Source organism: Vibrio sp. SSH13-20, assembly GCF_040104475.1.
Classification (GTDB): domain Bacteria; phylum Pseudomonadota; class Gammaproteobacteria; order Enterobacterales; family Vibrionaceae; genus Vibrio; species Vibrio harveyi.
Window position 1 is genome coordinate 114,027 of record NZ_JBECOU010000003.1, and the last position, 461,373, is coordinate 575,399.

Sequence of the window (461,373 nt, forward strand, 5' to 3'; positions counted from 1 at the left end):
GCTACGATAGAAGTCATAATTTTGTTTCCTATACTGTTTTGGAGAACTCTTAATTTTTCGTTGTTTTGTATTTACCTTGGCGGTCATTCAGCTCACCAAGCTATAAGCCTGTTCTGCGGATTAACCAATCTCGATATCAAGATCTAAATCATCGGACTCTTCTTCTTTTTCTTGCGTGACAGGGCGACGTGCTTTCAAGAAGTTGACCAACAAAGCAGTCGACAATGAGCCAACAGCAAGTGCGATAATGAAACTAAAGCGACCTTCAACCACAGGAAGTACAATTAAGCCACCCCAAGCTGCATAACTTTTCACACCAAGCACCGCTGCTGTTGCAGAACCAATTGCTGTACCAATCATGATGGACGGCAGCACACGCAATGGATCAGCAGCTGCGAAAGGAATAGCCCCCTCCGTAATACCCATCGTGCCCATTAGAATCGAAGCTCGTCCTGCTTCTTGCTCGCTGTAGTCGTAAAGCTTTTTATTGAGGAATGTTGCTAGACCCATACCGATAGAAGGCACTGCCACAGCAACGGAGGAGATACCAGCTACGTTATAGATACCTTCACCAACACACATAATGACGAACGCATACGCAACTTTGTTGACAGGACCACCCATATCAAAGGCGATCATAAGACCCATGATGACAGCGAGAAGAACGATGCTCTCGTTTTGCATACCTTTAAGAAAATCCGTCAGAGCTGCAGTCGCTGCACCGATTGGCTCACCAATCCCCCATACAATGGCACCAGCGGTGATGAAAGTACCAATGATTGGAATCACGAAGATCGGCATTACAGAGCGAGCGTAAGATGGAACTTTGATCTTCTTCAGGTAGAACACCACGATACCACCTAACAGACCGGCAAAAATTGCCCCAAAAAAGCCCGTGTTATACATATTTGCGCCGATGAACGCCGCTATCGCAGAGGGTGCTAAGGCAGAGCGATCAGCGATTGAGTAACCAATGTAAGCGGCTAGAATCGGCACCATCAATTGGAAACCAGCAACACCAATGAAGAACAGATCGTGTAACCACGTGCCCTCTTCTGGAACGGCACCTTCTCCGTAAAGCATGACCGACATTGCGAGCAAAATACCTCCGGCAACCACAAACGGGATCATGTGAGAGACACCAGTCATCAAGTGTTGGCGAGTGTCCTTAAGTATTGAGATTAAGTCTTTCATAGACTTCTCCTTGGATAAGTTTTTTAAACTGTTTCACGTAAAGGGTTAAAACTTCAGCCGGCCGTGCTTTGGTATCTAATATAGTGAGCAATAGTACTATTCGGTTAGAGGACAAAAGTTCTATTTACTGGATATTTGTTCGATTAAAAAGAAAAGTTGATCCGTCTCTCGAAAAATACCCAGAATGAACAAAGAAAAATTAAAACCCTTAAATACAAATACTTAAGGCACATCAAAAGTAGAAGTTAAACCTAAGCTATGTTTAAAGTCACATTTTTGACTGCCAATTTGAGATATATCACAGTTAACTTTCAACCTAACAAAAATCCAGTTTTTCGTAGTTTTGTCCCATAGTTTGTACTGTCTACTTTGATATTGTGAATGCATAACGAAAGGCAGTGACCATTGCCAAAGTAAAAGGACAATATGAAATGAAATCTTTTTCTTTCTCTTGCGAACTTCCAAATGGAGTTCACGCTCGCCCAGCGAGTCATGTTGAAGCGGTTTGTAATAGCTTTGATTCTTCTATTACATGGCAAAACCAACGTACAGGGATGAGTGGAAATGCGAAAAGCGTACTCTCTCTAATTAGTACCGATACGCTGTTAGGTGATGAGTGCTTGATTACTATCGAAGGTCAAGATGAAGACAATGCGTTGACGCAACTAAAACAGTTTATTACTAACGAGTTTCCTCATTGCGACGCCCCACTTGCTACAACGCCTCAAGAAGATGAAAACCTTGATCCTCTTCCAAGGAACTTTTCGAATTTAAATGTGGCTCATATTCGAGGTCGCAGTGTCAGCGAAGGTTTTGGTCAAGGCGTATTAAAGGCAATAGGAGCGATTAACTTTGATGCATTCACTGACTTACCACCAGCAAAATCTCTTAATGAAGAGCGTTCACAACTCAATTCGGGCTTGGAGGCTGTCGTTAAATCTCTGACGATTCAGTTGAACTCTTCTGAACACACTGAAGGCGAAGTGCTCAAAGCACACCTATCAATCGCTAAAGATGAAGAGTTTAGACAAACCATCGCGAGCAACCTGGTTGAAGGACGAAGCAGTGCAGACGCGATTATTGCCACTGCTAAACACTTTGGTGAAGTTATGAAGAACTCATCGAGTGCTTATATGCGTGAACGTGAATTAGACATTCGTGATGTGTGCTACCAGCTACTGCAAAGCATTTATGGTGATGAACGTTTTGGCAGTCAAAACAAGCTCACACAGCCTACTGTTTGCTTAGCTGACGATCTTACCCCTAGTCAGTTTCTTGAGTTAGATAAGTCTCTCTTGAAAGGTTTAATCCTCTCTCATGGAGGAAATACTTCACACACCGTAATTTTGGCGCGCTCTTTCGCAATTCCGACGATTGTGGGGGTTGAAGGTTCTCGCCTAACTGATCTTCTAGACGAGGAAGTGATTGTTGATGGGACTCTCGGAATTGTGGTGACAGAGATAGCTGAATCTGTGGAACGTTACTATGTTCAAGAAAGTAAAGTGAAAGAAATTGTCTCTAGCCGACAAGCACAATTTCGTGATGTAGCAGCACAAACATTCGACGGAAAAGTTCTTGAAGTTGCAGCCAATATTGCTCACTCAGTAGAAGCGAAAGCCGCCTTCGCAAACGGCGCAGAAGCCGTCGGTTTGTTCCGCACAGAAATGCTTTATATGGATCGAACCTGCGCGCCAGATGAAGATGAGTTGTACAACATTTTCTGTCAAGCGTGTGACGCTGCAAATGGAAAATCCATCATCGTTCGAACTATTGATATCGGTGGTGATAAGCCTGTTGATTACTTGAATATTCCAGCAGAAAACAATCCATTCCTAGGCTACCGTGCGGTACGGATCTACCCCGAGTTTATTGAGATGTTCAAAACTCAATTGCGCGCCATCTTACGAGCTTCTGCTCATGGAAACCTCAAAATTATGATCCCTATGATTTCCTCTTTAGAAGAAATATTGTGGGTAAAAGATATTCTCGCTGAAGTGCGCCAAGAGCTACGTAAAGAAGCCCTTCCTTTTGCTGAAAAAGTTCCGTTAGGCATCATGTTAGAAGTTCCATCTGTCGCTTTCATCATTGATCAATGCTGCGAGGAAATAGACTTTTTCTCCATTGGATCCAACGACTTAACTCAATACCTAATGGCAGTGGATCGCGATAACGCTAAAGTGGCGGCTAGTTACAACAGCCTCAACCCTGCTTTTTTGCGCACTCTGGATCATGTGGTTCGCGAAGTTCATCGACACGGCAAATGGATTGGGCTATGTGGCGAACTTGGTGCCAAAGGCTCGGTACTCCCTCTACTTGTTGGTCTAGGTCTCGACGAAATAAGCATGAGCTCACCAAGTATTCCCGCAACCAAAGAGCGCATTGCGAAACTTGATAGCCGCGAATGTCGTCAACTGCTCAACAAAGCGATGCAATGTCGAACGATCCAAGAGGTTGAGCATGTGCTTGCTCAGTTCCGTATGACTCAGTCTGAAGCGCCAATGGTTTCTGCCGATTGTATTAGCCTGGATAGAGATCTACGAAACAAAGAGGAAGTGATCAAAACACTGTCAGACAATTTGTTCTTAACCGGTCGCTGCCGATACCCAAATAAACTGGCGGATGACTTATGGGCTCGAGAAGATGTCTTTTCTACTGGACTTGGCTTTGGCTTTGCGATTCCGCACACTAAGAGTGAACATATCGAGCAATCTGCGATCAGCGTATGCCGACTTGCAAAATCGATTGAATGGGGGGATGAAGAAGCACAATTTGTCATTATGCTCACTCTCAACAAACATGCTGCAGGCGATCAGCATATGAAGATTTTTTCCAAACTCGCGAGAAAGATAATGCACGCTGATTTCCGAGATCAGCTCATGACAGCAGAAACCTCATATCAGATTGAGGCTTTGCTAAAACAAGAACTTGAACTGAACTAAGCCTTCCCCCATTTTGCATTTTGGCAGTATCAACTTCTCCGGTGGTGCTGCCTTTTTTAGGATTGCCCATGACTCCAATTAAAACCGCCATTGTTGGTTTTGGCATTTCAGGTCAATGTTTCCAAGCTCCTATCATCAATTTCTGTAAAGAGTTAGATCTTGTTGCCGTTGTCTCAAGTAATGCACAAAAAGTTCATACTCAACTAACAGATGTAAAAGTTTATTCTGAGATTAACGAAATGCTTGCTGATGAAAGTATCGAGTTAGTCATTATCTCAACACCCAATAACCTTCATGTCCCTCAAGCCAAGCTTGCATTATCGGCGGGAAAACATGTAGTTATCGAGAAGCCTTTCTGCGTTTCAGTCCAAGAAGGCAAAGAACTAATCGCACTTGCTAAACAATCAGATCAACGAGTATCAGTCTACCAAAGCCGACGTTACGATGGGGATTTCAAGACTATTCAAGCACTCATTGAGCAAGGAAAACTTCCAGGCATTCATACCTTTTACTCAAGCTACAATCGCTTTCGTCCTGAAGTCAAAGACCGTTGGCGCGAACAAGCTTTACCTGGCTCCGGCATTCTCTACGACCTAGGAGCTCACCTCATTGATCAAGCATTGTGCCTATTTGGCAAACCAGAAAGCGTCACTGCAGTATTGAGAAATCAACGGTCAGGTTCCCAAGCTGTTGACCATTTCCATTTGATTCTCAATTACCCCACGCACGAGGTCATTTTGCATGGAAACTGTTTAAGTACAACCGAAGGACCAAGGTTCCAAATCTTTGCTAAAGATACGAGCCTGATTAAATATGGGATGGACACCCAAGAAGACTTTTTGCGGAATAAACAAGGTCCAGAAACATATGGTTGGGGTAAAGATCGACCAGAGTGCTTCGCCACTATCACCAGTCATCAAGGGCAGGTTTCCACAATAGAGACTCAGATAGGTGGCTATGAAGCTTTCTATCAACAACTTGCGAAGTCGATTCGAAAAGGTGACGATTTACCTGTATCACTAGAGCAAGCACTAGACGTAATTCGTATCATAGAAGCAGCTTACTCAAGCTCACAACAGCAACGGACAATCAAACTTACTGAGGTGTAGCATGATCACAGACTTAGACTTACTACTCGCACAAGAAGACAGGCTTCAGTTCACCGAGTTCAACCCAAATATCGCATGGCAGCTAGGCAATCTAATTAAACAAAATGCAGAAAATAAAGGGGCAAGCGTTGCGATTGATATCACCTTGAACGGACATTGCCTATTTTCATATGCGATGCCTGGTACCTCTATCGACAACCAAGAATGGATAGCTCGAAAGCGTAATGTTGTGGTCAGATACCAACACAGCTCTTGGTATATGGGTCAGTACTTTAAAACTAAGGGGAAAAGCATAGAAGAAGCTTCTCTTGTGGATCCAAAACAATTTGCGCCGTTCGGAGGAAGCTTTCCTCTCTCTATAAGAAACGTCGGTGTTGTTGGTAGTATTTCCGTATCCGGGTTACCGCAGTACGAAGACCATTTGTTGGTGATAGAAACTCTTGAATCCTTCTTAGGCTAAATGACTTTCTTAACAGAAAGCCATCAAGAGTTTTATTATTCTTCTCCTTCTCAGCATGAAATGTTTAATACGTTAGGAAACCAATATGCATAAGCAGCACTCCACGGAAGATATTTGCCAATTAGGACGCGGCGTTATTGAACAAGAGCTAGACCAAGCTCGGTTGCTACTCGACTCTCTGACCACTTCATTCGCAGAGGCTTGCAAAGCTATTCTCAATTGCGAAGGTAAGGTCATCATTACGGGCATCGGTAAGTCTGGTCATATCGGCAAAAAAATCGCAGCGACCTTTGCTTCAACGGGCTCACCGGCTTTCTTTGTTCACCCAGCAGAAGCACTACACGGTGACCTAGGGATGGCTCGCCAAGGCGACGTAGTTATTCTGATTTCTAACTCCGGTGAAGCCAATGAATTTAAAATGATGGTACCGCTTCTAAAGCGCCAAAAAATTACCACTATTGGCGTCACCGCAAATCTCAATAGTTTTTTAGCGAAAGAATGCGATATCACCTTAGACATCGCCGCTAAGAAGGAAGCATGCCCTCTTGGTCTAGCACCTACCGCAAGCGCCACCAACACCTTGTTATTGGGCGACGCTATCGGCATTACAGTGATGACGATGCGAGAATTTGATCTGAATGACTTTGCACTGTCTCACCCTGCGGGATCACTTGGTAGCAGGCTATTAACCAATGTAGGACAACTGTTAGACGACCAACACAAAAGCGCACATTGCTCACCCAATGCGACATTACAAGACGCAGTAAGTGTAATGTGCCAAACAGGTTATGGGTTAATTGCAATAGCTGAACAAGGGAATTTAAGAGGAGTCTTCACGGATGGTGATTTGCGACGAGCGTTCGCAAAAGGTGTAACACCAAGTACTGCTATTAAGAGTTTGGTGAAACCGGGAGCAATCACGGTCCAGCATTCCAGCCTTTGCGTTGACGCCTTGGCGTTGATGAGTGAAAACGCCATTACTGCTCTCCCCGTATTAACCGAAGACGGAGTATTTGTAGGAGTAATTAACCAGCATACGATCCAAAAGGCAGGGATCTATTAGTAAATCCAAGCTTTGACGGGATTTTACTAGTACCAGAAATAGAAAAGGGAGCCTGAGCTCCCCTTTTTTTGTTTTACTTCAGCTTAGAGCTAGCGACTTTCGCCGATGCACTGCCTGGGTACTCATCCACCACTTGCTGATAGTATTTCTTCGCTTGCGCTGCATTGTTGTTACGCTCAGCAATATCGCCTAGCTTGACTAATGCATCTGCACGCTTGTTGGAATCTTTGTAAGAAACCACGGCAGCAAAGCTCTTCACTGCTTCTTTATCCTGTTTCTTCGCGAAGTACAACTGACCTAGCCAGTAATGTGAGTTCGCAGAATATGTTGAATCAGGATAGTCCTTTTGGAACTGTTGGAATGCAGCGATAGCACCGGTGTAGTCGCGTTTTTTAAGGATCAAATCCACCGCGTCTTGGTAAGCCGTTTGTTCATCAGCATTCGATGTATACTTACCACCCGTCTCTGCTGGTTTCGTTTCTTTAACAGGTGCGGCTTTCATTTCGCCACGCACTCGATCAAGCTCAACAAACAGCTCACGCTGACGTTTCAGCATTTGCTGCATCTCGTAGCTATTACGCTCTAACTGACCACGTAGATCACTGATCTCTTGTGACATTTGGTCAATTTGCTCTTGCATTTGAAGCTGAACGCGGTTGCGATTTTGCAGCAAGCGCTCTAAACGCTCGATGTCGGTTTCTGAAGAAGATCGAGTAGATACTGATGACGTGCTGTTGAGATCTGATACTGGAGCTGGTGCAGCGAACGCGAAGTTCGCTGCACTTGCCAGTAACGTAAGCGTAACAGCGCGCTTAGTGTTACTGAACATGAGGTTTACCTCGAATTAGTATACTAGAACCGCACGACGGTTCTTAGCGTAAACTTCTTCAGATTGACCTAGAAGAAGTGGCTTCTCTTCACCGTAGCTAACGATAGAGATTTGGTCAGCTTGTACACCTAGTGCTTGTAGGTAGTTTGATACTGCTTCTGCACGACGCTCGCCTAGTGCGATGTTGTACTCAGGAGTACCACGCTCATCAGCGTGACCTTCGATAGTTACTTTTAGAGCAGGGTTCTTGCTTAGGTAAGAAGCGTGAGCTGCTAGCATTTCTTCGTAATCACCTGCAATTGTTGAGTTGTCAAATGCGAAGTAGATAGTTTGAGTTTCACGTAGCGCTTGCTCTTTTAGCTCTTGCTCCGTTAGCTGACCGTTTTGATCGATCGGAGTAACGACTGTTGTTTCTGCAGCACCAGTGTTTGTTTCTGCACCAGTGTTAGAAGCAGCGTCATCGCTTGAACTACATGCTGTCATAGCCATCACAGGAATCGCGATTAGTAGCCCTTTTAGAACCTTGTTCAGTTGCATCTTATTTTCCTTTATTAATCAATTTTTTCTTACTACAAAAACGGTGACCATGCGGGAGCTCTTACACGCCCATTTGTTGCCGGTAATCTAGCTTTAAATCGACCATCAATTGACACCATCGATAGTACGTTTTTCTTGTTGTAAATCGAGCTATAGATAACCATGCCACCATTTGGGGCAATGCTCGGAGACTCATCAAGCAACGTTTTTGTTAGCACCTGAAGAGCACCTGTTTCCAAATCTTGTTTAGCCAAGTTGAAGCCCGAATCACTGCGATTCACCATGACAAGGAATCGACCGTCAGGAGTGATTTGTCCACCCAAGTTCTGACTGCCTTGCCAAGTCAAGCGGTTAGTTGAACCGCTGCCCAAATTTACTTGATAAATCTGAGGTTTACCACCCCTGTCTGATGTGAAAATCAGCGATTTGCCATCGGGGTGCCAGAACGGTTCTGTATTATTTGATCTGCCACGCGTAATTTGTGTCAGCTTACGTGTTTTTAGATCCAAGGTGTAAACCTGAAGTGAACCTGTCTTAGACAGTACCAAAGCAAGTTTACTGCCATCCGGCGAGAATCTTGGCGCACCATTATGACGAGGGTATGACGTTACCTTCTCACGCTCACCGGTATAGATGTTCATGATGAAGATTTCAGCCTGACCATTTTGGAAGCTCACGTATGCAAGCTTCTGACCATCTGGTGACCATGCTGGAGACATAAGCGGTTGCTTAGAGCGAAGTACCAAACGTTCGTTGTAACCATCGTAATCCGCAACGCGAAGTTGGTATGGGAAGCGATCTTTGTCATTTACAACAACATAAGCAATACGCGTCATAAATGCACCGCGTTCGCCAGTAAGTTGCTCGTAAACAAGGTCAGCAATACGGTGCGCGTATTCACGCATGCGTGGAGCTTCAACCGTTGCTACTTTGTTGAAAAGAACATGATCTTTAGAAAGTACCAGCTCACCATCACCACCAAGAGCTTTACTCTGACCGCCCGTTAGCTGACCACGAACAACGTCCACTAATTGGTAGTTAACCACATAGTTACCTTGCTCGTTTTGCTTAATTGAACCAGTTAGCAGAGCATCAACGCCAAGACCTGTCCACGCATCAAAGTTCACCTCTGATTCATTGAATGGAGTTTGTGGCATTTTGCTCGTTGGTACAGGGCTGAATTTACCACTGCGTTGCAAATCAGAAGCAATCACAGCTGAAATATCAGTTGGAAGAGGTTTACTGCCTTCCCATTTGAATGGAACAACAGCAATTGGTCGCGCTGAATCAATACCATCGGTAATCACCAGCTCTAGTGCAGCATGAGCCACACTCGTTAGACTGCCAAGCAGTACAAACATTCCTAGTAAAAGGCGTTTAATCACGTCTCAGTTCCTTAATTTAATAATCAACCGTTAAGTTAACATCACGAATTTTATCTATAATGGCGCGGTCTTTTGGCATAGGGAAATTACCAACTTGATTAACTGCGCTCTTTGCTGCGCTACATAAACGAGCATCACCACTGATAATTGAAACACTACTCACTACGCCATCTGTTCCTGTTGGCACAAGCTTAATGTTCAACCTACACGACTTTCCCACAAGATAGTCATCCTTGATGATACGACTTTCGATTAGCTGTTTATAGATCGCACCATAACGATCAGCTTCCGAATTAACATGCTGATTCTTTGCTTCTTGGTTAAGTTCAGATTCACTTTCTAGACCAGCAAAGATGTCATCCAACGCTGCTTCTTGCTCTTTACGCTCACGCTCTAATCGCTCAAGACGCTCTTTTTCTTTGCGCGCTTTTTCAGCGGCCTCTTTCGCGGCTTTTTCTTTCGCAATACGTTCTTGCTCTGCTTTTGCTGCGGCCTCACGTTCACGACGCGCTTTCTCTTCTGCTTCTTTCGCAGCTTTCTCGCGCGCTACACGCTCTTGTTCCGCTTTTGCTGCGGCAGCTTCTTTAGCAATGCGTTGCTGCTCAGCTTTACGTACAGCCTCTTCTTTGGCTTTACGTTCTTTTTCTGCTTTTGCTGCACGTTCTTTTTCTTTACGAGTGCGTTCTTCCTCTGCCTTACGCTCTTGCTCTTTCTTCTTACGAGCAGCTTCGGCTTCGCGAGCGGCTTTGGCATCTTTCGCCTGTTGCTCTTTCAGTTTACGAATCTGTTCTTCTTCTGCTTTGCGATTTTTCTCAAGCTGCTCAGCTTCACGTCTCAACTTATCAAGACGGTCTTGCTCTTTCTTTGCCGCTTTTTCGCGTTGCTGACGAATCTCTTTCGCTTGCTGTTGAACAAGTTTAGGGTCAATGACCACTGCCTGCACCATTTGCCCCGTAGGTTCCGGCTTAGACATTGTGAAATCTGTACCCCAAAGCAGAGCAACGACTAACAGAGCATGCAAACCAACCGATATCGCTATCGGCTTGGTGTATTCTTTGCGTTTTTTCTTGTTGTCTTTCATAGATGTACGATGTCTATTCCTTGATATCGGTCATCAGACCCACTTTTGGGATGCCTGCACGACTTAACTCGTCAAGCAAAAGTACAACGTCAGCATATGGCGTCGCCGCATCGCCGCCCACCGCAACAGGTGAATCTGGCTTGATAGAGCGTTCTGCTTTCACTCGTACAATCACGTCTTGTAGTGATAGACCGCGCTGAACCTCTTCGTCATTCACGCTCAGACCTAAATTACCGTCGCGATCAATTTCAATGATGATAAAGCTGCTGTCTGTATCACCCGCTATATCTTGCATCGATTCAGCTGTCGATGTTTGTGGAAGATCTACATCAACACCTTGGGTGACAAATGGAGCGGTTGCCATAAAAATGATCAGCAATACGAGCATGACGTCGATATATGGCACGACGTTGATCTCTGCTGTCATTTTACGCTTTTTAGGTTGGTAACCCGCCATGCCTTATTCCTTACTTGCGCTGTCTCTACCCGCCATCGCTTGACGGTGCAGGATGCTGTGGAATTCTTCAGAGAAAGTCGCGTAAGTGTGCTCTAACTTACTTACTTTGTTGCTTAGACGGTTGTAAGCCATTACTGCTGGAATAGCGGCAAATAGACCCATAGCAGTTGCAATCAGTGCTTCTGCAATACCAGGAGCCACCATAGAAAGTGTCGCCTGCTTCACTTCACCTAGTGCAATAAAGGCGTGCATGATGCCCCAAACAGTACCAAATAGACCAATGTACGGGCTAATTGAACCAACTGTGGCAAGAAATGGTAGGCTCGTTTCCAGTTCATCGACTTCACGAGCAACGGAGACACGCATCGCACGACCCGTGCCTTCCATGATGTAAGCTGGAGAATTCGCATTGCTTTTGCGTAGACGTGCAAACTCTGTAAAACCTGCGTAGAAGATTTCTTCTGTGCCAGTAATGTCATCTTTACGGGCTTTTACCTTTTGGTAAAGCTGAGAAAGATCAGTACCTGACCAGAATTTGTCTTCAAATGACTCGGCATCTTTCGATGCTTGAGACAACACTTTGCTGCGCTTGATGATCATTGCCCAAGATGCGACAGACATACCGAGTAGTGTCAACATCACAAGCTTTACCAACAGACTGGCCTGAAGAAAGAGATCTAAAATGGAAATATCAGCAGTCACTATTTGTTAGCTCCGAATTGATAAAAGATGGGATAGCTATTGGTTTCATTTTCTTATTATCGATACATGCTACCTTAACAATTGTCTTGCACAATGTTTTGCCTTCATCATTGACTAACTCTTGACAGAATTGCAGAGACGCACGTTTTATTTCTGACACTCGGGTAAGAACGGTCAAATGCTCGTCCAATCTAGCCCCTTGGTTGAAATCGATATCCATGTGTCGGACAACGAAACCTATATTTTGTTCCAACAACAGGTTTTGAGAAATGCCTTTTGCACGCAATAACTCAGTACGCGCACGTTCAAAGAATTTTAAATAATTTGAGTGATAGACGACGCCGCCCGCATCAGTGTCTTCGTAATACACCGTGATTGGCCAGCGGAAGGAATTTGATGTGCCTTGCAAGGGAGTACCAATATATTCAATTCTTTAAAGCAATTACTATAACTGAAGCGACAGCAATTGGTACTGAGCTAAGGGAATATTTTTGAAATTTGTAGAAAAAATAAAAGCCAGACTATGAGTCTGGCTTTTATTCGATGATTTAGTAACCGACTTTATTTCAGTCTGTAACGCTTACATGAAATACAGTGCAGTTAGATAAATTAAGATAGCGAGCGAGAAATATGGACTGAACAGCACTTGCCAGTACCAGTTTCTTGGCTTAAAGCCAACACCATATACCATACTTGAGCATACTGCCCAAATCAGCGCTGGTGCGATAAACGCATTAAAGCCACCAATTTCTCGATGGTATGCGTTCGGATCCCACATCACCAACCCTACATGCATAAAGCCAAGGATTAAGGCCAAGACTCTTAGCAGAGTCTTGTCCATTGGTGCGTGAAGTTTCGCTACCTTGTCAGCGAGATTACTCACTGTCTTTATCCATCATTTCTGAGTGCTCTAACCAAAGAGCGTTGATGATACCGAATGCACAAGCAAGTAGTACACCTAGAATCCATGCGAAATACCACATAGTAATAGCTCCTTAGTATAGTGAGTTTTTGTTTTCTTCGATGAACTGGTCATCCAAGCGGCCAAACATCTTGTAGTAAGTCCAAGACGTGTAAGCAAGGATGATAGGAACCATAACAAACGCTACACCTGTCATTAGGTTCAGAGTCAGTTCAGATGAAGTTGCATCCCACATTGTCAGACTTTGGCTTGGCATTAGGTCTGAAGGCATTACGAATGGGAACATTGCGATACCAGCAGTAAAGATAACACCAGCGTTGCCAAGGCTTGACGTTAGGAACGCGATACCGCACTTCTCTAGGCGAGATGCCAATACAGCTAGTAGCGGCATAGCAACACCCAGTACAGGTGCAGCCCATAGTAGTGGGTAAGCTTCAAAGTTGTTCATCCACGCACCAGCTTCACGGATAACCTCTTTGTTTAGAGGGTTAGAAGCCGCTGCAGTGTCGATGCCACCTACGATAACGTAGCCTTCGATGCTTTGGATCCAGAAACCAGCAACCACAAATGCAATAACAGTTAGTAGACCTGTTAGCTGAGCCACATTACGAGCACGAGTATGTACTTCGCCAGTTGTCTTCATTTGAAGCCAAGTTGCACCTTGCATCAGGATCATGAACAAGCTTACTAGACCACATAACAGAGCAAATGGGTTTAGTAGACCAAAGAATGAACCGTGGTACGTTGGCATTAGGAATTCGTTCAACTGGAATGGAACACCTTGTAGAAGGTTACCAAACGCTACACCAAAGATGATTGGTGGAACGAAGCCACTGATTGAGATACAGATATCCCAAGTGTTACGCCATTTTGGATCTTCGATTTTTGAGCGGTAATCAAGACCAATCGGACGTAGCCAAAGTGCCGCTAGAGTTAGGATCATCGCTAGGTAGAAACCAGAAAACGATGTCGCGTAAACCAAAGGCCATGCTGCGAACAATGCACCACCAGCAGTGATAAGCCAAACTTGGTTACCATCCCAGTGCGGAGCGATTGAGTTAATCATGACACGACGTTGTGTGTCGTTTTTACCGATAACAGGTACAAGCGCGCCTACACCCATATCGAAACCGTCAGTAATAGCGAAACCAACTAGTAGAACACCGATCAGTACCCACCAGATGAATCGCAAGATTTCGTAATCAAACATCTTGTTGTCTCCTTACCTTACGCTTCTACTTGGCGGCTAACTTTGTCTTCAACAGAGTCAGCGTTTTGCTCGAAGTGGTAGCGACCAGTTTTCAGGCTGCTTGGACCTTTACGAGCGAATTTCACCATTAGGTATACTTCTGCAATTAGGAATGCAGTGTACAGCGCTAGGATTGCAAATAGTGAAGTCCAGATTTCACCTGCTGTTAGTGCTGAAGCCGCAACGTGTACCGGTAGGATTTCACCTACTGCCCACGGTTGACGGCCGTACTCAGCAACAAACCAACCTGCTTCGATCGCAATCCATGGAAGTGGAATGCTGAACAATGCAGCTTTAAGAATCCATGGTTTCTGTTCGATCTTCTGACGACATGTTTGGATAAATGATGCACCAAATACGAATAGCATGATGAAGCCACACGCAACCATGATACGGAATGACCAGAATAGCGGCCATACTGTTGGGATTGAATCATCTGCAGCAGCTTGGATTTGGTCTTCTGTCGCGTCAACAACGTTTTCTGTGTAACGTTTTAGAAGTAGACCATAACCTAGGTCACCCTTCACTTCGTCAAACGCAGTCATGTTTGCTTCAGACTTGTCGCCTGCACGCAGTTTTTCAAGCAATTCATATGCGTACATACCAGTACGGATACGGTCAACGTGCTCTTCACGTAAGTCGTGCAGACCTGTTACTTGCTCGTCAAATGAACGTGTCGCGATGATACCCATAACGTAAGGGATCTTAATTGCGTAATCGGTGTTCATTGTTTCTTGGTTTGGTAAACCGAACAGTGTGAACGCCGCTGGTGCTGGTTCTGTGTGCCACTCAGCTTCGACTGCTGCAAGCTTCACTTTTTGAACTTCACCAAGCTCGTAACCAGATTCATCACCTAGCACGATAGTAGACAGGATTGCTGCCATACCGAAAGAAGCTGCGATAGCAAACGAACGACGAGCGAACGCCACATCACGACCTTTCAATAAGTAGTAAGAACTGATGCCTAGAACAAACATTGCACCACATGTGTAACCAGACGCTACTGTGTGTACAAATTTAACTTGCGCTACAGGGTTTAGAACAACGTCTGCGAAGCTCACCATTTCCATACGCATGGTTTCAAAGTTGAACTCAGCGCCAACTGGATTTTGCATCCAGCCGTTCGCAATAAGAATCCAAAGTGCAGAGAAGTTAGAACCCAGAGCAACCAACCAGGTTACCGCTAAGTGTTGACGTTTAGATAGACGATCCCACCCGAAGAAGAATAGACCAACAAAAGTTGACTCCAGGAAGAAAGCAACCAGTGCTTCGATCGCCAGTGGTGCACCGAAGATGTCACCTACATAGTGGGAGTAGTAAGACCAGTTCGTACCAAACTGGAACTCCATGGTAAGGCCGGTAGCCACACCAAGTGCAAAGTTAATACCGAACAGCTTACCCCAGAACTTGGTCATGTCCTTGTAGATTTGCTTGTTCGTCATTACGTACATCGATTCCATAATGGCCAAAAGGAAGGCCATACCAAGAGTCAATGGTACGAATAGGAAGTGATACATCGCTGTCAGTGCAAACTGCAACCGCGACAGATCAACTACGTCAATCATGGTAACTCCTATGTGTCGGCTGAATGACACTCTCTACATATTGCAATCCATACACAAGTGTTATTCACACTTGAAAAATGTTGAATTATCACAACGCTTTGTTGCAAAAATGTGCTTCATTGGTTAGTTAATTGTTAAGCATCAGCTAATATAGCTGGGTCTAATATTACTTGTAAAAACAGTTTGTTTCAAAAGGTTTATGGCGGGAAACCGCTTTGATATACATCAATCTTTATGCGCTGATTTTGCACAAAAATCCATCACATTGATCCAGATCAATCGATATTCGATGAGTATGTTAATAGAGAGTAATCAGGAGAGAAAATAATCAGTTAGGCAAGAACATAGAGTTAACAATCTATAAGTTTCTATTACCTATTTAGTATTAGAAGAGATTTAATAAATGAGAGGTCGGTCAACATTGGTGAAACGCTGAGCGCTAAGCGCCCAGCGATGGAATCTTACTTTTCAATTCCGAAATGCAGATAAGCGCGATCTGTGGCAATTCTACCACGGGGAGTGCGTTGCAAGTAGCCTTGTTGGATTAGATATGGCTCAAGAACGTCTTCAATGGTGTCTTTCTCTTCACCAATCGCGGCTGCCATGTTGTCTAAACCGACAGGTCCACCACCAAATTTCTCCATGATCGCAAGCAACAGCTTACGGTCCATGTAATCAAAGCCTTCTGCATCCACATCAAGCATGTTCAGCGCTTTGTCTGCTGTATCAGCACATATATGACCATTACCTTTCACTTCGGCATAGTCACGAACACGGCGCAATAGTCGGTTAGCAATACGTGGTGTACCACGAGCACGGCGAGCAACTTCCAATGCACCTTCTGATTCCATCGACAAGCCTAAGCAATCGGCACTGCGCTGAACGATATCTTGCAGGTCTTTTACTTTATAGTACTCAAGACGCTGCGTAATACCGAAACGGTCACGAAGTGGCGAAGTCAGAGAACCTGCACGCGTCGTTGCACCGATCAAAGTGAAAGGTGGCAAATCAATTTTGATAGAGCGTGCTGCAGGACCTTCACCAATCATGATGTCCAACTGATAATCCTCCATTGCTGGATACAACACCTCTTCAACCATCGGGCTTAAGCGATGAATCTCATCAATGAACAGCACATCGTTTTCTTCTAAATTGGTCAGCAGCGCCGCCAAGTCTCCTGCTTTCTCAAGCACTGGGCCAGAAGTGGTTCGAATGTTCACTTCCATCTCATTGGCGACGATATTCGCAAGCGTGGTTTTACCCAAGCCCGGAGGACCAAAAATCAAAAGGTGGTCAAGCGCTTCATTTCGCAATTGAGCAGCTTTGATGAAAATCTCCATCTGATCACGAACGTGATCCTGACCTTGGTAATCTGCCAGTTTCTTAGGACGAATCGCACGGTCGATGACATCTTCATCACGAAACGAAGGATTTTCTGGAGCGATTAAACGATCGGCTTCAATCATATTGTTCCCTTGGGCTTTCCGTTACACCATTGATTTTAGTGCTTCACGGATCAGTTGCTCACTGGTCATATCCGGTTTAGCGATCTGAGAAACCACTTTCGACGCTTGAGTCGGCTTGTAGCCCAGAGCAAGAAGCGCACTGATTGCCTCTTCTTCTGCGTTGTTAGAACCCGCAGAGCCAGAGTCCGCAGGTGCTGCATCCGTAAATGGCGTAAATAGATCGCCAGCGCCCCACCCTTTCAGACGGTCTTTCATTTCTACGACGAGGCGTTCAGCGGTCTTCTTACCAACACCAGGCAGCTTCACAAGCGTTGAAATGTCTTCACGCTCAACGCAAGAAACGAATTGGCTCGCTGTCATACCAGAAAGGATACCTAGACCCAGCTTAGGACCAACACCGTTCGCTTTGATCACTTCACGGAAAAGCGCACGTTCTTTTACTGTGTTGAAACCGTAAAGCAATTGCGCGTCTTCACGCACAACAAAGTGAGTATAAATAATGGCTTCTTCGCCGACATTTGGCAGTTCGTAGAAACAGCTCATTGGCATCTGAACTTCATAACCAATGCCATTAACTTCAATTAAAACTTCAGGTGGTTGCTTTTCAAGCAGAGTGCCGCGAAGACGTCCAATCACTATAAATACTCTTTGGAAATGAATTTGCGACAGGATAATAAAGAACTGGATAGACATCCAGTCCTTTATTCGGTGGGGTTAAATTTTTGAGACAACTTGATCAAGCTGTTGAGTCAGATTGCGCACCGCGACCACTTGCCCGTTCAGCTCGTTGCCGTATTGCGCGACAGTTTCGGCAATGGTTTTGGTGTTCACTACGCCGTTAGCAACTTCACTGCTGGCTTCATCTAACTCTTTTAAAGCCGTCATTTGCATCGCCATGATGCCAGACAGACTCTGCACATCGTGAGAGATGGTGGTAACTTGCTGAATAATGGTGTTCATTCGCTCTGTACTCGATGTCACAACGCTTTGACCATGCTTCACTTCTTGCTCACTGCGATCAAGCAAGTTCCGAATTTCCACCGCCGACTGACTGCTCTTAGCTGAAAGCTCTCGCACTTGGTCCGCAACGACCGCAAAACCTCTGCCCTGCTCACCCGCTCTCGCCGCTTCAATAGCGGCATTCAGAGCGAGCAAGTTGGTTTGTTCCGCAACCGACGTAATCAAGTCCGCCACTTTCATGATGTCTTCATGGCTGGTAATGATCTGGCTGATCGCTTGGGTAGAGTCCTCCAATAATTCCGAGCTTTTCTCAGCTTGTTGATGAACGCCCTCACTCTTCTCGCGCAGCTCTTCGACAAACTTGCTGGACTCTTCAATCCCCGTCGCCATGTGATACACTTGCTGACTCATTTGCTCGGCTGCACTGGCTTGGGATTCACTGTTTACATTAAGGGCGTTCACTTGAGCATCCAATTGCGATGATTGTTCATCCAACACTTGGGAGACTTGTTTCAACTCACTTGAGTTTTGATTCGCCTGTTCTAGCACCTCTGCTAAACGTAGCTCCCCTTCTGTCGCCTTTTGTGCCACCAACTCACTTTCTGCTTTAGCTTTCTCTGCACTTTCAATCGCGATGTCTCGCTGCTTGGCGGTAAAGGCTTGAGCAATACAAATCACCACCAGCGGTAACACGGTACCTGACCATATCTCCACACGCTGCGCCGATTCAGACAACACGAGTTGGGGAAAACCAAAACCAGACACATGCTGATACGTCATTACCGCAGAAAGCACTATCACTAACGCGCTCCAAGAGATCGCCATGATACGAGTGCCAGATAAAAAGAAAGCGACGACTAACAAAGGCACCCAGTAAGTTTGGGTAGAATCGACCACGCCACCACTTTGATAGATGATGTTGAGTGCATGCACTGACATGCCAACAAAACCAAGATTGAGCGACAATGCCGGTTGTTTGAACCATCTCAGGCTGAAGGCGGATATTAGTTCGAGTGCGATTAAGAGTACTGAGGTGAAAATTAGGCTTTCATGTCCATGTTTGGACCATTTGATCAGGCTGTAGATACCGACGAGGAAAGCGATGAAGGTAAATAGAGAGAGGATGTCTGCTTGACGTTGTTGAGTTTTTGTCCATTGAGTTTGGCGCGGCATAAATGCACTGCGCCACAGCGTGGCTGGATTCATGTTCAATCTTCCTTGATTGATTCCTTGTTAGACCTCTGACCACTATAGTTTTGTAACATTTTCTCAACAAATCCAATCCATAAATCTGTCTGAGATGTCTCATTTTTAATACGAGAATACGCCTAACGGTAACGACCTTTTCTTGCACTGGTTGCTTTGCCTGCGAGCGCCACTAGTGTCTTATTGGTGTTAGCGTGACAAATGGCAACACCCAACGCATCGGCGGCATCGGCTTGAGGCTTGGCTGGCAATTTAAGCATGTGTTGAACCATATGTTGAACCTGAACTTTGTCTGCGCCACCAGTGCCTGTTACCGCTTGTTTAATGAGACGAGCCGCGTACTCATGCACCGGAAGATCCGCATTCACAGCCGCCACAATTGCACTACCACGCGCCTGTCCTAGCTTTAATGCAGAATCAGCGTTCTTCGCCATAAACACTTGTTCGATAGCAAATACATCTGGTTGAAACTGGGTGATGATTTCCGTCACGCCTGCGTAGATTTGCTTGAGACGACCTGGCAACTCTTTTTCAGAAGTGCGAATACAGCCGCTGCCTAGATATTGCAGATGACGACCTTGCTGGCGAATCACGCCGTAACCGGTAATACGAGAGCCTGGGTCAATACCCAAAATAATTGACATGAAAAGTCCTAATCAATAACTCACTGTAAGTATGAGAATAGTTGCCATTAAAACAAAAACTCCCGCAGGTGCGGGAGTTTTTTCTTTAATTGTTGTGCGCTTATTCTGCGTCTTTTTCTTTCGCAACTGTTACTGCAATCGCTAGCTCTTCTAGAGCCGCTGGGTTTGCAAGGCTTGGTGCGTCTGTTAGTAGACACGCCGCAGCAGTTGTTTTAGGGAACGCGATAACATCACGGATGTTCTCTGTACCACATAGCAGCATCACTAGACGGTCTAGACCGAATGCAAGACCTGCGTGTGGAGGCGTACCGAATTTTAGCGCGTCCAGTAGGAAGCCGAATTTCAGTTGTTGCTCTTCTGCATCGATACCTAGGATATCGAATACCGCTGCTTGCATTTCTGCGTTGTGGATACGTACAGAACCACCGCCTACTTCGTAGCCGTTTAGAACCATGTCGTATGCGTTTGAGTTCGCTACTGCTGGGTTCGCTTTTAGCTCTTCCGCAGTCACACCTAGAGGTGATGTGAATGGGTGGTGCATTGCGTGTAGGTTGCCTTCGTCGTCTTCTTCGAACATTGGGAAGTCAACAACCCATAGCGGAGCCCAAGTGCCTTCTTTAGTTAGACCTAGGTCTTTACCAAGTTTAAGACGAAGTGCACCTAGTGCTTCAGCAACGATGCTTGCTTTGTCTGCGCCAAATAGGATGATGTCGCCAGATTCCGCTTGAGTGCGATCTAGAATGCCGTTGATCACGTCTTCGTTTAGGAATTTAGCTACAGGAGATTGGATACCTTCCATGCCTGCTGCACGGTCGTTAACCTTCATCCATGCTAGACCTTTCGCACCGTAGATACCTACGAATTCTGCGTAGCCGTCGATTTGCTTACGAGTAAGCTCAGCACCACCTGGAACACGGATAACTGCAACGCGACCTTTCTCGTCGTTTGCTGGACCAGAGAATACTTTGAACTCAACGTCTTTTACTAAGTCAGCAACGTCTACTAGCTCTAGCGGGTTACGTAGGTCTGGCTTGTCAGAACCGAAACGACGAATCGCTTCGCTGAACGGCATTACTGGGAATTCACCTAGATCAACGTTCAGTAGCTCTTGCCACATTTCACGAACCATTTTCTCAGTCGTTGCACGAACTTGGTCAGCCGTCATGAATGACGTTTCGATATCGATCTGAGTGAATTCTGGTTGACGGTCAGCACGCAAGTCTTCATCACGGAAACACTTAACGATTTGGTAGTAACGGTCAAAACCAGACATCATTAGAAGCTGTTTGAATAGCTGTGGAGACTGAGGAAGCGCGTAGAAGCTGCCTTTGTGAACACGGCTAGGTACTAGGTAGTCACGAGCGCCTTCTGGTGTCGCTTTTGTTAGTACTGGTGTTTCGATATCTAGGAAGCCGTTGTCATCTAGGAAACGACGAACAAAGCTAGACGCTTTAGCTCGTAGCTTGATGCGGTCGCTCATTTCTGGACGACGTAGATCTAGGTAACGGTACTTCAGACGTTGCTCTTCAGAGTTCTTTTGGTTGAAGTCTAGAGGCAGAACGTCGCTGCGGTTGATGATTTCAAGACCTGTTGCAAGGATCTCAACTTCACCTGTTGCCATGTCTTTGTTTACTTGGCTTTCTGGACGAACGCGAACTTCACCAGTTAGCTTGATACAGAATTCATTACGAAGTGTGTTAGCCACTTCATACGCATCTGCCATATCTGGATCAACAACTACCTGAACGATACCTTCGCGATCTCGCATATCGATAAAAATAAGACCGCCTAAATCACGACGACGGTTAACCCAGCCGCAAAGTTCTACAGTTTGTCCTGCAAGGGACTTGTTCAGGTGACCACAGTAATGGGTACGCATAATGAAATTCCCAATCTCTCAAATATTGTTAACTACGCTCTGTCAGCCTCATTGCCGAGCAGAGTAAAGATCCATTTATACGCTGAAAGCCTATGAAAATCGACTACTCAACATACAATTAAGTGTGTTTTATCATTCATTGGCGGTTTTTAGTACAACAAATGTTCAAAAGCGCACCAAAGCGAAAAAATTGGTGGGGATTATAGCGTGAAATTACCCATTTCAGCAAAACTCTCGTAAAGTGGACTCAGGAAAAAACGTAAAGCAGAGATATGGATAATTTACCCCTTCGACTTGGATTGACCATGTGGTCGCACAACCAGTGGCAGCAAAGCTTTTATGGCAGTGGCACCAAACCCGCAGAGCGACTCGAAAAGTACGCGCAGGTATTCCATACCGTAGAAGGCAACACCACCTTTTATGCCACACCGACGCTCAACACGGTGCAAAACTGGAAAGCCGCGACTCACGACGATTTCAAATTCACCTTTAAGTTGCCAAAAGCCATTACTCACGAGCAGATGCTCAGAGGTTGCGACGAACAGTTACGTGACTTTATGACCATCATGGAACCACTTCATGAACGTGTCGGGCAATGGACGATTCAGCTCCCCGCTGCATTTGGTCCGGAACACCTCGATAGATTGAAGAAATTCTGTGCCAGCTTTCCGCCGAATTTCCCCCTGGGAGTTGAAGTTCGTCACATGGCGTTTTTCTCCAAAGGTGAAGAAGAACGTGCGTTGAATCAGTGGCTGTTAGAGAGCGGCATCGACCGCATTATTATGGACAGCCGCCCTGTATTCGCCGCGCAGCCTACGACTGAAGCGGTAATCGATGCCCACCAGAAAAAGCCTCGCGTTCCGGTTCATGCAATAGCAACCGCCAAGCACCCGATGATTCGTTTTATCGGTCATCCAGACATGGACGACAACCTGCGCTTTTTCGAACCTTGGTTAAAGAAGCTGCCGATGTGGATTGAACAAGGCATTCAACCGTACTTGATGATTCACACGCCAGATAACGTCTTAGCACCAGTACTGGCTGAAAAGCTATATAAGCAGCTACAACTTAAGCTCTCACTGCCAAATTTGTCTGTATTTCCTGCCAACGATGGCAACTCGCAAATACAAATGTTTTAGACAAGCTTATAATTAAGCAAATGACAGAGGCGCGAATTTCCCATAAAATACGCGCCTTTTTTGATGCCTGACATTTCAGGCGGCTTGTATGCAGAGATTTGGTTATGAACCCTAAGAGCAATCCAGATACTATTTTTTCGGCTCCAATCGATAAAATTGGGGATTTCACGTTCGATGAACGCGTAGCGGAAGTTTTCCCTGACATGATTCAACGATCGGTGCCGGGTTACAGCAACATCATTTCTGCAATTGGTATGTTGGCAGAGCGCTTTGTTAAGCCTCACTCAAACATCTACGACCTAGGCTGTTCTTTGGGTGCTGCTACGCTGTCTATGCGTCGTCATATCAAACAAGAAGGTTGCCAAATCATTGCAGTGGACAACTCTCCTGCGATGGTTGAACGCTGTAAGCTTCACGTCAACGCGTACCGCAGTGATACGCCAGTTGATGTAGTCGAAGCGGACATTCGTAATATCGAAATCGAAAACGCATCTGTGGTGGTATTGAACTTCACGCTGCAATTCCTTTCTCCGGAAGACCGCTATGCTCTACTAGAGAAAATCTACGCAGGTTTGCGCCCAGGCGGCATTTTGATTCTGTCTGAAAAATTCGTGTTTGAAGATGAAGTGTCTAACGAGTTGTTGATTGACCTTCACCACGACTTTAAACGTGCAAATGGCTACAGCGAACTAGAAATCAGCCAAAAGCGCAGCGCAATTGAAAACGTGATGCGCCCTGATTCAAAGAAAGATCATAAAGAGCGTTTCGCAGAAATAGGTTTCTCAAGCTACGACGTTTGGTTCCAGTGCTTTAACTTCGGTTCGATGTTTGCGATTAAATAAGCTTCGCAACACAGTTCGCTCTCATTAGGACGTCATCCTCAAGAGCGAGGAACGAGCGAGTTGGGGATCTCTTATCAAAAACGATAAAAACCGAGATTCCCTATCATGTTCGTCCCTCACTGTAGGGAATGACACATTTAACTTTTACCCAGGGTCTGCTGACTCCATAAACTCAGTGAAAAACTATGTTTAATTTTGCTAATTTTTATCAGTTAATCGCGCAAGACACTCGTCTTCAGCCGTGGCTAAACGTATTACCTCAACAGTTAACAGATTGGCAAAACGCTGAGCACGGTGACTTTGGTCGCTGGCTAAAAGCACTGAACAAGATCCCACAAGGTGCACCAAACCAAGTGGACATCAAAAACTCAGTAACCATCAGCAACGATACGCCTTTCCATGAAGGTGAGCTGAAAAAGCTAGAAAGCCTACTGCGTACATTCCACCCATGGCGCAAAGGTCCATACACAGTGCACGGTATTCATATTGATACCGAGTGGCGCAGTGACTGGAAATGGGATCGCGTTCTTCCGCACATCTCACCACTAAAAAACCGCAGCGTGCTCGATGTAGGTTGTGGTAACGGCTACCACATGTGGCGCATGCTGGGCGAAGGTGCACGCCTAACGGTTGGTATCGACCCTTCTCACCTGTTCCTAATTCAGTTCGAAGCGATTCGTAAGTTGATGGGCGATGACCAACGTGCTCACCTTCTTCCATTAGGTATTGAACAACTACCAAAGTTAGAAGCGTTCGACACTGTATTTAGTATGGGCGTGCTATACCACCGTCGCTCTCCACTGGATCACTTGGTGCAGCTAAAAGACCAGTTAGTATCAGGTGGCGAGCTTGTTCTGGAAACACTCGTTATCGAAGGCGATGAGAACGCGGTATTGGTTCCGACGTCTCGCTACGCGCAAATGCGTAACGTGTACTTCTTCCCGTCAGCGAAAGCACTGAAAGTATGGCTAGAACTGGTTGGCTTTAAAGATGTGCGTATTGTAGATGAGAACGTAACGTCTGTAGATGAGCAACGTACGACCAACTGGATGACGCACAATTCATTGCCGGATTACCTAGATCCAAACGACCCAAGCAAAACCGTTGAAGGCTACCCTGCACCTCGCCGTGCGGTGCTTGTCGCCACCAAGCCATAATTAACTGAGATTTCTGACATTGTCTTAACCCACTCCCTCCATTAAGACATTAACCTCTCTTCAAATCTAATTAAGGATGCGTCTTGCGTCCTTAATTTTTTGGCTTTTCGTCACTATTCCTCATTCTGTAAGAGTCTTAAGCCGATTCTTGCTTGTGAGCCTTTGGCGATAACGCTAAACTCTTAAAAAACAAACAACTTACTCCAATCCCAAGGTTTTCAATGTTTATACGATTGACTCCGGTTGTTGCCATCGCCTTACTATCTGGATGTACTTTGACCAAAGGCGAACAGTACCACCAAGAAACGTTAGCTGCTATTCAGGCTTCAGAAACGAATTTCAATACTCGCGTTACCAACTTAGAGCTTCAACTTAGTAACCAGTCGGATTACATCGAAAGTTTGGAAGACCAAGTGGATAAGTTAAATGGCGAACTCAATACCTTCCGTAAAGAAGCAATGGACGAAGTGAGAAAGCCTAAAGAACCTATCATTGTTCAAGCTCCTGCTCCCGTTCAAGCAACTCCTACCCATGACATTGTCCTTGGCTCAATTGAGCGAGTGACGATCGATTCAATCAAACAAACGTTCGACGCTCGCGTAGATACCGGCGCGGCAACATCTTCACTGAACGCTGTTGATATCGAAGAATTCGAAAGAAATGGCAAAAACTGGGTGCGTTTCCACCTAGCTGATAATACCAAGTCAGATGAAGAGAAAGATATTTGGATTGAAGCACCAATTATTCGCTACGTGAAAATCCGTCAAGCAACCAATGAAGAACTAGAGCGTCGTGCTGTAGTTGAACTTTGGGTGCGCGTTGGAAAAATTCATGAAAAAGCGCAATTTACGTTGGCAGATCGCTCTCAAATGAACCATCCTGTGTTACTAGGAAGAGAATTTATGCGCGACATCGCACTCGTCGATGTGAGTCGTAAATATATTCAAACGGAAGAAGATAAAAAATAATAAGGTAGATTATGACGTCAAGAATACCGTTTTACCTGTCAATCATCCTTTTGGTGGTTGCGGGCATCGCTTTGAGTGTTTTCAGACATCAGAATTACGGCGTTCCATGGACTCCAGGTGAAACGCGTCAAGTTTGGGATGTTGAAGCCCGCATTGAGTTCAATGCAAATGGCGGTGAAGTTAAAGCTTCTCTCGCTGCTCCTCATACACAAAAAGGCTACACCTTAATCGGTGAGTCGGCGTCATCTCCTGGTTATGGTGTTTCTTACGTAAACTCTGATTCAGGTCGTCGTGCTGAATGGTCTATCCGCCAAGCAACTGGCGCACAAACCATTTACTACAAAGCCCAATTCTTGGTTGATCCACAAGCAAAAGTGGATGAACAGCCACCAACCGGTGAAATTGCCAAACCAACCCTTTCAGCACCTCAACAAGCGGCAGCAAATGCGTTGATTGAGCGTGCAATGAGCCGTTCAGCAGACAACGAGACTTTCGCTCGTGAGCTGATCAAAACACTGAACGATCCAGATAGCCAAAACGCGGCACTGATTCTAAATGACTTTGATCGTACCGACGCTCTGCACAAAATTCTGCTTACCGCTGGCGTACAGAGTAAGACCGTTGGTGTAATCGAGCTGGAAGATGGACGTCGCCGTCAAACGATTCAACCTATGGTTCAAGTTTGGTCTGGCGATAAGTGGGTACTCTTCTCACCAAACTCTGAGCAAGCTGCAGCGCAGCCTAACCTGCTTGTTTGGGATGAATCGAATGTTTCGCTACTTGACCTAGTGGGCGGCAAAAACAGCCAAGTTCACTTCTCTATGATCAAGCAGGAGCTTACACCGCAAGAAGCAACCAACAACAAAGTGGAAGCTGACGGTCTATTGAACCTGTCTATCCACAGCCTACCTCTTGAAGAGCAGGCGATGTTTAAGACCATCATGCTGATTCCAATTGGTGCTCTTATTGTTGTATTCCTGCGCGTTATCATCGGTCTTAAGACATCCGGTACCTTCATGCCAGTTCTTATTGCGGTTGCCTTTGTACAGACGCAACTTGTAACAGGTATCGTCGGCTTCCTACTGATTGTCGGTACGGGTCTGATCATCCGAAGTTACTTATCGAGGCTAAACTTACTTCTGGTCGCAAGGATATCCGCGGTTATCATCACAGTAATCATGATCATCTCTGTGTTTACCGTTGTGGCATTCAAGATTGGTCTGACTGAGGGTCTAACCATTACCTTCTTCCCTATGATCATCTTGTCATGGACGATCGAACGTATGTCGATTCTATGGGAAGAAGAAGGCGCGAAAGAAGTTGCCCTTCAAGGTGGTGGCTCACTACTGACAGCGGTACTGGTTTACTTGGCAATGACCAACACCTACATCCAGCACCTAACGTTTAACTTTATCGGCCTACAGCTCATTGTACTGGCAGGTATTCTACTACTAGGTACATACACGGGTTACCGTCTAACTGAGCTACGTCGCTTTAAACCACTAGCGGAGGACTAAACGATGTTTGAACGTTTTACTTCGCCAGCAAAACTCCGCCATAAAGGCATTATGGGGATGAACAAGCGTAACCACAGTTACATTGGTCGTTACAATGATCGCTCTAAATACCCTTTGGTGGATGACAAGCTCAAAACCAAAATTATCGCTGAAGCAGCAGGTGCGACTGTGCCTGCTCTTATTGGCGTGATCGCCAGCCAAGCTGAAGTGAAAAAGATTCACAAGATGGTAGAGAACTGGCCCGGTTTTGTAATCAAGCCAGCTCAAGGCAGTGGTGGTAAAGGTATCTTGGTTATCACTTCGCACAAAGATGGCGTATATACAAAGCCATCGGGTGCTACCTGCAATAAAGAAGAAGTTGAGCGTCACATCAGTAACGCACTCGCGGGTCTTTTCTCCCTTGGTGGTAAGAACGATGTAGCTGTGGTTGAGAACTTAATTAAGTTTGATGACTGCTTCGACGGCTTCAGTTACGAAGGTGTGCCAGACGTACGTATTATCGTATTTAAGGGCTACCCTGTTATGGCGATGATGCGTTGCTCTACAGCAGCATCGGATGGTAAGGCTAACCTTCACCAAGGCGCGGTAGGTGTCGGTATCGACATTGCTACTGGCAAAGCCATTCGCGCGGTGCAATTTGACCAACCAGTGACTCATCACCCAGATACGGGTAAAGACCTGTCGACACTGCAAGTGCCTCATTGGGAGCGCTTGTTAGAGCTTGCGTCCAGTGCTTGGGAAATGACAGGTCTAGGTTACATGGGCACCGACATGGTATTGGACAAAGAAGAAGGTCCAATGGTTCTGGAGCTAAACGCTCGCCCTGGTCTAGCAATCCAAATTGCAAACGGTGCAGGCCTCCTACCTCGCTTGAAACACATTGAGAACCTTGGCACTCCTGCTGAATATCCAAAACCAAAAGAGCGTGTTGCGTACGCAGCAGAGCAATTTGGCGTAAAATCTCAGTTCTAATCTAATCGCTAGCAGCCATTCTCGTGGTTGCTAGCTTTCTTTTCATATTTGAGCACTATCGCTCTCTTCCTAAGTAATTCATCGTTTTTATCACTGCAATCGATGATCCAGCTAACAAAATACACATCGATCGTTTCTTTTTTCTGCCGATTTTTGATTTTATATTTTCTCCCCCTTACTCAACTCGAGAGGTTGGGCGATGCTAACAAAAGAAACTAATAACAATGATACTCCGCTTGTTGAACAAGAGAACTTTGACCAACACCTACAACGTTTGTCGGAAATCTCTGTCCAAGCACTTGATGAGCTTGCTGAAATGATCGAAAAAGGAAACGACTTTTCAGAAGAATAGGACTTACCTTTTCACATTTAAGCGCCTGCAAAAAAGCCGAGCCTGTTGCCCTACAGGCTCGGCTTATTTCGTTTTACAAATACACAAACGCCCGCGTTTCTTGCGGGCGTTTTATTAGCTTCGGAGTTTAGGACTCAAACTCTTCAATCATCTCTTGTGCTTCAGTCTTAGGTTTATCGTTTTGACCAAAACCACGCAGACCAACTACGTGTACATGCTCGTGATCTTTAAACACCTTACGCACCAGTTTGTAGGTCGTACCTTTCTCTGGGCTGATATTTTCTGGCGCCGCGATAAGAAGCTGCATATCCAAACGGTCACACAGTTCAAACAGAGTTGAGATAGATTTCGCATCCAGACGTGCTGCCTCATCAAGGAACAACAGACGACATGGCACGATATCTTTACTGCGCAAACGGCGTGATTCTTCTTCCCAGCTTTGAACAACCATCAGTAGGATTGACTGACCAGTACCGATCGCCTCACCCGTAGATAGCGCGCCAGATTCAGCTTGTAGCCAGCCGTCAGAACCACGGTTCACTTCCACACTTAGCTCTAGGTAGTTACGGTAATCCAGTAGCTCTTCACCCAGAACCTGAGGAGAACGTTGACCCATATCGATGTGTGGGTTCACGCGTTGGAACAGTTTCGCCATTGCTTCAGAGAAGGTAAAGCGAGTCGATTCAAACAGATCTTTATGCTGCTCTTGTTGTGTCGCTAGACCGTTCAGTAGCACTTCGTGACTTTCGCGGATCTTCACGTTTAGACGTACACCCTTCACCTGGCCAAACGAGATGTTCGACAAACCTTGGTTCAGCATACGAATACGGTTTTGCTCACGCTGAATCGTCTTCTTGATAATGCTCGCTACTGACTCAGAGCTGATCGCTAGGCGGTTTTCACGTTGCGTTAGCTCTTCCGTTAGACGCGCCAGCTCTACTTCCATCTCTTCGATCGCTTCGACTGGATCATCAGTACGGATGATATCCTGACGAATGCGCTCACGAAGATGTTGGTAAACCGCGATGTAAAACAGAACTTTACGCTCTGGACGTGCATTGTCTTCTGATAGACGCAGCGCATCACGCAGGTCATCATTATTCGCAACCGCTAGACGCAGCGCACCCAATGATTTATCCGACATTGAACGCAGTTCATCCGCTGACATGTAAGCCAGTTCACGCTTGTGTAGACGACGCTCAACATCGTTCTCACGCGCTAGACGAAGTACCGAACACCAGCCAGCTTTCGCTGCAACAACGAAGGTACGCAGCTCAACGTATTCTTTCTGAACTTTCTTCAGACGTTTCGCCAAGCCTTTCATCTCTAGTTCAGTAGAGGTGATCGTACGCTCGTATTCGCTCTTACGACTACGAGAAGTGTGTAGACGCTCATGCAGTTCGTCACGACGACGCATTGCACGCTCTTCTGCACCTTCGTCAGCGTTCACGCCAAACTCTTGAAGTTCTTGTTTGAACTCTTGAACCGTTTCCAGTTTCGCTTGGTGTGAACTCTTCAGAGAGGCCAATACTTGGTTGTATTGGTTCATTTGACCTTGCGACTGTTTCAACTCTTCACGAGAGCGAGTACGCATTTGTTCAGCTTGAACCAGTTTTGCTTTTAGCTGTTCGCTCAGCTCACTGCTCTTGTTCAGTAGGTCTACTGAATCTGAATAAGCGAAGTAGTGGCGACGTTCAACGAGATCCGAGAGCGCAAAGATTTGCTTCTTAAGATCTTGTAGCTGTTCGTCTGCCGCTTTGTATTCCGCTTCTAGTGCATCGAATTGCTCTGGGTCAGCATCTAGGGCAACTGCGACTTTTTCCAGTTCTGCCACCGCTTTCGCGTGGTTATTTAGGAAAGCTTTTGCTTCTGAAAGCTGGGCGATTTTCTCTTCCAACTCATCAAAGCGTGCTTGCAGCGACTCATCTTCAATCAGCGCCATGTTTGGTGCTAGCTTGTCTAGAGAAGACAATGCTTGCTTGCTGGTTTGCAGTTGAGAACGTTGCTGCTGCTCTTTTGCATCCAGATCAGCCAGTACGCGCGCAATTTGGTTACGCTTGTCGCGAATGGTTGCCAATGCTTGCTCTGGGTCAGCTTCGAATGCTACTTGAATGTGGCTTGCCACAAACTGGTTGAACGCTTGATACAGACGCTGCATTTTTTGCGAATCGAATGCTGCTTTCGCGTGCTTCTCAACCACTTCTTCACGTTCGTTACGTAGTAGCTCTAAACGCTGCTCACGTGCTGCACGACCAAACAGTGGGATTTCAGGCAAGCGAGAGTAACGCATTTGGCGATCGTTCATGCGAACACAAACCGCACCTTCTAACTCTTCTGCGTCGAATGAGCTGTCATCAAAGGCATCGATGTCACCTTCAATGATGTACAAGTCTTCTGGACAGTCGTCTAGCTCTACCAGTTTCTCTTCGATACCAGATAGGTCAGAAACAACGATAGCGTGACGAGCCGGACCGTACATCGCACTGAAGTAAGGCGCGTCATCAATAGTGATGTCATCATAGATCTCTGACAGCAATACGCCGCCTAGAGTATCTGCCAAACCTTTCAGACGAGGGTCGTTTGAACCACCAGGTGAAGCAAGACGCTCAATCTCAGTGTCAAGTTGTCTGCGACGCTCTGCTAGTTTGTCTTTTGCCAGAGAAAGGGTTTTCTCTTGCTCAAGCACCACTTGCATTTGGCTCATGACTGACTGGCTATCTTCTAGCTCAGCGCCACTTTGTTCACGCAGTTTTTCTAGCGCATCGTTCGCTGCAATCCACGTTGGAGCAATGGCTTCTAGCTTGTTGATTTCCGCCGCTGCATCTTGCTCTAGACGACGCTGTTCGCTGCGTTGTTCACGCACGTCTTCTTGCGTCATTTCTAGCGAGTCGATTTGCATCGCATGACGTTCACGCTCTTGTTCAAACGTGATTTCGTCACTCAGTTCAACATGGAATTGCTTTTGGTATTCGTTGACTAGCTCGCGCGCTTGACGTTGCTGGTTAAGGCTACGCTCAAGGTCACGGTGCTGTGCACGCCATTGCTGTTCGTTTTGCGCGACTTGCTGAGATTCACGCGCTTTCGCTATTGCGGTTTTCGCATGTTCAGACGCGTCTTTACGCTCAACTTGACCAACGATGCTTTGTACTAGTTTAAGCGCCGTTTCGAATTGCTCTGCTGCTGCAGAAGACATATCCAGTTTGTGCTTAACCGATAGCAACGCGTTGGTGCTTTCTGATTCTTTGCTCTTAAGCTCAGAGACAAGCGCTTGTGCCGATTCTGCCGTTAGGTTGTCATCACCAAGTAGTTGCTTCGCTTTTTCCAGCGCTTGAACCGCTTGTTGGTATTGAAGGGCACGAGTTTGTTGAACGTCGAGTGCTTGTTGGTAGTCCGCCAGTTGCGTCTTAAGGCTATCCACCTCTTCTTCCGCAACGGTCGCTTGCTCTTCCACCATCATCACGCGTTCTTGCGCTTCTTCCACTACCATCATCTGTTCTTCAAGACGCTCACTCAGCTCTTCAAGATCTTCTTGGTAGCGTTCGATCTTCTCTTGCTGACGCAGTGCGTTTTGCACCAGTTGCAAGTGATCCGAAGCCGCTTGGTAATCCTGCTCTAGCGCAGATTCCGACTCGATCAGCAGTTCTAGCTCTTCTTGAACACGGTTAAGCAGGTTGTTTTGCTCAACGAGAGTTTCGCGAGAACCGAACAGCTCTGAACGCAATGACAGCGTTTTATCCAGCTTGTTACGACGATCGTTCGCGTGACGCATGTAGTCCGCAGCCACGTAGTTGGTTGACTCTGTGATCAAGTGTTTGAACAAGTCACGGTCTGCTTGCGTGGTTTTGATCGCTTCTAGCGTCATGCGGTTTTCACGCAGTGCTGATTCCATATCTTGGAACGCTTTCTTCACGCCGCCGTTTTGTGGCAGAAGGTAGTCACGTAGCGAGCGTGTAATCGCACTTGAGATACCACCGTAAAGCGATGCTTCGATCAAGCGGTAGAATTTAGAACGGTCACCAGAGTTACGCAGTTTCTTCGGAATCACACCGAATTCGAACATCTGCGAGTGGTAATCCACGATAGAAGAGAAGGCTTTAAATTGAACGCCTTCAAATTCTGCGATCGATTCTTTTACTTCATTGATTTGACGTACACGAGCTTGAGTCGCAGATACGCTTTCAACCAAGATATCCGTTGGTTTCACATGGCTTGGAAGACCTTGGATAACAAACGGTTTGATGTCTACTTTCTTATCACGACCCGCTACTTGCTGCAGTTTTACTGCAAACAATAGGCGTTGGTTACGTGAGTTCACCACATCTAGCGCCGCATAACATGCGCCCGGCTGTAACTTACCGTACAGACCTTTGTCGCGAGACGATTGGCTGCTGCCTGCTTCTGTGGTGTTACGGAAGTGCAGTAGCGTTTGGTCAGGAATCAATGCGGTGATGAACGCCGCCATTGTGGTTGATTTACCTGCACCGTTACCACCTGATAGCGTGGTGACCAGACCATCGATGTCAAACGTACGGGCAAAGAAGCCGTTCCAGTTGACCATGGTCAGCGATTGGTATTTACCGCGTTCAATCATGCTCATGCTTCACCCTCTTCTGTTGTTTCTTCTTGGGCTTGGTCGTCTTGATCTTCTTCAGACAATAGGCTGCCTTGGCTTGGCTCTTTGGTGTGCACTACCGCTTCACCATCACGGATCAGACGTAGCTGCGCTTCACGCATATCATCACCAATTCGTACATCGGCACCAAAGCGGAATACTGCTTCACTGATGCTGAATTTACCGGTTTCACCGATGTTGATGATCATGCCTAGGCGACGCAGGCGACGGAGTGACGTACGTACTTTTTCAAACAGCTTTTCTTTATCAAGGTCAGAACCAGTCGCACGGTTCGTCACTAGCTTCATCAGCTTGTTTTCATCAGCCAGAGCAAGTAGCTCGTCGTACAATTCTTGGTTAGTGAAGATGCCTTCGTGCGCAAGACGTTCTGGGCTTAGGTAAAGGAAACACAGTACCTTACCCACCAGCATGTCCAGCTCAGAAAGGACACTACGACCAATCAAAGACGTTGAACGTGGACGGAGGTAGAAGAAACCTTCTGGCGCTTTCACCAATTCGGTGTTGTAGCGCTGATAGAAAGAAGAAAGCTCAAGTTCGAAATCCGACAACAACGCGTGGTTGTCCAGATCTTCACTTGAAACATGACGCCCTGCTCGAAGCATGCTGTCTAGCGCTGGGAACAGAGGGTTAGAAATTGCTTTTGCCAGATTCTCTGACATGTATTCATTAGTATCGGTCGATGACATTCGCTTGTACCTTTGCCCCAAATTCGTTGATTGCTTTCCAGTCTGGCTGAACAGCTTGGTAGTCGGATTCTGAATAACCCAGACGTACCGCCTGATCAACGACAATGCGAGCTAAATCAAAGTGATGAGTATGAGGGTGTTGTGCAAGGTAATCTCGCAGTACCACGCTCAAGTCAATAGGTGCGCCTTGGTCTTTATGCGCTTTCAGCATGTCACCAATTCGCTCCGCCAACTCATCATTGACTTGTTGAAACTCTTCGTATTCCACTTCCATCGGAACTTGACCTGTTACCTCGTCATCACGCAGTACTAGGGCTTCATCACGAAGGTCAGAAAGCCTTTCCGCATCTGCATAAGTCAGATACCAAGGCGAATCAAAGTAGTCTTTAACGGACTGGCGCAGACGCGAGCTAAACGCACGGTTCTTATCCATATCAATTGCAGTACGGATGAACTTGTGTACGTGTCGGTCGTAGCCAATCCAAAGGTCGATCGCTTGCTGACCCCAGCTTGTGATTCGGTCCAGTTTCATCTGAAGACCAAACAAGGCTTCCTCGATAAGCTCAAGCTCAGGGTCACCATAGACAATCTCTTGAATGTCTAGGATCTGAGTTTGCAGTTCATCACTGGCAGCTTGCAGCGTATCTTGAAGTTCACGCAACGTGCTTGATGTTTCTGACAGAAGCGCTTCACAGTTGTTGATTGCTTCACGCCAGTCTTTGTTAAGCAGGTCAGCAATCTGTTGTTTCACAGATTGTTGCTGCTCATCCATCACACGTTGGTTGAGATCAATTTGATCGAAGATTTCGCCTACAGAATATTTCAATATCCCGTACACGTTCTTCTTCCAGTGGCCCGGAGTGCCACCTTTTTGTGCCGCTTCAATCGCTTTCGCCATTTCATCAGCGACCATAGACAACTGAATAGAAAGGCGCAGTTTCGAGAACTCACGATGGCGCACGTAGTAGTCGGTAATTCCTATCGCTAATGGCGACAAGCGGTAAATGCTCGCTCCGTCAGTAATCTCACTGACAAAACGGCTCATAAGACGCTGCTTAACCATCTCGTTAATGGCATTGTTCGCACGGAAAGCCGAAGCTTCTCCCGTCTCATCAAAAAGTCGAGTGACGATGGCAAATGCGTCGTGCAATTCACCTTCACCCAATTCTTCATCGAACCTTTCATTACTTAATACAGCGATAGCAATCAAAAATGCCAGTCGCTCAGTGGTCAGGTTCAACGAGAAATCGTGCTGCTTTACCCAGCCAACCAACTCATCGATTGGTTGCTCTGCAGCATTGAGAGTCATCTCACTCATCGTTATTCCTGTTTATCGTTCTTCTTAGCCCACACATGAATATAGCGGCCTAATGAGAGGTATGGCTCTTGTCGACAAAGTTGTTTTTCTAGCGCCAACACATCTTCAAACTCGTAATCGCCCATGTATTGCATATTACCTATGTAATCACTGAATGAACGAATACCAGATTTACCACAAATACTAAAACCAGAATCTTCTATCCATTGATAAACCTCTTCAGGTTTTAGCCCTTTTTGTGGCTGTAGTTTAAATCTTTTTCGGTGAGGCATGCCGTCTAAAACATGAGGAATGTTGCCACAAACCACATTTTTATAGACCAAGCCATGGTGGTTATAGAACATAACCGAAGCGATGCCCCCCGGTTTGACCTGCTCCAAAAGCGTTTCAAGTGCGGTTTTCGGATCAACCAACCACTCCATAACGGCATGGAACATGACAAGATCCACCTGCGCTTCCATGTGTTCAGCAATGGATTGGACAGGCGAATGAATCAGGCGATACTGCTCAAGCAAACCGTTTTTTTCAATATCCTGCTTTGCTAGTTGCAGCATTTCCGAAGATAGATCACACAAAGCGACATGATGTCCGAGCTTAGCAAGCTTTTGCGACATTTGTGCTAAACCACCACCAGCATCAAGGACTTGTAATGCTTGATGGTCGGCGTCTAATTCACTTAGAATCTGTAGAAAATCTTCCCACACAATGATTTGTCGGATCTCCCCTTTATCGGAGCCGTAAATATTTTTTGCAAATTTGTGGGCGATATCGTCGAAATTGCGGTCTTCTGTCACTTCTGCTGAGTTATCATAACGGATTGTGCCGCTATTCTGTCACAAGGAAAGCAGGAATAAAGAGGGTTATCCTCATTTTTATTATCAATTGATGTTTTTTCGGACTATTTATGTATGTTTGAGCTGAAAAAAGTAATGTCAGCCTTGTTAATGCCGCTTCCGGCATTGCTAATCATAGGCTTGTTAGGTCTTGCTCTCATTAGTTTTACCACGAAACGTAAAACTGGCTGCTTTGTTGTTCTATTCTCTTTTGTCGGCATTTTCCTCGTTGCCTTCCAACCTGTTTCAACCAAGCTTCTGATGCCTCTTGAGCGCGAGTACAAAGCGTTTTTACCTGTATCAGGTAGCATTGACTATGTCATGGTGCTTGGTAATGGTCATGTCGTCGATGATGAGATCCCACCAACTTCTCAACTAAGCCGTACAGCGCTAATGCGCCTTACCGAGGGCATCCGTATTTTACGTATGTACCCTGGCGCTAAGTTAATTTTGTCCGGTTACGCAGGTGGATCTGAAATCAGTCATGCGCGCATGATGGCTAACGTGGCACTTTCTCTTGGTGTCGCAAAGTCCGACATCATCCTTCTCGAAGACGCTAAAGACACATGGGAAGAAGCCCGCCAAGCCGCTGCCTTTGTGAAGCAAAAAGACATTGTGCTGGTAACCTCAGCAAGCCATATGAAGCGTGCTTTGTACGAGTTTAATGCTGCAGGTATCAAGCCAATCCCTGCGCCAACTAACTTTATGGCAATTGATGACATCGAACAGCCATGGCAAAAGTACACTCCGAAAGCTCGTTACTTAGAACAAACCGAGTTGTATTGGCATGAGTATTTAGGTGGGTTGTGGCAAAAGTTGCGTGATAACGTAGGTCAAACACCAATGGTTGAAGTAGAACAACCATAAAACACTTAAAAACGATTCAGTGGTCAAATTGCGGAAACAAAAAAGGAGAGCCAATGCTCTCCTTTTTCTTTAGGTATGATTTAATCACCAGCAAACATGTAGCCTTCACCGTGAACCGTCACAAAGATTTGTGGGTTCTTAGGATCAAACTCCATCTTAGCGCGCATGCGGCGAATCAGTACGTCAATCGTACGATCATTTGGCGCATCCACTCGGTGGCTGATCATATTCAAAATACGCTCGCGGCTTAGTACCTGATTTGGGTACGAGGACAGTGCAACCAATAACTCGTATTCAGCTTTGGTTAGTTTCACTGGCTCACCATTACGGCTTAGAGCTCGACGCTGAATATCAAACGTCCACTCACCGAAGCGCACAATGTGTTCTTCATTAGTGTCGTTCGCTGCTTTTTGAGAACCGCTGCGTGCCGCAGAGATGCGCCATAGCAAGTTCTTCACGCGAACCAATAATTCCCTTAGTTCAAAAGGCTTTGTCACATAATCGTCTGCGCCCATTTCTAGACCAACGATTTTGTCAATGCTATCCGTGCGTCCTGTCACTAATATGATGCCGATATCTGATTGGCTGCGTAATTCACGCGTAAGCATAAGGCCGTCTTCGCCAGGCAGGTTAATATCCAGCATGATTAGGTCAACATCACCGCCTTGAAGCACTTCGCGCATCTCTGCGCCGCTTTCTGCTTCACTGACTTTGTAACCTTCATTTTGGAAATAGCCCGCGAGCTTACTGCGAGTTACAACATCATCTTCTACGACTAATACGTGATAGCTCATTTACACCACTTTCTGTCTTTTTTATTTTCCAAGACGTATTCTATTCATAACTAGTAACATTTCTAGTCATAGATACATTAAAAAGCAAGATTTTGCGATTTTATTGATTCAAAGCAAGCTTATTTACAGCCATTCACAAATACGCATATTTTCCAATAATGCATAACAATTATAGTTACTGCTATTCATCTTAATTGTTTACACTTAAGGGATAACCATTCAGGAGCAAAAAAATGCAAGAAGTGAAAGCTTTTAACGAGAAACGCGCAGAAATCTATTGGTGGTTTTCTAGCCTGTTCGCAAAAGAACTGACAGAGAAAGAACTAGAAACCTACCACAGTGTTGAAATTCGAAGCTTTTTAGCGGGTCTTGGTGAAAACGAATCACTAAAACCAGCTGTTGATACCCTTGTTGATGCACTCAACCGTTTACAAGACCGTGAAGACGCTCAGTTAGAATTAGCAGCGGACTTCTGTGAACTCTTTCTAAAAACAGAAAAACACGGCGCACTGCCTTATGCTTCAATGTACATCGGCGAATCTGGTTTATTAAATGATAAGCCAGCAGAAGAGATGGAAAAACTGATGGCAGACTTTGGTGTGCAAGTGGACGAAAATCTGAAAGAACCAGCGGACCACTTAGCGGTCGAGCTAGATTTTCTAGGCAACATGATTATCCGCTCGAACGAACTAGAGCAAGATAAACATATGGAAGAAGCGTTCGGAAAACAGAACGAGTTCATCCAACAACACCTTATGACTTGGCTGCCACAGTTTGCTGCTAAATGTAAGCAATTCGACGAATTTGGCTTCTACATTAGCGTTGCGCAACTATTAATTGCATTTTGTAAACTGGACAGCACCTACCTTCTTGGTGAATAATTGCCACCTATTTTGGGGAGTCTGTCATTCAGACTCCCTATTTTATTCGTTTGTTTTTAATCTGGCACAGAGAAATACAATCAATTTAGCCGTTAAAATGTGACCTCAGGGGCACAAAACAACTGCCTAGAATATTGCCAGCTTGCTCGCATCAGTCTAAAATGTGAGCGCAAACGATTAAATATGATTTATATGTAAACCGCTGAAATAAAGCGGTTTTTGTGTTTTCTTAACAGGATTGCTGACCAATTCCTCACTTATATAAGAAAGGAATATGAGACTCAGCGATAAATGTTGCTACAAACCTTTTTATACCGATTTCGGAACAACCGCTGCCAAATATCTCAGCAATGCCCCTATTCGCAGTTGCTCGGTTTGCGCAAGACCCTAAGCGTATGGTTGTCTTCACTACGGTATTTACAGTAGCTCGATACAGGACATCATTTATGGCCACTATTAAAGACGTTGCTCGCTTAGCCGGCGTTTCTACCACTACGGTTTCGCACGTAATTAATAAAACTCGCTTTGTTGCTGAAGCAACTCAAGAAAAAGTAATGAAAGCGGTGGATGAACTTAATTACGCACCAAGTGCCGTTGCGCGCAGTTTAAAATGCAACTCAACTCGTACCATCGGTATGTTAGTTACTCAATCTACCAACCTATTCTTCTCTGAAGTAATCGACGGCGTTGAGAGCTACTGTTACCGTCAAGGTTACACTCTGATCCTATGTAACACGGGCGGTATTTACGAGAAGCAACGTGACTACATCCGCATGCTAGCTGAGAAACGTGTAGATGGCATTCTAGTAATGTGTTCTGACCTTACGGAAGAGCTAAAAGAGATGCTTGACCGTCATTCAGACATTCCTAAAGTTGTCATGGATTGGGGTCCTGAAAGCTCACAAGCAGACAAGATCATCGATAACTCAGAAGAAGGCGGTTACATCGCAACAAAATACCTGATCGACAATGGTCATACTGATATTGCTTGTCTGAGCGGTCACTTCGAAAAAGCAGCTTGCCAAGAACGTATTGCGGGTTACCGCCGTGCGATGGCTGAAGCAAACCTAGCCGTTAACGAAGATTGGATTCTTGAAGGCAACTTTGAGTGTGACACGGCTGTCTTAGCTGCAGATAACATCAGTGCTATGGACAAACGTCCAACCGCTGTTTTCTGTTTCAATGACACTATGGCTCTTGGCTTGATGAGCCGCCTACAACAAAACGGTATCAAAGTACCAGACGATATTTCTGTTATCGGTTACGACAATATCGAACTTGCTGAGTACTTCTCTCCACCGCTAACGACGATTCACCAACCAAAACGTCGTGTGGGTAAAAATGCGTTTGAGATCCTACTTGAGCGCATCAAAGATAAAGAGCATGAGAAGCGTGTTTTCGAAATGCAACCAGAGATCGTTGTGCGTAATACAGTTAAGAAATTGAACTGATCTCTCACTTGATTTTATAAAGCGCTCCTAGGAGCGCTTTTTTATTGCCTAAAAATAACTTTTTTTGGACATTTCATCAGAAAAATAATTTAAAGAACGAAGATAAGTTGCTGTTTTAACTCAAGGTAGCACATATCCTTGATAGACCTTTTGTATTACAATTATACATTCCAGCATATGAAACTTTACACACCAAATTACCACTATTAACTGAACCAAGATCACACTTCAACGTTTGAAACGTGATGTTAATTCAATATACGAAGTATCCTCAAAGAGTCACGCACAGGGCAAACCATCCGAAAGGGTGGGACGCAAAGCCTCCGGCCTGAACCATCTTATTAGATGGAAGGTAGCGGGGTTACCGATGGCAAATATGCATTAAGTGAGTTTACCCTTTAATGACATTGTGTCTGCATGCATTTGCTAATCTCTCGGACCTGATTTTTGGTGGCGTAATATTAATTACACCGAGATAACACACCATGGATAAACCGATACTCAAAGACTCAATGAAGCTGTTTGAGGCACTTGGTAATATCAAGTCGCGCTCAATGTTTGGTGGTTTTGGGCTCTTCGCCGATGAAACGATGTTTGCGCTTGTCGTAAACAATCAACTTCATATTCGAGCTGACCAACAAACTTCATCTGACTTCGAGACTCAAGGACTAAAACCGTACGTCTACAAGAAACGTGGTTTCCCAGTCGTTACGAAATACTATGCAATTTCTGATGATCTTTGGGACACAACCGACCGCTTGATTGAAGTTGCCAAGCAATCCCTCGAGACTGCTAAGCAAGAGAAAAAACAACAAGCAAGCACCAAGCCTAATCGATTGAAAGATCTACCTAACCTGCGTCTAGCAACTGAGCGTATGCTCAAGAAAGCGGGCATTGACTCTGTAGAGCAACTTGAAGCAGAAGGCGCGCTAAACGCATACAAAGCAATCCAAGATACGCATGCCTCTACGGTAAGCCTTGAACTGCTCTGGGCGTTAGAAGGTGCAATCAAAGGCACACATTGGAGTGTCGTACCTCAGTCTCGTCGAGAAGAATTGATGAGTGCTCTTTCCTAAAGCATTTATATCAGCATGACATTGAGTAAAAACCGCAGTTTTCAAACTGCGGTTTTTTTTTGAAATTTTTTATTGTCCCATTCTGTCTTATTATCTAAGAAGCCAAACGGAGCTATTGATATGAATAAGAAACTGATTTTAGGACTGATCCTACTCGCGACGATTATCTTTTTAGGCGTGAATTTTGGTCAATACCTAACACTAGAAAACGCGAAGGCGCAACAAGAAGCGTTGAACACTTTTATTAGCGAAAACTTCGTATTCGCTGCTGCCACTTATTTCTTTGCTTACATTGCCATCACTGCGTTTTCGATTCCAGGTGCAGCAGTGGTGACTTTGCTTGGTGCGGCGCTATTTGGTTTCTGGACAAGTTTGCTGCTGGTTTCTTTTGCCAGCACAATCGGTGCAACGATCGCTTTTTTAAGCAGCCGTTACCTATTGAGGGAATGGGTACAGAGTAAGTTTGGAAACAAGCTAGGTGCGATCAATCAGGGTGTAGAAAAAGACGGCGCATTTTACCTATTTTCGCTACGCTTAATCCCTGTTTTTCCATTTTTCCTAATCAACTTGTTAATGGGTCTGACACCAATGACTATTGCTCGATTCTACTTAACAAGCCAAATTGGTATGTTGCCTGGCACTGCGGTTTATCTGAATGCAGGTACACAGCTAGCAACCATTGATAGTCTTTCTGGAATTGTGTCACCAACCGTATTAGCATCGTTTGCTCTACTTGGTTTGTTCCCTATTATCGCTAAATGGGTTATGAATAAGGTTCGTCCTGCACAAGTACAGAATGGAAACGCTTAATGAAAATATACATCGCTAAAAATCCGGCTGAAGCTCATATCGTTTGTGAGCTTCTTAAAACCGAGCAAATAGCCTGCGAAGTGCGAGGTGAAGGCATGTTCGGATTGAAGGGTGAGCTGCCTTTTAGCGATGATACTGACCCGTATGTTTGGCTTTTACATCCGGAGCAACAGTTGAAAGCATCAGCCATCGTCGAAGACTATCGAAAACAAGCAGAGCTTATTTACCAAGATTGGCAGTGCCCACAATGTTCGGAGCAAAATGAAGGTCAATTTGGCGCATGTTGGCAATGCGGATATCAAATAGGGGAGCCTTAATGGCTCCCCTATTCTTTTCAATCATTTTAAGTTTAAGCGGCTAAGCTTTGCTGCTTAATGAACTCGATAGAGTGTTGATTGAAGTCATCAGGTCGTTCTACATTGCACACATGACCACAGTCTGGAATCTCACGTAGAACACTTTGCTTATGTACCGCAACCATCTCTTTAACTGGCTTGATGAACATGTAATCCCTATCACCCATTAAATACAATGTTGGGATAGGCAGTTCACGATCTTTAAAGTATTTCATCAGAGGATTAACGTCAGCGGCTAAGATGAACCATCGTTTGAATTCTTTCTGGCATAATTTCTTTGCTTCGCGGATAAATAGGTGACGTGATTCTCGTTGGTTTTTTTGCGGCATAACAATGTAGGCAAACAACTTGTACAGCCACATATAAGGCAGAATGTGCTTTCCTAGATTACCTAACTTCACCAGGATTTGTGAGCGGGTATTTAAACGCGTAACTGCGCCACCAAGAACCATAGAGCGTACTCGCTCAGAGGCTAACTCAGCCAAATTACGAACAATAATAGTACCCAAAGACATACCGACAAAGTGCGCAGACTGAATCTTAAGATGATCCAAAACTTTTAGAATATCTTGAGTCACCGCCGTAAAGGTATAGCGACTTGTCATCAATTCTTTAAGCAGTTGGTTAGATTTTCCATGCCCTCGAAGGTCGATCAGCAGTAAGTTAAAGTGCTGCTTATACGCTTTGATCTGCTTAAACCATATCGAAGAACTGCCACCAGCACCATGCACGAAAACGACCCACTCTTTGCTAGTAGGGTGTATATAGGTTTTATGGAATAAAAGTGGCTGAGTCATGTATCAGTATGAAAAACATTCTTTGTGAACAGGAATGGATAAATGCTACCACACTCCTTATGGGTAAGATAATAAAGGCACCCTATTCGGTGCCTTTCGTTACACTTTTTAAAGATTTTGCGTCAATTTAACGCGGCTCTATACAACTGCAAGTATTCTTCCGCAGCTTTACGCCAACAAAAGTCTTTCTGCATTGCATGAAGCTGTACACGCCTTACTTCGTTCGGACTCTGTGCGTAAAGCAACAGTGCCCTTAGCATCGTCAATAACAACGCTTGTGGTGTTGGCTCATAGAATACAAAACCTGTGGCTTCTTCAAGATCTGCGTCGTAGTCATTAACACTGTCTTTCAAACCGCCTACACCACGAACAATCGGCAACGTGCCATAAGCCATACTGTAGATCTGATTTAAACCACAAGGTTCAAATTCTGAAGGCATCAGGAAGAAATCTGAGCCAGCCTCAACAAGGTGTGCGAGTTCATTATCGTATGCTTCAACAAAAACCAACTTATTAGCGAACTGTGCTGAGACGTCTCTCAGTTGGGCAGCAAGGATAGGATCGCCAGTCCCCACGACGACAACTTGAACATCATGTTTGAGGAAGTCAGCCAATGCTGGTAGCAAATAATGCACGCCTTTTTGTTGCGTTAAACGGCAAACCATACCAAACATAGCGCAATCAGATGCTTCAAGACCCAGCTTTTCTTGTAGGGCTCTCTTACAAGCGTTTTTGCCACGCACCATGCTTTGTCGGTTCGCTTTGTAGTTCAACGGTAAACTAGAGTCCGTTTCTGGATTCCACGCACTGTAATCACAACCATTTAGAATACCCACTAAATCGTCAGCGCGTTGTTGAAACTCCCACGCCATACCATGACTACCTAGCTCAGTCTTAAGCTCTTCTGCGTAAGTCGGGCTTACTGCATTGATTTTGTCTGCATTCATCACCCCCGCTTTGAGCATGGTGATGTGAGTGGCACTGACGGCAGCATCAGGCACATTTCGACTATGGAACTCTGGAAGGCATTGAACATCGTCGTAACTAAATACCCCTTTGAACACCGCGTTGTGAATTGAAATAACGCTGCGAGTGTTTGCAAAGAAGGCTTCATTGCCGTATCGATGTTTGAGCAAGAATGGGACTAATCCTGTATGCCAGTCATTAGCGTGAACAATGTCCGGCTGGAAGCCAAGCTTAGGTAACATGTCCAAACACGCTGCACTAAAGAATGCAAAGCGTTCACCATTGTCTGTATAAGCTTGGTTGTTTTCGGCGTACATAGAAGGACGATTGAAATACGGCGGACAATCAATTAAGTAAACTGGATTATCCCCAAGCGTTAACTTAAGCACTCGGTACGCCGTATGTGGCCAACTCGTTAACTCTGTTTCTAGAACCGTTTCCGCTTCCGATAGTTGCTCAATGCCAGTATAGGCTGGAATAGAAATTCGTACATCTTGCTGAAGATTTTGAAGGGCTTCCGGCAGTGCCTTGGCTACATCAGCCAAGCCACCACTTTTAATTAGTCCTTCGACTTCAGACGCTACAAACAGAACAGACAAATTGTTAGTAGCCAACACGTGCTCCTTTTGGAATTACAACGATGCCATCATCTGACACATGGTAGTGTTTCTTATCTTCTTGTAGATTTACACCAATTTGCGTACCCGGCGCAATATCTGCGTCTTTATCTACAATCACGCGACGAAGCACACAACCTTCCCCGACTTTCACATCACCGAGCAAAATACACTGGCTGATGTCACACGCCGAAGCAATGTTGCTACGGAAACCTAATACTGATTTTTCAATACGTGAACCACGCACGTAGCTACCGTTACATACCAAGCTATCGATGATCTGAACTCGACCATTAACAGAGTCAGTAAATGTCGCTGGTGGCAATGGTGGGTAATAAGTATGAAGTGGCCATTTGCGGTTGTATAGAGAGAACGGTGCGTCTTTCTCAAGAAGATCCATATGAGCTTGCCAGTACGCATCAATCGTACCTACATCGCGCCAATATACTTCTTCTTTCTCACCCGTGATGCGGTTGGTACTGAAGTCATAAACAAACACATCACCACGCGGGAACATTTTAGGAATAATGTCTTTACCAAAGTCGTGCGTTGATGCTTCGTTATCAGCATCTTCAATAAGTTCGGCAAACAGTGTCTGAGCTTCGAAGATATAGTTACCCATAGACACGAGTGCGTGCTCTGGATCACCTGGGATAGATTTCGGATTAGCTGGCTTTTCTTCAAAGCCAATCATGCGACCTTCGTTGTCTACTTCGATAACACCAAATTGAGACGCTTCAGATAACGGCATTCTTAGCGCTGAAACCGTTAGCGAAGCCTCTTTCTCTTGGTGGAAAGCCAACATCTGTTTAATGTCCATTTTATAGATATGATCGGAACCAAAGATACATACTTGATCAGGTTCTGCCAACTCCATAAAACGCAGGTTTTGGTAGATAGCATCTGCCGTTCCTTCATACCAACGCTTGCCTGTACGCATCTGCGCAGGAATTGGGTCGATAAAGCGGTCGGTGATGCCATTGATGTTCCACCCTTTCTTCAAGTGGTGGAATAGAGATTGAGATTTGAATTGAGTAAGGACGTAAATGCGCATTAAATCCGCATTCACAAAGTTATTCAGAGCGAAATCAATAAGTCGGTAACTTCCGCCGAAAGGGACCGAAGGTTTACTGCGGGATTCCGTTAAAGGTCTCAAGCGAGAGCCTTCACCGCCAGCAAGAATCATTCCCAAAACACCAGCCATTCGTTGTTCTCCATATAGTTATAGCTTGGAACTGGTACTCGCTTGATATGAGCAGAACTCGGGGAGTCAAGCGAATACGTTAATACGTCCATACTGATGAGCTTCTATGAACCCTCACAATACGAACTGAAAAAGCTATTGCACATCCTCGTACGCACACGCCTTAGTTATTCTTTATTTTCGGCGCTAAATAACAGCATACAGTTGCATTATCTGTCTAATAAGTTATCGAACTGGAACTAAATTACAATTTAAAATATGCCATTCCGTGTAGTGTACAGATGTTGCTTACTCAATACGGTATCTTGATCACACAATGGGACGCAAACGATTACATTGTGAAAACAATTTACAAACCGATTAACTACACAAGTGCAGTTTAGCGACAGGATACGATGAAACTATGACCGTTGGATGAAAACAAGAATGGTGAAAATGGAAGAAAAATGATTGGTGAAATGAATGAATTATAAAATAGCAGGTAAAAAATAAGGCAGCGTATGAGCTGCCTTATCGATTCAATCTCTAGGATTATGCTTTCGCTTTTTTGCGCTTGTCCGTGATTTCCCACTTACCATCGATAAACAATGCCGTCCAACCACTTGGTTTTCCATTGTCTTCAGTGCGCACGTAGTTCTCTTTGCTCTTGCGGCTAAAGCGAACAACAGCAGGGCGACCATCAGGGTCCGCAGCTGGCGCGGTAGTCAGATACTTAAACTTCTCAGGAAGACGTTCTTCGAAGCGAGCAAGTTCAGAAACTAATGGAGCACGAGTCTCACGTGATTTAGGGAAGTTACTCGCAGCCATAAACAGACCAGAAGCACCATCACGTAAAACAAAGTACGCATCTGAGTTTTCACAAGGAAGTTCAGGGAAATGAACTGGATCTTCTTTCGGCGGTGCTACTTCACCGTTCTTCAGGATCTTACGAGTGTTCTTACACGTTTCACTTGTACAATCCATGTATTTACCGAAGCGACCGTTCTTAAGCACCATGTCAGAACCACACTTGTCACACTCAACAACTGGACCATCATAGCCTTTCACTTTGAATTCGCCATGCTCGACGATGTAGCCTTCACAGTTCGGGTTGTTACCACAAACGTGCATCTTGCGTTTATCATCGATCAAGTATGCGTCCATCGCCGTTTCACAGATAGGACAACGCTTCTTAGCACGCAGAGCTGCTGTTTCCACATCTTCTTCTAGAACGTTGATGATACCGTCTTCGTCACCCAAGTTGATGGTTGTCTTGCAACGCTCCTTAGGTGGCAATGCGTAACCAGAACAGCCTAGGAATACGCCTGTTGACGCGGTACGAATACCCATAGGACGGCTACAAGTCGGACACTCGATATCTGTCATCACAATGTGATTCAACTTCATGCCGCCTTCGTTCTCGTCTTGCTCCGCTTTCTCTAGATCGCCAGTGAAGTCTGTGAAGAAGTTATCTAGAACATCTTTCCACATCACATCGCCTTCAGCGATTTGGTCAAGCTTCTGCTCCATACGCGCAGTGAAGTCGTAGTTCATTAGATCGTTGAAACTGTCATCCAGACGGTCAGTAACAATCTCGCCCATCTTCTCTGCGTAGAAACGACGCTGTTCTACTTTTACGTAGCCGCGATCTTGGATCGTAGAGATGATTGAAGCGTATGTAGAAGGACGACCAATGCCGCGCTTCTCAAGTTCTTTTACCAGTGCCGCTTCTGTGAAACGTGCAGGTGGCTTGGTAAAGTGCTGTTTAGGATCTAGTGATTCAAGATCTAGCTTATCGCCCAGTTGAACAGCAGGAAGAATCGTATCTTCGTTTTTACCCATTGGGCGTTGAACGCGAGTCCAACCGTCAAACTTAAGAATACGACCTTTCGCTTTTAGCGTGTACTCAGCCGCTTTCACACTGATGGTGGTTGAATCGTATTCTGCAGGCGTCATTTGACACGCAACGAATTGATTCCAAATCAGCGCGTACAGCTTGTGTGCGTCCGCATCAACACCTTGTAGGTCTTCAGCTTTCACAGCAACATCGGAAGGACGAATTGCTTCGTGCGCTTCTTGTGCGCCTTCTTTGCTACCGTATGTTAGCGGTTTAGCAGGAAGGTATTTGTCACCGAACTCAGAACCGATGAAACCGCGAACTGCATCTACTGCTTCCGCGCTCAAGTTGGTTGAGTCGGTACGCATATAGGTGATGTAACCCGCTTCGTATAGACGCTGCGCCAGCATCATTGTCTTCTTAACGCCGTAGCCTAAACGAGTACTCGCTGCTTGCTGAAGTGTAGACGTAATGTATGGTGCAGACGGCTTACTTTTCGTTGGGCGGTCTTCACGCTTACATACTTCGTAGCTTGCGTTTTCCAGTACCGACATCGCCGCCTTGGTTTCAGCCTCGTTAACTGGCTTAAACGCAACGCCATCTTTCTGCGCAACAAGCAGTTTGAACGCCGTCTTATCTTTTGTGTGCGTATTTGCGTTGATATCCCAGAATTCTTCTGGAATGAAAGCGTTGATTTCACGCTCACGCTCAACCAGTAGTTTAACCGCTACTGATTGTACACGACCAGCAGACAGACCACGCGCCACTTTCTTCCATAGCAATGGAGAAACCATGAAACCTACTACACGGTCCATGAATCGACGTGCTTGCTGTGCGTTAACACCATCCATGTTTAGCTCACCAGGCGTCTGGAAAGCTTGCTGGATTGCATTCTTCGTGATCTCGTTAAACACTACGCGTTTGTATCGCTCTTCATCGCCACCGATGATCTCACGAAGGTGCCATGCGATTGCTTCCCCCTCGCGGTCTAAATCGGTTGCGAGATAAACGTAATCAGCATCTTTGGCTAATTTTTGCAGTTCGCTAACGACTTTTTCTTTGCCTGGAAGGATTTGGTAATTCGCATCCCAGTCATGATATGGGTTAATCCCCATTTTTTTGATTAGAGCTTTACGGTCTTTTTCTTTTTTGACACGCGCTTTTTCTTCCGGGCTCATTCCTTTAGTAGAAATGGCTGCGGCTTTTTTCTCACCAGTGCTTTGACCGGCCGTAGGCAGATCACGCACGTGACCAACACTAGACTTAACAATAAAGTCTTTACCAAGGTATTTATTTATCGTCTTAGCCTTGGCTGGTGACTCCACTATAACGAGCGATTTACCCATAACTGACTCTAACGTCCTTCATAATAATGCGGGTAACTAGCCCAAAGGAAGCTACCCGCATAATGTTCTATTTCATTGCTTCTTTTTTTACTATTGTGCGAGATGAAAAGAAGATCAACTGCTTTTTTGAAATTCAGATCCGATTGGTTGACAATTCATCGCCTTTGTACTTTGACGAGGCAGGGTACTGCAAAAGGTCTTGAGCGGCATATACTAAGCAGGCAAAGTTTCCTCTCGCTAGTCGAATTCGATAAATTTTGTCTCTCATCACAAAATAATTTGTCTTACGCGATCAGAACGTAAGCTTAAGTTATGCCAGTGAAATATCGGCTATTTGCAGATGAGAATCGCTTCGCTACTCCCTCTATATTAACGTGTGACGTTCGTAAAACACGCAATCACTGTTTTTAGTATGCAAACCCTTCACAATTGTGGGTATACTGCCCCCACTTAAAGTTTCATTGAATGACGAGAATGGTATGTCTGATAGAAAACACATTGAAGAGTTCGACCTTCTTTTAATTGCGAACCAAATCATCCAAGAGCACGATGACTACATTGAAGGCATGCGCGCAACAAGTGTAGAAGAAAAAGACGGTGTTTTGGTGTTTAAAGGTGAGTACTTCTTAGATGAAAAAGGTCTGCCGACAACCAACACTACTGCGGTTTTCAATATGTTTAAGTACCTAGCGCATCACCTTTCAAAAGAGTTCACATTGAACAAGTAAGCGCTTCAAATTCCAATAAAAAAGCCAGAGTCTCTACTCTGGCTTTTCACTTTCAATAAGGCGAATTAGCAGCTTAGTGCCTTCAACTTATCGAAGTAGTCTGGGAAGGTCTTTGACGTACATTTAGGGTCGTTAATCGTCACTGGAGTATCACTCAGTGCCACTAATGAAAAACACATCGCCATGCGGTGATCATCGTAAGTATCAATCGCTGCGTGCGTAAGCTTAGGGACTGGCTTCACGATGATGTAGTCCTCACCCTCTTCCACCTCAGCACCGACTTTACGAAGCTCAGTCGCCATCGCTGAAAGACGATCCGTTTCCTTTACGCGCCAGTTGTATACATTGCGAATTGCGGTTGTACCTTCAGCAAAAAGCGCTGTCGTTGCAATAGTCATTGCTGCATCAGGGATATGGTTATAATCCATATCGATGCCTTTTAACTGACCAACACGAGAAATGACGTAATCATCACCCCATTCGATTTCTGCACCCATTTTTTCAAGTGCATCAGCGAATTGGATATCTCCCTGAATGCTGTTCTTACCAATACCGGTTACTTTTACTTCACCACCCTTGATAGCAGCTGCGGCCAAAAAGTAAGAAGCAGAAGAAGCATCACCTTCCACCAAAAAATCACCCGGAGCGATATATTGCTGACCAGCTGGAATCACAAACTCTTGGTAATCATTGTTGATTACGTTGACACCAAACTGCTTCATAATATGGAGTGTAATGTCGATGTATGGTTTAGAAACCAACTCACCGTCAATATTGATGCGAATCTCACCATCAGCCAGCGGTGCTGACATTAAAAACGCTGTCAGAAATTGGCTAGAGATTGAACCATCAATCGATACAGAGCCAGACTTAAGTCCAGTACCAGTGATTTTCAGCGGTGGGTAGTTTTCGTTCTCTAGATATTCGACGTCAGCGCCTGCTGCTTTTAAGGCTGTCACTAAGTGACCAATTGGGCGTTCTTTCATGCGAGGTTCGCCAGTAAGAACGTATTCACCTTCACCTAAGCACAAGGCTGCTGCCAATGGGCGCATTGCTGTACCTGCGTTACCCAAAAATAGCTCAACAGGTTCAGAAACAGAAAATGGACGACCAAGCCCCTCTACGACACATTCTGTCTTGTCTTCGGACAACTGATACTGAACACCAAGCTTAGTCAGAGCGTTCAACATGTGGCGAATATCGTCGCTGTCGAGAAGGTTGGTCAACCGAGTCGTGCCTTTTGCTAGAGCGGCAAGAAGTAAAGCTCGATTGGAAACGCTTTTTGATCCAGGAAGGTTCACTTCCCCTTGAATTTTATTGATAGGTTGTAACGTTAGGCTTTCCATTAAAAGTTGTTAATCCTTTGTGCTCTCACTTCACAATTTTTGAGAGCTAAACAATTCTTCGTAAATTCAGACTAACGAAAAAGCCACCACAAAACCAGAGCAAATCTACGCTAATTTTTGAATAATTAGTCAACTTCGTTTTTGCAGTACAAACATATACCCAAGTGACTTCAAGATGCATGGTTCAGACCGTTGTCATTGACTCGAGAGCAAAGAAAACAACGCAGTGTATTGGTTGCCAACTTTTGGCTTGGCTCCACTGAACCTTCAAATCCTAACCACGCTAACAAACCAAGCCATTGTCGCTACCCCAAACATCTCGAGGTTACTTAGAAATATCTAATACGCAATATCAACCCTGACACCATCATCAAAATACAGAATGCGTACATCATCACCACGGTTAAACAGCATACTATTATCAACGTCTTGAATGACGTTGATAAGTTTGTTGCCATCAACCTTAATTAGCAGCTCAACCAATTTGTACTCAACCGTGTATTCGTAGTTATTTCGATTTCGAACGACTGCGGCCCCCGCGAGTGCGCCCACGGCAGTTGCGACTTCTCTACCTGTGCCACCACCAAATTGGTTGCCAACTAGACCACCAATTGTGGCACCAAGAAGCGTTTCCCAACCGTTACTTTGTGATTGCTTTACTTCTTGTTGAGTTATGTATCGCACAGAATCGACTTTGCCATACACCACTTGATTGACTGGTTTTGCTACATTTCTTTCATAAGCTGCATTGGCGAAAAATGGCAAAAACAGTATGATCCATGCCCATCGTTTTATATTAAGTCTTTCTCTGCTCATAACAAGCTCCTATAGGCTCTGATGTTGGTAAACTTCTCTTTATGGCTATCTATTTAACTGAACTTGATGATTCGCTCTCTTTTCCATCTCCCTATGATGCGCTGAGCGATCCAAACGGTTTATTGGCGTTTGGTGGCGACCTTAACCCCGACCGCATCCTATGTGGCTATCAACAAGGCATTTTCCCTTGGTATGGTCCCGGAGAGCCAATTCTCTGGTGGAGTCCATCACCACGAGCTGTTTTCGATCCTTTGACCTTTACGCCTTCCAAGAGTTTGAAAAAGTTTCAGCGTAAACAACAGTATAAAGTAACGTTAAACAACGCAACCGAACGTGTCATTCAGTTTTGCTCTTCCACCCGCCCTGCGGAAGAGACTTGGCTCAATGACGAGATGCAAGCTTCTTATATCGAGCTTGCAAAACGTGGTCATTGTCACTCAGTAGAAGTATGGCACGACGATCAATTAATTGGCGGTCTATATGGTATTAGCGTCGGTCGACTTTTTTGTGGTGAGTCGATGTTTAGCCTCAAAGACAATGCTTCAAAAATCGCATTGTGGTATCTGTGCGAACACTTGGCGTCAAATCAAGGTCAATTGATTGATTGTCAGGTGATGAACCCACACCTAGCATCGCTTGGTGCATTTGAACTCCAACGCGACGATTTCATACAAAAACTACTATCTTTAAGAGATAAGAAAACCGATTTGGGCACGTTTGAGCCACAGATTTTGCAGGGCGCGGTATCATGAGCACAGATCTCCAACATATTCGTATTGGGTTAACCAACAACCATCCATGCAGCTATTTACCTGAGCGTGAAGAGCGTGTGGCAGTAGCTCTTGATGCTGATTTGCATACAGAGCAAAGCTATCAAGTATTGATGGCTAATGGTTTCCGCCGCAGTGGAGACACCATTTACAAGCCGCATTGTCAGCACTGTAGTGCTTGTCAACCAATCCGAATCGCAGTACCGGATTTCGTAGCATCCAAAAGCCAGAAACGTTTGCTAAACAAAGGAAAGGCACTGCATTGGGAGATGAAACCTGAGCTCGATTCAAATTGGTTTGAACTCTACAGCCGTTATATTTGCGAACGGCACCAAAATGGTACTATGTATCCACCTCGGGAAGACGAGTTCGCGCGATTTGCTCAAACAACATGGTTAACGACTGGCTTTCTTCATGTTTATGATGACGAAGCGCGCCTAGTAGCCGTTGCTGTCACTGATATTATGGAGCATTGTGCGAGTGCGTTTTACACCTTCTTTGACCCAGATTATCCTTTGTCTCTCGGGACCTTAGGCGTGCTTTTCCAGCTAGAATACTGCCGACAGCACAACAAACATTGGCTGTATCTAGGGTATCAAATCGATGAATGTCCGGCGATGAACTACAAAACTCGCTTTCAGAGACACCAAAGGCTAGTAAATCAGCGTTGGCAAGGGTAGAATACGCCCCAACTTTACATAATTACTGTTTAGCGGCAAAATTAGCCCGCTAATACCGCCTAATTTCTAAAGAGGATTAAATGGCTAAAGAAGACGTAATTGAGATGCAAGGCACTGTGCTTGACACTCTACCAAACACTATGTTCCGCGTTGAACTTGAAAACGGTCACGTTGTGACTGCACATATCTCTGGCAAGATGCGTAAGAACTACATCCGTATCCTTACTGGTGATAAAGTAACTGTAGAGATGACTCCATACGACCTATCTAAAGGCCGCATCGTCTTCCGTGCTCGTTAATCTCTGATTTTCGAATACAATAAAAAACGGAGCTCGTAGCTCCGTTTTTTATTGCTTGTCATTTGCTTTAAAAGCCAGTCTGGCTTTGGAAATTCAATTCACGCTACAAGCTATACTCAAGTGACTTCAAGTTACAGGATTCAGAGCGTTGTCACTGATTCTCTGTTTACCGAAAGTAAGCAATGAAGACAATGAAGCGAAATAGCCAGCGTTTCAAATAGTTGCCTCGCCTTCAAATCTGGTCATTCTCGCTGAACCAAGCTTATTGAGGTTAATTGAGAATATAATAGCAGGCATAAAAAAGCGCACGACTAAGCGCACGCTTTTAGAACTCAACAAGACCTAAGCTTAGTGAAGCGCAGCTTCTTTCTCACTTAAGTACTCAAACTTAAGCTCGTCTTTCACCAACGTAACTTTCACTGTACCACCGTCAACCAGTGATCCAAATAGAAGTTCATTCGCCAAAGGTTTCTTAAGCTGCTCTTGGATAACACGTCCCATAGGGCGAGCTCCCATCGCTTTGTCGTACCCCTTGTGAGCCAACCAATGACGCGCATCTTGCGATACTTCCATCGACACACCACGAGCGTCCAGTTGCACTTGTAGCTCCACGATGAACTTATCAACCACTTGATGGATAACCGTTTCATCTAGGCTATTGAACCAAATGATATTGTCTAGACGGTTACGGAACTCAGGAGTAAATACCTTTTTGATTTCCGCCATCGCATCATGACTGTTGTCTTGTTGGATAAGACCGATCGATTTCTTCTCAGTTTCAGCTACACCTGCGTTCGTGGTCATTACAAGGATCACGTTGCGGAAGTCCGCTTTGCGACCGTTGTTGTCCGTTAGCGTACCGTTATCCATCACTTGCAGTAGCAAATTAAAGATATCCGGGTGTGCTTTTTCAATCTCATCAAGTAGCACGACCGAATGAGGATGTTTAATCACCGCATCCGTCAATAGACCACCTTGGTCGTAGCCAACATAACCTGGAGGCGCACCAATCAAGCGACTGACCGAGTGACGCTCACCATATTCAGACATATCAAAGCGCAGTAGCTCAATGCCTAGTAGTTTAGAAAGCTGAACGGTAACTTCTGTTTTACCAACGCCTGTTGGACCTGCAAACAGGAATGAGCCAACAGGTTTGTTATCCACACCAAGACCAGCACGAGATAGCTTGATTGCTTCTGACAGTGCATCGATTGCCGTATCTTGACCGAACACAAGCATCTTCATCTTGTCATCCAGATTCTTCAGAATGTCTTTATCTGAAGATGATACTGATTTCTCTGGAATACGTGCCATCTTAGCGACCATCGCTTCGATGTCTGCAACACCAACAGTCTTCTTACGACGGCTTGCTGGTGCTAGACGACTGCGGGCGCCTGCTTCATCAATAACGTCGATTGCTTTGTCTGGCAAGTGACGCTCGTTGATGTACTTCGCTGACAGCTCTACCGCTGCACGCAGCGCTTTGTTGGTATAACGTACTTCGTGGTGCGCTTCATACTTAGGTTTCAAACCAATTAGAATTTTGGTTGTATCATCCAGAGAAGGCTCTACCACATCGATCTTTTGGAAACGACGGGACAATGCACGCTCTTTCTCAAAGATGTTGCTGTACTCTTGGTACGTCGTTGAACCGATACAACGCAACTTACCACTACTTAGTAGAGGCTTGATCAGGTTAGCGGCATCGACTTGACCACCAGAAGCGGCACCCGCACCGATGATGGTATGAATTTCATCGATAAACAGGATCGCGTCTTCTTCTTTCTCTAGCTGCTTTAACACAGACTTAAAGCGCTTCTCGAAATCACCACGGTATTTAGTACCAGCGAGTAAAGAGCCAATATCCAGTGAGTAAATCACACTGTTTTGAATCACTTCAGGAACCTGCCCCTCAACGATTCTCCAAGCGAGACCTTCGGCAATCGCCGTTTTACCTACGCCAGCTTCACCCACAAGTAATGGGTTATTTTTGCGGCGGCGACAAAGTACTTGGATTGTACGCTCTAGCTCTTTATCACGACCAATAAGAGGGTCGATATTACCGGCTTTTGCAACTTGGTTTAGATTTGTAGCAAAGCTTTCTAAACGTTCTTCTGGGTTGGTTTCTTCAGGCGCTTCCGAGCCAAAAGAATCGGACGAAGAAGAGTCTTCGCTTGAACCAGAAGCTTTGGTAATACCATGAGAGATAAAGTTAACGATATCCAAACGAGAGATATCATTCTTTTTCAGCAGATAAGCGGCGTGAGACTCTTGCTCACTAAAAATAGCAACAAGAACGTTTGCCCCGGTCACTTCGCTTCGACCAGACGACTGAACATGGAAGACGGCGCGTTGAAGTACACGCTGGAAACTCAATGTCGGCTGGGTTTCGCGCGTCTCATCGCTTTCTGGGATGAGCGGCGTTGTTTGGTCGATAAAAATATCGAGTTCGTTACGCAAAGCATCAAGGTCCGCTTTGCAGGCTAGAAGGGCTTCCTTAGCTGCATCATTCTCCAATAATGCAAGTAGGAGGTGTTCGACAGTCATGAACTCGTGGCGTTTGTCACGTGCACGAGCGAATGCACCGTTAAGGCTTGACTCTAGTTCTTTATTTAGCATAAGTACCTCCCGAAAGAACAACTTTGGTTGCTCGAGCAAGTCTTCTTATTACGCTTGCTCCATAGTACATAGTAGCGGATGCTCATTTTCCCTTGAGTACATCGTCACTTGCGCTACTTTTGTTTCGGCAATTTCTGCACTGTATGTGCCACAAATTGCCTTTCCTTCATAGTGAATCTTGAGCATGATTTGCGTTGCTTTATCAATATCATGTGAAAAGAATCGCTCAAGCACCTCTATGACGAAATCCATAGGTGTATAGTCATCATTATTGAGTACAACGTTGTATAGCTTTGGCGGCTGAACTTTTGTACTTTCTCGCTCCAGAAGATCTGAGTCTGGAGTCACCCATTCAAAATTTTTACTCATGGCAATTCAAAGATATCGTATCAAAGGGTTGATGTTTTCGACCTATAAAAACAATCTACCATAAGCATGCCGTGCGGTGTAGTGAGATATGACACCTAATTCGATTTTGATAGATAAAATTTGCGTCCTCATATAGAGACTAATGCACCTCCGGCAGGCGCGCAAATAAAAGATTTTTATCTCTTAGAACGGTTATTTTTTGCTGTTAGAACTATCAATTTTTGCTCTGTTTCCATATAACCGATAAACATTCTTAAACTGCCAAGATCACACTTACAACGGAAAAGTCGCTAAATATCACGAAAACATCACTTTTTATTCATTTAGTAGAATCTTCTAATGTACACACTTGGTTTAGAATGCCTTCGCTCTATTTCAATACCTTGCAGACCTTTTATCTAAACTTCGGCGAACCACCTCGATTGAGTTTGCAAAATTGTTAATCTCAAAAGTGATTTGTTTTCAAATATGTTTCTTAATGTTGTCTTTCACTATTGACTGACGAGATTCATTGACTACAGTGGAAAGTGTTGATGCATAAATCCTCATTCTGAATTTGTTGGATTTCTAACAATTTGATGAATATGGATGTGCACACTCGACGTGTGTTAGCAATTACTAGCATAGCAAGGCTAACAATGAGACCAAGCTGAAGGGATGGCTTGGGTGAAGTAACAACATCAGTAAAAAATGCATGAGGGATGTAAAAGCATGGCTACAGGTACAGTAAAGTGGTTTAACAACGCCAAAGGATTTGGGTTTATTTGTTCAGACGAAGAGGAAGGAGACATTTTCGCCCACTACTCAACTATCCAAATGGACGGTTATCGTACACTGAAAGCAGGCCAACAAGTCTCATACGAGATTGAAAAAGGTCCGAAAGGTTCACACGCAAGCAGCGTTGTTCCAATAGAAGGCCAAGCCAAATAAATAGAGCGCTGTCGGAAAGACAAATCATTTGCTCTCGTAGAAGCACACGAGCTTTTATGAAGAGAAAAATAAACCCGCGTAAAGCGGGTTTATTGTTTCTATAGGTCTACCGAAGTAGCGTGTACAAGATTATTTATTGATAATAGCGTTCAGCGTTGCGCTTGGACGCATCAATGTAGACGCTAGAGAATCATCAAGAGAGTAGTAACCACCTAGCTCGCCTTTTACACCCTGCGCGTTGTTTAGCTCAGACACAATCGCTTCCTCTTGCTCTGCCAACGCTTTTGCGACAGGAGCAAACTCTGCTGCAAGATCCGCGTCTTCTGTTTGCTCAGCCAATGCTTTCGCCCAGTACGATGCTAAGTAGTAATGGCTACCACGGTTATCCAACTCACCTACTTTACGAGAAGGTGATTTATTTTCGTCTAAGAACTCGCCTGTTGCTTTATCAAGAGCGTCAGCAAGAACTTGAGCCTTCGCATTGCCCGCCACAGAGCTTAGGTGCTCTAGAGAAGCTGCCAGCGCAAGGAACTCACCTAGAGAATCCCAACGTAAGTGGTTTTCTTTTTCAACTTGCTGAACGTGCTTAGGTGCCGAACCTCCTGCTCCCGTTTCAAATAGGCCACCACCGTTCATTAGCGGAACGATAGATAGCATCTTCGCTGAAGTACCAAGCTCCAAAATTGGGAACAAATCGGTCAGGTAATCACGCAATACGTTACCCGTTACAGAAATGGTATCTAGACCTTCTTTGATACGCTCTAGAGAGAATTTACATGCATCGATTGGCGCAAGGATCTTAATTTCTAGACCTGAAGTGTCGTGTGCTGGAAGGTAGGCATTCACTTTTTTGATAAGTTCTGCATCATGAGCACGCGCTTCATCAAGCCAGAACACAGCCGGCGCACCCGAAGCACGAGCACGAGTTACCGCAAGTTTCACCCAATCTTGGATTGGCGCATCTTTGACCTGACACATACGGAAGATGTCACCTTCTTCTACTTCTTGCTCAAGAAGAACCGCACCAGAAGCATCTACAACACGTACAGTACCTGCTGCATCTAAAATGAATGTCTTATCGTGTGAACCGTATTCTTCAGCTTTCTGAGCCATTAGACCTACGTTTGGTACGCTACCCATAGTTGTTGGGTCAAATGCACCATGTTCTTTACAGAAATCGATAACCGCTTGGTAAATACCTGCATAGCTACGATCTGGAATCATTGCTTTAGTATCTTTCTGTTTGCCGTCTGGTCCCCACATTTGACCAGATGCACGCAGCATTGCTGGCATAGAAGCATCAACGATGATGTCACTTGGTACGTGCAGGTTGGTAATACCGCGATCTGAGTCAACCATCGCGAGTGCTGGTTGTGTTTCGTATACCGCAAGGATCGCCGCTTCGATTTCCGCTTTTTGTTCAGCAGGTAGCGCATCGATCTTCGCGTATACGTCACCGATACCATTGTTTACATCAACGCCTAGCTCTTCGAATAGCTTGCCGTATTTCGCAAACACGTCTTTGTAGTAAACCTTAACAGCATGACCAAAGATAACTGGATCCGATACCTTCATCATGGTCGCTTTCATGTGTAGAGAGAGCAGAACGTCTTGCTGTTTTGCTTCTGCAATTTCCTTCTCAAAGAACTCAACAAGCGCTTTCTTGTTCATTACCGAACAATCGATCACTTCTTTGTCTTGTAAAGGGAACGCCGATTTAAGTTCTTTCACCGAACCATCTGCAGCGACAAATTCAATTTTTACGTCAGTAGCACCAGAAACGGTTGCCGATTTTTCACTACCGAAGAAGTCGTTGTCTGCCATGCTTGAAACATGAGATTGAGAATCCGCTGACCATGCACCCATTGAGTGTGGGTTCTTCTTCGCGTAATTCTTTACTGAAAGTGGCGCACGACGGTCTGAGTTACCTTCGCGTAGAACCGGGTTAACCGCACTACCTTTGATTTTGTCGTAAGTCGCTTTAATCGCTTCTTCTTCGTAAGTGCTCGGCTCTTCTGGGTAGTTTGGTAGCTCATAGCCTTTTGCTTGCAGCTCTTTGATAGCAGCTTTTAACTGCGGGATAGATGCAGAAATGTTTGGAAGTTTGATGATGTTTGCTTCTGGTGTTTTCGCCAACTCGCCAAGTTCTGCTAGCGCGTCACCGATGCGCTGTTCTTCTTTTAAATGCTCTGGGAAGTTAGCGATGATACGACCTGCTAACGAAATATCACGAGTATCTACATTAATGCCAGACGATGCAGTAAACGATTGAATGATTGGTAGTAATGAATAGGTTGCTAACGCCGGGGCTTCATCAGTGATTGTGTAGATAATTGTAGGTTTTTCTGTAGGCATGAAATTTCCCTATTTTTTACTCAACTAAGCTGAACAACTCAGCAACTGAGTTCGTTGAATTTACGCATTGCTTAACGTTAGTAGTGCATTCCTCCTCACCAACGTGACATGCGGTTTGCACTCTTTCTTATAGTTTGAAGCTCTATGGCTCTCTATCCATGAGTGCACTTTGTGCCAAGTTTGCTTTCATGAAGTTCTTTTGCAAAAACACCTCTCTAAAAGCAACTTGGCTATATCATTAAACAAATAACACGAAATAGTCTATTATTCTGTGCGCTTTTGTTAGTTTTAGGCGCGCAAATGATAGCCGATAAGAAGAAAACTTAAAACTTTCAAACACAGTTCATTTACATTTTTGCAAGGTAGTTAACATGTCATCTCGCACGGGTCATGAAAAAGGTCGCCGTAGTAACCACTCTAAACCGAGCCATTTTAAACGCTCAGGCAAGTCAAACCATTCAAATGGACAGGCGAAAAATCGACCAGGGCGATCTACCCGTTCATCAAAGTCAACAAAACCACGCATTACACCAGAAGACCGTAAGGTGATCATCTTCAACAAACCTTATGATACGTTGAGCCAATTTACCGATGGAGATGGTCGTAAAACGTTAGCGGATTACATCCCTGTCAAAGATGTATACGCGGCAGGACGGTTAGATAGAGATAGCGAAGGTCTGATGGTGCTAACAAATGATGGCATCTTGCAAGCAAAGTTGACACAACCTCAATCAAAGTCGCCAAAAACTTACTGGGTACAAGTAGATGGAGCACCTAATGAAGAGGACTTGGAAAAACTTCGTAAAGGTGTTGAATTGAAAGATGGCATGACATTACCAGCAAAAGTAGAAGTGATGCCTGAACCAAAGATCTGGGATAGAAATCCGCCCGTTCGGTTTAGAGCTAATATTCCTACAACTTGGCTAGCAATTACGATCATTGAAGGTCGAAATCGCCAAGTACGACGAATGACAGCACATATTGGCTTCCCGACACTGCGTTTAGTACGTTACTCCATGGGTGATATTGCGCTTGACGACTTGAAGCCGGGAGAATGGCGTGAAGTCACTCTCTAAGCTCGTCTAAGCTCGCACATCAAAAAACACCCACATCAAAAAATATAAAAAGCAGGTCAAGACCTGCTTTTTATATTTTTGTCGTCACCAATAATATTTATTGTTGAGCAACCCACTTCATGAATGCCTGACGTTCTTCGTCTGTCATTTCTAGGTAGGCAATCTTCGCTTTTGTTACCGGTGATTTTACTCTTTGCGCGCTTTTGCTAGTTGCCGTTACAGCCGTCGCTGCTTGTAGCTCAGACAATTCGACTCTCTTACCGTTAGCAAAGAAAACGCCATTAGCTTCATTGTATTCCGCTAGTTGCTCATCTAGGTTTGAGTAAGGGAACGCACCTTTCTCACCTGGCATTTTATATTGAGAGTAATCAATAGACTTATCGTTGAAACTTACTTTCCAGTCCATTTTGTCTTGTTCGAACATCTTGTCTGCCTGACGTTTTTCTCTAAAAGATGGTGCATCAATATAAAGCTCACCCGCACCAGAACTAAAGCCAAGAATATACGGTGCAGAGTAAACTTGAGTACGCTTATCACCGCGCCCAATAGCTTTGTTTACTTTTACAACTACTTGGTTAGAGCCATCAACAAGACCAAACGGTTCACTCAAATCATCCGCACTAACGCCATTTACAAACAGCACTTGAACGCCTTGAGCGGTAGTTAAGGTTGCTGAAGTATCAGCTTTATTTGTTGTGTCTGCGTTCGCTGTTGTACCAAACAACCCAAGCACAAATGCTACAGTCCAAGCTTTTAGTCTCATATCCTAATAACCTTAAAATTCAATTAATTACATCAAAAGAGTTAAATATCGCTTACGATTCATCACAGTTTGAGGAAATCATTGCTGAAAAGCCAATCATTTCTACATCATTGACTGTAGATAATTGGTAAGCGCATTCAAGTCTCAAAAATCTTCATGTACTCACTTAGTCCATGCTTTCAGGAGCCTAAGGAGATGCAAGCTTTTAATATAAAAAAGGCCGCAATAAATGCGACCTTTACTATATCTACTTAAGTTCTGAAATTAGAACGTGTAGTAAACACCAGCAACAACTAGGTCAGCTTCTTTCTTAGAAACGTTTTTCTCGTCGTTTTCGCTTGCAGTGTATTCGATGAACGTTAGAACGTTACCAGTTACAGCGTAGTCAGCACCAAACGTGTAGTAAGACTGGTCGTGGTCGCCTTCGTACTCAGTGAAACCAAATGAAGTGTAAACGCGTGCTTCGTTCATTTGGTAAGCAGCTACTGCAGACCATGTATCTTGGTCAGCTTTGTTTAGCTCTTCAGCAACGTAGTTAACTGCAGCAGAGAAGTTATCCATGTTGAAGCGAACAGCTGCACCCATTACTTGGTAATCAGTACCAGCAACGTCACGGTTCTCTTGATCTTGGTAAGAAGCACCAACAGTGAACATGTCGTTGATTGCGTATTGTGCAGATAGACCGAATGCAGTATCGATTTTCTCGTTTTGATCTAGGTATGCATCAGCGATAACAGTTAGCTTATCGAAGCTACCTTTAACTGAAACAGCGTGACCAGCACTTTCTTTTGATTTTACGAAATCATCAACGTAACCAAGACCTTCGTTAGTGTTGTCGATAGTGATTGCGTCTAGAGAGTCGCCGAAATCACCAACTTCACCTAGAGCCACACCCCAGTTGTCACCGAAGTAAGCACCGAAGTATAGGTCATCTGTACGTACGCGAGCGTGGTCAGAGCTGCTGTCTTTATCGAAGAACTCGCCGTTTTCTAGTTCAAATGAACCGAATACTTTGATGTCTTCGTTTAGTTTGTGCTCTGCATCGATTTGGATTTTAGCCCATAGGTCAACGTCTACGTCACGCTTAACTGTAGTTTTGCCGTTTTCTTTGCCTTCTACAGTACTTACGTAAGTATCGATCTCACCCTTAAGGTTGAAAGAAGTTGTACCGTTGTCGTAGATGTTGCCTGCTGCTAGTGCAGACGTAGAGATGCCTGCTACTGCAAGAGCTACTAGAGTCTTTTTCATAATTAATCCACTGCCTTTTCTTAGATTGGGATATCCTTTCCGATTCCCTTTTTTATATTTTTGAGGTCGCTTGTTATCAAATCGCAACAATGCTTTACCTGCAAAATCTGGGCACTAGAGTGCAAAAGATTATTCTGGCTGTCAAATTTTCTAAATCACAACATCAAAAAACAAAAAAATCTTTATTTTACAGCAACATAGAAATTTAAGTTTCAATTATTCGATGAAGTTCTAAACAATCGACTTGATTTTTCTTAATTTAGCAAAAGATAAACAAAAGAGATAAACAACCTTACAACAACAAAAAAACGAATTAATTCAGAATAAAATTCTAGTCAAATGGTATTTTTGAAGCTTTATATTTTTCACCTAATGAAATTATTTTCATTTAGATTGAGTTCAATATTTTTTTGTGAACAAGATCTACATTCCACATAAAAGCATTCCGTTTTGTGAACTACAGTACAACTAGTGATGTGTGCTACTATGCGCGCCCCACGCGTTTGAGGCACTTATGCTAACTAGTAACATCCAAAAATCGATCAGAACCAGCTACCAGAACTTACAAGCTCAACTGGATAACTTTGTACCTCGAAGAGCGCAAAATTACCTAGTCGCAGAGATTGCTAAGACGTTGTGCGGGCAATACCACAAATCGAATAGAATGCTTGTTGCAGAAGCAGGAACAGGGATCGGTAAGTCATTGTCATATCTGATGGCAGTTATTCCCGTGGCAGTCTACAACAACCGAAAAGTCGTGATTTCGACTGCAACAGTCGCGTTGCAAGAACAGTTGGTGAATAAAGATCTCCCATTATTTCGTCGTATTACCGACCGAGAGTTTTCTTTTATTCTGGCAAAAGGGCGCCAACGTTATTGCTGCGCGGAGAAACTCGCAACGGCAAGTGGTGTCGATGGCGGACAACTTGCCATGTTTGAGACTAAGCCAAAAAAGAAAGACATTGATTTGTTGGAAACCATGTACAGTTCTCTTGCTCAAGGCAAATGGGATGGCGACCGCGACTCCTGGCCAAAACCTATTGATGACCATATCTGGCAATTGATTGTCAGTGACAAGCACAGCTGTAATAACAGCCTACCAGCTCATCGTAACTGCCCTTTCCAAAAAGCACGTTCAGAACTGGATAAAAATGATGTCATCATCGCAAACCATTCATTAGTAATGGCAGACGCCGATCTGGGTGGTGGCGTAATTCTGCCCGAGCCGGAAAATACTATTTATGTCTTTGATGAGGCGCATCATCTTCCGCACGTTGCACGAGACCACGCTTCCGCATCTGCAAGCTTAAAAGGAGCGGCAGCTTGGTTAGAGAAACTCAATCAGTCCACCAGCAAATTCTCATCATTGGCAGACGAGAAACGCGTCGCACGCTTTCGCAATGACTTGCAGGAGTCGGTACAAGAACTCATTCCCGCGCTTAGCCAATTAACAAAGCAATTTGACCCAAACCAATTTGAAGAAAACATCTATCGCTTTGAACATGGCGAACTTCCAACTTGGTTAGAAAATCAATCTAAAGATTTAAAACAGCTCAGTAAAAAAGCAAACCAAAGTGTCGCGAAAATCGCGGATTTGATTGCTGAGCGAGTAAAAGACGGGGAACTTTCTTCAAGGTTAGCAGAGCCAGCTCTGGCTGAATTGGGGTTCTACATTCAGCGCTTAGAAAATCTTGCTCAAGTTTGGAACTTGATGGCAGAGCCAACACGAGAAAAAGGGGCACCGTTAGCAAGGTGGCTTGAGAAGCACCCAGATCGTGAAGGTGACTATATTGTGAGCGTTTCACCTTTGGAAATAGGCTGGCAACTTGATCAACAAATCTGGAGTCGTTGTATCGGTGCGGTATTAGTCTCTGCTACGATGCGTGCACTGAATTCATTCCATTACTTTTGCCATCAAGTGGGAGTAGACGCAAAACCTGAGTCAGGTACGCAGTTTTTAGCCTTGGCGTCACCGTTTGATTATCAGAACCAAGCGGAGCTTTTAATCCCTGCGATGAAGTATGAACCTCAAGCGCCACAGTTTACCGAATATCTTATTGAAATTTTGCCTAAGTATTTAGAAGACAACAAAGCGAACTTGGTATTATTCTCGTCATATTGGCAGATGAACCAAGTCGCAGATGCTCTAAGTGCTGATTTTGTAAAACGAGGCTGGGCACTGCAAGTACAAGGCGAAAGTTCACGTGCAGAAATTCTAAAAAAACATAAAAAGCTCGTCGACCAACAGAAAACCAGTATTCTCTTTGGCACGGGTAGCTTCTCGGAAGGTCTTGATTTACCAGGAGAGCTATTGGAAAACTTGGTCATTACTAAGATTCCTTTTGGTGTCCCTACCTCACCCGTAGAGCAAGCGCACTCAGAGTACATAGAAAAGAAAGGGGGCAACCCATTCATGCAAATTACTGTGCCTGATGCGAGCAAAAAACTGATTCAAAGTGTCGGTCGTTTACTGCGCAAAGAGCGCGATTCTGGTAGAGTGACCATCCTTGATAGACGTTTGATAACAAAACGCTACGGGCAAGCCTTAATTGACTCGTTGCCGCCATTTAAACGCAAGATAGAATATTAGAAGAATAACGATTTATGGAAATGATTGAGCCAACCATGCTGTTGGTTTTGGCGCTCGTCGCTTTTGTTGCTGGATTTATCGATGCGGTTGCAGGCGGTGGCGGTATGCTCACCGTCCCTGCCTTATTGTCATTGGGACTCCCTCCGCACATTGCATTGGGCACAAATAAACTGGCAGCATCGTTTGCCTCTTCTACTGCCGCTTTCACATACTACAAGAAGCGTTTGTTTAAACCACAATGCTGGGGACGAGCGTTTGTGGCGACTCTTGTTGGTGCCACGCTCGGCACATTGTTTGTCGACGCAATCAGTACTGAATGGCTAGAGAAGGTTTTACCTCTCATTATTCTTGCTGCCGCGATGTATACCGTGTTCCATAAAGCTCCACAATCGACTCACCAAAGCCCGACACCTGAACCATGCCCAATGTTGAATAAAAAGCAGTATCTGCAAGGATTCTCAATCGGCTTCTACGATGGTCTAGCCGGACCAGGGACTGGCGCATTTTGGACTGTAAGCTCAATGGCGCTTTATCGGTTGAACATCTTGCTCGCTTCCGGCTTAGCAAAGGCGATGAACTTTACTAGCAACTTCACTTCTCTTGTCACTTTTGCTGTTTTGGGTCATATAAATTGGGTGCTAGGATTAACAATGGGCGTATGTTTAATGGCAGGCGCATTTGTTGGTGCTCACTCTGCAATCCGCTTTGGTTCTAAATTTATTCGCCCTGTGTTTGTTTCTGTTGTCAGCGTATTAGCAATTAAACTCGCTTATGATGCGTGGTTTGTAGGCTTATCATGAACATCAAACAGCTTTCCAATGGTCTAGAACAAATGTCTGAGAAAGCGGCTTCACTTGACCATCAGCGAGGTCATCATGAGGCAATGCTGTTTGATGAACGTCTATTTCGCTGCCGCTCTCGTTTGTTAGTTCCTTGTGTCAATGAAGCAAGAGCGACATTAAACGACATCATCAAGGAGCAAAAAGAAGGTGAGTTAAATGCGCAACGAGCAGAATATCTGACTGACCGATTGGTTGCCCAAATCACGGCAATTCAACGCGAAATTTCTATCGCCGAGATACCTAAAGCAAAGCCTAAGAAATCCGCTCGACAAGACAAGTCCCTTGATGCACTAAAACAAGAAGTCGCGCAGCATAAAGAATGGGCTCGTCGCTTGCGCGAGATGGTTATAGAAAAACAACAAATAGTTTCCATGGCTCCAACTCATTTACGCACCGAAGCGCAGAAAGCTGTATTAACGGCAAAACAACGACTGATTCGCTGTGAAGCAGCATTAAGCGAGCTAGAAAAGCAAGTAACCCAAAGAGAGAACAATTGAGCATGTCTGAAGAATCGAAATCACCAATGGATGATGCCCCAGAAGAGATCAAGCTAGCTGTCGATTTAATTTACTTGCTAGAAACGAATGAAATCGATCCTAAAATAGCGCTAAAAGCGATTAAGATCGTACAAAGCGATCTTGAAAATAAGATCAACGCAAACTGATAGACAACAAATAGACAAAAAGAGGAGCGATTTCGCTCCTCTTTGTTTAAGCTGAGTTTGCGTTGATACCACGTTATACTTTGAATTGAGACATTAAGGTTTGCTGTTGATCAGAAAGTGAGGTCATCTCGATACCTGCATTTTCCGACGTTTGCGCTTGATTAAGGATTTCTCTGCTCAGATCGCGAATGTTCGCCACACTTTGATTCACCTCATTAGAGACAGATTGCTGCTCTTCTGCCGCTTTTACTATCTGATTATTCATATCACTTATCGCAGCAATTGACTCAAATACTTTCTGTAATTCCTCTACCGCCATATTCACCTGTTGAGAAGAGGATTGCGCACTTTGATTCCCTTCTGTAATGGACTCAACAACCGCTTGCGTGCCCTTTTGAACATTAGCAATGACATCTCGAATTTCACCCACCGAACTTTGAGTTCGACTTGCTAAGCTCCTTACCTCATCAGCCACCACAGCGAAACCACGACCTTGTTCACCAGCTCGTGCGGCCTCTATTGCTGCATTGAGAGCTAACAAGTTGGTTTGCTCAGAAATGCCTTCAATAACAGAAAGAATTTCGGTAATGCTGGCGTTGTTCTTCGCTAGCTCTTCTACAACCGGGACGGCATTCATCATGGTCAATAATAGTTTTTGCATCTGAGCTTCAGACGCCAAGATCACTTTCTGACCGTTTTCTGCAGATTCACTCGCCTCACCAGCCGCCTTTACCGCAACTTCGGCATTTTGTACCACCAACGCCGCTGTTTGCGTCATTTTTTCAGCAGCAGTCGCGACTAAATCAACTTCTTTAAACTGCGAATCACTGCTATTTCGAGTAACGGCTACAACGTGTTTTGCATGTTCGGTCTTATCTGCAATTTGTCGAGATGTTTCTGCGACTTCTTTAATCGTTAATTGCAAACGCTCAAGAAATCGATTGAACGCCCTCGCAAGTTGACCAATTTCATCGTCTGTTTTAGCTTCCAAACGCTGAGTTAAGTCTCCTTCCCCTGTCGAAATATCTTCCAAACGAGCGACAACTTCTCGAATCGGCTTCACTATGGTCTTAGCCAGCAGTCCGGTTGTAATCAGTCCAACAACGACAAGTGCGACACCAACACTTAATTCAATAATAACGCCGTCTTGCATCTTATTGGTAATCAAAGCGTCTAACTGATCCGCATCAGCAAGCACTGCAGAACGAGGCATTTCAAAGATCACACCCCACGTTTGATTCGCTATTTGGATAGGCGAAAAGACCGTCATCCACTCACCAGAGGCATCCCATTCAACCTTGGCTTCACCGCCAAACAATAAATCAGTGAGATTGTCATTAGAAATGGTGGAACTCGAAAAAGGCTGTCCAGGGGAATCAGTGTTACTATCTGACGCTAACAAAGTTCCATCGAGACTGATCATTGATACCTTTCCAGCACCAGCAAACAAGCTCTGATCAGAATTAATCGCAATGCTCGCTAACTGGTCTAATCGTAACTCTATACCCAAGAAGCCAATCGGCATACTCTCGACGATGAGTGGAATGGAGATCGATGTTGTTAAGAAGGAACCAGCATCGTTGGTGTTAACCCGCGGCGATGCAATGCAAGTTTGACCAGACGAGAGCGGACAGTAAAAGCGCTCAGCATTGTCGTTCTCATTCAAGGCTTGCTCACTTATCGTACTCGCTAACACGTTTTCACCATTGCTCGCTTTGGACCAATAGGTCGCAAACCGACCGACTTCATTAGAACCGACGTAATCGGCACTTCGATAGTTGGCATCTTCACTGTCGAGCATGTCTGGATTAAACACCAGATAAGCCGCTTGTATCGTGTCAAAGCGTAACACTGCCTGACGAATCATTTCATTCAGAGCGGAGCGAAGATCTTCACTACTGCCAAAATTCTCTTCCGAGTTGGTTTTAAAAAACAGCGCATTTGCTGCCAACATTTCAGCGCGGTAAGTCGCTTCATTGAGATACTCAGACACTTCCGTCGCGTTTAATAACGCTCGTGTCTGTAAGAGTTGTTCAGATTTTTCGATAACAGAAGAGCTAGTTTCTCGCTGCAACAACTTTTGGTTACCGAGCGCGTTGTAGACCGAAAAACCAATTAAAGATAAAGAAGTGACGAGCAGGCAAAGCCCGGAGAGTAATGTAATTTTCCACTGCACAGATATGGTTCGCATACAACATCCTTATTCAAGCAAACTCATTTTTGAGACTCATTAAACCATACGCGGGCACAATAGCAATTACATATTTAACAATTCTTTAAACTTATTCCGTTTACATGAGAACCATTTTCAGCTTGCCTTTGCAATGGTAACATCATGCTCAAACACGCCCTCTGAGAAGGATAAAAAATGAAAGTAATTAGCTTTAACATCAATGGACTTCGTGCGCGTCTGCATCAACTCCAAGCCCTCATCGACAAGCACCAACCTGACGTGATTGGTCTGCAGGAAATCAAAGTTCACGACGAAGCCTTCCCTATCGACGATGTAGAAGCAATGGGATACAAAGTTTACTTTCACGGTCAAAAAGCCCATTACGGTGTGGCAATGCTATGTAAACAAGAGCCTATCAGCGTTCAAAAAGGTTTCCCAACCGATAATGAAGAACACCAAAAGCGCATGATCATGGCGACGTTTGAAGATGAAAACGGTGAAAAAGTGACGGTTCTTAACGGTTATTTCCCGCAAGGCGATAACGTTGCTCACGAAACTAAGTATCCATACAAGCGTCAGTTCTACAAAGACTTGATGGCTTACCTCAACGATCACCACACTAACGATGAGCAGCTGATTGTCATGGGCGACATCAATATCAGCCCAATCGACGCGGACATCGGTATCGGCGAACCAAACCGTAAACGTTGGCTGAAAACGGGTAAATGTTCTTTCCAACCAGAAGAGCGTGAGTGGTTGCAAACGCTTCTAGATTGGGGCTTTGAAGATACTTTCCGTAACTTACACCCTAAAGTCGATGACCGCTTCTCGTGGTTTGATTACCGTTCGCGTGGCTTCGATGATAACCGTGGTCTTCGTATTGATGTTATTTTGGCAACACCATCACTCGCGGAAAAATGCATAGAATCCGATATTGACTATGAATTACGAGGCATTGAAAAACCTTCAGATCACGCGCCAATCTGGTCAACCTTCAAGTAGTTCTTACTAGGGTCTGTTGACCTTTTGAGCTGATTTTTGCAGCAGTTTGTGGGTTCTTTATACAAGGCAGAGGCTTTGAAATGTAGTTGCCCTACCTGATAAGCCGATAACGCAGTAGAAAGGAGCCACAAACGCTGCCCGAAGGGTTCGGCTAAAAGCGTTTTACTCTTTGTTGAGAGGATTTTGCTTAGAATAACTAGGCTACAAACCTCTCGCCGCGATTAAAACGCTTTTATCTCGAACAAAATTTAACCGCAAAAGGTCAACAGACCCTAACATCGACGAGAAATAAAAAAGAGCGCCAACAAGCGCTCTTTTTTGATGTTTGTATTGTCCTACATGAAGTGGAATGAACAACCCATCTTGTTAGCTCAATGGTCTTAGGTACGCCAAGAAGCGCTTCTCTGCCACTTTGAAGCACCACAAAATAATAAATGTCAGCGCCATGTAGAAGAGTCCCGCTGTCAAGAATGACTCAAATGGTGCGTAGTATCTTGAGTTCACCAAACGTGCTGCACCTGTCAGATCCATAATGGTGATGATGCCGGCGACCGCACTGCCATGAAGCATGAAGATAACCTCATTCGAGTAGGCAGGTAACGCGCGACGCAAAGCACTTGGAAGAATAATGCGACGGTAAGTCATAAACGTACTCATACCGTATGCCTTAGCTGCCTCTACCTCTCCCTTCGGCAAGCCATTGATTGCCCCGCGAATAATTTCAGCAGTATAAGCGGACGTGTTGAGAACAAACGCCACCAGCGCACAAAACCATGCGTTTTCCCAAAGCGTGTCTTTTACCGGAAAAAACTGGTCCATGCCGTAGTAGATAAGATACAGCTGCACCAACAAAGGAGTGCCTCGGAAAAAGTAAATAAACGCCCATGAAGGCAGGCTTAGTGCGTAGTTTGCACTATTACGTGTAATCGCAAGAGGAATCGATACGGCTAACCCAATCACCAGTGCTAACGCAACAAGCCATACCGTCGTCCACAATCCATCTAGGTAGACCGGGAAACTTTCAATTATCAATGAAAAATCCATGGTTTACCTCGCGTGAATACTAAATTTACGTTCAACCAACTTAAGTAAGCCTGTTGAAACACTGGTAAAGAACAAGAAGATGATTGCAACCGCCATGTAAAAAGTGAATGGCATTTTGGTTGTACCCGCAGCCAACGAGCTAATGCGCACCATATCTTCCAGACCAATGATGGATACTAACGCGGTCGTTTTCAGTAGAACCAACCAGTTGTTACCAAAGCCTGGTAAAGCATGTCGGATCATTTGAGGCAATAGAATTCTTCGGAACGACATTATCGGGCTCATGCCATAAGCTTTTGCGGCTTCTAGTTCACCCTTGTCTACCGCCATGATAGCGCCACGAAACGTCTCTGCCATGTATGCACCGAAGATAAACCCAATGGTTAAAACGCCAGCAATAAAGGGGCTGACATCGATGTAATCTGGCAAATACGAAGTCCACTCATGATTTGGGTCACTTGCAGTAAACCATTCATTGAGTGTTTCATTGATCGAGTAAAGGCTATTGTTAAGTAGAATTTGACCACCAAAGAAGATAAGCATCATCAGAACTAAATCAGGGATGCCACGAATGATAGTGGTATAAAGCGTCGCAACTGCTCTTGCCCACTTGTACGGTGCCAATTTCGCCAATGCACCCAGCATTCCGAGAATGACCGCTAAAAGTAAAGAAAGTACTGCGACTTCGATGGTTACTAGAGCCCCTTTTAAGATCGAGGCTTCATATCCTTGTAGATCCAGCATAGGTGAGTTCCTAATCCCTAAACTCAAAAGATCGACCGTTGGTTACTTCTAGGAACAAGCCAACGGTCGCTTAATTACAGCTTATTCGCCGTAAACGTCGTAGTTAAAGTATTTACCTGCGATTTCTTGATAAACACCTTTTTCACGTAGTGACAAAATAGCTGCATCGAGCTTTTTCGTTAGATCCTTGTCTTGCTTACGAACTGCAATACCAAAACCATCACCAAACCACTTAGGATCCGTTAGTGAAGGACCAACAAATTCATAAGCATCGCCACCAGCTTTGTTTAAAACACCCTCTTCTAGTGCAGACGCATCACCAAGCACTGCCGCAACACGACCGTTTGCAAGATCTAGGTACGCTTCGTCAAATGATCCGTAACGCACGATTTCAACTTTGTCGCCATAGTTATCTGTCAGGTATTTGTCGTGAGTCGTTGCACGCTGCACGGCAATTTTTTGACCATCAAGGTTATCAAAATCTAGGTTTGCACCTTTCTTAGCGATGAACTTGTTTGGAATCAGCGCGTATTTTCCTGTGAAGTCGACTTTCTTCTTACGTTCTTCAGTGATCGACATTGCAGCAATAATCGCATCGTATTTACGAGCAAGTAGAGAAGGAATAATTCCATCCCAATCTTGAGCAACGATCTGACACTTCACTTTCATCTCTTCACAAAGTGCGTTCGCCATATCCACGTCGAAGCCTTTTAGAGAGCCGTCCGTTTCTGTCCAGCTAAACGGAGGGTAAGCGCCTTCAATACCAAAGCGAACGGTTTTCCATTCTTTCGCTTGAGCGACACCAGACACTGCTGTTGCAGCAAGCGTTGCTGCTAATAACCACTTTTTCATTTCCATACTCCTGTGATTGCTTTTATTTGGTTTTGATTGTTGTGCTTATGGGTGGCAAAAGACTGCCACCCAAGAAATATTAGTAGATAGATGAGATAAATTGCTGTAATCGTTCTGAATCTGGGTTTGTAAATAGCTTAGCTGGATCTCCCTGTTCTTCCACTAAGCCTTGATGTAAAAACATCACATGGTTAGATACGTCACGCGCAAATGCCATTTCATGGGTAACGACCAACATCGTTCGCCCTTCATCTGCCAAATCTCGCATTACTCCTAACACCTCACCAACCAACTCAGGATCGAGTGCTGAGGTCGGCTCATCGAACAACATCACTTCTGGATCAACAGCAAGAGCACGAGCAATAGCAGCACGTTGTTGTTGACCTCCGGATAGATGTCCAGGGTAGTAATCTTTACGTTCGTACAATCCCACTTTTTTCAAAAGCAGTTCAGCGTTTTCGATGGCTTGAGCTTTCGGTACGCCAAGCACATGAACTGGTGCTTCAATCACATTTTCTAGAACGGTTAGATGTGACCAAAGATTAAAGCCTTGAAACACCATGGCTAAACGAGAGCGAATGCGCTGAACTTGTTTCTCATTAGCTGGAACTGACTCTCCTGCTCGGTTGTTCTTCATCTGGATAAGTTCACCATTTACCCAAATTTCACCGGCGGTCGGAGTTTCAAGAAGGTTAATACATCTAAGGAAGGTACTCTTACCTGAACCGGAAGAGCCGATGATGGAGATAACATCACCTTTATGAGCGGCAAGTGAAATGCCTTTCAAGACTTCATTTTGTCCAAATGTTTTGTGCAGGTCTTTTATATCTAGCGCTGGTACATCATTCATGCGCCTTACTCCCTGTGTTTTTGTCACTGCAATTAAGGGACTCCGCCCTCTTTGAATTGGAACAAACTATCACCACCCACCGTAAGTTGCAACAAATTATTAACCTAAATAATTCGAATAGATAGATACAACAATCAAATGAATATGCAATTTTTAGCAATATATTCTTTTAATGCTGAATATTAGACGTAAAAAAGCCCCTCACAGGAGGGGCTTGATTGGCAATTTATTTAACAATTATCGTGACAATCTCGTGTACTTTAGAGTACGGATGTCAGTATTGTGCTTGGCTCTTTGACTCGGTTTTACGACCAATGCGACGGTGTCTTCATTCTCATACTGTGCCAATAGATTTTGAACTTGTGCTTCTGACAAATTGTCATACTCATAAGCGTCCACAGCCAAAGTTTCTGGGTTAGCAGATGAAAGCCCCGTACGAGTCAAATCTGGAATCACAAGTTGTGATCCTGTAGGTTTACCAACAATAACGTGCTCAAGAGTTTTAATTGTTGGAGAGTTAACACTTTGAGTATATTTCGCTCGCACAACTAACTCATTAGAAGAGTCAACACCTGTAACTCGTACAACTCCATTTACTCCAGAGGCGATGATGGATGGTTTAACATCGTAAGTTTGCAGTGAGTCCGGCAATTTGACATCAAGGGAACCTAAAATTTCGCCGACAGTCTCGAAGCTCCAACCTGTCGTTAATTTTCCAGATGCCTGGTAATGGTACTCGCTCTCAATACTCGATATAGGAAAAGCTTCTTCCGCAGTAACATCTGGAGTTACCCACGGGTAACTATAAATACCTTTATTTAAGCTAATGTTTAGCGATTCAAGATTCGATGTTGGAACAAAAAGGTTTGTCCAGCCTAAATCTGTATCGAGGCTTTCCAATGTTGCGATAGAAGGGGCTGATTCAGATCCTAATTTATTTGTGAATTCGTAACCAGATAATTTCCCATTAAGGATACCTTTAACAAGAACAGATTCATCGGCAAGCTTCCCAACCTCCTTAGAGTTTGATGTCCCGATACTACTGCCCTCTTGAGAAGACAAAAACTGATAGCTGTCAGCCTGTGCGTTTAAAGTAGAAGCCAAGATATAACCCTTCTGAGGCACAGGTGTAATATCCGCGGAATAGCAACCCCCAACTTGAGGTCTTTTAACTTGTATAAGTTGCGACTCAAGATACTCTTTTTGGATAGACAAAGCTTTGTAGAAAGGGTCACTATCACTGGGAGAGTCTATGACTGTAATGTAGCTGTTAGCCTCCAAAGGGTATTTGTCAATAGATAGAACACCGTTACTATCTGGGTGTTTAGTATCAATGATATTCCCTTTCGAGTCGTGGATGTAAACTGTTACATCGCTAGCCTTTCGCGCATAAGTATATGTTGTTACGTTATCTTTACTTACTTTGTCAAAAATTGTACAAGTAGCGGAATTGTCAGTTGTAGTTGTCACTTTTTGAATAAAAGTAAGAGAAACGTAGTCTGATGGAGTGCTAGTACCGCCACCGCCGCCACCGCCACCGCAACCGACCATTAATCCCGAAATGATTGCCACTAGCGGCAGTACTTTAAGCTGTTTCATGTCTTCTTCCTAAACTGAGCGGCAATGGTTAGCCAAAAAATCGTCTTTGCTCGGTACTAAGCAAGAATAAAGCCAGCTTTTAATATCACTCATGAATGATATCAATAAATATCGTTGAGTATTATTTCCGCAAAACCACATCTAATTTTATGCAACTTGTGTAATCGAATTACACACGAAATAACCAAGTTGTTCGCATGCCAGACACTTTCTGTAGTTTTCTTTCACATCTATTCTTAAAGTGATCTAAATCAATCACCCCAAAGGGCTATCTTGTTAGACTCCGCCCCAATGATGAGGAATTTTTTGTGCCTCAACACAACAAGTTATTAGCTATGCTTAGGCACGAGATATTCGTGTGACAAAATCTAATAATAGCTAGCATAGGACGTGCCGCAGGAAGCGGAAAAACACAATTCAATTTAGAATTCATAACTTTTAAATATATGAGGAATCTATGTCAGACGCAGTTAATAAAGCGCACTCTGATTCGGATATTGAGACTAAAAGCTACCGCGAGCTTCATCGTCCATCATCTGAGTTCGCAAGCCGTTCAGACTACCTAGACCACGAACTACAAATTATGAAGCCACGTCGATTTGGCTTGAACTTGCCAGGTCGTGACTTCCGCTTTGAGCTTGAAGACCTTGTTCCAGCACTTGCTGGTACTATCGGTATTATCGCAATGTACTCTGCGGTAATGATGTCTTGGGCTGAAGGTCTTACTGCAGCATGGGACCACGTCAACTTGGGCAAAGATTTTGCTATCGAAGTTGCACGTGTAGAAATGCTTATCCCTGCACTTCTTTTCTGTGTACTTGCTTCTGGTTTTATTAACCCTAAAGCCAACCTTGCAGGTAACCACGGTCCAATGATCCCTCTTATTGGTACCATCGCTCTTGCTGGTGCTCACCCTCTTGCATTGGCAATTCTAATCGGTGTGTTCGGTCTTCTATTGAGTTTCCTAAAAGGCGGCTCCAAACTGGTGAACCTCACCTCGGAAGGTACAGCCGGTGGCTTGCTTATCTTCTTGGGTTTGACTGGTACCATGAGCCAGATTACTTCGATTCAAGAATGGGCAGTTGGTCTGCAATCTTCTACTGTTGAAGCTGGTAGCATGGGCTATGTTGGTCTGATCGTACTGGCAGTCACTATCGCACTATACGCATTCCTTGCAAAAGTGAACAAGCGTTGGCTTGCTATTCCGGTGTGTGCTTTCACTGGTCTTGCAATCGCTTTAGTACTAGGTGCAGGTTTCGATATTAAATTCGTCACTGAAACAGGTCTTCCTAACCTAAACCCTGTTTACTGGTGGGGCAGTACTGAAGAAGGTTGGATGCTAGGTCTTCCTAACATGGAACACTTCATCGCATCTCTACCATTTGCAATCCTTGCCGTGGCAATGTGGTCTCCTGACTTCCTAGGTCACCGTATCTTCCAAGAATTGAACTACCCTAAAAAGACAGAAAAAGTATTGATGGACGTAGATGACACAATGACAATGTGTTCTATCCGTCAGATGGTAGGTACAGCAGTAGGTGGTGGTAACATCACTTCATCTTGGGGTACTTACATGATCCCAGCAGCGATCGCAAAACGCCCTATCCCTGGCGGTGCAATCCTTCTAGGTCTTCTGGTAATGATCATTGCAATCCTTGGTTTCCCAATGGATATCGCAGTATGGCCACCAGTAATGCGTGTTGCTCTTCTTGTAGGTGTATCTCTACCTCTACTTGAAGCAGGTATGCAGATGGTGAAAGACTCGAAAGATTCTCAAGCAGCAGGTATCTGTATCTTTGGTTCTGCAGTCGTTAACCCAGTTCTTGCTTGGGCACTGACTATGCTGCTAGACAACAATGGTCTGATTGGTGATAAAGAGCGCGCTTCTCGTCTATCCTTTGTCGATAAGATTGTGATCCCTGTAGGTGTACTTGTTATCTGTTTAGTCGCTATGCTTGCAGTAGGTATGCTAGAAGGACAATATGGCATTAAAGCTTGGCTATAATGACATTCGTTCAAAAATTGTGTGGGTAGCGCTCGTCGCTACCCAATTTTTATCGAGATTTTTTAGGATTTATTGATTTAGTTTAAGGTTTGCAAAATTTTTTTAGTGTAGCCTTGAATTGTGGTTGGGAAGAACCCACATTGTTAGCAGTGACAATATTTATAGTTTTATGACCCACTCTTTCTTATTTAAGACTATAAATATTGTTATTCATTAAGAGTGTACTGTTCTCCGTTTAACAGTGGAGATAGCTGGCTCAACGGCGAACCAGTACGTATTTTTTTCTACTACAAAGGTAGGTATGTCATGGCAGAGCAATTTGCTAAAGCTTGGGAAGGTTTTGCTGCAGGCGACTGGCAAAACGAAGTAAACGTTCGTGATTTCATTCAGAAGAACTACACTCCGTACGAAGGCGACGAATCTTTCCTAGTTTCTGAAGGTACTGAAGCGACTAACAAGCTTTGGGCTAAGGTAATGGAAGGTATCAAACAAGAGAACGCGACTCACGCTCCTGTTGATTTCGATACTTCAGTTATCTCTACCATCACTGCTCACGATGCAGGCTACATCGAAAAAGACCTAGAAACTATCGTAGGTCTACAAACTGAAGCTCCTCTTAAGCGTGCAATCATCCCTAACGGTGGTATCCGTATGGTTGAAGGTTCTTGCAAAGCTTACGATCGCGAGCTTGACCCACAAGTTAAGAAAATCTTCACAGAATACCGTAAAACGCACAACGCTGGCGTATTCGATATCTACACTCCAGATATCCTAGCATGTCGTAAATCAGGCGTTCTAACTGGTCTTCCAGATGCTTACGGTCGTGGTCGTATCATCGGTGACTACCGTCGTGTTGCTCTATACGGTATCGACCGTCTAATGCAAGACAAGCTAGCTCAATTCAAGTCTCTACAAGAGCGTTTTGAGAACGGTGAAGATCTACAGATGACTATGCAGCTTCGCGAAGAGATCGCTGAGCAGCACCGTGCACTTGGTCAAATGAAAGTTATGGCTGCGAAATACGGCTGTGACATCTCTCGTCCAGCTGAAACTGCACAAGAAGCTATCCAGTGGACTTACTTCGGTTACCTAGCAGCTGTTAAATCTCAAAACGGCGCAGCAATGTCTCTAGGTCGTACTTCTACTTTCCTAGATATCTACATCGAACGTGATATCGCTGAAGGTAAGATCACTGAAGTTGACGCACAAGAAATGATCGACCACTTCGTAATGAAACTACGTATGGTTCGTTTCCTACGTACTCCTGAGTACGATGATCTATTCTCTGGCGACCCAATCTGGGCAACAGAGTCTATGGGTGGTATGGGTCTTGACGGTCGTACGCTAGTTACACGTTCAAACTTCCGTTTCCTAAACTCTCTATACACAATGGGTCCTTCTCCAGAGCCAAACATCACTGTTCTTTGGTCTGAGCAACTACCTGAAGGCTTCAAGAAGTTCTGTGCAAAAGTATCTATCGATACTTCATCAATCCAGTACGAGAACGACGATCTAATGCGTCCAGACTTCGAGTCTGATGATTACGCAATCGCATGTTGTGTATCTCCAATGATCATTGGTAAGCACATGCAATTCTTCGGCGCTCGCGCTAACCTAGCTAAGACTCTTCTATACGTTATCAACGGCGGTGTGGATGAGAAACTGAAGATCCAAGTTGGTCCTCAAATGCCTAAGATCACTGACGAAGTTCTAGACTTCGACGATGTATGGGGCAAACTAGACCACTTCATGGATTGGCTAGCTAAGCAGTACGTGACTGCACTAAACAGCATCCACTTCATGCACGACAAGTACAGCTACGAAGCTGCGCTAATGGCTCTACATGACCGTGACGTTCGCCGTACTATGGCTTGTGGTATCGCAGGTCTATCTGTTGCAGCTGACTCACTATCTGCAATCAAATTCGCGAAAGTTAAACCAGTTCGTGACGAAGATGGCGTAGCAATCGACTTCGAAATCGAAGGCGACTACCCTAAATTCGGTAACAACGATGCTCGCGTAGATGACATCGCTTGTGAACTTGTTGAAGTGTTCATGAACAAGATTCGTCAGCTTAAGACTTACCGTGACGCAATCCCTACTCAGTCTATCCTAACTATCACTTCAAACGTGGTATACGGTAAGAAGACTGGTAACACGCCTGACGGTCGTCGCGCAGGTGCTCCTTTCGCACCAGGTGCTAACCCAATGCACGGTCGTGACGAAAAAGGTGCTGTAGCGTCTCTAACGTCTGTAGGTAAACTACCGTTTGCTCACGCTAAAGATGGTATCTCTTACACGTTCTCTATCGTACCTAACGCTCTAGGTAAAGATGAAGGTTCACAACGTGCTAACCTTGCTGGTCTAATGGATGGTTACTTCCACCATGAATCTGGTATCGAAGGTGGTCAACACCTAAACGTGAACGTTCTTAACCGCGAAACTCTAGAAGACGCTGTTAAGCACCCAGAGAAATACCCTCAGCTAACAATCCGTGTATCTGGTTACGCTGTACGCTTCAACTCTCTAACTGCAGAGCAACAAGCTGACGTAATCGCACGTACATTCACTGAGTCTCTATAAGACTGATTGAATTAGCACTTTAAGTGATAGAACAAAGGTCGATGCTGAAAAGCATCGACCTTTTTTTGTTTCTTGAACTAAAGTTGTGACATTACAAAAGATTTTGTCTGGGATCTTCCGTATGATGCGTAAAAAGCTTGCAAACATACACTATGAAACTCAGTAAATTATTCATCCTTGCGCTGCTATCACCGGCAGCAATCGCATCCACCAAATCCACAGTCTCTTTCACTCTCGATAACGATGGCATTTTTGGCGTTGACCAAGATTATACCAATGGTATTTTTCTCTCTTACGCGACTGAACAATTGCGTGAAGACGCAGAATGGAAATGGTTTACATTAAATGATTCTAGCCAAAGCAACGTCGATAAGATTGAATTAGTGCTTGGGCATAAAATGTACACGCCAAGTGACATCGAAGCCGACTACCCACTTGTCAACGATCGTCCTTACGCGGGCTACTTACACACTGAAATCAACTATATCTCACTCACCGCTGATAAAGCTGTTCGCTACAATTTCACTATCGGTGCAACGGGTGAGAGCTCACTCTCTGAAAAGGCGCAAGAGCTGGTTCATAGCATTACTGGTTCAACCGATCCACAAGGTTGGGATTACCAAATTGATGACGAGTTGGCGTTTAGCGTCGGCTACCGAGCGTTCAACAAATTGATGCGTAGCGAGGGCAAAACGACACAGTGGGAAATCACCAACGTTAACGATATTAACGCGGGTAATTTCCGAAGTGACGTTTCACAAGGTGTCATGTTTCGTTGGGGTACTAACTTAGCCAACAGCATAGGTGCCGCAAACATCAGCGTTGAAAGTCCATTCCATGCCAGCATGTTAGCTAAGAGCACATCAAGTTGGTTCTTATTCACGGGCTTTGAAGGTCGTTACCGCTTTAACGATATCACTATTGAAGGCGACCGTTCAGGTCTACCAGAGCCATCAGACCAATATGATGTCACACTACAGAACTGGCAAGCGAGTGCCGTTGCAGGTGCGGCTTGGTACAACCAAAACTATGGCGCAAGCTTAACATTTACAGTGAAAACGCCAGACTATGAGGAAGCCCAAACTGACGTTTACGGTACAGGCTCTTTGTCTTTGTTCGCCTTCTTCTAAAGAAATCTCCCCATACGGCGTGTGAGTTTTCATTCGCCGTTGTCTTTGCTCAATATCTCGCCAACGAAAGCCCACTTAGACTGTTTTAACCCTGCAATTTGTAATAAAATAACGGTCAGAATTTATTAAAAATGAGAGCAAAAGATGTCAACAACTGGTCGTATTCACTCGTTTGAGTCATGTGGTACCGTAGACGGACCTGGTATCCGTTTTATCGTCTTCTTGCAGGGTTGCTTAATGCGTTGTAAGTATTGCCATAACCGCGATACATGGGACACGCATGATGGCAAGGAAGTTACGGTTGAAGAGATTATTGCTGAAGCAAAAACTTACCGTCACTTCATGAACGCATCAGGTGGTGGCATTACTTGTTCCGGTGGTGAAGCGATGCTTCAGCCTGAGTTCGTTCGTGACTTCTTCCGCGCTGCTCAAGCAGAAGGCATTCACACTTGTTTGGATACTAACGGCTACATCCGTAAACACACCGACGTGATCGATGAAGTGTTGGATGCGACTGACCTAGTCATGCTTGACCTAAAACACATGAAAGATGAGATTCACCAAGACTTCATTGGTGTGTCTAACCGTCGTGTTTTAGACTTTGCTCGTTATCTACATAAAATTGGTCAAAAGACTTGGATTCGTTATGTGGTTGTTCCTGGCTACACGGACGAACCAGAAGCCGCTCATATGCTTGGTGAATTCATTAAAGATATGGATAACATTGAAAAAGTAGAGCTTCTGCCATACCACAAACTTGGCGCACACAAATGGGAGGCGCTTGGTGTTGAATATCCTCTTGATGGTGTAAATCCTCCATCTAAAGAAACTATGGACGAAATCCAGTCAATTCTTTCCCAATACCACTCAAATGTGAAATACTAAGTAGCATTAGGTTATTGAATAGATTAAAAATACCAGCAACTTGCTGGTATTTTTTTACCTAAACGTAGGTATATGTGTCTAACGGACCAGCAGGTCTTGTGCCCTATCCAACTCATATTAGACGTATTAGGAATACGAAACCGTAAGTAAAGCTCACAGGAAAAGCGTTGGGATAACACATGGATTGGTTTAATTTTGTTTCGATCATCATTATTTTCTGGGTCGTCGTCGTTTATTGTCTCCCCGATTGGCGAAGAGTCGTTTGGCCTAAAATGGAACAAGAAAAGCCATTCCAACATTTAGTCTTCGCGACACTTTTCTTGATTAGCGTTTTGTGGTCTGCCCAAGCAGGGGTAAAAGAAGGGTTACAAATTCATTTCCTTGCTTTAACCACGCTAACTATGATGTATGGTTGGCGCATGGCTTTTCTATTTTGCATCCCTGCGATGGTCGTCAACCACTTGATTCATGACATATCGTTGTTGATGTTGCCAAGCGCGCTGGTGCTCTCTGCACTGATTCCAATACTTATCAGTTACAGCATCTTTCTTCTGAGCTACCAGTACTTACCACGTAACATCTTCGTTTTCATTTTTGTGGCAGGATTCTTCAATGGTGCACTTACCGGCAGCCTCCACTTGCTGATCAATTCTTTTTACCACCTATCTGTGGGTCATTATGACTGGCAAACCATCCAGCACAATTACTTTGTGTTTGTGCCGTTACTCGCTTTCCCTGAAGGTCTTCTTAATGGAATGGCTTTAGCGGTACTGACCGTTTTTAAGCCTGAGTGGCTGAGAGTTTTTTCGGACCGTGACTACATATACAACCATTATCACAAATAAGTTGTAACGCCCCATTCATACTGCATTTGTAAACTGGTTAAATTCGATAATTCTTGCCATTTTTCATATTAAATATGTGTTGAGATCATGTTTCACCTTCATCCGAAACGTTAACCTAAGCACATTAAAAATGTATTAGATTATTTAGTGAGGTCACCATGGAAATGTCAAACGCTCAACGTTTGATCCTATCAAACCAGTACAACCTAATGTCTCAACTTGATCCTAACAACGCGGCAAAATACAAGCGTCTACAGACTATTGTAGAGCGTGGTTACGAGCTACAAATGCGCGAGTTGAACAAAGATTTTGGCTGCATTACAGAAACCGAGTGTCGTGAAATCATCGACATCATGGAGATGTACCACGCAATGCAAGAATCAAACAAAATGCTGGATGACGAAGAGCGCGGTAAAGTCGACCAGCGTCGCCTTCAGTTCCTTGGCTTTGATATTGCGACAGAAGCACAACAAGTACACTATGTGCGCTTCCTAGTGGATTCAGAAGGTCTTTACCCTCAATTTGATAAAGCTGATCACCACTTCAATAGCCAAATGCCAATGTTAGACAAATACCGCCGCATGCTAAAAACCTGGCGCAACTGTCCTCGTCAATACCACCTATGTGCAAACGAGCTAGCACAAATCTTTAGTGCATAATTCAGCAAGTATTTGAAAAGGAGGGCAAAGGCTCTCCTTTTTTCTTTTCCCCTGTCACAAGTCAAGCTCATTCTATCAGCACAGTTTTATCTTTCATTCTCTAGACTTGTATACGAATCACTAATATCAGTGATTCAAAGCCAAATATCTGATTTCTATCACTCCTATTCACAACATAAATTTTTCAATCTCCAAACAGTGATTCAAATGTCACTTTTGCAATAAATTCATAATTGTTAAGCAAAATTGGAAATCCCCGACTAGGCTTAAAATGAGAAAGGGAGTGATTGAAAGGTACCTATCCATCGTTCTCCGTTGCAGTGAAAAAGTGTCCATAAAGCAAAGTCTTTGGTGTTGTCTAGCTTACTTCCAGTACAAACCAAACGTGATAACAGGACGTATAACTTCATACAACGAAGGGCATATCAAAGGTGGATAAGCCTGCGTCAACGTTCGTCGGTAGACTGACTAGTTAAAGGGGAAAGCGACATGAGTATTTTCGACCACTATCAATCAAGATATGAAGCTGCAAAAGATGAAGAGATGTCGTTACAGGATTTCTTAGCCCTGTGTAAAGACGACAAAAGCGCTTACGCTAATGCTGCAGAACGCCTACTGATGGCTATCGGAGAGCCAGAAGTCATTGATACTGCTCAAGATCCAAGACTGAGCCGTATATTCTCGAACCGAGTCATCTCACGTTATGAAACCTTCAAAGACTTCTATGGCATGGAAGATGCGATTGAGCAGATTGTTTCTTATCTCAAACATGCCGCACAAGGTTTGGAAGAGCGTAAACAAATTCTGTACTTACTCGGCCCTGTTGGTGGTGGTAAGTCATCACTTGCCGAAAAGCTAAAAGCCCTAATGGAAAAAATGCCCGTTTATGTGCTTAGTGCGAACGGCGAACGAAGCCCAGTTAACGATCACCCTTTCTGTCTGTTCAATCCGACAGAAGATGGCGAGATCTTGAAGAAAGAATACGGCATCGAACATCGTTACCTAAGATCTATCATGTCACCGTGGGCAGCAAAACGTCTGCATGAATTTGGTGGTGATATCACCAAGTTCAAAGTGCTGAAAGTACGCCCTTCCATCCTCGACCAAGTGGCTATTGCTAAAACCGAGCCAGGCGATGAAAACAACCAAGACATTTCGTCCCTCGTTGGTAAAGTCGATATTCGTCAGTTAGAGCATTACTCACAAGACGACCCAGATGCCTACAGTTACTCTGGCGCGCTGTGTAAAGCGAACCAAGGTTTGATGGAATTCGTAGAGATGTTCAAAGCGCCAATCAAGGTGCTACACCCTCTATTAACCGCAACTCAAGAAGGCAACTTTAATGGTACCGAGGGACTGTCTGCGATTCCATTCGACGGTATGATTCTGGCTCACTCGAACGAATCTGAGTGGCAAACCTTCCGCAACAATAAGAACAATGAGGCGTTCTTAGACCGTGTGTACATAGTGAAAGTACCTTACTGCTTACGTGTGTCGGAAGAAGTGAAGATCTACCAGAAACTGCTTGAAAACAGTGAGCTTTCTAAAGCACCTTGCTCACCAAGTACGCTTGAAACTCTGGCACAATTTAGTATTCTTTCGCGACTTAAAGAGCCTGAGAACTCGTCCATCTTCTCTAAGATGCGAGTGTACGATGGTGAAACACTGAAAGACACCGATCCGAAAGCGAAGAGCTACCAAGAGTACCGTGACTACGCAGGCGTTGACGAGGGTATGAACGGTCTATCAACTCGTTTCGCCTTCAAAATCCTATCTCGCGTGTTCAACTTCGACCAAACGGAAGTGGCGGCCAACCCTGTTCACCTGTTCTATGTTATTGAACAGCAAGTAGAACGTGAGCAGTTCCCTTCAGAAATGGCAGAGAAGTACCTTGAATTCTTGAAAGGCTATCTAGTGCCTCGTTATGTCGAGTTCATTGGTAAAGAAGTTCAAACGGCATACCTAGAGTCTTACTCTGAGTACGGTCAGAATATCTTCGACCGTTACGTCACCTATGCAGACTTCTGGATCCAAGACCAAGAATATCGCGATCCAGAAACAGGCCAACTGTTCGACCGTGCTTCTCTAAATGCTGAATTAGAGAAGATCGAGAAAACAGCGGGCATCTCTAACCCGAAAGATTTCCGAAACGAAATCGTAAACTTTGTGCTTCGTGCGAAAGCCAATAACAATGGTCAAAACCCAGTTTGGACCAGCTACGAAAAACTGCGCACGGTAATCGAGAAAAAAATGTTCTCCAATACCGAAGAGCTGCTTCCGGTTATCTCATTCAATGCGAAAACGTCTTCTGAAGATCAGAAGAAACACGACGACTTTGTCGCTCGCATGATGGAAAAAGGCTACACCGAGAAACAGGTTCGCCTACTTTCTGAGTGGTACCTACGAGTACGTAAGTCATCCTAACCAGTTTGAGTTAGGTCGCTTGTGAAACATGAAGAGGGCTATTTCATGGCGCAATTTATAGACCGAAGGCTCAATGGCAAGAACAAGAGCGCTGTTAATCGACAGCGCTTCTTGAAGCGCCATAAAGAGCAGATTAAAGAGTCGGTAGCTGACGCAGTGAATCGACGCTCGATCACGAACACGGAAACGGGCGAAGACGTCGCAATACCGCACAAAGACATTAACGAACCTATGTTTCATCAGGGTAAAGGGGGCGTACGTGACCGTGTGCACCCTGGTAACGACCAATTTATCACGGGTGATAAAATTGAACGTCCGAAAGGTGGAGGTCAAGGCGGCGGTGCTGGTGAAGGCAATGCTAGCCCCGACGGCGAAGGTCAAGACGAGTTCGTTTTCCAAATCTCAAAAGATGAATATCTCGACATCTTATTTGAAGATTTAGAGCTACCAAATCTCGAGAAAAACCAAATTGCCAAAATCACAGAGTGGAAGACCCATCGCGCGGGTTATCAAACCGCGGGTATTCCATCCAACATTGCCGTAGTTCGCTCGTTACAACAATCTCTGGCGCGACGCACCGCAATGACAGCAGGTAAAAAACGTCTTCTTAACGAGCTAGAGGATGAACTAACTCGCATCAAGAACATTGAGCCTGCACAACAGCTCGAAGAAAATCGCTTGAAGAAGGAAATCGAAGAGTTACGTAAGAAAATCGAAAGCGTGCCCTTCATTGATACCTTCGACTTACGTTTCAAGAACTATGAGAAGCGCCCTGTGCCATCGAGCCAAGCGGTCATGTTCTGTCTAATGGACGTATCCGGTTCTATGGATCAAGCCACCAAAGACATTGCAAAACGCTTCTATGTGCTTTTGTATCTTTTCTTAACTCGTACGTATGAGAATGTTGAAGTGGTCTTCATTCGCCACCACACCCAAGCGAAAGAAGTCGACGAGCACGAGTTTTTCTATTCGCAAGAAACGGGAGGCACTATCGTATCGAGCGCGCTCAAGCTGATGAATGAGATCGTTCAAGACCGCTACCCTGTGGGTCAATGGAACATCTACGCGGCTCAGGCATCCGATGGCGATAACTGGGCAGACGACTCACCCCGTTGTCGTGACCTACTCGTCAATAAGTTACTGCCAAATTGTCAGTACTATTCATACATCGAGATCACTAGACGTTCCCATCAAACGCTGTGGCATGAGTATGAAAAGCTTTCCGAAGCCTTTCCAAACTTCGCCATGAAAAACATCCGCTCTGTGGAGGATATCTTCCCAGTCTTCCGTGAACTATTCCAAAAAGAAAATGCGTAAGGAGGCTAGCGATGAATACCGCAACGACAAACCTTTCGGGGGAAGCCTCGAAGAAACGCAGAGATAATATGCTGCCAGATGGTCCAGACTGGACATTTGAACTGCTGGAGCGTTACCACAAGGAAATCAAGCGTGTCGCGGAGCATTATCGTCTCGACACCTACCCTAACCAAATCGAAGTCATCACCTCAGAGCAAATGATGGACGCATACTCAAGCATCGGTATGCCTATCAACTACAACCACTGGTCGTTTGGTAAAAAGTTCATCCAAACAGAGCAGAACTATAAGCACGGTCAAATGGGTCTAGCTTACGAGATCGTCATTAACTCAAACCCATGCATCGCTTACCTGATGGAAGAGAACACCATCACTATGCAGGCACTGGTTATTGCTCACGCATGCTATGGGCACAACTCATTCTTTAAAGGCAATTACCTGTTCCAAACTTGGACCGATGCCAGCTCTATCATCGATTATCTATTGTTTGCGAAGAACTACATTGCGGAATGTGAAGAGCGTTATGGTGTGCACGAAGTCGAGCAGCTTCTAGACTCTTGCCATGCACTTATGAACTTCGGCGTTGACCGTTATAAACGTCCTGAAAAGATTTCAATTAACGAGGAGAAAGCGCGTCAGGAAGAGCGTGAAGCTTACCTGCAATCGCAAGTAAACGAGTTATGGCGCACCGTTCCACAATCGAAAACCAAAGAAGAAGACATTAAAGTTCGTTTCCCTAGCGAGCCACAAGAGAACCTGCTCTACTTCTTTGAAAAACATGCTCCTCTGCTTGAACCATGGCAACGTGAGATTGTGCGTATCGTGCGTAAGGTAAGCCAATACTTCTATCCTCAAAAACAAACTCAGGTCATGAACGAAGGCTGGGCAACATTCTGGCACTACACCATTCTTAATCACCTTTATGATGAGGGTTTGGTGTCTGAGAAGTTCATTCTCGAATTTCTACACAGCCACACTAGTGTGGTTGCACAGCCACCATATAACAGCCCTTACTTTAGTGGTATCAACCCTTATGCGCTTGGTTTTGCGATGTTCCGCGATATCAAACGTATCTGTGAAGAACCAACAGACGAGGACAAAGAGTGGTTCCCTGAACTAGCAGGAACAGACTGGTTAGACGCGGTTCACTTTGCCATGCATAACTTCAAGGATGAAAGCTTTATTAGCCAATACTTATCACCGAAGCTCATGCGTGATTTCAAGTTGTTTGCCATCAATGACGATGATCGTAAAAACTTCATCGAAGTTGCCGCCATTCACGATGAGATGGGTTACCGACGCATTCGTGAAACGCTAGCTGCGCAATATAACTTGGCGAATTTAGAGCCAAATATTCAGGTGTTTAACGTAGATGTCCGCGGTGACCGCTCATTAACGCTGCAATATGTCCCCCATAACCGCATTCCTTTGGATAACAGTTATGAAGAAGTACTTAAGCATGTATATCGCTTGTGGGGCTTCGACGTGATTTTGGAAGAAGTCAAAGACACCGGACACAGAGAGATCCTCTCAACATGTCCGAAACGCAATCAGTACGACACCAATATCTAACCGATACAGCTTCCAATCTATCGTAGATACAAAAAGGCTCCTCAATGAGGAGCCTTTTCTAATTTTGAAATCAATACCAAGCTTATTGTGCTTGCTTAGCGACAATCGCACGTACTGCTTCTAAATCTTCTGGCGTATCCACACCGGCTGCTGGCGCTTCTTTTGCAACTTCCACATGGATCTTTTCGCCGTACCAAAGTACGCGAAGCTGCTCTAGGCACTCGATTTGTTCAAGTGCACTTGGCTGCCAATTCACATAGGTATTGATAAAACCAGCACGGTAAGCGTAGATGCCGATGTGACGCATCAATGGGTTCGCGATCGTTTTGTCTTGTTTAGCAAAGTTGTCACGATCCCATGGAATCGTTGCTCGGCTAAAATACATGGCATAGCCACGCTCATCCGCGACCACTTTTACCGCATTCGGGTTGAAGACTTCCTCTTCCGATTCGATCTCCACCGCAAGCGTTGCCATGGGCGCATCGCAACCTGCTAAGTTATCAGCCACTTGGCGAATGATAGACGGCGGAATCAATGGTTCATCACCCTGAACATTCACCACAATATGGTCTGCAGGAATCGCCATTTTCTCTACTACTTCGGCTAGTCGCTCAGTGCCAGATTCGTGGTTTGGCGAGGTCATACAAACCTTGCCACCAAACTGCTCTGCTGCCACTGACACTCGCTCATCGTCAGTTGCAATAATCACATCTTCTGCACCCGCTTGTAACGCTTGCTCGTAAACCCATTGGATCATAGGTTTACCACCAATATCTGCCAATGGCTTACCTGGTAAGCGGCTTGACGCATAGCGTGCAGGAATGACAACCGTAAAAGACATTAGCGTCCCTCGTCCATGCTCATGGTTCGAGCTTCTGGCTCAAGCAGAACAGGAATACCCTCTTTTATTGGGTAAGCAAGGCGATCCAATTTGCAGATCAACTCTTGATTATCTTTATCGTACGTCAGCTTACCTTTGCACACAGGGCAAGCTACAATCTCAAGCAGACGGTGATCCATAAGTCGCTTTAACCTCTTTTATTCGATTTAAAATTCGCTCTGCATCGTTTGATTCAAACTGAGCAGAAACAGGCAGATACCACCAATTATCTTGCGCATAGCTGTCACATTTGACGGCATCTTTTTCTGTCATAATCACATTCGCCCCTTGTTGAGCCAATGCGTGCAATTCTTGCTGGTCAAAGTCTTGATGGTCGGCAAAACCCTTCGTTACTTTAACGTCAGCGTTCATCGCATTAAGTGTATTAAAAAATCGTGGCGGATGTCCGATCCCAGCAAATGCAACGAGGTCTTGCAGTTCGCTCACCTCGACTTGCTGTTTTGTCTTTAAATTAACGGCTTTCGATGGCGCTAAAGACATTGGCATTTCGTTTTGCTGAGCTTGACCACCGTTTGTGATAATAAAATCGACGTTAGAAAGACGCTCTACCCCTTCGCGAAGCGGGCCAAGCGGTATAAGGCTTTCATTACCAAAGCGACGATTACCATCAACAATAACAAACTCGATATCTCTCTCAAGCGCGTAATGTTGAAGCCCATCATCCGTAACAATGATATCAACGCCCACTTCTAGTAATGCTTTCACTGCATTAGCACGGACTGGATCCACTGCCACTGGTGCGCCAGTTCTGCGATAGATAAGCTTAGGTTCATCACCACAATGTTTAGCAGGCGTACTATCATCAAGCAATAACGGATATTGCGGCGCTTTTGCGCCATAGCCTCTAGACACCACTCCAGGCTTAAAACCAAGTTGCTGCAATTGCTCTACCAGCCACACCACAACTGGGGTTTTGCCGTTCCCACCAGCAGTAATGTTACCAACAACGACAACAGGTACAGGCGCTTTATACGCTTGTTTTTTTCCAGATTGGTATTGTTGTCGCTTAGACTTACTAATTGCACCGAATAACAGACTAAGTGGCCACAGTAGCGGCCACAGTAAGTACTTGAGAGGATGGTTTTCGAACCAGATTTTTTCAATCACAGCGCTTAAGCACCAAATTGGATTCGGTGAAGTTGGGCATAAGCGCCATCTTTCGCGATTAAATCGGCATGGCTACCACGCTCAACAATTGCACCTTCGTCCACAACCAAAATTTCATCTGCATTCTCTATCGTAGATAGGCGGTGGGCAATCACCAATACGGTTTTGTCTTTCTGTAGCTCATCCAGAGCAGATTGGATGGCACGTTCAGATTCGGTATCTAAAGCAGATGTTGCCTCATCAAGAATAAGAACTGGCGCATCACGTAATAAAGCTCGAGCAATTGCTACACGTTGACGCTGCCCACCAGAAAGGCTTGCACCGTTCTCACCTATCATCGCGTCGAGTCCACCATCCATCTTACTGATGAACTCCATCGCGTGAGCTAGGCTGGCTGCGCGTTCAATGTCTTCACGTGAATACTTGCCTTCTGTTGCGTAAGCAATATTGTTCGCAATCGTATCGTTAAACAGATGCACGTTTTGCGAAACCAGAGCAAACTGCTCACGTAAGTTTTTCAGCTCATAGTCACGGATATCATGACCATCAAGTGAGATAGCACCGCCACTTACATCGTAGAAACGGTTAAACAAATTCGCAATGGTACTCTTACCTGAACCTGAGCGCCCCACTAAGGCAACTGTTTTGCCTCGTGGAATATCAAAGCTGACATTTTCCAATGCAGGCTTTTCAGAACCTTCATAGGTAAAGCTTACATCTTTCACTGCAACGTCGCCTTTTGCTCGCTCGACAGTGAATTTGCCTTCGTTCTTTTCTGTATCCAAATCCACAAGAGCGAACAAGGTTTGGCTCGCCGCCATACCACGTTGGAACTGTGACGTTACGTTTGTTAGTGCTTTCAATGGACGCATCAAACCAAACATCGCAGAGAATACAACAGTAAATGTACCCGGCGTTAACTGGTCTTTAATTGAGTCAATACTTGCAAGATAAAGCACCACAACAATAGCAATAGACGCAATCATCTGGATGATTGGGTTTGCCGCTGCTTGAGCTGTCACCAACTTCATGCTTTGTTGGCGCATTTGGTTACTTACTTTCTCGAAGCGTTTACCTTCGATATCTTGGCCGCCATAACTCAGTACTACTTTGTGACCTTTCAGCATTTGCTCTGCAGAGGCAGTCACATTGCCCATCATCGTCTGCATGTTTCTCGAGATCTTTCTGAATCGCTTAGAAACAACGCTAATACCAAAAGCAACAACAGGTGCAACAGCAAACAAAACCAAAGACAATTGCCAGCTGTTATAGAACATCAGAACCAACAAACCAATGATGCTTGCACCTTCACGCACAATGCTAACTAGCGCAGAACTAGTCGCCGCTGAAACTTGTTCAGAGTCATAAGTAATTCGAGAAAGTAGATTGCCTGTTTTTTCTTTATCGAAATAAGAAACAGGCATATGCATAAAATGATTAAACACCATGCGACGGATTTGCATTACCACATTGCCGGATACCCAGCTCAGACAATAAGTAGAGACAAACCCGCTCACACCACGAATAAACATCATGGCGAAAACGATAAGTGGAAGTGTACGTAGAAAATCAGATTCCGCACTACCAAAACCTTCATCTAGAAGCGGTTTTAGCAAGGAGATCATGTAGGTATCAGAGATAGCATTAACAACCAATGCTACAACAGCAACGATTAGACCTGACTTATAAAGGCGAATAAATTGCCATAGACGCTTAAACGTCTGCCAAGTCGTTTCATCAGTATTTATCGACATAGAAGTGCTTTGTTTTCTTACATTAAGACTCTTATTCTACTCCGTTACGCAGCATCTGCCTATACCAAGGGTCAAATGTCTCACTTCGTTTCGTTTCAAAATACCAATTCTCTTGCTCAATAAGGACGCTTATTTGACCGCCATTCCCCGTATCCAGCCATTTCGCATTGGCGTTCTCGTACGCTAGAACCACGTTATTTGCAGGCATTCCCCACTGATTCCCTTTTGCCAGAGATGCGATCGCCAGTTTTGGGGCAATCGCTTCAACAAACTTGGGATTAGAAGAGCTCTTACTTCCGTGATGCGGGACAATCACAACATCACTTTTTAACTGATCGGGGTTTCTCACCAAGGTCCATTCACTAACGGCTTCAATATCGCCCGTTAATAGCAACTTAAAATCCGTTTTGGTATCGACGACACGAATCACGCATGAATGTGGGTTATATGCACGTTTAACCAACTTCGGAGGCCAAAGAACTTCAAATTCTAGCGCTTGCCATTTCCATCGTTCCCCTGCAATACAAGGTTGGTAGTTAGCGTAGTTTTGGCTACTAAACTTACGAACTGGGGCGAAGTGCCTTTCGATATATGCACGTCCTCCAGCATGATCTGAGTCGGCGTGACTGACGACAAACATGTCGATAGAACCGAACCCTCTGCGATACAAGATAGGAGCAATAACTTGTTCAGCAATACTTCCATAAGCCCATGTTTTACCCGTGTCATATAAAAGCACTTCACCGTCTTTTTCTAGGAGCACTGCAAGTCCATGCCCAACATCTAACACATCAATACGCCAACCATCAGATTTTCGTTCATACCACAACACCAGACTTGTGATGACCAAGAACAAAACACCTGAAGCTTCTCGATTTAAAAATCGCATCGAAAGCACACAAACGCCCAATACCAGCACCCACAACGTTGCCTGTGAGCTAAGAGATTGCCAACTCCCCAAAGCAAATGGCAAAGACCAAGTAAGGGGTACAAGCATCCAATCTAACCACTGCCACAGCATGTTCGCCAAGTGCACTGAAAACGGGGTAATGATAAGTGCAACAAACATCAGTGGAACGACAACAAAACCGAACCAAGGGATAAAAATGAGGTTATATAAAATAGAGGAGAGGCTCGTCCCGGCAAAAAACAACCCACTAATCGGAATGATCAACACAGTAAGTACTAACTGAATTTTGAATAAGGTACCCAGTTTCCTAATCCAATTGCCACGGCTATGTTGTACACAATTCACTGCAAATAAAACGGCGATAACAGAGAGATAAGACAGCCAAAAGCTCATAGTGAGTGCAGAAAACGGCTCGATGCACAACTGTATTGCTACAGCAAGGAGCAGCACGCGCCAAGCGCTCCAATAAATCAAAGCAGACTTTAATAACAAGTAAATCAAACATACTGAAAAAGCTCGAGTCGTAGGCAAAGAGAAGTCTGCTAACCATGAATACAAAAAAGCAGTAGCAAGCCCAAACAAGGAAGGTAAAAAGACAAATTTTGGCAAAGCGTACCTAACAACAACCCCAAAGCTCATACCAAAAGCAAACGCCATTCCTATATGTAAACCCGAAATCGAGACCAAATGCAGTAAGCCACTATCACGTAGGAGTTGCCAGTCATATCGAGACAGAAGCGTACGGTCACTAAACGCCAAAGCACGAATAAGAGCGAAGTGTTCAAGCTGAACAATGTGCTTATGAACGACGGCGATAATTTGCGTTCTTAATGATGATCGCTCACGAATAAGCCACGCTGAATCCTTTGAAACGGTCGCCCTTGCCACAATGCCCTTTCCTACTGCCTGCTTTTCGGCGTCATGACCTGCTTCGTTTAAGAGCCCAAAGATGGGTTTAATTGTCACTTCGGTAGTGAACTCACTGTTAACGGCGAGTGGGAAAGGCGTTATCAACCGGATTTTCGGTTTAAAAAAAGGTAACAAGTTTTGAGAATTCACCTGATGGACACGCGCAATTCCTTCATATCCGTGACTTATTTGCGTAAAAGGGCTGTCAACTTTGCCATTTATGGTAATATTCACCCCTGCTTGAAACAGGGCTTGTCTTTGATGCTCCATAACATTGCCGTGGATAATGACAACCATAAAGCCCGAAATTACGCCTATGCTCAATAAGCCACGTCGTAATTTTATTATTGAGCCAGTGGCAATTATTCCCAGCAGCAACCAACGCCAATCTGGTATCGTCGGCCACCATGCAGACGAAATAACGCTCGCTACAAATAAAGCCAAGGTCAAACTTTTTTCTAAGAGAGTCATGTCGTCCTATGCCTAGAAAGCTGATAAAACGCTTCATGCCAGATCATGAAATGATCAAACGCCAAAAAGCACTAAAGGTCTTCGGCAACGTTTTATATAACCCAAACTTGTGGTGTTTAAATCGTCGCTCTGCATCTGGTGCTTTTGCTGTTGGTCTGTTTATGGCGTTTGTCCCGCTTCCGAGTCAGATGATCATGGCGGCAGGTCTTGCCATCATGCTTGGTGTTAACTTGCCTCTATCAGTCGCACTTGTTTGGATCAGTAACCCAATTACCATGCCAGTGCTGTTCTACTTTGCTTACAAGCTTGGTGCCTTGGTCATGCATGTACCACCACAACCATTCCACTTTGAATTGTCGTGGGAATTCATCATGCAGCAAATGAACACCATAGGACCTCCGTTCTTACTTGGCTGCGCGATCTGTGGCGTAGTGTCAGCAATCATTGGTTATTTCGGTATTCGTGGTCTTTGGCGTTATTCAGTCGTGAGAAGCTGGCAAAAGCGTAAAGTACGATAAGCGCTTATTCACCAGTTGGCAGGTTATGGCGCGTTGAATGGAAAACAGTTAACGTTAGAAATGAAAGGTGATGTAACTCAAGTATGAAACGCATCGAGCCAATTAGAGATAGCAACGATATAGATAAAAAGGACCGATAATAATCGGTCCTTTTTTTGTTGTCTGTTATTTGCGAACTGTTCGCTGAGCTTTGTAGATTACTTGGAACTCAATACCGCCGCTGGATTAAGTTTCGCTGCACGGGAGGCTGGGTACCATGTTGCCAACAAACTCAAGATAATCGCCGTAATTGAAACCAAAGCAACATCTGGCCAATGCAATTGCGATGGTAAGAAGTCGACAAAGTAGATATCCCCCGAAAGAAATTGGTGACCAATTAAGGCTTCCAACCCCTTAATAATCGGTGTGAGGTTGAGAGCGACAAGAACGCCAACGACACTACCCGCAAGACTACCAAATACGCCCGAGAATACGCCTTGCCAAACGAAGATACGCTTAATCAAACTGTCTTTTGCACCCATAGTACGAAGAATCGCAATCTCAGCCGCGCGATCTTTAACCGCCATCATCAATGTCGAGACAATATTGAAACACGCGACACCAATCACTAGCACCATTACCAGGTACATAATGGTACGAACAAGTTGGATATCACGGTACAAAAAGCCAAATTGTTGTTGCCAGCTTTTTAGGTAAACATAAACATCAATTCGGCTACCGACTTCACGTACAATTGATGGTGCATTCAACACATCATCCGTTTTCAGCGAAATACCTGTAACGCCATCACCTAAGCGAGCATAGGCTTGAGCATCCTTGAGCGGTACTAGCGCTAATGAATGATCTATTTGACCGTTAAGCGTTAAAAAACCAGCGACTTTGACTCGGACTCGCTTTGGGGCTTGTACCTTATTCGTACTGCCTGATTGCGGGATCATTAAAGTAATATAGTCACCAACATCGACCTTTAACTCATTGGCGACACCACGCCCAAGAATCACTTGCTGTTGACCTGAGTAAAAATTTTGCCACGCCTGTGGGTCAATAAAGTCAGACATACTAGAAACAGCTTGCTCAAAAGCTGGATCCACACCGCGAACTTCTATTGCTTTTAGCTTACTGCCCTTTTCTGCTAACCCCGTAAACCGAACATAAGGTGCGGCAGCAACCACATGCTCATGACTTAGGGCTTGCTTCATGGTTTTGGTATAGTTGTGCAGTGGACCATTCACCCCCTCTAACTCACCATGTGGAATCACAGAAAGCACACGAGACTGTAACTCTCGTTCAAAGCCATTCATCGCAGATAAGCCAATGATGATGACTGCTACGCCAACCGCAATACCGATGGTGGAGGAAAGAGAAATGAACGATACCATCTTGTTACGCTTTTTAGCGCGACTGAAACGTCCACCAATCATCAATGCTAAAGATGAAAACAAAATTAGCCCTCCACGGTTGCTGTGTCTGTGGTAAAACGATCCACCAGCAAACCATCTTGCATATGCATTTGGCGATCCATTTTCGCGGCCAGCTCGTTATCATGAGTGACAACTAAGAAAGCAATATTCGACTCCTGATTTAACTCACGCATTAAGTCGTAAATCGCTAGCGCCGTATTGTGATCTAAGTTACCAGTCGGCTCATCTGCTAAAACCAAGTCAGGCTTATTGACCAAAGCTCGTGCGATAGCCACACGTTGGCGCTCACCACCAGAAAGTTCTGACGGACGATGATCCATTCGATGTCCCAACCCCACCTTCTCCAGAAGGGCTTTTGCTTCCGCTTTCGCATCTGCAACTTTCGCCCCACCAATCAACAGTGGCATTGCAACATTTTCAACCGCTGTGAAATCAGCCAGCAGATGATGGAATTGATACACAAAGCCAAGATGCTTATTGCGCAATGCAGCTTGTTTGTTGGAGCTCAAAGCAGACAGGTTCTGTCCCAGAAAATCCACTTCTCCTTGAGATGCATCGTCTAATGCTCCAAGAATGTGGAGCAACGTACTCTTACCCGAGCCTGATGAACCGACAATAGACACTAACTCGCCTTTATCAATATCAAAACTTACACCTTTGAGCACTTCAGTATCTAACGAACCCTCTCGGTAGACTTTACGAATATCACGACATTCTAATAGCTTATTCATAGCGAAGTGCCTCAGCAGGTTTAACAGAAGATGCTCGGAAAGACGGGTAAACAGTTGCAGCTAGACTCAGAGCAATCGCCAGCACTACCACTAGTAAAATTTGGAATGAATCAATCACGATAGGTAAGTGACCACCGAAGCTAAATAGTGCCACTCCCGCCGCTTCAAGAATTGCATTGAGGTTAAGTGATAAAGCAACGCCCATTGCACCACCAACAATGGCACCAATCACACCACTGCTTGCGCCTTGAACCATGAAAATCGCCATCACTTGAGATTGAGTCATACCTTGTGTTTTAAGAATCGCGACTTCAGATTGCTTCTCCATCACCACCATGATCAAAGCGGAAATAATGTTAAACGCCGCAACACCAACGATCAGCCCAAGCATCAAGCCCATCATATTCTTTTCCATTTTGACGGCTTGGAAAAGCTCACCACGTTGTTCTCGCCAATCACTCCATTGCCAACCATCAGGCATTGGCTGATCAGCAAAATCAGTCACCATAAAAGGGTCTGAGAAGAACACACGCCAGCCAGAGACTGTATCTTTCGGTAAACGCATCAGCTTTGCCGCATCAGTCATATTAACAATCATAAGCTGACCATCGACATCTGAGCCCGTATTGAAGATGCCAGCTACCGTGAAATTACGTTGGCTCGGAATTCGACCCAGTGGGGTAAATTGGGTGGCATTGGTGACCATCAAACGGACTTTATCGCCCATCGACACTTTCAATGAGCGCGCCAAGCTGTGACCAAGGAATATTTTGTACTCACCTGCTTGAAGAGAAGATAAACGTCCTGCGATAAGGTGGTTAGAAATCGGGTCGCCAAGTTTGGGCTCTATACCAATTAAATAACCAGCTGTCAGTTGTGCAGAGCTTTGAATAACAGCCTCACCACGAACAATAGGTTCTGGTTTTGCTATGGTCGACATATCTTGAATGAACTTAGGAGCAGCTTCACTGAGAGGCGTTTTACTATCGTGTTGCGAAATCACAGCATGAGGAAGCACTCCTAAAATGCGCTCTTTCAACTGGGCTTCAAAACCGTTCATTACGGAAAGCACCGTCACTAACGCCATCACGCCAATTGTGATACCGGCTGTCGACATATAAGAAACAAATCGGCTAAATCGGTCTCCGGAGCGTCCCCGAAGGTACCGCAAGCCAATAAACAAAGAAATAGGATGATACATATAGGACAAACCAACTGGTTATCTAGTTATGAAGCCATTACTTAGCTAGTTAATACGGGTTATCTTACCTTACTCTTACAATGAAGAAGACAAGATAATCGCTAAATTTGTCAACGACATGCAATAAGTCCCCATTTACAGCAAAAAGTTCAGCCAGAGAAACGGGGAAACTTGATAACTTAACCTGATTAGCGATAATCAACCCCCTATCCTACTCATTCCTAAATGAAATGAGAGCGCTCGATGGCAGAAAAGGACCGAATTATGACAGAGCAAGAATATTTTACCGTACACCACAATCTGACTATCAACGTCGAAACGCTAGGGACGGACTTTGCTCTGCCAGATGAAGAGACTTTCCAATCCGAAATTCCAGCGCCTTTTATTGTCGCAAGTGAATTTAGCCATTTAGATATGTTAGCTGATAACGCGAGATTGGAGCTGCAAAACAAAGAGTTAAAACACGTCATCCATTTGCTGGATACTCAAAACTCTAAACTCAACTTACTGCTCAGCTTTATGCTCTCGCAACAAGATGACATTGCACTCCGTTTCCAGACTACGCAATTCGGCGCAAGCCAACTGAGCTACCGTAGCGATTCTGCCGTAGAAAAAGACCAACTGGTTCGTGTGAAGCTCTTCTTAGATCATCCTGCTGCAGCAATTTACTGCTACGCTCAGGTAGTAGAGTGCGAATCTGCCGAGCAAGGCTATGTAGTCACACTAAAGTACAAATTACTTCGAGAAGCTGACCAAGATTTATTGATTAAAGCCGCACTATACCAACAGCAAAAACTACTCCGTCAGCGCTCATTAGAGCGAGATAACAAATAATTACCATGACAAAAGCAACGATTCTGTCCGTCACCAATCCGTCTGAGCGTGGCGATAAAAAACAGCTTGGCAACTTACCGGGAGCGGCATTGCCGATGGCGATTGCCGAGCTAGCAAAACAACACTCTAGCCACTCTCTGCTAGTGGTACCAGACCCGCAAATCGCGCTCAAACTGCAAGCAGAAATTGAGCAATTTACCGACCAACCTGTAAGCCTATTTCCTGATTGGGAGACGCTGCCATACGACAACTTTTCTCCACACCAAGAGATCATCTCAGATCGTATTGCACGCTTATATCAATTGCCAAACCAAAATCGTGGTGTGACCATTGTGCCAGTGAGCACGGTATTACAACGCCAGTCCCCGCGTGATTTCTTACTTCAGCACACCTTGATGGTGAAAACGGGCGACCAATTCTCGCTGGAAAAACTGCGTGTGCAACTAGAGAACTCTGGCTACCGTCACGTTGATCAAGTGTTTGGTCCGGGTGAATATGCAAGCCGAGGTTCGATCCTAGATTTGTTCCCAATGGGCAGTTCAGATCCATATCGCATTGATTTCTTTGATGACGAGATCGACACCATTCGCACATTTGATCCAGAAAACCAACGTTCGATCGAAGACATTCAGCAAATCCAGCTTCTGCCTGCGCATGAATTTCCGACGACGAAAGCGGCTATTGAAGATTTCCGTACTCGTTGGCGCTCTCAGTTTGAAGCTCGCCGCGAGCCTGAATCAATTTACATGCAAGTCACCAAAGGCACTTGGCCGGCGGGCATCGAATATTGGCAGCCACTATTTTTCGATCATACAGAAACGCTTTTCGATTATTTACCCGATGACTCTCAACTGATCACCTACGGCGATATTGAAGCCGCAGTCGATACCTTCTTGAATGACGTTGACTACCGCTACGATCAAAAGAAAATCGATCCACTGCGTCCGTTGTTAGCACCACATGAATTGTGGCTGAAGAAAGATGAGCTATTCACTCACTTCAAACAACTACCGCAAGCTCAGCTGAGCCTAGAGAAAATCGTTAAACGTGCAGGTCGCCAGAATCTCGCCGTTCAATCTCTAGCCGAGCTTGGTGTTCAACAGCAGAACAAAGAGCCGTTAGCACGTTTACGCCAATTCAGTGAACAGTTTGCGGGTAAAATCGTTTTCTCTGTCGAGTCAGAAGGTCGCCGTGAAGCATTAACAGAGCTACTGCAAGGCATTAAAGTGCGCCCAGTAGTCCATGGTTCACTATATCAAGCGCTGGATTCTGACGATCGTTTCAGCCTAATTCTAGGTGCTGCGGAACATGGTTTTATTCATGAAGAGCTAAATTTCGGGCTGATCTGCGAAAGCGATCTGCTTGGCGATCGCGTTATCCAACGTCGCCGTAAAGACAAAAAAGCGGTCAACAGTGACACCGTCATACGCCACCTAGCTGAACTTAAGCCGGGTCAGCCTGTTGTGCACATCGATCACGGTATCGGCCGCTACATAGGCCTACAAACTCTTGAAGCTGGCGGTATGAAAACGGAATACGTAACACTTGAGTATCAAAATGATGCCAAGCTTTACGTACCCGTATCTTCACTGAACTTGATTAGCCGCTACTCAGGCGGAGCTGAAGAAAGTGCTCCGCTGCATAAACTAGGCGGTGAAGCATGGGCAAAAGCTCGCCGTAAAGCTGCAGAGAAAGTTCGTGACGTTGCAGCAGAACTTCTGGATGTTTATGCCAAGCGAGAGCTAAAACCGGGCTATAAATTTGAGCTCGACCGCGGTCAATACGCAACTTTCAAAGCAACTTTCCCGTTTGAGGAGACCGACGATCAGTCAATGGCAATTAATGCGGTCTTGTCTGACATGTGCCAAGCAAAAGCCATGGACCGCCTAGTTTGTGGTGACGTTGGTTTTGGTAAAACAGAAGTCGCAATGCGCGCTGCATTTGTTGCCACAGACAACAGTAAGCAAGTGGCAGTCTTAGTACCAACCACTCTGCTTGCACAGCAACACTTTGAAAACTTCCGCGACCGCTTTGCTAACTTGCCAATTCGTGTAGAAGTCCTGTCGCGCTTTAAATCGGCAAAAGAGCAAAAAGTGATTCTCCAAGATGTCGCTGATGGCAAAGTTGATATTGTCGTTGGTACTCACAAGTTGCTATCAAGCGATATTAAGTTCAAAGATCTTGGCTTGTTGATTGTTGATGAAGAACACCGATTTGGTGTGCGTCAAAAAGAAAAAGTGAAAGCAATGCGTGCCGATGTCGACATCTTAACGCTTACCGCAACACCAATTCCGCGCACATTAAACATGGCAATGAGTGGCATGCGCGATTTGTCGATCATCGCAACACCACCAGCACGCCGCTTGGCGATTAAGACCTTCGTACGTCAACGCGAAGACTCCGTGGTACGCGAAGCAGTACTCCGTGAAATCATGCGTGGTGGTCAGGTTTACTTCCTACATAACCAAGTCGAAACGATTGAAAAAACCGCCGAAGATTTGCAAAAGCTGATTCCGGAAGCGCGAGTTACCGTTGCACATGGTCAGATGCGTGAACGCGAGCTCGAGCGCATCATGAATGATTTCTATCATCAGCGCTTCAACTTACTCGTATGTACTACGATCATAGAAACAGGTATTGACGTACCAACCGCCAACACCATCATCATGGACCGAGCAGATAACCTAGGTCTCGCGCAGTTGCACCAGCTTCGTGGTCGTGTTGGTCGTTCGCACCACCAAGCGTACGCTTACCTGTTGACGCCACATCCAAAAGCAATAACGAAAGATGCAATTAAGCGTCTTGATGCAATTGCGTCACTGGAAGACCTTGGTGCTGGCTTCACTCTTGCTACCCACGATCTTGAAATCCGCGGGGCTGGTGAGTTACTGGGTGACGAACAAAGTGGTCAAATTCAATCGGTTGGTTTTACACTATATATGGAAATGCTTGAACAAGCCGTTGAAGCCTTAAAAGAAGGCAAAGAACCTTCACTGGATGATCTACTTCGAGAACAAACTGAAATCGAAATGCGCATTCCAGCTCTTTTGCCAGATGACTACATACCAGATGTCAACACTCGCCTATCTATGTACAAACGAATCGCGAGCGTGACAGATAAAGAAGGGCTATCAGAATTAAAAGTGGAACTGATTGATCGTTTCGGCTTGCTACCTGATGCAACGAAGAACTTACTGTCTGTCTCTGAGCTAAAAATTGCTGCTGCATGTCTCAAAGCTAAGAAAATTGAAGCTCATGACAAAGGTGGTTTCATCGAGTTTTACCCTGATGCTGACATAAACCCAGCATATTTAGTTAAACTCCTGCAATCACAGCCGCAAAAATTTGCAATGGAAGGTCCAACTAAGTTCAAGTTTAGCGTACCATTGACGGACCGACGTAAACGCATTCAGTTTGTTCAAGACTTACTGAATGATTTTAAACAGAATTTATTACCAACGAGCTAATAGTCGAATGAGAATACTGATCCCATTATTACTTCTTTGTGTCTCAATGCCATCATGGGCTGCGCGTCAATTTGATATTGAAGTAATTATTTTCAAGCGAGCAGTCGACGCTGAAAGTACCAGTGAATCATGGCCAAACAAACTGCCAACTATCGAAATGAGTAACGTCGGCAGCTTACAAAGCGATTCTTACCGTCAATCAAAAGGCGTCACCCTGCTTCCTCGTTCTTCTTACAGATTGAACGCTCAAGAAGCAGCACTTAACAACCATGCAGGCTTTAAAGTATTGAAGCACGTAGCGTGGCGTCAAGGTGACCGTGGTAAAGCAAGTGCACCAGTTTTCCGCATTGTTGGCGGGCGTGATTTTTCAGGATCATATAATCCAGATGGCAGCTCAATCACTGGCAATGCACATTCCTTAGCGACCGATGGCTATAGCGAAGAAAGCGTTAAAGGTCCACTTTATGAGTTAGATGGCAAATTACAAATCTACGTTCAGCACTATTTGTTTGCCGAGACAACGATGGACTTACGTGAACCGAGTGTTCGGGAGGTTCACATTGAATCGCAACCTTCAGAACAATTGTCTGAAGAATTTGGCGAAGTCGATGGTAACGTGCAAGTCGGTAACTTAGCAGAAGTCTCTCCGACTGTGACTGAAGAGACATTCTTGAAGAGCTTCCGAATGGATCAGAAGCGTCGTATGCGCAGTGGCGAAACCCACTACTTAGATAACCCATTAATGGGGATGATCATTCAAGTTCGTCGAGTACAATAAAACACAGTACCAACAACAAAGCGCAGCACTTGCTGCGCTTTGTTTTATTTGAAATCTAACATGGAAGTTGTATGAGTCCAGATTTTGAAATCATAACCCCTCGTTTGGCTCTCAGATTAATCCCATCTGAGGAAGCCCATATTCTACAACGCATACTGGCAGAATCCCCTTCCCTACACCAATGGTTAGATTGGTGTGATGAAAATGTCTCACTAAGAGATGCGCAAGATTTCTTGCTCGCTACGCGACTGAACTGGGTAAAAACAGAAGCGTTTGGTTTTGGCATTTATGAACGAAGTAGCGATAACCTTGTTGGTATGGCTGCTGTCAATGAGCTTTATCATACCTTCAATATGGCAAGCATTGGCTATTGGGTTGCGGACCGTTATCAACGCAAAGGTTACGCTCAAGAGGCAATCCGCGCGCTTGCCGAGTTCTGCTTCGCTAAACTCAATTTGACTCGCGTAGAAATCGTCTGTGATTTAGATAACACAGCCAGTCAGGCTTTAATTGAGTCTGTTGGTGCACAGAAAGAAGCGATTGCCAGAAACCGATTTATCTTTCATGGGAAGCCAAAAGATGGGGTCGTTTATTCACTGTTACCCAATGATTTGGAATGAAAAAAGCCACCGACATGCGGTGGCTTTTCTTCTATTTGTTATTTGATTCTCTCGCCAAATCTTCAACAAAGAACCAAAAATTTAAATTAGTGCAGTTTCAAGTTTGGACGCAATACGCGGTTGATACGACCAACCAGCATCATCAAACCCGTTTTAATCACACCGTGTAGCGCCATTTGGTGCATACGGTACAGTGAAATGTAAACTACGCGTGCGATGCGACCTTCAACCATCATAGAGCCTTTGGTTAAGTTACCCATCAAACTACCAACGGTTGAGAAGCGGCTTAGAGACACTAGAGAGCCGTGGTCTTTGTATTCGTATGCTTTAAGCTCGCGACCATTAAGCTTAGCCACAATGTTAGTGAACGCTTGACTTGCCATTTGGTGCGCAGCCTGAGCTCGTGGCGGCACAAATGAGCCATCTGGCTGGGTACATTGAGCCAAGTCGCCGATAACGAAGATGTCGTCATCACGAGTGGTTTGCAACGTGTTTTTCACGACTAATTGGTTAATACGGTTCGTTTCTAGACCGGCAATATCTTTGATGAAATCAGGCGCTTTGATACCCGCAGCCCATACCATGATTTGTGCAGGGATTTTCTCACCATCTTTGGTAGTCAAACCGTCTTTGTCCGCTTGTGTCACCATGGTCGCAGTACGCACGTTTACACCTAGCTTAACCAACTCTTGATGCGCTGCAGAAGAGATACGTGGTGGAAGCGCAGGCAGAATGCGCTCACCTGCTTCAACTAGGTTTACATTTAGTTTGCTAGAGTCAAGATCGCCGAAGCCATACGTACGTAATTCTTTTACTGCGTTGTGAAGCTCTGCCGATAATTCAACACCAGTTGCACCCGCACCAACGATCGCGATATCTACCGTACCGTTACCGTTTTTTGCATGCAGTTTTAAGAATTCATTATTCATTTCACTACGGAAACGGTGCGCCTGTTCAGGGCTGTCGAGGAAGATACAGTTTTCACGAACCCCAGGCGTATTGAAGTCGTTTGACGTAGAGCCAATTGCCATAACCAGAATATCGTATTCCAGTTCACGGCTTGGCATCAGAAGTTCACCATGTTCGTCTTTTAGTTCACTTAGAATGATCACTTTACGTTCACGGTCAATGTCTTGAAGGCTACCCATTTGGAAATCGAAGCAATGGTTTTTGGCATGAGCACGGTAGCTCAATGCATCCACACCTTCGTCTAATGAGCCTGTTGCCACTTCGTGCAACAGTGGTTTCCACAAGTGGCTCGCTTTACGGTCTACCAGTGTAATTTGCGCACGGTTCTTACGACCCAGAGTGCGGCCCAGTTTGGTAGCCAACTCAAGGCCACCAGCACCGCCGCCTACAACGATAATGCGTGTCACAATGTTATCCTCTACAAAAATGAATATATGGGTTCAGCTCGACGTAGACTCACAGTTACGCTGCGGTCATACATCCAACCGATGAATTCTTTGGTCTCTAGAGGTGAGCTCACTTTTTGGATAAATCCCGATGCCATCATGTTATTGCCTACTCTTGTTTTCGGCTTATGGTCCATCGGATTATTCGCCTGAAACACACGATCTCAGACAAAAAATGGGCAAGTTTCTTACTCGCTCTCAATTTTTTTTGATATTTATCAAATTATTTTTACCAAGTTCATTATATAGAGCAATCCTTTGATGGCAACAAAAATCCTTACTCTGGATACGGATTGACTACTTTTCATCTGCTTGACGGTAACGTTTTCGTGCCACAAAAGGTTAAATCGATAAATCAAGCCGATAAATCGATACAAAATGTAAAATTTGGCAGAATCAGTGCGATAGAGTCAAAACCAATAGATACAAAAACAGCACTTCTTGAAGTGCTGTTTAAAGGTAGTTAAATTTTTATCTATTGGGCAATTTATGCGTTCTTGAATGCTTTCATCGCTTGCAGATGATGAGAGATTTTCTTGAACTTGTGCGTTTGGTTCTCATCCCAAATAATCTGATAATGCTTGTCCAACTCCGCCGCAGTTTTCGAATTGTCATGTATTTCATCTTCTTTGGATAAAATCACTAAACAACGATCTTGGTTTTTGGTTCGGAATTGCTCGACACATTTGGTCGCGATATCTTCATATTCTTCGGGACGATCAATGCGACCTGCCATCGTTTTCTCTGGATGCAGGTTTGGGTTGAACATCACCTGCTTAATGCCGCAAAGAAAACCGATACGCTCTGACCAATATGCGCCAAGACCAACACCACAGATAAGTGGGGCAGGGTCATTCGCTTGGTCAATGACCTTAGACACTTCCTTCAACAAGTGCTGCATATCGTGCTTAGGATGAAGTGTGCTGTAATTGATGAAACGAACGTCATCATCGATGAATTGCAATTGAAGAACTTTTTCGTGGTTACCTGGGCTTGTACTATCAAAGCCGTGCAAGTAAATAATCATGTGTACCTCTCCCTGTGACTTGCTGGTACTTCACTTTAAACTACCACTATTTCCTTATGGTTAAAGAGGAAAAAGTCATGAGTTATCAAAACAGTGATCTTCCATACATAATAAGTCTTTAAACTCATTCGCACTGTCTAAGTATTGTTCATCATCCCACAATTTGTAGGCGATCAAATACCATAACATCGCCATCATAATGGTCCTTGGCATCCACGCACGTACGCCTTCCAGCCACAGAGACACATCATCAATTTGACGAATCTCGCAATACTGAGCAACACCCTGCTCAATTGGTACATCGGCAAGCTGCAAAATCAAAGTGAGGTCTAATCTTGGATCAGATAAAGCGGCGTATTCCCAGTCTATGACCTTCACCCCCTCTTCACCACGAACCAAGTTATAACAACCAAGATCGAAGTGGCACAGTGCAACGGGAACTTGTTCAACACTCGGTTCCGACCGCCATTTTCGATACAAGGTTTCAAACTCTGTACCAATGTACTTACCACCTAGCTCTAACCAGTAGTGATCAATTCGTGACAAGTAAGAGAAAGGAACCAAAGGAATCGCCGTCGACGGATATTCATGAATAGCAGCAGCGATTGGCAATAATTCATCAATACCGATACCAGGCTTAGTCAATGTCTCACCCGGAACCCACTCCACTAGCAAACCTTGCTCATGAACAAAGACAGGTTTAGGTCCGAGGTTAAGCGGGGCGATTGCATTGAGCACTTGATATTCGTTATGGCGAGATATAGCAAAGGTCTTGCATACGTTACTGGTTGGTCGCCAGACATACGCAAGACCCTCTGAAGATTCCAACCGCCAACAACGATTGGTAAGTCCACCAGTGACGGTTTGAACCTTCACTGGTGGTGAAGTAAAGAAGCCATCAAGAGTATTTAAACTCGGATCTAACTGTTTCGCTTGTTGCCAAGAAAACCACGCCATGAATGACTTCTCCACTCAAGGTCATATGACCAACAAGAATCAATTAAAGACCAAATAGGCTCTTAGATTGCTCTTTACGGATTTCTGTTTCATCCGCCCATTCAATCAGACCTGTTTCTAGATCCATTAGGCGCATCGTCATTTTGTAGTAAACGTCTTTGTCACTGCCTGCATTTTTCACGATGCTAGAAAGGTTGCCGTAAAGCATGTATTGCGCACCGACCATTTTACCGAATTGGATAGCTGTGCTTTGGTTCACTAGCTCGTCAGTGTTTTGGAAGTTAAGTTGCTCACGAACAGATTCCACACGATCCATGTCTACAAAACGGAACTTACCAGAGTTCAGCATCTTAGTAGAGATAGTGTCAGTAATAGATTCAGTATCGATGTGCTCACTTGTTTTGTTCTTGATGCGCTCAACAAACACGATAGGACGTTGGTCACGAGTAATTGCTGCCACTGAACCTGACATCATCATGCTGTCGACCATTTCGCCAGCAATTTTTTGTAGATCCGTCGAGCCGAAATCAATCGTTGTTGTTTCTGTCGCTTGCGCATCACCGTAAGAGACCTTATTTGAACAACCACCCAGAATGACGGCAAGACCTAAAAGAGCAATAATACTTTTTTTCATGAGAGTTCCTTAGTTTGTGTTTCATACCAAGGTGCCTCCACCTTGGCAAAGCAGCATAGCCGCCGAAATTGTGTTACTCGAGTTGAGTTAGTTATCATCTGCTTCGCGAATTTGTACGCGAAATTGTGTTCCGTTTGGGTTCACCGTCACTTCAGACAGAGTCACCTGTTCGAATCCACGCACAATCATTTTGCGCCACGGACCAGGTTTGGTGTTCACTTCCAGACCTGTATTGTCATACCAATAAAAGCGATAAAGAATGTGCTGGTCACCTTTGTAGTTACTGCTTAACTGCACGACACCTCGTGGGCGATCATCCACGTAAGTCGTTGTGATGTTGTCAACTAACAAACGGCTACCCAAAACATTGTCATTAAAAAACACCTTTTGAGTTTGACCATCAATTCGGATACCTGCGGTGTTGTCAGCACACCCGGCTAAACCAATGATCACCGCTAAGCCTATAAGCCATGCTCTCATTACAACCTCCCTAGTTGTTTATGCCACACTGTTGAGTGCGCTCCCTGACGGGACACCCAAACCAACGTGGTTTGTTGTGCTGGCACGTCAAATTGATACACCTGATCACCTAAGTTAAGACTCTGCTTGCCCGGCTTCACCACTTTCGAAGCCGTTTTCACCGTCCCCGGGAGCGTCTGCCAACTTCTGGTATCAGGTTGTTCAGTTAATGTATTCCAAACATTGAAAAGAATGTTGCCGACGTCATCGCCTTTCTTCGCTGCTTCTTTTCGAATTCGGTCTTTTGCCCAAACACGAATTGCCTGACGAATAACAATCGTCGTTAAACGTTCGTTCAAATCGTTTTGAGCCATCGAGTTAACATCGACTAAAGTGCTCGATGGTAATTTGCTGCCATTCAATGCCACATCGCCAAAACGCTGCGTTCCGCTTTTTGGGTAATAAGGTAATGCGAGCGAATAAATTGCACCATCACCTCGGCTGTCATATATAGGCAAATCTATACGCCAACCTTGTAATGCTTCTACAACACCTTGTTCGTCGATCACGATCACGCGACCTTGCGACTTACTCAACCCTGAAGGTGCTTCACCATAACGTTTTTCAAGTAAACGTAAGTCTTCACGCATGCCGAGCTTTTTTGCGGCATACATGGTGCTTTCAATCACTTGCTTATTGTTTGGCATCACCGCAAGGGCACGACGGTAGTCTACATACGCACTATTCAAATCTCGTGACGCTTCATATAAAAGACCCGACAGATAGAACAAGTAGCCATTTTGTACTGAACTTAGCTTTTTACCCGCATCTGGGTAGTTTGCAAGCACGCTACCTAGGTTCGCCGACATGCCTTGACTCTTAAGATCCTTCTCTGCGCGTTTTAGTTCCTTTTCACGTGCTTTCTTCGCTGCTTCTTGCACTTGGTTAGCACGGCGCATTTCTACCAGCGCACCTTCGAGATCATTCTTTTGCAAATAGTTTAAACCTAAGTACAAATGCAAAAAGCCGAGCTCATAATCGGCAGGCTGATATTCATTTAGATTGTCGTTAACGGCAAGAGAACCAACGCTGGTTGCTGTTTCCGTAACAGAAATGGTTGCACGATCTTGTTGTTTACGAACTGCACGATCGCTTTCTTCTAATGAGTTCAAGCTGGTAGGGTAATCCTCAGCAAGAAACGAAATTCTTCCTTGTTCAAAGTTTCCAAGGATTTCGCCACCTACATCACTTGATTGCAGTTGTTCAGCTTTGGCGTATTCACCAGCAACCACCGCTTGGTAGACTTCTTTATTTTGGTCGCTGTAATGACTGAACAGATTGCCAGCGGATAAGTTCGCACATCCCGTAGCAAGCAGGACCCAGCTCATCAATCCGAATAGCTTCACACCATGTTTCACATTTATCTCCACAAATGTGTCGTTCACAGAAATATACCCAAGTAATTTCAAAACATTGGCTGAGCCAAACATCCCGAAGTGCTTGGGTATAAAGAAGTGGATGAACTGCTTCATCCACTTCTAATAGATTAGCTCAATACCATTGGACCTAAAGGACGACCGCCCACTAGATGCATATGAATATGATAGACTTCCTGACCGCCATGTGAGTTACAGTTTACAATCAAACGGTAACCGTCTTCTGCAATGCCTTCTTCTTTAGCCAGCTTTTTCGCAACCGTGAACATGCGCCCCATCATCGCTTCATCTTCGGCTTCCACGTCATTAGTTGTCGGGATCAGCTTATTTGGAATGATAAGAATGTGGCTTGGTGCACGCGGATTAATATCACGAAACGCCGTTACTAAATCATCTTGGTAAAGGACATCTGCTGGGATTTCTTTGCGAATAATTTTGCTAAAGATGGTTTCTTCCGCCATGGGTACTCCATTTTATAAGGTGTGTAACCTATTTAGTATGCGCTAAGCCAAAAGCGAGCTCAATAAAAAACAGTGTTCACTTAACATTATCAATATAAGCCGTTACGTTGAAGCTTTTTTTGTCGTGTCCGTCATAAAACGTGCGTCTCAAACTCAATACAATCCAATGAATTTTGTTACTTTTTTAAGACATTTCTTATTTATCTTGTCTATTTTTGGGAGAGGAAGCTCACTTATGCGAGGTTCAGTTATTAAACGGATGTATGCAGGCTTCGCGCTAATCATCGTCCTGTTTGCGGTCACGATTGCCATTATGATGGGGGGCATGAATGATATTCACGGTAAGTTTGAGACAGTATCCAAGTCTTCACTACCACTTGTTTCACTATCTAACCAGACCAGTGTGGAACTGCTTTCCGCAGATAAATCTTTTAAGGATTTCCTGACCACAGAGAATAAACAACGCATGGATGAAATGCGTCAGGAATTTGCTAAATCTCAACAGCGCTTTGAAGGGACATTGAGTCAACTTGAAATCGCGAGTCAAATCTACCCTTCTCTTGCCGAACCATTTTCTCAACTTAAAGAACTTGAGCAGAGCTACTTTACCGAAGCAAAAGAAGCCATGGACAACTATGAGGCAATGTTTTCAGCACAAGAAGAAGTGCAAAAATCATCGCGTCGTTTCCAAAAGCTCAACACAGAGCTTTCTGTTGGTCTTAAAGAATACGTTGCAGATCAATCCAGCATCTCAGTGAAAGTGATGGCAAAAAGCTACTTCATTAAATTAAAAGATGCTGAAGTTATTACCTCGGATGCGCTGGCAAGTACCAACCCAGAATTCGTAACTCAAGCGGTAGCAAAAAACCGTAAAGCAGTCACACACCTAAACTACGCGTTCCGTGGACTTGTGACACAACTGCCTGAGCTGCAAAAAGCCTTCGGCGAATCCGTTGAGCAGTTTACTCGCGACGTAGGTATGCGTGGCGGAGTATTGGATCAACACAACAGTTACTTATCGGCTCGATCTGCGTTGTACAACAACATTGCTAACCTAGCAACAAAAGTAGACTCTAGCATGGCAATTCTTGAACAATTCACCACAACCGCAACCGACAAGCTGAACGAGTCTCTCGCTGACGCTGGGGACATCTACTCAGCGGGCGTGACTAAAGCGATTGTCATTGCTGTTATTGTGGTTCTCTTTGCAACAGCGATCGGCTACCACATCGCGCAAAGTGTTCGTGAACCACTAACTCGTATCTTAAAAGCGTTGGAAGGCCTTACAGAAGGCGATATGACGCAACGTATCGACAACCGTTACAACAACGAATTCAGCCGTGTGAGCGGTCACATCAATACGCTCGCGGATAGCCTGCACAACATCCTTGTGAAACTAAACGATGCATCAGACAACTTAGCAACAACCGCATCAACCAACGAGCAAACTTCTTCACAAGCACAAACACAATTGAATTCTCAACGTGAGCAAACCGCTAATGTGGCGACAGCAATGACTGAGATGTCTCACTCAGTACAAGAAGTCGCGCAGAGTGCACAAGGCTCGCTAGAGATGGTACAACGTGTTGAGACAGCGTCTGACCAAGGACGCAACGTGATGAACAGCAATATCTCGACCATCAACCAACTTGAGACACGTTTAAACGAATCAGTGTCTGCGGTTTCTGAATTGCAGAAAATGAGTGGGCAAATTGGCTCTATTCTGGATGTAATTCGTAACATTGCTGAACAAACCAACCTACTCGCACTGAATGCGGCCATTGAGGCAGCACGTGCTGGCGAGCAAGGTCGTGGTTTTGCAGTTGTTGCCGACGAAGTTCGAGTGTTAGCTTCCAAGACGACACAATCGACAACTGAGATTGAGTCAATGATCAGTAACCTACAAACCAGTTCACAAACCGCGAGTCAGGTGATTCAAAGTTGTATGAGTGATATGGAAATGTCGGTGGAACAAGCATCAAAAGCAAACAGTTCAATGGAAGAAATCCAAGCACTGATCATCGAAATCAGCCAAATGAGCACGCATATATCTCAGGCGGCAGCTGAGCAGAGCGAGACTTCTGCCGATATTGCACGCAGCATTGAAGACATCAATAGCATTGCAGACCAAAGCTATCACGCGATGTCTAGCATTGCGCAAACCAGCGAATCAATGACGCAACTTGCGCATCAGCAAAATGAACTGGTTCATCGATTTAAGCTATAAAATCGAACGCGACAAGTAGCGGATTTATTGCAACCAACTGTATAAGGGTGACTTTTTATTAAAGTCACCCTTGTTTTTTATGAGCCTTGTCTACATATGGTTATTATGGCTTGCTCATCCCTTTTCTTTTCTCTTTTCGAGCAAGCCAAATAAGAAGGAAAACCTATGGCTGTTCATGTTGGTATTATCGACCAAGATCCAGTGAGATTAGTCACTCCTCTTTTGGATAATCGCACTGTAAGTACACATATCGTCTTCATCGGCGACAAAAGCCAATCCGATATGTACGAGCGACTGAGCGCAGTATTAGAGCAGCGAGAAATTACTTCCGAATTCTTTGAAATTCCTTCTGCAGTAAACACTTCTCTGATCAAACAATCTGTCCACAAATTGGCAAAAGACCTCCACGACCGAGGCGAAGAAGTTAAACTCAATGCAAGCTGTGGCCTTCGTCACCGTCTGCTTTCCGTGTACGAAGTCTTCCGTACTTATCGCTGGCCAATCTTCGTTGTAGAGCCAAACAGTGACAAATTATGCTGGCTTTACCCAGATGGCAAAGAAGACACGCAAGTAGAAGACCACATTACGATTTCTGACTACCTTACAATTTTCGGTGCGCGCGGTGAATTCCACCACGTAGACCTTCCTCCTCAACTTGACCAAAAGCTGTATGAACTTGGCGAGCGCTGGGCGTCTAACGCGTTAGAGCTTGGTCCTGGTCTTGCTACACTAAACTACCTTGCAACAACGTGTCGTAAAGAGCAAAAGCTAGATGTTGAGCTTTCTGAGAAACAACAAGGCTACCGTGAACTGAACATGTTGTTGACCGACTTGGTCGAAGCGCAAATCGCCACTTACGAAAACGGCGTACTGACGTTTGCTGACGAAGATGCACGCCGCTTCTCAAATGGTGAGTGGTTAGAAACTCTGGTTCACAGCACCGTTAAACAAATTCAAGACACCATGCCGACCATTCAAGACCGCTCGTTGAACGTGCAGGTTTATCGCAAACTCGGTGAAAGTGAAGTTCGTAATGAGCTTGACGTGGCAACGGTGGTGAACAACAAGCTTCACATCATCGAATGTAAAACCAAAGGCATGCGTGACGATGGCGATGACACGCTCTACAAACTTGAATCGCTGCGTGATCTTCTTGGCGGTCTACAAGCAAGAGCGATGTTGGTGAGCTTCCGCCCACTGCGCCATAATGACATCACTCGTGCAGAAGATTTAGGTTTGGCACTGATCGGTCCTGATGAACTCAAAGATCTCAAAACTCACCTTTCTGCATGGTTTGAAGCCGCTGGCGGTTCTGACGAAATCTAGTTTTTAACCTCCAATCAAAAAACAGAAAAGCAGCCCTCTCGGCTGCTTTTTTTTATTGCGTCAGGTTTAAAGTTATTGCACCCAAACAAAACGAACAGATAGAAAAAACCAGAGGCGAACCTCTGGTTTTTCCCGTTTGTTTAAATGCCAACTAATGTTGTACTTAAAGCATCTTACGAGCGGCTTCTACTACAACTTTAATTGAGCGAGCTTCCGTTTCTTTCAGAGTTGAATGATCTGGAATCTCTTTTTGTGTACGGTTGATGATTACACCCGCCACACAACCTGCTTTCAGGCCAGAGCTTGCACACATGGTTAGCAATGTTGCTGACTCCATTTCGAAGTTCAGAACGCCCATGTCTTGCCACTCTTGCATAGAACCTTGGAAACGCTTAACAACACGACCAGAGAAAGTATCGTAACGCTCTTGACCTGGGTAGAAAGTGTCACTTGAAGCAGTCACACCCATATGAACTGTTGCACCAGACTCTTCAACTGCTGCTTTCATTGCTGTTGCGATTTCGAAATCTGCTACTGCTGGGAACTCCATTGGAGCAAAGTGTAGGCTCGCGCCATCTAGACGAACAGAACCTGTCGTAACGATCATGTCACCTACGTTTACGTGTGGTTGGATTGCGCCAGTAGTACCAACACGTAGGAAAGTACGAACACCAAGTTGCGCTAGCTCTTCTACTGCAATAGAAGTAGATGGACCACCGATACCTGTAGAACAAACCACAACAGGTTTACCGTCTAGCTCTGCACGGTATAGCGTGTATTCACGGTGACTTGCTAGAAATACTGGGTTTTCCATTTCTTCTGCGATTTTTTGTACGCGTGCTGGATCGCCTGGAATGATTGCTAGAGTAGCACCATTAAGATCAGCTTCAGTAACACCTAAATGGAATACAGCTTGAGACATAAGTCGCTCCTTGTTGTGGCTTATTTTGTAAACAATAAGCTCATTAATAAGTTGTTGGGTACAGATGCACTGTAGCGAACCTTTTACCAACATTGAGTGATCACAATCACAATGAAACAATGTAATAAATCTACACTTTCAAATAAAAACGGTTTGGATCACACTTTACAGACCAAAAGATCATTTCATTGCATAGTAATCAGTGATTCACCAAACGAAACCATCACTAAGACCATCTCGATTAACAGATATAAAAAAGCCTGAGACGTCTCCGCCTCAGGCTAATTCTTAATACACGTTTATGATTATTTTACTTGCTTAGTTTCAAAGCGTAATAGTCTTAGAGCGTTCAAAGTCACCAAGGCAGTAGCCCCGCTGTCGGCTAATACCGCAACCCATAACCCGGTAATACCGAGTAAGCTTGTCACCAAGAACACGCCTTTCAAGCCTAAAGCCAACGCTACGTTCTGACGAATATTATTGAGCGTCGCACGTGATAGCTCAATCATCGCAGGCAATTCAACCAAGCGGTTGTGAGTCAGGGCCGCATCTGCGGTTTCTAGCGCAACATCCGTACCACCACCCATGGCGATACCGATGCTGGATGCTTTCATCGCCGGTGCATCGTTAATACCATCTCCGACCATCGCGACAGTGTGTTGCTCTGATATCTCTTCCACATAGTGCACTTTATCCGCTGGTAACAGACTGGCTTTGTAATCAAGACCAATCTGGTTAGCAATAGCTTCTGCACTACGTGGGTTATCACCGGTTAACATGACTGATGAGATACCAAGTTTCTTCAGTGCAGCAACCGCTTGCTGGGTGTCTTGGCGAAGCGTGTCTTGCCATGCGATCAAACCAATGACTTCATGATCATGACGAGCAATAACGACCGTTTTACCCTGCCCTTCTAACTCAACCACTTGTTGCTCAACCTGTTGCGAGATTGGGAAGTCTGCTTTCGATGGTGCGATGACTTGAACCAACTTCCCTTCAACCACACCTGTCACACCAGAACCAACCTGCGCAGTTTTATCTGCCGCTTCAGGAATATTGATGCCTTGCTCTTGCGCTTTACTTACCAGCGATAACGCTAGTGGGTGACTTGAGCCAATCTCAATCGACGCCGTTAAGCTTAATAGCTGCTCTTCTGTTACATCGAATGGAACCACGTCAGTCACTTGCGGTTTACCTTGTGTCAAAGTACCTGTTTTGTCGAACGCGACAGATTCAACACGTCCCAACAGTTCCAACGCTGCACCGCCTTTGATCAAGGCACCTCGTTTTGCTGCCGCGGCTAAACCTGAGGTAATCGCTGCAGGAGTAGAGATAACCAAAGCACATGGACATGCGATCAATAACAATGCTAAACCGCGGTATACCCATGTCTCCCAAGGTTGTGCAAACAGCAATGGCGGTGTGATGATGACTAATAGAGAGACAAGCATCATCAGCGGTGTGTACCAACGACTGAATTTATCTAGGAAGCGTTCAAGCGGTGCTTTGCGTGACTCTGCTTCTTCAATCAAATGCAGAATACGGTCGATCGCGTTTTCACCTTGGCGAGACGTCACTTTCACTTGCACGACTTTGTCGACAACCACGGCACCCGCCATGATTTTTCCACCTTCAGCATGTTCAACTGGAACGGATTCACCGGTTAGTGCGCTCTCATCAAAGCTTGCTGCTTGGGTCATAAGTAGACCGTCAGCAGGCATACGACCACCAGGAGCGACTTCAATAATGTCACCTGGCTGAAGCTGTGACGCTGGCACTTCTTGACGTTCGCCGTCCACAATTAGTGTCGTATTTTCAGGCACTAAATCCATCAATGCCTGAACACCACTGCGAGCACGAGATGATGCGTATGCTTCTAACTTTTCACCAATAAGGAAAAGCAATAACACCATCGCTGCTTCAGCAGTTTCGCCAAGGTAAAGTGCACCTAATGCTGCGACACTCATTAATGTTTCAATCGCAAACGGAGTGCCACTACGAGCCAATTTCACCGCTTTCATTGCAACCGGATACAAACCAAGCAAACAGGTTAAGGTAAACAGCCAAGTACTTAACGTTGGGTTGAAATCAGAAATGATGCCAGCAAACGCCATTGCACCTGCGATCGATAGGATTTGTACATTGTCTTTAACAATGCCTAACCAACCTTTCTTTTCTGCTTTTGGTTTTGGTGCATCGGTAGAAGTTAATGGAAAACCAGTTTGTTGAGAGACCTGCTCAATTACAGCCGCGACGGCACGGTTATCAAAATCGACGACCAATTTTTCGGTTGCGAATAGTACTTTAGCGTTGGTAACACCTTCTACAGAGGTAATCGCCTTCTCTAACTTTTGGGCACAAGAAGGACAGTCCATACCAGACACTAACCAGCTATGACGAATGGAGGATTCGAGGGGTTCGGCAGGACCTTCGTCTTCGGCAGACTCTGAGCTACAACCGCCGCTACTGCAGCAAGAGCCTTCTGAGCCGACCACGCTCGCTTGCGTGATATTGAGAGTTGGTTTTGCCGGTGCGCAGCAAGAGTCGTTTGCACCTACCGCCACCGCAGATTTGATTTTGCCAGATTGGCAACCTTGATGTTTTGTACACATAATTCACTTTCCTTATTGGTGATGAGTCTCTTTCTGCCACTAAGGATAAACCTTGGAGCTAGCTCCAAGGTCAAGAACAATATGATGAATTAAGCAAAATTACGCTTTTTCTTCTTCCAAAGCCGTTGCGACTTCGTCGATCAATACCGCATCATGCGAACAGAAAGGCTGAGTGTTAACACAAGTAATCGCAGGGTCATCTTCAATAATGTCTTCCCCAAAGTTCTGCATCAGATCTTTGATGTGCTTGTTCAGTACTACCAGTGCAAGTAAACCAAATACAATCGTACCCACCGCTTGTCCATATAGCACACCAAGTGCGCCATACCATTGAGCCCCAAAGTACACAAATGGTAATGTACCAATTGTCGCTTTACCCAAATTCAATGCCGTTGAATAAAGCGGTTTACCAAGGTTGTTAAACGAGGTATTCGCAACAAATAAAGTGCCATTGAATACAAATGTGATAGCAACGTAAGTGCAGAACGCGACAACAATAATCGCGGCATCCCCCGTCAAACTAAACATAGCGACGATGTAATCTTGCAAAACATAAAGCAAGGCACAAACACCCAGCGTGTAAATAGTGGTAACCAACAAAGAGTCTGTCAGTGTTCGCTTCACGCGGTCCATTCGCTCCGCGCCAAAGTTCTGCCCAATGATAGGACCAACCGCACCAGACAATGCAAAAATCACAGCAAAACACACTGGTGTTAAACGCCCTATCACCGCAAAGCCTGCGACAAAGTCCTCACCGAATTGAGCAATATGTGTCGTTACAATCGCGTTGCCAATTGGCGTTGCGGTATTAGTGATGATTGCTGGAATGGCAATCGCCAAAATCGGATTAAGGTTATTTTTGAAGATATCGAATGTTGGAAAGGACACCAACTGATGCACTTTCACCAGCGGATAAAGGGAGAATGCCAATACCGTAAAACGAGCAATCACCGAGGCCGCCGCCGCACCTTCCACGTTCCATTTGAAGACAAAGATAAAGAGAGGATCAAGAATCGCGTTAACGATACCACCAGCCAACGTGGCCCACATCGAGCGTTTAGCATCACCAGCAGCACGCAAACCTGCACCGGCTGACATACCTAATGCCAAAATTGGCGCACTTGGTAGAAGAATGTTGAGATACGCTTCAGCACGCTCCGCCGCAACTCCTTCCGCACCAATGGCTGCGAGTAATTCGGGAATGTGGATGAACATACCAATGGTAATGACCAAGCTGATCATAAAAGCCACCAGCATGATGCTACCACTGGTCAACTTCGCTCGTTCGAAATCCTTTGCACCGATCGCTTTGGAAACTAAAGCGCCCATCGCTATCGAGGTACCTATCGATGCTGAAGTTGAGAAGAAAATTAATGTTCCCGCGAAACCAACCGCCGCAGCCAACTCGACCTGCCCCAACATACTGATGAACAACATATCAAGCAAATCGACGACAAACAGCGCCATTAAACCCACGGAACCCGCTCCGGACATCACCAGAATGTGGCGCATGGTTGAACCTTGGACAAACTTTGCGTCTTGCGTAGACATATTCTTCCTCAACGACAAAAAGACGCCGTAGCGTCTTTCGTCTTCATACTTATTGTTTTGTAATTAAACGGGGTGTTTGAAACATTCGTTCAGCGTTTTTCCTATCGCTCTCAGCACATCGCGTCTTGTAATCACACCGACGAGTTTCTCTTTATCATCTACCACAGGGTACATTTTTGGCTTGCCTATCTTCATCATGTCGGCCAACTCAATGATCGACATATCCGGCGATACAGACAAAACATCATCATGCATACACTCTTCTACTGTGTGCGTGTCCTGACAGTGATAACTGGCTTTAACGAGTTTGTCCAAAAGGTCTTGTTCAGAAAGGAATCCAATGACTTTCTCGTTTTCGTCGATAACAGGTCCACCTAGAGTAACACTTTGCATCACCTTGTCCAAAGCCGCCGTCAACGACATGTTCTTGGTGAAAGTCACTGCCTGTAACGTCATGTAATCTTTAACTTTTAGTGAGTGCATTCTTATCTCCTTAGCGGCACATTTTTGCTGCCTTTAAGATAAGTGTCGTCTAATTTCTTGATTTTACTAAATGGAAATTAGCAATTTTATCCATAGATTTAGTCTATCGATCTCTAATCGAATCAATACATAAGACAAAAAATAGATGCTCAGTTGCATATTTATATACCATCAACACCGCCCTCAGCTCGATGAATAACCATGAGAATATAAAGCATGAGAAGAGGTTGGATAAGTAACCAGTCGTTCAGAAATTTAAATGAGAAATAACTAGCTATGCAGCAAAGACAAAAAAGCCAGCCTATGATCGGGCTGGCTTTCGACGTTATATCACGCGACTAAATTATGCATTTTCCAGTGAAGCTACGATGTCACGCGCTACGGCTTCCGCCACTTTGATGCCATCAATACCCGCAGAAAGAATACCACCAGCATAACCGGCACCTTCACCCGCAGGGAAGAAACCTTTTAAGTTAATGCTTTGGAAGTCTTTGCCACGCTTGATGCAAACTGGAGAAGACGTACGTGTTTCAACACCTGTAAGCAAACCATCTTCTGATGCAAAACCTTTGATCTTACGATCGAATGCTGGAATCGCTTCACGAATCGCTTCAATAGCAAACTCAGGTAGCGCTTTTGACAGGTCAGTCAATTTGATGCCCGGAGTGAACGATGGCTCAACATCACCCAGTGCGCTTGGATCGCGACCTTTCAGGAAGTCACCGATTTTCTGCGCTGGTGCGTCATAGTTCTCACCACCAAGTGTGTAAGCGCCCGATTCCAGTTCACGTTGGAAACGGATACCTGCTAGTGGATCGCCTGGGTAATCTACTTCTGGTGAGATACCGACGACGATTGCGCTGTTCGCGTTACGCTCCGCACGAGAGTACTGGCTCATGCCGTTCGTTACTACACGACCTTCTTCAGAAGTTGCCGCAACTACCGTACCACCAGGGCACATACAGAAGCTGTAAACCGTACGACCATTCTTACAGTGGTGAACCAGTTTGTAGTCTGCAGCACCAAGAATTGGGTGACCTGCGTTTGGACCAAAACGCGCTTCGTCGATCATCGACTGTTTATGCTCGATACGGAAACCAACAGAGAATGGTTTCGCTTCCATGTAAACGCCACGGTCGTGCAGCATTTCAAAGGTATCACGAGCACTATGACCTACCGCTAGTACTACGTGACGAGATTTGATCTCTTCACCGTTTGATAGCGTTACGCCTGTGATTTGACCATCTTCCATATGCAGATCGTCAACACGAGTACTAAAGCGGATCTCACCACCTAGCTCGATGATTTTCGCGCGCATCTTCTCGATCATGGTAACCAGTTTAAAGGTACCGATGTGCGGCTTACTTACGTATAGAATTTCTTCTGGGGCACCAGCTTCAACAAACTCAGTGATCACTTTTCGACCGTAGAAGTTTGGATCTTTCACTTGGCTGTAAAGTTTACCATCAGAGAAAGTACCTGCACCGCCCTCACCAAACTGTACGTTCGATTCTGGGTTAAGTGTACGCTTGCGCCAGAAGCCAAACGTGTCTTTAGTGCGCTCACGTACTTCTTTACCACGCTCAACGATGATTGGGTTAAAGCCCATTTGAGCCAAAACCAAACCCGCAAAAAGACCACAAGGACCGAAACCGATCACCACTGGGCGCTCAGTTAGGTTCTCAGGTGCTTTCGCCACGAACTTGTATTCCATGTCAGGTGTTTGGCGAACATGTGGGTCTTTTTCAAATTTCGCTAGCAACGCTTCTTCATCACCTTCAACGATGATGTCTAGCGTGTAGATAAGATGAATATTGGTTTTCTTACGAGCATCGTAGCCGCGTCTAAAGACATTAAAAGAGATAACTTTCTCAGCAGCAATGCCAAGCTTTTTAGTAATCGCGTCCAATAGCGCGCCTTCCTCGTGATCAAGAGGAAGTTTAATTTCATTAATACGAATCATGTGATGTCTCGTTATGGTAGGTGTCTTAGCCAGAACTGCTATTTTCTCCTCGTTAATATCAAGGGTGAAAAAGCAGTCAGCTCACAATGGCGCGCATTTTACGAGAAATTGAATTGTCTGTCATACTAAATCCAAGTTGCGCGGCGGAATTAACGTAGCGAATGTTGAATTTTGCCTTGGGATGAGTATTATCCCCATTCTTCAATTTTGACTAACTTAAGAGCTGATTATCATGGCGTTTGTCGTAACCGATAACTGTATCCAATGTAAATACACTGACTGTGTCGCGGTATGCCCTGCTGATGCCTTCCACGAAGGTCCAAACTTTATGGTAATCAACCCGATTGAATGCATCGATTGTGGCTTGTGCGTGGATGAATGTGCCGCAGCCGCCATCTTCCAAGAAGACGAGCTACCAGAAGATCAAGTGATCTACAAAGAGCTCAACGCAGAACTTGCAGAAATCTGGCCGGTACAAACTGAAGTGAAGCCAGCAATGGATGAAGCAGAAAAGTGGAACGGCGTGCCAAATAAATTGGACATGCTAGAAAAATAAGCGCATTAAAACGAAAAAAGCGTAATGAACCTCAACTTGAAAAAGTCTGGCTCGTTACGCTTTTTTTGTATCTATGATTCGTTGCTGCGATTAGCTGTGTTGACGACGCATGTTGTCCAGAATAATACCTGTCGCCATTGCTACGTTTAGAGACTCTGCACCACCAAATGCTGGAATAGTAATCTTGTCAGTCACAAATTTAGACGCCGCTTCACGCACACCATGAGATTCGCTGCCCATCAACAAAATACCGTCTGCTGAGAATTCCGTTTTGTGCACGCTCTCGCCTTCAAGAAAAGCACCATACACAGGCAAGTTTGCCTCTTCTAAGTAGCTTGGTAAATCCACTAGGCTAACTTGCACACGACCAAAGCTACCCATGGTTGCGCTGATGGTTTTTGGGTTGTATGGGTCGGCACAATCCGTACTCGCGATGATGTGCTCGATACCATACCAGTCTGCTACGCGAATGATCGTACCTAGGTTCCCCGGATCAGATACGCCATCCAACGCAATCATCAAGCCTTTTGCCTGAGGCACTGTTACGTTTGGAATTTCAACCACAGCAATGGCTGCGTTATTGCTGACCAGGGTACTTGCCTTGGTTAAGTCATCAAGTGACGCTTCAATACATTCGAAACCGTTTAGTTCTTGGCTGTGCTGCTCTAGAAACTCAGCAGTCGCAAAAACCTGCTTTACCGTGAGCGAGCTGTTCGCTAACTCCAGTACGTTCTTTTCACCTTGAACCAGAAATAAGCCGTGCGCTTTACGCTGCTTCTTTTGACCTAAAGCACGCAGCAGTTTTAGTTGGTTTTTTGAAATCATGAAAATATCCCAGATGAAAGTTGGTGAAGTACCAGATGAAAACGGGGGGATTATAGAGTAAACCTTCGCACAGCTAAAGAGATGCCTTGCTTGAGAGAAAAGAAAAGCCCGCCAAGCTATCACTCTCGGCGGGCTTTAGGTATCTGTCGCTTCCCTATGCTGAAAGAATCGACATCACCATTCTTAAACGACTTTGGTTTTCGTCATCTCTTTGATACCAGACAAAATGAACGTTGGCAGTGAAGACACTAATATCACACCAAATAGGTGACCAGCACTCAGCGCCTCGGTATTAAAGATAAGCTGACCAAGACTCGTATAAATAACGCCAAGAGACAGCATTGCTGATACTGCGACTGCCCCCAGTAGGTATTTGTTGGTGAATGGGTTCTTACGATATAGCGAGTTAAACGTACGCGAATCAAACAAGTGCCATAACTGGGCAAAAATCAACATTGCGAATGCCATTGTCTGTGCATATTGAGCGCTTTGACCGCTACTCAATGCCCAGTTGAACGCCAAATAACTCATTCCGCCTAATGCTAAACCACGCGTCACAATACGTGTACCGAGATGGTCGCTGAAGAAACTTTCGTTACGCTTGCGCGGCTTACGTTCCATCAAGTCTTTCTCTTCTGGCTCAACACCCAACGCCAAAGCAGGCAAGCCGTCAGAGACTAGGTTAATCCAAAGAATCATCAATGGCGTGAGTGGTAGAATCGCCTCAGGTCCCATCATCAAGAAAGCAAATAAGATAACCGACACTTCACCCACGTTCGCTGTCAGTGCTTGGCGAATGAACTTACGCAAGTTATCGAAGATCTGACGTCCTTGGCGCACGGCTTTCACGATCGTACTGAAGTTGTCATCCAGAAGGATCAAATCGCCTGAATCTTTGGCCACCGAAGTACCGGTAATACCCATCGCAACACCAATGTCAGCTCGACGAAGGGCAGGTGCGTCATTAACGCCATCACCCGTCATCGCTGCCACTTCATTATTGTGTTGCTGAGCTTGAACAATACGCAGCTTGTGTTCTGGCGTCACGCGGGCAAAGACTGCCACTTCCGGGCAAATCTTACGCAATGCCTCATCGTCCATTTCATCCAGTTGTGCTCCCGTTATAACCAAGTCTTTTTCACTGCGGATAATGCCGATTTCGCGTGCAATTGCCGCTGCAGTGAGTGCATGGTCACCCGTGATCATTACCGTGCGAACGCCAGCGTTGTAACAACTCTCTACTGCATCTCGAACCTCTGGACGCGGTGGGTCCATGATTCCATACAAACCAAGCACGGTCACATCTTTCTCTAGCTCAGCAGGATCACGCTTTAGGTCATCCTCTGTCAGCTCTTTGTAACCCACCGCCAAAGTACGAAGCGCTTGCTCTGCGAAGTCCTGAATTGCCGCTTCATAATTCGCGATGACCTCTTCTGCTGGACTTGCCGCTAACGCAAGGCTACCTGTCGACATGGTTGGAGCTGTTGGTAGCTCACCACCATCAACCATAAAACCAGAGGCATTACGCAACACCACATCTGGCGCACCTTTGATAGCAAGGAAGTGCTTACCATCAGGTCCTTTAACAATCACTGACGCCATCTTACGTGCAGAGTCGAATGGGAACTTCTCGACGATAGAGTAACCGCCTGTTGATAGCATGTCTGATTGTTCCAGACCCGCTTTTGCCGCGGCAACAATCAGTGCACCCTCGGTTGGGTTACCACGCACTGACGAATTATCACCATCTTTGATGTATTCCGCATCATTACACAGGGTCGCAACTACCAAGCCTTTCATCATTTCTGGGCTTTGCTTTGCATCAACCGTATGACCTAGAGGTTTGAATTCCCCCTCAGGGCTAAAGCCTTTGCCCGACACTTCCCAGTAACGACCACTTGCATCGTACGCTTTCATTACCTGCATTTGGTTTTGTGTCAGCGTACCGGTTTTATCCGAACAGATAACCGTGGTTGAACCGAGCGTTTCAATCGCAGAAAGCTGCTTCGCCAATGCGTTGTTCTTCACCATACGTGTTGAGCCCATGGTCAACACAATTGAAATAACCGTTGGTAGACCTTCTGGAATTGCTGCTACCGATAGAGAAATACCCGTGTTGAGGATTTCGAGCCAAGGCATACCATGGTAAAGACCGATACCACAAACCACAGCAACCACACCCAAAGCCGCAACCATCAAGGTCTTCGCGATGGTATCCATACGTTCTTGCATTGGTGTTTTGGTTTCTTCGGTGTTTGCCATCATATCCGCAATATGACCGACTTCCGTCTTCATGCCTGTGCTGACTACTACACCTAAGCCTGTACCTGTCGTCACAATCGTGGTCATAAAGCCCATATTACGCTGATCACCAAGACCAACGGTTTCGTCTTCAATCACCTTGACGATTTTATCAACCGGCTCAGACTCACCAGTAAGCGCAGCCTCATCTACTGCGAGACGGTTCGCTTCGATGATACGCACGTCCGCTGCGAGGATGTCACCCGTATTAATCTTTAGGATATCGCCTGGCACAATGTCACGCGCCAAGACATCAACCCATTCTCCATTGCGACGAACTTGTGCGGTTGGGGCTGCCATTTCTCGCAGTGCTTCCATGCCCTTCTGAGCTTTAAACTCTTGCCAAAATGCAATGATGGCATTGATGAAGATGATCACAGTGATGGCAATCGCATCAACTAGGTGACCAGTGAAGAAGGAAACAATCGCACCAATACCCAGAATGAAGATCAATGGGTTCTTAAATTGGTGTAGAAATAGCTCAAGCGCAGATTTGCCTTCTTGCTCTTGTAGCTCATTTTTGCCGTGTTCAGCCTGACGCTGTTCTACTTCTTCCGAAGTCAGACCTTGCTCAGTTGATACATTAAATTGAGTCAGTGTTTCTTCAACCGACTCAGTAAACCACTTTTTAGTCATGGGGGTCTCCAAAAAGCATTCAAGCGACATCAGTACAATTTCAAACTGATAAAAAGCATTCGCTGAATAGAATTGAGTTAAATCACCTCGCTCGTCACCTTTGCACCGTTTATTTTCATTTTGAATATTTATCAAGAATCTATTCAGTGTTATGTCAGCGAGTAAAAATAACCTACCCGAACCAATGAATACTTGTAATTAACTTTCAGCCCCGAAAAAGGCGAATGCGGACGAATCTTTGACCCCAATCAATCTCAATTTTATTTTGTCATACAAAAAATAAAACAAGTGTAAAAGATCATGAATAAGACCCCGAATAGACGGAAAATACACTTCATATTTCCCGAAAAGTGTAATTTTTCTACAGATTAATTTTCTTAAAGGTTGCTAACAAATCTAACAAGCAGACAAACCATTCGAATAAACAGGAACGAGAAGATAAAAGAATTGCTAACAGAAAATAATGATGCGAGCACTGTAAGAATATAAAGACTTGCATTCATCGGTAATGAATATTTATTTTCTGAGCATATTCTGGGAAAAAGGAATAACGCGGGGAAAAGCGCGACTTTAGATTCCTTTCCATAGAATGAAGCTCGTCCATGTGTACCCAAGTAACCTCGAGATGCTTGGTTCAGCGAGAATGACTTGGTTTGAAGGCGAGGCAACAATTTGAAGATCTAGTGGTTCTAAATCGAAAATTGTTAACGAAGCATGCGAACCAAGGCAACTCGCCCTTCGGGAGCGTGTCACTGAAGCAACTTGGGTATAGGTACAGAAATCAGGGTATTGAATGGCTCTAAAGTGCAGAAGATAAAAACGAAAAAGCCTCGCTGTATAAGCGAGGCTTTTAAAGGGTGGGACCCCAGCCACATCCCGGCACACAAGTCACACGCTGCGGCTGCTTCCTTCCGGACCTGACCGAGTTCACGAGCTATTGTTGCGAGAGGACCAGAGCCCCATAATTCTTGCTTTGAGAGCTTGTCTCAAATGATGTGAGGATTATTCAGCATCGCCTCTCGGATTGCAAGGGCTAAAGCGACGAATTTGTCCTTTTCACTTCCGTTTGGACAAAACTCGGTCAATTCAGTCTATTAAAGCTAAACCATACAAGGGTTTGCTTCATTACAATTCCGGGAAGCTTGTTTGCTCGAGTACATATCTTCATCTGCTAAATGCAACGCTTGCTCAAGACTAACGCTTCGCTCTCGCTTGGCGGAAACACCCACAGAAATGGTTACCACATTCAAACCATCAGATTGTTCGTCTTTGACATCCAGTGAACTCAGCTCTTCAACCGCTCGACTTAACTGAACCTCAGTAGGATAACCAAGCAAAATAAACTCATCACCACCAATACGATAACTTCTACCCGCCCACACACGATGTATTTTGAGCGACAGCAATTGCAACACTTTATCCCCTGCTCGATGTCCAAACGTATCGTTGATTTGCTTGAAGTGGTTAATATCGAGATACAAGACCGCAAGATCCTTTGGTACACCCTGTCGGTACTTAAGTTGTAACGAGCGTCGATTTCTCAATCCAGTCAAGTTGTCAGTGTTTGATTGACGATATAGGTACAAGCTGACACCAACCGCAAACACCAGCACAAAAACAAACACAGCTTGAGTCTGCGTCGCCAAACGAACTTCATATTCTAAGGCGGTTCGCCAATCTGGTCTTAAGTCATACTGAGCAACAATTTTCTCCAAATCTAGCATGGAGATTGCTCGACTAAAGTATGGGGCGAGAATTTCACCACGCTGATTGGTTGTTAACCCTATCGACAATTCCGATTCGTAAAACTCACCAATCGCATCGTCTTGTTCAATTGGAATTAACTCACTCAAACGTAAGAAATGATTCAGCATAGCGGTGTCCATCGCAATGTAATCAATCTCTCTGGCTAACAAGGCATCTAATGTTGCTTGCTGAGAATCAAATCGCTTGAGTTCTTTTAATGGCAGCATTTGGGTAAGCATTTGATCAAAAAAGTCATCTTTTACCACACCAATACGTTCAGAAATAAGCTGAGACACATGGGAATATACGTTGGGCTTGTAGCCCAAGCGTTTCACCATAACCGACGTTGGTTGGTAATGAGGCTGAGGGAAGTAACTGAAAGCACGTCGTTCTCGACTGATGGTCAGTGGCGCTAATAAATCGAATTCACCTTGGATAAATTGGGCGTACATGGACTCCCAACTTTCATCAGGCTTGCTGATAACCACACAATTCAAAGCCAAAATTTTACAGCTTTTCATTACGACGTCTGCTGTCATCCCTTCGACAGAGCCGTCCTCTTTATAAACCACGTAAGGGAAGATGGATTCAAACTTGATAGTAAGAGGCTGCTCTAAATCGATTGGCAGTCGTTTAATAGATTCACGCAATGCTGTCTGTCGAAGTTCAAACTGATATAGCGCAACTTGTTCGCGTAAATGCTTTTGTACCGATTCATCGTGAATAAAATTGGCAAACGTCGACAACTCATCAAGATGTGATCCTTTCTGGCTAACAATAGAAACAGGCTTGATGGAGATTTGGTCATTAAGAAGTTTGGCATCAAAGCCTTCTAGCAACATAGGTTTGAGTTGATTGATAGCATCTACTACCCCATCAACTTGACCAGAACGCAGCAGTGCCACCGCTTCTTCATGCCCTTGATAAGGAACTTGAAGCAACTCAGGGTAGTTTTGTTGAATAAGCTCTGCATAGATGGTGTCTTTTGGTACCCCAACAACACTCGCTTCACCTAAGGTCGCGTCATTCAAACCATACAGATAAGTATATTCAATGTTAGTTGGACGTGAATAACTGAACTTCAGTGCACGTTCTGAGGTGTAGGTGATATTCGCAGCAAAGTCGCTCTCACCGTTCGCAACAGAATCCAAAATAGCGTCGAAACTCGAGTAATTCACGTACTGGATCGAAACACCAAAATGTTCTGCTACTGCGTCAAATAACACGCGAGTAACGACATCATCCGCCTCTGTCGCTACCTTATAATTAGGGGCTTGTTCCGGTTCTGCTTTGAGGCTCAAACTCAATAGAAAGCAAGCAAAAACCAACAGCCTTTGAACTACTTTAACCATGACAAACGTTTCTAAAAGGACCCTTCATACATATTGAAGGTAGGATTGAATTTTTATTATTAAATGCACAATAAATATGAAAGGCCGAACATATAACATTCGGCCTATTATTTCATAAACAAATCAAGAGTCTGCCGCACGGGTCACTATTTACCCAGAGCGACTACAACTATTTCATAACTCTGCCTGCTCATCGCTACTACGTAAGATGTAGTCCGTCATCCAAGCCGTTCCGAGCAAACAAATCCAAACAACAAAGACAGGGTTTGGTACTTCAATGTTTGGGCTAACGACTAATGCAGCGAACCCTACGGTCGGCAAAGTCCAGCAGAGCAACTTACCCCAACGCATCGAATTTCGAATCTTAGTTAACGCCTCCATAGAAGCCAGAATTCCCGTAATACTTAGTGCGACAAGCACAGCATAAGGCAAATCAGCTAACCACAGTGGCAGCAACAACAGCAATGACCACCAACTGTGTTTTTCTGAAGGTTTCCAATGATTTGCTGCCCACCACATGACTATCACTGATAAGGTTTGTACCACTGTCAACCACGCAGAGCCATCAAGCTTCCCGGCTTGTTGTGTCACCATAATGCCTACTTGTAAGGTCAATACAATCAGACCAGCGGTAAGCAATACGCCTAGTGAACTACGACGTGAGAACACGACCATTAATAGTGGGAATAGGATCAAAACGCCCACTGACAATGCAATCGGCTGCATCGACAGAGTGACACCATAAACGGTCATGGCACCGAGCAGAATCAAACCGGCAATTCCTCCTTGTGGCAATATCCACAGTGCGGGAATCATTAAGGCGAGAACGGGGATCTCTCCTTCGCTCAAACTGATGGCACGAGCACACACCACGGCAAGAAGAGTCGTAATAAGAAATTGAAGTGTCGAAAAAATCATAGCGCCTCCTGGCTTCCCCAACCAACTTGGTAACTCAACGGCATGTCAAACTGGGCATTAAAAGTCGTTGAGCGGGTCTATATGTAAACTAAGCATAAGCTTGTTTTTGTATTTCCAACTTACTCTGAGAGATCACTTGCAGCTCACAAAAGAAACAATAAAAGGCGGTGAAGAGAGATGAGCGACAAATGATGTTAAGGAGCAAGAACTGATAGCGAAGTACAAGTCTTGTGTATTACCATTCCTTGGTAAACAACAATGGACACTTTCAGTATGGACCAATTTTTAATGCAAATCTTTGCTGTAATTCACCAAATTCCCACCGGACGTGTTTCTACTTATGGTGAAATTGCCAAAATGGCTGGCTATCCGGGCTACGCAAGGCATGTTGGTAAAGCGTTAGGTAATCTACCCGAAGGCAGTAAACTGCCATGGTTTCGCGTCATAAATAGTCAAGGGAAGATTTCGTTGAAAGGTCGCGATCTGGAAAGACAAAAGCAAAAGCTTGAAGCTGAGGGAATTGAGGTGTCTGAGATTGGAAAAGTCTCGCTCAGAAAATACAAATGGCAGCCTTAATGGCTGCCATTTTAACAATCAGTTGGGCTAACGATTAACGAGTACCAACAAGACGAATGTTTGCTTGGTGCGTTTGTTCTGCATCTGTAATGACAGGAATGCTTGTGTCATTGATAAAGCGCAATTTACCATCCACTTCGATACGAGCACGTAGGCTGTAACGGTGGTTTGGTTTGATATCGTTGCTGTTGTAGCTCAGTTCAAATGCCAAAGGTACTTGTTTACCCTCTGTCTCGAATGTTTGTTTCGCTAGTACTTTAGCTGGGGCATCCGCAAGAGAAACATCTTCTAGCGCAACCGTAACGACTGCGTGGGGAGGCAGTGCAATACGCTCACGGTAAGCCACTGTACCTGTAATTGTCTTCATAGACGCCTCAGCTGATTCCATTTCTGTTGTTTGAGAAGTTTGGCAACCCACTAGTGCAGCACCGAATAGTAAAGAAGTAACAAGTAGTAGTGTTTTTTTCATAGTTTCCTCAACGGGTGTATCAATTCGCGCTAAGTATAGAGGGAGATTATTAAACTGTCTGCTGTACGCTTATCTATTTGACAATAGTTTGACTAAGTTAGAAATTATCAAACAGTTGATTTTGTTTCATAATTGAAGCAGCAATAAAAACAAGGTGAGGAGACATCATGAGTAAACCACTAAGAGAATTGCTCAGCCTACTACAACTCGAAAAACTAGAAGAAGGCTTGTTCCGTGGTCAAAGCGAGAACCTAGGTTTACCTCAAGTTTACGGTGGCCAGGTTATTGGACAGGCATTATCTGCTGCACGTTACACTGTAGAGGACGCACGCACAGTGCACTCGTTTCACAGTTATTTCCTCTATCCTGGCGATCCAGAGAAACCAATCATCTATGACGTAGAGAACCTACGTGACGGGCGCAGCTTTAGTACTCGTCGAGTCAAAGCGATTCAAAATGGTCGTCCTATTTTCTATCTAACGGCGTCTTATCATGGCGATGCTCCTGGTTTTGATCATCAAAACACCATGCCAGATATTCCTGGACCGGAGAATTTCCCTTCGGAAACTGAGCTTGCCAGCCATATTGCAGAGTTCTTACCCGAGCGTTTACGCAAAACATTCTGTGGCGAAAAACCTATTGAGACTCGCCCAGTCAACATCGTAAACCCATTGAAACCTAAGAAAACTGAAGCGAAACAGTACCTATGGATTCGCGCCAATGGAGAAATGCCAGAGAACCAACTGATTCACCAATATCTCCTAGCTTACGCGTCGGATTGGGGCTTCCTAACAACGGCACTTCATCCACACGAAGTGTCATTGATGACTCCGAACTTCCAAGTGGCAACCATCGATCACTCTATCTGGTTCCACCGCCCGTTTAAGATGGATGAGTGGTTGCTGTATGTAATTGAAAGTCCAACCGCCAGTAACACTCGCGGTCTAGTTCGTGGGGAAATCTACAACCAACAAGGTCATCTTGTTGCAACGGCCGTTCAAGAAGGTGTGATGCGCTTTACCAAATAGCTCTTCTCACAAATTGGGACTAAAAAAGGAGTGCTTATGCACTCCTTTTTATGTCAGTTAGTTTTTTTGATATTCAAAAGTAACAACAGACCACTCGTACAAGCTGTCAGGAAGACCGTACTCACCTTCACCATAAATCACACCTGGTTCCGCGTATTGTCCTCCTCTCTTAGTGGCCATAAACTCGCGATGTCCACGTCGGTACTGAATCAATGGGCTGACCATCTCGTATTTGGTTCCTTTTTCAAGCTTGCTGTCATCAATAACCAAATAACGAGTCATACGAATGGTTGCACCGGTTTTACAGTAACCTTCCGCTGAATAGTCGATCGCTAAGAATGGGCGAGGATCATTAGGGTCCAATAGTGCACTACAGCCATCAAAACGAGCAATATGCATCCACACAGCTCGCACTGCCATTGGGTCATCATTATCTGTTGGCCTCATCAGCAACAGGGCAACTTTACCTTCGCCATTCTCAACCAATTCAGCATCTGTAGGCTCTCGTAATAAGCTCGCTCCCATAATACCAAATTCACTTTCTTCTAAATTAGCGAATCTTTGTGCATTCAATTCACTACCAACGACCGTTTGACCACTTGTTAAATGTGTGTACTTATCCGCCACACCAGAAGCAGAGAGGTTGAGTGCTACTGTTACCGGAGTGTCACTCATCTCTTTGTAATCGCGGGTTTCTTTCTCAGCAACACGAATTTGCACAACGCTACTAGAATCATAACCTTTTAAGGTGATAACACCGCGTGAAGGATCTAGTGACGCTATATTTTCACGTCTGGTGTTGTGTAGTACGTAACTGCGCTCGCCAATTGCTCGACCAAAATCTAGCACCACTTCTTTGAAGGGTTCAAACTCTACGTCTTGGCGAAGTACAGATAAACCAGGGTGATCGGCTTTGCCTATTTTCCCCTGATAGCTGACCTTTTTAGTTAGGTAGTTACGTCCTGTCAGCGTGGCTTCAACCATGTAATCTCCAGCGTGCAGTATCGTTAACTCGCCATTGTTTGAAGCCATTTTTACAGACGGCGCTGATTGGTTGATCAAGCGATATTCAGCTTTGACACCATCACCGTTTAAATTAGGTTGTAACTTGTCACCAGAGCCATATGTCGCTTGTGGATAGGCAATAGTCGCACGGCTCTCAATCGGTTTAACGGTAACACTAAAGCTTGCTTGTCCAGCGGAGTATTGCTCATTGCCCACATCAGACACGACAATTCTTGTGTTGCCAGCATTCAGAATACGCATTTCACCTGAGTTAGGGTCTAATGAAACCACATCGGTTTCTGAACCTTCAGCAAACGCATAGCTGACCTGACCAACCACTCCTGAAATTGTCGGTTTGGCTACCGATGGTTTAAGCGCGTTCCAATTAACTTCGACATCAGAGCTAATCTGGATTCGACTCGGTGCACTCAATATGGTGAAGGTTACCGTTTGCTCTGGTCCCGCGGTATAGTTCTGACTCTCTTTACGACGTAACGTTAAGGTTGTCACACCCGCTTTATACACGTGAACCAGACCATTCGCGATGGCATCAGCAACACTCGGCTGGGTATTATCGAGAACTTCAATTCCATCGCCAGAAGCGAGCAACTCAAAATCACGTAATAACTGGAACTGATGATTTGTGCTGTATACAACCTCATAGTCTTTCACAGGCATTGCTGAGCCTTGAGCCTTGGCGACATTAAGAACGACATCAAACTGAGTCGATTGATAATACTCACCACCATCATCTTCAAAGCGTAGCGTATAGCTGCCTGCTCTATTTACATAGATTTTACCGGCAGCAATTTGCAGCCCTTCAGGAATAGAATCAACTAAACTGAGTTTGCCTTTCTGACCAGCAAACTGCAGTGGAACTGTTAACTCATCTTGATAAGTGAGAGCAATTGCAACATCTTCCATGTCTGGGTGCGGTGCTGGAGCAATATCAACCGTGATTTGAGTTTGCGTATTAGGAAAATTGCGTATTTCTCGCTCAATAATGTCGATTTTTGCTTGACCGACACCTTGTATGATCAGAGCGTCTCCATTTGGGGATACACGAACAACATCTTGCCCTTCAGCCACATCAAAATAGTAGTCGCCCTTTGCATTGCTAACGAGAGGATACAGCGATTGGTTAGCACTGTAGTTTGCAGCGATATTGATAGAGTTGAGCGGCTGACGCTTACCTTTGGCAACGTTCACCACAAAACGGGCTGTTTGTTGCTGCTGAACAAAACCTTGGCTGTATGTTGCCGTCGCCTCTATTTCGACCTGCCCTGCGTTATGAATCAACAGTAAACCGGTGTTCTTATCAAGAATTTCAACAACATCGGATTGGACGTTACTGTCAGCAAGCTTAAACGTAAGACTCTCAGTTTCGACGTCATCCAGTCGAACTGGTTCTAGCGTTAAACCGTCCCTATAAACAGGGCTTAGAGGCGCAAACTGTAATTGTTCAGCACCAACTTGGAAAACATGGACATTGGCATAAATATCGCGCGCTTGGTAATAATCATCTCCCGTATCGTGAATACGGATTCGCGCCTGACCTTGCGCTCCAATAGCATACACGCGACCATTTTGGTTTACGCGAACCAAGTGCTCATCACCATCAACCACTTCAAAGCTTATTTGGCCTCGTTGACCACGAACAACCAATAACTCACCGTCTTTATTCAATGCGTTCAAATTGAGTTCGTTGACCACTAAATCGGGGTTAGTGCCTTTGCTCACTGTCACAGTGAACTCTGCCTCAGAAGACTCATAAATCGAGCTGTTATCCGTCGCTTTTACCTTCGCGATGCCAGGGCGCAGAATCTGCAATTGCCCAGATTCATCAATTTGGACCACATTAGAAGGTGTTGAAGAGAGAATTTGGTATGTGATCGTGCCCTGCACATTGCTCATCGTTGTATTAAGAACGTGACCAACGCCATCAAAGGCAAGCGTTGTGTCTTCTACCTTTAACTGAGCACGGCTTTGCTTGGTCGTTTGAGTTGAAGAGTTTGAATTATCGGGTTTGGAATCACCGCCCCCACCACCGCAACCTGCAATAACAGCAGCGAAAAACAAGAGAAAATAATATTTTTTCATTTTTTGTAATAATTTCTTACATCAGGAATGTGGCGCGATAATAATACGATGTTTTATTCATCACCACCCCCATTTGGGATTAATTTCATACCTATCAACCCCGAAATACATTCACAAGATCCATAAATTGCCGACAATTTTCGAAAACTTGCAAAAATAAAAAACAAGCAAACGTTTACCTTACGTTAAGTTATTAAATTAGCGATAATAAATGTTGGGTTTTCAACAGGTTAAAATATAAGCACCAAATCACACTTTGAGGTGCTAATAATTGTAAGAGGTAAAAGAAGTGAGCCCTAAAAAGGCGCTCACGGAGATGTGAAAGAGAAATTAAACGCCATAAATTGGAAGCTCAGTAGTGTACTTTATCGGTTCCATAGCAAAGGTTGATGTTACGTTGGATAAACCTTTTACACTGTTCACCAATCGTTTATAGAACTCATCAAAACACTTCATGTCTTTGACGACCACTTTCATCATATAGTCGTATTCTCCTGCCATGCGATAGAACTCCATCACTTCAGGGAAATCACTTACGGTCGTCACAAAATGGTTATACCACCCTTCAGAGTGATCACTGGTTTTGAGCTGCACAAACGCAATGAAGGATAAATCTAACTTCTCCGCACTCAGTAGCGCGACACGCTTTTCAATATAGCCTTCATCTTCTAGCTTTTTTAAACGCTTCCAGCAAGGCGTGGTCGTCAGATTAACTCGCTCAGCTAAGTCATTTAATGACAAGGTTCCATCATTTTGGAGGAAAGAAAGCAACTGCTTATCGATTTTATCTAAGCCCATTACTATAAAAACCCTTTAATGCAGAAAATTTTTCTACTTTTGATAAATAACAGAACAATAATAGCAAAGTTTTTCTCTGCAGTTATAGGTAGATTATCCCTATAGACAAAAACAACTACCCTACAGAATTTCGAGGAGTCATGTTATGTGTACTGACCACAACTGGATCAACAATGCTGTACGCAAAATCGAAGCAGACTTTCAACGCTCAGCAGATACCCACTTATTCAAGTTAGATCTACCTTCTTTGGAAGGCATCGATATCTACTTAAAAGATGAAAGCACCCACCCGACAGGCTCACTAAAGCACCGCTTGGCACGCTCGCTGTTCCTTTACGCGATTTGTAATGGTTGGGTTGGTCCAGAAACCACGGTGATCGAAGCATCATCAGGCAGTACAGCGGTTTCTGAAGCGTACTTCGCTCGTCTTCTTGGCTTACCATTTATTGCGGTGATGCCAAAAACGACGGCACGCAAGAAAATTGAACAAATCGAATTCTACGGCGGCAAAGCGCACCTTGTTGACCGTTCAGACCAAATTTACGATGAGTCTCGTCGACTAGCGAAAGAGCTAAACGGTCACTACATGGACCAATTTACTTATGCTGAGCGCGCAACTGACTGGCGTGGTAATAACAATATTGCGAACTCTATTTTTAGCCAAATGGAGTTGGAAGATCATCCAATCCCAAGTTGGGTTGTAATGAGCCCAGGTACGGGTGGTACGTCGGCAACCATTGGTCGCTTTATTCGTTACCAAAAATACGACACAAAACTGTGTGTGGTTGATCCAGATAACTCGGTATTCTATGACTACTTCCAGTCTGGCAACGCAGAGATTAAAGGCGAAAACGGCAGCAAGATTGAAGGTATCGGTCGTCCACGAGTAGAGCCTAGCTTTATCGCAGGTGTGGTAGACGAAATGCGCAAAATTCCTGATGCAGCAAGCGTAGCAACAGCACATTGGCTGTCTGGCTTAATTGGTCGTAAAGTTGGCGCGTCGACAGGCACCAACCTATATGGTGTTCTTCAGCTTGCATGTGAGATGAAACAACGGGGTGAGACTGGCTCTATCGTAACGCTTCTGTGTGACTCTGGTGAACGCTACCTAGACACTTACTACAACACGGATTGGGTAAAAGAAAACATCGGTGACATTCAACCTTACCTAGCACAGCTTGAAATTATTCAGTCAAAAGGTTGCGTTGAACCAGCATGTTGCGGTCCAATCACTGAGTAAAACTCAGACGCCAAATAAAGAAACAGCCCGCTCAATCAGCGGGCTATTTTTTTATCTGCTTAATACAGAAAAATCACTTCTTCTGGCGTGCTTCAAATGCAGCCAATTGCTCTGGCGTTGCTTTAGGTTGGTGGTTCTGTTTCCATTCATCGTAAGTCATGCCATAGACACGCTCACGAGCATCATCGATATCGATATCCGCACCTAGTTCTTCAGCTTCTGCTTTATACCATTTGCTAAAGCAATTGCGGCAGAAACCAGCAAGGATCATGAGATCAATGTTTTGCACGTCTTTATTTTCATCCAAGTGAGCCAACAGGCGACGAAATGTCGCTGCATCAAGCTTGTCTTGCTCTTCTTGGGTTAGATTTTTGTACTTGAATTCAGCCACTTTACTTTCCTTTTATTTATCTCGCAGTTCATAGCATAGAAATGAGTGAGCGTGCTGAGTCTAAAATTTGCGTCATTACAACAAATTTCCTTGTAAAATCACGCACTCACCCAAAAGACTGATATGATAACCGCCAGTTATCTTATTGATTAAATTAATACTAATTCTAAAAACGGTCTTTCACAAAGGTTATCGCCAAGTTATGAAAAACGCCATCCTATTATTATCTGCATTGACCATGAGTCTGCCAACTTTCGCTACTCAAGAACAAACTCACCAATCTTATTTGTACCTTGGAACTGGTAATGTGGGCTTCGACACGCCGGAGTTTGGTTCTGATCGAGACAGTGGTTGGTCAACACCTCATATTACAATTGGCTGGGGCTACAACGTAAACCAATACCTTGCGTTTGAGGGTGTGTTGCGTTATTCACAAAATGAACTTAAGAATGATTCTCTTAAGAATGATTCTCTTAAGACAGATTTAGACCTTCATTACTACCAAGCAGGTATGTCAGCCGTACTAACAAGCGATAACTTGGGTGATACACCATTGTCACTATTTGGTCGCGTGACCGCATTGGGTACTCAAGCAGAAATGTACATTCCTGATGTTCAAAAAGTCACCGATGACTCTGGCGCGCTATTCAACGTTGGTGCAGGTATTCACTGGGACATGAGTAAAGATATTTGGCTTCGTGCTGAGTACATCTACAATGTGGCAGATATGGGCTTTGATAACTTTTATGACAGCTATGAAGGTGTCCAAGTAAGCTTAGGTAAACGCTTTTAATCAGACTTTCTCAAGCTTATATAACGTTCAGAATTGAAGACAAAAAAACCGAGGTCATTACCTCGGCTTTTTTGAATTTATTGCACGGAGTCACTAAGCAACTTATTGTTCAGAAAACTGACCAGCGGTGTCTTGCTTCACATGACTACTGCCTTGACCCGCATCCAATGAGGTCAAAATGTTTTCTTGGCGATCTTGAATCGCGCCTGTTAACTGCGGTAACGCAGTTGTCGCTAATAGCGCCATTGCACCAGCAACTAAAACCATCTCAACCATGTAACTGCCACGGAATTTTTTCAAGGGAACACCTCAATAGTAACGCCAGCCAAAGTAGTAATCCTCAGATACATTGCCTGCCAAGACCCATCATTCGGTCAAACACGATGAGCGAGTCCTGTGCCCCTCGAAGAAGTGGCGAAATAACAACCAATAATTATCATTAGATCTATAAATACCCAAGCGGAAAATATAAAAAAACCGAACAAAAATTGTTCGGCTTTTATATTCAACGTCTTAGCGGTAACACCTTATGGATGAGCAATACGTCCTTTTGTGTCGTGGCTTAGCGCTTTGCTCAACTCAGCCTCTACATGACCAGGTGAACGTGTCTTCGCAGAGATCAATCGGTACATCGCAGGGATAACAAACAGTGTCACTAATGTCGCAAAGCCCATACCGAAGAAGATAACCGTACCGACAGCCACACGGCTTTCATAACCCGCGCCTGTCGACATGATCAAAGGAATCGCACCGGCAAGTGTTGTGAATGCAGTCATCATGATCGGACGTAGACGACGAGCTGCCGCATCAGTAATCGCTTTTTCAAATTCAATGCCACGGTCACGTAACTGGTTAGCAAACTCAACGATCAAGATGCCATTCTTAGTTACCATACCGATCAACATGATCATGCCGATCTGACTGTAGATGTTCATCCCTTGGCTCATCACTACCAAACCAAGGAAGCCACCAAAGACCCCCATCGGCACAGTGAACATTACCACTAGAGGGTTGACGAAGCTTTCGAACTGCGCCGCCAATACGAGATATGCAACTAACAATGCCAAGGCAAATACAACTGCAACACTGGCTTGGTTCTCTTTGAAGTCCTTTGACTCACCAGAATAGCTCACTGAAATATCACCCGGCAGGTTATCAATCGCTTCTTGGTCTAAGAAATCAAGCGCCTCACCTAAAGTGTAGCCTTCTGATAAATTGGCAGTAATGGTGATGGATTTCTGTTTGTTATAGTGGGACAAACGAATCGATGCAGCCACTTCTTCTACCTTAGTCACCGTATCTAAAGTCACTAGCTCACCGCTGGTAGTGCGCAAGTAAATCTGGCTTAAGTCAGCCGCGTTATTGAAGCTATTTTCATCACCTCGAAGGTAAACATCATATTCTTCACCACGGTCAACATAAGTCGTTTCACTTTTACCACCAAGCATGATTTCCAGAGTTTCAGAAATGTCTTGAACACTCACGCCAAGTTCAGCCGCGCGGCGTTTGTCGACAGACACCAATAGCTCTGGCGTTTTCTCTGAATAATCGATTTCAGCGCCTTCCATCATTGGTGATTCTTCAGCTTTGTTCTTGAGCATTTCTGCCCAGACTAATAGCTCATCGTAGTCCGATCCGCCCAAGACAAACTGCACTGGTTCGCTCGATCCACCACGGAAACCCGGCATGAATGGGAAGACACGAACGTCAGGAATACCTGCCAGTGATTTGCGAACTTGATTCAACGCATCTTGAGCAGTGACATCACGTTCGTTCCAGTCTTCCAGAATCATGATAACGAAACCCGTTTGGTCACCCGCTTGACCACCGAATGCTGGTGTTTGGATACTGAACGATTTCAAGAATCCTTGCCCCAGTAACGGCATTAAGCGATCTTCTACAATGTCCATGTTCGCTGACATACGGTTATAGGAAGTTGCATCAGCACCACGAACAAAGGCAAAGATCACGCCTCGGTCCTCTTGCGGAGTTAACTGTGCAGGCACTTGATTCATCAAGAAGTAACTGCCACCCATACACGCGATAATAACCAAAGGTGCAGCCCAACGAACTTTCAACGCACCGCGCAGCGCTTTACGATAACCTGCTTCCAATTTCGCAAACAGCTTATCAACGGCTTGATTAAATCGGTTTGGTTTCACGTTCGCTTTTAGAATTTGACTGCCTAAAACAGGAGTAAGCGTCAAAGCAATTAAGGACGAGAAGATCACCGACATTGCCAACAAAACTGAGAATTCAGTAAACAGCAAACCGACCATGCCATCCATAAAGGAGATCGGCAGGAATACCATCACAAGAACTAACGTTGTGGCGATAACAGCAAAACCTACTTCACGCGTACCTTTGTAAGCCGCCAATAATGGTGATTCACCACGTTCAATATGGTGGAAGATGTTCTCTACTACTACGATTGCATCGTCCACAACCAGACCAATAGACAAGATCAACGCCATCAAGGTAATGAGGTTAATAGAGAAACCGAAATAGTAGGCAGCGATGAATGATGAAATCAGTGACACTGGTACCGTCACCGCAGGAATCAACGTTGCTCGTGCCTGACCGATAAAGATGTACAAAACCAGAATTACCAGACCACCCGTAATAAAGAGTGTACTGTAGACCTCATCGATCGAACGTTCGATAAAGACAGTGGCATCATAATCAATAGCTAGACGAGTCCCATCTGGCAAAAACTTCTGGATTTTATCCACTTCAGAACGCACAGCCTGCGCAACTTCTAAAGGGTTCGCATCTGATTGAGGCACCACCCCCAAACTGATGTTCACGACACCATCACTCTTAAAGGTCGAGTTTTCGTTTTCTGCACCGATGAACACATCAGCCACGTCTTTTAGGTAAATAGGCGTGTTGTCACTTGCACGTTTCACCACAAGGTATTGGAAATCTTCTGGCGTGTTGTATGTACGGGCAGTTCGCACTGACATCACTGTCGAATCGTTTCGAACTTCACCGCCCGGACTTTCTAAGTTTTCACTACGAAGCGCTGCTGTAATATCAGAGGCAGTAACCGAACGTCCTGCCATCAGATCTGGTTTGAGTTTCACGTACATCACTTTGTACAAACCACCAGACAGATCGATAGAACTAACACCCGAGATCAAACTGAAACGGTCCATAAGCACACGTTCGGCATAATCCGTCAATTGTGTGCGGTCCATCTCTGATGAGCTGAGGTTAATATAGAGAGAAGCTTCACCAGAACCATTGTTTTTGTAAACAACAGGATCATCAGCTTCATCTGGCAACGAACGCTGTGCTCGAGCTACCGCATCACGAACATCACTTACGCCAGTATTAAGGTCATAACCCAATTCAAAAGTGATGGTGATACGCGACATGCTGTTGCGCGTAGTGGAGCTAATTTCATCAATTCCACTGATGCCCGAAAGTTGATCTTCCAGTACCGAAGTAATTTGGCTTTCAATGATGGTTGCAGAAGCGCCTTCATAACGAGTGCTGATCGATACAACTGGACTTTCGATATCTGGCATTTCACGCACTGCAAGTTTGGTAAACGACACAAAGCCGAATACACATAGCAGCATGCTTAATACCAGCGCCGCAACAGGGCGTTTTACGGAAACGTCAGAAAGTAACATTAATTTGCTTCCTTAGCCGCTTCGTCTTGCGCGCCCTGCTCACTGGTTGCATTCGCAGTTTTCGCTTTTCCTGGTGCGATGATTTCTTTCACTTCGACGCCATCGCGCATGTTCACAATACCTTGCACGACAATCTTGTCGCCAATCTCTACACCAGATTCAATCACCACTTCATTATCGACACGTGCTCCCAAGAACACTTCTTGACGCTTCGCTTTGTTGTCTTCATCAATAACGTACACAAAACGCTTCGTTCCGGAATATTCCAGCGCTTGAACTGGGATAATTGGTGCTTCAATCGCAGGGAATGCCAAAGACGCATTCATAAGCATGCCTGGCTTCAGATGGTTTTCTGGGTTGTCGAATTCGATACGAATACGTAAGTTCAACGTTTCTGCACTGATACGAGTATCGATGCCTGTAACTTTACCGACAAAATCAACACCGCTCCAAGCGCTGGTAGTCGCGTGAACCTCCATACCAACAGATAACATGGATAGGTAACGCTCAGGTACTTGCAGATCCAGTTCCATTACGGACAAGTCATCTAACGTCAGCAACTCAGAGCCTGCACTGACCATTTTTCCTCGACTAAAATCGATAAAACCAACCGTACCGGCAAAAGGTGCACTGATATTTAGATCCGCTAGGTTAGCTTTTGCTGCATCTAGACGCGCTTCCGCAATCTCTACGCTTGCTTTTTGCGCATCAATTTCCGTTTGAGTAATGGCATTACGTTTCACCAAACGCTGAAACTCTTTTAACTTACGCTGTTCATCTTTTAGGTAAGCTTTTGCTTCTACTAATGCTGCTTGCGCTTTGTCATCATTTAGTAGAATGAGCAGCTGATCTTGTTGAACGTTTTGATTGGCTGTTACGGGGATATCTTTTACCTTGCCAGCAACTTCAGAAGCAACAATCACTGATTGGGCAGCTTCTAGCTTACCAATCAATGATAGGGATTGGTTGATTTGATGCGTCTCTACTTGTTCAGTTACGACCGTAACCGTCGATGGACCACGTTTTGCAGCAAAAGCCGCAGGTGATGCCATTAAAATAGAAAGCGTTAGAACGGATAAAGTGGCTCTCATACTCATAATTTTGACTACTAAACAGATAAACTTATGTCATTAAACTGATTACAGTTTATCAGTTGATACGACGCCTAACGTCAAGTAGTGTAAATTCAAGTAAAAAGTCAGTTTCTCTTTTGTATAAACGACATACAAAACGCTGACTTTCTACCATCTTTGCCCAAAAAGGCAGCATTCAACTTAAAAACGTAAGAAAAACGCTTTACAGCTTGAGCGAGTTTGCTATGATGCGCTCCGCACTTGAGAGATGTGTTGGGAAAACATTCTTAAGTATAAAAATACCCTGGAGGGGTTCCCGAGTGGCCAAAGGGAGCAGACTGTAAATCTGCCGGCACTGCCTTCGATGGTTCGAATCCGTCCCCCTCCACCATATTCTTTCTTATGTTTTTCCTTTGAACATGAGAACAACTTGGAAGCTAGGTTGGGAAACTAATTTTCAAGCATGCTCTTTGTAGTATGAAAACACCCTGGAGGGGTTCCCGAGTGGCCAAAGGGAGCAGACTGTAAATCTGCCGGCACTGCCTTCGATGGTTCGAATCCGTCCCCCTCCACCATATTCTTTCTTATGTTTTTCCTTTGAACATAAGAACAACTTGGAAGCTAGATTGGGAAACTAATTTTCAAGCATACTCTTTGTAGTATGAAAAACACCCTGGAGGGGTTCCCGAGTGGTCAAAGGGAGCAGACTGTAAATCTGCCGGCACTGCCTTCGATGGTTCGAATCCGTCCCCCTCCACCATATTCTTTCTTATGTTTTTCCTTTGAACATGAGAACAACTTGGAAGCTAGGTTGGGAAACTAATTTTCAAGCATGCTCTTTGTAGTATGAAAACACCCTGGAGGGGTTCCCGAGTGGCCAAAGGGAGCAGACTGTAAATCTGCCGGCACTGCCTTCGATGGTTCGAATCCGTCCCCCTCCACCATATTCTTTCTTATGTTTTTCCTTTGAACATAAGAACAACTTGGAAGCTAGGTTGGGAAACTAATTTTCAAGCATACTCTTTGTAGTATGAAAAACACCCTGGAGGGGTTCCCGAGTGGCCAAAGGGAGCAGACTGTAAATCTGCCGGCACTGCCTTCGATGGTTCGAATCCGTCCCCCTCCACCATATTGAAGAAGCCAGCTCATTGAGCTGGCTTTTTTCGTTCTATACCTATCAATTTTCAATGACTACCCCACTATCTGGCTAAATCTAGTCTCACTCACAGCGCGATTTTTAGTGATCTTTCGTTAAGTAGTACGACACCTAGATACTTTTAACTAGCTCTGCTTGAGAGGAATCCAAGTGTCAGCTGGTTTATTTTAGGTCAATGGAATCAAGCCATAGATCATCTCATTAGCTCTATCTTCACCAATCCCTATGTGTGACTCATCGTTTCCCTTGTAAGAATCCTATTTGCTCGACTTTAACCACTCGAAATTATATCGATAGGTTTCGATTCTCTGATTTCCAGACATAAAAAAACCCGCTCGAAAGCGGGATTTTACTAAGACTAAATTGAACGCTGCTGGTGATTAACCTTGAATACCGACAATCAACCAAGGTGCGTTTGGTACCGTTAGGTCGCGCTCTAGGTGCCAGATATCTTCGATATCTTCTTCAATGCCTTCTGCTGCATCACGGTAGCGACCACTGAACTGCAGACTAAGCTGTGCTTTACTTGCATCGTAGTCAGCGCGAACGATTTCAGCATCTACATACATCACATCGGTGTGTTGCTCGCCATCTAGCTTCGCACGTTCTGCTTTCAAATCTTCAAATAGGCTTGGTGAAACATACTCTTCAATCGTGTGAAGTTGGTTATGGTTCCATGCGCCTTGCAAGATGCGGTAGTGCTCACGAGAGCCATTGATAAATGCAGCTTGGTCAAAACCCGGTGGGTAGTTATGTGGAATGTCAGTTTGAGCACCGAAACCGCCAAAACCACCAGCGTTTGTATTTGGCTGTTGCTCAAAATTCTGCATGTTTGGTTGCTCGAACTTAGAAGCATTACCGCCAAATGCTGGCTGTTGACGATGCTGATTCATACTGCCCTGTTTAGCGCCAAGCATGCCGCGCATCAATTTGAAGATAACAAATGCAATCAAACCGATGATTAGGATATCCATAAATTGGATACCTTCGAATGCACCACCAAAGAATGCTGCTAACAAACCACCAGCAAGAAGACCACCAAGTAAGCCGCCCATCAAACCTTTTTTGCTTGATGATTTAGCACCTTGTTCTTTACCAATGGTGTTTGTGTTTTGTTGCTGCTGTTTAGGAGCAGGGGCTGTTTTATAACTCTTACCGAAAGACTTACCACCACCGAACTTTTTCGCTTCCGCGATAGGCGTTACAGCAACAGTAAACATCAGTAGGGCGACAATCGAAAATAAACGTTTCATCGTTATCCTTAAAATTGACGATATGTACTTAATCGCGCTGCATGATAGTGAAATGAACGAGCATCTAATATCAGTAGCACGCTAAATATGAGATGTGTCCATCATACTCCGTCGGATTCAACAATGAAACAATCCGTAATAGAAGACATGTATCAGAATATTGCCAACCCACAGGTTTCTGACTTGTTTGCGTTATTGACGGTCAATCAGTAGCTGACTATCATATTGAACGTTGTTCAATAAGTAGTTTTAAATTATGGCGCGCAGAAACGATCACACTAGAGAAGAGTTAGTCAATTTGACTCTTACCACAGTCAAAGACTTTTTAGACGAAAACTCTTACCACGACCTGAGCCTTCGCAAGATCGCTAATATGATAGGTTACGTGCCAAGTACTCTCGTTAATATCTTTGGCAACTATAACCTACTGCTTTTACATGCCGTTGCACAGACATTGGATGAGTTGCAACAAGAAGCAGTAACCGCGACCAAAAACAGTAAGGATGCTCATCAAGCACTTTTTGAACTGGCATACTGCTACCATGACTTTGCGCAAAAACACCCTTACCGCTGGCAACTGGTATTTGAGCACAACATGAATGGTGCTGAGCTTCCAGAGTGGCACGCGAAGCGCATCGATGGTATGACAGGAATGTTGGAATCCTTATTGGCACAAATCGCTCCCCATCGTACTGAATCTGAAGTATTACAAGCGAGTCGAGTATTATGGTCAGGTGTTCACGGCATTACACTTCTGAGTGTCGATGACAAATTTTTCTCAAGCGAACCTATTGATGGTAAAGAGCTTATCGATAACCTGATTTCAAACTACCTGATCAGCTGGTAATAAAGGATTGTTCATGTCATCAGACAGCCAGTCGTCTTTGCTTAGGCAGCGAAAGTTCCTCCCCTACTTTATTACCCAGTTTTTTGGTGCTTTCAACGACAACATATTTAAGAACGTACTGCTGCTGTTTGTGGCTTTTGCTGGGTCAAGCGCGTTACCAATTTCTAGCAACCTTTTCATTAACTTAGCGGCAGGCTTGTTTATTCTTCCATTCTTCTTATTCTCTGCATCAGCTGGGGTGCTCGCGGATAAGTACGAGAAGTCATGGTTTATTCGAAAGGTAAAGTTGTTCGAGATCGGCATCATGCTATTAGGCGCAATTGGTTTTATCACCGAAAGCTATGGCGTCCTGCTCTTATTGCTGTTTTTGATGGGTACCCAATCGGCGTTCTTTGGACCAGTCAAATATGCCCTACTTCCTCAACAACTTAATGAAAGAGAACTCGTCCCTGGCAATGCATTAGTCGAAGCTGGTACGTTTATCGCAATTCTGGTCGGTACTCTCGGTGCCGGTATTATTGCCTCAGCAGAGAGTGCCAAATATCTTGCTGCTTTCTGCGTTGTCATCTTTGCTGTTTTGGGCTACCTATCTAGTCGCTTTATTCCGTTTGCATCAGCCAGCGCGCCGGACATTCAATTCAAATGGCAACCATATAAACAGACCAAACACACACTCGCGATTGCTAAGTCTGATCGTATTGTCTTCCAATGCATCATGGCAATCAGCTGGTTTTGGTTCCTAGGTGCGGCTTATCTGACTCAATTTCCAAACTTCACCAAGGTGTATTTGAACGGTACCGAAAGCGCGGTTTCTTTCCTTCTAGCGCTATTCTCTGTGGGCATTGCGGTTGGCTCCATGGCGTGTAATTGGCTCTCAAATCATCGTATTGAAGTCGGCATCGTGCCGATTGGTGCTCTGGGTATCACAATCTTCGGTTTCTTGATGGCAACATCGATTCCGACCGATCTGCCTCGCTTCCATACTTTCGCTGAGTTTGTTAGCTACGATGCATTCTGGCCCTTGTTCTTCTACTTATTAATGATAGGTGTATCCGGCGGTCTCTTTATCGTCCCCCTTTATGCCTTGATGCAACACCGAGCTAAAGAAACGGAACGAGCGCAGGTCATTGCAGGCTTAAACATCTTTAACTCTCTATTCATGGTAGGCAGCGCTGTATTAGGCATTGTTTGTCTAAGCGTACTTGAAATGAGCATTCCTCAATTGTTTGCTCTTCTGGCGGTGCTTAACTTCCTCGTTGCAACGTACATTTTTTTGCAGATTCCTATCTTTGTGGTGCGCTTTGCAATGTGGGTGGTCACTCATACCATTTACCGAGTGAAGCACAAGAACTTACACCACCTACCAGAACACGGCGGGGCATTGATCGTCTGCAATCATGTCAGCTATATGGACTCACTGCTATTAAGTGCCGTTTGCCCTCGTCTCATTCGATTTGTGATGGAAGAAGACTATGCGAACCTTCCTCCTTTGCGACGATTCCTTCGCCGAGCAGGCGTGATCCCCATCTCGGCTAGCAATCGAACATCGATTCGCCGCGCATTTAATGATGTTGAGAAAGCACTGAGTGAGGGTCATATTGTGTGTATCTTCCCAGAGGGACGTTTAACGTCAGATGGTGAGATGAACGAGTTTATGCGTGGTATCGATATCATCCTTCGCCGCAGCCCTGTCCCTGTTATACCAATGGCACTGAAAGGTTTATGGGGCAGCTATTTCAGCCGTGCAAAAGGTCGCGCATGTAAGGGGTTACCAACCCGTTTCTGGTCTAAATTAGAAATCGAAGCAGGAACACCCGTCGATCCAAAACAAGCCAGCGCGCAAGTTATGTTTGAAAAAGTAAGAGCCCTTCGAGGCGACTGGCGTTAAACTCAGAACAGCACTTTCATATTCTTGAACATGCGTTTAGTTTAACTGAACGCATGTTCAATTCATTAAGACTTTCTGACCAAAAGCGTTACTGTATACTCCAGGCTTTAACTCATAACAACGAACGACACCCTTGAATACAAAGAATATCCCCTTTGGATTGGCACTGCTGTTTTGTTTAACCCCTTTCGTGTCCTCTCCTATTGCGCTTGTGATCGGTTTTCTATTGGCGAGTTTTAGCCTAGTACCGACAGAACTTCCTATTGCCTCTTTTACCAAGAAGTTGCTTTCCTATTCAATCATTGGCTTAGGCTTCGGTATTCACTTTGAGCAGGCTCTAGCAGTCACTTCTGACGGCATTGGTCTTATCATCGCCACCATTCTTGGTACGCTTGTGCTCGGTATGACGATCGCGAAGATGATTAAGTTAGAACGAACGACCGCTTACTTAATCGCTTCTGGCACTGCAATTTGCGGTGGCAGTGCAATTGCCGCTGTCGCTCCAGCGATTAAAGCGAAGGACGAACAAATCGGTCTTGCACTTGCAACGGTTTTCGTTCTGAACTCATTAGCGCTATTTATCTTCCCAGTGATTGGTCACGCAATAGGCTTGGATCAGCATACGTTCGGAACATGGGCGGCGATTGCGATTCACGACACTTCTTCAGTTGTGGGTGCCGCGTCTGCTTACGGCGAAGAAGCACTTACGACAGCAACAACATTGAAACTCGCCCGAGCATTGTGGATTATCCCTGTCGCACTGATCAGTGCTGTGATCTTTTCTCGAGGTAATGGAGAGGAAGGCAAAAGTAAGTTAGTGATTCCTTACTTCATTTTCTGGTACTGTGCTGCAATTGCATTCAGCGATTTTTTCCCACAATTTGAAGTGGTATATCAAGGCATCTTTGCCATTGCTAAGCAAGCTCTTGTGGTTTGTTTGTTCTTGATTGGTTGCAGTATTTCAGTCTCAAAACTCAAATCAGCAGGCGCAAAGCCATTACTGTTTGGCGTCACGTTGTGGGTACTGATTTCTACTACGTCTCTAGGCTGGTTACTTCTCAGCTAAACCTTGATCGATTTTCTGAGGCTGGGTTGGCTCGACTTTTCGCGTGCTTTGACTTTTGTGTACCAACACTAAAGCTATTGCAACCAGAAAGGCAGTTAACTCAGCCAATGAACGCATTAACCCCTCACTGCTGACAGCTACACCGATTTGCAATAATACCGCCGCTGCTAACGCTAATTTGATCATCCTGAACCTTATGCCTTATTCCTTTATCTTTGAGCATGATTATGATTCAGAGTTATAAGGATACGAAATTACCTTTTCGACTAATTCATTGCGAAATCAACTATAACCAAGTGACTTCAAGGTGCTGGATTCAGAGCGCTGTCACTGATTCAAGTTCAAGGAAAACAACGAAGCGTAATAGCAAGCTCTTTCCAAGTTGTTTGACGATGAAATTGTTTCAGTGACACGCTCCCAAAGGGCGAGTTGCCTTGGTTCGTATGCTCCGTTAACAACTTTTGATTTAGAACCACTAGATCTTCAAATTGTTGCCTCGCCTTCAAACCAAGTCATTCTCGCTGAACCAAGCATTTTGAGGTTACTTGGGTATATGACTTTCTATCCATGAAATAAAGGTTTTCACTTTAGGTCGATGTTCATAGCCAGATGGACAAATTAAATCGTACCCCAAGTTCGTATCCATTGTCGGATAAGGGCTAACCAATTCTCCTTTATCCAGTAAATCTTTGACGAATCGATACCGCCCCATCGCCACACCAACACTATTTCTCGCCGCGAGCACCGCCATATCTCGATGGCTAACACAATAAAAATGCTCAAAGATATCAACATCAAGTCCCACATGGGCAATCCATCGTTGCCATACATCCGAACCCAATGCATGGATAAAGTTGATACGATGAAGTGATGCCATCCCATCCTCTAAAATATTCTGTTCTTTCATGTACTCAGGTGTACAGACCGGGATGTACTTTTCACCAAACAGTCTTTGGCGATACACATCAACCAAATGCTCCGTATCATAAAAAATCGCAGCATCAATGTGATTAGTCACTAAATCTAATTGGTTTTCCTGTGCAAACAGGTTGAGGTTAAATCCCGGATAAAGACGTTTAAAATCCGCAATACGTGGCATCAACCATCCATTTAAGAATCCCGGAGATGCAGCGATATTCAGTTCACCAACTAAATCCGTTGATTTTATTTCTTCAATTTCATTAAAGATGGTGCTCAGTGACGATGATAATGTCTTTTGGAATCGGTACCCTTCTGCGGTCAAATCTAACTTCCGCGTACCTCGCACAAACAGAGAAAAACCAAGCTCCTGCTCTAGCACTTTGATGCGATGACTCACAGCGCCTTGAGTGAGGTGCAACTCTTTCGCTGCCTGCGTAAAGCTGAGGTGCTTCGCTGCGATACTGAAAGTATGAAGGTTTCTAAGCAGTAACTGTTGGTTAGCCATAACGCACCATGCATTAAAAATATTAATTCATGATAGTAGTGATTTCGTTTGTTTGCGTCGATAATTAAGTTTCAAATAGTCTCTAGAAACTAAATAAAAACACCACTTTCAAACATAGATCATGTTTTAGGTGGCATTAAAATTATAGGGGCAAATATGAATATACTCGGCTATATGCAAAAAGTCGGTAAGGCATTAATGGTACCCGTGGCGACCCTACCTGCTGCGGCAATATTAATGGGGATTGGCTACTGGATTGATCCGGTCGGTTGGGGCTCTGAAAGTGTTTTAGCGGCATTCCTAATTAAATCCGGTGGAGCCATCATTGATAATATGGCGGTACTGTTCGCCGTTGGTGTCGCTTTCGGATTAAGTAAGGATAAGAATGGCTCTGCCGCTTTATCTGGTTTTATCTGTTTTATGGTGCTAACCACATTACTAGCACCGGGTGCCGTTACTCAATTGATGGATATTAGTGCTGACGAAGTGCCTGATGCGTTCAACAAAATCAACAACCAGTTTATCGGTATTCTAGTTGGCGTAATCTCAGCAGAAATCTATAACCGTTACTCTGGTGTTGAGCTACCAAAGGCGTTGGCATTCTTCAGTGGCAAGCGTCTGGTTCCAATCTTAACCTCTATCGCTGGCATGGCTTTGGCTTTTGTCCTGCTTTACGTATGGCCTGTGATTTACGATGCATTAATTATTTTCGGGACTAAGCTCGAATCCATGGGGGCGTTAGGCGCAGGTCTCTTTGGCTTCTTTAACCGTTTGATGCTGACAATCGGCATGCACCACGCGCTCTACCCAGTCTTCTGGTTTGATGTGGTTGGCATCAACGACATTCCAAACTTCTTAGGCGGCGCACAGTCTATTGCCAATGGTACGGCTGTGATCGGCAAAACTGGTATGTACCAAGCTGGCTTCTTCCCAATTATGATGTTTGGTCTACCAGGTGCCGCTCTTGCGATTTATCACTGCGCTGATAAGCAAAACAAAACCAAAGTGTTTTCTATCATGCTGGCTGCTGCGATGGCGTCTTTCTTCACTGGTATCACAGAACCTCTAGAGTTCAGCTTCATGTTCTTAGCGCCAGTGTTGTACCTGATTCACGCAGTATTAACGGGGATCTCAATGTACATTGCGGCAAGCATGCAATGGATGGCAGGTTTTGGCTTCTCTGCAGGCTTCGTTGACTTCGTGCTGTCAAGCCAAAACCCGCTGGCGACCAAATGGTACATGCTGATCCCACAAGGTTTAGTTTTCTTCGCGATTTACTACAGCGTATTCCGCTTTGCGATTATTAAGTTCAACTTACGTACACCCGGTCGCGGCGAGGATATGGAAAAAGAAGTCACTGAGAACATTGGTGAATTGGCGAAAGACTACATCGCAGCGATTGGTGGTGCAGATAACATTCTCGAGGTGGACAATTGTATTACTCGCCTTCGCTTGACTGTAAAAGACTCTTCTCTAGCCGATGAAGCTAAGCTAAAACAACTAGGTGCTGCTGGTGTAGTTATGATTGGTAAAGGCGGCTTACAAGTGATTATCGGATTGGGCAAAGTAGATAAAGTGGCTGAGCAGATGAAAGTCGCGCTCGCTAACTAAAGAATTGTGGTGACTCACCATCACCACATCCCCCTGAAGTGCAATAACGCTTAGTCACCGTTTTGCACTTCATTTTTTAACCAGTCTTTCACTGCTTTGCGCGACACTTTAATACCACCACCCAACAGAGTTTGAGGCATTGCGTAATACGCTACTGGCCATTTGAATTTCTCTAGCTTAGTTTTTAGGTATTGCTCGTACTGTACTTTGCTCAATAACGATTCAGTTTGAATCACAGCCACTGGTCGGTGTCCAAATTCCGCATCTTCTACTGGCACAACAATGCTTTGTGAAATACCCTCGATTTGGTTCAGTACTGCTTCAATTTCTTCGCAGTGAACATTCTCACCGCCAGAGATGAATTGGTTGTCTGCTCGTCCAATGATCTTAAGTTCATCGCCTTGCCACTCACCTAAGTCTTTACTGTCGAACCAACCATCATCATTAAGCAGAGAAGTAATACTTCCTTGATTGAAGTAGCCAGTTGCGAGAGTGAGCCCGCCAATATAAATGCGTTGCTCCTCCAGCTTAATATCTCGATTTTGCAATAGGTGACCTGCATTGCTGATGCTGTCTATTTGCTTTGCTGTCACCGTTGAAGCGGCTTCCGTCATGCCGTAGCCTAGCCAAGTCTCAATGCCTTGTTGTGTCGCTCGTAGTGCGAGCTCATGTGCGACGTGGCTACCACCCAGTAATACATGCGTGAGAGACAATTCAACTTGTTCGTCCAGCAAACGCTTAAGCTGGGTCGAGACTAAAGAAGCATGAGAGACACCAACAATATCGTCTGCAAGGCTTCCACTTCCGACCTTAATGGTTGCACCAGCGAACAGCCAGCGATACACAATGGCAAGACCAGAAACATGATAAAGCGGCAAAGAGAGTAACCACGTACCTTGTTGGTCGAACCGAAACTCAGCCAACAGACCTTGAGCTGAAGAAAGATGCTGTCTATGCGTATGAACAACCGCTTTGGGCGTACCGGTTGAACCAGAGGTAAATACGATAGATGCGAATCCATCATGCGAGTATCCGTCAGTAGAGAGCACTGATACATCATCGGTGTCAGTGTCTGGAATCGACAACAAGGTAGCACTAAGTTGTGATAACTGATTTTCAGAGTACAAACCAACGGCACCATCAGCAAACCAAACAAAGCGTTGCTGGTTCGGTTTGTATAATGTCGTTAGTTTGCCAGACAGAGCCTCAAAAGGCTGCGGCATGGTTAAAGCAACAGTCGCTCCTAACTGCTGAGCGGCAAGATAAAACCACAGGGTTTCAACTTGATTCTTACCGACTAACGTCACCACATCTCCATTCATCACACCTTGCTGTTGCAGGGAATGAACATAATGGCTAATCCGTGCCGCTAATTGCTGCCAATTGAGCGACGCTTTGTTTGTTTCAAGGGCAATAGAAAAAGGGCTCACTTGAGCCCAGTATTTCCAAGGTGCAATCGCAATATCATCTACGCTGAATGCCACACTAACTCCTGCTCTGACAGCGGAATAACTGGAAGATCGCACTTCGGCCAGCCCTGCTCTAATTGCGCTTTAAACAAACCAATGGTATCCAAACCTGGGATCTCATTTGGTAGTTGCCATTGTGCTAAGCGCGCAAGTTGGTTGAGACCTAAGCTCGATTCAATGCTTGAGCTGATCACGGCTTTAATGCCCAGCGTCTTCGCCTTTTCAATCAGCTTAATACAGAAATCAACCGAGCCGATTAACGTTGGCTTGATGATGATGGTTTTCACACCAGTAAGATCTTCCAAGCTGAAATCTTCACGACGAACCGCATCTTGCAACGTCTCATCCCACGCGATAGCGATCCCCGTATTGATTGCAAAAGACAGGCTGTCACCAGGAGAGCGACATGGCTCCTCCAAGAAGGTGATGCGCTGGCGTAGTGATGGTGCAATGTATTTTGCAAACTGCTGCGCTTTTTCTGGCGTCCAAGCACGGTTTGCATCAAGACGAAGCGTTAGCTGTGGAATCGACTCAAGAAACAAGTTCACCAGCATACCGTCACGAATCGGTTCATACAGACCGACTTTTACTTTCGCGACTTTTTCGCCTTCCATTTCGTTCAGTTTTGGGATCAGATCGTCTGGGTCACCGTTACACAAAGGCGCGACTTGGTGCTTACCTTGCGTAGGTAAACCACCTTCAAGCTCCAGTTGAGCCATCGACAAACCAAACGCAACCGATGGATACATGTGGTTGTAATCCAAAGGTAAGTTCGCAACCCAGCGTTCAACCTGAGCTTGCAATTGAATACCGGCTTCTTCCACACCTTCCAAGCTAAAACCAACCAGTGGAGCGACTTCACCACGACCGATTTTATCGCCTTCGGACAGTTCAACGATGTAACCTGTACGTTCCGTCAACTTGTTATCACGCAGTATCACGCCACTGTCCATTGGCAAGCAGTAACGATAAATCTTCGCTTTACGCATAATTCGAATCCTATGTAATGCCGTATATTCTGAGCTCTTTAGCGAGACAACCCGCTAGCCTCCCAGAGGGCGAGGCGCTCAGGACGAAAACGAAATAGAGGAGCGCATGGCTCCTCTTCTTATACGGATTATGGGTTACGAGGGAATTTGTCGAAGTCTGGGCGACGTTTCTCGTTGAATGCGTTACGACCTTCTTGGCCTTCATCCGTCATGTAGAACATCATTGTCGCGTTACCAGCAAGCTCTTGCAGACCCGCTTGACCATCACAGTCTGCATTGAGTGCCGCTTTCAAACAACGTAGCGCCATAGGGCTATGTTGTAGAACTTCACGACACCAGCGAACGGTTTCTTTTTCTAGGTCTTCTAGTGGCACAACTGTGTTCACTAGTCCCATATCTACTGCTTCTTGTGCATTGTAGAAGCGACATAGGAACCAGATTTCGCGAGCTTTCTTCTGGCCAACAATGCGAGCCATGTAAGATGCACCCCAGCCACCATCGAATGAACCGACTTTAGGACCCGTTTGACCAAATTGTGCATTGTCAGCAGCAATCGTTAGATCACACATCATATGAAGAACATGACCACCACCGACAGCCCAACCTGCAACCGATGCGATCACTGGTTTTGGACAAGTACGGATGTCGCGTTGGAAATCCAATACGTTTAGATGGTGAGTGCCTTGGTCGTCTTTATAGCCGCCGTAATCACCGCGGATCTTCTGGTCACCGCCAGAACAGAAAGCGTCTTCGCCTAGACCCGTTAGAATGATCACGCCGACACCGGAGTCGTAGCGTGCATCTGCCAACGCATCAATCATCTCTTTCACCGTTTGAGGGCGGAACGCATTACGCACTTGTGGGCGTGCAATAGTAATTTTCGCGATACCGTCTTCAGACTTGTGGTAATGAATGTCCTCGTATTTCTCGCCGCAATCTTTCCATTGAACCGGAGCGTAAAGTTCTTCTTCAGAAATGCCTACTGTTTTAGCCATGGTGATTCCCATTGTTCTCGTTGCTCTCACCCAAAGTGAGAATGAAATATTTGATTAATGTGCATCGCAAATTGTTGTGGTTGCTCTTGATGGACATTGTGTCCAGCCCCCTCAACTTGTCGATACGCCAACCCGCTACTCTCAGCCAGTTGACTAAATTTTTTGTCTTTTGAACCGCAAATGTAATACAGCGGAATGGTTTGTTGTTGCAGCGCAGGCAGCAAGTAAGATTGCTTTGCTAAAGACGTCGCAAGCAACATGTCCGCAACTGCTGAACCAAGATTAGCACTTCGTTTCTCAATCAATGTTTGTCTTTGCTCATGGTTTAGTGAAGAAAAGACCAACTGTTGGTACCAATCGTTCAAAACACAGGCAAGAGGCTCTGTTTTGAAGCGTCTCGCCCAATGCGCATCGTTGCTAAACCGTGCTTGTTTTTCTGACTCGCTTTGCAGCCCGAAGTTTCCCCCTTCGATAATCGCACCGCAAATATTGAGATCCAGAAAACACTGGTGCGCAAGACCATGCATAGCAATGCGCCCACCCATTGAATAACCAATCAGAATAAACGGTTGTTGTGAGGGAAATAGTAAAGATAGTGTGGAATGGAGCAGTTTGCAGCAATCATTCAGGTCACGGCAAAAAATAGATTGGCTATGCCCATGCCCGGGTAAGTCAATCGTTACTCGGTCATACTGTGGCAAAGCTGCCATACACGTTTGCCAATCCTCACCACTGCCAAGCAAACCATGCAAAAACACCAACGTAGGTAATGCGCTACCTTGGTGTTTTTCCGTTGCAGGAAAGTGTTCAGAATAGAGCATGTAGATTCTTATTGAAGGATTTAAGATGCTCTACCGCTTGATTTGACGGCGTTTGCACTTCGACCACCAATGCTCCACGACCTGTCGCCAAATGTTGTGCTACTAACGTTTGGTACTCTGCCAGCGTGCTTGGTTTACTGTATTCTAATCCAAACTGCTTAGCGGCATGCTCAAACTCATAGCCATGGGGCATTTGGTAGAAAGACTCCCTATGCTCTTGTGGCACTGGCAGTAAATCAAAAATCGCACCACCATCGTTATTCGTGATCACTAAAACCGAAGGTAATTCACTGTGTGTAAACAGCGCTAGTGAGTTCAATCCATATAGAGCAGAAGTATCGCCAAGGAACATCAACATTGGATTTTGACGAGCTCGTTGCACACCACTTGCCGTAGCAAACAATCCATCAATACCCGAAGCGCCACGGTTAGTGAAGACTTCGGTATTGTCCAGTTTGCCAAACATATCGATTAGGCGAACAAACAAGCTATTACCAACAAACAAGTCCACCCCTTGAGACCGCTCCGCAACATCTATTGCCAAAGCAATTTCACTCAATTCACTCTTAGGATCGGAGACAAACAAACCTTTCGCATGCTGAGTCACCTGTTTGATGTCAGCAGCAAGGTCATCTGCCCAGCCGGAATACTCCGATTCAAACTCTGTAGTACGCTCTACCCACGCGCTTGGCTGCTCTGCCCAATGCCATTGAGGCAAGTGGCTTTGATTGTCACGATCCAATCGTGGAGAGACATACCAATATTGAATATCCCCACCATGCTGATTGCGAGAAACATGTCTCTCTAACCAATGATTAAAACGCTTAGAAATGATTCGACTGCCGAACTGAACAATCAAATCGCAGTCATCAAGCTGGCTTGCCAACCTTGGATTTTGTAGCCATAAATCAAAGTGCGCCCAATCAGAACTCACTCCACTTTGTGGGTCGGCAAGTATCGGCCACCCCATCTGCTCCGCAAATACACGAGCCGCTTGCGCTTGAACTAATGGCAAGCTTCCGATGACTACCACGCCTTTGTTATCGCCGCAACTTGGGATCGCACTGCTGGTTTTAGGGTTAAATCGCTGACAATACGTGACTTTGCTGTCTCTCCAACCTGCAACCGTGTCCAAGTAGCTTTGGTACGTACTCTTTTCAGTGTTCGAGTACAAAGGCTCGGGAAAGGCACAGTTAATGTGTACCGCACTGCCTCTTAGGCGTTGCGTAAACATCACTTCATCAACAGAAGTCAGCAACCAATTAAGAGGCGTTGATAATGTCGGACTCGGAAGGTTTAAACTGTCCGATACATGCTCAGCGAAAATACCCAATTGGTTGATGGCTTGGTTTGCACCGCAACCTACTAATTCAACAGGGCGGTCAGCAGTCAGTACCACCAGCTTTTCACCAGTCAACTTTGCTTCAGCAATCGCAGGCAATAAGTTCGCTACGGCAGTGCCAGAAGTCACAATCAATGCGACCGGCTCTTTGCTTGCTTTAGCAAGTCCGAGCGCCATGAAGCCTAATCCACGCTCATCAAAATGAGTATGAATAGTAAAATTGGGGTTATCTGCCGCTTCTACTGTTAAAGGTGTAGAGCGAGAACCAGGCGCAATACAAACGTGATTCACACCGAAGCGGTTCAATTCTGTCAGGATGGTTTCAGACCAGATGCGATTCAAAACAGCTTGATCGGCACTCATGATGCAACCCCAAGCGGTGGGTGATCTGAAATAAGAGAAAGTAACGTCGACATTTTTTTATCTAACTCGGCCCATTCATGTTCTGCAATGGAGCCTGGAACAATACCCGCGCCAGCAAACAGTTGAACTTGATCCCCTAAGATCAAAGCACTTCTGATCGCAACGCAAAATTCTGCACGTTCATGGCTAATATAACCCATCGAACCTGCATACCAACCACGAGCAAACGGTTCGTTATCCAGAATAAACTGCATCGATTCCTTGCGTGGTAAACCCGCTACTGCAGCGGTTGGTTGTAAAGCGGAAAGAAGCTGAACCCCATTGATTCCAGCTTTCAGTTCAGCGTGAATATTACGCTTCAAGTGCTGAACTTTTCTTAAACGTACTAAGCGAGGCTCGTTTTCGACCTCAACGCTTTCTGAATGCGGCGACAAACGATCGATAATGTCATCCACTACATATTGGTTTTCATTCAGATTTTTAGAATCTTGAGATAGCCAGTTTGCTAGCTCCATATCTTGCTTTGCATTATCGCCACGACCAATAGTGCCGGCTAAAGCTTCAGTATGAAGCTCATGACCAACGCGTGAATAAAGACGCTCAGGCGTTGACCCCATAAAACTATGTTTACTGTCTAGACTCAATAGAAAATGAAAGCTGTGGTGATTATTTAAGTAGCTTGCTTTAAGTAACTGCGCAGCAGAAAGTGTCGAATCTAGTTGAACCACTGTTTTGCGAGCCAAAACCACTTTCTTGAAATCATCGTTTTCAATACCTGTCAGCACTTTTTCTACTAGCGTGTTCCACTCAGGCTCAGTTGGCGCGTGGTCAATAGATCGAATATGAGAAGAAATAGGCGCAAGGCTAGGCACATCACAAACCAGCTTTTTTAAGCCTGCTAATGTACGGGTTTTATCTTCTGAGATATTGACTGCGAGCGACCATTGTTGATCGAAGCGAATCAACTCGATTTGAGGAAGAAAAAAGAAAGATGGCATGCAGCGACGATTTTTCTCGTGCTGACCATCGAATGAACGGCCACCCCATACACGTTGACCTTCTCCAAGGATCGTATATGCAGGTCCCGGCTCAACAAAAGAATGGAGCTGACCTAGGGCAACAACCTCTTCACGAGTATCACGGGACTGCCAGTAAAACTTGGGAAAAAGTGGTTGTGCTTCAAGCCAGTCAATAAACGCGAAATTTGGTTTCTCGTTGAGTGGCTCGACTAAACGTGTTTGATTGCCTTCCGTTTGCTGAACTCGCTCGATAATTCTATTTACGGCTTGATGGAACTGTGACAAATCAACCTCGAAATATGTGAGGATTAGTGGTAACTGACGGCTACTCTAAGTTTAGACCCAAAGCAAATCAAGGTCGTATGCGATCTTTTGCAAAATCCTGTGATGGCGACAGGACAAAACTTAGCCACTAAACGGATAATTTACAGATTTATATTCTAATAAAAAACAAATTATTGTATTTTAATAAAGAAATTAACGATTTTTTAGGAATTAAACAATGCAAAATATCGGGATGTCGTCAAAACTCGACAATGTCTGCTACGACATTAGGGGTCCTGTACTCAAACATGCTAAACGCATGGAGGAAGAAGGGCATAAAATCCTAAAGCTAAACATTGGTAACCCCGCCCCATTTGGTTTTGACGCCCCTGATGAGATTCTAGTAGATGTAATCCGTAATCTACCAACTTCTCAAGGCTATTGTGATTCCAAGGGTATTTACTCAGCACGTAAAGCCGTCGTGCAGCACTACCAACGTAAAGGCATCCGTTCTCTGGATGTGGAAGATGTATACGTAGGCAACGGTGTTTCCGAACTCATCGTAATGGCAATGCAAGCGCTATTGAATAATGGCGATGAAATGCTGATCCCAGCACCGGATTACCCATTGTGGACGGCATCTGTTGCGCTATCAGGCGGTAAGCCTGTTCATTACTTATGTGATGAAGGTGCGGACTGGTATCCAGATCTAGAAGACATCAAAAAGAAAATCACGCCAAAAACACGCGGTATTGTTCTCATCAACCCGAACAACCCAACGGGTGCGGTTTACAGCCGTGATTTCCTTTTAGAAGTGATTGAGATTGCGCGTCAACATAAGTTGATGATCTTCGCCGACGAAATCTACGACAAAGTACTTTACGACGGTGCAACACACACTTCTGTCGCAACACTTACTGACGATGTATTGGTAATGACCTTCAACGGTCTGTCAAAAGCATACCGTGTTTGTGGTTTCCGCGGTGGTTGGATGTTCCTAACGGGTCCTAAACATTTGGCTCAAGGCTACATCAACGGTCTCGAACTGCTGTCTTCAATGCGTTTGTGTGCCAACGTACCAATGCAACATGCAATCCAAACCGCGTTAGGCGGCTACCAAAGTATTAATGAGTTAATCCTGCCAGGTGGTCGTCTTCTTGAACAACGAAACCGCGCTTACGAACTGATCAATCAGATCCCTGGGGTTTCGTGTGTGAAGCCAAAAGGCGCGATGTACTTGTTCCCGAAAATCGACACCAAGATGTACAACATCAAAAATGACCAACAAATGGTCTTGGATTTCTTAAAACAAGAGAAGGTATTGTTGGTACAAGGCTCTGGCTTCAACTGGCCAAAACCCGATCACTTCCGTATCGTGACTTTACCCCACGTAGAAGATCTCGAAACCGCGATTAGTCGCTTTGAACGGTTCTTAACAACGTATAGCCAGTAGTAATTACTACTGAACTCTCATATGCTTAGAGGAGCTCCTAGTGAGCTCCTTTTTTTGTATCAGAATCAAAATTGGAGACAGCAATGAAAGAAAGCCATTTTTTCGCCCACTTGGCACGAATGAAGCTCATCCAACGCTGGCCCTTGATGCGCTCGGTATCACCGGAAAACGTTTCTGAACACAGCTTGCAAGTCGCGTTTGTCGCTCATGCCCTCGCCTTAATCAAAAACAAGAAGTTTGGCGGCAACCTCAATCCTGAACGGATAGCAATTCTAGCCATGTACCACGACTCCAGTGAGGTGTTAACTGGTGACTTGCCAACTCCTGTAAAATACTACAACCCAGAAATCTCTAAAGAATATAAGAAGATCGAAGCAGCTGCGGAACAAAAGTTACTGTCCATGTTGCCTGAGGAGTTTCAAGACGATTTTGCTCCCTACCTGTTGTCGCACTCTGCGCATGAAGAAGATGCATTGATCGTGAAACAAGCTGATTCCATCTGTGCATATTTAAAATGTCTCGAAGAACTTAGTGCAGGTAATCACGAGTTTGCTCTCGCCAAGAAGCGTCTCGACATCACTTTGCAAGAACGTAAAACACCGGAAATGGAATACTTCCTTCATACCTTTGCCCCAAGTTTTGAATTATCGCTGGATGAAATCAGTTAGTTGATGGAGAGAAACGTGTCGTTTGAATTAGATACTTCATGGCAAGAACGCCATGACGATGAACATAAAATCCGCCGTGACGATCATCGCAGCCCATATCAGCGTGACCGTGCGCGCATCTTGCACTCTGCGGCTTTCCGCCGCTTACAGGCGAAGACTCAGGTCCACGGCAACAGCTTAGAAGACTTCCACCGAACTCGCTTAACCCACTCTCTCGAAGCCGCGCAATTGGGAACGGGTATCGTAGCGCAGCTCAAGAAAAAGCAACCAGAGTTTCGAGATCTTCTGCCGTCTGACAGCTTGATCGATTCTCTCTGTTTAGCACACGACATTGGTCATCCTCCCTATGGACATGGTGGTGAAGTAGCCCTCAACTACATGATGCGTGAGCATGGCGGCTTTGAGGGGAATGCTCAAACATTTCGTATCGTCACCAAACTAGAGCCATATACTGAGCACTTTGGTATGAACTTATCGCGACGCGCGCTACTTGGTTTGATCAAATACCCTGCGCTACTTAGCCAAACTCGTGCAGTCTGCTTACCTGACCCAGTCGAACACCAACGCAAGCTAAAAGCCAAAGACTGGTGCCCAGCAAAGGGGATCTACGACTGCGATAAGGATTTGTTCGATTGGGTCATTGCACCATTAACCGACAACGACAAAACCTTGTTAAGCCAAATGCGCTGTCGTCCGGAATCAGAGTTTGAACACTGTAAAACTCGCTTCAAGTCACTCGATTGTTCCATCATGGAACTCGCCGATGACATTGCTTATGGCGTACATGATTTGGAAGATGCAATTGTGCTGGGCATGGTCACTCGCCAACAATGGCAAGAAGGAGCAGCAAGCCAACTGGCAGATTGTGGTGACCCGTGGTTTGAAGAACACATTGGATCAATCGGGCAGATGTTGTTTAGTGGCAAACATCATGAACGCAAAGATGCGATCGGCGGTATGGTCAATGCGCTGCTTACCAGTATCTCAATTAAAGTCGTCGATGAACCATTTAACAATGCGCTACTGGCTTGGAACGCCTGCTTAGAACCACAGATGGCAAAAGCGCTTGAAGTCCTCAAACACTTTGTTAGTAAGTATGTGATTCAAGTACATCAGGTGCAGATTGTTGAGTATAAGGGTCAACAGATCATCATGGATTTGTTTGAGGCATTAAGTGCCGATCCTGAACGCTTACTTCCAACACACACCCAAACCTTGTGGCAAACTGCCACCACCGAGAGCGCAAAAATGCGTGTGATAGCAGATTACATCTCAGCGATGACTGACGGGCATGCACAAAAGCTACACCGTCAGTTGTTTTCTTCAATCGTGCTCTAACCAAAAAGGACGGCTTTAAAGGCCACTATGAACCTTAATCCCCTTTCAGCTTAACGAGCTTTCAAATATACCCAAGTGACTTCAAGATGCAGGATTCAGAGCGTTGTCATTGATTCGAGGTCAAGGAAAACAACACAGCGTAATAGCCAGCTCTTTCCAAGTTGTTTGACGCAGAAATCGGGGCAATGACACGCTCCCGAAGGGCGAGCTGTCTTGGCTTGTATACTTTGTTGCCGATTCTTGATTTAGAGTGGCTAGATCTTTAAATCGTCGCCGCGCCTACAACCCAAGTCATTCTCGCTGAACCTAGCATCTCGAGGTTACTTGGGTATAGTTCTTTTCAAATACGCCCGGAGGCATCTGGGCGATTTGGAACTCAATCATCTTCTCAAACGCCGCCAATAAAGGTGTGAAATCTTGGTTTGGCTCTAACAAGCTTAACGCATGATACCCAGCTTCTACCGTCGATAAGCTGTTTTCAGACGGTGCTTTACGAATGGTGTAGTGACCTTGTAGATTTTCCGGCAACTTCACCGTGGGGATAGACTGTAAATTGGTCGAAAGCTGCCACATCTTGTAAGCTTTCTTCCATGTCCCATCAAGTAAAATCAAACGAGTTTTCTTAGTAGTATCAGATCGTTCATCTGCCAACTGAGAAAGACACAACGACTGATCTGAAGGATACAGAATAAAGTGCTGGTACGTTGCATCCTCAAGCAAGGCATTTAAAACTGAATCGTCAGAAAAATCTTCACCAATCAAGCAAGTACAATGATTTAAGCTTAAATTGAGAATCCGTGCCGTACCGAGAGGACGATGCTCTTCACTCGTATGCTGAAGGATGATAAGTTCAACCTCGTTTGCTAGCGATACAATCCATTGGCAGATACAAGCTTTGCGCGATTTTCCACACTGAGAACAATAACGAGACATAGAGTGAACCTTTATACATTGCTGAGCATCATCAGCGTCATCTGTTTAATACTTCAATTCGAGCCAATGGCAAGTCTAACTGAATGGCATGCATACAATATACGCCATGGCGAATGGTGGCGAATCGTAACAGGAAATTTGACGCATACCAACTTTGCTCATCTTGGTATGAACTTAGCTGGTCTATGGATTATTGGTTTTATTTTCCGCCCTACCGTGCGTAACTTTCTCATTGTGTTCATTGTCTTGTGCGCCTTTGTTGGTGCAATGAACTTGTTCACTAATATGTCGGTTTACGTTGGTTTATCAGGGGTACTGCACGGATTGTTCGGTTTCTGGGCTCTGAGTGAAGTTTTTGATGGCAGAAGAAGCAGCATGCTGCTCGTTGGTGGTCTAATTGCGAAAATCGCCTGGGAACAGTTCTACGGTCCTTCGACTAGTACAGCTGCAATGATTGGGGCTCGTGTTGCTGTTGATGCGCATTTATTTGGCGCAATTGGTGGTCTAGGTATGGCTGGGTTAGAAAAATTGCTACACCGTCGTCTCTTTGGTTAGCTCCCTTGGCAAAACGCTAAAAAGAACTCTTCACACTCCATTTTCGCATTTAAGCTAACCAAACAAAAAAATCCCGAACCATTAAAGAAGATTGGTTCGGGAAAGCAGTAATAGGAAACAGAAACTTCGCTTTTTAATGGCAAGAACGTTGATTACAACAAAATACGCTCTTCATTCTTTTTCACCGTGGCATCGCCAATGCCCTTCACTTTGGTCAGATCCGCAACGGTTTTAAAAGGACCGTGTTCATTACGATATTCGACGATATCTTTCGCTTTCTTTTCACCAATACCCTTTAGCATGGTGGCAATCTCTTGCGCTGAAGCTGTATTTACGTTTACCGTAATCTCGATACCTTCGTACTTAGCTGCTTTTGTGTTAGCCGACTTACTCTCTTCTGCCCAGCTCATCGGTGCTAAGAGTAATAAGCACAGTGTTAACATCCATTTCATTTGAGCACCCTCCCTTGAGTTTTTGTATTAAAACGAAAACTACTCTATGCAAAGCGCTGTTTATGTTGAAGTTTATTCAAACAAAAATAAAACGGGCCGCGAATGCGACCCGTTTTAGTTAACATGCAAATTACATCAGTAATGCTTAGTTGCTCACAACAAAGTACTCAATGTCAGTGTTTGCGCGTAGTACAGAGATTACCGAAGTAAGATCTTGTTGAGCAGAAGCACGTTGCATTTGCATCGCAACTTGCTCTTCCAATGCGCTGTCTAGCTCAGCATGAACAGCATCAAGCTCAACAACAACAATGTTGCCTTCTAGATCTTTAGATTGACCAAATACTGGCTTGCCATCAACAGGTTTCGCCATTGCAAATACTGTTGCTGCTAGTGGAGAGCGACGATCAACAGACTCTTGCTCACCAAACGCCAAACCATTTTCAGCAAGAATAGTCGTGTTGCCTTCTTTCAGAGCAGCAACAACTTTCGTACCGAGTTCGATCGCACCTTGCTCGCCTTTAACACGAGACAGTTCTGCAACCACTTGATCTTTCACTTCAGCTAGTGGAAGAACTGTTTCGTCACGAGCATCTTCGACACGAACAACAATGATGTGCTCAGGCGCCACTTCGATTGCTTCAGAGTTCAGACCATCTTCTTTCACTTCTGGGCTCATAATTGCCTGCATCACAGCTTGGTTCTTAAGAACTTCTGGCGCATCAACTTGAGAAATGAAGTCTGTCGTCTTCACTTTTTGACCAACCGCTTTAGAAGCGTCATCTAGCGAATCTGGGTATTCAAACGCTACTTTTTCAAGTTCGTTTTGTAGTTCATAGAACTGATCTACCGCTTTCTGGTCTACCATTTCTTGTTTAATTTCAGCTGCAACTTCAGAGAATGGTTTCGCCACTGCACCTTTTAGCTCTTCAAGCTTAATGATGTGGTAACCGAAATCTGACTTCACTAGACCAGTCATATCACCTGGGTTCTTAAGTGCAAATGCCGCTTCTTCAAAAGATGGGTCCATTACATCACGTTCGATCCAGCCTAGGTCACCGCCATTTTCAGCGCTACCAAAGTCTTCCGATTTTTCTTTTGCTAGTGTAGCAAAATCAGCACCTGCGTTTAGCTCGTCAAGAATTGCTTGCGCTTTCGCTTCATCATCACCTTCAACTAGGATGTGTGCTACGCGACGTTGCTCTTCTGTTGAGTACTTATCTAGGTGCTCGTCGTAGTATTTCTTAACTTCTGCGTCAGAAACTTGGATTTGCTTCTTAAGCTCTTCAGCAGAAAGCTCGATGTAAGCAACTTTAACTTGCTCAGGACGAGTGAAGTTATCTGGGTTTGCTTTGTAGTACTCTTGAATTTCTTCATCAGTAAGATCTACTTTCTTAGCAAACTCAGCCAAATCGATAGTGATTGTGCGAACGTCACGAGTTTGAGTGAACAGCTTGCCTTCTGCCTGAACTTCGCCAGGTAGCGTGAATTCACTTGTTTGCAGTGCGTTCAGCAGTTGCTCACGAACCAATTCACGGCGCATGTACTCTGCGAATGAGTCTGGAGAGAAGCCTGCGCGACGTAGAGACGCTTGGTAGATCTCTTGGTCGAATTTACCGTTAGATTGGAACTGAGGCATGTCTAGAATCATGCTGCGAACTTGTGCATCGCTAATGCGTAGACCTAGAGCTTCAGCTTGTTGGTCAAGTAGCACATCGTTGATCATGCGGTCTAGAACAGATTTGCGGAACGATTCAACGTATGCAGGGTCAGCCAGCATTTGAGAGAAGTAATCACCCAATTGAGCTTGCATGCGGTTACGCTCATTTTGGTATGCCATCTCAAACTCACCACGAGCAATCTCGGTGTTCCCTACTTTCGCTGCCGCGTTGTTGTTACCGCCAACAATGTAGCTACCTACACCAGCAAAAACGAAAGAAAGGATGATAAGTCCAAGGATAATTTTGACCGCGATGCTATTCACGCCTTCGCGTAGTCGATCCATCATAATTTAACTGCTCTCCACAATTGAAGCCGACTGCTTCTAATAGAAAATGTAATGTCGCGATAATATCAGAAAAAGAAATGCGCATCAGTAGGATGCGCATAATTTAAGAAAGTTCGGCTCTTAGTTTGTAAATTTTTGTTCAAATCTGACTGTTTGGACAAAAGTTATGCAATGGCCGTTAGCTGAACCAGCTCTTGTGTCTTCGACACAAAAAATTAGTTACAAGCGTCTTTTAGAGCTTTACCAGCTTTGAAAGAAGGTACTTTAGCTTCTGCGATTTGGATTTCTTCACCAGTTTTTGGGTTACGACCTGTGCGTGCTGCACGAGTACGTACGCTGAATGTACCGAAGCCAACAAGAGCAACTTGGTCACCAGACTGAAGCGTACCACTAACTGCTTCGATGAATGCGTCTAGAGCGCGACCAGCTGATGCTTTAGAGATGTCTGCGTTTTCTGCGATTTGTTCTACTAGTTGAGTTTTATTCACTGTGATTTCCCCTTTGTGTCATCTGTGATTATTTTTGTGATGACTTTCGTTCCATAATTAAAAAAATATGCTTCAACCCTTATCCTTCAAGGGCTGGAAGCTATCGAACTTAACTTAGCGTCCAAAAAAAACGCTGACAAGCCTTTTTAAGCCTATCAGCGTAAAGTTTTACTTATTTTTGCTACACATCACTATTTTTGAGACTGAAACTCAACGCCCGTCGGGTCTCGCTCAAGTGCAACTTTAAGAACTTCGTCGATCCACTGTACCGGGATAACCTTCAGATCCGCGATAACATTTTCTGGAATCTCTTCCAAATCACGCTCATTGTCTTTCGGAATCAGTACCGTTTTGATGCCGCCACGGTGTGCCGCAAGTAACTTCTCTTTTAGACCGCCGATAGGTAGAACTTCACCACGTAGAGTGATTTCACCCGTCATACCCACTTCTGCTTTCACAGGGTTACCTGTCAAGCTAGAAACTAGCGCAGTACACATTGCGATACCCGCACTTGGACCGTCTTTTGGTGTCGCACCCTCTGGTACGTGTACGTGAATATCACGTTTCTCGTAGAAGTCTGAGTTAATACCCAACTTCTCAGCACGTGAACGTACAACCGTCATCGCCGCTTGGATAGACTCTTTCATTACGTCGCCAAGAGAACCTGTCTGCGTCAACTTACCTTTACCTGGCATCGCTTCCGTTTCGATCGTCAGTAGATCGCCGCCCACTTGAGTCCAAGCGAGACCAGTTACTTGACCAATACGGTTGCTGTCATCTGCCTTACCAAAGTCATGACGTTGAACACCTAGGTATTCTTTCAGGTTATCCATCGTAACTGTCACTGACTTCAAGCTTGAATCAAGCAGGATGTTCTTCACTGCTTTACGACAGATCTTAGAAATTTCACGCTCTAGGCTACGTACACCCGCTTCACGCGTGTAGTAACGAATGATACCGATGATTGCAGAATCTTCGATGGTAATCTCGTTTGGTTTCAGACCATTACGCTTAACTTGCTTATCAACAAGGTGGCGTTTTGCAATGTTTAGTTTCTCGTCTTCTGTGTAGCCAGAAAGACGAATCACTTCCATACGATCCAATAGCGGTCCAGGAATGTCCATCGAGTTCGATGTAGCAACGAACATAACGTCAGAAAGATCGTAATCTACCTCTAGGTAGTGATCGTTAAATGCATTGTTTTGCTCTGGGTCTAGAACTTCTAATAGTGCTGATGATGGGTCACCACGCATATCTGAAGACATTTTGTCGATTTCATCCAGAAGGAACAGCGGGTTTTTCACACCAACTTTCGACATTTTCTGAATTAGCTTACCCGGCAGAGAGCCGATGTAAGTACGACGGTGACCACGGATTTCCGCTTCATCACGTACACCACCCAATGCCATACGCGTGTATTTACGACCCGTTGCCGCTGCAATTGAGCGACCTAGAGACGTTTTACCAACACCAGGAGGACCTACAAGACAAAGGATTGGACCTTTCAGCTTGTTGATACGGTTCTGCACCGCTAAGTACTCAAGAATACGCTCTTTCACACGCTCTAGACCGTAATGGTCTTCGTTTAGAATCTCTTCTGCTTTCGCCAAGTTCTTCTTCACTTTAGAACGCTTGTTCCAAGGCACGCTTACCATCCAATCGATGTAGCTGCGAACAACTGTCGCTTCTGCCGACATTGGAGACATCATCTTAAGCTTTTGCAGCTCTTGTTCTGTCTTTTCACGTGCATCCTGAGGCATTTTTGATTCTTCAATCTTTTGCTTCAGCGTTTCAAACTCGTCAGGCGCATCTTCCATCTCACCAAGTTCTTTCTGAATCGCTTTCATTTGCTCATTCAGGTAGTACTCACGCTGAGACTTTTCCATCTGCTTCTTAACGCGACCGCGGATGCGCTTTTCTACTTGAAGAAGATCGATTTCTGATTCCATCTGACCCATTAGGAATTCTAAACGTTCAGTTACATCAATAATTTCAAGTACTTGTTGTTTGTCCACCAGCTTAAGAGGCATGTGCGCAGCAATGGTATCTGCTAGACGCGCAGCTTCATCAATACCGCTTAGAGAAGTCAGTACTTCTGGCGGGATTTTTTTGTTTAGTTTGATGAAGCCTTCAAATTGGTTAATCGCACTGCGAACAATCACTTCTTGCTCACGCTCATCCAATTCAGGTGTTACCACAAATTCCGCTTCAGCAAGGAAGAATTCGCTCTCTTTGAAATGGTTGATTTTAGCGCGCTGCTGACCTTCAACGAGCACTTTTACTGTGCCATCAGGTAGCTTAAGAAGTTGAAGAATGGTTGCAACTGTACCTACTTCGAATAGGTCTTCAACCGTCGGCTCGTCAGTGTCAGCTTGCTTTTGTGCCACAAGCAGAACTTGTTTGTTTGTTTCCATCGCTGTTTCTAGACAGCTAATCGATTTCTCACGACCAACAAACAATGGAATAACCATGTGTGGGTATACCACTACGTCACGTAGAGGTAATACCGGGATCTCGATACGCTCGGAACGTTCCAAGTTCATATAATTCTCTCTTCCGCTTTCACGTTTAACGTATTACTTAAGGCAGTATATGGGGGCTAATTATTTGGATTCAATAAAAGAAATAAAAAAAGGAGGTAATTACTTACCTCCTTTTTTATTTATGGCTGAATTTATTCTGCTCCAGCTGCCTGATTATCGGCATTGCTGTAGATGAGCAATGGTTCTGATTCACCGTTAATTACTGATTCATCAATCACGACTTTACTTACGTCAGTCGCTGATGGCAGTTCATACATGGTTTCTAACAGAACGCTTTCTAAGATTGAACGTAGACCACGAGCACCCGTCTTACGCTCCATCGCTTTTTTAGCGATAGCACGCAACGCGTCTTCACGGAACTCAAGTTCTGCGTCTTCTAGTTCGAACAATGCTGCATATTGCTTGGTCAACGCGTTCTTCGGTTCACATAGGATCTGAATTAGCGCTTCTTCATCAAGCTCTGTCAGTGTTGTTGTTACAGGCAGACGACCAATGAACTCAGGGATCAAACCGTACTTCACTAGATCCTCAGGTTCTACCTGAGTAAATAGTTCACCAACGGTTTTGGTTTCGTTCTTCGAGCGCACTTCTGCGCCAAAACCAATACCTGTGCCTGTTGCTACACGTTGTTCAATCACTTTATCTAGACCAGCAAATGCACCGCCACAGATGAACAGGATCTTAGACGTGTCCACTTGTAGGAATTCTTGCTGTGGATGCTTACGACCACCTTGTGGTGGAACCGATGCAACCGTGCCTTCGATAAGTTTTAGTAGCGCCTGCTGAACACCTTCACCAGATACGTCACGCGTAATTGATGGGTTTTCAGCTTTACGAGAAATCTTGTCAATTTCGTCAATGTATACAATGCCGCGTTCAGCCTTCGCTACATCGTAATCACATTTTTGCAGAAGCTTCTGGATGATGTTTTCAACGTCTTCACCAACATAACCAGCTTCGGTTAGTGTGGTAGCGTCAGCCATTGTAAATGGCACATCCAGGAATCGAGCTAGTGTCTCAGCAAGCAGTGTTTTACCACTACCAGTAGGACCAATTAGAAGGATGTTACTTTTACCAAGTTCCACACCTTCGCTCGTTGTATCACCATTGCGTAAACGCTTGTAGTGGTTATATACCGCAACTGCGAGCACTTTTTTCGCGTAATCTTGTCCGATCACATAGTCATCAAGGTGTTCACGGATCTGTTTTGGCGTTGGTAACGCTTCAGATTCTTTCTTAGGGAGAACATCCTTGATTTCTTCGCGAATGATATCGTTACATAAGTCGACACACTCGTCGCAAATGTAAACTGACGGACCTGCGATTAGCTTGCGAACTTCGTGCTGACTTTTGCCACAGAAAGAGCAGTACAGCAATTTGCCGCTGCCGCTTTCTTTGCTTTTATCTGTCATTCGCTAACCTCTTAGCCTTTACTCTTTATGAATGAGTGTATATCAAATTTAGCCAAAATGCGCTGGCTAAATTACTCGCCGCGATGGCTCAACACTGCATCCACAATACCGTATTCTACTGCCTGATCTGCCGACATGAAGTTGTCACGATCAGTATCGCGCTCAATCACTTCAAGAGGCTGGCCAGTATGTTCTGCTAATAGGTTGTTTAGCTTCTGCTTGATAGTCAGGATTTCCTGAGCATGAATTTGGATATCAGAAGCTTGACCTTGGAAGCCACCTAGTGGTTGGTGGATCATCACACGTGAATTAGGCAGAACGTAACGCTTACCTGGCGCACCACCTGCAAGCAGGAACGCACCCATAGAGCAAGCTTGACCCATACATACTGTGCTTACATTTGGTTTGATGAACTGCATTGTGTCGTAGATAGACATACCTGCAGTCACGCTGCCGCCTGGCGAGTTGATGTATAGGAAAATATCTTTATCTGGATTTTCAGATTCTAGGAAAAGTAGCTGAGCCACGACAAGGTTTGCCATGTGGTCTTCCACTTGACCAGTTAAAAAGATCACGCGCTCTTTAAGCAAGCGTGAGTAAATGTCGTAAGAGCGTTCGCCGCGGGAAGTTTGTTCAACCACCATTGGCACTAGCGCGTCAATAATTGGCGACATTGCGTTTTTTTCTTGGTAGCTCATATTCTTATGTCCCTAAAATAAATGGCCCGGATGATGTGTATCATACGGACCATTGTTAGCAGAATAGTCGACGTTAAGTCAACCTTCTACGCAAGATATTGCTTATTAAGCAGCAGGTTGTTGGTTAAGTAGCTCGTTGAAGCTTACTTCTTTCTCAGTAACCTGTGCTTTAGCGATGATCGCGTCGATAGCTTGCTCTTCTAGAGCAACGTTACGCATGTTGTTCATCATTTGCTCGTTTTGCTCGTAGTAAGCAATAACTTCTGATGGATCTTCGTAAGCAGTTGCCATTTCTTCGATTAGCGCTTTCACTTTCTCGTCGTCAGCTTTTAGTTCTTCAGACTTGATTACTTCGCCTAGTAGAAGACCTACAACTACGCGACGTTTAGCTTGCTCTTCGAATAGTTCACGTGGAAGCTGTGCAGCTGCTTCTGGGTTACCACCGAAGCGTTGTGCAGCTTGTTGACGTAGAACTTGGATTTCTTGGTCAATAAGTGCAGCTGGTACGTCGATTTCGTTTTGCTCAACTAGACCGTCGATAGCTTGCTCTTTGATGCGGTTCTTAACAGCTTGCTTAAGTTCGCGCTCCATGTTCTTACGAACTTCAGCTTTAAGTGCTTCAACGCCACCTTCAGCAACACCGAACTTAGAAACGAACTCGTCGTTTAGTTCTGGTAGTTCACGAGCTTCAACTTTGTTCACTTTGATTGCGAACTTAGCTGCTTTACCTTTTAGGTTTTCAGCGTGGTAATCTTCTGGGAAGTTTACGTCGATTTCGAATTCCATACCTTTAGTTTTACCTTCGATACCGTCTTCGAAACCTGGGATCATGCGACCTGCGCCCATTTCTAGTGGGAAGTTCTCAGCTTTACCGCCTTCGAACTCTTCACCGTCGATAGAGCCAACGAAATCGATGCTTACACGCTTACCAGCTTCTGCAGCTTCTTCAACTTCTGCCCAAGTAGCTTGTTGCTTACGTAGAGTTTCGATCATCTCTTCTACGTCTGCATCTTTAACTTCTGTTGTTGGTTTTTCAACAGTGATGCTGTCTAGACCTTTAAGCTCAACTTCTGGGTAAACTTCGAAAGTTGCAGTGAAAACTAGGTCTGCGCCTTCGTTGTTTTCAACTGGAGCGAAAGTTGGAGCGCCAGCTGGGTTGATTTTCTCTTTTACGATCGCTTCGATGAAGTGGCGTTGCATAACTTCACCAAGAACGTCTTGACGTACTGCTTTGCCGTACATCTTAGCAACCATTTTTAGAGGCACTTTACCCTTACGGAAACCATCGAAACGACGGTTTTTAGCGATGTTGCGTAGTTCAGCTGTTACAGCGTCTTCGATGTTTGCAGCTGGAACAGTAATGTTTAGACGGCGCTCTAGGCCTTCTAGCGTTTCAACAGTAACTTGCATTATTTATAAACCTCTAAAGTGGCTCGGTTTGTCCGAGCGTATGAGCGAGACTCTCCGGAGTTCACGCTTCATCCTTGTGTAGTGTCCTGTCCGAACACCTAATTTAAAATCGAGTATCGATGCTGAAAATCAACATCGGACTAATCAGTGATATCTTCGGTGTTATCACCAAAGGTATCTCCTATTAGCCTCAGGACAGAATTTTTAGACGCGACATTCTAGCGATCTGTCGCTACCCTGTCGAGCCAATAGCCACTATGTGGACATTGTCTGCGCTAAATTCTCGAATACTGATCCAAAAATTAGCGAAAAATGCGATTTGAACACCGCTTCATCGCTGTCAGCATATCTAGAATGGGGACAATAGCGACTTTTTCAAGAGAATCGACAGCTTTTTTTATTGAAAAGCCTAAAAAGAGATCTTGCTCTTGTTTTACTCCACAGAGTTGGAAACTAAATCCCTATTCATCTCTACAAACTATTAACATTTTCTTACGTGACAAAAGGAAGGTGTCAAGGAGCGTGGGATGTCGCAGAGAAACCGTATTATACTGATTTTTTTCGCCTTCTATTTCCTCTGCGCGTTCATCGGTGGTCACTGGGTTTGGAGCCATAGCTACCAGTCATTACTCGACAAACATCAATCGCAGTTGGAGCGCTTTTCTAGCCATATTCAAAATAAGTTAGATAAATATGCTCACATCCCACACCTGCTTTCTAAGGATGAACCTTTGGTCGAAGCGCTACTTAACCCAGAAAACAGCGCACAACTTGAAATCACCAATCGATACTTAGAATCGGTCAATGGCGTCATTGAAGCGGCTGACACCTATTTAATAGACAAATGGGGAACAACGATCGCTGCAAGCAACTGGCGTAAAGAACGTTCTTTCGTCGGACGCAACTTCGCCTTTCGTCCCTATTTTAAACAAGCGATTACAGGGCAACGCAGCCAATATTACGCGCTGGGTTCAACATCGGGTAAGCGTGGTTATTACTACTCTTACCCTATTGTCTATGCTGGGGGGGTGATCGGCGTCGTCGTGGTTAAAATGGATCTGAGTAAGATAGAGGACAACTGGCAACAACCCAACAGCGTTTTCGTAGCCAGTGACCCGAACGGTATTGTATTTATGAGCAGTCGCAATGACTGGTTGTTCAAAAGCCTGCAGCCTCTCGAAGAGCCAACTGCAGCAGAGGTGTGGGCAAGCAGGCAATATTTGAACACCACCATCGACTCACTTGGATTCGTCGGTGACATGAGCTTAGCGCATACCGAAGCGAAGCAAGGCTACCCCTATAACAAAGGGACACTAGTGGTTTCATCCTTACCTTTAGAAAACCTCAAACTCACTATCCGAGTGCTTTCTCCTAAGCAATCTGTCATCTGGTTCACCATGGGTTATTTGCTTGTTCTCACGCTTGTTTTTACTGTGCTCTTTCTCGTTGGGCAGCTCATTTATCATCGCCAGCAGCGCCATCGACAAATCGAACGCATTCAGCAAGAAGCAAATCAGAAATTGGAATATCAGGTAATGGCTCGCACCGCTGAATTGCAAGCAGAGATAGCACAACGTATCGAGACAGAGCAAACCTTACGCGTTACCCAAGACGAGCTGGTGCAAGCCGCAAAACTTGCTGTGCTGGGACAAATGTCGGCAAGCATCAGTCATGAACTCAATAATCCCCTCGCCGCCATTCGCAGTTTCGCTGAAAACGGTAAGCTTTTCTTGCACAAAGAGAAATATGAACGGACGGAAGAAAACTTAACGCGTATATCCGCCCTGACCGACAGAATGGCGAACATCAGTCAGCAGCTGCGCTCTTTTGCTAAGAAGACCAGTGGGAACGAGCTGGCGCAAACTCACCTTCTGCCCGTTATTGCCTCCGCAAAAGAACTGATGAAGCCGGCATTCAAATCAGCCCGAGTAACATTAAATACCAAACTCATAGAACAAGACGTAGAAGTACAGATCAACACAATTCAACTCGAACAAGTGCTGGTGAACTTATTGACCAACGCAATAGAAGCGACCAAAGGGCAAGAAAACAAGCAAGTCCATTTGTCTATCGAAAAAGATATACAAGCCGAACTCGTATGGATTTATGTCGATGATAATGGCACGGGACTCGGTGAGTTCACCTTTTCACAGCTATGTGAACCCTTTTTAACCACCAAGCAAAATGGCTTAGGTTTAGGGCTCTCGATATCGCAACAAATTTTAGCTGGTATGAATGGCATATTAAGCGCCCAGAATCGAGAGCAAGGCGGAGCTCGATTCTCCATTTGCTTACCTCTTATTTCATCACACACCACATAACAAAAGGATTGAACTATGTGTCAGGTGTTTTTTATTGATGACGAAGCCGATCTCAGACTGGCGATCGAACAAACCTTTGAACTGGCAGACATAGAAGCCAAGTTTTTTCCGGATGCAGAGTCGGCTTTAATCGCGATGCAACAAGGAGAAGGCTCGGGAGTGGTCGTCACCGACATCTGTTTGCCGGGCATTTCTGGTATGGATTTACTGACCACATTAACCCAGCGCGACCCAAACTTACCCGTCATCATGATCACAGGACACGGCGACATTTCAATGGCAGTTCAAGCTCTTCATCAAGGAGCCTATGACTTTATTGAAAAACCATTTGCACCTGAGCATCTGGTAGAAACCGTCAAACGCGCAATTGAGAAACGCAAACTGACTAATGAAAATGAGAAACTGCGTCAATCCCTGAAAGCCAGTCAAACCTTGGGACCGCGTATTATTGGAGAAACCGAAAGTATCCAACTGCTACGTGAAACCATCACTCACATTGCTGACACCGATGCGGATATATTGCTGTTTGGAGAAACGGGGACAGGTAAAGAGCTGATAGCTCGCTCTCTGCACGAACAAAGCTCTCGTCGGAACCAAAACTTTGTCGCGGTAAACTGTGGGGCAGTACCTGAGAACCTCATCGAAAGCGAGCTTTATGGTCACGAAAAAGGGGCGTTTACCGGAGCAGAAAGTCGTCGCATCGGTAAGTTTGAATTTGCACAGGGTGGCACGTTATTTTTGGATGAAATCGAATCTATGCCAGTTCAAGCACAAATCCGTTTACTGCGCGTTTTGCAAGAAAGAGTGATTGAGCGGGTTGGTTCCAATGAGTTATTGCCATTGGATATTCGAGTGATTGCAGCAACAAAGGTGGACTTAAAGCAAGCCTCTGAACAAGGCACATTTCGCCAAGACCTCTATTATCGCCTCAATGTGGTAACACTGGATTTACCGCCGATGCGCGAGCGTAAGGAAGATATTCCCGCACTATTCCACCACTTTTTACTGGTTGCCGCATCACGCTATGGGAAAACCTCCCCTAGCCTCTCCTCACAAGATTTGGCTCAGTTAATGGCACATGATTGGCCGGGTAATGTGCGTGAATTACGTAACGCGGCAGAACGATTTGTTTTACTTGGGAAACTGATACAGCTAGGCGACGCTTCGTGCACACCTACTTCCCCATCGAGCCTTTCTGAACAAGTGGCAGAGTTTGAAAAAGCAGCCATAGAGAGTGCTCTACTGGAGAACAGCGGGAGTATCAAGCAAACGATGGAACAATTGAATGTGCCTCGAAAAACTCTGTATGACAAAATGCAACGCTATCAGATAGATAAAGATCTATATAAATAAAACGCCGTTTGCGGTTTGTTGTTATATCCAACTTGAATCATACTTTTTACTAGCAAGAGATTAATGGTTCATATGGATATGACAGAGAAAATCAGGATACCCGTTATCACAGATACCGTGATGGTCGACGGTCATTATCAGGAAGAAAGGCGATCCGGTGAAGATCGGCGCAAAAATAGAAAGAAGTGGCTTGGTTACGAGCGCAGAGTCAATCCTGACCCTCGTAGACCTTCCTACAAGTCAATAAACGAAGAGGTGTGAATCGTCACACCTCTTTTGTTTTAACTGTTTCGGCTCTTACCGTTCACTTGCTCGCCGCTACTTAGTAATAATTTCCGGTCCCATCAGCGTCGTTGGCAACCAAGTTGACACCCAAGGAACGTACGTCACGATAATGAGGAATAAGAACATCACCGCCACCCACGGTAGCGCCGCTTTAACCACATTCATCATCGACATTTTGGCGACCCCAGCTGTCACAAACAAGTTAAGTCCAACAGGTGGCGTAATCATGCCAATTTCCATGTTAACGACCATCATGATGCCAAGGTGAATCGGATCGATGCCCAGAGCGATCGCTATTGGGAACACTAGCGGTGCCACAATGATCAACAAGCCAGAAGGTTCCATAAACTGACCACCAATCAACAGCAGCACGTTCACGACAATCAAGAAAGTAATAGGACCTAGCCCCGCCGACAGCATAGATTCAGTGATCATTTGCGGTATGCGTTCTTCTGTCAGCACATGCTTAAGAATCAAAGCGTTGGCAATGATAAACAGTAACATGATGGTCAGCTTGCCTGCTTCATACAAGGTGTGTTTGGTGTCTTTATGAACGAAAGTCTGCAACACTTTAACTAAGGCTGGTTTACTATTTTGCTTATCAGCAAAGGGACCCATATCTTTGTAAACGAAGTTGGCAATGAAGAAGGAATACACCGCCGCCACTGCCGCCGCTTCTGTTGGGGTAAAGATACCGCCGTAGATACCACCCAAAATGATCACCACCAACAACAGACCCCAGCTCGCATCTTTGGCGGCATCAAAGGTTTCTTTCCAACCCACGAAAGGCTGTTTGGGCAAGTTCTTGATTCGTGCGGCAATGTAAATGGCGATCATCAACATCACTCCCGCAAGTAAGCCTGGAATCACACCACCAAGGAACATACGTCCAACCGACACATCAGTTGCAGCGGCGTACACCACCATTACAATCGAAGGAGGAATCAAAATACCCAGCGTACCCGCATTACAGATCACGCCTGCAGCAAACTCTTTGGAGTAACCGTTTTTGATCATACCAGCGATAACGATACTACCGATCGCAACCACCGTCGCAGGGGACGAGCCAGAAAGTGCAGCAAACATCATGCAAGCCACAACTGATGCCATCGCTAACCCACCGCGGAACCAACCTACAATGGCAATCGCGAAGCGGATAATGCGCTTGGCAACGCCACCCGTAGACATAAAGCTAGAGGCCAAAATAAAGAAAGGTATCGCTAACAAGGTGTAGTGGCCAGCAAACGCGTTAAATAAGGTTTGTGCTACCGATGCAAGAGAAGCATCTGAGTGCATCAATAAGAAAAGAATACTGGACAGACCCAGTGAGACAGCAATTGGCACACCAATCAACATGAAGCCAATGACCATCAAGAATAACAACAGAATATCCATGATTTATTGCTCCTTGCGATCTGATGACGAAGAGCCGTTTGGAATCGCATCAGCGGCTTCGCTCAGTTCTTCTTTAAGTGCTTCCAACTCTTCTTCTGCTTCATGACCTGCAATCAAACGGTCTAACTTACCCGTCGCGATCTGCCATGTAATTTGTACAAAACGAAAAGTCAGAAGTGCCATACCAAGAGGTAAAGCAAAGTAAGGAATAAAACGAGGAAGCTTCTCATAGCGTTCCCCTTCGTTGAGCCAGTCCGCTAGAAACTGAAACATCTCAGGCATAGGAATATCGTCGGTTTCATACCATGCACGCTCAGTGACAAACGGATACCAGTAATTCCAAGAGCCGATTAACAGTAGAATGGAAAATGCCAAACAACACACAGCAGCAAGCAGTGCGAGGATCTTACGTTCGCCTTCAGGGACCATGTTAATGATGACATCAACACCGATATGAAAGTGCTTCTTCACACCGTAAGAGGCACCGACCAGAACCATCCATGCGAACATGAATACCGTCAACTCAAGTGCCCAAAGGATGTTGTCGTTAAAGACATAGCGGAAAATAACATTGGCAAAAGTCAGCAACGTCATTGCACCAAGAAAGAACGCAATCAGCGTTTCTTCAATCGCATCGGTGACTCGTCCTGCCTTGGAAAAAAAAGTCTGTTCCATAATTACATCACGTCATTATTGGGATAAAAGGGTCCCCCTCCTCCATATTGGAGTACGCGAGGACCAATCGTAGTGCTTAGTGCTTTTTACTTATGAGCCCAAAGAACTTGGGCTGTTTGATTATTGGTTGGAAGCAAGAGCGGCATCGATAAGATCTGAACCAATGTCTTTCTCGAATTTCTTCCACACAGGTTGCAGTGCCGTCACCCACTCTTGACGCTGCTCAGGCGTTAAAGTACGAACCACACCACCGGCTTCAATGATGTTGTTCTTATTCGCAAGGTTCACCTTGGTTGACTCGGCATTACGCTGAGCCGTCACTTCTTGAATAATGGTATTAAGCTGTTCGCGCTGATCGTCTGGTAACTTTTTCCAGAAATCGTTCGATGTCACAACTAAGTAATCTAGGATGCCGTGGTTGGTTTCAGTAATGCCATCTTGTACTTCGAAGAACTTCTTACCGTAAATGTTCGACCATGTGTTTTCCTGACCATCGATAACTTTGGTTTGAAGACCGCCATACACTTCTTTAAATGACATTTTTTGAGGGTTTGCACCAAGCTGTTCGAACTGAGCCACCAATACGTCGGAAGCTTGCACACGGAACTTCAAACCTTCCGCATCGCTAGGCAACATCAATGGCTTGTTGGCAGACATTTGCTTCATACCGTTATGCCAAAATGCCAGACCTTGCAAGCCACGACGCTTCATTGCATTTTTTAGCTTTTCACCGGATTCCGAGTTTTGGAAACGGTCGACAGCCGCCACATCCTCAAAAAGGAAAGGAAGGTCGAAGATGCGGTACTTCTTGGTGAATTTCTCAAACTTAGAAAGAGAAGGGGCAGCGAGTTGAACATCACCATTAAGCAGAGCTTCAAGCACCTTGTTGTCGTCGTAAAGCGTCGAGTTAGGGAAGACCTGCATGCAAACTTTGCCGTTCATCTCTTCATTTACACGCTTTTCCAGTAACGAGGCAGCAATGCCTTTAGGGTGTTTATCTGTGTTCGTTACGTGACTGAACTTGATCACGGTTTCACCAGGGTCACAGTTTGCAGCAGCATTAAAGCTGGTGATGGCTAGAGCAGATACAGACAAAAGGGTTAGAGGCTTGAACATTATTATTCTCCTTGTTGAATCACATCCCATCCTTTCCATGAATACCAAACGGGCAGAGGGTGATGGGTACAGATGTTCAACAAGGAGCAAGTTGTAGACCAACTCAATTATAAATTTAAAATCAATGAGTTAAATTAAATCCAAAAGTTAGCCAGAGCAAAAAGGGGTTAAATCCACCCATGCTAATCTGCGTGATGGGTGGAGAATGACACATTTAAGAAGAGCAGCTAATTTCCATCTTTTTCCCCCACTCTGGAGGCAGTTTGGCGTAGTCATCCAACTCTGGCTGCTCGTCATAAGGACGCTTGAGCAGTTCAGCCAGACGGCTTACTTCACTGAAGTCTCCTTCCTCTGCTTTATCAATGGCAAGTTGAGCTAGGTAGTTACGCAAGATGTATTTTGGATTCGCTCGACGCATCTTTTCACAGCGAGTTTCTGCTGATACGCACTCACCGCGCTCGTCCACTTCCAACTCACAGCGGGCAAGATATAAGTCTACCCATGCACTTGCAGCTTCTCGATCAATAAACAAATCAATCACAGCTTGGGACGAGTTAACGTCTAAGTTAGACAACTCACGGAAGAATCGCGTGTAGTCCGTTTTGTTTTGGTTCAACAGTTCAAACATGGCTTCGAACAAGCGTCCGTCTTCTTCTATTTTGGTCAAAAGACCGAGCTTGGCGCGCATCAATTCACTGAACTTCTGGCTAAGGCGCATTTCAAACTTTCCTAGTGCTGCCTCCAGATCTTCCCGCTGCACAAGCGGTGACAAAGAATGTGCTAAAGCCGAAAGGTTCCAAAGAGCGATACGTGGTTGCTGTTCAAAGGCATAACGCCCTTGGTAGTCCGAATGGTTGCAGATGTAATTAGGATCGTAGTCGTCGAGGAAGCCAAACGGTCCATAATCAAAAGTTTGCCCAAGTATCGACATGTTGTCGGTATTCATCACACCGTGGGCAAAACCATAGGCTTGCCAGTACGCAATCATCACTGAGGTTTTCTCCACGATGGTCTCGAACATGGCAGCATATGGTTTCTCCACTTCTAAACAATCTGGGAAATACCACTCGATGACTTTATCAGCGAGGTACTTTTGCTCACTAAGTTGGTTGGTGTAGAAAAAATGCTCAAAGTGACCGAAGCGAATGTGCGTTTCAGCAATTCGAATCAGTAGCGCGCCATATTCCATCTTCTCACGGTAAACAGGCGTATCGCTGTCCATCATGCCAAGCGCTCTGGTCGTAGGAATGCCTAACCCGGCCATGGCTTCACTGCACAGATATTCGCGGATCGTAGAGCGCAATACTGCCCGACCATCCCCCATCCGTGAGTACGGCGTAAGCCCTGCTCCTTTGAGGTGAATATCAAACCAAGTGCCATTTTGGTGTTGCATCTCAGCCAGTAACAACCCGCGACCGTCACCTAAATCCGGGTTGTACACGCCAAATTGATGCCCTGCGTACTTCATTGCCAAAGGAGCAAATGATGCAAATTCGTTTTGCCCTGCAAACACATTCAACAACTCTTCATTCGCGCTTTCTGGTAAGCCAAATTGCTTCGCTAATTCTCCGTTCCAAACAACCCAACGTGTGTTATCTAAAGGCTGTGGCGTGACATAAGTGAAAAACGCAGATGGCAGGTCACTGAAGCGATGGGTGAAATTAACACCTTCCCAGATGGACATAGTAGTTCCTTAATAAAACGACTTCCTAAACGTGAGTATAAGCGCTGAACAGGTTTCTCTTCAGCCACGAATTATTCATGGGTATTTACGAAATACCGACAACGGCAGACCAACATGAGATGACTTCACAACGCGTCACTGTGCTACGGGACGAGACTAAAGCGATAAAAAAGCCACTCGGCTGAGTGGCTTTAATGAATGAACAAGAGACGCTTATTGCTCGCGACGACGCCAGCCAAACAGCCCCAATAACAATAGTGCCCAGTAAGACAAAGCACCACCGCCACTATCCGAATTGTCAAAACTTAAGCTGCTTACCGAAGCCACCACTGACACATTCACTGAGCCAGTCGCCAAGCCACCATTCCCATCCGACACGGTGTATTCCAGTTGAACATTCGTCACTTGATCTTGAGGTGCTTGGTATTGGATCTTTCCATCCACCACACTTGCCGTTCCCACGCCGGATGGATTACTCACGCTCTGCAACACTAAGCGATCTTCATTGAAATCTGAATCATTGGCGAGCACGTTGATCATAATGCTCTTTCCAGACTCAACACTGGCGCTATCTTGATTAGTAACCGGCGGCGTGTTCTCAACATCAACACTAACCGTCGCGGTTGCAGACAAACCGCTAGGGTCCGTGACCGTCACTTGGAAGGTAAGCGTCTCGCCCGCCTTCGTTCCTTGCGCCACAGTAAACTTCGCGTTCACACTATTCGCATCTGAAATAATGGCTTTAGTACCCGTCGTTTGCTGCCATCTATAGTTAAGTGCATCACCATCAGGGTCAGAGCTTGAAGAAGCTGACAAGCTGCCTTGCCCGTTCGCTGTCATGCTACCGATATCAACTTCGGCATTGGCTGTTGGCGCTTCATTTTGACCATTCACACGCACTTGCACCGCCACTGGCAGCGATTTCAGCGCACCATCTGAAGAAACAAGACGATATTGGAAACTGTCATTACCCACGAAGTTTTCTTTAGGTGTGTATTGGGTACCGCTCAATGTGCCATGCGTAGGTTGTTGCGTGTATTCCACATTGAATTGATAGCCAGGGGCAATAAAGTCATTCGACGTAAGCGCAAGCGTTACAGGCACGTTTTTGTCCGTCGTCACCGTGTCCGTTTTAGCCTCTACGATATTGCTTGAATCAATATCAAACAGCGCGCCAAAAGGAATGTAAGAGAAGTTTTGACGCATTAAACCCGAAGAGTAAATACGTTCACGATCTCCTGCCCAAATCGTTGGCACTGCTTCTTGTTCCGTCGCTAAGGTGCTTCTAAAGTTATAGTTAGATTCAAAACGCCCGTTCTCAATTTCAACCACAAGCAAATGCTTACCTGCCGTTATGCGACTTGGTTGTTCAAACAGAATACGAGTGCTGCTACGAAGTGAGCCTGCCTGCAGAAGCTGCGCCTCATTTTGATCGAACTGTAAACTGAACGATTCAAATCCAGGATGTGGGAAACGCCATACCTTGTAGTTCATCACCCCAGCATTGTCATTAGGTGTCACATAAAGTTGCAAGCCATCCAATTCTGAAGCCACTTTAAGATCCAAAGAGACAGCCAAAGCGTCATCAGAGCTTGGGTAAACATATCCTCGATGGAACGAGTTTTGCCACGCCGACTTGTTTGGCTCACTTGGCATGGTTAATGAAAACGTTGCCGAGTTTGATTCACTTGAGATATTTGAGATACGAACACCCGTGTTAAAGCCTGCTATGCCGGTCAAACTAGGGTTGGAATCGTCAGAAATGCTCGTGCCACCATTTGGATAAAGATCTCGATCGTCGCTAGGAAAACCGGCTTCCAATTGTTTGCGTCCGTCAGCTTGCATGATCTGCACCTGCATATCACCGACATCGTTGAATCGATTTGAGATGTTCACCGACGTTGCCAACACCCCTTCTGATACCAATGCTCGGTCGTACCCTTCAAACCGTCTATTCTCAAGGTAGATACGAGGACCAAACTCTTTAAGATAAGGATCAAGATAAACGAGCTTCACTTGCCCATTTTCAACCGAAGCAGATTCATCGCTGGATTGCGCAATGTCCGGCAGTACAAAGCCCGCAGCATGCTTACTCCAAGCGCTCATGTTGACCGGTGTATCTCCAGCATAACGGTCGCCTTCTTTCTTCGCCCAAGAACCACCACCCATCACGCCCCACTGACCAATAGATGCATCGCTGTTGTAAGAGTACAAATCCGGTAACCCAAGCATCAGGTGACCAAGTTCATGGACGATCACCCCCAATGTGGATTGATGCGTCTGCTGAAAGTCAGCAAACACACAGTAGTCTCTGATGGTAGTTCCGTCGATTGACACCGCATCATGTGAGTATTTGTGCGGCCATATAGAAGGACGATCTAGCTGGTTTGCCGCCAAGTCCCCACCAGCAAAAACAAACATAACCGAGAGCTCTGTTGGTTCGACACGACCGCTGCTGTCGGTGTCGTATTGAGCTAAGTTGATGTATTGGTCTAGCTTTTGGTACGCCTCAGAAAAAACCGCCTTAAGCTTGGTATTACAAGCATCACCGCTGGTTTTGGTGCTACAGTTAGGATGGTTTTGGTTCACCGTGACACTAATAACGCCATCATCCGCAGTGCCATAGCTTTCCTTCGCTGGTACGACGCGATACTTCCCATGTGAGTTCTTGTCATAATAATCCACCACGCTTTGACGATTTTCGCCAAACACCAACTGTTGAAAATCGTTAACCATAGTCTGGTTATTAAACGACACCTCAACCACCAGCAAAGGCTGTTGAACCACACTCGATGAACTCATTGCTCGGTATCCTTGCTGAGCTTGGCGCATCAAGTTTGCACGAGCTTGGGGTTCTAGTGTTCTCAAAGAAGAAAGAGAAGGTTTTAATAGTACATCAGGGCGGTTTTTCGATACTTGTGGAGCGATTGCAGATTGTGTTTTTTCTACTCCAGTCGAGACAAGTAGCGGCTGATCCGCTTCTCGCTTGATCTCAGCAAAAAACCAAGTATCGCCGTCTTTGATTAACGCATTTCCTTGCTTATCTTCATGCCAGTAGAAACTAGCGGTACCGCGAACCAGAATTTCACTGACCGTCCCATCACTGAGAGTTACGGGTTGCCAAATAGGAGATGGGGGTGTGGTTGCCATGCTGTGACCAGAAATCAGCGCGGTCAACATGGTGAGTGCGAGAGTCTTTAACTTCAAACTACGGCTCCATGAGTTCGATGTGTAAGCCATGCATCTCATATGCAAATGATTACAACAAGTTATATATAGTGGAGCTATGAAATAGTACAGAAATCGAGAAGGAATGAAATGCTGTGACAGGAGTAGATCGAAATTATTTGCATTCGCTCACTAATTTTATAAAAAACGCGAGAGCAGAATAATCAAAACTCTCGCGTAAGCTATTAATATTAAAAGATTAAAATGCAATTAACCTGTTAAAACGTTATCTTCTGGGTATTTAATTAATGTCGGTTCTGGTCGCGCCAGCATGTAGGCTAGTGTCAATGGACCAATACGACCGATGATCATCACAACGATCATGATGTACTTACCTGGTTCCGACAGTTCTGCTGTCAATCCAGCCGTCAAACCTACCGTCGCAAAGGCAGAAATGGTTTCAAACATTACCTTATCAAACGCGGCTTTCTCAGTAATCATCAACAAAAACATCGCAGTGGTGAGGATAGCGCCACTTACCACGATAATCGCTAATGACTTGGTTACGGTTTGCCAATTCACCGTGCGTTTAAAGATCACAACATGCTTTTTCTGGCGCAAGAACGCCCATGTTGCCATAAATGCCACTGCAAAAGTCGACACTTTAATACCACCACCTGTAGAGGTTGAGCCCGCACCAATCAACATCAGTACGATCATCACTAACAAAGCAGGTTGGGTAAACTGAGCCAAATCTACGCTGTTAAACCCAGCGGTACGTGCACTTGCCGATTGGAAGAAAGCCGCTAACCATTGCCCCGCAACAGGCAAAGACGCCATGGTATTTGGGTTATGTCTTTCCAGTAGCCAAAACAAAATAGTACCGACACCAAGCAATGCAGGTGTCGCGATCAACATGATTTTGGTGTGCAGATGCAAAAAGTGAAAGCCTTTACGCCAATGCAGCCATAAATCACCGATCACGGTGAAGCCCAAGCCACCGAAGATAAACAAACCCGCTAGGGTGAAAATCACCACCGGGTCGTTAACAAAGCTCATCATACTATCGGAGAACAACGCAAATCCTGCGTTATTGAATGCTGAAATAGAATGAAACAGCGCATAAAACATGCCTGTTTGCCAGCCCATTTCTGGCACCCAGCGGAAAGATAGGAAGATAAATCCAATGGTCTCAGCAATCAGAGCAAAGACAACGATTTTCTTGACCAATTTACGTAAGTTGACTTGGCGATCTTGCCCTAATGCATCTTTCGCAAGTGCTTGTTGACGCAAACTCAAACGAACACCAAACATATACAGCAGCACCGCAGACAGCGTCATCTGCCCTAGCCCACCAATTTGCATTAAGAACATCAATAGCACTTTACCCGCCAAGGTAAAGTGCTGCCCGGTATCTACGACACCAAGCCCCGTTACACTGATAGCCGAAGTCGCGGTGAACAAAGCGTCAGTGATAGAAAGCCCGGTTACAGAAAAAATCGGCAGGGTCAGCAAAACAGCAGAAGGCAATAACACACCGAGAAAGCTCAGCAATATAATGCGCGGTTCGCCACCTTTCGCTTTATCTCGTTTGCCATCTGGGGCGTAAAACACGCCTCTCTGATGAAATTGCTTCATAGTGATTTCAACTTGCTCGCAAGTTTGTCTTGGGGTCCCACAACAATGATGAGATCGCCGATCTCCAGCGTTGAATTGAGAGCCGGTGCTTTGGTGATTTCTGGACCGCGTTTAAAGCCAAGCACTTGTACACCTTCCACCTTACATAAGGCTAAATCGCCAAGTGTTTTGCCCATCCAACGAGAGCCAATCACAAACTCTGTCATGGCTAAGCCACTGCCTAGTGGATGAAACTCCAACACACGTTTGTCCAGCATCTTACGCGCCACACGAATACCCATATCACGCTCTGGCATGATGACGTGGTCTGCACCAATTTTTTGTAGTACACGCGCTTGGAAGCGATCATTCGCTTTTACCCAAACCGATTTCACACCCGCTTCTTTTGCGATAAGTGTTGCGAGGATGCTGGCATTGACGTCTGCACCAATAGCAATCATGACCATGTCATAATCATCAAGCTTGAGTTCTGCGACTGTCTCTTCATGAGTACAGTTCGCTACGATGGCTTGGCTAACAAATCCCGCCGCTTCTTTCACTCGGTCTTCGTTAATGTCTACCGCCAAAACTTGTGAACCTGAATCCTGCAGTTCTTTACAAACGGCCAAGCCGAAACGACCTAGACCAATTACAGCAAATTGCTTATCACCAGTTTTCATTCGTGCCTCATTTATGCGTTGAATAGCAGGCGCGAAAGTCTGCGCCTATTCCTCACCATCTGCAAACATGACGACAAAAAATTGACAAAACCCTAACTCAAACCTTCGCGCAAGATCTAACCAAAGCGTAAGACACATTGAACGAGTTTTCCTAATTATTAGCAATTAAATCAAAAGAATAACTACATGCTTCACACTTCATCTGTGCATGGTTTTCGCTATCAAATAAAGAAAGAAAACTGAGACCACGTTGAACAAAAAGCCAGAGAGAAAAGAAAAAAGTAAAAAATAAGCCGCATCGAGGTGCGGCTTATCATGTAGAAAAGAGCTATCAAACGTTATTTAGCGTTACGTTTATCACCATTTTCGCGACGTGGACGCTGATCTTGCGGTTTACGCTTGTTCTTCGGAACATAGTTCAGAATCGAAATTGGCACAGCTTTTCTCGGTGCAAAACCTTCAATTTCTACACGCTCTAGCAAATGACCAAGGCGGCTTTCGATCATGCACAGGTTTTTGAAATCGTCTTTCGATACCAGTGAAATCGCCTCGCCCTCTGCACCAGCACGACCAGTACGACCAATGCGGTGTACATATTCATCTGCTGGGTAAGGTAGATCGTAGTTAATCACGACAGGCAAGTTATCAATATCGATACCACGTGCCGCCACACCCGTTGCCACTAAGTATTGGATTTCACCGGCTTTGAACTTCTCAATCAGTTCTTGGCGAACACGTTGGTTACGACCACTGTGGAAAGCTTCAGCCACAATGCCACGCTTCTCTAATTGAGTAACCAGTTTCGCTGCGCCATGTTTTGTCTCGATGAACACCAACACTTGCGACCAGTCGTTCTCATTCAACATGTGGCTCAGTAGTGAAGATTTCATGTCTTTATCAACGGTGGTGATCCATTGCTTAATGTTTGACTTAGACGCGCTGTGCTTTGCAATGGTGATTTCTTCAGGATCAACAATTGCATTCTTTGCCAAATCACGAACTGGGTTAGATAAGGTCGCGGAGAACAGCAAGCTTTGAATATCTTCTGGCATGCAATCGATGATCTTATCAATCGAATCAATAAAGCCCATATCCAACATTTTGTCAGCTTCATCTAGGACCAGCATTTCCACTTCATCAAAGTGAATAGCACGCTGACCGTAAAGATCAATCAAACGACCTGGAGTACTTACGACAATGTCTACGCCTTCAATCAACGCTTGTTTTTGCGGTGCGTAATCCACACCACCGAACATCGCCATAGAACGCAATGGTAGATTTTTGCCATACGCTTCAATGCTCTGATGAACCTGAAGAGCCAATTCGCGCGTTGGCGTTAGGATGATCGCACGTGCACGCTTTTTACGTTGCGTTTCGCCGTGGCTCAGTTTTTCTAAGATTGGTAATACAAAGCTGGCAGTTTTACCTGTACCCGTTTGTGCTGCGGCAATTAGGTTACTACCACGCAGAACAATAGGAATGGCTTTTTGTTGGATAGAAGTCGGTTTTTCGTAACCCAGCGCCTTCACAGCATCTGTGATAGAAGCACTTAAACCAAGCTTAGAAAATGGCATACAAACGTCTCAACGAAGAAATGGGCGCGTAGTGTATCAGAATCCGAACTAAGTAACAGAATCTATCTGTCTCCAGCAGAGGCTTACTGAAATCTACTCGTGGCGACAAAGAAATTCTATCCTTTTAATCAGTCATTCAATTGTTACAGCGTGATGATTTATTCGCCACTTCACGTTTCTTGTATTTGAACCTCGTTATGCTGCTAGGGTGTGCATCACTGGAAAACTTCATGGACATTTTATTACTGGTTGGATTAATCGCGCTCAATGGTGTGTTCGCCATGTCTGAGATTGCATTAGTGACTGCCAAAAGCGGTCGACTGAAAAAGTCAGCCGAACACAGCTCTTCCGCTCGTCTTGCTTTAGAGCTTAAGAATAACCCCACTCAATTTCTCTCTACTATACAAATCGGCATCACCGTCATTGGCATCCTCAGCGGTATTTTTGGTGAAGCAACCCTCTCAGTTCCATTCGGGCATTGGCTCGTCGCACAAGGTTTAGAGCGTGAGATAGCAAATATCCTTGCAACGGCAATTGTGGTGGTCATGATCACTTACTTCGCCATCGTGATTGGTGAGCTCGTGCCAAAGCGTTTTGCACAAAACAATGCCGAACGCATCGCTGTCATCGTTGCCTACCCAATCCACTGGCTAGCAAAACTGACCACGCCATTTGTCATGCTACTGACCGTTTCGACCGACACACTGCTTAAGCTTCTACGCCAAAACAACGCAGGCGAAATCGTCACAGAAGAGGATATCTTTGCTGTCGTTAGCGAAGGTTCCGAATGTGGTGCTATTGAGCCTCAAGAACAATTGATGATCCGTAACTTGCTCCACCTTAATGACCGACTAGCACTTTCACTCATGACACCGAGATGCGATATCCATTATCTCGATTTAGATTTACCTCTCGATGCGATTTTGAGGAATCTACGTCAAACTCAGCATTCTGTTTGGCCCGTCTGCAAAGGAGGGTTAGATAACATTATCGGCACCGTTTCCTCTAAGGCGTTATTAGATGAATACGATGAGCTATCCATTTCTCGCTTAGCCAAGCTGTTGAAACGGTCGCGCTTCGTACCCGAATCAATGAAAGGTCTACCACTGCTCAATTACATGCAACAAACCAGTACCGAGATGGTGTTTATCGTCGACGAATATGGCGATGTGCAAGGACTAGTAACTCACTACGATCTGCTTAAATCCATCGCTGGTGAATTGGGCATGGCACCACAGCAACTCTGGGCAAAGAAACAGAAAGATGGCAGTTGGATCATGGATGCGCTGATCCCACTTAACGAGTTGAAGTACAAACTAACGTTGAACCATATTGAAGGCGAAGAAATAGAAGGATTCCAAACATTGAATGGTTTTTTGACGTGGTTAATTGGGCGCGTGCCGACTCAAGGAGAAACCGTCGAATATCAACAATGGCAATTTGAGATACTACACGTGAAGAATAATCGCATTGTCCAAGTCAAAGTCACCGAGTCGCTCAGCGAAATGAAAAGCGATTAAAGCGGAATAAAAAAGCAGCTTCCGGCTAGGAGGCTGCTTGTTAGATCAAACCAGTATTCGCTTTAGAATAGGTAAGTTGCACTTACGTATGCACTGCGACCTTTCTCTGAATAACCGTAGTAGTCGTCTTCATCATCAAGCTCGACATCAAAGATGTTGTTCAAGCCAGCTTTAAGATTGAGCTGTTGGAAGTCATAAGCAACACCAAGACCGACAAGCGTGTAGCCATCTACTGTTTTGTTCTCACGGCTTTGGTTTGTGATCACCTGTTCACCAACGTAGTTTACTCGCGCAAACGTAGTGAATGCATCAAACACTTCCCAGTTCAAATCAAGATTTGCAAGATGCTCTGGCGTCTTCATGAGCGTATCACCCGTGCTCTTGTCTTTCGCGTCCGTGTAGGTGTAGTTACCCTTTAGGTTGATGCTGTCAGTAATGTCATACCAACCTTCAAGCTCGATACCTTTGATCTCTGCTTTACCGATGTTTTGGTAAGTGAAGATAGGCATTTTACCAACCGCACCAACTGGCTTGGTTAGGTCGCGTTCAATCTTGTTCTTAAAGTCCGTGTAGTAGTACATCAAACCAACACCCATAGACGTGGACTCATAAGCAAAACCGGCTTCGTAGCTTTCTGATTCTTCAGGTTTTAGATCATCGTTACCCGTTAACCAACAACGGTTACCACAACTGATTACACGTACTTGATCGCTGCTTTCCATCATACCTGGCGCACGGAAACCACCACCCGCACCACCTTTGAACACAAATTCATCGGTGAAGCTATAAACTGCATATGCTCTTGGACTGAAGTGACTACCATACACTTCATGGAAGTCTTGACGACCACCAAGTGTCAGCGCCAATTTATCGAGATCGAACTCACCCTGAACAAAAACCGCGCCTTGATAGTTATCGATGTCGCCTGATGGTACATCTCGGCTGTTTTCCAATTCAGAAGTACGGTATTCGCCACCAAACACCCACTCATGTGAGTCACGCCACAAACCAGAAACTTTAAAATCAAGCGTGTTGTTTTGTAGCTCAACATCAGCAGCGCCATTGGTGTATGCCGTACTTGCATCATCAAGCTTCATATTTTCGCCATACAAACGTACTTGTGTATCCACAGACTCCCATGCACCTTCATGCGTCAGTCCGTAGTTCCAACGCGTTGAGTCTTGGGAATTTGTTTGCGCACCCGAACGAGGATGGACCCAATCCGCTTCACGCTCATCGTTGGTGTAAATCACATCGGCGATCAAACGCTGTTCATCAGTAAGCTGCCAAGCCATCTCACCAAATACATTGGTGGTGTCTTTCTTTTCTAATGCATCAAAGGTCGGGTTAGTATCGGTACGCCACGGATCTCTTGAAGAGCTTTCAACAATGATGCTGCCTTCAAGGTTTTGTGCGAGTTCACCACTAGCGTAAGCATGACCTTTAACACCATCACCACCGTCGCCTTCAAGAATGCTTTCGTATTCCAAACCAACAGAACCTGATGTCTCTTTGGTTGGCGACTTCAAGATAACGTTGACCACACCACCCATCGCTTCAGACCCATACAGGGAAGAAACCGGACCGCGAACCACTTCAATTCTCTGAACCGCAGTCAGTGGGATGCTTGATAAGTCAAAATCGTTACCACGAATCAAAGCATCTTGAGAGTTAATACGACGACCGTTAATCAAAACCAAGGTGTGCTTAGAATCCAGACCACGAATACGAATGGTGTTACGACCGTAAGCTGTACTACTCAACACACTCACCCCAGTAGCACTACGCACCGCTTCTGAAATGTCTTTTACCGGCATCTTAGCGAGATCGTCAGCGGTAATTACCGACACTGATGCCGGTGCAGTCAACTCTGAATGCTGTGTTAAAGACGCTGTCACAACCATGCGCTCCATTTCCACAACATCATCTTTATCGTTAGCAACTGCATGACCACTGAGTGCCGTCAAAAGTGCACCGGCAAGCACTGTCGGCATAAATGTGGGCTTTTTAACTAAACTATTCACTGCATATCCTTATATCTATTTTATAAATAAATTGAGCTCGCAAACTCTAATAAACGAATGTATAAATGACAATCATTACTACTCGTATTTACATTTAGATTTGAGCTGGGCTATATTTTTGAACTGCAACACATTGAAAAGCACCGAGTTGGGTAACATTCTCGACCCTTTCTGTCTTCAATTAGAAAGTGTCAGTCCAAGGGTTCACATCGTAAAAGCCACACCGGAGATGTATTCCAAATTGGGCTTTCCCGAGGAAGAGCAACAAATTCATAAGTCGATAGCTAAACGCCAGCGAGAATTCAGAGCAGGACGCAACGCGGCTCGTGCCGCCATACAAATGCTCTCCTTAAGCCAAGATAACGGGAACTCCCCGCTCATTTTGACGGGGAAATCCAGAGAGCCTTTATTCCCTCAGCCAATCAGTGGCAGCATCAGTCACACTGATGGTATTTGCCTCGCGGGTTGTGCATTAAAAAGTGACATCGCAAGCTTAGGGATCGACGTAGAACGCAATGTCCCCCTCGCCTCACACCTTTTTACAAGCATCTACACAGGTGACGAACAGAACTTAATCAAATCGTCTAGCCACCTACCTGATGCTCTGATATTCAGCATCAAAGAGAGCTTGTTTAAATGCTGCTTCCCCTTTGTTCAGGTGTATTTCGATTTTCTAGAAGCACAAATCACGCTGCTGCCTGAGAGTAAAAACTCAGGACAATTTCGCTTCGAGCTGATTGGAAATAACCAAACCTCTTTAACCGCCAAATTGCCCGACCTTCCATTTCATGGCTACTACTGCTTCAACAAGCAGTTTATTTTCTCACTGTGCTATTTCTCCTCATGAAGTCGTCATTCATTTCTATTCGATGACCTTTTTGATCACCATTTGCTGTCGTTCATTAACCAGCGGTAAGCGCTGCTCTAAACGCCACTTCCACATTTGTGGGATTGAAATACCTACTGTATCGAGTTGCCTTGTCTGTGGACCCAAGTACCAATAAGCATCAATCAATTCATCTAAGCAGGTAAAAGCATATGGATTCACGGAAGGCTTTTTCGGGATCAGTTCAAGAAACGAGCGCTGCTTTAGTAAAGGCTGATCCGTCGGGTAAATGCCATGTTCAGGTGCATTCAGTTCACTAGATAAGATGTGTGGCCAAACTGATACATACTGCTCACCAAACTTGTGTTTCGCTAGCTCACCGAAGGTGCTGTGTTTTGCCATAAAGCCCAACGTTGGCGAGCACTTCAGAATGTGTCTTGCACCAACTAACACCACCACACCAAGCCCACATTTCGACGTTTGTTTTTCTACTCCTTCTGCCAAAGCTTGATCACGTTGTGCACTGAGCTTTGCTAACTCTTTCGAATGTTGGATGTCTTCCCAGCTGAACGATGGTTCGGTCAACACTATCTTGATCGGCACCTTACGCGTGCTATTTACAGCACGAACTCGCTCAAAGAAAGCACCGTAACAAGGATGCAACCAAGCGGGAAATGCGACTGAGTCCAACCACACCGCCGCTAATTCAGCTTGGGTAACCGTCTCTCCCGATAAGTAGTTATTGAGTAATGCTTGATGCTTGGCATTCCCAAATTCAATGAACAAATGGGAAAACGAGCCATCCAATTCAGGTGCAAGTAAGGCTTCCGTTATCTTCTCGAACAGTTCGCTAAACCAATGAGCTTCACCGATGGCAACTACACTGCCAGCGTTAAGTTTGCTTTTGAGAAAAGCCAGAGGGGAAACCGCCCCCTCCAACAAATCCTTAGTTTTTGCTTTGGTTGAGGTATCAAACATCAAATCTCTCTCTCAGTTCTTCAACCATATGTGAACCAATCAAACGCAGCATATCTGGGCGCATCATTTCACGGTGAATACACGCGACATCGATCACTTTGAGCTCGCCATCCATGTATTTGAACCATCCATTGCGATCAAGAAATGCCTCTTCCGGTGGCTTCTCCGCATTGAAAAACAACACATCCCCTTGATACTGATAATCGACGCTATCGCGTACGCGATGGTTGTTGTTAATGACCACTTCCACCATTGCCGTAATGGTTTCAGCACTCAGGTGCGCCATTGATGATCCTGCATCTTGTAAGATGTCGATCACTTCAGGTCGCGTTAGGCTAGAATGCAACGATTCATCAAACTCTACCCCAGCCATACGAATTAAGGCGCCAAGCGCTTTCTCTTCGCCAGGCGGGTGCATACTTTGCCATTGCTCCGTTGGGTAAGAGTCCAACAAGGTGACTAAGCCAACTTCTTGATCTTGCTGCTGTAAGATGCCCGCCATTAAATGCGCAATCATGCCGCCAATAGACCAGCCTAGTAGGTGATATGGACCAAAGGGTTGTTCTTCTCGAATCGCCGCCACGTAATCCTCAGCCATTTCGGTCATTGATTTAGGCAGCGGAGAAGAAGGGTCACCGAGGTTTTTCGCTTGTACGCCGTAAAGAGGCACATTGGATGGAAGAATCGGAGTCAAAGCCGCATAGCACCAACTCAAGCCACCAGCAGGATGGACACAGAAAATAGCTGGCTTACCCTCTCGCTTTCGCAGAGGCAGTAAGATATTGAGCGCTTCATCACTTTCACTGCCATTTAGCTTGGCGGCAATACCGGAAACCGTCGGAGACTCAAACACCGCCGCAAGCGATAGCTCAATTCCCATGATCTCTTTCACATGAGCAATCAACTGAGCAGCAAGCAACGAGTGTCCGCCTAATTCAAAGAAGTTGTCATCCACACCAACCGCCGGTAAATCAAGTAAGCGGCAAAATAGTTTGCATAAACGCTCTTCAACAAGGTTACTTGGTCCTTTTGTGCTCACTTGAGCAGACAAATCTGGCTTGGGTAGCGCATCACGATCCAATTTACCATTCGGTGTTAAAGGGAAGCTTTCAAGCTCAACAAAATAGCTTGGCACCATGTATTCCGGTAATGGCTCAGCAAGGTACTTTTGTAGTGCGTTAGTATCAATTCCCTGCTCAAGATCCTCTGCCGACACATAAGCAACAAGGCGTTTATCATTCTCAGTATATTCCTGAGCTAACACGGCAACTTGCGCAACACTTGGGTGGTTTGCTAAGGCATTTTCAATCTCTTCTAACTCGATTCGGAAACCACGAATCTTGACCTGAAAATCGCTTCGCCCACAGTATTCAATCGCACCATCTTCGCGCCAGCGCGCCAAATCACCAGACAAGTACATTCGGCTACCTTGTGGACCAAAGGGATTATCGATAAAGCGCTCTTGAGTCAGTTCTGGCTGACCATGGTAGCCCAGTGCCAACTGTCGACCTGCAATGTATAAGTTACCCACTACACCGGGAGGCACAGGATTAAGTTCATCATCCAGAATATAGATTTGCGTGTTCCATACAGGACGACCTATAGGAATCGAATTCCCTTGCGTATTCGCCTCACTTGGCCAGTAAGTTACGTCCACCGCAGCTTCTGTCGGACCGTACAAATTATGCAATGGTGCATCAAACTCTTGGTAATAATGATTGACTAGCTCCATTGGCAACGCCTCCCCGCTACAAAAGACTTGGCGTAGACTTTGGCACAATCTGGCATCTGCTTGTTGTACGAAAATTTGCAGCATTGAAGGCACAAAATGCAAGGTGGTGATCTGCTCTTTATGAATCAAATCTTGTAGGTATATTGGGTCTTTGTGTCCGTCTGGTTTCGCAATAACAAGGCACGATCCGACCATCATTGGCCAGAAGAACTCCCATACTGAAACATCGAACCCTGCTGGCGTTTTTTGTAATACCCGGTCTTTCGCATCAATTGGATATTGGTCGTGCATCCACAAGAGTCGATTGACAATCGCATCATGCGTAACGACGACGCCTTTTGGTTTCCCGGTCGAGCCCGAGGTATAAATCATATAAGCTGGTGAATGAGGTTCTGGCTTAACTTGAGGAGGCAACGGTTCTACTACTTTGTATATCGTAGGCAGCGTCTCATCATCCACTAGCTTTACATCCACCTCTTGCGGCAGTTTGTCTTGAAGCGTCTTGGTTGAGAAAACAAATTTCGGTGAAGAAGATTCGAGCATGTAGTGGATACGCCCCTCGGGGTAGTCAGGATCCACAGGCACATAAACCGCGCCAGCCGCTAAAATGGCTTGCTGTACTACAATCAGCTCTTCGCTTCTTGGGACACACACAGCAATGCGGTCACCAAGCTCAACGCCTTGCGCTGTTAACCAGTTGGTGAGTGAATACACTTTGCGAGCCAGTTGCTCGTAACTCAACTTCTGACCTTCAAAGATCAAAGCCGGAGCGTGTGGTGTCAAAATACGTTGGCGAGCCATGATGGCGGACAGCGTCGTTTCCGGTACTTCGTGAGCGGTATCGTTCCATGTCTCGACAACCTTCTCTCGCTCACCAGCCAGTAGAATACTGACATCACTCACTTGGCAATGAGAAGGATCTTGAGCTTCTGCGCTTGTAAAAAAGTCACTCATAAAATGGAACAAGCGTTGTTGATGCTCATGAATCTCTTTCTCTGAATACAGCTCTGGATTCGCATCCATATCGATGTGTAATTGCCCAGCTAATTCATAGCAATAGAAAGAAATGTCATCGACCGGTCCGGCTGATAAGTTGTGTGCTTTTGAAGTGAGGTCACCGAATTTATGCTCGTACTCAAACGGCATAATATTCACCAATGGACCAAATAGATTACGATGATCTTTTACCAAATTTAGCTCGCGATGAAGCTCTTCATAGCGATAGCTTTGATGACGGCGAACCGATGCAAATTCTTGGTTAACTTGCTTCACCAACGTTTTGATATCCAATCTTGATTCAAAACTGACTCGTACGGGAAGAATATTGACGCGCATCGCCGGAGTTTGAATGGCTACCGAGCCCAAACGCCCCATCAGAGGCACACCAATCACCACTTCATTGGAGCGTGTCATACGGTGTACATAAGCCGCAATAGATGCGATAAGTACGCTATACCAGTGTGTTCTGCACTGTTTAGCTAACGACTCCATTCTCTGAAAGTCAGAGGCTGCCATTGCACCTTTTAGACGAAGGAAATGGTCTGAAGTCACTGTCGGCTTACCCGCAAGGTTTACAGTGTCAGAATGGTCGGCATAACGCTGTAAATAAAATGCGCGATCTTTTTGGTATTTCTCAGAAGCTTTATAGTCGTCATCTTCTTTCAAAAGAGCCTGTTGGTCTGCAAATTCAAGCTTCTCAAAGTGCTCTCCTTTAACCAACTGACCATAAACATGCGCCACCCGCCCCGCGACCAGCGACATGCTGTAACCGTCTATCGCAATGTGATGCAGTGAAAGGAACCAAACGTATTGATCATCGGAGAGCTTAAGCAATGCCATGATGAATAAAGGACCTTGTTCCAAATCGACAGGTTGCTTTAACTGATCTTTCATCCAAGTCACAGCGGCATCAAGCGGTTTAACGTGTTGCGAAAAGTCGATACGTTCGACTTGCCAGGTTTGTCTATCTATCACCATTCGCGGTCCTTCGGTGGTGGTAACAAACTTAGCGTGCAACGAGTCGACTTCATCAATTGCCGTTTTGACTGCTTCAACAAAACAAGGCTCATCCACCTCGCCTTCAATAACCAGGTATTCGCCAGTCTTATAAATTGGGTTTTTAGGGTCACGTAACTGAGCAAACCAAATCCCTGCTTGGGCATCCGTAAGCGGCAACAATTGTTCTGCCGTATAAGGTAAATCGTACATGTTCATTCCTTTGTCATTCTTCCGCTTTGGCTGTTAGGTCAGCTTCTTCTCGATCAGTCTCCACCAATCCTGCAAACTAGGTTTCGCTGCTAATTCCATAAAACTCACATCAAGACCCGCCTGTTGCCAATCTCCGACCAGCGACATCATGCGTACCGAATCCAAACCAAAATCAAGCAAACTATCCTCTGGCGTCATCTCATCGGCTGGTACCTCTAACAGCGCCGCTAACTGTTGAGTAAGTTGCGGTTGCGACTGAGGAATCACAAAATCACCAGCTGCGAGTTCGTTCGCACTTGCCACTTGTTCGAGCAATTGCTGCTTGTCCAAGACATAACCGCATCGACCCGCCACATAGTTGAGCGCCATGTCATGATCGCTCGCTGAGAAGTCAGCAACGGCATCGGAAACCATGAAAGCTTTAATGTCTGTCATGAACGCTTCTGCCGCGGTTTGTAAACAACCGATGTGAGCATAAATACCCACGATAATTAGCTGATCACGCTCCGTTTCATCCATCATGGATTTAAGTGGCGTACGTTGAAACGCACTGTAACGCCATTTGGTGTAAACGGTATCCTGCTCCGTTGGCGCAAGTGCCGGGGAGATACGAGTAATGTTGTCATCCGCTTTTAAACCGGGACCCCAAAAATCGGTCAATAAGCCGCGATCTTCTTGGCGTTGGTCACCGGGCTGCGCGGTATAAACCACTGGAATGCCGGCATCAATACATGCTTGTTTGATCTCTTGAATGTTGCGAGTCAACATTTGAATCAGCTCGCTGTCTGCATCGTAGAAATTGAGAAAGTATTGCTGCATATCGTGGATTAACAACACGGCACGATGTGGTTCTACTGACCAGTTAACGCGATTTTCTGGCTTCACTTTCGTTAGTGAGTAACCAGAGATAGATGGAATGGCCATTGGGCTTATCTCCAAAGTAATCAAAATGCCAAGCACACCAAATCAACCTTGGTGTTTCGACCTTGGTTAAACGAGTTCGAGTAATTTATTTTTATTCACTTTACCTACTGGCGTTTTGGGTAATACATCAACAAAAACGACCATATCTGGGATCTTAAAATCAGCCAGCCCACGCCCTCGTAAGAAACGCTTTATCTCGATCGGTTTCGGGGCTTGCTGCGGGCAAACTAAGGCAGCACAACTGCGCTCCCCAAGGTAATCATCTGGGATGGCAATAACAGCAGCATCATGGACACAATCGTGCGCCAGCAAATGGTTCTCGACCTCTTCTGCTGCGATTTTTTCACCCCCTCGGTTAATCTGATCTTTGTCGCGACCAACAACTTTCAAATTGCCCTCTTCAGTCAGCAGTACCACATCGCCAGTACGGTAGTAGCCTTGCTCGGTGAATGAACGCTGATTGTGCTCAGGAGCCCGGTAGTAACCTTGAATGGTATAAGGTCCACGCACGAACAAAATACCTTCCGTACCTTGCGGGACAGGGTTACCCATTTCATTGAGTATCAACAGCTCATCAGCAGGTGACATTGGGCGACCTTGCGTCGTGACAATCACGGACTCAGGATCATCTAGACGGGTGTAGTTAACTAGCCCTTCAGCCATGCCAAATACTTGCTGTAAGGTACAACCAAGTTCAGGTTTGATACGCTTTGCCGCTTCCTCACTAAAACGAGCCCCCCCAACTTGCAGCACTTCTAATGAAGTAAGGTCATGTCGAGTTCTTGCGGCTTCATCGAGCCACAATAGTGCCAACGGTGGCACTAAAGCGGCTACGGTAATTCGGTACTTTTCAATCAAAGAAAAGGCAGTTTGAGGGCTTGCGTCTGGAGCAAGTACAACGGTGCCACCCGCCATAAAACAGCCCAACGCACCGGGAGAACTCAATGGGAAATTGTGGGCGGCCGGTAAAACACAAAGGTAACGCGTATTTGGCGAGAATTGGCAAACCTCATTGCTCGCTCGTACACTGTATAGATAGTCGTAATGTGTGCGAGGAATAAGCTTAGGTGTGCCAGTCGTACCACCCGATAATTGGAAAAAGGCAAAATCTTCACCGCGATGAACTTGAGGTTCAACATTGTCTAGCAAGAGCGCTCTAAGGGCTACGCTACCAATCGGCATGGCACTCATGTCACCCGCCCAAACGATGTTCTTTAAGCTTGGTAATTCAGACGCTACTTGCAGCGCAATATCAGCCGTATCGACGCCGAGTTGAGGAGCAGTGATTAACGCTTTTGCCTGTGTAAAATGACAAAAGTATCGAATCTCCGAATAACGATGAGCGGGTAACGCAAGCACAGGTTGAACGCCAATTTTAAGCAGTGCAAAAAAGCTAATGTAAAACTCGCTTATGTTAGGCAAATGCAAAACGACCTTGTCGCCAGATTTAAGATTCAGAGTCGATTGGAAACCAGCAGCTAACTTATCAACATGCTCAAGTAACGATTGATACGTCCACTGTCGAGCCCCCTCAACTAGAGCAACATGGTTAGGAGAAATAGAGACGCTTGCCTCAAGCATCTCTGGAATGGTTTGCTCTGTCCAAAAACCCGCTTGGCGGTATTGCTTTGCTAAACCTTCCGACCAAGGTGTAAAGCCAGGGGCATTCATGCTTAAGCAAGTCATTGAACCACCTCCATATTCTCACGAATTTCAATACCCAGCGCGTTCAATACAGTGCGCATTTTATTTCCTGTTTCTTCAAGCTCACTTTGTGGCTCAGATCCGGAGACGATCCCAGCTCCGGCATAAACTCGAATACGCTTCTTCTCAACTTCAGCGCAGCGGATAACAACAACCCATTCGCCATTACCACGAGCATCTACCCAACCAACAAGACCCGTGAAATAGCCCCTATCAAAGGGCTCCACTTGACTGATGAAATCGTAAGCTTGAGCCGTAGGATAGCCACACACGGCAGGTGTTGGGTGAAGCGCACTCGCCAATTTCAGAACGCTGGTATTGGCATCGGACACCGTCCCTTCAATACGAGTCGAAAGGTGCAACATGGCTTTGGTTTCAATAACCGACGGCACCATAGGCACATAAAGGTTATGACACCAAGGTTGAAGCGCTTTTTCTACCGCATCGACCACTACCGCATGCTCATGAAGATCTTTGCTACTCTCCATCATGAGCTCGCCTTGCTGCTGATTCATTGATGCATTTTCACAACGTCGACGAGAACCTGCCAGAGGGTTTGAGCACACATGAGGACCTTTACGGGATACCAGTAATTCAGGGCTGGACCCCATCAAATAAGCGTCAGAATGACTACCGCCGATACGAGTAGAAAAGGTATAACCACCAGGATTTTGCTTGAGTAAGGTTTTGAGGAAGCGAGCTCGATCGATTTCATCTTGTGTATCCACTTGCATCGTGCGTGACAACACCACTTTATCAAGAGCGATGTTTTCTTGGCTGCAACGATGAGTGGCAAGCTCAACACTATGCATGTATTCAGTAGGCGTCGGGATAGGTTGAATAGAAGAAGGATGACAGTCGTTGCAACCATCGATATCTAATACTTTATCCGGTCTGATCGGTGACGTAGTGATCAAACGCTCAGGGACGATAAAGTGCACGGGATTATGTTCAGAAAACGGTATTACACCAACGGCAATAGGGTTGTCATTCCCCTCTTCCTTCGCCGATTCTAGTAATTTGCTAATGTGAGTATCTAACTCTGAGAATTTAACTTGTTGGGAAAATTCTGCAGCAATGCCTTGTGTAAGCAACGTCACCGTCGGTGAGCTAAAGAAGAACGAAGCGTCATCCGTATGGGCGTTGAGAAACTCTGTGAGCATAGTACTGCTTCCCATGGAGTTACGAAGCATAATCATCTCTCAAACTGTATTAAACATAGCGTCCCAAATGAGATTCCTTCTCATTTGAAGAATGAGACTACACACCTAGTTACAATTATTCAATCATTTTTGATAATAATTATCATTCGCATAACTTATAGTTTTATAAATTAATATTCTTAAACAAATAAAACCTCAAACAAACAATTCACCATACTTATATCTAACTAGCTTCAAATCTAAGTAACTTCAAGGTGGAGGATTCAGAGCGACTTGCCTTGGTTCGTATGCATCGTTAACAATTTTTGATTTGGATCCATAGCCAAAAAGAAAGGGCTGACGCCCTCAGCCGTCAGCCCTTTCTCAATCTTTATTTCAATCAACACCGCATCAGCTGTTATCAACAAAGCCGTACTTCTTATCACTTAATGAGCGAATCTCATTGAAGCGGTCTTGCGTCTTCCCACCGATAATATCGACGCGTCTTTGCATCTCATTTACCCACTCCCTATCTTCCATCACATCACGAGGGAATACCGTTGTTCGTTGGTTATCACCCAGATAAAGAAAAGCATCAAACAAACCACCGACTTGGGCGTCCATGTCGTCCATCGCAGCAAGCTTATAACGGGCTTTTGGTAATAAATCGATAAACCTCAGATCAGCAATCGGACTTTTTGCGACCTCAAGAAGCGCCGGAGCTTTTACGTCATGAAACGTCTTCACCACTTCTGGTTCCGTCATTGGCCAAATCAAGTAGGTACTATTGGGAAACGCTTGCTCTAATCGTGTCGCCAATGGCCAAGCACTGGCTTGTGTTTTTGCAACGTAATCCCGCGGCGCATTCACCAAATGGAAAGCCCCAAAAATCAACAGTGCTTTCTGATTGTATTGTATACGCTCAGCAGCAACTTGATAAAAATGATCCGTCTTGTTTTTAGCAGCTTGCTGCCATACCTTTTCATCACTCACAGTGCTCCAATCAAACGGTGCTTCGGCTAAATGCACATGGATTTTTTTCCCTTTAGGTAGCGTTTGATTTCGCACTTTTATCGCTTTGAAGAAATCGGCATAAGCATCTGGCATCCAAGCCATAAAGTAGATCGAACCTCGCAAAATTGAGCGAAGCTGTTCATCACTCACGTCCCCACCAGCTAAGTAGTTATCCAGTACAGGTTGGTACTTTGCATTGCCAAACTCCACCACAATATGCGTGACTTGATCTGAAAATGCAGGAGTCGAAACCAGCTCTGTTGCATAGCGCAAGAAAGCATCATTCCAATGATAATCGCCAATACCCACAAAGTTGTGTTGCTTAAACGCATTAAGAATCGCAGCGTCTGCTGATTTAGCTTGCTCGACCACTTGTTCGACTTTTTGCTCGGACAGATCTACCTCTGCGTAGTGTGGTAAATACTCACATCCAGCCAACCCGACAAGCCCTAACGTGAGCAACCAAGGTTTGATTTTCCAACCTAGTTTGTTCGTCAATTTCATTACCTCCTTGTTAACATTATGACAACGATAACAAAAATCATTATCATCTATCTAGTTTGGATGTGATATTTGCAGCACGAAGGGAGAGGGTTATGAGTGAAAACAACACAGAATTCAAAAGTAAACTGTGCCTAGTGACTGGTGCAGGGCAAGGTATTGGACTTGCCTGTGCCAAAAGCTTATTGGAACAAGGGGCTACTGTGATTGCCTGCGATATCACGCAAGCTCTGCTAGAGGAATTCAAACAATCTTTGCCAAAAAAACAGCAAGCTCGAACGTTGCTACTTCCCTTTGACTTAGCCAACACCACAGCCGTTCAGTATGCGTGTCATTATCTTGCTCAAGGCAAGCTCATTCCTGACTACGTGATTACATGCGCCGGTGCGCTACATCTTGGTTCTGTTCTGGAACTTCCTCCTGAAGCGCTCATTAAAACGTTAGACGTGAACCTAAAGGGAACCATGCTACTGACACAACAACTGGCGAAATTGCTGGTTCAAAATAACAAAAAAGGCGCGATTGTTGCGGTAGGTTCGAACGCAGCAGACACCCCAAGAGTCAACATGTCGGCGTATTGTTCGTCTAAAGCGGGACTTCATATGTGGGTGCAATGTTTGGGGTTAGAACTCGCGGCATACGGCATTCGCTGTAACATTGTTAGCCCAGGCTCAACCAGAACACCGATGCAAGAACAAATGTGGAATGAGTCCTATGGAGAACGAGAAACGATTCAGGGTAACTTAGCGTCACACCGGATTGGTATTCCTTTGAACAAGATTGCAGAAACCAAAGACATAACCAATGCGATTGAATTTTTACTGAGTGAGAAAGCGGGTCACATTACCATGCACGATTTAAGAGTGGACGGCGGAGCAACTTTCTAGTTGCTCCAGATTTAAGAGAATGAGCTAGCCTAAGAACTTAGGATGCAGTCCCTTTTCTAGCTTACGTCTCACTTTATATGACACATCGCCTAGTGTGATTTTCCCAGCGTTATTGCGGTCGATCCCTGCATTCTGGCGATAAGCAATTGATCCTTGTTTGAATAATACATGAGCTGCGGGTTTACCAATAGCCGCAGGATACAGGATCGCCATATACACATCCTCAAGAGAAGACAGGCGGTTTCGGTAAGGCATAAAATACGCTTTCACATAATCGAGTTGCTCTAACGCACTCATTTGAGCAAGCTTCTTTGTGCTCGTACCAAGTGCTTCCGCGGTTGATGGCATAAATTGAATCAAACCCGTCGCCCCACTCCCCGAGCCGTTTTTAATGCTGGGGCTGAATGTCTCTGCTGTTTCAAAAGCCATGCAAGCCATCAGATGATTTGGATCGATGTTGAGATCTCGGGAAATATCATTCACTTTACTTTTAAACTCAGGAGATACGCGACTCCCCCAAGCAAGAGCATCTACAGAAGGCGTCGAAAAGGGCACAGAAACATGACCTTTCTTGTAGAAAAATGAAGATGGAGAGAGGATTTTTAGAATTTTCTGATTCTTTTGAGTGTACGTATCAGAAAGGGGAAAAACCTTATCTTTCTTGTGTTTAAGCTGCTTAATTTTTGTCAACTTATACAATAACTTAGAAACCGTTTTCACGATAAAACCACATTTGGAAAACATGCTCTAAACTGTAATCCATTTCTCACTTATTTAACATCGTTATCAGTAATAACAAGCAAAAGTGTGAGATAGATCTTTTTGACTTTCTGAGAGCGAACGAAGAAAGGACATAAATGCTGATTTCATCTTCATTCGTGTTCAATTTATAAACCCTTAAATATTACCCCTCTATGGTGACCTAAGTAACGCTTATGTCTATGATGCACCTGAAAGGACATGTCTTCTTGTAATCCAAGAACCTCGGGTTTCTCTAGATAACTTGAAATCAAAACCTTCCCACTATCATTGAATGATATGAATCCAAGATCGAATGCCTTATCGATATTTGGAATTAACAACAGCCCGTTAAATCTATCTAATCGCTCTTCGTTATCCGATTCACGCCAAGGCTTAATATGAGATGCCAATAGCAACTGCGTGTTCTTAAAACCCGTAACGGCACAACCACCCCACATATCAATTAATTTTGACCTGAAGTGCCCCTGCCCCATTCTTGTATTAACTAAAATAGTCTTTTCCGTCGAGCTGAGCTGCTTATCGTTCATTACTTGTCGAATATCTGCATTAACATCTATCTGAGATAAGTCGACAAAAAAGTTTTCGTAGTGAGAAAGCGCAGCACTGTACATCCCTTTCCCCTTGATATCTCGAATTTTAAACTCAGGTAAACTTTGGGCTTTGAGCTTATAGTTCTTAAATTCACCGTATGATTTCACATCTGTAATTGGTTCTTGAATCTGTCCAGCATCCATAAGCCAGTTCGATATTGAACCACGAACTGCGCCCAAATAGTTTTTCGCTGTTTTCTCTGACTTACCTAGGTCAATCAACCAGCGATAAAACAAAGACGCTAAATCTGAAAGGTTTGAAACAAGAGCATCTTTCAATTCATTTGAAACGATATAGCTACTCATATAATCATAAAGCTCATCATCAAGATAAGCATAAGCAATCGCTTTTGACGAGTATCGTTTGGTAGATTCCGCTTGAAAACCATCATTGTAAGACAAGTGCCAAAATCCCTCACTTCTCAGAAAAAAGTAAGGATTTTCCGGTGTATCCCTATCATTCCCAGTAGCAAAGTTTGCTAAGTGATAAGTGAAACGCTCTTTGAGGACCTGATTAAACTCTATTTTGTTGGAAGAGATATGTCCCGCCTGAATGAGCTCCATAACCGTGAGCAACATGCACACTTTATGAGGGCTCTTTTTCCCATTAGAGCTATTCATATTCAGGCTACGGAATTTATCTACATAATATTGAAGTGACACGGCTTGTTCTTCTTTCACTTTAAAATCACAACGGTTTGCCAGTAAACATCATCCCTCTTGAGCTGATCTTTACTGTCAGAAACTTGTCTAACGATAAGCGCATTGTTCTTTGCCAACTGCTCTAACTCTTGAACAGAAACAGGATAAGCTTTGCGCCCATCAGTGAACTCTCCATGGCGAAGGCTTATGACCAATCGACCATTGGGCGCAAGCAGATTAGAGAGCTTACGGAAAGCACGTTCACGATGAGAAGTAGCAAGATGCATCCAAACCGCGCTCACTAACACAAGATCAAAGCGAAGCCCCAAGTTGGTGGTTTTCTCAAGTGCTGGCAAAGAATCTTCCAACCAAACGACAGAATCATCAGTTTCAGCTTTTCCTAGTTTTAACAGCGATGTTGCAGGTTCCAGCGCAATAACCTCGCAGCCTTTTTTGGCCATCCATTTAGCATCTCTTCCGGAGCCTGCGCCAACATCCAACACACGATCACCAACAAGAGGCCAAAAAGCCTGCCAACTTGTATGCACTTGCTCAAAAGTTGTTGAATCATATTGCTCTGCTAATGAGCCAGCATTCTGATTATAAAAATGAAAAGTCGAAGACATGGTTGGGCTGCTGTTATTAAACTCATTAAATCATAAGGTTAAACGAAGACAGACGCCATCATGAGTGTTTAAAAATTTAGGTTCAGCCGACGAAAAAGCCCCGCGATTTTTTGCGGGGCTTCGGTATTAAAAAGAGTGGGAGGATTACATCCCCTCATCTCTCACTAGCTCAGCTAGGGTCGCTAAGCGTTGTTCACTCTGTTTTACGTATGGGTTGGCTTCATCCCATGCGTAACCCGCAAGAATCGCGCTGATCATCTGTTTGATACGTGGATTGGGGTTTTGGTAGAAGATAACATCTTGCAACATGCCGTTGTACCAACCTTCCACGTAAGTACGGAAAGTATTGACGCCCACCATTAAGCGATCAGCATAAGCAGATTGCCAATCGACCGTTTCACCATTTAGCTGGCGTTCAATGCAGTCTGCTGCAAATTGTGCTGACTTCATGGCAATAGTCACGCCTGAAGAGAAGACAGGATCAAGAAACTCACCAGCATTACCAAGCAACGCGTAGTGTGGTGTCGCTAAGTGTTTTACGTTCGCTGAATAGCCACCCAGTTCACCAGCAGGATTTGGGTACTGAGCTTGGTTAAGGAGCTGCGCAAGCCCTGGTTCTTCACTTGCTAACTGCTTAAGAGCGGTAATCTTATCCTCGGGATAGTTTTCAAAGAACGTCGGTTCGCCAACCACACCAAATGAGCAAGTACCATTTGAGAACGGGATCAACCAATACCACACATCATGATTTTCAGGATGCACAGAGATCAGGATCTTGTTGCGATCGTATTCAATCCCTTCTGCAGTAATGTTGTCTTCAATGTGCGTAAAAATTGCTTTTCTTGGTGGCAGGCATGAAGGCTCTTCTAGCGCGAGCAAACGAGGAAGAACGCGACCAAAACCACTAGCATCTAGCACGTAATCGGCTTCAATTTGGTAAGCTTGTTTGTCAGCGTCAAGCACATTAAGAATCGACTTGGCACCTTCAAAGTCGATGCTTGTCAGTTCGTGCTGGTAACGAATTTCAACACCTTGCTCCACTGCACTGTCTGCCAGTACTTTATCGAAGTTACCGCGTTGAACTTGGTAAGTGGTACCCGGTCCTGCAGTGAATTTGTCGGTGAAATCAAATTGGGTATAAACGCCATTGCGACGAAACGCAGCACCATCTTTGTACTGGAATCCATATTGGTTCACCGCCTCCAACATACCGGCTTGCTCTACCACTTCCATGCAGGCAGGAAGAAGGCTTTCGCCGATCGAAAAACGTGGGAACAACGCTTTCTCAATCACAACGACATTAATTCCGCGCATATTGAGCAATGCTGAAACGGTAGAACCTGAAGGTCCTGCACCAACGACGACGACTTGCTTTTGTTCTTTTATCATTCTGCTTTCTAGTTTGCTTGTAGTTTTAATAATGTATGACCGAGACCAATGTTGTCGGTTCTTTCTGTCACGACTAAGCCTGCCGCTTCGACAATTTCCAGGAAGTCATCGCTGCGGTAGAAACGACTGTTGCCGTTTGCTAAACAGGTAAAGTAAAGCGAGGTCGCGTTCAAGCTATAAGAAGCTCCCGCGTATTTTTGTGCATCCCAGAACAGTTCTAAGATATACACCGTATCGCCTTCTCGAAGCTGCGCTTTCACTTTCTTAAGAATATTGAGAATTTCGATTGGTGAGAAGCAATCAAGGAATTGACTCATCCACCAGATATCAGCGTGCTCAGGTAACACTTGAGCTTTATCCAGCATGTTGGCTGGGAATGGAGTGATGCGCTCACTCAGTTGATTTTCCTTGGCATTTGCCATCGCAACTTCTAGCTGCTGAGGAAGATCAACAATTGTAATGTTCACATCTTGATCGTGGTTACAGCACTGCATTGCCCACTTACCAGTATTGCCACCAATGTCCACAATGTGACTTGGTTTATTAGCAAATACTTCTTTAAGTAATAGTGGGAAAGAGCGATCAGAGTAAAAGTGGTCAAACTTGAACCAGCTTTGTTTCGCTTGTTCTGGCAATGTTGATAACCCTTGGTAAATGGTTTCCCAATCACCAAGTTCTTTAAGACCTGACGGCTTGCCTTCTTTGATCGCATCCGTTAGGTGCATCATAGCGGCGTAACAAACATCGGCAGTGAAATCCATGTTTGCTTGCGTCATGCCATCATAAAGTAAGTAAAAGCCTAGGTTAGCCAAGGAATAGTTAGGTTTTTCCCACAAAACAATGTGCGCACTAATGGCCATATCCAACAATACTTTCACGCCGTATTCAGACACACCCGTTTTTTCTGCAATTTCTACAGCGTTCATACCCTTTGAGCCTGCACTGTCGAGCGCGGCTAAGATACCAAGTTCTCTTAATGTTCTCGCAGTGTGGAAAACAATAGGGGCAAAAGATAATTTTTGAGCTTCTGTTTTAGCTTCAAAAGCGTTGAAAGGATCAATATTTTGATTTAACACGAAAAAACCTAACTTCAATTAATATAATTATTACTGGGACTCTGCGCCTAAAAGTGCAAGCGCGCGTTGAATATCAACATTTAAGTTGTTCACCCAACGGTTGTAATTACGATGGATTTTGCCATCACTTGCTTTTAGATTTACTGAGTTGAGATAAATAATTGAATAATATTTGTTGCTATATGGAATTTTTACTTCCGCAAAGTGACTACGAACGTTGATTTTTGCAATTAATACACCTGGGCTTGTTTCTTCAATCGTCCAACCGCGATTAGTTGCTGATTGAACAATCGCCGCTTTTACTTGTTTATTTTGAAGATCATAAGCAACTGGAGTATCCTCCACATTCAATACAGGTTGCACTCGGCCACAACCGACAAGAAGCAAAGTTAATAGCACTGATATAAACAGCTTTAAACGTGACATGATAATTTCCTTTATTATGGTTTCTGCTGAAGCTTAAATTGTATCGAGCGGTAAAATAAAGCAATTTAATCAAATATGCCAAACTCCAAGATCAAAATTTCGTTTAATATCGACGCTTGGTCAGCTAACTCTCAAGGGCTTAGTCAAGTCGATGAGTGGAAACAATGGACCTCTACCGGTCAGTGGCCAGAAGAAGGCAAACTGAACGTATCTGATATCCCACCTATGATGCGCAGACGTATGAGCCAACTGAGTAAGTTAGCGGTTCAAACGGCGATTGAGTTGCTCAAGCAGCACGATGTTGACTACCTTGTTTTCTCTAGCCGTCATGGTGAACTTCATCGCAGTGTGGCGTTGGTAGAAGATATCCTCAAGGGTGAAGAAGCTTCGCCAATGGCATTCTCTCAGTCTGTGCATAATACCGCAGCGGGGCTTGCGACCATCGCAACTAAACAACCGATCCCTCTCACCTCTATCGCAGCTGCTGAAAATACCTTCCAAAGCGCGTTAATCGAAGCGTGGCTATTCCTGTATGACAACCCTGACAAGAAAGTTCTGATTGTCGATTTTGATGAGCCACTCCCAGAGTCATATTCTGAGTTTGAAACGCACGCTTACCATGGATATGGTTTAGGTCTGGTGCTTTCTCATGGCGATACTTTTAGCGTTCAAGCAACAACCGAGAAAACAGACGAAGATGCCTTTCCGCAAGGGCTTAGCTTTATTCAGCACTTTTTATCATCAGCAAACAATTGGACGATTCATTCGCCTCAACAATCATGGGAATGGCGTCGTCAATGAGAATGTTGAATCAATATTGGCGAGTATTCGCGACAGGATTTTGTTTCTCGGTTTTTGGTTTAGGTGGCTTGGCACTCAGCTTTATCGTCATTCCACTTATTCACCTGACTACATCGGATATAAAACAGAGAGAATATAAAGTTCAAGGGGCGATTCAATATTCTTTCAACACTTTTTGTAATTTGATGAAGCTTTGCGGCGCAATTGATTACCAAATCATTGGTGCCGACATTCTTCAACAAGATAAAAACTGTCTCATAGTTGCGAACCACCCAAGTTTAATTGATTACGTTTTGATCGCATCCCAATTAAAGCGCTGCGACTGTTTAGTTAAGTCCGCAATTTGGGCAAACCCATTTATGAAGCACATTGTTAAGGCTGCAGGTTATATACCCAACGAAGCACCTGATGATTTATTAGCAATGTGTGAAGAAAGATTTGACGATGGTAACGTTTTGCTTATTTTTCCTGAAGGCACAAGAACCACTCCAGGTGTAAAATCGAAATTACAAAGAGGCGCTGCGCAAATAGCGGTTAGAACCGAGCGAGATTTGCGTGTCGTACATATTACGGTCACGCCAAGCTTCCTGACAAAAGAGAAAAAATGGTATCAAGTTCCAAAGACAAAACCATTTTTCAAGGTTGAAGTTAAGGATAAAGTTGAGATTGAGCCTTTTATAAAGCAAACTACGTCCCCAACGATAGCGGCTCGTCGCTTACAACAGCATTTGGCTGAAACTATATTTCCAGAAAATTCGTAATTATAAGCAGGTCCCAGTGGAACAATTACACAACGATATCAAGCAACTTATTATTGACGCTCTAAACCTAGAAGATTTAACCGTCGACGATATTGAAACAGAAGCGCCACTTTTTGGTGATGGTCTTGGCTTGGATTCTATCGATGCTCTTGAACTTGGATTAGCAATTAAAAAGCAATACAACATTGTCATTGATGCAGACGATTCGAACACTCGTGAGCACTTCGCTTCTGTAGCTAACCTTGCGAAGTACATTTCTTCTCAAACCTCTTCTCAAGATAATGAATAGTTTTTAGGTATATTCATGACAGACGTAAATAAAGATCAAGTATTTGAACAAGTTAAAGATGCGCTTGTGGAGCTATTCGAAATTGAAGCTGAAGACATTCAGCCAGAAGCCCATCTTTACACCGATCTAGACCTAGACAGCATTGATGCCGTAGACCTTGTTGTACACCTACAAAATGTCACTGGCAAAAAGATCAAACCAGCGGAATTCAGCACAGTTCGTACTGTCGATGACGTGGTTAATGCAGTAACTGAACTTCTCAAGGAAAGTTAATGCGCCAATTGCTGACGGTTTTGTCTGCAATTGTATTATTTGCCTACCCCTTCGCGGTTTACTTCGGTATCGACCGATTTGGTTTAAATCTGGTTGGTGGCTTATTGGTTGCAGCGTTGCTTTTGCGGTTACTCGCTGCAAACAAAACACCACTCAAAGAGTTTAAGTTCCTTGCGATCACCACGGGCGTTGTGGGTATTGTCTTAGTCACCTTAGGTGTTGTTTTTAAGCAGCACGGGTGGCTAAAGTTCTACCCTGTTGTCGTCAACCTTTGCATGCTTGGCGTGTTCTCACTGAGCTTGAAGCAACCGCAAACCATCATCGAGAGACTGGCTCGCCTTCAAGAGCCTGAACTTCCTCAAAGTGGCGTGATCTACACACGAAAAGTTACGATCGTGTGGTGTGGATTCTTTATCTTGAATGCATCGGTAGCACTGTATACCTGTTTTCAACCTATCGAAATCTGGACGCTGTACAACGGCTTAATCAGTTATTTACTCGCTGGTAGCTTGTTCGCTGGTGAATGGATAGTGCGTCAATTTGTACGAAAGGAACATTAAATCGTATGAACACAAGTTCGTTAAACTTCTCCTCTATTGCGACCTTAATGACAACCAATAGAGAGGCACAATCCACGATTGCGTATGACAGAAACCAAACCATGACGTGGGAGTCTTTTCAGCATAACGTCGCCAGTTTGCGAGCAACGTTAGAAGCGCTTGATGCCCAACGAATCGCGCTCTGTTTTGGCAACAGCTACCTTTTTGCGCTCAGTTTCTTTGCTTGTTGTCATGCTGGAAAATCCATCGTCCTTCCCGGCAATTACCAACCTGAAGCTTTAAAAGAGCTCGACGAGCACTTCGATCTTGTATTGCACGACACTGAAGTGATGATTCCGACAGGGCTCTCAGCTTTGCACGTGAATACAAGTTTCGATTCTCTCATTTGTGAATGGCAAGCCTTGCCACTTGCGAATATCAACGTCACGCTGTTTACCTCAGGTTCAAGCGGTAAACCAAAAGCGATCAGAAAAACACTCAAACAACTGGATGTGGAAGTCGCCATTCTTGACGGCTTATGGGGAGACAAACTGGAAGGTTCTCATATCGAGAGCACGGTATCTCACCAACATATCTACGGGTTGCTATTCCGCGTTCTCTGGCCATTGTGCTCTGGGCGCCCTTTTGCCGCTCATAACTTAGAATTTCCAGAGCAGATTGTGCATTTTGCCTCTACTGAGACAACATTGATCAGTAGCCCTGCATTACTTAAACGCCTGACAGAAGAGCATCAACCATCGGCGTTACGCTGCGTTTTTTCTTCTGGAGGTCCTTTAGCTAATGATGCTGCCAATCACAGCCAGCGATTGTTTGGTGATTACCCATTAGAGGTCTTCGGAAGTACCGAAACGGGTGGTATCGCTTATCGACAGCAACTATCTGCTACCCAACCTTGGACTCTTTTCCCCGGTGTTGAAGCCGCTCTAAATCATGAAAACTGTTTAAAGCTTCGCTCCCCCCACATTGATGAAAACTCGTGGTATCAAACTGCAGATGAATGCTATTTCCATGATAGTATTTCCTTCGAACTACGCGGTCGCACCGACAGAATCGTCAAAGTTGAAGAAAAGCGCGTTTCGTTGGTCGAAGTCGAGAAGCGTTTAGAGCAATTGCCGTGGGTAAAAGAAAGTGCCGTCATCCCGATGGAAGATGCCGGTCGGCTGTCTCTATTTGCAGTGATAGTCTTGACCAACGAAGGCGATCAAACACTGCAAGAACTCGGGAAAGGTAAGTTCTGGTTAGCGCTAAGAAAAGCCTTGCGTAGCTGGTTAGAGCCGATTGCTATTCCAAGAAAATTCCGCGTTTTAGACGAGATTCCGCTCAATAGCCAAGGCAAGCGCCAGATCGCTGAAATAGAAAAACTGTTCCAAGAATAAAAGAACTCATCATGGACAAAAGAAAACCAACGCTCAAACAGGTTGATATCGACAATCACATCGCGACGATTGAAATGCGTGTCGATGCCGACATCTTGGATTTCCAAGGTCACTTTACCCATTTCCCATTGTTGCCAGGCGTAACACAAATCGATTGGGCGCTGTTTTATGCGGTCGAATACTTGAACACACCAACACTGTTCAAAGGCATGGAAGTCATCAAATTCCAAGAACCTATCCTACCGGACATGTGCGTTAGCCTCACGCTTTCCTGGGATGCAGAGCGTGAAAAACTGGCATTTAAGTATACGTCGATCTCGGGCGAACAAACCGTAGTTCATTCTTCAGGCAAAATGAAGCTAGGGAATTAACGTGACAAGCGCAAGCAACGAGAACCAATACCACCCTTGTTTTCTTATTCCATGCTACAACCATGGCAGCACGATTGCGGCTGTAGTTGAGTCGTTGTCTGTTTTTTCCCTGCCAGTTTTAGTCGTTGATGACGGCAGTAATGAAGAGACAAAACGTGCTCTAGATGCTTTAGCAAATGAAGAGAAAATCACCTTGATTCGCCTTTCAGAAAACCAAGGTAAAGGTGGCGCAGTAATGGCTGGTATTAAGCAAGCGCTGCTGCAAGGGTTCTCTCATGCAATTCAGATAGATGCCGATGGGCAACACGACCTTGAGGCTGTGCCAACGTTATTGCAGGCTTCGCAGGCTAATCCAAACAGACTAATTTCTGGACAACCGGTTTACGACGAAAGCGTACCTAAATCACGTCTCTACGGACGATACGCGACCCATGTTTGGGTGTGGATTGAGACGCTATCGCTTTCTATCAAAGACAGCATGTGTGGCTTTCGAGCTTACCCTCTTACCCAAACTGTGGACGTGCTCCACAAGTACGACATTGGTAAGCGCATGGACTTCGACATTGAGATCTTAGTTCGTATGTATTGGGAAGGCACCGATATTGATTTCGTACCAACACGCGTGATTTACCCTGAAGGTGGCATTTCTCATTTTGATGCACTTTGGGACAACGTAAAAATCAGTTGGATGCACACACGTTTGTTCTTTGGCATGTTGCCTCGCATCCCTTCATTGCTGGCTCGTAAGCACAAGCGTGCAAACGAGTCCAAGCAAGCAACATCTCGCGACGATCATTGGTCAAAGCGAAAAGAACAAGGCACCGTGTTGGGGATCAAAACCCTATTGGCCGTGTATCGAGTATTTGGACGCAAAGTTTTTGACCTCATTTTGAAGCTCGTAATGCGTTACTACCACCTAACAGGTAAGTCTGCACGACAAGCTTCTGAGATCTACTTAGATCAATTGCAACAACACGCGAAGCAACAGAACATCACCCTACCTCAACCTTTGGACAGCTATCAGCACCTGCTGTCATTTGGGCGAACCATGCTTGATAAGTTGGCAGCTTGGCAAGGTGATTTCAGTGTGGACAATCTTACCATTCATGGTCAGCACCACTTCGAAGAGATGGCTGAGAAACAACAAGGCGTGGTCATTCTTGGTTCCCACCTTGGTAACATCGAATTGTGTAGAGCGCTTGGTCGCCGACATTCACACGTGAAAATCAATGCATTGGTGTTCACCGAGCACGCCGAACAATTTAATGCCGTGATGAAGGCCGTTAACCCAAGCTCCGAGCTTAACCTTATCCAAGTGAGTTCGATGGGACCCGATACCGCCATTTTGCTTCAACAAAAAATAGAGCAAGGCGAATGGGTGGTGATTGTTGGCGATCGCACTTCCACCAGCGTTGAAAGCCGCGTCGTTTGGGCGGACTTTTTAGGCAAGCCAGCGCCCTTCCCACAGGGACCATTTATGTTGGCTTCAGTGTTGAAAGCTCCAGTTTATCTGCTGTTTGGTCTACGAGACGATAACGCCGAAACGCCGCACTTTAACGTATATTTTGAACATTTTAGTGATCAAATCGTCTTACCACGTAAGAGTCGCCAAGAAGCGCTGGACAACGTGGTGCAGCAATATGCGCAACGATTAGAACATCACACACTGCAAGCTCCATTGCAGTGGTACAACTTTTTTAATTTCTGGACTTTAAGTAATCAGCAACATGACAATAAACAATAATCAAAGCATCACCTTTGGTGCAGAACGCCTTTCGATTGAAGATGTCGTCGCGATTGCACATGGTGCAAAAGCAAACATGAATGCGTCACCGGAATTCACATCGAAGATTGATCGCGGTGTGGCATTCCTAGAAAAATTACTTAAAGAAGAAGGCGTAATTTACGGCGTAACCACTGGGTATGGCGACTCTTGCACTGTTGCAATCCCACCAGCATTGGTCGATGAATTACCCCTTCACCTCACTCGCTTTCATGGTTGTGGTTTAGGCGAGATCTTGTCTCATGAGCAAGCAAGAGCCGTGCTGGCAACTCGCCTATGTTCTCTATCACAAGGGGTTTCTGGTGTTTCGCATGATCTATTGAACCAAATCGTCAACCTGATCAACCACGACATTGCACCACGCATCCCGCAGGAAGGCTCGGTTGGCGCCAGTGGCGACTTAACACCACTGTCTTACCTTGCCGCGGCGCTCATTGGTGAGCGCGATGTGATTTACAAAGGTGAAGTACGCCCAACTCTTGATGTATTTACTGAACTTGGCATAACTCCAATTACGCTCAAACCAAAAGAAGGTTTGGCGCTGATGAATGGCACATCCGTGATGACTGCTCTGGCGTGTATTGCTTACAAACGCGCAGAATACCTTGCTCAGTTGTGCACTAAGATCACGGCGATGGTATCGGTAGGTATGCAGGGCAATGATTTCCACTTTGATGAAGCCCTCTTCGCAGTGAAACCTCATCCGGGTCAACAACAAGTTGCGGCATGGCTACGTAACGACCTTAAAGCGGAACGCCCACCACGCAACAGTGACCGCCTGCAAGATCGTTACTCTCTGCGTTGTGCTCCACACGTGATCGGCATGGTTCAAGATTCTCTTCCTTGGTTGCGTCAATTGATCGAGAACGAGCTTAACAGCGCAAACGACAACCCAATCATCGATGGCGACAACGAACGCGTACTGCATGGTGGACACTTCTACGGCGGTCATATTGCAATGGCGATGGACACACTGAAAACAAACATCGCGAACCTAGCGGATCTACTGGATCGTCAGATGGCTCAGTTAATGGACTACAAGTTCAACAATGGTCTGCCATTCAACCTGACGGGTGCGGAAGGCGAACGTAAGCCAATCAACCATGGCTTTAAAGCGGTGCAAATTGGTATTTCAGCTTGGACAGCAGAAGCGCTAAAACACACCATGCCTGCAAGCGTGTTCTCACGCTCAACAGAGTGTCACAACCAAGACAAAGTGAGCATGGGTACGATTGCAGCTCGCGACTGTATGCGCGTTCTTGAGCTGACAGAACAAGTCGCAGCGGCATCTTTGCTGGCGAGTGTTCAAGCGGTAGAGATTCGTCGTCGCCATAATGAGCTAGACGAACACCACATGAGCAGTAACTTGAAGATGATTCGCGATGCGGTATTGGAAGAGTTCGAGTTTGTTGTCGAAGACCGTCCACTAGAGCACGATCTACGTAACTTCATCGCTAAAATCCAACAACGTCACTGGTTGTTGTACGCGGAGGCGTAATGCAAGAACAAGTCCTTTACCCGCTAGAAACCGAGGTGACAATGGTCACCTCATTTCAGGATGCTGATCCGATGGGCGTCATCTATCACGGTAACTTCTTTCGTTACTTCGAAGAAGCACGCCGAGTGCTAATGGAGAAGATTGAGTACAGCTACCGTGATATGCAAGCGTCGGGCTACATGTGGCCAATCATCGACACCCGCGTGAAGTATGTAAAGGCAATCCCATTCAACCACGAGATTCGCATTACCGCGACGCTCACTGAGTGGGAAAACCGCTTGCGCGTAGACTACGTGATTTATGATGCCAAAACCGATCAGCGCATGTGTAAAGCTCATACCACACAAGTGGCAGTTTCTATCGAAAAACAAGAAATGTGCTTTGTTTCTCCTGCCGCTTTTCTAGATAAAGTAGAGCAGTGGCATAAGTGTGGGAGCCTATCTTAATGCGCAAATCCTTGTTCTCTTTATTTGTGTCTATGGCTCTGCTCGTATCATTCTCGACTCCGAGCTGGGCTAAAGTGGTGGATCTCGACTCATTGCAGGCGCAGTTGTCACAAAACGAAGTAGTCCGCGGCGATTTTAAACAAAGCCGTCACCTAGAGATGTTTAATCAACCGCTTACTTCAACAGGCATTTTTACTCTCAGCAAATCGCACGGTTTACTTTGGCAACAGCAGATCCCATTTGCCGTAAACTTGGTTTTAACTCAAGACAAGTTACGCCAGACCTTTGCTAACCAAGCGCCAAAAACCATCACCGCACAAGAAAACCCAATGGCATTCTATTTTAGCCATGTATTTCTATCAGTTTTCCATGGTGATACCGCAGCATTGAAAGAACAGTTTACGCTGGACTTTTCTGCTCAAGATAGTGGTCAATGGCAATTGGTTCTCACTCCAAAACAAGCACCACTTAACGCGGTGTTTAAAGCCATCACGCTCTCTGGTAACACTCATATTGACCAATTAATGCTAGAAGAACTGCGCGGAGACAAAACAGAGATTGAGTTTACTCAACAAGCGTCTTTGCCAAAGGAATTAACGGATGCAGAAAAGGCTCAATTTGATTTCTAAATTCCGTCTAGGTTCATACGCATTGGCTTGGCTTTGGTTAAGCTTAGTTGTGATCGCAAGCGCTCTGTTATTAAAACAATGGGTGGGGAGCGAACACTCGCCGATTGAAACCAACATCCTAAAACTGTTGCCTGAAAATCAGCAAAATCCAATCGCAGAACAAGCGTTTGAAGCAATCTCCACCAGCATGAGTGATCAAGTCATCTTTGTACTGACCGCTGCCGACAAAATACAATTGCTAAAAGCCGCTGGCGCATTTGAAAAAGGGTTAAGAGAAACCCAACAGTTTACCAACGTCATCGGGAAAATATCACCTGACGCTCAACAAGCTTGGGCAAGCTACTACTTCAATCATCGTTTCCAGCAACTGACTCAAGCACAACGAGAGCGATTAAGCCAAGACCCACAAGCTCAAGTGCAATATGTGGTTCAATCCCTTTACAACCCGTTTTCGGGCGTAACAGGTCAAGAGCTACAAAACGATCCGTTCTTACTGTTTCGTGATTACTTAAGTCAAGTCACGCAGCAAACATCAGCGTTTAGACTCGATAATGGCTACTTGTCTGTCGAAAAAGATGGTCAACAATACCTCTTAATCACTGCGACACTCAGTGGTTCTCCATACGCTCTCTCGACTCAAAGTGTCGTCCCAAAAATCGAACAGCTAGAGCAATCCATCGCCGCACAGTTTGGTGCTAAAACCGCGCATACCGGCGTACTGTTTTACGCAGACTTTGGCACTCAGAGTGCGAAATCAGAAATCAGCACTATTGGCGTGTTCTCTTTATTGGGCATCGTCGTGTTGTTCTTGGTTGTGTTCCGCAGTTTAATGCCACTCTCTTTAGCGCTGTTATCCATTTCGGTTGGCTTGCTGATTGCTCTTAGCGTCACCACTTGGGTATTTGGCAAAGTCCATCTATTCAGTTTGGTCTTCGGTGCAAGCTTAATTGGTGTTTCAATAGACTACGCTTTCCATTATCTGACCGAACGTTTATCTGAAGGCAGCCAGTGGGACAGCCGAAAAGGTCTCAAACATATTTTTGCTGCCATCACTTTAGGTCTTATCACCAGCTTGATTGGCTATTTAGGCATGTTGATTGCGCCTTTCCCAGGCTTGCAGCAACTTGCCCTCTTCTCCTCTATCGGACTGATTGCCGCTTACGCAACCGTAGTGGCTTGGTACCCGATTCTCGCAGTGAAACCTTCTCGCAATGCGGTGAAAGTACCGGGTCATCGGTTGTTGTCTGCATGGTTATCTGTGTGGCAACGTCCTAGCGTGAAAGTTGGGCTGCCGCTTACCTGTCTTATCATCAGTGGCTATTTTCTCACTCAGTTGAAGTACGACGATGACATTCGCCAATTGCAAGCCATGCCAGAAACGCTAAAGCAGCAAGAGGCTTTGATTACAAAAGTCAGTGGAATGCAGGCTTCTCAGCAAATGCTTGTGGTCACCACCGACACGGATCAATCTCTGCTTCAACGACTAGAGCAACTTGACCCCACGCTACAGCAATGGCAACAAACCAACATCATTGAAGGCTATCAAAGTTTGAGTAAGTATCTGGGCTCAATCGAACGCCAACAAAGTGATTTTGCTCTGATAGCAAATCTGTACCAAACGCAAGCTTCTGCTTTAGCATCAGGCTTACAACTGGCACACAAGCCAAAACTGACAAACACCCTTGTGCCAGTCAGTTTGCCAGACTATCTAAACAATCCGGTGTCCGAACCAATTCGCTTCCTCTACTTGGGAGAAATCGAAGGTCAATCGGCAGCGGTCATCACGTTAAACAAGTTGAACGACCCAGAAATTGTAAAAGCATTTGCGCAGTCTCAATCAGATATCAGTTACTTAAACAAAGCCGAAGAGATCTCGACATTATTTGGCGAGTACCGCATTAAAATCATGGAGCTGTTATTTGCTGCTGCCGCGATTATTTTTGCCGTTCTAGTCAAACGCTACGGCTTTCACCACGGTTGGCGTATTTTACTCCCTTCAGCAATTGCTTGTATTGGAGGTCTCGCTGCCGCGGTTGCTGCTGGCTCGACACTCAACTTATTTAACTTGTTAGGCTTGATCCTGATCTTGGGAATCGGTATCGACTACACCCTATTTTTTGCTGAGAAAGCACGCAGTTTGAGCACTCTTCTCGCGATTACGCTCTCTGCCATCACAACGGTATTGTCTTTTGGGTTACTCTCTCTCAGTCAAACCCATGCGATTCATAGCTTTGGTGTGACCGTTTTAAGCGGCATTTTCATCGCTTGGCTACTCTCGCCGATTGCTATTATGACTAAGGAAAAATCACAATGAGCACTTCCACGGCCGTGCGTATTTTCATCGCAATGATTTTTGTAACTTTGCTCAGTGCTTGCAGCTTAGTACCCAAACAATCAACGCCTAGCGTCGAAATAGAACAAGGCGTCTCTGTCGCGCTCCCTGCCCCGAACGATCTCGGTTATCACCTCACAGCAAGCCAGTTGATTACTGCGACTTGGACCGCAGAAGGAAAAGAGAGACAAGAACAACTGCCAGTGCAATTACAAGTGAACAGCAACGATGTCACACTAGCCGGCTTTTCCTCTTGGGGTACCCGAATTTTATCCCTCAACTACAATGGTGAGCAGATAAATACAGAAGTTTTAACCGGTCTCGATGGCACGTTGCCAGAACCGGAGCAAGTACTATTCAACCTAATGATCACGCTGTGGCCGAGTTCTGCTTGGGAAGCGCCGCTAAATAAGGTAAGGTGGCGAATGATTGATGATGAATATTCTAGAGCCGTGTTTAATAGCGACGGTGAAAAGATCATAGACATCCGCTATGAGAATCACGACAAACTGAAAGGTAAGATTAGCTTTAATCACCTTCAACATCCGTTTTCGATTTCTATTCAAACACTGCAGTATCAATTAAATTAAGAACGATCCTAATACAACACTATGTCTACTCGCTCTCCTCAACCTTTGTATATTCAGGCCTGCGGCTTTCATTCCGCGATGGGTAACGATGATGCAAGCATTCATCGATGTCTATCGGGCTCTAAGCCATCGAACATGGTCATGGATAAAACCATTCTGAATAACGATCGAGAAACCGTTATTGGACGCGTCTTAGAGCCATTACCAACGCTTTCGCAAGCGTTGCATTCGTTTGATTCTAGAAACAACCGACTCGCACTCTCTGCCATTTTGCAGATCGAACCCAAAGTCCGCGAAGCCATTAGCCAATATGGCTCAGACCGCATTGCCGTGGTGATCGGGACCAGCACCTCCGGCATTGCAGATGGTGAAATTGCCTTTGCAGAAAAGCTCTCAGATGGTGCGTTCCCAAACGATTACCATTACCGTAAGCAAGAGCTTGGTCATTGCAGTGACTTTGTCGCCGCGTATTTTGGACTGACAGGTCCTCATTACGCCGTATCGACAGCTTGCTCTTCCAGTGGACGCGTATTTATCACCGCTCAACGTCTTTTAAAATCGGGGCTAGTCGATGCCGTGATTGTTGGTGGTGTCGACACAATATGTCGCCTGACCTTAAATGGCTTTAGTGGTCTAGAAGCCCTGTCAGACAAACACTGCTTACCATTCGATGCAGATCGTTCGGGTATTAATATCGGAGAAGCCGCGTCCATCATGCTATTGAGCCACACGCCAGCCAAAGTGGCGTTGTTAGGCGCAGGAGACAGCTCTGACGCACACCATATCTCTGCACCACACCCAGAGGGACTAGGTGCAGAAGAGGCCATGAACAAAGCCCTTTCAAACGCTGGTTTAACGGCTGAAGATATTGGTTACATCAATGCGCATGGAACCGCGACCCCATTGAACGATTCGATGGAAAGCAAAGCCATTTTCCGCTGCTTTGGCGATGCTGTATCAGTGAGCTCAACCAAACCGTTAACCGGTCATACTCTAGGTGCCGCCAGCGCAACTGAAGCGGCAATCGCATGGCATATTTTGAATTACGATCTCGATCTCCCCGTCCAGCATTGCGCAAACAAAGCGGAAGATATCGAAATCTCCCTCGTTGAAGCACCATCAAAACTTGGTGGAAAAGCGATTTTAAGCAACTCTTTTGCTTTCGGCGGTAATAACGTTAGTCTTATTTTTGGTTACGCTCATGACTAAACTTCCCCCAATTGAACAACTGCTTCCGCACGATAGACCAATGATCTTGGTTGATCGTGCTATCGATATTCAACAAGACACCATCCATTGTCAGGTTGATATTGGCGAGCATAACCCTTTTTTCAACCGTGATACTCAAACGGTTCCGGCGTATGTCGGCATAGAGTTTATGGCACAGTCTGTTGCCGCTTGGTCTGGCTACCATGCCCTTATTCAAGGACAGGAGCCGCCTATTGGGTTCTTATTAGGCAGTCGACGTTACACCTCTGAGTGCGATGCCTTTACTCAAGGTCAACAGCTCGACGTATATGCCGAGAAAATGATGGAAGACAATGGCATGGCAGTGTTTTCTGCTCGCATGGAGTGGCAAGAAAAAACCATCGCTACCTGTCAGTTGAACGTATACGTTCCATCAGAAGAAAAATTAAAAGAAATGAAAATCAGGAGTCAACAATGACCCGACAAGTCCTCGTAACTGGTGCCAGTAAAGGCATTGGTAAAGCCATCGCCGTTCAACTTGCCAAAGACGGTTTCCACATCGTCGTGCATTACATGGGCGATCAACAAGGCGCACAAAACACTTTAGAGACCATTGAACAACATGGTGGCTCAGGTCGTCTGATCCAGTTTGATATCAGCAACCGCGAAGAATGCCGTACTAAACTAGAAGCCGACATCGCAGAGCATGGTGCTTACTACGGTGTCGTCAACAATGCTGGCATCACTCGCGACACTGCTTTCCCAGCTATGACGGAAGAAGAATGGGATGGCGTGATTCATACCAACCTAGATAGTTTCTACAACGTACTGCACCCTTGCGTAATGCCAATGGTACAAAAACGCAAAGGCGGTCGTATTGTGACTCTCGCGTCGGTGTCTGGTCTGATGGGCAACCGTGGTCAAACCAACTACAGCGCGGCAAAAGCTGGCGTGATTGGTGCAACGAAATCTCTCGCGCTTGAACTCGCAAAACGTAAGATCACCGTGAACTGTGTGGCACCAGGTCTTATTGATACTGGCATGGTGGATGAGCACGTAAAAGAGCACGCGATGCCGCAAATCCCTCTTCGTCGCATGGGTGAACCAGAGGAAGTGGCTGGTCTAGTAAGCTACTTGATGTCTGATATTGCAGGTTATGTTACCCGCCAAGTTATCTCAGTAAATGGAGGCTTAGTATGAGTCGTCGAGTCGTTGTGACAGGTATGTCCGGTGTTACCGCCTTTGGTAACGATTGGTCAGCAGTAGAGCCTAAACTGCGCGACTGCCAGAACGCCACTCAATACATGCCCTCTTATGAGCAATATGATGGTTTGAACACCAAGCTTGCTGCACCTGTAACTGACTTCGAACTACCGAAGCATTACAAACGCAAACAAGTCCGCGGTATGGGTCGTGTCTCTAAGCTTGCGACTGTCGCAACAGAAAACGCGCTAAGCCAAGCCGGTCTGATTGGCAATGATGTTCTCACTAACGGTCAAACCGGTATCGCTTACGGCTCATCTACAGGCAGTACCGATGCCATTGGCGCATTTGGTGTAATGCTAAATGACAAAACCACCAAAGCGATTACCGCGACAACTTACGTACAAATGATGCCACACACGACTGCGGTTAACGTTGGTCTGTTCTTTGGCTTAAAAGGTCGCGTGATTCCAACCAGTAGCGCATGTACTTCCGGCAGCCAAGCGATTGGTTACGCCTACGAAGCCATTAAGCACGGCTACCAAACCGTGATGGTTGCAGGTGGCGCTGAAGAGCTTTGCCCAACAGAATCGGCTGTGTTTGATACCCTTTTCGCGACCAGTTTGAAAAACGACGCACCGAAAAGTACCCCAAGACCCTACGATACTGAGCGCGATGGCTTAGTAATTGGCGAAGGCGCAGGTACATTGGTTTTAGAAGAGTACGAACACGCAGTGGCTCGCGGCGCAAAAATCTATGCCGAGATCATTGGCTTTGCAAGCAACTGCGATGCTGCGCACGTAACACAACCTCAAATGGAAACCATGCAAATCTGTATGGAGATGGCGCTACAGAACGCAGGCATTTCGGCAGATCAAATCGATTATGTATCGGCGCACGGTACGGCGACTGACCGCGGCGACATTGCAGAAAGCAACGCCACGGCAAATGCACTCGGTAAAGTGCCAATCAGCTCATTGAAGAGCTACTTTGGTCATACCCTAGGTGCTTGTGGTGCTATCGAGGCGTGGCTAAGCCTAGAGATGATGCACGGAGGTTGGTTTAACCCGACCCTTAACCTAGAGAACCTAGACCCACAGTGTGGCGACCTAGATTACATCTCAGGACAAGGTCGCGAGCTCAATGTTGAATACCTAATGAGCAATAACTTTGCGTTTGGCGGTATCAACACCTCACTCATCTTTAAAAAGATCTAAACCCCTTTTAAACAAAAAGCGCTAGCTTCTTCTTATTAGCTAGCGCTTTTTTGTTCTATTCGTAAGCTACAGAGCGGTGCTTACAGCGATAAATATCTGCTGAAACTGACGTTGGGGTTTGTCCATCGGTTTCTATCACCTTCACCACGTGATATCGGTTACCACCCGCCATATAAACTTGGTTTGCAAGTTCCTCAAATAAGGAACCTTTTTGTTGCTCAGACACAACTTGGTTACCGATGACTTTACACTCATTGTTTTCCACCTCTGCAAATGAGATTGGCTGCACCTCATTGGCACCAGGCAATAGCATGGTCTTGGTTGCTTTAGCCACACTTACGCTCGGTGCCGATGGACAATGATACAACTCAGCAACCACACTGGAAGGACGACCACGACTGGTATCGAGCACGGTAGCAATGTGATAACGGTTACCTCCCGATGCGTATGTTTGATTCTTCAACATACGGTCAACGTTGTTAGGATGGATATCTTCAATCGTGTAAGAGTCCACCATCTGACAATTAAGATTTTTAATTGCTACGTCAGTAATCGGAGAAATATTGACAGCTTGTGGAAGCACACGAACTTTACGCGTGACACATCCACTTAAAATAGAAAGCACAACTGCGGTTAGAATTATTTTTTTCATGATTTACTAAATGGAATAGAAGAGAACCAAATTCTATGAAATGAGTCATTTTGGACAATCCAAAACGACAAAACCCCGACAACTCAGAGAGTTATCGGGGCTTTTGAATAAATGGCACGCCCTATAGGATTCGAACCTATGACCACATCCTTAGAAGGGACGTGCTCTATCCAGCTGAGCTAAGGGCGCGCTACAGGGACAGGATTATACGAGTTCAAGCGCTTAAATCAACGAGTTTTCATAACATTCTGATCTGAATGCCTAAAAAAAGGGCACCAAAAGGCTAAATGTTCAAAAACACCACAAAGCAAACGTTTGCGTATGGATGTTAAATAGATTTTCTGCGACAATGCGCCGCAAATAATTTGCCTTCTCAATTTAAAAGGAAAGTCATGACTGCTCAAAATATAGATGGAACTCTTATTTCCCAAACTGTTCGATCCGAAGTTGCAGCACGTGTGAAAGCTCGTATTGAAGCTGGTCTTCGCGCTCCTGGTCTTGCAGTTGTTCTAGTTGGTGAAGATCCAGCTTCTCAAGTATACGTTGGCAGTAAGCGCCGTGCGTGTGAGGAAGTTGGCTTTGTCTCTAAGTCTTTTGACCTTCCTGCGACAACGTCGGAAGAAGAATTGCTGGCTCTAATTGATGAGTTGAACAACGACGCAGAAATCGACGGTATTCTTGTTCAGTTGCCTCTTCCTGCTGGCATCGATGCAACGCACGTTCTTGAGCGCATTCACCCAGAGAAAGACGTGGATGGCTTCCACCCTTACAACGTGGGTCGTCTAGCGCAGCGCATTCCTAAGCTTCGTTCTTGTACACCAAAAGGCATTATTACGCTTCTTGACCGTTACAACATAGAACTACGTGGCAAACACGCAGTTGTGGTTGGTGCATCAAACATTGTTGGTCGCCCAATGACTCTTGAGCTGCTTCTTGCTGGCTGCACAACAACGACTTGTCACCGCTTTACCAAAGACCTAGAAGGTCACGTTCGCCAAGCAGACCTTGTTGTAGTTGCGGTTGGTAAGCCGAACTTCATTCCTGGAGAGTGGATTAAGAAAGGCGCGGTTGTGGTTGATGTGGGTATCAACCGTCTTGAGTCAGGCAAACTAGTGGGTGACGTGGAATACGATAAAGCGCGTGAAAACGCGAGCTTCATTACCCCAGTACCAGGTGGTGTTGGTCCGATGACAGTGGCAAGCCTAATTGAGAACACAATGCTGGCATGCGAACAGTTCCACACCAAAAAGTAAGTGCGCCCCCCGATGAAAAAAGGCTCCAGCGGAGCCTTTTTTATTGGCTGTAACTCTAACCCCAGCCGTTAATAACAATATGACTCAATAGAGAGTGAGTATTTTTTGAACCACTTCTAAGTTCATTCAAACACAGCCAATACACAATTTAGTCGCGGTATAGTGGTTTTCATTTGTTTCTGTACAGCTAAATACCATGCGAGAAAGAATACTGTTTGAAGGTCCGTCACCAAAACAAAACCTACCGGATTATGAGTTTTACGCGGAAGGTGGAAGCCCCAAATTTACTGATTTCATTTGCGATTTTATCGACCAACAGAAAGAGCAGCTCGAAGAGATCAATCTCGCGTTGTATTTATGCAATAACAAATTGATGCTGGAAAGTATGATTGGATCAGCGTTGAAGGCTGGAATTACATTGAATATCTTCTCTATTCCTTTAGAGGGCTACGATAAAACTCCGGCGCAATCTCCCACTTTCGCACCTAAGCTAAGCAAAAACAAAGCACTACAAAGTAAACAGAAAAAACCGTTCTCCAAAAAAGACATCGCCCAGTATTTATATGGCAGATTTGCCAAGTCTGAGAATCCAAAAATCAACTTGTACATCTGTGATCATATGTATGTCCGATCGAAGTATGTTAAGCCCTTCTCTCGAGGAAGAATGCCCTACTCTCTCCATATCAAGCACCTATTTATTAAGTTCAAATCGGGGTCTAGTCACTCCATGGTCACGTCTTCAAATATGGCTGTCAGGGACTTAATTAAGCATGAGTTATTGGTTCATACGGAAAACTCAGAACACGATCATCAAAGGTGTCAGGAGTTTTTTGACCACTTAAAAATCAATAGCGAAAACATCAAACATTACGAGAAAAAACGAGGGTATAGCTATCAAGAGAAGGCACAAGAGAGATTGTCTTCCCCCTCATGGGATCAAGGCATCTACTTTACCGCTCACTTTTTAAATGAATCCAATACCATTGTTCAGGATAAAATTTATACCCTGATTCGCAATGCGAGAAAAAGGGTCATTCTGTGTGCACAGCACATTAATGATCAGAACCTAATACCTAACCATCCCGATGTCGAATTGCGCGTCATTTCCCAAACCTATACGGATGAACACAAAATTAAAAAATCAGGTAAACACTACGCTTGCATCAACCAGCAGTTAGTGGAAACGCGAATGCCTTCTAATACCACTAACTTTCTCCAGATGGTCAACTTCCTCAAACAAAGACCAAACACGGCGTATTACTTCAACACCTCTTTGCACGCTAAATTTATCGTCGTCGATGACACAATCATTATCTCCACGGGTAACCTGACAGAGACTCAATTTATTTACCGTTATGTTGCATCAATGAATCTCGTCAACATGCCTGATACCACCTACGAAGGGACACATTCCGAGATGAATGCCTACTATTTGAGTCGCAACAATCCAAAACTTGCCGATGAGCTTGTCACTTATTTTGAAGTATTAACTCAATGCCCTCTCACCCATCGCGCTTTCTGAGTCTGGCTTCTACTATACCCAAGTGACTTCAAGATGCAGGATTCAGAGCGTTGTCATTGATTCGAGAGTAAGGAAAACAACGCAGTGTAATAGCCAGCTCTTTCCAAGTTGTTTGACGCAGCAATCGGGTCAATGACACGCTCCCAAAGGGCGAGCTGCCTTGGCTTGTATACTTTGTTGCCGATTCTTGATTTAGAATGACTAGATCTTTAAATCGCCGCCGCGTCTACAAACCAAGTCATTCTCGCTGAACCTAGCATCTCGAGGTTACTTGGGTATAAGTGCAGCCATACATTCAACTTATTGAAATAACGCGAGAAAAAATCACTGGCCTTATGTACAGTAAGTTGGTACAATACGCCCATTATTTAGACGACATATATCAGAGCATGACACAACGAATCGTTTCTTTTTTTGCTGGGGCTGGTGGCTTAGACCTAGGGTTCGAACAAGCTGGGTTCAATGTAACTTGGGCTAACGAATACGATAAAGATATTTGGGCGACATACGAGAAGAACCATCCTCACACTACGTTGGACAGACGTAGTATTACAAACATTGATGCGGATGAAGTGCCTGAATGTGACGGTATTATTGGTGGTCCACCATGCCAAAGCTGGAGTGAAGCGGGTGCGCAACGTGGTATCGAAGACAAGCGTGGTCAGTTGTTCTTCGATTTTATCCGTATCCTAGAAGCAAAAAAGCCTAAGTTCTTCTTGGCTGAAAACGTAAGTGGTATGCAGCACACACGCCATGCAAACGCGCTCAACAACATCAAGCAGATGTTTAAAGATGCTGGTTATGATTTGTATTACCAGATGATGAACGCGGTTGATTACGGCGCTGCGCAAGACAGAAAGCGCGTTATCTTTATTGGCTTCAGAAGTGACTTAAACATCAAGTACACCTTCCCAGAACCAATGGAAAAAACAGAACGTCGCACCTTGAAGCACGTGATTGCAGACCTTGATGGAACGGCAGTGCCTGCATTAGACAAGCAGAAGCCAAACCCAGATGTAAAAGTGCTAAACCACGAGTACATGATTGGCGGTTTCTCTACGATGTTTATGTCTCGAAACCGAGTGAGAACTTGGGATGAGCCTTCTTTTACCATTCAGGCTGGCGGTCGCCACGCACCGATTCACCCAGGCGCGCCAAAAATGGAAAAAGTAGAGACAGACAAGTTTAAGTTTGTGGAAGGTCACGAAGACAAATATCGCCGTCTGAGTGTGCGTGAGTGCGCACGAATTCAGGGCTTCCCGAATGACTTTGAGTTCGTTTACAACAATGTTGCAGCAGGCTACAAGATGATTGGTAATGCTGTTGCTGTCCCTTTTGCAAAAGCATTGGCTTTAAGCATTCAAGAGCACCTAGCTCAAGCAAAAGATCTTAAAGCTGCTTAACGAAAAAAAGTATCCCTAAATGCCTTTAGGGATACTCATTTCTTCTCTTTCTATTACTTCAATTGGAAGAAGATCCCCACTTAAGGGAACCTTCCATCGCCTTTCAATTAAAGACTCAAAATCACGCCAGCGATTGATGCGCTCATCAGGTTCGCCATTACGCCTGCTGCGATTGCACGGAAGCCGTATTTAGAGATGAATGAACGCTTCTCTGGTACGAGTGAGCCTAGACCACCAATCAGCATTGCCATGGTTGAGATGTTTGCGAAACCACACAGTGCGAAGGTTACGATAGCTTGTGAGTGTGCGCTTAGCTGAGACTTCACTTCCATCAGTTGGATGAAGGCTACGAACTCGTTTACCACAATCTTGTTACCGATCAGTGAGCCAGCCACAATAGCTTCATTCCAAGGAATACCTAGCAACCATGCGATTGGTGCGAATAGGTAGCCAAGTACTAGCTCGAAGCTCAGTTCCATACCAAATAGACCGCCGAACCAGCCTAGAATACCGTTTAGCATCGCGATAACGCTCACGAACGCCAATAGGGTTGCACCTACCGCCACTGCGATGCGTAAACCAGACATTGCGCCGTCTGCCATTGCTTCAACCACGTTGGTTGCGCGTGGCATTTCTACTTGGTCTAGGTCGATATCTGGTGTTGTGGTGTCTGTCTCTGGCATCATGATTTTTGCCATCAGAAGACCCGCAGGCGCAGACATAAATGCCGCTGCGATTAGGAAGTTAAGATCCACACCCAGTGATGCGTAACCTACTAGCGTGCCACCAGCAACCGATGCCAAACCACCAGTCATTACTGCGAAAAACTGAGAATCACTCATGTGCTTCAGGTATGGCTTTACTACAAGCGGCGCTTCAATCATACCAACGAAGATGTTCGCTGTTGCAGATAACGATTCTGCACGACCTGTACCTAGCAAACGCTGAAGACCACCACCGATTAGGTTGATCACTTTTGGCATTAGACCGATGTGGTACAAACCAGAAATCAGTGCCGAGAAGAAGATGATGATACCAAGTACGTTAATCGCGAAGGTAAAGCCGTTGGTCGCAAGACCGCCGAATAGGAACGCGATGCCCTCTTGACCGTAGTTGATTAGGTTAGAAACCGCGCCAGTTACTGCGTTAAGCGCTTCTTTACCCGCTGGTACGTAAAGTACCAATAGCGCGAAGATTACTTGCAGAGCAAAAGCCAAAGACACCGTTCGTAGACGAATGTTCTTACGGTTAGTCGAAAGCAGCCATGCTACGAATAGGATGGCTACGATACCAAGAATTGAGTTCATAAAATGAATCCGACAAAAGGGGGAACAGGAAAGGCGTCGGATTGTATAGAGCGTAAAAAATGCTGCAAGTTGGGGATGTTAACAGGCTGAGAATCTCGTCTGCTCACTCTTTAACCAGCAAAATAACTCTTTGAATTAAATAAAGATAAACGTTTGCCTAAAGTTATTATTTCCAAATGGAAAAGATGTTTCTGGATTTGGAAAAATTTTGTGATTCAAATCACCTTATGTATTCCCTACTTCGGAATCGAAATATACGGTGCTAATCGCTGATCCCAATGGCAAGGCGATCCGATCTTTTGTTTGATGAATTCGATCACTGCTGAGATCTTTTTCGGCATATGTTGACGGCTTGGGTACACCGCATAAAACGGCATGGATTGGCTGGCTTTCCAATCAGGTAGAAGCTGTATTAGTTTGCCTGAGCGGAATTCATCCCCCAGCAAATAAGTGGCTAAGTAAGCAATCCCCCACCCTGCGATTGCGGCATCACGCACCGCTTCTGCTAAATCGACCGAGTAGTTGCCAGAGACTTTCACGTTGAGCTCTTGCTCGCGATTGGTGAACGCCCAACTGGTGTAGTCACGCTCCCAACTGCGGTAAATAAGGCAGTTGTGCTGCGACAAGTCATTCGGTTCGGTTGGCGTATCGAACTTGAGTAAGTAATCTGGCGAAGCAGCAACCACAAATTGGCAATCTGCTAAGCGCTGAGCAATGTAGCCTTCTGGCAAATGTTCATTATTGGTGATCCACAGATCCAAGCCTTCTTCGAGCATATCGACTTTGTAATCGAACAAATGCACTTCGACTTGCAGTTGCGGGTATTTCTCACGAAGTTCTTGAATGGCAGGAATGATGTGCAACGTGCCAAAAGACTGCGACAAACCAAGACGAACCAAGCCGGCGACTTCATCACGCTGGCTTTCCATCTCTAACGTTGCACTGCTAACGGCTTGCACCACTTGCTCACAGTGATGATAGAAGGTTTGCCCGGCTTCGGTTGGCGTGAAGCTGCGCGTGGTGCGTTGCACAAGCTTGATGCCCAGGGAAGCTTCCAACTGGCTGAGCTGTTTACTGACGTGAGAAACAGACACGCCTAGGCTCTTTGCCGCAGCGGTAAAGTTCTTATGTTTGATCAACGCTGAGAAGATCACCATTTGTGCAGCACGTTCAGATAACACGCAAACCTCGTTTCAAATAGAGAAAACAAAGGGCTCCGAAGAGCCCCTTTTTATTCGTTTATACATTCAATCTAGAATGTGATGCGGTCAGCTAAATGACTTACCGCCAGTGCGAAGTAGTAAGAGCGGTTCCACTTCATCAACACATTGTAGTTGTTGTACACCAGGTAAGTACGGCCGTTCTCATCGTCTGGCATGATCAACCATGCTTTGATGTCTTCGTCCAGCTTAGGAAGTGGGCTGCCATCGTATTTGGTGATGCCAAGCTTGCTCCACTCTTGCAGATACTTACCTTTTTCCGCTTCGCGACCTTGCAGGTTGTGGTCAATGCCGTGTGGCACTTTAACCTGACGACCCCAAGTGAACTTATCATCCCAGCCAGATTTGCTTAGGTAGTTCGCAGTAGAAGCAAACACGTCAGCTTCTGATTGCCAGATATCCTTCTTGCCGTCGCCGTTACCATCCGCGGCAAAGCGTAGGAATGAGCTTGGCATAAACTGACATTGACCCATCGCACCAGCCCAAGAACCTTTGAAGTTCTCTAGCTCGATATGACCTTCATCTAGGATTTGTAGTGCCGCCATGGTTTCTTTACGGAAGAACTCTTCACGACGACCTTCAAACGCCATGGTCGACAACGCGTCGATCACGCGGAAGTTACCAGTGAACTTACCGAAGTTACTTTCCACGCCCCAAAGTGCAACGATAAAGCGCGGCTGCACGCCAAACTCATCACCAATGCGTTTTAGCTCAGCGTAGTGTTCTTTATACAGTTGCTTCGCTTGTTTTACCTTCCACTCAGGTACCGCGCGCGGAATGTATTCATCTAACGTCAGTTTCTTCTCAGGTTGGTTACGGTCGGCTTTGACTGCTCGTGGTTTGTATTCCACATCAGCAAAAGCGGCACTGATCACCTGTTCGGAAATGCCTTTATCACGCGCTTCTGCACGCAATTTATTTAGGTATTCATCAAAGCCATCGCTGCTTGCAAAGGCTGAAGTGCACATACCAACGCTGAGCATTACTGCCAGTATCTTTTTCATATCGCCCTCCTTGAGCGAGGCAGAATTCCCAGATGAAAAGCGGTGACGTTATTCGCCTTTCTGCTGGGCTTTTTGTTCTTTGTATTTTTCTAGTAGGTTTTCCGGCGGAGGCGGAACCTGTAGGAAGAAACCATCATTAATTAGTGACGCTTTCACTTTCTCGACATCAACTTGTGCCAAAGTACGACCATCAAGCTTGATTGTCATCACCGGCATAGGCTTACCGAACATCTGCATTAACGTGTCAGGAACCTGTGAGAAATCATCCTTTTTCGGAATATAGAGATAAGTGCCTTCTTTTCTGGAGCTTTTATAAATAGAACAAAGCATGACGAGCCTTTTGTGCTGATTTACCCGCTTTGAGTGCGGATTTTGTTGAAAACGTAAAATTCTCGCAAACTTGATAGCAAATTTGAGATTAATTCACTTATTTGCCCGCTTGAGAACTTGCTGCGCTAAAGGATGAAATATAACATGACAGACCTAGTTTAAGGCAACGCTCTTTCAATAAAGGCAAGAAGTCCACGATGACCCATTCACCTGACCTTAAAGGTAGCAGTTTTACATTGTCAGTTTTACACCTTTCTGACAACGAGATCGCTAAGACTGTCGAATTTTTGCAAGAAAAGGTTTCTCAAGCACCCTCTTTCTTCGCATCCGCACCTCTGGTTATCAATATAGCAAAAGTAGAAGGCGACATTGATTTCACCACACTTAAACAAGGCATCGCCGATGCAGGGTTTATTCCGGTTGGTGTGACTGGCTGTAAAGATAAGCGCGTTCAAAACCTTGCCTCAGAAGCGGGCTTCGCCATCATGTCTGCGAGCAAATCTCCAACTCAAGCACCAGCGAAAATGGCGCCGACCAAAATCGTTCGTACGCCTGTGCGTTCTGGTCAGCAGATTTACGCCAAAGACGGTGACTTGGTTGTACTAGCACACGTAAGCGCTGGTGCAGAAGTGATTGCTGATGGCTCTATCCACATTCATGGCACTCTACGCGGACGCGCCATTGCTGGGGCGAGTGGTCAACAAGAAGCACGAATTATTTGTCACGATTTACAAGCTGAACTGGTTTCCATTGCAGGAGATTACTGGTTGAGCGATCAAATTGAGAGTGAGTATTGGCAAAAGAAAGTAATGATCAGTAAAGCCGAAGAATCATTACATCTAGAAACACTCACGATTTAGTCTAAAAAGGAAATAAAATGGCACGCATTATTGTAGTAACGTCTGGTAAAGGTGGCGTTGGTAAAACCACTTCAAGCGCAGCCATCGCCTCTGGTCTGGCTCTTAAGGGCAAAAAGACTGCGGTGATCGATTTTGATATCGGCTTGCGTAACCTCGATCTTATCATGGGCTGTGAACGCCGCGTGGTGTATGACTTTGTTAACGTCATCAACGGTGAAGCAACGCTTAACCAAGCGATGATTAAAGACAAGCGCACAGATAACCTATTCATTCTTCCAGCTTCTCAAACACGTGATAAAGACGCGCTAACCAAAGATGGCGTGCAACGTGTTTTCACTGAGTTGGATGAAATGGGCTTCGACTTCATCATCTGTGACTCTCCAGCAGGTATCGAGCAAGGTGCTCTGATGGCGCTGTACTACGCAGATGAAGCGATTGTAACGACGAACCCAGAAGTGTCTTCGGTACGTGATTCTGACCGTATCCTAGGTATTTTGGATTCTAAGTCTCTACGTGCTGAGCAAGGTCTTGAGCCTGTTAAGCAGCACCTATTGCTGACGCGTTACAACCCATCTCGCGTAACACAAGGTGAGATGCTGAGCGTTGAAGACGTAGAAGAGATCCTACACATTTCTCTACTGGGCGTGATTCCAGAAAGCCAAGCCGTTCTAAACGCATCAAACAAAGGTGTGCCAGTGATCTTTGACGAGAACACAGACGCAGGCATGGCTTACTCTGATACGGTAGACCGCCTACTGGGCAACCAGGTTGAATTTCGTTTCCTTACCGAGGAGAAGAAAGGAATCTTTAAACGACTATTCGGAGGCTAGAAATGTCACTATTAGAATTTTTCCGCCCGCAAAAGAAAACTTCAGCGAATCTAGCCAAAGAGCGTTTGCAGATCATCGTTGCTGAGCGTCGTAGCCAGAACGATCCTGCGCCTTCTTACTTGCCTCAATTGAAAGAGGACATCTTGAAGGTGATCAGCAAATACGTTGCGATTGATCCAAACATGGTGGATTTGACGTTTGAGCACAAGGACGATGATATTTCGGTTCTTGAGCTAAACGTGAAGTTGCCAGAAGACGAGAAGTAGTTACTTTTCGACTTTGCTTGAGAGTCTTCCTCTTCGTCATTCTGGACAGCGAGGTACGAGCGCGATTCAGAATCTATTACCAGAGTACTCGGCTTGGTGAAAGAAGGTTTTGGCTTTAAAGCGGGCTGTCAGTAGATTCCTGGTCTCACTTAGGTTCGCTGGAATGACCCTGTGGTTTAGTCCTGCTAAAATGGGGACTCCAAGTAAAATACAAATGCGTGTTACAAAAAAGGTTGGCGATAGTGCCAACCTTTTTTATTTGGTACTTACTTCAGCACCTTATTCATCTTCTCGCCGAGCAATTCAAGACGCCAGCCTTGCATGACATCTGGTAAACGCGCTGGGTCGCGATCTTTCTTCCATACCCAACTGATGATTTGGTTGATCTGCTTTTTAGAAGCCAAGAACTCGGTCGCCAAGCCTGATTTTTGCGATGCTACCTTCACCACATCTTTCATGTTCTTGAAGATTTGCTTGTAGCCTGGGTAATCCATCAAACGCTCGATTTTAGCTGGGTAATCATCGGCAGGTGTTTGCTTTGCACTTTTCACGATAGCCGCAATTCGTGCGCCGTGGCGGTTAATCGCACGAATGTCGATGCCTTCCGCTTCCATCTTCTTAAAGCCAGTCAAACCAAGGCGAGCCACTGTCAGCAAATCACCTTCTTTGAAGATAAAGTTCAGTGCTAGGTCACGCTTAATCGCTTCGCGGTAGCGCCAAGTCGCCAAAGGCTTAAGAATCGCTAGTTCAGCCGGTCTTAGTTGCCATGCACCTTTGATATCTAGGTAGACGGTTTCTTCATTTAAGTTACGAATACGCTTTGATACAAGCAGGTCACTCTCTTGCTGAACCGCTTCCCACCAGCCTGCTTCGTTGACTTTATCTAATAGCTTCTCGTAAAGAGGCATTAGATAGTGTACGTCGGCCGCGGCGTAATCAAGCTGCTTTTGAGTAAGTGGGCGCGCCATCCAATCAGTGCGAGATTCGCTCTTGTCTAGCTCCACGCCTAGGTATTCTTCCACCAGCGTAGCAAAGCCCGTCGACAGACCGTGACCCAAAAATGCTGCCATCAACTGAGTATCCACCATTGGGAATGGTGTGCAGCCAAAGGCATTTTGGAAGACTTCTAAATCTTCACCACACGCGTGCAGTACTTTTAGCACTGAGGTGTCTTTTAGCAACTCGACGAACGACGTCATGTCAGTCAGTTCGGTCGGGTCGATAAGGGAAAGTTGTTTGCCATCGAAAAGCTGAATCAAACCTAGTTGCGGATAGTAAGTCCTGATTCGCACGAATTCGGTATCCAGCATAACTACGTCGGCTTCTCTTGCTAGAGCGCAGACTTCTTCTAGGTCTTTGTTTTTCGTAATGATCTGATAGTTCACATGCTTCTCGCTATAAAAAAATGCCAGCAAAACGCTGGCATTCTAACACTATTTGGCAATAAATGATTGTTGCACAAAGAAATCCGCTTATGCGCTCTTCTTCGCTAGCTCTGCGTCGTTCTCTTCACGCAGTACGCGACGAAGGATCTTACCTACGTTGGTCTTAGGTAGATCTTCACGGAACTCAACCAACTTCGGCACTTTGTAGCCAGTTAGGTGTTGGCGACAGTGTGCAATCACTTCGTCTTTGGTTAGGCTTGGATCGCGTTTTACAACGTAGATCTTCACCAACTCGCCAGACACTTCGTGAGGCTGACCGATTGCCGCGACTTCTAGCACTTTACCGTGCAGAGCAACCACGTCTTCGATTTCGTTCGGGTAAACGTTGAAGCCAGACACAAGAATCATGTCTTTCTTACGGTCAACGATGTGCAGGAAGCCTTCATCATCAAACTTAACGATGTCACCCGTCGATAGCCAACCGTCTTCGTTGATCACTTCTTTGGTCGCTTCTGGGCGCTGCCAGTAACCTTGCATCACTTGAGGACCGCGAACTTGAAGCTCACCTGTCTCAGTATTTGCTAGTGGGTTACCTTCTTCATCAACAATACGTACTTCAGTTGATGGCACAGGCAGACCGATAGAACCGTTGTATTCCACTAGGTCGTGCGGGTAAGCCGCCACCAATGGAGAACATTCTGTTAGACCGTAACCTTCTAGTAGGTAACAGCCCGTGGTCTTTTGCCATTTTTCAGCGACGGCACGTTGCACTGCCATACCACCACCTACTGCTAGGCGAAGATTGCTGAAATCTAGCTCATGGAAATCTTCGTTGTTCACTAGCGCGTTAAACAGCGTGTTTACGCCAGTAATCGCAGTGAACTGGTATTTTTGCAGCTCTTTCACAAAGCCCGGAATATCACGCGGGTTAGTGATAAGCAGGTTGTTGCCACCCATTTCAACGAACAGTAGACAGTTCACCGTCAGCGCGAATACGTGGTAAAGCGGCAGTGCCGTAACAACAAGCTCGCGACCCGGAGACAATACAGGACCATAAGCACCTTTCGCCTGCATTACGTTGGCGATCATGTTGCGGTGCGTCAGGATTGCGCCTTTCGCTACGCCCGTTGTACCACCAGTGTACTGTAGGAATGCAATATCATCACCAGACATAAATGGTTTCACGTACTGAAGACGACGACCTTTGTGCAGCGCTTTACGCATTGAGATTGCACCCGGTAGGTCGTACTTAGGTACCATGCCCTTCACGTACTTAACCACGAAGTCGACAAGAGTACCTTTCGCACGTGGCAGCATTTGACCAAGGCTGGTCAGAACCACGTGTTTCACTGGCGTGTTTTCTACGATTTGCTCTAGTGTGTTCGCGAAATTAGAAACGATAACGATCGCCGTTGCGCCAGCATCGTTTAGCTGGTGCTCAAGCTCACGAGGAGTGTAAAGTGGGTTCACGTTCACAGCGATACAGCCTGCACGCAAAATACCAAATAGCGCGACAGGGTATTGAAGCAGGTTTGGCATCATAAGAGCAACGCGGTCGCCCTTCTTCAGCTTAAGTTCGTTTTGTAGGTATGCGGCGAATGCGCGGCTACGCTCTTCCAATTTGCGGAAGGTCATGACCGAGCCCATGTTCATGAATGCCGGTTGGTCTGCGTACTTTTGAACAGACTGCTCGAACATTTCTACCAAAGACTCATATTGCTCTGGATTAATGGTTTCAGGTACGTCACTTGGATAACGTGAAAGCCATGGTTTATCCACGATGTTACTCCTCGTTTATAACTGGCTAAAAAATAGCGTCCTTTTTATTTTGAGCACTATTACAGCACAGCAAACGTGCTTGAGCACGTAACTCTCAAACACTTGTTTAAATTTTGTTAACTACACCAAGAATTCGCTTTGCGACCTCGAGTGTTTGCTCTAAATGGCAATGATGCCCACCCGCGACAGAAACCACATTCGGTGGATTTTCGCCCCAATCGACTTGGTTAGACTGTAAATGCTGAAATCCTTTGTCACCCAATATGATTAGGTGCGGACAGCGTATTTGGCTGGTGATCGAGTTCGCGTGGTCCTGTGCCATGCGATAAAGAGAATCGCACTTTAATTTGGCATCGTGTCGCCAAAACCATTGGTTCTCGCGACATTCAGTTCCGCGCTCTACGATTGGCATCAACTGCTCGGCGGTCAGGTGATTCGCTTGCATGCGTAGCTTTAACGCCAGATCGAAAGAAGCGATAGCTCGCTCCGGTTTGTTGCGTTGACGTTGCCGGCTAAGGACACCATCACGCAGTCGTTTTACGCTATTGGAAGGTTGTTCTGCGAGTGGACCCGCTCCTTCAATTTGCACTAACGCTTCGACCTGTTCAGGAAAGGCAGCACTATAGCAACTTGCGATTAAAGCGCCTAGTGAATGACCTACTAACACCAGTCTGTTTGGCGATAATTCATCCAATAATTGGTGTAAATCAGCAATATAGTCGTGGAAGGGGTAGTAATTGTCTGAGGATTTATGACTGGATAAGCCATGACCAAATAGGTCAATTGCCAGTAGATGAAGATCAGGGTTGTGCTGATGGATGGCGTTCATCAAGGTTTTGAAGCTACCCGCGTTATCCATCCACCCATGAAGAAAAACGACTGAACAAGCAGTCGTTTTTTCGTTTCCGATCTCTAAGGCTGCCATGCTCCCATTTGGGAGTTCGAAACGGCGCTCATTCATCACAGATTATTTAACCTTCTTGATCACCTTGCCATCTTGCGGGAAATCCGAACGCATCATGCGACAGTTAATGGAGTAACAAGGGTAGTAATAGGTTGGCGTGTCATACATACGTACACGCTCTTCAATCTTCCATAAACGGTAGCCATCGCCTTTGATGACTGGGAAGATGTATTGATGCTCGCCAATTTTGCCTTCTTCTTCGCCCGCACCTTTACCCACCACGGTAATGATTCGACCTTTACTGAAAGCAACTGGCTCTAAGTAACCATCAAAATAAACCGCGAAGCGACCCGTTGGTTCTTGATCGATGTCCGGCTTGCCTGATTTGCTGATTGGCAGATTTACGATCTCCAGACGCGTTTGGTCTTTCAAGTTATCCACTTTCGCGATAACACCACCAAGACGGACATCGTTAGCAGCCTGTCCTTGGTCTTCAGCAAAGGCTTTGTAATCCGTCAAAACCTGCTCGGTGCTTGCATTCAGCTCTTCAGGAAGAGAGCTACAGGCAGAAAGCCCGAATGCTGCGATAATAACCAGAAAAATACGTCCAGAAAGTTTCATAAACCCCCACTATAAATTCGTTGTTTTACACATAGATATCGACACCAAGTAACTGAGCAAGTTCCTCTTTCTTCGCTCGATTCATGACGTCCATATACTGTTCCATTGCTTTGCGAGCATGACCCTCGGGCAAATCATATTGCACTTGAGCGCGATGAATCTGAGACTCATCCACTTGCTTAATGGAATGCGCGACAGCGTTCGCCACCTTAGAAGGTTGACCAACGGGCTGCTTATCTTGAGCTTTCTTTACCTGCCCTTTTTTACCGACTTTATTAGTGCGATTTGCACCCGGTATTAACGCAGGAGGTAAACCATTGATAGACGCCATAACGCTCCATAAAAATACAGGGCGAATGCCCTGCACTTTGTCAAATCATTGAAAGACCGATTATTCGCGACCCGGAAGTTTCTTCCACGTCACATTATCACGCAGATAAACCGGGCTCGATTCTTCTACTGGAACTGTGTTGCCTTTCTTAAGCTCCTGCTCAGCAAGAATCACAATGTCTTGTGAATCAGGGTAAAGCACATCACCGCTCGTTAAGTTGAGTGGCAGTTTGCCAAGATCTTCTTGGTAAGCATCCCAACCAGTACCTGCTTTAGTCCACGTTTTGTCGTCTGCTTGCGCTTCTTCCGCAAGTCGTGCTGGTGGAATAACGCATTCTGCATCCACACCTGCCCATTCACCGTTTTCTTGGCGAGTGTAACGTGCCCAGTAAACTTCACTCATACGCGCATCAATCGCAACCGCAACATCCGTTGCACCGTGCAGGCGGTAGCTTGCTTGTGCCATCGCAGCCAACGTTGAAACGCCAATCATTGGTAAGTCAGCACCAAACGCCAAACCTTGCGCGATACCAATACCGATACGAACGCCAGTAAAGCTGCCCGGACCACGACCAAACGCCAATGCGTCTAGATCTTGTAGAGTCAGACCTGCTTCTTTCAGTACTTCGTCTACCATAGGCAGTACTTTCTTAGTGTGGTCACGAGGAGCCACTTCACTGCGTGAAATCACTCGGTCATTAACCAGTAGCGCAACTGAACAGTTCTCAGTTGCCGTATCGATAGCAAGAATTTTTGCGCTCATGTAACTCTCTACAATTCTTCTTTAATTTATTGATGCCACAGCGCATTAGTCTGCGGCAGGTTGTTCTGTTTTTAGGAATGTTTTGATTCGTTCTAAATCCCGTGTTCTTGGGATTGGCGGTAAACTGCCGAGGAAGATGCCACCATAATCACGCGTTACCAAACGGTTGTCGCAAATGATTAAGGCACCATGATCTTTTTGGTCTCGAATCAAACGTCCTACGCCCTGCTTTAACGTGATAACCGCATCCGGGATTTGCACTTCTGCAAACGGCTCACCGCCACGTAATCGACAGTCTTCGATTCGGGCTTTGAGTAGCGGATCATCAGGGGCAGTAAACGGTAATTTGTCGATGATAACACAGCTCAGCGCATCACCTCTAACATCGATCCCTTCCCAGAATGCACCCGTAGCCACCAGCAGTGCATTACCCAGTTCCATAAACTCGGCAAGGGTCTTTTGTTTGCTCATCTCACCTTGCATTAACACAGGCAGATCCAGCACTTCACGGAAGCGTTCACCAAGCTCACGCATCATGCTGTGTGAAGTACATAGAAAGAAACAACGCCCGTCGTTTTCTTCAATTACAGGCGCAAGCATTCGCACCAGTTTGTCGGCTAAGCCAGGGCTGTTTGGCTCTGGTAAATAACGAGGCACACATAGGCGCGCTTGCTTCTCGTAATCGAACGGAGATGGCAACGAAAACTGCTGCTTCGGCTTCAATCCAAGACGGTCGGTAAAGTGTTTAAAGTCACCCGATACCGCTAGGGTTGCAGAAGTGAAAATCCACGCGCCTTGTTTGATTTCAATTTGCTCATGGAATTTATCTGCAACCGATAGCGGCGTAATGTGCAGAGCAAAATGGCGGGGAGATGTGTCGTACCAGTATGAGTAACCAGTAATATCGACATCACAAACGCGATCAATTCGTCCTTTGATCAGGTTGGCACGCTCAAAGGCGGTATCCAGCAATTGGCTTCGACCTAGCGCCAGTTTCAACACATCAATCGCCAAGTCTAAGCTATCGGTTAAGCGCACCAATTCACGCTTGATCGATTCCGACTGCAGCGCTTCACGCCAGTTTCCACGAAAGCCCGGTTCACCGAGCACGATGCGCATATCCATCGCACTTTGCATCAGCTTATCACCGACTTTTTGTAGCTGGCGCATGTCTTTTGCTTCAGTGCGGTAAGCAATCTCAATGTCTTTGGCGAGCTCTTGGATCTGACGGCTAGAGATCGATTGTCCGAAGTATTCGCTGGCAATGTCTGGAAGCTGGTGGGCTTCATCGAAAATGAATACGTCAGCTTCTGGGATCAACTCACCAAAGCCGGTTTCTTTGATCGCGAGGTCTGCAAGGAACAAGTGGTGGTTGACGACAACAATGTCTGAATCCATTGCGCGTTTGCGTGCTTTTAAGACGAAACAATCGGTGTAGCTCGGACACTCTTTACCCAAACAGTTATCGTTGGTGGAGGTTATGGTCGGGATGATCATGCTGTCTTCTGGCAGGTCGTCACAGTCACCTAAATCGCCCGTTTTGGTTTCAGACGACCAAGTGCGAACCTTCACCAATTGAGTCAACAATGTTGGATCGGCTTCATTAGTATGGCTCTCGACCATTTGGCGGCTAAGACGATCCAAACATAGGTAGTTGGAACGACCTTTTAGTAACGCCACTTGTCCATAAAAGCCTAAAGCACTGACCATCAACGGCAGGTCACGATGATACAACTGCTCTTGCAGGTTCTTCGACCCGGTACTGATGATGACTTTTTTGCCGCTTAATAGCGCTGGTACAAGGTAAGCAAAGGTTTTACCCGTTCCCGTTCCTGCTTCAACCACCAGTTGAGTTTGGTCTTTGATCGCACTGCTGACAGCTTCTGCCATATCGATTTGTGGCTGGCGAGCTTGAAAGCCCGGAATGGCTTTGCCTAACGCGCCCTCAGAGGAGAATGTTTTTGCGATCATGCCTGACATCTGGTTGGAAAAATTGTCGAGAGTATATCAGGAGTTGAGCGTAAACATCAGCCAACAAAAGCACTAGGTTTTAGCATCGCGCGGATAATTTGTTGAAACCGCGCCGAGAATAGATTATTTATGAAGTCAGATTGCAGTACGATTCACGCTTCTGACGTGACCCTTTTATTCGTACGCTAGAAAAATAATGCATGGAAGTATCTGATTTATGGAAAAGAAAACACTGTTAACCCATTGTTCTGACGCACCGGGTTTGATCTCAAAAATCACCAATATCTGTTATAAACATCAGCTGAATATCGTTCATAATAACGAGTTTGTTGATAACACCAGTGGGCACTTTTTCATGAGAACCGAGTTGGAGGGTTACTTCAACGATCAAACGCTACTCGCCGATTTAGACCAAGCGCTGCCACAAGGTGCAAAACGCAAACTCATTAGCTCTCGCCGTAAACGCATCGTCATCCTAGTAACCAAAGAAGCGCACTGTTTAGGTGATATTCTGATGAAGACTTACGATGGCAGCTTAGATGTTGAAATTGCTGCGGTTGTTGGTAACTACGACAAACTTCAAACACTCACTGAACGTTTTGATATCCCTTACCATCACGTGACCCACGAAGATCTTAGCCGTGAAGAGCACGAGCAAAAGATGCTTGAAGTGATTGATCAATATGATGCCGATTATCTTGTACTAGCGAAGTACATGCGTGTTCTCACTCCGACTTTCGTAGAGAAATACCGTCACAAGATCATCAACATCCACCACAGTTTCTTACCCGCTTTCATCGGTGCAAAGCCATACCAACAAGCTTACGATCGCGGTGTGAAGATCATCGGTGCAACAGCGCACTTCGTGACAAATGACTTGGATGAAGGTCCAATCATCAAGCAGGACGTTATTCCAGTGGATCACACGTTCAGCGCACAAGATATGGCACAAGCAGGTCGCGATGTAGAGAAGAACGTATTGAGCAAAGCTCTGAATAAAGTGATCAATGACCACGTTTTCGTTTACGGCAATAAGACGGTTATTCTATAAATTCGTCGTATTTGAATAAAAGAAAGGGTTGCTCATGTAGCAACCCTTTCTTCTTTCTAGTCGTTCAAAGCTAACTTATTCAGACTGCTCAGACTCAACAATACGCTTGAGTGAATGCGGGTGCAGCTTGATACAAATGCCTTGATACTTAAACGCCACCGTTGGGTTGTTCAAGCGTTCGCCTTCCCCTTTCGGACTTGACAGTTTGATCTTCACACCCAGCTCTTCCAACTCGTCAAAACGCGCGCCAAACGTTGGGTAAGTGTGTTTCAAATCAGCAAGAAACTCGTCTGCGGTTTCGGCATGAGATGGAATCACGAACTCCACATGCTCCCAACTTTCGCTTGGGTAGATTTTGCCTTCCGCAGGGTATGGCAACTCCAGACACTCAATCTTCCAACCACGGCTTTCCAACGCTTTGTCGAATTCGATAACAATAATTGGGCGACCGTTGATTTTCGCTTGTGAAATCACTTTGCCATATTGATTCCAAGCCTCATGCGCAGCTTTCGCGGTTTCAGTATCATTAATACGTAACGCAATATGGTCAGCTTGAGCAAAGCTCAGATCCAGTTTTAACAGGGATGCAAGCTCTTCAATCTTCGCCATAAATGCATCCAGATCTTGGATCATCAATTCAGGCGCTAGGCGTTTTTCAACTAGTTGAGTCGTCATTGTGGCTCTCTCATGGGGCGATTTATCTCATTACTCTGAGCGCAATAGTAAACGCAAACCAAGCCACATTTCCATTCAATCGAAAAAGTATAAATTTCCCCAATTCCTCTCTGTATGAAAAGCAATAAAGTTGTTATCATTAGCCCCATTTTTGTGAACTCCAACAGAACTCGGCACTTATATCGCCGAGTTCTTCGTCCTTGAATTGAAGGAAACGCGTGTGAATATCCAAGCACTTATTAATGACAAAGTATCTCAGGCTCTAGAAGCCGCTGGCGCACCTGCAGGCAGTCCTGCGGCAGTACGCCAATCAGCAAAGCCACAATTTGGTGACTACCAAGCAAACGGCGTAATGGGCGTTGCTAAAAAACTGGGTACTAACCCACGAGAATTTGCACAGAAAGTACTGGATGTTCTAGACCTAGACGGTATTGCGAGCAAGACAGAAATCGCAGGTCCTGGTTTCATCAACATTTTCCTAAGCGAAGAGTTCCTAGCAAAACAAGCGGAAGCAGCATTGGCTGACTCACGTCTTGGCGTTGCGGCAGACGAAGCTCAAACTATCGTTGCTGACTACTCTGCACCAAACGTTGCTAAAGAAATGCACGTTGGTCACCTACGTTCAACCATCATCGGTGATGCAGTAGTACGTACTCTTGAGTTCCTAGGTCACAAAGTGATCCGTGCGAACCACATCGGTGACTGGGGTACTCAGTTCGGTATGCTTATCGCAAACCTTGAGCGTGTACAACAAGAGTCTGGCGAAGTTTCTATGGAGCTGGCTGACCTTGAAGGCTTCTACCGTGAGTCTAAGAAACTATACGACGAAGACGAAGAATTCGCAGTGAAAGCACGTAACTACGTTGTGAAACTGCAAAGCGGCGACGAGTTCTGCGCAGAAATGTGGAAGAAGCTGGTTGACGTAACTATGATCCAAAACCAGCGTAACTACGATCGTCTAAACGTATCTCTATCTCGTGATGACGTAATGGGCGAGAGCATGTACAACGACATGCTACCTAAGATCGTAGCGGACCTTAAAGCACAAGGTCTTGCAGTTGAAGATGACGGCGCGCAAGTTGTGTTCCTTGAAGAATTCAAGAACAAAGACGGCGAAGCGATGGGCGTTATCGTTCAGAAACGCGACGGCGGCTTCCTATACACAACAACGGACATCGCATGTGCGAAATACCGTTACGAAGAACTAGGCGCAGACCGCGTACTTTACTTCATCGACTCTCGTCAACACCAACACCTAATGCAAGCTTGGACTATCGTTCGTAAAGCGGGTTACGTGCCAGAGTCAGTATCTCTTGAGCACCACGCGTTCGGTATGATGCTAGGTAAAGATGGTAAGCCATTCAAGACTCGTGCAGGCGGTACGGTTCGTCTTGCTGATCTTCTAGATGAAGCAGAAGTTCGTGCAGCACAACTGATCGAATCTAAGAACCCAGAACTAGCAGAAGACGAGAAGAAAGCGATCGCGAACACAGTTGCAATGGCAGCGGTTAAATACGCAGACCTTTCTAAGCACCGCACCACGGACTACGTGTTCGATTGGGACAACATGCTAGCGTTCGAAGGTAACACTGCACCGTACATGCAATACGCTTACACTCGCGTAGCATCTGTATTCGCTAAAGCTGGCGTTTCTATGGATGATCTACAAGGTGAAATTAAGATCACTGACGAGAAAGAAAAAGCGCTTATCGCAAAACTTATGCAGTTCGAAGAAGCGGTTCAATCTGTTGCTCGCGAAGGTCAACCACACATCATGTGTAGCTACCTATTCGAACTAGCAGGTCAGTTCTCTAGCTTCTACGAAGCGTGCCCTATCCTAGTTGCTGAAGACGAAGCAGTGAAACAAAGCCGCCTGAAACTGGCAGCACTAACAGCGAAGACCATCAAGCAAGGTCTGTCGCTACTAGGTATCGATACTCTAGAGCGTATGTAAGCGATTCTAGAATCGAGACGATTTAGAAAGGTTGGCGTGAAAGCGTCAACCTTTTGTTTTATCTGGCGTATACTGATGTCATTCAATTCAAATCGGATAATATAATGAGTTTTGAACTGCACCCTCAATTGGCAAAAGACACTACCGTTATCGGTCACTTCCCACTGTGTGTGGCACTTCTGCATAAAGACAATGCCGTGCCATGGGTTATCTTGGTACCAAAACGTGCAAACCTAAAAGAGCTTCACCATTTGCCAATGAAAGAACAGCAACAGTTTTTGCTAGAGTCTCAGGCAGTAAGCCAAGCACTAGAAGCAACATTCCGTCCAGACAAGTTAAACCTAGGCGCACTAGGTAACATGGTACCTCAGCTACACATTCACCATATTGCTCGCTTCAAAGATGACGTAGCATGGCCGGGACCAGTTTGGGGCAACACCAAAGGTGAATTCCGTACAGAAGAAGAGCAAAACGAATTGCTTGGCCGTATTAAAAACGTGCTATCACTGAGCTCTATTTTCCAAAAAGCATAGCCGCTGTCAGCGAAAATAATTCGCCTTTGAATACGGCTGAAACAGACAGAGAAAGATTAATACGCATTTGTAACAATCTTTCTCATTTTTCTAGGATTATCACTAAAATAAAACTTGTTTAGACTGCCAACTCAGTTAGAGAGGGTCATCATGAAACAAGTCTTCAACACATTCCGATACGTCAGCTGGATCGCCATCATCTGTTCTATGGCTGCTTCATTCTTGCTTTTTGTTATGGGCGCAGCAAAAACCTATTCGGCATTTGCGGTCTTCATTCTCAATCAAACACCTCCAGAAGCACTCGCACATTTAGATAAAGCAGACATCGCGATCGCGTATTTGATCAAATCACTGGATACGTTTCTTGTCGCACTAGTTTTGTTCATCTTTGCTCACGGCATCTACACACTGTTTATTTCCAACAAAGCTAAAGCGAAAACACAAGAACAGTCGGTTTTGCATTGGATCAGAACCCCAAACATCGGTCACCTAAAAAACATTTTGGCTGAAGTCATCATCGTGATCTTGTTTGTGAAGTTCTTAGAGCTCGTGCTGATTAACTTCGACAGCTTAGATTGGACGATCTTAACATTACCTATTTCGATTTTAGTTTTAAGTCTTGGTTTGAAGTTCCTAGGGTTAGGCGCGACTAAACACTCTGAAGAACATTAATTTCTCTGTATTCACAAACAATAACCAGCAAAAGAAAAGCCGCATCATTGCTGATGCGGCCTTGTCGTTTTTACATGATAACTTTTTAGGTGACTAATTTTGACAATCGCTACATGGTGACTGTCAAAGACAAACCATCTTGTTTAGTCACTGAGTAGCGAACACGAGTCACGTCATGAGCTTTATTAGTGTCGACTAGGCGGCTAATTTTGCCCTTCTTAATCCACACGTTTAACATCGCGTCAGCGCCATCTTCACTCATCCCAAACTGTTTAGCCAGATCTGACTGGGAGACGGTTCCTTTGTCTGCAATGTATTGATAAAGCTCTTTTAAAATCATGCTACTTGCGCCTCTAATGCACCGTTTTGTTTCTTACCAACTTGTTTGAACACGCGGTAGGTACCAAAGAAGATAGCAACGATCACAGCCATCCAAATACCACTTGTCACTGGGCTATCTGCGAAATGCGTCAATTGGTTGTAGAACGTCGCACATAGGTAAGCTAAGCCCATTGTCCAAACCGCGATAAAGCGTGCGAACTTATGACCAAACTCACGTACGTAAGCCCCCATCGCCGCCACACAAGGTGTGTACAGTAGGATAAAGATTAGGTAAGCAAATGCGGCATTGCCAGAAGCAAACTGCGATTTGATGTTACCGAAGATAGAAGCATCGACTTCTTGTTCTTCTGCAACTGCATTTGAGTCAGTTAAGTCACCAACTTCAATGCCTAGTGGATCTGAGTAGCTCAAACCGGCTAGGTTTTCAGGGATACTCATTACTGCCTCTTCTAGGCTGCCCATTAGGTCAAATTCTGCGTCTTCACCATCGCTTGGTGTAGTGTATAGGCTGTTAAGCGTACCAACTACCGCCTCTTTTGCGAAGATACCGGTAATGATACCTACCGTCGCCGGCCAGTTGTCTTCTTGAACACCGATTGGCGCGAATACTGGAGTCACAACTTGCGCTGCTTTAGAAAGCACAGAGTTTTCGCTGTCTTCGTTACCAAAGCTGCCATCAGTACCCAATGAGTTGAAGAAACTCAGAATAGCAACAACGATAACGATGGTTTTACCTGCACCAAGAACGAAGCGCTTTAGCTTTTGCCAAGTTTTGATCACCACGTTTTGTAACGTTGGAAGCTCATAGTCAGGCATTTCCATTACTAGGCTGTCACTGCTACCTGGGTAAAGCGTGTGCTTAAGGAAAAGCCCCGTGAAGATCGCTGCCACAATACCAAGTAGGTAAAGTGCGAATACAATGTTCTGACCAGAGCCTGGGAAGAATGCCGCAGCGAATAGTGCGTATACTGGTAGACGAGCACCACATGACATAAATGGCGCCATAGATGCAGCTAGTTTACGCTCACGTTCTTGGTCTAGAGTACGAGTTGCCATGATTGACGGTACGTTACAACCGAAACCAAGAACCAACGGTACAAATGCTTTGCCCGGTAGACCAATCTTCTGCATCACTTTATCTAGTACGAATGCGGCACGAGCCATGTAGCCTGAGCTTTCAAGTACCGCTAAGAACAGGTACAAACACGCGATAACTGGAATAAAGGTTGCAACCGTTTGGATACCACCACCAATACCATCAGCAAGCACCGTCACTAACCACACAGGCAAATGACCGTCTAACAAGTGGTGTCCACCATCAACCAACAGAGCACCGACACCGATATCAAAGAAGTCGATGAACGCACTACCAATGTTGATAGAGAACATGAACATTAGGTACATAACAATGAAGAAGAATGGAATGCCCACCCACTTGTTCAAGATAAATTGGTCTAGCTTTTCAGTCACACTGCGACTTAGCTTGCCCTCACTGCGACGTACTTTCTTGCACTCTTCATGAAGGTGTGTGTATTTTGTATCTGCAACATGTAAGTCAACATCAAGCTCAAGTTCTGCAATTGTGTTTTCAACGCTATTGCGATCAGCATCCGACATGCTGTTAAGAACCAGTGCGTCTTTTTCTAGTGCACGAATTGCTAGAGCACGGTTAGAAACGGTTTGATCATTGAAAAGAGCCGAAACGTTGTTGATCGCCGCTTCCATTTGTTCGCCGTAATTCAAAGCGATGTCTTTTAGTGCAACACCTTGAACCACTGACTTGTGCAACTTCTCTTTAAATTCTGCAACTTGTGCTTTATTTGTCGCTGATAGGCTAACGACTGGACAACCCAAGGTTTTTTCTAGTTCTGCAACATTGATGACTTGGCGTTCACGCTTAAGTGCGTCCATTTTGTTTAATACAACAATCATAGGACGACCAAGTTCACGCAGTTGTAGCGTCATGTATAAGCTGCGCTCAAGACTCGTTGCGTCTACTACGTTGATAATCAGATCAGCAGGGTGCGTCAAAACCGCACGCGATGCGATAGATTCGTCGATACTATTGCTATCATTGCCACTGTCGAGAGAGTAGATACCCGGAAGGTCCGTCAGAAGAAATTCATCACCAGCATGTTTGAACTGACCAGTTTTCTTTTCAACCGTTACACCAGCCCAGTTACCAACTTGTTGTTTTGCACCAGTCAGGCCATTAAAAAGTGTGGTTTTACCGCTGTTTGGGTTACCAACAGTAAGAATTTGGTATTGCATTATGCTCGCTCCACTTCGATGTTTTGCGCAATAGTCTCTCGTAATGCAACAGAAACACCACGAACTTCAACTTGCAGTGGGTCTCCCATTGGTGCGCGTCGAATAACTTTAACCTCAGTATTAGGAAGTAGTCCCATTACCATTAGCTTTTTTCTGACGTCCGACGTAAGTCCTTCTAACAACCGAATTGTCACTGTTTCGCCAGGTTTGATTTCTGATAGCTTCATAGTGGCCCTTAAGAGTAGTGCAAATGATAAATATTATTATTAATAGTATAGGTCGCTAATGTTACTCTTCTATACCCTCTCATTCATTGTGTGAAATCAAAGATTTCATTAATGCTTTTGGCGAAATCTAACGTCAACTCCGTTAATTAATTTCACGTCATTTTCGTCAAAATTGAATATTTTCAGACAAATGCAAATTAACACAAGCATAACATTTGCAGTTTCGAAAAATTAAAAAATCAATAAATTCAGCACCTTAAATAAAAAAAGGCAACTTGTCGCTTTTCTCACATAAAGCTGTCGTTATTTTTATAAGAAAAATAAGTAAGGTCTCGTATAGTTAACCCATCGAGAGACAACAGCCTCTCAAAAGAATTCCAGAGGTGGCATGGCAACATGTCACTCCGGCAGCAAGCGAAGGTGTCATTGACACCCGTGGTATAGTCCCCCCGGCTATACCACGATATTTTTTTCTTCTCTTTCTTCATTCGCTTCTCAATTAAGTCCCAATAATTCCTAAACGTTTTACTCGAACAAATCCCTGTTATTCTCATTATCTATCACAACACTATATCGCCATTGTGCTGCACGTACTCTGCGTTATATAGCTCGAGCCCTTTATCACGCATCACGCATCACGCCAGACTAAATGTCATTCCCTTGTGTCCAGAATCTATATTGAGCTCTTTACGATACCGTTCACCTTACAGACGTAAAAAAGCCCAACGCTAAGGCTGGGCTCGGTAATGTCGAATTAAGAGCTAGAGGCTTGTTTGGCTCTCTTGAGTCATTGCGAACTTAGAAGGTGGCAGCCCGAAATGTAGCTTAAACTTCTGGCTAAAGTACGACGGGTCATTAAAGCCGCAGTTAAAGGCAACTTCACTGATCTTCTCGCCAGCGAGCAATTGTTCACAGGCGGTTTCCAACCTAACTTCCGTTAAGTAGTCTTTCAATGTTCGTGAAGAAGCAGATTTAAATCGTCGTTGTAGGCTTCTTTCTGACATATAGAGCATCTTCGCTGCAGACGCTGTACCAAATTCTGGGTCGTGATAATGTTCTGCGACAAGTTGATACACTTTCATCAACCATTCTTGTTCCGGCGATGTATCTTGCTGTGGTTTCTCTACTTCTGCAAACTCCGGCAAGACCTCTTCGACATGACTCGGTTCTTGAGCACATGGCCACGTGATTTCAATTTTATTTTGAGCATCCGACGCAAACATAGATAAATGACCACCGCTGACCGCCACCAATTGAGGCAAATTATCCATACTTAAGTCAACATTGCTGCTGTTTGATGGTCGCATCGTCGAAACCTTACTCGGTAACTGGGTACCATGATCGATAAAACTTAACGAGACAATGTCATTCCCCTCCTCCAATACCAACTTAACCGACTGCCCTCTAAAAGAGCGTTTAATAATATTGGCGAAGATGCTGTTAAAAATGACATCAAGATTAAAGCTTTCGAGTGAAATCCGGCTCGCTTTGTTGTCATCTTCTAACTCAACACTAATGCCAGCTTTAGTGAAGTCCTCTCGCCACACATCAACGACGGACTGGGTAATCTGGCTTAAGTTATAGTTTTGACTACCATTGCTGGTATCTTCTGGTGAGCTCTTAAGCTCGTTCAATTGCCAATAGGTTTTAGAAAGGTGATCTTGAGTTACTGAATCTAAATCCAGTGGAAGCTTATGGGCAATCGAATCCACACTGGATTTAATTGATTGTGCAACATGGTCCACCAGCAAGTTTCTCACTTGAATTTGCTTTCTAAGCTGTTGATTGCTCGTCAATAGAACTCGACTTTGATGACGTAACTGATTGGTTTTTAATGTCACCTGCGCCGCTAGATCACGGTTCGCTTGCAATACAAATCGCGAACGCCAGTACATCAGGAGTGCTAACGTTGCGATCGTAATTAACGTAAATCCAGATATTGCCAACTTTGACAAATACCAAGGCTTGAGTACCGTAAACTTAGATTCAAGTCCAATCAAACCAGAGGCGAGTTGTGAGTCATTACTTACTTGAAGGTGATAATCTCCGGAATTTAAGTGCTCTAGTGTTAACTGTCCACCTTCCAGAGATTGCCATTGTTCACTCTCATTCAAGCGATAGTAGAGGTTTTGGTTATCTGGTTTTGGCATCACACCAAACAAGAAACTCAATGAAGACCCATAAGGCAACTTCATATCTTCTAAGTCAGAGCTTCCTACTTGAACAACATCATTTTCCAACATGACTTGGCTAACAATAAGTTTGGACTCTGGCGTATTAGACACTAGCAGTTTTGATGAATCAGCTTTCACTAAACCGTATTGAGATCCAAAGATAAGTTGGCGGTCACTATCCTCTGAACGTCGAATCAGATTACAAACGCCTGGAAGAAATTCATTATTAATTAAGCCTGAAGAAGAGGAATAGTGCTTCATCAACTGACCGGAGAAATGGTAATAGCTTAACCCTACCGATGAAGCGAGCCAAACCCCTTCAGAATCACTCAGTAAACAAGCGGGCCGAGAGTTTGAAACACTCATTTCCATCACCTGCTTTTCGTTACGACCCGGGATGGTTCGAAAAACACCGTAAGCAGATGCAAACCATTGAGAGCCATCATTAGCAGTAATGATATCAAGCGACTCTCCATACTTTTCAGAGAAACGGTTAAAACGAATCCGCTCTCCATCATACTCATAGACACCGTGATCGGTACCAATCAGCAGCAACTCTTCTTTGTCATACAAACGGGTAATTTTGGCAGGTAGATACTGACTCACTAACCAGTCACTGCCAAAGTTACGCATTTCTTGCTTTTCAGCGTCGATATTAAACAGTTGATAACCACTTGATACCCACAATCGGCTCGCCCCGTCAGCCACAATATGATCAACGGCTCGTCCTGCAATGACTTGCAAATACGGGAAGGTCATTGGGGTTAAGTTCTCAAGATCGAATATCTCAAGGCCATTTGCTGTCGCTATCCATAACTTATCACCTTGAAAAGCGAACTCATTAATCTGAGAAGATAAATCTAAAACCTCACTAATTGCCTTAGGTCCTGAGCGATAAAGCTTATGATCATCAGCAAACCAAAGCGCACCATCAGGTCCCGTCAACGTTTGGCGGATTCGCCCAGAAAGTGTCAATTGATCGTAACTACTGAACGTTGTTCGCTCGAATTTTTTACTAAATAATGAGTAATAACGAATGCCTTGGTTGGTAGCAATCCACATACCGCCCATGTTGTCGTTCAATAACGAGTAGATCTTAGTGGTCGCTAATTCCAGCTCAAGGAAGCTTGCCGGGGTGACTTGAGTTACATCTCCGCTTAAGAACGAATACAAATAAAGCCCTTGCTCCGTTCCGACCCAATACTCTTGGTTGGTTTCTGCAAATGTAAGAACGTGAGATGTACCAATTCGAATGACAGGTTTATCTGGTTCGGAGATATTAAAAATCAGCGCGCCTTTTAGCGTTCCGACCAGAATCTCTCGACGAGTATGTGAGTAATACACTTTTTCTATGTAGTGTTTACCCGACGAAACAACATGGTTGAACTTGCTCCCCTCTGATAGATATACACCTGATGTCGTCGCTAACGCCCACTTCGTTTCGACGAAAATGGCGTCATTAATATAGACGTAACTGTTGTTACTATGCTGATAGAGTTGCAGTAAAGAGAAGGAGTTAAGTTCACTGGTTTCAATATTGTAGGTATAGAAATGCGCGCCGTCACTAACCCAGATAAAATTGCCAGATGAGCCAATCTTACGAATTTGAGAACCAGGATTGAGACTAAAGACCAAGCGACGTTCTTGGTTAGGGTAAGTCTGATATACCTCGTTTTCGATAAACGTCCAGAATGAGCCTTTGTGGTATGCCAGTTGTTCTACTTTCGCTCGTAGAAAACTGCCTGATTTTGGCAAAGTGGTTTGCCCATCATAAAACAGCACCCGTCCGTGGACATCGTGAATCCAAAGCCCACCATGCTCACCCGGGAACAATTTTTTTGCCGCAATAAAAGTCCCCTTAACCTGATTTGGCAAAGGGTAAAAGATCGCATTCGCTTCACTTGAAGCAAACGCTTGAAATGAGAGGATAAAAGCCCAGAAAAAGAGGGCTAATTGGCGCAGCAAGATAAAATCCTTACATGTATCAATACGTGCGACTCATGGTTCACTCATGCCTTCCATAGCTAAGTGTCTATATGGTTATTTTGAGCCGCTAATTATTGATAATGATATCTCAAATCCTTTGATAGAAAAGACTCACTGCGCTTAAGGTTTGTAATTCTTACTGCCAGATCACGTTAAAAACGTATTCCGTGTAGAGAAGCACAACACAATTGTTACTTTTCGCTCAAACATTGACTAAAGCTGTTGGACATTCCTTTAAGAAATTCGAAGTAACTTCCAGATTTCACCTCAACCTCACTACCCAGCGGATCAAGAACACCTGAACGAACGTCACTGCCGCGCATCACACTCTCAATAACCGCCGGAGTAAACTGAGGTTCAGAGAACACGCACGCTACATCACCGGTTCCCAACGTTTTACGGATACGAATCAGTGTTTTTGCACCAGGTTTACGGTCCGGTGAAACGGTGAAGTGACCCATTTGATTCAAACCATAACGCTCTTCAAAATACCCATAAGCATCATGGAATACGAAGTAACCTTTATCTTTGACTGGAGCAAGCTGCTGTTTAATCTCAGAATCAGTCGCGTTCAACTTTACTTCAAATTTCTTCAGGTTGTTGGCGTACGTATCGGCATGTACTGGATCAACTTCCGCTAACTTGTGTGCAATTGCATTAGCGACCTGTTGTACTGTTTCAACACCCAACCAAAAATGAGGGTCATGTGTACCATGGTCATGACCATCGTGATCATGAGAATGCTCGCTACCAAACTCTCGCAGCGACAAACCTGGAATTTGGCTTAGTGTCAGTGTGTTCCCTCTATCTGTCACCACTTTTTCAAGGAATGGTTCGAGGTCGTGCCCATACCAAATCACCAAATCCGCAGCAGCTACTTTCTGGACATCAGAAGGGCGCAACGCGTAATCATGCGGAGATGCATTGTTTTGTAGCAATACGTCCGGAGCTGTTACGCCTTCAGTAAGCTCGGTCGTGATCATTTGAATTGGTTTGATACTGGTTAACACAGTTACCGCGTGAGCAGGTAACGTTAATATTGCTGAGACAGCAAGAATAATAGCTCTTTTCATAGTTTTACTTGGGGTATGGCGTGGAAAGTGAGATAATGTTACATTATAACATTATTATTTTGCAAATGAGTTTCATTCATGTCTTCACTAGTCCGTCTTGAGCAACTGTGCGTCGAGTTTGACGAACGCAGAGTTCTCGACAATATCACTATGGAATTAGAAAAGGGCAAGATCACCACCCTAATTGGTCCCAACGGAGCGGGAAAATCGACATTAGTTAAAGTCATTCTAGGTCTCCAAAAACCGACCAGCGGTAAGTTAACGAAGCAACGTAAACTGAAAATTGGTTATGTTCCTCAGAAACTGAAACTCAACGATTCACTGCCACTCAATGTCATTCGCTTTTTGAACCTTGCTGGCAAGTATAGCAAGCAGGAATGTCTCGATGCGCTACGCCTTGTTGGAGCTGAGCATCTCATCGCAAGTAACATGCACCGTCTATCTGGCGGAGAGAACCAACGAGTATTGCTCGCACGCGCCCTACTACAACGTCCAGAATTGTTGGTATTAGATGAACCCGCTCAAGGAGTCGATGTTCAAGGTCAGATCGATCTCTATGACTTAATTGAGAGCATCCGCCACCGATTTGACTGCGGTGTGTTCATGGTGTCTCATGACTTGCACTTAGTGATGGCTAAAACTGACGATGTGATTTGCTTGCATCATCATGTGTGCTGCTCTGGCTCACCGGCAACCATCACCCAGCACCCTTCTTACATTGCGCTGTTTGGTAATGCGACTCGAGAATCTCTGGCTTTTTACCATCATGATCATGAGCATCACCACCACGATTTAGCGGGTTCACCAGTCACTGGCGATGCTACATCTTGTTCAAACCATTCTCACGGACATCATCATCATGATTGAGTTTTTATTGCCTTCAATTCTGGCTGGTATTGGTATTGCGATCATCGCAGGTCCACTTGGCTCATTCGTGGTTTGGCGAAAAATGGCTTACTTTGGCGATACCCTTGCTCACGCCTCGTTAATGGGGTTAGCGCTGGGCTTTTTACTCAATGTAAACCTATATCTTGCGCTACTAGTTTGCTGTTTAGCGTTAGCGGTCCTGCTTGTGACTCTGCAAAAACAACAGCTTGTGGCGACAGATACCTTGCTTGGTATTTTGGCGCACAGTGCGCTGTCCATTGGTTTAGTGTCCGTCAGTTTCTTAGACAACGTTCGCGTAGATCTTATGAGCTACCTATTCGGTGACTTGCTTGCGGTCTCGCCACAAGATCTGATGTTCATCTACGCTGGTGTTGTTGCTGTAAGTGCGTGTTTGTACATCTTTTGGCGCCCACTGCTCTCCAGCACAGTCAGCGAAGAGCTTGCCGCCGTGGAGGGCGTGAATACCGATCTAGTGCGTTTGGTATTAATGCTGATGGTGGGTGTGGTCATCGCAGTAGGTATGAAGTTTGTTGGCGCATTGATCATGACTTCTCTACTGATTATCCCTGCAGCCACTGCGCGTAAAGTTTCCTCATCACCAGAGCAAATGGCATTGTTTGCCTCGATTATCGGTTCGATTGCAGTGTTAATGGGGTTAAGCCTATCTTGGCACTTCGATACGCCAGCAGGTCCTTCTGTTGTCATTAGTGCAACATTCCTGTTTATGCTTAGCCAATTGATTAGACGTAAAGCCTAATGCACTGATAGAAAAAGAAAAGCCTGCGAAATCGCAGGCTTTTTTGATGCTTTTGTAATGGTTTGGTTGATTACCAACCTGTCACTTCACGTAGACCTTTGCCAATCTCTGCTAGAGATTTCACAGTCTTAACGCCAGCCGCTTCTAGTGCTGCGAATTTGTCTTCAGCAGTACCTTTGCCACCAGAGATAATCGCACCAGCGTGACCCATACGTTTACCAGGAGGAGCCGTTACACCAGCAATGTAAGAAACCACAGGCTTCGTTACGTTTTCTTTGATGTAAGCAGCAGCTTCTTCTTCCGCAGTACCACCAATTTCACCAATCATTACGATTGCTTCAGTTTCTGGGTCTTCTTGGAAAAGTTTAAGGATATCGATAAAGTTTGAACCAGGAATTGGGTCACCACCGATACCAACACACGTTGATTGACCGAAGCCTTCATCCGTTGTTTGCTTAACCGCTTCGTACGTTAGAGTACCTGAACGAGAAACGATACCTACTTTACCTTTCTTGTGAATATGACCAGGCATGATACCGATCTTACATTCATCAGGTGTGATAACACCCGGACAGTTTGGACCGATCATGCGAACGCCAGTTTCTTCTAGCTTCACTTTAACATCGATCATATCTGTTGTTGGGATGCCTTCCGTGATGGTCACGATAAGCTCAATACCCGCATCAATCGCTTCTAGGATTGCATCTTTACAGAATGGCGCTGGTACGTAGATTACTGTTGCTGTTGCGCCAGTCACTTCGACTGCTTCACGTACAGTGTTGAATACAGGAAGACCAAGGTGAGTTTGACCACCTTTACCTGGAGATACACCACCAACCATTTGTGTACCGTAAGCAATTGCCTGCTCTGAGTGGAAAGTACCTTGACCACCCGTGAAGCCCTGACAGATTACTTTAGTGTCTTTGTTAATTAGTACAGACATTATTTAGCCTCCGCAGCAGCAACAACTTTCTGAGCAGCATCTGTTAGCGACTCAGCAGCAATGATATCAACATCAGAATTAGCAAGAACTTCGCGACCTAGGTCAGCGTTAGTACCTTCAAGACGAACAACAACAGGTACCGTTACACCAACTTCTTTCACTGCACCAATGATGCCTTCTGCGATCATGTCACAACGAACGATACCGCCGAAGATGTTGACTAGAACTGCTTTCACGTTGTCATCAGATAGGATGATCTTGAACGCTTCCGCTACACGCTCTTTTGTTGCACCGCCACCTACGTCTAGGAAGTTAGCCGGCTTGCCACCGTGTAGGTTTACGATGTCCATTGTACCCATCGCCAGACCTGCACCATTAACCATACAGCCAACATTGCCGTCTAGTGCTACGTAGTTCAGTTCCCACTGAGCTGCGTGCGCTTCACGCTCATCTTCTTGTGAAGGATCGTGCATTTCACGAAGCTTAGGCTGACGGTATAACGCGTTTGAGTCGATGTTGATCTTACCGTCAAGACACAGCAGGTTGCCTTCGCCAGTAATAACCAGTGGGTTGATCTCTAGTAGCGCTAGGTCGTACTGAGAAAACATAGTGCCAAGACCCATGAAGATCTTAACGAATTGTTTGATTTGGTCACCTTCAAGACCAAGTTTGAACGCGAGCTCACGACCTTGGTAAGCCTGAGGACCTACTAGTGGATCGATTGCTGCTTTGTGGATTAGCTCCGGTGTTTCTTCCGCAACTTTTTCGATTTCCACACCACCTTCAGTTGAAGCCATGAATACGATCTTACGGCTTGCACGGTCTACAACCGCACCAAGGTAAAGTTCGTTAGCAATGTTAGATGCTTCTTCTACAAGGATTTTAGTAACAGGCTGACCATTTGCGTCTGTTTGGTAAGTAACCAAGTTCTTACCTAGCCATTTTTGTGCGAATTCTTTTACACCATCTTTTGTATCGTGTAGCTCTACGCCACCCGCTTTACCGCGACCGCCAGCGTGAACCTGACACTTTACAACTTTCTTTTCAGTAGTGATGCGACCCGCTGCTTCAAAAGCTTCTTGTGGCGTATCACATGCGTAGCCTTCCGGTACAGGCAAACCGAATTCTGCAAACAGCTGTTTGGCTTGGTATTCATGCAAATTCATTTTGATATTCCGTTTGTTTATCCCTTAAGGGATTTATTATTTCCATAACACCACTTCATGCGGTGCGTCTGTAGGGTCTTCTCAAATCAACTGCTTATAGATTATATCGGGGGCAGTTCAAGTGAAGGCCAGACGCTGAGCCAGTCTAGCCTTGGATGCTGTAGGCGTCGAGCTATCAGGGACAACTCGACGTTTTAGCGATATTAAACGTCTAATAACAGACGCGCTGGATCTTCTAGTAGCTCTTTAATTGTTACTAGGAAACCCACTGACTCACGACCATCAATCAAACGGTGATCGTAAGATAGTGCTAGGTACATCATTGGCAAGATTTCTACTTTGCCATCAACCGCCATTGGACGCTCTTGGATCTTGTGCATACCCAAGATTGCTGATTGTGGTGGGTTAATGATTGGCGTAGACATCAATGAACCAAATACACCGCCGTTAGTGATAGTGAAGTTACCGCCCATCAACTCATCAACCGTTAGCTTGCCGTCACGACCTTTGATTGCTAGCTCTTTGATGCCTTTTTCGATGTCAGCAAAACCTAGCGTGTCACAGTCTTTTAGAACTGGCGTCACTAGACCGCGTGGCGTAGAAACCGCCATACTGATATCAAAGTAGTTGTGGTAAACGATGTCATCACCATCAATAGATGCATTCACTTCTGGGTAACGTTTTAGTGCTTCAGTTACTGCTTTCACATAGAAAGACATGAAGCCAAGACGAGTGCCGTGACGCTCTTCAAACTGGTCTTTGTACTGCTTACGAAGGTCCATGATTGGCTTCATGTTCACTTCGTTAAACGTAGTCAGCATCGCCGTGTTGTTTTTCGCTTCTAGAAGACGATTTGCCACTGTCTTACGTAGACGCGTCATTGGAACACGTTTTTGGCTGCGAGCTGCTGCAGGCGCTTCAACAGCTGCTGGAGCTTCTGCTTTCGGAGCTGCTTTTGCGTTTGCAAGGTGCGCTTCGATATCTTCGCGAGTAATGCGACCGCCAACACCAGAGCCTTTCACTTGGCTTGCTTCTAGACCGTGTTCAGCAAGAAGACGACGAACCGCAGGGCTTAACGCATCGTTGCTCTCTTCTGTCAGCGTTGCTTTATGACGCTTGTCAGGAGATGCTTCTTTGTCTTCTGTTGAATCTGTCGTTGGTTCGCCTGCTACGGCACCTGGCTTAAGTTTTGCGATCAACTGCTTAGAAAGTACTGTCGCACCTTCTTCTTCGATAATGGCTTCTAAAACGCCCGCTTCCGGAGCAGGTACTTCAAGCACGACTTTATCAGTTTCGATATCAACCAGAACTTCATCACGCTCGACTACGTCGCCTGGTTGTTTGTGCCATGTCGCTACGGTTGCGTCAGCAACTGATTCAGGTAAATCTGGAACCAGAATTTCAATTGTCATATCTGTTTCTTCCTTTAACTTCTAGTTCTTAATTCGAAGTTTTTGAGTTCACGTTCAGAGCGTCTTCAACCAACGCTTTTTGTTGTTTCAAGTGCACCGACATGTAGCCTACTGCTGGCGAAGCAGAAGCTGGGCGACCTGCGTATTTAAGATCTGCGCCTGCTGGAATAGCTGCACGGAAGTTGTGTTGGCTACAGTACCAAGCACCCTGGTTTTGAGGCTCTTCCTGACACCATACAAAGTCTTCAACATTCGTGTATTGCTCAATAGCGGCTTGAACTTCTTCCATCGGGAATGGGTATAGCTGCTCAATACGCACAATAGCAACATCATCTTGTTCGTTATTGCGACGCTGTTCTAGAAGGTCGAAATAAACCTTACCCGAACAGAACACAACACGTTTCACTTTGCTTGGTTCCAGATTATCGATTTCTGGAATCGCCGGCTGGAATGTACCTTCAGAAAGATCTTCCAAAGACGATGTACAAAGTGGATGACGCAGTAGCGACTTAGGTGACATAACAATCAGTGGACGACGCATTGGACGCACCACCTGACGACGGATCATGTGGTAAACCTGTGCTGGTGTAGATGGCACTACAACCTGCATGTTTTGTTCAGCACACAATTGTAGGTAACGTTCTAAACGCGCTGACGAGTGCTCAGGACCTTGACCTTCATAACCGTGTGGCAACAGCATCGTCAGACCACATAGACGAGCCCATTTTTGCTCACCCGACGAAATGAACTGGTCGATCACCACTTGCGCACCGTTTGCGAAATCACCAAATTGTGCTTCCCAAATGGTCAAACCGCTTGGCTCTGCCGTTGCGTAACCGTACTCAAACGCCAGTACCGCTTCTTCCGACAATACAGAGTCAAAGACTTGGAATGGACCTTGTTTGTCATGAATATTCGCTAGCGGGATGTAAGTGCTCGCATCGTTTTGGTTATGCAAAACAGAGTGGCGATGGAAGAAAGTACCACGACCTGAGTCCTGACCAGAGATACGAATACGCTTGCCATCGTCAACTAAGGTAGCGTACGCAAGTGTCTCTGCCATACCCCAATCTAATGGCTTCTCACCACTGATCATTGCAGCACGATCGTTGTAAAGCTTGTTTACACGGCTTTGTAGCTTATGGCTATCCGGGTATTGAATTAGGCGTTGACCAAGCTCTTTCAAGCGAGTTGAATCAAATTTGTTATCCCACTCAACATCCCAGTCGTGACCTAGATACGGAGACCAGTCAACAGAGTGAAGAGCCATTGGACGCCACTCTTTCACCACAACTTCACCTTTATCAAGCGCGTCGCGGTACTCATTCACAAGCTGAGTTGCTACTTCAATGTCTGATTCATTTTTATCGATCAGTACATCAGCGTATAGCTTACGTGGTGTTGGGTGCTTTTTGATTTTCTGGTACATCAACGGTTGAGTCGCATTCGGCTCATCCGCTTCGTTGTGACCATGACGACGGTAACAAACCAAATCAATCACAACATCACGCTTAAACTCGTTGCGGTAATCCAGAGCAATACGAGTGACAAAAGCAACTGCTTCTGGGTCGTCAGCGTTAACGTGGAAAATCGGAGCCTGTACCATCTTCGCAATATCAGTACAGTACATCGTCGAGCGAGTATCACGAGGGTTCGATGTTGTAAAACCAACTTGGTTGTTCACAACGATACGTACCGTACCGCCGACACAGAAGCCACGCGCTAGAGACATGTTAAACGTCTCTGCTACCACGCCCTGACCTGCAATTGCTGAGTCACCGTGAATAGTGATTGGCAGTACGCGGCTACCATCAAAATCACCAAGGCGATCTTGACGCGCACGAACCGAACCGATAACTACTGGGTTTACAATCTCAAGGTGAGATGGGTTAAATGCTAGCGCTAAGTGGACATCGCCACCTGGCGTTGCAAAGTCTGCAGAGAAACCTTGGTGGTACTTAACGTCACCCGTACCCCATGTTTCGTCATGTTTGCCTGCAAACTCGTCAAACAAATCTTGTGGCTTCTTACCTAGAACGTTGACTAGCATGTTCAAACGTCCACGGTGAGCCATACCGATAACCACTTCACGCATGCCGCTCTTACCAGCATGACGAATCAGCTCTTTTGTCATCGGAATTAGTGCATCACCACCTTCTAGAGAGAAACGTTTAGCGCCTGGGAACTTAGCACCCAAGTAACGCTCAAGACCTTCAGCAGCAGTTAGCTCCTCAAGGAATGTACGTTTTTCAGTTTTATCGAAAGATGGCTGACCAACCACAGACTCTAAACGTTGCTGAATCCAACGCTTCTGTTCTGTGTCTGTCATGTGCATGTATTCAGCACCAATAGAACCACAGTACGTTTTCTTCAGAGCTGAGTAGATGTCTTTCAACTGCATGGTTTCTTGCCCAATAGCAAAAGAACCTACGTTGAAAGTTTCTTCGAAGTCATCTTCGGTGAGATTGTGGAATGCAGGGTCTAGCTCCGCCACAGGTGGACGTTGCCATAGACCTAGAGGATCAAGCTCAGCAGCTTCATGACCGCGGAAGCGGTATGCGTTGATAAGCTGTAGAACTTTTACTTGCTTAGCGTCGACATCTGGATCACTAACTTGGACACTGTAATGCTTTGTTTCTTGAGCGAGTCGTCGGAAGTAGTCACGGACACGCGAATGCGGCTGTTCTGCCACTTCTTCTGAGTTTTTAGGCAACTCATCAAATACGCGTTTCCACTCCTCACTTACCAGATCGGGATCACTTAGATACAGTTCGTAGAGGTCCTCTACATACGTTGCATTGGCGCCAGCCAAGTGTGAAGACTCGAGCCATGCCTTCATCACGCCGTTGTGCATATTTTCCCTTAACCAGTAGTTTTCACGTTTGCTTCGGTCTGCGCCGAGCTATTAAGAGCCGACCCATTTGGGTCGGCAATTTTTGTTGTTAATTAAATCGAACGATTCACCAGCATCGACTTGATGTGACCGATGGCTTTCGTAGGATTTAGCCCCTTAGGACAAACACTTACACAATTCATGATGCCATGGCAACGAAAAACGCTAAATGCATCATCAAGATCGGACAAACGTTCATCAGTTGCTGTATCTCGGCTATCAATTAGCCAACGGTAAGCCGCTAAGAGACCAGCAGGGCCGATAAATTTATCTGGGTTCCACCAGAATGATGGACAAGAAGTTGTACAACATGCACACATAATACATTCATACAATCCATCTAAATGCGCACGTTCATCTGGCGATTGTAAGTTCTCTCGCGATGGTGGTAGAGCACCGTCATCAATCAAGAAAGGCTTAACTTTCGCATAGTTATCGTAGAACTGTGTCATGTCAACGATAAGATCACGTACTACTGGTAGGCCAGGTAACGGTCGGATGACAATCTTGTCACCTTGAAGCGCAGATAACGGAGTAATGCACGCTAGACCGTTTTTACCATTCATATTCAGACCATCAGATCCACATACCCCTTCACGACATGAACGACGGAATGCAATGCTCGGATCTTGCTCTTTTAGTAAAATCAGCGCGTCCAGAACCATCATGTCTGAGCCTTCTTCCACTTCAAGAACGTAGTCTTTCATGTAAGGTTTTGTGTCTACATCCGGGTTGTAACGGTATAAAGAGAAGTTCAGTTTCATAGTCATATCCTCCCTTTAGTAAGTACGTACTTTCGGAGGGAAAGCTTCACGATGAGTTGGCGTCATATTCACATCACGCTTAGTCATTGCTTCAGTTTCCGGGTTGTAGATTGAGTGGCATAGCCAATTTTCATCATCACGCTCAGGGAAGTCGAAGCGAGCATGTGCGCCACGGCTTTCAGTACGGTAGTTCGCCGCTACTGCTGTAGAGAATGCAGTTTCCATCAAGTTGTCTAGCTCTAAACACTCAATACGTTGCGTGTTGAATTCAGAAGACTTGTCAGCTAGGTGTGCATCTTTTAGGCGCTCACGAATCACTTTCAACTCTTCCAGACCTGTTGCCATTGCGTCGCCTTCACGGAATACCGAGAAGCTGTTTTGCATGCAAGATTGTAGATCTTTACGAATTTGAACTGGGTCTTCACCACCAGTGCTGTTCTCCCAACGCATAGTACGCGCTAGTGAAGCTTCGATGTCAGACTCTGTTGCTGGACGAGCTTCAGCTTGTGCAGCCAGTGTTTCGCCGAGGTGTAGACCTGTTGCGCGACCGAATACCACCAAATCAAGCAGTGAGTTGCCGCCCAGACGGTTTGCACCGTGTACCGATACAGAAGCAATTTCACCACAAGCGTATAGGCCTTGGACTTCGACATCATTACCGTCAGCAGTCTGTTTGATTGCTTGACCTGAAACTTGCGTTGGAACACCACCCATCATGTAGTGACAAGTTGGGATTACTGGAATTGGCTCTTTAACTGGATCAACGTGCGCGAATGTACGCGAAAGCTCACAGATACCAGGCAGACGAGACTCAAGAACATCTTTACCTAGGTGATCCAATTTCAGCTTGATGTGTGGGCCCCAAGGACCGTCACAACCACGACCTTCACGGATTTCAATCATCATAGAACGAGCTACTACGTCACGACCAGCAAGGTCTTTCGCGTTTGGCGCATAACGCTCCATGAAGCGCTCGCCATCTTTATTTAGAAGGTAACCACCTTCACCACGACAACCTTCTGTAACAAGAACACCTGCACCAGCAATACCCGTTGGGTGGAACTGCCACATTTCCATGTCTTGCATTGGAACGCCTGCGCGAAGTGCCATACCAACACCATCACCAGTATTGATGTGCGCGTTGGTAGTCGACGCGTAGATACGACCTGCACCACCTGTTGCTAGGATGGTTGCTTTCGATTTGAAGTAACAAATCTCACCCGTTTCCATACAGATAGCCGTACAACCCATGATCGCGCCGTCTTGGTTTTTCACCAAATCTAGAGCGTACCATTCAGAGAAAATGGTTGTTTTGTGTTTTACGTTTTGTTGGTAGAGCGTGTGAAGAAGTGCGTGACCAGTACGGTCTGCCGCTGCTGCTGTACGAGCCGCTTGCTCACCACCAAACTCTTTTGACTGACCACCAAATGGACGTTGGTAGATTGTTCCGTTATCAAAGCGAGAGAATGGAAGACCCATTTTTTCTAGTTCGATAACTGACTCAGGACCATTTTTACACATGTACTCAATCGCATTTTGGTCACCGATGTAATCAGAACCTTTTACCGTATCGTACATATGCCATTGCCAATCGTCCTTGTGCGAGTTACCAAGCGCAACTGTAATACCACCCTGCGCGGATACAGTATGAGAACGAGTTGGGAAAACTTTAGATAGCAAAGCACATGATAAGCCTTGCTCCGAAATTTGTAGTGCAGCGCGCATGCCCGCACCACCAGCGCCGATTACTACGGCATCAAACTCACGAACTGGAATAGACACTTACGCACCCCACAGAATAAATAGACCAGAGAAGACATAGCCGAACAGAACGGCAATAACACCAAGTTGAAGTGCACCGCGAAGTTTCGAGCACTTAATGTAATCGGTTAAGACTTGCCATAAACCAATCCACGCGTGAATCAGAATAGAAACAAGTGCCAACATGGTGAAAACTTTGGTGAAAGTACCACCAAAGAATTGGGTCCAAGATGCGTAAGAGATATCTGAGAAAGCACAGAAGCTCACTAGATAAATCGTATATAGCGTCATAATGATGGCTGAAGCACGAATCAATAAGAAATCGTGAACACCATTACGACCAAATGAAGAAACGTGTTTTACCATACCAAGATCCCCGCCAGTAGTGATAACACTGCAGTTGCACCAAATGCGACTTTAGCGCTCATCGCGCCTGAATCGAGTTCTTCGAAATGACCTAGGTCCATCAATAAGTGACGAACACCACCAGCAATGTGGTAGGCAAGTGCAGTTAGAATGCCCCATAGAATGAATTTCACGAAGAAGCTATCGACAATGTCAGCGGCTTCCATAAAACCCATCGGGGACGACAGAGAAATGGACAGTAACCAAAGTAATATACCCACCGCAACAAACGTAATCACACCAGATACACGGTGTAGGATTGACGCGATTGCTGTGATGGGAAAGCGGATGGTCTGTAAATCTAAATTAACAGGTCTTGACTTTCTTTCTTTCACGGGCTTGCTCACTCAGCTCCATTGAGCATTTATTGTTATAACCAATTTCAGCTTCCAAACGTACAAAAGTTAACATTTGATTAACAAATACTCGCAATAAGCTCGGAGATAATTGTAAACACTTTGTTAACAACCGGAGTCCACAAACAAACCTCACTTTTGTTTCTAGCCCCGAATTTATAAGGATTTAACTAAAATTTTCTGTGCCAATATACGGCTAGCAACATTCTAATACAATTGATGTAACAAATTATGCTACATAGAACAGATTTTTAACGATTTTCATGAGAAAAATCATAACAAGTGCACACAAAAATGGAGAAAAATTGACTTTAAGCTTTAACAACAGTACAAAAATGGCACATAAACATCCTGGACGGATTAAATAATAAACAAAGGAGATTGTTATGGCGGATAAGAAAGCTACCCTTCATGTTGAAGGTCATGCGCCGATCGAACTGCCAATTATGGACGGTACGCTAGGTACACCTGTGATTGATGTTCGTAAACTGGGAGCCAATGGTTACTTTACTTTTGACCCAGGTTTTCTTGCCACTGCATCTTGTGAATCGTCAATCACGTACATCGACGGCGGCAAAGGTATTCTTTTGCACCGCGGTTACCCAATTGACCAATTAGCCAATAACGCAGATTACTTGGAAGTATGTTACATCCTGCTTTATGGCGAAGCCCCTACCCGTGAGCAATACGAGCAATTCAAAACAACGGTTACTCGCCATACAATGGTGCACGAGCAAATCGCAAGCTTCTTCCATGGCTTCCGTCGCGACGCTCACCCAATGGCAGTAATGTGTGGTGTAGTTGGTGCACTAGCGGCCTTCTACCACGATTCACTAGATATCAACAACGACGAACACCGTGAAATTGCGGCGTACCGTCTGCTATCGAAAATGCCAACATTGGCGGCGATGTGTTACAAGTACTCAATCGGTCAGCCATTTATCTACCCTCGTAACGACCTAAGCTACGCAGAAAACTTTTTACACATGATGTACGCAAACCCATGTGAAGAATACGAAGTAAACCCTGTTGTTGCTCGTGCGATGGATAAAATCTTTACGCTTCACGCAGATCACGAACAAAACGCATCAACATCGACCGTTCGTCTATCTGGTTCTTCTGGAGCGAACCCATTCGCATGTATTGCCGCAGGTATTGCTTCTCTATGGGGTCCTGCACACGGTGGTGCAAACGAAGCATGTCTGAAGATGCTTGAAGAGATCGGCAGTGTAGAGAACATTCCTGAGTACGTTGAACGTGCAAAAGACAAAGATGACCCATTCCGTCTAATGGGCTTTGGTCACCGCGTTTACAAAAACTACGATCCACGCGCTACAGTTATGCGCGAAACATGTCACGAAGTTCTAAAAGAGCTAAACATTAAAGATCCACTACTAGACGTAGCAATGGAGCTTGAGCGTATTGCACTTTCTGACGAATACTTCGTGTCTAAGAAGCTTTACCCGAACGTAGACTTCTACTCAGGTATCATCCTAAAAGCGATCGGCATTCCTGTATCGATGTTTACGGTAATCTTCGCGATTTCTCGTACTATCGGTTGGATCGCTCACTGGAACGAAATGCACAGCGACCCACTAAACCGAATCGGTCGTCCTCGTCAGCTATACACAGGTGAAACTCAGCGTGAGTTCTCTCCACTGCACGAGCGTGAATAACCGTTAGAATCGATAATCGGAAAGAGTTGGGGTTGACGTGAAAGCGTCAACCCTTTCTTTATTTGAAGAGATGAGAACACGCAGCGTTCTATGAAATGCGTCGCATCGAGAGACTATTTCTCTACGCTCTTACAGCTATTACACAAGAAATTCCTGACGTTGCTCCTACCTCACAATCGGAGATGACGTCGTGAAGACTTCAGAGTTTTCGTCTTCTTTATGAGCGAGGCACAAGTGAGTCGGGGATCTGCTCTTTCTCTCTGTTTAGAAAGCAGAGCGTCCCCGTATCACGAAGGATGAAGTCCGTCCCGTCTATACTGGATTATCAATATCGATAAACGTGACATCTAACCCGTGCTCTTGCGCCAACCATTCACCCAACGCCTTAATACCGTAACGTTCTGTAGCATGGTGACCCGCAGAGAAATAATGAATGTCTAACTCACGAGCGGTGTAAGTTGTTCGTTCTGAGATCTCACCCGAAATAAACGCATCTAATCCGTGCTGAGCGGCAAGCTCAATAAAATCTTGACCACCGCCAGTACACCAACCGACGGTCTCAATCATTTTGTCTGCATTTTCAGGTGCGATATGCAAAGGTTCACGGTTTAGGACTTGATTAATTTTGTTCGCAAACTCAGCACCTGTCATCGCTTGTTTTAAACGACCAAACATCGCCACGGACTGAGGGTGACCTTCTAACCCACCTTCAACCGAGATATTCAACAAACGAGCAAGCTCAGCGTTATTGCCGAGTTCTGGGTGAATATCTAACGGTAAGTGGTAGCCGTAAAGGTTGATGTCGTTTTTAATCAAACTACGAATGCGCTTACCTTTCATACCACGAATAGGCTCTGGTTCACCTTTCCAAAAGTACCCATGATGCACAAGCAGAGCATCAGCTTCCAACTCGATGGCTTTATTGATCAAGGCTTGTGAAGCAGTGACACCAGTTACGATACGTTTGATTTCTGATTTACCTTCTACTTGCATTCCATTTGGCGCGTAGTCTTTGATAAGTTGCGGTGACAATTTCTCGTTGAGGATCTTTTCTAACTGTAAATTATTCATTATTACTTCCAATACTTGTGGCTTGAGCAAAGTGTATATCGAACCGCAATCCAGATGCCAGTTGTGACATCCCCAACTCAAACAAATTTAGATACAATAGAAAGGCTTTACCCGTGACAACAAGGATAATGGATGAATTCACTACAACGTTTCCAACAATGGATTGCTGACACCTCTCCACTTTTCAAACTTAAGCCCCCTTTTGTCACTGTCAAAGATATTCAGACGCAGGCTCTGCCAGACAATGAAGAATATGATGGAAACCCTCGCCTTGGTTTTCTGTATCAGTACCTTTGCACCAAGTTGCTAACCTGTTCGCCTCGTTATGAACTGGTTGCTGAAGAGATTCAATTAAATGACGCCACTGGGCGAACCATTGGTGCTGTCGATCTGATCTTAAAAGATGTAGAAAGTAATCAACATGAGCATTGGGAAGTCGCAATTAAATTCTACTTACTTCATCAAGGCGTTTGGTATGGACCGAATGCTCACGACCAACTGCACAAAAAGCTCGAACGCATGCTCAACCACCAGCTAAAAATGAGCCAAAGGGAAGAGTTTCGTCTGCAACTACCGCTAAACAGTGAACCGAGTGAACATTTACTAATGCAGGGACGTCTGTACGTAAACCCTTTTTCAAAAGAGCCTATCCCTACAACCTGTTTAGGTTATGAATTAGACCCTATACAAATATCTGGTTTCTGGTGTTATCAAAGCCAATGGGAACAAATTAAACAGCCACTTTACGCACTTCCTAAACCGCTCTGGGCAACTGGTAATGAGGAATTCTTGGATCCAATCGACAAACCATCTGATAGGTTTGTTCACGCGCAGACAAAGGACGGTCAGTTTTGGTTTGTTGTACCGGATACGTGGCCCAATTAAAAACGAAAGACATTTTATTTTGTCTTTTTAGGGACAAGTTCTTTCAACGAGCTAATCTCGACATTTCCGGTTATAAGAAAGATTCTCGACCACAACCTTTCGCCGCTTTCGGGAATGACGCTGCCGAGGTCCAGTATATCCAGTTCATCACCTTCACAAGGGAGAAACGAACGAGTTGGGCTCCCTTTCTTTTTGCTCGCCTCTCCAAGCGAAGCTCCTTCGAATCTTGAAGCGAAGCATTACCTCTTCACAAACAAAAAAGGGTCGACACAAAGTCGACCCTTTCAAACAATAATCGCTTAAGTTACAAACCAGCGGCTGCAAATACTTGATTAACGATTTCTTGTGCTTCAGCTTCGATTTGTTTTAGGTGCTCTTCACCTTTGAAGCTTTCACAGTAAATTTTGTAGATGTCTTCAGTGCCTGATGGACGAGCTGCGAACCAACCATTAGCGGTCGTGACTTTAAGACCACCAATTGCAGCACCGTTACCAGGAGCGTGCGTTAGACGAGCAGTGATTGCATCACCTGCTAGTGTTTCAGCCGCTACCATTTCAGGTGAAAGCTTCTTCAGTACGTCTTTTTGCGGACCATTCGCTACAGCTTGAATACGGTTGTACTTAGACTCACCATGCTTCGCAGCTAGCTCCTCATAGTAATCTTGCGGGTTCTTACCCGTTACCGCAGTGATCTCTGCCGCTAGAAGACATAACAAGATGCCATCTTTGTCTGTTGACCAAGGCGTACCATCTTTACGAAGGAAAGACGCACCAGCACTTTCTTCACCGCCGAAGCCGAACTTACCAGTGTATAGACCATCAACAAACCATTTGAAACCGACTGGTACTTCGCACAGTTCACGACCTAAATCAGCCACAACACGGTCAATAAGAGCACTTGATACTAGCGTTTTACCAACAGCAACATCTTTGCCCCACGCATCGCGATGACGGTATAGGTAGTCAATACAAACCGCTAAGAAGTGGTTCGGGTTCATCAAACCTTTTGGCGTAACGATACCGTGACGGTCGTAGTCAGGGTCATTACCAAAAGCTAAATCATATTCATCTTTCAATGCCAATAGACCAGCCATTGCGTAAGGAGAAGAACAATCCATACGTACAACGCCATCTTTATCGAGAGACATGAATTGGAAAGAAGGATCAATCGCTTCACTTACTAGCGTTAGGTCTAGGTTGTACACCTGACCAATTTGACGCCAGTAATCAATACCGCTACCACCCAATGGATCAACACCAATTTTCAAGTTTGCTTTTTGGATTGCTTCCATATCGATAACATTAACTAGGTCATCGATGTACGGTTTCAGCAAGTCCATCTCTACAAACAGATCCGATGCTTTTGCTTCTGCTAGAGGTAAGCGTTTAACACCTTGTAGACCTTCGGCAATTAGCGCATTTGCACGATCTTCGATCGCTTGAGTCAGTTCAGCTTCTGCAGGACCACCGTGAGTCGGATTGTATTTGATACCGCCGTCTTGTGGTGGGTTGTGAGATGGTGTGATCACGATGCCATCTGCCTTATCATCGTGCTTGATGTTGTAAGTCAGGATCGCATGAGAAATACCCGGCGTTGGTGTGTAGCCGTTGTCTTGCTGCACAATCACTTGTACACCGTTTGCAATCAATACTTCAACCACACTTGAAAAAGCAGGCTCAGAAAGCGCGTGAGTGTCTTTCCCCACAAACAATGGACCCGTTGTGCCTTGTTCTGCACGAACTTCCGCTACCGCTTGAGCAATCGCTAAGATGTGGTTTTCGTTAAAAGTGTGTTTGTCTGCAGTACCGCGATGACCAGAAGTACCAAATTGAACTTTATGTTCTGCATTAGTTGCATCTGGCTGAAGTAAGAAGTAATTAGCAACGAGTGCTGGGATATTGTGAAGATCTTCCTGCTGCGCTTTTTGCCCAGCACGAGGGTGCATAGCCATGTTTGACATCCTTTCTTTAAATACAAATATAATCAAAAAAGCCTCATAATATCCGCTACACGCTACACATTATGAGGCTTCTATCAGGTTTCTTAGATTGAACCTGTTACTTTCTCTATTAAGTCAGGCTGGAATTCCATGTGCGTCATCACCTGCTCCACCATTTGTCGTTTACGACTGGTGTTGTTGTTAGTGATTACCCAAAATGGCGTACCAGGAATTGCTTTAGGTTTGGTAGTGTTACCATTTGCTAGTAGAGTCTCTTCGTTATCAGCAAAGTAAACACGTTTGCGTCCCTTCACTTTTGTCGCTTGGGAGAAACTCTCTGGATTTAGTTTGTGTAAGGTTGATAGTACCAACATGAAGCGATCAATCGCTTTCTTAAGACCAGCAAACTCATCAGAGATAAGTAGAGAACGCATCTCTTTTACGGTATCTACTGATTCTGCTTTACCTGCATCTTTACTTACTACAATCCCTTGTGGCTTTTCTACTACAGGTGCAATGACTGCTTCCTGCAACTGACCATCAAGGTTCAAAAGGCGTCGTAAAATATCCGAGGCACTTTCACCGATATGCTTGGTTTGACCTGCAATGTAACGGTATAGATCCTCATCAACCTCAATTGTTTTCATTCGCTTTTCACATTCTCAATGTTTAAACTTTGGGGGATTATAACGAGATCCTCGCGGATACTCCACGTTAAACCCATCACGAATAAGATAAAATGTCAGCATTACTCAACTATAAGCAGGAAGGGCAAGGCCAAACGGTTGTTTTGATTCATGGATTATTTGGCAGTTTCAGTAATCTAGGTTTACTGGCTCGCGATCTCGTTCAAGATCACTCAGTGATCAGCATTGATCTCCGAAATCATGGTCTTTCTTTCCATTCAGATACACACAATTACGAAGTGATGGCACAAGATATTGCTGATTTACTTCACCATTTAAACATCGAGCCAGCGTTAGTTATTGGTCACTCAATGGGTGGCAAAGTAGCGATGAAACTCGCAGATGTCGCACCTGAATTCGTCAAACAGCTGATTGTATTAGACATGGCTCCTGTGGCTTATCAAACCAACCGTCATGACAATGTATTTAATGGCTTGCGAGCAGTAATCGAGGAACAACCAGCCAATCGACAACAAACTATGGATATTCTCGCTCAACACATCGAGATGGATGGAGTCAGACAATTCTTGTCAAAGTCCCTATATAAAAACGGGAACAAAATGGATTGGCGTTTTAACGTCACGGGCTTACTGAACAACTACGACAGCATCATCGGTTGGAATGACATCGCACCCACAGACATTCCAACTCTATTTGTTAAAGGCGGCGATTCCGACTACTTGATGCCAGAGCACCAGGCTGCAGTTAAGCGTCAGTTTAACAATGCAAAAGCGCACATTATTGCTAACACAGGACACTGGTTACATGCAGAAAAACCAGCAGAAGTTATGCGGGTGATCAGGAAATATATTTCCAGTTAACAAATTCGGAAAACAACGCCAGATTATTGAAATAACCCTTCTTGTTGTGCATTAACTTTACGGTTTAACAGTGGTATAGTGCGCCCAAGAATTTTTGGCATGAAGGACGACAATGCTATACGACTATATGGACATGCTCGAGTCGATCGGGCTCGATCTTCTTTTTGCTGCTATCTTCTTTTTCATCGGGATGGCAATAAAAGATGTACTAAAACAAGGTAACGTACCTGTTTTCGGTCGTCGTATTGTGTGGTTGGTTCTTTTCCTTGGCTGCGCTGGCTTCATTGCGAAAGGTCTGATTCAGCTCAGTTGGGAAGGCACAGGGCTCGGTTAAGCTCTCTATCCCATAGCCAGTAACAAACAATGTAAAGGTATAGACTCTATGGCAAGTGTAGGTATCTTCTTCGGTAGCGACACAGGTAATACTGAAGCCGTTGCAAAGATGATTCAAAAGCAACTAGGTAAACAACTAGTTCACGTCCAAGACATCGCAAAAAGCAGCAAAGAAGACATTGATAACTTTGATCTTCTGCTTCTAGGTATCCCGACTTGGTACTACGGCGAAGCACAATGTGACTGGGATGACTTCTTCCCTGAACTTGAGCAAATCGACTTCTCGACAAAGCTAGTTGCTATCTTCGGTTGTGGTGACCAAGAAGATTACGCAGAGTACTTCTGTGATGCAATGGGTACAGTACGTGATATCGTTGAAGCGAAAGGTGGCACTATTCTGGGTCACACTTCAACTGAAGGTTACGAGTTCGAAGCATCTAAAGCACTTGTAGAAGGTGATGATAGCCAGTTTGTAGGTCTATGTATCGATGAAGACCGTCAACCAGAACTTACTGATGAACGTGTTGAAAACTGGGTTAAGCAAATCTACGAAGAGATGTGCCTAGCTGAGCTTGAAGGCTAATTAAAAGCATTCATTAAAAAGACCTCCACTCTGGAGGTCTTTTTGTATGTGGTAATCAAGATGCCTCAGTGGCAATTTCTTCTTCGCGGAATTGTGGTTTCTTGCGTACATACAATTTGCGCTGAACTTCAGAGACCACATTGCCTTCCTTATCTTTGACGTGGGTAATAAACTCAGGGAAACATTTTTCTCCATTGCGCGTCATCTGATAGATGTCGTCCAGCACTCCTTCCGTCACCTCAAATTCAGCAAACAAATCACTTTGTCCTGGCTTGATAAAGTTGATGCTCGCCTCTTTGTCCCATACATAATATTCTTCACGCAGAATGCCCATAAGCATCAGCGAGTAGATAGGATCAGTCAGGGAAAAAATGCTCCCTCCATATTGAGTGCGATTGGCATTTTTATTCCACCATCTCAACTTCAAACGTACTTTAACCGTTCGAAAGTCTTCAGAAATATGTAAGATTTTAATACCCGCCCCCCAAAATGGCGGCCAAATATTGAGCGCAAATTTCACAATTCCCGGTTTATATATCTTAGCAAGTCGCTTATTCATAACTTTCCATGTCTTTGCGATTCTGATGTTATCAACTTGTAACTGGTCTGATCTGTAATATAATCGACCTGTTTCTAATTTACAAAAAGAATCTATTAACCCTTTGAAGTTCGTGGTTTAATGTTTCGAACGCTTCGCCTATAATGGTAGGAATATTGAATTCTGTTAAATCGCTGCAGATGATCCAACGGGAAAGTATATGTCAGACAATAATCAGGCGCTGAAGGATGCGGGCTTAAAAGTAACCCTTCCGAGGCTAAAAATTCTAGAAGTACTTCAGCAGCCAGACTGCCAGCACATCAGTGCTGAAGATTTGTACAAAAAGCTGATTGATCTCGGTGAAGAGATTGGTCTTGCAACCGTTTATCGTGTACTCAACCAATTCGATGATGCTGGTATTGTAACTCGTCACCACTTTGAGGGCGGCAAATCAGTTTTTGAATTATCAACGCAACACCACCACGACCACCTTGTTTGTCTGGATTGTGGTGAAGTTATTGAATTTTCTGACGATGTTATTGAGCAACGTCAAAAAGAAATCGCCGCTAAGTACAACGTGACGTTGACTAACCACAGCTTATACCTATACGGTAAATGCAGCGACGGTTCTTGCAAAGATAATCCAGACGCACACAAACCTGTAAAATAAGAAGTATTTCTTTTTATTGATAAACATAGTAAAACGTCAGCTAAGGCTGACGTTTTTTTATGGAGAAGAGCAATGAAGAGAAGGAACCCTCAAGGCTTTACCCTACTAGAACTTATCATTGCGATCGTCATTCTCGGCATCCTAGCTGTTGTTGCAGCTCCCCGTTTTTTAAACCTCCAAGACGATGCGTATCAAGCAAAAATGGAATCCATCGCTGACCAATTCGAAACAGGCGTGCGATTTACCCAAAGCCAATGGTTAGTCAATGGTGGAACACAGGAAGCTCAAACAGATATCGATGGATATGGTGGTGGCGAACTGGATGTAAATGAGTTTGGCTTTCCGCTTGGCACTAACAAGGGCAACAGAAATGGCGTGATTGGCAACCCGTATAACATAGGACAAGGGAATGCTGGTTGTATTGCCGTGTGGCAAGCTTTACTCGGCAACGAATACTCTCTATCAAATAATCGTAACGCGAACGATAGGTTTGATTTTATTACCCGACGAGTCCAAGACAAAGAATCCCACCAATCTGTTTGTTATTATACCTTTACTAAAAAAGGTTACGATCGCAATCCTGATAACTCTAGCTTCGTCATATGGTATGACTCAAAAACAGGCAGCGTCACGACATCAAAACCAACTAGACTGGAATAACAAACAAAAATGCCAGCAATGATGCTGGCATTTTTATTAGCGAAGGATTGAGATTATTGGTTCTCGATTTTCGCCCAAGTATCACGTAGACCAACCGTACGGTTGAATACTAGGTTCTCTGCTGAAGAGTCTTTTGAATCTGCACAGAAGTAACCCATACGCTCAAACTGATAACCTGTTTCCGCTTCTGCGTTTACTAGGCTTGGCTCAACAAAACCGTTTAGAACCACTAGTGATTCTGGGTTGATTGTCGCAGCAAAGTCATCCGCAGCCGCTGGGTTTGGTACTGTGAACAAACGATCGTACATGCGGATTTCTGCAGGCAATGCTTTGTCTGCTGATACCCAGTGAATTACGCCTTTCACTTTACGACCATCTGCAGGGTTCTTACCTAGCGTTTCAGCATCGTAAGTACAGAAGATTGTCGTGATGTTACCTTCTGCGTCTTTTTCGATGCGCTCAGCTTTGATCACGTATGCGCCACGTAGACGAACTTCTTTACCTAGAACAAGACGCTTGTATTTCTTGTTTGCTTCTTCACGGAAGTCTTCGCGCTCGATCCAAACTTCACGAGTGAATGGCACTTCACGCTCACCCATCTCAGGTTTGTTTGGATGGTTAGCAACAGTCAGCGTCTCTACCGCGCCTGCTTCGAAGTTCTCGATAACGATCTTAACTGGATCTAGAACAGCCATCGCACGTGGTGCGTTTTCGTTTAGATCATCACGAATACAAGATTCGAGTGAACCGAACTCAATCATGTTCTCTTGCTTCGTTACGCCGATGCGCTTACAGAATTCACGAATAGATGCTGATGTGAAGCCACGACGACGCAAACCAGACACTGTAGGCATACGTGGGTCATCCCAACCATCAACCAATTTCTCAGTCACTAGTTGGTTTAGCTTACGCTTAGACATCACTGTGTATTCAAGATTTAGGCGGCTGAATTCGTACTGGTGTGGACGACAATCAATCGTGATGTTGTCTAGAACCCAGTCGTACAGACGACGGTTATCCATGAACTCTAGAGTACAAATAGAGTGCGTAATGCCCTCTAGCGCATCAGAGATACAGTGTGTGAAGTCGTACATTGGGTAAATGCACCACTTATCACCAGTCTGGTGGTGAGTCGCAAAACGTACACGGTAAATAACTGGGTCACGCATTACCATGAATGAAGAACCCATGTCGATCTTCGCACGTAAACACGCTTTACCTTCTTCGAACTCACCTGCACGCATTTTTTCAAATAGCGCTAGGTTTTCTTCGATTGGACGATCACGGTATGGGCTTGGTTTACCCGGAGCCGTTAGCGTACCGCGGTATTCACGAATCTGCTCAGGACTTAGCTCATCAACGTACGCTAAGCCTTTATTAATCAATTCAATTGCATATTCGTAAAGCTTGTCGAAGTAGTTTGATGAGTAACATACTTCACCATCCCACTCGAAGCCCAACCAGTTTACATCTTTCTTGATAGACTCAACGTATTCGATGTCTTCTTTTTCAGGGTTTGTATCGTCGAAACGTAAGTTACATTGACCCTGGTAGTCCTGAGCAATACCGAAGTTCAAACAGATAGACTTAGCATGACCGATATGCAGGTAGCCATTTGGCTCCGGCGGGAATCGAGTATGCACGCTAGTGTGTTTACCATCCGCTAGATCTTTATCAATGATCTGGCGAATAAAGTTTGATGGACGAGCATCAGCTTCACTCATCTATAGCACCTCAAAAATATTAGTATTGTCAGAGAAAACAGTACTCCGTAGCCTTACTCGGTTTACAGAGTGCATTGTTCCTAATGATCCACAATTCTTAGCGATTAGACAACAAGAACCGTCGTTAAAACGGGAATATTTCTGTTCTTCGCTTGAAAGCGCAGCATATTAAATCCGTATAAACAAAAAAAGACCTCCCGAAGGAGGTCTTTATAGAGAGTCATTAAGATGTAATTAAGGAAGTTTTACATCTGATAGGTCTTCACCTGCACCGATTGCTTTCATTTCACCAGCAACGATTTCTGCAAGAGGACCAAGGATAACTTGAAGGTTGTTTTCGCCTAGCTTAACAACACCTTTCGCGCCTAATTTCTTAAGTACTGCTTCGTCTGCAACAGAGCGATCCTTAAGTGTTAGACGTAGACGAGTGATACACGCGTCGATTGAAGTTAGGTTGTCGTGACCACCTAGCGCTTTTAGGTATTGACGAGCTAGGTCACCTTTTGCTGCATCACCAGCAGGAGCTGCAGATGTTTCATCTTCGTCATCTTCACGACCTGGCGATTTCAGGTTGAAAGCGCGGATTGCGAAGCTGAATGTGAAGAAGTATAGAGCACCGAAAGCCAAACCTAGAGCAAGTAGTACTAGAGGCTTAGTTGCTAGACCGTAGTTCAGTACGAAGTCGATTAGACCTGCAGAGAAACCAAAGCCGTGTAGCGTGCCAAGCATGTTTGCAAGTACTAGAGATAGACCTGTAAATACAGCGTGGATAGCGTATAGAGCAGGAGCTAGGAACACGAACATGAACTCTAGAGGTTCAGTGATACCTGTTAGGAATGAACAGAATGCTACTGAGAATAGTGCACCACCAACTTGGCTACGCTTCTCAACCGGAGCTGCTAGGTACATAGCAAGTGCTGCACCAGGTAGACCGAACATCATTACAGGGAAGAAACCGTTCATGAATACACCAGCGCTCTTATCGCCGCCGAAGAAGCGGTGTAGGTCACCAGATTTCAGAGTTTCAGTTACTTCTTTAACTGTTGCTGTGATTTCTGGAGTTACAGAGTTAGCGAATTCGAATGTGTGAGTTTGACCAGCAACAAGAGTCTTAGCTAGAGCTGGGTCAACACAAAGCTGTTGTAGAGCAGGAAGCGCTTGACCCGCCGCTGTTGCGCCAGATACTAGAACTTCTTGACACGTACCCATACCGAACCAGAAGTACGAGTTTAGTACGTGGTGTAGACCTACAGGGATTAGTGCACGGTTAAGCGTACCGTATACGAATTGACCGATAGCACCAGAAGTAGAAACTGCGTGCGCTAACGCGTCAAGACCGCCTTGGATTGTTGGCCATACAACACCAGCAATTGCACCAGCAACTAGCGAGAATAGACCCGCCATGATTGGTACTAGACGTTTGCCAGAGAAGAATGCCAACCACTCAGGTAGACGAGTAGCGTGGAAAGCGTTGTAAGAGTGACCAGCGATGATACCTGCAATGATACCGCCGAAGAATGACATGTTAACGCTTGCATCGATCGTTGCTGCTGTCGCAGTAAGAACGAAGTAAGCAACTGCACCAGCTAGACCTGCAGCACCTTGACCGTCTTTAGAAAGACCAATCGCGATACCTAGACCGAATAGTAGTGGAAGTTGACTAAAGATTGCATTACCAGCAGATGCCATAAACGCAATATCTAAAAGGTCAGGCTGACCCAAACGTAGTAAAAGCGCTGCAACTGGAAGCGTTGCGATAGGAAGCATAAGAGCTTTACCTAACTTCTGCGCGTATCCAAGAATATTCACCTTAAGTTCCCCCTATAGGATTTTATGTTTTGTTGAATGACTTATTTCAGTCGTTCAATTTAGTCGCTATCAGTTTATGATATTAATTTTGCTCCGCAAATTAAAACCTCATTGTTTGTGATCATAATCACCAGAAATTGGTCATTCAGAAGGTTTTTGCTAGCGAGATCATAAAACTTATTTTATTATACGAAAAAATGGCGTTTTAGAGATAAGATTCTCGTACTTTATGCAAGACAGAATCAGTGTTATTTTGGTATCTCTACAGATGATTCGCAGTAACTTCGCTCTGGAAAACAATCATAAAAACTAATTCATTTATTATTTTTCAGTTAGTTACTCTGATAATGACATCGATAAAACGCGACTTGCTGTATGTGACTCGTTATCTAATTCAGTGATACAAACTAAGTACCAGCCTGACTCATAGAGTCACCAGTTAGATAACGGGACAGAAAATGAATTCTCATCTATAAGGACTAGCTGACTATGTACGCGCTAAGTAACTGTAAAATCTATACCGGTAGTGATGTTCTTACCGATCATGCTGTCATCATCGACAATGACCAGATTCAATCAGTTGTACCAGTGACTCAACTACCAGAAGGTATTGAAGTAAAAGACCTGGACGGTGCTAATCTAAGCCCTGGTTTTATCGACCTACAGCTAAATGGCTGTGGTGGTGTGATGCTTAACGACGAAATCACACCAGAAACAATGCAGATCATGCATGAAGCTAACCTAAAGTCGGGTTGTACAAGCTTCCTACCTACCCTAATCACATCTTCAGACGAAGATATGCGTGCTGCTATCACTGCTGCTCGCGAGTACCACAACAAATACCAAAACCAATCGCTAGGTCTGCATCTTGAAGGTCCGTACCTTAACGTAGCGAAAAAAGGTATTCATAGCGTTGACTTCATCCGCCCTTCTGATGACGGTATGATCGATCTAATCTGTGCTAACGCAGACATCATCGCGAAAGTAACGCTTGCACCAGAACAAAATGATCCTGAGCACATTGCACGCTTGAAAGCAGCTGGCATTGTTGTTTCTATCGGCCACACGAATGCAACTTATGCAGAAGCTCGCCAAGGTTTCGATGCAGGCATCACATTCGCAACTCACCTATTCAACGCGATGACACCGATGGTTGGCCGTGAACCAGGTGTAGTTGGTGCGATTTATGACACCCCTGAAGTCTACGCTGGTATCATCGCTGATGGTTTTCACGTTGATTACGCAAACATCCGAATCGCTCATAAGATCAAAGGCGAAAAGCTTGTTTTGGTGACGGATGCCACAGCTCCAGCAGGTGCTAACATTGATCACTTTATTTTTGTCGGTAAGAAAGTATATTACCGAGATGGTAAGTGTGTTGATGAAAATGGCACACTAGGCGGCTCAGCTCTGACTATGATTGAAGCAGTTCAGAATTCAGTTGAGCACGCAGGCATCGCTTTAGAAGAAGCTCTACGAATGGCTACGCTTTACCCAGCAACCGCAATCGGTGTTGAGGAGCGTCTTGGCCGAGTTCGAAAAGGAATGGTAGCTAACCTGACCATTTTCGATCGTGACTTCAATGTAAAAGCGACGGTTGTTAACGGACAATACGAGCAAAATTAAGCATGAATGGCGGACAGATTGGTAATGTAGATTTAGTAAAACAGCTTAACAGTGCTGCGGTATACAGGCTGATTGACCAACAAGGTCCAATCTCCCGTATTCAAGTCGCGGATGTTAGTCAGCTCGCCCCAGCGAGTGTTACCAAAATAACCCGCCAACTATTAGAGCGCGGCTTGATCAAAGAAGTCGCGCAACAAGCTTCTACCGGTGGTCGTCGAGCCATCTCGTTGACCACTGAAGTAAAACCTTTTCACTCTATCGCTGTACGATTAGGTCGTGACTATGTGCAATTCTGTTTGTACGACCTAGGTGGAACGGCACTTGCAGAAGACCAGCACGAACTTCACTATACCAATCAAGCAGACCTTATCGCAGGTTTGATTGACTTGCTAAAGGACTTCGTGAGTCGCTGCCAAGATAAAATTGACCAACTGATTGCTATCGGTATCACACTGCCTGGTTTGGTGAACCCAACCACAGGCGTAGTGGAATACATGCCGAATACAGACATCGATAACCTTGCACTGGGTGAAATCATCCGTGAAAAGTTCAATACCGCTTGTTTTGTCGGTAACGATGTTCGTGGTATGGCATTGGCTGAACATTACTTTGGTGCAAGCCAAGATTGCCAAGACTCAATTCTTGTCAGTGTTCACCGTGGTACTGGTGCCGGCATCATTGTCAATGGTCAAGTATTCCTTGGCTTCAACCGTAACGTCGGTGAAATTGGTCACATCCAAATCGACCCACTTGGCGAGCAATGCCAATGTGGCAACTTTGGCTGTCTAGAAACGGTTGCAGCAAACCCAGCAATCGTACAACGTGTTAAAAAGCTTATTGCACAGGGCTATGAATCAAGCCTTACTCAACTAGAGCACATCACAATCGATGACGTTTGTACTCATGCGATGAACGGCGATGAACTTGCTAAGCAAAGCTTAGTGCGCGTAGGCAACCAACTTGGTAAAGCTATCGCAATTACGATTAACTTGTTTAACCCACAAAAAATCGTCATTGCCGGTGACATTACGGCGGCTGAAGAAATTGTTTTCCCAGCAATCCAGCGCAATGTTGAAAACCAATCTTTGAAGACTTTCCATAACGAACTTCCGATTGTTGCTTCTCATATTGATAAGCAACCAACAATGGGCGCATTCGCAATGATAAAGCGCGCCATGTTGAACGGAGTTTTGTTACAAAAGTTACTAGAAGACTAAGTTTATACAACCAATTGAGTTACAATCTCGGGCTGTGGTTTCACAGCCCGTTTTTGTATATCAGGAATATAGCTCAATAGTATGGAAATTATTCTAATTACAACGGCGTTTCTCGCCGGCTTCATCGCTCTAAAATGTAACCTTCCGCCCTTGGTTGGTTTCCTACTCGCAGGCTTCGGTCTTCACGCGTTTGGCTACCAAAGTAATGACGTCATTGTCACGCTTGCTGATCTTGGTGTGACCTTGCTGCTTTTCACTATTGGTCTAAAGTTGGACGTAAAAACGCTACTTTCCAAAGAGATTTGGGGTGGCGCAACCGCGCACAATATTCTTTCTACCCTTTTCTTTGCGCTGGTTCTCGTTGGTCTAAAACTGCTCGGTTTGTCATCACTGGCCACTATGGAACACAGCCAGATTCTGTTGTTGGCTTTCGCTCTGTCTTTTTCTAGTACTGTCTTCGCGGTAAAAACCCTGCAAGAAAAAGGTGAGATGAATGCGACTTACGGCACCCTAGCAATTGGTATTCTGGTCATGCAGGATATTTTTGCTGTGGTCTTCCTTACCGCTTCAACAGGTAAAATTCCGGAGTGGTATGCGATAGGTTTGTTTGCTCTCCCTCTTATCCGCCCATTGTTCTACAAACTCCTAGATAAAGTAGGTCACGGCGAGATGCTGGTTCTATTTGGTATCTTCTTTGCGCTCGTCGTCGGGGCTGGTTTGTTTGAACTCGTCGGTATGAAGCCAGATTTAGGCGCGCTGATTTTAGGCATGTTACTAGCCGGGCATCGTAAAGCATCAGAGTTATCAAAATCGCTCTTTAATATGAAAGAGCTCTTCCTCGTGTGCTTCTTCCTCAATATTGGTTTGTCAGCATCATTGAGCTTCACTGGTGTGGGTCTTGCGCTGCTATTCATTTTGTTGCTGCCAATCAAAGGTCTGCTGTATTTCCTTACTATCAACCACTTTAAGTTCCGTGTTCGGACTTCATTACTGACGTCTCTTTCTCTTTTCAACTACAGTGAATTTGGTTTGATTGTCGGTGGACTGGCTTACAAGATGGGCTGGATGCCTAGTGACATGCTAGCGGCTATCGCTGTGGCTGTTTCGATTTCATTTATCATCTCAGCACCGTTAAATCGCCTTGGTCACCAAATCTACCAACACTCGGGCAAATGGTTACAAGAAACGGCGGCAGAGAAATTGAACCAACGAGATCAATTAATCAATCCAGGGCATGCCCAAGTATTGATCCTAGGTATGGGTCGAATTGGCACCGGTGCTTACGACGAATTACGATCTCGCTATGGCAAAGTTTCTCTTGGTGTTGAAGTAAGAGAAGAAGCTGCGCATAAACACCGCTCTGAAGGTCGCAACGTTATTTCAGGCGATGCAACAGACCCTGACTTTTGGGAACGCATTTTAGATACAGCAAACGTAAAGTTGGTCCTATTGGCGATGCCACACCACCAAGGTAACCAAACCGCGCTTGAACAGCTTCAAAGCCGAAACTATAAAGGGCAAATAGCAGCAATTGCCGAATACCCAGATCAACTTGAAGGCTTACTAGAGACTGGGGTCGACGCCGCATTCAACATCTATAGCGAAGCTGGTAGTGGTTTCGCACGCCATGTTTGCGAGCAACTTCAACCTCAATTTACACCGATGAAATAAGCATCAAACGTAACTATCCTTATTGAGCCCTCTTCTAATAAGAGGGCTTTTTTGTGCATTTTTTAAACCAAACCTTGATCTCATTCATCAGATTAAGGTTATTTTTAAACAATATCTAATCATCAAGCCTTTTTATCATTTTTTTCATCATCAAACGTTGCTTTTTTTACTCAGAATGGCAAATTGAACCTATACCGATTAAAAATTGTTTAGTTTAAAAAGGATGTTGTATGTGTTCAGTATTTGGCATTTTAGACATTAAGAGCGATGCAGCAGCATTGCGCCCTATCGCACTTGAGATGTCGAAAAAGCTTCGTCACCGCGGTCCAGACTGGTCTGGTATTTACTCATCAGAACGCGCGATTCTTGCGCATGAACGTTTGGCGATCGTTGGTCTAAATAGTGGTGCTCAACCACTATACAGCCCTGATAAAAAACTCATCCTTGCTGTAAACGGTGAAATCTACAACCACAAAGAAATTCGTGCTCGCTACGAAGGTAAATACGAATTCCAAACTGACTCAGACTGTGAAGTTATCCTAGCGCTATACCAAGACATGGGTGCAGACCTTCTTGAAGAACTAAACGGTATTTTTGCATTCGTACTTTACGATGAAGAAAAAGACGAGTACTTAGTAGGTCGTGACCACATTGGTATCATTCCTCTTTACCAAGGTTATGATGAACATGGTAACTACTACGTTGCATCAGAAATGAAAGCACTGGTACCAGTATGTAAGACCGTGAGCGAGTTCCCTCCGGGTTGTCACTACGGCAGTGCAGATGCAGAACCTCAACGTTACTACATTCGTGACTGGAATGAGTACGCAGCAGTTCAAGGCAACAGCACAAGCAAAGAAGAACTTACAGAAGCTTTAGAAGCTGCGGTAAAACGCCAACTAATGACTGACGTGCCATATGGCGTACTTCTCTCTGGTGGTCTGGATTCATCGATTACATCTGCTGTAGCAAAACGATTTGCAGCAATGCGTATTGAAGACGACGAAAAGTCTGAAGCTTGGTGGCCACAGCTGCACTCTTTCGCTGTAGGTCTAGAAGGAGCACCAGATCTGAAAGCCGCTCGCGAAGTTGCAGAACAAATTGGTACGGTTCACCATGAAATGACGTACACCATCCAAGAAGGCTTGGACGCGATTCGTGATGTGATTTACCACATCGAAACATATGACGTGACGACTATCCGCGCTTCAACACCTATGTTCCTAATGGGTCGTAAGATCAAAGCAATGGGAATCAAAATGGTACTTTCTGGTGAAGGTGCTGATGAAATCTTCGGTGGCTACTTATACTTCCATAAAGCGCCAAACGCGCAAGAGTTCCACGAAGAGACCGTACGTAAGCTTCTAGCTCTGAACATGTTTGACTGTGCACGTGCAAACAAATCGCTAGCGGCATGGGGTGTTGAAGGTCGTGTACCATTCCTAGATAAGGAGTTCATTGACGTAGCAATGCGTTTGAACCCTGCCGATAAGATGTGTGGCAACGGTAAGATGGAGAAGCACATTTTACGTGAGTGCTTCGAACACTACCTACCGGAGTCGATTGCATGGCGTCAGAAGGAACAGTTCTCTGATGGTGTTGGTTACAGCTGGATTGATACGCTAAAAGAAGTCGCAGAGCAAAAAGTAACAGATCAGCAAATGGAGACGGCTCAATTCCGCTTCCCTTACAACACACCTACAACTAAAGAAGGTTATGTATACCGCGAGATCTTTGAAGAGTTGTTCCCTCTACCATCAGCTGCGGAATGTGTTCCTGGTGGCCCATCAGTCGCGTGTTCTTCAGCGAAAGCGATTGAATGGGATGAGTCATTCCAAAACTGTGTTGACCCATCAGGTCGTGCCGTTCAAACCGTACACAACGATGCATACTAATCGTATCACGTGTTAAATAGGGCTGAGTCACCAGCCCTTGAACACTGGTAAGTTAACACGATCAAAAAGAGGTGCATTACGCACCTCTTTTTGATCTTTCAATGAGTTGGTTTACATAAATTCCAAATCATTATTGTCAATGCTGACAGGCACTCGCTTAGAGAGCATTTGAACCAACATAATCGAACGCTTTTCACCATCTTGTTCGTGATAAATCGCATCAATACCAGCAAACTGTCCGTTCATAACACGAACATGATCGCCTGGTTTCGGCATACATTCTGGGCTTGTCGGCTCCTCAGCACACTTTTCAATCTGCTTTAGTTCATAAACAAGATCACCTTGAATCTCTTTTGGTTGTGCTCCGAAGCGTACGAAGTCAACGACACCTCGAGTGGAACGTACCGATGTAAAATTCGGTCCTTGTTCATAATCAAATCGAGAAAAAACATAGCAAGGGAATAATGGTTCTTCGACCTTTTGTCGCTTGCCGCGTAAGATCTTTTCGACCTCCACAGTTGGGTAAAAACACTCTACTCCTTGGTTTTCAAGGTGTTGCTTCGCCCTAACTTGCTCTCCTCGTTTACAATACAATAAATACCAACGTTTCATTTTATTACTAGCCAATTATATTTTTATTTCATCCTAGCATTAAGCCTAGAACGAGTCATGGGTATTCAAGAAACCTATCAGTAAGCCTCTTAAACATAACATGCATAACTTACACTTTTTCGAAGCATTAAGAAAATAAGTCTATAGGCAAAAATGGAAAGTAAGTTTGTAACACGAACGATTCGCCGATTAAAACCCCACAAAATCAACGCGGAGCCATCATTTAATAAGGCAAATGAATCGTCACATAAAATTTTATTGTTTGTAAGTCATCAAAATGACATGTATACGTAGATTTCTTTAAAAAATGTAATAACTACTATTAGAAGAGCTTATGTCAAACCAACATCAATACTTTGGTCACCCACGTGGCTTGTTCTTATTGTTCGGTACTGAACTTTGGGAACGCTTTTCTTACTACGCAATGCGCGCCATTCTAGTACTGTATTTAACTGACACAACAATGAACGGTGGCCTTGGCTGGTCGACTAAAGATGCCCTAGACCTATACGGCATCTATACTGGACTTGTCTACATTACTCCTCTCATCGGTGGTTACCTTGCGGATAACTACTTAGGTCAACGCCGTTCTATCTTGATTGGTGGCGCGTTGATGGCAATCGGTCAATTTACACTAGCAATGCCTGCTGACGCTCTAGGTCTTGGTGCTCTACACACATTCTATTTAGGTCTTGCTCTACTTATCTGTGGTAACGGTCTATTTAAGCCAAACATCTCTACAATGGTTGGTGACTTATATCAAGAAGGTGACAACCGTCGTGATGGTGCTTTCACTATCTTCTACATGGGTATTAACCTTGGTGCATTAATCGCTGGTGTTGTTTCTGGCTCTGTAACAACTGAATTCGGTTGGAAAGCGGGTTTCGTGGCTGCTGGTATCGGTATGCTTATCAGCCTAGTCATGCAGATGACGTTTGCTCAAGCATGGCTTGGTGATATTGGTCGTGTTCCAGCTGCAAAACGTGATCTAGCGATTAAAAAATCTTCTCAAAAAGAACCGTTAACAAAAGAAGAAACGGATCGCATCAAAGTAATCCTAGTGATGAGCCTATTCACTATCGTATTCTGGGCAGGCTTTGAACAAGCTGGCGGTCTAATGAACATCTACACTCAGCAATACACAGATCGAATGATCGGTGGCTTTGAAGTGCCTGCTGCGTGGTTCCAATCACTAAACCCATTCTTCATCATCACGCTAGCACCTGTACTAGCCGTGCTATGGGTGAAACTAGGTAAACGTGAGCCAAACTCACCAGTGAAATTTGCTTTAGCGATGTTCTTCCTAGCGCTTGGTTTCCTATGTATGGTTGGTGCGGTTATTGAGCAAGGCGGTGACACTACAGTTAAGACATCCATGTTGTGGCTTGTTGGTGCATTCTTCTTCCATACTCTAGGCGAATTGTGTCTATCTCCGATTGGTCTGTCTCTTGTTACTAAACTGGCTCCGCTGCGTCTTGCTTCACTAATGATGGGTGCATGGTTTGGCTGTAATGCAATTGCAAACTACGTTGCTGGTTATGTGGGCTCTCACGTTGGTGAGCTAGGTGCACTGGCTATCTTCAGCGGTATTGCAGTAACAGCGATGGTTTCTGGTGTCATTCTTCTGTTGTTCTCTAACACGCTTGTTCGTTGGATGCACGGTGCTGAAAACACACATAGCACAGCAGAACAAATTGAAGAGCAACAAACTCAAGTTGCTTAATATATAAAGTGCAAATAAAAACAAAGGGTCGCAATTGCGACCCTTTTTGTATTCAAAGCTCTAAGTGAAAGAATGTAGGACACAGATGCTTTACAACTTTGAGCGAACCAAATCCACCATCATCTCGATGTGTAACTCGTTGTCATTTAAACACGGAATGTAGCTAAAGCTCTCACCACCAGCTTCTAAGTAAATTTCACGGCACTCTTCTGAGATCTCTTCCAGTGTCTCTAAGCAGTCAGCAGAAAAAGCTGGCGTTACGATATTCAGCTTTTTTTTACCTTGGCTAGGTAGGACTTCTAATGTCTTGTCCGTGTATGGTTGTAACCATTCTTCGCGACCAAATCGAGACTGGTAGGTCATACCAATTTGATCCTCATTCAAACCAAGGGCCTCACCAAGCAAGCGAGTTGTCTCGGCACAATGTTGAGGATAAATATCACCATTGTCCGCGTATCGCTTCGGAATACCATGGTAAGAACACAGCAAGTAATCACCCTGACCATTTGCTTCCCAATGCTCGCGTACCGACTGAGCTAAAGCTTCAATGTATTTAGGGTGATTGTGGTAATCGCGAATAAAACTAAACTCTGGCATCACAGGCATATTCTTAAATGCCTTTGTCATCCCGTCAGAAACTGCAGCTGTCGTTGTTCCTGAGTATTGAGGGTAAAGCGGCAAAACGATCACTTGTTCAACGCCTTGGGCTAATAGCGCCTCAAAACCGGTTTGCAAGCTAGGATTGCCATATGTCATCCCTAGCTCTACTGGCATGTCTAAAGCTGTGCTCAGCTTCTTTGCCTGGCGTTTTGAATACACCATGAGAGGTGATCCCTCTTCCATCCACACCGACTCATACAGCTTGGCAACTTTTGGAGAACGAACTGGAAGAATGATGCCATGCAAAATCGGGCACCAGAGCCACCGTGTCATATCAACAACACGGTAATCATGAAGGAACTGACTTAGAAAGCGTTTAACGGCTGGCGGAGTTGGCTCATCAGGCGTCCCAAGGTTGACCAATAACACGCCCTGCTTCTTATTGTTGTTTTTCATAACATCCTATTCATGGTAAACGGCTTGATTTGTACGGCATATCTAAGAGAAAAGTTCATCGTACTAACAGGCAGAATAAAAAAAAGCGACCCAAAGGTCGCTTTTAAATATATCAAAATATTAAATTTTGCCGTTAGCAAATTATGCTAGCGCTTTCTCAATATCTGCGCTTACTTCTGCAACTTGCTTAGTGCCGTCGAATTTAAGGTACTTAGTGTTGCCAGCTTCTGCTTCTTTGCCGTAGTAGTTGATCAGTGGTGCAGTTTGCTCGTGGTAAACGCCTAGACGTGCGCGTACTGTTTCTTCTTTGTCGTCATCACGAACAACAAGATCTTCACCAGTCACGTCATCTTTACCTTCCACTTTTGGTGGGTTGTAAACAACGTGGTAAGTACGACCAGAAGGAAGGTGAGCACGACGACCAGCCATACGCTCAACAATCACATCATCAGCTACGTCAAATTCAATCACGTAATCTACGTCAACGCCCATTTCTTTTAGGCCATCAGCTTGAGGGATAGTGCGAGGGAAACCATCTAGTAGGAAACCTTTTTCGCAATCGTCTTGAGCAATACGCTCTTTGATTAGACCAAGGATGATTTCATCAGAAACTAGCTGACCAGCGTCGATAACAGCTTTAGCTTGTTTACCAAGCTCTGTACCTGCTTTGATAGCAGCACGAAGCATATCACCAGTAGAGATTTGTGGAATACCGTATTTATCCATGATGAAGTTTGCTTGTGTGCCTTTACCTGCACCTGGAGCACCTAGAAGAATGATGCGCATGATTTATCCTCTTTAATATTTAAGATTTATACCGAAGCTCACAATAGCTGGACTTCTAGGAATCACCCTCGAAGCACTGGCAACGATAAGTTTCGGTATAACGTTTAGGCGAGCCAAAATACACGCCTTATTACTCACATTCAAGTGTTGAGATTCTAACATAGGTTCACTGTGTAATGAGCAGATTAAGACTAAAGAATGTTAGCGATGCCAGCTTTCCTGTCTTATTGACTACTAACTCAACACTTAAAGTGTGAATCTATGCGTTTACAAACAAAAAGCTCGCATTTCGCGAGCTTTTTAGTGGTATTTAGTTATTAAACCTTAGTCAAAAGCTTATTGATGGCACCTAAGAATTGAGAAGGATCTTCCATCGAGCCACGCTCGGCTAACATTGCCTGACCCAGTAACACTTCTACCCAGCGACCAAACGCTTCGTCGTCTGCTTCATCCGCCATTCGCTTCACGAGCTCATGCTCAGGGTTGATTTCGAAGATGTATTTCACTTCTGGTACCGCTTGACCTGCTGCTTCAAGAAGCTTCGCCATTTGCGTCCCCATTTCGAAATCGTCCGTCACCACAACGGCAGGTGTTGTTGCAAGCTTGAAGGTTGTACGAACTTCTTTTACGCGGTCACCTAGGTAAGACTGAGTGCGCTCAACAACAGACTTAAACTCTTCTTCTGTTTCTTTCTGCTTTTCTTTTTCTGCTTCGTCTTCGAACTTGCTCAGATCCAGACCCGCTTTGGTGATCGATTGGAACTGCTTGCCGTCAAACTCTGTCAGGTAGTTCATCAACCACTCATCAATTCGATCGAACATCAAAATAACTTCAATGCCTTTCGCCTTAAATTGCTCTAGGTGCGGACTGTTCTTCGCCGCTGCGTAGCTGTCTGCTGTTAAGAAGTAAATCTTATCTTGACCTTCCTTCATGCGTTCAACATAAGCAGCCAAACCAATAGATTGCTCAGCTGAGTCCACTTCAGTAGATGCGAAGCGCAATAGACCGGCAACTTTCTCTTTGTTTGCCATGTCTTCAGCAGGACCTTCCTTCATCACCTGACCAAACTCTTTCCAGAATGATTGGTATTTCTCTTCGTCATTCTTCGCCATGCGCTCCAGCATTGTCAGTACACGCTTAGTACAAGCGTTACGCAATGACTGAGTCACTTTGTTGTCTTGAAGAATTTCACGAGAAACGTTCAGTGGCAGATCGTTCGAATCAATTAAGCCGCGGACGAAACGCAAGTAAGACGGCATAAACTGCTCTGCGTCATCCATGATGAATACACGTTGTACGTATAATTTCAGACCCGACTTGTGATCGCGGTTCATCATGTCCCAAGGTGCCTTCGCTGGAATGTAAAGCAAGCTTGTGTAATCGTTCTTGCCTTCTACGCGGTTATGGCTCCAAGTTAGAGGATCTGCAAAGTCGTGAGAAACGTGTTTGTAGAACTCTTGGTATTCTGCTTCAGAGACGTCTGATTTGTTGCGAGTCCAAAGTGCTTGAGCTTTGTTGATTTGCTCCCACTTCTTCTCACTTGTTTCGTTGCCTTCCTCATCGCGAACAGCAGTTTGGATAGAAACTGGAATACCGATATGGTCGGAGTATTTGCTGATCACGTCACGTAGACGCCATTCATTTAAGAACTCTTTCCCTTCTTCACGCATGTGAAGCACGATATCAGTACCACGAGATTCTTTCGTGATCGTCTCAATAGTGTATTCGCCTTCGCCCGCAGAATGCCATTGAACCGCTTCATCTGCAGAAATACCTGCGGCACGAGTGCGTACCGTCACAGCATCAGCAACAATGAATGCAGAATAGAAACCCACACCAAACTGACCAATAAGCTGAGAGTCTTTGCTCTGCTCATCGGATAATTTAGAGAAAAACTCTGCTGTACCTGATTTTGCAATGGTACCTAAATGTTCAATCACATCATCACGGCTCATACCGATGCCGTTATCAGAGATTGTTAGTGTATTAGCACTTTCGTCAAACGCCAGCTTAACACCCAGATCCGCGTTACCCTCATATAAATCTGGGTTAGATAGCGCTTGGAAACGAAGCTTATCTGATGCGTCAGACGCGTTTGAAATCAGCTCGCGCAGGAAAATCTCTTTGTTTGAGTAAAGAGAGTGAATCATCAGATGAAGTAGTTGTTTTACTTCTGATTGAAAGCCACGAGTTTCTTTGTTTTGTGATACGGTTTCGCTCATGTTTGCTCCATAACATCTAAACTAAAAAGACTTTTAATGACAAAGTCCTAACCGCCACCTTAAAAAAGCAGCATTACTAAGATGTCATTTAACATGTGGCTGACAAATGTAAATTCAAGGTCAATATTGCTAAAAACGGTGTTTTTTTAGAAAATTTTAATTATCCTACGTCCCTAAAAGCATCTAAAACGTAGCACATGTCTTTTTGCGCACGCCTTATTATGTGACGCAAATCACTTATAATTACAGAATCATCCATCTAAGAAGAACTAAATGACTAACATCGGCACCAAATTTCTGCTTGCTCAAAGATTTGTCTTTGACCCAAATAGTAATTCGCTCGCTGACCAACAAAATGGCAACGAAGTTGTACGATTAGGAAGCAACGAAAGCCGTATTCTACTCATGTTGGCAGAGAGACCCAATGAAGTGTTAACGCGTAACGAGCTTCACGAGTTCGTATGGCGGGAGCAGGGTTTTGAGGTGGATGACTCAAGCCTTACTCAAGCGATTTCCACTCTACGTAAAATGTTGAAAGACTCTACGAAGTCGCCTGAATTTGTAAAAACGGTGCCAAAGCGCGGTTACCAACTGATTTGTTCAGTTGAACGTTTAAGCCCACTATCTTCTGAAGCAGCACTTACCGATGTTGATGCTCAAGAGGAAGAAAATGAAGCTCCAGTCGTTGACCTAGAGCAATTCGCAGAGCCCACTGCTGAGACAAAAGCAGAAACAGCCGTCGAACAAGCACCGACAGCTCAACCATTAAAATCTGCACCTGCACAAAAGAACACAAACTGGTTATTCAGAATCATCGTGTTAGTTGCCCTGCTACTTCCTGTTGGCGTGTTAATGCTAACCAACCCTGCAGAATCACAATTTCGTCAAATTGGTGAATATCACAACGTGCCAGTGATGACACCGATCAACCACCCTCAATTAAACAATTGGCTGCCGTCCATTGAGCAATGCATTCAACGCTATGTTGAACACCATGCTGCTGAGTCTTCACCAGTCGAAGTCATTGCAACAGGTGGTCAAAACAATCAATTGATTCTGAACTACATTCACGACAGTGATCACTCATATGAGAATGTAACACTGCGTATTTTTGCTGGTCGTAACGACCCAACTGACATCTGCAATTAAGGGAGGCTGAAATGAAGATAAGAATAGCATCTGCGGTTTTAGCCGTATCCATCCTTTTTAGTGGTTGGTTGTACTGGGGTAGTGACCTTAAAGTTGAGCAAGTCCTTACGTCAAATGAGTGGCAATCAACCATGGTGACACTTATTACTGATAACTTGCCAGATGATACCGTAGGTCCGCTACGCAAAGTCAACGTTGAGTCGAATGTGAAGTACCTACCTAATGGTGACTATATTCGCGTGGCAAACATCAAGCTATTTGCACAGGGCTCAAACATCGAGTCTACGATCAATATCTCTGAAAAAGGTCGTTGGGAAGTCAGTGATAACTATTTGCTGGTCTCTCCTTCTGAGTTCAAAGACATCTCCGCATCACAATCTAAAGATTTTTCGGAGTCTCAACTTCGTCTTATCACTCAAATCTTTAAGCTAGATGCTGAACAGAGTCGTCGTATTGACGTCGTTAACGAAAAAACTCTACTACTGACTAGCCTGAATCACGGTTCTACGGTACTGTTTAGAAACTGATTTTGATTCGATAAGAAGGGGGCAAGATGCCCCCTTTATTTTGCATATGGATTGGCTAGACACCCTCACCCTCTTCTTCGGTTCCCTTGTCGCAAATACGCTTGCTTCACTCTCTGGCGGTGGTGCGGGATTACTGCAGTTTCCACTTCTTATCTTTCTTGGTCTTCCCTTTTCTGTCGCACTAGGTACGCATAAAGTCGCTTCAGTCGCACTCGGTTTAGGCGCAGCAAGCACACACCTTAAAGCCGGTACGATTAAACCAAAAGTCGCCCTCTATCTCATACTCACCGGCAGTATTGGCGTGGTGATTGGCGCTAATCTCATTGTACAAATCCCAGATGGCATTGCTGAAAAAATGCTTGGCGCGATGATCTTAGCTCTTGGTATTTACTCTCGATTTAAGAAAGAGCTCGGTCAAACGGAAACTAAAACGCATCGTGACAGTGCCGGTTGGCTTATTGGTGGACTGGGTTTACTGCTGATTGGGATTGTAAACGGCTCACTCACAGCAGGTTCTGGGTTGCTTGTGACACTCTTTCTTGTCCGCTGGTTTGGTTACGATTACAAGCAAGCGGTAGCTTACACCATGATTTGTGTCGGTCTGTTTTGGAATGGCATTGGAGGTATTGCCGTTGTGCAAGCTGGTGCTCCTATTCATTGGGCTTGGTTACCTGTTTTATTATTCAGCTCATTTCTAGGTGGCAGCTTAGGCGCATGGGCAGCAACTCGATACAGCAATCGCGTCATCAAAGTTGCCTTTGAAGTGCTCACCTTCGCCGTTGGAATCAAATTGCTCCTCTGACGTTTTAAAAAATTTGAAATTAAGGAATTCGGAAATGGATAAAGCCATCATTGACATTTATTACTGTCGCCAGTGCAATTGGATGCTACGTTCAACCTGGCTCTCACAAGAGCTATTACATACCTTTAGTGAAGAAATAAAAACGATGAGCTTGCACCCAGATACGGGCGGTCGGTTCGAAATCTTTTGTAATGGAACCCAGATTTGGGAGCGTAAGAAAGATGGTGGCTTTCCTGAGGCGAAAGTCCTCAAACAACGTGTTAGAGACATCATCGACCCAGAACGCGATCTAGGACATTCAGACACAAAATAGGGAGCCATTCGCTCCCTTTATCTTTTCTTTACTCGCAAGGCTATTAAATCGTAGTTTGCGCTAGTACTTCGCCTTCTGGAGTTTGAACCGTTAGCGTATTACCTTCGAGTAAACCATAACTGCGTGGTAAGCCATTTCTCGGGAACGTCATTGAGCCCGGATTGAAAATGATGGCACCATCTTGCATCTCCGCCACAGGAACATGAGTATGACCATGGGCAATGATGTCGCCCTCACGCAACGGCGGTCGCTTTGTGGTGTTGTATAGGTGACCATGAGTCAAGAACATACGCTTGCCGGACTCTAACAGAAGCCACGCATACTCCGTCATCATTGGGAAATTTAACAGCATCTGATCCACTTCACTGTCGCAGTTACCGCGCACAGAGATAATGCGATCACTGTATTGATTCAGCAATTCTGCCACTTGTGGTGGGTTATAGCCTTCTGGTATTGGATTTCTTGGTCCGTGATTAAGCGTATCGCCCAATAAGATTAGGTGCTCTGCACCAGAGGCTAAATAAAGCTTGATGGTTTCTTCTGTGGCTGGCAAAGAACCGTGCAAGTCTGAGGCAAAAAATAGTTTCACGACATCGTCTCCTCAAAATGTATGAGGGTATTCTACGGCATTCCTATAGAAGCTCAACCACAGTGAAACCTCTAATGACCACGCAACATTTCCACCAGCATCGGAACCAGGTAGAACCACGCGACATAACCAACGCCCACTAAGACAATCATCCAGAAAATGAAGGACAAGAACTTTGACTTAGCAAGATGGTTAAGTGGATCTGGCTCTCCGCAGCCAGGACAAGTATGAGCTCGTTTTGAAATTTGTTTCTCGCACACAGGACAAGCAACTAGCGGCATGACATGACATCCTCAATTATTTCTTTAATTCTCAAAGGATAAGCCTCAGATCGAGGATATGCAATGGCACTAATACGCTACTCTTCTTAGCTAGGCAAAATGTCGCTGACCTGAGAAATTATCTTTACCAGCAGCGCGCGAACCACACTCAAAACCGTCGCTATACTTCTTCCCGAGCCATACCATTGATAACAATATTGTTATAACTCACCATGCCAATGACCTCTCCATTTTCAATGACTGGCGCGCGGCTGATACCAAAACGCTCAAACAAACGCGCACAATATTTCACATTCATATTGGGGTCGACGGTTAACGCAGGTTTGGTCATGATTTCATAGATGTTGGTGCGTTGTGGTGAACGGTTTTTTGCCAACACTTTTTTCGCTATGTCGTTCATTAAGACGATGCCATATTCATCATCGTCATCACGCTTTTTCACCACCAGCGCTTTCACTTCACTCTTCCTCGCTAGCGTGATCCCTTCGTGAACCGTAATCAACCCATCGACAATGATGTATGTTGCCGCCATTACGTCTCTGACTCTAATCAGCTCATGACTACTCATAACTCATCCTCTACCACTTTAGTTAGCTTCTCTACTTGGTGTGCGACACCGACAGCATCCTCGACATCAATCTGCACGGCAATCCCTTGACCGGATTCCTGATCGAACTCTCCAACGTCACTGATGGTTTCTAAAATGTGTCTCGACAAATGCTCCTCTACAACAAATAACAGCACATCTTTTTGCACCTCCAAGGTTAATCCAAAGAAAGTTCGTTTCTGGTTTAAACCTTGTCCTCGGGCATTGTTGATCACCGTAGCCCCCGTTGCTCCTGCATCTCTTGCTGCATCGAGCACCTTGTCGGTTTTGCTGTCTTCAACAAAGGCCAAAATCAATTTAAAGCGCATTTTCTTTTTCCTCCGCGGTTCCTTTATTCAACCACTGGGTAATCTGGGCATAGCCCATCACAGAAATCATTGGAAACAGGCTGGCAAACGCTATCAAGCCAAAGCCATCTATCATTGGGTTTCGTCCTGGTACGGTTGAAGCTAACCCCAACCCAAGCGCGGTCACTAAAGGTACGGTCACCGTCGAGGTAGTAACACCGCCTGAATCGTAAGCCAAAGGTACAATCAACTTTGGCGCATAGAAGGTTTGAATCACCACTACGATGTAACCGGCGATAATGTAGTAGTGAATAGGATCACCAACGACAATCCGATAGCTGCCTAGAGCAATACCAACTGCCACCCCCAAAGCAACGGCAACGCGCAATCCATTCACACTAATACTGCCACCAGAAACCTGATTTGCCTTTATCGCTACTGCAATAAGAGAAGGCTCTGCGATTGTCGTGCTGAAACCGATAAAGAAAGCAAAGATATACACCCAGTAGTAGTCTACCCAACTTAAGGCTTGACCGATGGATACTTTAAACTCGCGTAGAAATGCAGGGGCAGTAAGCTGCGTTGCCATGGTTTCACCCAACGGAAACAGCGCCATTTCTAACCCAAGCAAAAACAGCGACAAACCGAGGATAACGTAGGCAAATCCAAGCAGGACTTTAGGCAGGTTAGAGATGGGACGTCGTAATACTGCAAGCTGGAAGCCAAAAATAATGGTCGCTATCGGGATCACGTCACTGATAGTAGAAACAAAGGTATCGAAGAAGTGCTCAAACGAAATCATGCCACCACCATCCCGTATACCATCACAAACATCATTGGTAGCAATGAGGCAAAGGCGATCAAACCAAACCCATCAATCATAGGGTTTCGCCCTTTGATCGCGGAAGCGAGCCCAACGCCAAGCGCTGTGACCAAAGGAACCGTAATTGTGGATGTCGTCACTCCTCCAGAATCATAAGCCACCCCAATGATTGATTCAGGCGCAAATCCCGTTAGTATCACAACGCCAATATAACCGCCTATGATCATGTACTGAATCGGCCAGCCCTTGAGAATTCGCAACACGCCGAGCACAATCGCTACACCTACCGACAAGGCAACCGTTAAGCGTAATCCATCTGCGTACTCTTCCATAGATTGTTCTGTATTGGCAATCATGCCCCCTTCAGCCGCAACTTCTGATGCTTCCTCTGCAACAGCGGTCAAGGCTGGTTCTGCAATGGTGGTACCAAAACCCAAGCAGAACGCAAAGATCAGTAACCAGAAAACGCTGCCTTTATTAGCGAACGCTTGTGCCATATTTTCCCCAATGGGAAACAAACCAAGCTCTAATCCAAAGATAAAGAAGGTTAAACCGAGAATAACCAGAAGAAGACCAAATAGAATAGAGACGAGATTGGGCAGCGGTTCCTGAAGCACGACCAACTGAAAAAAGGTGATGACAATAACAATAGGTAGCAAGTCACGAGCACTACTGAGCAACGCTCTAAATAGAGCAACAAATGCCTCCATACTCCCTCCTATCTACTGACTGTTATTCTCCTTTAAGTTCAGCATGACACAGTTTCCCTGAGCTAAGTGTGAGCTTTGCTAAAGGCTTGATAACATTTTGTTACATTCTTTCAAATTGTGAACTTCGCATCGCTTCCCAACAAAATGCTTCTAACTCCTTAGGAACTAATAATAAAATCGACACTGCAAGTCATTGATATGATCACGCTAGGCGTATAACGACTATAATGTTTGAATAGTTTTACCATCAAAGGGATGACATGAAGATACTACTGACCGGCGGCACAGGCTTTATTGGCTCAGAGCTACTTAAGTTACTGACCACTCACCAAGTCATTTTGCTTACGCGTAACCCAGAGCAAGCAAAACAACGACTTAATCATGCCGATGTCGGTAATATTGAATATCTCGACTCCCTTGATTCACTTGAAGATCTTAATGATGTTGATGCCGTGATTAACCTCGCAGGCGAACCGATCGCAGACAAGCGCTGGAGCAAGGAGCAGAAAGAGATCATTTGTAACAGCCGTTGGAAGGTTACCGAGCGTATTGTCGCACTGATCCACGCAAGTACAGAGCCACCATCGGTGTTCATCAGTGGATCTGCCGTTGGTTATTACGGCGACCAGCAAGACCATCCTTTTGATGAGTGCTTACACGTCAATAGCGAGGCGTTCGCTCACTCCGTTTGTGCTCGTTGGGAGCAGATAGCAAAACGTGCAGAATCCGAACAAACCCGAGTATGCTTGTTGCGTACTGGCGTTGTCCTTGGTCCAAATGGTGGCGCACTTGCCAAAATGATTTTGCCTTACAAACTAGGTTTAGGGGGACCATTGGGTAGCGGTAAACAATACATGCCATGGATCCATATTTTGGATATGGTTCGTGCCATTATGTACTTGCTTGAAACGCCACACGCTCATGGTGAATTCAACTTATGTGCTCCCCACCCTGTTAGCAATCGAATCTTTAGTGGCACACTGGCGAAAACGCTAAAACGTCCACATATTCTCTTCACCCCTAAATGGGTGATGAATATGGCGATGGGAGAATCCTCTTGCTTACTGTTTGATAGCATTCGCGCCAAACCGAAAAAGCTGACCGAATTGGGTTTTCAATTCAGCTACTCTCGCGTCGAACCTGCACTCAAGAACTTGCTTCAAGATCGAAGTTATTGAATCATAAGGCTCACTATACTTTCGTGAGCCCTCTAATATGAAAAAATCCATTCTTATCACCGGATGCTCCACTGGCATCGGCTACATTTGTGCCCATGCTTTGAAAAAAGAGGGCTTCCACGTGATTGCCTCCTGCCGGCACGAACAAGATGTCGAACGCTTAACAAGCGAAGGACTAACCTGTATTCAATTGGATCTTAACGATTCTGAAAGCATCTCTTCGGGAGTCAAGCAAGCATTAACACTAGCCGACGGAAAGTTATATGCCGTATTCAATAACGGGGCATATGGTCAGCCTGGCGCGCTAGAAGACTTGCCGACAGAGGCGCTCCAAGCTCAGTTTCAAACCAACTTTTTTGGCTGGCATCAGTTAGTCAGAGAAGTACTGCCACATATGCGCAAACAGGGTGAAGGAAGAATCATCCAAAATAGCTCTGTGCTTGGGTTTGCAGCCATGAAATATCGTGGTGCCTACAATGCCTCTAAGTTCGCACTCGAAGGCTGGACCGACACACTACGTTTGGAATTGATGGACACCAACATCAAAACCGCACTGATAGAGCCGGGACCTATTGAAACCCAATTTAGACATAATGCATTAAAAGCCTTCGAGCAATGGATTGATGTCGAGAACAGCCCACACAAAGCCGCTTACGAAGGTCAGAAGCAGCGTCTAGATAACGACAAGTCGAACAATAGATTTGTGCTTCCTGCAGAATCTTGCATCGAGCCAGTGCTTCATGCGCTCACAAGCGATAAACCAAAAATCCGCTACCGCATTACAACGCCAACTAAAGTATTTGCCGTGTTAAAGCGCCTATTACCAACGCGTATTCTTGATAAGATTCTGCGACAAGCAGCATAAAAACTTTTTATCACAATGTAATTTTACCGTAACAATGTGATGTCATTATGAGCATGTAGGTTAAGAAAGCCTCAATGTTCGAATCAATTTCTAAGTTAGTATCTTCATCTATCGAGCCTGAACACGATGTTGATACTCACTTTAGATTTGGTATCGCCACCCTTTCTGTTTTGTATTTACGCGAGACAATAATGACATTAAATCAGCTCAACTGGCTTAGTGTGGGTGTAGTGTTGACTGTGTTCATCCTATTTTGATACCTCACCCAGCACACAAAGATAACGTCTAACAAGACTCCCTAATTCGTGCTGGAATAGCCAAAGTTTTATAGCACTTTCGCTTGCTATCAGGATTACGCTGCTTCGGCAGCGTTTTTCCTTTCTATCGCTTGAATTTCCTAAATATCAACTCCATATCTACAATCAACGACAAGAAACAAAAAGCAAGGACACTCTGATGCAATCCCCATTTATCGTTGAGTTAACAGAACAAAATTTCCGCGAGACTCTTGAAGGGTCAATGAACACGCCAGTGTTGATCCACTTCTGGGCGAGTGCTCAACCAGAAAGTGCGCAAGTGATCCCTGAGCTACAAATGCTAACTCAACAATACAACGGTGCATTCACCCTTGCTCTATTGAACTGTGAGCAGCAACCAGCTTTAGCATCACAGTTTGGCGTACAAGTCTTACCAACTATCGCGTTGTTTATGAACGGTCAAGCGGTAGATGGTATGGGTGGTCCTCAGCCGATTGATGCCATTTCAGCCATGCTGCAAAAACACCTCCCAAGCCAAGACGAAATGCAGTTAAAGCAAGCAAGCGAGTTGCTACAACAAGGCGAACATGCTCAAGCTCTAGCTATTTTGCAAACCCTTTCAGAAGATCTGCAAAACCGCGGTGATGTAAAACTAGCGATGGCAGATTGTTTGCTAGAAACCAAACAATTTGAATTGGCACAAACGCTATTGAGTGCAATCCCACTGGAATATCAAGATAACTACTATAAGGGATTGATTGCCAAGTTAGATCTGCACCTCCAAGCAGCAGATAGCCCAGAGCTTCAACGCCTTGAACAAGAGCTAGCCGCAAACCCAGATAACTTCGAATTGGCATGTGAGCTTGCAGTTCAATACAACCAAGTTGGTCGCGATGAAGAAGCGTTGGAGCTACTTTGGAATATTTTAAAAACCAACCTCGGCGCACAAGACGGTGAAGTGAAGAAAACTTTTATGGATATCTTAAGTGCATTGGGTCAAGGCAATGCATTAGCAAGTAAATTCCGTCGTCAGTTGTACTCTATTCTCTACTAATTAAAGTACTAACCTGCTGAATTAAAAATATAAAAAGGTCGGATTAATCCGGCCTTTATTCTGTCTATAATTTATCGAGGCTCTCATTTCTACGATTGTGTCATAAGCCTAAATGAGTAAAAATGAAACAAACATTATGCACTTAAGGGAATAGAACATGCCAATCGACTCATTGATCACCATCGGGATCTTAGTTGTACTAGCCATTATTGTCCTCGCTTCTGGGATCAAAACCGTACCACAAGGGAACAACTGGACCGTCGAACGCTTCGGACGTTATACCCACACCTTAAAGCCAGGTCTAAACCTAATCATTCCTTTCGTTGATCGCGTAGGTCAAAAAGTCAACATGATGGAACGTGTACTGGACATCCCGGCACAAGAAGTCATCTCAAAAGACAATGCGAATGTTGTTATCGATGCAGTCGGCTTTGTCCAAGTCATCGACGCAGCCAAAGCGGCGTATGAAGTCAACGATCTAGAACACGCTATCCGTAACCTAACACTAACGAACATTCGTACCGTGCTCGGCTCAATGGAATTGGATGAGATGCTTAGCCAGCGTGACATGATCAACACCAAATTGCTCTCTATCGTTGACCAAGCAACCAACCCTTGGGGCGTAAAAGTAACTCGTATCGAGATCAAAGACGTTCAACCACCAGCAGATCTAACAGCAGCAATGAACGCTCAGATGAAAGCAGAACGTAATAAGCGTGCTGAAATCCTAGAAGCTGAAGGGATACGTCAAGCAGAAATCTTACGAGCAGAAGGTCAAAAACAATCGGAAATTCTGAAAGCGGAAGGTGAAAAGCAATCGGCGATCTTACATGCGGAAGCGCGTGAGCGTGCAGCTCAAGCAGAAGCAAAAGCGACTTACATGGTATCTGAAGCAATCGCTAAAGGTGATGTTCAGGCGGTTAACTACTTTATTGCCCAAGGTTATACCGATGCACTGAAGAGTATCGGTCAAGCGGAAAATGGTAAGATCATCATGATGCCGATCGAAGCGACAGGTCTAATGGGCTCAGTCGCGGGTATTGCTGAAATGTTCAAACAAAGTAAGGACTAAGGATTGCCTATGGATTTATTTAGCCTATTAGAAAGCGTGTCATTCTGGCATTGGATTGCGCTTGGTTTAGCCTTGCTCGCTGTAGAGCTATTGGGCACAGCAGGCTATTTTCTTTGGCTAGGCATTTCCGCCCTGATCGTTGGCGCTATCCTATCTTTCTTACCAATGAGTTGGCAGATGCAGTGGCTTGCCTTTGTGGCTTTCAGTTTGGTTACCACTTGGCTATGGTGGAGAAAGCAATGGTCCAAGGATCGCAAAAGTGATCAAGCCAGAGATCTCAATCAAAAACACAAACAGCTGATAGGTAATATTGTCACGCTCGAAGAAGATTTTCACATTGGAATGAATCGTCTTAGAGTGGCAGATACAACGTGGTCAGCTGAATGCGAACACGAATTGCCGACGGGAACTCGGGTCGAAATTATCGCCGTAGACGGCATAATTTTGAAGATTAAACCGGTTTCTCGCTGATTTGTGTCAAAATAAAAGGGTGCTCAGCATCCTTTTATTTCCTTTCCGTGACTAATGCTTTTATTTCATCTACTTATTTAAATTAACCACAAAAATTAAGTAATAGAAATATTATTAATATTCTCTCCTTTATCAAAATAGCTTCTCCTACTAAATTAAAATTTCAAGTACATAGATAAATATATCCCAAGATTTAAAATCTAAATTCATTTTAAAAAATAAAACACTGTTGAATTAATTTTTGATCTTTCTAGGTCTCTATACATACTTAACGCATAAGCATGGCAATTAAATGCTTATATTTTTTAAGGTAAGTAAGAGGATGTACTATGAAGAAGTGTTTTTTGTTTTTAGCGTGCAGCGCGTTTGCGTTTTCTTCATTCGCCTATAACAACGGGAATGGAGGCACCACCAATCTAGGACCTATCGTTGAATGTGTTTTACCAAGTGGCGATGTTGCCCATCTACCTAGTGAGATGTGCCGCTTTCAAGGTGGTTCATGGGACAACTAAATCGTAGGTTAGATTAAGGAGCAGAACGCTACGCTTTAATATTTCCCACCTAAACAACGAACTCAAGTAATTAAGTGAAATTAAAAAGAAAATACATTCTAGATTACAAGGTAAATAATATGAAACTGGTAACTGGATTATTAGTCGCTATCGCTGCATTAATGCCATTGACTTCGCTAGCAAATGGCGCTTCTGGTGGTAGAACATTAGCACCGGAAATAAAGTGTGAATTGCCCAACGGCAACGTACACATGCTTCCTCCCCTATATTGCAAAATGTATGACGGAAAAGAAGTAAAATAAAAAAGGAGCCGATTGGCTCCTTTTTCTTAACTTCTAAATATTAGTGGAAGCTGTATGGGATAAGAACTTGTAGACGTAGGTCTGTCTCATCCGCGTCTGCTGCACCAGCAAACTCGTCACGCTCTAGGATAGTACCGTGTAGACGCACGGTTGTACCTTTAAGAGAACCGCTTTGTAGAGAGTAAGAAACTGTTGCGTTAACTGCGTACTCGCTCTCGTAATCCCAGTCACCAGATGCGCCGCTTGCTGCAGAGTCTGCACCAGAACCGTAGCCGAAGCCTAGGTAGTAGTTCCAGCCGTTACCTTGGTTGTAAGATAGACGGTTGTACCAAGCTAGCTCGCCAGCTTTGTTCCAGTCAGATAGAGCATCCCACCATTGTGACCAAGTACCATTATTCATACCGTAAGTATGGATTGTACGAGGAACGAAATCTGAACGGTTGTCTGTGTCTGTGTAACGTAGTTCAGACATCCAAGACAGTTTACCGAACGATTGGTTTAGAGATAGACCAGTGTGGAAACCTAGACCATCGTATTTCACATCGTCATCAACACCGTAGAAGTCAAATGCAAGAGTAGTACGGTCACTTACTGTGTACTTCAAGTAAGCTTTGTATGACGTGTTATCAGTTTCGTCATGGTAGCTAGTTACTTGACCTGCACCCCAGTCGATACCGTTAGCGTATTTAACGCCTGTCGCTTGACCAAGACCAACTTGGAAGAATAGAGCGTCAGTAATGTTACCGTTCAAACCTAGAGAGTGTAGGTAGCTCCAAGAAGTGTCTGACCATAGTGCTGGCGCGTAGTCATCTTCGTGTAGCAACCATGGTGCTGTAAATTGGTCTGCACCAAAGTAGCTTAGGTTGAAATCACCCAGCTTCGCGTTTAGTTCGAAACCACGGTAAGTACCTGGTACGAAGCTCCAAACGTTACCGATTGTGCCATTACCACCAGCTTGCAACATACCGAAGCGAGCGTTAAAGTTTTCGCCAGTCTTAAACTTCAGAGCAGCTTTGTAAACTTTAAGTTGATCACCGTCACCTGCACCCCAGTCTAGGTTAGTACAAGTAGAGATCTCGTTACATAGGTAACCGTCTGCGCCTTTCAAGCTATCGTTGTATAGGTCGCCAGAGTAGTAAGCTGCTACGTCTGCACCTAACCAACCATCATGGTAGCCAGAAGTGAAGTCAATGATCGCATTGTAAGATGAGTAGTTTAGACGGCTCCAGCGGTCGCCATTCTCACCACCAGGTTTACCTGTTGTACGAGTACGAGAACGAGTATCAACAACGAACATTGCATTAAGACTTGAGTCTTGCATAAATTCGTTAACTTTTTCTACATACTCACCACCAGCTGCACTTTCAGTAGATGCTGTAGCCGGAGCTACTGCAACCGCACCAAACATCGCAGCTGTTAACGCTGAAACCTTGAAAAATTTGTCCATGGAAAAAACTCCTAAAAATGGATATAGCTGTATTTTTCTATCTCGCCTTAAGTTGGCCGCCGAAGGAGAGAAGTAAATTCCTGAGTGAACCTCAATATTTCTAAATTGGTTCTTTTTAGTTCCTGCATACACACCGTGTATCCACGCTTCTAAGACTAACTTCGCATCTAAAAACATCCAAATGGAACTTATTTTTTTTCTAAAAAAATATGACCAACGCCAAAGTTCCATATAAGTTGTTGATCCAGATCTTATTTTTAACACCAAAGACACAAATCAAAGAAAAGACTTTAAATATCAAATACATAATGAAAATTCATCCATTCTATTTTGAAGTCGATCGCAGAGTTTTAGTTATAAAAGAAGAATAACGTAAGGAGAGATCCTGATCACTGAAATCAGGAAAAGTGGTATTTGAACGGTTATTGAGTGACTTTTTAATTGCCAAGAAAAAGCCCCAAGCGACTGACACTTGGGGCTTTTAGGTATTTTTTATCTTTTTTGAGGAGAGTTATTTCATCAAATTGAGTAAGTCTTGCTCAGTTTGAATCTCAATTCCAAGTTCTTGAGCTTTCGCTAGCTTAGAACCGGCATTTTCTCCAGCAAACAAAATATCTGTTTTCTTCGAAACACTACCAGTTACTTTTGCGCCTAAATTCTGTAGTGCTTCTTTCGCCTCTGAACGACCTAACTGAGAAAGCGTACCAGTTAACACCACGGTTTTACCTTCCAAAGGTAATTCGACCCCTTCCTGTGGTGCGGCGATTTCTGGCCAGTGAATGCCCTGCGCCAGTAGGTCTTGTACGACCGCTTGGTTTTTCTCTTCGCTGAAGAAAGTGGTAATGTGTTTTGCTACGACCACACCAATATCTTGAACCTCAACCAACTGCTCTTCTGTTGCTTGCTCAATGGTTTCAAGGTTCTTGAAATGTTGTGCAAGGTTTGCAGCTGTAGCTTCACCGACTTCTCGGATACCAAGTGAGTACAAGAAACGTGGCAATGTTGTTAGTTTTGATTTCTCAAGAGCATTCACAACGTTGGTTGCCGATTTCGGTCCCATTCGTTCCAAGACCGTCAGTACGCCTGCAGAAAGCTTGAACAGGTCTGCTGGCGTTTCGACCATCTCACGATCAACCAATTGTTCAATGACCTTCTCGCCCAATCCGTCTACATCTAGCGCCTTACGAGACACAAAGTGTTTTAACGCTTCTTTACGTTGAGCCTGGCATACTAAACCACCAGTACAACGTGTAACGGCTTCACCTTCGATACGTTCAACATGAGAGCCACATACCGGACAAGCATTGGGGAATAGGATCTCGCGCGCCGTTTCTGGGCGACGTTCTTTGATAACAGAGACAACTTGCGGAATCACATCACCAGCACGACGAATCACTACTTGATCACCTACCATCACTTGTAAACGTTCAATCTCGTCTGCGTTGTGAAGAGTTGCATTACTTACCGTGACACCACCAACAAATACTGGCTCAAGCTTAGCTACTGGCGTAATGGCACCGGTACGACCAACTTGGAACTCCACATCATTTAGCGTGGTAATTTCTTCTTGCGCTGGGAATTTATACGCGATTGCCCAACGAGGAGCACGAGCAACAAAACCCAAACGCTCTTGAATTGCAATATCATCAACTTTAATGACGACGCCATCAATTTCATACGCCAAAGCTTCACGACGGTTAAGAATGTCTTGGTAGTAGGCTTTTACCTCTTCCAAGTTATCGACTCGCTTGGTTTCGGGGCACATTGGTAAGCCCCAAGATTTGATTTGTAAGAATCGCTCATAGTGGCTGTTTGCTAACGTAGCACCTTCAACAACGCCAACACTGTAAGCATAAAAGCTCAATGGACGCGAAGCGGTAATACGTGAATCTAGTTGACGCAGACTGCCCGCCGCCGCGTTACGTGGGTTAACAAAAACTTTCTCGCCTTTTTGACGAGCGATCTCGTTAAGTTTGTCAAAACCCGCTTTTGGCATAAAGACTTCACCGCGAACTTCTAGACGTGTCGGCCAGTCTTTACCCTGCAGCTTTAATGGAATTGCGCTGATGGTACGCACATTTTCCGTGATGTTTTCACCAGTAGTACCATCACCACGTGTCGCAGCCTGAACCAAGACACCATCTTCGTACAATAGACTTACAGCCAAACCGTCAAGCTTAGGCTCACAGCAGTACTGTTTGATGGTATGACCGACAACGCGATCTTGAGCGCGTTTATGAAAACCATCCAGTTCCGTATCATCAAAAGCGTTATCCAACGATAGCATCGGCACTTCATGAGTAACTTGGCTGAACTCAGACAGTGGCTGACCTCCTACGCGTTGACTTGGAGAGTCGACGGTAACCAGTTCTGGGTGTTCGGCTTCAATATCCAATAATTCACGCATCATACGATCGTATTCTGCATCTGGAATCTCTGGGTTATCTTCCACGTAGTAACGAACCGCGTGGTAATGCAACGACTCTTTTAGCTCTTCTAGTCGCTGATGTACTGATTCAGACATATTAAAGCCCCGTGTATATTCATTAATGAGGTTGGGAATCTAAGAAAAAGGGCTCCTAACGGAGCCCTATCATTATTTGGTGTTAAGGTTATGCGTTAGCAGCATTAAACTCAACTATTTGACGTCGATATGATGCTAATCGATCAGGTGTCATCAGGTTACGTTGATCATCCAGTACATTCCCCCCCATGTCGTCCGCGACTTGCTGTGCAATACGCAGCATAAGGTTGAAGTTTTGGTCTGCTTCACCATAGCAAGGGAGAGTCATAAAGAAGGAAATACCTTTCGTTGAAAACTCTGCTGGGTCACCGTGCTCTAACGTACCCGGCTGCATCATGTTTGCAACACTGAATAACACTTTACCATTGCCAGACAAGTCCACATGACGATGGAAGATATTCATTTCACCGTAAATCAAACCGTTTTGCTGAAGGCTATCGAATAGCTTAGTACCAATAAATGGCTCTTCGCCTGCACAGTGCACATTTAACACAATCACTTGCATTTCTGGCTCTGACTTCGGCTCTTCAACCGCTACCTCTGTCATTACAGGCGCAATCTCTACTTCTGCCGATTCTGGTACAACCGTTGTTTCAAATACCGGTTCGATAATTTCTTCTTTTTCCGCGATAGTTTCGTTTTCAGCAAAAGTGTCTACTGACTCTTGTAAAACAGGCTCTACCACGTCTTCTTCTGTTTTTGTCGCAACAAAAGCTGGGATTTCTTGCTCTTCTTTATGCTCTTTCTCTTCTTTTACATCAAGAACATCATCGATCAGAGGATCAGAAGCGAATTTATTATCAAATGAATTCTCCATCCCAAAGTCTGGCTCTTTGCGATCTTTACGGATGATTTCGAAGTCGTCTTCTGGAGCAGGAGCAAAATCACGCTCTTGTTCTGGAGACTCTTTATCCTCTTGGTCAACATCCAACTTACCAAGCGGCTTGTTACCAAATTTTGCTTTGCCTTCTTTTTTGCTTGTCCACAGACCATGAAATAGCAATGCGGCGATGGCTAATGCGCCAACAACAATGAGTACGAATCGCAATTCCTGCATTATTTACTCTCAATCTACTTGTTCTACTACTCGCACATCCTTGAGCAGTAACCCAAGTGCAATAAATCCGAATGATGCTTTTACTTTACCAAAACTATATGTAGGTTTAGAACAACTTAATGCAAGAAGTTCGGTTTTTTGTTGTGATTCTTGCCACGATTCCACTTTACAAGACCCAAAATGTTAGGGCATTGAAAGAAAACCATCCACAGGTACAATGAGTTTTCACTTACACGAAACAAAATAGATATGAAGTTGAATAATCAGCCTAGAACCGGATTCGGTTACTTCCTATATGGGATTCAAATAGCACTCTCTCCGGAGATCCGTCGCTTTGTGGTTTTGCCATTACTTGCCAACGTATTACTCGTGGGTGGCGCGATTTTCTATCTATTCTCCCATCTCGATGTTTGGATCCAGAACTGGATTGGTCAGTTACCAGATTTTCTCTCTTGGCTTACCTACATATTGTGGCCAATATTGGTGTTAACTATTCTTGCCACATTCTCTTATTTCTTTAGTACATTAGCTAACTTCATCGCCGCACCATTCAATGGTTTACTCGCTGAAAAAGTCGAAGAGTCCTTAACGGGTCAAAAAGTGAATGATGATGGCATGGCTGCGGTGATAAAAGATGTCCCTCGCGTGCTAGCACGAGAATGGCGAAAATTGCTTTATGTCCTACCAAAAGCGATTGGCTTGTTTCTTCTTCTGTTGATCCCTGCACTCGGGCAAACGGTTGGACCTTTCTTGTGGTTCATCTTCACCGCTTGGATGCTTGCTATCCAGTACTGTGACTATCCGTTTGATAACCATAAAGTGTCTTTCAACGAGATGCGTTACAAATTGAAACAAAAGCAAGGGAAAGCCTATGGCTTTGGAGTGTTGGTTTCGGTGTTTACCACGATTCCAATTCTTAACCTAATTGTTATGCCTGTTGCTGTCTGCGGTGCAACTGCAATGTGGGTGAACGAATTTAAGCATCAACAATAACTCACACTTTCATTCGATACGGGGAGGTTTTAGACGCCTCCCCTTTCATTTTGCTCAATTCTCGACCAACCTCATAAGATATAACTTTTTAATCCTTTTCCCTTTTTTTGAGACCGCATATTCTTCTACTCATATTCACAATATCGTGTAATGAAGGAACATCACTATGAGCAAGATCTACGAAGACAACTCTCTTACTATCGGTAACACACCTCTTGTTCGCTTGAATAAAGTGAGCAAAGGTAAAGTTTTGGCGAAAATCGAAGCGCGTAACCCAAGCTTCAGTGTTAAGTGCCGTATTGGTGCTAACATGATTTGGGAAGCAGAAAAGGCAGGTACTCTTAAGCCGGGCGTTGAGCTAGTTGAGCCAACCAGTGGTAACACAGGTGTTGCACTTGCATTCGTAGCAGCCGCTCGCGGTTACAAGCTCACTCTGACAATGCCAGAATCAATGAGCCTTGAGCGTCGTAAGCTTCTTAAAGCGCTAGGTGCAAACCTAGAACTAACAGAAGCAGCAAAAGGTATGAAAGGCGCGATCGCTAAAGCGGAAGAAATCGTTGCAAGCAATCCAGACAAATACCTTCTTCTACAGCAGTTCAACAACCCTGCCAACCCAGAGATTCACGAGAAGACAACTGGTCCAGAAATCTGGGAAGCAACAGACGGTGAAATCGATGTATTCGTAGCAGGTGTAGGTACAGGCGGTACCATCACAGGCACAAGCCGCTACATCAAAGGTGAGAAAGGCAAAGCCATCACATCTGTTGCAGTAGAGCCAGCAGAATCACCAGTAATTGCGCAAGCGCTAGCAGGTGAAGAAATCCAACCAGCGCCTCACAAAATCCAAGGTATTGGTGCAGGTTTCATCCCTGGTAACTTAGATTTAGAACTTCTAGACCGTGTTGAGCAAGTGACTTCTGAAGAAGCGATCGAGATGGCTCGTCGCCTAATGGAAGAAGAAGGCATCCTAGCTGGCATCTCATCAGGTGCAGCAGTCGTTGCAGCAAACCGACTCGCGGAACTTCCTGAATTTGAAGGAAAAACAATCGTAACAGTTCTACCAAGCTCTGGTGAACGTTACCTAAGTACAGCACTATTTGCTGGTATCTTTACCGAGAAAGAGAACCAACAGTAATATGTGGTCAAATCAATTTTTCGTTTAAAAAAGCCCCGTTCAGGGGCTTTTTTGTTGATCCCTGCCCCACCTTTGGTAATATCAGGGTGTTTTATTTTTAGGTTCAAAATAAAGAATCTAAACCAAAAAGGTTTCAGTGTAATTACGCACGCAAACAGTTGCGTAATTACCAAACTTTTGACTAGTATCAGTTCTGACACGCTTTGAACTCTCTCGTGCTAGCGCACAAGGTGTAAAGCAGTTAAGCTAAAACTTAGTCACAAACTAACAAAAAAATACATTTATTGGGGTATATCACATGTACGAGAAGCAAGTAGAAATCACAGCAGAAAACGGTCTTCACACTCGTCCAGCTGCACAGTTCGTTAAAGAAGCTAAAGCATTCGACGCGGACATCACTGTGACTTCTAACGGTAAAAGCGCTAGCGCTAAGAGCCTATTCAAGCTACAAACACTAGGCCTAGTAAAAGGTACTCTAGTAACTATCTCAGCTGAAGGCCCACAAGCTCAGCAAGCAGTTGACCACCTAGTTGCTCTAATGGACCAACTACACTAATTCGGTCTCCTATTTCAGAAGCCATTTTGTGAAAGCAAAATGGCTTCGTTGGAAATAGACTCAAAACTAAGCTAAAACTATTCGTTAGCGCACCCATTATTCTCCCGTTTTATAAAGTTGACCAACTTAAGGTAAGGCTATGATTTCAGGCATCCTAGCATCTCCTGGTATTGCAATCGGTAAAGCACTACTACTTCAAGAAGATGAAATTGTCCTAAACACAAACACTATTTCTGATGATCAAGTAGAAGCAGAAGTTGCACGTTTCTTTGACGCTCGTAACAAATCTTCTGCTCAACTAGAAACTATCAAGCAAAAAGCGCTTGAAACGTTTGGCGAAGAAAAAGAAGCGATCTTTGAAGGTCACATCATGCTTCTTGAAGACGAAGAGCTAGAAGAGGAAATCCTAGCACTTATCAAAAACGACAAAATGTCTGCTGACCACGCGATCCACTCTGTGATCGAAGAGCAAGCAACGGCTCTTGAGTCTCTAGACGACGAATACCTGAAAGAACGTGCAACTGACATCCGTGATATCGGTTCTCGTTTCGTTAAGAACGCTCTAGGTATCAACATCGTTTCTCTAAGCGATATTGATCAAGAAGTTATCCTAGTAGCTTACGACCTAACGCCATCTGAAACTGCACAGATCAACCTAGACTACGTTCTTGGTTTTGCTTGTGACATCGGCGGTCGCACTTCTCACACTTCAATCATGGCTCGCTCTCTTGAGCTTCCAGCTATCGTTGGTACTAACGACATCACTAAGCAAGTTAAGAACGGCGACATGCTGATTCTTGATGCGATGAACAACAAGATCGTTATCAACCCATCTGACGCTGAGCTAGAAGAAGCAAAAGCAGTTAAAGCTGCATTCCTTGCTGAAAAAGAAGAGCTAGCTAAGCTAAAAGACCTACACGCAGAAACAACTGACGGTCACCGCGTAGAAGTTTGCGGTAACATCGGTACTGTTAAAGACTGTGACGGTATCATCCGTAACGGTGGTGAAGGTGTTGGTCTGTACCGTACTGAATTCCTATTCATGGACCGTGATGCACTTCCAACTGAAGAAGAGCAATACCAAGCTTACAAAGAAGTTGCTGAAGCAATGAACGGTCACGCTGTGATCATCCGTACTATGGATATCGGCGGCGACAAAGATCTTCCATACATGGATCTTCCAAAAGAGATGAACCCGTTCCTAGGCTGGCGTGCAGTACGTATCAGCTTGGATCGTCGTGAAATCCTACGTGACCAGCTACGTGGTATCCTACGTGCATCTGCACACGGTAAACTGCGTATCATGTTCCCAATGATCATCTCTGTTGAAGAAATCCGTGAGCTTAAGAAAGCGATCGAAGAGTACAAAGCAGAACTACGCGCTGAAGGTCATGCATTCGACGAAAACATCGAAATCGGTGTAATGGTTGAGACTCCAGCTGCAGCAGCTATCGCGCACCACCTAGCGAAGGAAGTATCTTTCTTCTCTATCGGTACAAACGACCTAACTCAGTACACACTAGCGGTTGACCGTGGTAACGAGATGATTTCTCACCTATACAACCCACTATCACCAGCTGTACTTACTGTGATTAAGCAAGTTATCGACGCTTCTCACGCTGAAGGTAAGTGGACTGGTATGTGTGGTGAGCTAGCAGGTGATGAGCGTGCAACACTTCTACTTCTAGGTATGGGTCTAGACGAGTTCTCAATGAGCGGCATCTCTATCCCTAAAGTGAAGAAAGTTATCCGTAACTCTAACTTCGCAGAAGTGAAAGCAATGGCTGAAGAAGCACTTTCTCTACCAACAGCAGCGGAAATCGAAGCAGTTGTAGAAAAGTTCATTGCAGAGAAAACTCAATAATCAACTAATTCCAATGAGATAGGCGGTTAAAAAAAGTCGTCTATCTCGAAAGATTGGTATACTATAATTCGACAGAATTAAATAAAACGTTAGGAGCATGACACAATGGGTCTGTTTGACAAACTTAAGAAGCTAGTATCTGACGACAGCGCTGACGCAGGTGCAATCGAAATCATCGCACCACTTTCTGGTGAGATCGTGAACATTGAAGATGTGCCAGATGTTGTTTTCGCTGAGAAAATCGTTGGTGATGGTATTGCTATCAAACCTGCTGGTAACAAAATGGTAGCTCCTGTAAACGGTACTATCGGTAAGATCTTCGAAACGAACCACGCGTTCTCTATCGAGTCTGACGACGGTGTTGAGCTTTTCGTTCACTTCGGTATCGATACTGTTGAACTTAAAGGCGAAGGCTTCAAGCGTATCGCTGAAGAAGGTCAAACTGTTAAAGCTGGCGACACTGTAATTGAATTCGACCTAGCTCTTCTAGAAGAGAAAGCGAAATCAACGCTAACTCCAGTTGTTATCTCTAACATGGACGAAATCAAAGAGCTAAACAAGCTTTCTGGTTCTGTTACTGTTGGTGAAACTCCAGTTCTACGTGTAACTAAGTAATTTTTACTTAGCTGAACACGAAAAAAACGCTGCCATTGGCAGCGTTTTTTATTACCTGAAACTTTTGTTCCTGAGCGATGTTCATCGCTGTAACCCGTTCAACTGAGCAATCCAAGTGCCGAGCTCGGTCTCTGCTTCGCTTGGGCTAATAATGCGGTCGTCGCATCTTGCAGCACTTGTGACCGTACCATCTCCGTCGACTCACGAGCAAAATCCGTATCTCGTATCCGCCCTTTTGATTCGGTCACACTCCGGTTCACCGTGTTAAGGTTATCCATCGTGCCGCTAACCCGGTTTTGGAAGCCACCTATTTCACTTCGATGCGAGTCAACATACTTAATTGCTGCATCAATTACCCCAACTGAAAGCTGCGCCCCGCCAACAGTCGACATATCGATGTCGTCCATTGTGACTAAACCACCAGCACTAACATCAAGCTCATCCGTTAAACTGCCCTCTAACGTTACACCTTCAGGTGCATTCAGCGTCGAGGCAAAGAATTGCAGTTCATTGTTTTCAGTCACTGAGGCACTCACTATCGATTGCTGCGCATTGATATAAGTAGCAACCTGTTCAATGCGATCTCCTAGTTTGAGCCCAATAGATTCTGTTTGGGTTTGCCCTTTACTGTCTTGGTATTCAAATTTAAGGGTTTGATTATCTTTAGTGACTCGCCAATCTTTATCGACCGCATCACCAACATAATGCTGCCCTCCCATCTCCGGGATGTGACTGCGCATATTCCGCAGTGTCAGAGAGATAGAGTTGGCATTCGCTCCAATATGGAAGCTTTGCGAGCCGTAAGAACCATCAAACAGGTTTTTATCTGCAAATGTCGTCGTGATCGCGACACGATCAAGCTCATCTTGCAGCGCTACGACCTCGTATTGAATACTTTGCCGATCACTTGAGTCATTACTGCCGTTTGCCGCTTGAAGCCCCAGAGAGCGCAAGCGTTGCAATATATCACTGCTCTCATGCAAAGCACCTTCTGCGGTTTGTGCCACCGAATACGCATCGTGCGCATTTCTCAAGGCGACATCAAGCCCTCTCGTTTGGACATTAAGAGTGTTGGAGATCTGTAAACCAGCAGCGTCATCACTAGCAGAGTTAATTCGATAACCCGAAGTGAGATTCCGTTGTGACTCTATGTTTTGCTCAGCCGCATGACTGAGATGTCGCTGCGTCATCATCGCAGTGACATTGGTATTTAAAGAGACCATCTAATCGATACAAACTCCTTGTCACCTATCCTATTCGGTGTCCCTAATGCGTGATTCGAATATGCAAAAAGCCAGGGATGAACCTGGCTTTTGTATCGCGTCGTATTAGGTTAATTAACCTAGTAGGCTTAGCGCTGAGTTAGGCGCTTGTTTCGCTTGCGCAAGGATTGAGCTTGACGCTTGCGATAGGATTTGTGACTTAGTCATTTGAGTCGTTTCTTTCGCGAAGTCGGTATCTTTAATACGGCTCTTCGACGCGTTCACGTTCTCGTTGATGTTGTCCAAGTTGCTGATTGCGTGGTTGAAACGGTTTTGGAAAGCACCTAGCTCTGCACGGTGGCTATCTACGTATTTCAACGCCGCATCAATGATAGCGACAGATTCTTGTGCGCCACCTACTGATGTTACATCGATGGTATCAACCGTTACTTTCTTACCATCGCTTAGACCTAACTCACCAGAAAGACCGCCAGAAAACTCTACTTCGCCTTCAACTTTGTTGTTACCAGCGAAAACTTGCAGTTTACCGTCTTGGTCTACTGATGCTTTTACTAGGTCTGTTTGACCGTTGATGTAAGTCGCAAGCTCTTCGATATCGTCACCCGCTTTTGCGCTGATGTTGATTTCTTGCTCTTTACCGAAGCTGTCTGTCAGACTGATTTTCAGGTCGTTTTTGCCCGCTTCCACACCCCAGTCTTTATCTTTGCCTTTTTCAGCTTGGTAGCTCACGCCGCCCATCATTTGGTTGTCAGAGCGCATGTCTTTTAGGTTTAGCATCACGGCTTCACCGTTGTCCGCACCGATTTGGAAAGACTGAGTACCGTAAGTACCGTTAAGTAGACGGTTACCACCGAATGATGTTGTTTCAGCGATACGGTTTAGTTCGTCGTTTAGTGCCGTTACTTCTTCTTGAATCGCAACACGCTCAGATTTTGAGTTAGAGCCGTTCGCTGATTGAAGAGATAGGTCACGCATACGTTGTAGGATGTTGGTTGTCTCGTTCATTGCACCTTCTGCTGTTTGTGCAATCGAGATACCGTCGTTCGCGTTACGAACAGCTACATCCAAGCCACGGCTTTGTACGTTCAAGCGGTTCGAGATTTGAAGACCCGCAGCGTCATCTTTCGCGCTGTTGATTTTGAAACCTGAAGACAAACGTTCCATTGAAGTTTGTTGTGCTGAGTTTGCGTTGTTTAGGTAACGCTGAGCGGTCATCGCTGATACGTTAGTGTTTACATTCACTGCCATGGTGATTTCTCCAATTGATTTTCCGATGTAGCGGTTTCCGACGTCTCGGAAAACCAAGTAGTTCTCTCAAAGTTACTTCTATTAACGACTCGGATTTCAGAAGCTTTAGGAAAAAATAAAAAAAAGTGAATTAGCGAGATTTGGCTAGAAAAATTGGAGAAAAGTAGAAAAAAGCGCTCAAGTTTCTTAGATTTACGCCGAGCGGAATGTTTTGTACATAAAACAACCAAAAGCGAATAAAAGCAGTCAGTTAGAGCGGTATCAGTAAGGAGGTTTGCTGGAAGATAGAAAAGAAAAAGCCCCTTTTCCTTTGAGAGAACCGGGGCTAGGTTGGTAGCCAGAGCCTATGTGGAGATCAAGAGAAATGAACACATATCCGACACACCGGGTGCAACCTTACATTGAAAATGATTGGCAGGTGAGAGATGAGAGAGCCGCACATTCTATTATAAAGTTGCTTGCCAAAAGCCTGCATTCCCATCCACGTCTGAATGTATTGAGTACAGGCTAGGTAAACTACTGCAATAGTGACATCGCAGAGTTTGGCAATTGTTTCGCTTGAGCAAGAATCGAAGTACCTGCTTGTTGCAAAATTTGCGCTTTGGTCATTTGCGTTGTTTCTTTCGCAAAGTCCGTATCTTTAATTCGGCTGTTAGACGCATCGACGTTTTCTTGGATGTTTGCCAAGTTGTTGATGCTGTGGCTTAGACGGTTTTGCTTCGCACCTAGGTCCGCACGTTGTGAATCAACATACTTAAGTGCTGAATCCAATACTGAAATCGCGTTTTGAGAACCTTGCACGGTTGTCATATCGATGTCTTGTACTGATGTACGTACTGGCTCGTCACTTAAACCCAAATCAGAAGCTAGACCACCAGAGATTGAAATCTCACCTTGAACGTTCGGGTGCGCTACAAATACTTGCAGCTTGCCGTCTTCACTCACCGATGCGTTAATCATATCAGATTGGCCGTTGATGTACGTTGCCAACTCTTCAATATCATCGCCTGCTTTCGCATTGATGCTGATTTCTAGATCATCTGGGTTGCCATCTTCATCTTCACCCATACCTGGTAGTGTGATTTTTAGATCTGCTTTAGCAGGATCAACACCCCAGTCTTTGTCTTTGCCATTCTCAGAGAAGAAAGTCACACCGCCCATACGTTGGTCATCCGCACGGATGCTTGTTAGAGCCATGATCATTGCTTCACCAGAGCTTGAACCAATTTGGAATGCTGCTTCACCAAACGAACCGTTCAATAGACGACGACCACCAAATGATGTCGTTTCTGCGATACGGTTTAGTTCATCCGTCAACGCTGATGATTCTTCGTTGATCGCCTGACGCTCAGCCGGAGAGTTAGTACCGTTTGAAGATTGGATCGCCAAGTCACGCATACGTTGCATTACTGACGTCGCTTCGTTCATCGCACCTTCTGCCGTTTGGGCAATCGAGATACCGTCGTTTGCGTTACGCATTGCCACATCTAGACCACGAGACTGAGCCGTTAGACGGTTAGAGATCTGTAGACCTGCTGCGTCGTCTTTTGCACTGTTAATCTTGTGACCAGATGAAAGACGTTCCATCGAAGTATTAAGTTCGTTGGTCGCCTTGTTTAAATAACGCTGCGCGGTCATCGCGGAGACGTTAGTACTAACTGTTACAGCCATTTTGCTCTCCTTTTGAGTTCGCAAGCTTTTGCGAAGCGGCCAGCTTTACTCTCATTTGGATAAGCACTGACCGTAAAAATTACTTGCTAAATCTGCCTATATGGCAGGGTTTAGAATCTCGTAAGTCTGTTCTGACAACATCAATACAATTTGTGTGCCAACTTGAATTTAATAACTCACTCTTTTAAAAACGAGCAAATAAACAACAAGTTAGTTCAGCAATGAAAGGGCGTATTCGCCTTTTCCTTCTGCTGAGTTACGTTATCAGCCAGTTGTTGATCTATTGCCGCTTGATTTGCCGCGAACCTCATTGCCGCTTTCGGTAAAATCGTGCCGCTTGGCTCGCATTACTCGGCATTTTCCGTTGATTTCTCGCGCTTAAGGCTTTGCACATAAGGCATTAAAATTACGGATTGAAGGCGTTACTCTTCCATTCAGATGCTATGGGCATCTCGCTAGGTTTCAGCAGCGCTAGATCGAATTAAGTGTCGCTAAATATAGTTAAATAGCGTTAGGTCTTTGGTTTTACCAAAAGCCTGTTGCGAGGCTTGCAGTGCACGTGAGTTCTCGCTGAACTCGATGACCGCCTTGGAATAATCCAAATCCTCAAAATTGCTCTTCGCTTTCGCCAGAGACAAATTAAAATCTTCGTGGTTTTGCTCTTGAATATCGAGCGTGCTCAACTTAGCACCCAAATCGGTTCTTACTTTGTTCATGTGAACAAATGCCGCTTGGAATTCTTCTGTCATTTGATGCAGCTTCGCGGTCGCCGAAGCGTCTGATACTGAGCTCTCCGACCATTGCATGGTTTCTCTAAACGCATCAAAAATACTAAAGGTTTGGCGTGGCTCTAACGTAATGCTGTCGCCAGCCGATACTTGACCTTTAAGCTGAATATTCACGCCTTCGTATTTGATGCCATCAACAGGTGAATAATCATCAACCTGCACGATGCTGCCATCTTTTTCTAACTGATAACCAAACTTGCCGTTACTCATATCCACAAAGGTCACTTTGTAGTTTGAGTTATCTTCTGACGCACTCGTTGCTTGACCAAGCAACAACTCAGAGCCTTCTTGTAAATCGTATTGTGGTTCGAAATCACCAAACGGATTCGGGATCTCTGAAAACAAGTGGTTACCCGGGTAGTTGATGCCTAGCTCAATATTGCTCGCAATCTTCATCTTGCGTTGGTAATCATCGCCGGTGTACACAACGCTGCCATCGTTATCTCTAAAAAACGGCTGAGTTTTCGGCTTAGTACCGGCAAAAACGTAGTTACCTGATTCATCTTGAGTGTTCACTAGCGCCAAGAAGTTATTGGCAATCTCTTCAAGCTCGCGCTTTTTCGCGGCACGGTCTTCTGGAGAGTAAGCACCGTTGATCATTTCCATCGAAATACGCTTCGATTCATCGGTGAACTCCTCAGCATTGGCAATCACGACCTCTTGGTTTTCTAGTCGGTTACGAACCAGAACGATTGCATCAAGGTACTGCTTTAGCTGTTCTTCTTGTTGACCAATACTCTGTATATAGTGCGTCGCCAACGGGTTATCGCTCGGCTTGGTCAACTGCTTACCAGAAGCAAGTTGCTCCTGATTGTGGTGAACTTTGTTTTCCTGACGGCGCAAATCGTTTTGCACCGACTGGTAGTTATGGAAGCTGGAAATTCGAGTTAACATCTACGGCCTCCTGTTATCGCAATTGCAAGATGGTGTTGAAGGTGTCATTTGCCGCCTGCATCACACGAGAAGAGGCCATATACGCCTGTTGGAACTTCATCATGTTTGCCGCTTCTTCATCGAGGTTTACCCCCGAGATCGACGCCACTCGCTCTTGCGCTGCTTCACTTTCTAATTGAGCGACATCGGCTAAGCGACTTGCAGTGGATGTCTTCAAGCCCACATCTGTGTTCAAGTTGTAGTAAAGACTAACCAGAGTCGACTCATTGCCGTTCATCTTCTTGTCGGTTTGAATATTCAGCATCTTACGTAAGTTGCCGTTATCACCTTCAGAAGGCACAAGGTTAGCCGTAAACTTATCGTTAGGTAGTGCACCACTCGTGAGCTCAAATACCGTCGCGCCACCGTTTTTATAACCCGGATGGTTACTTGGTAGGCTTACCGACACAGGTCCAGTTGGAGGGTATGGCTGCGGAGCCATAAGCACATTGCCTTTGGTGTCCGTAACAGCAAATTGATCGCCGGTAGGAGAAACCACTACCTCAAACTCTCGTAGGTCACCTGCGTCAACGATTTCAAACTTCGCGTTGCCTTGAGCGAATGTGGTTGACGCTTCATAGCTTTGCGCTGCAATGGCTTTTGGATCGTTGGTTTCAACTTTTATTTGTGCCGCACTGCTGCGCGTTGGGCGAAGTAAAATGTGCTCACCGACTTTAGGTTCATTGCGCACTTCCACTCGCATACCATCAAGATAGAAAGCATTCCCTGAATCGGTGTTCAGCTTAACGGTTTCACCATTCGGCTTCGTCACACTGTAGCTGTCGCCATCGTAACGAAGCGAATACTCACCGCCTTTCAGCGCACTAATGTCGTTGATGTATACCGCCATATCAGCAGTAGATTGAGGTCCGGCTACCACACGAGATTTCGCTAACGGCTCTGAGTTCACATCGGTAAACAAAGGGTCACCGACATTGCCGTAGTGGTCCAAACCTTGTGATTGCAAGTGGTTCACTTCACTTGAAAAAGCAACCGATAGGCGACCAAGTTCATCCATCACTTGAGGGATGTGCTCGTCGCGCATTTTCAATAGTGCCCCAATTTTGCCGTCAATATCGTCCGATTTGATCGCTTTAATGCCGCCACCTTCAACCATAGCAAGACGACGTTCATGGACGTCAGGAAAGCCATCAATCATCTTCAGCTGGCTAGCTTCCGTGCCTGAAACAAGCGTATGTCCGTTACCAATATGCACATTGAAACCTTCAGCGTTTTTTCGCGGGGTCACGGTAACTTTGGTGTATTCAGACAGCTCTTTAATCAGCTTTTCATGTTGGTCCATCAAATCGTTATGAGGACCTGGGGTTCGCATCATCAATCGATGAACATCGCGGATCTCAACGGCAAGTTGGTTCACGCGTTCAATGCCCATATCCAGTGACTTATTCGTCACATCGGATTGCTGACGTACGGTTTCGTGGAATTCGTTTAAGGTATCGCTAAGTAGTTTGGCTTTTTCCAATACTACTTTACGCGCCCCCATGTCATTGGGAGTGTCCGCCATGGTTTTCACAGCATCAAACCATTCGTTCATGTTCTCTGGGATCTTTTTCGATGCCACAGAAGACAACATGCCAGACAGCAAATCGAGGTTCTTTTCGTTATCTAGCTTATTGGCGTAGTTGGTGGTGGACAAATTAAGCTCTTTAACGGCAAATTCATCCCATGAGCGGCGAACATTTTCCACATGCACGCCCATGCCGTAGGTAGAGCCGCCAAATTGGCGTGGGTCATTGGTGCCTTGGATAACAGACTGACGGCTGTAACCCTCTGTATTAGCATTAGAAATGTTATGACCAGTCGTATTCAACTGTCGCTGAGCAGTAAGCACACTTTGTGTACCCACATTCAACAGATCTGACGCCATACATGCCCCCAAAAACGAAATAAAATCGGTATTGACCGATCACCTAGTTAGCATTTAGCAAAAGATGTGCCAGTTTAGAAAAGAAAGAGAAACCTAGGAAAAAAGAAAGGCTTGCACCATAGCAAGCCTTATCAAGAAGTGTCTTAAGCATTCAAAATCGTTATGAATTACATGCTCTCGATTTTCTGCTTCACCTGCAGTACTTTGTCTGCGTAATTTGGATCGGTTGCGTAACCTGCACTATGGATACCACGAATAAATGATTCCGAATCACCTTTCTGTTGAAGAGCGGTTTCGTAGCGCGGATTTTCATTCAAGAAACGCACATAATCATTAAAGCTGTCTTGGTAGTTAGAGTAAGAGCGGAATGCTGCAGTCTCTTTCACTGGCGTATTGTCATGGAATTCCAAGGTTTGAGTCGTTACCTTATCGCCCTGCCAGCTTCTGTCCGCTTTGATGTTGAATAAGTTGTTGCTGCTACCACGCGCATTCTTCACCACCTTTTGCCCCCAGCCTGTTTCTAGCGCGGCTTGAGCAAGCAGTAATGACGGCTCGACACCCAGTGCTTTTGCTGCGCGATCAGCGTAAGGCTTCATCGAGTTAACGAAGGATTCTGGTGTATCAAAACGTGACGGCTCTGAACCAGGACGAGACAGCTGACCCGATTCAATCAAGCGCTGCTCAATCTCGCGCGCTTTTTTAGGGTCTACACGACGATATTCCACAGCATTGTTTGCCGCATCGCGCATTGCTGTTTCACTCTTGTCATCGCCCTGGCCTACCGTCAACTGCTTAACAATCATGTCAGCTAGCCCCATTGAACCTGAAGCACTCAGTTCACTTGCCATTTGTTCATCAAGCATTTGGCGGTAGAACTTTTCGTTCTGACTATTCATGAAGTTCGACTCGAAGCCTTCATTCGCCTCACGCATTGATTTCAGCATCATCGACGTAAAGATAGATTCAAACTGACGAGCGGCCGCACGCAGTGCTTCATGCTCGCCGTCTTTGCCTTCTTTTACGGCTTTCTGACGCAGCGTATCAAGGGAGCTGATGTCGTGAATAAAGCCGATATCGTTAGGATTGTTCACCATGGTTTGCCTCCTAATCGATTAGATGATGATCAACTGGCCTTCAATGGCACCAGCTTGTTTTAATGCTTGCAGAATCGCCATTAAATCAGAAGGTGCTGCACCAACTTCATTAACCGCACGAACGAGATCATCCAGTGTCAAACCCGGTTCAAACTTGAACATCTTGCCTTTTTCTTCACTCACTTCGATATCAGAATCCGGCACGACAACCGTTTGACCACCAGAGAAGCTGTTCGGCTGACTAACGTTAAGGTTTTCTTTGATTGCGACGGTCATACCACCATGCGTTACGGCCGCTGGTTTAAGACGGACATGCTTACCGACCACGATAGTGCCAGTGCGAGAGTTAACAATGATCTTTGCTGCGCCATCTGCCGGGTCAAACTCTAGATTCTCAATTGCCGATAGGAATGCAACGCGTTGGCTGATGTCTCGTGGCGCACGAACACGCACAGACGTGGCATCGACAGCACTTGCCATCTGAGGACCAAGGAAGTTGTTTACCGCATCAGCCATACGCTGCGCAGTCGTGAAATCAGAATCCAGTAGGTTAAATGTGATGTAGTCGCCACGCCCAAATGGGTTTGGGATTTCACGCTCTACTGTTGCACCGCTAGAGATAAGACCGACCGTCGGGTTGTTACCAACGATTTTTGAGCCGTCGGCACCTTCTGCACTGAAACCACTGACAACAAGATTACCTTGAGCAACGGCATAAACTTGTCCATCTAGACCTTTTAGGAAAGTTTGTAACAAGGTACCGCCACGTAAACTTTTCGCGCTACCGATTGAAGAAACCGTCACGTCAACTTGCTGACCCGGTTTCGAAAACGCAGGTAGCTCAGCCGTTACCATTACTGCGGCAACGTTTTTGATCTTTGGCTTTGTGCCCGGCGGCATCTGAATGCCGAAGTTTTGCAGCATTGCCGCGAAGCTTTGTTCTGTAAACGGATTGGATTCACCCGTTCCTGGTAAGCCTGAAACCAAGCCATAACCCACGAGTTGGTTACTACGCACACCTGCCACCTGCGCGACGTCTTTGATACGTGCAGCTTGGGCTGTGGTTGCGAACAGTGCAACGCTCATCAGTGCTAATAGGATTCTTTTCATGCTTACTTAATCTCTTGCAGTCAAATTGCCGTCAATGCGGCGTTTTATAGGGCTACATTAAAGAATCGTGCCAAGAAACCAGGCTCTTGCATATCTTGTGGTAGACCCGTGCCAGAGTATTGAATTCTTGCGTTAGACACGCGATTTGACGCAATAGTATTGTCGAAGTTGATGTCATCAGGACGAATTGTGCCGCTCAGGCGAATGTACTCGTCACCCGTGTTTAGCGTCATCCACTTTTCGCCACGGATCACTAGGTTGCCGTTTGCCAGCACCTCAATCACTTCCACCGTAATGTAACCGCTGATGCTGTTACTCTGTTTCGCCGAGGAATCACCAGCAAACGTGTTGGTGTTATTCAAATCGTAAGAGAAGTTGTACTTACCGCCCACTTGCAGCTCTTGACCACCCACCGACAGCGGTTCCATCTTCGCGTCGTTGGTTTTCGATAGATCCGCATTTGCGCTCTTAGTCGCACGAGTCGTCTCATCGAGCGTCACGGTAATGATGTCACCAATGCCACGAGGTTTAGAGTCATCGTACAGGTCAGTAATGTGTTCTGCGCTAAACAAAGAGCCCGTTGCCGCCGCGTAATGCTCTGGCTTTTGCTTAGGATGAATCGGGGCCCATGCCGGATCGCCTGCTACTGGATCGCTTCTGCCACGCAGAGTATCAATGATGCCGCTGCTCTCGTCTTTCGACTTATCGCCTTCAACCGCATCAACCACTGTTGTTGCTTGGCTGACTTCATCTGTTTCGATAGGCTCTAGCATCGTACAGCCAGACATCGTAGCGATAAGTGCAAGTAGACAAATACGTTTCATCATTGGCTCCTAAATCCCGATTCTAGCGATTAAAGCTGCTGGTTAACGAAGCTCATCATCTTGTCGACAGATGAGATCACTTTTGAGTTCATTTCATACACACGCTGCGCTTCGATCATGTTGACCAACTCTTCAGTCACGTTCACGTTTGATGCTTCAAGCATGGATTGACGAATTTCGCCCAAACCATCAAGACCTGGGACACCTTCTTGTGGGTCACCGCTTGCGCCTGTTGGTAGGTAAAGGTTTTGACCGATTGGCTCTAGACCACCAGGGTTTACGAAATCGGTAATGGTTAACTGACCAACCACAACGTTGTTTTGCTCACCACGGATACGTACAGAGACTTCACCGTCAGTACCGACAGTAATCGAGATAGCATCTTCAGGAATCACGATCTCTGGCTCAACTGGGTAACCGGAGCCAGAGGTCACTAGCGTACCTTCGCCGTTTAGCGTGAACTGACCGTTACGAGTGTAACCAATGTTGCCGTCTGGCAGTGTCACTTGGAAAAAGCCATCACCCTCTACCATCATATCGAGAGCGTTAGTTGTAGTTTGCGCGTTACCGTGCGTGTGCACTTTTTGTGTCGCAACCACTTTAGAGCCGGCACCCAGCATCAAACCACTTGGCAGTTCAGTGTTTTGAGACGATTGACCGCCAGGCTGGTTAATGTTTTGGTAGAAAAGATCTTCGAATACCGCGCGGCTTTTTTTGTAGCCCACGGTAGAGGCGTTCGCCAAGTTGTTCGAAATCGTTGCAATGTTGGTCTGCTGGGCATCTAGACCCGTTTTACTTACCCATAGTGCTGGATGCATTGTGAACCTCTAACTCTGTTAACTCATACGAAGCAATGAATCTGAAGATTTATCCATCTCTTCAGCGGTGCTCATCATCTTGACTTGCATTTCAAACTGACGCTGAAGGTCAATCAGAGCAGTCATTTCACCCACGGCATTTACGTTACTACCTTCAATTGCACCGGTTTGGATGCTGATAGTACCGTCTGCTTCGTAAGGCTGGTTTGGAGTTTTATGGCGGAATAAGCCATTGGTATCTTTAAATAAGCTTTGATCGTCTGTGCGTACAAGCTTAATACGATCAACCACTTCTAATTCTTCGGCAGGCGCACCTTGAGGCAGTACAGAGATGGTGCCATCACGACCGATTTCGATTTTGGAGACTGGAATGGGTAACGTAATTGGCGCGTCGTTTTCGCCTAGTACCACATGACCACTAGCGTTTGTCAGCAAGCCATTTTGATCAACTTTTAGGTTACCGTTACGCGTCAAACCTTCTTTACCAGTTTGGTCCATAACCGCAATCCAACCGCTGCCTTCCACTGTAATATCAAGATCGCGACCTGTAGTGATCACACTACCTTGCGCAAAGTTGTGCCCTGGACGTTCCGTCATGCTGAATACACGTGAAGGTAAACCTTCACCATAAGCTTGCATAGAACGAGCTTGTGCCAAGTCAGCACGAAAACCCGTTGTACTCACGTTTGCCAAGTTGTTGGCACGCAATTGCAGGGCCTGCATATTTTGCTTGGCGCCACTCATTGCGAGAAACAGTGCGCGATCCATAAATTACTCCAAAAATTCTCTGTACGAAGGAGTAAAAGCAATAGTTATGCCAACATTAAAATAATGTTATTAATCAAAAGCTTGAACATGAAATGTAGTCTTTAAGATGGCAATTCAATGAGAATCAACCAAAAGAGAGGCAATGTTTTGATCCGCTTAGCGGCAATAGCGGCAAGCTGGAGATCAAAGCATGCCCAACCTGAATTGAGGTAATTTCAGGTTGAGCATCAGATGAATGTCATGATGTTATCAAACGAAGCGGCAAGCGCACGCAGCGTTTGATTAAACAGATTACCTAGTGAGCTATCAACTAGCGCTCTAGCGAATCTGCAGGATATTTTGTTGTAGCTGGTTATGTACTTCTAGCGCACGAGAGTTCGCTTGGAAGTTACGCTGAGCAGAGATCAGATCCACCAGCTCCTGAGTCATATCAATGTTTGATTGCTCTAGCATACCGTTGTTAATAGTACCGAAAGAGCCCTTGTTAGATTCACCCCAGATCTTGTCACCAGAGAACTGTGTTGAATCCCATTGAGTACCGCCTTTTTTATCCAAACCTTGCTCGTTAGGAACACGAACCAGCGCTACACGACCCAATGTTACGTTTTCACCGTTTGAGTAAGTACCCAACACGCTACCGTTCTCATCAAAGTCGACTTTGGTTAGGAAGCCTGTTGTCGCACCATCTTCATCGAACTTAGTTAGCTCAAATGGAGCAGCAAACTGTGTTGCTGAACCTAGACCAAAGTTAAGTGTTTGCGCAATGTCCGCACCGTTCAGATCAAGTGGTGTCGTGTTTGTCGCAGGATCGCCCAACGCTACCGATGTGATTGGCTGACCATTGTTTAGGCTCGCCAATGTACCGTCGTTGTTGAACTTCATTGTGTGACCAACATGACCCGTTGGCGTTGCCGCATCACCGTTTGCGATGTTCAATGGCTTCTCACCACCTTTATCTGTCACGGTGTAGTAGGTTTGCCACGTGTTCGGTTGAGTTTGGTCTTTCAAGTAGTACGTTGTTAACTTGTAAGACTGACCCATTGAGTCATAAATCGTCGAAGACGTAGAGCGGTTATATGTATCCGGGTCAGAAAAATCAAACTGAGTTGGATCTTTCAAATCACCGTTAGCAGGTAAGTTCACACCCACTTCAATGTTCGCTGTTTGCTTTGGCTTACCAAATTCTGCAGGAATATTGATTGGTTGTGGCTCGTAAGATGAAACCTCACCAGACTCTGGGTTTACTTGGTAACCAAGTAGGAACTCATCGTTCGCTGTTACCATGTAGTTGTCTTTGTTCAAATGGAATGCACCGTTACGTGTCATTTCATTTTGCTGTGGGATAAGACGATCTTTCGCTACCGCGAAGAAGCCAGTACCCGATACACGCAAATCCATTGGGTTATTGGTGTAAATGCTTGAACCTTCGTGGAACTGTTGCGCCACTTGGTTCGCTTGTGCACCGCCACCCGGAGTGGTTTTTGCGTTAGTGAACAAAGAGTTTGAGTACACATCGCTGAATTCCGCACGAGACTCTTTAAAGCCGTACGTGTTGGCGTTCGCAATGTTGTTACTGGTGGTGTTCAAATCCAGTTGAGCGGAGGACAAACCGCTTAAAGATACATATGACATTCCAAAATCTCCTAACCTGACGTGCTATTGATTACGCTTTGCCGACTTCCAAAACTTCTGCAAGTCGAACTGGCGATTCAAAGCCTGCCAGATTGAGTAATACGTTACCGTCACCCTTGCCTAGCAACACACTGTTCACGTTCGCGTACGTAGATACTGGGAACTCTTGAGACTCCCCTTCTACCAAGCCAGACGCTTTCACATTGTATTTGCCAGCAGGCATCGGATTACCGTTTTCATCATTACCGTCCCAAAGTACACGAGTATCACCGGCTGGTTTCGCACCTACCTCAAAAGTACGCACCAGTTGGCCCGCTTCGTTTTCTACTCGGACAAATAAGTTGTCGATCGGTTGTGCTAGCTTAACCATTGCCGCCATTGCCGCATTGTCTTGCTTCACACCCGCCGCACCTGGGACCAATACGTCACGACCAACCAAAGAGGAGGCTTGTAACGCTTGGTTTGATGTCATTGACGAGTTTAAGCTCTCGAACTGAGAGTTCATCTTGCCAATGCCATCTACGGTCGCAAATGACGCCATTTGCGCAATCATCTGGTCATTACTTACCGGCTTAAAAGGATCCTGTTGAGACAATTGCTTAGTGAGCAAAGATAGGAAGTCTTCCTGTTTCAGGTCCTGCTTACCAGTACTCTCTTCAGTCTTCTTGTTCTCTTGTAGGCTTTTAAGCTGGTCGATATAGGACAAGCCGCTTTGACCAACGTTGTTAATTCCGGCCATACGCTACCCCCTTATCCTTATTGACCCATCTGCAGCGTACGCAGCAGCATTTGTTTACTAGAATCAGCCACTTGCACATTAGTTTGGTATGCGCGAGAAGCTGAAATCATGTTTGCCATTTCTTCCATTACATTCACGTTAGGCTTGTAGATGTAGCCTTCCTCGTTTGCAAGGGGATGGTCAGGGTTGTACTCCGCACTAAGCGGTTTATCGCTTTCTACAATACCCATCACTTTCACTGGCACCGTATCACCGCCACGCATGGCGTTACTTAACTCAGCACCAAACACAGCATGACGAGCCTTATAAGTGTCTTTCGCAGAACTGCTGACACTGTCGGCATTCGCCAAGTTGCTTGAGGTAGTATTCAGACGAACGGACTCAGCGCTCATTGCGGAACCTGTCACATTGAAAACGTTAAATAAGCTCATCTAAATTATTCCCCTTTGATTGCTTTGGTTAAGTTCTTGAATTTGCTGCCTAGAAAGTCGAGTGATGCTTGGTGTCTAATTTGGTTTTGCATAAACAAGTTACGCTCTAAATCCAAATCAACCGTGTTGCCATCGCCCGTATCTGGTTGCGTAGGTAGACGATATAGCTTGTCCCCGACCAACGTTGTAGTGGCAGGAATGTGCCGACCATCTGTGCGGCTAAGACCAATGCTTGCCCCAGATGTTGCCGCCTGCAATTCCTTGGCAAAGTCTAAACCTCTTGCTTTATAACCAGGCGTGTTTGCTTGCGCGATGTTGGTGGAAATCACCTCCGCGTTGCGCTCACGTACGCCCACCGTGTACTGGTGGATGCCTAGTGCGTTGTCAAAAGATATAGCCATGTTTGCCTCTACATTAAGAACTGACCGTAATTAATAACTAAAAAGCAATTAGCGTGCCAAAAATAGAACATGCCATTTTGCCGCTTCAGTTATCGACGTAGTGGTTTGCAATAAGCAAGCCAATGTTATTGATGGAGTGTCATACGAATCGAGTAATGAGCTCGACTCTTTAAAAAATATACACCCTATGGTCGGGAGCAGGCAAAAATGGCGTGAGCTTTTAGGACAAGGGCGCGAAAAAGCGATGTAAGAATAAGAGACGTGAAAAAAGACAAGGAAAAAGAAAATCGAATAAAAAAGAAAAGCCTGACACAAGGTCAGGCTTTGGAATGGGTTAAAGAGTCCGCTATTTTAACTTGTAAATAATGCCAGGGTTGCAGCGCACCATTTCAAATCGGTCAGTCAAACCTGTTAGCGATTCTGACGCACCAAGCAATAAGTAACCACCGGGGTTAAGGCTGTTTGCCATTTGGTTTAGTACTTTAGACTTCATCTCTGGCGAGAAGTAAATCAGTACATTGCGACAGAAGATGATGTCGAATTTGCCCATAAGTGCATAACTGTCCATCAAGTTCTGAGGACGGAAGTTCACTAGGCGTTTTACGTTGTCTTTCACTTTCATGCGACCGTCTCCCGCATCTTCAAAGAAGGTGCGGCGACGCTCAGGAGAAAGACCACGTCCCAATGCTAGGTTGTCGTACAAACCCGCACGACACATATCCAACATGCTCGATGAGATGTCCGTAGCCGTAATCGATACGTTCGGAAGCAGTCCTGGTTTACGTTGTTGTGTTTCCAGAACAGTCATCGCCATTGAGTAAGGTTCTTGACCTGACGAGCTGGCTGCAGACCAAATTTTGATTGGTCGTTTGTTTGCCGCCATCTCCGGCAATAGTTTATCAGCTAATACCGTGAACGGATAAGTATCTCGGAACCACAATGTTTCGTTAGTCGTCATTGCATCAACAGCAGCAATACGCAGCTCACGATTGCGACCTGTCACGACATCACGCAGCAGATCCGACAAAGAAGCAAGCTTGAACTTAGTCACAAGCGGGCTCAGTCGACTGCGCACTAGGTACTGTTTGCTGTCACCTAATACGATGCCACATTGTGATTCTAGAAAACGGCTAAAGTCACGATACTCTTGATCACTGATTGTAATAGCAGTCATTAATGTCTCTTTTATTGTGTTAAAGCAGATTTAACCGCGTTACCCAATTCGTCTGGGTTAAATTTCGCAATGAAGGTGTTCGCACCTACACGCTCAACCATGGCTTGGTTGAAGACGCCACTCAATGAGGAGTGAAGGATAACATAAAGGTTCTTCAAATCTGCATTTCTGCGAATTTCAGCTGTTAAGGTATAGCCGTCCATCTCTGGCATCTCGATATCCGAAATCACCAAGGAGATCTGATCGTAGATACTACCCTCTTGTGCCATTTCGATCAGCTTATTGTACGCTTCTTTACCATCTTTCACAGAGACAACTTCAAATCCGATAGAAGTAATTGCTCGTTCAACCTGTTTACGCGCAACCGTAGAGTCATCCGCAATCAAAATACGACGTACGATTGGCTTTTCTTGTTCTGCGACTGCAATTTCTTCACCGATGGTTGAATCCATGGTTTCATCTACTGGTGCAATCTCAGCCAAGATCTTCTCAACGTCCAGAATTTCAACTAGCTCGTTGTCGATGTTAGTGACTGCCGTTAGGTAGTGTGCTTTACCTGCGCCATCTGGCGGCGGCAAAATCGCTTCCCAGTGCATGTTAATGATACGCTCAACAGAAGATACCAAGAACGCCTGGATTGTTCGGTTGAACTCAGCGATCACAACAAAACACTTGTCGATATCAGTCGTCGGACGACCACCAATAGCCAAGCTTAAATCGATCACTGACACGGTATGGCCACGGATATGAGCGACACCTTTAACCAGCGGGTGTAGATTTGGCATCGAAGTCAGCTTAGGGCACTGAAGTACTTCTTTTACTTTGAATACGTTAATGCCGTAGCGCTGTCGACCCATCAATCGGAAAGTAAGTAGCTCCAATCGGTTTTGGCCGACGAGTTGCGTACGCTGATTCACCGAGTCAAGAATCCCCGTCATATGCTCATCTCCATCTCAAACTTTTTGTTTTTAAATGATACTCTACCACTGGCAGGCATAATACCAGAGAAACAGTATGGCGTATCATAATATGAATTCGACACCATTTACTATGACAATATGTAGAGCGTTATTTACAAAGTACGCTAAGTTTATCGGCATTTTGCTCAGTATGTTTAGCTTTTTTGTTCATTCAGCAACGGAAAGTCAAATTGAGCAAATCAGAACCGCCGCTGAACAGCACATTCTTAGCACGGTAGAGCAGCCAGCGGGAGGGAAATTAACAGTCAATGCGGCAAATATTGATCCACGTATCAAAGCCACGGATTGCCCAGAGCCACTGGAAACGTCTGCATCATCAACCAGTAGCACACGTAGCAACATCAACGTCTTAGTCGAGTGTCTGGCTGACAACTGGAAAGTTTATGTCCCAGTTAGGATCTCAGCGTCAGTGCCAATGATCGTTTCTACCCGCCAATTGGGTCGCGGCGAGATCATTAGCGCTTCAGATGTCACCACATCAATGATCGAGCTTCAGCGTTTTCGCAAAGATGGCTTTACTAACTTTGAGCAAGTAGTTGGCGCAAAGTTAAAACGCAATGTTCGCTTGGGTGACGTGGTCGAACGTAACGATGTGTGCGTAGTTTGCCGAAATGAAAAAGTGACGATTCGAGCCGTAAAAGGCGGCATGACCATCACCACACAGGGTACGGCATTGCAAGATGGATCATCTGGTGATCAAGTAAGAGTGAAAAATGATAAGTCCCAACGTATAATAGAAGGAATTGTGACAGGTATTGCGGAAATCACCATCACCTTCTAAGGTAGGCTGGTGTACGGCAAATCGATCAATAAAAATGCAAAAAATCTCTAAAGTTATTTTGCGCTTGGTCGATAGTCTGGATACCAGTATTACGATACGAGTTTAAGGTTGAGATATGGCAGGTATAGATAATATACGTTCAGGTCAGATGATGACGACGACAAGTCGCGCTCCTGCACGTACTGATTCTAGTGCGACCAGCACAACAGAATCAAAGAAAGCGCCAGCACAACAAGACGCGGTATCATTAAGCCAACAAGGCAAAGCAGTCAGCAAACTCCAAAAGGATATGGCAGCTTCTCCGGCTTATGACAGCGCGAAAGTGGCGGCAATTAAAGAAGCAATTGCAAACGGTTCATACAAAGTTGACCCAGAAAAACTGGCTGACAATATGATTAAGTTTGAAAATGAATTGCAAGGCAAAAGCTAACTGACTTAGGCCCAAGGTAAGTATTCATGGCAGCATTAGTCGATCTTGTAAACTTCCAACTAGAAAATGCAAAAGCACTTTCTGGTGTGTTACGTCAAGAAACACAGGCGATCAGCGCTCGTGTATCTACTGAGATCGAAAAACTCGCCAAGGAAAAGATGACACTCATTGGTCAACTAAGAACCACCGACCAGCGAATCGCCTCTCACCCGCACGTCAATCAACTTACCGAAGATGAAAACCTGAGTCAGGTTGTCGCTCAAATCCAATCTATCGTTCTCGATTGTCAGCAAGTAAACCAAATGAATGGTGAATCGCTCAATCGTGCCCAATCGAGTTTCAATAAACTCAACAACATGCTTCAACGCACGCACGGAAAGGTCGGCATGACTTACAACTCCGGCGGTAAAACTCACACCATCTCCACACTAGGCACCAACATCAAAGCCTAGCTCTTTTCTTCTGTCCCTCAGTCTATTTAAACTGCCGTCTAATACAGCAAGCTTATTAGCTTCACTCATTCCCAAAAAGTATCACGAATAAAAAAGCGACCAATTGTTGCCAATCAGCCGCTCAAAAAGATCATCTGTTTAGTGAAGATTGAATTAGAACAAGGTCTGCTGACGCTTCTCAGGCACCTGCTGCACTTCACCGTAGTCGCGCAATTTATCCATCTTACGGATATCCAAACGCAACTCTGTCACATAGCTGTCTTCAACTAAGTAACTACGTACCACTTCTGCACCACGAATCACACCGTCTACAGCACCGCTTGTGCTTTCAATGCCTAAACGTTGGTCTTCCAACTGCGCACGACCACTTACGCGCATGCCATATACTTGCTCGGCAAGTTCGCGGTACGCATCGATCTTAGATGCACGCATTGCACGAACGCGCTTCTCTTCCATTGTGCGACCGGTTTGCTCACTAACGCTTGCATAACCCACCGCCACTAAAATTTCGTCTTGACGCATCTGCTGCAGAGGCTGACAACCCACCAGCACTAAGGTCGCGATAATAAATAATAACTTCTTCATGTCTGTTTCCTACGGGCGGAGAATCACTGTGTATGGCTGACGGATAGTTGGGTCAGAACGAATTAACACACCATCTTGAGTACGGATGCTATTAAGCGTATCCAGATCACGACCGATACGGTCCGCAGGTAAGAAGCCTTGCGCCGTAGCAACAACAATGCGGCTCTGCATACCGACAATGCGTGCGTTGACGAGGACACCGCCTTCTTGACGTAGCATTGTGCCCGTCAATACGTACTGGATCTCTTGCTCTTGTGCCAGATCTTGCCAATCTCGGCTCAGAGCGAAATCTCCCTGTTGGGTTACTTGGATTGAACCTGTCGTTTTAAAGTCGACAACTTTAAAACCGCGACGTTGGAACTGGTGGATAAACCCTTCCGATACTGAGTTACCCAACCAATTGGTTGAATCCATGTTTTGCAGGTCGACAAAAGAAGTAATCGCAACGGGCGTACGTGACGACACTGCAACGTTTGAAACCATCAACTCTTCAGTCATGCTTTCAATAAAGAAATCCATCGTATGGCGTGGACTGTCCATTAACATGAACTGACTGCCAGAGTACGGTTCTTTACCATTATAAATTGGTGAGTATGCGCACGATGTTAAAAGCGTCATCATCGATGCGGCAACAAGCCATCTTTTCATGGTTTGATTCTCCAGATAATCTTAGGTGTTACTGCTCTTTACTGACTTCATTTCTATAAAGTGCAATCTTGGAACAGTCTTTGCTTTTCTTCTGTTTGTCGAACGAAAGAAAGCTCACCAAACTTCACTGAAATTGGTAAAGCAATATTTATACCCGAACGGTTACAAACAATGAAAAAAATATTTTTTAGCCTTATATCAATCACTTTCATATTGATCCTACCATTTCGTGCGGTGGCATCTTGGTATGAAGTGACAGGCGTTGCCACGATCGTTTCTTCAGATGAAGCGGCAAGGCTACATGCGTTAGAGGACGCACTCTTTAAAGCCGTCAACTTTTCGGGTGCGGATATCGGTAGCATCAGTAACTTGATGCCACTGCTAGAAGAAAGCCGTAAAGAGTACCAATTCACGAACCATGAAGTACGTTACATCTTGGTAGAATCTGAACGTAAACGTGGCGGCAAGATGGAAATGAGGATCCGAGTGGACATCTATCCGTCGGCAACGGGTTGCCACGTGAATCAATACAAGAAGACGGTATTAGTCGGTAATATTGATGTTGCCTCTCCGCAGCAAGCGGTGATGGGACAGATCTACAACGTGGGCAATGATTTTAGTCACGTCGTCAACCGCCAGTTAGATCAAACATCGCGCAGCTTTGTTTCTGTCGGCACCACAGACTATTCGATCTCAGCGAAGTCACCAGAACGCACCCAGATGATTGCTCAAGATAATGGCGCTCAGTACATCATCGGTGGTGTGATTACAGACTTAACGGCAACCATTGATGCCAAACTACTCCAAGATGATGTGATCAACCGTCAGTTTGCACTAGAGATGAAAGTCTTTGATGGCAAGACAGGTCACGAGGTCTACCACAAAAACTATCGTGAAGTGGCACACTGGCCTTTTGCAAAAACCAGTCAAGTAGATACTCGTAGCGCACGTTTCTGGGCATCGACTTACGGTGAGATGATGCTGCGTGTGAGCCGCAATATCATGCTAGACCTAGAATCAGAGCTGTCTTGTAAGATCACACTTCCTGAGGTCGTTGCAGTATTTGGCAATACCGTAACCATGGATCTTGGTCGTATGCACGGCGTAAAAGAAGGCGACCAGCTACAACTTTGGCACACGGCGTCGTTCATCGATCAAAATGGCTTGCCGCGTAACAAGGTGTCTCAGAGTGAAATTACCCTAACGGTTTCTCGTGTTTACGAACACGAAGCGGAGCTCACGATTGACCAGCCAAACCTTGCGTCTAGCGTGCAAATTGGCGACGTAATGAACAAGATGTTGTAGATGCACGTATAAAGCATTGCCATATGCCTACTTTTGAATATCATAGGCAACGCATCTTATTTGATTACGCCCCCATGGCACAGCTGGATAGCGCAGTCCCCTCCTAAGGGACAGGGCGTAGGTTCGAATCCTACTGGGGGCGCCATATAGATCAACGCCTTAGCTATAACTTTAGCTAAGGCGTTTTTGTTTACGTCCACAAAATGCCCACACCAATCGATTATTTTACGTTTCACAATCGAAAGTTTATCGACGACTTTAGACATCACAGCCACAATAAAGAAGGGATCAACAGATTGTTTGAAAAAGGTTTCTCGATAGAAGATGTCGCTCAAGTAACTGGCCAAAGAAACTTGAGTATTTTGTGACAGGTGTATACTCAACTATACCCTCATAAATTGCACAAAAAATAATAGGAAAGTAGCTCACTTACATCTTGCGATTACTTTGAATTAACTCTAGGATGCGTGTCTTCGTGACTTAGCCCAAAGCCAACTTTAAGAATTAGTGTTATACATTAAATATGGAATATAAATTACTAGCTAAGCTATTTAATAGCTCAGAATTAAAGAGAATTGCTGCAGGGGACTTGAGCACCATCGACAGTATAAGGAAAGCATTCTCTGAATTTCATTCGCACGTAACTGTTTCTGAGTTTTATGACGAGGCATACAAGCTGCTATTGAAAAACTACCGTAATGAGTATGTTGTCAAGAACGAGATCGCTAACAAAATACTTCTTGGCACCCACTCTATGAATACCACCTCAATGATGAGCGAGGTGAGAACTGGGAAGAGCGTCGCTGACTGCGTTGTGTTGAACGGTCACTCAACATGTTATGAAATCAAGACGGAGATGGATTCATTAACTCGCTTAAGTAATCAATTAGATTCCTACCTAATGGCTTATGATAAGACCTACGTTGTTACCCATAAAAGCCACTTAAAGCACATCCTATCGATTCACGCCGAATCACCAACTTTTGGCGTTCTAGAGTTAACGAAAAGAAACAATTTTAAAACGGTTATTGAAGCTCCAATCAGTGATGACTTCGACTTTGACATGACGTTTGACACCTTACGTAAACCTGAATACATGTTTATTGCAGAGCAAGTTCTAGGCTCAATACCAGAAATGCCCAACACTAAAATATACAATTATTGCAAAGAGGCATATAAATCTCTGCCAGCACACAAAGCCAATGAATTATTTAAGAAAAGTCTAAAATTATTTCGTGCTAATGATCACAATTTTATCAACTCCCTTCCAAAATCCCTTAAAAATATAGGGATTAGCTATCAATTTAGCAGACAAGAAAAAAACAAACTCGTATGCTCACTGATGAATAACTCAAGCTTATCATCAGGTGATTACAATGTACTATCCTTATTTGAGGGGCAAGCGTCATGAACTTTCTGCCCTTCGCAGAACTGCGAACGTACTAGACCCAACTAAAGTGCGCCCAATAATTGAGCCTGTTAAAACTCAAACCTCAGTATTGGAAAGAACGATTTCTGAGCTCAACTCTAACAACCAAACACCAATTGTGGTCGTAAACCCCCTAGAAGGTCAGTTAACCGGAAGTACTGCTATATTAAACTTGCTTCAGTCCGATAACTTAAACTTCCTCCCATGCATAGCATTCAGTCATCAAAACATGCAGTCTGCAATAAACTTAGCAACGCAGTTTTGTGACGATAATGTCGATTTTGCGACTTACTTTAAAGATGAGCCTGTTACCGACGTTTCAGCTATCACGTCAAGAGCCCAAGTTAATGCGGTATTCGCAACGCAGAATACAACAAGCCAGTTTTTAGCTCGTATGCCTCAACTAGTAAAGCTTCAAGATTGCTTTGCCGCGAGAGGGCGAAATGCTGACTACCCTCTTCATCCGTACAATTTCACTGATGCTCACTTGACCTACGTAAATATGCCAAATGCTATTGGTTTTGGTGATTATCAAATCGTTGGTGAACCGTATACTGAGAGCGGAGGTCCAGCCCGAGCCGTGGCACTCCATATTACTTATATAAACACTTCATTTAATGATCACATGTTTATCAAACATTGCGTTTCTACACTCGACTCAGGAACAACGTCGAACACTGCAAATAAATTCTTACAAGCCCTCAATGAGTTGATGAATTTTGCAAACCAAACGCCAGATATTGACCAAACAACGGTGGGCTTTGTTGGGTTGAGCAATTACCATAGAACGCAGCATTACCCTAACTTGGGACCGGCAAAAGAATGTTCAATCATGCATCATATTGAGAGCATTGGTAACTACCTATAAAATAAAAGCCCTCTCCTAAGGGACAGGTCGTAGGTTCGAATCCTACTGGGGGCGCCACATAGATCAACGCCTTAGCTATAACCTTAGCTAAGGCGTTTTTGTTTGTATCCACAAAATGTCCATGCATTGAGGTTGATGCCCCGAATTCTCCCAATAAGCAAACCTTACTCAAGGTAAAACTGAGCCATCCATTCTTTTAAGTCTTCATAACTCATTTCATATTCTTTTTTGATGGCGATCTTTGCTTGTCAAAACGTTAATAAACGATTGTATGATGACGCCTTGCCTTTATCGACTACTCTTAGCTGACAAACTTTTTGCCGGCTTTGAGGGAGTGCCTAACTCAAGAATTCTGTCTTGATTTAGATGTATCAGAAAAGATTCAATACTCATGCTATTTACAGTTTTGTATTTTATTACTTTAATTATCTATGAGTTTTGCTTACCCTTTTAGCTATTAACAAAACTATTAGTTAGCACTATGTCTAAGAGCAATTTAATTACAAACACTGGACACCGCTTCATCTCGAAGGGCAAAACGGCCTTCAAGATTCATATCCACACACCGGATGACACGGTTTTACACCGCTCCGTAGGTTTCGTTCGCATTGGAGAAAAGAAAGGGCTTAAAAAGGCTATCAAGCTGCGTAACGAGCTTGGACGGGAGATGTGGGGTAAATTTTGGCGTCGTCTGCTGAAAGACCCCTATTTAATGACCAGACTGCCGCATAGCGTCGAACCAAAGATTGTCCATAAGCCTAACCCTACCCTAGAGGATCCTGATAATAGAGACACCTGCTACATTGCGAAATGGCGTGAGTTTAACGATGCTGGCGAGTACAAATATAAAACGGTCGTGCGCTCTATTAACAAGTACGGCAAACTGGCCGCCTATATGCAAACAAAGAAAGCGTTGCTGGATGCACACAAAGATAACCTGGAAATCCTGACGTTTATGGGGCGTCTCAACAGCATTGACCTCAAGTGACCTTTATTCCTTCCTTTCATTGAGTGTTCTTCGCTGATAAACAGATATACCCAAGTAACCTCGAGATGCAGGGTTCAGCGAGAATGACTTGTTTTGTAGACGCGGCGACGATTTAAAGGTCTAGTGGACCTAAATCAAGAATCGACAACAAAGTATACAAGCCAAGGTTCTTGCTATTTGCAAAGAGTACCCTTTGGGAGTGTGTCATTGACTCGCGTTTTTATTAAACTAATGGCTGCGTCAAACAACTTGGAATGAGCAGGTACGCTACGTTGTTTTCCTTGCTTGCTTTAGGTAAATAGGGAATCAATGACAACGCTCTGAATCCGGAATCTTAAAGTCACTTGGGTATATAAAAAAACCCCAAAAGAGCGAACTCTTTGGGGCTTTTCGTATCTAGCTTTCTAACGGTTAGTGTTAGATTTCGCGATTATTGTTGAACTTGGTATTCAAACTCAGGAACAACGATTTCTACGCGACGGTTTTGCTCACGACCTTCACGAGTGTCGTTTGAAGCGATAGGGTTGTTTTCACCTTCACCACGAGCGTGAATGCGAGAAGCATCGATACCTTTCTCTACAAGAGCATTTGCTACAGATTCAGCACGCTTCTCAGAAACTTTTAGGTTGTATGCCGCTGGACCAGAAGTATCTGTGTAGCCAATTACATCAACGTTTGCTTGTGGGTACTCGTTTAGGAACGCTACTAGGTCGTCTAGTTTTGCTGCGCTCGCAGGTTTAAGCGTTGTGCTGTTTAGCGCAAAGCTACCTGTACCGATTGTTTGAGTTTCGAAAGTTTTCGTTACAACAACTGGTGCAACAACTTCTTCTACTACTACTTCTTCAACTACTGGCTCTTCTTCAACAACCACTTCGTCTTGACCGCCAAACTTGAATGACACACCTAGAGTTGCTGTGTTACCCATTGCTTTTACTGAATCGTTGTTGATGTCTGTGATTGTTTGGTATTCCGCACGTGCTGTTACGTTTTGGCTAACGTTGAACTCAAGACCAGCCGCACCTAGGTAAGAGTAATCGTCTTTACCGTCGTTCATCATTAGGTATGCGCCACCAACTTTACCGTAAAGAGCGATGTCTTCAGTGATTGGTAGGCTGAATTTAGGAGCAAGAGTGATTGCTTCTACGTGACCGCCGAAAGAAGTTTGGTCAAAGTCACCAAGGTTGTCGAAGCCTGCTTCTACTGAGAAGTAGTCATTCATTTCGTAACCAACAAAAGCACCTAGAGTAGAGCCATCTTTGTCACAAGCTTGACCAGCTACACAAGCGTCTTCCATCCAAGACTTACCCATCTTACCGCCCACGTACACTTCTGCGTGTGCTGCTGAAGCCATAAGTAAAGAAGCTGAAATTACCGCTGCTAGTTTTTTCATTATTGATTCCTCTAAAAGAAGTTCTCTTGTTCGTAACGAAATGCGCCGCCTGACTGACGTTGTATTTCAATTCTTTTATTCAAATCCTTTGATTTTGATACCGAAGTAACTTCCGCAATTTTGCATAAAAGTTACTTGGGTATGGATCCTGACCAGTGATGCATATTGCTGCTTCACTGATGGCGAGCACTATAACTCCAAGAAATCCCAAGACAAATCCCAAAACTGTCAATTTAATGTCATCGAAAAGCATGACTTTATGTGATCTAGAGCACTCAAATACGAGTGATAGCAATCACGCAAACGTTTGCGTGATATTTCAAAATAAAATAAGTAAAGCAAATTAACTTCTCATTAATGAGACGATATTTAAGGAACTTTATGGATTTTGGTGCTAAGTCAGAGAGATATTTTGTATTGAAAGGTCAAAAAAACATTCGTCGAGGATATATTTGGATAAGTAAAACTTATTAACTTTTCGAACTATTGTTGGGAAAACATACAGATTTCGACGTCATTTATGTTGAGTTAAGATGTTTTCTTAACGTCGGGCACAAAAAAGCCGCGAAATATATCGCGGCTTTCTGATTATTTATTCAAGTAATTATGCGTTTGCTTCGCGCTCAGCGATGAACTCAAGAGCCATTTTGATACGTGCAACACAATGCTCTTTGCCAATCAGTTCCATTACTGCGTCTACAGAAGGAGACTGACCGCCACCTGTTACTGCAACACGCAGTGGCATACCGATTTTGCCCATGCCGATTTCTAGCTCTTCGCACACAGCTGCGATAACACCATCTTTGATGTTCGCTGTCGTCCACTCAGTCAGTGCTTCAGCTTTCGCTAGAGCAAGCTCTAGAGGCTCTTTAGCTACGCCGCGTAGATGCTTCTTCGCTGCGCCTGCTTCAAACTCAGAGAAATCTTCGTAGAAGTAACGAATCTGCTCAGCTAGCTCAACAAGCGTGTTGCAACGCTCACCAACAAGCTTGATCACTTCCGTGATAGCTGGACCATTAGTTACGTCTAGTTTTTGTTGATCTAGGTGCCATTGTAGGTGCTGTGCAACGTACGCTGGCTCTGAGTTTTTGATGTAGTGGTTGTTCAACCATTGCAGTTTGTCAGTGTTGAATGCAGACGCTGACTTAGATACTGCGTTTAGGCTAAATAGGTTGATCATCTCTTCTTGAGTGAAGATTTCTTGATCACCATGAGACCAACCAAGACGCACTAGGTAGTTGTTTAGCGCAGCAGGTAGGTAACCCATATCGCGGTACTGCATTACAGATACTGCACCGTGACGCTTAGACAGTTTCGCGCCGTCATCACCTAGGATCATTGCACAGTGCGCAAATGTTGGTACTGGCGCACCTAGCGCTTCGTAGATGTTGATCTGACGAGGCGTGTTGTTGATGTGGTCTTCACCACGAACAACGTGAGTGATACCCATATCCCAGTCGTCAACCACAACGCAGAAGTTGTACGTTGGAGAGCCGTCAGTACGACGAATGATCAGATCATCCATTTGGTCGTTGCGGATTTCAATGCGACCACGAATTTGGTCATCAAATACTACGCTGCCTTCTTTCGGGTTACGGAAACGGATAACACATGGATCGCCATCTTTTGCCGCTTCGTTTGCCGCTTTGATTTTTGGATGGTTAGCATCGTAGCGAGGCATTTCTTTGTTTGCTTCTTGCTCTGCACGAACTTCGTCTAGCAGTTCTTTAGACGCGTAACATTTGTATGCTTTGTCTTCTTCTAGAAGCTTATCAACCATCTCGTTGTAACGATCAAAACGTTGAGTTTGGAAATAAGGGCCTTCGTTCCACTCAAGACCTAGCCATTCCATGCCTTCTAGGATCGCATCAACCGCTTCCTGAGAGTTACGCTCAAGGTCAGTATCTTCGATACGTAGAACGAATTCACCACCTTGGTTTTTAGCGTATAGCCAAGAGTAAAGTGCAGTACGAGCACCACCAACGTGTAGGTAGCCAGTTGGGCTAGGAGCAAAACGAGTTTTAACCGTCATTTGAGTTCCTTAGGGATAATGAGCAACGAGAAGGCTCTCGTTGTAATGTCAAGGATAAAAGTGGCGACATTTTACCACCGTAAGTCAATACTACAATCCTTCCTTGTGGTTTAACGCCAGAAATAAAAACGGGCAGCCACCGAACACGATGCTGCCCTTTGATTTATCTCTTAAGTACAATTGTTGCTAGATAACTACTATCGCTATAGAAAGCCTATATAAAAGAAGAAAACCAGATTACTTTAGGTTACGCATTGCCCATTGCATGAACTCTTGCTGCTCTTCACGGCTTAGATCGTTGAACGACTCTTTCAGTGTTTTTGTTACCGCTGGAGAAGCTGCAATGCTCGCTTTTGTCGTTTGCTTGTTCATTGCTTGGTTGTAGTCAGCGACTTCACGTTCGTAGTCACGGAAACCTTGTAAACCACCTTTGCGAAGTTGAACCATTGAGAACTTAACGTCTTTGCCGTTCGCATCTTTTAGCGTCAGTTTAGGGTCCATTTCAAAAGCCTTGGCTTCTTCAATAGTGCGGAACTTGTTGTATGTCAGCGTAAGCTCAGCATCTTTCGGTGCATCAAATTCAAGTAAAAGCGGCTGTGAATCAAACTTACGACGCTTGCCATCTTCAAACACAATTTGACCAACATTTACAGCAAGTTGGTTTGCACCATCTTCAACTTTGATGCTGTTGTTGTCAGAGATCCACTCAGGGTAGACGAACTCACTGTTGAGAACGCGAGGAACCAATTCCGCTTGCAGAGTCAGTTGAGCAGCAAATGCAGGCGCAGAAAGGATTGCGCAAAGTCCTAATAGTGTGGTTGTTTTTTTCATCATGGTTTTCTCGTTTTATACCAATTTAGATAAGCCACTGAAACTAACAGGCCAGTCATTCCAATGGCTTATGTGAATAAGTATCAAGACAAAAAGGGCGTTTCCGCCCTTTTAGCTGCTTCTTTATTAGAAGTAGTATTCAACACCTACAGAGTATTCGTTGTAGTCACCGTTAGTACCTGATGTCCAGCGAGCTGCATCATCTAGACCATCTAGACCTTCGTTGAAATCGTTCATACGTGCACGAGCGTATAGCACTGCAGATGGGTCAACAAAGTACATGATCTGTGCTGAAACAACATCATCAGATGTGTTAGATAGTGTCTTACCGTCACGTTCTAGATCGAAGTTCGCTGCGTAACCCAGTTTGTACTGCCAGTCACCTGTTGTGTACATCAGACCTGCTGACATTGCATCTTGCTTCTCGTTTACACCGTTGCTTGCGTCAGCTTCCATGTATTTGTATTGAGCGAAGAAAGAGATACCGTTTTCAAACCAACCTTGAACACCTACTAGGTATGTGTTGTTTTCCCAAGTTTGACCTTCAGCTTCAATGTTGCGGTTACCTTCGTAAGCTGCATCCAATTGTAGTGGACCTAACTTGTAGTGAGCCGCGATGCCGCCCCAGTAGTCATCACCCGCACCTAGACCAGCTTTATCACCAGCACCAACTGCTGCGTCGATAGAGAATTTGTCAGCGTACATTGGAGAGTCCCAACGAATAGTATTTGATTGACGGTCTTGGTATTTAGCACCACCGATCGCACCACCCCAGTCGTAAACATCGCCTAGACCTGGGTTCGATGCTGGCCAGTCAACCAACTCGTACATTGGAGTTAGAACACGACCTAGACGAACTTGACCCCAAGAAGCACTTTCAAAACCTACGAATGTATCACGTTCACCAAGACCTGCACCTTCACCACCGAAGCTTGGGTCTACGTAACCACCTTCGATTTGCCAAATGAACGTTGGCTCAAAGTTAGCGAATTGCTTTTTACCACGGAAGCCGATACGTGATTCGTTGTTTAGCTGCATACCACCAAGGTTATCATCTTGTTTTGCATCACCAGAATCGTAATCGCGGTACGCGGCCTGCATCGCGATAATGCCGTAAACTTCGTAAGAGAAAGAGTCTTTAGTTAGGTACTCTTTCGCTGCATCACTGTTTGCACCATCAGCAAAAGCTGAACCACTGAACATCATGCCTGTGATTGCAGTAGCAAGTAGGCTTTTCTTTAGGTAAGACATTTTAAACCCCTATATTTTTAGTTTTTTCCATTTTCAAATTCGCTAACTAGAACATTGCAGGAACTTGAAACAATGTGTGGACGGGGCAAATATGACAAACTTTTTTCGCAGTAAAAAACTTTCCCAGCGGCAATCTGAGCAAGTTCAAAATGAGAAGATCAAAAAGAATATAAACCCTTAAATAACAGCAATTTATAGTGACAAATAAAAATATAAAAACGTCAAAACCGTTCTAATCAACTTCGTTTTTATATAAAAAGCTCAAAAATCGTGAGCGACTTCACTCAGGTTTTAGGCGTTTTAACGGAACTTTATATTCAGAGAGAAAAAACTTTGAGATAACTCGCAACAAAAGGGGCGTAAGGTCGGCTCAATAAAGTGGATTTTGACGAATTTGTTTCGCGTCGAAAAGCTTGACCTTCCCCTTGCAGGAAGGTTTATGCTCTGCACATTACTATTATTGAGGACAAATTATGTATCAGTTTGTTGTACCTATGTCGGGACTCAACTGCATGGGCTGTGCGAGAAAAGTTGAGAAAGCTTTACATGCCAATCACAGTGTTGAGATCATTAATTTGTCCCCGACGATGGTAGAGGTGAAAACCGAATCTTCACTCTCTTCTATTATTGAATCCATCGAATCGCTGGGCTACCACGCCGGTCACCAATATCAATTCCATTTAACGGGTTTGAGCTGTGGTGGCTGCGTGAAAAAGCTCTCTTCTTTATTAGAATCAAATCAAGACGTCATTACATTCCAAGCCTCTACAACACAACTTGACATCACAACCCTACTCTCTGAGCAGCAAGTGATCGATCTCGTTGCGACATTGGGCTATACCGCTAGCATCGAGGCTATCGAGACTATCGAGGCTAAAGAAGAAGTCACAGAGCAAATAACGCCCGCAATAAAAGAAGCGCATCTCGATCGTAACCAACCCGAATCTGCCAATGTTCAGCTACAGATGCTGATTCAAGGCATGACATGTGCCAGCTGTGTATTTTCGGTCGAGAAAGCACTCACTAATGTCGAAGGCATAGAGAAAGCACAGGTCAATCTTGCAGAGCAGAGCGCGTTAGTATTTGCAAACCAAGATAGTGAAATGCTTCATCAAGCCATCATCGAGTCGGTAAAACAAGCGGGCTATCAAGCAGAAATCCTTCAAGACGCAGCAACGCAACAAGAAAAACAAGCAGCACAGCAACTTGCTCAACAAAAGCGCTTTAAACTTGATGCTATCGCAGGCTTAGTCGTTGGTGCACCATTGATGCTCTGGGGGGTATTTGGTGGCAACATGGTTATCCGAGATGCCAGTGATCAAGTGGTTTGGGGTGCGATAGGTATTCTCTGTCTATTATTGCTGGCGACAGCAGGTAAGCACTTCTTTACTAACGCATGGTTAGCAGCCACTCACAAACGTGCCACCATGGACACTTTAGTTGCCCTAGGTACTGGTGCCGCGTGGTTCTATTCAATGCTTGTGGTGATTTTTCCTGATTGGTTCCCACTCGCCTCTCGCCATGTTTACTTTGAAGCAAGTGCGATGATCGTCGGTCTGATTTCTCTTGGTCACTATATAGAAGCAAAAGCAAAGGCAAATACAACACGCTCATTGCAAGCTCTGATTAACCTACAACCTCAGCAAGCCACCGTCATTACTGAAAATGGCGATCAGCAAATTGCGGTTGAGCAAATCACGTTGGGCATGAAGCTACGCATCAAACCGGGTGAGAAAGTGCCCGTTGATGGTATCGTGATTCAGGGGGAATCGTACATTGATGAATCTATGCTAACTGGTGAACCCGTACCCGTGTTAAAAGCGCAAGAGGCTCAAGTCTCTGCGGGCACACTAAATACCGATGGCGCTCTGATTATTGAAGCCACCGGCATCGGCGCCAATACCATGCTAGCGCGTATTATCCGTATGGTGCGCACCGCACAAAGCAGTAAGCCAGCAATTGCCAAATTAGCGGACCAGATTTCTGCTGTATTCGTCCCTGTGGTTGTCGGTATCGCAATCCTTGCCGCTTTGGTTTGGTTCGCAGTAGGTCCAGAACCTAAAGCCAGCTACATGCTTGTGGTAACGACGACTGTACTGATTATTGCCTGTCCTTGTGCTCTGGGCTTAGCAACACCATTGTCGGTCACCGTAGGCGTGGGCAAAGCCGCAGAACTGGGTATCTTGATCAAAGACGCAGACGCACTGCAATTGGCGAGCAAAGTCGACACCGTCGTATTCGACAAAACCGGTACGTTAACTCAGGGCAAACCCAGTGTGCAGCAAGTATTTACTCACGCCACCAGCCAAGAACACTTGTTAGCATTAGCATACGCAGCAGAGCGTCAATCTGAGCACCCATTAGCAAAAGCCGTGTGTGATTACGCTAAGGAAAATGCGGCTGAAGATATCGAGTTGGACGCTTTTGAAAACATTCGCGGTCGCGGCATTCTTGCAACTTACCAAGCACAACCACTGCTGATTGGTTCATTGCAGTTTATGCAAACAGAGCAGGTAGATACTTCCGCGATGGGGCAAGCCATTCAAGATTGCGCCAACAACGCATGGACACCGGTTGCCATTTCCCTCAACAACGAACTGATTGGTTTAATTGCCATCGCTGATCCAATTAAATCTGATGCCAAACAAGCAGTCACTGCACTAAAATTACAGGGTATCAACACAGTGATGCTCACTGGTGATAATGAACACGTAGCGACAGCCATCGGCAACGAATTAGGCATTGATGAAGTCATTGCTCAGGTGATGCCAGATGAGAAAGCGCAACATATAAAACAACTACAATCACAAGGACAAACCGTCGCCATGATTGGTGATGGTATTAATGACGCACCCGCTCTCGCCCTCGCCGATCTCGGCGTTGCAATGGGCAGCGGCAGTGATGTGGCGATCGAAAGTTCACAAATGACGATTCTTAATACATCACCAATGGCAATTGTTCATGCCATCGAACTGTCTCGTGCAACATTGAAGAACATGAAACAAAACCTGTTTGGTGCCTTTGTTTATAACTCGTTGGGTATTCCAATCGCCGCTGGCGTGCTCTACCCAGCATTCGGATTCCTACTCAGTCCTGTTGTTGCTGGCGCAGCAATGGCACTGTCTTCAATCACAGTCGTGAGTAATGCAAATCGACTACGACTGTTTACCATTAAGTAAGCGACACTTCTTATAGAGGATATTATGAAGTTGAAACTATTGACCTTTACAATGCTTGCTGTCACATCGGCGAACGTATTAGCCGCTGATGTCATCAACCACAAATCGCCATACTGTGGCTGCTGTGGAGAATGGACGAAACACATGGAAGAGAACGGCTTTACCGTCGAAGAAAAGCTGCACGATGACATGAACGCGGTTAAACGCGACTTGGGCATCAAGAATGAACAGCTTTACTCGTGCCACACCGCAGAAATTAATGGCTACGTATTTGAAGGTCATATTCCTGCTGACGACATTAAAGCCTTTTTAGAAAACCCACCTCGCAACGCAAAAGGTCTTGCGGTACCCGGCATGCCTATGGGATCACCGGGTATGGAGTATGGCGATAAAAAAGACAGTTACGCCGTCTACGCCTATAACGACAAAGGTCAGGTTTACGAATACCGCTTCCACAAAGGCAACGACCAGTAAAAACAAAGCCCAGCGAGACATACCGCTGGGCTTTTTCTTAATGGACAGTTAAGACAAAACTCTTTAATTAGAAGCCGTAAGACGCACCAAATACGAATGCGTTGTTCACTAGGCTATCACCCGCCGCATTTTCCGCACCGTGTGCTTGGCTACGGAACTCGAAGTAAGGCTGAACGCCCTTACGAGTCCATGTTGCACGTAGCTCGTGGTCCATCGTTTCTGCTTCAATCATGTAAACGTTGTTGTAGCTCAAAGTCACATCTTCGTTCATTACGTAACCAATGCGGTTATCCATACGGTAGTCTGTTTTCGCGTCTGCAGACGTTGCATCGATGTGCGCGCGAGTACGGTTGCTCAATGAGATGCCGTTATCAAAGTTGTAGCCGATCTTTACAAGTGGACGGTACTGGATGCTCTCACCCGCAGAGAATAGGTGTTGGTAGCCCGCAGCAACCCATAGATGATCAGTGATGTTGAAAGATTGCTCACCACCTACAGTGATGGCTGGCGTTGTGTTGCCTGCGCCGCCATTTTCAGTTTCTAGTTTGCCTAGCTGAATACCATCAAACTCAGTGTAAACCGTAAGACCGCCGAATTGGTTATCAAACGTATGACCCGCTTCTAGCGTAGATGTCATGTCTGAACCGTGAATTCGACCGTCATCGTGGAATTGGATGTTACCAGTTACATAAGATGAACCCGCGAAAGCGCTTGAAGCGAAAACAAGAGAAAGTGCACTTAGTGCTAAAACGTTTTTCATAATTACTGCCTTTATTTGTTCACGTTATGCGACGAGTTTTTTGGCTATCACTTGCCTCTCATCACATACTTTGGGATGTGCCTCCCTGGCGACGGCAATACTGCGCAATTTAATTCGCATTGAAAAATAAATCGTTTAAAACAGTGATCAAATTCAAATCGTGATTTTCGAAATTAAAAAAAGTTTATTAAATACAGTGGTTTGATATAAAAACTAAAAATTCGTCAAAAAAATAAAGTGTGAAGTAAGGCATATCTCCCCTTTTATTTGACAGTTAAATACACATCCAGATCACACTATGACAGACACCCTAAATTAGAAACTTAATTATCAATAAAAAATAATTAGACATTGATCACGCTTATTTTCCGAAGAAAAATAAACAAAGCCCCCAACATAAGTTGAGGGCTTTGAGTAAGGAACTATGATTTTAGTGAATACTGAGCGCTATTATTTCACGCTAGTGATACGGCTTACCTTCTCACCTGTCGCAGATACCGAGCGGATGAAGACTTCACCAGTTACATTTGGACGAGCGTTGTCTGCATAAGTCAACCAGTTCTCACCATCCAGAGAGTATTGAAGCGTTACGCCAGGGAACTGAACGTTCATTGCTAGCTTACCATCTTCTACTTTTGCACCTGGTACTGGTAGGCGGTAGTCGATACCTGATTTTTCTAGCTTAGCCAGTTCACGTTGACCAAGTACGTTCGCAAAGCGGTTGTAGTCTTGGTTTAGCGATGCTTTATCAACTAGATTAGAGTTTTGCGAGTACTCAACACCAACTTTGTAGTCGTTTTCCCAGTCAGCACGGTGCCATGCACGCTCAGCAGCAGCGAGGACGCGAGGGAATACCATGTACTCGTATTGCTCGTCGTTACGTACTGTCTCAGACCAAAGTTGTGCAGATAGACCGTAGAAAGGTTTCGCTTCGATTTCACCTTTACCAGTAAAGCCATTGCCATCGCGATCTACAGAAGTTTCTGCGTTTTGAGGCATGTTCTCTGGTGCAAAGCCAAACATCTTACGAGTATCCGTTGCACGTGTTGCCCAGTAGTAACCACGCTCTTTCGGGTCAACTTCGTATGGCATATCCATGTACACGTAATCTGGGTTAGAAACAATCACGTCGTAACCTTTCTTAGACCACTCGTACACTGACGAAGTACCGCCCCAGTAAAGAACGTCCCAGAAGTTTACGCGAGTATTTTCTGTAGCAAACGCTTTTTCGCCGTCACTGTATTTCAAACCATCTTGCCAAGCTTGGAAGTTTGGAATGCCTTTCTCAGCAACAATCTTCGACACTTCTTCCGCGAAGTGGCTTGGTAGGTGAGCAAAGTCACTGACTGTGCCATCTGTGATTAGCGTCTGACATTGTGGAGACTGTGCAAACGGCTTGTCTTGTTTAGACAGGTCAATCGTGCCTTTCCAGCTTACTTTATCTTCTGCGTTAACGTCTTGGAAACCAGCACCTAGCTTGATGTTCTTCGCTTCGTCACCACCGAAGTGCCAAGTTGTTAGTGGAGCGCCAGCTTCTTGGTGCATTGCTGCCACTTCTGAAATCACCTTATCAACAAAGCGAGTTGAAGATTCCATACATGGGTTGATGAAGCTTTGCTTATTGTAAAACTGAACCGTCGTTACGTTTGATGTATCTTGAGGATCCATCAGACGGTATTCGTTCGCTTCAGCTTCTTTACCTTCTTCCATTAGGCGGTCGTAACGAGCTTCCATTGATACTACTGCTGCACGAGCGTGAGCTGGCATATCGATTTCTGGAATCACTTCAATGTTACGTGCTTTCGCGTATTTCAAGATTTCCACGTAGTCTGCTTTGCTGAAGTAGCCAGAGCCAAAGTTGTCTGTCGTTGGACCAGAGCCAAGCTGAGGCAGTAAACAGCTTTTCTCTTGTGTATCGAAACAACGGTTAGCACCCACTTCTGTCAGCTCAGGCAGACCCGGGATTTCTAAACGCCAGCCTTCATCATCGGTTAGGTGAAGGTGAAGTTTGTTCATCTTGTACGCTGCCATTTGGTCTAGCGTTGCAAGGATTGCGTCCTTAGAGTGGAAGTTACGAGCCACATCCACCATCACACCACGGTAATCAAAACGAGGCGCATCTTTAATAGACAGTTGTGGTAGAGAATCAGCATTTTGGCTATCTACCAGGCCAAAGATAGATTGTACTGCGTAGAAAGCGCCTGCTTGGTCGAACGCTTTAATCACAATACCGTCGCCTTTGATGCTCATTTCGTAAGCACCAGATTTTGCTAATTCACCGGTGAAGTCTGCAGGAACAACAGTGATGCTTACAGGAAGATCACCACGAACGTCCACACCTACCACTTCTGCACGATCTTGAATCGCTGCGAACTGAGTCGCATCGAATGCGTCTTTAGGCAGCGCAATACCATCCGCGATATCTACTTTGCCTTTACCCGCTTCAACGTGCATTGGTGTTGGTAGTAACGTGGTTGATACGTCTTGTGTTGCTAGGTCTTCGTTTTTCTCAAAACGAGACACAGCGTTTGCAAATACATTGTTGTCGTCTGGTGTACGTTTTAGGTTATTACCTTCAAGACCCGTCACAAAAGACGCAACATCTTCAGTATTTAGAGAAGCAATCATCTTAGGTTCTGCGTTTGGAGCAGAAACGAATGCACCCGGCATGAAGTCAGTTTCAAATAGTTGCCAGTATTCACCAACCAATGGAAGAACAACCTCTTCACCGGCAGCGAAGCCGTCAAACTTATCTGTTGGTTCTAGCTTATGTAGGTCACCAGTTACACGAGAGATTTTGAACTGCTCGTTGTCAACATCCAGAATCAGACGAATGCTGTGGAAGTAAATAGCCCAATCTTTTGAGTCAACAGCTTCACCTTGGTTAACAAGCGTCATGTTTACTTTGTTACAAGAAGCCCATTCTGCGCCCATATCTTGGCACGCAAGACCTTCGTTAGCACCATGGTTAGTTAACACTTCATATTGGATATCAAGGTTATCAGCCAGTGAGTTTACAACTTGTTGCTCAGAGCTCTGTAGTGAAGAGCAGCCTGCCAATGTAGCGATAACAGAAGCAGCAATCAGACTATGTTTCAACATCTTACTTTCCCCAAAAAGTCAGTGGTTCAAAACGACATTTATTAAAAATGGTGAGCACCTAAATGCGAGGCGCTTAACAGTTGCATTCAACATACAAGCAGTTATTTCTAAGCGTAAAATTAATAAAACTAAGAAGTGATCTGGCTCAAATTAAGCCAAGCATTCAAAAATATAAACATAATAATTTCAACAAGTTAAACTTTACGTTAAAAGCGGCTAACTTTTTTTGACGAGTTTGTTGCGATCTCAATCACGAATATCGATGGGTTTCGACTGATTTTGTAGGATTCTGATCACTATTGGTTATTAAGTGAACCATTAACAACAAACTCAATTGAAACACTTTCGTGAATTACCTCTCATTTCCTAGCCGTTAAAACTCGTCAATTTTTTAAAAAATGACGATTTTGCCGAACCATGTTATAGATAAAGTGCCTATTGAATTCGAGGAGCAAAATATGTTTCGACTCTTGTCCGTGATGTCATCTCTGATCGTCTTTTTTACTTCTTATTCTGTTCAAGCCGAACCACAACACTGGCTGGCAAAGAAGGGCGAGACGGAATACATGATTATCGGGTCTGTACATGTCGGCGATAAAAGCATGTATCCATTACCAGAAGCTGTGACTCGGTTCCTGACAAACAGTAATGGTTTAATCATCGAAGCAGACATTCGAAATACAGAAGGGGTGACTTACCCGGAAACCTCGCTTCACGCTAGGGATGTTTTAGATAAAACACAGCGCAAACATCTTGCTGAAATAGCCAATGACCTAGGTCTACAAGAAGCACAGTTACTCAATGCACCGCCATGGTCTGCGGCTTTGACAATCCAATTAATGTTGGTGAACAAACTTGGTTACGCGTCTGATCAAGGTGTCGACATGCACCTAATTAACTTAGCTGACCAACAAAAAGTACCAGTACTTGCTTTGGAGAGTGTGCAATTCCAATTGGACTTAATCACAGGACAAAAAGATGGCGGTAAAGAGTTTCTGCTCTCTTCTATTGAAGAATATGACGGTGGCGACAAACTGGTACAATGCTTAATCGACAGTTGGAAGAGCGGCGATGGTAGCTCACTTGAAGCAGCATCGGCGAGTGAACAATCAAGTGATGAGTTCAATGAAGCCTTTCTCTATTCCCGTAACCGCGACTGGGCTCAGAAACTCGATACAGGTAGTGTACTACCGAAAAAATCCGGTAAATACACCGTGGTGGTAGGCAGCTTACATCTAGTAGGTAAAGACAATGTAATCGAACTATTAGAAAAACGCGGTTTCACTGTCAAACCACTAGCAAAAACTCACAAAGCAGACTGCGATATTGGATAAAGAAGATAGCTCCATTTGCTGGTATGCTTACATCTACTTATCGTGTTGTATTTGTAGGCAAATGACGCTTACGTCACGCTGACAAATGCGGTCACCTATTGGATACTATCGAGTCAATCCTTAAACAACTTCAAATTTGATAAGAGCCTTTATGACGTTCAAAGCCTCATTATTATGCCTTGCTAGCGCGCTACTATTGCCATCGCTTGCCCATGCAAAATCGTCTTGTACGATTGAAGACTTCCAACCTATTGATATTACGCCGGATACAAAAGGCGGTGTTTTGGATAAAGAAAGTGGACAGTTTCTCATTAACCAAAAGCCTATGATGCGTTGTGCAAACATCACTTTTTCAACCGCCCATACTCGTAACCGCGTCGCTCATATGATGAACCAGAACTTTGAAGCTACTTACTTTGATGGCAAAACTGGTCAGTCTCATTCCGCTACTTTTGATGAAGATGAGCTAAAAGCTGGGTACATTAAAATCGGTCCAAACCATCCAAAAACGGCTTACGTTTGTTTCACGACGTCCGAAACTCCGATTAAAGACATTAGTTGTGATGTGAACTAGCGAGAAGCGCAGTTTTATCATATCACTCAGAACAATAGAGAGATTCCCGACTGCGCTCCTTCGTCGCTTTCGGGAATGACGCCTTTGAATTCAGTGCTTTTTATTCGTCATCCTCAAGAGCGAGGGACGAGCGAGTTGGGGATCTCTTAGGTTTTCATTTACCAGTTGATGAAAGCTGATTTGCCTCAAAGCGTTCCTTCTCTCGCATCTCGAAGAGCAGAGTCTGTTCCCGAAGCGAAGCGTTCTCGATTCAAAAAGCCGTAAAACGCAAAAAAGCCGTAGCATTTCTGCTACGGCTTTCTCTAATACGGTCGGTGAAGAGCCATATTCTAACTTCAGGCGAACCCCATTTGGTTCACTACTATCAAAGCCAAATTTGCGACCGCTGAAACGACGAAAGCCTGCTCATTGAGCAGGCTTTCTGAAAGTGGTCGGTGAAGAGGGATTCGAACCCCCGACCCTCTGGTCCCAAACCAGATGCGCTACCAAGCTGCGCTATTCACCGAGATGTTTAACTGAGGACTTATCCCCGTCAACGGATGCGTATATTACGGATTCTTTAGTTAGACGCAAGCGCTTTTTACAAAAAAACGTAATGTCTTAATTCGTTTGACGATTTACTGAACACTAGCACGTGAAATGTGACTAAGAACCCACAATAAAACACAGTTTATTAACCTTGGCAACATAATTGATCCAGATCAGTGTGCAAAAAAACACCACCCATTAACGTTATCAATGTCGGAAATATCTTGGAGGAAACGTATGGACTTTTGGCTTGATCTCCTATTTGGTAATGCGGTGGGACTATCGTCAATGATAGTAATCTTTGGGGCAATTGGTCTGATGTTGTTTTACGGCGGTTTCTTCATTTACAAGATTATGAACGACAAATCTCCTCACTAGATCTCGCTTAGCTCTAGAAACGCTTTGCACCGGAGTTGGTTACTTGCCTGCTCCGGTTTTTTATTTGATCTCAATGCACTACTCATTGATATAATCTTACTATTCCTACCCTGTTCTTTATGAGATTGCCGTTATGTCTCAAGACGACGATTTTGATCTGTTTCAACAGATGATGGGCGACGTAAAGCCTATCGACCACGATACTGCAGAGCACAAAAAAGTGCACCAAGTGACGGACGCTCAGATGGCGAAACGCGAAGCCGCAATTTGGCTTACTGAAGACGACCCAGAGTACCTGTCGATTGACCATGCAGAAATGCTCAAACCCGATGACTTTATCGAGTTCAAACGGGATGGTGTACAAGATGGTGTATACCGCAAACTACGCCTTGGTAAATACCCAATTCAAGCTCGACTTGATCTGCACCGTAAGACACTGAAAGAAGCACGTGACGAAGTAGTCAAATTCCTCAAGCAATGTATTGAGATGGATATCCGTACCGTCGTGATCGTACATGGTCGTGGCGAGCGCTCTAATCCACCAGCATTAATGAAAAGTTTCGTCAGCAGTTGGTTACAACAGATCCGTGAAGTGCAATGCGTGCATAGTGCACAACGATTCCACGGTGGCAGCGGCGCCGTTTACGTTCTATTAAGAAAGAGTGCTGAAAAGAAAATGGAGACGCGTGAACGTCATCAAAAACGTTTAGGCTAACTCGAATCTCGGTGCTAGAATGCCCGACCTTATCTTGTCTTGCTGCAATTAACTGCGGCAAGACAACCTTTATTAACCGCCGTTGTGAAACGTTAGGAGACCAACATGTCACAAGACAACGCAAAACGCTTAAACAAATACATCAGCGAAACGGGCTTCTGCTCACGTCGTGAAGCCGACCGTCTTATCGAGCAAGGTCGTGTCACCATTAATGGTCAACAACCAGAAATGGGAACAAAAGTACTTCCAGGCGATGACGTTTGTGTCGATGGAAACCCTGTTGCAGCAAAAGAAAAACCGATTTATATCGCGTTGAACAAACCAACGGGCATCACCTGTACAACTGAACGCGACATCCCGGGCAACATCGTTGATTTCATCGGTCATAAAAAGCGTATCTTCCCTATCGGTCGTCTGGATAAGCCTTCAGATGGTTTGATCTTTCTGACTAACGATGGTGATATCGTAAATAAGATTCTGCGTGCAGGTAACAACCACGAAAAAGAATACGTGGTGCGTGTTGATAAGCCTATTACTGGCGAATTCCTAAAACAGATGTCGAGCGGTGTGAAAATCCTCGATACAGTCACGCTACCTTGTCAGGTAACAAAAGAAACCAAATTCTCTTTCCGCATCGTGTTAACGCAAGGTTTGAACCGTCAAATCCGTCGTATGTGTGAAGCGCTCGGCTACGAAGTATTTAAACTGCGTCGCGTACGTATCATGAACATCTCACTTGATGGCATTCCAAATGGTAAATGGCGTTACCTGAGTGACGATGAAGTGGCAGAGATCCTAGCAATGTGTGAAGGTTCAGTGGGCACAGAGGAAGCGTCAAAGACAGATTCTAAAGGTCGTAACATTCGTAAAGCGACCGATGCCAAACTATTTGATAGCCGCGAAGAAAACCAAGGTTCAACGGCACGCCGTAACCAAAAAACACATACCTTCCGTGGTAACAACGCGGATGAATTCCGACATGCGCCAAATTCTAAAAAAGGTCAGCAAAAACGTCGCCAACGTGATGATGAGAATGCACGCCCTGCAAAAGAGCACTACAAAGCGAAACCACAAGGTGAACGCAGTAAGCCTCAAGGTGATCACAATAAACCTCAATCACCGAGCAAGCCTAAGCAGCATTACATGAATCCAAATGCAGCGAAGCCAAGCAAACCAACGAAACGCACAGGCGGCACGTTGAGCCTGAAGAAGTAACCATTCGCTCCATCACAAGATCAAAAAAGGACGCTCATCAGCGTCCTTTTTATTGGTCATGTATACCCAAGTAACCTCGAGATGCTAGGTTCAGCGAGAATGACTTGGTTTGTAGACGCGGCGACGATTTAAAGATCTAGTCACTCTAAATCAAGAATCGGCAACAAAGTATACAAGCCAAGACAACTCGCCCTTCGGGAGCGTGTCATTGCCTCGATTTCTGCGTCAAACAACTTGGAAAGAGCTGGCTATTACGCGGTGTTGTTTTCCTTGAACTCGAATCAATGACAACGCTCTGAATCCTGCATCTTGAAGTCACTTGGGTATATTTACAGACAAAGAGGAGCAAATTGACCACGTGTTAGACTCAACAAATCTTTGGGTGCCAATTCAATTTCTAAACCACGCTTACCTGCGCTCACACAGATCGTCTCTTGCTGTGTTGCACTTTCATGCAGAAAAGTAGGCAGCGCTTTCTTCTGCCCCAATGGGCTGATTCCACCCACAACATAACCTGTGGTCTTTTGAGCAATTTCAGGATCTGCCATGTCCGCTTTCTTACCTTTCGCAGCTTTCGCCGCCAATTTTAGGTTCAATTTTTGATCGACAGGAATGATCGCAACGGCAAGGTTCTTAGGCTCGCCGTTTAAGCAAAACAGCAAAGTCTTAAATACTTTCTTTGGATCTTGTCCCAATACTTCTGCTGCTTCTAATCCGTAGCTGTCTGCTCTGGGATCATGCTCATATTGGTGAATGGTGTGTGAAACTTTTTTCTTTTTCGCAAGATTAATGGCCGGAGTCATCAAGATTCTCCTTATAAAACAAAAAACGCTGCCCCTAGTGAGGAGCAGCGCTTTAAGTTAATGGTATCAGCGACTTTGAGTCAATCGCTTTTTACTTGTAAACCATCTCACCTGAAGGCGCGTATTCGTTTACGTCAATTGGGCTGTGTGACTCTAGGTACTCTTTCAGTACCTCAGCATCCGTAAAGCCTGTATTTACGTAACCTGGGTGAGTGTTAACTTTCGGGTAGCCGTCACCGCCTGAAGCGTTGTAACTTGGTACAGTAAAGCGGTACTCACCATCAAGTCGAAGCTGTTTGCCACCGATAAATACATTTGCTACTTTGCCATTCTCAACAGTCATTGAAATACCAGCGAACTGAGCGTAAGCGCCAGAATCAACAGGTTTCGTTGCAACAACATTTAGGTAGTCTAGTACTTCTTTACCAGACATATCTACGTAAGAAACCATGTTGCCAAATGGTTGAACGGTCAGCACATCTTTGTACGTGATGTCACCCGCTTCAATTGAATCACGAACACCACCTGAGTTCATTACAGCGAAGTCTGCTTTCGCACGCTCCATGTGTGCTGTTGCAATCAGACGACCAAGGTTCGTTTGTTGGAAACGTACCACATTACGATCACCTTCCAGTTTGCCATTGGATTCTGCAATCTTAACGTTTAGCTTGCCTTGACCTTTTTCTTGGTAAGGACGTAGGAAATCAAGCATAGCTTCATCTTGCGCGATCTCATCTTGGATAAGCACGCGTTGAGATTTACCATCAACTTTGATCTTCTTCTTCAGGTTCACAGGGATCAGATCGTAGCTCACCATAGACAATTCGCCGTTGCGGAATTCGTAATCAGCTCGACCAACGTACTTACCCCACTCGTACGCTTGTACGATGTAAGTGCCGTTTTGCTCATCTGGTTTACACTCTTCACCTGGCTTGAAGTTCTTCTTAATAACGTTTGGACCTTCCATACATACAGGCTCTTGTGAGTGACCACCCACAATCATGTCCAAATCACCTTCATTTAGGTAGCGAGCCAATGCAACATCACCCGGAGCGTTCACACCACGGTTGCCGTTTTCGTAGTGACCCATATGTGTCACTGCAAAGATAAGGTCTGGCTTCTCAGTTTCTTTTAGCTCAGCGATCAGCTTCTTCGCTTCTTCTTTCGGATCACGGAAGTCAACTTGACCAATGTACTCTGGGTTACCTAGTTTTGCTGTGTCTTCTGTCGTTAGACCGATCACGGCAATCTTGATGCCTTGCTTATTGAACATTGCGTAAGGTTGGAACAAGCGCTCACCGGTTTCCTTATCGTAAATGTTCGCAGACAGCATTGGGAAGTTAGCCCACTCTTGCTGCTTGAATAGCACGTCAAGTGGGTTATCGAACTCATGGTTACCCAACGCCATCGCGTCGTAACCAATTTTGCTCATGCCTTTGAAATCTGGTTCCGCATCTTGCAGATCTGATTCAGGAACACCTGTATTGATATCGCCGCCTGACAGTAGAAGAACGCTGCCACCCTCTGCTTGAATTTCTGTACGTAGCTCGTCGATCAATGTCTTGCGAGCTGCCATACCATACTCACCGTATTTGTTTTGCCAGAAGCGACCGTGGTGGTCGTTCGTGTGCAGTACAGTCAGTTTGTATGTTGTATCTTCATTCCATTCATGTGCTGGTTGCGTTGCACATCCGGCAAGAGTTGCCAGAATCGCCGCGCTCAAAGCGGTTTTTACAATCAGGCGTTGCTTCATTGTTTTACCTTTTTATCGTCTGGGGTCCACTGCAGACGCTCTTAACCCTTTAAAGGAGCTCCGTCCATATAATTAAGAGCGCTAAAACTTGACGTAGTTTATAGGAAGAATTGCACGCTAACATATTGATTTCATAATTATGATGCATGGATCACTAATGACTATTTTAACAACTGCAACTCTGACGCTACGTTTCAACAGATTATAGACCCATTCACAGGCAATCGTTTTGCTGTGACATTGGCAGGCATTTCAATGCAATTGGTAAGCGAGAAGCGAGAAGCGAGAAGCGAGAAGCGAGAAGCGAGAAGCGAGAAGCGAGAAGCGAGAAGCGAGAAGCGAGAAAAGAATAATTTGGCAGAATGAATATACCAATACAAAAATGGTCAGCACATTGGCTGACCGTTTCCCACAAACATTCAGTAAACTGATTATTTGATATCGATGCTGTCGAAGCTCTTAATTAGGTCATCTAGTGACTTCATTTGCGCTAGGAATGGCTCAAGTTTATCTAGAGGCAGTGCAGACGGACCATCACAGCGAGCTTGATCTGGGTTCGGGTGCGCTTCAATAAACAAACCTGCGATGCCTGTTGCTAGACCCGCTTTCGCAAGTTCAACGGTTTGCTCACGACGACCACCAGATGCCGCGCCCGACGGATCGCGCATTTGTAGCGAGTGCGTTACGTCAAAAATGATTGGGCTGCCTTTTGATGCGTTCTTCATGACACCAAAACCAAGCATATCAACCACTAGGTTGTCGTAACCATGGCAAGAGCCGCGCTCACATAAAATGATGTTTTCGTTACCACACTCAGCAAACTTCTCAACGATGTTACCTACTTGACCAGGGCTCATGAACTGAGGTTTTTTAACGTTGATCACCGCGCCTGTTTTCGCCATTGCTTCTACAAGGTCAGTTTGACGAGCTAGGAATGCAGGAAGTTGGATAACATCAACCACATCAGCGACAGGTTGAGCTTGTTCCTCAGTGTGAACATCAGTGATGATCTTCACGCCAAACGTGTCTTTCAGCTCTTGGAAGATTTTCATGCCTTCTTCCAGACCAGGACCACGGTATGAATGAACAGAACTGCGGTTTGCTTTATCGAACGATGCCTTGAACACGTATGGGATGCCAAGTTTGTCGGTTACTTTTACGTAGTGCTCACAGATCTGCATAGCAAGATCACGAGACTCAAGAACGTTCATACCTGCAAATAGGGTGAATGGCTTGTCGTTAGCAACCTGAATGTCGCCAATATTAACGATTTTCTGTTCCATTTTGATTCTCTTTTGTCTGTCTTCAACACGCCGCTTTCAGCATGCCGATAAAATTTAGTGAAGCGTAACGTGCTTTTCGCTCATCGCGTTAACTTGTGATTTTAGTAGCTCTGATGCCGGATCGTCTGGGCATTGGTCAATAAAGTACTGAAAATCTGAAACCGCTACCTGATGGCACTCCAATTGTTGGAAGATAAAGCCTCGGTCACGAATCTCGTATGGGTCGTCCGGTACGAAAGTCAGCGCAAGGTTGGTGCACCGTAGTGCTAACGTATAACGCTCTTCACGCAACATCGCACTTTTAATTAATGCCAACCAACGACCTATTACTGTTGGGTTATCCGCTTCTTCAAAGTGCTCAGGCTTCAAGGTTGCAAGTGGACCTTCTTGACCAATCAGCCAAGCTTGAAGGATTTTTTCACCGACGTATTCACCGTTAAATGGATTAATGTAGTCCGGCGTTTTGTGCATCCAATCTACTTTGATCAAAAATTGCGTCGGAAAGGTCACGCCTTTCATCGGAAAACCAAGTCGGTTCCCCAAGTAAAGTAGGACCGCCCCCAAACTAACGGGAATGCCTTTTTTACGCTCCAACACTTTATCAATGAAGCTATTGTCAGAGATAAAGTACTCTTGATCGTCGCCTTTAAAGCCCCATTCATAAAAGAACAAACGGAGAAACGAATCAAAACGTTGTTCTTCGTCCGTCTCGTGAACCAGAATAGCTTCCGCTTCTTTATAAAGGCGTTCTAATTCTTGCTTTGCCCAATGCACATTAGTGTCTGGATTGATGGAGTGGTTCAGTTCTAACGCACCTTCCACCAACGCCATGTTGTCAAAATCTTCGTCAAAAAACTCAAGCATGAAGATTACCCAAATAAGTTTGGATTTTTAGATACGGCAATATTAGCGGCCATCACTAGCCAGCCTAGAGCACCAAAGAAGGCGAAAATTCTCAGCAGCTTGTTCTTTGCCATCTTTAAAGCAAAGAAACCAAGAGCAATGTACGCAAGCACACAAGTGATCTTGTTGGTTAACCAAGGCGCTGCATCCGTAAATGGAATAAAGCCTGTCACCATGATCAAACCAATACCGGAAAGGAGTAACGCGGTATCAACAATATGTGGGAAAACTTTTAGGAATCGGTTGTTGCGCTTTGGAGAATCCATCATCAACAATACGAATCGGATCGATAGTAGCGTCGCACTCAATGCGATCGTTACTAAGTGAATGTGTTTTAGAGCTACGTACATTTCATTTCTCTTTTATAAGTTACTGCTGACTTGCTCGTTATTATGAAGGCTTGTAACAACCAAGTGTCACTCGGTCGTTGCCGCCGTAGTCTTTTTCCGTGACTACTTGTTCAAAACCAAAATGAGTCATGATCTCACGAACAGCTTCGCCTTGGTCATAACCATGTTCAAACGCGAGCCACCCATCTTCTTCCAAATATTGACGAGCAAGATCAGAGATATGGCGAATATCCGCCAAGCCATTCTCATCCGCAACGAGTGCCGATTTTGGCTCAAAACGCACATCACCTTGCGCGAGATGTGGATCTTTTTCGTCGATATACGGTGGGTTGGAGACAATTAAAGCAAACTTTGTTCCGCTGGCAATAGGTTCGAACCAACTACCTTGATCAAACGTCACATTTTTGATGTTTAACTGCGATGCGTTGTACTCTGCGAGCTCTTTCGCTTCATGTTTAAGGTCAACCCCCACCACTTGACGCTTGGGTAACTCAGACGCCAATGCCAATGCAATCGCCCCAGTGCCAGTGCCTAAATCAAGGATTGGTCCTGTCTGCTCGTAAGTTTTATCCAATGCAACTTCAACCAAACGTTCCGTGTCCGGTCTTGGAATTAATGTGGATGGAGAGACTTTAAGAGGTAAAGACCAAAACTCGCGTTCACCGATAATGTAAGCCACAGGCTCACCCGTGATACGACGAGCCAATAACGCATCAAACTGAGCTTGTTGCTCGGGGTCCAATGCTTTTTCAGGCCAAGTCAGAAGATAGGTTCTTGGTTTGCCAAGGACATGGCAAAGAAGTACGGCTGCATCGAGAGAAGGCGACTCTTTGCCGCCTTCAGTCAATATTGCCGTCGCACTTTTCAGCGCTTGCTCAATAGATTGAACTTGGCTCATCGATTAGTTGTTCTCTGCGAGCGCCGCAAGTTGGTCTGCTTGGTGCTCTTGAACCACAGGATCAATCAAACTTTGCAGGTCACCTTCCATCACTTCGTTCAAACGGTAGATGGTTAGGTTGATGCGGTGGTCAGAAACACGACCTTGTGGGTAGTTGTAAGTACGGATACGGTCACTACGGTCACCAGAACCTAATAAGTTACGACGTGTATCAGAAACTTCTGCTGCACGACGTTCTTCTTCTGCTTGAACGATGCGAGCAGCAAGCACTGCCATCGCTTTTGCTTTGTTCTTATGCTGTGAACGCTCGTCTTGACACTCTACTACTGTACCAGTTGGTAAGTGGGTAATACGGATTGCAGAATCCGTGGTGTTAACGTGCTGACCACCCGCGCCAGATGCACGGAATGTATCGATTTTTAGGTCTGCTGCTTTGATTTCTGGCAGATCCGCTTCTGGGATTTCCGCCATAACCGCTACGGTACACGCAGAAGTATGAACACGACCTTGAGATTCTGTCGCTGGTACACGTTGGACACGGTGACCGCCTGACTCAAACTTCAGCACGCCGTATGCGCCGTCACCGCTCACTTTCGCGATCATCTCTTTGTAACCACCGTGTTCAGCTTCGTTTGAAGACATCACCTCGATACGCCAACCACGCTTTTCTGCGTATTTGCTGTACATACGGAACAGGTCACCAGCGAAGATACCTGCTTCGTCACCACCCGCACCTGCACGGATTTCTAGGAAACAGTTACGGTCATCGTTTGGATCTTTTGGAAGAAGAAGAATTTGTAGCTCATCAGTTAGACGCTCAATCGTTTCTTTTGCTTCTTTGATTTCTTCCTGCGCCATTTCACGCATTTCTTCGTCGTCTTCATTCGCCATATCTTCAGCAGCGACAAGATCGTCTTGCGCTTGTTGATACGCTTGGAAGCACTTAGTAACTTCTTCTAGCTGAGAGTACTCTTTTGATAGAGCGCGGAATTTATCCTGATTTCCAATTACATCAGGATCACCAAGAAGATGTTGAACTTCTTCGTAACGTTCTACTAGCGTTTCTAGCTTAGTCAGAATAGAGGCTTTCATAGTGTCGTTTTCTTAATAAAAAGCGTGAGTTACAGATCATCCAAACCAAGGGTCTGGCGGATAACCGTTAATTTTGCTGGTTCGCCCTGCTCTGCCGCACTTTGCAGCGCGCGAGTTGGAGCGTGAATCAGTTTGTTGGTGAGTTTATTACTAAGTTCGCGCAGCACTTTCTCTGGGTCTGCACCGGTTGCCAATGATTGTAGGCTTTTACTTAGTAAGTCTTCACGAATTTCGTTGGCCGATTTGCGATAATCACGAATGCTATCCACAGCTTGAAGTGAACGCAGCCACGTCATAAATGCCGCGCTTTCTTCGCTAACGATCGCTTCTGCTTGAATGGCTTCTACTTTACGTTGTTCGATGTTGCTATCAATGATCGACTGTAAGTCATCCACCGAGTACAAGTAAGCGTCACTCAATTCCCCAACCTGAGCTTCCACATCGCGAGGTACTGCGATATCGACCAATAACATCGGTTGATGACGACGTTTCTTCAACGCGGTCTCAACCATGCCTTTACCAATGATAGGTAGAGGACTCGCCGTTGAGCTGATGACGATGTCTGCTCTTGGTAAATGGTCAGGAATTTCATTCAAGCTGATCACTTCTGCTCCAAATTGTTCTGCTAGACCAAGAGCTCGCTCTCGAGTTCGGTTTGCAACAATCATCTTAGTACAGCCGTTCGACGCTAAGTGTTTTGCCACCAATTCGATGGTTTCACCTGCACCAACCAACAGTACCGTTGAGTCAGACAGTGATTCAAAGATGTGTTTCGCCAATGTACAGGCAGCATAAGCCACCGACACGGCGTTACCACCAATATCAGTTTCTGTTCGAACACGTTTTGCGACTGAGAAAGTCTTTTGGAACAACTTATCAATCGACGCATCCACCGCCTGATGATCTCGGGAATCAGAAAACGCTTGTTTTACCTGACCCAAAATCTGAGGCTCACCTAGTACCAGTGAATCAAGGCCGCAAGAAACACGCATCAAGTGCTTAATCGCCGCTTGCTCTTCATGGACATAAAGGCTCGGCATCAAGTCTTCTTGACTAACTTGATGGAACTGGGCTAACCAGTCGATAAGCTTATTTCGCGCTCCTTGCTTCACGTCGCAGTACACTTCGGTACGGTTACAGGTAGAAACAATCACACTGCCATTGACGGCTTCATGGTCTCTGAGTTGCTCAAGTGCTGGTCCCAATTTATCGGGTCCGAACGCCACTTTCTCTCGCAAGTCAACAGACGCTGTATTGTGATTGATTCCAATAGCAAGCAAGGACATCTAACGTGGTATCTCTGAGATCGGTTATAAAATAGGTTCAGAATTTTACTGTAAGCACGCATTTATTGAAAGGGTAAGCCGGATTTGTTTTCCTTCACTCGGCTTTTCAATGCTATAGTTGTGAGCGATTACCGATGAAACTGATTAATAAGCCATCAAACATGACCTTACGCTCCTTTCTCATCTTGCTCATGTCGAGCATTGTTCTCGCAGGTTGTAGTTCTGTTCCTGAAAGTGTCACCAGCGTAGAGTGGCAGGCACACGAGCAGCGACTTGAAACCATTAAAAATTTTCAAGCCACAGGTAAACTTGGCTACATTGGTCCCGATCAAAGACAAAGCCTGAATTTCTTCTGGAAGCACTCTTCGTCATTAAGCCAGTTACGCTTAACGACCTTACTTGGTCAAACCGCATTAAAGCTCACTATTACGCCACAAGGCGCAACCGTCGAAACCTATGATGACCAAGTACTCTCCGCTCGTGATGCTAACCAACTGATTTACCGATTAACCGGCTTAATGATGCCAGTTGACCATTTACCTGATTGGCTACTTGGCTTACCAACAGATGCCGACTCTTTCCAACTATCACCGACCAATACTCTCCAAGCACTGGACAAACAGATCGGTTTGAACGACTGGAATATTGCTTACCAGCGTTACGGTGATATTGAGTGGCATAACCAGACGTTACCTCTCCCAAACAAGCTAAAACTCAGTACGTCTGACGTAAAAATTAATTTAGTGATCACAAAATGGAACATCACCCAATGATCGATCTTTCAACCCGTTGGCCATCACCAGCGAAATTGAATCTCTTTCTTTATATCAATGGTCGGACCGAAAACGGTTACCACGAGTTACAAACTCTATTCCAGTTCGTCGATCACGGCGATGAACTAACCATTCAAGCGAACGATTCAGGTGAGATCACGATTTCGCCAGAGATCGAAGGTGTTCCTCTGCAAGACAATTTGATCTGGAAAGCGGCGACCGCGCTTCAACGTTATGCGAAATGCTCTTATGGGGCACATATCGATCTTCATAAGATCTTACCTATGGGCGGTGGCATTGGCGGCGGCTCATCCAACGCAGCAACTACTTTGGTTGCGCTCAATTACCTATGGCAAACCCATCTTAGTGATGATGAATTAGCCGAAATTGGTCTTGCACTTGGTGCAGATGTGCCTGTATTTGTGCGTGGTTTTGCCGCATTTGCTGAAGGCGTTGGTGAGAAACTTTCTCCTGCTCATCCAGATGAGAAATGGTATTTAGTTGTTCGTCCAAATGTTTCTATTGCAACCGCCGACATATTCGGACATCCGGATTTGACTCGAAACACGCCAAAACGCGATTTAGAAACGCTTTTGAACACGCCAAGCGTAAACGATTGCGAAAAAATTGTACGAATGCTCTACCCAGAGGTTGATAAGCAACTTTCATGGCTGCTACAATACGCGCCGTCAAGATTGACGGGGACAGGATCTTGCGTTTTTGCTGAATTTTCGAGCAAATCCGAAGCAGAAACTATCCTTGCACAACTCTCTGATAAAGTCTCGGCATTTGTCGCTCAAGGGCGAAATATTTCGCCACTAAAAGAGACTTTGGCTGAATACCAATCAGCCTCACACCGACCTATTTAAACTGGACGCAAACCCGAGGTTTCCACCGTGCCTGATATGAAGCTATTTGCTGGTAACGCAACACCTGAACTAGCCCAACGTATTGCTGATCGTCTTTACATCTCTCTTGGTGATGCATCTGTTTCTCGCTTTTCTGATGGCGAAGTTGCAGTTCAAATCAATGAGAACGTTCGTGGTAGTGATGTTTTCATCATTCAATCCACTTGTGCACCGACTAACGACAACCTAATGGAATTGGTTGTTATGATTGATGCAATGCGCCGTGCTTCAGCAGGTCGTATCACTGCAGTAATTCCTTACTTCGGCTACGCTCGCCAAGACCGTCGTGTACGTTCTGCGCGTGTGCCAATCACTGCAAAAGTTGTTGCTGATTTCCTATCTAACGTTGGCGTAGACCGCGTTCTAACTATCGACCTACATGCTGAGCAAATTCAAGGCTTCTTCGATGTACCAGTTGATAACATCTTCGGTACACCAGTACTTCTAGAAGACATGCAATCTCGTGGTCTAGAAAACCCAGTAGTGGTTTCTCCTGATCTAGGTGGCGTTGTTCGTGCTCGTGCAACTGCAAAAGCGCTAGGCGACATCGACATCGCTATCGTTGATAAGCGTCGTCCACGTGCAAACGTTTCTGAAGTAATGAACCTAATCGGTGACGTTGAAGGTCGTGACTGTGTGATCGTTGATGACATGATCGATACAGGTGGCACTCTATGTAAAGCAGCTGAAGCGCTAAAAGAGCGCGGTGCTAAGCGTGTATTCGCTTACGCAACTCACGCTGTATTCTCTGGTAACGCTGCGGACAACATTAAGAACTCTGTTCTTGACCAAGTTATCGTGACTGACTCTATCTCTCTATCTAAAGAGATGGCTGCAACTGGCAAAGTAACCACACTAAGCCTATCTCGCATGCTAGCTGAAGCGATTCGTCGTATCAGCAACGAAGAGTCAATCTCTGCAATGTTCAACTAATACGAACATTTCAGTTAAACTGATTTCAAAAGCACCCCTCTTTGGGGTGTTTTTTTATTTGTATCGATAGGCAGAAAATCCCTTGGTCGCCCACTGCGAGAATTCTGTGCTATCATACTGCGCTTTTTGAGATTCCAGAGAGATCCTAACCTTGACTCAACCAATCAAACTTCTTGTTGGTCTTGCTAATCCGGGACCAGAATACGCCAAAACTCGCCACAATGCGGGCGCTTGGGTTGTAGAAGAATTAGCACGCGTTCACAACGTTACCCTGAAGAATGAACCAAAATTCTTTGGCCTAACAGGACGCATTATGGTCAATGGCCAGGATCTCCGTTTGCTAATCCCAACCACTTTCATGAACCTCTCTGGCAAAGCAATCGCAGCACTTGCGAAGTTTTACCAAATTAAGCCAGAAGAGATCATGGTTGCTCATGACGAGCTAGACTTACCGCCAGGTGTCGCTAAGTTTAAGAAAGGTGGTGGTCACGGTGGTCACAATGGTCTGCGTGACACCATTAGCAAACTGGGCAATAACAAAGATTTTTATCGTCTTCGTATCGGCATTGGCCATCCGGGACACAAAGATAAAGTGGCGGGTTTTGTACTAGGCAAAGCTCCAGCGAAAGAGCAAGAGCTACTAGACGCCGCAGCTGACGAATCAGTGCGCTGTCTAGATATCCTAATTAAGGATGGTCTATCAAAAGCACAAAATCGCCTCCACACGTTCAAAGCTGAATAAGGTTACTATCATGGGTTTTAAATGTGGCATCGTTGGTCTACCTAACGTTGGTAAATCAACTCTGTTTAACGCACTAACTAAAGCGGGTATTGAAGCAGCAAACTTCCCGTTCTGTACCATTGAACCAAACACTGGTGTGGTTCCTGTGCCAGATCTACGTCTAGATGCTCTAGCAAAGATCGTTAACCCACAGAAAGTTCTACCTACCACAATGGAATTCGTAGACATCGCTGGTCTAGTTGCGGGCGCATCTCGTGGTGAAGGTCTAGGTAACAAATTCCTAGCGAACATCCGTGAAACTGACGCAATCGGCCACGTTGTACGTTGTTTCGAAAACGACAACATCGTTCACGTTGCAGGTAAAGTATCTCCAATCGAAGATATTGAAGTTATCAACCTTGAACTAGCAATGGCTGACCTTGATTCTTGTGAACGCGCTATCCAGCGTAACGCTAAGAAAGCAAAAGGCGGTGACAAAGACGCGAAATTCGAACTGACGGTTCTAGAAAAACTGCTTCCTGTACTAACAGAAGGTGGCATGGCGCGTACTGTTGATCTTGCAAAAGAAGAGCTAGCAGCAATTGGCTACCTAAACTTCCTAACGCTAAAACCAACAATGTACATCGCTAACGTGAACGAAGATGGTTTTGAAGACAACGCATACCTAGATGCAGTACGTGAGTTTGCAGCGAAAGAAAACAACGTTGTTGTTCCTGTATGTGCAGCTATCGAATCAGAAATGGCTGAACTAGAAGATGACGAGCGTGAAGAGTTCCTAGCAGACCTAGGTATCGAAGAACCAGGTCTAAACCGCGTTATCCGCGCAGGTTACGAACTACTGAACCTACAAACTTACTTCACAGCTGGCGTGAAAGAAGTTCGTGCATGGACTATCCCTGTTGGCGCTACGGCACCAAAAGCGGCAGCGAAGATCCACACAGACTTCGAAAAAGGCTTTATCCGTGCTGAAGTTGTTGGTTACGACGATTTCATCCAATTCAACGGTGAAAGCGGCGCGAAAGACGCAGGTAAATGGCGTCTAGAAGGTAAAGAATACATCGTTAAAGATGGTGATGTTGTACACTTCCGCTTCAACGTATAATTAAGTGAATGAATTCTAAACACTTCATTTACATAAAAAGCCGGCCATAGCGCTGGCTTTTTTTATACCTTTCTAAAACAACAAGAAATTAAGTCCCTTAATGCAAGCCATTTTATTTCCAGTTTTAGATCATAAACGCGCCTCTTTGTTTAAAAAGGAAGCGAACGATGGATTTTGCAGGATTTATTGAAAAAAACTGTTGACGGATCTCACTCAACTTCGCATAATGCGCGCCGTTCCCGACGACAAGGCAACTTAGCGACGAGAACGAGAAAACATGGTTTTGGCTACGTAGCTCAGCTGGTTAGAGCACATCACTCATAATGATGGGGTCACAGGTTCGAATCCCGTCGTAGCCACCATTCCTAAAGGTTCTTTTTTAAGAGCAATTAGGAATAGATGCGGAAGTGGCGGAATTGGTAGACGCACCAGATTTAGGTTCTGGCGCCGCAAGGTGTGAGAGTTCAAGTCTCTCCTTCCGCACCATGTTTTAAGTAGTTTTACGACTACTGTCTGCAGGTCTATCGCCAAGCGGTAAGGCAGCGGCTTTTGATGCCGCCATTCCCTGGTTCGAATCCAGGTAGACCTGCCATTATTTAAAGTGGGATTCCTTTGACAAAAAGGGTTGTCACTTAGAGCGTGAAGGTTTATATTGTCTCGCTCAAAAAGATGGCTACGTAGCTCAGCTGGTTAGAGCACATCACTCATAATGATGGGGTCACAGGTTCGAATCCCGTCGTAGCCACCATTCTTTCTTTTGAAAGACAAAATTTAGTTGTTAGTTTTTACCAATTAACTGATAACTGATAGCTTATAGAGTTCAAGATGCGGAAGTGGCGGAATTGGTAGACGCACCAGATTTAGGTTCTGGCGCCGCAAGGTGTGAGAGTTCAAGTCTCTCCTTCCGCACCATCTTGAAATGCTCTAAACAATATATGCGGAAATGGCGGAATTGGTAGACGCACCAGATTTAGGTTCTGGCGCCGCAAGGTGTGAGAGTTCAAGTCTCTCTTTCCGCACCATATATTGAATAGTCTTTTGACTATTGCCTGCAGGTCTATCGCCAAGCGGTAAGGCAGCGGCTTTTGATGCCGCCATTCCCTGGTTCGAATCCAGGTAGACCTGCCACTATTTTGATTATTGAGTTTACTCAGTAATTATGCGGAAGTGGCGGAATTGGTAGACGCACCAGATTTAGGTTCTGGCGCCGCAAGGTGTGAGAGTTCAAGTCTCTCCTTCCGCACCATTATTAAAGTCTCTTTTATTAGAGCGCTGTAGGTCTATCGCCAAGCGGTAAGGCAGCGGCTTTTGATGCCGCCATTCCCTGGTTCGAATCCAGGTAGACCTGCCATTATTCTTCCTTGAAACATAGGAATGTTATTGATGTTTTACCAATTATATCAGTAACGACAAATCAAGTTGCGGAAGTGGCGGAATTGGTAGACGCACCAGATTTAGGTTCTGGCGCCGCAAGGTGTGAGAGTTCAAGTCTCTCCTTCCGCACCATCTTGATTTAAAGAATATTGTGTTGGCTACGTAGCTCAGCTGGTTAGAGCACATCACTCATAATGATGGGGTCACAGGTTCGAATCCCGTCGTAGCCACCATTTATTTCGTTGTTTAGGTTTTACCAATTACCTTTATGACGACAGAAAAGTTGCGGAAGTGGCGGAATTGGTAGACGCACCAGATTTAGGTTCTGGCGCCGCAAGGTGTGAGAGTTCAAGTCTCTCCTTCCGCACCATACTTTTCTAACTTGATTAGTCTTTATGACTATCGCCTGCAGGTCTATCGCCAAGCGGTAAGGCAGCGGCTTTTGATGCCGCCATTCCCTGGTTCGAATCCAGGTAGACCTGCCACTATTTTGATTATTGAGTTTACTCAGTAATTATGCGGAAGTGGCGGAATTGGTAGACGCACCAGATTTAGGTTCTGGCGCCGCAAGGTGTGAGAGTTCAAGTCTCTCCTTCCGCACCATTATTTGATATGTCTTAGGACTATCGCCCGTAGGTCTATCGCCAAGCGGTAAGGCAGCGGCTTTTGATGCCGCCATTCCCTGGTTCGAATCCAGGTAGACCTGCCATATTCAATGCTATTGATGTTTTACCAATTACATCAATAACTACAGATCAAGTTGCGGAAGTGGCGGAATTGGTAGACGCACCAGATTTAGGTTCTGGCGCCGCAAGGTGTGAGAGTTCAAGTCTCTCCTTCCGCACCATACTTGATTAAAGAATATAGAATGGCTACGTAGCTCAGCTGGTTAGAGCACATCACTCATAATGATGGGGTCACAGGTTCGAATCCCGTCGTAGCCACCATTAATATAGATTTTAGATGCGGAAGTGGCGGAATTGGTAGACGCACCAGATTTAGGTTCTGGCGCCGCAAGGTGTGAGAGTTCAAGTCTCTCCTTCCGCACCATCTAAAAATAATCTATACTTTGCGGAAATGGCGGAATTGGTAGACGCACCAGATTTAGGTTCTGGCGCCGCAAGGTGTGAGAGTTCAAGTCTCTCTTTCCGCACCATACTTTCCTTTATCGGAAAGACTTAGTTGAAAGGCTAAGACTAGTAGGGCTATCGCCAAGCGGTAAGGCAGCGGCTTTTGATGCCGCCATTCCCTGGTTCGAATCCAGGTAGCCCTGCCATTACACAACGTTGTTGAGGTTTTACCAATTACCTTGATAACTACAGAATAAGTTGCGGAAGTGGCGGAATTGGTAGACGCACCAGATTTAGGTTCTGGCGCCGTAAGGTGTGAGAGTTCAAGTCTCTCCTTCCGCACCATTCTTAAGAAACCCAGCATTAGTTTGCTGGGTTTTTTCTTTTTTCTGATTCTGGACTCGGTAGATCTCTGATTTATCGAATTAAAAAAGCGAGCTCATGGCTCGCTTTTTTTCTATCTATTGCTTTCCTATCGACCGCTTTCTATGTGATCAGAAGTCTTTTACATACCTAGCGCATACTTCAATACTTGCGCTTTGATCGGTCCTGAGTTTTCCGCCAGCTTCAATGCTGCATTACGAGCGAACTTCAATGGACCTAAATCATTACTAAAGCCTTTGTAGAACACATCCATGCCCGTTTGCATTAATAAGTTATCTGGTCGACGGGCGCGCTCATACTTGGCGAGCAAAGCATCATTAAGTTGCTCTTGCTGATTGGTAACCGAAAGCAGAACATCAACATCTTTGAAGCCGAGATTCACACCTTGCCCAGCAAGTGGGTTGATTGTATGAGCAGAATCCCCCACTAAAACGCAATTCTTGTTTGAATAGCTTTGGGCATGGCGACGAGTGAGTGGGAATGAGCCAAATTGTAAAACTTCAATATCGCCTAACTCAGCAGGGAAATGACGTAGGATCTCCTCTTTTAACTGAGGTTTCGTCATCGCACACAATTGTTTAATGCGTTTTGGCGAGTCATACCACACCAGCGACCCCTGCCCGACTTCTTTACCATCCTCAGTTAGTGAACATAACGGCAAGAACGAACGTGGACCTGAGGGAGTAAATTGCTGCCAAGTGATGTCTTGTTGAGGAAGTTCGGTTTTTACGTTGATCAACATGCAGTGTTGACGGTAATCCCATGCGGTTACGCCAATACCCGCCAATTGACGAACTTTCGAGTTCGCGCCATCAGCGCCAATCACCCAGCTAGCTTCAAACTGCTCGCCACTTTCTAGCGTTACACGGTTTACCTCGGCAAATTCTATATCTTTCAATCGCTCTGGACACATCACCGTTAAGTTGTCGTATTGTGCGAAAGTTTGCCAAAGCCCCAGTTGGATTAGGCGGTTTTCAACAATGTATCCTAACTGCTCCAATGACAGTTCATCAGAGTGAAAGCGAGTACGGCACTCAGGATGTTCCCACGTTTCCAAACGACGATAAGGGCACACACGCATGCTTTCAATCGCGGACCATGCACCTAATGAATCAAGTAGCTTCACCGACTGATGAGAAATCGCGGAAACGCGAATATCCAACGCTTGAGAAGCCTCAAACGCCTTTGGCTCTGCGCCTTCTACCATTACAACGCTTCTGCCTTGCTTGGCAAACCCAACAGCCACCGCTGCCCCGACCATGCCGCCACCGATTACGGCGATGTCATACTTGTTCATTTTTTGCTCTTCATCATATTGATTAATTGGCGTTTTTTAATTGTACGTTCCATGGCTATTTTTACAAAATTGTTTAACAAAAAACCTTGCTGTATATAGGGCAAAAAACTAGATTTCATCAGGGTTTGCAGAGAATTCGTCAGATCACTAGTCAGGTGCTTTTTAAAGCAGTACAATACGCCGCTTACCGCCGAGATGGCGGCTATAATTTGAGCAATAGCTCTCCGATTTAAGTACAACTGAACGAGCGAAAGTGAGATGAGTAAGAAACTGCTAATTAAAACCTGGGGCTGCCAGATGAACGAATACGATTCATCAAAAATGGCCGACCTGCTTAATGCTGCAAACGGCTATGAGCTGACCGAAGAGCCAGAGGAAGCAGACGTACTTCTACTTAACACCTGTTCGATCCGTGAAAAAGCGCAAGAGAAAGTTTTCCACCAGCTTGGTCGTTGGAAGACACTAAAAGATAAAAAACCTGGCGTAGTTATCGGCGTAGGTGGTTGTGTAGCAACTCAAGAAGGTGATCACATCCGTCAGCGTGCTCCATACGTTGACGTAATTTTTGGTCCACAAACTCTTCACCGTCTTCCTGAGATGATTAAACAATCTCAATCGGATGAAGCACCAGTAATGGACATTTCATTCCCAGAAATAGAAAAGTTTGACCGTCTACCAGAGCCTCGTGCTGAAGGTGCAACAGCATTCGTTTCTATTATGGAAGGCTGTTCTAAGTACTGTACTTACTGTGTAGTACCGTACACTCGTGGTGAAGAAGTAAGCCGTCCAATGGATGACGTACTGTTCGAAATCGCACAGCTAGCAGATCAAGGCGTACGTGAAGTAAACCTACTGGGTCAAAACGTAAACGCATACCGTGGTCCTATGCACGACGGCGAAATCTGTTCATTTGCAGAACTGCTTCGTTTGGTTGCGTCTATCGATGGTATTGATCGTATCCGCTTTACAACAAGCCACCCATTAGAGTTTACTGATGACATCATCGCAGTATACGAAGACACACCTGAGCTAGTAAGCTTCCTTCACCTACCGGTACAAAGTGGTAGTGACCGAGTGCTGACTATGATGAAACGTCCTCACACTGGGATTGAGTACAAGTCGATCATCCGTAAACTGCGTAAAGCTCGTCCTGATATCCAAATCAGTTCAGACTTTATCGTTGGTTTCCCTGGTGAAACAGACAAAGATTTCCAAGACACAATGAAGCTAATCAAAGACGTAGACTTTGACATGAGCTTCAGCTTCATCTTCTCTCCACGTCCAGGTACGCCAGCGGCAGACTACCCTTGTGACCTATCAGAGCAAGTGAAGAAAGAGCGTCTATACGAGCTACAACAAACCGTAAATGCACAAGCAATGCGCTACTCTCGTCTAATGCTTGGTACTGAGCAACGCGTTCTGGTTGAAGGTCCTTCTAAGAAGAACCTAATGGAGCTTCGCGCTCGTACAGAAAACAACCGTGTAGTAAACTTTGAAGGTAGCGCAGACCTAATCGGTCAGTTCGTTGACGTGAAGATTACGGACGTATTTGCTAACTCGCTACGTGGTGAGCTAGTACGTACTGAAAAAGACATGGACCTTCGTAGTGTGATTTCACCAACGCAAATGATGGCGAAAACACGTCGCGAAGATGAGCTAGGTGTAGCTACTTTTACGCCATAAGCTCGTACAAATAGCCATTGAGAGCCTGGTCGTTATCAGGCTCTCGTTAAGTGGCATAAAATGAGAGGCAACATTGAGCAATAAAATCGTAACGCTAGAAATCAATCTAGAACCTTCAGACAACCGCCGACTAGCAAGCCTGTGCGGTCCATTCGATGACAACATCAAGCATTTAGAACGTCGTCTAGGCGTCGAAATTAACCACCGTAGCGACCTTTTCACCATTGTCGGTAAACCTCATACCGCAGCTGCTGCGCTGGATATCCTGAAAACCCTTTACGTAGACACCGCTCCTGTCCGCGGCGAAACGCCTGATATCGAACCAGAGCAGATCCATCTGGCAATCAAAGAATCAGGTGTACTGGAGCAAAACACCGAGTCACATTTCGAACACGGTAAAGAAGTCTTCGTTAAAACGAAAAAAGGCGTGATCAAGCCTCGTACACCAAATCAGGGTCAATACCTGATGAACATGGTGACGCATGATATCACTTTCGGTATCGGCCCTGCTGGTACAGGTAAAACTTACCTCGCGGTTGCAGCAGCCGTCGACGCACTAGAGCGCCAAGAGATCCGCCGTATTCTACTTACTCGTCCTGCAGTTGAAGCGGGCGAGAAACTGGGCTTCCTACCTGGTGATTTGAGCCAGAAAGTCGACCCATACCTACGCCCTCTCTACGATGCCCTATTTGAAATGCTGGGCTTTGAGCGCGTAGAAAAGCTGATTGAACGTAACGTGATTGAGGTGGCACCTCTTGCTTACATGCGTGGTCGTACTCTAAACGACGCCTTCATCATTCTTGATGAAAGCCAAAACACCACCGTCGAGCAGATGAAGATGTTCCTAACGCGAATTGGCTTCAACTCTCGTGCGGTTATCACTGGTGACGTCACACAGATTGACTTACCTCGCGGCGCGAAATCAGGTCTTCGTCATGCCATTGAGGTACTGAGCGAAGTTGACGACATCAGTTTTAACTTCTTCCAAGCTGACGACGTAGTGCGCCACCCAGTGGTTGCTCGTATCGTTAACGCTTATGAGAAGTGGGAAGCGCAAGACCAGAAAGAACGTAAAGAGTTCGAAAAACGCCGTCGTGAAGAGCGTGATGCCAAATTGCTAGAAGCAGCAAAAGCAGAACTGAGCGCACAAGTCGCGGCAACTAAGGAATAACCATGGCAATTGAACTTGATTTGCAACTGGCAGTCGAAAATGAAGAAGGCTTACCTTCTGAGCAAGATTTCCAATTGTGGCTAGATAAGACCATTCCTCTTTTCCAACCACAAGCGGAACTGACGATTCGTATTGTCGACGAGCAAGAAAGTCACGAGCTAAACCACGAATACCGTGGTAAAGACAAGCCGACCAACGTGCTATCTTTCCCATTCGAAGTACCACCGGGTATGGAAATGGACCTACTGGGCGATTTGATTATCTGTCGCCAAGTCGTTGAAAAAGAGGCAGTAGAGCAGAACAAGCCTCTACTAGCACATTGGGCGCATATGGTTGTACATGGCAGCTTGCATCTGCTAGGTTATGACCATATCGAGGATGATGAAGCTGAAGAGATGGAATCCCTCGAGACAGAAATCATGCAAGGTATGGGTTATGAAGACCCATATATTGCTGAAAAAGAGTAGCTTTGGTTGCTCGACAGGGAAAGGCGAACTACCCAGATAACCATCTCGTACTCGTCTTTCTATGTGAGCTATCACACATCTGATAGCGTTACTTAATTGAGAAACAATGAACGAAGATAATTCTCCCTCTTCTAATGAAGGCAAGAAAGAAAAGGCAGAAGGTCCGAGTAGAAAGTCCTTCTTTGAACGTCTAGGTCAACTATTTCAAGGCGAACCAAAAGACCGCCAAGAGCTTGTGGATGTGATCCGCGACTCTGAAATCAATGACCTGATTGACCACGACACCCGCGACATGCTTGAAGGTGTAATGGAAATCTCCGAAATGCGCGTGCGTGACATCATGATCCCGCGTTCGCAAATGGTTACTGTCGAGCGCACAGACGATCTTGATACTTTGATCGCACTGATCACTGATGCTCAACACTCTCGCTACCCTGTGATCAGCGAAGATAAAGACCATGTGGAAGGCATTCTACTAGCGAAGGACTTACTCAAATACTTGGGCTCAGGCAGTAACCCATTTGATATCGAAGAAGTGATTCGACCAGCAGTCGTAGTACCGGAAAGTAAACGTGTAGACCGCCTGCTAAAAGAATTCCGTGAAGAACGTTATCACATGGCGATTGTTGTCGATGAATTCGGCGGTGTTTCTGGTCTTGTAACTATCGAAGATATCCTTGAAGAAATCGTAGGGGATATTGAAGATGAGTTCGATGATGATGAAGAAACCGATATCCGTAAGCTGAGCAAACACACGTTTGCTGTCAGAGCTCTGACAACCATTGAAGAGTTTAATGAGACATTCGGTACCAACTTCAGTGATGAAGAAGTGGATACCGTTGGCGGCATGGTAATGACTGCTTTTGGTCACCTACCATCGCGTGGCGAAGTCGTGGATATTGATGCATACAGCTTCAAAGTAACGGCAGCCGACAACCGTCGTGTCATTCAACTTCAAGTGACGATTCCAGACGAAGAAAAGCTGGTTGAAGCCACTCAAGAGTAACGCGATACCCTAACATCGGGAATATCAGAAAAATAAAATGATGAATGTACTCTTTCATCGCCTCAAGCGGCCCTTAGTGGCCGCTTTTGTTGGCGCCTCCACTACCCTAGCATTTGCTCCTTATCAGCTATGGCCGCTTGCCATACTTAGCCCTGCTATCCTACTTATTCTTCTTGCAGACCAATCACCTAGGCGTGCGCTTTGGATCGGTTATTCATGGGGTTTAGGGCAATTTGCGACAGGAGTAAGCTGGGTTTACGTTAGCATTGCAGGCTTTGGCGGCATGCCGCTGATTGCAAACCTATTCCTCATGGGCTTGTTAATCGCCTACCTATCCATATACACCGGCTTATTTGCGTGGCTCGCTAACAAGTTTTTCCCTGAATTTACCCTGAGCAAAGCATTGCTTGCTGCTCCTGCATTATGGCTAGTGACCGACTGGCTACGTGGCTGGGTTATGACAGGTTTCCCTTGGCTATGGCTTGGCTATAGTCAAATTGACGCACCATTTGCCAGCTTTGCACCCATCGGTGGTGTAGAACTACTAACACTGTTCATCATGATCAGTGCTGGTGCATTGGCGTATGCTTGGATTCACAAGCAATGGTTAATGATCATCATCCCTGCGGTACTGTTAAGTGCAGGCTTTGGTATTCGCCAATACGATTGGGTAACTCCTCGCATTGAAGACACAACCAAAGTAGCGCTGATCCAAGGTAACGTTGACCAGAACCTAAAATGGCTACCGAGCCAACGCTGGCCAACCATCATGAAATACGCAGACCTCACTCGTGAGAACTGGGATGCTGACATCATCGTATGGCCAGAGGCTGCCATTCCTGCATTTGAAATTGAAGTCCCGTCGTTCTTGAGAAACATCGATACTGCGGCGAAAATGAACAACAGCGCCATTATTACGGGTGTGGTAAACCAAGGAAAAGACGGTCAATTCTACAACAGCATTTTATCGCTGGGTGTAAATCCATACGGTGATTACAGCTTTGATATGGACAAGCGCTACCACAAGCACCACTTACTTCCGTTTGGTGAGTTCGTGCCGTTTGAAGACGTATTGCGCCCACTTGCACCATTCTTCAACTTGCCAATGTCTTCCTTCAGCCGTGGCGATTTTATTCAGCCAAACATCGTGGCGAATGGAAAGCACATGGATCCTGCACTGTGTTATGAAATCATCTTCAGCGAACAAGTTCGTCAGAACGTGACCGACGATACTGATTTCATTCTAACGCTTTCTAACGACGCTTGGTTCGGTCATTCAATTGGTCCACTACAGCACATGGAAATCGCTCGAATGCGTGCTCTAGAGCTGGGTAAGCCACTTATTCGCTCGACCAACAATGGCGTAACCGCAGTGACCGACCATAAAGGTAAGGTGATTGAACAAATCCCTCAATTTGAAACCGCAGTGCTTCGCGCAGAACTTGTTCCTACCGATGGTCAAACTCCGTATCGCATCGTCGGCACTTGGCCTCTGTATATTTGGGCTGGATTAAGTTTGATGTTGGCTTGGTGGTTATCAAGGAAGAAAAAGTCATAAGTGAAAAAGAGGCTCTTAGGCCTCTTTTTTTTTACGTTTGTTAATGCTGTTCTTATGGCTTGAGAGACTGACGACTAAAGCCAGTATGATTGCACTTAATGCATGGAATGATCACAGTTGGATGGTTATATGTCGTCTTATGACCACATTCATCGCAGACCAATGTGCCAAGTCCGATCACCTCTCCCGCCTCATAAAGACCTTGATGTTCTAAGTCATCAAACAGTTCAACCCACTCCACTTTGGTTCGGTCTGTAATTTCGAGCAAACCTTGCCAAACGGAATCGGCAATTGTGAGATAGAAGGGTCCACTCTTACCTTCTTCATAGCTATCAGAAAACTCTTTTAAATCGGCTTTGACATAAGCTGATATCAGTGAGAGTTCGTCTTTGGTCATGTCGTTGGCAGCATCCACCACTTTGCCCGACGTTTCGAATACTTTGTTAACTTCATCCGGACTGTGCTTCAAGGTTTCAATCACATCCTCGAGCATTTCCTCATAACCTGCTTTACGTTTAGGCATAACTGACCTCCATCTTTCTACTACCAAGCACCACTTCAAGGCGTATGGGTACAGATTGGCTATTGTTGTGATCCCTAGCTTTAGGTATTCTATGACGATCTATTTAAGTCTGTTCTAACCGAACTCACAAATTCCAAGATAACCGGATACCATCGATGCAAGAACAATACAATCCACAAGACCTTGAACAGAAAGTTCAAAAGCACTGGGATGACAACAAGACCTTTGTTGTAAGTGAAGACCCAAATAAAGAAAAATTCTACTGTCTATCCATGTTCCCATACCCAAGTGGTCGACTGCACATGGGTCACGTGCGCAACTACACCATCGGTGACGTAGTATCTCGTTTCCAACGCCTACAAGGCAAAAACGTAATGCAACCAATCGGTTGGGATGCATTTGGTCTACCTGCAGAAAACGCAGCAGTGAAAAACAACACTGCACCTGCACCATGGACTTACGAAAACATCGAATACATGAAGAACCAACTTAAGCTTCTTGGCTTTGGTTACGATTGGAACCGTGAATTCGCAACATGTACACCTGAGTACTACCGTTGGGAACAAGAGTTCTTCACTAAGCTTTACGAGAAAGGTCTGGTTTACAAAAAGACTTCTTCTGTTAACTGGTGTCCAAACGACCAAACTGTTCTTGCGAACGAGCAGGTTGAAGATGGCTGCTGCTGGCGTTGTGACACTCCAGTAGAGCAAAAAGAAATTCCTCAGTGGTTCATTAAGATCACAGAATACGCTCAAGAGTTGCTGGACGATCTAGACAAACTTGAAGGTTGGCCAGAAATGGTGAAAACCATGCAGCGCAACTGGATCGGCCGTTCTGAAGGTGTTGAGCTCAAGTTTGAAGTCAAGGGTCAACAAGACCTAGAAGTTTACACAACACGTCCAGACACGCTAATGGGCGTCACTTACGTTGGTATCGCTGCAGGTCACCCTCTAGCGACTATCGCGGCTGAGAACAACCCAGAACTTGCTGCGTTCATCGAAGAGTGTAAGAACACCAAAGTAGCAGAAGCTGAACTGGCGACAATGGAGAAGAAAGGTATGGCGACTGGCCTTACTGCTATTCACCCATTGAACGGTCGTGAAGTTCCTGTTTACGTAGCAAACTTCGTACTGATGGACTACGGTACAGGCGCTGTAATGGCAGTACCTGCACACGACCAACGTGACTTCGAGTTCGCAACTAAGTACGGTCTAGACATCGTGCCTGTTATCAAGCCGGTTGATGGCAGCGAGCTAGACATCTCTGAAGCGGCATACACTGAGAAAGGTGTGCTGTTCGATTCAGGTGAATTCGACGGTCTAGAATTCCAAGCGGCATTCGATGCAATTGCAGCGAAGCTAGAAGCAGAAGGCAAAGGCACTAAGACTGTTAACTTCCGTCTACGTGACTGGGGTGTATCTCGCCAACGTTACTGGGGTGCACCAATCCCAATGGTAACCACTGAAGACGGTGAAGTTCACCCAGTACCAGCTGACCAGCTACCTGTTATTCTTCCAGAAGACGTAGTAATGGATGGCGTTACTAGCCCAATTAAAGCAGACAAAGAGTGGGCAAAGACAACCTTTAACGGCGAACCTGCTCTACGTGAGACAGATACATTCGATACGTTCATGGAGTCTTCTTGGTACTACGCTCGTTACTGTTCACCACAAGCTGATGACATCCTAGATCCAGAAAAAGCAAACTACTGGCTACCGGTAGACCAGTACATCGGTGGTATCGAGCACGCTTGTATGCACCTACTGTACTCTCGCTTCTTCCACAAACTGCTGCGTGATGCAGGCTACGTAACGTCTGACGAGCCGTTCAAGCAACTACTGTGTCAAGGCATGGTACTAGCGGACGCGTTCTACTTCGAGAACGAGAAAGGCGGTAAAGAGTGGGTTGCACCAACTGACGTTAAAGTTGAACGTGACGGTAAAGGTCGCATCACTTCTGCAACGGATAACGAAGGTCGCAACGTTGAACACTCAGGCATGATCAAAATGTCTAAGTCCAAGAACAACGGTATTGACCCTCAAGAGATGGTAGACAAGTACGGCGCAGACACAGTACGTCTATTCATGATGTTCGCGTCTCCAGCAGACATGACACTTGAGTGGCAAGAGTCTGGCGTAGAAGGTGCTAACCGCTTCCTGAAACGTGTTTGGAAACTAGTAAACGAGCACACATCAAAAGGTGCAGCAGAAGCAGTAGATGCAGCAGCACTTTCTGGTGACCAAAAAGCTCTTCGTCGTGACGTTCACAAAACTATCGCGAAAGTGACTGATGATATTGCTCGTCGTCAAACGTTCAACACAGCAATCGCTGCAATCATGGAACTGATGAACAAGCTAGCGAAAGCGCCTCAAGAATCTGCGCAAGATCGTGCAATCCTTGATGAGGCTCTAAAAGCTGTTGTTGCAATGCTTTACCCAATCACTCCGCACATCTCATACGAACTATGGGCTGCGCTAGGTGAAGCAGACATCGACAATGCTGTATGGCCAACGTTCGATGAGAAAGCACTTGTTGAAGACGAGAAGACTATCGTTGTTCAAGTTAACGGTAAACTGCGTGCGAAACTGACTGTAGCGGCTGACGCAACGAAAGAACAAGTTGAAGAGCTTGGTCTAAATGACGAAAACGTTACTAAGTTCACAGATGGTCTAACAATCCGTAAAGTAATTTACGTACCAGGTAAACTGTTGAACATCGTTGCTAACTAGTCTTTCACGACAAACGATACGTAGTTAGCAATAACTCAAAGCAGAGCGAACTTATTCGCCTGTAAAGAGTCATTAAACAGGGTAGTTCGCTACCCTGTTTATTTACCTCAAGCCATTCATGCTGAGTGGTTTAAGGTAAATAACCCCTTCAATTTAGGATGAATACAATCAATGCGCTTTTTCTCTTTGATTAAACTACCAGTGGTATTGGTATTAGCGGGGCTTCTTTCTGCCTGTGGTTTCCACCTTCGTGGCGAATACTCGGTTCCGGAAGAACTGCATACCATGTCTTTCACTAGCTACGATGAATACAGCCCATTGACGCGTTATATTCGCGCTCAACTTGAATTGAACAAAGTAGATTTAGTACAACCATCTTCAAGTACACCAAATCTGCACCTGATCGAAGCGACTATCGACGAACGTACACTATCGCTGTACCAAAACAGTCGTGCGGCAGAGAAAGAACTGACTTACGTAGTGAAGTACCGTGTGACTATTCCTGGTTTCGGTGCAAAAGACTTCAAAACAACCGTAAACCGCAACTACCTTGATAACCCATTAACAGCATTGGCGAAGTCGGTAGAACGTGACGTTATCGAAGACGAAATGCGTCAACAAGCGGCGAGTCAAATGATGCGTCAGCTAGGTCGAGTTCGTGCGGAATACGAACAAGGTCAACCTACCCCTGATGTGATGAAGACTAACTCTACGAACACTAACTCTTAATCAGAATGCGAATTTTTGCCGACAAGCTGGCTGACCATCTAGCGAAACACATCAAACAGGTTTACCTGATTTTTGGTAATGAACCTCTGCTGATTCAAGAAAGTCGCCAAGCGATCCAAACAATGGCGCACCAGCAAGGTTTTGAAGAAAGACACCGTTTCGCGGTTGACGCTAGTTTAGATTGGAACCAAGTATATGATTGTTTCCAAGCACTAAGCCTATTTTCCAGTCGCCAACTAATTGAACTTGAGCTACCAGAAAGCGGCGTAACGACAACAGTTAGTAAAGAACTGCAAACCCTATGTGAAATGCTACACGACGACATTATGCTGGTGATCGTGGGCAGTAAACTGACAAAAACCCAAGAAAACGCAAAATGGTTTAAAGCGCTGAGTGCAAAAGGTGATTGGGTAAGCTGCCAAACACCAGATCTGCAACGTTTGCCGATGTTCGTACAGGCTCGTTGCCGCACATTAGGGCTAAAAGCAGATCAGCAATCACTGCAAATGTTGGCACAGTGGCATGAAGGGAACTTGTTCGCGCTCTCACAAAGCTTAGAGAAGCTCGCTTTACTCTACCCAGATGGCGAACTGACGGTTGTGCGTCTTGAAGAAGCCTTGAGCCGACACAACCACTTTACGACTTTCCATTGGATTGACGCTCTCCTTGCTGGGAAAGCCAACCGAGCACAACGCATTTTGCGCCAGCTTGAAGCCGAAGGCACAGAGACAGTCATCCTTATCCGTAGTGTACAGAAAGAGTTCAACCAATTACTTAACATGCATCGAGACCTTACCCAAATGGGCATGAGTCAGGTGTTTGAAAAGCATCGAGTGTGGCAAAATAAACGCCCATTCTATAATGCTGCGCTGACTCGCCTGTCAGCCTCAAGAATTTGTGCCCTTTTATCCTTGCTCACACATGCTGAGATAAAAGCCAAAACCCAATACGATGAATCTGTGTGGCCAACTATCCATCAATTGAGCCTAGAAACCTGCTCTCCTGATATTAAGCTGGCAATTTAGCTTTCAAAGCGTGATATAGTGCGCGACCAGTTTTAACTCAACGAGATTAAAACGCCCACAGACAAAAAAGAAAATACCGAGGAAAACCGAGTGCTTCGCGAAGAACTTAAAGACTTTTTAGCCGATAAAGCCGACGACATGAAAGCGGAAGAGATTGTTATTCTGAATGTTGAAGGCAAATCAAGCGTGACAGATTACATGATCATTTGTACTGGCACGTCGAAGCGTCACGTTTCATCTATCGCTGATCACGTTGCATCTGAAGTGAAGAAAGCTGGTCTAGAGCCACTAGGTATGGAAGGCGAAAATGAAGGTGAATGGGTTGTCCTAGACATGGGCGACGCAATGCTTCACGTGATGCAAGAAGAGCATCGCGAGCTATACCAACTAGAAAAACTCTGGGGTTAATCTTTTGAAAATTCAACTAATTGCCGTTGGCACCAAAATGCCAAAATGGGTCGAAGAAGGTTTTCAAGAATACCGTCGTCGCTTCCCACATGATATGCCACTTGAGTTGGTTGAAATCCCTGCGGGTAAACGTGGCAAAAATGCAGACATCGCACGCATCTTACAAAAAGAAGGCGAAGCGATGTTGGCTGCGGTACCTAAAGGTGCGCGTATCGTCACTCTCGATATTCCAGGGAAAAAGTGGGATACCCCACAGCTAGCAGAACAGCTAGAAGCATGGAAACTAGATGGTCGTGACGTGTCGATCCTAATCGGTGGTCCTGAAGGCTTAGCGCCAGCTTGTAAAGCCGCAGCAGATCAAAGTTGGTCACTGTCAGCACTGACACTACCACACCCACTTGTGCGTATCGTGATGGCAGAGAGTTTATACCGAGCGTGGAGCATTACTGCTAACCACCCTTACCACCGCGAATAATCGCTACTTAGCTGTAGAGACAAGCGTTAATGATTCGTAAACGCCGCAGTCAAATTCGAGATTACCAAGCAGAAGCGCGTCTATTTTCTAGTCGCGCTATTGTTGCATTTATAGGTATCGTAATTTTGATGGGCTTGCTGGTTGCCAACATGTACAACATTCAGGTAAACCAGTTCCAAGACTATAAAACCCGTTCTAATGACAACCGCATTAAAGTGGTTCCTATTGCACCAAACCGTGGTTTGATCTACGACCGCAATGGTGTTCTGCTCGCTGAAAACCGCCCCGTCTTTAACCTGGAACTGACCCCAGAAAAAATCAAAGACATTGACGGCACCATCAAAGAGCTACAAACCATCCTTGAAATCACACCAGAGCAAATCGAACGCTTCCAACGTGAGCGTAAGCGTACTCGTCGCTTCAAGTCAGTTCCGTTGTTGACTCAATTGGATGAAAACCAAGTTGCTGTTTTCTCTGTCAATCAATACCGTTTCCCGGGCGTTGAGATTAGCGCTACGCTAAAGCGTTACTACCCATTCAGCGAAGTACTGACCCATGTGATTGGCTATGTTTCTCGTATTAACGACCGCGACATGCAGCGCTTAGTGCGCGAAGAAAAAGACGCCAACTACCAAGCAACTCGTGACATCGGTAAGTTAGGTATCGAGAAGTACTACGAGGACCTATTGCACGGTACGGCGGGTTACCAAGAAGTGGAAGTAAACAGCCGCGGACGTGTCATTCGTACTTTGAAATACGTTCCACCTGTGCCAGGTAAAGACATCGTCTTAAACCTCGATATCAACCTACAGCTCTATGTGCATCAGTTATTAGATGGACGTCGTGGTAGCGCGGTAGTGCTCGACCCTCGAGACAATGGTGTATTGGCTATGGTTTCTAGCCCAAGCTACGATCCAAATGCGTTCGTACACGGGATCTCAGGTAAAGCATACCGAGCACTATTAAACGATAAAAACCGTCCATTGGTGAACCGCACAACGCTTGGCATTTACCCACCAGCTTCAACCATCAAACCCTTCATTGCTGTAGCGGCTCTGGAAGAAGGTGTTGTGACACCGAAAACCACCCGAAACGATCCTGGTTACTGGCGAATTCCAAATTCAGATACTCGTCCATTCCGTGACTGGCTACGTTGGGGTCATGGTCGCGTCGACATCATCAAATCAATTGAAGAATCCGTCGATACCTTCTTCTACCAAATTGCCTACGACATGGGCATTGATCGCCTATCGAATTGGATGATGATGTTTGGTTTTGGCGATTATACGGGCATCGACATTTACGAAGAAAGTAAGGCAAACATGCCAACTCGTGAATGGAAAATGGCTCGTCATAAAACACCTTGGTACAAGGGCGACACTATCCCTGTTGGTATTGGGCAAGGTTACTGGACAGCAACACCAATGCAGATAGCGAAAGCGACCTCAGTATTGGTTAACGAAGGCGCTGTAACAGCACCTCACTTGCTAAAAGCAACCATCGACAACGGTGGCGACTTTGAGGAGCAAGAAAGCTCTGAATACGAAACCTACCCTCCTATCCAAAATGTGCCAGACAAATACTGGAATATGGCGAAGGAAGGCATGCGTTTGGTTAACCACGGTCCAAAAGGTACTGCTCGTCGCTCTTTCTATAATATGGATTACCAAACTGGTGGTAAGTCAGGGACCGCTCAGGTATTTGGTCTTGCAGAAGACGAAGAGTACAACGCAGATGAAGTCGCAGAACATTTACGTGACCACGCGTTGTTTACCGGTTTTGCGCCATTCGATGATCCAAAAGTCGTCGTATCAGTGGTACTGGAAAACGCAGGTGGTGGTTCGAGTAACGGCGCGCCTGTTGTGAGAAAGATCTTCGACCGTGTCATCCTTGGTCCTGAAAAAATCGAGTCAGATGAAGAACAAAACAATGCGAAGAAAGAGGTAGCGCAGTGATGAAAATGGATCCCTCTACAGGCAAAAACCGTGCTCTGTTTGAACGCTTCCATATCGACTTGCCGTTGTTACTCGGCATCTTTGCTTTGATGGGCTTTGGTCTTGTCATCATGTACAGTGCCAGTGGTCAAAGTTTGGCGATGATGGATCGTCAAGCAATGCGCATGGTGCTGTCACTGGTTGTCATGATCGTATTGGCACAGATCTCGCCCAGAACCTATGAGAGCCTTGCTCCATTAATGTTTGTTGGTGGCGTTATTCTGTTGTTTGGCGTGCTCTTCTTTGGTGAAGCCTCCAAAGGCGCCCAACGCTGGCTCAATCTTGGCTTTGTTCGTTTCCAGCCCTCAGAGCTCCTTAAGCTTGCCGTACCTTTAATGGTGGCGCGCTACATCGGTCGTCAACCACTTCCTCCGACGTTCAAAACGCTCATTGTTGCACTAATCATGGTTTGTCTACCAACCATTCTTATTGCAAAACAGCCAGACCTTGGTACTTCAATTCTGATCGCCGCTTCTGGTATTTTCGTTATCTTCCTTGCGGGTATTAGTTGGAAAATCATTGCCGCAGCCGCCATTGCTCTGGGTGGTTTTATTCCTATTTTATGGTTCTTCCTGATGCGCGAATACCAAAAGGTACGTGTGCGCACTCTATTTAATCCAGAGTCAGACCCTCTTGGTGCCGGCTATCACATTATCCAAAGTAAGATTGCAATCGGCTCTGGTGGTATTTCAGGCAAAGGTTGGCTGCAAGGTACACAATCTCAATTAGAATTTCTTCCAGAGCGACACACTGACTTTATCTTTGCAGTAATCGCTGAGGAATGGGGTATGATTGGCTTCCTTTGCCTATTAGCCATCTACCTATTTATTATCGGTCGAGGTCTCTACCTCGCAAGCCAAGCACAAACAGCGTTTGGTCGAATGATGGCGGGCAGTATTGTACTCAGCTTCTTCGTGTATATTTTTGTAAATATCGGCATGGTAAGTGGCATCCTACCTGTAGTAGGCGTACCTTTACCGTTGATCAGTTATGGTGGTACTTCAATGGTGACACTGATGGCTGGTTTTGGCATTCTTATGTCGATCCATACACACCGAAAAGCATTCTCTAAGGCGACCTAGACCATGCAAAAACGCGCTTTATATTCCTTAGTTTTTTCTGCTTTGATTTTGGCGGGTTGTTCATCCACCGATCAAAAAACGCAGGAAGGACGTTATGAACTTGAATCTGATGTAGCTCCAGAAAAGCCATTATCAGTCGAGCACATTGAGGATGCGCACCCAAAATACGAACCATACAGCTTAGGTGGTAACAGCGATTACAACCTTCGAGGTTCAGACTACAAAATCGTTCGTGATGCAAAAGGCTTTACGGAAAAAGGTCGTGCCTCTTGGTACGGCAAGAAGTTCCAAGGTCATTTAACCTCGAATGGCGAGATTTACGACATGTACTCGATGACTGCTGCGCACAAAACGCTGCCATTACCGAGCTACGTGAAAGTCACCAATACCGACAATGGTAAATCCACGGTTGTGCGAGTTAACGACCGAGGTCCTTTCCATGAGGGTCGCATCATTGATTTGAGCTACGCGGCAGCTTACAAGCTTGACGTAGTGAAAACTGGGACGGCGAACGTAGAGATCGAAGTCATCATGGTGGATAAACCGACCGATGAAAAGTCGTTGGCGGCCCATCCTAAGTACGTCATTCAGGTTGCTTCTTCAAAATATGAAGATCGAGCGCGAACTTTAGGCCAAGAGCTTGGTCAAAAGCTGGATACGGAAACTTTCTTGGAGTCCACGGAAGGTTCGTATCGCTTGTTGTTAGGCCCATATACTGACTATTCTCTGACGCAAGCCACACTGGATAAAGTAAAGTTGCTCGGCTATTCGTCCGCATTTATTAAAAAACACAAAACTGGCAAATGACCTTGGTGTCATGATTTTCTATGCAGAGCCCCTCTTACATAAGTGGGGATTCTGTTAAGATGTCGACAGTTAACCAAAAAATTTGAATTACCATGAATAAAAATAAGTTTGTGAAATCTATTCTCGTTTCTTCGGTTGCACTATCAGCAACCATCGCTCAATCTGCTTTTGCTTCACCAGTTGTTGTCCCAGATGCTCCTCAAATCGCAGCCAAAGGCTACGTACTTATGGATTACAACTCAGGTAAAGTTCTGGCTGAGAAAGAGATGAACACAAAATTGTCTCCTGCTAGTCTGACAAAAATGATGACCAGCTACGTAATTGGCCAAGAGCTAGCGCGTGGTAATATTTCAGAAGACGATGATGTAACCATCAGTAAGAATGCTTGGGCGAAAAACTTCCCTGACTCTTCAAAAATGTTCATTGAAGTTGGCACGACGGTAAAAGTAAAAGACCTGAACCGTGGCATCATCATCCAATCTGGTAACGATGCGTGTGTGGCAATGGCTGAACACATTGCTGGTTCAGAAGATGCATTCGTTGATCTAATGAATGCTTGGGCGGATACGATCGGTATGACGAACACGCACTTTGCGAACGTTCACGGTCTAGACAACCCTAACCTATACTCAACACCTTACGATATGGCACTGCTTGGTAAAGCACTGATCCGTGACGTACCAGACGAGTACCGTATTTACTCTCAAAAGAAATTCACTTACAACGGCATCACTCAGTACAACCGTAACGGTCTACTGTGGGATAAGAGCATGAATGTTGACGGTATCAAAACGGGTCACACAAGCAATGCTGGTTACAGCCTAGTAAGCTCTGCAACAGAAGGTCAAATGCGCCTAGTTGCGGTTGTGATGGGAACAAAAGATGCGAATGCACGTAAATCAGAAAGTAAAAAGCTTCTGAGCTACGGTTTCCGTTTCTTCGAAACAGTGGCACCTCATAAAGCGGGTGAAACTTTCGTAGAAGAAAAAATCTGGATGGGTAACAAAGACACCATTGCTCTGGGTCTTGACCAAGATACCTACGTAACCCTACCTCGGGGCGAAGCAAAGAACCTAAAAGCAAGCTTCGTACTTGAAAAAGAACTTGAAGCCCCAATTAAGAAAGGTGATGTAGTTGGTAAGCTATACTATCAAATTGATGGTGAAGATATTGCTGAGTACCCACTAATGGCACTGGAAACAGTAGACCAAGGCAGCCTATTTAGCCGCATGTGGGACTACATCGTATTGTTGTTTAAGAGCTTCTTCTAACAGTCGCTTCTGACCAACAAACAAGTCTACAAAGCCGCCAACTAGGGCGGCTTTGTTAATCTTGAGTTCACCCTAATTTGACTGTACTATTTCGCACCGCAACGAATACCAACTGGAGTTACCGATATGCTAACCATCAACTCTGATGCAAAATTGAAAGACCTGCTTGAGTTCCCTTGTTCATTTACTTACAAGGTAATGGGTCATGCAAAGCCTGAGCTTCCAGAGCTAGTTCTAGAAGTTATCCAGCGCCATGCTCCAGGTGACTACAGCCCAACAGTAAAACCAAGTGCTAAGGGCAACTACCACTCGGTGTCTATCAACATCACTGCAACGTCTATCGAGCAGGTTGAAACCCTATACAAAGAACTGGGTGAAATCGACATCGTACGCATGGTTCTATAATTTTTTGATAAATTAAATTTTTTTTGAAAGCAGCTTCGGCTGCTTTCTTTTTATTTATCATACAGATAATACAAACCACTCGAACTTTCAGTTAAAAATCTGTTACTCAGCTGTAGAGCATCAGGGTCATCCGGTTTATAATCCAAAAACTTTATATATTATCGACAGGAATTCCCATGCAACACCAACTTGTTGTGAAACGACTTGGACGCCAAGATTATGAGCCTGTATGGAAGGCGATGCATGAGTTTACTGACCAACGCACAGACGACACGCCTGATGAAGTTTGGTTGGTAGAACATAACCCAGTATTCACTCAAGGTCAGGCAGGTAAAGCTGAGCACCTGATTAATACCGGAGATATTCCTGTTGTTCAAAGCGATCGTGGCGGTCAGGTGACTTATCATGGTCCGGGTCAATTAGTCGCGTACTTCTTGATCAACCTACGTCGCAAAAAATTAGGAGTGCGAGATCTCGTTACGCACATAGAGAACCTCGTTATTAACACTCTTAAGGCATACAATATCGATTCTGCTGCACGACCTGATGCCCCTGGCGTTTATGTCGGCGGTAAAAAAATATGTTCTCTCGGACTTCGCATTCGGAAAGGATGCTCATTTCACGGCCTAGCGTTGAACGTCAATATGGACTTAGGTCCTTTTTTACGTATTAACCCATGTGGCTACGAAGGAATGGAGATGGTTCAAGTCAGCCAAGTTGGCGGCCCTGAAGACATCGAAGCCGTGGAAAAACAACTAATACAAGAACTCGTTACTTTGCTTGATTACGAGCAAGTAGATTTCAGCACAGAAGCACCTTCTCAAGGTAACAAAGCATGAGCAAACCAATCCAGATGGAAAAAGGCGTTAAATACCGCGACGCCGACAAGATGGCATTGATTCCCGTAAAGAACATGCCAACAGAGCAGAAAGAAGTGCTACGTAAGCCTGATTGGATGAAGATCAAGCTACCAGCCGACAGCCAACGTATTCAAGACATCAAATCAGCAATGCGTAAGAACAACCTTCACTCTGTATGTGAAGAAGCGTCTTGCCCTAACTTAGCTGAGTGTTTTAACCACGGTACGGCAACTTTCATGATCCTTGGTGCGATCTGTACTCGCCGTTGTCCTTTCTGTGACGTTGCCCATGGTCGTCCTCTTGCTGTTGAAGCTGAAGAACCAAAGAAACTTGCGAAAACCATCGCAGACATGAAACTGAAGTACGTTGTAATCACTTCTGTTGACCGTGATGATTTGCGTGATGGTGGTGCAGAGCATTTTGCTAACTGTAACCGCGAAATTCGCGAACTAAACCCGCACATCAAGATTGAAACTCTGGTTCCTGACTTCCGTGGTCGTATGGACGTGGCACTTGATCTTATGAAAGACAACCCGCCGGATGTCTTCAACCACAACCTAGAAACCGCCCCTCGTCTTTACCGTAAAGCTCGCCCAGGCGCGAACTACAAGTGGTCATTGCAATTGCTGCAAAAATTCAAAGAGCAGCATCCAAATGTACCGACGAAATCAGGTCTAATGATGGGTCTTGGTGAAACCAAAGAAGAGATCGTCGAAGTACTAAAAGATCTTCGTGCACATGGCGTAACTATGCTGACACTTGGTCAGTACCTAGCACCAAGCCGTCACCACTTGCCAGTAGAACGTTACGTTCCACCTTCAGAGTTTGATGAGCTAAAAGAGATTGCACTAGAACTTGGCTTCACCCACGCGGCGTGTGGTCCATTTGTTCGCTCTTCTTACCATGCTGATATGCAGGCTCAAGGTATTGAAGTGAAATAAGCTCTCGCTTGTTTTGATAAGAAAAGGTTGGCTCTGTGCCAACCTTTTTTGTCTCCATAGAACATAAAGCATCGTCGTTCGAACAATAACCCTACTGGTTAAAACCAAACTCGCTATTTCGAAGAACCTACGAGATATCAGGATATCTTGTTTCAACACTCTCTAAGTAACAACGATAATTAGAGATTCCCTATCCCGCTCGTTCCTCGCTTGTAGGGAGTGACGACGTTGGGCTCTTGAGCAAATCAAAAGTATATTCAGAGTCTAATAACCTCTTTCGTTTTCCACGCAAATACTCCCAAGCTGCCACATAACAACTTGTTTCTCAGAAACCAAAGCACGTCATTCCGAAGAGCCTAGGCGATATCAGGAATCTTGTTTCAACACTCTCTCTAAGCTGATGTTTCCATACGCTAGAAAAACAAAAAGGTCCTCAAACGAGGACCTTTCATCAATCAAATTATCACACTGAATCGCAGAAATAGAACGAGTCAGCCTGTACTACTTTGCAAAGAAAGCGAATTTACACAGAGAACTATGCGTAAACTGGTAGACGCTTACAGATCTCTAGAACTTTCTGCTTCGTCGCTTCGATAACTTCCTCGTTGCCGATGTTATCTAGAACGTCACACATCCAGTTTGCTAGCTCTTTCGCGTCATCTTCAGTGAAGCCGCGGCGAGTAATTGCTGGCGTACCAACACGGATACCAGACGTTACGAATGGGCTGCGTGGGTCGTTTGGAACCGAGTTCTTATTTACTGTGATGTTTGCTGCACCTAGTGCTGCATCTGCATCTTTACCTGTAATGTCTTTGTCGATTAGGTCAACTAGGAATAGGTGGTTCTCAGTACCGTTAGATACGATTTTGTAACCACGCTCTTGGAATTGACCAACCATTGCTTTCGCGTTTTTCACTACGTTAGCTTGGTAGGCTTTGAATTCAGGTTCCATCGCTTCTTTGAACGCTACAGCTTTACCAGCAATAACGTGCATTAGAGGACCACCTTGACCGCCAGGGAATACCGCTGAGTTCAGCTTCTTGTACAGCTCTTCACCTTCGTTAGAAAGGATAAGACCACCACGAGGACCTGCTAGCGTTTTGTGTGTAGTCGTTGTTACTACGTGAGCGTGTGGAACTGGTGTTGGGTACTCGCCTGCTGCGATTAGACCAGCAACGTGCGCCATGTCTACGAATAGGTAAGCATCAACTTTGTCTGCGATTTCACGCATGCGTTTCCAATCAACGATTTGCGAGTAAGCAGAAAAACCACCGATGATCATCTTAGGCTTGTGCTCAAGCGCTAGCTGTTCCATCTCGTCGTAGTTGATTTGACCTGCTTCGTCGATACCGTAAGGAATAACGTTGTAGTGCTTACCAGAGAAGTTTACTGGTGAACCGTGAGTTAGGTGACCACCGTGCGCTAGGCTCATACCTAGAACTGTGTCGCCTGGGTTTAGAAGCGCCATGTAAACTGCGCTGTTTGCTTGAGAACCTGAGTGAGGCTGTACGTTCGCGTACTCACAACCAAATAGTTGGCATGCACGATCGATTGCTAGTGCTTCAGCTTTATCTACGTACTCACAACCGCCGTAGTAACGCTTGCCTGGGTAGCCTTCAGCGTATTTGTTCGTTAGCTGAGAACCTTGAGCTTCCATTACACGTGGACTTGTGTAGTTTTCAGAAGCGATAAGTTCAATGTGTTCTTCCTGGCGAAGAGTCTCTTCCTGGATAGCTGCGAACAGTTCCGCATCGTAATCTGCGATGTTCATATCACGCTTAAGCATCTGTATCTCCTGACTCAGATTGGTACTGAAAGTTGCAAAAAAACTGAATAACGACCTAACGCAAACGTTTTCGTCGACCTAATGGCGCGCATTCTACATAATTTGATCTAGGTCATAAAGAGAAATTTACAATTTTTCTCATGCAGTTTTTTCATGGTGACAAGCAAGAAATATCATGACGATGTTGCAATCGTTTAACCATGATTCCCTGACTGTCAATTTTGTGCTTTACACCCTGTAAAACAACAATTACATAGGTTTACCGCAAATTTTACCCTCTAGCTACCGAAAAGATCATCTTTTTACTACTATGCACGCCCGAATTATCACAAACGACTGCATATTAGATGGAAAAACACTCAAGAAAAGAAGACTGGATGGCAATTCTTACAGGTACCTTTTTGGTAGCTCAAGGCGTTTTCTTTCTCCAATCCGCGAACCTCTTAACCGGAGGCACAACCGGATTGGCTCTGCTTATTAGCCAATTTACACCTTTTACGTTTGGTGTGCTTTACTTTTTAGCCAACTGTCCTTTTTACTTGCTCGCATGGAAACGCTTCGGTCGTCACTTTGCCATTAACAGTGCAATTTCTGGAGCTTTGGTTTCTATCTTTGCTGATCACCTGTATTTACTGATTTCATTGGAATCAATCAACGAAATTTACTGCGCGGTAGCGGGTGGCTTGCTGATGGGCTTAGGTATGTTGATCCTATTCCGTCATCGTTCAAGCTTGGGCGGCTTTAACGTATTGTGCTTATTCATCCAAGATAAGTTCGGTATTTCTGTAGGTAAATCCCAGATGGCAATTGACGCATGTATCTTGTTTGCGTCTTTCTTCTTCGTCACACCTTGGGTTATTGGGTTGTCGATACTTGGTGCCTTCGCACTGAACCTCGTACTTGCGATGAACCATAAACCGCATCGCTATTCGGTGAGCTACGGCTCATAACCTTTCCATGATGATTGGAGCGCAATTTATAAGATTTTGCGCTCCAATGACTATATAATATCTCGCCATTCACTAATCACTCATGATGGTATGCGAGACTTTCTACAACAAGCCAAACAAACCAAAAGTCAGATTGCTATTGGCGAGCTTATCTACAATCCAGAGACTCAAACTCTGCATAAACAAGCAGTCAGTATCGATCTTGAGCCGCGTACCGTCGAGTTACTGGAGCTGTTACTCACCAGTGTTGGACACCCACTCTCTGCTGAAACCATCATCGAGACCATTTGGCAAAGTAAGTTCATTTCAAAGAATGTCCTAACCAACCGAATCAGTACACTCAGAGCTTTGCTTCAAGAACACTTGCCGGAGCACGATGCAGCCAAATTGTTGGTCACCTACCCACGTAAAGGTTACTTCCTTAATCCAGCCAATATTCAATTGCTACCTCCAGCCCAGAAGGCTCAGCAAACCAAAGAGCCAGCTAAGAGCAACCTTGCCCCTGCGTCTCACAAATTCAAACTTGTTTATGGCTTATGCGCCGCACTTGCGCTAATGAGTATTGGGCTTGGGGTGACGCTGTGGCAGCAGCAAGGCATTTCAACTCAGCAAACTCGAAACCAACTCTTAATCCCTAAAGTAGAATTGTTGCTGAACCGTGTTGATGCTATAGGCACCACTGCTCGTGAGTACCGAACTCTAGTGAAAGCGATCTTGTTGCAGCAACAAGTCGAGTATCCTTATACCGATATCGCTAACCAAGATGCGCCGAGCTACTTTCTCGATCCAATTAATGAAACCCCTTATTTCCCTGGCGCACGAAACATGCAAACCAGCGATTATCAGCTCAACATTGAGCTAAAAGATGATTCCACAGAAGGGGGACTCAAAGCGCAAATGAACCTAATTTACCCAGCGACGGGAAAATTGGCGTTTCGTAATCAATACGAGCTCCGTATCAGCCATCTACAATCAGATATCTTTCGTATGCATGCAGATATCGCTCAATACTTTAATTTACCTGCACCTTCTCAGAGCAATTGGCAGTTAACCGATGCACACAAGAAAATGCTACTGGATGAGCAATTCTCAATGGATGGTATTAAAAACATGGATGAGTTTACTGCCATCACGATAGCTCGCCATCTCGCGTTGTACGAACAAAATCAAACCAAACTCGAAGGGTTTCTTTATCAAGTACAGTCCGAGTTCGATGCCTTACCCGATGAGCTGAACTTATGGATGGGTATCCTCAATTACAAACTCGGCAATCTCGATAAGGCGAAAACCTTATTGACGACACCGGCGGGAGACTCATTAATTCAGAATGCCCTGATTTACACTTTTGTATCTCATATTGCCTACAAGCAAAATAAGCTTGATCAGTTCCGCTTAAATTACATGGAATCGCTCGTAGCTCTTTTACGTGTTATGCCTTCTGAAGAGTTATTCAGTCGTTTGTCTCAGCCGGAATCGAAAGAAACCTGCTTACAGCCTTGGAAGAAGTTGCGTGTCAGTATTAAAGAAAAGGAAATTGTGATGCGCTGGAAGGCATTAATTGAAGAATACTGCACCAATATCGAAGAAGACATTAACCCAGAAAAAACAAAGACCTAAATATAAAATTAAGCTTTCATTTAACTCTATTAGTTTTTGTTTTTTGCCCTTTTTCTCACTCAAAACTTAGCATGGCGACATTCAAATAACGGCTCGATTTATCAGCCTTCTAAAATTAGGAATGTAAACTCATGCTTAAAAAAATGACGCTTCTCGCAGCAGCTACGATCGCACTTTACGGCTGTGGAGGGGGCGGTTCTTCTTCTGGTTCTACAAGCGAAAGCAAAGGTCCACAATCAAGCTTCGACTACCCAATCCAAAACTCATCTTTCAAACCTGAAGCAAGTACAAAGCTTCACTACGTCACTTCTGCTGACGGTCAACAGGGCGAACCTATAACGATAAGCTTTGAGCCAATGGCTGTTCAAAAGCTTATCGACCGACTACGCGACACCCAGCAAGATGACCCTTTTATTCCCGTTATCCAACTTCTGGAAAACAACGGCATTACACAGTTCTACCTAGACAGTAGCGAGCAAGAAGGTAATACCATTTACTTTGCTGGTATTGACGGTGCGCTACATGAAGTTACCGACCTTTATCTCATTGACTCTCTATCCAACGTCATGATGATGAACAGCAGCCCTCTATTTCGGTTAGAGGGGTCAACGGTGAAAGAGAAGGATCCAAACATTGATATCAGCAAACATCTCGTATCTGTAATCGTAGATTTGTCAGGAGAGCAAGTGAAACGCATGCTTGATTCCTTTGATGATAATCCTTGGGTAAACGCGTTAGCTGATAACGCTCAGTGTAAAACCACTTGGAGCCAACAAGTTGGGGAAACAGGTGCCCGCAAAACGTTTAATGTCTCCGGTAAATCGGTTGAAGCTGCATACCTAACCGAGAAAAATACTTATAACCTTGTATGTGACGGTATGGAATTGATCGATTCAAAAGAGTTTGAGAGTTCTGCTGAACGCTGGTTTAACCCAACTCTAGGATTCATTGAGCAAGTAGAACTGCTAAAGAGTGAACAGATTCAAGTGGAAGAAACGAAAGTAACTCTGAATAAGATCGAAAAAGCTTAATTCAGCCATCAAATCTTATTTAGATAAAAAGCAAAGGCTTTGGGGAGCACTCCAAAGCCTTTTGTTTAGGACCGAAATCCTTAGGGGAAGCTTAATTTTTACCCTTCAATCAGCAAGATGCGATTTTCGTAAGGACGCAGTACTTGGTGGTTGGAAGCAATCGCGCTGGTCGCATTTTGATAGTTGGAAAGCAGATTTTTGGCTTTACTCATATCAAAGCGCTCTGGTAATACACACTCTACTTCTTCGCCGTAATAGTTGTTAATACACAGCAGCGTTTGCTTGTCGTTCTGACGTGCGTAAGCAAAAATACGTTTGTGCTCAGGCAGTAAGTCCTCGTAACGACCATCGGTGATGACTGGTACCTGTTTACGCAGTTCAATCAAGCGCTTGTAGAAGTAGAACACCGAGTTTAAATCGGCAATCGCGGCTTCTGCGTTGATCTCTGAATAGTTCTGAGCCACCTCTAGCCACGGCGTGCCCTCAGTAAAGCCCGCGTGTTTCGCGCTGTTCCATTGCATTGGCGTACGTGAGTTATCACGCGACTTCTGTGCCAAAATCGCCATCATATCGTCGTGAGATACGTCATCGCGATTGACCATGATGTCGTACATGTTCGTGCTTTCAACATCGCGATATTGGCTGATTTCGGTGTAGCCCGGGTTGGTCATGCCGATCTCTTCACCTTGATAAACATAAGGCGTGCCTTGCATCATCTGCACCGATGCCGCAAGCATTTTGGCAGATTCAACACGGTATTGTTCGTCGTTACCTAATCGGCTCACAACGCGTGGTTGGTCATGGTTACACCAAAATAGCGCGCCCCACCCTTTGCCATTTAAGCCGGTTTGCCAATGGTTGAAGATCTGTTTTAGTTGGATGAAATCAAACGGCGCTTTCGTCCACTTATCACCATTCGGGTAATCGACTTTAAGATGGTGGAAATTGAACACCATTGACAGCTCTTTGCCATCTTGCGCTGAATACTGCTGACAATGCTCTAGCGTGGTGGAAGACATTTCACCCACCGTCACGCTACCGTACTTTTGGAACACAGCTTCGCTGATCTCTTGAAGATATTCATGTACACGTGGACCGTCAGTGTAGAAACGGCGACCATCACCAATATCGTCACTTGGAAAATCTTGTTGCTTGGAAATCAGGTTGATGACATCTAGACGGAAACCATCCACACCTTTCTCTGCCCAGAAGCCAATGACTTCTTTGACTTCTTCACGCACTACCGGGTTTTCCCAGTTTAGGTCCGCTTGCTCTTTAGCAAAAAGGTGCAAATAGTACTGACCCGTTTTTTCATCCAACGCCCAAGCGTTGCCACCAAACTTAGATTGCCAGTTGTTTGGCTCTGCGCCATCAACCGGATCTTTCCAGATGTAGTAATCACGGTATGGGCTGTTTTTATCACCCAATGCCGATTGGAACCACTTGTGTTCTGTCGAAGTATGATTCACCACGATATCCATGATGATTCGAATACCCAGCTGGTGAGCCTCAGCCAACAGGGTATCGAAATCTTGCATGGTGCCGAAATCTGGGTTGATCGCATAGTAATCGGAAATGTCATAACCGTTGTCGATCATTGGTGATTGATAAACCGGTGTCAGCCAAATCGCATCCACACCAAGGTGTTTTAGATAATCCAGCTTAGAAATGATCCCTTTGATATCGCCCGTGCCTTTACTTCCACTGTCACAAAAGCTTTTTGGGTAAATTTGGTAGATGGTTGCGGTTTTCCACCAGCTCTCATCATGCTTGGTCATTGCCATTTCTAACGCTCACTTACCATTAAACGGAAACTTAAAAATCTTAAAAAAATAGAGGAGATAAACGAGGCAGCCAAATCACTGCCTCAGTTTGAATTACGCGTTAGCGGTTTCTAACTCGCCTTTCATCTGTGCGCGTTTATACAACACAAGCGTCAGCGCTACTGGGACGACAATCGCCACCAACATCGCCAGAGCAAATACGCCCCAGAACTGCGGTTGGATAGACAAGATGCCCGGCAAACCGCCCACACCGATGCCGTTCGCCATCACACCTGCACTACCACAGATAGCAGCGGCAATCGCACTACCGATCATCGCGCTCAGCATTGGGAATTTGTATTTCAAGTTGATGCCGTACATCGCTGGCTCAGTCACACCAAGGTAAGCAGAGATAGCCGCAGGCACCGAGATATCACGCTCACCATGTTTTTTACTGATGATAATGATGCCGACTACTGCAGACGCTTGAGCAATATTTGAAAGTGCAATCAAAGGCCAAATTGGCGTGCCACCTAGCTCTTGCATCAGTTGAAGATCAACCGCGTTGGTGGTGTGGTGAATACCGGTAATTACCAATGGCGCATATAGGAAACCGAAGATGGTTGAGCCAATCATTGCGAAGTCACCCGTCATGGCTGCTTTTGCTGCGAAAGCAACGCCGTCACCCAACATACGACCAAATGGACCAATGATAGAGTGCGCAAGAATCACAGACACGATGATAGAGACAAACGGCACGACCACTAGATAGAGGTAAGAAGGAATGATGCGTTTTAAGTTGGTTTCAATAAACGCCAGAGCCATACCAGCAAGCATCGCTGGAATCACTTGCGCTTGATAGCCCACTTTCTCGATGGCGAATAAGCCAAAGTCCCATACTTCAGGCACTTGCTTACCAATTAAATAGGCGTTCATTAACTGTGGCGAAACCAGAGTCACGCCCAATGTGATACCCAGAATCGGAGTACCGCCAAGCTTTTTTACTGTCGACCAACACACGCCAACCGGTAGGAAGAAGAAGATCGCCTCACCAATTAGCCATAGGAAAGAGTGTACCGTTGCCCAAAACTGGCTGATTTCCGTTAGCGTTTGACCATCAAACATCTTGATGTCGCCAATCACGTTACGGAAACCAAGAATCAAACCACCGGTAATGATCGCTGGTAGCAGTGGTACAAAGATTTCAGCAAGGTGGGAAATACCACGCTCAACGATGTTCATGTTTTGACGAGCAGCGTTCTTAGATTCATCTTTGCTCGATTCACTTTTGCCGCTAAGATCGATCAGTACTTTGTAAACCTCATCAACTTCAGTGCCGATAACGACCTGAAATTGACCGGCATTGGTAAAGCAGCCCTTCACCATAGGCAGTGCATCTAACTGTTTTGTATCGGCTTTGTCAGTGTCATTCAACACGAAACGCAAGCGAGTTAAGCAGTGGCTTACACTGGCAATATTGTCCGATCCCCCGACCAGCTCAATAAGACGCTGTACATCTTGACGCGCAATCTTACTCATAACTTTGTCCACCCTGTATTGGATACATTCAATTCATCGTTTTATTTTTATAATGGGAACATTCCCACTCGATGATTTTAATATTGCCATTTCGCATTCAAAAACAAAATGGGAACAGTCCCATTAATTGAGAATGATCACAGTATAATTTTAGAGCAGATCATCGAAAGGAGGATTAACGACGGATAGGCTGCTGGGTAAAATGCACCACAGACTCATCACCATTTAATTGATTAATCAGCATGTTAGCGGATTTTTCACCAGCATGAGAGTAGCCTGGATCTACGCTGAAGACATTCGGGAAGAGAAAAGAAAGTAATTCGTTACCACCGACACCGGTAACCACCACATCTTCACGTCCCACTTCTTGCAGACGTTTAATCACACCTAGAGCGATGGTATCACTGGCACAAACAATGGCTTGTGTATCGGATTGAAGAACGTGATCCACCAGCTGATACGCACTTTCGTGGCTAAGCTTGCCAGTTTTAAAACATGGTTCGATGCGCTTTTTCTCACACCAAGCTTGGTAAGCATTTAGGCGAGCGAGACCCGTGGTACGGTCTTCTGGATCAACACCAATATAGGCAATACGAGAAATAGATTGTTGTTCCAGGTGGGAGAGCGCCATATCGATAACGCCTTGGTTATCGTAGTTGATCGAGGAAACCATTTGCGTGTCCATCGCGATCACGACAATGCGATTGCCCCACTCAGCCAAAGCTTGTTCATCACACCCAGTAAAACCAAACACGATCACCCCATCGACATTGCGACGTTTGAGCACATCCAAATGTTCATTGGTTTTATCGCGATCGAACTGGCTCTCCATGATCACCACGTCATACCCTGCCGAATACAAAGCGTTGAGCATGGTACCAACGGCGCGGTTCTCTGATGGCGAATCCAGACGAGAGATGATCACACCGATCACCTTTTGGCTGCCGCCACGCATCGACTGAGCCGATTTTGAGGGTACATAACCTGATTCACGAATGATTTGCTCTACCTTCTCACGCGTTTGCGGTTTTACCTTGGGATCATTGGTAAGCACACGACTGACCGTCGACTTGCCTACGCCAGCCAGTTTCGCGATATCAAGAATGGTGAGTTTTTTGCTCATAAGTGTTCAGACTAAAAGAAGGAATCAAACAAAAGGGAAGCAGCGGCTTCCCTTATCTCAGTCAGTAATGAAGATTACTTGTTTAGGTACGCAGGCACGTCTGCAATGCTACCTAATACTACCGTTGCAATCGCTTCGCCTTGTTCTGTTACTGGCTTACCAGTGCGAACCAAAATCTTAGTGCCAACGCCTGCCGCTTCTGCTGCCATCATGTCTTCGGCTTTGTCGCCGATCATCACAGATTTCTCCATGTCGATCTTCAAGAAGTCACGCGCAGAAATAAACATACCTGGTTTTGGCTTACGACAATCACAATCTTGCTTGTACTCACCAATGCCATGCTCCGGATGATGCGGGCAGTAGTAGATGCCGTCGAACTCAACGCCATTATCAGCGAAGTTCCAGTCCATCCATTGAGTCAGAGACAAGAAACGGTCTTCGCTGAATTTACCACGTGCAATGCCAGATTGATTGGTCACAAGCACCAGCAGGTAGCCTTTATCTTTCAGCGCTTTTGTCGCTTCAAAGACACCGTCAATGTACTCAAAATCATGTTCGTCATGAACGTAGCCGTGGTCAACGTTGATCACGCCGTCACGGTCGATAAAAACAGCAGGTTTTGCCAAAACGTATTTCTCTATTTACTCGGTTTTATCAGATTATTACATACCTTATAAGCACTCACACTATCTAATTGGTGTGAGTGGGCGACAAAACAGTTGATTTGTCGCCCGAGAATCGGTAAATCTTGAGTATCCCTCTTATATATGCCCTTCCGCCAAACATTCTCTGTTTTCCTTTTCCAACAGAACATCCATACATTTAGACGTCTAGACGTAAAAATATCTATTGACTTAATACTACTTAACCCATAGCATCAACTGAGAATTGAGATAGAGTTCAAAATTTACTCCTGTTAAAAGCCGTTTTTAACAGCGAAGTTCCCAGTATCTCTGTGCAGGTTGAAACATGATAGAAATAAAAAACGTCAATAAAGTGTTCTACCAAGGCAGTAAGGAAATTCTTGCCCTTAAGGACATTAATCTAGATATCGCGAAGGGCACCATCTTCGGTGTTATTGGCTCATCGGGCGCGGGTAAAAGTACCCTAATCCGCTGTGTGAACATGCTGGAAGCCCCGACATCGGGTTCCATCATCGTAGATGGCGTTGATCTAACCAAATTAAGCAAAAAGCAATTGGGAGAAACTCGCCGTAACATCGGGATGATCTTCCAACACTTTAACCTGCTGTCGTCTCGCACCGTTTTCGACAATGTCGCACTCCCTCTTGAGCTAGCAGGCAAAGACAAAGCGCAAATCACAACAAAAGTGACTGAGCTACTTAAACTCGTTGGTCTTTCAGACAAGCATGAAAGCTACCCAGCAAACCTAAGTGGTGGTCAAAAGCAACGCGTGGCGATTGCACGTGCACTGGCATCAGACCCTAGCGTTTTGCTGTGTGACGAAGCAACCAGTGCACTGGATCCAGCAACGACTCAGTCCATCTTAGAACTACTAAAAGAAATCAACCGCAAGCTAGAAATCACCATTCTACTGATCACTCACGAAATGGAAGTGGTTAAGAGCATCTGTCACGAAGTGGCGATCATCGGTGATGGTGAGCTAGTGGAAAAAGGTACCGTTGGTGAAATCTTCGCGCATCCGAAGACTGCACTGGCGCACGAGTTCATTCGCTCTACTTTGGATCTTTCTATCCCAGAAGATTACCAAGCTCGCTTACAAACCACGCGCGTAGAAAACAGCTACCCATTGGTTCGCTTAGAATTTACTGGCGCAACCGTGGATGCGCCTCTAATGACGCAGATCGCTCGTAAGTACAACATCGACGTAAGCATTCTAAGCTCTGATCTGGATTACGCTGGCGGCGTGAAGTTCGGCATGATGGTCGCAGAGCTGTTTGGTAACGAAGAAGACGATAACGCAGCGATTGAGTTCCTGCGTGAGCACAACGTGAAAGTAGAGGTACTTGGCTATGTCCTTTAATACAATTTCTGAATGGCTGAGCCTAAACAGCAACCTACTTTTGGGCGCAACATGGGAAACCCTATACATGGTTGCGGTTGCTGGCATCGTTGGTTTTGCTGTTGGTATTCCACTAGGCGTAATTTTGCACACCACTAAAAAAGGTGGCTTGCTGGAGAACACCAAACTTAATCGCGTGCTTGGCGCCATCGTTAACATCGGTCGCTCGGTTCCTTTCCTAGTGCTGATGGTTGCGATTATTCCAGTAACCAAACTGTTGGTTGGCACCTTTATCGGTACAACAGCAGCGATTGTTCCTTTGACTATCGGTGCAATCCCATTTGTGGCGCGTCTCATTGAAGGTGCACTGCTGGAAGTACCATCAGGTTTGGTTGAGGCTGCACAATCTATGGGCGCAACACCAACACAAATCATCACAAAAGTTCTGCTTCCTGAAGCAATGCCGACTATTGTTAACTCAGTAACGATTACCCTAGTAACACTTGTAAGCTACTCAGCAATGGCGGGTACGGTAGGCGGCGGCGGTCTTGGTGACGTAGCTATCCGTTATGGCTTCCACCGTTACGACGTAGTCATCATGGCAGTAACGGTCGTGATGCTGATTGTTCTAGTACAAATTATTCAGTCTATCGGTGATGCAATCGTACGCCGTGTAGACCACAGATAAGAATTGAAAATACCAATTATAAGGAGATAAAGATGAAATTTAGCCTTAAGAGTCTTTTGACTGTTGCAACTGCCGCTTCTGCACTGGTTCTTGCTGGTTGTGGTGACAAAGAAGTCGACGTGAATAAAGTAAAAGTTGGCGTAATGGCAGGTGCTGAAGCTCAAGTTGCGGAAGTTGCAGCAAAAGTTGCTAAAGAGAAATATAACCTGGATGTTGAGTTGGTTACCTTTACCGATTACGTAACACCAAACGCAGCACTAGATGATGGCTCAATCGACGCAAACGCGTTCCAACACAAGCCATACCTAGATCAGCAAGTAAAAGATCGTGGCTACAAGCTAGTAACTGCAGGCAACTCTTTCGTATACCCTATCGCTGGTTACTCTAAGCAAGTGAAATCAGTGGATGAAATCGAAGATGGTGCTCGCATCGCGGTTCCAAACGATCCAACTAACCTAGGTCGTTCTCTTCTACTTCTTGAGCAACAAGGTCTGATCGAACTGCGCGATGGCGTTGGTCTACTGGCAACAGTACGTGACATCGTAGGTAACCCGAAAAACATCACTATCGTTGAACTAGACGCAGCACAGCTTCCACGTTCTCTTGATGACGTTGCGGTTTCTATCATCAACACAACTTACGCAAGTTCAATTGACCTAACACCTGAGCGTGACGGTATCTTCGTAGAAGACAAAGAGTCTCCATACGTAAACCTTATCGTTGCTCGTGAAGACAACGTTCAAGCAGCTAACGTACAAAACTTCGTGAAAGCATACCAAACAGATGAAGTTTACGAAGCAGCGAAAGACATCTTCAAAGGTGGCGTAGTGAAAGGTTGGTAATCCCCTCTTTCTACAACACTTTAAACTTAAAAAGGGCGCTCATCGGAGCGCCCTTTTTGCATTTGTTTTCATTGCGGTTTTATATCGCTAGAACAGCTGAACTTCGTCTTGCTCAAGCTTCTTTTGCTCCTGTTCTGGCTGCGTATCCACTTGCGGATGTTTAAACACATAAGGCGCTAAAAACGCAGTAAACGGGATAGTAAGCACAATGCCTACACTGCCCGCTAACGCGTTCACCACTGCAAGTCCCACCAGCGGCATATTCATAAACTGGCTCGCAGGCATGTTAAGCCCCCATACCATCATGATAGTTGTTAACGATCCACCAGCAAACGCTAAAATCAAGGTGTTAGTCATGGTGCCCATGATGTCTCGACCAATATTCATCGACGCTCTAACCAACTGCTTTGGTTTGAGTTTCGGGTCGGTTTGTTGCAGCTCCGCATACGCCGATGCAATCGAAATCGCAACGTCCATAACAGCGCCAAGTGCAGCAACGACAATCGTCACGAACATCAACCAACGGATGCCCATCTTTACCGACGTTAGGTAAATCACGTCTTCGCCCTTGTCGAGGTAAATGCCCGACAAGTGCGCTATTTCACCGAACCACTGCGCCATTACACCCGCGGCGATCACACCCAATAATGTGCCGCCCATGGCACATAAACTCTTACGGTTATAGCCAGAGACGAGAATAAAGCTGACTACAATGATCACCACCATCAATAAGATGCTGACCAACATCGGATTCCAACCCGCAAAAATACTCGGCACCAACACGCCAACGATCAATGCCGCAGTAAAATAGAGCGCGACCATTGAGTTAATGCCCTCTTTCTTGCCAAAGCTCAGTAGCAGCGCACAGAACAGCACAAGCATAAGGTAAATCGCGTCTGAGCGTTTGTGGTTATACGCCCAATAAACGGTACCATTGGTGGTTTCGCGGATCATCATAATGAAAGTATCGCCTTCACCAACGTACACATTGTGCTGGCGACTAAGAGGATTGGTGACTTCCACCTCTAAACCTTCGCTCTCTCCCTCAAGGATTTTTGCCATGAAGACTTGCTTACCAGTCATCACATCCGGCACAAGCGGATCTGGCGCAACATGGTTTGAGATCGAACGCGTGACAGTCGCTTCAACAAACTCTTGTTGTTGACGAGATTTGGGACGGAAATCTTCACTCCACGAAGAAGAAAACTGAAAGATAAGCGTGGAGATAAGGGTAATCAGTAGGGTGAAACCCCATCGGTTATAGATTCTTTTGATCATGAAGCACTCTTCTACATCACTCACTAAACGGGCTTTGCCTCTGGTGAGTAAAATTAGGCGCGGTAAAGATTACCGCGCCCATATGCAGGATTAATGAGTTGGGTTACAACCTGCGACTTTCTCATCAAGCGTCGCCGCGTCTTTGTTAGGGTTAACAAAGTAGCTAGACGAATCATTGATGTTCACAGACTTAACAATTGCAGGGTATTTCGGGTTTTCCAAATCAATCGAGACACAGATTTCCATGTTCTTCAATTGATCCCACAGCGCCTTGCCTTTACCTTCTCTTAGTGTCGTAATTTCACCACTTGGCAGGTATTGCGTGAACGACCAGTTACCAACGTTGCCATTAAAATCTGCCACGTTGATGCCTTTGTTCTTCTCAACATAAGCCGTCAACATATCGCGGATTGCGTATACCGGCTCATTCACTGAGTCGTAGAACACGTCATCTTTGCTCGCCCAACCAAACTTCTGGATTTGCGAACCAAAGCGGTAGCTGTTCATTGCCACTTTGTAAGTTGCATTAGGATCGAACTGTTCACCGCCAATGCTAGTGATGTTGACGCGGCTGCCTTCATTCGTCACTGTATTGTTTTCATCCAACTCAAGAGACGGCTTACTCAGATCCACAGTAAATTCGATATCACCATCAAATTGGTCGTATAGGTAAGCAGGAGCGCCTTTCTTGAACGAAACGGTAATGTCACCCGGTTGGTATTGGTTGAAGTAAGAGTAAGACCATTCGATGAAGCGTTTTAGGTTGGCACCTGTCATCTCCACACCAAGCAAGGTGTTGTCGTATTTATACAAGTTAGTCGACTTACCTTTGGTGTACACTTCGTTGTCTATTAAGTTAGATTGATCAGAGAACAGAGATGCTGCAGAGACTATCGCGCCGTTACCTTTACCCATCGCCGCTTCGATTTGCTGCATTTGGATTTGGTTAATCACATCCATCAATGGTGTATCAACCACTTTCGCAAGGTGAATCGTCGAGTACAGACGCTCTGCGGTGTAGTTGTAATCCGTCGCGGTCGCTTCATCTGGAAAGCCTGTTGCGCTTGGTGTGAAGTTGCCCGTTACACGACCAAGCTCGCGCGTCGCGTCTTCAACCGAAATATCATGCACGTATTGGAATTTCGCTTGTAGAGCCTGCTCTTCTTTGACCTTCTTCGTGCCGATGTTGGTTAACGTGGTATCTTCCATTGTCCACTTACCATCGACTTTCTTCAGTTGAATCTCAGCTTTGGCAAGGTAAGCACCCCACTTACCTGGCTCAATGATTTTCACGCTTTGTGCTCGGTTATCTTGAGTGTATTCGCCAGACTTGGCTTTATCTTCAATCAACGTATTTTCGCCGCCGATTTCTGATGTTGATTTGCTGATTGGTGTGACTGTGCCGTCCGCATTCACTTGCTCGATGTAGTTCGCGTGTTCGTGACCCGCTAGAATAACGTCGAATTTATCCGCCATTGCAGACGCAATTTCATAAACGCCCACACCACCGTCTTCTTGGCGACCAAGGTGAAGCGCACCCACGATCACATCTGGATTGTACTTAGACACCAGTTGATCAACCGCTTCTTTGGTTGCGTCCAATTCGTTCTCAAACTTCAAACCTTTGAAGTGATCCGGAGCTGAGGCTTCCCAGTTCGGCACGTTCGATGGCGTTAGACCAACGATCGCCACTTTCACACCTTCCACTTCAAACATTTGGAACGCGCGAATGTAGTTCACATCGTTACTTTCCCACTTGATGTTAGAAGACAGGACCGCACCATTAAAATGATCGAGGTTGCGATCGACAAACGAACGCTCAAAGTTAAATTCATGGTTGCCTGGTACCCAAACATCAAAGCCAAGAGAGTTCATGCTCTCAACCACAGGGTGAGTTGGGTCATCGTTGAATAGCTGCGCGGAGTTGCCCTGAACCGTATCACCGATATCAATCAGGATCATATTTGGATGTGCCGCTTTTTGACCAGCAAGCAAGGTTGCGATGCGGGTAATACCAGCGTCATCGTCTACGGCATTTAGCGCATAGTCAAAACCAAACAAGCGACCATGTAAATCCGATGTCGCCGCGATAGCAATGGTGACTTCGTCATCTTGCGTTGCTTCACCTTTGACGACGACGTCAGGTGTGTTAGTTAGCGTTTTACCCTCTGCGACCACTGGACTGTAATCTGATGGTACCTCTACGTATTTGGTTTCATCATCGTTACAACCAGCCATCAAGCCGACAACTGCAATACAGATTAGGCTTCGTTTAAATAAAGTCATCTCAATTCCTTCCAGATTATTTTTTTATATATATTTTCGGAAGGGGCCCTCTTCCCAAAACCTCAAAAAGGATATGGATATTATTTGAAATTTTTGAGAAGCAAACGTTTCAATGCTTATAAACCATGCAACTAAGTTACATTTTTCTTTGAACATGAACAAAGATCACAATCAAGGGGATGAGAGGAATGGTCAATGAAAATGCTTTTCGAATCAATGTATTGATAAAATAAATAATAGAAAATTTCACCAATCAACCCTGATTCATTTATAGCGATAGAAAAAGCTGACATAGACGCCAGCTTTTTAAAAATAGACTACTTGATGTGGTCCCAAGAGATATTGGAGACAATTCGGCAATCGTCACACTTAAAGTAGAAGATGTCGTGCAGCGGTTCGTCTAGTAACCAGTCACCACCACATTTGGGACACTTGCGCGCTTTTTCCGCTTCCAGTGACTCACCACCAACTCGGTATTGGTAGTAATAAGTCGGGATCTTGGTGATGTATTCAATACGACCACGCAAATCCCAACCTCGACGGAACAGCACGCTGTCAGCGTCGCAAATTTCATGCAGCGCAGCGTGTTCAGCACGACAGCCACCTGCCATTTGGATTTCATCACACGCTTGCCATTCGGTTTGCCATTTCACCACCGCTTTGTGGTCACCATTCAACGTAGCGCCATTACGGTAAAGCGGAATTGGTAACAGTGTCTCGCCGCTGCGCAGTGGAGAACAAGTATGAACGTACGTGGTGTACAGCACTTGCCAGCTAGGTGTCTCTTCTTCCGCCGCTTCTTCTGAGTTCAAATCACGACCCAACATGCGCATTTTCGGCGCAAGCAACGAGGCTTCCGACAAACGATTCATGCACACTTTGACGAAATCAGAATGGTAACGAGGGTGCAAACTGTCTTGCTCTGGGCAAACCACGCGAACATAAAACTCGCCATCACCCATCACGATAGGAAACTCACGACCAAGCACCTGACCGTTGTAGCGCAATGCGTCCATCAGACCATTAATCGCTTTATCAACCGCGCTTACGGTAGTGTTATCAAAACACTCAAACTGCAACTCAACAACGTACATGCTTACACTGCAGCCTCTAGTTTGCTTAGAAACTCGGTGAGCGTCTCAGCCAGTACGTCGCGTTTGTCTGAGCCTAAGCGCTCAAGAATCACATTACCGGTTAAGTTACAGATAGAAATAACATCCAACTCTGCATCTGTCGCTGCGATAAATACCGTCGGCTTTAATTTTAGACGACGCTGAGTGACTAGATGACCAAGAATATTTTCTTGCAGACGAGTAAAGTCATCATCACTCCATACTTGCAGCAACGTCAGTTCGTTACCTTGCCAAGTTGCGTCCATATCAGCGCTGTACTGAGAACCGTAAAAGGTTTTGATGTCTTCATGCAGCGTCAGCTCAATTGCGTTCTCAACGTTAGTGAAATCCGCCATTTCTTCACGTGGGAATGCTTTCCACAATACGGCCCCGTCGCGTTTCTCTTCTACACATGGAGAAACAAGATCAGCAAGCTCTTCACTGCGTGGCAGTTCGTTATGCTCGTCTTGCCAAGCTTGTTGGTAGCGCAGGCTAAAGTCCTGTAGAGCCTGAGTAACGGTTTGGGTCATGAAGGTCTCCTGGTTAGTTTTTATCAGGTCGCGGTGTCTGCCGGATGGCAATTAATCAGCGGATTCAGTAAAATTCTCGCCATTCTAATCGAAAATGACCACAAAGTATGAGCAAATATTCTGACGCTAAAGAGCTTGCTGGCCTAACTCTGGGTAAAAAGACCGAGTACGCAAATCAATACGACGCAAGCTTGCTGCAACCTGTACCTCGCAGCCTAAACCGTGATGACCTTGAACTTGGCGACAGCCTACCGTTTATGGGTCACGATATTTGGACGCTGTACGAGCTATCTTGGCTAAACAGTAAAGGCTTGCCTCAAGTTGCCGTTGGCGAAGTCTACATCCCAGCAACCAGCGCAAACTTAATTGAGTCAAAGTCGTTCAAGTTGTACCTAAACAGCTACAACCAAACGCGTTTTGCTACTTGGGAAGAAGTCACTGAGCGTTTAGCGCAAGATTTATCAGCATGCGCTGGCGAGCAAGTACTTGTGGAAGTGAATCCAGTTAGTCACTACACCAACCAACCTATTGTCACGATGGAAGGTGAATGCATTGACGATCAAGACATCGAAATCACTAGCTACGACTTTGATGCAGCGCTTCTAGACGGCGCTGCAGGTAACGAGCAAGTGGAAGAAGTACTTCACAGCCATTTACTAAAATCAAACTGTTTGATCACCAACCAGCCAGATTGGGGCAGCGTAGAAATTCGCTACCAAGGCGCTAAGCTTGATCATGAGAAGCTGCTTCGCTACTTGGTTTCATTCCGTGAACACAATGAGTTCCACGAGCAATGTGTTGAACGTATCTTCACTGACTTGATGAAGTACTGCCAACCAACGAAGCTAACCGTATTCGCACGTTACACGCGTCGTGGTGGTTTGGATATCAACCCTTACCGCTCAACGGAACAAGACAAGCCAGCGCACAATAATCGCATGGCTCGTCAATAATCTGAGTACTTAATCAAAAGCGAATGAGCTAAATACTCAACACTCATTGCTTAAATACTCAAAAACGCCCAGCTATCTGTTGGATTGCTGGGCGTTTTTCTCTAATATTGTTTATTCAAAAACGACACAGTTCGAGGGAACGAAAAGGATGTTTTGGGACAGTTCGCGTCTATTAAGGCTGATTGGCTTTCTTTGCTTATTGTTAGCACAGCCACTTCACGCGACCATTTTATCTTCCGCTTTGCTCAATGAAGCTCAGCAATTGGCTGAGATCGAACCTTCACAAGCAAAACAAGCGGCCAAAAACTACCTTTTGCAACGCGAGCTGATTGAACGCCAAGAGAATGGCAGCCCTTCCGCGATGTCTCGTGAAGAGACCGACCGCAGTATCCGCACCCCGAGCAGCACGATTGAGGCGCACAAAATCATTGCACAAGCCGATTATGCAATGGGCAACATTCGCTCTGCCATCAACAACCTTGATGAAGCAGAACGTCTAGCCAAAGAATACCAATTGCCGTACATGAATCTGGATGTGCAACTAATGCGCAACCAAATGATTTGGATGTACGACAAAAACTACGCCGCAGCAGAACAAAAACTCGACCAGATCGAAAAGCAGATTGAAGAAGCAAATCCGGTTTTACAGCGTACCGACAGCGTTCGTTACCGCTTAGTGATGCAACGAGCCTTGCTCGCAGCAAACAGCGGTGACTCCGTAAACGCTGAGCGTTTGTATGCTAAAGCTAAAACCATGTTGGAAGACAATCGCTCAGATCTGACTCTGATTGACTACCACACAGCGGTAGGCGAATTTTACCTCAACAACAAGAAATACAACCTTGCGCTTTCAGAACTGCTTTACGGTTACTGGCAATCTATCGAGAGCGACAGTGGAGCCAGACTAGCGAAGGTAAACCGTCTATTAGCTCGACTATTCCAAGAGCGCCGCGTTTACGACAAAGCAATTGAATACCTCTCTCAGGCGGCGGACTTTTACGACAGTTACCCAAGCTCCCCAATTTTGGCTGACGTGCTAGAACAGATGGGCGATATCTACTTCTACCAAGGTAAGTTCAACCTCGCGCTGGTGCATTACTTCAATGTACTTGATCACGACAGCACCAGTAAGAATATCAACCGCATCATTAAAATACGTTTGAGCCTAGCTGCCACTTACCTTCAGCTTTACAACTATGCGTTAGCAGAGCAGTACCTAGACCGTTCCAAAGACTTATTGGAATACGCTGATTTACCTCAGCTAGAAGCCAAAGCTGCACTGCTTAAATCAGGTCTGGCATACCATCAAAATGACAGTAAAGATGTGATCGTCAATGCCAAGAGAGCGCTAGACCTGATAGAGAAAGCACCAGAAGATACGGGCTTCATTAAACAGCAAAGCTATCGCTTACTGGGTTTGGGGTATGAGCAAGCTGGCGAATACCAGTTATCCCTTCAAGCCTACAAAAAATACATCAGCCTAGTGCGCCTAGAGCAAAAGCAGCTTAACCAAATCAGTGAAGATGCCTTCCGCCAACAAAAAGAGTTTGCTGAGCAAAGCATCCACTATGTAGGTCAGGCAGACAAGCTAGCTCAAGTTGAAATGGAGCATCGTAAATTCCAAAAGATCTCGTTCGCACTGTTTATTACCGTTTTGGTGATGTTCTTATTCATCATGCGTCGTGGTGTTATCAACCAACGTCAAACAGCTGAGATTGAAAAGCTGCGTAATGATCTGTTCACTCACTCTCGCTCACGCCTGCGTAACTTACGTATGCTCAACGTCAAGCTATCGCGTTCATTGAAGAAGTCGAGCGACACATTCGAACAATGGCAAATGGGTGAACTTATCCACGAGCCGTTGAATGACCGCTTACGCTTTGTGATGATCGATTTGCCATTCTTGCGCAGCATGTACGTTCAACATGGTTACAAAGCTGGCTTAGAGTTAGAACGTGCATTTGGTGAGTTCCTAGCAGAACGCATTCAGAAGCCAACACGTTTGTACCATTTCTCAGATGCAAACTTGTTGTACATTGAGCCAAATGCCGATCGCGATGCCTCCGCAGAAGCCACCTTTGATAAATTCCAAGGCTGGGTGGACGAGTTCGCAGCACAGCACAACGTTAATCGTATCATTCGCATGGGCATCAGTGATTACCCATTCTTACCGCGTGCTTACACCGCGATTAACGATGAAGAACTGCTCGATCTACTGTTGCTTGCGACACACATAGCACGTGAAGTTAGTTTGAAAGATAAGCACAGTCATTGGGTATTCTTAAAGGCCATTGATAATGCACCTGCTGCGAGCTTTGCAACTGGTGACATAAGGACAGCTTGCCAACATGCCATCAATCAAGGGCTAATAAAGATTCATTCTTCGTACAAGAATGAGGACGACATCAAAAAAATATTAAAAAACGGATAATTAAACAACGGTTGAGCGTGATCAGTGATGACGCTATAAAGTTTTTTGTTATTATCAAATAATCGTCAGTAGTACATGGACTTAACCGTAGTCACTTCATGGGAATCTTGGAATCCGATATTCAGTCGCAGCTTCATCAGCTGAGTTGTCAACTTGACCAACTCAGGCTGACTCATCGTGATACTTCGCTCAAATTTCAACGTGAGCAGCAAGTTCTTAAGCGAGTTGTGGCATCATTGTCTTCTGCTTGTCAGGGTTCAAACTCTCAAGTATCCAACTACCTGCGCGAAATTCAGCAAGAGCTTGAACATCATAAAGATGTAAGTACGCTGATCCCTCGCTTAGCAGTGCTAGAAAGAATGCTCAAACAGCAATCTAAGACAATGGAAAAACAAAACGGTTATCTCGACGAACAAATCAAACACAGTGGTGAAACGCTTCAACGTATCACCGGCTTGCCTGCGCAATTAAAACGTGAATTGCGTAACCTGATGAGCTTCTCGGAAGTCCATGCTGGTAAGAAAGTCGATCAAGCCACTAAGCTACTGAGCATCTACGAGCGCGCACTCAAGATAATCACCTCTAATTCACGCCTTAACCTGGGCGAGCTAGAACACGGTCCTGATAAGTCACAACTGGAATGCCTTGCAAGCGATCTACAACACACCATCACGGAACTCGATTTTGAAGGTGAGTCTGGCGATCAACTGTTGGATATTCGCGCTAAGTTACTTTTAGGCGTCAATGCTGAATCTCTGATTGAATTAACGCTACACACATTAAAACTGGTCGTGGAAGCGACCAAGTACGAGCGTAAATCATCAGAACAGTTCCTAGAACAGTTGAACACGTCACTGTCTAGCAATCTCAAAACCGTTCATCAGAATGTTGACCAGCACCAAACTTACTTTGAGCATCGTCAAGAGCTGAACGCTGAGATGACCGCTTTGGTTGAACGCAGCCAAGAGTCTCTTGAGCAAGCTCAAGACTTAGACGAGTTAAAAGGCGAAGTTTCGCCACTGCTGGCCAAAATGGCATCACTGACTGAACGCTTGAGAATGACAGAAGAGCGTGAGCAAGCACTTCAAGAACGCCTAAGCTACAGCAAAAATCAATTGGAAGCAGTGTTCGAAACGACACAAGATTACCGTCGCCGCTTGGAAGACCAAGCTCAGCGTATGCTGCTTGATCCTCTTACAAAGGTCTACAACCGCACGGCTTTTAACGATCGTTTAGAGCTCGAATATCGTCGTTGGATTCGCTCACAGCAAAACTTGCGCGTGGTGCTGTTTGACGTGGATAACTTCAAAGCGGTTAATGATAGCTACGGTTACACAGCTGGTGACAAGGCGCTAAAAATCATTGCCCGCACGATGAACAAGCGGATTGCAGATACGGAAACCGTAGCGCGTTTTGGTGGTGAAGAGTTCATCTTGCTGATCCCGGAACAATCAGAAGAATACACGCTTGAATTGATGAAAAACATTCAACGTGACATCAGCAAATTACCATTCAAGTTCCGTGAACAAAACATCATGATCACCTTAACTGCGGTTTCTACATCATTTAAAGAAGCAGACAACCCAGAATACGTCCTCGACCGTCTTGGTAACATGCTAAAAGACGCCAAACAGCGTGGTAACAACCAAGTCAACTGGAACTAAAAAGCGTTCAAAAAACAATCAAACGAACACTTTTTACGTGCTGTTTTGTCATATTGCCTCAAATTTTCAACGAGTTATCACGTTTCTCCTCTTCCAGTCTGCTAAGCTGTTTAAACGCTATAAACAAAGTCTGCCAACCACTGAGTAAAACGACACGTATAAGCTAAGTAGGTGAGTTGGTTTCTTCCCTCAAAGAAAGCACTAGCAAGGAGGCCTTATGATTACCCATATAAGCCCCGCAGGTAGCATGGATTTGCTATCACAACTGGAAGTTGAACGTCTTAAGAAAACCGCATCAAGTGAGCTTTACCAGCTCTATCGCAATTGTACGCTCGCGGTCCTCAACTCTGGTAGCCATACCGACAACTCAAAAGAGCTGTTAGATAAATACCTATCGTTTGATGTGAACGTAGTTCGACGCGAACGCGGCATCAAGCTTGAGCTTGCCAACCCGCCAGAACATGCGTTCGTTGACGGAGAGATCATCAAGGGCATTCAAGAGCACTTATTCTCTGTTTTACGTGACATCGTGTACGTAAACATGCATTTGGCGGACAACCAACGTCTTAACCTCACCAATGCCACGCACATCACCAACCTTGTATTTGGCATCTTGCGTAATGCTGGTACGTTGACGCCCGGCATTGAGCCGAACCTTGTGGTTTGTTGGGGTGGTCACTCAATCAACGCGACAGAGTACCAATACACTCGCGAAGTGGGTAACGAGTTGGGTCTACGTGAACTGAACATCTGTACGGGCTGTGGTCCTGGTGCGATGGAAGGTCCAATGAAAGGCGCAGCGATTGGTCACGCCAAACAGCGTTATACCGAGCAGCGTTACCTTGGCTTGACAGAGCCTTCAATCATTGCGGCTGAGCCACCAAACCCAATCGTGAACGAGTTGGTGATCATGCCAGACATCGAGAAACGTCTCGAAGCCTTTGTTCGCATGGCGCACGGCATCGTTATCTTCCCTGGCGGTCCGGGTACCGCCGAAGAGTTGCTGTACATCTTGGGTATCATGATGCACCCAGAAAATGCCGACCAACCAATGCCTATCGTACTTACAGGTCCGAAAGAGAGTGAAGCCTACTTCCGCTCAATCGATGCCTTTATTGCCGATACATTGGGCGAAGAAGGTCAGAAGCACTACCAAATCGTGATCGATGATCCGGCAGAAGTTGCCCGTATTATGAAACGCTCAATGGACGAGGTTCGTCAGCATCGTAAAGAAAAAGGCGACGCGTACAGCTTTAACTGGTCGCTAAAAATTGAGCCAGAGTTCCAACTTCCGTTTGAACCAACTCATGATGCGATGGCAAGCCTAGATTTGCATTTGAACCAACAGCCTCAAGTTCTGGCTGCAAGCCTGCGCCAAGCCTTCTCAGGTATTGTTGCTGGTAACGTTAAAGCGGAAGGGATTCGAGAAATCGAACGCAAAGGTCCGTTTACCATCAATGGCGATCCAGTCTTGATGAAAAAACTCGACAAGCTGTTGAAAGACTTCGTAGAGCAGCACCGCATGAAACTGCCGGGTGGCACTGCGTATGAACCATGCTACCGTATTGCCCATCGAGAAAATGGTGGTCGATAGATAACTCAGCTTTGGTTACACTAGGGGCATTCCGCCCCTTTTTTATTGCTAAGTCATTATGTCTATTCATCTTGTTATCATTGATGCCCTAAACCTAATCCGCCGCGTGCACTCAGCACAACCCGATCCAACTGACATAGCAAGAACCATCACAACGACAGGCAGAACGCTGACTCGCATCCTATCTGAGGCACAACCTACGCACATCATCGCGGTATTCGATCACCACGAGCAAGACCGAGGTTGGCGCGCGGAAATCCTTCCAGACTACAAACAAAACCGCAAACCTATGCCAGAGCCCCTGATGCAAGGTTTAGACGCAATTCAACAAGCGTGGTGGGAGCAAGGCATCGACTCACTGCTATCTGAAGGTGATGAAGCGGATGACTTAGTTGCAACCCTCGCCACTAAAGTCGCAAGTCACGGAGAGAAAGTCACCATCGTTTCCACCGACAAAGGTTATTGCCAATTGTTGTCCCCAACTTTGCAAATCCGAGACTACTTCCAACATCGTTGGTTGGATGAGCCGTTCATCGAAAAAGAGTTTGGCGTGAAACCCACTCAGCTTGCCGACTACTGGGGTTTAACAGGGATTAGCTCAAGCCAAGTACCGGGTGTACCCGGTGTTGGTCCAAAAGCCGCTAAGGAAATTCTCACTCAGTTTGAGGACATTGAAGCGGCATACGCAAGTGAAGAGCTGGTACCGAAATATCGTAAGAAGCTGGATGAACACATTGAATCTGCACGTCTATGCAAACGCGTAGCGGCGTTGAAATGCGACATCGAGCTCGGCTTTAATCTGCAAGACATTCGCTTTACCGGACCAAATAAAGCCGAGTAAGTGCATCTCTTTTACGCTGCTAGTCTTGGGTTAGACAACACGTTTATAAAATCTGTTGTGTAACCCTTTACATTCACAGCAATGATATTTACCTCATCATTAACCTACAAGATACTGATTAGTTTATAAGCTAATTCACAGTCTTAGTGAGTAATTTCATTATTTTCAAATCTCCCAATAACGGAGAAAAATAATGAAAAACATCATCTTAGTATCTTTAGTCACGCTCCTATCCTTCCCTACTCTTGCTGAAACTTGCGGTCAACACCTTGATAAAGGTATGCCTTCAACCAACAGCGATCAGTTCCTCTGCCGAGATGGCTATGCGGTTGGGTACAACTACGACACCAAAAACGCAGACTGGGTTGCTTACCACATTACCGCTGAAAGCGTGAATATCACCAACAAACGCAGTAACTCCTTCAAAGAAGACACTGAAATGCCGGATTACGCGCGCTCTACCCTAGCGGACTACAAAGGCTCAGGTTACGACAGAGGACACCTTGCGCCATCAGCGACAATGGACTTCACCCGAGAGTCAATGAAGCAAAGCTTTTTGATGAGCAACATGTCGCCTCAACTTCCGGGGTTTAACCGAGTTGGTTGGCGCGTTCTAGAAGAACATGTTCGTGATCTCGCCAATGAATACAACGAACTTTATGTGGTGACTGGACCGATTTACCAAGGCAACGAAGGAACAATCGGTAATGGTGTGGTGATCCCGAGCGCGTTTTACAAAGTCATTCTTGATCCAAGCTTTGATGAAGCCATTGCGTTCATTGTCCCGCATCGTGATGTTTCAAGCTCTGAGTTAGCTAACTTTATTACCACCATTGACGAAGTTGAACGTCAAACTGGATTAGACTTTTTTGCTCAAACGCCAGATAGCATCGAAGACAACATGGAATCAGTAAAATGGGAAGAGATGTGGCCTACCAGCAACTAAGTAATGGTCATGGTTCTTAAACCGCAATAAAAAAGCGCCTGCATTAGGCGCTTTTTTGAAAATGTTCAACCACATAGAAACGATAGCTTAGTGTGGTGAGATATTAGATAAACATTGAATGTGAATCGTGATCTCTTCGCGGTCATGGTATAGGTGCTTTGCTTGCAGCTTGAATTTCACCTTGTTCTCAATCAGGAACATTTTTAGGTTTTCAAGATCTTGCAGCACTTCATCGTAACGACCTTTCATTGGAAGCTTAAGGTTGAAAATCGCTTCTTTCGCCCAACCTTTTAGCAGCCATTGCCCCATAAGGTGCGCAACGCGTGCTGGCTTCTCAACCATGTCACATACAATCCAAGTAACGTTCTTACGGTCTGGTTCAAATTTAAAGCCATCTACCATGTGGTGTTTAATTTGACCCGTTTCCATTAGGCTATCCGCCATCATGCCGTTATCCACACAGTGAACGAACATCGAACGTTTCACCAATTGGTAAGTCCAACCGCCCGGACAAGCACCTAGGTCAACACCCCACATGCCAGGAGCCAAACGCTCATCCCATTCCTCACGCGGAATGAAGACATGGAATGCTTCTTCTAATTTCAACGTAGAGCGGCTTGGTGCATCTGCAGGGAACTTAAGGCGAGGAATACCCATGAAGAACTGCGAGTTGTTACCTGGGTATGAGTAACCCACGTAACAATGACCCGGAGCCACAAAGCAAATATGCAGTACTGGCTTCTTCGCGTTGTCTTTGTTCCACATCAGACCTTTACCACGCATCGCCTGACGCATTGGTACCGTGAACTTGCGGCAAAACTTCAATAACTCTTTCGCTTCGTTAGTATCGGGAGTTTCAATACGCAGATCGCCACAACGTGGGAATGCTTCGATTTCAGACAATTCAGCAAGAATTGGGCTGATACGGTCATCGCTTGGTAGCGCTTCAAACTCGGCAGCCACAGCAAATATCTGACGTGCAAAAATCAGTGCGCTAAAGTCTAAGCCTTTTGCTAGCTTATCTGCGTCTCCATCTTGGTAACATTCGAAGACAACATAACCTGAGTTTTTCTTCACACGAGGGAAGCCATACACTTCCAATTGTGTTGCTTTGTCCTGAATTTCACCAGCACACTCTTTCTCAAAGCCAGAACGGCAATAGAGCATTAGTTGTTTCACTTGGAGACCTCTTTGATATTAAACGCAGCAAAAAAGAACAGACACCAACCGCTCATGAACAAGAATCCTCCCATAGGAGTAATTGGTCCAAACCACTTAATGCCCGTCAGCGCCAGCGCGTAAAGACTGCCGCTAAAACAAAAGATGCCGATGATAAAGCAAATCGCCGCGATGAAAAAATACTTTTGTGCTTTTTGTCCCAAATTGAGCAACAGCAAAATCGCACAAAATGCGATAGCCAAAGTATGGATGAACTGATACAAAACGCCGGTTTCAAAGACGCCCAGTAAATAAGGCGATAACTTTGCTTTCAAACCATGTGCAGCAAATGCACCTAGCGCCACTGATGTTAAGCCAGAAAGACCAGTAAACGAGAGTAACCACTTACTTTTCACAGGACACCTCTTTAATAAATGTCGCTAACTGCTCCACTGTTGAAGCAATGTTACCTGCCTCTGTATAGCCAGAGCTCTTACGTGGCTTAAAGCTGTGGTCACCGTCTGGCAGAAAGCTCACTGTGACCTGCTCTGATAATGCAAAGCCTTCGAACTCTTCGCGCTTGCCGAATGTATCGCGCTCACCTTGCAAAATTAAAGTTGGCTTTTCGATACTCGCTAAATGCTCGCCTTTGTATTTCTCTGGTTTACCGGGAGGATGAAAAGGAAAACCTAAACAGGCAACACCCGCCACCAACGCATTATCGGCAAGTAAGCTCGACATACGCCCACCCATCGACTTACCGCCAATCACAATAGGTTGAGAAGTAAAGTGAGCGATCACTTCTTCATAAGCTTCAAGAAGTTTTGGGGCACGATCTGGCGGACGCTTCTTGCCATCTTCCGCTCGCTTAACCATATAGGGGAAGTTAAAACGCACCACGCGTATACCCTGCTCAACTAATCCTTTGGCGACGGCAGTCATGAAATCGTGTTCCATGCCTGCCCCTGCGCCGTGAGCAAAAATAAACAGCGGTCCGTTTCCAGGTCCCTCAGCTATCCAATGGCTCATCCAATACTTCCTCTTGTTCTTTTCTTGCAGTTGCTAGCATCCAGTCCCTAAACGTCGCGATACGTCCCATATCCGCTTGCTGTTCGTGACACACCACATAGAAGGCATTCTTCGACACCAATACCTCATCAAATGGCGCGATTAAGCGTCCCGCTTCCATTTCAGGTTTGGCTAGCACGTTGTTACCTAGAGCGACACCTTGCCCGTGCGCAGCAGCTTGAAGCACCATGGTCGAGTGGCTGAAAATAGGACCATGGTTCACATTGATGCCTTCGATATTCTGCTGGCGAGCGAACTGCTTCCAATCTTTACGAGAGGTATCATGTAACAAGGTGTGTAATTTAAGGTCACTTAGAGATTCTAATGGTTTGTTACCTAAAAGTAACGAAGGTGAACAAAGTGGGATCAAAAACTCTTGGTAGAGTTTATCGGCACGCAAACCAGGCCAGTTACCACGACCATAATAGATAGCCACATCAACATCATCAGTCAGTGAACCTTCGTCCATATCAACCGCTTTAATACGCACATCGATGTCCGGTTCTTGGGCATTAAAATCCGCCAAGCGAGGTACCAGCCATTGGATTGCAAAACTTGGTGGCAAACTGATGGTCAACGCACCTTTTTCACTACGTTCCAATACCTTATCGGTCGCTTCTGCAATCGAAGTGAAAATATCTTTGATGTCCAGAAAGTAACTTTGCCCCTCTTCCGTTAGCAACAAAGAGCGGTTGCGACGACGGAAAAGCTTCAAAGATAAGAACTCTTCTAACGCTTTAATTTGGTGGCTCACTGCCGCTTGAGTAACAAACAACTCTTCAGCAGCACGGGTAAAACTGAGATGGCGGGCAGCCGCTTCAAAAACGCGAAGTGAATTCAACGGAGGCAATCTGCGAGACATTATGGGACCTCAAGTAGGATTAGTTTTTTTTATCTGAAACATTATAAAATGTCCGTTGCCGAACAGCCAGATAAATTCTATATTTCATCCCGCAACACGAGCCTGAACGGCTTGACTCCTTTTGTGAATCAATTGGCTTCGTTGTTGCGATGTTGTGTTTGCAAACTCGTATTTCGAGTTAGGTAGATTTCTACCATATGTTTTGTCCACACTCCCTGTGACAAAACAGATACTTCCTGTATTTATTTTGACCTGTCTGTCAAATTTCTTGCACCGCCTTATTAGGCGGTGTTTTTTTATCTAAAAAATCCCACTGTCCCTCTTCTTCAGAAATTGGTATCAACATCACCTTTTCATCCTGATTTCGGATTAATTATCGTTATATCAATACAAATCCCGAAGCGTGCGATTGAGCTCAATCTTATCACTTCATTAGGGAAAATTTTGCGCGTGCTAAAACGAAAAAAGCGCAAACTGATTTCTCAATTTGCGCTTTTGTGATTGTCAGCATTACAACGCGATTATGGGCGGTAAACCTTCACGTTGTTGAAACCTTGCTCTTGCAAGTAAAGTGCTTGCAGACGGCTCATCACACCACGGTCACAGTACAGTAGGTATGTCTTAGCTTGGTCTAGATCACCAAACTGAGTACCCAGTTTGTAGAATGGAATATGTTTAACATCAACACCATCGATTTCTAGTGGGTTATCGTCTTCCTCTTCAGGGCTACGGATATCCAATACGATTGCGTTTTCTTCTACTGCTTGTACTTGCTCAACTTCTGGTGCTGCTTCCTGTGACTCTTTTGCGATATCACGGATGTCCATCATACGAGCTTCTTGAACCACTTGCTCAAGGATGCTGAAGTCGAATTTCTCTTCTTCTGCTTCTAGCTTGCCTTTCACCGCTTTAACAGTAGGCTTCTTAGAGATAACACCACAGTATTCTGGCATCGTCTTCGCAAAGTCTTCTGTGCCGATTTCACGCGCTAGGTTGATGATGTCTTCTTTATCCCAGTTGATCAGCGGACGCAGAATCAGAGTATCTGTTACGTTATCGATATGGCGTAGGTTAGTCAGCGTCTGGCTCGATACCTGACCCAGCGCTTCACCTGTTACCAATGCTTCGATCTTCATCTTCTGAGCGATCATACCTGCTGCACGCATGAACATACGCTTCAGGATCACGCCCATTTGGCCGTCATCAACTTTCTCTAGGATTTCTGCAACTACAGGCTCGAAATCAACTGAGATGAAACGTACTTTTGCTGAAGAGCCGTATTTATTCCATAGGTAGTGAGAAACCTGCTTAACGCCGATTTCATGTGCTGGACCACCTAGGTTAAAGAAACAGTAATGTACTTTTGAACCACGTTTGATATGTAGGTAGCTTGAAACACCAGAGTCGAAACCACCCGAGATCAGGCTTAGTACGTCTTCTTGTGTACCTAGCGGGAAACCACCTAGGCCTTTGTGACGTGCTAACACTTGGTTTAGCTTGTCGTTAGTCACTTCAACGTTGATCGTTACGTCCGGCTTACTTAGCTTAACTCGAGCGCTTTCTACCGCTTGGTTAAGACCGCCACCTACGTAACGCTCTAACTCAATAGAAGTAAAATCGTGTTTACCACGACGCTTAGCGCGCACTACGAAAGTCTTGCCTTCGATAAGTGAACCGCTTAGATCCAACACTTGCTCGTAGATGTCATGCAAGTCTTTGAATTCAGTTTGTTTTACTTCAAGAATATGATGAATACCTGGCGTGTGCGTCAGGATTTCTAAAACTTCAGCGTGGAACTCGTCACTCTCAGAGGTCACTTCAATGTGATCACGACGGTTGAATACCGCGACAGACTCCGTACGGCTCTTAACGATGTTACGAATGTTGCACTCTAAAATCTTTGTGAAGCGCTTACGCACAGATTCACTTTTTACAAAAATTTCTGGATGGGGCTTTACAATAAATTTCATAGTCTAGTTCGCAGGTTAGTTTCGCAATCAACAATGAGTGATACTCCACCTCGATGCTTCATACGCAGCAAAAGTGCGTTTTGGTCATAAAAGGTAGCCTGAGCTCACTTCAAAGGCGCAAGATTATACACCTAAGCGAAATGGAATGACAAAAAAAGCGAGCTAACGCTCGCTTTTAGTATAAGAACAAATATCCGCTTATTGAATTACGGGTACTTCTTCACTGTAAAGTGGCTCACCTTGCATGATGCTGATTTCAACACGGCGGTTAAGTGCGCGGTTTGCATCGGAATCGTTTGGCGCTAATGGCTCAGTATCAGCCATGCCTCGCACTCGTAAGCGTTGGTGCGAGAAGCCTCTTACTTTCTCCATCTCTTGGGCAACCGATACAGCTCGTTGCGAAGACAAGTCCCAGTTAGAACGATACAGCTCAGAATCCAGCGGTTGGTTGTCCGTATATCCAGACACTCGAACAATACCCGGTACGTCTTTCACCAGTTCGGCAATCTGGCGTACTAGTGGTCTGAATTTCGGCTGTAAGAACGCCGATCCTTCAGGAAACGCGCCTTTCTCTCGCATTCGAATCACAATTTGCTGACCGAGGTTTTCTACTTCAATCGCGCCTTGCTCAATCTCTCGCTCCAACGCTTTCTTGATGCTTTCCATCAAGGTTTCCATCTCTTGCGACGTTTGTTCAGACTGCTGTTGTTGCATGTCTGCTTCTGCCGATTGATTGTTTTGCGTTGAAGTTTCTGGTGATTGTCCCCCCGTCAGCTTACCTTGGTCACGTTTAGTACCACCTGCTCGGTCAGATTCCCCTTCATGGAATTCCAACGTCTGCTGAGTGATGTCCATGGTTTGCTGCATGATGACATCAATTGGCGTCGGCTCAGGGCGACCCGGTCGAAATTCCTGAGCGATGATGCTGGTACCTTTTGGGATGTCCTTCACTTCAAGTTGGTTTTGTACACCAAAAGCGAACTTCATCGAGCCCGCAATTTGTTTGAACTTCAATACGTCCATTTCCGAAAACGAAAGCAGCAGTACGAAGAAACACATCAGCAGTGACATCAAGTCAGCGAATGTCCCCATCCACAGCGGGAGACCGGGTGGCGGACAATCACATTTGTTATCTTCATCCATCAGATGACCTCCGGATTACTCGTCTATCTCGAGAGCGCGTTTACCCTCGTTGAGGTAGTTCTTCAAGTAACTATCGATAACACGAGGGTTTTGACCATCTTGGATCGCCAAAACACCATCCATAATCAAACGACGGTTTAACGTTTCTTGATCGCGACGTAATGAAAGCTTGTCTGCAATTGGGAAAAACACCATGTTAGAAAGCACCGCACCGTATAGTGTGGTCAAAAGCGCTACCGCCATCGCAGGACCGATCGCTTTTGGGTCATCCATGTTTGAAAGCATGGCCACCAGACCAACCAGTGTACCGATCATCCCCATCGCAGGGGCTACGTCACCAAATGCACGAAACACGCCTGTACCTTGCGTATGGCGCTCATCGGTAAGTGCAATGTCTTTCTGTAGTGCCGCACGTACAACGTCGGCATCATGTCCATCAACCAGTAAATCGATGCCTTTCTGCATAAAGCTGTTGTTGATTTCCATCTCTTCAAGAGCGAGGAAACCACCTTTACGTGCCGCGTCTGCCATTTCAACAATCTTAGCGATCAGATCTTCTGGCTCATCGGCTTTAAACATGAACGCTTTACCTGCGATCTTTGTCGCACCGAAGAACTGCCCCATGGTGAACTTCATCAACACAACAAATGCAGAGCCACCAACTACGATTAGGATTGAGGTAACGTCTACGAACATACCGATGCTGCCGCCTAGCACCATCGCCATGATGACGAATGCAAAACCACCGATCAAACCTATTAGGGTTGCTAAATCCACAAAGCACTCCTCTCGCTATACTTAAATATTGCCTAGTCAGGCGAATTATTACTTGTATCGACAACTAGAACAGTTTTTTTAGAAAAATCTTGGTCAATACGTCACAAAAAGATCGTTTAGCTCCGAAGTCTATGATCAATATCGTCTTATCAGACCTGTCTAACGCTAATTTTGTGACAATTATATAAGGTTAAATTTGACCAACTTAGTAGGCTAAGGTAACTTGCGTGCATTCTATTAGAGGCTCTATTAAGGCAGATAAAAGATGGCGGTCAAGAAACCAGAAAATATGACCTTCGAAGCAACAATTGAAGAGCTAGATAGCTTAGTTGATCAATTAGAGAATGGCGATCTTGCCCTTGATGATGCCCTACGTAAATTTGAACGTGGCATTGCACTGGCTCGTGCTGGTCAAACAAAACTGAGCGACGCCGAACAGCGCGTAAGCATTCTTCTTAGCGAAGATGATGAAGCACCACTGAGTGACTTCACCCCTGAGTCAGAATAATAATCAGTAGTGAGCAATGTGATGCAAGAGACATTGACGTCTTATCAACAACGAAACAACCAACAACTCAATCTGTGGCTTGAGCAATTGCCTCACCAAGAACAGCCGCTGATTCAAGCGATGAAATATGGTCTGCTGCTTGGCGGAAAACGTGTTCGTCCTTTCCTTGTTTACATCACTGGTCAAATGCTAGGTTGTAAGCCAGAAGATCTCGACACGCCAGCGTCTGCTATTGAGTGTATTCACGCCTACTCTCTGATTCACGATGATCTACCTGCAATGGACGACGATGCGCTGCGTCGCGGTCAACCGACTTGCCACATTAAGTTTGATGAAGCCACAGCAATCTTGACTGGTGATGCTCTACAAACATTGGCATTCACGATTCTTGCTGAAGGTAAACTGAATCCGAACGCGGAAAGCCAGCGTATAAAGATGGTACAAGCACTAGCGCAAGCTTCTGGTGCAAGTGGCATGTGTCTTGGTCAAGCGTTAGATTTAGGTGCAGAGAATCGTCGAGTTTCTCTCGCAGATTTGGAAGAAATTCATCGCAATAAAACTGGTGCACTGATTAACTGTGCGGTCAAACTTGGTGCGTTAGCCGCAGGCGAAAAAGGCCTGGAAGTATTGCCACACCTAGAACGCTACTCAAAAGCGATCGGTCTGGCGTTTCAGGTTCAAGACGATATTCTTGATATCATTAGTGACACAGAAACACTGGGTAAGCCTCAAGGCTCAGACCAAGAGCTGAACAAGAGCACTTATCCATCTCTACTGGGTTTGGAGGGAGCAATGGAGAAAGCTCACACTCTGTTACAGGAAGCACTTCAAGCATTGGAAGCAATCCCATACAATACTCAGTTACTCGAAGAGTTCGCCCGATATGTCATCGAGCGCAAGAACTAAACTATAAGCGCGCATTTATATGACTCTTGATATTTCAAAATACCCGACACTGGCGTTAGCAAATACACCGGAGGAGTTGCGTCTTCTTCCGAAAGAAACATTGCCGACATTGTGCGATGAACTACGCACGTATCTGCTAAATTCAGTGAGTCAGTCTAGCGGACATTTAGCGTCTGGCTTAGGCACAGTAGAGCTAACGGTCGCTCTGCACTATGTATATAACACACCTGTTGACCAGCTAATCTGGGATGTGGGTCATCAGGCTTACCCACATAAGATTCTGACAGGTCGTCGTGATCAAATGCCGACTATCCGTCAAAAAGACGGGCTTCACCCATTCCCTTGGCGCGAAGAGAGCGAGTACGACACCTTATCTGTTGGCCACTCATCGACTTCTATCAGTGCTGGTCTCGGTATGGCCATTAGCGCAGAAAAAGAAGGTCAAGGTCGTAAAGTGGTCAGCGTAATCGGTGATGGTGCCATTACGGCTGGTATGGCTTTTGAAGCAATGAACCACGCTGGTGACGTTCACCCTGACATGCTAGTGATTCTAAACGACAACGAAATGTCGATTTCAGAGAACGTAGGCGCGCTGAACAATCACCTTGCGAAAGTCCTTTCTGGCAGCTTGTACACTTCTATCCGTGAAGGCGGCAAGAAAGTGCTGTCCGGTGTCCCACCGATCAAAGAGTTGGTGCGTCGTACAGAAGAGCACCTAAAAGGCATGGTCGTTCCTGGCACGTTATTCGAAGAGCTTGGCTTCAACTACATCGGTCCTATCGATGGTCACGATGTCAACGAGCTCGTCAAGACATTGAAAAACATGCGTGAGTTGAAAGGTCCACAATTCCTGCACATCATGACCAAGAAAGGTAAAGGTTATGAGCCAGCAGAAAAAGATCCTATCGGCTACCACGGTGTACCAAAGTTCGACCCATCACATAACAGTTTGCCGAAGAGCAGTGGCGGCAAGCCAACCTTCTCTAAGATCTTTGGTGATTTCCTATGTGACATGGCAGCGCAAGATCCTAAGCTGATGGCGATTACACCAGCAATGCGTGAAGGCTCCGGTATGGTTCGCTTCTCAAAAGAGTACCCTGAGCAGTACTTTGACGTAGCGATCGCAGAGCAGCATGCCGTGACACTTGCAACAGGTATGGCAATTGCGGGCGATCACCCGATCGTAGCAATCTACTCTACCTTCCTACAGCGTGGTTATGATCAACTGATCCACGACGTTGCGATCATGGATTTGCCAGTGATGTTCGCTATCGACCGTGCAGGTCTGGTTGGCGCAGATGGTCAAACTCACCAAGGCGCGTTCGATCTCAGCTTTATGCGTTGTATCCCGAACATGGTAATCATGGCACCAAGTGACGAAAACGAATGTCGTCAGATGCTGTACACAGGCCACAAACACACGGGTCCAAGCGCGGTTCGTTACCCACGCGGTAGCGGTATGGGCACTGAAATCGAAAAAGACTTCACTGCACTTGAAATCGGTAAAGGTCGTATCGTGCGTAAAGGCGAGAAAGTGGCAATTCTTAGCTTCGGTACCTTCTTAGGTAACGCACTGGAGGCGGCTGAAAACCTCAACGCAACAGTTGCTGATATGCGCTTTGTTAAGCCTCTTGATGAAGCCTTGATCCGTCAGCTCGCCGCTGAGCATGATGTTCTGGTTACACTAGAAGAGAATGCGATTGCAGGTGGCGCTGGTGCAGGTGTAATTGAGTTTATGATGCAAGATAAGATCATCAAGCCAGTACTAAATCTTGGCTTGCCAGATCGCTTCATACCTCAAGGTACGCAAGACGAGCTGCACGAAGAACTTGGTTTAGACGCAAAAGGCATCGAGAAATCAATCAACGATTACCTAGCCAAGTAAATAGCGTAAAGCAATAAAATCGCGTAAACACAAAAAAGGGATGCTCTGGCATCCCTTTTGTTTATTTGTCGATGGTCAGTGCTATGTGGTAGGTACTACATCCAACCTGCGTATTTCGCCACAAAAAACAGTGCGATACCCGCCATAATGCCCGCCACGATATCATCAATCATGATACCTAAGCCGCCATGAACACGTTTATCTAACCAACCGATAGGCCACGGTTTTACCATGTCAAAGAAGCGGAACAAGATAAAACCAGTAAGTAACCATTTCCATTCTGTTAAGGGAATATTCAGTGCAGGCACTAAGCTCATGGTGATCCAAAAGCCCGCAAATTCATCCCACACGATTGAGCCATGGTCATGAACGCCCATGTCGTCTGATGTCACTTGGCAGATCTTAATGCCAATCACACAAGAGACAAGTACGGCGACCACGTATAGTGGAAAAGGCAATTGGGCTAACAATAGAAATAATGGTACAGATGCCAGTGTGCCCATTGTGCCTGGCACTACAGGTGATAAACCGCTACCAAAACCTGTCGCCAATAAATGCCACGGGTTCTTTAATGAAATCAGAGAGAGAGGGTTGGTCATTTCCTTAAACCTATACTGCAAGTTTGGTTTCAATCTTAGGCTAGAGCCTAGCTCATATCATTTAAAGTGGTCAAAGCCACTCAGATCCCAATCAAGCGGTTGATTGTTATCATGCAGCTCGAAGGTACCTTTTGGTCGAATCTGACCAATACACGTGACTTTACATCCGATATGAGACAAAGCGCTTTGTAATGAGCCACGGTTTTGCTCTGGCACAGTAAAGCACAGTTCGTATTCTTCGCCACTTGATAGAGCATACTGCTGTGCGATGACCTTATCATCTAAAAACTGAACCAGTTCTGAAGAAATTGGCAATTGGGAAACATCTAAGCTCACACCAACATCAGAACGTTTGAGGATGTGTTTGATATCAGAGATTAAACCATCAGAGATATCAATCGCAGCCGAAGCCAACCCAACAAGCGCTTGACCAGCCAAAACACGAGGTGAGCTAAGATAATGCGCTGTCTCAAGTTCCTGCGCAGCAATACGTGAGCGCAGTGAATCATCCAGAATCACATCCAGACCGGCTTTGGCATCTCCAAGGTTGCCCGTGACATAAACCCAGTCCCCGACTTTCGCCCCAGAGCGAGTCAATGCTTTCCCTTCTGGTACAAACCCTTGCACGGTGAGCGTCAGGCTCAGTGGACCTTTTGTGGTATCACCACCAATAAGTTGAATACCAAAATAATCCGCCAGCTCAAAAAATGCATCACAAAAAGGAGCGAGCCAAGCTTCATCAGGCTTAGGCATCGTCAATGCAAAGCTCACCCACGCCGGCGTTGCCCCCATTGCCGCGAGATCACTAATATTTGATGCCAACGCCTTATGTGCGACCCAAGCAGGGTTTGCATCCGCAAGAAAATGGGTTCCAGCCACTAACGTATCAGTACTAATGGCAATTTGTACGTTATCTGGCGCTTTCACTAACGCACAGTCGTCCCCCGCCGCTAGGTGTACGTCTTTGCGTTGGCTTTGACGTCCAACAAAGTACTTATCGATCAGATTGAATTCACCAGACATTATTCACTTACTTTTTGATGGAAAAGCTTTTGATACAAAAAAGGTCAGCATCTGCTGACCTTTTTAATGAAGAAATCGTTATTTCTTACGTACGTGTGGCGCCGCTTTATCTAGCACACCATTCACAAATTTGTGGCTGTCTTCTGCCGCGAATACTTTTGCAAGTTCAATCGCTTCGTTGATTACCACTTTGTAAGGAACATCTTCGCGACGAGTCATCTCGTACATAGCAAGACGAAGAAGAGCAAGTTCCATCATGTCTAGGTCCTGCATTGGACGAGACACGTATGGACGGATTTTGCTATCTAGCTCAGAGTGGCTAAGTACAACACCGCTTAGTAGTTCACGGAAGTAAGCTACGTCTGTTTCTGGAGCAGCAAGTGCAGGCTCAGATGCGTGAAGTTCTTCTTCATCGTATTTGTCGCCAGACAAAAACTGTTCTTCGATCGTGGCAACATTATCTTTAGTAATTTGCCATGAATAGATCGCTTGTAGAGCGAATTGACGTGCGTTACGACGTGCGGCTGGTTTCACACTGGCCCCCATTAGGAATCAATTTCAGATAGTACATTAATCATTTCAAGTGCGCTTAGTGCAGCCTCTGCACCTTTATTACCAGCCTTGGTTCCTGCGCGTTCAATCGCTTGATCGATAGTATCAACAGTCAATACACCAAATGCTACTGGAAGACTGTACTCCAGAGAAACTTGTGCAAGACCCTTGTTACACTCACTACAAACATAGTCAAAGTGCGGTGTACCGCCACGAATTACTGTACCTAGAGATACGATTGCATCGTACTTACCAGTTTTAGCAACACGTTGAGCTACTAGAGGTAGTTCTACGGCACCTGGGCAACGAACAACAGTGATGTTGTCTTCGCTTACTTGTCCGTGACGCTTTAGTGTATCGATCGCACCAGATAGTAGGCTTTCGTTAATAAAACTGTTGAAACGAGAAATAACGATAGCAATTTTTGCATTTGGCGCTGGGAAGCCACCCTCGATCACTTTCATAAGCTTTCCTTTAACTCTATTTATAAGTGAAAATTGTTCATCAAGTGAGAATCGCCGGATTCTATCACAATTTTGTGAGCAATATCTAATGGAAATTGGGGACGAATCACGAGTTCCTCGCCTTAGCAACGATAAGTGCGTGTAAGACTAGGAACTCGCTGGTCAGTTATTATTCGCAGACGTACTCAACCACATTCAGACCAAAACCGCCGAGTGCGTGGTACTTCTTGTTGGTTGAAGAAAGCAGGCGCATATCGTGAATGCCCAGATCAGCAAGGATTTGAGAGCCGACACCCACTCGGCGTGACGTACCTTGCTTCTTAGCAAGCGTTGGTGCTTCGCCTTTGTCTTGTGCTTCAAACATTTTCACTCGGTGAATAAGCAGATCGGTTGACTCTTCGTTGCCAAGTACAACCAAAACACCACCTTCTTCGCCAATGCGCTTCATTGCTTTCTCAAGTGTCCAGCTGCGCTCTGCGTTGCGGTCACTTCGAAGGACATCGGTAAATACATCTTGTAAATGAACGCGAACCAATGGCGCTTCAGAAGCAAGGTCGCCCTTACACATTGCGTAGTGCACTTGGTTATCAATCGTGTCTTTGTAAGTCACAAGCGTGAACTCACCGAACTCTGTTGGCAATGCACACTCAGCAACACGTTCAATCGTTGTTTCGGTGTTATTGCGGTATTCAATCAAGTCCGCGATAGTACCTAGCTTTAAGCCGTGCTTTTCAGCAAATACTTCAAGATCAGGACGACGCGCCATCGTGCCGTCGTCGTTTAGGATCTCAACGATAACCGATGCTGGCTCTAGACCTGCAAGGCGAGCCAAATCGCAGCCTGCTTCTGTATGACCAGCGCGAGTTAGAACGCCACCATCTTGTGCTGCTAGAGGGAAGATATGACCAGGTTGAACTAAATCAGCTGCTTTCGCATTTGGCGCAACGGCAGCTTGTACAGTGCGAGCACGGTCTGCGGCAGAGATACCTGTCGTAACACCTTCAGCCGCTTCAATAGAAACGGTAAAGTTCGTGGTGTATTGCGCATTGTTGTCTTGCACCATTGGCGGTAAACCAAGGCTTTCACAACGAGCTTTTGTCATGGTTAGACAGATCAAGCCACGACCATGCGTAGCCATAAAGTTGATTGCTTCCGGCGTAATGTGCTCGGCAGCCATGATCAAATCACCTTCATTCTCGCGGTCTTCATCATCCATCAGGATGACCATTTTGCCCGCGCGAATGTCATCAATAATTTCTTGAGGCGTGCTGATAGGCATATTCTGTTTCCCGTTATTCATAAATTTATTATTGCAGCAGCAATACGTTTAACGTTTCGGTTAGCCATGTCTACTGGCTTTAGCGCAGTTTGCAGCCAACCCTTATTAAGTCAATTAACCTGATAACGTTCTGTGATTATTGTCGGTTTCGCCTACGCAAAACCATTTTGCTGCAAGAAGTCCATGGTAATACGTGACTGTTGCGATTCTTCTTTTTGACCTTGTAGCAAGCGTTCCATGTAGCGAGCCAGTACATCCACTTCTAGGTTCACTTTGTGACCCACCTGGAACTGATCAATCGTGGTCTCTTCACTGGTGTGAGGAACAATCGTCAATTTAAAACCATTTTTACGTAGGTCATTGACGGTCAGACTAATGCCATCCACTGTGATCGAGCCTTTTTCTGCGACGTACTTACTGATTTCAGCAGGCATTTCTACCCAGAATTCAATCGCTCGACCAACTTGGTTGCGCTCAACAATCACGCCCACGCCATCGACGTGACCAGACACAATGTGCCCACCAAAACGTGTCGTTGGTAACATGGCCTTTTCCAAGTTCACTTTATCGCCAACTTGGTAAGCGGCAAAACCTGTTTTATTCAGCGTTTCCAGTGATAAGTCAGCACTGTAATAGTTGCTACCGAAGTCGACGACCGTCAAGCACACACCATTCGTTGCGATACTGTCCCCCAACTTAACGTCAGACATATCCAACTTGCCAACTTCGACCGTAACGGTGATGTCTTCGCCTTTTGGCGTGATTGCAGTTAGTTTGCCAACTGCTTCTACAATTCCTGTAAACATAATGCTTCTTTCTAGCTTTGGTTGCGTTTGACGGTTGCGGTAATGCGAATATCCACCCCTACCATTCGAACGTCGGTAATAGTTAAATCGATAACTTGTGCCATATCGGTTAGCCCAAGAGCACCAATCAAACCTCGCCCATCGCTGCCCATTAATTTAGGAGCAAGATAAACAATCAGTTCATCTACAAGGTTAGCTTTGATTAATGAACTCGCGAGTGTAGCGCCAGCTTCAACCCACAAGTGATTAATATGATATTCGCTCGCCACAGCTTTTAATGTCGCCGTTAAGTCAATTTGACCATTTTCCGTCAGCTCAGGCGCAATATCGCCGTCATGACTAACAATAATACGCTCACCGTCAGTATTGAATAGTTTTAGATCATCGCTAAGTTGAGACTGGCGATCGAAAATCACACGAGGAGGCTGACGAACTTCATCTTGAGGATATTGAGCTTGCACACTGCATGGCAGATCATCCCAACGCACATTCAGCGATGCATTGTCATCAATGACTGTCTTACTGGTCGAGAGAATAGCACCACTCAACGCTCGATAACGCTGTACATCTTGGCGAGCCTTTGGGGAGGTGATCCATTGACTCTGACCATTATTGAGTGCACTTTGCCCATCGAGGCTGGCTGCCATTTTCAACTGAACATAAGGCATGCCAGTTTGCATGAACTTGATAAACCCTTTGTTCAGCTCGATCGCATCGCTTTCTAATAAGCCAACTTGAACGTCTACCCCCGCATCGCGCAGCATTTGAAAACCGCGTCCTGCAACTTTCGGGTTTGGATCTTCCATTGCACAAACAACACGTGCGACTTTGGCTTTGATTAGCCCCTCTGCACAAGGTGGCGTACGACCATAATGAGAGCAAGGTTCCAGTGTCACATATGCCGTTGCGCCTTCAGCTTTATTACCAGCCATACGCATCGCGTGAACTTCAGCATGAGGTTCCCCCGCACGATGGTGATGACCTTCGCCAACAATCTCACCGTCACGGACAATAACGCAGCCTACATTCGGGTTAGGTGCCGTTGTATAAATGCCGCGCTTCGCTAACTTGAGCGCACGCGACATCATTTCGAAATCTTGAGAGGTAAATTCTGAAGAGAGAGATTGTTGAGCCATGATTCAATCAGTCTTCTAGGCGAGCAATTTCTTCGCCGAATTCACGGATGTCTTCAAAGCTACGATAAACCGATGCAAAGCGGATATAAGCGACTTTATCCAGCTCTTTCAATTGATCCATAACCAAATTACCAATCATTTCACTTGGTACTTCACGTTCACCAGTTGCACGCAGTTGGGACTTAATCATGCTGATGGCTAGCTCAATAGAGTCAGCACTGACTGGACGTTTTTCTAAGGCACGTTGAATACCACCAACCATTTTATCTTCATCAAATGGTTCACGGTTACCGTTAGATTTAATCACTTTCGGCATCACCAACTCTGCGGTCTCAAACGTTGTAAAACGTTCACTGCACGCAAGGCATTGACGACGACGACGCACTTGATGCCCATCAGCAACCAAGCGTGAATCAATTACTTTTGTGTCGTTCTCAGAACAAAAAGGACAATGCATATCACCTCCAAATAGCTTGCAATTGGGTTCGTCCCAAAAGCAAGACTAGTGTAGCGGAATTGCTATGTTAGAGAAAACAAAAAGGGGCATCGCTGCCCCTTTTTCAATCAATATCAAACGGTTTCTGTTAACTGCGTGCTAAGTAGTTCGCTTTACCAACCCATTTGTAGCTGGTCAGTTCTTCCAAACCCATAGGACCACGAGCATGCAGTTTCTGAGTTGATACCGCAACTTCGGCACCTAAACCAAACTGAGCACCGTCAGTAAAACGTGTTGCGGCATTTACGTAAACCGCCGCAGAACCGACAGAGTTAATGAACAATTCTGAGTTTTGTAGGCTGTTTGTCATGATCGCATCTGAGTGGCTCGCGTTGTGAACGCGCATGTGATCAATCGCTTCTTTCACATCAGCAACCACTTTTACACCTAGCGTGTAACTTAGCCATTCCGTATCAAAATCACCTTCACCCGCATCGCGAATTTGTTTCGCTTGTGCCATCAGTGCTTTTGCTTTTGGCTCTGCGACAAAAGTTACGTTTTCGTTCATGCGCTCTACGATCATTGGCAGGAACTGCGCTGCGATATTCTCGTGAACCAGCAAAGTATCTAGCGAGTTACATGCGGACGGACGTTGAACTTTTGAGTTTTCAACAACATTGAGTGATTTCTCTAGCTCTGCTGATTCATCAACAAAAATGTGGCTAATACCAAAACCACCAATGATCACTGGAATGGTGCTGTTCTCTTTACACATTTTGTGTAGACCAGCGCCACCACGTGGAATGATCATATCGACGTAGTCGTCTAGCTTAAGTAATTGAGAAACCAACTCACGGTCTGGTTTTTCGATGTACTGAACAGAAGCCGCTGGCAAGTTTGCTTTCGCAAGTGCCGATTGGATAACCTTCACCAGCTCCATATTAGAGAAAAATGTCTCTTTACCACCACGTAGGATGCTTGCATTACCTGTTTTTAGACACAAAGCAGCAATATCGATGGTTACATTCGGACGCGCTTCGTAAATCACACCAACTACACCAAGTGGCACGCGACGACGAGACAGAGACATGCCGTTTTCTAGCACTTTGCTGTCAATTTCACTGCCCACAGGATCGTTAAGGCTGATCACATTACGAACATCGTTAGCAATACCCGTTAAGCGCTCTTCATTCAGTAAAAGGCGGTCAAGTAATGCATCCGTTAGACCCGCTTCGCGACCTAACTCAATATCTTTTGCGTTTGCAGCCAAAATAGTTGCTGCATTTGCTTCTAGCTCATCGGCGATAATGGCTAGTGCTTGGTTCTTTTGTGCGGTTGACGCTGTCGCCAATTCGAAAGCTGCATCTTTGGCAGCTTTACCCATATTCGTTAAATCCACTTTGCTTCCCTCAATTTCTATTCTTGAATGACGACAAGATCATCGCGATGAATCACTTCTGAGCCGTAGTCATGACCCAAAATAGAGATGATATCTTTACTGTGCTTACCTGCAATTTTCGCTAGGTCTTCACTTGAGTAGGCACTGATACCACGAGCAACCAGTTTACCGTGGGAGTTTGTCACGCGGGCGACTTCGCCACGAGCAAAATCACCACTTACTTTAATAACGCCTTTCGCAAGCAGACTACTGCCCTTACCTACAACCGCGTTAACGGCACCGTCATCAATAATGATGTCACCAGACGCCGCAGGACCGGCTAAGATCCAACGCTTACGGTTTTCTAGTGCTTCAGAACACGGTAGGAAACGTGTGCCTTGTGGCTCTGAACTCAATGAGTCAAAGATAACATTTGGTGCACTACCAGCGGCGATAATAACTTCAATACCAGCGCGGCGAGCTATGTCTGCCGCTTGAAGTTTGGTTGCCATGCCGCCCGTACCTAGCGTTGTGCCACTACCACCTGCAATTTTACGCAAAGTATCATCGATAGTTTTCACTTCTTTGATCAGCTCAGCATTCGGATCTTTACGTGGGTCTGCGGTAAACAAACCTTTTTGATCAGTCAGGAGCAGCAATTTGTCTGCACCACACAAAATCCCCACCAAAGCAGACAAGTTATCGTTATCACCTACTTTGATTTCATTTGTTGCGACAGCATCGTTTTCATTAACGATAGGGATAATGTCATTCGCAACCAACGCATTAATGGTGTCACGTGCGTTAAGGAAACGTTCACGATCGTCCAAATCAGCGCGAGTCAGTAGCATCTGACCAATTTTGATACCGTAAATACCAAACAAAGACTCCCATGTTTGAATCAGACGGCTCTGACCCACGGCTGCAAGCAACTGTTTGCTCGCCATCGCGTTGGGCAGTGCGGGGTATCCAAGATGCTCACGGCCTGCTGCAATCGCACCAGACGAAACCATTACTACTGAATGGCCTTGTTTTTTAAGCTCAGCACATTGACGAGCCAGCTCTACCATATGAGCACGGTCTAACGCCAAAGTGCCGCCTGTCAGCACACTTGTACCCAGTTTCACAACGACGGTCTGTGGTTGTGAAACAACTGCATTCTGTTGATTCGTTGTCATGATGTCTTCTGAAATGAAAAACAAATAAAGAGTGGATGTTTTAGCAATCAAATGGGGATTTAACAAGCAGAAAAGGTGCGAAAACGCACCTTTTTGTCTTATCAGGGAAGAAAACAGCCAAATTAGGCGAAATCAAACGATTCGGTGTGATATTCCACTTCCAGTTTGAAATGCTCAGCCACTGTATCAATAAGCTTTTGATGGAAGGTACTTTGTGTCAAGTACACTTCCTCTACCACCTTATTTGGTAATGGTTCTGAGGTCCATTCCCCTTCTTTGTTGTATTTACCAATATGGTATTTTGCCGTAAAGCCACCTTCGATGGACTCCAAGTCCATCCACCAGCCCCAAAATTCACGTTTCTCAGGTGACTTTTTGTCGTCTACACAGACAGATAGACAGTCAAAATAGTAGTGCCCTTCTTGTGATTGTGGTTCGCGCAGGTACGGACCTATCGCCTTCAACTTTGACATCAAGCGAAAGTGAGTCGGCCCTTGTGTCGTCTCTGACATAAGAATCTCCGTTTCCATAGTAAGGATATTTAGCTATCCAAGAATGATTATTATTTTTAATTATCATGAGCTTATTTTTTGCTCACATATATCACTCTTAACTAAATTAGGAGATTTGTCATCTTAATAATTCGTCCTCCAACCACTTTATGGCTAAATCGAGGGATTGCTCATAACCTTTTGTAATTGTCTTGGAACTGATTTTCTTGGCTTGTCCGTACTGGCTAAACAGTGCTACCAACTGGTTATCACTATGAGGTGAAACTGGGTCCCCTTCGAGACTCAATGCTAAAATTGGCACCTTAGTTTTACGGCTACTTAGGAAACCTTGTACCTTGAGTGACCATGCCATCATCTGTCCGGCCATGCTATTGATGTCAACAGCACTCTTACCAAGGCGAGACGCTAATAGGTCAAGGTACATCTTCGGCATTTGCTGCAACTTTTTAGGCGACGTAAACAGATCATGCACTGGTGCTCCCAAAGCCACACAAGCTTTGATCTTTTCTTGCTCAACAAACGAAAGACGAATCATGGCATTACCGCCAAAGCGGAAGCCAATCAATCCAACTTTGTGGTGATCAACCCAAGGTAGAGAATACAGTTCATTCAAAACCGCTTGATGAAGGCAACTGGAGTTTTCAGTCAGCGGCCAATGTGAACTATGACCGACTGACGGCATATCAATAGTCACCATCGCAATGTCTTTTGGAGCTAAGTGGTTTCTGAACAAGCGCCACATATCCGTTTGCAAGCTGTCCAAACCAGCACTGACCATTACAACTGGTAATTGTTTATCTGTGCGAGGAAGATGTAGGTTCGCGATGATCTTGCGTTTTTGGTAAGGCACTTCGATCTGCTTGATCACGTATTTAGTTTTTTCTGAGCCTTCTGAATACGCTTTGTTCGCCAATACCTGTGCTTGAATGGCTAAGTTATCATTCTTTAAATGTGGATAGCCTGCAATGCTAAAACACAATGAAGCCGTAAACAGCTCATCAGCCGCTTCCTCCCCCTTCATTTCATTCGCGCGGCGTTGATGCTCCATGCCTAACTTAATCCACTCAAACGTCCAGTTACCACCGTGGTAACCCATGACCGTATCAAGCCATTTATCTTCGGTACGAGAATGATTCGATGACGCGATTTTAGAAAGTACCCCTTCCATTTCGATAGGAGATAAGCCCTGCCACGCCCATTGAAGACGTCTCAAATGACGATACCAAGCACGATCTTCATGCTCTTCTCGCTCATCAAGAATCTTTTGGCTAGTCGGCATGTATTGAGTAAGTGCAGAGGTTTCTTTCGCTTGTTTGTGTTTGACAAACAAAGTTTCGGAGAGGTTTTTACTGACGTCTTCTGACATAGGAAGAACTCTAGGCTGGTTGCAATAGCGTAATAATAATAAAAAAAATGCCCCTATAAAGGGGCATTTCTCAATATTCTTAGTGCAAACTTATTTTTGCTTGCGATTTACTGGCTCAGCGTACTGGATAGACATATCCCAAGGTTGCTCGATCCAAGTGTCTTGTGCGATGTCTACTACGTAGTCATCAAGTAGCTCTTTACCAGAAGGCTTAGCACATACAGCAATCAGTTTTGCTTTCGGGTACATTTCACGAAGTTTACGCGCTGTATCACCGCTATCTACTAGGTCTTCAATGATTAGGTAACCTTCACCGTCACCTTCTGGTGCTTTAAGCACTGTCATGTCACGTTGATGATCGTGGTCGTAGCTTGAGATACAAATTGTATCTACGTAGCGAATACCTAGCTCACGAGCCAAGATAGCACCAGGAACCAAGCCACCACGGCTTACCGCCCAAATACCTTTCCATTGCTCAGCTGGCATTTGTTTCTCAGCCAGTTCACGGCAGTAAGACTGCATCGCATCCCAAGTGATAATGAATTTTTTACTCATTGTAATAACCTAATAATTTCAAAATATGCATCCCCGTGACCTAGCTGATGGCGCTGAAATGGACTCATCAATCTAGATTTCCCACACCAGAGGAAATGGGGATTTCAAGCTACGCAAACGATTATTCTACCGAAACCCATGATTAATACCAACGCTGATATCAAAATTCTCCGTCTATTACGCAGAAAAATCGAATTCAGTGAACACGGCAAAATAAAGAAGGGAATGAATTTTAGAAGAAATGCTCCATAAACAAGGAGAAGTTCCCCTCCAGTAAAAGCCCACAAACAAAAAGCCAGTGTGAACGTGTGCCCACACTGGCTTTTCTTTTAATCGTCAGAGTTAGCCTAGGATGTACTTCGCAATGAAGATAGCGGACATAACCCATACACTCATTGAGACTTCACGTCCTTTACCACTGAACAGTTTGATCGCAGCGTAAGCAATGAAACCAAGCGTGATACCTTCTGCAATAGAGAAAGTCAAAGGCATAACCAAACACGTTACGACAACAGGAGCCGCTTCTGTTAGGTCACGCCAGTCGATGCCAACAAGACCAGAAAGCATCAAGATAGCCACGTAAAATAGTGCACCAGACGTTGCGTAAGCTGGAATCATTCCCGCTAGTGGCGAGAACAATAGAGCAAGAAGGAACAATACGCCAACAACCACAGCAGTTAGACCTGTACGACCACCAGCGGCTACACCAGAAACGCTCTCAATGTATGACGTCGTGTTTGATGTACCTAGTAGAGCACCGACAGATGTTGCTGTTGAGTCTGCAAGTAGCGCTTTATTTAGGCGTGGAATGTTGCCGTTTTCGTCAGTCAAACCCGCTTTTTGCGAAACACCAACTAGCGTGCCTGCAGTGTCGAACAAGTCAACGAATAGGAAAGCAAATACTACAGAGATCATACCTACTTCGAACAAGCCAGAGAAGTCTAGCTGCATGAAGGTTGGCGCGACGCTTGGTGGTGTTGACATGATGCCGCCCCACTGAACGTCACCAAAGATCAGACCAAGAATTGTTACGCCTAGGATTGCGATCATAACCGCACCTTTCACACCACGGTGAACCAATGCAATCGTCATGAAGAAGCCAATCGCTGCAAGTACAGATGGTAGAGAAGTGATATTCCCCATTGAAACTAGCGTTGCTGGGTTATCTACAACAATACCTGCGTTTTTCAGTGCGATGAAAGCAAGGAACAGACCGATACCTGCTGAGATACCAGTACGAAGAGAAAGTGGAATCGAATTGATGATCCATTCGCGAATCTTAAACACACTCAAGACGATAAATAGCAGACCGGAAACAAATACTGCTGCTAGCGCGACTTGCCATGTGTAACCCATGCCCAACACAACGGAATAGGTAAAGAACGCGTTTAGACCCATACCTGGAGCCTGAGCGATTGGGTAGTTTGCTACCAAGCCCATGATGAAACAGCCAATAGCGGCAGCAAGACACGTCGCAACGAACACGGCACCACGATCCATACCTGTATCTGCAAGGATAGCTGGGTTTACAAAGATGATGTAAGCCATAGTTAGGAAGGTAGTAACACCTGCGATGATCTCAGTGCGCACATTGGTGCCATTTTCACTAAGTTTAAAGAGCCTTTCGAGCATGATCGAATCCTGTAAAAGGTAAAAAGTAAACGGTTGCGTAATCGATTGGCTCGAATTATAAAGTTATCAAATAACAAATTCCAGATAGAATTTTCACTCTAAAGGGATTTTTTTCTTGGGATATGAAACCCATTCGCTAGCGTTTTAAACAGCAAATAAATTTAGGTCTTAATAAACAATAACTAACGAACTTGTACTGAAAACAAACGTATGTGTATAAACTGAGCAATGTATTAAACTTTCAAACGCAAAGTCATCGTTTTGGACGCTAAATACCCAAAGAATTGGTCAGAAAATGAAACAAGTGAGATAAGCAATCGGAGAATTGAAGCTTGGTGGCGATAAAATAGGCGAGATTGGGATCAGAAGATAAAAAAACGCCACTCAATTTGAGTGGCGGTGAATCATGTCAGCACTATGCACTGAAAAAAAATTCCAATTTATAGGGGTGAACAAACTTGTTCGAGTCACATGCGTTGGCTTCAATTAGTAACCAAAGCTTGTTGGGTATACAAAGTTACCGGTGTAAACAGATTTGCTGTTCCAGAACATTGCACTTGGTAAACCTTTCATAAATATCACCTTCTAAATCAATTAATACTGTTAATTTGGTTGATTTCTCAGTTCCTTGGAGGCGATAAACGGACTCATCCTTTGAGCATTTCATTCTTCTCTCAGAAGCTGGTTACAAATATACCACCCAGAAATTTAATTACAAGTATTTTAGTGACCAGAATCACAAAAACTTAATAAATTGACCTCCATCAAGAATTAACTGTAATTAAATTACAGTTTAGTAAATTAAAAATTAAACAAACTTTCAGAACATACTAAGCTCGTTGCATTGGTGTATTACGTTGTGTTCATAATCTGTGACAGTTCTAGGGCAAATCCTTTTCACCACAACTACTAGAACCGCTTTTCTGGTGGTATGCTGAGGGCAATTCCAAGCCAATACCGATTAGCATTTACTGCTAAACACTCATTAAATTTACGGTTTAAATTTGGCAAAGCACATCAAAAGGAGTCTTCCGTGTCTGAATTCCATTCTGAAATCAGTACCTTATCACCTGCTCCACTTTGGCAGTTTTTCGATAAGATTTGTTCAATCCCTCACCCTTCAAAACATGAAGAAGCTCTAGCACAGTACATTGTTACTTGGGCAACAGAGCAAGGTTTTGACGTACGCCGCGATCCAACTGGCAACGTGTTCATTAAAAAACCTGCGACACCAGGTATGGAAAACAAAAAAGGTGTAGTGCTTCAAGCACACATCGACATGGTGCCACAAAAGAACGAAGACACTGATCACGACTTCACTCAAGATCCAATTCAGCCATACATCGATGGTGAATGGGTAACAGCAAAGGGCACAACGCTAGGTGCAGATAACGGCATCGGCATGGCTTCTTGTCTTGCTGTACTTGCTTCTAAAGAGATCAAGCACGGTCCTATTGAAGTTTTACTGACTATTGATGAAGAAGCAGGCATGACAGGTGCATTTGGTCTTGAAGCTGGCTGGTTGGAAGGCGATATCCTTCTAAATACAGACTCAGAACAAGAAGGCGAAGTGTACATGGGTTGTGCAGGCGGTATCGATGGCGCAATGACCTTCGATATTACTCGTGACGCAATTCCAGCGGGCTTTATTACTCGTCAACTAACACTGAAAGGTCTAAAAGGCGGTCACTCTGGCTGTGACATCCATACAGGTCGCGGTAACGCAAACAAACTGATTGGTCGCTTCCTCGCAGGTCACGCGCAAGAGTTGGATCTTCGCCTGGTTGAATTCCGTGGCGGTAGTTTACGTAACGCGATTCCTCGTGAAGCTTTTGTAACTGTAGCACTACCGGCAGAAAATCAAGATAAACTAGCGGAACTGTTCAACTACTACGCTGAGTTACTAAAAACAGAACTTGGTAAAATTGAAACAGACATCGTGACTTTCAACGAAGAAGTTGCAACAGATGCACAAGTGTTTGCGATTGCAGACCAACAACGTTTCATCGCAGCATTGAACGCTTGTCCAAACGGTGTAATGCGTATGAGTGATGAAGTTGAAGGCGTGGTTGAAACATCACTTAACGTTGGTGTTATCACAACAGAAGAGAACAAAGTAACCGTTCTATGCCTAATTCGTTCCCTGATCGACTCAGGTCGTAGCCAAGTTGAAGGTATGCTTCAATCTGTCGCTGAACTGGCTGGTGCTCAAATTGAATTCTCTGGCGCTTACCCAGGTTGGAAACCAGATGCTGATTCAGAGATCATGGCAATTTTCCGTGATATGTACGAAGGCATCTACGGTCACAAGCCAAACATCATGGTTATCCACGCAGGTCTTGAATGTGGTCTGTTCAAAGAACCTTACCCGAACATGGATATGGTTTCTTTCGGTCCAACCATCAAGTTCCCTCATTCTCCAGATGAGAAAGTGAAGATCGATACCGTTCAACTGTTCTGGGACCAAATGGTTGCGCTTCTTGAAGCCATTCCTGAAAAAGCGTAATTCAAAACAATACGCGAAAAACACAAAAGGGTGCCTCGGCACCCTTTTTTATTGTGAGCTTTTTATTACAGACTCTTTATAACAAGAGTATCGCAAACTATGCGCGAGTTTGCGCGTATGCAGCTAGCTCATCCATAGAAGTTTTTGCAACCACTTCACCATCGATGTAGTAAGTAACGAAGTCACCTTCACGAACGCCCATTAGTGTCGCTTTGTCACCGTTGTTGTATGTAATGTCCATCTGAACGGTGTTCTCGTCGATCTGTTGCATTTGACCTTGCTCGATAACACGGTTGTGCGTTAGAGGACCGATCGGTGCAGTCGTCAGAGATTTGTCTAACTGGTGGTTCACGTCGATGTAAGTATCCATCTTGGTATCAAAGATGTGTGGCTTACCGTTTAGTGGGTTTTTACCAGTCCAGAATTCTAGAGAGTTGAATACGATGTAATCCGCTGCAACAGCAACACCATAAACAGGCGCCAAAAGCATGTTTAGACCACCACGAGCGTAACGGTTATCTACTGCTTTTAGGTTAAAGCCCATTACGTAACCTGTCACTGCATTACTGCCCACACAGCCAGAAAGAGAAACTGCGACTGCAGTCAATGCGCCAATTTTAGCGAACGCCTTTTTCATCAAAACCTCTAGTTAAATAGTATTAGGTCAAAAATTCGGCGGGGATATTAGCGGATTAAAACCATAGGTAAAAGTCAGTTTTTCTTCAAAAAAATATGAGTATTAAATTTAACACAGCCTTATTTACTCGATGAATGTGCTACTTTAAAACACAGCGTACAGCCACTCAATAAACACAGAAATTAACCCAATGTGCTTACACAACTCATACATCTGGTGAAACTTTAATCTTTTCAATAAAAATTATTTTTCGTCACCTAAAGAAGAATGATTAGTGTGATTTTGAACCAGTTGTTACATTGTTGCTAACGTATTTGACAGAGATGGTTTATGGCCAGAAGTAAAAAAAGCAAAGTATTTGAGCTACTCGGGCATCAAGTACAACCAGGACAACGACTAGAAACCGAATTTGAAGCAGCACAGCTTTACACGCACTCACCACTTTCTATTCCTGTGGAAATCATCCACGGTAAACAAGAAGGTCCCGTGCTAATGGTGAATGCGGCGATCCATGGTGATGAGCTTAATGGCGTAGAAATCGTTCGTCAGATGATCAACCAACTGGATCCGCAAAAGCTGAAAGGCACCGTGATTGCGGTTCCTATTGTGAACGTATTTGGTTTTATTCATAAGTCACGCTACCTACCGGACCGCCGCGACCTAAACCGTTGCTTCCCAGGAAGCGAAAAAGGTGCATTGGCATCTCGCATGGCGCATGGGTTCTTTAACAATATCGCCAAACGCTGTGATTACATCTTGGATCTTCATACGGGTGCGATTCACCGTACTAACCTACCGCAGATCCGTGCGAACCTGAGTAATCCAGAAACACTGCGAATCGCAAAAGCGTTTGCCACACCAGTGATCGTAGACTCGGCACTGCGTGATGGCTCTTTGCGTAGTGAAGCTGAAAAATGCGATATCCCTGTGCTAACTTATGAAGCTGGTGAAGCTCTGCGCTTTGACCCTCTATCTATCAGCGCTGGTGTACTTGGCGTGCAGCGCGTCATGCAAGCCATCGGTATGCTTCGCGCAAGCCGCAAAAAGCTACCAGAACCAATTATCGCAAAATCCACCAGTTGGGTACGTGCATCAGGTAACGGTATTCTGCGTACTGTCGTGAACCTAGGTGACAAAGTTGAAGAAGGTGAAACACTCGCATATATCAGCTCGCCGCTTGGTCACGACGAACTTGAACTGGTTGCACCAAAAGGCGGTATCGTGATCGGTCAGCAAACACTGCCTCTAGTTAACGAAGGTGATGCAATCTTCCACATTGCTTACTTCAAACAAGACGATGATGTCGTTGAACAAACCGTAGAAAGCTATATTGAAGAGCTAACAGAGTTCGATGTTGATCAAGTCACGACAGGGCAAATTCCGCTAGAAACTCAGCAATAAGTTTTTGCATAAACTGAAAGCCCAGAAATTCATCTGGGCTTTTTTGTGGCGAAAAGATAGACACATTCACTCCCCTACATATCTTAATCCCTATCAAAATCTGTTTTACCGTCATTTGGTGGATATAAAACTTTACAGGCATTCAAAAAAACACCATTGATAATTAATCTCATTATCATTTATTAATTTGTTCAGCATTCATATAATCCTCGCCTAATCAAATTACTATAAATGACGAATATGAAACGTTTATCCACTCATGGCTTCAAGGTAAGCCTTGTTTCGCTCGCAGTGCTCAACTCCCTTGCTTCCTATGCAGCAGAAGGCTCAGACGAAGAGCTTGAAGTCATTGGTGTGCATTACGCGAAACCAATCACTGTTGCAGAACCTGCTCAAACGACCATTGATTGGTCTCTTATCGAGGAACAGCAGTATTCCAATTTTGCAGATATGATCGACTCCGTGCCAGGAGCAACATTAGATGGTGGTGCTCGCTCTGGGGGGGAACGTATCAATATCCGCGGTTTTGATGATCCAAGTGACATCGCTGTATTTGTTGATGGCGCACCTATCGGCTTCCAACAATACCGTTACGGTACCTTCTTCTTTGACCCGTTCTTAATTGGCGAGGCAGAGATCATCAAAGGCGCGCACGACTATCGCGCATTGAATGGTAAATTTGGTGGCTCCATCCGTATCAAAACGAAAAGTGTCGATGATCTCCTCGATGGCGATCGTAACTTTGGTGCTCGTGTTTCCACTGGCTATAACAATAATGGTGATGAAAACTCATACACCTTGTCCTTATACGGCAAGAACGACGCCGGCTTCTACTTCTTAGCCAATGGCTCGGTAAAAGACTCAGATGACATCCAAGTTGGCGGCGGTGAAACGTTGGATTATTCGGGTTACGAGCAAGAAAACATGCTAGTGAAAGTCGGCTATGAAAATGACGACCACGAGTTCGAAATCAGTCATACGCGCTACAAAGACGAAGGTCGCAAACCTTGGGCGAACCGTCGCGGAAAAATGCCGAATATTTCCGACTACAACATCAAAAAATATGGCTCATTAGAGAAGGCGAAATACGCGTACACGGTCGACAACAAATACACCGACAATACGACGACGCTCTCTTACCATTACATGCCTTCCAATCCTTACATTGATTTCAACATCAAAATGGCACGCTCTGAAAACGATCGCCACTGGGTACGTCCTGATGTTGCATTCGAAAAAATGTTCGTCTCTGTCGGCAGCTACGGTCACGAGTCTTGGCTGAGTTACGAACGCGATTATGTTGATGTCTTCAACCAAGCACAAATTGGAGATCACGCACTAGTCACCGGTCTTCAGTACCAAAAAACTGACCGCGATTCACTGGTCTTCAATAAATCGTATGCCAAAAAAGAAGCAAAGAACTACGGCTGGTATACACCTTATTACGAGCCATCGGGTATACAGACGATTTACGCCGCTTATGTAGCAGACCATTACCAAGCGACCGATCGTCTAACCATCACACCATCTTTGCGTTATGAATACATCACCAGCGAAGGTAAAGGCAATGCAGCGCCAGACTACAACGACCCGGCGGCAGGGCATGACTACAGTGAGACGAGTCACAAAGGCTTTAGTCCGCGTCTCGATATCGATTTTGATGCCACTAATAATACGCGTTTGAATTTCTCTTACGCATACGCATTAAAAGCGCCAACGGTTGATAACATCTACTCTGTACAATATGCCCGCGCTACGGCGACAGCAACGGCAAGAGATCTGGATGTTTCGCGTATTCATGCCTACCAAGCGAGCATGATCAATTTAACCGAAGGTCTAGTCAGTGACCGTGACAACCTTGCAACGGAGTTTACCGTGTTTTACAACGACGTAAATGACACGGTCGATATCCGAACAGGTGCAAATCTAGATAAAAACAGTACAGAAAACCAAAGCTGGAATACGAACTTAGATGGGTTCAAAAACTACGGTTTTGAGTTGATTTCACAGTACCGTATTTCAGATTTCTATACTGATTTTTCAGCGAGTTACGTACGTGGTAAAAACAAAGGTAGTCTATCTGACTCCACTGGTTCTGATGACGATCACCCAGATGTACCACCATTGAACATCAACCTAGGCTTCGGTTACGAATGGCTCCCAGGTCTACGCTCAGGTTGGGAAGTACGTTGGTACGATGCACAAACCAAAACGAAGGCAGAGGGTAACAACCTGAAAGTAAAATCGCCTAGTGAGCAATATACGCTGCAAAATGCGTATGTCGTTTGGGATGTGCAACAAGTCAAAGGCTTGAGCGTTGGAGCGGTCGTGAAAAACCTAACTGACCGTTACTATGAAGCCTACCTATCTAACGGCGTGCCTTCACCGGGTCGTGAAGTTAAACTTAAACTGACTTACCAGTACTAATTAATCACATTATCTGTATTGGTCTTCAACCAGCTCGGGGCTATGAATGGCTCCGAGCTTTCGTTTATATCCAAGTAACCTCAAAATGCTTGATTCAGCCAGAGTGACTTGGGTCTATCACCCTCATTTTACATACGAGACTTATGAGCCTTCGAAAAAAAACGCTGACATGGAAACAAATGTTATTTGTCGCTGCCCTAGCCTCTCCGCATGCAGCGAGTATTTCACAAGACAATATCTCTCAATATTTGGAAGAACACAGTAAGCGCCAGCAATTAGAAGATCATTACGCTGCCACTGTGACAGACAACTTAGATCTTGATGCTCAAACAGATGGTTTAACGTGGAAAGAAGATGGCAAACCCGATCATTGCCAATACACAAAAGGAGAGATAACGGAAGCGAGAGATTATGATTATGGGGAAGCCAAAGATCTTTCTGACGGCTTGCATAACATCGATTTGCCGCCCGTACATACTCCCAAAAACAGCCACAAGCATCGAACCTATTCGAATAATCCTCAATTGCTTGCTGGTAATAGGCAATTTGCAGCCCCTGCAGAAGGTTCGGTGAGCTTCTCGGTATCTTCGGACTGCTTTTAAACGACACAAACAAAAATGCCCCGAGATGATCTCAGGGCACTTTTTAATTCATAATCGACGGCACAGATAAGCCATCTAGTAGGCTGAGATTACTCTTCGTCAGCTTCTACTTCACGCGCTTTGCGAGCTTCTTCTTTGCGAACTTTCGCCGCTAGTTGCTCAGCTTCACGCTCTTGACGCTGTGCTGCTTTACGCTCGTTACGAACAACTTGGTTTTGAACAAAACCCGCTAGTTCTTGCTCAGCCCAAGCTTGTGCTTTCTCTTCGCTGTCAAAACCAGTTTCACGTTTTGATACTACTGTCTTACGAGATGTCACTTGACGAGTGATCTCTGCGCTCCAGCCGTTACGTTTTTCAGTTACGCGGATAGCAAATTTTGGATTTTTAGACATTTCTTTCATTTCCTAAGGGATTAATCAGGGATTCGGTCAACTTGATAACTCCATCTAAGCTGAGCTGTTTAACACCATCCCTTGGTAAGCGCGGTATTAGAGCATAAAAGTTACCGAAACGCTGCAAGTTTTTTAAGGGAGACGGGAGACGTTCTCGATTCCCTTAAATAAAAAAGCGCCAGTCTTTCAACCAGCGCTTTATTCTTTTCGTTAACCTTGGACTACGCCGTAATTAGCCGATGTTCTTACGTGCGTTTTGGAACATACGCATCCAAGCACCATTCTCGCCCCAACCTTCTGGAGCCCATGAGTTCGCTACTGTGCGGAACACACGCTCAGGGTGCGGCATCATGATTGTGACACGACCATCTTGAGTCGTTAGACCCGTAATAGCGTTTGGCGAACCGTTCGGGTTATTCGGGTATTGCTGCGTTGGGTTACCGTGGTTGTCCACGTAACGAACCGCAACGGTACCTGATGCTTCAATCGCTGCTAGATGGTCAGCATCACGTACTTCTACACGACCTTCACCGTGAGAAACTGCGATAGGCATACGAGAACCCGCCATGCCGTCAAAGAATACAGAATCAGACTTCTGAACTTCAACTAAGCTAAAGCGCGCTTCAAAACGCTCAGATTCATTACGAACAAAGCGTGGCCATAGGTCTGCACCTGGGATTAGCTCTTTCAGGTTCGATAACATCTGACAGCCGTTACACACACCTAGAGAAAATGTGTTGTCACGATTAAAGAAGCTTTGGAACTGTTCACGAGCTTGTGCATTGAACAAAATAGACTTAGCCCAACCTTCACCCGCACCAAGTACGTCACCGTAAGAGAAGCCACCACAAGCCACTAGACCGTGGTACTCATCCAGAGCCGCTTGACCTGTTAGGATGTCGCTCATGTGAATATCAGTCGCTTCGAAACCTGCACGATCAAACGCTGCTGCCATTTCTACGTGAGAGTTAACGCCCTGCTCACGCAGAATAGCCATCTTAGGCTTCGCACCGGTATTTACCATAGAACCCGCGATGTAAGGCGCTGCAATGTCTTCGTTTACGTCGAAGCTTAGCTTAACGTTTAGACCTGGGTCAGAGTTGTCTTTCTTCGCTTCATGCTCTTGGTCAGCACATGCTGGGTTATCGCGTAGACCTTGCATCTTATGCGTCGTCTCAGCCCAGATAGTACGTAGTTCAGTACGGTTACGCTCAAGAACCACTGTGTCACCAGAAGTAATCACTAGCTCATCAGATGCTTCGACTGAGCCGATTACGTGAGAACATGCTTCAAGACCGTTCGCTGCTAACGTTGAAAGTACAGCATCTAGGTCATCGTTTTTAACCTGAAGCACTGCACCCAACTCTTCGTTGAATAGTGCTGCTAGTACATCTTCACCTAGGTCGGCGATGTCTGCTTTAACACCACAGTGACCAGCGAATGCCATCTCTGCAAGCGTTACAAATAGACCGCCATCGCCTTTATCGTGGTAAGCCACTACTTGATCGTTTGCTACTAGAGTTTGAACTCCTTCGTAGAAACCTTTCAGTTGTGCTGCGTTGTCTACATCTGCTGGCTTATCACCAAGCTGCTTGTAAACCTGCGCAAGTGCTGTTGCGCCTAGACGGTTTTGCCCGTTACCTAGGTCGATAAGAACCAGTGACGTGTCACCTTTATCTGTGCGCAATTGCGGTGTGATTGTCTTACGAACATCTTCAACACGAGCAAACGCAGTGATGATGAGAGATAGCGGAGAGGTTACTTCTTTCTGTTCGCCGTTCTCTTCCCACTTGGTCTTCATCGACATTGAGTCTTTACCCACCGGGATAGTCAGACCAAGTGCTGGACATAGCTCTTCACCCACAGCTTTCACCGCTTCGTAAAGACCTGCATCTTCACCCGGGTGACCGGCTGGAGACATCCAGTTTGCAGACAGTTTAATATGTTTGATATCACCGATGTTTGTCGCTGCAATGTTTGTGATTGCTTCACCAACCGCTAGACGAGCCGATGCACCAAAGTCTAATAGAGCAACTGGTGTACGCTCACCCATCGACATTGCTTCACCGTGGTAAGTGTCGTAACTTGCTGCAGTTACCGCGCAGTTTGCTACTGGAACCTGCCACGGACCAACCATTTGGTCACGCGCGACAAGACCTGTTACCGTGCGGTCACCAATAGTGATTAGGAATGTTTTTTCTGCAACCGTTGGAAGGCGTAGAACGCGATCCACGGCTTCGTTCAGCTCGATGCCGTCACGGTTAACCGCCGGGTTGTTTGCTTTTAGCGTTTTCGCATCACGGTGCATCTTAGGCGTCTTACCAAGAAGCACATCCATTGGCATGTCAATTGGCGTGTTCTCGAAGTGTGAATCTTCAAGTTTAAGCTCACGCTCTTCAGTTGCGATGCCTACTACAGCGTATGGTGCGCGCTCACGCTTACAGATTGCATCGAATACTTCCATGTTCTCTGGCGCAACCGCCATTACGTAGCGTTCTTGAGATTCGTTACACCAGATCTCAAGTGGGCTCATGCCTGGTTCGTCATTTGGTACGTCACGCAGTTGGAAAATACCACCACGTTCGCCATCGTCGACAAGCTCTGGAAGTGCGTTAGAGATACCGCCCGCACCCACATCGTGGATGAATGCGATTGGGTTAGCATCACCAAGTTGCCAACAACGGTCGATCACTTCCTGACAGCGACGCTCCATCTCTGGGTTTTCACGCTGTACTGAAGCGAAATCTAAGTCTTCTGCTGATTGACCAGATGCCATTGAAGAAGCAGCACCACCGCCAAGACCGATGTTCATTGCAGGACCACCAAGTACGATTAGGCTTGCACCTACGGGGATCTCTTTCTTCTGAACGTGCTCGTCACGGATGTTACCCATACCACCAGCAATCATGATTGGCTTGTGGTAACCACGAACCTCTTCACCTGCGTGAGAGTTAACTTTCTCTTCGTAAGTACGGAAGTAGCCAAGTAGGTTTGGACGACCAAATTCGTTGTTGAACGCCGCGCCACCAAGTGGACCTTCTAGCATGATATCTAAAGCGTTAACGATACGACCCGGCTTACCGAAATCTGTTTCCCATGGCTGCTCAAAACCAGGAATACGTAGGTTAGAAGTAGTGAAGCCAACAAGACCTGCTTTTGGCTTACCACCGATACCAGTCGCGCCTTCATCACGGATCTCACCGCCTGAACCAGTAGAAGCGCCCGGCCATGGAGAGATCGCTGTCGGGTGGTTGTGCGTTTCCACCTTCATTAGGATGTGCGCTTTCTCTTGGCTGTAACCGTACTGGCGAGTTTCTGGGTTCGGGAAGAAACGACCTACATCTGAACCCACCATAACTGCTGCGTTATCTTTGTACGCAGACAGTACGTTTTCTGGTGTGGTTTCAAACGTGTTTTTGATCATCTTGAACAGAGACTTCTCTTGCTTAACACCGTCGATAGTCCAATCTGCATTGAAGATCTTGTGACGACAGTGCTCTGAGTTCGCCTGTGCAAACATCATTAGCTCAATATCAGTCGGGTTACGTTCAAGCTTATTTACGAACGCATCGTAAAGGTATTCTATTTCATCATCTGCAAGTGCAAGACCTAGGGTAACGTTTGCGTTTTCAAGCGCAGCACGACCGCCGTTTAATAGGTCAACGTCTGCCACTGGTGCAGGTTCTGCAGCTTGGAATAATGCGCTTGCGTCGTCGAAGTCAGTAAAAGTAACTTCCATCATGCGATCATGGATGAGCGCTTTTACATCTGCAATTTGAGCATCGTTAAGAGGCGTCGCTGTTTCTACGTAGTATGCTGTGCCGCGCTCAAGACGTTTGACTTTGTCTAGACCACAGTTGATGGCGATGTCTGTAGATTTAGAAGACCAAGGCGAAATAGTGCCCGGGCGAGGAGTCACAAGAAGTAAAAGACCTTCTGGCTCATGCTCTTCGATCGTTGGACCGTAAGTCAGCAATTTTTCCAGTTTTTCCAACTCTTGGTCATCAAGGTCAGACTTTAGATCCGCAAAGTGCATAAACTCTGCGTAAATGCCAGTGACAGGCAGATCTTGTTCACGACATAGTTCCAGTAGTTTATTAACACGAAACTCAGAAAGAGCTGGGGAGCCACGCAAAATTCTCATGTGCTTAGGTCTCTTATTGCAAGTGATTAAGGTGATATTGGAATAAATTCAGTGGGTTATACTGTTTTCTTCGAAGCTATTCCCGAAGGTTTTTCAAACCTATGCCGATGCCACCTCTTCGTTGCGAGCGCATTATATAGCAATTGTTTTTGTGATGTAACACCAAAAGCAACCGTTTGCGTCATTTTTTTTGCCAAATTTGAATTACGACTAAAATGTCGATAAATCACACAATGTCGCACTCTATCTGTCTGATTCACTTTGCCCCACCAGCGCGCTTTGATATAAAGGCAACTAGAAATTTATCGAGACGTACCGAATTAATGCAAATAAGTCAGTTCAACCGACTCAAGCGCAGCGCCCTACTTTTCGCTTCTGTGCTTTTACTTTCTGCCTGTCAGATTGAGTCGGAACCTAAAAGTGAATTCGAGCAAATCCAAGAGCGTGGTGTCCTACGTGTTGGCACGCTAAATAACCAACTCTCCTACTACATTGGTCCAGACGGTCCTGCTGGCTTGGATTACGAACTGGCACGTAAATTTGCAGAACAACTAGGCGTGAAGTTGGAAATCAAACCTGCTTTCCGTCAAGCCGAGTTATTCCCTGCCCTCAAAAAAGGCGATATCGACATCATTGCGACAGGTTTGAATCAAACTTCGCAAGCGGTGCAACGTTTCCGTCCGGGACCTGCCTACTACTACGTAAGCCAACAGGTGGTATATAAGAAAGGACAACTTCGTCCTCGCGACATTGATCAGCTCATCAAGTATCAAGAATCAAAAGATGAAAAGGCTGTCGATGAAAATGCCAATGCAGGTGCAGAAACGCTACAGATCGTTGAACAATCACAATTTGTTCCGACACTAACGTCACTACAAAAAGAATATCCAGAGCTTCAATTCGAGATTGTTGGCGATGCAGACACTCGCGATTTGCTAAAACACGTATCGACGGGTGAACTGCGTTTTACTGTAACTGACTCGGTCGAATTGTCTTTAGCTCAACGTTTATACCCAGATCTTGCACTTGCTTTTGAGCTAACAGAAGACCAACCCGTCTCTTGGTTTACTCGCCGCTCTGAAGATGAAAGTTTATACGCGATGCTGATTGAATTCTTTGGCAATATCCAGCAGTCAGGCGAGTTGGCGACACTAGAAGAAAAGTACATCGGTCATATTGAAGCATTTGATTATGTCGATACTCGCGCCTTTATCCGAGCGCTAGACAACAGTCTGCCTAAGTGGGCACCACTATTCCAAAAATACAGCGAAGAGTTTGATTGGCGCTTGATCGCCGCATTGGCTTACCAAGAGTCCCACTGGAAACCAAAAGCAAAATCACCGACGGGTGTACGTGGAATGATGATGCTTACATTGCCTACTGCGAAGAGCGTTGGGGTAACGGACCGACTTGACCCAGAACAGTCTGTTCGAGGTGGTGTGGAATACCTGCGTCGTATTGTCGCTCGTGTACCAGATTCCATTAATGAACACGAAAAGATTTGGTTTGCGTTGGCATCTTACAACGTTGGCTATGGTCATATGATGGACGCACGACGCCTGACTAAAGCGCAAGGCGGCGATCCAAACGCATGGGCAGATGTAAAAGAGCGTCTACCATTGTTGCGTCAGAAACGTTATTACAGCCAGACTCGTTACGGTTATGCCCGTGGTGATGAAGCACGTAACTACGTAGAAAACATCCGCCGTTACTATCAATCGATCATTGGTCATGTCAGTCAGAAACCAGCCATTGACGAAGATACGGAAGATCTTCAGGTCATTCCGCCACTCGATCCAAACCTATTGGTTTCTGGGGCGGTTGAAACCTTGGCTGAACAAGTTTCAGGGGCTGAAAGCACAACACCAAATGAAATGCAAAAACCAGAGACTAAAGCCGAACCTATTCCTGTTTCAGGGGCGGAATAAACCTTTCGAAAATAGCGAGCTCACAGCTCGCTATTTTTTTGTTGAGTCAACAAAAAAAGTTATCTAGAATCCGGTCTTTCGAGCTTATGTAGTTTGCGTTGTTATTTGGTGCCATACCAATACGAAGCGCGCAGAAAAGTAAGTTCTTTTGGTCACCTCTCCTCACTCGATGTCACCTTCATCGGAAGTGTGCATCACCAGAATGTCATCAATTGATAATGAATCGGACGCTTTGCTATGCGAGTGTCGGAGAGTGTGTTCGTTGTCTGCAAGAGGTTCTGATTATGAGAAAACGCAGAGTGCAGTCAAAACGTTTGAATAAGACAGTGGCTGCTAACCGCCGTAAGCGCAAGCTTACGTGTATGAAGAAGAAAGTCAGTGCACGTAACCGTGTTTTCGTTCACCTAGTGAATCACTGAGAACTTGAAGCAAACATCTACTTCCGAGTAGGTGTTTGCTAAAGAGATGAATTATTGCTGCGAACCTTAATTTACTCGCCTGAATTTATTCGCCCTTTGTATCCTGCTCATTATCTAACGCTTTCTGCGCTTGTTTTTTGGCTTTAATTTCTTTACGACGACGCTTAAAGAACGCTTGCAACTGAGCACGGCACTCCTCTTCTAGCAATCCATTTTCTACTGTTGCGTAATGGTATGCCGCTTGGCTTTCGAACAAATTCAATACCGTCCCTGCTGCCCCTGCTTTTAAATCAGGCGCACCGTAAACCACTCGCTTTACTCGGCTATGTAGCAACGCACCAGCACACATAGGACAAGGCTCTAACGTGACATACAAAGTCGTATCAAGCAGTCGATAGTTACCTAGTGCTTCTCCTGCTTTTCGTAATGTCTGGATCTCGGCGTGTGCGGTTGCATCGTGAGCGCAAATAGAACGGTTCCAACCTTCCGCAATAACCTCTCCATCTTTTACCAACACAGCGCCAACTGGCACTTCCCCTTCAGCTTCAGCTTGCTCGGCAAGCTCCATCGCACGGCGCATAAATAGTTCGTCTTGAGGAGAAAACTGAGAATCTGACAAAAGGAGGCTCCGGAATTTGGGATAGATCGTGATTGAAAGTGGATTTTAACCTTCAAAGAGGGGAAGTGGAAGCGGGATGATTTTGCCTGTTAGGGCACAAATACCGTGATTCAAAGCAGTTTGATCGTCATCCTCAAGAGCGAGGTACGAGCGAGTTGGGGCTCTCTTTATTTTGTATCCCGAAGGACAAAGTCCGTTCCGACTCCCAAA

399 protein-coding genes, 29 tRNA genes, 1 other RNA gene, 2 pseudogenes and 1 riboswitch (1 of these 432 cut by a window edge) are annotated in these 461,373 nt (G+C 45.1%); of the genes and pseudogenes, 205 read left to right on the forward strand and 226 right to left on the reverse strand.

The features are described from left to right. Both ABMY42_RS09305 and ABMY42_RS09310 read right to left on the reverse strand, forming a co-directional pair. Positions 1–17, reverse strand: partial view of a PTS fructose-like transporter subunit IIB gene (locus tag ABMY42_RS09305; protein WP_038898155.1) — the 5' end (the start) only. 307 nt of this gene lie to the left of the window's left edge; 17 of the gene's 324 nt are visible here — the first part of the coding sequence; it begins with the start codon at positions 15–17; its stop codon lies beyond the left edge, outside the window. A 103-nt stretch (positions 18–120) separates the two neighbouring features. Further along, on the reverse strand, positions 121–1,194 hold the full coding sequence (locus tag ABMY42_RS09310) for a PTS fructose transporter subunit EIIC (protein WP_045488034.1): 1,074 nt from the start codon (positions 1,192–1,194) through the stop codon (positions 121–123). A gap of 431 nt (positions 1,195–1,625) precedes the next feature. Between ABMY42_RS09310 and ptsP the strand changes: the two genes are divergently transcribed. The 4 genes from ptsP (at position 1,626) to ABMY42_RS09330 (ending at position 6,765) form a co-directional block, all read left to right on the forward strand. Then, a complete protein-coding gene (gene ptsP, locus ABMY42_RS09315; protein WP_349266250.1) occupies positions 1,626–4,133 on the forward strand; it encodes a phosphoenolpyruvate--protein phosphotransferase in 2,508 nt (835 codons plus the stop codon). Between the two features lie 68 nt (positions 4,134–4,201). Next, positions 4,202–5,242, forward strand: a complete 1,041-nt coding sequence (locus ABMY42_RS09320) for an oxidoreductase (protein WP_069686953.1) — start codon at positions 4,202–4,204, stop codon at positions 5,240–5,242. A 1-nt stretch (position 5,243) separates the two neighbouring features. After that, positions 5,244–5,702, forward strand: coding sequence for a heme-degrading domain-containing protein (locus ABMY42_RS09325; RefSeq protein ID WP_017819045.1), 459 nt, complete (start codon positions 5,244–5,246; stop codon positions 5,700–5,702). 85 nt (positions 5,703–5,787) lie between these two features. Then, complete coding sequence (locus ABMY42_RS09330) at positions 5,788–6,765, forward strand: KpsF/GutQ family sugar-phosphate isomerase (RefSeq protein WP_069686952.1); 978 nt, start codon at positions 5,788–5,790, stop codon at positions 6,763–6,765. 73 nt (positions 6,766–6,838) lie between these two features. Here ABMY42_RS09330 and ybgF read toward each other — a convergent pair whose 3' ends face one another. From ybgF to aspS, 16 genes are all read right to left on the reverse strand, one after another. After that, complete coding sequence (gene ybgF / locus ABMY42_RS09335) at positions 6,839–7,594, reverse strand: tol-pal system protein YbgF (RefSeq protein WP_005450293.1); 756 nt, start codon at positions 7,592–7,594, stop codon at positions 6,839–6,841. A 15-nt stretch (positions 7,595–7,609) separates the two neighbouring features. After that, complete coding sequence (gene pal / locus ABMY42_RS09340) at positions 7,610–8,131, reverse strand: peptidoglycan-associated lipoprotein Pal (protein ID WP_005450296.1); 522 nt, start codon at positions 8,129–8,131, stop codon at positions 7,610–7,612. Between the two features lie 32 nt (positions 8,132–8,163). Further along, the gene (gene tolB / locus ABMY42_RS09345; protein WP_080971538.1) at positions 8,164–9,516 is read right to left on the reverse strand and encodes a Tol-Pal system beta propeller repeat protein TolB; all 1,353 of its coding nucleotides are present in this window, start codon (positions 9,514–9,516) and stop codon (positions 8,164–8,166) included. A gap of 16 nt (positions 9,517–9,532) precedes the next feature. After that, on the reverse strand, positions 9,533–10,597 hold the full coding sequence (gene tolA, locus ABMY42_RS09350) for a cell envelope integrity protein TolA (RefSeq protein ID WP_017819043.1): 1,065 nt from the start codon (positions 10,595–10,597) through the stop codon (positions 9,533–9,535). Between the two features lie 13 nt (positions 10,598–10,610). Beyond that, positions 10,611–11,054 (reverse strand): ExbD/TolR family protein, encoded by a 444-nt coding sequence (locus ABMY42_RS09355; RefSeq protein ID WP_005450302.1) that lies wholly within the window; start codon positions 11,052–11,054, stop codon positions 10,611–10,613. A 3-nt stretch (positions 11,055–11,057) separates the two neighbouring features. Then, a complete protein-coding gene (gene tolQ, locus ABMY42_RS09360; RefSeq protein ID WP_005450306.1) occupies positions 11,058–11,756 on the reverse strand; it encodes a protein TolQ in 699 nt (232 codons plus the stop codon). Beyond that, a complete protein-coding gene (gene ybgC / locus ABMY42_RS09365) occupies positions 11,746–12,165 on the reverse strand; it encodes a tol-pal system-associated acyl-CoA thioesterase (RefSeq protein ID WP_005450307.1) in 420 nt (139 codons plus the stop codon). The genes tolQ and ybgC overlap by 11 nt, the downstream gene beginning before the upstream one ends. 171 nt (positions 12,166–12,336) lie before the next feature. Next, a complete protein-coding gene (ybgE, locus tag ABMY42_RS09370) occupies positions 12,337–12,639 on the reverse strand; it encodes a cyd operon protein YbgE (RefSeq protein ID WP_017188312.1) in 303 nt (100 codons plus the stop codon). Next, entirely contained in the window at positions 12,632–12,739 is a 108-nt protein-coding gene (cydX, locus tag ABMY42_RS09375) for a cytochrome bd-I oxidase subunit CydX (protein ID WP_000270284.1), read from the reverse strand. The genes ybgE and cydX overlap by 8 nt, the downstream gene beginning before the upstream one ends. 12 nt (positions 12,740–12,751) lie before the next feature. After that, positions 12,752–13,888, reverse strand: coding sequence for a cytochrome d ubiquinol oxidase subunit II (cydB, locus tag ABMY42_RS09380; RefSeq protein WP_005450311.1), 1,137 nt, complete (start codon positions 13,886–13,888; stop codon positions 12,752–12,754). 17 nt (positions 13,889–13,905) lie between these two features. After that, the gene (gene cydA / locus ABMY42_RS09385) at positions 13,906–15,492 is read right to left on the reverse strand and encodes a cytochrome ubiquinol oxidase subunit I (protein ID WP_005450312.1); all 1,587 of its coding nucleotides are present in this window, start codon (positions 15,490–15,492) and stop codon (positions 13,906–13,908) included. Positions 15,493–15,953: 461 nt separating this feature from the next. Then, positions 15,954–16,958, reverse strand: coding sequence for a Holliday junction branch migration DNA helicase RuvB (gene ruvB, locus ABMY42_RS09390; protein ID WP_009698277.1), 1,005 nt, complete (start codon positions 16,956–16,958; stop codon positions 15,954–15,956). A gap of 21 nt (positions 16,959–16,979) precedes the next feature. After that, entirely contained in the window at positions 16,980–17,594 is a 615-nt protein-coding gene (ruvA, locus tag ABMY42_RS09395) for a Holliday junction branch migration protein RuvA (RefSeq protein WP_009698278.1), read from the reverse strand. A gap of 78 nt (positions 17,595–17,672) precedes the next feature. Next, a complete protein-coding gene (locus ABMY42_RS09400) occupies positions 17,673–19,124 on the reverse strand; it encodes a methyl-accepting chemotaxis protein (RefSeq protein ID WP_349266251.1) in 1,452 nt (483 codons plus the stop codon). A 122-nt stretch (positions 19,125–19,246) separates the two neighbouring features. Then, positions 19,247–19,768 (reverse strand): crossover junction endodeoxyribonuclease RuvC, encoded by a 522-nt coding sequence (ruvC, locus tag ABMY42_RS09405; RefSeq protein WP_005426231.1) that lies wholly within the window; start codon positions 19,766–19,768, stop codon positions 19,247–19,249. Positions 19,769–19,868: 100 nt separating this feature from the next. Next, positions 19,869–21,647: an aspartate--tRNA ligase gene (gene aspS, locus ABMY42_RS09410; RefSeq protein ID WP_005450337.1), complete on the reverse strand. Its 1,779-nt coding sequence runs from the start codon at positions 21,645–21,647 to the stop codon at positions 19,869–19,871. A 272-nt stretch (positions 21,648–21,919) separates the two neighbouring features. Here aspS and ABMY42_RS09415 point away from each other — a divergent pair, with 272 nt between their 5' ends. The 7 genes from ABMY42_RS09415 to ABMY42_RS09445 all read left to right on the forward strand — a co-directional run bounded on the left by ABMY42_RS09415 (position 21,920) and on the right by ABMY42_RS09445 (position 28,594). After that, positions 21,920–22,786, forward strand: a complete 867-nt coding sequence (locus tag ABMY42_RS09415; protein ID WP_349266252.1) for a DUF72 domain-containing protein — start codon at positions 21,920–21,922, stop codon at positions 22,784–22,786. A gap of 104 nt (positions 22,787–22,890) precedes the next feature. Continuing rightward, on the forward strand, positions 22,891–23,628 hold the full coding sequence (cmoA, locus tag ABMY42_RS09420; RefSeq protein WP_005426299.1) for a carboxy-S-adenosyl-L-methionine synthase CmoA: 738 nt from the start codon (positions 22,891–22,893) through the stop codon (positions 23,626–23,628). A gap of 185 nt (positions 23,629–23,813) precedes the next feature. After that, complete coding sequence (cmoB, locus tag ABMY42_RS09425; RefSeq protein ID WP_005441685.1) at positions 23,814–24,785, forward strand: tRNA 5-methoxyuridine(34)/uridine 5-oxyacetic acid(34) synthase CmoB; 972 nt, start codon at positions 23,814–23,816, stop codon at positions 24,783–24,785. A gap of 221 nt (positions 24,786–25,006) precedes the next feature. Further along, positions 25,007–25,753 (forward strand): ATP-dependent zinc protease, encoded by a 747-nt coding sequence (locus tag ABMY42_RS09430; protein ID WP_005450340.1) that lies wholly within the window; start codon positions 25,007–25,009, stop codon positions 25,751–25,753. Between the two features lie 11 nt (positions 25,754–25,764). After that, positions 25,765–27,270 (forward strand): inactive transglutaminase family protein, encoded by a 1,506-nt coding sequence (locus ABMY42_RS09435; RefSeq protein WP_005450341.1) that lies wholly within the window; start codon positions 25,765–25,767, stop codon positions 27,268–27,270. Positions 27,271–27,273: 3 nt separating this feature from the next. Beyond that, a complete protein-coding gene (locus ABMY42_RS09440; RefSeq protein WP_005450342.1) occupies positions 27,274–28,242 on the forward strand; it encodes an alpha-L-glutamate ligase-like protein in 969 nt (322 codons plus the stop codon). Positions 28,243–28,441: 199 nt separating this feature from the next. Continuing rightward, positions 28,442–28,594, forward strand: coding sequence for a hypothetical protein (locus tag ABMY42_RS09445; RefSeq protein ID WP_005450343.1), 153 nt, complete (start codon positions 28,442–28,444; stop codon positions 28,592–28,594). A gap of 127 nt (positions 28,595–28,721) precedes the next feature. Here ABMY42_RS09445 and mukB read toward each other — a convergent pair whose 3' ends face one another. The 4 genes from mukB to cmoM are packed head-to-tail and all read right to left on the reverse strand — an operon-like array spanning position 28,722 to position 36,025. Continuing rightward, positions 28,722–33,185: a chromosome partition protein MukB gene (mukB, locus tag ABMY42_RS09450; protein ID WP_349266336.1), complete on the reverse strand. Its 4,464-nt coding sequence runs from the start codon at positions 33,183–33,185 to the stop codon at positions 28,722–28,724. 2 nt (positions 33,186–33,187) lie between these two features. Next, complete coding sequence (gene mukE / locus ABMY42_RS09455) at positions 33,188–33,913, reverse strand: chromosome partition protein MukE (protein ID WP_005450345.1); 726 nt, start codon at positions 33,911–33,913, stop codon at positions 33,188–33,190. Next, positions 33,894–35,231 (reverse strand): chromosome partition protein MukF, encoded by a 1,338-nt coding sequence (gene mukF, locus ABMY42_RS09460; protein WP_349266253.1) that lies wholly within the window; start codon positions 35,229–35,231, stop codon positions 33,894–33,896. Before mukF ends, mukE begins: the two co-directional genes overlap by 20 nt. Positions 35,232–35,233: 2 nt before the next feature. Beyond that, a complete protein-coding gene (cmoM, locus tag ABMY42_RS09465; protein ID WP_009698287.1) occupies positions 35,234–36,025 on the reverse strand; it encodes a tRNA uridine 5-oxyacetic acid(34) methyltransferase CmoM in 792 nt (263 codons plus the stop codon). Positions 36,026–36,139: 114 nt separating this feature from the next. Here cmoM and elyC point away from each other — a divergent pair, with 114 nt between their 5' ends. Further along, positions 36,140–36,931 (forward strand): envelope biogenesis factor ElyC, encoded by a 792-nt coding sequence (gene elyC, locus ABMY42_RS09470; protein WP_005450349.1) that lies wholly within the window; start codon positions 36,140–36,142, stop codon positions 36,929–36,931. A gap of 80 nt (positions 36,932–37,011) precedes the next feature. On the opposite strand, the gene torR is transcribed toward elyC, so the two are convergent. Continuing rightward, a complete protein-coding gene (gene torR, locus ABMY42_RS09475) occupies positions 37,012–37,725 on the reverse strand; it encodes a two-component system response regulator TorR (RefSeq protein WP_005450350.1) in 714 nt (237 codons plus the stop codon). 233 nt (positions 37,726–37,958) lie between these two features. On the opposite strand from torR, the gene torD reads away from it, so the two are divergent. The 5 genes from torD to ABMY42_RS09500 all read left to right on the forward strand — a co-directional run bounded on the left by torD (position 37,959) and on the right by ABMY42_RS09500 (position 42,260). Next, positions 37,959–38,606, forward strand: a complete 648-nt coding sequence (torD, locus tag ABMY42_RS09480; protein WP_009698288.1) for a molecular chaperone TorD — start codon at positions 37,959–37,961, stop codon at positions 38,604–38,606. Between the two features lie 446 nt (positions 38,607–39,052). Continuing rightward, entirely contained in the window at positions 39,053–40,057 is a 1,005-nt protein-coding gene (gene purR / locus ABMY42_RS09485) for an HTH-type transcriptional repressor PurR (RefSeq protein WP_005450353.1), read from the forward strand. A 279-nt stretch (positions 40,058–40,336) separates the two neighbouring features. Further along, a riboswitch (cyclic di-GMP riboswitch) is annotated at positions 40,337–40,426 on the forward strand. Positions 40,427–40,542: 116 nt separating this feature from the next. Further along, positions 40,543–41,133, forward strand: a complete 591-nt coding sequence (locus tag ABMY42_RS09490) for a TfoX/Sxy family DNA transformation protein (RefSeq protein WP_005450356.1) — start codon at positions 40,543–40,545, stop codon at positions 41,131–41,133. Positions 41,134–41,253: 120 nt separating this feature from the next. After that, entirely contained in the window at positions 41,254–41,943 is a 690-nt protein-coding gene (locus ABMY42_RS09495) for a TVP38/TMEM64 family protein (RefSeq protein ID WP_005450359.1), read from the forward strand. Beyond that, the gene (locus ABMY42_RS09500; RefSeq protein WP_005450364.1) at positions 41,943–42,260 is read left to right on the forward strand and encodes a DUF2007 domain-containing protein; all 318 of its coding nucleotides are present in this window, start codon (positions 41,943–41,945) and stop codon (positions 42,258–42,260) included. Before ABMY42_RS09495 ends, ABMY42_RS09500 begins: the two co-directional genes overlap by 1 nt. Before the next feature lie 32 nt (positions 42,261–42,292). On the opposite strand, the gene ABMY42_RS09505 is transcribed toward ABMY42_RS09500, so the two are convergent. The 4 genes from ABMY42_RS09505 to topA all read right to left on the reverse strand — a co-directional run bounded on the left by ABMY42_RS09505 (position 42,293) and on the right by topA (position 49,045). Further along, the gene (locus ABMY42_RS09505; protein WP_005450365.1) at positions 42,293–43,096 is read right to left on the reverse strand and encodes an alpha/beta hydrolase; all 804 of its coding nucleotides are present in this window, start codon (positions 43,094–43,096) and stop codon (positions 42,293–42,295) included. Positions 43,097–43,218: 122 nt separating this feature from the next. Continuing rightward, positions 43,219–44,676 (reverse strand): glycogen synthase GlgA, encoded by a 1,458-nt coding sequence (gene glgA, locus ABMY42_RS09510; RefSeq protein ID WP_026000128.1) that lies wholly within the window; start codon positions 44,674–44,676, stop codon positions 43,219–43,221. Beyond that, positions 44,666–45,883, reverse strand: a complete 1,218-nt coding sequence (gene glgC / locus ABMY42_RS09515) for a glucose-1-phosphate adenylyltransferase (RefSeq protein ID WP_005450367.1) — start codon at positions 45,881–45,883, stop codon at positions 44,666–44,668. The genes glgA and glgC overlap by 11 nt, the downstream gene beginning before the upstream one ends. Positions 45,884–46,414: 531 nt before the next feature. Further along, positions 46,415–49,045, reverse strand: coding sequence for a type I DNA topoisomerase (topA, locus tag ABMY42_RS09520; protein ID WP_005450368.1), 2,631 nt, complete (start codon positions 49,043–49,045; stop codon positions 46,415–46,417). 479 nt (positions 49,046–49,524) lie between these two features. On the opposite strand from topA, the gene ABMY42_RS09525 reads away from it, so the two are divergent. After that, the gene (locus ABMY42_RS09525) at positions 49,525–49,773 is read left to right on the forward strand and encodes a YciN family protein (RefSeq protein ID WP_005450369.1); all 249 of its coding nucleotides are present in this window, start codon (positions 49,525–49,527) and stop codon (positions 49,771–49,773) included. Between the two features lie 65 nt (positions 49,774–49,838). Here the strand turns inward: ABMY42_RS09525 and aroA are convergent, their stop codons facing one another. After that, positions 49,839–51,119: a 3-phosphoshikimate 1-carboxyvinyltransferase gene (gene aroA / locus ABMY42_RS09530; RefSeq protein WP_005450370.1), complete on the reverse strand. Its 1,281-nt coding sequence runs from the start codon at positions 51,117–51,119 to the stop codon at positions 49,839–49,841. A gap of 339 nt (positions 51,120–51,458) precedes the next feature. After that, entirely contained in the window at positions 51,459–51,935 is a 477-nt protein-coding gene (locus tag ABMY42_RS09535; RefSeq protein ID WP_005450372.1) for a glycine zipper 2TM domain-containing protein, read from the reverse strand. Positions 51,936–51,976: 41 nt separating this feature from the next. On the opposite strand from ABMY42_RS09535, the gene aat reads away from it, so the two are divergent. From aat to infA, 3 genes are all read left to right on the forward strand, one after another. Then, positions 51,977–52,687, forward strand: coding sequence for a leucyl/phenylalanyl-tRNA--protein transferase (gene aat / locus ABMY42_RS09540; RefSeq protein ID WP_005450374.1), 711 nt, complete (start codon positions 51,977–51,979; stop codon positions 52,685–52,687). Then, on the forward strand, positions 52,684–53,385 hold the full coding sequence (locus ABMY42_RS09545; RefSeq protein WP_005450375.1) for an arginyltransferase: 702 nt from the start codon (positions 52,684–52,686) through the stop codon (positions 53,383–53,385). Before aat ends, ABMY42_RS09545 begins: the two co-directional genes overlap by 4 nt. Before the next feature lie 80 nt (positions 53,386–53,465). After that, entirely contained in the window at positions 53,466–53,684 is a 219-nt protein-coding gene (gene infA / locus ABMY42_RS09550) for a translation initiation factor IF-1 (protein ID WP_001040192.1), read from the forward strand. A 348-nt stretch (positions 53,685–54,032) separates the two neighbouring features. On the opposite strand, the gene clpA is transcribed toward infA, so the two are convergent. Both clpA and clpS read right to left on the reverse strand, forming a co-directional pair. Beyond that, positions 54,033–56,303, reverse strand: a complete 2,271-nt coding sequence (gene clpA / locus ABMY42_RS09555; RefSeq protein ID WP_005449844.1) for an ATP-dependent Clp protease ATP-binding subunit ClpA — start codon at positions 56,301–56,303, stop codon at positions 54,033–54,035. A gap of 48 nt (positions 56,304–56,351) precedes the next feature. Next, complete coding sequence (gene clpS, locus ABMY42_RS09560) at positions 56,352–56,672, reverse strand: ATP-dependent Clp protease adapter ClpS (protein WP_005427554.1); 321 nt, start codon at positions 56,670–56,672, stop codon at positions 56,352–56,354. 711 nt (positions 56,673–57,383) lie between these two features. On the opposite strand from clpS, the gene cspD reads away from it, so the two are divergent. Next, positions 57,384–57,602, forward strand: a complete 219-nt coding sequence (gene cspD, locus ABMY42_RS09565) for a cold shock domain-containing protein CspD (RefSeq protein ID WP_005427548.1) — start codon at positions 57,384–57,386, stop codon at positions 57,600–57,602. A 129-nt stretch (positions 57,603–57,731) separates the two neighbouring features. Here the strand turns inward: cspD and ABMY42_RS09570 are convergent, their stop codons facing one another. After that, positions 57,732–59,957, reverse strand: a complete 2,226-nt coding sequence (locus ABMY42_RS09570; protein WP_029788998.1) for an NADP-dependent isocitrate dehydrogenase — start codon at positions 59,955–59,957, stop codon at positions 57,732–57,734. A gap of 371 nt (positions 59,958–60,328) precedes the next feature. Here ABMY42_RS09570 and ABMY42_RS09575 point away from each other — a divergent pair, with 371 nt between their 5' ends. Beyond that, complete coding sequence (locus ABMY42_RS09575) at positions 60,329–61,033, forward strand: pseudouridine synthase (protein WP_005449848.1); 705 nt, start codon at positions 60,329–60,331, stop codon at positions 61,031–61,033. A gap of 97 nt (positions 61,034–61,130) precedes the next feature. Here ABMY42_RS09575 and ABMY42_RS09580 read toward each other — a convergent pair whose 3' ends face one another. Together ABMY42_RS09580 and ABMY42_RS09585 are read right to left on the reverse strand one after the other, a co-directional pair. Then, positions 61,131–61,796 carry a DUF2057 domain-containing protein gene (locus tag ABMY42_RS09580; protein ID WP_349266254.1) on the reverse strand — a complete coding sequence of 222 codons (666 nt, stop codon included), beginning with the start codon at positions 61,794–61,796 and terminating at the stop codon, positions 61,131–61,133. 264 nt (positions 61,797–62,060) lie between these two features. Next, positions 62,061–63,044 (reverse strand): porin, encoded by a 984-nt coding sequence (locus tag ABMY42_RS09585; RefSeq protein ID WP_009698301.1) that lies wholly within the window; start codon positions 63,042–63,044, stop codon positions 62,061–62,063. A 514-nt stretch (positions 63,045–63,558) separates the two neighbouring features. Here ABMY42_RS09585 and dinG point away from each other — a divergent pair. The 4 genes from dinG to rsmS are packed head-to-tail and all read left to right on the forward strand — an operon-like array spanning position 63,559 to position 67,140. Then, a complete protein-coding gene (gene dinG, locus ABMY42_RS09590; protein ID WP_239210632.1) occupies positions 63,559–65,634 on the forward strand; it encodes an ATP-dependent DNA helicase DinG in 2,076 nt (691 codons plus the stop codon). Positions 65,635–65,648: 14 nt separating this feature from the next. Next, positions 65,649–66,434: a TSUP family transporter gene (locus tag ABMY42_RS09595; protein WP_005449856.1), complete on the forward strand. Its 786-nt coding sequence runs from the start codon at positions 65,649–65,651 to the stop codon at positions 66,432–66,434. Beyond that, positions 66,431–66,973, forward strand: a complete 543-nt coding sequence (locus ABMY42_RS09600) for a primosomal replication protein (RefSeq protein WP_349266255.1) — start codon at positions 66,431–66,433, stop codon at positions 66,971–66,973. The genes ABMY42_RS09595 and ABMY42_RS09600 overlap by 4 nt, the downstream gene beginning before the upstream one ends. 2 nt (positions 66,974–66,975) lie before the next feature. Beyond that, positions 66,976–67,140, forward strand: coding sequence for a pleiotropic regulatory protein RsmS (gene rsmS / locus ABMY42_RS09605; protein WP_349266256.1), 165 nt, complete (start codon positions 66,976–66,978; stop codon positions 67,138–67,140). 73 nt (positions 67,141–67,213) lie between these two features. On the opposite strand, the gene ABMY42_RS09610 is transcribed toward rsmS, so the two are convergent. Next, positions 67,214–69,331 carry a methyl-accepting chemotaxis protein gene (locus ABMY42_RS09610; RefSeq protein WP_349266257.1) on the reverse strand — a complete coding sequence of 706 codons (2,118 nt, stop codon included), beginning with the start codon at positions 69,329–69,331 and terminating at the stop codon, positions 67,214–67,216. A gap of 177 nt (positions 69,332–69,508) precedes the next feature. On the opposite strand from ABMY42_RS09610, the gene xthA reads away from it, so the two are divergent. Next, entirely contained in the window at positions 69,509–70,315 is an 807-nt protein-coding gene (gene xthA, locus ABMY42_RS09615; RefSeq protein WP_349266258.1) for an exodeoxyribonuclease III, read from the forward strand. A gap of 366 nt (positions 70,316–70,681) precedes the next feature. Here the strand turns inward: xthA and ABMY42_RS09620 are convergent, their stop codons facing one another. From ABMY42_RS09620 to ABMY42_RS09640, 5 genes are all read right to left on the reverse strand, one after another. Further along, positions 70,682–71,359 (reverse strand): ABC transporter permease, encoded by a 678-nt coding sequence (locus ABMY42_RS09620; RefSeq protein WP_349266259.1) that lies wholly within the window; start codon positions 71,357–71,359, stop codon positions 70,682–70,684. Positions 71,360–71,362: 3 nt separating this feature from the next. After that, complete coding sequence (locus ABMY42_RS09625) at positions 71,363–72,103, reverse strand: ABC transporter permease (RefSeq protein WP_005446710.1); 741 nt, start codon at positions 72,101–72,103, stop codon at positions 71,363–71,365. 81 nt (positions 72,104–72,184) lie between these two features. Further along, positions 72,185–72,955: an ABC transporter substrate-binding protein gene (locus ABMY42_RS09630; protein ID WP_009698306.1), complete on the reverse strand. Its 771-nt coding sequence runs from the start codon at positions 72,953–72,955 to the stop codon at positions 72,185–72,187. Between the two features lie 79 nt (positions 72,956–73,034). Continuing rightward, on the reverse strand, positions 73,035–73,805 hold the full coding sequence (locus ABMY42_RS09635; protein WP_005446708.1) for an ABC transporter ATP-binding protein: 771 nt from the start codon (positions 73,803–73,805) through the stop codon (positions 73,035–73,037). A 237-nt stretch (positions 73,806–74,042) separates the two neighbouring features. Next, entirely contained in the window at positions 74,043–75,404 is a 1,362-nt protein-coding gene (locus ABMY42_RS09640) for a flagellar sheath protein A (protein ID WP_239969041.1), read from the reverse strand. A 457-nt stretch (positions 75,405–75,861) separates the two neighbouring features. Between ABMY42_RS09640 and ABMY42_RS09645 the strand changes: the two genes are divergently transcribed. From ABMY42_RS09645 to ABMY42_RS09685, 9 genes are all read left to right on the forward strand, one after another. After that, positions 75,862–77,409 carry a DUF3360 family protein gene (locus ABMY42_RS09645; protein WP_005446706.1) on the forward strand — a complete coding sequence of 516 codons (1,548 nt, stop codon included), beginning with the start codon at positions 75,862–75,864 and terminating at the stop codon, positions 77,407–77,409. Between the two features lie 306 nt (positions 77,410–77,715). Continuing rightward, positions 77,716–79,992, forward strand: coding sequence for a formate C-acetyltransferase (pflB, locus tag ABMY42_RS09650; RefSeq protein ID WP_038898170.1), 2,277 nt, complete (start codon positions 77,716–77,718; stop codon positions 79,990–79,992). A 152-nt stretch (positions 79,993–80,144) separates the two neighbouring features. Next, positions 80,145–81,122 carry a lipid A deacylase LpxR family protein gene (locus ABMY42_RS09655; RefSeq protein WP_009698308.1) on the forward strand — a complete coding sequence of 326 codons (978 nt, stop codon included), beginning with the start codon at positions 80,145–80,147 and terminating at the stop codon, positions 81,120–81,122. A 144-nt stretch (positions 81,123–81,266) separates the two neighbouring features. Continuing rightward, on the forward strand, positions 81,267–82,007 hold the full coding sequence (gene pflA, locus ABMY42_RS09660) for a pyruvate formate lyase 1-activating protein (RefSeq protein ID WP_005446703.1): 741 nt from the start codon (positions 81,267–81,269) through the stop codon (positions 82,005–82,007). Positions 82,008–82,186: 179 nt separating this feature from the next. Next, a complete protein-coding gene (locus tag ABMY42_RS09665; RefSeq protein ID WP_009698309.1) occupies positions 82,187–82,852 on the forward strand; it encodes an energy-coupling factor ABC transporter permease in 666 nt (221 codons plus the stop codon). A 158-nt stretch (positions 82,853–83,010) separates the two neighbouring features. Continuing rightward, positions 83,011–83,511 carry a YfbU family protein gene (locus tag ABMY42_RS09670; RefSeq protein WP_005431701.1) on the forward strand — a complete coding sequence of 167 codons (501 nt, stop codon included), beginning with the start codon at positions 83,011–83,013 and terminating at the stop codon, positions 83,509–83,511. A gap of 489 nt (positions 83,512–84,000) precedes the next feature. After that, the gene (locus ABMY42_RS09675) at positions 84,001–85,935 is read left to right on the forward strand and encodes a PrkA family serine protein kinase (protein WP_005431706.1); all 1,935 of its coding nucleotides are present in this window, start codon (positions 84,001–84,003) and stop codon (positions 85,933–85,935) included. Positions 85,936–85,980: 45 nt separating this feature from the next. Further along, positions 85,981–87,252, forward strand: a complete 1,272-nt coding sequence (locus ABMY42_RS09680; RefSeq protein WP_005446701.1) for a YeaH/YhbH family protein — start codon at positions 85,981–85,983, stop codon at positions 87,250–87,252. An 11-nt stretch (positions 87,253–87,263) separates the two neighbouring features. Continuing rightward, positions 87,264–88,823, forward strand: coding sequence for a SpoVR family protein (locus ABMY42_RS09685; RefSeq protein WP_017819023.1), 1,560 nt, complete (start codon positions 87,264–87,266; stop codon positions 88,821–88,823). An 82-nt stretch (positions 88,824–88,905) separates the two neighbouring features. On the opposite strand, the gene kdsB is transcribed toward ABMY42_RS09685, so the two are convergent. Genes kdsB through ABMY42_RS09710 form a run of 5 tightly spaced genes read right to left on the reverse strand, consistent with a single transcriptional unit; the run spans position 88,906 to position 94,875 of the window. Continuing rightward, positions 88,906–89,664, reverse strand: coding sequence for a 3-deoxy-manno-octulosonate cytidylyltransferase (gene kdsB, locus ABMY42_RS09690; protein WP_005446698.1), 759 nt, complete (start codon positions 89,662–89,664; stop codon positions 88,906–88,908). Beyond that, complete coding sequence (locus tag ABMY42_RS09695; protein ID WP_005378451.1) at positions 89,664–89,843, reverse strand: Trm112 family protein; 180 nt, start codon at positions 89,841–89,843, stop codon at positions 89,664–89,666. The genes kdsB and ABMY42_RS09695 overlap by 1 nt, the downstream gene beginning before the upstream one ends. Continuing rightward, on the reverse strand, positions 89,824–90,831 hold the full coding sequence (gene lpxK, locus ABMY42_RS09700; protein WP_009700425.1) for a tetraacyldisaccharide 4'-kinase: 1,008 nt from the start codon (positions 90,829–90,831) through the stop codon (positions 89,824–89,826). The genes ABMY42_RS09695 and lpxK overlap by 20 nt, the downstream gene beginning before the upstream one ends. A gap of 5 nt (positions 90,832–90,836) precedes the next feature. Then, positions 90,837–92,585 carry a lipid A ABC transporter ATP-binding protein/permease MsbA gene (gene msbA, locus ABMY42_RS09705; RefSeq protein ID WP_005446696.1) on the reverse strand — a complete coding sequence of 583 codons (1,749 nt, stop codon included), beginning with the start codon at positions 92,583–92,585 and terminating at the stop codon, positions 90,837–90,839. 31 nt (positions 92,586–92,616) lie between these two features. Then, positions 92,617–94,875 (reverse strand): DNA internalization-related competence protein ComEC/Rec2, encoded by a 2,259-nt coding sequence (locus ABMY42_RS09710; protein WP_349266260.1) that lies wholly within the window; start codon positions 94,873–94,875, stop codon positions 92,617–92,619. Between the two features lie 8 nt (positions 94,876–94,883). Here ABMY42_RS09710 and ABMY42_RS09715 point away from each other — a divergent pair, with 8 nt between their 5' ends. Further along, on the forward strand, positions 94,884–95,393 hold the full coding sequence (locus ABMY42_RS09715; protein ID WP_005446692.1) for a DUF2062 domain-containing protein: 510 nt from the start codon (positions 94,884–94,886) through the stop codon (positions 95,391–95,393). Between the two features lie 197 nt (positions 95,394–95,590). Here the strand turns inward: ABMY42_RS09715 and lolE are convergent, their stop codons facing one another. The 3 genes from lolE to lolC are packed head-to-tail and all read right to left on the reverse strand — an operon-like array spanning position 95,591 to position 98,746. Then, complete coding sequence (lolE, locus tag ABMY42_RS09720) at positions 95,591–96,835, reverse strand: lipoprotein-releasing ABC transporter permease subunit LolE (protein WP_009698315.1); 1,245 nt, start codon at positions 96,833–96,835, stop codon at positions 95,591–95,593. A 2-nt stretch (positions 96,836–96,837) separates the two neighbouring features. Beyond that, positions 96,838–97,545, reverse strand: coding sequence for a lipoprotein-releasing ABC transporter ATP-binding protein LolD (gene lolD, locus ABMY42_RS09725; protein ID WP_029790268.1), 708 nt, complete (start codon positions 97,543–97,545; stop codon positions 96,838–96,840). After that, positions 97,538–98,746 (reverse strand): lipoprotein-releasing ABC transporter permease subunit LolC, encoded by a 1,209-nt coding sequence (lolC, locus tag ABMY42_RS09730; protein WP_239210639.1) that lies wholly within the window; start codon positions 98,744–98,746, stop codon positions 97,538–97,540. Before lolC ends, lolD begins: the two co-directional genes overlap by 8 nt. 264 nt (positions 98,747–99,010) lie before the next feature. Here lolC and ABMY42_RS09735 point away from each other — a divergent pair, with 264 nt between their 5' ends. From ABMY42_RS09735 to ABMY42_RS09750, 4 genes are all read left to right on the forward strand, one after another. Continuing rightward, a complete protein-coding gene (locus tag ABMY42_RS09735; protein WP_009698318.1) occupies positions 99,011–99,580 on the forward strand; it encodes a PilZ domain-containing protein in 570 nt (189 codons plus the stop codon). A 5-nt stretch (positions 99,581–99,585) separates the two neighbouring features. Next, positions 99,586–103,047 carry a transcription-repair coupling factor gene (gene mfd / locus ABMY42_RS09740; protein WP_349266261.1) on the forward strand — a complete coding sequence of 1,154 codons (3,462 nt, stop codon included), beginning with the start codon at positions 99,586–99,588 and terminating at the stop codon, positions 103,045–103,047. A gap of 7 nt (positions 103,048–103,054) precedes the next feature. Further along, positions 103,055–103,825 carry a peptidoglycan binding protein CsiV gene (locus ABMY42_RS09745; RefSeq protein WP_074050253.1) on the forward strand — a complete coding sequence of 257 codons (771 nt, stop codon included), beginning with the start codon at positions 103,055–103,057 and terminating at the stop codon, positions 103,823–103,825. A gap of 71 nt (positions 103,826–103,896) precedes the next feature. Further along, complete coding sequence (locus tag ABMY42_RS09750; RefSeq protein ID WP_005446680.1) at positions 103,897–104,445, forward strand: GNAT family protein; 549 nt, start codon at positions 103,897–103,899, stop codon at positions 104,443–104,445. Positions 104,446–104,531: 86 nt separating this feature from the next. Here the strand turns inward: ABMY42_RS09750 and ABMY42_RS09755 are convergent, their stop codons facing one another. From ABMY42_RS09755 to hinT, 7 genes are all read right to left on the reverse strand, one after another. Beyond that, positions 104,532–105,821, reverse strand: coding sequence for an NAD(P)/FAD-dependent oxidoreductase (locus tag ABMY42_RS09755; RefSeq protein WP_005446679.1), 1,290 nt, complete (start codon positions 105,819–105,821; stop codon positions 104,532–104,534). Between the two features lie 526 nt (positions 105,822–106,347). Beyond that, positions 106,348–106,887: an alpha/beta hydrolase YcfP gene (gene ycfP / locus ABMY42_RS09760; RefSeq protein ID WP_005446677.1), complete on the reverse strand. Its 540-nt coding sequence runs from the start codon at positions 106,885–106,887 to the stop codon at positions 106,348–106,350. 75 nt (positions 106,888–106,962) lie between these two features. Further along, positions 106,963–107,844 (reverse strand): thiamine kinase, encoded by an 882-nt coding sequence (gene thiK, locus ABMY42_RS09765; RefSeq protein ID WP_349266262.1) that lies wholly within the window; start codon positions 107,842–107,844, stop codon positions 106,963–106,965. Positions 107,845–107,887: 43 nt separating this feature from the next. Then, positions 107,888–108,478 (reverse strand): penicillin-binding protein activator LpoB, encoded by a 591-nt coding sequence (gene lpoB, locus ABMY42_RS09770; protein ID WP_005431666.1) that lies wholly within the window; start codon positions 108,476–108,478, stop codon positions 107,888–107,890. An 87-nt stretch (positions 108,479–108,565) separates the two neighbouring features. Further along, positions 108,566–108,958, reverse strand: coding sequence for a YcfL family protein (locus ABMY42_RS09775; RefSeq protein WP_005446667.1), 393 nt, complete (start codon positions 108,956–108,958; stop codon positions 108,566–108,568). After that, on the reverse strand, positions 108,958–110,355 hold the full coding sequence (locus ABMY42_RS09780; RefSeq protein WP_349266263.1) for a hypothetical protein: 1,398 nt from the start codon (positions 110,353–110,355) through the stop codon (positions 108,958–108,960). The genes ABMY42_RS09775 and ABMY42_RS09780 overlap by 1 nt, the downstream gene beginning before the upstream one ends. Positions 110,356–110,483: 128 nt before the next feature. After that, the gene (gene hinT / locus ABMY42_RS09785; protein WP_005446662.1) at positions 110,484–110,834 is read right to left on the reverse strand and encodes a purine nucleoside phosphoramidase; all 351 of its coding nucleotides are present in this window, start codon (positions 110,832–110,834) and stop codon (positions 110,484–110,486) included. A 235-nt stretch (positions 110,835–111,069) separates the two neighbouring features. Between hinT and ABMY42_RS09790 the strand changes: the two genes are divergently transcribed. Further along, complete coding sequence (locus ABMY42_RS09790) at positions 111,070–113,061, forward strand: methyl-accepting chemotaxis protein (protein ID WP_005446660.1); 1,992 nt, start codon at positions 111,070–111,072, stop codon at positions 113,059–113,061. A gap of 165 nt (positions 113,062–113,226) precedes the next feature. Beyond that, positions 113,227–114,387: a DUF1887 family protein gene (locus ABMY42_RS09795; protein WP_005437515.1), complete on the forward strand. Its 1,161-nt coding sequence runs from the start codon at positions 113,227–113,229 to the stop codon at positions 114,385–114,387. Between the two features lie 163 nt (positions 114,388–114,550). On the opposite strand, the gene udp is transcribed toward ABMY42_RS09795, so the two are convergent. The 5 genes from udp to ABMY42_RS09820 form a co-directional block, all read right to left on the reverse strand. Beyond that, positions 114,551–115,309 carry a uridine phosphorylase gene (gene udp, locus ABMY42_RS09800; protein ID WP_005437517.1) on the reverse strand — a complete coding sequence of 253 codons (759 nt, stop codon included), beginning with the start codon at positions 115,307–115,309 and terminating at the stop codon, positions 114,551–114,553. A gap of 305 nt (positions 115,310–115,614) precedes the next feature. Beyond that, the gene (locus ABMY42_RS09805) at positions 115,615–117,921 is read right to left on the reverse strand and encodes a zinc/cadmium/mercury/lead-transporting ATPase (protein ID WP_050908948.1); all 2,307 of its coding nucleotides are present in this window, start codon (positions 117,919–117,921) and stop codon (positions 115,615–115,617) included. A gap of 99 nt (positions 117,922–118,020) precedes the next feature. Then, complete coding sequence (locus ABMY42_RS09810) at positions 118,021–119,472, reverse strand: MATE family efflux transporter (RefSeq protein WP_050908949.1); 1,452 nt, start codon at positions 119,470–119,472, stop codon at positions 118,021–118,023. 63 nt (positions 119,473–119,535) lie between these two features. Then, positions 119,536–119,955: a CBS domain-containing protein gene (locus ABMY42_RS09815; RefSeq protein ID WP_005446643.1), complete on the reverse strand. Its 420-nt coding sequence runs from the start codon at positions 119,953–119,955 to the stop codon at positions 119,536–119,538. A gap of 343 nt (positions 119,956–120,298) precedes the next feature. Then, positions 120,299–121,918 (reverse strand): NAD(P)/FAD-dependent oxidoreductase, encoded by a 1,620-nt coding sequence (locus ABMY42_RS09820; RefSeq protein WP_009698323.1) that lies wholly within the window; start codon positions 121,916–121,918, stop codon positions 120,299–120,301. A gap of 232 nt (positions 121,919–122,150) precedes the next feature. Between ABMY42_RS09820 and fdxA the strand changes: the two genes are divergently transcribed. Then, positions 122,151–122,474: a ferredoxin FdxA gene (gene fdxA, locus ABMY42_RS09825; RefSeq protein ID WP_005431654.1), complete on the forward strand. Its 324-nt coding sequence runs from the start codon at positions 122,151–122,153 to the stop codon at positions 122,472–122,474. Between the two features lie 90 nt (positions 122,475–122,564). Here the strand turns inward: fdxA and ABMY42_RS09830 are convergent, their stop codons facing one another. From ABMY42_RS09830 to ABMY42_RS09850, 5 genes are all read right to left on the reverse strand, one after another. Continuing rightward, on the reverse strand, positions 122,565–123,299 hold the full coding sequence (locus ABMY42_RS09830; RefSeq protein ID WP_069686934.1) for an RNA methyltransferase: 735 nt from the start codon (positions 123,297–123,299) through the stop codon (positions 122,565–122,567). A gap of 183 nt (positions 123,300–123,482) precedes the next feature. Continuing rightward, on the reverse strand, positions 123,483–126,236 hold the full coding sequence (locus tag ABMY42_RS09835; protein WP_047513164.1) for a cation-transporting P-type ATPase: 2,754 nt from the start codon (positions 126,234–126,236) through the stop codon (positions 123,483–123,485). An 860-nt stretch (positions 126,237–127,096) separates the two neighbouring features. Beyond that, positions 127,097–127,193: signal recognition particle sRNA small type (gene ffs, locus ABMY42_RS09840), an RNA gene on the reverse strand. Between the two features lie 143 nt (positions 127,194–127,336). Continuing rightward, entirely contained in the window at positions 127,337–129,334 is a 1,998-nt protein-coding gene (locus ABMY42_RS09845) for a GGDEF domain-containing protein (protein WP_069686932.1), read from the reverse strand. Positions 129,335–129,508: 174 nt separating this feature from the next. Further along, positions 129,509–130,252: a hypothetical protein gene (locus ABMY42_RS09850; RefSeq protein WP_005446632.1), complete on the reverse strand. Its 744-nt coding sequence runs from the start codon at positions 130,250–130,252 to the stop codon at positions 129,509–129,511. 273 nt (positions 130,253–130,525) lie between these two features. Here ABMY42_RS09850 and ABMY42_RS09855 point away from each other — a divergent pair, with 273 nt between their 5' ends. Continuing rightward, positions 130,526–130,828, forward strand: coding sequence for a DNA base-flipping protein (locus tag ABMY42_RS09855; protein WP_005446629.1), 303 nt, complete (start codon positions 130,526–130,528; stop codon positions 130,826–130,828). A gap of 34 nt (positions 130,829–130,862) precedes the next feature. Here the strand turns inward: ABMY42_RS09855 and ABMY42_RS09860 are convergent, their stop codons facing one another. Further along, entirely contained in the window at positions 130,863–131,297 is a 435-nt protein-coding gene (locus tag ABMY42_RS09860; RefSeq protein ID WP_005446628.1) for a YbaY family lipoprotein, read from the reverse strand. A gap of 167 nt (positions 131,298–131,464) precedes the next feature. On the opposite strand from ABMY42_RS09860, the gene tesB reads away from it, so the two are divergent. Then, the gene (gene tesB, locus ABMY42_RS09865; RefSeq protein WP_005446627.1) at positions 131,465–132,325 is read left to right on the forward strand and encodes an acyl-CoA thioesterase II; all 861 of its coding nucleotides are present in this window, start codon (positions 131,465–131,467) and stop codon (positions 132,323–132,325) included. Between the two features lie 57 nt (positions 132,326–132,382). Here the strand turns inward: tesB and ABMY42_RS09870 are convergent, their stop codons facing one another. Together ABMY42_RS09870 and ABMY42_RS09875 are read right to left on the reverse strand one after the other, a co-directional pair. After that, the gene (locus ABMY42_RS09870) at positions 132,383–135,430 is read right to left on the reverse strand and encodes a cadherin repeat domain-containing protein (protein WP_349266264.1); all 3,048 of its coding nucleotides are present in this window, start codon (positions 135,428–135,430) and stop codon (positions 132,383–132,385) included. 330 nt (positions 135,431–135,760) lie between these two features. Then, the gene (locus ABMY42_RS09875) at positions 135,761–136,228 is read right to left on the reverse strand and encodes an Lrp/AsnC family transcriptional regulator (RefSeq protein ID WP_017188345.1); all 468 of its coding nucleotides are present in this window, start codon (positions 136,226–136,228) and stop codon (positions 135,761–135,763) included. 145 nt (positions 136,229–136,373) lie between these two features. Here ABMY42_RS09875 and ABMY42_RS09880 point away from each other — a divergent pair, with 145 nt between their 5' ends. Further along, a complete protein-coding gene (locus tag ABMY42_RS09880) occupies positions 136,374–137,468 on the forward strand; it encodes a PLP-dependent cysteine synthase family protein (protein WP_009698329.1) in 1,095 nt (364 codons plus the stop codon). A 73-nt stretch (positions 137,469–137,541) separates the two neighbouring features. Here the strand turns inward: ABMY42_RS09880 and ABMY42_RS09885 are convergent, their stop codons facing one another. Beyond that, positions 137,542–137,859, reverse strand: coding sequence for a DUF1244 domain-containing protein (locus tag ABMY42_RS09885; RefSeq protein ID WP_005446621.1), 318 nt, complete (start codon positions 137,857–137,859; stop codon positions 137,542–137,544). Positions 137,860–138,061: 202 nt separating this feature from the next. On the opposite strand from ABMY42_RS09885, the gene ABMY42_RS09890 reads away from it, so the two are divergent. Next, positions 138,062–138,652, forward strand: a complete 591-nt coding sequence (locus ABMY42_RS09890) for a porin family protein (protein WP_038899108.1) — start codon at positions 138,062–138,064, stop codon at positions 138,650–138,652. A gap of 102 nt (positions 138,653–138,754) precedes the next feature. Here ABMY42_RS09890 and ABMY42_RS09895 read toward each other — a convergent pair whose 3' ends face one another. The 3 genes from ABMY42_RS09895 to ABMY42_RS09905 all read right to left on the reverse strand — a co-directional run bounded on the left by ABMY42_RS09895 (position 138,755) and on the right by ABMY42_RS09905 (position 143,390). Next, a complete protein-coding gene (locus ABMY42_RS09895) occupies positions 138,755–138,952 on the reverse strand; it encodes a type II secretion system protein (protein WP_009698330.1) in 198 nt (65 codons plus the stop codon). A gap of 227 nt (positions 138,953–139,179) precedes the next feature. After that, positions 139,180–142,293, reverse strand: a complete 3,114-nt coding sequence (gene vmeF / locus ABMY42_RS09900) for a multidrug efflux RND transporter permease subunit VmeF (protein WP_349266265.1) — start codon at positions 142,291–142,293, stop codon at positions 139,180–139,182. Beyond that, the gene (locus tag ABMY42_RS09905) at positions 142,293–143,390 is read right to left on the reverse strand and encodes an efflux RND transporter periplasmic adaptor subunit (RefSeq protein WP_061065716.1); all 1,098 of its coding nucleotides are present in this window, start codon (positions 143,388–143,390) and stop codon (positions 142,293–142,295) included. The genes vmeF and ABMY42_RS09905 overlap by 1 nt, the downstream gene beginning before the upstream one ends. Positions 143,391–143,672: 282 nt before the next feature. Between ABMY42_RS09905 and ABMY42_RS09910 the strand changes: the two genes are divergently transcribed. From ABMY42_RS09910 to ABMY42_RS09930, 5 genes are all read left to right on the forward strand, one after another. After that, positions 143,673–143,757 (forward strand) — tRNA-Tyr (locus tag ABMY42_RS09910). Between the two features lie 99 nt (positions 143,758–143,856). After that, a tRNA-Tyr gene (locus ABMY42_RS09915) sits at positions 143,857–143,941 on the forward strand. 100 nt (positions 143,942–144,041) lie between these two features. Further along, positions 144,042–144,126, forward strand: a tRNA-Tyr gene (locus tag ABMY42_RS09920). A gap of 99 nt (positions 144,127–144,225) precedes the next feature. Next, positions 144,226–144,310: transfer RNA gene (locus ABMY42_RS09925), tRNA-Tyr, on the forward strand. 100 nt (positions 144,311–144,410) lie between these two features. Further along, positions 144,411–144,495: transfer RNA gene (locus tag ABMY42_RS09930), tRNA-Tyr, on the forward strand. 407 nt (positions 144,496–144,902) lie between these two features. Here ABMY42_RS09930 and ABMY42_RS09935 read toward each other — a convergent pair. Continuing rightward, positions 144,903–145,775, reverse strand: coding sequence for a TIM44-like domain-containing protein (locus ABMY42_RS09935; protein ID WP_005446611.1), 873 nt, complete (start codon positions 145,773–145,775; stop codon positions 144,903–144,905). Between the two features lie 256 nt (positions 145,776–146,031). Between ABMY42_RS09935 and ABMY42_RS09940 the strand changes: the two genes are divergently transcribed. From ABMY42_RS09940 to ABMY42_RS09950, 3 genes are all read left to right on the forward strand, one after another. After that, positions 146,032–146,622, forward strand: a complete 591-nt coding sequence (locus tag ABMY42_RS09940; protein ID WP_005446609.1) for a TetR-like C-terminal domain-containing protein — start codon at positions 146,032–146,034, stop codon at positions 146,620–146,622. Positions 146,623–146,635: 13 nt separating this feature from the next. Then, positions 146,636–148,510, forward strand: a complete 1,875-nt coding sequence (locus tag ABMY42_RS09945) for an MFS transporter (protein ID WP_017819006.1) — start codon at positions 146,636–146,638, stop codon at positions 148,508–148,510. Positions 148,511–148,670: 160 nt separating this feature from the next. Beyond that, the gene (locus ABMY42_RS09950) at positions 148,671–149,576 is read left to right on the forward strand and encodes a putative sulfate exporter family transporter (RefSeq protein WP_017188349.1); all 906 of its coding nucleotides are present in this window, start codon (positions 148,671–148,673) and stop codon (positions 149,574–149,576) included. On the opposite strand, the gene ABMY42_RS09955 is transcribed toward ABMY42_RS09950, so the two are convergent. After that, complete coding sequence (locus tag ABMY42_RS09955; RefSeq protein WP_005446604.1) at positions 149,562–149,762, reverse strand: hypothetical protein; 201 nt, start codon at positions 149,760–149,762, stop codon at positions 149,562–149,564. The two genes, ABMY42_RS09950 and ABMY42_RS09955, sit on opposite strands and share 15 nt — an antisense overlap. A gap of 355 nt (positions 149,763–150,117) precedes the next feature. Beyond that, positions 150,118–151,002 (reverse strand): LysR substrate-binding domain-containing protein, encoded by an 885-nt coding sequence (locus tag ABMY42_RS09960; protein ID WP_005446602.1) that lies wholly within the window; start codon positions 151,000–151,002, stop codon positions 150,118–150,120. Positions 151,003–151,158: 156 nt separating this feature from the next. On the opposite strand from ABMY42_RS09960, the gene nagE (ABMY42_RS09965) reads away from it, so the two are divergent. Then, entirely contained in the window at positions 151,159–152,613 is a 1,455-nt protein-coding gene (gene nagE, locus ABMY42_RS09965; protein WP_009700394.1) for an N-acetylglucosamine-specific PTS transporter subunit IIBC, read from the forward strand. 50 nt (positions 152,614–152,663) lie between these two features. Here the strand turns inward: nagE (ABMY42_RS09965) and menE are convergent, their stop codons facing one another. The 6 genes from menE to ABMY42_RS09995 form a co-directional block, all read right to left on the reverse strand. Further along, entirely contained in the window at positions 152,664–154,097 is a 1,434-nt protein-coding gene (menE, locus tag ABMY42_RS09970; protein WP_050908571.1) for an o-succinylbenzoate--CoA ligase, read from the reverse strand. Then, the gene (gene menC, locus ABMY42_RS09975; protein WP_005446597.1) at positions 154,082–155,071 is read right to left on the reverse strand and encodes an o-succinylbenzoate synthase; all 990 of its coding nucleotides are present in this window, start codon (positions 155,069–155,071) and stop codon (positions 154,082–154,084) included. Before menC ends, menE begins: the two co-directional genes overlap by 16 nt. Positions 155,072–155,199: 128 nt before the next feature. Next, positions 155,200–156,066, reverse strand: coding sequence for a 1,4-dihydroxy-2-naphthoyl-CoA synthase (gene menB, locus ABMY42_RS09980; protein WP_005446595.1), 867 nt, complete (start codon positions 156,064–156,066; stop codon positions 155,200–155,202). A gap of 26 nt (positions 156,067–156,092) precedes the next feature. Continuing rightward, positions 156,093–156,887, reverse strand: a complete 795-nt coding sequence (gene menH, locus ABMY42_RS09985) for a 2-succinyl-6-hydroxy-2,4-cyclohexadiene-1-carboxylate synthase (protein WP_256893364.1) — start codon at positions 156,885–156,887, stop codon at positions 156,093–156,095. Continuing rightward, positions 156,874–158,592, reverse strand: a complete 1,719-nt coding sequence (gene menD, locus ABMY42_RS09990; protein ID WP_009698339.1) for a 2-succinyl-5-enolpyruvyl-6-hydroxy-3-cyclohexene-1-carboxylic-acid synthase — start codon at positions 158,590–158,592, stop codon at positions 156,874–156,876. Before menD ends, menH begins: the two co-directional genes overlap by 14 nt. Then, positions 158,589–159,896, reverse strand: a complete 1,308-nt coding sequence (locus ABMY42_RS09995; protein WP_017188355.1) for an isochorismate synthase — start codon at positions 159,894–159,896, stop codon at positions 158,589–158,591. The genes menD and ABMY42_RS09995 overlap by 4 nt, the downstream gene beginning before the upstream one ends. 217 nt (positions 159,897–160,113) lie before the next feature. Between ABMY42_RS09995 and ABMY42_RS10000 the strand changes: the two genes are divergently transcribed. The 3 genes from ABMY42_RS10000 to ABMY42_RS10010 all read left to right on the forward strand — a co-directional run bounded on the left by ABMY42_RS10000 (position 160,114) and on the right by ABMY42_RS10010 (position 163,334). Further along, positions 160,114–161,328 carry a pyridoxal phosphate-dependent aminotransferase gene (locus tag ABMY42_RS10000; RefSeq protein ID WP_005446588.1) on the forward strand — a complete coding sequence of 405 codons (1,215 nt, stop codon included), beginning with the start codon at positions 160,114–160,116 and terminating at the stop codon, positions 161,326–161,328. 83 nt (positions 161,329–161,411) lie between these two features. Then, complete coding sequence (yfbR, locus tag ABMY42_RS10005; RefSeq protein ID WP_005425568.1) at positions 161,412–161,996, forward strand: 5'-deoxynucleotidase; 585 nt, start codon at positions 161,412–161,414, stop codon at positions 161,994–161,996. Positions 161,997–161,999: 3 nt separating this feature from the next. Then, positions 162,000–163,334, forward strand: coding sequence for an anti-phage deoxyguanosine triphosphatase (locus ABMY42_RS10010; protein WP_050548759.1), 1,335 nt, complete (start codon positions 162,000–162,002; stop codon positions 163,332–163,334). 306 nt (positions 163,335–163,640) lie between these two features. Here ABMY42_RS10010 and ABMY42_RS10015 read toward each other — a convergent pair whose 3' ends face one another. Next, on the reverse strand, positions 163,641–164,267 hold the full coding sequence (locus ABMY42_RS10015; protein ID WP_239213432.1) for a DTW domain-containing protein: 627 nt from the start codon (positions 164,265–164,267) through the stop codon (positions 163,641–163,643). Positions 164,268–164,270: 3 nt separating this feature from the next. Here ABMY42_RS10015 and rrtA point away from each other — a divergent pair, with 3 nt between their 5' ends. Next, positions 164,271–164,822, forward strand: a complete 552-nt coding sequence (gene rrtA, locus ABMY42_RS10020; protein WP_005446582.1) for a rhombosortase — start codon at positions 164,271–164,273, stop codon at positions 164,820–164,822. Between the two features lie 152 nt (positions 164,823–164,974). Here rrtA and ABMY42_RS10025 read toward each other — a convergent pair whose 3' ends face one another. The 8 genes and pseudogenes from ABMY42_RS10025 to ABMY42_RS10060 form a co-directional block, all read right to left on the reverse strand. After that, complete coding sequence (locus ABMY42_RS10025) at positions 164,975–165,274, reverse strand: helix-hairpin-helix domain-containing protein (RefSeq protein ID WP_005446580.1); 300 nt, start codon at positions 165,272–165,274, stop codon at positions 164,975–164,977. A gap of 145 nt (positions 165,275–165,419) precedes the next feature. Further along, positions 165,420–167,279, reverse strand: a complete 1,860-nt coding sequence (ppiD, locus tag ABMY42_RS10030; protein WP_349266266.1) for a peptidylprolyl isomerase — start codon at positions 167,277–167,279, stop codon at positions 165,420–165,422. A 215-nt stretch (positions 167,280–167,494) separates the two neighbouring features. Beyond that, entirely contained in the window at positions 167,495–167,767 is a 273-nt protein-coding gene (locus ABMY42_RS10035) for an HU family DNA-binding protein (protein WP_005430934.1), read from the reverse strand. Positions 167,768–167,958: 191 nt separating this feature from the next. Then, positions 167,959–170,310, reverse strand: coding sequence for an endopeptidase La (lon, locus tag ABMY42_RS10040; RefSeq protein WP_005446574.1), 2,352 nt, complete (start codon positions 170,308–170,310; stop codon positions 167,959–167,961). Positions 170,311–170,441: 131 nt separating this feature from the next. Continuing rightward, complete coding sequence (gene clpX / locus ABMY42_RS10045) at positions 170,442–171,722, reverse strand: ATP-dependent protease ATP-binding subunit ClpX (protein WP_005430932.1); 1,281 nt, start codon at positions 171,720–171,722, stop codon at positions 170,442–170,444. Positions 171,723–171,793: 71 nt separating this feature from the next. Then, positions 171,794–172,420 carry an ATP-dependent Clp endopeptidase proteolytic subunit ClpP gene (clpP, locus tag ABMY42_RS10050; RefSeq protein WP_005430931.1) on the reverse strand — a complete coding sequence of 209 codons (627 nt, stop codon included), beginning with the start codon at positions 172,418–172,420 and terminating at the stop codon, positions 171,794–171,796. A 105-nt stretch (positions 172,421–172,525) separates the two neighbouring features. Continuing rightward, positions 172,526–173,830, reverse strand: coding sequence for a trigger factor (tig, locus tag ABMY42_RS10055; RefSeq protein ID WP_009698344.1), 1,305 nt, complete (start codon positions 173,828–173,830; stop codon positions 172,526–172,528). Positions 173,831–174,132: 302 nt separating this feature from the next. Next, positions 174,133–174,318, reverse strand: a pseudogene (locus ABMY42_RS10060) (hypothetical protein). A 39-nt stretch (positions 174,319–174,357) separates the two neighbouring features. Here ABMY42_RS10060 and ABMY42_RS10065 point away from each other — a divergent pair. The 3 genes from ABMY42_RS10065 to ABMY42_RS10075 all read left to right on the forward strand — a co-directional run bounded on the left by ABMY42_RS10065 (position 174,358) and on the right by ABMY42_RS10075 (position 177,765). Then, on the forward strand, positions 174,358–176,151 hold the full coding sequence (locus ABMY42_RS10065; RefSeq protein ID WP_188015327.1) for an ATP-binding protein: 1,794 nt from the start codon (positions 174,358–174,360) through the stop codon (positions 176,149–176,151). A 15-nt stretch (positions 176,152–176,166) separates the two neighbouring features. Further along, on the forward strand, positions 176,167–177,504 hold the full coding sequence (locus ABMY42_RS10070) for a sigma-54 dependent transcriptional regulator (protein ID WP_005446569.1): 1,338 nt from the start codon (positions 176,167–176,169) through the stop codon (positions 177,502–177,504). Between the two features lie 78 nt (positions 177,505–177,582). Beyond that, positions 177,583–177,765: a hypothetical protein gene (locus tag ABMY42_RS10075; protein ID WP_026000132.1), complete on the forward strand. Its 183-nt coding sequence runs from the start codon at positions 177,583–177,585 to the stop codon at positions 177,763–177,765. Positions 177,766–177,822: 57 nt separating this feature from the next. Here the strand turns inward: ABMY42_RS10075 and ABMY42_RS10080 are convergent, their stop codons facing one another. From ABMY42_RS10080 to ABMY42_RS10115, 8 genes are all read right to left on the reverse strand, one after another. Next, positions 177,823–179,184 (reverse strand): TRAP transporter large permease, encoded by a 1,362-nt coding sequence (locus ABMY42_RS10080; RefSeq protein WP_069218872.1) that lies wholly within the window; start codon positions 179,182–179,184, stop codon positions 177,823–177,825. 3 nt (positions 179,185–179,187) lie between these two features. Then, the gene (locus ABMY42_RS10085; RefSeq protein WP_349266267.1) at positions 179,188–179,859 is read right to left on the reverse strand and encodes a TRAP transporter small permease; all 672 of its coding nucleotides are present in this window, start codon (positions 179,857–179,859) and stop codon (positions 179,188–179,190) included. A 120-nt stretch (positions 179,860–179,979) separates the two neighbouring features. Further along, positions 179,980–180,975: a TRAP transporter substrate-binding protein gene (locus ABMY42_RS10090; RefSeq protein ID WP_009699389.1), complete on the reverse strand. Its 996-nt coding sequence runs from the start codon at positions 180,973–180,975 to the stop codon at positions 179,980–179,982. A gap of 214 nt (positions 180,976–181,189) precedes the next feature. Continuing rightward, a complete protein-coding gene (locus ABMY42_RS10095) occupies positions 181,190–182,659 on the reverse strand; it encodes a protein adenylyltransferase SelO (protein WP_038898577.1) in 1,470 nt (489 codons plus the stop codon). Between the two features lie 213 nt (positions 182,660–182,872). Continuing rightward, positions 182,873–185,866 carry a M6 family metalloprotease domain-containing protein gene (locus ABMY42_RS10100; protein ID WP_188015329.1) on the reverse strand — a complete coding sequence of 998 codons (2,994 nt, stop codon included), beginning with the start codon at positions 185,864–185,866 and terminating at the stop codon, positions 182,873–182,875. 231 nt (positions 185,867–186,097) lie between these two features. Further along, positions 186,098–187,465, reverse strand: a complete 1,368-nt coding sequence (locus tag ABMY42_RS10105; protein ID WP_029788629.1) for a TrkH family potassium uptake protein — start codon at positions 187,463–187,465, stop codon at positions 186,098–186,100. Continuing rightward, positions 187,462–188,124, reverse strand: coding sequence for a TrkA family potassium uptake protein (locus tag ABMY42_RS10110; protein ID WP_188015330.1), 663 nt, complete (start codon positions 188,122–188,124; stop codon positions 187,462–187,464). Before ABMY42_RS10110 ends, ABMY42_RS10105 begins: the two co-directional genes overlap by 4 nt. A 338-nt stretch (positions 188,125–188,462) precedes the next feature. Then, positions 188,463–189,698, reverse strand: coding sequence for a DEAD/DEAH box helicase (locus ABMY42_RS10115; RefSeq protein ID WP_188015331.1), 1,236 nt, complete (start codon positions 189,696–189,698; stop codon positions 188,463–188,465). A 197-nt stretch (positions 189,699–189,895) separates the two neighbouring features. Between ABMY42_RS10115 and ABMY42_RS10120 the strand changes: the two genes are divergently transcribed. Then, positions 189,896–191,218: a hemolysin family protein gene (locus ABMY42_RS10120; protein ID WP_188015332.1), complete on the forward strand. Its 1,323-nt coding sequence runs from the start codon at positions 189,896–189,898 to the stop codon at positions 191,216–191,218. 62 nt (positions 191,219–191,280) lie between these two features. Here ABMY42_RS10120 and ABMY42_RS10125 read toward each other — a convergent pair whose 3' ends face one another. After that, positions 191,281–193,242 (reverse strand): TonB-dependent receptor, encoded by a 1,962-nt coding sequence (locus ABMY42_RS10125; RefSeq protein ID WP_029788631.1) that lies wholly within the window; start codon positions 193,240–193,242, stop codon positions 191,281–191,283. Here ABMY42_RS10125 and ABMY42_RS10130 point away from each other — a divergent pair. Further along, positions 193,217–194,089, forward strand: coding sequence for a 4'-phosphopantetheinyl transferase superfamily protein (locus tag ABMY42_RS10130; protein WP_061065705.1), 873 nt, complete (start codon positions 193,217–193,219; stop codon positions 194,087–194,089). The genes ABMY42_RS10125 and ABMY42_RS10130 overlap by 26 nt on opposite strands. Before the next feature lie 15 nt (positions 194,090–194,104). Here ABMY42_RS10130 and ABMY42_RS10135 read toward each other — a convergent pair whose 3' ends face one another. From ABMY42_RS10135 to ABMY42_RS10160, 6 genes are all read right to left on the reverse strand, one after another. Next, a complete protein-coding gene (locus tag ABMY42_RS10135; RefSeq protein WP_154203118.1) occupies positions 194,105–195,046 on the reverse strand; it encodes a hypothetical protein in 942 nt (313 codons plus the stop codon). Continuing rightward, positions 195,039–198,986: an enterobactin synthase subunit F gene (locus ABMY42_RS10140; protein WP_188015333.1), complete on the reverse strand. Its 3,948-nt coding sequence runs from the start codon at positions 198,984–198,986 to the stop codon at positions 195,039–195,041. Before ABMY42_RS10140 ends, ABMY42_RS10135 begins: the two co-directional genes overlap by 8 nt. Positions 198,987–199,019: 33 nt before the next feature. Next, a complete protein-coding gene (locus tag ABMY42_RS10145) occupies positions 199,020–199,910 on the reverse strand; it encodes an isochorismatase family protein (protein WP_188015334.1) in 891 nt (296 codons plus the stop codon). A gap of 66 nt (positions 199,911–199,976) precedes the next feature. Then, positions 199,977–201,596: a (2,3-dihydroxybenzoyl)adenylate synthase gene (locus ABMY42_RS10150; protein WP_188015335.1), complete on the reverse strand. Its 1,620-nt coding sequence runs from the start codon at positions 201,594–201,596 to the stop codon at positions 199,977–199,979. Next, positions 201,593–202,813, reverse strand: coding sequence for an isochorismate synthase (locus ABMY42_RS10155; RefSeq protein ID WP_049536090.1), 1,221 nt, complete (start codon positions 202,811–202,813; stop codon positions 201,593–201,595). Before ABMY42_RS10155 ends, ABMY42_RS10150 begins: the two co-directional genes overlap by 4 nt. A 354-nt stretch (positions 202,814–203,167) precedes the next feature. Further along, positions 203,168–204,274 (reverse strand): hypothetical protein, encoded by a 1,107-nt coding sequence (locus tag ABMY42_RS10160; RefSeq protein ID WP_349266268.1) that lies wholly within the window; start codon positions 204,272–204,274, stop codon positions 203,168–203,170. A gap of 92 nt (positions 204,275–204,366) precedes the next feature. Between ABMY42_RS10160 and ABMY42_RS10165 the strand changes: the two genes are divergently transcribed. Next, entirely contained in the window at positions 204,367–205,158 is a 792-nt protein-coding gene (locus tag ABMY42_RS10165; protein WP_289879803.1) for a 2,3-dihydro-2,3-dihydroxybenzoate dehydrogenase, read from the forward strand. Between the two features lie 24 nt (positions 205,159–205,182). On the opposite strand, the gene ABMY42_RS10170 is transcribed toward ABMY42_RS10165, so the two are convergent. From ABMY42_RS10170 to ABMY42_RS10195, 6 genes and pseudogenes are all read right to left on the reverse strand, one after another. Beyond that, positions 205,183–205,902, reverse strand: coding sequence for a transglycosylase SLT domain-containing protein (locus ABMY42_RS10170; RefSeq protein WP_017818981.1), 720 nt, complete (start codon positions 205,900–205,902; stop codon positions 205,183–205,185). 143 nt (positions 205,903–206,045) lie between these two features. Then, positions 206,046–207,173: an HNH endonuclease gene (locus tag ABMY42_RS10175; protein WP_009696053.1), complete on the reverse strand. Its 1,128-nt coding sequence runs from the start codon at positions 207,171–207,173 to the stop codon at positions 206,046–206,048. 23 nt (positions 207,174–207,196) lie between these two features. Beyond that, positions 207,197–207,778: pseudogene (locus ABMY42_RS10180) on the reverse strand (class I SAM-dependent methyltransferase); the annotation flags it as partial. 144 nt (positions 207,779–207,922) lie between these two features. Then, on the reverse strand, positions 207,923–209,167 hold the full coding sequence (locus tag ABMY42_RS10185) for an NAD(P)/FAD-dependent oxidoreductase (RefSeq protein ID WP_349266269.1): 1,245 nt from the start codon (positions 209,165–209,167) through the stop codon (positions 207,923–207,925). Between the two features lie 8 nt (positions 209,168–209,175). Next, positions 209,176–210,243, reverse strand: coding sequence for a class I SAM-dependent methyltransferase (locus ABMY42_RS10190; protein WP_009696050.1), 1,068 nt, complete (start codon positions 210,241–210,243; stop codon positions 209,176–209,178). 30 nt (positions 210,244–210,273) lie between these two features. Beyond that, positions 210,274–210,669 carry a hypothetical protein gene (locus ABMY42_RS10195; protein WP_005446495.1) on the reverse strand — a complete coding sequence of 132 codons (396 nt, stop codon included), beginning with the start codon at positions 210,667–210,669 and terminating at the stop codon, positions 210,274–210,276. A 75-nt stretch (positions 210,670–210,744) separates the two neighbouring features. Between ABMY42_RS10195 and ABMY42_RS10200 the strand changes: the two genes are divergently transcribed. Genes ABMY42_RS10200 through ABMY42_RS10280 form a run of 17 tightly spaced genes read left to right on the forward strand, consistent with a single transcriptional unit; the run spans position 210,745 to position 225,986 of the window. Next, complete coding sequence (locus tag ABMY42_RS10200) at positions 210,745–211,470, forward strand: beta-ketoacyl synthase chain length factor (protein ID WP_050921858.1); 726 nt, start codon at positions 210,745–210,747, stop codon at positions 211,468–211,470. Next, on the forward strand, positions 211,467–212,231 hold the full coding sequence (locus tag ABMY42_RS10205) for a lysophospholipid acyltransferase family protein (RefSeq protein ID WP_005446490.1): 765 nt from the start codon (positions 211,467–211,469) through the stop codon (positions 212,229–212,231). Before ABMY42_RS10200 ends, ABMY42_RS10205 begins: the two co-directional genes overlap by 4 nt. Before the next feature lie 16 nt (positions 212,232–212,247). Beyond that, entirely contained in the window at positions 212,248–212,520 is a 273-nt protein-coding gene (locus ABMY42_RS10210; RefSeq protein ID WP_009696047.1) for a phosphopantetheine-binding protein, read from the forward strand. Positions 212,521–212,535: 15 nt separating this feature from the next. Continuing rightward, complete coding sequence (locus tag ABMY42_RS10215; RefSeq protein ID WP_005446488.1) at positions 212,536–212,793, forward strand: acyl carrier protein; 258 nt, start codon at positions 212,536–212,538, stop codon at positions 212,791–212,793. Beyond that, entirely contained in the window at positions 212,793–213,353 is a 561-nt protein-coding gene (locus tag ABMY42_RS10220; RefSeq protein ID WP_009700647.1) for an intracellular septation A family protein, read from the forward strand. The genes ABMY42_RS10215 and ABMY42_RS10220 overlap by 1 nt, the downstream gene beginning before the upstream one ends. A 5-nt stretch (positions 213,354–213,358) precedes the next feature. Then, a complete protein-coding gene (locus tag ABMY42_RS10225) occupies positions 213,359–214,729 on the forward strand; it encodes an AMP-binding protein (RefSeq protein ID WP_069686904.1) in 1,371 nt (456 codons plus the stop codon). Between the two features lie 11 nt (positions 214,730–214,740). Beyond that, complete coding sequence (locus ABMY42_RS10230; RefSeq protein WP_005446483.1) at positions 214,741–215,100, forward strand: hypothetical protein; 360 nt, start codon at positions 214,741–214,743, stop codon at positions 215,098–215,100. 1 nt (position 215,101) lies between these two features. After that, positions 215,102–216,844, forward strand: coding sequence for a glycosyltransferase (locus ABMY42_RS10235; protein WP_349266270.1), 1,743 nt, complete (start codon positions 215,102–215,104; stop codon positions 216,842–216,844). Further along, positions 216,828–218,381 carry an aromatic amino acid ammonia-lyase gene (locus tag ABMY42_RS10240; protein ID WP_349266271.1) on the forward strand — a complete coding sequence of 518 codons (1,554 nt, stop codon included), beginning with the start codon at positions 216,828–216,830 and terminating at the stop codon, positions 218,379–218,381. The genes ABMY42_RS10235 and ABMY42_RS10240 overlap by 17 nt, the downstream gene beginning before the upstream one ends. Next, entirely contained in the window at positions 218,381–218,827 is a 447-nt protein-coding gene (locus ABMY42_RS10245; RefSeq protein ID WP_005446478.1) for an acyl-CoA thioesterase, read from the forward strand. The genes ABMY42_RS10240 and ABMY42_RS10245 overlap by 1 nt, the downstream gene beginning before the upstream one ends. Further along, positions 218,827–219,456 (forward strand): outer membrane lipoprotein carrier protein LolA, encoded by a 630-nt coding sequence (locus tag ABMY42_RS10250; RefSeq protein ID WP_050907902.1) that lies wholly within the window; start codon positions 218,827–218,829, stop codon positions 219,454–219,456. The genes ABMY42_RS10245 and ABMY42_RS10250 overlap by 1 nt, the downstream gene beginning before the upstream one ends. Further along, the gene (locus tag ABMY42_RS10255) at positions 219,428–221,770 is read left to right on the forward strand and encodes an MMPL family transporter (protein ID WP_349266272.1); all 2,343 of its coding nucleotides are present in this window, start codon (positions 219,428–219,430) and stop codon (positions 221,768–221,770) included. Before ABMY42_RS10250 ends, ABMY42_RS10255 begins: the two co-directional genes overlap by 29 nt. Then, entirely contained in the window at positions 221,767–222,378 is a 612-nt protein-coding gene (locus ABMY42_RS10260) for a DUF3261 domain-containing protein (protein WP_349266273.1), read from the forward strand. The genes ABMY42_RS10255 and ABMY42_RS10260 overlap by 4 nt, the downstream gene beginning before the upstream one ends. A gap of 21 nt (positions 222,379–222,399) precedes the next feature. Continuing rightward, positions 222,400–223,587, forward strand: a complete 1,188-nt coding sequence (locus tag ABMY42_RS10265) for a beta-ketoacyl-[acyl-carrier-protein] synthase family protein (protein WP_349266274.1) — start codon at positions 222,400–222,402, stop codon at positions 223,585–223,587. Then, complete coding sequence (locus ABMY42_RS10270; RefSeq protein WP_017188383.1) at positions 223,580–224,044, forward strand: hotdog family protein; 465 nt, start codon at positions 223,580–223,582, stop codon at positions 224,042–224,044. The genes ABMY42_RS10265 and ABMY42_RS10270 overlap by 8 nt, the downstream gene beginning before the upstream one ends. Further along, on the forward strand, positions 224,041–224,766 hold the full coding sequence (gene fabG / locus ABMY42_RS10275; RefSeq protein ID WP_005446468.1) for a 3-oxoacyl-ACP reductase FabG: 726 nt from the start codon (positions 224,041–224,043) through the stop codon (positions 224,764–224,766). The genes ABMY42_RS10270 and fabG overlap by 4 nt, the downstream gene beginning before the upstream one ends. After that, positions 224,763–225,986: a beta-ketoacyl-ACP synthase gene (locus ABMY42_RS10280; RefSeq protein WP_005446466.1), complete on the forward strand. Its 1,224-nt coding sequence runs from the start codon at positions 224,763–224,765 to the stop codon at positions 225,984–225,986. Before fabG ends, ABMY42_RS10280 begins: the two co-directional genes overlap by 4 nt. A gap of 55 nt (positions 225,987–226,041) precedes the next feature. Here the strand turns inward: ABMY42_RS10280 and ABMY42_RS10285 are convergent, their stop codons facing one another. Together ABMY42_RS10285 and ABMY42_RS10290 are read right to left on the reverse strand one after the other, a co-directional pair. After that, entirely contained in the window at positions 226,042–226,638 is a 597-nt protein-coding gene (locus ABMY42_RS10285; RefSeq protein ID WP_009701281.1) for a hypothetical protein, read from the reverse strand. 112 nt (positions 226,639–226,750) lie between these two features. Continuing rightward, positions 226,751–226,827: transfer RNA gene (locus ABMY42_RS10290), tRNA-Arg, on the reverse strand. A gap of 203 nt (positions 226,828–227,030) precedes the next feature. Between ABMY42_RS10290 and folD the strand changes: the two genes are divergently transcribed. The 3 genes from folD to ABMY42_RS10305 all read left to right on the forward strand — a co-directional run bounded on the left by folD (position 227,031) and on the right by ABMY42_RS10305 (position 230,816). Continuing rightward, on the forward strand, positions 227,031–227,891 hold the full coding sequence (gene folD / locus ABMY42_RS10295; RefSeq protein ID WP_005446463.1) for a bifunctional methylenetetrahydrofolate dehydrogenase/methenyltetrahydrofolate cyclohydrolase FolD: 861 nt from the start codon (positions 227,031–227,033) through the stop codon (positions 227,889–227,891). Positions 227,892–228,087: 196 nt separating this feature from the next. Beyond that, positions 228,088–229,413: a hypothetical protein gene (locus ABMY42_RS10300; RefSeq protein ID WP_349266275.1), complete on the forward strand. Its 1,326-nt coding sequence runs from the start codon at positions 228,088–228,090 to the stop codon at positions 229,411–229,413. Positions 229,414–229,802: 389 nt separating this feature from the next. Beyond that, positions 229,803–230,816 (forward strand): DNA cytosine methyltransferase, encoded by a 1,014-nt coding sequence (locus ABMY42_RS10305; RefSeq protein ID WP_005446460.1) that lies wholly within the window; start codon positions 229,803–229,805, stop codon positions 230,814–230,816. Between the two features lie 107 nt (positions 230,817–230,923). Here the strand turns inward: ABMY42_RS10305 and ABMY42_RS10310 are convergent, their stop codons facing one another. The 4 genes from ABMY42_RS10310 to ABMY42_RS10325 all read right to left on the reverse strand — a co-directional run bounded on the left by ABMY42_RS10310 (position 230,924) and on the right by ABMY42_RS10325 (position 234,677). Continuing rightward, positions 230,924–232,123 carry a NupC/NupG family nucleoside CNT transporter gene (locus ABMY42_RS10310; protein ID WP_005446458.1) on the reverse strand — a complete coding sequence of 400 codons (1,200 nt, stop codon included), beginning with the start codon at positions 232,121–232,123 and terminating at the stop codon, positions 230,924–230,926. A gap of 236 nt (positions 232,124–232,359) precedes the next feature. Next, positions 232,360–233,304 (reverse strand): LysR substrate-binding domain-containing protein, encoded by a 945-nt coding sequence (locus ABMY42_RS10315; RefSeq protein WP_017188388.1) that lies wholly within the window; start codon positions 233,302–233,304, stop codon positions 232,360–232,362. A gap of 71 nt (positions 233,305–233,375) precedes the next feature. Further along, the gene (locus tag ABMY42_RS10320) at positions 233,376–234,347 is read right to left on the reverse strand and encodes a lytic murein transglycosylase (protein ID WP_009698569.1); all 972 of its coding nucleotides are present in this window, start codon (positions 234,345–234,347) and stop codon (positions 233,376–233,378) included. 48 nt (positions 234,348–234,395) lie between these two features. Next, positions 234,396–234,677 (reverse strand): YcgL domain-containing protein, encoded by a 282-nt coding sequence (locus ABMY42_RS10325; protein WP_012127285.1) that lies wholly within the window; start codon positions 234,675–234,677, stop codon positions 234,396–234,398. A 197-nt stretch (positions 234,678–234,874) separates the two neighbouring features. Here ABMY42_RS10325 and minC point away from each other — a divergent pair, with 197 nt between their 5' ends. From minC to minE, 3 genes are read left to right on the forward strand one after another with little or no spacing between them, the layout of a single operon-like run. Continuing rightward, on the forward strand, positions 234,875–235,537 hold the full coding sequence (gene minC, locus ABMY42_RS10330; protein WP_005446451.1) for a septum site-determining protein MinC: 663 nt from the start codon (positions 234,875–234,877) through the stop codon (positions 235,535–235,537). 17 nt (positions 235,538–235,554) lie between these two features. Then, positions 235,555–236,367: a septum site-determining protein MinD gene (gene minD, locus ABMY42_RS10335; protein WP_005446449.1), complete on the forward strand. Its 813-nt coding sequence runs from the start codon at positions 235,555–235,557 to the stop codon at positions 236,365–236,367. 2 nt (positions 236,368–236,369) lie between these two features. Beyond that, a complete protein-coding gene (gene minE, locus ABMY42_RS10340; RefSeq protein WP_005437690.1) occupies positions 236,370–236,633 on the forward strand; it encodes a cell division topological specificity factor MinE in 264 nt (87 codons plus the stop codon). A 266-nt stretch (positions 236,634–236,899) separates the two neighbouring features. Here minE and rnd read toward each other — a convergent pair whose 3' ends face one another. From rnd to ABMY42_RS10375, 7 genes are all read right to left on the reverse strand, one after another. Further along, positions 236,900–238,018: a ribonuclease D gene (gene rnd / locus ABMY42_RS10345; protein WP_005446447.1), complete on the reverse strand. Its 1,119-nt coding sequence runs from the start codon at positions 238,016–238,018 to the stop codon at positions 236,900–236,902. 87 nt (positions 238,019–238,105) lie between these two features. Further along, positions 238,106–239,797, reverse strand: coding sequence for a long-chain-fatty-acid--CoA ligase FadD (gene fadD / locus ABMY42_RS10350; protein WP_005437015.1), 1,692 nt, complete (start codon positions 239,795–239,797; stop codon positions 238,106–238,108). A 106-nt stretch (positions 239,798–239,903) separates the two neighbouring features. Continuing rightward, the gene (locus tag ABMY42_RS10355) at positions 239,904–240,758 is read right to left on the reverse strand and encodes an alpha/beta hydrolase (RefSeq protein WP_050907762.1); all 855 of its coding nucleotides are present in this window, start codon (positions 240,756–240,758) and stop codon (positions 239,904–239,906) included. Positions 240,759–240,764: 6 nt separating this feature from the next. Continuing rightward, positions 240,765–241,322: a Slp family lipoprotein gene (locus tag ABMY42_RS10360; protein WP_009698574.1), complete on the reverse strand. Its 558-nt coding sequence runs from the start codon at positions 241,320–241,322 to the stop codon at positions 240,765–240,767. Positions 241,323–241,347: 25 nt separating this feature from the next. After that, the gene (locus ABMY42_RS10365) at positions 241,348–241,653 is read right to left on the reverse strand and encodes a hypothetical protein (RefSeq protein WP_005437006.1); all 306 of its coding nucleotides are present in this window, start codon (positions 241,651–241,653) and stop codon (positions 241,348–241,350) included. A 60-nt stretch (positions 241,654–241,713) separates the two neighbouring features. Beyond that, complete coding sequence (gene tsaB / locus ABMY42_RS10370; protein ID WP_005446440.1) at positions 241,714–242,415, reverse strand: tRNA (adenosine(37)-N6)-threonylcarbamoyltransferase complex dimerization subunit type 1 TsaB; 702 nt, start codon at positions 242,413–242,415, stop codon at positions 241,714–241,716. 45 nt (positions 242,416–242,460) lie between these two features. Continuing rightward, the gene (locus tag ABMY42_RS10375; protein ID WP_026000138.1) at positions 242,461–244,386 is read right to left on the reverse strand and encodes an ATP-dependent DNA helicase; all 1,926 of its coding nucleotides are present in this window, start codon (positions 244,384–244,386) and stop codon (positions 242,461–242,463) included. Positions 244,387–244,603: 217 nt separating this feature from the next. Here ABMY42_RS10375 and purU point away from each other — a divergent pair, with 217 nt between their 5' ends. Next, entirely contained in the window at positions 244,604–245,437 is an 834-nt protein-coding gene (gene purU, locus ABMY42_RS10380; protein WP_005428723.1) for a formyltetrahydrofolate deformylase, read from the forward strand. Positions 245,438–245,512: 75 nt separating this feature from the next. On the opposite strand, the gene ABMY42_RS10385 is transcribed toward purU, so the two are convergent. Beyond that, positions 245,513–246,112, reverse strand: coding sequence for a VOC family protein (locus ABMY42_RS10385; RefSeq protein ID WP_349266276.1), 600 nt, complete (start codon positions 246,110–246,112; stop codon positions 245,513–245,515). 220 nt (positions 246,113–246,332) lie between these two features. On the opposite strand from ABMY42_RS10385, the gene argS reads away from it, so the two are divergent. From argS to ABMY42_RS10400, 3 genes are all read left to right on the forward strand, one after another. Beyond that, positions 246,333–248,066: an arginine--tRNA ligase gene (gene argS, locus ABMY42_RS10390; protein WP_005446437.1), complete on the forward strand. Its 1,734-nt coding sequence runs from the start codon at positions 246,333–246,335 to the stop codon at positions 248,064–248,066. Between the two features lie 104 nt (positions 248,067–248,170). Further along, on the forward strand, positions 248,171–248,599 hold the full coding sequence (locus ABMY42_RS10395; RefSeq protein WP_005446436.1) for an HIT domain-containing protein: 429 nt from the start codon (positions 248,171–248,173) through the stop codon (positions 248,597–248,599). Between the two features lie 150 nt (positions 248,600–248,749). Further along, positions 248,750–249,271, forward strand: a complete 522-nt coding sequence (locus tag ABMY42_RS10400; protein ID WP_005426711.1) for a YqhA family protein — start codon at positions 248,750–248,752, stop codon at positions 249,269–249,271. A gap of 109 nt (positions 249,272–249,380) precedes the next feature. Here ABMY42_RS10400 and ABMY42_RS10405 read toward each other — a convergent pair whose 3' ends face one another. The 5 genes from ABMY42_RS10405 to znuA all read right to left on the reverse strand — a co-directional run bounded on the left by ABMY42_RS10405 (position 249,381) and on the right by znuA (position 257,344). Further along, a complete protein-coding gene (locus ABMY42_RS10405) occupies positions 249,381–249,611 on the reverse strand; it encodes a FeoC-like transcriptional regulator (RefSeq protein ID WP_005382192.1) in 231 nt (76 codons plus the stop codon). After that, positions 249,608–251,884 (reverse strand): Fe(2+) transporter permease subunit FeoB, encoded by a 2,277-nt coding sequence (gene feoB / locus ABMY42_RS10410; protein ID WP_005446432.1) that lies wholly within the window; start codon positions 251,882–251,884, stop codon positions 249,608–249,610. Before feoB ends, ABMY42_RS10405 begins: the two co-directional genes overlap by 4 nt. Next, complete coding sequence (locus tag ABMY42_RS10415; RefSeq protein ID WP_005426705.1) at positions 251,884–252,111, reverse strand: FeoA family protein; 228 nt, start codon at positions 252,109–252,111, stop codon at positions 251,884–251,886. Before ABMY42_RS10415 ends, feoB begins: the two co-directional genes overlap by 1 nt. Positions 252,112–252,872: 761 nt before the next feature. Next, positions 252,873–256,250 carry a helix-turn-helix domain-containing protein gene (locus tag ABMY42_RS10420; RefSeq protein ID WP_349266277.1) on the reverse strand — a complete coding sequence of 1,126 codons (3,378 nt, stop codon included), beginning with the start codon at positions 256,248–256,250 and terminating at the stop codon, positions 252,873–252,875. Positions 256,251–256,462: 212 nt separating this feature from the next. Then, positions 256,463–257,344, reverse strand: coding sequence for a zinc ABC transporter substrate-binding protein ZnuA (gene znuA / locus ABMY42_RS10425; RefSeq protein ID WP_017188397.1), 882 nt, complete (start codon positions 257,342–257,344; stop codon positions 256,463–256,465). 78 nt (positions 257,345–257,422) lie between these two features. Here znuA and znuC point away from each other — a divergent pair, with 78 nt between their 5' ends. Together znuC and znuB are read left to right on the forward strand one after the other, a co-directional pair. Beyond that, positions 257,423–258,211, forward strand: a complete 789-nt coding sequence (znuC, locus tag ABMY42_RS10430; protein ID WP_009698581.1) for a zinc ABC transporter ATP-binding protein ZnuC — start codon at positions 257,423–257,425, stop codon at positions 258,209–258,211. Continuing rightward, on the forward strand, positions 258,204–258,989 hold the full coding sequence (znuB, locus tag ABMY42_RS10435) for a zinc ABC transporter permease subunit ZnuB (protein ID WP_005446427.1): 786 nt from the start codon (positions 258,204–258,206) through the stop codon (positions 258,987–258,989). The genes znuC and znuB overlap by 8 nt, the downstream gene beginning before the upstream one ends. Before the next feature lie 70 nt (positions 258,990–259,059). On the opposite strand, the gene sucD is transcribed toward znuB, so the two are convergent. The 8 genes from sucD to sdhC all read right to left on the reverse strand — a co-directional run bounded on the left by sucD (position 259,060) and on the right by sdhC (position 268,680). Beyond that, positions 259,060–259,932 carry a succinate--CoA ligase subunit alpha gene (gene sucD, locus ABMY42_RS10440; RefSeq protein ID WP_005436989.1) on the reverse strand — a complete coding sequence of 291 codons (873 nt, stop codon included), beginning with the start codon at positions 259,930–259,932 and terminating at the stop codon, positions 259,060–259,062. Beyond that, a complete protein-coding gene (gene sucC / locus ABMY42_RS10445; protein ID WP_005446426.1) occupies positions 259,932–261,098 on the reverse strand; it encodes an ADP-forming succinate--CoA ligase subunit beta in 1,167 nt (388 codons plus the stop codon). The genes sucD and sucC overlap by 1 nt, the downstream gene beginning before the upstream one ends. A gap of 203 nt (positions 261,099–261,301) precedes the next feature. Beyond that, positions 261,302–262,510, reverse strand: a complete 1,209-nt coding sequence (gene odhB, locus ABMY42_RS10450) for a 2-oxoglutarate dehydrogenase complex dihydrolipoyllysine-residue succinyltransferase (protein ID WP_005426699.1) — start codon at positions 262,508–262,510, stop codon at positions 261,302–261,304. Positions 262,511–262,538: 28 nt separating this feature from the next. Beyond that, on the reverse strand, positions 262,539–265,364 hold the full coding sequence (gene sucA / locus ABMY42_RS10455; RefSeq protein WP_009698583.1) for a 2-oxoglutarate dehydrogenase E1 component: 2,826 nt from the start codon (positions 265,362–265,364) through the stop codon (positions 262,539–262,541). Between the two features lie 92 nt (positions 265,365–265,456). Continuing rightward, a complete protein-coding gene (locus ABMY42_RS10460) occupies positions 265,457–266,167 on the reverse strand; it encodes a succinate dehydrogenase iron-sulfur subunit (RefSeq protein ID WP_005446424.1) in 711 nt (236 codons plus the stop codon). Between the two features lie 15 nt (positions 266,168–266,182). Further along, on the reverse strand, positions 266,183–267,949 hold the full coding sequence (sdhA, locus tag ABMY42_RS10465; protein ID WP_009698584.1) for a succinate dehydrogenase flavoprotein subunit: 1,767 nt from the start codon (positions 267,947–267,949) through the stop codon (positions 266,183–266,185). Further along, positions 267,950–268,294, reverse strand: a complete 345-nt coding sequence (gene sdhD / locus ABMY42_RS10470; RefSeq protein ID WP_005446422.1) for a succinate dehydrogenase, hydrophobic membrane anchor protein — start codon at positions 268,292–268,294, stop codon at positions 267,950–267,952. Then, positions 268,288–268,680 (reverse strand): succinate dehydrogenase cytochrome b556 subunit, encoded by a 393-nt coding sequence (gene sdhC, locus ABMY42_RS10475; RefSeq protein WP_005446421.1) that lies wholly within the window; start codon positions 268,678–268,680, stop codon positions 268,288–268,290. The genes sdhD and sdhC overlap by 7 nt, the downstream gene beginning before the upstream one ends. 395 nt (positions 268,681–269,075) lie before the next feature. Here sdhC and ABMY42_RS10480 point away from each other — a divergent pair, with 395 nt between their 5' ends. Beyond that, positions 269,076–270,365 (forward strand): citrate synthase, encoded by a 1,290-nt coding sequence (locus ABMY42_RS10480; RefSeq protein WP_005446419.1) that lies wholly within the window; start codon positions 269,076–269,078, stop codon positions 270,363–270,365. A gap of 312 nt (positions 270,366–270,677) precedes the next feature. Here the strand turns inward: ABMY42_RS10480 and ABMY42_RS10485 are convergent, their stop codons facing one another. Continuing rightward, entirely contained in the window at positions 270,678–271,436 is a 759-nt protein-coding gene (locus ABMY42_RS10485; RefSeq protein ID WP_005446417.1) for a Nif3-like dinuclear metal center hexameric protein, read from the reverse strand. Between the two features lie 132 nt (positions 271,437–271,568). Between ABMY42_RS10485 and ABMY42_RS10490 the strand changes: the two genes are divergently transcribed. Then, on the forward strand, positions 271,569–272,321 hold the full coding sequence (locus tag ABMY42_RS10490; protein WP_349266278.1) for a DUF1853 family protein: 753 nt from the start codon (positions 271,569–271,571) through the stop codon (positions 272,319–272,321). A 304-nt stretch (positions 272,322–272,625) separates the two neighbouring features. On the opposite strand, the gene pgm is transcribed toward ABMY42_RS10490, so the two are convergent. After that, the gene (gene pgm / locus ABMY42_RS10495; protein ID WP_349266279.1) at positions 272,626–274,272 is read right to left on the reverse strand and encodes a phosphoglucomutase (alpha-D-glucose-1,6-bisphosphate-dependent); all 1,647 of its coding nucleotides are present in this window, start codon (positions 274,270–274,272) and stop codon (positions 272,626–272,628) included. A 92-nt stretch (positions 274,273–274,364) separates the two neighbouring features. Beyond that, positions 274,365–274,907 (reverse strand): replication initiation negative regulator SeqA, encoded by a 543-nt coding sequence (gene seqA / locus ABMY42_RS10500; RefSeq protein WP_349266280.1) that lies wholly within the window; start codon positions 274,905–274,907, stop codon positions 274,365–274,367. A gap of 92 nt (positions 274,908–274,999) precedes the next feature. Here seqA and ABMY42_RS10505 point away from each other — a divergent pair, with 92 nt between their 5' ends. The 3 genes from ABMY42_RS10505 to fldA all read left to right on the forward strand — a co-directional run bounded on the left by ABMY42_RS10505 (position 275,000) and on the right by fldA (position 276,683). Further along, positions 275,000–275,767 carry an alpha/beta fold hydrolase gene (locus tag ABMY42_RS10505; RefSeq protein WP_349266281.1) on the forward strand — a complete coding sequence of 256 codons (768 nt, stop codon included), beginning with the start codon at positions 275,000–275,002 and terminating at the stop codon, positions 275,765–275,767. Between the two features lie 112 nt (positions 275,768–275,879). Further along, positions 275,880–276,101 (forward strand): DUF2788 domain-containing protein, encoded by a 222-nt coding sequence (locus ABMY42_RS10510; protein WP_005446406.1) that lies wholly within the window; start codon positions 275,880–275,882, stop codon positions 276,099–276,101. A 48-nt stretch (positions 276,102–276,149) separates the two neighbouring features. Next, positions 276,150–276,683, forward strand: coding sequence for a flavodoxin FldA (gene fldA, locus ABMY42_RS10515; RefSeq protein WP_005446405.1), 534 nt, complete (start codon positions 276,150–276,152; stop codon positions 276,681–276,683). Positions 276,684–276,738: 55 nt separating this feature from the next. Here fldA and ABMY42_RS10520 read toward each other — a convergent pair whose 3' ends face one another. Continuing rightward, entirely contained in the window at positions 276,739–277,242 is a 504-nt protein-coding gene (locus tag ABMY42_RS10520) for a DUF4442 domain-containing protein (protein WP_349266282.1), read from the reverse strand. A gap of 199 nt (positions 277,243–277,441) precedes the next feature. Here ABMY42_RS10520 and fcrX point away from each other — a divergent pair, with 199 nt between their 5' ends. After that, positions 277,442–277,891: a ferric iron uptake transcriptional regulator FcrX gene (fcrX, locus tag ABMY42_RS10525; RefSeq protein ID WP_005446402.1), complete on the forward strand. Its 450-nt coding sequence runs from the start codon at positions 277,442–277,444 to the stop codon at positions 277,889–277,891. Positions 277,892–277,963: 72 nt separating this feature from the next. After that, complete coding sequence (locus tag ABMY42_RS10530; protein WP_005446400.1) at positions 277,964–278,551, forward strand: type II secretion system protein; 588 nt, start codon at positions 277,964–277,966, stop codon at positions 278,549–278,551. 53 nt (positions 278,552–278,604) lie between these two features. Here ABMY42_RS10530 and glnS read toward each other — a convergent pair whose 3' ends face one another. Both glnS and nagE (ABMY42_RS10540) read right to left on the reverse strand, forming a co-directional pair. Further along, positions 278,605–280,275 carry a glutamine--tRNA ligase gene (gene glnS, locus ABMY42_RS10535; protein WP_005446398.1) on the reverse strand — a complete coding sequence of 557 codons (1,671 nt, stop codon included), beginning with the start codon at positions 280,273–280,275 and terminating at the stop codon, positions 278,605–278,607. A 234-nt stretch (positions 280,276–280,509) separates the two neighbouring features. Beyond that, the gene (gene nagE, locus ABMY42_RS10540; protein WP_005446396.1) at positions 280,510–282,084 is read right to left on the reverse strand and encodes an N-acetylglucosamine-specific PTS transporter subunit IIBC; all 1,575 of its coding nucleotides are present in this window, start codon (positions 282,082–282,084) and stop codon (positions 280,510–280,512) included. A 489-nt stretch (positions 282,085–282,573) separates the two neighbouring features. On the opposite strand from nagE (ABMY42_RS10540), the gene nagA reads away from it, so the two are divergent. The 4 genes from nagA (at position 282,574) to asnB (ending at position 288,493) form a co-directional block, all read left to right on the forward strand. Next, a complete protein-coding gene (gene nagA / locus ABMY42_RS10545) occupies positions 282,574–283,710 on the forward strand; it encodes an N-acetylglucosamine-6-phosphate deacetylase (RefSeq protein ID WP_005446394.1) in 1,137 nt (378 codons plus the stop codon). 2 nt (positions 283,711–283,712) lie between these two features. Then, a complete protein-coding gene (locus ABMY42_RS10550; RefSeq protein ID WP_005446392.1) occupies positions 283,713–284,927 on the forward strand; it encodes an ROK family protein in 1,215 nt (404 codons plus the stop codon). 81 nt (positions 284,928–285,008) lie between these two features. After that, positions 285,009–286,598: a cation:proton antiporter family protein gene (locus tag ABMY42_RS10555; protein WP_005446391.1), complete on the forward strand. Its 1,590-nt coding sequence runs from the start codon at positions 285,009–285,011 to the stop codon at positions 286,596–286,598. Positions 286,599–286,828: 230 nt separating this feature from the next. After that, on the forward strand, positions 286,829–288,493 hold the full coding sequence (gene asnB, locus ABMY42_RS10560; protein ID WP_009698590.1) for an asparagine synthase B: 1,665 nt from the start codon (positions 286,829–286,831) through the stop codon (positions 288,491–288,493). Between the two features lie 111 nt (positions 288,494–288,604). On the opposite strand, the gene rfaH is transcribed toward asnB, so the two are convergent. Further along, positions 288,605–289,105, reverse strand: coding sequence for a transcription/translation regulatory transformer protein RfaH (gene rfaH, locus ABMY42_RS10565; protein WP_005446384.1), 501 nt, complete (start codon positions 289,103–289,105; stop codon positions 288,605–288,607). Between the two features lie 334 nt (positions 289,106–289,439). Between rfaH and ABMY42_RS10570 the strand changes: the two genes are divergently transcribed. Beyond that, positions 289,440–290,828, forward strand: coding sequence for a peptide MFS transporter (locus tag ABMY42_RS10570; RefSeq protein WP_005446383.1), 1,389 nt, complete (start codon positions 289,440–289,442; stop codon positions 290,826–290,828). Positions 290,829–290,918: 90 nt separating this feature from the next. Here the strand turns inward: ABMY42_RS10570 and hemH are convergent, their stop codons facing one another. The 3 genes from hemH to htpG form a co-directional block, all read right to left on the reverse strand. Continuing rightward, positions 290,919–291,884 carry a ferrochelatase gene (gene hemH / locus ABMY42_RS10575; protein WP_349266283.1) on the reverse strand — a complete coding sequence of 322 codons (966 nt, stop codon included), beginning with the start codon at positions 291,882–291,884 and terminating at the stop codon, positions 290,919–290,921. A 141-nt stretch (positions 291,885–292,025) separates the two neighbouring features. Beyond that, positions 292,026–292,670 carry an adenylate kinase gene (adk, locus tag ABMY42_RS10580; RefSeq protein ID WP_005425498.1) on the reverse strand — a complete coding sequence of 215 codons (645 nt, stop codon included), beginning with the start codon at positions 292,668–292,670 and terminating at the stop codon, positions 292,026–292,028. A gap of 317 nt (positions 292,671–292,987) precedes the next feature. Beyond that, entirely contained in the window at positions 292,988–294,892 is a 1,905-nt protein-coding gene (gene htpG / locus ABMY42_RS10585; RefSeq protein WP_009698592.1) for a molecular chaperone HtpG, read from the reverse strand. A gap of 273 nt (positions 294,893–295,165) precedes the next feature. Between htpG and ABMY42_RS10590 the strand changes: the two genes are divergently transcribed. The 4 genes from ABMY42_RS10590 to ABMY42_RS10605 are packed head-to-tail and all read left to right on the forward strand — an operon-like array spanning position 295,166 to position 297,683. Further along, a complete protein-coding gene (locus tag ABMY42_RS10590) occupies positions 295,166–296,041 on the forward strand; it encodes a transcriptional regulator (protein WP_005446380.1) in 876 nt (291 codons plus the stop codon). Positions 296,042–296,052: 11 nt separating this feature from the next. After that, a complete protein-coding gene (gene toxS / locus ABMY42_RS10595) occupies positions 296,053–296,568 on the forward strand; it encodes a transmembrane regulator ToxS (RefSeq protein WP_053049477.1) in 516 nt (171 codons plus the stop codon). Between the two features lie 46 nt (positions 296,569–296,614). Continuing rightward, complete coding sequence (locus tag ABMY42_RS10600; RefSeq protein ID WP_009698593.1) at positions 296,615–297,370, forward strand: sulfite exporter TauE/SafE family protein; 756 nt, start codon at positions 296,615–296,617, stop codon at positions 297,368–297,370. 34 nt (positions 297,371–297,404) lie between these two features. Continuing rightward, positions 297,405–297,683 carry a SelT/SelW/SelH family protein gene (locus ABMY42_RS10605; RefSeq protein ID WP_005446375.1) on the forward strand — a complete coding sequence of 93 codons (279 nt, stop codon included), beginning with the start codon at positions 297,405–297,407 and terminating at the stop codon, positions 297,681–297,683. Between the two features lie 43 nt (positions 297,684–297,726). Here ABMY42_RS10605 and yfcE read toward each other — a convergent pair whose 3' ends face one another. From yfcE to ABMY42_RS10635, 6 genes are all read right to left on the reverse strand, one after another. Beyond that, positions 297,727–298,272 carry a phosphodiesterase gene (gene yfcE, locus ABMY42_RS10610; protein WP_069686885.1) on the reverse strand — a complete coding sequence of 182 codons (546 nt, stop codon included), beginning with the start codon at positions 298,270–298,272 and terminating at the stop codon, positions 297,727–297,729. A gap of 71 nt (positions 298,273–298,343) precedes the next feature. Continuing rightward, positions 298,344–298,553, reverse strand: coding sequence for a hypothetical protein (locus ABMY42_RS10615; protein WP_005446371.1), 210 nt, complete (start codon positions 298,551–298,553; stop codon positions 298,344–298,346). A 160-nt stretch (positions 298,554–298,713) separates the two neighbouring features. Further along, on the reverse strand, positions 298,714–299,121 hold the full coding sequence (locus ABMY42_RS10620; RefSeq protein WP_009698597.1) for a CBS domain-containing protein: 408 nt from the start codon (positions 299,119–299,121) through the stop codon (positions 298,714–298,716). After that, on the reverse strand, positions 299,118–299,468 hold the full coding sequence (locus tag ABMY42_RS10625; RefSeq protein ID WP_005451557.1) for a P-II family nitrogen regulator: 351 nt from the start codon (positions 299,466–299,468) through the stop codon (positions 299,118–299,120). The genes ABMY42_RS10620 and ABMY42_RS10625 overlap by 4 nt, the downstream gene beginning before the upstream one ends. Continuing rightward, entirely contained in the window at positions 299,458–300,249 is a 792-nt protein-coding gene (locus ABMY42_RS10630; protein WP_005451556.1) for a DUF1538 domain-containing protein, read from the reverse strand. The genes ABMY42_RS10625 and ABMY42_RS10630 overlap by 11 nt, the downstream gene beginning before the upstream one ends. Next, complete coding sequence (locus tag ABMY42_RS10635; protein WP_005451555.1) at positions 300,246–300,980, reverse strand: DUF1538 domain-containing protein; 735 nt, start codon at positions 300,978–300,980, stop codon at positions 300,246–300,248. Before ABMY42_RS10635 ends, ABMY42_RS10630 begins: the two co-directional genes overlap by 4 nt. Positions 300,981–301,240: 260 nt before the next feature. On the opposite strand from ABMY42_RS10635, the gene ABMY42_RS10640 reads away from it, so the two are divergent. The 8 genes from ABMY42_RS10640 (at position 301,241) to ABMY42_RS10675 (ending at position 306,691) form a co-directional block, all read left to right on the forward strand. After that, on the forward strand, positions 301,241–302,158 hold the full coding sequence (locus ABMY42_RS10640; protein WP_005451554.1) for a TIGR01777 family oxidoreductase: 918 nt from the start codon (positions 301,241–301,243) through the stop codon (positions 302,156–302,158). A gap of 37 nt (positions 302,159–302,195) precedes the next feature. Further along, positions 302,196–303,023 (forward strand): SDR family oxidoreductase, encoded by an 828-nt coding sequence (locus ABMY42_RS10645; RefSeq protein WP_281187867.1) that lies wholly within the window; start codon positions 302,196–302,198, stop codon positions 303,021–303,023. Positions 303,024–303,097: 74 nt separating this feature from the next. Further along, positions 303,098–303,280 carry a hypothetical protein gene (locus ABMY42_RS10650; RefSeq protein WP_009698600.1) on the forward strand — a complete coding sequence of 61 codons (183 nt, stop codon included), beginning with the start codon at positions 303,098–303,100 and terminating at the stop codon, positions 303,278–303,280. A 199-nt stretch (positions 303,281–303,479) separates the two neighbouring features. Beyond that, positions 303,480–304,334: a co-chaperone YbbN gene (locus tag ABMY42_RS10655; protein WP_017818943.1), complete on the forward strand. Its 855-nt coding sequence runs from the start codon at positions 303,480–303,482 to the stop codon at positions 304,332–304,334. Between the two features lie 157 nt (positions 304,335–304,491). Then, positions 304,492–305,406: an SPFH domain-containing protein gene (locus tag ABMY42_RS10660; RefSeq protein WP_005451550.1), complete on the forward strand. Its 915-nt coding sequence runs from the start codon at positions 304,492–304,494 to the stop codon at positions 305,404–305,406. A 9-nt stretch (positions 305,407–305,415) separates the two neighbouring features. Next, positions 305,416–305,877 carry an NfeD family protein gene (locus tag ABMY42_RS10665; RefSeq protein ID WP_005451549.1) on the forward strand — a complete coding sequence of 154 codons (462 nt, stop codon included), beginning with the start codon at positions 305,416–305,418 and terminating at the stop codon, positions 305,875–305,877. 329 nt (positions 305,878–306,206) lie between these two features. Continuing rightward, positions 306,207–306,389 (forward strand): hypothetical protein, encoded by a 183-nt coding sequence (locus ABMY42_RS10670; RefSeq protein ID WP_100216240.1) that lies wholly within the window; start codon positions 306,207–306,209, stop codon positions 306,387–306,389. A 119-nt stretch (positions 306,390–306,508) separates the two neighbouring features. Further along, the gene (locus tag ABMY42_RS10675; RefSeq protein WP_009698603.1) at positions 306,509–306,691 is read left to right on the forward strand and encodes a hypothetical protein; all 183 of its coding nucleotides are present in this window, start codon (positions 306,509–306,511) and stop codon (positions 306,689–306,691) included. 40 nt (positions 306,692–306,731) lie between these two features. Here the strand turns inward: ABMY42_RS10675 and ABMY42_RS10680 are convergent, their stop codons facing one another. The 3 genes from ABMY42_RS10680 to zipA form a co-directional block, all read right to left on the reverse strand. Further along, on the reverse strand, positions 306,732–308,138 hold the full coding sequence (locus ABMY42_RS10680; protein ID WP_005451547.1) for a hypothetical protein: 1,407 nt from the start codon (positions 308,136–308,138) through the stop codon (positions 306,732–306,734). A gap of 511 nt (positions 308,139–308,649) precedes the next feature. Continuing rightward, positions 308,650–310,662 carry an NAD-dependent DNA ligase LigA gene (ligA, locus tag ABMY42_RS10685; protein ID WP_349266284.1) on the reverse strand — a complete coding sequence of 671 codons (2,013 nt, stop codon included), beginning with the start codon at positions 310,660–310,662 and terminating at the stop codon, positions 308,650–308,652. Between the two features lie 88 nt (positions 310,663–310,750). Then, positions 310,751–311,719, reverse strand: a complete 969-nt coding sequence (zipA, locus tag ABMY42_RS10690) for a cell division protein ZipA (RefSeq protein ID WP_349266285.1) — start codon at positions 311,717–311,719, stop codon at positions 310,751–310,753. Positions 311,720–311,968: 249 nt separating this feature from the next. Between zipA and cysZ the strand changes: the two genes are divergently transcribed. The 5 genes from cysZ to crr all read left to right on the forward strand — a co-directional run bounded on the left by cysZ (position 311,969) and on the right by crr (position 316,882). Next, the gene (gene cysZ / locus ABMY42_RS10695; RefSeq protein ID WP_005451544.1) at positions 311,969–312,712 is read left to right on the forward strand and encodes a sulfate transporter CysZ; all 744 of its coding nucleotides are present in this window, start codon (positions 311,969–311,971) and stop codon (positions 312,710–312,712) included. Between the two features lie 166 nt (positions 312,713–312,878). Further along, entirely contained in the window at positions 312,879–313,847 is a 969-nt protein-coding gene (gene cysK, locus ABMY42_RS10700) for a cysteine synthase A (protein ID WP_005436896.1), read from the forward strand. Between the two features lie 298 nt (positions 313,848–314,145). After that, positions 314,146–314,403, forward strand: coding sequence for an HPr family phosphocarrier protein (locus ABMY42_RS10705; RefSeq protein ID WP_005436894.1), 258 nt, complete (start codon positions 314,146–314,148; stop codon positions 314,401–314,403). Positions 314,404–314,542: 139 nt separating this feature from the next. Beyond that, the gene (gene ptsI, locus ABMY42_RS10710) at positions 314,543–316,267 is read left to right on the forward strand and encodes a phosphoenolpyruvate-protein phosphotransferase PtsI (RefSeq protein WP_017818939.1); all 1,725 of its coding nucleotides are present in this window, start codon (positions 314,543–314,545) and stop codon (positions 316,265–316,267) included. Positions 316,268–316,372: 105 nt separating this feature from the next. Next, on the forward strand, positions 316,373–316,882 hold the full coding sequence (crr, locus tag ABMY42_RS10715; RefSeq protein ID WP_005425608.1) for a PTS glucose transporter subunit IIA: 510 nt from the start codon (positions 316,373–316,375) through the stop codon (positions 316,880–316,882). A 98-nt stretch (positions 316,883–316,980) separates the two neighbouring features. Here crr and ABMY42_RS10720 read toward each other — a convergent pair whose 3' ends face one another. The 16 genes from ABMY42_RS10720 to ABMY42_RS10795 form a co-directional block, all read right to left on the reverse strand. Then, positions 316,981–318,105, reverse strand: coding sequence for a flagellin (locus ABMY42_RS10720; protein WP_005451540.1), 1,125 nt, complete (start codon positions 318,103–318,105; stop codon positions 316,981–316,983). A gap of 114 nt (positions 318,106–318,219) precedes the next feature. Beyond that, positions 318,220–319,353 (reverse strand): flagellin, encoded by a 1,134-nt coding sequence (locus ABMY42_RS10725; protein ID WP_005447265.1) that lies wholly within the window; start codon positions 319,351–319,353, stop codon positions 318,220–318,222. Between the two features lie 516 nt (positions 319,354–319,869). Next, complete coding sequence (locus ABMY42_RS10730) at positions 319,870–321,024, reverse strand: flagellin (protein WP_005449185.1); 1,155 nt, start codon at positions 321,022–321,024, stop codon at positions 319,870–319,872. Between the two features lie 491 nt (positions 321,025–321,515). Continuing rightward, on the reverse strand, positions 321,516–322,706 hold the full coding sequence (flgL, locus tag ABMY42_RS10735) for a flagellar hook-associated protein FlgL (RefSeq protein ID WP_005449187.1): 1,191 nt from the start codon (positions 322,704–322,706) through the stop codon (positions 321,516–321,518). 13 nt (positions 322,707–322,719) lie between these two features. Next, positions 322,720–324,633: a flagellar hook-associated protein FlgK gene (gene flgK, locus ABMY42_RS10740; RefSeq protein ID WP_005449189.1), complete on the reverse strand. Its 1,914-nt coding sequence runs from the start codon at positions 324,631–324,633 to the stop codon at positions 322,720–322,722. A 167-nt stretch (positions 324,634–324,800) separates the two neighbouring features. Then, positions 324,801–325,727 carry a flagellar assembly peptidoglycan hydrolase FlgJ gene (gene flgJ, locus ABMY42_RS10745; protein WP_005449191.1) on the reverse strand — a complete coding sequence of 309 codons (927 nt, stop codon included), beginning with the start codon at positions 325,725–325,727 and terminating at the stop codon, positions 324,801–324,803. Between the two features lie 18 nt (positions 325,728–325,745). Further along, on the reverse strand, positions 325,746–326,837 hold the full coding sequence (locus ABMY42_RS10750; protein WP_005449193.1) for a flagellar basal body P-ring protein FlgI: 1,092 nt from the start codon (positions 326,835–326,837) through the stop codon (positions 325,746–325,748). Positions 326,838–326,881: 44 nt separating this feature from the next. After that, positions 326,882–327,661: a flagellar basal body L-ring protein FlgH gene (gene flgH, locus ABMY42_RS10755; RefSeq protein ID WP_005449195.1), complete on the reverse strand. Its 780-nt coding sequence runs from the start codon at positions 327,659–327,661 to the stop codon at positions 326,882–326,884. A gap of 29 nt (positions 327,662–327,690) precedes the next feature. Beyond that, positions 327,691–328,479: a flagellar basal-body rod protein FlgG gene (gene flgG, locus ABMY42_RS10760; RefSeq protein ID WP_005449197.1), complete on the reverse strand. Its 789-nt coding sequence runs from the start codon at positions 328,477–328,479 to the stop codon at positions 327,691–327,693. Positions 328,480–328,497: 18 nt separating this feature from the next. Then, on the reverse strand, positions 328,498–329,247 hold the full coding sequence (locus ABMY42_RS10765) for a flagellar basal body rod protein FlgF (RefSeq protein ID WP_005449199.1): 750 nt from the start codon (positions 329,245–329,247) through the stop codon (positions 328,498–328,500). Between the two features lie 318 nt (positions 329,248–329,565). Continuing rightward, complete coding sequence (gene flgE, locus ABMY42_RS10770) at positions 329,566–330,879, reverse strand: flagellar hook protein FlgE (protein WP_005449201.1); 1,314 nt, start codon at positions 330,877–330,879, stop codon at positions 329,566–329,568. Positions 330,880–330,910: 31 nt separating this feature from the next. Continuing rightward, positions 330,911–331,618: a flagellar hook assembly protein FlgD gene (gene flgD / locus ABMY42_RS10775; RefSeq protein WP_005449203.1), complete on the reverse strand. Its 708-nt coding sequence runs from the start codon at positions 331,616–331,618 to the stop codon at positions 330,911–330,913. A 17-nt stretch (positions 331,619–331,635) separates the two neighbouring features. Beyond that, the gene (flgC, locus tag ABMY42_RS10780; RefSeq protein WP_005393132.1) at positions 331,636–332,049 is read right to left on the reverse strand and encodes a flagellar basal body rod protein FlgC; all 414 of its coding nucleotides are present in this window, start codon (positions 332,047–332,049) and stop codon (positions 331,636–331,638) included. 5 nt (positions 332,050–332,054) lie between these two features. After that, complete coding sequence (flgB, locus tag ABMY42_RS10785; protein WP_005449205.1) at positions 332,055–332,450, reverse strand: flagellar basal body rod protein FlgB; 396 nt, start codon at positions 332,448–332,450, stop codon at positions 332,055–332,057. A 346-nt stretch (positions 332,451–332,796) separates the two neighbouring features. Then, positions 332,797–333,624 (reverse strand): protein-glutamate O-methyltransferase, encoded by an 828-nt coding sequence (locus ABMY42_RS10790; RefSeq protein ID WP_009696835.1) that lies wholly within the window; start codon positions 333,622–333,624, stop codon positions 332,797–332,799. Positions 333,625–333,635: 11 nt separating this feature from the next. Beyond that, positions 333,636–334,562, reverse strand: a complete 927-nt coding sequence (locus tag ABMY42_RS10795) for a chemotaxis protein CheV (protein WP_005449208.1) — start codon at positions 334,560–334,562, stop codon at positions 333,636–333,638. A 76-nt stretch (positions 334,563–334,638) separates the two neighbouring features. On the opposite strand from ABMY42_RS10795, the gene flgA reads away from it, so the two are divergent. The 3 genes from flgA (at position 334,639) to flgN (ending at position 336,267) form a co-directional block, all read left to right on the forward strand. Continuing rightward, positions 334,639–335,385, forward strand: a complete 747-nt coding sequence (gene flgA, locus ABMY42_RS10800; protein WP_017818938.1) for a flagellar basal body P-ring formation chaperone FlgA — start codon at positions 334,639–334,641, stop codon at positions 335,383–335,385. Positions 335,386–335,500: 115 nt separating this feature from the next. After that, positions 335,501–335,815, forward strand: coding sequence for a flagellar biosynthesis anti-sigma factor FlgM (flgM, locus tag ABMY42_RS10805; protein ID WP_005425628.1), 315 nt, complete (start codon positions 335,501–335,503; stop codon positions 335,813–335,815). A gap of 26 nt (positions 335,816–335,841) precedes the next feature. Next, positions 335,842–336,267, forward strand: coding sequence for a flagellar export chaperone FlgN (gene flgN / locus ABMY42_RS10810; protein WP_005449212.1), 426 nt, complete (start codon positions 335,842–335,844; stop codon positions 336,265–336,267). 153 nt (positions 336,268–336,420) lie between these two features. Here the strand turns inward: flgN and flgP are convergent, their stop codons facing one another. After that, positions 336,421–336,852, reverse strand: coding sequence for a flagellar assembly lipoprotein FlgP (gene flgP / locus ABMY42_RS10815; protein WP_005449214.1), 432 nt, complete (start codon positions 336,850–336,852; stop codon positions 336,421–336,423). A gap of 9 nt (positions 336,853–336,861) precedes the next feature. After that, a complete protein-coding gene (locus ABMY42_RS10820) occupies positions 336,862–337,500 on the reverse strand; it encodes a FlgO family outer membrane protein (RefSeq protein ID WP_005449216.1) in 639 nt (212 codons plus the stop codon). Between the two features lie 171 nt (positions 337,501–337,671). On the opposite strand from ABMY42_RS10820, the gene ABMY42_RS10825 reads away from it, so the two are divergent. The 5 genes from ABMY42_RS10825 to ABMY42_RS10845 all read left to right on the forward strand — a co-directional run bounded on the left by ABMY42_RS10825 (position 337,672) and on the right by ABMY42_RS10845 (position 342,090). Next, positions 337,672–338,805 carry a flagellar assembly protein FlgT gene (locus ABMY42_RS10825; protein WP_017188417.1) on the forward strand — a complete coding sequence of 378 codons (1,134 nt, stop codon included), beginning with the start codon at positions 337,672–337,674 and terminating at the stop codon, positions 338,803–338,805. Between the two features lie 68 nt (positions 338,806–338,873). After that, positions 338,874–338,950: transfer RNA gene (locus tag ABMY42_RS10830), tRNA-Arg, on the forward strand. Between the two features lie 378 nt (positions 338,951–339,328). Further along, positions 339,329–340,216: a sce7726 family protein gene (locus ABMY42_RS10835; protein WP_343291209.1), complete on the forward strand. Its 888-nt coding sequence runs from the start codon at positions 339,329–339,331 to the stop codon at positions 340,214–340,216. Then, a complete protein-coding gene (locus ABMY42_RS10840) occupies positions 340,182–341,102 on the forward strand; it encodes a sce7725 family protein (protein ID WP_349266286.1) in 921 nt (306 codons plus the stop codon). The genes ABMY42_RS10835 and ABMY42_RS10840 overlap by 35 nt, the downstream gene beginning before the upstream one ends. A 481-nt stretch (positions 341,103–341,583) precedes the next feature. Further along, positions 341,584–342,090 (forward strand): hypothetical protein, encoded by a 507-nt coding sequence (locus tag ABMY42_RS10845; RefSeq protein ID WP_005449220.1) that lies wholly within the window; start codon positions 341,584–341,586, stop codon positions 342,088–342,090. A gap of 430 nt (positions 342,091–342,520) precedes the next feature. On the opposite strand, the gene ABMY42_RS10850 is transcribed toward ABMY42_RS10845, so the two are convergent. The 4 genes from ABMY42_RS10850 to chiP all read right to left on the reverse strand — a co-directional run bounded on the left by ABMY42_RS10850 (position 342,521) and on the right by chiP (position 347,594). Further along, entirely contained in the window at positions 342,521–343,480 is a 960-nt protein-coding gene (locus tag ABMY42_RS10850; protein WP_005449221.1) for an OmpA family protein, read from the reverse strand. Positions 343,481–344,084: 604 nt separating this feature from the next. Further along, positions 344,085–345,512: a glutamate--tRNA ligase gene (gltX, locus tag ABMY42_RS10855; RefSeq protein ID WP_349266287.1), complete on the reverse strand. Its 1,428-nt coding sequence runs from the start codon at positions 345,510–345,512 to the stop codon at positions 344,085–344,087. 237 nt (positions 345,513–345,749) lie between these two features. Continuing rightward, on the reverse strand, positions 345,750–346,346 hold the full coding sequence (locus tag ABMY42_RS10860; protein WP_009696827.1) for a DUF2057 domain-containing protein: 597 nt from the start codon (positions 346,344–346,346) through the stop codon (positions 345,750–345,752). 123 nt (positions 346,347–346,469) lie between these two features. Then, positions 346,470–347,594, reverse strand: a complete 1,125-nt coding sequence (chiP, locus tag ABMY42_RS10865) for a chitoporin (RefSeq protein ID WP_005449228.1) — start codon at positions 347,592–347,594, stop codon at positions 346,470–346,472. A gap of 473 nt (positions 347,595–348,067) precedes the next feature. Between chiP and ABMY42_RS10870 the strand changes: the two genes are divergently transcribed. After that, on the forward strand, positions 348,068–350,773 hold the full coding sequence (locus tag ABMY42_RS10870; RefSeq protein ID WP_349266288.1) for a heavy metal translocating P-type ATPase: 2,706 nt from the start codon (positions 348,068–348,070) through the stop codon (positions 350,771–350,773). A gap of 24 nt (positions 350,774–350,797) precedes the next feature. Continuing rightward, on the forward strand, positions 350,798–351,247 hold the full coding sequence (locus tag ABMY42_RS10875; protein WP_005449230.1) for a DUF411 domain-containing protein: 450 nt from the start codon (positions 350,798–350,800) through the stop codon (positions 351,245–351,247). A gap of 67 nt (positions 351,248–351,314) precedes the next feature. On the opposite strand, the gene ABMY42_RS10880 is transcribed toward ABMY42_RS10875, so the two are convergent. Next, positions 351,315–352,007, reverse strand: a complete 693-nt coding sequence (locus tag ABMY42_RS10880) for an oligogalacturonate-specific porin KdgM family protein (RefSeq protein WP_005449231.1) — start codon at positions 352,005–352,007, stop codon at positions 351,315–351,317. A 450-nt stretch (positions 352,008–352,457) separates the two neighbouring features. Further along, positions 352,458–355,109, reverse strand: a complete 2,652-nt coding sequence (locus tag ABMY42_RS10885) for a beta-N-acetylhexosaminidase (protein ID WP_005449232.1) — start codon at positions 355,107–355,109, stop codon at positions 352,458–352,460. A 458-nt stretch (positions 355,110–355,567) separates the two neighbouring features. Here ABMY42_RS10885 and ABMY42_RS10890 point away from each other — a divergent pair, with 458 nt between their 5' ends. Further along, entirely contained in the window at positions 355,568–356,443 is an 876-nt protein-coding gene (locus tag ABMY42_RS10890) for a TraB/GumN family protein (protein ID WP_009700726.1), read from the forward strand. 151 nt (positions 356,444–356,594) lie between these two features. After that, on the forward strand, positions 356,595–357,017 hold the full coding sequence (locus tag ABMY42_RS10895) for a hypothetical protein (protein ID WP_005449234.1): 423 nt from the start codon (positions 356,595–356,597) through the stop codon (positions 357,015–357,017). A 428-nt stretch (positions 357,018–357,445) separates the two neighbouring features. On the opposite strand, the gene ABMY42_RS10900 is transcribed toward ABMY42_RS10895, so the two are convergent. After that, positions 357,446–357,522 (reverse strand) — tRNA-Pro (locus ABMY42_RS10900). A 260-nt stretch (positions 357,523–357,782) separates the two neighbouring features. On the opposite strand from ABMY42_RS10900, the gene ABMY42_RS10905 reads away from it, so the two are divergent. The 3 genes from ABMY42_RS10905 (at position 357,783) to rluF (ending at position 359,853) form a co-directional block, all read left to right on the forward strand. Beyond that, on the forward strand, positions 357,783–357,923 hold the full coding sequence (locus ABMY42_RS10905) for a DUF3149 domain-containing protein (RefSeq protein ID WP_005382236.1): 141 nt from the start codon (positions 357,783–357,785) through the stop codon (positions 357,921–357,923). A gap of 133 nt (positions 357,924–358,056) precedes the next feature. After that, positions 358,057–358,638 (forward strand): DNA endonuclease SmrA, encoded by a 582-nt coding sequence (gene smrA, locus ABMY42_RS10910; protein ID WP_005449235.1) that lies wholly within the window; start codon positions 358,057–358,059, stop codon positions 358,636–358,638. 105 nt (positions 358,639–358,743) lie between these two features. Beyond that, positions 358,744–359,853, forward strand: a complete 1,110-nt coding sequence (gene rluF, locus ABMY42_RS10915; RefSeq protein ID WP_349266289.1) for a 23S rRNA pseudouridine(2604) synthase RluF — start codon at positions 358,744–358,746, stop codon at positions 359,851–359,853. A 329-nt stretch (positions 359,854–360,182) separates the two neighbouring features. Here rluF and ybaK read toward each other — a convergent pair whose 3' ends face one another. The 8 genes from ybaK to hemA all read right to left on the reverse strand — a co-directional run bounded on the left by ybaK (position 360,183) and on the right by hemA (position 368,221). Beyond that, positions 360,183–360,656, reverse strand: coding sequence for a Cys-tRNA(Pro) deacylase (gene ybaK / locus ABMY42_RS10920; protein WP_005449237.1), 474 nt, complete (start codon positions 360,654–360,656; stop codon positions 360,183–360,185). A gap of 91 nt (positions 360,657–360,747) precedes the next feature. After that, positions 360,748–362,409, reverse strand: coding sequence for a bifunctional UDP-sugar hydrolase/5'-nucleotidase UshA (gene ushA, locus ABMY42_RS10925; RefSeq protein ID WP_009696822.1), 1,662 nt, complete (start codon positions 362,407–362,409; stop codon positions 360,748–360,750). Positions 362,410–362,840: 431 nt separating this feature from the next. Beyond that, the gene (gene kdsA / locus ABMY42_RS10930; protein WP_005449239.1) at positions 362,841–363,692 is read right to left on the reverse strand and encodes a 3-deoxy-8-phosphooctulonate synthase; all 852 of its coding nucleotides are present in this window, start codon (positions 363,690–363,692) and stop codon (positions 362,841–362,843) included. Between the two features lie 54 nt (positions 363,693–363,746). Continuing rightward, a complete protein-coding gene (locus ABMY42_RS10935; RefSeq protein ID WP_005449240.1) occupies positions 363,747–364,556 on the reverse strand; it encodes a SirB1 family protein in 810 nt (269 codons plus the stop codon). A 5-nt stretch (positions 364,557–364,561) separates the two neighbouring features. Further along, entirely contained in the window at positions 364,562–364,945 is a 384-nt protein-coding gene (locus ABMY42_RS10940) for a SirB2 family protein (RefSeq protein ID WP_005449241.1), read from the reverse strand. Between the two features lie 40 nt (positions 364,946–364,985). Next, positions 364,986–365,843 carry a peptide chain release factor N(5)-glutamine methyltransferase gene (prmC, locus tag ABMY42_RS10945; protein WP_038898457.1) on the reverse strand — a complete coding sequence of 286 codons (858 nt, stop codon included), beginning with the start codon at positions 365,841–365,843 and terminating at the stop codon, positions 364,986–364,988. A 3-nt stretch (positions 365,844–365,846) separates the two neighbouring features. Next, the gene (gene prfA, locus ABMY42_RS10950) at positions 365,847–366,935 is read right to left on the reverse strand and encodes a peptide chain release factor 1 (protein ID WP_005449249.1); all 1,089 of its coding nucleotides are present in this window, start codon (positions 366,933–366,935) and stop codon (positions 365,847–365,849) included. A 29-nt stretch (positions 366,936–366,964) separates the two neighbouring features. Beyond that, positions 366,965–368,221: a glutamyl-tRNA reductase gene (gene hemA / locus ABMY42_RS10955; protein ID WP_005449251.1), complete on the reverse strand. Its 1,257-nt coding sequence runs from the start codon at positions 368,219–368,221 to the stop codon at positions 366,965–366,967. A 134-nt stretch (positions 368,222–368,355) separates the two neighbouring features. On the opposite strand from hemA, the gene lolB reads away from it, so the two are divergent. From lolB to ABMY42_RS11085, 26 genes are all read left to right on the forward strand, one after another. After that, complete coding sequence (lolB, locus tag ABMY42_RS10960; RefSeq protein WP_005449252.1) at positions 368,356–368,994, forward strand: lipoprotein insertase outer membrane protein LolB; 639 nt, start codon at positions 368,356–368,358, stop codon at positions 368,992–368,994. Continuing rightward, a complete protein-coding gene (gene ispE / locus ABMY42_RS10965; RefSeq protein ID WP_009696818.1) occupies positions 368,991–369,863 on the forward strand; it encodes a 4-(cytidine 5'-diphospho)-2-C-methyl-D-erythritol kinase in 873 nt (290 codons plus the stop codon). The genes lolB and ispE overlap by 4 nt, the downstream gene beginning before the upstream one ends. A gap of 27 nt (positions 369,864–369,890) precedes the next feature. Then, on the forward strand, positions 369,891–370,835 hold the full coding sequence (locus ABMY42_RS10970; RefSeq protein ID WP_005449254.1) for a ribose-phosphate pyrophosphokinase: 945 nt from the start codon (positions 369,891–369,893) through the stop codon (positions 370,833–370,835). 151 nt (positions 370,836–370,986) lie between these two features. Then, positions 370,987–371,577 carry an aminoacyl-tRNA hydrolase gene (gene pth, locus ABMY42_RS10975; RefSeq protein ID WP_005438598.1) on the forward strand — a complete coding sequence of 197 codons (591 nt, stop codon included), beginning with the start codon at positions 370,987–370,989 and terminating at the stop codon, positions 371,575–371,577. Positions 371,578–371,587: 10 nt separating this feature from the next. Continuing rightward, positions 371,588–372,679: a redox-regulated ATPase YchF gene (gene ychF / locus ABMY42_RS10980; protein ID WP_005449255.1), complete on the forward strand. Its 1,092-nt coding sequence runs from the start codon at positions 371,588–371,590 to the stop codon at positions 372,677–372,679. A 285-nt stretch (positions 372,680–372,964) separates the two neighbouring features. Next, positions 372,965–373,041, forward strand: a tRNA-Met gene (locus ABMY42_RS10985). Positions 373,042–373,080: 39 nt separating this feature from the next. Then, positions 373,081–373,165, forward strand: a tRNA-Leu gene (locus ABMY42_RS10990). A 31-nt stretch (positions 373,166–373,196) separates the two neighbouring features. Beyond that, positions 373,197–373,271, forward strand: a tRNA-Gln gene (locus ABMY42_RS10995). 79 nt (positions 373,272–373,350) lie between these two features. Then, positions 373,351–373,427 (forward strand) — tRNA-Met (locus ABMY42_RS11000). 79 nt (positions 373,428–373,506) lie between these two features. After that, positions 373,507–373,591 (forward strand) — tRNA-Leu (locus ABMY42_RS11005). A gap of 25 nt (positions 373,592–373,616) precedes the next feature. Beyond that, positions 373,617–373,701, forward strand: a tRNA-Leu gene (locus ABMY42_RS11010). 31 nt (positions 373,702–373,732) lie between these two features. Next, positions 373,733–373,807, forward strand: a tRNA-Gln gene (locus ABMY42_RS11015). Between the two features lie 33 nt (positions 373,808–373,840). Further along, positions 373,841–373,925, forward strand: a tRNA-Leu gene (locus tag ABMY42_RS11020). A 30-nt stretch (positions 373,926–373,955) separates the two neighbouring features. Continuing rightward, a tRNA-Gln gene (locus ABMY42_RS11025) sits at positions 373,956–374,030 on the forward strand. Positions 374,031–374,100: 70 nt separating this feature from the next. After that, positions 374,101–374,185 (forward strand) — tRNA-Leu (locus ABMY42_RS11030). A gap of 24 nt (positions 374,186–374,209) precedes the next feature. Next, positions 374,210–374,286, forward strand: a tRNA-Met gene (locus tag ABMY42_RS11035). Between the two features lie 52 nt (positions 374,287–374,338). Beyond that, positions 374,339–374,423: transfer RNA gene (locus tag ABMY42_RS11040), tRNA-Leu, on the forward strand. A gap of 40 nt (positions 374,424–374,463) precedes the next feature. Next, positions 374,464–374,538: transfer RNA gene (locus ABMY42_RS11045), tRNA-Gln, on the forward strand. Between the two features lie 33 nt (positions 374,539–374,571). After that, positions 374,572–374,656: transfer RNA gene (locus ABMY42_RS11050), tRNA-Leu, on the forward strand. Positions 374,657–374,687: 31 nt separating this feature from the next. After that, positions 374,688–374,762: transfer RNA gene (locus ABMY42_RS11055), tRNA-Gln, on the forward strand. A gap of 53 nt (positions 374,763–374,815) precedes the next feature. After that, positions 374,816–374,900, forward strand: a tRNA-Leu gene (locus ABMY42_RS11060). Positions 374,901–374,923: 23 nt separating this feature from the next. Next, positions 374,924–375,000, forward strand: a tRNA-Met gene (locus ABMY42_RS11065). 18 nt (positions 375,001–375,018) lie between these two features. Beyond that, positions 375,019–375,103: transfer RNA gene (locus ABMY42_RS11070), tRNA-Leu, on the forward strand. A 21-nt stretch (positions 375,104–375,124) separates the two neighbouring features. Next, a tRNA-Leu gene (locus ABMY42_RS11075) sits at positions 375,125–375,209 on the forward strand. A 45-nt stretch (positions 375,210–375,254) separates the two neighbouring features. Further along, positions 375,255–375,329, forward strand: a tRNA-Gln gene (locus tag ABMY42_RS11080). A gap of 54 nt (positions 375,330–375,383) precedes the next feature. After that, positions 375,384–375,468, forward strand: a tRNA-Leu gene (locus ABMY42_RS11085). A gap of 160 nt (positions 375,469–375,628) precedes the next feature. On the opposite strand, the gene ABMY42_RS11090 is transcribed toward ABMY42_RS11085, so the two are convergent. Further along, positions 375,629–376,804 (reverse strand): 2-octaprenyl-3-methyl-6-methoxy-1,4-benzoquinol hydroxylase, encoded by a 1,176-nt coding sequence (locus ABMY42_RS11090; protein WP_017188429.1) that lies wholly within the window; start codon positions 376,802–376,804, stop codon positions 375,629–375,631. 258 nt (positions 376,805–377,062) lie between these two features. Between ABMY42_RS11090 and miaB the strand changes: the two genes are divergently transcribed. From miaB to lnt, 5 genes are all read left to right on the forward strand, one after another. Beyond that, on the forward strand, positions 377,063–378,487 hold the full coding sequence (gene miaB, locus ABMY42_RS11095; protein ID WP_005438595.1) for a tRNA (N6-isopentenyl adenosine(37)-C2)-methylthiotransferase MiaB: 1,425 nt from the start codon (positions 377,063–377,065) through the stop codon (positions 378,485–378,487). A gap of 73 nt (positions 378,488–378,560) precedes the next feature. Further along, positions 378,561–379,658 carry a PhoH family protein gene (locus ABMY42_RS11100; protein WP_005447495.1) on the forward strand — a complete coding sequence of 366 codons (1,098 nt, stop codon included), beginning with the start codon at positions 378,561–378,563 and terminating at the stop codon, positions 379,656–379,658. 2 nt (positions 379,659–379,660) lie between these two features. Beyond that, positions 379,661–380,125 carry an rRNA maturation RNase YbeY gene (gene ybeY / locus ABMY42_RS11105; protein ID WP_005425552.1) on the forward strand — a complete coding sequence of 155 codons (465 nt, stop codon included), beginning with the start codon at positions 379,661–379,663 and terminating at the stop codon, positions 380,123–380,125. Positions 380,126–380,231: 106 nt separating this feature from the next. Beyond that, positions 380,232–381,131 carry a CNNM family magnesium/cobalt transport protein CorC gene (gene corC, locus ABMY42_RS11110; RefSeq protein ID WP_053053230.1) on the forward strand — a complete coding sequence of 300 codons (900 nt, stop codon included), beginning with the start codon at positions 380,232–380,234 and terminating at the stop codon, positions 381,129–381,131. 37 nt (positions 381,132–381,168) lie between these two features. Then, the gene (gene lnt, locus ABMY42_RS11115) at positions 381,169–382,689 is read left to right on the forward strand and encodes an apolipoprotein N-acyltransferase (protein ID WP_045488655.1); all 1,521 of its coding nucleotides are present in this window, start codon (positions 381,169–381,171) and stop codon (positions 382,687–382,689) included. 52 nt (positions 382,690–382,741) lie between these two features. Here the strand turns inward: lnt and ABMY42_RS11120 are convergent, their stop codons facing one another. Next, positions 382,742–383,212, reverse strand: a complete 471-nt coding sequence (locus tag ABMY42_RS11120; RefSeq protein WP_005447499.1) for a zinc ribbon-containing protein — start codon at positions 383,210–383,212, stop codon at positions 382,742–382,744. A 155-nt stretch (positions 383,213–383,367) separates the two neighbouring features. Between ABMY42_RS11120 and leuS the strand changes: the two genes are divergently transcribed. The 12 genes from leuS to lipA all read left to right on the forward strand — a co-directional run bounded on the left by leuS (position 383,368) and on the right by lipA (position 395,938). After that, on the forward strand, positions 383,368–385,941 hold the full coding sequence (leuS, locus tag ABMY42_RS11125) for a leucine--tRNA ligase (protein WP_009697741.1): 2,574 nt from the start codon (positions 383,368–383,370) through the stop codon (positions 385,939–385,941). A gap of 171 nt (positions 385,942–386,112) precedes the next feature. Further along, positions 386,113–386,670 (forward strand): LPS assembly lipoprotein LptE, encoded by a 558-nt coding sequence (lptE, locus tag ABMY42_RS11130; protein WP_009697740.1) that lies wholly within the window; start codon positions 386,113–386,115, stop codon positions 386,668–386,670. Positions 386,671–386,675: 5 nt separating this feature from the next. Then, a complete protein-coding gene (gene holA, locus ABMY42_RS11135) occupies positions 386,676–387,695 on the forward strand; it encodes a DNA polymerase III subunit delta (RefSeq protein WP_349266290.1) in 1,020 nt (339 codons plus the stop codon). Between the two features lie 90 nt (positions 387,696–387,785). After that, entirely contained in the window at positions 387,786–388,103 is a 318-nt protein-coding gene (gene rsfS / locus ABMY42_RS11140; protein ID WP_009697738.1) for a ribosome silencing factor, read from the forward strand. Positions 388,104–388,107: 4 nt separating this feature from the next. After that, the gene (gene rlmH, locus ABMY42_RS11145) at positions 388,108–388,578 is read left to right on the forward strand and encodes a 23S rRNA (pseudouridine(1915)-N(3))-methyltransferase RlmH (RefSeq protein ID WP_005447517.1); all 471 of its coding nucleotides are present in this window, start codon (positions 388,108–388,110) and stop codon (positions 388,576–388,578) included. 29 nt (positions 388,579–388,607) lie between these two features. Beyond that, complete coding sequence (gene mrdA / locus ABMY42_RS11150; protein WP_005447519.1) at positions 388,608–390,533, forward strand: penicillin-binding protein 2; 1,926 nt, start codon at positions 388,608–388,610, stop codon at positions 390,531–390,533. Then, positions 390,533–391,654 (forward strand): rod shape-determining protein RodA, encoded by a 1,122-nt coding sequence (gene rodA, locus ABMY42_RS11155; protein ID WP_005447521.1) that lies wholly within the window; start codon positions 390,533–390,535, stop codon positions 391,652–391,654. Before mrdA ends, rodA begins: the two co-directional genes overlap by 1 nt. A 3-nt stretch (positions 391,655–391,657) precedes the next feature. Next, positions 391,658–392,461 carry a septal ring lytic transglycosylase RlpA family protein gene (locus ABMY42_RS11160; protein WP_009697737.1) on the forward strand — a complete coding sequence of 268 codons (804 nt, stop codon included), beginning with the start codon at positions 391,658–391,660 and terminating at the stop codon, positions 392,459–392,461. Between the two features lie 92 nt (positions 392,462–392,553). Next, a complete protein-coding gene (locus ABMY42_RS11165; RefSeq protein ID WP_005447533.1) occupies positions 392,554–393,732 on the forward strand; it encodes a serine hydrolase in 1,179 nt (392 codons plus the stop codon). A gap of 126 nt (positions 393,733–393,858) precedes the next feature. Beyond that, positions 393,859–394,137 (forward strand): DUF493 family protein YbeD, encoded by a 279-nt coding sequence (ybeD, locus tag ABMY42_RS11170; protein WP_005384135.1) that lies wholly within the window; start codon positions 393,859–393,861, stop codon positions 394,135–394,137. Positions 394,138–394,313: 176 nt separating this feature from the next. Further along, positions 394,314–394,976 carry a lipoyl(octanoyl) transferase LipB gene (lipB, locus tag ABMY42_RS11175; RefSeq protein ID WP_005447534.1) on the forward strand — a complete coding sequence of 221 codons (663 nt, stop codon included), beginning with the start codon at positions 394,314–394,316 and terminating at the stop codon, positions 394,974–394,976. After that, entirely contained in the window at positions 394,973–395,938 is a 966-nt protein-coding gene (gene lipA, locus ABMY42_RS11180) for a lipoyl synthase (protein WP_005447535.1), read from the forward strand. Before lipB ends, lipA begins: the two co-directional genes overlap by 4 nt. A gap of 535 nt (positions 395,939–396,473) precedes the next feature. On the opposite strand, the gene glyA is transcribed toward lipA, so the two are convergent. Next, complete coding sequence (glyA, locus tag ABMY42_RS11185; protein WP_005440106.1) at positions 396,474–397,724, reverse strand: serine hydroxymethyltransferase; 1,251 nt, start codon at positions 397,722–397,724, stop codon at positions 396,474–396,476. 347 nt (positions 397,725–398,071) lie between these two features. On the opposite strand from glyA, the gene ABMY42_RS11190 reads away from it, so the two are divergent. The 3 genes from ABMY42_RS11190 (at position 398,072) to ABMY42_RS11200 (ending at position 401,322) form a co-directional block, all read left to right on the forward strand. Then, positions 398,072–398,674: a YitT family protein gene (locus ABMY42_RS11190; RefSeq protein ID WP_005447540.1), complete on the forward strand. Its 603-nt coding sequence runs from the start codon at positions 398,072–398,074 to the stop codon at positions 398,672–398,674. Between the two features lie 90 nt (positions 398,675–398,764). Further along, positions 398,765–400,291, forward strand: coding sequence for a winged helix-turn-helix domain-containing protein (locus ABMY42_RS11195; RefSeq protein WP_045488645.1), 1,527 nt, complete (start codon positions 398,765–398,767; stop codon positions 400,289–400,291). Between the two features lie 131 nt (positions 400,292–400,422). After that, on the forward strand, positions 400,423–401,322 hold the full coding sequence (locus tag ABMY42_RS11200; RefSeq protein ID WP_349266291.1) for a hypothetical protein: 900 nt from the start codon (positions 400,423–400,425) through the stop codon (positions 401,320–401,322). A 98-nt stretch (positions 401,323–401,420) separates the two neighbouring features. Here the strand turns inward: ABMY42_RS11200 and treC are convergent, their stop codons facing one another. The 4 genes from treC to gmhB form a co-directional block, all read right to left on the reverse strand. Continuing rightward, positions 401,421–403,106: an alpha,alpha-phosphotrehalase gene (gene treC / locus ABMY42_RS11205; RefSeq protein ID WP_349266292.1), complete on the reverse strand. Its 1,686-nt coding sequence runs from the start codon at positions 403,104–403,106 to the stop codon at positions 401,421–401,423. 93 nt (positions 403,107–403,199) lie between these two features. Then, on the reverse strand, positions 403,200–404,624 hold the full coding sequence (gene treB, locus ABMY42_RS11210; protein WP_069686869.1) for a PTS trehalose transporter subunit IIBC: 1,425 nt from the start codon (positions 404,622–404,624) through the stop codon (positions 403,200–403,202). 175 nt (positions 404,625–404,799) lie between these two features. After that, on the reverse strand, positions 404,800–405,747 hold the full coding sequence (gene treR, locus ABMY42_RS11215) for a trehalose operon repressor TreR (RefSeq protein WP_017188437.1): 948 nt from the start codon (positions 405,745–405,747) through the stop codon (positions 404,800–404,802). Positions 405,748–405,821: 74 nt separating this feature from the next. Next, complete coding sequence (gene gmhB / locus ABMY42_RS11220; protein WP_349266293.1) at positions 405,822–406,373, reverse strand: D-glycero-beta-D-manno-heptose 1,7-bisphosphate 7-phosphatase; 552 nt, start codon at positions 406,371–406,373, stop codon at positions 405,822–405,824. A 343-nt stretch (positions 406,374–406,716) separates the two neighbouring features. Between gmhB and metN the strand changes: the two genes are divergently transcribed. The 3 genes from metN to ABMY42_RS11235 are packed head-to-tail and all read left to right on the forward strand — an operon-like array spanning position 406,717 to position 409,260. Next, positions 406,717–407,751: a methionine ABC transporter ATP-binding protein MetN gene (gene metN, locus ABMY42_RS11225; protein WP_005447548.1), complete on the forward strand. Its 1,035-nt coding sequence runs from the start codon at positions 406,717–406,719 to the stop codon at positions 407,749–407,751. Further along, positions 407,741–408,418, forward strand: coding sequence for a methionine ABC transporter permease (locus ABMY42_RS11230; protein ID WP_005432672.1), 678 nt, complete (start codon positions 407,741–407,743; stop codon positions 408,416–408,418). Before metN ends, ABMY42_RS11230 begins: the two co-directional genes overlap by 11 nt. A 32-nt stretch (positions 408,419–408,450) precedes the next feature. Next, complete coding sequence (locus tag ABMY42_RS11235; RefSeq protein WP_005447551.1) at positions 408,451–409,260, forward strand: MetQ/NlpA family lipoprotein; 810 nt, start codon at positions 408,451–408,453, stop codon at positions 409,258–409,260. 87 nt (positions 409,261–409,347) lie between these two features. On the opposite strand, the gene ABMY42_RS11240 is transcribed toward ABMY42_RS11235, so the two are convergent. The 4 genes from ABMY42_RS11240 to syd form a co-directional block, all read right to left on the reverse strand. Next, positions 409,348–410,538: a YibE/F family protein gene (locus ABMY42_RS11240; RefSeq protein ID WP_349266294.1), complete on the reverse strand. Its 1,191-nt coding sequence runs from the start codon at positions 410,536–410,538 to the stop codon at positions 409,348–409,350. A 90-nt stretch (positions 410,539–410,628) separates the two neighbouring features. Beyond that, complete coding sequence (locus ABMY42_RS11245; protein WP_038898522.1) at positions 410,629–412,824, reverse strand: 5'-nucleotidase C-terminal domain-containing protein; 2,196 nt, start codon at positions 412,822–412,824, stop codon at positions 410,629–410,631. Between the two features lie 317 nt (positions 412,825–413,141). Next, positions 413,142–413,918, reverse strand: coding sequence for a Zn-ribbon-containing protein (locus tag ABMY42_RS11250; RefSeq protein WP_005447555.1), 777 nt, complete (start codon positions 413,916–413,918; stop codon positions 413,142–413,144). 2 nt (positions 413,919–413,920) lie between these two features. Then, on the reverse strand, positions 413,921–414,466 hold the full coding sequence (gene syd / locus ABMY42_RS11255) for a SecY-interacting protein (protein WP_005447560.1): 546 nt from the start codon (positions 414,464–414,466) through the stop codon (positions 413,921–413,923). A 107-nt stretch (positions 414,467–414,573) separates the two neighbouring features. Here syd and queF point away from each other — a divergent pair, with 107 nt between their 5' ends. The 6 genes from queF (at position 414,574) to ABMY42_RS11285 (ending at position 422,895) form a co-directional block, all read left to right on the forward strand. Then, a complete protein-coding gene (gene queF, locus ABMY42_RS11260; protein ID WP_349266295.1) occupies positions 414,574–415,419 on the forward strand; it encodes an NADPH-dependent 7-cyano-7-deazaguanine reductase QueF in 846 nt (281 codons plus the stop codon). Positions 415,420–415,567: 148 nt separating this feature from the next. After that, positions 415,568–417,850, forward strand: coding sequence for a hypothetical protein (locus tag ABMY42_RS11265; protein WP_017188442.1), 2,283 nt, complete (start codon positions 415,568–415,570; stop codon positions 417,848–417,850). Positions 417,851–417,948: 98 nt separating this feature from the next. Then, the gene (locus ABMY42_RS11270) at positions 417,949–419,514 is read left to right on the forward strand and encodes a GGDEF domain-containing protein (RefSeq protein ID WP_349266296.1); all 1,566 of its coding nucleotides are present in this window, start codon (positions 417,949–417,951) and stop codon (positions 419,512–419,514) included. A 217-nt stretch (positions 419,515–419,731) separates the two neighbouring features. Further along, entirely contained in the window at positions 419,732–421,108 is a 1,377-nt protein-coding gene (gene ppnN, locus ABMY42_RS11275; RefSeq protein ID WP_005447570.1) for a nucleotide 5'-monophosphate nucleosidase PpnN, read from the forward strand. Between the two features lie 58 nt (positions 421,109–421,166). Beyond that, the gene (gene xni / locus ABMY42_RS11280) at positions 421,167–421,949 is read left to right on the forward strand and encodes a flap endonuclease Xni (protein ID WP_005447572.1); all 783 of its coding nucleotides are present in this window, start codon (positions 421,167–421,169) and stop codon (positions 421,947–421,949) included. A gap of 193 nt (positions 421,950–422,142) precedes the next feature. Then, positions 422,143–422,895, forward strand: a complete 753-nt coding sequence (locus ABMY42_RS11285) for a DNA/RNA non-specific endonuclease (RefSeq protein WP_009697728.1) — start codon at positions 422,143–422,145, stop codon at positions 422,893–422,895. Between the two features lie 87 nt (positions 422,896–422,982). Here ABMY42_RS11285 and rlmM read toward each other — a convergent pair whose 3' ends face one another. The 7 genes from rlmM to pomA form a co-directional block, all read right to left on the reverse strand. Continuing rightward, on the reverse strand, positions 422,983–424,074 hold the full coding sequence (gene rlmM / locus ABMY42_RS11290; protein ID WP_349266297.1) for a 23S rRNA (cytidine(2498)-2'-O)-methyltransferase RlmM: 1,092 nt from the start codon (positions 424,072–424,074) through the stop codon (positions 422,983–422,985). Then, positions 424,071–424,469 carry a DUF423 domain-containing protein gene (locus ABMY42_RS11295; protein WP_349266298.1) on the reverse strand — a complete coding sequence of 133 codons (399 nt, stop codon included), beginning with the start codon at positions 424,467–424,469 and terminating at the stop codon, positions 424,071–424,073. The genes rlmM and ABMY42_RS11295 overlap by 4 nt, the downstream gene beginning before the upstream one ends. Continuing rightward, positions 424,459–425,082, reverse strand: a complete 624-nt coding sequence (locus tag ABMY42_RS11300) for an alpha/beta fold hydrolase (protein WP_050932904.1) — start codon at positions 425,080–425,082, stop codon at positions 424,459–424,461. The genes ABMY42_RS11295 and ABMY42_RS11300 overlap by 11 nt, the downstream gene beginning before the upstream one ends. Next, entirely contained in the window at positions 425,063–425,983 is a 921-nt protein-coding gene (locus ABMY42_RS11305; protein WP_005447583.1) for a transcriptional regulator GcvA, read from the reverse strand. Before ABMY42_RS11305 ends, ABMY42_RS11300 begins: the two co-directional genes overlap by 20 nt. A gap of 521 nt (positions 425,984–426,504) precedes the next feature. Next, entirely contained in the window at positions 426,505–427,953 is a 1,449-nt protein-coding gene (gene thiI, locus ABMY42_RS11310; protein WP_349266299.1) for a tRNA uracil 4-sulfurtransferase ThiI, read from the reverse strand. 198 nt (positions 427,954–428,151) lie between these two features. Continuing rightward, entirely contained in the window at positions 428,152–429,096 is a 945-nt protein-coding gene (locus tag ABMY42_RS11315) for a flagellar motor protein MotB (RefSeq protein WP_349266300.1), read from the reverse strand. A gap of 15 nt (positions 429,097–429,111) precedes the next feature. Then, entirely contained in the window at positions 429,112–429,873 is a 762-nt protein-coding gene (gene pomA / locus ABMY42_RS11320; protein ID WP_005427558.1) for a flagellar motor protein PomA, read from the reverse strand. 265 nt (positions 429,874–430,138) lie between these two features. Here pomA and xseB point away from each other — a divergent pair, with 265 nt between their 5' ends. Genes xseB through dxs form a run of 3 tightly spaced genes read left to right on the forward strand, consistent with a single transcriptional unit; the run spans position 430,139 to position 433,172 of the window. Continuing rightward, positions 430,139–430,381, forward strand: coding sequence for an exodeoxyribonuclease VII small subunit (gene xseB / locus ABMY42_RS11325; protein WP_038898518.1), 243 nt, complete (start codon positions 430,139–430,141; stop codon positions 430,379–430,381). 21 nt (positions 430,382–430,402) lie between these two features. After that, positions 430,403–431,287: a (2E,6E)-farnesyl diphosphate synthase gene (gene ispA, locus ABMY42_RS11330; RefSeq protein WP_005447589.1), complete on the forward strand. Its 885-nt coding sequence runs from the start codon at positions 430,403–430,405 to the stop codon at positions 431,285–431,287. Between the two features lie 19 nt (positions 431,288–431,306). Further along, complete coding sequence (dxs, locus tag ABMY42_RS11335; RefSeq protein WP_045488626.1) at positions 431,307–433,172, forward strand: 1-deoxy-D-xylulose-5-phosphate synthase; 1,866 nt, start codon at positions 431,307–431,309, stop codon at positions 433,170–433,172. A 95-nt stretch (positions 433,173–433,267) separates the two neighbouring features. Here the strand turns inward: dxs and pgpA are convergent, their stop codons facing one another. The 14 genes from pgpA to ABMY42_RS11405 all read right to left on the reverse strand — a co-directional run bounded on the left by pgpA (position 433,268) and on the right by ABMY42_RS11405 (position 446,088). Next, on the reverse strand, positions 433,268–433,771 hold the full coding sequence (gene pgpA, locus ABMY42_RS11340; RefSeq protein ID WP_005447591.1) for a phosphatidylglycerophosphatase A: 504 nt from the start codon (positions 433,769–433,771) through the stop codon (positions 433,268–433,270). 57 nt (positions 433,772–433,828) lie between these two features. After that, complete coding sequence (thiL, locus tag ABMY42_RS11345) at positions 433,829–434,794, reverse strand: thiamine-phosphate kinase (RefSeq protein ID WP_005447592.1); 966 nt, start codon at positions 434,792–434,794, stop codon at positions 433,829–433,831. 78 nt (positions 434,795–434,872) lie between these two features. After that, positions 434,873–435,340 carry a transcription antitermination factor NusB gene (nusB, locus tag ABMY42_RS11350; RefSeq protein WP_005440182.1) on the reverse strand — a complete coding sequence of 156 codons (468 nt, stop codon included), beginning with the start codon at positions 435,338–435,340 and terminating at the stop codon, positions 434,873–434,875. Next, the gene (gene ribE, locus ABMY42_RS11355; protein WP_005440184.1) at positions 435,340–435,810 is read right to left on the reverse strand and encodes a 6,7-dimethyl-8-ribityllumazine synthase; all 471 of its coding nucleotides are present in this window, start codon (positions 435,808–435,810) and stop codon (positions 435,340–435,342) included. Before ribE ends, nusB begins: the two co-directional genes overlap by 1 nt. Before the next feature lie 169 nt (positions 435,811–435,979). After that, entirely contained in the window at positions 435,980–437,089 is a 1,110-nt protein-coding gene (ribBA, locus tag ABMY42_RS11360) for a bifunctional 3,4-dihydroxy-2-butanone-4-phosphate synthase/GTP cyclohydrolase II (RefSeq protein ID WP_005447594.1), read from the reverse strand. A 152-nt stretch (positions 437,090–437,241) separates the two neighbouring features. Beyond that, entirely contained in the window at positions 437,242–437,895 is a 654-nt protein-coding gene (locus ABMY42_RS11365) for a riboflavin synthase (RefSeq protein ID WP_349266301.1), read from the reverse strand. An 11-nt stretch (positions 437,896–437,906) separates the two neighbouring features. Next, on the reverse strand, positions 437,907–439,031 hold the full coding sequence (gene ribD / locus ABMY42_RS11370) for a bifunctional diaminohydroxyphosphoribosylaminopyrimidine deaminase/5-amino-6-(5-phosphoribosylamino)uracil reductase RibD (RefSeq protein ID WP_009697719.1): 1,125 nt from the start codon (positions 439,029–439,031) through the stop codon (positions 437,907–437,909). A 7-nt stretch (positions 439,032–439,038) separates the two neighbouring features. Continuing rightward, on the reverse strand, positions 439,039–439,488 hold the full coding sequence (nrdR, locus tag ABMY42_RS11375) for a transcriptional regulator NrdR (protein ID WP_005424846.1): 450 nt from the start codon (positions 439,486–439,488) through the stop codon (positions 439,039–439,041). A 127-nt stretch (positions 439,489–439,615) separates the two neighbouring features. Further along, positions 439,616–440,866, reverse strand: a complete 1,251-nt coding sequence (locus ABMY42_RS11380; RefSeq protein ID WP_038898513.1) for a glutamate-5-semialdehyde dehydrogenase — start codon at positions 440,864–440,866, stop codon at positions 439,616–439,618. Between the two features lie 17 nt (positions 440,867–440,883). Continuing rightward, positions 440,884–442,023 (reverse strand): glutamate 5-kinase, encoded by a 1,140-nt coding sequence (gene proB, locus ABMY42_RS11385; RefSeq protein WP_005447599.1) that lies wholly within the window; start codon positions 442,021–442,023, stop codon positions 440,884–440,886. Between the two features lie 122 nt (positions 442,024–442,145). Next, on the reverse strand, positions 442,146–442,535 hold the full coding sequence (gene crl / locus ABMY42_RS11390; RefSeq protein ID WP_005447601.1) for a sigma factor-binding protein Crl: 390 nt from the start codon (positions 442,533–442,535) through the stop codon (positions 442,146–442,148). Positions 442,536–442,653: 118 nt separating this feature from the next. Next, positions 442,654–443,901, reverse strand: a complete 1,248-nt coding sequence (gene frsA, locus ABMY42_RS11395; protein WP_009697716.1) for an esterase FrsA — start codon at positions 443,899–443,901, stop codon at positions 442,654–442,656. A 90-nt stretch (positions 443,902–443,991) separates the two neighbouring features. Continuing rightward, positions 443,992–444,456, reverse strand: coding sequence for an oxytetracycline resistance phosphoribosyltransferase domain-containing protein Tet(34) (gene tet(34), locus ABMY42_RS11400; RefSeq protein WP_005447605.1), 465 nt, complete (start codon positions 444,454–444,456; stop codon positions 443,992–443,994). A gap of 342 nt (positions 444,457–444,798) precedes the next feature. Continuing rightward, a complete protein-coding gene (locus ABMY42_RS11405; protein ID WP_349266302.1) occupies positions 444,799–446,088 on the reverse strand; it encodes an NCS2 family permease in 1,290 nt (429 codons plus the stop codon). Between the two features lie 1,033 nt (positions 446,089–447,121). On the opposite strand from ABMY42_RS11405, the gene ABMY42_RS11410 reads away from it, so the two are divergent. Then, positions 447,122–448,594 carry an aminoacyl-histidine dipeptidase gene (locus tag ABMY42_RS11410; protein ID WP_256893438.1) on the forward strand — a complete coding sequence of 491 codons (1,473 nt, stop codon included), beginning with the start codon at positions 447,122–447,124 and terminating at the stop codon, positions 448,592–448,594. Between the two features lie 97 nt (positions 448,595–448,691). Here the strand turns inward: ABMY42_RS11410 and ABMY42_RS11415 are convergent, their stop codons facing one another. Next, the gene (locus ABMY42_RS11415; RefSeq protein WP_005447616.1) at positions 448,692–449,231 is read right to left on the reverse strand and encodes a DUF3332 domain-containing protein; all 540 of its coding nucleotides are present in this window, start codon (positions 449,229–449,231) and stop codon (positions 448,692–448,694) included. A gap of 330 nt (positions 449,232–449,561) precedes the next feature. Between ABMY42_RS11415 and ABMY42_RS11420 the strand changes: the two genes are divergently transcribed. The 3 genes from ABMY42_RS11420 to ABMY42_RS11430 all read left to right on the forward strand — a co-directional run bounded on the left by ABMY42_RS11420 (position 449,562) and on the right by ABMY42_RS11430 (position 453,661). Next, positions 449,562–450,632 carry a succinylglutamate desuccinylase/aspartoacylase family protein gene (locus tag ABMY42_RS11420; protein ID WP_005447618.1) on the forward strand — a complete coding sequence of 357 codons (1,071 nt, stop codon included), beginning with the start codon at positions 449,562–449,564 and terminating at the stop codon, positions 450,630–450,632. A gap of 240 nt (positions 450,633–450,872) precedes the next feature. Next, the gene (locus tag ABMY42_RS11425) at positions 450,873–453,059 is read left to right on the forward strand and encodes a TonB-dependent receptor (RefSeq protein WP_050924987.1); all 2,187 of its coding nucleotides are present in this window, start codon (positions 450,873–450,875) and stop codon (positions 453,057–453,059) included. 179 nt (positions 453,060–453,238) lie between these two features. Further along, entirely contained in the window at positions 453,239–453,661 is a 423-nt protein-coding gene (locus tag ABMY42_RS11430) for a DNA-directed RNA polymerase subunit beta (protein ID WP_349266337.1), read from the forward strand. 89 nt (positions 453,662–453,750) lie between these two features. Here the strand turns inward: ABMY42_RS11430 and ABMY42_RS11435 are convergent, their stop codons facing one another. Together ABMY42_RS11435 and purL are read right to left on the reverse strand one after the other, a co-directional pair. Beyond that, the gene (locus tag ABMY42_RS11435; protein WP_005447624.1) at positions 453,751–454,053 is read right to left on the reverse strand and encodes a DUF3622 domain-containing protein; all 303 of its coding nucleotides are present in this window, start codon (positions 454,051–454,053) and stop codon (positions 453,751–453,753) included. Between the two features lie 232 nt (positions 454,054–454,285). Continuing rightward, positions 454,286–458,197 (reverse strand): phosphoribosylformylglycinamidine synthase, encoded by a 3,912-nt coding sequence (purL, locus tag ABMY42_RS11440; protein WP_005447626.1) that lies wholly within the window; start codon positions 458,195–458,197, stop codon positions 454,286–454,288. Between the two features lie 323 nt (positions 458,198–458,520). Between purL and mltF the strand changes: the two genes are divergently transcribed. Together mltF and ABMY42_RS11450 are read left to right on the forward strand one after the other, a co-directional pair. Next, on the forward strand, positions 458,521–460,125 hold the full coding sequence (gene mltF, locus ABMY42_RS11445; protein ID WP_050907655.1) for a membrane-bound lytic murein transglycosylase MltF: 1,605 nt from the start codon (positions 458,521–458,523) through the stop codon (positions 460,123–460,125). 284 nt (positions 460,126–460,409) lie between these two features. Then, positions 460,410–460,544 carry a hypothetical protein gene (locus tag ABMY42_RS11450; protein WP_005447629.1) on the forward strand — a complete coding sequence of 45 codons (135 nt, stop codon included), beginning with the start codon at positions 460,410–460,412 and terminating at the stop codon, positions 460,542–460,544. 85 nt (positions 460,545–460,629) lie between these two features. On the opposite strand, the gene tadA is transcribed toward ABMY42_RS11450, so the two are convergent. Continuing rightward, positions 460,630–461,163 carry a tRNA adenosine(34) deaminase TadA gene (tadA, locus tag ABMY42_RS11455; RefSeq protein ID WP_005447631.1) on the reverse strand — a complete coding sequence of 178 codons (534 nt, stop codon included), beginning with the start codon at positions 461,161–461,163 and terminating at the stop codon, positions 460,630–460,632. Positions 461,164–461,373: the final 210 nt, after the last annotated feature.

What these genes read in the sequence shown, in the direction of transcription:
- cmoB (WP_005441685.1), top strand. Translation starts at nt 23,814, where the DNA reads ATGTTTAATTTTGCTAATTTTTATCAGTTAATCGCGCAAGACACTCGT.
- ABMY42_RS10385 (WP_349266276.1), bottom strand. Translation starts at nt 246,112, where the DNA reads ATGACGACTCAACTAGTTGAAAAACGCCTAGCGCCTGAATTGATGATC.
- ABMY42_RS09685 (WP_017819023.1), top strand. Translation starts at nt 87,264, where the DNA reads ATGAATACCGCAACGACAAACCTTTCGGGGGAAGCCTCGAAGAAACGC.
- ABMY42_RS10645 (WP_281187867.1), top strand. Translation starts at nt 302,196, where the DNA reads ATGAAAAAATCCATTCTTATCACCGGATGCTCCACTGGCATCGGCTAC.
- ABMY42_RS10265 (WP_349266274.1), top strand. Translation starts at nt 222,400, where the DNA reads ATGTCTACTCGCTCTCCTCAACCTTTGTATATTCAGGCCTGCGGCTTT.
- ppiD (WP_349266266.1), bottom strand. Translation starts at nt 167,279, where the DNA reads ATGATGGATCGACTACGCGAAGGCGTGAATAGCATCGCGGTCAAAATT.
- ABMY42_RS10635 (WP_005451555.1), bottom strand. Translation starts at nt 300,980, where the DNA reads ATGGAGGCATTTGTTGCTCTATTTAGAGCGTTGCTCAGTAGTGCTCGT.
- mfd (WP_349266261.1), top strand. Translation starts at nt 99,586, where the DNA reads ATGACAAAAGCAACGATTCTGTCCGTCACCAATCCGTCTGAGCGTGGC.
- ABMY42_RS11430 (WP_349266337.1), top strand. Translation starts at nt 453,239, where the DNA reads ATGTTATTTGTCGCTGCCCTAGCCTCTCCGCATGCAGCGAGTATTTCA.
- torR (WP_005450350.1), bottom strand. Translation starts at nt 37,725, where the DNA reads ATGAGCTATCACGTATTAGTCGTAGAAGATGATGTTGTAACTCGCAGT.
- ABMY42_RS10935 (WP_005449240.1), bottom strand. Translation starts at nt 364,556, where the DNA reads ATGCTTGAGTTTTTTGACGAAGATTTTGACAACATGGCGTTGGTGGAA.
- ABMY42_RS10250 (WP_050907902.1), top strand. Translation starts at nt 218,827, where the DNA reads ATGCGCAAATCCTTGTTCTCTTTATTTGTGTCTATGGCTCTGCTCGTA.
- lptE (WP_009697740.1), top strand. Translation starts at nt 386,113, where the DNA reads ATGCGCTTTTTCTCTTTGATTAAACTACCAGTGGTATTGGTATTAGCG.
- corC (WP_053053230.1), top strand. Translation starts at nt 380,232, where the DNA reads ATGAACGAAGATAATTCTCCCTCTTCTAATGAAGGCAAGAAAGAAAAG.
- ABMY42_RS10790 (WP_009696835.1), bottom strand. Translation starts at nt 333,624, where the DNA reads ATGACTGCTATTACAATCAGTGATCAAGAGTATCGTGACTTTAGCCGT.
- rodA (WP_005447521.1), top strand. Translation starts at nt 390,533, where the DNA reads ATGAAAATGGATCCCTCTACAGGCAAAAACCGTGCTCTGTTTGAACGC.
- ABMY42_RS10015 (WP_239213432.1), bottom strand. Translation starts at nt 164,267, where the DNA reads ATGTCTCGTTATTGTTCTCAGTGTGGAAAATCGCGCAAAGCTTGTATC.
- ABMY42_RS09400 (WP_349266251.1), bottom strand. Translation starts at nt 19,124, where the DNA reads ATGAATCCAGCCACGCTGTGGCGCAGTGCATTTATGCCGCGCCAAACT.
- cysK (WP_005436896.1), top strand. Translation starts at nt 312,879, where the DNA reads ATGAGCAAGATCTACGAAGACAACTCTCTTACTATCGGTAACACACCT.
- ABMY42_RS09445 (WP_005450343.1), top strand. Translation starts at nt 28,442, where the DNA reads ATGCTAACAAAAGAAACTAATAACAATGATACTCCGCTTGTTGAACAA.
- ABMY42_RS10285 (WP_009701281.1), bottom strand. Translation starts at nt 226,638, where the DNA reads ATGAAAAAAATAATTCTAACCGCAGTTGTGCTTTCTATTTTAAGTGGA.
- glyA (WP_005440106.1), bottom strand. Translation starts at nt 397,724, where the DNA reads ATGCTTAAGCGTGATATGAACATCGCAGATTACGATGCGGAACTGTTC.
- folD (WP_005446463.1), top strand. Translation starts at nt 227,031, where the DNA reads ATGACTGCTCAAAATATAGATGGAACTCTTATTTCCCAAACTGTTCGA.
- ABMY42_RS10025 (WP_005446580.1), bottom strand. Translation starts at nt 165,274, where the DNA reads ATGAAATGGATGTTAACACTGTGCTTATTACTCTTAGCACCGATGAGC.
- flgJ (WP_005449191.1), bottom strand. Translation starts at nt 325,727, where the DNA reads ATGGTGAACAATCCTAACGATATCGGCTTTATTCACGACATCAGCTCC.
- ABMY42_RS09680 (WP_005446701.1), top strand. Translation starts at nt 85,981, where the DNA reads ATGGCGCAATTTATAGACCGAAGGCTCAATGGCAAGAACAAGAGCGCT.
- clpP (WP_005430931.1), bottom strand. Translation starts at nt 172,420, where the DNA reads ATGAGCTACCAAGAAAAAAACGCAATGTCGCCAATTATTGACGCGCTA.
- ABMY42_RS10185 (WP_349266269.1), bottom strand. Translation starts at nt 209,167, where the DNA reads ATGATAAAAGAACAAAAGCAAGTCGTCGTCGTTGGTGCAGGACCTTCA.
- pgpA (WP_005447591.1), bottom strand. Translation starts at nt 433,771, where the DNA reads ATGACCAACCCTCTCTCTCTGATTTCATTAAAGAACCCGTGGCATTTA.
- nagA (WP_005446394.1), top strand. Translation starts at nt 282,574, where the DNA reads ATGTACGCGCTAAGTAACTGTAAAATCTATACCGGTAGTGATGTTCTT.
- ABMY42_RS09875 (WP_017188345.1), bottom strand. Translation starts at nt 136,228, where the DNA reads ATGGGCTTAGATAAAATCGATAAGCAGTTGCTTTCTTTCCTCCAAAAT.
- ABMY42_RS09640 (WP_239969041.1), bottom strand. Translation starts at nt 75,404, where the DNA reads ATGAAACAGCTTAAAGTACTGCCGCTAGTGGCAATCATTTCGGGATTA.
- ABMY42_RS10845 (WP_005449220.1), top strand. Translation starts at nt 341,584, where the DNA reads ATGTCTAAGAGCAATTTAATTACAAACACTGGACACCGCTTCATCTCG.
- tsaB (WP_005446440.1), bottom strand. Translation starts at nt 242,415, where the DNA reads ATGAGCGCAAAAATTCTTGCTATCGATACGGCAACTGAGAACTGTTCA.
- menC (WP_005446597.1), bottom strand. Translation starts at nt 155,071, where the DNA reads ATGCGTAAAGCGAAGATTTATCGTTACTGCTTGCCAATGGACAGTGGC.
- ABMY42_RS10245 (WP_005446478.1), top strand. Translation starts at nt 218,381, where the DNA reads ATGCAAGAACAAGTCCTTTACCCGCTAGAAACCGAGGTGACAATGGTC.
- ABMY42_RS10890 (WP_009700726.1), top strand. Translation starts at nt 355,568, where the DNA reads ATGTTTCGACTCTTGTCCGTGATGTCATCTCTGATCGTCTTTTTTACT.
- ABMY42_RS09355 (WP_005450302.1), bottom strand. Translation starts at nt 11,054, where the DNA reads ATGGCGGGTTACCAACCTAAAAAGCGTAAAATGACAGCAGAGATCAAC.
- minD (WP_005446449.1), top strand. Translation starts at nt 235,555, where the DNA reads ATGGCACGCATTATTGTAGTAACGTCTGGTAAAGGTGGCGTTGGTAAA.
- nrdR (WP_005424846.1), bottom strand. Translation starts at nt 439,488, where the DNA reads ATGCATTGTCCTTTTTGTTCTGAGAACGACACAAAAGTAATTGATTCA.
- ABMY42_RS10240 (WP_349266271.1), top strand. Translation starts at nt 216,828, where the DNA reads ATGACAATAAACAATAATCAAAGCATCACCTTTGGTGCAGAACGCCTT.
- lolB (WP_005449252.1), top strand. Translation starts at nt 368,356, where the DNA reads ATGAAACTGATTAATAAGCCATCAAACATGACCTTACGCTCCTTTCTC.
- mukF (WP_349266253.1), bottom strand. Translation starts at nt 35,231, where the DNA reads ATGAGTGAGATGACTCTCAATGCTGCAGAGCAACCAATCGATGAGTTG.
- treR (WP_017188437.1), bottom strand. Translation starts at nt 405,747, where the DNA reads ATGAGCAAAAAACTCACCATTCTTGATATCGCGAAACTGGCTGGCGTA.
- nagE (WP_009700394.1), top strand. Translation starts at nt 151,159, where the DNA reads ATGAATATACTCGGCTATATGCAAAAAGTCGGTAAGGCATTAATGGTA.
- ABMY42_RS10605 (WP_005446375.1), top strand. Translation starts at nt 297,405, where the DNA reads ATGGATAAAGCCATCATTGACATTTATTACTGTCGCCAGTGCAATTGG.
- flgK (WP_005449189.1), bottom strand. Translation starts at nt 324,633, where the DNA reads ATGGCGTCAGATCTGTTGAATGTGGGTACACAAAGTGTGCTTACTGCT.
- sucD (WP_005436989.1), bottom strand. Translation starts at nt 259,932, where the DNA reads ATGTCTGTACTAATTAACAAAGACACTAAAGTAATCTGTCAGGGCTTC.
- pal (WP_005450296.1), bottom strand. Translation starts at nt 8,131, where the DNA reads ATGCAACTGAACAAGGTTCTAAAAGGGCTACTAATCGCGATTCCTGTG.
- ABMY42_RS10135 (WP_154203118.1), bottom strand. Translation starts at nt 195,046, where the DNA reads ATGTTTGATACCTCAACCAAAGCAAAAACTAAGGATTTGTTGGAGGGG.
- metN (WP_005447548.1), top strand. Translation starts at nt 406,717, where the DNA reads ATGATAGAAATAAAAAACGTCAATAAAGTGTTCTACCAAGGCAGTAAG.
- mltF (WP_050907655.1), top strand. Translation starts at nt 458,521, where the DNA reads ATGCAAATAAGTCAGTTCAACCGACTCAAGCGCAGCGCCCTACTTTTC.
- miaB (WP_005438595.1), top strand. Translation starts at nt 377,063, where the DNA reads ATGAGTAAGAAACTGCTAATTAAAACCTGGGGCTGCCAGATGAACGAA.
- ABMY42_RS10670 (WP_100216240.1), top strand. Translation starts at nt 306,207, where the DNA reads ATGAAGAAGTGTTTTTTGTTTTTAGCGTGCAGCGCGTTTGCGTTTTCT.
- ABMY42_RS09695 (WP_005378451.1), bottom strand. Translation starts at nt 89,843, where the DNA reads ATGGATCACCGTCTGCTTGAGATTGTAGCTTGCCCTGTGTGCAAAGGT.
- rsmS (WP_349266256.1), top strand. Translation starts at nt 66,976, where the DNA reads ATGTCTGAAGAATCGAAATCACCAATGGATGATGCCCCAGAAGAGATC.
- ABMY42_RS10065 (WP_188015327.1), top strand. Translation starts at nt 174,358, where the DNA reads ATGTCGCAGAGAAACCGTATTATACTGATTTTTTTCGCCTTCTATTTC.
- ribE (WP_005440184.1), bottom strand. Translation starts at nt 435,810, where the DNA reads ATGAAAGTGATCGAGGGTGGCTTCCCAGCGCCAAATGCAAAAATTGCT.
- xthA (WP_349266258.1), top strand. Translation starts at nt 69,509, where the DNA reads ATGAAAGTAATTAGCTTTAACATCAATGGACTTCGTGCGCGTCTGCAT.
- prmC (WP_038898457.1), bottom strand. Translation starts at nt 365,843, where the DNA reads ATGAGCCAAGTTCAATCTATTGAGCAAGCGCTGAAAAGTGCGACGGCA.
- treB (WP_069686869.1), bottom strand. Translation starts at nt 404,624, where the DNA reads ATGAGTAAGATTGCGCGTCAAGATGTACAGCGTCTTATTGAGCTGGTC.
- lon (WP_005446574.1), bottom strand. Translation starts at nt 170,310, where the DNA reads ATGAACTTGGAACGTTCCGAGCGTATCGAGATCCCGGTATTACCTCTA.
- smrA (WP_005449235.1), top strand. Translation starts at nt 358,057, where the DNA reads ATGTCTCAAGACGACGATTTTGATCTGTTTCAACAGATGATGGGCGAC.
- minE (WP_005437690.1), top strand. Translation starts at nt 236,370, where the DNA reads ATGTCACTATTAGAATTTTTCCGCCCGCAAAAGAAAACTTCAGCGAAT.
- ABMY42_RS10395 (WP_005446436.1), top strand. Translation starts at nt 248,171, where the DNA reads ATGAGTTTTGAACTGCACCCTCAATTGGCAAAAGACACTACCGTTATC.
- ABMY42_RS10270 (WP_017188383.1), top strand. Translation starts at nt 223,580, where the DNA reads ATGACTAAACTTCCCCCAATTGAACAACTGCTTCCGCACGATAGACCA.
- ABMY42_RS10640 (WP_005451554.1), top strand. Translation starts at nt 301,241, where the DNA reads ATGAAGATACTACTGACCGGCGGCACAGGCTTTATTGGCTCAGAGCTA.
- ABMY42_RS11285 (WP_009697728.1), top strand. Translation starts at nt 422,143, where the DNA reads ATGAAAAACATCATCTTAGTATCTTTAGTCACGCTCCTATCCTTCCCT.
- glgC (WP_005450367.1), bottom strand. Translation starts at nt 45,883, where the DNA reads ATGGCTGGTGTTTTGGGAATGATTCTTGCTGGCGGTGAAGGCTCTCGC.
- minC (WP_005446451.1), top strand. Translation starts at nt 234,875, where the DNA reads ATGACCCATTCACCTGACCTTAAAGGTAGCAGTTTTACATTGTCAGTT.
- ABMY42_RS09960 (WP_005446602.1), bottom strand. Translation starts at nt 151,002, where the DNA reads ATGGCTAACCAACAGTTACTGCTTAGAAACCTTCATACTTTCAGTATC.
- ABMY42_RS11245 (WP_038898522.1), bottom strand. Translation starts at nt 412,824, where the DNA reads ATGACTTTATTTAAACGAAGCCTAATCTGTATTGCAGTTGTCGGCTTG.
- cydX (WP_000270284.1), bottom strand. Translation starts at nt 12,739, where the DNA reads ATGTGGTATTTCGCATGGATTCTAGGTGTACTACTTGCTTGTGCATTC.
- ABMY42_RS10105 (WP_029788629.1), bottom strand. Translation starts at nt 187,465, where the DNA reads ATGAAGCAATTTCATCAGAGAGGCGTGTTTTACGCCCCAGATGGCAAA.
- hemH (WP_349266283.1), bottom strand. Translation starts at nt 291,884, where the DNA reads ATGAAAAACAACAATAAGAAGCAGGGCGTGTTATTGGTCAACCTTGGG.
- ABMY42_RS09870 (WP_349266264.1), bottom strand. Translation starts at nt 135,430, where the DNA reads ATGAAAAAATATTATTTTCTCTTGTTTTTCGCTGCTGTTATTGCAGGT.
- ABMY42_RS09855 (WP_005446629.1), top strand. Translation starts at nt 130,526, where the DNA reads ATGGACCAATTTTTAATGCAAATCTTTGCTGTAATTCACCAAATTCCC.
- sdhD (WP_005446422.1), bottom strand. Translation starts at nt 268,294, where the DNA reads ATGGTAAAACACGTTTCTTCATTTGGTCGTAATGGTGTTCACGATTTC.
- ABMY42_RS10570 (WP_005446383.1), top strand. Translation starts at nt 289,440, where the DNA reads ATGTCAAACCAACATCAATACTTTGGTCACCCACGTGGCTTGTTCTTA.
- lipB (WP_005447534.1), top strand. Translation starts at nt 394,314, where the DNA reads ATGCAACACCAACTTGTTGTGAAACGACTTGGACGCCAAGATTATGAG.
- ispE (WP_009696818.1), top strand. Translation starts at nt 368,991, where the DNA reads ATGATCGATCTTTCAACCCGTTGGCCATCACCAGCGAAATTGAATCTC.
- ABMY42_RS10705 (WP_005436894.1), top strand. Translation starts at nt 314,146, where the DNA reads ATGTACGAGAAGCAAGTAGAAATCACAGCAGAAAACGGTCTTCACACT.
- ABMY42_RS10095 (WP_038898577.1), bottom strand. Translation starts at nt 182,659, where the DNA reads ATGTCCATCTGGGAAGGTGTTAATTTCACCCATCGCTTCAGTGACCTG.
- ABMY42_RS10880 (WP_005449231.1), bottom strand. Translation starts at nt 352,007, where the DNA reads ATGAAAAACGTTTTAGCACTAAGTGCACTTTCTCTTGTTTTCGCTTCA.
- ABMY42_RS09495 (WP_005450359.1), top strand. Translation starts at nt 41,254, where the DNA reads ATGAATAAGAAACTGATTTTAGGACTGATCCTACTCGCGACGATTATC.
- ABMY42_RS09585 (WP_009698301.1), bottom strand. Translation starts at nt 63,044, where the DNA reads ATGAAAAAGACTCTAGTAGCTCTTGCAGTAGCAGGCATCTCTACGTCT.
- topA (WP_005450368.1), bottom strand. Translation starts at nt 49,045, where the DNA reads ATGGGTAAATCGCTCGTTATAGTGGAGTCACCAGCCAAGGCTAAGACG.
- ybaK (WP_005449237.1), bottom strand. Translation starts at nt 360,656, where the DNA reads ATGACTCCGGCCATTAATCTTGCGAAAAAGAAAAAAGTTTCACACACC.
- aroA (WP_005450370.1), bottom strand. Translation starts at nt 51,119, where the DNA reads ATGGAAAGCCTAACGTTACAACCTATCAATAAAATTCAAGGGGAAGTG.
- ABMY42_RS09715 (WP_005446692.1), top strand. Translation starts at nt 94,884, where the DNA reads ATGCCTAGAAAGCTGATAAAACGCTTCATGCCAGATCATGAAATGATC.
- chiP (WP_005449228.1), bottom strand. Translation starts at nt 347,594, where the DNA reads ATGTCTTACCTAAAGAAAAGCCTACTTGCTACTGCAATCACAGGCATG.
- ABMY42_RS09805 (WP_050908948.1), bottom strand. Translation starts at nt 117,921, where the DNA reads ATGTGTACAAAACATCAAGGTTGCCAATCTGGCAAAATCAAATCTGCG.
- ruvC (WP_005426231.1), bottom strand. Translation starts at nt 19,768, where the DNA reads ATGTCAATTATTTTGGGTATTGACCCAGGCTCTCGTATTACCGGTTAC.
- ABMY42_RS09575 (WP_005449848.1), top strand. Translation starts at nt 60,329, where the DNA reads ATGTCATCTCGCACGGGTCATGAAAAAGGTCGCCGTAGTAACCACTCT.
- ABMY42_RS11425 (WP_050924987.1), top strand. Translation starts at nt 450,873, where the DNA reads ATGAAACGTTTATCCACTCATGGCTTCAAGGTAAGCCTTGTTTCGCTC.
- ABMY42_RS10480 (WP_005446419.1), top strand. Translation starts at nt 269,076, where the DNA reads ATGGCGGATAAGAAAGCTACCCTTCATGTTGAAGGTCATGCGCCGATC.
- ABMY42_RS09635 (WP_005446708.1), bottom strand. Translation starts at nt 73,805, where the DNA reads ATGAATGATGTACCAGCGCTAGATATAAAAGACCTGCACAAAACATTT.
- tig (WP_009698344.1), bottom strand. Translation starts at nt 173,830, where the DNA reads ATGCAAGTTACTGTTGAAACGCTAGAAGGCCTAGAGCGCCGTCTAAAC.
- ABMY42_RS11240 (WP_349266294.1), bottom strand. Translation starts at nt 410,538, where the DNA reads ATGATCAAAAGAATCTATAACCGATGGGGTTTCACCCTACTGATTACC.
- ABMY42_RS10655 (WP_017818943.1), top strand. Translation starts at nt 303,480, where the DNA reads ATGCAATCCCCATTTATCGTTGAGTTAACAGAACAAAATTTCCGCGAG.
- ABMY42_RS11165 (WP_005447533.1), top strand. Translation starts at nt 392,554, where the DNA reads ATGAATAAAAATAAGTTTGTGAAATCTATTCTCGTTTCTTCGGTTGCA.
- ABMY42_RS10820 (WP_005449216.1), bottom strand. Translation starts at nt 337,500, where the DNA reads ATGAAAAGATGGCTTGTTGCCGCATCGATGATGACGCTTTTAACATCG.
- ABMY42_RS10200 (WP_050921858.1), top strand. Translation starts at nt 210,745, where the DNA reads ATGCCAAACTCCAAGATCAAAATTTCGTTTAATATCGACGCTTGGTCA.
- ABMY42_RS09490 (WP_005450356.1), top strand. Translation starts at nt 40,543, where the DNA reads ATGGATAAACCGATACTCAAAGACTCAATGAAGCTGTTTGAGGCACTT.
- thiK (WP_349266262.1), bottom strand. Translation starts at nt 107,844, where the DNA reads ATGGCGTGGTTTTCTTGGCAACAAGCGAAACAGTTAGATCCGAGTTTA.
- queF (WP_349266295.1), top strand. Translation starts at nt 414,574, where the DNA reads ATGAGCAAATATTCTGACGCTAAAGAGCTTGCTGGCCTAACTCTGGGT.
- ABMY42_RS09505 (WP_005450365.1), bottom strand. Translation starts at nt 43,096, where the DNA reads ATGACTCAGCCACTTTTATTCCATAAAACCTATATACACCCTACTAGC.
- ABMY42_RS10940 (WP_005449241.1), bottom strand. Translation starts at nt 364,945, where the DNA reads ATGTACGTAGCTCTAAAACACATTCACTTAGTAACGATCGCATTGAGT.
- ABMY42_RS11250 (WP_005447555.1), bottom strand. Translation starts at nt 413,918, where the DNA reads ATGTACGTTGTTGAGTTGCAGTTTGAGTGTTTTGATAACACTACCGTA.
- znuB (WP_005446427.1), top strand. Translation starts at nt 258,204, where the DNA reads ATGATTGAGTTTTTATTGCCTTCAATTCTGGCTGGTATTGGTATTGCG.
- ABMY42_RS10725 (WP_005447265.1), bottom strand. Translation starts at nt 319,353, where the DNA reads ATGGCAGTGAATGTAAACACTAACGTATCAGCGATGACCGCTCAGCGT.
- thiI (WP_349266299.1), bottom strand. Translation starts at nt 427,953, where the DNA reads ATGAAATTTATTGTAAAGCCCCATCCAGAAATTTTTGTAAAAAGTGAA.
- ABMY42_RS10555 (WP_005446391.1), top strand. Translation starts at nt 285,009, where the DNA reads ATGGAAATTATTCTAATTACAACGGCGTTTCTCGCCGGCTTCATCGCT.
- cydA (WP_005450312.1), bottom strand. Translation starts at nt 15,492, where the DNA reads ATGATTGACGTAGTTGATCTGTCGCGGTTGCAGTTTGCACTGACAGCG.
- ABMY42_RS10490 (WP_349266278.1), top strand. Translation starts at nt 271,569, where the DNA reads ATGAATTCACTACAACGTTTCCAACAATGGATTGCTGACACCTCTCCA.
- ABMY42_RS09905 (WP_061065716.1), bottom strand. Translation starts at nt 143,390, where the DNA reads ATGAGTATGAGAGCCACTTTATCCGTTCTAACGCTTTCTATTTTAATG.
- ABMY42_RS09320 (WP_069686953.1), top strand. Translation starts at nt 4,202, where the DNA reads ATGACTCCAATTAAAACCGCCATTGTTGGTTTTGGCATTTCAGGTCAA.
- ABMY42_RS09815 (WP_005446643.1), bottom strand. Translation starts at nt 119,955, where the DNA reads ATGCACTCACTAAAAGTTAAAGATTACATGACGTTACAGGCAGTGACT.
- ABMY42_RS10675 (WP_009698603.1), top strand. Translation starts at nt 306,509, where the DNA reads ATGAAACTGGTAACTGGATTATTAGTCGCTATCGCTGCATTAATGCCA.
- ABMY42_RS10750 (WP_005449193.1), bottom strand. Translation starts at nt 326,837, where the DNA reads ATGAAAAGAATCCTATTAGCACTGATGAGCGTTGCACTGTTCGCAACC.
- ABMY42_RS09670 (WP_005431701.1), top strand. Translation starts at nt 83,011, where the DNA reads ATGGAAATGTCAAACGCTCAACGTTTGATCCTATCAAACCAGTACAAC.
- kdsB (WP_005446698.1), bottom strand. Translation starts at nt 89,664, where the DNA reads ATGTCTTTTACGGTTGTCATTCCTGCACGCTATGCGTCAAGCCGCTTA.
- ABMY42_RS10365 (WP_005437006.1), bottom strand. Translation starts at nt 241,653, where the DNA reads ATGGCGTCTATCAATGGTTTACCTCCTGCGTTAATACCGGGTGCAAAT.
- xni (WP_005447572.1), top strand. Translation starts at nt 421,167, where the DNA reads ATGTCTATTCATCTTGTTATCATTGATGCCCTAAACCTAATCCGCCGC.
- pflB (WP_038898170.1), top strand. Translation starts at nt 77,716, where the DNA reads ATGGCAGAGCAATTTGCTAAAGCTTGGGAAGGTTTTGCTGCAGGCGAC.
- ABMY42_RS10225 (WP_069686904.1), top strand. Translation starts at nt 213,359, where the DNA reads ATGAACACAAGTTCGTTAAACTTCTCCTCTATTGCGACCTTAATGACA.
- ABMY42_RS10625 (WP_005451557.1), bottom strand. Translation starts at nt 299,468, where the DNA reads ATGCGCTTTAAATTGATTTTGGCCTTTGTTGAAGACAGCAAAACCGAC.
- ABMY42_RS10850 (WP_005449221.1), bottom strand. Translation starts at nt 343,480, where the DNA reads ATGAAAAAACTAGCAGCGGTAATTTCAGCTTCTTTACTTATGGCTTCA.
- ABMY42_RS11190 (WP_005447540.1), top strand. Translation starts at nt 398,072, where the DNA reads ATGGAAAAACACTCAAGAAAAGAAGACTGGATGGCAATTCTTACAGGT.
- ABMY42_RS09525 (WP_005450369.1), top strand. Translation starts at nt 49,525, where the DNA reads ATGTCTGATAGAAAACACATTGAAGAGTTCGACCTTCTTTTAATTGCG.
- ABMY42_RS10310 (WP_005446458.1), bottom strand. Translation starts at nt 232,123, where the DNA reads ATGAACTCAATTCTTGGTATCGTAGCCATCCTATTCGTAGCATGGCTG.
- ABMY42_RS09430 (WP_005450340.1), top strand. Translation starts at nt 25,007, where the DNA reads ATGTTTATACGATTGACTCCGGTTGTTGCCATCGCCTTACTATCTGGA.
- elyC (WP_005450349.1), top strand. Translation starts at nt 36,140, where the DNA reads ATGTTTGAGCTGAAAAAAGTAATGTCAGCCTTGTTAATGCCGCTTCCG.
- ABMY42_RS09745 (WP_074050253.1), top strand. Translation starts at nt 103,055, where the DNA reads ATGAGAATACTGATCCCATTATTACTTCTTTGTGTCTCAATGCCATCA.
- ABMY42_RS09790 (WP_005446660.1), top strand. Translation starts at nt 111,070, where the DNA reads ATGCGAGGTTCAGTTATTAAACGGATGTATGCAGGCTTCGCGCTAATC.
- ABMY42_RS10205 (WP_005446490.1), top strand. Translation starts at nt 211,467, where the DNA reads ATGAGAATGTTGAATCAATATTGGCGAGTATTCGCGACAGGATTTTGT.
- ABMY42_RS09625 (WP_005446710.1), bottom strand. Translation starts at nt 72,103, where the DNA reads ATGCTGGATCTACAAGGATATGAAGCCTCGATCTTAAAAGGGGCTCTA.
- ABMY42_RS10650 (WP_009698600.1), top strand. Translation starts at nt 303,098, where the DNA reads ATGTTCGAATCAATTTCTAAGTTAGTATCTTCATCTATCGAGCCTGAA.
- ABMY42_RS09845 (WP_069686932.1), bottom strand. Translation starts at nt 129,334, where the DNA reads ATGGTTAAAGTAGTTCAAAGGCTGTTGGTTTTTGCTTGCTTTCTATTG.
- ispA (WP_005447589.1), top strand. Translation starts at nt 430,403, where the DNA reads ATGCAAGAGACATTGACGTCTTATCAACAACGAAACAACCAACAACTC.
- clpS (WP_005427554.1), bottom strand. Translation starts at nt 56,672, where the DNA reads ATGAGTAAAAATTTTGAATGGGTGACTCCAGACTCAGATCTTCTGGAG.
- fabG (WP_005446468.1), top strand. Translation starts at nt 224,041, where the DNA reads ATGACCCGACAAGTCCTCGTAACTGGTGCCAGTAAAGGCATTGGTAAA.
- rluF (WP_349266289.1), top strand. Translation starts at nt 358,744, where the DNA reads ATGTCACAAGACAACGCAAAACGCTTAAACAAATACATCAGCGAAACG.
- ABMY42_RS09835 (WP_047513164.1), bottom strand. Translation starts at nt 126,236, where the DNA reads ATGACTAAAAAGTGGTTTACTGAGTCGGTTGAAGAAACACTGACTCAA.
- ycfP (WP_005446677.1), bottom strand. Translation starts at nt 106,887, where the DNA reads ATGATTATTTACTTGCACGGCTTTGATAGTACAAGCCCAGGTAACCAC.
- infA (WP_001040192.1), top strand. Translation starts at nt 53,466, where the DNA reads ATGGCTAAAGAAGACGTAATTGAGATGCAAGGCACTGTGCTTGACACT.
- flgG (WP_005449197.1), bottom strand. Translation starts at nt 328,479, where the DNA reads ATGCATCCAGCACTATGGGTAAGTAAAACGGGTCTAGATGCCCAGCAG.
- ABMY42_RS10115 (WP_188015331.1), bottom strand. Translation starts at nt 189,698, where the DNA reads ATGCCATTTTCTAAGCTTGGTTTAAGTGCTTCTATCACAGATGCTGTG.
- ABMY42_RS10630 (WP_005451556.1), bottom strand. Translation starts at nt 300,249, where the DNA reads ATGATTTCGTTTGAGCACTTCTTCGATACCTTTGTTTCTACTATCAGT.
- ABMY42_RS10120 (WP_188015332.1), top strand. Translation starts at nt 189,896, where the DNA reads ATGCTGCTAGGGTGTGCATCACTGGAAAACTTCATGGACATTTTATTA.
- ABMY42_RS10835 (WP_343291209.1), top strand. Translation starts at nt 339,329, where the DNA reads ATGGAATATAAATTACTAGCTAAGCTATTTAATAGCTCAGAATTAAAG.
- pflA (WP_005446703.1), top strand. Translation starts at nt 81,267, where the DNA reads ATGTCAACAACTGGTCGTATTCACTCGTTTGAGTCATGTGGTACCGTA.
- ABMY42_RS10320 (WP_009698569.1), bottom strand. Translation starts at nt 234,347, where the DNA reads ATGAAAAAGATACTGGCAGTAATGCTCAGCGTTGGTATGTGCACTTCA.
- feoB (WP_005446432.1), bottom strand. Translation starts at nt 251,884, where the DNA reads ATGCAATACCAAATTCTTACTGTTGGTAACCCAAACAGCGGTAAAACC.
- ABMY42_RS09620 (WP_349266259.1), bottom strand. Translation starts at nt 71,359, where the DNA reads ATGGATTTTTCATTGATAATTGAAAGTTTCCCGGTCTACCTAGATGGA.
- lolD (WP_029790268.1), bottom strand. Translation starts at nt 97,545, where the DNA reads ATGAATAAGCTATTAGAATGTCGTGATATTCGTAAAGTCTACCGAGAG.
- ABMY42_RS09860 (WP_005446628.1), bottom strand. Translation starts at nt 131,297, where the DNA reads ATGAAAAAAACACTACTACTTGTTACTTCTTTACTATTCGGTGCTGCA.
- ABMY42_RS09880 (WP_009698329.1), top strand. Translation starts at nt 136,374, where the DNA reads ATGTGTACTGACCACAACTGGATCAACAATGCTGTACGCAAAATCGAA.
- ABMY42_RS10905 (WP_005382236.1), top strand. Translation starts at nt 357,783, where the DNA reads ATGGACTTTTGGCTTGATCTCCTATTTGGTAATGCGGTGGGACTATCG.
- ABMY42_RS10520 (WP_349266282.1), bottom strand. Translation starts at nt 277,242, where the DNA reads ATGAATAAGCGACTTGCTAAGATATATAAACCGGGAATTGTGAAATTT.
- ABMY42_RS10080 (WP_069218872.1), bottom strand. Translation starts at nt 179,184, where the DNA reads ATGGATATTCTGTTGTTATTCTTGATGGTCATTGGCTTCATGTTGATT.
- ABMY42_RS09610 (WP_349266257.1), bottom strand. Translation starts at nt 69,331, where the DNA reads ATGCGAACCATATCTGTGCAGTGGAAAATTACATTACTCTCCGGGCTT.
- ABMY42_RS10730 (WP_005449185.1), bottom strand. Translation starts at nt 321,024, where the DNA reads ATGGCTGTAACAGTTAGTACTAACGTCTCCGCGATGACCGCGCAGCGT.
- ABMY42_RS09655 (WP_009698308.1), top strand. Translation starts at nt 80,145, where the DNA reads ATGAAACTCAGTAAATTATTCATCCTTGCGCTGCTATCACCGGCAGCA.
- ABMY42_RS10090 (WP_009699389.1), bottom strand. Translation starts at nt 180,975, where the DNA reads ATGTTCAAGCCTCTAACCCTTTTGTCTGTATCTGCTCTAGCCATCACC.
- odhB (WP_005426699.1), bottom strand. Translation starts at nt 262,510, where the DNA reads ATGACAATTGAAATTCTGGTTCCAGATTTACCTGAATCAGTTGCTGAC.
- ABMY42_RS10885 (WP_005449232.1), bottom strand. Translation starts at nt 355,109, where the DNA reads ATGTTGAAACATAGTCTGATTGCTGCTTCTGTTATCGCTACATTGGCA.
- ABMY42_RS10660 (WP_005451550.1), top strand. Translation starts at nt 304,492, where the DNA reads ATGCCAATCGACTCATTGATCACCATCGGGATCTTAGTTGTACTAGCC.
- clpA (WP_005449844.1), bottom strand. Translation starts at nt 56,303, where the DNA reads ATGCTAAATAAAGAACTAGAGTCAAGCCTTAACGGTGCATTCGCTCGT.
- ABMY42_RS09600 (WP_349266255.1), top strand. Translation starts at nt 66,431, where the DNA reads ATGAACATCAAACAGCTTTCCAATGGTCTAGAACAAATGTCTGAGAAA.
- flgM (WP_005425628.1), top strand. Translation starts at nt 335,501, where the DNA reads ATGGCAGGTATAGATAATATACGTTCAGGTCAGATGATGACGACGACA.
- ABMY42_RS10415 (WP_005426705.1), bottom strand. Translation starts at nt 252,111, where the DNA reads ATGAAGCTATCAGAAATCAAACCTGGCGAAACAGTGACAATTCGGTTG.
- dinG (WP_239210632.1), top strand. Translation starts at nt 63,559, where the DNA reads ATGCTAACTAGTAACATCCAAAAATCGATCAGAACCAGCTACCAGAAC.
- hemA (WP_005449251.1), bottom strand. Translation starts at nt 368,221, where the DNA reads ATGTCCTTGCTTGCTATTGGAATCAATCACAATACAGCGTCTGTTGAC.
- ABMY42_RS11090 (WP_017188429.1), bottom strand. Translation starts at nt 376,804, where the DNA reads ATGAACAAGTATGACATCGCCGTAATCGGTGGCGGCATGGTCGGGGCA.
- lpoB (WP_005431666.1), bottom strand. Translation starts at nt 108,478, where the DNA reads ATGAAAAAAAGTATTATTGCTCTTTTAGGTCTTGCCGTCATTCTGGGT.
- flgN (WP_005449212.1), top strand. Translation starts at nt 335,842, where the DNA reads ATGGCAGCATTAGTCGATCTTGTAAACTTCCAACTAGAAAATGCAAAA.
- ABMY42_RS09810 (WP_050908949.1), bottom strand. Translation starts at nt 119,472, where the DNA reads ATGTCTACGCAAGACGCAAAGTTTGTCCAAGGTTCAACCATGCGCCAC.
- ABMY42_RS09645 (WP_005446706.1), top strand. Translation starts at nt 75,862, where the DNA reads ATGTCAGACGCAGTTAATAAAGCGCACTCTGATTCGGATATTGAGACT.
- aat (WP_005450374.1), top strand. Translation starts at nt 51,977, where the DNA reads ATGGCTATCTATTTAACTGAACTTGATGATTCGCTCTCTTTTCCATCT.
- prfA (WP_005449249.1), bottom strand. Translation starts at nt 366,935, where the DNA reads ATGAAAGCCTCTATTCTGACTAAGCTAGAAACGCTAGTAGAACGTTAC.
- ABMY42_RS10150 (WP_188015335.1), bottom strand. Translation starts at nt 201,596, where the DNA reads ATGACTTGCTTAAGCATGAATGCCCCTGGCTTTACACCTTGGTCGGAA.
- purL (WP_005447626.1), bottom strand. Translation starts at nt 458,197, where the DNA reads ATGAGAATTTTGCGTGGCTCCCCAGCTCTTTCTGAGTTTCGTGTTAAT.
- ABMY42_RS11415 (WP_005447616.1), bottom strand. Translation starts at nt 449,231, where the DNA reads ATGAAAAAGGCGTTCGCTAAAATTGGCGCATTGACTGCAGTCGCAGTT.
- flgD (WP_005449203.1), bottom strand. Translation starts at nt 331,618, where the DNA reads ATGGCCGGAATTAACAACGTTGGTCAAAGCGGCTTGTCCTATATCGAC.
- ybeD (WP_005384135.1), top strand. Translation starts at nt 393,859, where the DNA reads ATGCTAACCATCAACTCTGATGCAAAATTGAAAGACCTGCTTGAGTTC.
- holA (WP_349266290.1), top strand. Translation starts at nt 386,676, where the DNA reads ATGCGAATTTTTGCCGACAAGCTGGCTGACCATCTAGCGAAACACATC.
- asnB (WP_009698590.1), top strand. Translation starts at nt 286,829, where the DNA reads ATGTGTTCAGTATTTGGCATTTTAGACATTAAGAGCGATGCAGCAGCA.
- ptsI (WP_017818939.1), top strand. Translation starts at nt 314,543, where the DNA reads ATGATTTCAGGCATCCTAGCATCTCCTGGTATTGCAATCGGTAAAGCA.
- cspD (WP_005427548.1), top strand. Translation starts at nt 57,384, where the DNA reads ATGGCTACAGGTACAGTAAAGTGGTTTAACAACGCCAAAGGATTTGGG.
- gltX (WP_349266287.1), bottom strand. Translation starts at nt 345,512, where the DNA reads ATGACGGTTAAAACTCGTTTTGCTCCTAGCCCAACTGGCTACCTACAC.
- flgP (WP_005449214.1), bottom strand. Translation starts at nt 336,852, where the DNA reads ATGAAGAAGTTATTATTTATTATCGCGACCTTAGTGCTGGTGGGTTGT.
- lipA (WP_005447535.1), top strand. Translation starts at nt 394,973, where the DNA reads ATGAGCAAACCAATCCAGATGGAAAAAGGCGTTAAATACCGCGACGCC.
- nusB (WP_005440182.1), bottom strand. Translation starts at nt 435,340, where the DNA reads ATGGGGGCCAGTGTGAAACCAGCCGCACGTCGTAACGCACGTCAATTC.
- ABMY42_RS11160 (WP_009697737.1), top strand. Translation starts at nt 391,658, where the DNA reads ATGCAAAAACGCGCTTTATATTCCTTAGTTTTTTCTGCTTTGATTTTG.
- ABMY42_RS10110 (WP_188015330.1), bottom strand. Translation starts at nt 188,124, where the DNA reads ATGAAAACTGGTGATAAGCAATTTGCTGTAATTGGTCTAGGTCGTTTC.
- glnS (WP_005446398.1), bottom strand. Translation starts at nt 280,275, where the DNA reads ATGAGTGAAGCTGATGCTCGTCCATCAAACTTTATTCGCCAGATCATT.
- ppnN (WP_005447570.1), top strand. Translation starts at nt 419,732, where the DNA reads ATGATTACCCATATAAGCCCCGCAGGTAGCATGGATTTGCTATCACAA.
- ABMY42_RS10220 (WP_009700647.1), top strand. Translation starts at nt 212,793, where the DNA reads ATGCGCCAATTGCTGACGGTTTTGTCTGCAATTGTATTATTTGCCTAC.
- leuS (WP_009697741.1), top strand. Translation starts at nt 383,368, where the DNA reads ATGCAAGAACAATACAATCCACAAGACCTTGAACAGAAAGTTCAAAAG.
- ABMY42_RS10215 (WP_005446488.1), top strand. Translation starts at nt 212,536, where the DNA reads ATGACAGACGTAAATAAAGATCAAGTATTTGAACAAGTTAAAGATGCG.
- ABMY42_RS11300 (WP_050932904.1), bottom strand. Translation starts at nt 425,082, where the DNA reads ATGAGCCATTGGATAGCTGAGGGACCTGGAAACGGACCGCTGTTTATT.
- ABMY42_RS10280 (WP_005446466.1), top strand. Translation starts at nt 224,763, where the DNA reads ATGAGTCGTCGAGTCGTTGTGACAGGTATGTCCGGTGTTACCGCCTTT.
- ABMY42_RS11365 (WP_349266301.1), bottom strand. Translation starts at nt 437,895, where the DNA reads ATGTTTACAGGAATTGTAGAAGCAGTTGGCAAACTAACTGCAATCACG.
- ABMY42_RS10510 (WP_005446406.1), top strand. Translation starts at nt 275,880, where the DNA reads ATGCTATACGACTATATGGACATGCTCGAGTCGATCGGGCTCGATCTT.
- lnt (WP_045488655.1), top strand. Translation starts at nt 381,169, where the DNA reads ATGATGAATGTACTCTTTCATCGCCTCAAGCGGCCCTTAGTGGCCGCT.
- ABMY42_RS09630 (WP_009698306.1), bottom strand. Translation starts at nt 72,955, where the DNA reads ATGAAAAAGTGGTTATTAGCAGCAACGCTTGCTGCAACAGCAGTGTCT.
- ABMY42_RS09850 (WP_005446632.1), bottom strand. Translation starts at nt 130,252, where the DNA reads ATGATTTTTTCGACACTTCAATTTCTTATTACGACTCTTCTTGCCGTG.
- ABMY42_RS11195 (WP_045488645.1), top strand. Translation starts at nt 398,765, where the DNA reads ATGCGAGACTTTCTACAACAAGCCAAACAAACCAAAAGTCAGATTGCT.
- mukE (WP_005450345.1), bottom strand. Translation starts at nt 33,913, where the DNA reads ATGTCATCGACCGATACTAATGAATACATGTCAGAGAATCTGGCAAAA.
- ybeY (WP_005425552.1), top strand. Translation starts at nt 379,661, where the DNA reads ATGGCAATTGAACTTGATTTGCAACTGGCAGTCGAAAATGAAGAAGGC.
- flgB (WP_005449205.1), bottom strand. Translation starts at nt 332,450, where the DNA reads ATGGCTATATCTTTTGACAACGCACTAGGCATCCACCAGTACACGGTG.
- ABMY42_RS11450 (WP_005447629.1), top strand. Translation starts at nt 460,410, where the DNA reads ATGAGAAAACGCAGAGTGCAGTCAAAACGTTTGAATAAGACAGTGGCT.
- clpX (WP_005430932.1), bottom strand. Translation starts at nt 171,722, where the DNA reads ATGACAGATAAAAGCAAAGAAAGCGGCAGCGGCAAATTGCTGTACTGC.
- mrdA (WP_005447519.1), top strand. Translation starts at nt 388,608, where the DNA reads ATGATTCGTAAACGCCGCAGTCAAATTCGAGATTACCAAGCAGAAGCG.
- htpG (WP_009698592.1), bottom strand. Translation starts at nt 294,892, where the DNA reads ATGAGCGAAACCGTATCACAAAACAAAGAAACTCGTGGCTTTCAATCA.
- ABMY42_RS11270 (WP_349266296.1), top strand. Translation starts at nt 417,949, where the DNA reads ATGGGAATCTTGGAATCCGATATTCAGTCGCAGCTTCATCAGCTGAGT.
- ABMY42_RS10010 (WP_050548759.1), top strand. Translation starts at nt 162,000, where the DNA reads ATGGAGAGAAACGTGTCGTTTGAATTAGATACTTCATGGCAAGAACGC.
- ABMY42_RS10680 (WP_005451547.1), bottom strand. Translation starts at nt 308,138, where the DNA reads ATGGACAAATTTTTCAAGGTTTCAGCGTTAACAGCTGCGATGTTTGGT.
- yfbR (WP_005425568.1), top strand. Translation starts at nt 161,412, where the DNA reads ATGAAAGAAAGCCATTTTTTCGCCCACTTGGCACGAATGAAGCTCATC.
- adk (WP_005425498.1), bottom strand. Translation starts at nt 292,670, where the DNA reads ATGCGCATCATTCTTCTAGGTGCTCCAGGTGCAGGTAAAGGCACACAA.
- flgL (WP_005449187.1), bottom strand. Translation starts at nt 322,706, where the DNA reads ATGTTAACTCGAATTTCCAGCTTCCATAACTACCAGTCGGTGCAAAAC.
- ABMY42_RS10600 (WP_009698593.1), top strand. Translation starts at nt 296,615, where the DNA reads ATGGATTGGCTAGACACCCTCACCCTCTTCTTCGGTTCCCTTGTCGCA.
- ABMY42_RS09940 (WP_005446609.1), top strand. Translation starts at nt 146,032, where the DNA reads ATGGCGCGCAGAAACGATCACACTAGAGAAGAGTTAGTCAATTTGACT.
- ABMY42_RS11265 (WP_017188442.1), top strand. Translation starts at nt 415,568, where the DNA reads ATGTTTTGGGACAGTTCGCGTCTATTAAGGCTGATTGGCTTTCTTTGC.
- ABMY42_RS09830 (WP_069686934.1), bottom strand. Translation starts at nt 123,299, where the DNA reads ATGATTTCAAAAAACCAACTAAAACTGCTGCGTGCTTTAGGTCAAAAG.
- sucA (WP_009698583.1), bottom strand. Translation starts at nt 265,364, where the DNA reads ATGCACAACGGCGTGATGAAGGCATGGCTCGAGTCTTCACACTTGGCT.
- ABMY42_RS09750 (WP_005446680.1), top strand. Translation starts at nt 103,897, where the DNA reads ATGAGTCCAGATTTTGAAATCATAACCCCTCGTTTGGCTCTCAGATTA.
- ABMY42_RS10000 (WP_005446588.1), top strand. Translation starts at nt 160,114, where the DNA reads ATGCAAAATATCGGGATGTCGTCAAAACTCGACAATGTCTGCTACGAC.
- ushA (WP_009696822.1), bottom strand. Translation starts at nt 362,409, where the DNA reads ATGAAGCAACGCCTGATTGTAAAAACCGCTTTGAGCGCGGCGATTCTG.
- purU (WP_005428723.1), top strand. Translation starts at nt 244,604, where the DNA reads ATGGAAAAGAAAACACTGTTAACCCATTGTTCTGACGCACCGGGTTTG.
- sucC (WP_005446426.1), bottom strand. Translation starts at nt 261,098, where the DNA reads ATGAATTTGCATGAATACCAAGCCAAACAGCTGTTTGCAGAATTCGGT.
- crr (WP_005425608.1), top strand. Translation starts at nt 316,373, where the DNA reads ATGGGTCTGTTTGACAAACTTAAGAAGCTAGTATCTGACGACAGCGCT.
- ABMY42_RS09795 (WP_005437515.1), top strand. Translation starts at nt 113,227, where the DNA reads ATGGCTGTTCATGTTGGTATTATCGACCAAGATCCAGTGAGATTAGTC.
- ABMY42_RS09545 (WP_005450375.1), top strand. Translation starts at nt 52,684, where the DNA reads ATGAGCACAGATCTCCAACATATTCGTATTGGGTTAACCAACAACCAT.
- ABMY42_RS10795 (WP_005449208.1), bottom strand. Translation starts at nt 334,562, where the DNA reads ATGACGGGGATTCTTGACTCGGTGAATCAGCGTACGCAACTCGTCGGC.
- flgC (WP_005393132.1), bottom strand. Translation starts at nt 332,049, where the DNA reads ATGAGCTTATTTAACGTTTTCAATGTGACAGGTTCCGCAATGAGCGCT.
- tesB (WP_005446627.1), top strand. Translation starts at nt 131,465, where the DNA reads ATGAGTAAACCACTAAGAGAATTGCTCAGCCTACTACAACTCGAAAAA.
- ABMY42_RS09570 (WP_029788998.1), bottom strand. Translation starts at nt 59,957, where the DNA reads ATGCCTACAGAAAAACCTACAATTATCTACACAATCACTGATGAAGCC.
- ABMY42_RS10165 (WP_289879803.1), top strand. Translation starts at nt 204,367, where the DNA reads ATGAGTGAAAACAACACAGAATTCAAAAGTAAACTGTGCCTAGTGACT.
- ABMY42_RS09595 (WP_005449856.1), top strand. Translation starts at nt 65,649, where the DNA reads ATGGAAATGATTGAGCCAACCATGCTGTTGGTTTTGGCGCTCGTCGCT.
- ruvB (WP_009698277.1), bottom strand. Translation starts at nt 16,958, where the DNA reads ATGATTGAAGCCGATCGTTTAATCGCTCCAGAAAATCCTTCGTTTCGT.
- ABMY42_RS10155 (WP_049536090.1), bottom strand. Translation starts at nt 202,813, where the DNA reads ATGATTATGCTTCGTAACTCCATGGGAAGCAGTACTATGCTCACAGAG.
- ligA (WP_349266284.1), bottom strand. Translation starts at nt 310,662, where the DNA reads ATGTCTGAATCAGTACATCAGCGACTAGAAGAGCTAAAAGAGTCGTTG.
- dxs (WP_045488626.1), top strand. Translation starts at nt 431,307, where the DNA reads ATGACTCTTGATATTTCAAAATACCCGACACTGGCGTTAGCAAATACA.
- ABMY42_RS09330 (WP_069686952.1), top strand. Translation starts at nt 5,788, where the DNA reads ATGCATAAGCAGCACTCCACGGAAGATATTTGCCAATTAGGACGCGGC.
- purR (WP_005450353.1), top strand. Translation starts at nt 39,053, where the DNA reads ATGGCCACTATTAAAGACGTTGCTCGCTTAGCCGGCGTTTCTACCACT.
- ABMY42_RS09580 (WP_349266254.1), bottom strand. Translation starts at nt 61,796, where the DNA reads ATGAGACTAAAAGCTTGGACTGTAGCATTTGTGCTTGGGTTGTTTGGT.
- udp (WP_005437517.1), bottom strand. Translation starts at nt 115,309, where the DNA reads ATGTCTCAAGCTGTATTCCATTTAGGTGTTACTGAAGCTGATCTTAAT.
- ABMY42_RS09955 (WP_005446604.1), bottom strand. Translation starts at nt 149,762, where the DNA reads ATGATCAAATTAGCGTTAGCAGCGGCGGTATTATTGCAAATCGGTGTA.
- ABMY42_RS11405 (WP_349266302.1), bottom strand. Translation starts at nt 446,088, where the DNA reads ATGCTCGAAAGGCTCTTTAAACTTAGTGAAAATGGCACCAATGTGCGC.
- pgm (WP_349266279.1), bottom strand. Translation starts at nt 274,272, where the DNA reads ATGGCTATGCACCCTCGTGCTGGGCAAAAAGCGCAGCAGGAAGATCTT.
- ABMY42_RS10530 (WP_005446400.1), top strand. Translation starts at nt 277,964, where the DNA reads ATGAAGAGAAGGAACCCTCAAGGCTTTACCCTACTAGAACTTATCATT.
- ABMY42_RS10860 (WP_009696827.1), bottom strand. Translation starts at nt 346,346, where the DNA reads ATGATGAAAAAAACAACCACACTATTAGGACTTTGCGCAATCCTTTCT.
- ABMY42_RS09820 (WP_009698323.1), bottom strand. Translation starts at nt 121,918, where the DNA reads ATGATTCGTATTAATGAAATTAAACTTCCTCTTGATCACGAGGAAGGC.
- cydB (WP_005450311.1), bottom strand. Translation starts at nt 13,888, where the DNA reads ATGTTTGATTACGAAATCTTGCGATTCATCTGGTGGGTACTGATCGGT.
- frsA (WP_009697716.1), bottom strand. Translation starts at nt 443,901, where the DNA reads ATGTCAGAAGACGTCAGTAAAAACCTCTCCGAAACTTTGTTTGTCAAA.
- ABMY42_RS10485 (WP_005446417.1), bottom strand. Translation starts at nt 271,436, where the DNA reads ATGAATAATTTACAGTTAGAAAAGATCCTCAACGAGAAATTGTCACCG.
- zipA (WP_349266285.1), bottom strand. Translation starts at nt 311,719, where the DNA reads ATGCAGGAATTGCGATTCGTACTCATTGTTGTTGGCGCATTAGCCATC.
- flgE (WP_005449201.1), bottom strand. Translation starts at nt 330,879, where the DNA reads ATGTCATATGTATCTTTAAGCGGTTTGTCCTCCGCTCAACTGGATTTG.
- rfaH (WP_005446384.1), bottom strand. Translation starts at nt 289,105, where the DNA reads ATGAAACGTTGGTATTTATTGTATTGTAAACGAGGAGAGCAAGTTAGG.
- ABMY42_RS11235 (WP_005447551.1), top strand. Translation starts at nt 408,451, where the DNA reads ATGAAATTTAGCCTTAAGAGTCTTTTGACTGTTGCAACTGCCGCTTCT.
- ABMY42_RS10400 (WP_005426711.1), top strand. Translation starts at nt 248,750, where the DNA reads ATGAAACAAGTCTTCAACACATTCCGATACGTCAGCTGGATCGCCATC.
- ABMY42_RS10665 (WP_005451549.1), top strand. Translation starts at nt 305,416, where the DNA reads ATGGATTTATTTAGCCTATTAGAAAGCGTGTCATTCTGGCATTGGATT.
- fcrX (WP_005446402.1), top strand. Translation starts at nt 277,442, where the DNA reads ATGTCAGACAATAATCAGGCGCTGAAGGATGCGGGCTTAAAAGTAACC.
- ABMY42_RS10305 (WP_005446460.1), top strand. Translation starts at nt 229,803, where the DNA reads ATGACACAACGAATCGTTTCTTTTTTTGCTGGGGCTGGTGGCTTAGAC.
- ABMY42_RS10505 (WP_349266281.1), top strand. Translation starts at nt 275,000, where the DNA reads ATGTCAGCATTACTCAACTATAAGCAGGAAGGGCAAGGCCAAACGGTT.
- thiL (WP_005447592.1), bottom strand. Translation starts at nt 434,794, where the DNA reads ATGTCTGGTGAATTCAATCTGATCGATAAGTACTTTGTTGGACGTCAA.
- ribBA (WP_005447594.1), bottom strand. Translation starts at nt 437,089, where the DNA reads ATGCCTATCAGCACGCCTCAAGAAATTATTGATGACATTCGCGCGGGC.
- ABMY42_RS10085 (WP_349266267.1), bottom strand. Translation starts at nt 179,859, where the DNA reads ATGGAACAGACTTTTTTTTCCAAGGCAGGACGAGTCACCGATGCGATT.
- ABMY42_RS10895 (WP_005449234.1), top strand. Translation starts at nt 356,595, where the DNA reads ATGACGTTCAAAGCCTCATTATTATGCCTTGCTAGCGCGCTACTATTG.
- ABMY42_RS11120 (WP_005447499.1), bottom strand. Translation starts at nt 383,212, where the DNA reads ATGCCTAAACGTAAAGCAGGTTATGAGGAAATGCTCGAGGATGTGATT.
- ABMY42_RS10300 (WP_349266275.1), top strand. Translation starts at nt 228,088, where the DNA reads ATGCGAGAAAGAATACTGTTTGAAGGTCCGTCACCAAAACAAAACCTA.
- ABMY42_RS10720 (WP_005451540.1), bottom strand. Translation starts at nt 318,105, where the DNA reads ATGGTCTCTTTAAATACCAATGTCACTGCGATGATGACGCAGCGACAT.
- syd (WP_005447560.1), bottom strand. Translation starts at nt 414,466, where the DNA reads ATGACCCAAACCGTTACTCAGGCTCTACAGGACTTTAGCCTGCGCTAC.
- ABMY42_RS09710 (WP_349266260.1), bottom strand. Translation starts at nt 94,875, where the DNA reads ATGACTCTCTTAGAAAAAAGTTTGACCTTGGCTTTATTTGTAGCGAGC.
- ABMY42_RS10765 (WP_005449199.1), bottom strand. Translation starts at nt 329,247, where the DNA reads ATGGATCGCGCACTGTTTCTCGCAATGAGTGGCGCCAAGCAAAATATG.
- ABMY42_RS10825 (WP_017188417.1), top strand. Translation starts at nt 337,672, where the DNA reads ATGAAAAAAATATTTTTTAGCCTTATATCAATCACTTTCATATTGATC.
- vmeF (WP_349266265.1), bottom strand. Translation starts at nt 142,293, where the DNA reads ATGTTACTTTCTGACGTTTCCGTAAAACGCCCTGTTGCGGCGCTGGTA.
- ychF (WP_005449255.1), top strand. Translation starts at nt 371,588, where the DNA reads ATGGGTTTTAAATGTGGCATCGTTGGTCTACCTAACGTTGGTAAATCA.
- ABMY42_RS10230 (WP_005446483.1), top strand. Translation starts at nt 214,741, where the DNA reads ATGGACAAAAGAAAACCAACGCTCAAACAGGTTGATATCGACAATCAC.
- tolA (WP_017819043.1), bottom strand. Translation starts at nt 10,597, where the DNA reads ATGAAAGACAACAAGAAAAAACGCAAAGAATACACCAAGCCGATAGCG.
- fldA (WP_005446405.1), top strand. Translation starts at nt 276,150, where the DNA reads ATGGCAAGTGTAGGTATCTTCTTCGGTAGCGACACAGGTAATACTGAA.
- cmoA (WP_005426299.1), top strand. Translation starts at nt 22,891, where the DNA reads ATGAACCCTAAGAGCAATCCAGATACTATTTTTTCGGCTCCAATCGAT.
- ABMY42_RS09500 (WP_005450364.1), top strand. Translation starts at nt 41,943, where the DNA reads ATGAAAATATACATCGCTAAAAATCCGGCTGAAGCTCATATCGTTTGT.
- mukB (WP_349266336.1), bottom strand. Translation starts at nt 33,185, where the DNA reads ATGATTGAACGCGGTAAATACCAATCGCTGACCATGGTCAACTGGAAC.
- ABMY42_RS10550 (WP_005446392.1), top strand. Translation starts at nt 283,713, where the DNA reads ATGAATGGCGGACAGATTGGTAATGTAGATTTAGTAAAACAGCTTAAC.
- ABMY42_RS11420 (WP_005447618.1), top strand. Translation starts at nt 449,562, where the DNA reads ATGGCCAGAAGTAAAAAAAGCAAAGTATTTGAGCTACTCGGGCATCAA.
- lolC (WP_239210639.1), bottom strand. Translation starts at nt 98,746, where the DNA reads ATGTATCATCCTATTTCTTTGTTTATTGGCTTGCGGTACCTTCGGGGA.
- msbA (WP_005446696.1), bottom strand. Translation starts at nt 92,585, where the DNA reads ATGTCGATAAATACTGATGAAACGACTTGGCAGACGTTTAAGCGTCTA.
- znuC (WP_009698581.1), top strand. Translation starts at nt 257,423, where the DNA reads ATGTCTTCACTAGTCCGTCTTGAGCAACTGTGCGTCGAGTTTGACGAA.
- ABMY42_RS10255 (WP_349266272.1), top strand. Translation starts at nt 219,428, where the DNA reads ATGCAGAAAAGGCTCAATTTGATTTCTAAATTCCGTCTAGGTTCATAC.
- ABMY42_RS10620 (WP_009698597.1), bottom strand. Translation starts at nt 299,121, where the DNA reads ATGAGTAGTCATGAGCTGATTAGAGTCAGAGACGTAATGGCGGCAACA.
- ABMY42_RS10070 (WP_005446569.1), top strand. Translation starts at nt 176,167, where the DNA reads ATGTGTCAGGTGTTTTTTATTGATGACGAAGCCGATCTCAGACTGGCG.
- ybgF (WP_005450293.1), bottom strand. Translation starts at nt 7,594, where the DNA reads ATGTTCAGTAACACTAAGCGCGCTGTTACGCTTACGTTACTGGCAAGT.
- ribD (WP_009697719.1), bottom strand. Translation starts at nt 439,031, where the DNA reads ATGGCTCAACAATCTCTCTCTTCAGAATTTACCTCTCAAGATTTCGAA.
- flgH (WP_005449195.1), bottom strand. Translation starts at nt 327,661, where the DNA reads ATGAAACGTATTTGTCTACTTGCACTTATCGCTACGATGTCTGGCTGT.
- cysZ (WP_005451544.1), top strand. Translation starts at nt 311,969, where the DNA reads ATGAAGTTGAATAATCAGCCTAGAACCGGATTCGGTTACTTCCTATAT.
- ABMY42_RS09935 (WP_005446611.1), bottom strand. Translation starts at nt 145,775, where the DNA reads ATGAAACGTTTATTTTCGATTGTCGCCCTACTGATGTTTACTGTTGCT.
- ABMY42_RS09945 (WP_017819006.1), top strand. Translation starts at nt 146,636, where the DNA reads ATGTCATCAGACAGCCAGTCGTCTTTGCTTAGGCAGCGAAAGTTCCTC.
- aspS (WP_005450337.1), bottom strand. Translation starts at nt 21,647, where the DNA reads ATGCGTACCCATTACTGTGGTCACCTGAACAAGTCCCTTGCAGGACAA.
- ABMY42_RS09325 (WP_017819045.1), top strand. Translation starts at nt 5,244, where the DNA reads ATGATCACAGACTTAGACTTACTACTCGCACAAGAAGACAGGCTTCAG.
- kdsA (WP_005449239.1), bottom strand. Translation starts at nt 363,692, where the DNA reads ATGGAACAGAAAATCGTTAATATTGGCGACATTCAGGTTGCTAACGAC.
- ABMY42_RS09415 (WP_349266252.1), top strand. Translation starts at nt 21,920, where the DNA reads ATGGATAATTTACCCCTTCGACTTGGATTGACCATGTGGTCGCACAAC.
- ABMY42_RS09735 (WP_009698318.1), top strand. Translation starts at nt 99,011, where the DNA reads ATGACAGAGCAAGAATATTTTACCGTACACCACAATCTGACTATCAAC.
- hinT (WP_005446662.1), bottom strand. Translation starts at nt 110,834, where the DNA reads ATGGCGGAAGAAACCATCTTTAGCAAAATTATTCGCAAAGAAATCCCA.
- ABMY42_RS09310 (WP_045488034.1), bottom strand. Translation starts at nt 1,194, where the DNA reads ATGAAAGACTTAATCTCAATACTTAAGGACACTCGCCAACACTTGATG.
- seqA (WP_349266280.1), bottom strand. Translation starts at nt 274,907, where the DNA reads ATGAAAACAATTGAGGTTGATGAGGATCTATACCGTTACATTGCAGGT.
- ABMY42_RS11200 (WP_349266291.1), top strand. Translation starts at nt 400,423, where the DNA reads ATGCTTAAAAAAATGACGCTTCTCGCAGCAGCTACGATCGCACTTTAC.
- ABMY42_RS10590 (WP_005446380.1), top strand. Translation starts at nt 295,166, where the DNA reads ATGACTAACATCGGCACCAAATTTCTGCTTGCTCAAAGATTTGTCTTT.
- ABMY42_RS11315 (WP_349266300.1), bottom strand. Translation starts at nt 429,096, where the DNA reads ATGGATGAAGATAACAAATGTGATTGTCCGCCACCCGGTCTCCCGCTG.
- ABMY42_RS09440 (WP_005450342.1), top strand. Translation starts at nt 27,274, where the DNA reads ATGTTTGAACGTTTTACTTCGCCAGCAAAACTCCGCCATAAAGGCATT.
- ABMY42_RS10360 (WP_009698574.1), bottom strand. Translation starts at nt 241,322, where the DNA reads ATGAAACTTTCTGGACGTATTTTTCTGGTTATTATCGCAGCATTCGGG.
- menD (WP_009698339.1), bottom strand. Translation starts at nt 158,592, where the DNA reads ATGAGTGCCGATCAAGCTGTTTTGAATCGCATCTGGTCTGAAACCATC.
- toxS (WP_053049477.1), top strand. Translation starts at nt 296,053, where the DNA reads ATGAAGATAAGAATAGCATCTGCGGTTTTAGCCGTATCCATCCTTTTT.
- ABMY42_RS11305 (WP_005447583.1), bottom strand. Translation starts at nt 425,983, where the DNA reads ATGTCTCGCAGATTGCCTCCGTTGAATTCACTTCGCGTTTTTGAAGCG.
- ABMY42_RS10375 (WP_026000138.1), bottom strand. Translation starts at nt 244,386, where the DNA reads ATGATCGCAAAAACATTCTCCTCTGAGGGCGCGTTAGGCAAAGCCATT.
- ABMY42_RS10260 (WP_349266273.1), top strand. Translation starts at nt 221,767, where the DNA reads ATGAGCACTTCCACGGCCGTGCGTATTTTCATCGCAATGATTTTTGTA.
- ABMY42_RS10160 (WP_349266268.1), bottom strand. Translation starts at nt 204,274, where the DNA reads ATGAAATTGACGAACAAACTAGGTTGGAAAATCAAACCTTGGTTGCTC.
- ABMY42_RS10840 (WP_349266286.1), top strand. Translation starts at nt 340,182, where the DNA reads ATGTACTATCCTTATTTGAGGGGCAAGCGTCATGAACTTTCTGCCCTT.
- ABMY42_RS10075 (WP_026000132.1), top strand. Translation starts at nt 177,583, where the DNA reads ATGACAGAGAAAATCAGGATACCCGTTATCACAGATACCGTGATGGTC.
- ABMY42_RS10145 (WP_188015334.1), bottom strand. Translation starts at nt 199,910, where the DNA reads ATGGCCATTCCATCTATCTCTGGTTACTCACTAACGAAAGTGAAGCCA.
- crl (WP_005447601.1), bottom strand. Translation starts at nt 442,535, where the DNA reads ATGTCAGAGACGACACAAGGGCCGACTCACTTTCGCTTGATGTCAAAG.
- ABMY42_RS10140 (WP_188015333.1), bottom strand. Translation starts at nt 198,986, where the DNA reads ATGTACGATTTACCTTATACGGCAGAACAATTGTTGCCGCTTACGGAT.
- ABMY42_RS09890 (WP_038899108.1), top strand. Translation starts at nt 138,062, where the DNA reads ATGAAAAACGCCATCCTATTATTATCTGCATTGACCATGAGTCTGCCA.
- ABMY42_RS10870 (WP_349266288.1), top strand. Translation starts at nt 348,068, where the DNA reads ATGTATCAGTTTGTTGTACCTATGTCGGGACTCAACTGCATGGGCTGT.
- menH (WP_256893364.1), bottom strand. Translation starts at nt 156,887, where the DNA reads ATGCTCTATTCTGAACACTTTCCTGCAACGGAAAAACACCAAGGTAGC.
- xseB (WP_038898518.1), top strand. Translation starts at nt 430,139, where the DNA reads ATGGCGGTCAAGAAACCAGAAAATATGACCTTCGAAGCAACAATTGAA.
- menB (WP_005446595.1), bottom strand. Translation starts at nt 156,066, where the DNA reads ATGGCTAAAACAGTAGGCATTTCTGAAGAAGAACTTTACGCTCCGGTT.
- ABMY42_RS09665 (WP_009698309.1), top strand. Translation starts at nt 82,187, where the DNA reads ATGGATTGGTTTAATTTTGTTTCGATCATCATTATTTTCTGGGTCGTC.
- proB (WP_005447599.1), bottom strand. Translation starts at nt 442,023, where the DNA reads ATGACAACGAATCAACAGAATGCAGTTGTTTCACAACCACAGACCGTC.
- ABMY42_RS10325 (WP_012127285.1), bottom strand. Translation starts at nt 234,677, where the DNA reads ATGCTTTGTTCTATTTATAAAAGCTCCAGAAAAGAAGGCACTTATCTC.
- ABMY42_RS09435 (WP_005450341.1), top strand. Translation starts at nt 25,765, where the DNA reads ATGACGTCAAGAATACCGTTTTACCTGTCAATCATCCTTTTGGTGGTT.
- ABMY42_RS09535 (WP_005450372.1), bottom strand. Translation starts at nt 51,935, where the DNA reads ATGAGCAGAGAAAGACTTAATATAAAACGATGGGCATGGATCATACTG.
- ABMY42_RS09775 (WP_005446667.1), bottom strand. Translation starts at nt 108,958, where the DNA reads ATGAGAGCATGGCTTATAGGCTTAGCGGTGATCATTGGTTTAGCCGGG.
- ABMY42_RS10170 (WP_017818981.1), bottom strand. Translation starts at nt 205,902, where the DNA reads ATGTTTTCCAAATGTGGTTTTATCGTGAAAACGGTTTCTAAGTTATTG.
- ptsP (WP_349266250.1), top strand. Translation starts at nt 1,626, where the DNA reads ATGAAATCTTTTTCTTTCTCTTGCGAACTTCCAAATGGAGTTCACGCT.
- ABMY42_RS10460 (WP_005446424.1), bottom strand. Translation starts at nt 266,167, where the DNA reads ATGAAACTGAACTTCTCTTTATACCGTTACAACCCGGATGTAGACACA.
- znuA (WP_017188397.1), bottom strand. Translation starts at nt 257,344, where the DNA reads ATGAAAAGAGCTATTATTCTTGCTGTCTCAGCAATATTAACGTTACCT.
- ABMY42_RS10405 (WP_005382192.1), bottom strand. Translation starts at nt 249,611, where the DNA reads ATGATTTTAAAAGAGCTTTATCAATACATTGCAGACAAAGGAACCGTC.
- fdxA (WP_005431654.1), top strand. Translation starts at nt 122,151, where the DNA reads ATGGCGTTTGTCGTAACCGATAACTGTATCCAATGTAAATACACTGAC.
- treC (WP_349266292.1), bottom strand. Translation starts at nt 403,106, where the DNA reads ATGGCAATGACCAAGCATGATGAGAGCTGGTGGAAAACCGCAACCATC.
- ABMY42_RS10195 (WP_005446495.1), bottom strand. Translation starts at nt 210,669, where the DNA reads ATGTCACGTTTAAAGCTGTTTATATCAGTGCTATTAACTTTGCTTCTT.
- ABMY42_RS11230 (WP_005432672.1), top strand. Translation starts at nt 407,741, where the DNA reads ATGTCCTTTAATACAATTTCTGAATGGCTGAGCCTAAACAGCAACCTA.
- ABMY42_RS11435 (WP_005447624.1), bottom strand. Translation starts at nt 454,053, where the DNA reads ATGTCTAAAAATCCAAAATTTGCTATCCGCGTAACTGAAAAACGTAAC.
- flgA (WP_017818938.1), top strand. Translation starts at nt 334,639, where the DNA reads ATGGCGTATCATAATATGAATTCGACACCATTTACTATGACAATATGT.
- ABMY42_RS09675 (WP_005431706.1), top strand. Translation starts at nt 84,001, where the DNA reads ATGAGTATTTTCGACCACTATCAATCAAGATATGAAGCTGCAAAAGAT.
- ABMY42_RS10355 (WP_050907762.1), bottom strand. Translation starts at nt 240,758, where the DNA reads ATGAATGAGCGCCGTTTCGAACTCCCAAATGGGAGCATGGCAGCCTTA.
- ABMY42_RS10615 (WP_005446371.1), bottom strand. Translation starts at nt 298,553, where the DNA reads ATGCCGCTAGTTGCTTGTCCTGTGTGCGAGAAACAAATTTCAAAACGA.
- torD (WP_009698288.1), top strand. Translation starts at nt 37,959, where the DNA reads ATGCAAGAAGTGAAAGCTTTTAACGAGAAACGCGCAGAAATCTATTGG.
- ABMY42_RS10875 (WP_005449230.1), top strand. Translation starts at nt 350,798, where the DNA reads ATGAAGTTGAAACTATTGACCTTTACAATGCTTGCTGTCACATCGGCG.